This is a genomic window from Ferrovibrio xuzhouensis, from assembly GCF_042648965.1.
Classification (GTDB): domain Bacteria; phylum Pseudomonadota; class Alphaproteobacteria; order Ferrovibrionales; family Ferrovibrionaceae; genus Ferrovibrio; species Ferrovibrio xuzhouensis.
This window is the reverse complement of record NZ_JBHRYJ010000001.1, coordinates 170,841-612,730: the sequence shown is the minus strand read 5'-3', so window position 1 is coordinate 612,730 and position 441,890 is coordinate 170,841. Positions and strand designations below refer to the sequence as shown.

At 66.4% G+C, this 441,890-nt stretch carries 425 protein-coding genes, 4 tRNA genes, 1 pseudogene and 2 riboswitches (2 of these 432 cut by a window edge); of the genes and pseudogenes, 263 read left to right on the top strand and 167 right to left on the bottom strand.

Annotated elements, in window-relative coordinates:
* The 3 genes in view from ACFOOQ_RS02900 to arsB are tightly spaced (at most 45 nt apart) and all read left to right on the top strand, a layout consistent with a single transcriptional unit that may run on beyond the window.
* A protein-coding gene (locus tag ACFOOQ_RS02900; protein WP_379721511.1) for an arsenate reductase ArsC crosses the window boundary here: on the top strand, window positions 1-26 show its 3' end. Its footprint begins 499 nt before the window's first position; only the last 26 of its 525 coding nucleotides appear in the window; its start codon lies off the left edge, out of view; it ends in the stop codon at window positions 24-26.
* 8 nt (window positions 27-34) lie between these two features.
* Window positions 35-457 (top strand): arsenate reductase (glutaredoxin), encoded by a 423-nt coding sequence (gene arsC / locus ACFOOQ_RS02895; protein WP_449265793.1) that lies wholly within the window; start codon window positions 35-37, stop codon window positions 455-457.
* A gap of 45 nt (window positions 458-502) precedes the next feature.
* Window positions 503-1,522 carry an ACR3 family arsenite efflux transporter gene (arsB, locus tag ACFOOQ_RS02890; protein WP_379725306.1) on the top strand — a complete coding sequence of 340 codons (1,020 nt, stop codon included), beginning with the start codon at window positions 503-505 and terminating at the stop codon, window positions 1,520-1,522.
* A gap of 333 nt (window positions 1,523-1,855) precedes the next feature.
* Here the strand turns inward: arsB and ACFOOQ_RS02885 are convergent, their stop codons facing one another.
* From ACFOOQ_RS02885 to ACFOOQ_RS02875, 3 genes are read right to left on the bottom strand one after another with little or no spacing between them, the layout of a single operon-like run.
* Window positions 1,856-2,554, bottom strand: a complete 699-nt coding sequence (locus ACFOOQ_RS02885; RefSeq protein WP_379721508.1) for an ABC transporter ATP-binding protein — start codon at window positions 2,552-2,554, stop codon at window positions 1,856-1,858.
* Window positions 2,547-3,773, bottom strand: coding sequence for an ABC transporter permease (locus ACFOOQ_RS02880; RefSeq protein WP_379721505.1), 1,227 nt, complete (start codon window positions 3,771-3,773; stop codon window positions 2,547-2,549). The genes ACFOOQ_RS02885 and ACFOOQ_RS02880 overlap by 8 nt, the downstream gene beginning before the upstream one ends.
* Before the next feature lie 13 nt (window positions 3,774-3,786).
* A complete protein-coding gene (locus ACFOOQ_RS02875) occupies window positions 3,787-5,013 on the bottom strand; it encodes an efflux RND transporter periplasmic adaptor subunit (protein ID WP_379721502.1) in 1,227 nt (408 codons plus the stop codon).
* 174 nt (window positions 5,014-5,187) lie between these two features.
* Between ACFOOQ_RS02875 and ACFOOQ_RS02870 the strand changes: the two genes are divergently transcribed.
* Window positions 5,188-5,622 carry a hypothetical protein gene (locus tag ACFOOQ_RS02870; RefSeq protein WP_379721499.1) on the top strand — a complete coding sequence of 145 codons (435 nt, stop codon included), beginning with the start codon at window positions 5,188-5,190 and terminating at the stop codon, window positions 5,620-5,622.
* Here the strand turns inward: ACFOOQ_RS02870 and ACFOOQ_RS02865 are convergent.
* Entirely contained in the window at window positions 5,538-6,545 is a 1,008-nt protein-coding gene (locus ACFOOQ_RS02865; RefSeq protein ID WP_379721496.1) for a Crp/Fnr family transcriptional regulator, read from the bottom strand. The genes ACFOOQ_RS02870 and ACFOOQ_RS02865 overlap by 85 nt on opposite strands.
* A 489-nt stretch (window positions 6,546-7,034) precedes the next feature.
* Between ACFOOQ_RS02865 and ACFOOQ_RS02860 the strand changes: the two genes are divergently transcribed.
* Window positions 7,035-7,460, top strand: coding sequence for a hypothetical protein (locus ACFOOQ_RS02860; protein WP_379721493.1), 426 nt, complete (start codon window positions 7,035-7,037; stop codon window positions 7,458-7,460).
* Window positions 7,461-7,539: 79 nt separating this feature from the next.
* Here ACFOOQ_RS02860 and ACFOOQ_RS02855 read toward each other — a convergent pair whose 3' ends face one another.
* Entirely contained in the window at window positions 7,540-8,238 is a 699-nt protein-coding gene (locus ACFOOQ_RS02855) for a CBS domain-containing protein (RefSeq protein WP_379721490.1), read from the bottom strand.
* 189 nt (window positions 8,239-8,427) lie between these two features.
* Here ACFOOQ_RS02855 and ACFOOQ_RS02850 point away from each other — a divergent pair, with 189 nt between their 5' ends.
* The 5 genes from ACFOOQ_RS02850 to ACFOOQ_RS02830 all read left to right on the top strand — a co-directional run bounded on the left by ACFOOQ_RS02850 (window position 8,428) and on the right by ACFOOQ_RS02830 (window position 11,524).
* Entirely contained in the window at window positions 8,428-8,862 is a 435-nt protein-coding gene (locus tag ACFOOQ_RS02850) for a DUF3775 domain-containing protein (protein WP_379721487.1), read from the top strand.
* A 206-nt stretch (window positions 8,863-9,068) separates the two neighbouring features.
* Window positions 9,069-9,638, top strand: coding sequence for an HPF/RaiA family ribosome-associated protein (locus ACFOOQ_RS02845; protein ID WP_379721484.1), 570 nt, complete (start codon window positions 9,069-9,071; stop codon window positions 9,636-9,638).
* A gap of 20 nt (window positions 9,639-9,658) precedes the next feature.
* Window positions 9,659-10,402, top strand: a complete 744-nt coding sequence (locus ACFOOQ_RS02840) for a dienelactone hydrolase family protein (RefSeq protein ID WP_379721481.1) — start codon at window positions 9,659-9,661, stop codon at window positions 10,400-10,402.
* Entirely contained in the window at window positions 10,383-11,084 is a 702-nt protein-coding gene (locus ACFOOQ_RS02835) for a phosphoribosyltransferase (protein ID WP_379721478.1), read from the top strand. The genes ACFOOQ_RS02840 and ACFOOQ_RS02835 overlap by 20 nt, the downstream gene beginning before the upstream one ends.
* Window positions 11,081-11,524 (top strand): DUF2267 domain-containing protein, encoded by a 444-nt coding sequence (locus ACFOOQ_RS02830; RefSeq protein WP_379721475.1) that lies wholly within the window; start codon window positions 11,081-11,083, stop codon window positions 11,522-11,524. Before ACFOOQ_RS02835 ends, ACFOOQ_RS02830 begins: the two co-directional genes overlap by 4 nt.
* 92 nt (window positions 11,525-11,616) lie before the next feature.
* Here the strand turns inward: ACFOOQ_RS02830 and ACFOOQ_RS02825 are convergent, their stop codons facing one another.
* Window positions 11,617-12,072 carry an Hsp20/alpha crystallin family protein gene (locus ACFOOQ_RS02825; protein ID WP_379721472.1) on the bottom strand — a complete coding sequence of 152 codons (456 nt, stop codon included), beginning with the start codon at window positions 12,070-12,072 and terminating at the stop codon, window positions 11,617-11,619.
* A gap of 132 nt (window positions 12,073-12,204) precedes the next feature.
* On the opposite strand from ACFOOQ_RS02825, the gene ACFOOQ_RS02820 reads away from it, so the two are divergent.
* Entirely contained in the window at window positions 12,205-12,399 is a 195-nt protein-coding gene (locus ACFOOQ_RS02820; RefSeq protein ID WP_379721469.1) for a hypothetical protein, read from the top strand.
* Window positions 12,400-13,093: 694 nt separating this feature from the next.
* On the opposite strand, the gene ACFOOQ_RS02815 is transcribed toward ACFOOQ_RS02820, so the two are convergent.
* Window positions 13,094-14,104, bottom strand: a complete 1,011-nt coding sequence (locus tag ACFOOQ_RS02815) for an AraC family transcriptional regulator (protein ID WP_379721466.1) — start codon at window positions 14,102-14,104, stop codon at window positions 13,094-13,096.
* A 61-nt stretch (window positions 14,105-14,165) separates the two neighbouring features.
* On the opposite strand from ACFOOQ_RS02815, the gene ACFOOQ_RS02810 reads away from it, so the two are divergent.
* The 3 genes from ACFOOQ_RS02810 to ACFOOQ_RS02800 all read left to right on the top strand — a co-directional run bounded on the left by ACFOOQ_RS02810 (window position 14,166) and on the right by ACFOOQ_RS02800 (window position 18,275).
* On the top strand, window positions 14,166-15,233 hold the full coding sequence (locus ACFOOQ_RS02810; protein ID WP_379721464.1) for an aldo/keto reductase: 1,068 nt from the start codon (window positions 14,166-14,168) through the stop codon (window positions 15,231-15,233).
* Between the two features lie 45 nt (window positions 15,234-15,278).
* On the top strand, window positions 15,279-16,289 hold the full coding sequence (locus tag ACFOOQ_RS02805) for an SDR family NAD(P)-dependent oxidoreductase (RefSeq protein ID WP_379721461.1): 1,011 nt from the start codon (window positions 15,279-15,281) through the stop codon (window positions 16,287-16,289).
* 810 nt (window positions 16,290-17,099) lie between these two features.
* A complete protein-coding gene (locus ACFOOQ_RS02800; RefSeq protein WP_379721458.1) occupies window positions 17,100-18,275 on the top strand; it encodes a 3-hydroxybenzoate 6-monooxygenase in 1,176 nt (391 codons plus the stop codon).
* A 20-nt stretch (window positions 18,276-18,295) separates the two neighbouring features.
* Here ACFOOQ_RS02800 and ACFOOQ_RS02795 read toward each other — a convergent pair whose 3' ends face one another.
* The 4 genes from ACFOOQ_RS02795 to ACFOOQ_RS02780 are packed head-to-tail and all read right to left on the bottom strand — an operon-like array spanning window position 18,296 to window position 20,836.
* The gene (locus ACFOOQ_RS02795; protein ID WP_379721455.1) at window positions 18,296-19,069 is read right to left on the bottom strand and encodes a sulfite exporter TauE/SafE family protein; all 774 of its coding nucleotides are present in this window, start codon (window positions 19,067-19,069) and stop codon (window positions 18,296-18,298) included.
* A gap of 16 nt (window positions 19,070-19,085) precedes the next feature.
* Entirely contained in the window at window positions 19,086-19,949 is an 864-nt protein-coding gene (locus tag ACFOOQ_RS02790) for an MBL fold metallo-hydrolase (protein WP_379721452.1), read from the bottom strand.
* A gap of 11 nt (window positions 19,950-19,960) precedes the next feature.
* A complete protein-coding gene (locus ACFOOQ_RS02785; protein WP_379721449.1) occupies window positions 19,961-20,497 on the bottom strand; it encodes a rhodanese-like domain-containing protein in 537 nt (178 codons plus the stop codon).
* Window positions 20,498-20,524: 27 nt separating this feature from the next.
* Window positions 20,525-20,836 carry an ArsR/SmtB family transcription factor gene (locus ACFOOQ_RS02780; protein ID WP_379721446.1) on the bottom strand — a complete coding sequence of 104 codons (312 nt, stop codon included), beginning with the start codon at window positions 20,834-20,836 and terminating at the stop codon, window positions 20,525-20,527.
* Window positions 20,837-21,027: 191 nt separating this feature from the next.
* Between ACFOOQ_RS02780 and ACFOOQ_RS02775 the strand changes: the two genes are divergently transcribed.
* Entirely contained in the window at window positions 21,028-21,456 is a 429-nt protein-coding gene (locus ACFOOQ_RS02775) for an OsmC family protein (RefSeq protein ID WP_379721443.1), read from the top strand.
* A 33-nt stretch (window positions 21,457-21,489) separates the two neighbouring features.
* Here ACFOOQ_RS02775 and ACFOOQ_RS02770 read toward each other — a convergent pair whose 3' ends face one another.
* Both ACFOOQ_RS02770 and ACFOOQ_RS02765 read right to left on the bottom strand, forming a co-directional pair.
* A complete protein-coding gene (locus ACFOOQ_RS02770; protein WP_379721441.1) occupies window positions 21,490-22,656 on the bottom strand; it encodes a YbfB/YjiJ family MFS transporter in 1,167 nt (388 codons plus the stop codon).
* 96 nt (window positions 22,657-22,752) lie between these two features.
* On the bottom strand, window positions 22,753-23,535 hold the full coding sequence (locus tag ACFOOQ_RS02765) for a hypothetical protein (RefSeq protein ID WP_379721438.1): 783 nt from the start codon (window positions 23,533-23,535) through the stop codon (window positions 22,753-22,755).
* A gap of 138 nt (window positions 23,536-23,673) precedes the next feature.
* Between ACFOOQ_RS02765 and ACFOOQ_RS02760 the strand changes: the two genes are divergently transcribed.
* From ACFOOQ_RS02760 to ACFOOQ_RS02740, 5 genes are read left to right on the top strand one after another with little or no spacing between them, the layout of a single operon-like run.
* The gene (locus ACFOOQ_RS02760; protein ID WP_379721435.1) at window positions 23,674-24,354 is read left to right on the top strand and encodes an RraA family protein; all 681 of its coding nucleotides are present in this window, start codon (window positions 23,674-23,676) and stop codon (window positions 24,352-24,354) included.
* On the top strand, window positions 24,341-24,658 hold the full coding sequence (locus ACFOOQ_RS02755) for a UxaA family hydrolase (protein ID WP_379721432.1): 318 nt from the start codon (window positions 24,341-24,343) through the stop codon (window positions 24,656-24,658). The genes ACFOOQ_RS02760 and ACFOOQ_RS02755 overlap by 14 nt, the downstream gene beginning before the upstream one ends.
* Complete coding sequence (locus ACFOOQ_RS02750; RefSeq protein WP_379721429.1) at window positions 24,655-25,860, top strand: UxaA family hydrolase; 1,206 nt, start codon at window positions 24,655-24,657, stop codon at window positions 25,858-25,860. Before ACFOOQ_RS02755 ends, ACFOOQ_RS02750 begins: the two co-directional genes overlap by 4 nt.
* A 24-nt stretch (window positions 25,861-25,884) precedes the next feature.
* Window positions 25,885-26,634, top strand: a complete 750-nt coding sequence (locus ACFOOQ_RS02745; RefSeq protein WP_379721426.1) for an SDR family oxidoreductase — start codon at window positions 25,885-25,887, stop codon at window positions 26,632-26,634.
* A 33-nt stretch (window positions 26,635-26,667) separates the two neighbouring features.
* Complete coding sequence (locus ACFOOQ_RS02740; RefSeq protein ID WP_379721423.1) at window positions 26,668-27,516, top strand: fumarylacetoacetate hydrolase family protein; 849 nt, start codon at window positions 26,668-26,670, stop codon at window positions 27,514-27,516.
* A gap of 1 nt (window position 27,517) precedes the next feature.
* Here ACFOOQ_RS02740 and ACFOOQ_RS02735 read toward each other — a convergent pair whose 3' ends face one another.
* The gene (locus ACFOOQ_RS02735) at window positions 27,518-28,486 is read right to left on the bottom strand and encodes a sugar kinase (protein ID WP_379721420.1); all 969 of its coding nucleotides are present in this window, start codon (window positions 28,484-28,486) and stop codon (window positions 27,518-27,520) included.
* A gap of 136 nt (window positions 28,487-28,622) precedes the next feature.
* On the opposite strand from ACFOOQ_RS02735, the gene ACFOOQ_RS02730 reads away from it, so the two are divergent.
* From ACFOOQ_RS02730 to ACFOOQ_RS02685, 10 genes are all read left to right on the top strand, one after another.
* A complete protein-coding gene (locus ACFOOQ_RS02730) occupies window positions 28,623-29,330 on the top strand; it encodes a GntR family transcriptional regulator (RefSeq protein WP_379721417.1) in 708 nt (235 codons plus the stop codon).
* Window positions 29,323-30,222, top strand: a complete 900-nt coding sequence (locus ACFOOQ_RS02725) for a DMT family transporter (protein ID WP_379721414.1) — start codon at window positions 29,323-29,325, stop codon at window positions 30,220-30,222. The genes ACFOOQ_RS02730 and ACFOOQ_RS02725 overlap by 8 nt, the downstream gene beginning before the upstream one ends.
* Before the next feature lie 30 nt (window positions 30,223-30,252).
* Window positions 30,253-32,031: an IlvD/Edd family dehydratase gene (locus tag ACFOOQ_RS02720; protein ID WP_379721411.1), complete on the top strand. Its 1,779-nt coding sequence runs from the start codon at window positions 30,253-30,255 to the stop codon at window positions 32,029-32,031.
* A 224-nt stretch (window positions 32,032-32,255) separates the two neighbouring features.
* On the top strand, window positions 32,256-33,623 hold the full coding sequence (locus ACFOOQ_RS02715) for an ABC transporter substrate-binding protein (protein ID WP_379721408.1): 1,368 nt from the start codon (window positions 32,256-32,258) through the stop codon (window positions 33,621-33,623).
* Window positions 33,624-33,630: 7 nt separating this feature from the next.
* A complete protein-coding gene (locus ACFOOQ_RS02710) occupies window positions 33,631-34,521 on the top strand; it encodes a carbohydrate ABC transporter permease (protein ID WP_379721405.1) in 891 nt (296 codons plus the stop codon).
* Entirely contained in the window at window positions 34,518-35,354 is an 837-nt protein-coding gene (locus tag ACFOOQ_RS02705) for a carbohydrate ABC transporter permease (protein WP_379721402.1), read from the top strand. The genes ACFOOQ_RS02710 and ACFOOQ_RS02705 overlap by 4 nt, the downstream gene beginning before the upstream one ends.
* Before the next feature lie 42 nt (window positions 35,355-35,396).
* Window positions 35,397-36,473, top strand: a complete 1,077-nt coding sequence (locus tag ACFOOQ_RS02700; protein ID WP_379721399.1) for an ABC transporter ATP-binding protein — start codon at window positions 35,397-35,399, stop codon at window positions 36,471-36,473.
* Window positions 36,474-36,498: 25 nt separating this feature from the next.
* A complete protein-coding gene (locus ACFOOQ_RS02695) occupies window positions 36,499-37,410 on the top strand; it encodes a 2-dehydro-3-deoxygalactonokinase (protein ID WP_379721396.1) in 912 nt (303 codons plus the stop codon).
* A 2-nt stretch (window positions 37,411-37,412) separates the two neighbouring features.
* Window positions 37,413-38,045 (top strand): 2-dehydro-3-deoxy-6-phosphogalactonate aldolase, encoded by a 633-nt coding sequence (locus tag ACFOOQ_RS02690; protein ID WP_379721393.1) that lies wholly within the window; start codon window positions 37,413-37,415, stop codon window positions 38,043-38,045.
* A gap of 58 nt (window positions 38,046-38,103) precedes the next feature.
* Window positions 38,104-39,006 (top strand): methyltransferase domain-containing protein, encoded by a 903-nt coding sequence (locus ACFOOQ_RS02685; protein WP_379721390.1) that lies wholly within the window; start codon window positions 38,104-38,106, stop codon window positions 39,004-39,006.
* Between the two features lie 3 nt (window positions 39,007-39,009).
* Here the strand turns inward: ACFOOQ_RS02685 and ACFOOQ_RS02680 are convergent, their stop codons facing one another.
* From ACFOOQ_RS02680 to ACFOOQ_RS02660, 5 genes are all read right to left on the bottom strand, one after another.
* Window positions 39,010-39,471 carry a (deoxy)nucleoside triphosphate pyrophosphohydrolase gene (locus tag ACFOOQ_RS02680; protein ID WP_379721387.1) on the bottom strand — a complete coding sequence of 154 codons (462 nt, stop codon included), beginning with the start codon at window positions 39,469-39,471 and terminating at the stop codon, window positions 39,010-39,012.
* On the bottom strand, window positions 39,452-40,687 hold the full coding sequence (gene argJ, locus ACFOOQ_RS02675; RefSeq protein ID WP_379721384.1) for a bifunctional glutamate N-acetyltransferase/amino-acid acetyltransferase ArgJ: 1,236 nt from the start codon (window positions 40,685-40,687) through the stop codon (window positions 39,452-39,454). Before argJ ends, ACFOOQ_RS02680 begins: the two co-directional genes overlap by 20 nt.
* Window positions 40,688-40,732: 45 nt before the next feature.
* Window positions 40,733-41,614, bottom strand: coding sequence for a peptidylprolyl isomerase (locus ACFOOQ_RS02670; RefSeq protein ID WP_379721381.1), 882 nt, complete (start codon window positions 41,612-41,614; stop codon window positions 40,733-40,735).
* 84 nt (window positions 41,615-41,698) lie between these two features.
* Window positions 41,699-44,203: a patatin-like protein gene (locus ACFOOQ_RS02665; RefSeq protein ID WP_379721378.1), complete on the bottom strand. Its 2,505-nt coding sequence runs from the start codon at window positions 44,201-44,203 to the stop codon at window positions 41,699-41,701.
* 89 nt (window positions 44,204-44,292) lie between these two features.
* A complete protein-coding gene (locus ACFOOQ_RS02660; protein ID WP_379721374.1) occupies window positions 44,293-45,213 on the bottom strand; it encodes an alpha/beta hydrolase in 921 nt (306 codons plus the stop codon).
* A gap of 108 nt (window positions 45,214-45,321) precedes the next feature.
* On the opposite strand from ACFOOQ_RS02660, the gene ribA reads away from it, so the two are divergent.
* The 7 genes from ribA to ACFOOQ_RS02625 all read left to right on the top strand — a co-directional run bounded on the left by ribA (window position 45,322) and on the right by ACFOOQ_RS02625 (window position 54,489).
* Window positions 45,322-46,440, top strand: coding sequence for a GTP cyclohydrolase II (ribA, locus tag ACFOOQ_RS02655; protein WP_379721371.1), 1,119 nt, complete (start codon window positions 45,322-45,324; stop codon window positions 46,438-46,440).
* A gap of 141 nt (window positions 46,441-46,581) precedes the next feature.
* Complete coding sequence (locus ACFOOQ_RS02650; protein ID WP_379721368.1) at window positions 46,582-47,802, top strand: hypothetical protein; 1,221 nt, start codon at window positions 46,582-46,584, stop codon at window positions 47,800-47,802.
* A gap of 61 nt (window positions 47,803-47,863) precedes the next feature.
* On the top strand, window positions 47,864-48,379 hold the full coding sequence (locus tag ACFOOQ_RS02645; protein ID WP_379721365.1) for a L,D-transpeptidase family protein: 516 nt from the start codon (window positions 47,864-47,866) through the stop codon (window positions 48,377-48,379).
* Window positions 48,380-48,475: 96 nt separating this feature from the next.
* Window positions 48,476-50,377: a propionyl-CoA synthetase gene (locus ACFOOQ_RS02640; protein ID WP_379721362.1), complete on the top strand. Its 1,902-nt coding sequence runs from the start codon at window positions 48,476-48,478 to the stop codon at window positions 50,375-50,377.
* A gap of 3 nt (window positions 50,378-50,380) precedes the next feature.
* Window positions 50,381-51,775, top strand: a complete 1,395-nt coding sequence (locus ACFOOQ_RS02635) for an AmpG family muropeptide MFS transporter (protein WP_379721359.1) — start codon at window positions 50,381-50,383, stop codon at window positions 51,773-51,775.
* A 271-nt stretch (window positions 51,776-52,046) separates the two neighbouring features.
* Window positions 52,047-52,808 carry a GNAT family N-acetyltransferase gene (locus tag ACFOOQ_RS02630; protein WP_379725303.1) on the top strand — a complete coding sequence of 254 codons (762 nt, stop codon included), beginning with the start codon at window positions 52,047-52,049 and terminating at the stop codon, window positions 52,806-52,808.
* A 145-nt stretch (window positions 52,809-52,953) separates the two neighbouring features.
* The gene (locus ACFOOQ_RS02625) at window positions 52,954-54,489 is read left to right on the top strand and encodes an acyl-CoA synthetase (RefSeq protein WP_379721356.1); all 1,536 of its coding nucleotides are present in this window, start codon (window positions 52,954-52,956) and stop codon (window positions 54,487-54,489) included.
* 15 nt (window positions 54,490-54,504) lie between these two features.
* Here ACFOOQ_RS02625 and ACFOOQ_RS02620 read toward each other — a convergent pair whose 3' ends face one another.
* From ACFOOQ_RS02620 to ACFOOQ_RS02590, 7 genes are all read right to left on the bottom strand, one after another.
* A complete protein-coding gene (locus ACFOOQ_RS02620; protein WP_379721353.1) occupies window positions 54,505-55,101 on the bottom strand; it encodes an HD domain-containing protein in 597 nt (198 codons plus the stop codon).
* A 13-nt stretch (window positions 55,102-55,114) separates the two neighbouring features.
* Window positions 55,115-55,885, bottom strand: a complete 771-nt coding sequence (locus ACFOOQ_RS02615; protein WP_379721349.1) for a class II aldolase/adducin family protein — start codon at window positions 55,883-55,885, stop codon at window positions 55,115-55,117.
* A gap of 116 nt (window positions 55,886-56,001) precedes the next feature.
* A complete protein-coding gene (locus ACFOOQ_RS02610) occupies window positions 56,002-57,072 on the bottom strand; it encodes an NAD(P)/FAD-dependent oxidoreductase (protein WP_379721346.1) in 1,071 nt (356 codons plus the stop codon).
* A gap of 129 nt (window positions 57,073-57,201) precedes the next feature.
* Window positions 57,202-57,984 (bottom strand): Crp/Fnr family transcriptional regulator, encoded by a 783-nt coding sequence (locus ACFOOQ_RS02605; RefSeq protein ID WP_379721343.1) that lies wholly within the window; start codon window positions 57,982-57,984, stop codon window positions 57,202-57,204.
* Window positions 57,985-58,132: 148 nt separating this feature from the next.
* Entirely contained in the window at window positions 58,133-59,707 is a 1,575-nt protein-coding gene (locus ACFOOQ_RS02600; RefSeq protein ID WP_379721340.1) for an acyl-CoA synthetase, read from the bottom strand.
* Window positions 59,708-59,712: 5 nt separating this feature from the next.
* On the bottom strand, window positions 59,713-60,708 hold the full coding sequence (locus ACFOOQ_RS02595) for an NAD(P)H-dependent flavin oxidoreductase (protein WP_379721337.1): 996 nt from the start codon (window positions 60,706-60,708) through the stop codon (window positions 59,713-59,715).
* Between the two features lie 44 nt (window positions 60,709-60,752).
* Window positions 60,753-61,400, bottom strand: a complete 648-nt coding sequence (locus tag ACFOOQ_RS02590; RefSeq protein WP_379721334.1) for a TetR/AcrR family transcriptional regulator — start codon at window positions 61,398-61,400, stop codon at window positions 60,753-60,755.
* 226 nt (window positions 61,401-61,626) lie between these two features.
* Here ACFOOQ_RS02590 and ACFOOQ_RS02585 point away from each other — a divergent pair, with 226 nt between their 5' ends.
* Window positions 61,627-62,130 carry a PAS domain-containing protein gene (locus tag ACFOOQ_RS02585; RefSeq protein WP_379721331.1) on the top strand — a complete coding sequence of 168 codons (504 nt, stop codon included), beginning with the start codon at window positions 61,627-61,629 and terminating at the stop codon, window positions 62,128-62,130.
* Between the two features lies 1 nt (window position 62,131).
* Here the strand turns inward: ACFOOQ_RS02585 and ACFOOQ_RS02580 are convergent, their stop codons facing one another.
* Window positions 62,132-63,658 (bottom strand): YifB family Mg chelatase-like AAA ATPase, encoded by a 1,527-nt coding sequence (locus ACFOOQ_RS02580; RefSeq protein WP_379721328.1) that lies wholly within the window; start codon window positions 63,656-63,658, stop codon window positions 62,132-62,134.
* 372 nt (window positions 63,659-64,030) lie between these two features.
* Between ACFOOQ_RS02580 and ACFOOQ_RS02575 the strand changes: the two genes are divergently transcribed.
* The 5 genes from ACFOOQ_RS02575 (at window position 64,031) to ACFOOQ_RS02555 (ending at window position 68,608) form a co-directional block, all read left to right on the top strand.
* On the top strand, window positions 64,031-64,603 hold the full coding sequence (locus ACFOOQ_RS02575; protein ID WP_379721325.1) for a TMEM165/GDT1 family protein: 573 nt from the start codon (window positions 64,031-64,033) through the stop codon (window positions 64,601-64,603).
* A gap of 73 nt (window positions 64,604-64,676) precedes the next feature.
* Window positions 64,677-65,213, top strand: a complete 537-nt coding sequence (locus tag ACFOOQ_RS02570) for a hypothetical protein (protein ID WP_379721322.1) — start codon at window positions 64,677-64,679, stop codon at window positions 65,211-65,213.
* A 178-nt stretch (window positions 65,214-65,391) separates the two neighbouring features.
* The gene (locus ACFOOQ_RS02565) at window positions 65,392-66,579 is read left to right on the top strand and encodes a phosphoserine transaminase (protein WP_379721319.1); all 1,188 of its coding nucleotides are present in this window, start codon (window positions 65,392-65,394) and stop codon (window positions 66,577-66,579) included.
* 75 nt (window positions 66,580-66,654) lie between these two features.
* Window positions 66,655-68,229, top strand: a complete 1,575-nt coding sequence (gene serA / locus ACFOOQ_RS02560) for a phosphoglycerate dehydrogenase (protein ID WP_379721316.1) — start codon at window positions 66,655-66,657, stop codon at window positions 68,227-68,229.
* Between the two features lie 112 nt (window positions 68,230-68,341).
* Window positions 68,342-68,608 (top strand): hypothetical protein, encoded by a 267-nt coding sequence (locus ACFOOQ_RS02555; protein WP_379721313.1) that lies wholly within the window; start codon window positions 68,342-68,344, stop codon window positions 68,606-68,608.
* A gap of 11 nt (window positions 68,609-68,619) precedes the next feature.
* Here the strand turns inward: ACFOOQ_RS02555 and ACFOOQ_RS02550 are convergent, their stop codons facing one another.
* Window positions 68,620-69,321: a YggS family pyridoxal phosphate-dependent enzyme gene (locus ACFOOQ_RS02550; protein WP_379721310.1), complete on the bottom strand. Its 702-nt coding sequence runs from the start codon at window positions 69,319-69,321 to the stop codon at window positions 68,620-68,622.
* Window positions 69,322-69,335: 14 nt separating this feature from the next.
* On the opposite strand from ACFOOQ_RS02550, the gene ACFOOQ_RS02545 reads away from it, so the two are divergent.
* Window positions 69,336-69,980 carry a thiamine phosphate synthase gene (locus tag ACFOOQ_RS02545; protein ID WP_379721308.1) on the top strand — a complete coding sequence of 215 codons (645 nt, stop codon included), beginning with the start codon at window positions 69,336-69,338 and terminating at the stop codon, window positions 69,978-69,980.
* 80 nt (window positions 69,981-70,060) lie between these two features.
* Here ACFOOQ_RS02545 and ACFOOQ_RS02540 read toward each other — a convergent pair whose 3' ends face one another.
* Window positions 70,061-70,846, bottom strand: coding sequence for a TorF family putative porin (locus ACFOOQ_RS02540; RefSeq protein ID WP_379721305.1), 786 nt, complete (start codon window positions 70,844-70,846; stop codon window positions 70,061-70,063).
* A 236-nt stretch (window positions 70,847-71,082) separates the two neighbouring features.
* Between ACFOOQ_RS02540 and ACFOOQ_RS02535 the strand changes: the two genes are divergently transcribed.
* The 3 genes from ACFOOQ_RS02535 to ACFOOQ_RS02525 all read left to right on the top strand — a co-directional run bounded on the left by ACFOOQ_RS02535 (window position 71,083) and on the right by ACFOOQ_RS02525 (window position 75,359).
* Entirely contained in the window at window positions 71,083-71,865 is a 783-nt protein-coding gene (locus ACFOOQ_RS02535) for an enoyl-CoA hydratase/isomerase family protein (protein WP_379721302.1), read from the top strand.
* Between the two features lie 143 nt (window positions 71,866-72,008).
* Window positions 72,009-73,664, top strand: coding sequence for a 3-(methylthio)propionyl-CoA ligase (locus ACFOOQ_RS02530; protein WP_379721299.1), 1,656 nt, complete (start codon window positions 72,009-72,011; stop codon window positions 73,662-73,664).
* Between the two features lie 357 nt (window positions 73,665-74,021).
* The gene (locus tag ACFOOQ_RS02525; protein WP_379721296.1) at window positions 74,022-75,359 is read left to right on the top strand and encodes a ferredoxin reductase family protein; all 1,338 of its coding nucleotides are present in this window, start codon (window positions 74,022-74,024) and stop codon (window positions 75,357-75,359) included.
* A 12-nt stretch (window positions 75,360-75,371) separates the two neighbouring features.
* Here ACFOOQ_RS02525 and ACFOOQ_RS02520 read toward each other — a convergent pair whose 3' ends face one another.
* Window positions 75,372-76,298, bottom strand: a complete 927-nt coding sequence (locus tag ACFOOQ_RS02520; RefSeq protein WP_379721292.1) for an MBL fold metallo-hydrolase — start codon at window positions 76,296-76,298, stop codon at window positions 75,372-75,374.
* A gap of 217 nt (window positions 76,299-76,515) precedes the next feature.
* Between ACFOOQ_RS02520 and ACFOOQ_RS02515 the strand changes: the two genes are divergently transcribed.
* From ACFOOQ_RS02515 to ACFOOQ_RS02490, 6 genes are all read left to right on the top strand, one after another.
* The gene (locus tag ACFOOQ_RS02515; RefSeq protein ID WP_379721289.1) at window positions 76,516-77,370 is read left to right on the top strand and encodes a branched-chain amino acid ABC transporter permease; all 855 of its coding nucleotides are present in this window, start codon (window positions 76,516-76,518) and stop codon (window positions 77,368-77,370) included.
* 25 nt (window positions 77,371-77,395) lie between these two features.
* Window positions 77,396-78,472, top strand: a complete 1,077-nt coding sequence (locus tag ACFOOQ_RS02510) for a branched-chain amino acid ABC transporter permease (RefSeq protein ID WP_379721286.1) — start codon at window positions 77,396-77,398, stop codon at window positions 78,470-78,472.
* Window positions 78,469-79,236: an ABC transporter ATP-binding protein gene (locus tag ACFOOQ_RS02505; RefSeq protein WP_379721283.1), complete on the top strand. Its 768-nt coding sequence runs from the start codon at window positions 78,469-78,471 to the stop codon at window positions 79,234-79,236. Before ACFOOQ_RS02510 ends, ACFOOQ_RS02505 begins: the two co-directional genes overlap by 4 nt.
* On the top strand, window positions 79,233-80,006 hold the full coding sequence (locus ACFOOQ_RS02500) for an ABC transporter ATP-binding protein (RefSeq protein WP_379721280.1): 774 nt from the start codon (window positions 79,233-79,235) through the stop codon (window positions 80,004-80,006). The genes ACFOOQ_RS02505 and ACFOOQ_RS02500 overlap by 4 nt, the downstream gene beginning before the upstream one ends.
* Before the next feature lie 37 nt (window positions 80,007-80,043).
* The gene (locus ACFOOQ_RS02495) at window positions 80,044-81,903 is read left to right on the top strand and encodes an AMP-dependent synthetase/ligase (protein WP_379721277.1); all 1,860 of its coding nucleotides are present in this window, start codon (window positions 80,044-80,046) and stop codon (window positions 81,901-81,903) included.
* A 71-nt stretch (window positions 81,904-81,974) separates the two neighbouring features.
* On the top strand, window positions 81,975-83,159 hold the full coding sequence (locus ACFOOQ_RS02490) for an ABC transporter substrate-binding protein (protein WP_379721274.1): 1,185 nt from the start codon (window positions 81,975-81,977) through the stop codon (window positions 83,157-83,159).
* Between the two features lie 173 nt (window positions 83,160-83,332).
* Here ACFOOQ_RS02490 and ACFOOQ_RS02485 read toward each other — a convergent pair.
* Together ACFOOQ_RS02485 and ACFOOQ_RS02480 are read right to left on the bottom strand one after the other, a co-directional pair.
* Window positions 83,333-83,409, bottom strand: a tRNA-Pro gene (locus ACFOOQ_RS02485).
* 118 nt (window positions 83,410-83,527) lie between these two features.
* Window positions 83,528-84,553, bottom strand: coding sequence for a polyprenyl synthetase family protein (locus ACFOOQ_RS02480; RefSeq protein WP_379721271.1), 1,026 nt, complete (start codon window positions 84,551-84,553; stop codon window positions 83,528-83,530).
* A 198-nt stretch (window positions 84,554-84,751) separates the two neighbouring features.
* Between ACFOOQ_RS02480 and ACFOOQ_RS02475 the strand changes: the two genes are divergently transcribed.
* The 6 genes from ACFOOQ_RS02475 to ACFOOQ_RS02450 all read left to right on the top strand — a co-directional run bounded on the left by ACFOOQ_RS02475 (window position 84,752) and on the right by ACFOOQ_RS02450 (window position 92,988).
* The gene (locus ACFOOQ_RS02475; protein WP_379721268.1) at window positions 84,752-85,528 is read left to right on the top strand and encodes a tRNA1(Val) (adenine(37)-N6)-methyltransferase; all 777 of its coding nucleotides are present in this window, start codon (window positions 84,752-84,754) and stop codon (window positions 85,526-85,528) included.
* A 123-nt stretch (window positions 85,529-85,651) separates the two neighbouring features.
* Window positions 85,652-85,894: a hypothetical protein gene (locus ACFOOQ_RS02470; protein ID WP_379721265.1), complete on the top strand. Its 243-nt coding sequence runs from the start codon at window positions 85,652-85,654 to the stop codon at window positions 85,892-85,894.
* A gap of 152 nt (window positions 85,895-86,046) precedes the next feature.
* Window positions 86,047-86,925: a glycine--tRNA ligase subunit alpha gene (locus ACFOOQ_RS02465; protein WP_379725300.1), complete on the top strand. Its 879-nt coding sequence runs from the start codon at window positions 86,047-86,049 to the stop codon at window positions 86,923-86,925.
* Between the two features lie 4 nt (window positions 86,926-86,929).
* Complete coding sequence (glyS, locus tag ACFOOQ_RS02460) at window positions 86,930-89,014, top strand: glycine--tRNA ligase subunit beta (RefSeq protein WP_379725297.1); 2,085 nt, start codon at window positions 86,930-86,932, stop codon at window positions 89,012-89,014.
* A 7-nt stretch (window positions 89,015-89,021) separates the two neighbouring features.
* The gene (ppdK, locus tag ACFOOQ_RS02455; RefSeq protein WP_379721262.1) at window positions 89,022-91,934 is read left to right on the top strand and encodes a pyruvate, phosphate dikinase; all 2,913 of its coding nucleotides are present in this window, start codon (window positions 89,022-89,024) and stop codon (window positions 91,932-91,934) included.
* Window positions 91,935-92,088: 154 nt separating this feature from the next.
* Window positions 92,089-92,988 (top strand): protein-methionine-sulfoxide reductase heme-binding subunit MsrQ, encoded by a 900-nt coding sequence (locus ACFOOQ_RS02450; protein ID WP_379721259.1) that lies wholly within the window; start codon window positions 92,089-92,091, stop codon window positions 92,986-92,988.
* Between the two features lie 9 nt (window positions 92,989-92,997).
* Here the strand turns inward: ACFOOQ_RS02450 and apbC are convergent, their stop codons facing one another.
* Window positions 92,998-94,218 (bottom strand): iron-sulfur cluster carrier protein ApbC, encoded by a 1,221-nt coding sequence (gene apbC / locus ACFOOQ_RS02445; protein ID WP_379721256.1) that lies wholly within the window; start codon window positions 94,216-94,218, stop codon window positions 92,998-93,000.
* Window positions 94,219-94,450: 232 nt separating this feature from the next.
* Here apbC and hflK point away from each other — a divergent pair, with 232 nt between their 5' ends.
* The 3 genes from hflK (at window position 94,451) to ACFOOQ_RS02430 (ending at window position 98,090) form a co-directional block, all read left to right on the top strand.
* Window positions 94,451-95,626, top strand: a complete 1,176-nt coding sequence (hflK, locus tag ACFOOQ_RS02440; RefSeq protein ID WP_379721254.1) for an FtsH protease activity modulator HflK — start codon at window positions 94,451-94,453, stop codon at window positions 95,624-95,626.
* Between the two features lie 13 nt (window positions 95,627-95,639).
* Entirely contained in the window at window positions 95,640-96,518 is an 879-nt protein-coding gene (hflC, locus tag ACFOOQ_RS02435; RefSeq protein WP_379721251.1) for a protease modulator HflC, read from the top strand.
* 81 nt (window positions 96,519-96,599) lie between these two features.
* A complete protein-coding gene (locus ACFOOQ_RS02430) occupies window positions 96,600-98,090 on the top strand; it encodes a DegQ family serine endoprotease (protein ID WP_379721248.1) in 1,491 nt (496 codons plus the stop codon).
* A gap of 90 nt (window positions 98,091-98,180) precedes the next feature.
* Here the strand turns inward: ACFOOQ_RS02430 and ACFOOQ_RS02425 are convergent, their stop codons facing one another.
* Both ACFOOQ_RS02425 and serB read right to left on the bottom strand, forming a co-directional pair.
* Window positions 98,181-98,798, bottom strand: a complete 618-nt coding sequence (locus ACFOOQ_RS02425; protein ID WP_379721245.1) for an ATP-dependent Clp protease proteolytic subunit — start codon at window positions 98,796-98,798, stop codon at window positions 98,181-98,183.
* Between the two features lie 319 nt (window positions 98,799-99,117).
* Window positions 99,118-100,017: a phosphoserine phosphatase SerB gene (gene serB, locus ACFOOQ_RS02420; RefSeq protein WP_379721242.1), complete on the bottom strand. Its 900-nt coding sequence runs from the start codon at window positions 100,015-100,017 to the stop codon at window positions 99,118-99,120.
* A 54-nt stretch (window positions 100,018-100,071) separates the two neighbouring features.
* Here serB and miaA point away from each other — a divergent pair, with 54 nt between their 5' ends.
* From miaA to ilvD, 5 genes are all read left to right on the top strand, one after another.
* Window positions 100,072-101,058: a tRNA (adenosine(37)-N6)-dimethylallyltransferase MiaA gene (gene miaA / locus ACFOOQ_RS02415; protein WP_379721239.1), complete on the top strand. Its 987-nt coding sequence runs from the start codon at window positions 100,072-100,074 to the stop codon at window positions 101,056-101,058.
* 152 nt (window positions 101,059-101,210) lie between these two features.
* Window positions 101,211-102,977 carry an acetolactate synthase 3 large subunit gene (locus tag ACFOOQ_RS02410; RefSeq protein WP_379721236.1) on the top strand — a complete coding sequence of 589 codons (1,767 nt, stop codon included), beginning with the start codon at window positions 101,211-101,213 and terminating at the stop codon, window positions 102,975-102,977.
* Window positions 102,978-103,014: 37 nt separating this feature from the next.
* On the top strand, window positions 103,015-103,530 hold the full coding sequence (gene ilvN / locus ACFOOQ_RS02405; protein ID WP_379721233.1) for an acetolactate synthase small subunit: 516 nt from the start codon (window positions 103,015-103,017) through the stop codon (window positions 103,528-103,530).
* A gap of 50 nt (window positions 103,531-103,580) precedes the next feature.
* Window positions 103,581-104,603, top strand: coding sequence for a ketol-acid reductoisomerase (ilvC, locus tag ACFOOQ_RS02400; protein ID WP_379721230.1), 1,023 nt, complete (start codon window positions 103,581-103,583; stop codon window positions 104,601-104,603).
* A 76-nt stretch (window positions 104,604-104,679) separates the two neighbouring features.
* A complete protein-coding gene (gene ilvD / locus ACFOOQ_RS02395) occupies window positions 104,680-106,509 on the top strand; it encodes a dihydroxy-acid dehydratase (RefSeq protein WP_379721227.1) in 1,830 nt (609 codons plus the stop codon).
* 63 nt (window positions 106,510-106,572) lie between these two features.
* On the opposite strand, the gene ACFOOQ_RS02390 is transcribed toward ilvD, so the two are convergent.
* The gene (locus tag ACFOOQ_RS02390) at window positions 106,573-108,069 is read right to left on the bottom strand and encodes an MFS transporter (RefSeq protein ID WP_379721224.1); all 1,497 of its coding nucleotides are present in this window, start codon (window positions 108,067-108,069) and stop codon (window positions 106,573-106,575) included.
* A gap of 145 nt (window positions 108,070-108,214) precedes the next feature.
* On the opposite strand from ACFOOQ_RS02390, the gene ACFOOQ_RS02385 reads away from it, so the two are divergent.
* From ACFOOQ_RS02385 to ACFOOQ_RS02345, 9 genes are all read left to right on the top strand, one after another.
* Complete coding sequence (locus tag ACFOOQ_RS02385) at window positions 108,215-109,069, top strand: helix-turn-helix transcriptional regulator (RefSeq protein ID WP_379721222.1); 855 nt, start codon at window positions 108,215-108,217, stop codon at window positions 109,067-109,069.
* A 310-nt stretch (window positions 109,070-109,379) separates the two neighbouring features.
* Window positions 109,380-110,939: a 2-isopropylmalate synthase gene (locus ACFOOQ_RS02380; protein ID WP_379721220.1), complete on the top strand. Its 1,560-nt coding sequence runs from the start codon at window positions 109,380-109,382 to the stop codon at window positions 110,937-110,939.
* Window positions 110,940-111,048: 109 nt separating this feature from the next.
* Entirely contained in the window at window positions 111,049-112,092 is a 1,044-nt protein-coding gene (locus ACFOOQ_RS02375) for a rod shape-determining protein (protein WP_298725991.1), read from the top strand.
* 127 nt (window positions 112,093-112,219) lie between these two features.
* Entirely contained in the window at window positions 112,220-113,059 is an 840-nt protein-coding gene (gene mreC / locus ACFOOQ_RS02370) for a rod shape-determining protein MreC (protein WP_379721217.1), read from the top strand.
* 9 nt (window positions 113,060-113,068) lie between these two features.
* A complete protein-coding gene (gene mreD / locus ACFOOQ_RS02365; protein ID WP_379721215.1) occupies window positions 113,069-113,593 on the top strand; it encodes a rod shape-determining protein MreD in 525 nt (174 codons plus the stop codon).
* Window positions 113,594-113,595: 2 nt separating this feature from the next.
* Window positions 113,596-115,611 carry a penicillin-binding protein 2 gene (gene mrdA / locus ACFOOQ_RS02360; protein WP_379721213.1) on the top strand — a complete coding sequence of 672 codons (2,016 nt, stop codon included), beginning with the start codon at window positions 113,596-113,598 and terminating at the stop codon, window positions 115,609-115,611.
* A 2-nt stretch (window positions 115,612-115,613) separates the two neighbouring features.
* Window positions 115,614-116,756 carry a rod shape-determining protein RodA gene (gene rodA / locus ACFOOQ_RS02355; protein WP_379721211.1) on the top strand — a complete coding sequence of 381 codons (1,143 nt, stop codon included), beginning with the start codon at window positions 115,614-115,616 and terminating at the stop codon, window positions 116,754-116,756.
* 136 nt (window positions 116,757-116,892) lie between these two features.
* Window positions 116,893-116,968, top strand: a tRNA-Lys gene (locus tag ACFOOQ_RS02350).
* A 164-nt stretch (window positions 116,969-117,132) separates the two neighbouring features.
* Entirely contained in the window at window positions 117,133-118,068 is a 936-nt protein-coding gene (locus ACFOOQ_RS02345; RefSeq protein WP_379721209.1) for an NAD(P)H-dependent flavin oxidoreductase, read from the top strand.
* Between the two features lie 52 nt (window positions 118,069-118,120).
* On the opposite strand, the gene ACFOOQ_RS02340 is transcribed toward ACFOOQ_RS02345, so the two are convergent.
* Both ACFOOQ_RS02340 and ACFOOQ_RS02335 read right to left on the bottom strand, forming a co-directional pair.
* Window positions 118,121-118,828: a hypothetical protein gene (locus tag ACFOOQ_RS02340; protein WP_379721207.1), complete on the bottom strand. Its 708-nt coding sequence runs from the start codon at window positions 118,826-118,828 to the stop codon at window positions 118,121-118,123.
* 36 nt (window positions 118,829-118,864) lie between these two features.
* Window positions 118,865-119,857: a magnesium and cobalt transport protein CorA gene (locus tag ACFOOQ_RS02335; protein WP_379721205.1), complete on the bottom strand. Its 993-nt coding sequence runs from the start codon at window positions 119,855-119,857 to the stop codon at window positions 118,865-118,867.
* A gap of 511 nt (window positions 119,858-120,368) precedes the next feature.
* Between ACFOOQ_RS02335 and ACFOOQ_RS02330 the strand changes: the two genes are divergently transcribed.
* Window positions 120,369-122,648 (top strand): hypothetical protein, encoded by a 2,280-nt coding sequence (locus ACFOOQ_RS02330; protein WP_379721203.1) that lies wholly within the window; start codon window positions 120,369-120,371, stop codon window positions 122,646-122,648.
* 59 nt (window positions 122,649-122,707) lie between these two features.
* A complete protein-coding gene (locus ACFOOQ_RS02325) occupies window positions 122,708-123,412 on the top strand; it encodes a hypothetical protein (RefSeq protein ID WP_379721201.1) in 705 nt (234 codons plus the stop codon).
* A 15-nt stretch (window positions 123,413-123,427) separates the two neighbouring features.
* Here the strand turns inward: ACFOOQ_RS02325 and ACFOOQ_RS02320 are convergent, their stop codons facing one another.
* The 4 genes from ACFOOQ_RS02320 to dinB all read right to left on the bottom strand — a co-directional run bounded on the left by ACFOOQ_RS02320 (window position 123,428) and on the right by dinB (window position 127,710).
* Window positions 123,428-123,991 carry a flavin reductase family protein gene (locus ACFOOQ_RS02320; RefSeq protein WP_379721198.1) on the bottom strand — a complete coding sequence of 188 codons (564 nt, stop codon included), beginning with the start codon at window positions 123,989-123,991 and terminating at the stop codon, window positions 123,428-123,430.
* A 79-nt stretch (window positions 123,992-124,070) separates the two neighbouring features.
* Window positions 124,071-125,762, bottom strand: coding sequence for a tetratricopeptide repeat protein (locus ACFOOQ_RS02315; RefSeq protein ID WP_379721195.1), 1,692 nt, complete (start codon window positions 125,760-125,762; stop codon window positions 124,071-124,073).
* Window positions 125,763-125,881: 119 nt separating this feature from the next.
* On the bottom strand, window positions 125,882-126,484 hold the full coding sequence (locus tag ACFOOQ_RS02310) for a hypothetical protein (protein ID WP_379721192.1): 603 nt from the start codon (window positions 126,482-126,484) through the stop codon (window positions 125,882-125,884).
* A gap of 104 nt (window positions 126,485-126,588) precedes the next feature.
* Window positions 126,589-127,710: a DNA polymerase IV gene (dinB, locus tag ACFOOQ_RS02305; protein WP_379721189.1), complete on the bottom strand. Its 1,122-nt coding sequence runs from the start codon at window positions 127,708-127,710 to the stop codon at window positions 126,589-126,591.
* Between the two features lie 175 nt (window positions 127,711-127,885).
* Here dinB and ACFOOQ_RS02300 point away from each other — a divergent pair, with 175 nt between their 5' ends.
* The 7 genes from ACFOOQ_RS02300 to ACFOOQ_RS02270 are packed head-to-tail and all read left to right on the top strand — an operon-like array spanning window position 127,886 to window position 133,899.
* On the top strand, window positions 127,886-128,347 hold the full coding sequence (locus ACFOOQ_RS02300; protein WP_379721186.1) for an SUF system Fe-S cluster assembly regulator: 462 nt from the start codon (window positions 127,886-127,888) through the stop codon (window positions 128,345-128,347).
* A gap of 22 nt (window positions 128,348-128,369) precedes the next feature.
* Window positions 128,370-129,830, top strand: a complete 1,461-nt coding sequence (gene sufB, locus ACFOOQ_RS02295) for a Fe-S cluster assembly protein SufB (RefSeq protein ID WP_379721183.1) — start codon at window positions 128,370-128,372, stop codon at window positions 129,828-129,830.
* Between the two features lie 24 nt (window positions 129,831-129,854).
* A complete protein-coding gene (sufC, locus tag ACFOOQ_RS02290; protein WP_379721180.1) occupies window positions 129,855-130,604 on the top strand; it encodes a Fe-S cluster assembly ATPase SufC in 750 nt (249 codons plus the stop codon).
* Between the two features lie 11 nt (window positions 130,605-130,615).
* Window positions 130,616-131,926, top strand: coding sequence for a Fe-S cluster assembly protein SufD (sufD, locus tag ACFOOQ_RS02285; protein ID WP_379721177.1), 1,311 nt, complete (start codon window positions 130,616-130,618; stop codon window positions 131,924-131,926).
* On the top strand, window positions 131,923-133,170 hold the full coding sequence (locus ACFOOQ_RS02280) for an aminotransferase class V-fold PLP-dependent enzyme (protein ID WP_379721174.1): 1,248 nt from the start codon (window positions 131,923-131,925) through the stop codon (window positions 133,168-133,170). The genes sufD and ACFOOQ_RS02280 overlap by 4 nt, the downstream gene beginning before the upstream one ends.
* Entirely contained in the window at window positions 133,170-133,517 is a 348-nt protein-coding gene (locus ACFOOQ_RS02275; protein WP_379721171.1) for an SUF system Fe-S cluster assembly protein, read from the top strand. The genes ACFOOQ_RS02280 and ACFOOQ_RS02275 overlap by 1 nt, the downstream gene beginning before the upstream one ends.
* Before the next feature lie 13 nt (window positions 133,518-133,530).
* Window positions 133,531-133,899, top strand: coding sequence for a HesB/IscA family protein (locus ACFOOQ_RS02270; protein ID WP_379721168.1), 369 nt, complete (start codon window positions 133,531-133,533; stop codon window positions 133,897-133,899).
* Between the two features lie 34 nt (window positions 133,900-133,933).
* On the opposite strand, the gene ACFOOQ_RS02265 is transcribed toward ACFOOQ_RS02270, so the two are convergent.
* Window positions 133,934-135,550 (bottom strand): hypothetical protein, encoded by a 1,617-nt coding sequence (locus ACFOOQ_RS02265; protein ID WP_379721165.1) that lies wholly within the window; start codon window positions 135,548-135,550, stop codon window positions 133,934-133,936.
* A 157-nt stretch (window positions 135,551-135,707) separates the two neighbouring features.
* Between ACFOOQ_RS02265 and ACFOOQ_RS02260 the strand changes: the two genes are divergently transcribed.
* From ACFOOQ_RS02260 to ACFOOQ_RS02250, 3 genes are read left to right on the top strand one after another with little or no spacing between them, the layout of a single operon-like run.
* Window positions 135,708-136,418: a class I SAM-dependent methyltransferase gene (locus tag ACFOOQ_RS02260; RefSeq protein WP_379721162.1), complete on the top strand. Its 711-nt coding sequence runs from the start codon at window positions 135,708-135,710 to the stop codon at window positions 136,416-136,418.
* A complete protein-coding gene (locus ACFOOQ_RS02255) occupies window positions 136,415-137,389 on the top strand; it encodes a glycosyltransferase family 2 protein (protein ID WP_379721159.1) in 975 nt (324 codons plus the stop codon). Before ACFOOQ_RS02260 ends, ACFOOQ_RS02255 begins: the two co-directional genes overlap by 4 nt.
* Complete coding sequence (locus tag ACFOOQ_RS02250) at window positions 137,386-137,721, top strand: DMT family transporter (RefSeq protein WP_379721156.1); 336 nt, start codon at window positions 137,386-137,388, stop codon at window positions 137,719-137,721. The genes ACFOOQ_RS02255 and ACFOOQ_RS02250 overlap by 4 nt, the downstream gene beginning before the upstream one ends.
* 6 nt (window positions 137,722-137,727) lie before the next feature.
* On the opposite strand, the gene ACFOOQ_RS02245 is transcribed toward ACFOOQ_RS02250, so the two are convergent.
* Window positions 137,728-138,849: a DegT/DnrJ/EryC1/StrS family aminotransferase gene (locus ACFOOQ_RS02245; RefSeq protein ID WP_379721153.1), complete on the bottom strand. Its 1,122-nt coding sequence runs from the start codon at window positions 138,847-138,849 to the stop codon at window positions 137,728-137,730.
* A 10-nt stretch (window positions 138,850-138,859) separates the two neighbouring features.
* Window positions 138,860-139,846 (bottom strand): NAD-dependent epimerase/dehydratase family protein, encoded by a 987-nt coding sequence (locus ACFOOQ_RS02240; RefSeq protein WP_379721150.1) that lies wholly within the window; start codon window positions 139,844-139,846, stop codon window positions 138,860-138,862.
* Window positions 139,847-139,956: 110 nt separating this feature from the next.
* On the opposite strand from ACFOOQ_RS02240, the gene ACFOOQ_RS02235 reads away from it, so the two are divergent.
* Window positions 139,957-140,376: a hypothetical protein gene (locus ACFOOQ_RS02235; protein ID WP_379721147.1), complete on the top strand. Its 420-nt coding sequence runs from the start codon at window positions 139,957-139,959 to the stop codon at window positions 140,374-140,376.
* 32 nt (window positions 140,377-140,408) lie between these two features.
* Here the strand turns inward: ACFOOQ_RS02235 and ACFOOQ_RS02230 are convergent, their stop codons facing one another.
* From ACFOOQ_RS02230 to ugpB, 4 genes are all read right to left on the bottom strand, one after another.
* Complete coding sequence (locus ACFOOQ_RS02230; protein WP_379721144.1) at window positions 140,409-141,497, bottom strand: sn-glycerol-3-phosphate import ATP-binding protein UgpC; 1,089 nt, start codon at window positions 141,495-141,497, stop codon at window positions 140,409-140,411.
* A gap of 2 nt (window positions 141,498-141,499) precedes the next feature.
* Entirely contained in the window at window positions 141,500-142,357 is an 858-nt protein-coding gene (gene ugpE / locus ACFOOQ_RS02225; RefSeq protein ID WP_379721141.1) for a sn-glycerol-3-phosphate ABC transporter permease UgpE, read from the bottom strand.
* Window positions 142,357-143,238, bottom strand: coding sequence for a sn-glycerol-3-phosphate ABC transporter permease UgpA (gene ugpA, locus ACFOOQ_RS02220; RefSeq protein WP_379721138.1), 882 nt, complete (start codon window positions 143,236-143,238; stop codon window positions 142,357-142,359). Before ugpA ends, ugpE begins: the two co-directional genes overlap by 1 nt.
* 66 nt (window positions 143,239-143,304) lie before the next feature.
* A complete protein-coding gene (ugpB, locus tag ACFOOQ_RS02215; RefSeq protein WP_379721135.1) occupies window positions 143,305-144,645 on the bottom strand; it encodes a sn-glycerol-3-phosphate ABC transporter substrate-binding protein UgpB in 1,341 nt (446 codons plus the stop codon).
* 116 nt (window positions 144,646-144,761) lie between these two features.
* Here ugpB and ACFOOQ_RS02210 point away from each other — a divergent pair, with 116 nt between their 5' ends.
* Together ACFOOQ_RS02210 and ACFOOQ_RS02205 are read left to right on the top strand one after the other, a co-directional pair.
* Complete coding sequence (locus ACFOOQ_RS02210) at window positions 144,762-145,493, top strand: M48 family metallopeptidase (protein WP_379721132.1); 732 nt, start codon at window positions 144,762-144,764, stop codon at window positions 145,491-145,493.
* Between the two features lie 10 nt (window positions 145,494-145,503).
* Window positions 145,504-146,718 carry a multidrug effflux MFS transporter gene (locus ACFOOQ_RS02205; protein ID WP_379721129.1) on the top strand — a complete coding sequence of 405 codons (1,215 nt, stop codon included), beginning with the start codon at window positions 145,504-145,506 and terminating at the stop codon, window positions 146,716-146,718.
* Here ACFOOQ_RS02205 and ACFOOQ_RS02200 read toward each other — a convergent pair.
* The gene (locus ACFOOQ_RS02200) at window positions 146,715-147,764 is read right to left on the bottom strand and encodes an alpha/beta hydrolase family protein (protein ID WP_379721126.1); all 1,050 of its coding nucleotides are present in this window, start codon (window positions 147,762-147,764) and stop codon (window positions 146,715-146,717) included. The genes ACFOOQ_RS02205 and ACFOOQ_RS02200 overlap by 4 nt on opposite strands.
* A gap of 5 nt (window positions 147,765-147,769) precedes the next feature.
* On the bottom strand, window positions 147,770-149,878 hold the full coding sequence (locus ACFOOQ_RS02195) for a transglycosylase domain-containing protein (RefSeq protein WP_379721123.1): 2,109 nt from the start codon (window positions 149,876-149,878) through the stop codon (window positions 147,770-147,772).
* Between the two features lie 172 nt (window positions 149,879-150,050).
* Between ACFOOQ_RS02195 and ACFOOQ_RS02190 the strand changes: the two genes are divergently transcribed.
* From ACFOOQ_RS02190 to ACFOOQ_RS02180, 3 genes are read left to right on the top strand one after another with little or no spacing between them, the layout of a single operon-like run.
* Window positions 150,051-150,191 carry a hypothetical protein gene (locus tag ACFOOQ_RS02190; RefSeq protein WP_379721120.1) on the top strand — a complete coding sequence of 47 codons (141 nt, stop codon included), beginning with the start codon at window positions 150,051-150,053 and terminating at the stop codon, window positions 150,189-150,191.
* 4 nt (window positions 150,192-150,195) lie between these two features.
* A complete protein-coding gene (locus tag ACFOOQ_RS02185) occupies window positions 150,196-151,005 on the top strand; it encodes a metal ABC transporter ATP-binding protein (protein WP_379721117.1) in 810 nt (269 codons plus the stop codon).
* Between the two features lie 34 nt (window positions 151,006-151,039).
* Window positions 151,040-151,927: a metal ABC transporter permease gene (locus tag ACFOOQ_RS02180; RefSeq protein ID WP_379721114.1), complete on the top strand. Its 888-nt coding sequence runs from the start codon at window positions 151,040-151,042 to the stop codon at window positions 151,925-151,927.
* A gap of 93 nt (window positions 151,928-152,020) precedes the next feature.
* On the opposite strand, the gene ACFOOQ_RS02175 is transcribed toward ACFOOQ_RS02180, so the two are convergent.
* On the bottom strand, window positions 152,021-152,359 hold the full coding sequence (locus tag ACFOOQ_RS02175; protein ID WP_379721111.1) for a P-II family nitrogen regulator: 339 nt from the start codon (window positions 152,357-152,359) through the stop codon (window positions 152,021-152,023).
* 210 nt (window positions 152,360-152,569) lie between these two features.
* A complete protein-coding gene (gene leuA, locus ACFOOQ_RS02170; RefSeq protein WP_379721108.1) occupies window positions 152,570-154,270 on the bottom strand; it encodes a 2-isopropylmalate synthase in 1,701 nt (566 codons plus the stop codon).
* Between the two features lie 430 nt (window positions 154,271-154,700).
* On the opposite strand from leuA, the gene ACFOOQ_RS02165 reads away from it, so the two are divergent.
* The 4 genes from ACFOOQ_RS02165 to ACFOOQ_RS02150 all read left to right on the top strand — a co-directional run bounded on the left by ACFOOQ_RS02165 (window position 154,701) and on the right by ACFOOQ_RS02150 (window position 158,233).
* Window positions 154,701-155,402: a CoA transferase subunit A gene (locus ACFOOQ_RS02165; RefSeq protein ID WP_379721105.1), complete on the top strand. Its 702-nt coding sequence runs from the start codon at window positions 154,701-154,703 to the stop codon at window positions 155,400-155,402.
* 19 nt (window positions 155,403-155,421) lie between these two features.
* Window positions 155,422-156,072 carry a CoA transferase subunit B gene (locus tag ACFOOQ_RS02160; RefSeq protein ID WP_379721102.1) on the top strand — a complete coding sequence of 217 codons (651 nt, stop codon included), beginning with the start codon at window positions 155,422-155,424 and terminating at the stop codon, window positions 156,070-156,072.
* Window positions 156,073-156,665: 593 nt separating this feature from the next.
* Window positions 156,666-157,259 (top strand): YbaY family lipoprotein, encoded by a 594-nt coding sequence (locus ACFOOQ_RS02155; RefSeq protein WP_379721099.1) that lies wholly within the window; start codon window positions 156,666-156,668, stop codon window positions 157,257-157,259.
* Between the two features lie 380 nt (window positions 157,260-157,639).
* Window positions 157,640-158,233, top strand: a complete 594-nt coding sequence (locus tag ACFOOQ_RS02150) for a YbaY family lipoprotein (protein WP_379721096.1) — start codon at window positions 157,640-157,642, stop codon at window positions 158,231-158,233.
* Between the two features lie 73 nt (window positions 158,234-158,306).
* Here ACFOOQ_RS02150 and ACFOOQ_RS02145 read toward each other — a convergent pair whose 3' ends face one another.
* Window positions 158,307-158,726, bottom strand: coding sequence for a hypothetical protein (locus tag ACFOOQ_RS02145; protein ID WP_379721093.1), 420 nt, complete (start codon window positions 158,724-158,726; stop codon window positions 158,307-158,309).
* Between the two features lie 61 nt (window positions 158,727-158,787).
* Window positions 158,788-159,219, bottom strand: a complete 432-nt coding sequence (locus ACFOOQ_RS02140) for a YkvA family protein (RefSeq protein ID WP_379721090.1) — start codon at window positions 159,217-159,219, stop codon at window positions 158,788-158,790.
* An 83-nt stretch (window positions 159,220-159,302) separates the two neighbouring features.
* Between ACFOOQ_RS02140 and ACFOOQ_RS02135 the strand changes: the two genes are divergently transcribed.
* The 6 genes from ACFOOQ_RS02135 to ACFOOQ_RS02110 all read left to right on the top strand — a co-directional run bounded on the left by ACFOOQ_RS02135 (window position 159,303) and on the right by ACFOOQ_RS02110 (window position 164,258).
* Window positions 159,303-160,064 carry an SDR family NAD(P)-dependent oxidoreductase gene (locus ACFOOQ_RS02135; RefSeq protein WP_379721087.1) on the top strand — a complete coding sequence of 254 codons (762 nt, stop codon included), beginning with the start codon at window positions 159,303-159,305 and terminating at the stop codon, window positions 160,062-160,064.
* 345 nt (window positions 160,065-160,409) lie between these two features.
* A complete protein-coding gene (gene mdh, locus ACFOOQ_RS02130; protein ID WP_379721084.1) occupies window positions 160,410-161,378 on the top strand; it encodes a malate dehydrogenase in 969 nt (322 codons plus the stop codon).
* Between the two features lie 149 nt (window positions 161,379-161,527).
* The gene (locus tag ACFOOQ_RS02125; protein WP_379721081.1) at window positions 161,528-161,722 is read left to right on the top strand and encodes a YqaE/Pmp3 family membrane protein; all 195 of its coding nucleotides are present in this window, start codon (window positions 161,528-161,530) and stop codon (window positions 161,720-161,722) included.
* A 204-nt stretch (window positions 161,723-161,926) separates the two neighbouring features.
* Complete coding sequence (locus tag ACFOOQ_RS02120; protein WP_379721078.1) at window positions 161,927-162,508, top strand: hypothetical protein; 582 nt, start codon at window positions 161,927-161,929, stop codon at window positions 162,506-162,508.
* The gene (locus tag ACFOOQ_RS02115) at window positions 162,505-163,659 is read left to right on the top strand and encodes a M48 family metallopeptidase (protein ID WP_379721075.1); all 1,155 of its coding nucleotides are present in this window, start codon (window positions 162,505-162,507) and stop codon (window positions 163,657-163,659) included. The genes ACFOOQ_RS02120 and ACFOOQ_RS02115 overlap by 4 nt, the downstream gene beginning before the upstream one ends.
* A complete protein-coding gene (locus ACFOOQ_RS02110) occupies window positions 163,656-164,258 on the top strand; it encodes a hypothetical protein (RefSeq protein WP_379721072.1) in 603 nt (200 codons plus the stop codon). Before ACFOOQ_RS02115 ends, ACFOOQ_RS02110 begins: the two co-directional genes overlap by 4 nt.
* A gap of 31 nt (window positions 164,259-164,289) precedes the next feature.
* Here the strand turns inward: ACFOOQ_RS02110 and bioB are convergent, their stop codons facing one another.
* Window positions 164,290-165,321 (bottom strand): biotin synthase BioB, encoded by a 1,032-nt coding sequence (bioB, locus tag ACFOOQ_RS02105; protein ID WP_379721069.1) that lies wholly within the window; start codon window positions 165,319-165,321, stop codon window positions 164,290-164,292.
* A 158-nt stretch (window positions 165,322-165,479) separates the two neighbouring features.
* Between bioB and ACFOOQ_RS02100 the strand changes: the two genes are divergently transcribed.
* Complete coding sequence (locus ACFOOQ_RS02100; protein ID WP_379721066.1) at window positions 165,480-166,151, top strand: response regulator; 672 nt, start codon at window positions 165,480-165,482, stop codon at window positions 166,149-166,151.
* Here the strand turns inward: ACFOOQ_RS02100 and ACFOOQ_RS02095 are convergent.
* Window positions 166,148-169,621 carry a hybrid sensor histidine kinase/response regulator gene (locus ACFOOQ_RS02095; RefSeq protein WP_379721063.1) on the bottom strand — a complete coding sequence of 1,158 codons (3,474 nt, stop codon included), beginning with the start codon at window positions 169,619-169,621 and terminating at the stop codon, window positions 166,148-166,150. The two genes, ACFOOQ_RS02100 and ACFOOQ_RS02095, sit on opposite strands and share 4 nt — an antisense overlap.
* Before the next feature lie 143 nt (window positions 169,622-169,764).
* Here ACFOOQ_RS02095 and mtgA point away from each other — a divergent pair, with 143 nt between their 5' ends.
* From mtgA to ACFOOQ_RS02050, 9 genes are all read left to right on the top strand, one after another.
* Window positions 169,765-170,442: a monofunctional biosynthetic peptidoglycan transglycosylase gene (gene mtgA, locus ACFOOQ_RS02090; protein WP_379721060.1), complete on the top strand. Its 678-nt coding sequence runs from the start codon at window positions 169,765-169,767 to the stop codon at window positions 170,440-170,442.
* Window positions 170,443-170,534: 92 nt separating this feature from the next.
* Window positions 170,535-172,052 (top strand): malonate--CoA ligase, encoded by a 1,518-nt coding sequence (locus ACFOOQ_RS02085; protein ID WP_379721057.1) that lies wholly within the window; start codon window positions 170,535-170,537, stop codon window positions 172,050-172,052.
* Between the two features lie 399 nt (window positions 172,053-172,451).
* Complete coding sequence (locus tag ACFOOQ_RS02080) at window positions 172,452-173,903, top strand: class I SAM-dependent DNA methyltransferase (protein WP_379721054.1); 1,452 nt, start codon at window positions 172,452-172,454, stop codon at window positions 173,901-173,903.
* Window positions 173,900-174,541 (top strand): hypothetical protein, encoded by a 642-nt coding sequence (locus ACFOOQ_RS02075; protein WP_379721051.1) that lies wholly within the window; start codon window positions 173,900-173,902, stop codon window positions 174,539-174,541. The genes ACFOOQ_RS02080 and ACFOOQ_RS02075 overlap by 4 nt, the downstream gene beginning before the upstream one ends.
* A gap of 4 nt (window positions 174,542-174,545) precedes the next feature.
* Entirely contained in the window at window positions 174,546-176,891 is a 2,346-nt protein-coding gene (gene hsdR, locus ACFOOQ_RS02070) for an EcoAI/FtnUII family type I restriction enzme subunit R (protein WP_379721048.1), read from the top strand.
* A 43-nt stretch (window positions 176,892-176,934) separates the two neighbouring features.
* The gene (locus ACFOOQ_RS02065; RefSeq protein ID WP_379721045.1) at window positions 176,935-177,063 is read left to right on the top strand and encodes a hypothetical protein; all 129 of its coding nucleotides are present in this window, start codon (window positions 176,935-176,937) and stop codon (window positions 177,061-177,063) included.
* A gap of 21 nt (window positions 177,064-177,084) precedes the next feature.
* Window positions 177,085-178,281 carry an MFS transporter gene (locus tag ACFOOQ_RS02060; protein WP_379721042.1) on the top strand — a complete coding sequence of 399 codons (1,197 nt, stop codon included), beginning with the start codon at window positions 177,085-177,087 and terminating at the stop codon, window positions 178,279-178,281.
* Window positions 178,282-178,540: 259 nt separating this feature from the next.
* Window positions 178,541-179,140, top strand: a complete 600-nt coding sequence (locus tag ACFOOQ_RS02055; protein ID WP_379721039.1) for a class I SAM-dependent methyltransferase — start codon at window positions 178,541-178,543, stop codon at window positions 179,138-179,140.
* Window positions 179,141-179,284: 144 nt separating this feature from the next.
* The gene (locus ACFOOQ_RS02050) at window positions 179,285-180,400 is read left to right on the top strand and encodes a cytochrome c oxidase assembly protein (protein ID WP_379721036.1); all 1,116 of its coding nucleotides are present in this window, start codon (window positions 179,285-179,287) and stop codon (window positions 180,398-180,400) included.
* 6 nt (window positions 180,401-180,406) lie between these two features.
* On the opposite strand, the gene ACFOOQ_RS02045 is transcribed toward ACFOOQ_RS02050, so the two are convergent.
* The 5 genes from ACFOOQ_RS02045 to ACFOOQ_RS02025 all read right to left on the bottom strand — a co-directional run bounded on the left by ACFOOQ_RS02045 (window position 180,407) and on the right by ACFOOQ_RS02025 (window position 185,065).
* On the bottom strand, window positions 180,407-180,865 hold the full coding sequence (locus ACFOOQ_RS02045) for a nucleoside deaminase (RefSeq protein WP_379721033.1): 459 nt from the start codon (window positions 180,863-180,865) through the stop codon (window positions 180,407-180,409).
* A gap of 32 nt (window positions 180,866-180,897) precedes the next feature.
* Complete coding sequence (locus ACFOOQ_RS02040) at window positions 180,898-182,637, bottom strand: protein kinase domain-containing protein (protein ID WP_379721030.1); 1,740 nt, start codon at window positions 182,635-182,637, stop codon at window positions 180,898-180,900.
* Between the two features lie 65 nt (window positions 182,638-182,702).
* Window positions 182,703-183,524 (bottom strand): formate/nitrite transporter family protein, encoded by an 822-nt coding sequence (locus ACFOOQ_RS02035; RefSeq protein WP_379721027.1) that lies wholly within the window; start codon window positions 183,522-183,524, stop codon window positions 182,703-182,705.
* A 362-nt stretch (window positions 183,525-183,886) separates the two neighbouring features.
* On the bottom strand, window positions 183,887-184,024 hold the full coding sequence (locus tag ACFOOQ_RS02030; RefSeq protein WP_379721024.1) for a hypothetical protein: 138 nt from the start codon (window positions 184,022-184,024) through the stop codon (window positions 183,887-183,889).
* Between the two features lie 252 nt (window positions 184,025-184,276).
* On the bottom strand, window positions 184,277-185,065 hold the full coding sequence (locus ACFOOQ_RS02025; RefSeq protein ID WP_379721021.1) for an IclR family transcriptional regulator: 789 nt from the start codon (window positions 185,063-185,065) through the stop codon (window positions 184,277-184,279).
* Between the two features lie 141 nt (window positions 185,066-185,206).
* On the opposite strand from ACFOOQ_RS02025, the gene ACFOOQ_RS02020 reads away from it, so the two are divergent.
* From ACFOOQ_RS02020 to ACFOOQ_RS01980, 9 genes are all read left to right on the top strand, one after another.
* Window positions 185,207-186,433: a CaiB/BaiF CoA transferase family protein gene (locus ACFOOQ_RS02020; RefSeq protein WP_379721018.1), complete on the top strand. Its 1,227-nt coding sequence runs from the start codon at window positions 185,207-185,209 to the stop codon at window positions 186,431-186,433.
* Between the two features lie 19 nt (window positions 186,434-186,452).
* Window positions 186,453-189,104 carry an aconitate hydratase AcnA gene (gene acnA / locus ACFOOQ_RS02015; RefSeq protein WP_379721015.1) on the top strand — a complete coding sequence of 884 codons (2,652 nt, stop codon included), beginning with the start codon at window positions 186,453-186,455 and terminating at the stop codon, window positions 189,102-189,104.
* A 78-nt stretch (window positions 189,105-189,182) separates the two neighbouring features.
* Window positions 189,183-190,205: an ABC transporter substrate-binding protein gene (locus ACFOOQ_RS02010; RefSeq protein WP_379721012.1), complete on the top strand. Its 1,023-nt coding sequence runs from the start codon at window positions 189,183-189,185 to the stop codon at window positions 190,203-190,205.
* 2 nt (window positions 190,206-190,207) lie between these two features.
* Window positions 190,208-191,056: an ABC transporter ATP-binding protein gene (locus tag ACFOOQ_RS02005; protein ID WP_379721009.1), complete on the top strand. Its 849-nt coding sequence runs from the start codon at window positions 190,208-190,210 to the stop codon at window positions 191,054-191,056.
* Complete coding sequence (locus tag ACFOOQ_RS02000) at window positions 191,037-191,888, top strand: ABC transporter permease (protein WP_379721006.1); 852 nt, start codon at window positions 191,037-191,039, stop codon at window positions 191,886-191,888. The genes ACFOOQ_RS02005 and ACFOOQ_RS02000 overlap by 20 nt, the downstream gene beginning before the upstream one ends.
* On the top strand, window positions 191,885-192,895 hold the full coding sequence (locus ACFOOQ_RS01995) for an NADP-dependent oxidoreductase (protein WP_379721003.1): 1,011 nt from the start codon (window positions 191,885-191,887) through the stop codon (window positions 192,893-192,895). The genes ACFOOQ_RS02000 and ACFOOQ_RS01995 overlap by 4 nt, the downstream gene beginning before the upstream one ends.
* 31 nt (window positions 192,896-192,926) lie before the next feature.
* Window positions 192,927-194,378 carry an NAD-dependent succinate-semialdehyde dehydrogenase gene (locus tag ACFOOQ_RS01990; protein WP_379721000.1) on the top strand — a complete coding sequence of 484 codons (1,452 nt, stop codon included), beginning with the start codon at window positions 192,927-192,929 and terminating at the stop codon, window positions 194,376-194,378.
* Between the two features lies 1 nt (window position 194,379).
* On the top strand, window positions 194,380-195,495 hold the full coding sequence (locus ACFOOQ_RS01985; RefSeq protein WP_379720997.1) for an iron-containing alcohol dehydrogenase: 1,116 nt from the start codon (window positions 194,380-194,382) through the stop codon (window positions 195,493-195,495).
* Window positions 195,496-195,514: 19 nt separating this feature from the next.
* Window positions 195,515-196,327: a citryl-CoA lyase gene (locus tag ACFOOQ_RS01980; protein ID WP_379720994.1), complete on the top strand. Its 813-nt coding sequence runs from the start codon at window positions 195,515-195,517 to the stop codon at window positions 196,325-196,327.
* 33 nt (window positions 196,328-196,360) lie between these two features.
* Here the strand turns inward: ACFOOQ_RS01980 and ACFOOQ_RS01975 are convergent, their stop codons facing one another.
* A complete protein-coding gene (locus ACFOOQ_RS01975) occupies window positions 196,361-196,885 on the bottom strand; it encodes a MarR family winged helix-turn-helix transcriptional regulator (protein ID WP_379720991.1) in 525 nt (174 codons plus the stop codon).
* A gap of 185 nt (window positions 196,886-197,070) precedes the next feature.
* Here ACFOOQ_RS01975 and ACFOOQ_RS01970 point away from each other — a divergent pair, with 185 nt between their 5' ends.
* The 6 genes from ACFOOQ_RS01970 to ACFOOQ_RS01945 are packed head-to-tail and all read left to right on the top strand — an operon-like array spanning window position 197,071 to window position 203,353.
* A complete protein-coding gene (locus ACFOOQ_RS01970) occupies window positions 197,071-197,907 on the top strand; it encodes an ABC transporter ATP-binding protein (protein ID WP_379720988.1) in 837 nt (278 codons plus the stop codon).
* Complete coding sequence (locus ACFOOQ_RS01965; RefSeq protein WP_379720985.1) at window positions 197,904-198,674, top strand: ABC transporter permease; 771 nt, start codon at window positions 197,904-197,906, stop codon at window positions 198,672-198,674. Before ACFOOQ_RS01970 ends, ACFOOQ_RS01965 begins: the two co-directional genes overlap by 4 nt.
* Window positions 198,675-198,708: 34 nt before the next feature.
* A complete protein-coding gene (locus ACFOOQ_RS01960) occupies window positions 198,709-199,728 on the top strand; it encodes an ABC transporter substrate-binding protein (protein WP_379720982.1) in 1,020 nt (339 codons plus the stop codon).
* Window positions 199,729-199,774: 46 nt separating this feature from the next.
* Window positions 199,775-201,058: a Rieske 2Fe-2S domain-containing protein gene (locus ACFOOQ_RS01955; RefSeq protein WP_379720979.1), complete on the top strand. Its 1,284-nt coding sequence runs from the start codon at window positions 199,775-199,777 to the stop codon at window positions 201,056-201,058.
* Between the two features lies 1 nt (window position 201,059).
* Entirely contained in the window at window positions 201,060-202,346 is a 1,287-nt protein-coding gene (locus tag ACFOOQ_RS01950; protein ID WP_379720976.1) for a M24 family metallopeptidase, read from the top strand.
* 5 nt (window positions 202,347-202,351) lie between these two features.
* The gene (locus tag ACFOOQ_RS01945) at window positions 202,352-203,353 is read left to right on the top strand and encodes a PDR/VanB family oxidoreductase (RefSeq protein WP_379720973.1); all 1,002 of its coding nucleotides are present in this window, start codon (window positions 202,352-202,354) and stop codon (window positions 203,351-203,353) included.
* Between the two features lie 89 nt (window positions 203,354-203,442).
* On the opposite strand, the gene ACFOOQ_RS01940 is transcribed toward ACFOOQ_RS01945, so the two are convergent.
* From ACFOOQ_RS01940 to ACFOOQ_RS01910, 7 genes are all read right to left on the bottom strand, one after another.
* Window positions 203,443-204,381: an HpcH/HpaI aldolase/citrate lyase family protein gene (locus ACFOOQ_RS01940; RefSeq protein ID WP_449265792.1), complete on the bottom strand. Its 939-nt coding sequence runs from the start codon at window positions 204,379-204,381 to the stop codon at window positions 203,443-203,445.
* A complete protein-coding gene (locus ACFOOQ_RS01935) occupies window positions 204,294-204,917 on the bottom strand; it encodes a TetR/AcrR family transcriptional regulator (RefSeq protein ID WP_379720967.1) in 624 nt (207 codons plus the stop codon). Before ACFOOQ_RS01935 ends, ACFOOQ_RS01940 begins: the two co-directional genes overlap by 88 nt.
* A 111-nt stretch (window positions 204,918-205,028) precedes the next feature.
* A complete protein-coding gene (locus ACFOOQ_RS01930) occupies window positions 205,029-205,787 on the bottom strand; it encodes an SDR family NAD(P)-dependent oxidoreductase (protein ID WP_379720964.1) in 759 nt (252 codons plus the stop codon).
* Window positions 205,784-206,242: a MaoC family dehydratase gene (locus tag ACFOOQ_RS01925; protein ID WP_379720961.1), complete on the bottom strand. Its 459-nt coding sequence runs from the start codon at window positions 206,240-206,242 to the stop codon at window positions 205,784-205,786. The genes ACFOOQ_RS01930 and ACFOOQ_RS01925 overlap by 4 nt, the downstream gene beginning before the upstream one ends.
* Window positions 206,242-208,191 (bottom strand): acetyl/propionyl/methylcrotonyl-CoA carboxylase subunit alpha, encoded by a 1,950-nt coding sequence (locus ACFOOQ_RS01920; RefSeq protein ID WP_379720958.1) that lies wholly within the window; start codon window positions 208,189-208,191, stop codon window positions 206,242-206,244. The genes ACFOOQ_RS01925 and ACFOOQ_RS01920 overlap by 1 nt, the downstream gene beginning before the upstream one ends.
* Before the next feature lie 3 nt (window positions 208,192-208,194).
* Window positions 208,195-209,796 carry an acyl-CoA carboxylase subunit beta gene (locus ACFOOQ_RS01915; RefSeq protein ID WP_379720955.1) on the bottom strand — a complete coding sequence of 534 codons (1,602 nt, stop codon included), beginning with the start codon at window positions 209,794-209,796 and terminating at the stop codon, window positions 208,195-208,197.
* 61 nt (window positions 209,797-209,857) lie between these two features.
* Window positions 209,858-210,298 (bottom strand): MaoC/PaaZ C-terminal domain-containing protein, encoded by a 441-nt coding sequence (locus tag ACFOOQ_RS01910; protein ID WP_379720952.1) that lies wholly within the window; start codon window positions 210,296-210,298, stop codon window positions 209,858-209,860.
* 124 nt (window positions 210,299-210,422) lie between these two features.
* Between ACFOOQ_RS01910 and ACFOOQ_RS01905 the strand changes: the two genes are divergently transcribed.
* The 6 genes from ACFOOQ_RS01905 (at window position 210,423) to ACFOOQ_RS01880 (ending at window position 216,935) form a co-directional block, all read left to right on the top strand.
* Complete coding sequence (locus ACFOOQ_RS01905; RefSeq protein ID WP_379720949.1) at window positions 210,423-211,253, top strand: PaaI family thioesterase; 831 nt, start codon at window positions 210,423-210,425, stop codon at window positions 211,251-211,253.
* Between the two features lie 177 nt (window positions 211,254-211,430).
* Complete coding sequence (gene dctP / locus ACFOOQ_RS01900; protein WP_379720946.1) at window positions 211,431-212,477, top strand: TRAP transporter substrate-binding protein DctP; 1,047 nt, start codon at window positions 211,431-211,433, stop codon at window positions 212,475-212,477.
* Window positions 212,478-212,593: 116 nt separating this feature from the next.
* A complete protein-coding gene (locus ACFOOQ_RS01895) occupies window positions 212,594-213,124 on the top strand; it encodes a TRAP transporter small permease subunit (RefSeq protein ID WP_379720943.1) in 531 nt (176 codons plus the stop codon).
* The gene (locus ACFOOQ_RS01890; protein ID WP_379720940.1) at window positions 213,028-214,440 is read left to right on the top strand and encodes a TRAP transporter large permease; all 1,413 of its coding nucleotides are present in this window, start codon (window positions 213,028-213,030) and stop codon (window positions 214,438-214,440) included. Before ACFOOQ_RS01895 ends, ACFOOQ_RS01890 begins: the two co-directional genes overlap by 97 nt.
* 66 nt (window positions 214,441-214,506) lie before the next feature.
* Entirely contained in the window at window positions 214,507-216,120 is a 1,614-nt protein-coding gene (locus ACFOOQ_RS01885) for an AMP-binding protein (protein WP_379720937.1), read from the top strand.
* 23 nt (window positions 216,121-216,143) lie between these two features.
* Window positions 216,144-216,935, top strand: a complete 792-nt coding sequence (locus ACFOOQ_RS01880; protein ID WP_379720934.1) for an enoyl-CoA hydratase/isomerase family protein — start codon at window positions 216,144-216,146, stop codon at window positions 216,933-216,935.
* A gap of 848 nt (window positions 216,936-217,783) precedes the next feature.
* Here ACFOOQ_RS01880 and ACFOOQ_RS01875 read toward each other — a convergent pair.
* Window positions 217,784-217,873: transfer RNA gene (locus ACFOOQ_RS01875), tRNA-Ser, on the bottom strand.
* 252 nt (window positions 217,874-218,125) lie between these two features.
* On the opposite strand from ACFOOQ_RS01875, the gene ACFOOQ_RS01870 reads away from it, so the two are divergent.
* Genes ACFOOQ_RS01870 through mobA form a run of 3 tightly spaced genes read left to right on the top strand, consistent with a single transcriptional unit; the run spans window position 218,126 to window position 220,249 of the window.
* Window positions 218,126-219,127, top strand: coding sequence for an exopolyphosphatase (locus ACFOOQ_RS01870; RefSeq protein ID WP_379720931.1), 1,002 nt, complete (start codon window positions 218,126-218,128; stop codon window positions 219,125-219,127).
* Window positions 219,128-219,177: 50 nt separating this feature from the next.
* Entirely contained in the window at window positions 219,178-219,609 is a 432-nt protein-coding gene (locus ACFOOQ_RS01865) for a CBS domain-containing protein (protein WP_379720928.1), read from the top strand.
* A gap of 22 nt (window positions 219,610-219,631) precedes the next feature.
* Window positions 219,632-220,249, top strand: coding sequence for a molybdenum cofactor guanylyltransferase MobA (gene mobA, locus ACFOOQ_RS01860; RefSeq protein WP_379720925.1), 618 nt, complete (start codon window positions 219,632-219,634; stop codon window positions 220,247-220,249).
* Here the strand turns inward: mobA and ACFOOQ_RS01855 are convergent, their stop codons facing one another.
* Both ACFOOQ_RS01855 and ACFOOQ_RS01850 read right to left on the bottom strand, forming a co-directional pair.
* Window positions 220,250-221,488, bottom strand: coding sequence for a cation:proton antiporter domain-containing protein (locus tag ACFOOQ_RS01855; protein WP_379720922.1), 1,239 nt, complete (start codon window positions 221,486-221,488; stop codon window positions 220,250-220,252).
* Between the two features lie 149 nt (window positions 221,489-221,637).
* The gene (locus tag ACFOOQ_RS01850) at window positions 221,638-222,240 is read right to left on the bottom strand and encodes a superoxide dismutase (protein WP_379720919.1); all 603 of its coding nucleotides are present in this window, start codon (window positions 222,238-222,240) and stop codon (window positions 221,638-221,640) included.
* Window positions 222,241-222,568: 328 nt separating this feature from the next.
* Here ACFOOQ_RS01850 and mobB point away from each other — a divergent pair, with 328 nt between their 5' ends.
* On the top strand, window positions 222,569-223,114 hold the full coding sequence (gene mobB / locus ACFOOQ_RS01845) for a molybdopterin-guanine dinucleotide biosynthesis protein B (RefSeq protein WP_379720916.1): 546 nt from the start codon (window positions 222,569-222,571) through the stop codon (window positions 223,112-223,114).
* Window positions 223,098-224,375, top strand: coding sequence for a molybdopterin molybdotransferase MoeA (locus tag ACFOOQ_RS01840; protein WP_379720913.1), 1,278 nt, complete (start codon window positions 223,098-223,100; stop codon window positions 224,373-224,375). The genes mobB and ACFOOQ_RS01840 overlap by 17 nt, the downstream gene beginning before the upstream one ends.
* 4 nt (window positions 224,376-224,379) lie before the next feature.
* On the opposite strand, the gene ACFOOQ_RS01835 is transcribed toward ACFOOQ_RS01840, so the two are convergent.
* Both ACFOOQ_RS01835 and hisI read right to left on the bottom strand, forming a co-directional pair.
* Window positions 224,380-225,810, bottom strand: a complete 1,431-nt coding sequence (locus ACFOOQ_RS01835) for a hypothetical protein (protein WP_379720910.1) — start codon at window positions 225,808-225,810, stop codon at window positions 224,380-224,382.
* A gap of 156 nt (window positions 225,811-225,966) precedes the next feature.
* Window positions 225,967-226,431, bottom strand: coding sequence for a phosphoribosyl-AMP cyclohydrolase (hisI, locus tag ACFOOQ_RS01830; RefSeq protein ID WP_379720907.1), 465 nt, complete (start codon window positions 226,429-226,431; stop codon window positions 225,967-225,969).
* 133 nt (window positions 226,432-226,564) lie between these two features.
* Between hisI and ACFOOQ_RS01825 the strand changes: the two genes are divergently transcribed.
* Window positions 226,565-227,029, top strand: coding sequence for an iron-sulfur cluster assembly scaffold protein (locus ACFOOQ_RS01825; RefSeq protein ID WP_379720904.1), 465 nt, complete (start codon window positions 226,565-226,567; stop codon window positions 227,027-227,029).
* A 10-nt stretch (window positions 227,030-227,039) separates the two neighbouring features.
* Here ACFOOQ_RS01825 and ACFOOQ_RS01820 read toward each other — a convergent pair whose 3' ends face one another.
* From ACFOOQ_RS01820 to ccrA, 9 genes are all read right to left on the bottom strand, one after another.
* The gene (locus ACFOOQ_RS01820) at window positions 227,040-227,465 is read right to left on the bottom strand and encodes a SufE family protein (protein ID WP_379720901.1); all 426 of its coding nucleotides are present in this window, start codon (window positions 227,463-227,465) and stop codon (window positions 227,040-227,042) included.
* Window positions 227,466-227,475: 10 nt separating this feature from the next.
* A complete protein-coding gene (gene cysS, locus ACFOOQ_RS01815; RefSeq protein ID WP_379720898.1) occupies window positions 227,476-228,855 on the bottom strand; it encodes a cysteine--tRNA ligase in 1,380 nt (459 codons plus the stop codon).
* Window positions 228,856-228,953: 98 nt separating this feature from the next.
* Complete coding sequence (locus tag ACFOOQ_RS01810; protein WP_379720895.1) at window positions 228,954-229,997, bottom strand: flagellin; 1,044 nt, start codon at window positions 229,995-229,997, stop codon at window positions 228,954-228,956.
* A 3-nt stretch (window positions 229,998-230,000) separates the two neighbouring features.
* The gene (gene flgK, locus ACFOOQ_RS01805; RefSeq protein WP_379720892.1) at window positions 230,001-231,416 is read right to left on the bottom strand and encodes a flagellar hook-associated protein FlgK; all 1,416 of its coding nucleotides are present in this window, start codon (window positions 231,414-231,416) and stop codon (window positions 230,001-230,003) included.
* Window positions 231,417-231,471: 55 nt separating this feature from the next.
* Window positions 231,472-232,812, bottom strand: a complete 1,341-nt coding sequence (locus ACFOOQ_RS01800; protein WP_379720889.1) for a flagellar hook protein FlgE — start codon at window positions 232,810-232,812, stop codon at window positions 231,472-231,474.
* A 242-nt stretch (window positions 232,813-233,054) separates the two neighbouring features.
* Entirely contained in the window at window positions 233,055-233,624 is a 570-nt protein-coding gene (locus ACFOOQ_RS01795; RefSeq protein WP_379720886.1) for a cob(I)yrinic acid a,c-diamide adenosyltransferase, read from the bottom strand.
* 10 nt (window positions 233,625-233,634) lie between these two features.
* Window positions 233,635-233,829: a twin transmembrane helix small protein gene (locus ACFOOQ_RS01790; protein ID WP_379720883.1), complete on the bottom strand. Its 195-nt coding sequence runs from the start codon at window positions 233,827-233,829 to the stop codon at window positions 233,635-233,637.
* Between the two features lie 87 nt (window positions 233,830-233,916).
* A complete protein-coding gene (locus tag ACFOOQ_RS01785) occupies window positions 233,917-235,617 on the bottom strand; it encodes an acyl-CoA dehydrogenase family protein (protein WP_379720880.1) in 1,701 nt (566 codons plus the stop codon).
* A 79-nt stretch (window positions 235,618-235,696) separates the two neighbouring features.
* Window positions 235,697-237,010: a crotonyl-CoA carboxylase/reductase gene (gene ccrA, locus ACFOOQ_RS01780; protein ID WP_379720877.1), complete on the bottom strand. Its 1,314-nt coding sequence runs from the start codon at window positions 237,008-237,010 to the stop codon at window positions 235,697-235,699.
* A 249-nt stretch (window positions 237,011-237,259) separates the two neighbouring features.
* Here ccrA and ACFOOQ_RS01775 point away from each other — a divergent pair, with 249 nt between their 5' ends.
* The 5 genes from ACFOOQ_RS01775 (at window position 237,260) to ACFOOQ_RS01755 (ending at window position 242,513) form a co-directional block, all read left to right on the top strand.
* Entirely contained in the window at window positions 237,260-239,317 is a 2,058-nt protein-coding gene (locus tag ACFOOQ_RS01775) for a methylmalonyl-CoA mutase family protein (protein ID WP_379720874.1), read from the top strand.
* An 8-nt stretch (window positions 239,318-239,325) separates the two neighbouring features.
* Entirely contained in the window at window positions 239,326-239,922 is a 597-nt protein-coding gene (locus ACFOOQ_RS01770; RefSeq protein WP_379720871.1) for a DUF2238 domain-containing protein, read from the top strand.
* Between the two features lie 67 nt (window positions 239,923-239,989).
* The gene (locus ACFOOQ_RS01765) at window positions 239,990-240,589 is read left to right on the top strand and encodes a glutathione S-transferase family protein (protein ID WP_379720868.1); all 600 of its coding nucleotides are present in this window, start codon (window positions 239,990-239,992) and stop codon (window positions 240,587-240,589) included.
* A gap of 75 nt (window positions 240,590-240,664) precedes the next feature.
* The gene (locus tag ACFOOQ_RS01760) at window positions 240,665-242,176 is read left to right on the top strand and encodes a bifunctional aminoglycoside phosphotransferase/ATP-binding protein (protein WP_379720865.1); all 1,512 of its coding nucleotides are present in this window, start codon (window positions 240,665-240,667) and stop codon (window positions 242,174-242,176) included.
* Window positions 242,177-242,201: 25 nt separating this feature from the next.
* Complete coding sequence (locus tag ACFOOQ_RS01755; RefSeq protein WP_379720862.1) at window positions 242,202-242,513, top strand: hypothetical protein; 312 nt, start codon at window positions 242,202-242,204, stop codon at window positions 242,511-242,513.
* Here ACFOOQ_RS01755 and ACFOOQ_RS01750 read toward each other — a convergent pair.
* The 5 genes from ACFOOQ_RS01750 to gcvT form a co-directional block, all read right to left on the bottom strand.
* A complete protein-coding gene (locus tag ACFOOQ_RS01750) occupies window positions 242,501-242,914 on the bottom strand; it encodes a globin family protein (protein WP_379720859.1) in 414 nt (137 codons plus the stop codon). The genes ACFOOQ_RS01755 and ACFOOQ_RS01750 overlap by 13 nt on opposite strands.
* A gap of 301 nt (window positions 242,915-243,215) precedes the next feature.
* Window positions 243,216-244,784 carry an aminomethyl-transferring glycine dehydrogenase subunit GcvPB gene (gcvPB, locus tag ACFOOQ_RS01745; RefSeq protein WP_379720856.1) on the bottom strand — a complete coding sequence of 523 codons (1,569 nt, stop codon included), beginning with the start codon at window positions 244,782-244,784 and terminating at the stop codon, window positions 243,216-243,218.
* Window positions 244,781-246,121: an aminomethyl-transferring glycine dehydrogenase subunit GcvPA gene (gcvPA, locus tag ACFOOQ_RS01740; RefSeq protein WP_379720853.1), complete on the bottom strand. Its 1,341-nt coding sequence runs from the start codon at window positions 246,119-246,121 to the stop codon at window positions 244,781-244,783. Before gcvPA ends, gcvPB begins: the two co-directional genes overlap by 4 nt.
* Window positions 246,122-246,140: 19 nt before the next feature.
* The gene (gene gcvH, locus ACFOOQ_RS01735) at window positions 246,141-246,512 is read right to left on the bottom strand and encodes a glycine cleavage system protein GcvH (protein ID WP_379720850.1); all 372 of its coding nucleotides are present in this window, start codon (window positions 246,510-246,512) and stop codon (window positions 246,141-246,143) included.
* A gap of 13 nt (window positions 246,513-246,525) precedes the next feature.
* Complete coding sequence (gene gcvT / locus ACFOOQ_RS01730; RefSeq protein ID WP_379720847.1) at window positions 246,526-247,632, bottom strand: glycine cleavage system aminomethyltransferase GcvT; 1,107 nt, start codon at window positions 247,630-247,632, stop codon at window positions 246,526-246,528.
* A gap of 167 nt (window positions 247,633-247,799) precedes the next feature.
* Window positions 247,800-247,906, bottom strand: a riboswitch (glycine riboswitch).
* Window positions 247,907-248,087: 181 nt separating this feature from the next.
* Between gcvT and ACFOOQ_RS01725 the strand changes: the two genes are divergently transcribed.
* The 12 genes from ACFOOQ_RS01725 (at window position 248,088) to glcF (ending at window position 262,609) form a co-directional block, all read left to right on the top strand.
* Window positions 248,088-248,642: an Mpo1 family 2-hydroxy fatty acid dioxygenase gene (locus ACFOOQ_RS01725; RefSeq protein ID WP_379720844.1), complete on the top strand. Its 555-nt coding sequence runs from the start codon at window positions 248,088-248,090 to the stop codon at window positions 248,640-248,642.
* Between the two features lie 35 nt (window positions 248,643-248,677).
* Entirely contained in the window at window positions 248,678-249,733 is a 1,056-nt protein-coding gene (locus ACFOOQ_RS01720; RefSeq protein WP_379720841.1) for a cyclase family protein, read from the top strand.
* A gap of 286 nt (window positions 249,734-250,019) precedes the next feature.
* Window positions 250,020-250,622, top strand: a complete 603-nt coding sequence (locus ACFOOQ_RS01715; protein ID WP_379720838.1) for a hypothetical protein — start codon at window positions 250,020-250,022, stop codon at window positions 250,620-250,622.
* Between the two features lie 45 nt (window positions 250,623-250,667).
* On the top strand, window positions 250,668-252,599 hold the full coding sequence (locus ACFOOQ_RS01710; protein ID WP_379720835.1) for a methyl-accepting chemotaxis protein: 1,932 nt from the start codon (window positions 250,668-250,670) through the stop codon (window positions 252,597-252,599).
* A gap of 92 nt (window positions 252,600-252,691) precedes the next feature.
* A complete protein-coding gene (locus ACFOOQ_RS01705; RefSeq protein WP_379720832.1) occupies window positions 252,692-254,239 on the top strand; it encodes an acetolactate synthase large subunit in 1,548 nt (515 codons plus the stop codon).
* A 230-nt stretch (window positions 254,240-254,469) separates the two neighbouring features.
* The gene (locus ACFOOQ_RS01700) at window positions 254,470-255,006 is read left to right on the top strand and encodes a chemotaxis protein CheW (protein WP_379720829.1); all 537 of its coding nucleotides are present in this window, start codon (window positions 254,470-254,472) and stop codon (window positions 255,004-255,006) included.
* 232 nt (window positions 255,007-255,238) lie between these two features.
* Window positions 255,239-257,350 (top strand): methyl-accepting chemotaxis protein, encoded by a 2,112-nt coding sequence (locus ACFOOQ_RS01695; protein WP_379720826.1) that lies wholly within the window; start codon window positions 255,239-255,241, stop codon window positions 257,348-257,350.
* A 170-nt stretch (window positions 257,351-257,520) separates the two neighbouring features.
* Window positions 257,521-257,646 (top strand): type B 50S ribosomal protein L36, encoded by a 126-nt coding sequence (gene ykgO / locus ACFOOQ_RS01690; protein WP_300301874.1) that lies wholly within the window; start codon window positions 257,521-257,523, stop codon window positions 257,644-257,646.
* Window positions 257,647-257,825: 179 nt separating this feature from the next.
* Window positions 257,826-258,545 (top strand): FadR/GntR family transcriptional regulator, encoded by a 720-nt coding sequence (locus tag ACFOOQ_RS01685; protein ID WP_379720823.1) that lies wholly within the window; start codon window positions 257,826-257,828, stop codon window positions 258,543-258,545.
* 4 nt (window positions 258,546-258,549) lie between these two features.
* The gene (locus ACFOOQ_RS01680) at window positions 258,550-260,037 is read left to right on the top strand and encodes an FAD-linked oxidase C-terminal domain-containing protein (RefSeq protein ID WP_379720820.1); all 1,488 of its coding nucleotides are present in this window, start codon (window positions 258,550-258,552) and stop codon (window positions 260,035-260,037) included.
* Between the two features lie 24 nt (window positions 260,038-260,061).
* Window positions 260,062-261,288 (top strand): glycolate oxidase subunit GlcE, encoded by a 1,227-nt coding sequence (glcE, locus tag ACFOOQ_RS01675; protein ID WP_379720817.1) that lies wholly within the window; start codon window positions 260,062-260,064, stop codon window positions 261,286-261,288.
* Window positions 261,289-261,292: 4 nt separating this feature from the next.
* A complete protein-coding gene (gene glcF, locus ACFOOQ_RS01670; RefSeq protein ID WP_379720814.1) occupies window positions 261,293-262,609 on the top strand; it encodes a glycolate oxidase subunit GlcF in 1,317 nt (438 codons plus the stop codon).
* A 12-nt stretch (window positions 262,610-262,621) separates the two neighbouring features.
* On the opposite strand, the gene ACFOOQ_RS01665 is transcribed toward glcF, so the two are convergent.
* Together ACFOOQ_RS01665 and ACFOOQ_RS01660 are read right to left on the bottom strand one after the other, a co-directional pair.
* A complete protein-coding gene (locus ACFOOQ_RS01665) occupies window positions 262,622-262,927 on the bottom strand; it encodes a hypothetical protein (RefSeq protein ID WP_379720811.1) in 306 nt (101 codons plus the stop codon).
* A 36-nt stretch (window positions 262,928-262,963) separates the two neighbouring features.
* Entirely contained in the window at window positions 262,964-263,452 is a 489-nt protein-coding gene (locus tag ACFOOQ_RS01660) for a low molecular weight protein-tyrosine-phosphatase (protein ID WP_379725294.1), read from the bottom strand.
* Between the two features lie 190 nt (window positions 263,453-263,642).
* Between ACFOOQ_RS01660 and ACFOOQ_RS01655 the strand changes: the two genes are divergently transcribed.
* The gene (locus ACFOOQ_RS01655) at window positions 263,643-264,137 is read left to right on the top strand and encodes a nuclear transport factor 2 family protein (protein WP_379720808.1); all 495 of its coding nucleotides are present in this window, start codon (window positions 263,643-263,645) and stop codon (window positions 264,135-264,137) included.
* Window positions 264,138-264,143: 6 nt separating this feature from the next.
* Here the strand turns inward: ACFOOQ_RS01655 and ACFOOQ_RS01650 are convergent, their stop codons facing one another.
* Both ACFOOQ_RS01650 and map read right to left on the bottom strand, forming a co-directional pair.
* Window positions 264,144-265,016 (bottom strand): 23S rRNA (adenine(2030)-N(6))-methyltransferase RlmJ, encoded by an 873-nt coding sequence (locus ACFOOQ_RS01650; RefSeq protein WP_379720805.1) that lies wholly within the window; start codon window positions 265,014-265,016, stop codon window positions 264,144-264,146.
* A gap of 19 nt (window positions 265,017-265,035) precedes the next feature.
* Window positions 265,036-265,779, bottom strand: coding sequence for a type I methionyl aminopeptidase (gene map, locus ACFOOQ_RS01645; RefSeq protein WP_379720802.1), 744 nt, complete (start codon window positions 265,777-265,779; stop codon window positions 265,036-265,038).
* A 99-nt stretch (window positions 265,780-265,878) separates the two neighbouring features.
* Here map and ACFOOQ_RS01640 point away from each other — a divergent pair, with 99 nt between their 5' ends.
* Entirely contained in the window at window positions 265,879-266,505 is a 627-nt protein-coding gene (locus ACFOOQ_RS01640) for a CDP-alcohol phosphatidyltransferase family protein (RefSeq protein ID WP_379720799.1), read from the top strand.
* Here ACFOOQ_RS01640 and ACFOOQ_RS01635 read toward each other — a convergent pair.
* A complete protein-coding gene (locus tag ACFOOQ_RS01635; protein WP_379720796.1) occupies window positions 266,502-267,137 on the bottom strand; it encodes a glutathione peroxidase in 636 nt (211 codons plus the stop codon). The two genes, ACFOOQ_RS01640 and ACFOOQ_RS01635, sit on opposite strands and share 4 nt — an antisense overlap.
* Window positions 267,138-267,278: 141 nt before the next feature.
* Here ACFOOQ_RS01635 and ACFOOQ_RS01630 point away from each other — a divergent pair, with 141 nt between their 5' ends.
* Window positions 267,279-268,403 (top strand): EAL domain-containing protein, encoded by a 1,125-nt coding sequence (locus ACFOOQ_RS01630; protein WP_379720793.1) that lies wholly within the window; start codon window positions 267,279-267,281, stop codon window positions 268,401-268,403.
* Between the two features lie 6 nt (window positions 268,404-268,409).
* Here ACFOOQ_RS01630 and ACFOOQ_RS01625 read toward each other — a convergent pair whose 3' ends face one another.
* Entirely contained in the window at window positions 268,410-269,213 is an 804-nt protein-coding gene (locus ACFOOQ_RS01625; RefSeq protein ID WP_379720790.1) for an HAD-IIB family hydrolase, read from the bottom strand.
* Window positions 269,214-269,364: 151 nt separating this feature from the next.
* On the opposite strand from ACFOOQ_RS01625, the gene ACFOOQ_RS01620 reads away from it, so the two are divergent.
* Both ACFOOQ_RS01620 and ACFOOQ_RS01615 read left to right on the top strand, forming a co-directional pair.
* Window positions 269,365-269,802: a MaoC family dehydratase gene (locus ACFOOQ_RS01620; protein ID WP_379720787.1), complete on the top strand. Its 438-nt coding sequence runs from the start codon at window positions 269,365-269,367 to the stop codon at window positions 269,800-269,802.
* Between the two features lie 27 nt (window positions 269,803-269,829).
* Complete coding sequence (locus ACFOOQ_RS01615; RefSeq protein WP_379720784.1) at window positions 269,830-270,750, top strand: bifunctional riboflavin kinase/FAD synthetase; 921 nt, start codon at window positions 269,830-269,832, stop codon at window positions 270,748-270,750.
* Here ACFOOQ_RS01615 and ACFOOQ_RS01610 read toward each other — a convergent pair.
* Complete coding sequence (locus tag ACFOOQ_RS01610) at window positions 270,747-271,628, bottom strand: HpcH/HpaI aldolase/citrate lyase family protein (protein WP_379720781.1); 882 nt, start codon at window positions 271,626-271,628, stop codon at window positions 270,747-270,749. The genes ACFOOQ_RS01615 and ACFOOQ_RS01610 overlap by 4 nt on opposite strands.
* 231 nt (window positions 271,629-271,859) lie before the next feature.
* On the opposite strand from ACFOOQ_RS01610, the gene ileS reads away from it, so the two are divergent.
* The 7 genes from ileS to mutL all read left to right on the top strand — a co-directional run bounded on the left by ileS (window position 271,860) and on the right by mutL (window position 283,119).
* Entirely contained in the window at window positions 271,860-274,688 is a 2,829-nt protein-coding gene (gene ileS / locus ACFOOQ_RS01605) for an isoleucine--tRNA ligase (RefSeq protein WP_379720778.1), read from the top strand.
* A gap of 10 nt (window positions 274,689-274,698) precedes the next feature.
* Complete coding sequence (gene lspA / locus ACFOOQ_RS01600; RefSeq protein ID WP_379720775.1) at window positions 274,699-275,196, top strand: signal peptidase II; 498 nt, start codon at window positions 274,699-274,701, stop codon at window positions 275,194-275,196.
* Between the two features lie 275 nt (window positions 275,197-275,471).
* Window positions 275,472-277,787, top strand: coding sequence for a PAS domain-containing sensor histidine kinase (locus ACFOOQ_RS01595; protein ID WP_379720772.1), 2,316 nt, complete (start codon window positions 275,472-275,474; stop codon window positions 277,785-277,787).
* 101 nt (window positions 277,788-277,888) lie between these two features.
* Window positions 277,889-278,470, top strand: coding sequence for a DUF3035 domain-containing protein (locus ACFOOQ_RS01590; protein WP_379720769.1), 582 nt, complete (start codon window positions 277,889-277,891; stop codon window positions 278,468-278,470).
* Between the two features lie 58 nt (window positions 278,471-278,528).
* Window positions 278,529-279,887 carry a M16 family metallopeptidase gene (locus ACFOOQ_RS01585; RefSeq protein ID WP_379720766.1) on the top strand — a complete coding sequence of 453 codons (1,359 nt, stop codon included), beginning with the start codon at window positions 278,529-278,531 and terminating at the stop codon, window positions 279,885-279,887.
* Between the two features lie 16 nt (window positions 279,888-279,903).
* Window positions 279,904-281,235 (top strand): M16 family metallopeptidase, encoded by a 1,332-nt coding sequence (locus ACFOOQ_RS01580; protein ID WP_379720763.1) that lies wholly within the window; start codon window positions 279,904-279,906, stop codon window positions 281,233-281,235.
* 12 nt (window positions 281,236-281,247) lie between these two features.
* The gene (gene mutL, locus ACFOOQ_RS01575; protein WP_379720760.1) at window positions 281,248-283,119 is read left to right on the top strand and encodes a DNA mismatch repair endonuclease MutL; all 1,872 of its coding nucleotides are present in this window, start codon (window positions 281,248-281,250) and stop codon (window positions 283,117-283,119) included.
* A 13-nt stretch (window positions 283,120-283,132) separates the two neighbouring features.
* Here mutL and rsmD read toward each other — a convergent pair whose 3' ends face one another.
* From rsmD to ACFOOQ_RS01560, 3 genes are read right to left on the bottom strand one after another with little or no spacing between them, the layout of a single operon-like run.
* Window positions 283,133-283,720, bottom strand: a complete 588-nt coding sequence (gene rsmD / locus ACFOOQ_RS01570) for a 16S rRNA (guanine(966)-N(2))-methyltransferase RsmD (RefSeq protein ID WP_379720757.1) — start codon at window positions 283,718-283,720, stop codon at window positions 283,133-283,135.
* Between the two features lie 10 nt (window positions 283,721-283,730).
* Window positions 283,731-284,600, bottom strand: a complete 870-nt coding sequence (locus tag ACFOOQ_RS01565) for a pseudouridine synthase (RefSeq protein ID WP_379720754.1) — start codon at window positions 284,598-284,600, stop codon at window positions 283,731-283,733.
* Window positions 284,597-285,331: a gamma-glutamyl-gamma-aminobutyrate hydrolase family protein gene (locus ACFOOQ_RS01560; RefSeq protein ID WP_379720752.1), complete on the bottom strand. Its 735-nt coding sequence runs from the start codon at window positions 285,329-285,331 to the stop codon at window positions 284,597-284,599. The genes ACFOOQ_RS01565 and ACFOOQ_RS01560 overlap by 4 nt, the downstream gene beginning before the upstream one ends.
* 119 nt (window positions 285,332-285,450) lie before the next feature.
* Between ACFOOQ_RS01560 and ACFOOQ_RS01555 the strand changes: the two genes are divergently transcribed.
* The 3 genes from ACFOOQ_RS01555 to ACFOOQ_RS01545 all read left to right on the top strand — a co-directional run bounded on the left by ACFOOQ_RS01555 (window position 285,451) and on the right by ACFOOQ_RS01545 (window position 288,309).
* Window positions 285,451-285,885 carry a nucleoside deaminase gene (locus tag ACFOOQ_RS01555; protein WP_379725291.1) on the top strand — a complete coding sequence of 145 codons (435 nt, stop codon included), beginning with the start codon at window positions 285,451-285,453 and terminating at the stop codon, window positions 285,883-285,885.
* 97 nt (window positions 285,886-285,982) lie between these two features.
* Window positions 285,983-287,188: an acyl-CoA dehydrogenase family protein gene (locus ACFOOQ_RS01550; protein ID WP_379720749.1), complete on the top strand. Its 1,206-nt coding sequence runs from the start codon at window positions 285,983-285,985 to the stop codon at window positions 287,186-287,188.
* A 32-nt stretch (window positions 287,189-287,220) separates the two neighbouring features.
* Entirely contained in the window at window positions 287,221-288,309 is a 1,089-nt protein-coding gene (locus tag ACFOOQ_RS01545) for a M14 family metallopeptidase (protein ID WP_379720746.1), read from the top strand.
* On the opposite strand, the gene ACFOOQ_RS01540 is transcribed toward ACFOOQ_RS01545, so the two are convergent.
* Together ACFOOQ_RS01540 and ACFOOQ_RS01535 are read right to left on the bottom strand one after the other, a co-directional pair.
* Complete coding sequence (locus tag ACFOOQ_RS01540) at window positions 288,306-288,860, bottom strand: sigma-70 family RNA polymerase sigma factor (RefSeq protein WP_379720743.1); 555 nt, start codon at window positions 288,858-288,860, stop codon at window positions 288,306-288,308. The genes ACFOOQ_RS01545 and ACFOOQ_RS01540 overlap by 4 nt on opposite strands.
* A gap of 133 nt (window positions 288,861-288,993) precedes the next feature.
* On the bottom strand, window positions 288,994-289,182 hold the full coding sequence (locus ACFOOQ_RS01535) for a hypothetical protein (protein ID WP_379720740.1): 189 nt from the start codon (window positions 289,180-289,182) through the stop codon (window positions 288,994-288,996).
* A 226-nt stretch (window positions 289,183-289,408) separates the two neighbouring features.
* On the opposite strand from ACFOOQ_RS01535, the gene ACFOOQ_RS01530 reads away from it, so the two are divergent.
* Window positions 289,409-289,774, top strand: a complete 366-nt coding sequence (locus ACFOOQ_RS01530; protein ID WP_379720737.1) for a PRC-barrel domain-containing protein — start codon at window positions 289,409-289,411, stop codon at window positions 289,772-289,774.
* A 54-nt stretch (window positions 289,775-289,828) separates the two neighbouring features.
* Here the strand turns inward: ACFOOQ_RS01530 and ACFOOQ_RS01525 are convergent, their stop codons facing one another.
* The 3 genes from ACFOOQ_RS01525 to purD all read right to left on the bottom strand — a co-directional run bounded on the left by ACFOOQ_RS01525 (window position 289,829) and on the right by purD (window position 293,366).
* Window positions 289,829-290,902, bottom strand: coding sequence for a phosphotransferase (locus tag ACFOOQ_RS01525; protein WP_379720734.1), 1,074 nt, complete (start codon window positions 290,900-290,902; stop codon window positions 289,829-289,831).
* A gap of 1 nt (window position 290,903) precedes the next feature.
* A complete protein-coding gene (locus ACFOOQ_RS01520; RefSeq protein WP_379720731.1) occupies window positions 290,904-291,971 on the bottom strand; it encodes a phosphotransferase in 1,068 nt (355 codons plus the stop codon).
* A gap of 126 nt (window positions 291,972-292,097) precedes the next feature.
* On the bottom strand, window positions 292,098-293,366 hold the full coding sequence (gene purD / locus ACFOOQ_RS01515; RefSeq protein ID WP_379720728.1) for a phosphoribosylamine--glycine ligase: 1,269 nt from the start codon (window positions 293,364-293,366) through the stop codon (window positions 292,098-292,100).
* Window positions 293,367-293,465: 99 nt separating this feature from the next.
* Between purD and xseA the strand changes: the two genes are divergently transcribed.
* The 3 genes from xseA to ACFOOQ_RS01500 are packed head-to-tail and all read left to right on the top strand — an operon-like array spanning window position 293,466 to window position 295,958.
* A complete protein-coding gene (xseA, locus tag ACFOOQ_RS01510) occupies window positions 293,466-294,908 on the top strand; it encodes an exodeoxyribonuclease VII large subunit (RefSeq protein ID WP_379720725.1) in 1,443 nt (480 codons plus the stop codon).
* 1 nt (window position 294,909) lies between these two features.
* Window positions 294,910-295,137: a DUF2093 domain-containing protein gene (locus tag ACFOOQ_RS01505; RefSeq protein ID WP_379720722.1), complete on the top strand. Its 228-nt coding sequence runs from the start codon at window positions 294,910-294,912 to the stop codon at window positions 295,135-295,137.
* Window positions 295,134-295,958 carry a M23 family metallopeptidase gene (locus ACFOOQ_RS01500; protein WP_379720719.1) on the top strand — a complete coding sequence of 275 codons (825 nt, stop codon included), beginning with the start codon at window positions 295,134-295,136 and terminating at the stop codon, window positions 295,956-295,958. Before ACFOOQ_RS01505 ends, ACFOOQ_RS01500 begins: the two co-directional genes overlap by 4 nt.
* A gap of 3 nt (window positions 295,959-295,961) precedes the next feature.
* On the opposite strand, the gene ACFOOQ_RS01495 is transcribed toward ACFOOQ_RS01500, so the two are convergent.
* From ACFOOQ_RS01495 to ACFOOQ_RS01460, 8 genes are all read right to left on the bottom strand, one after another.
* Window positions 295,962-296,852 (bottom strand): LpxL/LpxP family acyltransferase, encoded by an 891-nt coding sequence (locus ACFOOQ_RS01495; RefSeq protein ID WP_379720716.1) that lies wholly within the window; start codon window positions 296,850-296,852, stop codon window positions 295,962-295,964.
* Entirely contained in the window at window positions 296,845-297,825 is a 981-nt protein-coding gene (gene lpxK, locus ACFOOQ_RS01490; protein ID WP_379720713.1) for a tetraacyldisaccharide 4'-kinase, read from the bottom strand. Before lpxK ends, ACFOOQ_RS01495 begins: the two co-directional genes overlap by 8 nt.
* Complete coding sequence (locus tag ACFOOQ_RS01485; protein ID WP_379720710.1) at window positions 297,818-298,543, bottom strand: lysophospholipid acyltransferase family protein; 726 nt, start codon at window positions 298,541-298,543, stop codon at window positions 297,818-297,820. The genes lpxK and ACFOOQ_RS01485 overlap by 8 nt, the downstream gene beginning before the upstream one ends.
* 7 nt (window positions 298,544-298,550) lie before the next feature.
* Window positions 298,551-300,332: an ABC transporter ATP-binding protein gene (locus ACFOOQ_RS01480; RefSeq protein ID WP_379720707.1), complete on the bottom strand. Its 1,782-nt coding sequence runs from the start codon at window positions 300,330-300,332 to the stop codon at window positions 298,551-298,553.
* A 159-nt stretch (window positions 300,333-300,491) separates the two neighbouring features.
* On the bottom strand, window positions 300,492-302,510 hold the full coding sequence (gene tkt, locus ACFOOQ_RS01475; RefSeq protein WP_379720704.1) for a transketolase: 2,019 nt from the start codon (window positions 302,508-302,510) through the stop codon (window positions 300,492-300,494).
* Between the two features lie 104 nt (window positions 302,511-302,614).
* Complete coding sequence (locus ACFOOQ_RS01470) at window positions 302,615-305,137, bottom strand: methyl-accepting chemotaxis protein (RefSeq protein WP_379720701.1); 2,523 nt, start codon at window positions 305,135-305,137, stop codon at window positions 302,615-302,617.
* Between the two features lie 66 nt (window positions 305,138-305,203).
* The gene (locus ACFOOQ_RS01465) at window positions 305,204-307,525 is read right to left on the bottom strand and encodes a methyl-accepting chemotaxis protein (RefSeq protein ID WP_379720698.1); all 2,322 of its coding nucleotides are present in this window, start codon (window positions 307,523-307,525) and stop codon (window positions 305,204-305,206) included.
* A gap of 141 nt (window positions 307,526-307,666) precedes the next feature.
* Window positions 307,667-308,128: a chemotaxis protein CheW gene (locus ACFOOQ_RS01460; protein WP_379725288.1), complete on the bottom strand. Its 462-nt coding sequence runs from the start codon at window positions 308,126-308,128 to the stop codon at window positions 307,667-307,669.
* Window positions 308,129-308,410: 282 nt separating this feature from the next.
* Between ACFOOQ_RS01460 and araD the strand changes: the two genes are divergently transcribed.
* On the top strand, window positions 308,411-310,150 hold the full coding sequence (araD, locus tag ACFOOQ_RS01455; protein ID WP_379720695.1) for an L-arabinonate dehydratase: 1,740 nt from the start codon (window positions 308,411-308,413) through the stop codon (window positions 310,148-310,150).
* 16 nt (window positions 310,151-310,166) lie between these two features.
* Window positions 310,167-310,949 (top strand): HpcH/HpaI aldolase family protein, encoded by a 783-nt coding sequence (locus ACFOOQ_RS01450; protein WP_379720692.1) that lies wholly within the window; start codon window positions 310,167-310,169, stop codon window positions 310,947-310,949.
* A 27-nt stretch (window positions 310,950-310,976) separates the two neighbouring features.
* On the opposite strand, the gene ACFOOQ_RS01445 is transcribed toward ACFOOQ_RS01450, so the two are convergent.
* Window positions 310,977-313,094: a methyltransferase domain-containing protein gene (locus ACFOOQ_RS01445; RefSeq protein WP_379720689.1), complete on the bottom strand. Its 2,118-nt coding sequence runs from the start codon at window positions 313,092-313,094 to the stop codon at window positions 310,977-310,979.
* 73 nt (window positions 313,095-313,167) lie between these two features.
* Between ACFOOQ_RS01445 and ACFOOQ_RS01440 the strand changes: the two genes are divergently transcribed.
* Together ACFOOQ_RS01440 and ACFOOQ_RS01435 are read left to right on the top strand one after the other, a co-directional pair.
* On the top strand, window positions 313,168-314,109 hold the full coding sequence (locus ACFOOQ_RS01440; RefSeq protein ID WP_379720686.1) for a dihydrodipicolinate synthase family protein: 942 nt from the start codon (window positions 313,168-313,170) through the stop codon (window positions 314,107-314,109).
* Window positions 314,110-314,300: 191 nt separating this feature from the next.
* Window positions 314,301-314,825, top strand: a complete 525-nt coding sequence (locus tag ACFOOQ_RS01435) for a hypothetical protein (RefSeq protein WP_379720683.1) — start codon at window positions 314,301-314,303, stop codon at window positions 314,823-314,825.
* Between the two features lie 60 nt (window positions 314,826-314,885).
* Here the strand turns inward: ACFOOQ_RS01435 and ACFOOQ_RS01430 are convergent, their stop codons facing one another.
* The gene (locus tag ACFOOQ_RS01430) at window positions 314,886-316,583 is read right to left on the bottom strand and encodes a long-chain-fatty-acid--CoA ligase (RefSeq protein ID WP_379720680.1); all 1,698 of its coding nucleotides are present in this window, start codon (window positions 316,581-316,583) and stop codon (window positions 314,886-314,888) included.
* A gap of 203 nt (window positions 316,584-316,786) precedes the next feature.
* Between ACFOOQ_RS01430 and ACFOOQ_RS01425 the strand changes: the two genes are divergently transcribed.
* Entirely contained in the window at window positions 316,787-318,499 is a 1,713-nt protein-coding gene (locus tag ACFOOQ_RS01425) for an EAL domain-containing protein (RefSeq protein ID WP_379720677.1), read from the top strand.
* A 9-nt stretch (window positions 318,500-318,508) separates the two neighbouring features.
* On the opposite strand, the gene ACFOOQ_RS01420 is transcribed toward ACFOOQ_RS01425, so the two are convergent.
* Window positions 318,509-319,375: a MaoC/PaaZ C-terminal domain-containing protein gene (locus ACFOOQ_RS01420; RefSeq protein WP_379720673.1), complete on the bottom strand. Its 867-nt coding sequence runs from the start codon at window positions 319,373-319,375 to the stop codon at window positions 318,509-318,511.
* 104 nt (window positions 319,376-319,479) lie between these two features.
* On the opposite strand from ACFOOQ_RS01420, the gene ACFOOQ_RS01415 reads away from it, so the two are divergent.
* Window positions 319,480-320,328 (top strand): crotonase/enoyl-CoA hydratase family protein, encoded by an 849-nt coding sequence (locus tag ACFOOQ_RS01415; protein WP_379720669.1) that lies wholly within the window; start codon window positions 319,480-319,482, stop codon window positions 320,326-320,328.
* Window positions 320,329-320,337: 9 nt separating this feature from the next.
* Here the strand turns inward: ACFOOQ_RS01415 and ACFOOQ_RS01410 are convergent, their stop codons facing one another.
* Entirely contained in the window at window positions 320,338-320,754 is a 417-nt protein-coding gene (locus ACFOOQ_RS01410) for a PaaI family thioesterase (RefSeq protein ID WP_379720666.1), read from the bottom strand.
* 155 nt (window positions 320,755-320,909) lie between these two features.
* On the opposite strand from ACFOOQ_RS01410, the gene ACFOOQ_RS01405 reads away from it, so the two are divergent.
* The 3 genes from ACFOOQ_RS01405 to ACFOOQ_RS01395 all read left to right on the top strand — a co-directional run bounded on the left by ACFOOQ_RS01405 (window position 320,910) and on the right by ACFOOQ_RS01395 (window position 324,310).
* Window positions 320,910-322,115 (top strand): acyl-CoA dehydrogenase family protein, encoded by a 1,206-nt coding sequence (locus tag ACFOOQ_RS01405; RefSeq protein WP_379720663.1) that lies wholly within the window; start codon window positions 320,910-320,912, stop codon window positions 322,113-322,115.
* A 32-nt stretch (window positions 322,116-322,147) separates the two neighbouring features.
* Window positions 322,148-323,278, top strand: a complete 1,131-nt coding sequence (locus ACFOOQ_RS01400; protein WP_379720660.1) for an acyl-CoA dehydrogenase family protein — start codon at window positions 322,148-322,150, stop codon at window positions 323,276-323,278.
* A gap of 58 nt (window positions 323,279-323,336) precedes the next feature.
* Window positions 323,337-323,573: riboswitch (cobalamin riboswitch) on the top strand.
* Window positions 323,574-323,626: 53 nt separating this feature from the next.
* Complete coding sequence (locus tag ACFOOQ_RS01395) at window positions 323,627-324,310, top strand: energy-coupling factor ABC transporter permease (RefSeq protein WP_379720657.1); 684 nt, start codon at window positions 323,627-323,629, stop codon at window positions 324,308-324,310.
* An 81-nt stretch (window positions 324,311-324,391) separates the two neighbouring features.
* On the opposite strand, the gene ACFOOQ_RS01390 is transcribed toward ACFOOQ_RS01395, so the two are convergent.
* Window positions 324,392-324,787, bottom strand: coding sequence for a tautomerase family protein (locus ACFOOQ_RS01390; RefSeq protein WP_379720654.1), 396 nt, complete (start codon window positions 324,785-324,787; stop codon window positions 324,392-324,394).
* Between the two features lie 123 nt (window positions 324,788-324,910).
* Here ACFOOQ_RS01390 and ACFOOQ_RS01385 point away from each other — a divergent pair, with 123 nt between their 5' ends.
* Window positions 324,911-325,762 (top strand): LysR family transcriptional regulator, encoded by an 852-nt coding sequence (locus ACFOOQ_RS01385; RefSeq protein ID WP_379720651.1) that lies wholly within the window; start codon window positions 324,911-324,913, stop codon window positions 325,760-325,762.
* 66 nt (window positions 325,763-325,828) lie between these two features.
* Here ACFOOQ_RS01385 and ACFOOQ_RS01380 read toward each other — a convergent pair whose 3' ends face one another.
* Window positions 325,829-326,188 (bottom strand): DUF1428 domain-containing protein, encoded by a 360-nt coding sequence (locus ACFOOQ_RS01380; RefSeq protein ID WP_379720648.1) that lies wholly within the window; start codon window positions 326,186-326,188, stop codon window positions 325,829-325,831.
* Window positions 326,189-326,247: 59 nt separating this feature from the next.
* Here ACFOOQ_RS01380 and ACFOOQ_RS01375 point away from each other — a divergent pair, with 59 nt between their 5' ends.
* Complete coding sequence (locus ACFOOQ_RS01375; RefSeq protein ID WP_379720645.1) at window positions 326,248-326,754, top strand: MarR family winged helix-turn-helix transcriptional regulator; 507 nt, start codon at window positions 326,248-326,250, stop codon at window positions 326,752-326,754.
* A gap of 38 nt (window positions 326,755-326,792) precedes the next feature.
* Window positions 326,793-327,248, top strand: coding sequence for a VOC family protein (locus ACFOOQ_RS01370; RefSeq protein ID WP_379720642.1), 456 nt, complete (start codon window positions 326,793-326,795; stop codon window positions 327,246-327,248).
* Window positions 327,249-327,335: 87 nt separating this feature from the next.
* On the opposite strand, the gene ACFOOQ_RS01365 is transcribed toward ACFOOQ_RS01370, so the two are convergent.
* A complete protein-coding gene (locus tag ACFOOQ_RS01365; RefSeq protein WP_379720639.1) occupies window positions 327,336-327,872 on the bottom strand; it encodes a GcrA family cell cycle regulator in 537 nt (178 codons plus the stop codon).
* 151 nt (window positions 327,873-328,023) lie between these two features.
* Between ACFOOQ_RS01365 and ACFOOQ_RS01360 the strand changes: the two genes are divergently transcribed.
* The 10 genes from ACFOOQ_RS01360 (at window position 328,024) to ACFOOQ_RS01315 (ending at window position 337,934) form a co-directional block, all read left to right on the top strand.
* Window positions 328,024-328,911 (top strand): phytanoyl-CoA dioxygenase family protein, encoded by an 888-nt coding sequence (locus tag ACFOOQ_RS01360; protein WP_379720636.1) that lies wholly within the window; start codon window positions 328,024-328,026, stop codon window positions 328,909-328,911.
* A gap of 44 nt (window positions 328,912-328,955) precedes the next feature.
* Entirely contained in the window at window positions 328,956-330,431 is a 1,476-nt protein-coding gene (gene zwf / locus ACFOOQ_RS01355) for a glucose-6-phosphate dehydrogenase (RefSeq protein ID WP_379720633.1), read from the top strand.
* An 18-nt stretch (window positions 330,432-330,449) separates the two neighbouring features.
* Entirely contained in the window at window positions 330,450-331,760 is a 1,311-nt protein-coding gene (locus ACFOOQ_RS01350; RefSeq protein WP_379720630.1) for an ActS/PrrB/RegB family redox-sensitive histidine kinase, read from the top strand.
* A 78-nt stretch (window positions 331,761-331,838) separates the two neighbouring features.
* On the top strand, window positions 331,839-332,366 hold the full coding sequence (locus ACFOOQ_RS01345) for an ActR/PrrA/RegA family redox response regulator transcription factor (protein WP_379720627.1): 528 nt from the start codon (window positions 331,839-331,841) through the stop codon (window positions 332,364-332,366).
* Between the two features lie 7 nt (window positions 332,367-332,373).
* On the top strand, window positions 332,374-333,096 hold the full coding sequence (locus ACFOOQ_RS01340; protein ID WP_379720624.1) for a metallophosphoesterase: 723 nt from the start codon (window positions 332,374-332,376) through the stop codon (window positions 333,094-333,096).
* Window positions 333,097-333,181: 85 nt separating this feature from the next.
* On the top strand, window positions 333,182-334,636 hold the full coding sequence (hldE, locus tag ACFOOQ_RS01335; protein ID WP_379720621.1) for a bifunctional D-glycero-beta-D-manno-heptose-7-phosphate kinase/D-glycero-beta-D-manno-heptose 1-phosphate adenylyltransferase HldE: 1,455 nt from the start codon (window positions 333,182-333,184) through the stop codon (window positions 334,634-334,636).
* A gap of 7 nt (window positions 334,637-334,643) precedes the next feature.
* The gene (locus tag ACFOOQ_RS01330) at window positions 334,644-335,837 is read left to right on the top strand and encodes an NAD(P)/FAD-dependent oxidoreductase (RefSeq protein WP_379720618.1); all 1,194 of its coding nucleotides are present in this window, start codon (window positions 334,644-334,646) and stop codon (window positions 335,835-335,837) included.
* A complete protein-coding gene (locus tag ACFOOQ_RS01325; RefSeq protein ID WP_379720615.1) occupies window positions 335,828-336,598 on the top strand; it encodes an aldo/keto reductase in 771 nt (256 codons plus the stop codon). Before ACFOOQ_RS01330 ends, ACFOOQ_RS01325 begins: the two co-directional genes overlap by 10 nt.
* Before the next feature lie 47 nt (window positions 336,599-336,645).
* Window positions 336,646-337,116 carry a hypothetical protein gene (locus ACFOOQ_RS01320; RefSeq protein WP_379720612.1) on the top strand — a complete coding sequence of 157 codons (471 nt, stop codon included), beginning with the start codon at window positions 336,646-336,648 and terminating at the stop codon, window positions 337,114-337,116.
* Between the two features lie 26 nt (window positions 337,117-337,142).
* Entirely contained in the window at window positions 337,143-337,934 is a 792-nt protein-coding gene (locus ACFOOQ_RS01315) for a cyclic nucleotide-binding domain-containing protein (RefSeq protein ID WP_379720609.1), read from the top strand.
* 9 nt (window positions 337,935-337,943) lie between these two features.
* Here the strand turns inward: ACFOOQ_RS01315 and ACFOOQ_RS01310 are convergent, their stop codons facing one another.
* Genes ACFOOQ_RS01310 through ACFOOQ_RS01300 form a run of 3 tightly spaced genes read right to left on the bottom strand, consistent with a single transcriptional unit; the run spans window position 337,944 to window position 342,196 of the window.
* Entirely contained in the window at window positions 337,944-338,474 is a 531-nt protein-coding gene (locus ACFOOQ_RS01310; RefSeq protein WP_379720606.1) for a flagellar basal body-associated FliL family protein, read from the bottom strand.
* The gene (locus ACFOOQ_RS01305; RefSeq protein WP_379720603.1) at window positions 338,452-340,074 is read right to left on the bottom strand and encodes a peptide chain release factor 3; all 1,623 of its coding nucleotides are present in this window, start codon (window positions 340,072-340,074) and stop codon (window positions 338,452-338,454) included. The genes ACFOOQ_RS01310 and ACFOOQ_RS01305 overlap by 23 nt, the downstream gene beginning before the upstream one ends.
* A 37-nt stretch (window positions 340,075-340,111) precedes the next feature.
* Complete coding sequence (locus ACFOOQ_RS01300; protein ID WP_379720600.1) at window positions 340,112-342,196, bottom strand: 3-hydroxyacyl-CoA dehydrogenase NAD-binding domain-containing protein; 2,085 nt, start codon at window positions 342,194-342,196, stop codon at window positions 340,112-340,114.
* 153 nt (window positions 342,197-342,349) lie between these two features.
* On the opposite strand from ACFOOQ_RS01300, the gene ACFOOQ_RS01295 reads away from it, so the two are divergent.
* On the top strand, window positions 342,350-343,186 hold the full coding sequence (locus ACFOOQ_RS01295) for a hypothetical protein (protein ID WP_379720597.1): 837 nt from the start codon (window positions 342,350-342,352) through the stop codon (window positions 343,184-343,186).
* Window positions 343,187-343,247: 61 nt separating this feature from the next.
* On the opposite strand, the gene ACFOOQ_RS01290 is transcribed toward ACFOOQ_RS01295, so the two are convergent.
* From ACFOOQ_RS01290 to ACFOOQ_RS01275, 4 genes are all read right to left on the bottom strand, one after another.
* Entirely contained in the window at window positions 343,248-344,465 is a 1,218-nt protein-coding gene (locus ACFOOQ_RS01290) for an MFS transporter (protein ID WP_379720594.1), read from the bottom strand.
* Between the two features lie 11 nt (window positions 344,466-344,476).
* On the bottom strand, window positions 344,477-345,214 hold the full coding sequence (locus ACFOOQ_RS01285) for a hypothetical protein (protein ID WP_379720591.1): 738 nt from the start codon (window positions 345,212-345,214) through the stop codon (window positions 344,477-344,479).
* 62 nt (window positions 345,215-345,276) lie between these two features.
* Window positions 345,277-345,951 (bottom strand): glutathione S-transferase family protein, encoded by a 675-nt coding sequence (locus ACFOOQ_RS01280; protein ID WP_379720588.1) that lies wholly within the window; start codon window positions 345,949-345,951, stop codon window positions 345,277-345,279.
* Window positions 345,952-345,976: 25 nt separating this feature from the next.
* The gene (locus ACFOOQ_RS01275; protein ID WP_379720585.1) at window positions 345,977-347,251 is read right to left on the bottom strand and encodes an NAD(P)-binding protein; all 1,275 of its coding nucleotides are present in this window, start codon (window positions 347,249-347,251) and stop codon (window positions 345,977-345,979) included.
* A gap of 144 nt (window positions 347,252-347,395) precedes the next feature.
* Between ACFOOQ_RS01275 and ACFOOQ_RS01270 the strand changes: the two genes are divergently transcribed.
* The 5 genes from ACFOOQ_RS01270 to ACFOOQ_RS01250 all read left to right on the top strand — a co-directional run bounded on the left by ACFOOQ_RS01270 (window position 347,396) and on the right by ACFOOQ_RS01250 (window position 350,512).
* On the top strand, window positions 347,396-348,181 hold the full coding sequence (locus ACFOOQ_RS01270) for an N-formylglutamate amidohydrolase (RefSeq protein ID WP_379720582.1): 786 nt from the start codon (window positions 347,396-347,398) through the stop codon (window positions 348,179-348,181).
* Between the two features lie 24 nt (window positions 348,182-348,205).
* Window positions 348,206-349,348 carry a carboxylate-amine ligase gene (locus tag ACFOOQ_RS01265; RefSeq protein WP_379720579.1) on the top strand — a complete coding sequence of 381 codons (1,143 nt, stop codon included), beginning with the start codon at window positions 348,206-348,208 and terminating at the stop codon, window positions 349,346-349,348.
* Between the two features lie 13 nt (window positions 349,349-349,361).
* Entirely contained in the window at window positions 349,362-349,676 is a 315-nt protein-coding gene (locus ACFOOQ_RS01260; RefSeq protein WP_379720576.1) for a DUF1244 domain-containing protein, read from the top strand.
* A 136-nt stretch (window positions 349,677-349,812) separates the two neighbouring features.
* Window positions 349,813-350,088: a DUF2312 domain-containing protein gene (locus tag ACFOOQ_RS01255; RefSeq protein WP_379720573.1), complete on the top strand. Its 276-nt coding sequence runs from the start codon at window positions 349,813-349,815 to the stop codon at window positions 350,086-350,088.
* 4 nt (window positions 350,089-350,092) lie between these two features.
* Window positions 350,093-350,512: a hypothetical protein gene (locus ACFOOQ_RS01250; protein WP_379720570.1), complete on the top strand. Its 420-nt coding sequence runs from the start codon at window positions 350,093-350,095 to the stop codon at window positions 350,510-350,512.
* 79 nt (window positions 350,513-350,591) lie between these two features.
* Here ACFOOQ_RS01250 and ACFOOQ_RS01245 read toward each other — a convergent pair whose 3' ends face one another.
* Both ACFOOQ_RS01245 and ACFOOQ_RS01240 read right to left on the bottom strand, forming a co-directional pair.
* The gene (locus ACFOOQ_RS01245; RefSeq protein WP_379720567.1) at window positions 350,592-351,485 is read right to left on the bottom strand and encodes an alpha/beta hydrolase family protein; all 894 of its coding nucleotides are present in this window, start codon (window positions 351,483-351,485) and stop codon (window positions 350,592-350,594) included.
* Between the two features lie 137 nt (window positions 351,486-351,622).
* On the bottom strand, window positions 351,623-355,123 hold the full coding sequence (locus ACFOOQ_RS01240; RefSeq protein WP_379720564.1) for an indolepyruvate ferredoxin oxidoreductase family protein: 3,501 nt from the start codon (window positions 355,121-355,123) through the stop codon (window positions 351,623-351,625).
* A 191-nt stretch (window positions 355,124-355,314) separates the two neighbouring features.
* On the opposite strand from ACFOOQ_RS01240, the gene ACFOOQ_RS01235 reads away from it, so the two are divergent.
* The 5 genes from ACFOOQ_RS01235 to ACFOOQ_RS01215 all read left to right on the top strand — a co-directional run bounded on the left by ACFOOQ_RS01235 (window position 355,315) and on the right by ACFOOQ_RS01215 (window position 360,519).
* A complete protein-coding gene (locus ACFOOQ_RS01235; protein ID WP_379720561.1) occupies window positions 355,315-356,292 on the top strand; it encodes an NAD-dependent epimerase/dehydratase family protein in 978 nt (325 codons plus the stop codon).
* An 18-nt stretch (window positions 356,293-356,310) separates the two neighbouring features.
* On the top strand, window positions 356,311-356,835 hold the full coding sequence (locus tag ACFOOQ_RS01230; RefSeq protein ID WP_379720558.1) for a PaaI family thioesterase: 525 nt from the start codon (window positions 356,311-356,313) through the stop codon (window positions 356,833-356,835).
* Window positions 356,832-357,272 (top strand): PaaI family thioesterase, encoded by a 441-nt coding sequence (locus ACFOOQ_RS01225; protein WP_379720555.1) that lies wholly within the window; start codon window positions 356,832-356,834, stop codon window positions 357,270-357,272. Before ACFOOQ_RS01230 ends, ACFOOQ_RS01225 begins: the two co-directional genes overlap by 4 nt.
* Window positions 357,273-357,373: 101 nt before the next feature.
* Window positions 357,374-359,170 carry a M3 family oligoendopeptidase gene (locus ACFOOQ_RS01220; RefSeq protein WP_379720552.1) on the top strand — a complete coding sequence of 599 codons (1,797 nt, stop codon included), beginning with the start codon at window positions 357,374-357,376 and terminating at the stop codon, window positions 359,168-359,170.
* Between the two features lie 5 nt (window positions 359,171-359,175).
* The gene (locus ACFOOQ_RS01215; protein ID WP_379720549.1) at window positions 359,176-360,519 is read left to right on the top strand and encodes an ABC1 kinase family protein; all 1,344 of its coding nucleotides are present in this window, start codon (window positions 359,176-359,178) and stop codon (window positions 360,517-360,519) included.
* A gap of 19 nt (window positions 360,520-360,538) precedes the next feature.
* Here the strand turns inward: ACFOOQ_RS01215 and ACFOOQ_RS01210 are convergent, their stop codons facing one another.
* Entirely contained in the window at window positions 360,539-362,113 is a 1,575-nt protein-coding gene (locus ACFOOQ_RS01210; protein WP_379720546.1) for an ATP-binding protein, read from the bottom strand.
* A gap of 217 nt (window positions 362,114-362,330) precedes the next feature.
* On the opposite strand from ACFOOQ_RS01210, the gene ACFOOQ_RS01205 reads away from it, so the two are divergent.
* The 8 genes and pseudogenes from ACFOOQ_RS01205 (at window position 362,331) to ACFOOQ_RS01170 (ending at window position 367,584) form a co-directional block, all read left to right on the top strand.
* Window positions 362,331-363,212, top strand: coding sequence for a putative metalloprotease CJM1_0395 family protein (locus ACFOOQ_RS01205; protein WP_379720544.1), 882 nt, complete (start codon window positions 362,331-362,333; stop codon window positions 363,210-363,212).
* A gap of 243 nt (window positions 363,213-363,455) precedes the next feature.
* Entirely contained in the window at window positions 363,456-363,590 is a 135-nt protein-coding gene (locus tag ACFOOQ_RS01200; RefSeq protein ID WP_379720541.1) for an aa3-type cytochrome c oxidase subunit IV, read from the top strand.
* A 72-nt stretch (window positions 363,591-363,662) separates the two neighbouring features.
* Window positions 363,663-364,814 (top strand): Re/Si-specific NAD(P)(+) transhydrogenase subunit alpha, encoded by a 1,152-nt coding sequence (locus tag ACFOOQ_RS01195; RefSeq protein WP_379720538.1) that lies wholly within the window; start codon window positions 363,663-363,665, stop codon window positions 364,812-364,814.
* A pseudogene (locus ACFOOQ_RS01190) lies at window positions 364,784-365,116 on the top strand (NAD(P) transhydrogenase subunit alpha); the annotation flags it as partial. The gene ACFOOQ_RS01195 and the pseudogene ACFOOQ_RS01190, both read left to right, overlap by 31 nt.
* Window positions 365,117-365,129: 13 nt before the next feature.
* A complete protein-coding gene (locus ACFOOQ_RS01185; protein ID WP_379720535.1) occupies window positions 365,130-366,524 on the top strand; it encodes an NAD(P)(+) transhydrogenase (Re/Si-specific) subunit beta in 1,395 nt (464 codons plus the stop codon).
* A 256-nt stretch (window positions 366,525-366,780) separates the two neighbouring features.
* Window positions 366,781-366,990 carry a cold-shock protein gene (locus tag ACFOOQ_RS01180; protein ID WP_379720532.1) on the top strand — a complete coding sequence of 70 codons (210 nt, stop codon included), beginning with the start codon at window positions 366,781-366,783 and terminating at the stop codon, window positions 366,988-366,990.
* Window positions 366,991-367,082: 92 nt separating this feature from the next.
* Window positions 367,083-367,298, top strand: coding sequence for a hypothetical protein (locus tag ACFOOQ_RS01175; RefSeq protein ID WP_379720529.1), 216 nt, complete (start codon window positions 367,083-367,085; stop codon window positions 367,296-367,298).
* 46 nt (window positions 367,299-367,344) lie between these two features.
* On the top strand, window positions 367,345-367,584 hold the full coding sequence (locus tag ACFOOQ_RS01170; RefSeq protein WP_379720526.1) for a hypothetical protein: 240 nt from the start codon (window positions 367,345-367,347) through the stop codon (window positions 367,582-367,584).
* Window positions 367,585-367,588: 4 nt separating this feature from the next.
* On the opposite strand, the gene ACFOOQ_RS01165 is transcribed toward ACFOOQ_RS01170, so the two are convergent.
* The gene (locus ACFOOQ_RS01165) at window positions 367,589-368,062 is read right to left on the bottom strand and encodes a YaiI/YqxD family protein (protein ID WP_379720523.1); all 474 of its coding nucleotides are present in this window, start codon (window positions 368,060-368,062) and stop codon (window positions 367,589-367,591) included.
* Window positions 368,063-368,167: 105 nt separating this feature from the next.
* Here ACFOOQ_RS01165 and greB point away from each other — a divergent pair, with 105 nt between their 5' ends.
* Complete coding sequence (gene greB / locus ACFOOQ_RS01160) at window positions 368,168-368,725, top strand: transcription elongation factor GreB (protein WP_379720520.1); 558 nt, start codon at window positions 368,168-368,170, stop codon at window positions 368,723-368,725.
* Here greB and ACFOOQ_RS01155 read toward each other — a convergent pair whose 3' ends face one another.
* Entirely contained in the window at window positions 368,726-369,427 is a 702-nt protein-coding gene (locus ACFOOQ_RS01155; protein ID WP_379720517.1) for a tetratricopeptide repeat protein, read from the bottom strand. It lies immediately after the preceding gene.
* A gap of 253 nt (window positions 369,428-369,680) precedes the next feature.
* Between ACFOOQ_RS01155 and ACFOOQ_RS01150 the strand changes: the two genes are divergently transcribed.
* Entirely contained in the window at window positions 369,681-369,938 is a 258-nt protein-coding gene (locus tag ACFOOQ_RS01150) for a ParB N-terminal domain-containing protein (protein WP_379720514.1), read from the top strand.
* 18 nt (window positions 369,939-369,956) lie between these two features.
* Here the strand turns inward: ACFOOQ_RS01150 and ACFOOQ_RS01145 are convergent, their stop codons facing one another.
* Window positions 369,957-370,547: a GGDEF domain-containing protein gene (locus ACFOOQ_RS01145; RefSeq protein ID WP_379720511.1), complete on the bottom strand. Its 591-nt coding sequence runs from the start codon at window positions 370,545-370,547 to the stop codon at window positions 369,957-369,959.
* A 261-nt stretch (window positions 370,548-370,808) separates the two neighbouring features.
* On the opposite strand from ACFOOQ_RS01145, the gene ACFOOQ_RS01140 reads away from it, so the two are divergent.
* The 3 genes from ACFOOQ_RS01140 (at window position 370,809) to ACFOOQ_RS01130 (ending at window position 374,119) form a co-directional block, all read left to right on the top strand.
* Window positions 370,809-371,531 carry an aldehyde dehydrogenase family protein gene (locus ACFOOQ_RS01140; protein WP_379720508.1) on the top strand — a complete coding sequence of 241 codons (723 nt, stop codon included), beginning with the start codon at window positions 370,809-370,811 and terminating at the stop codon, window positions 371,529-371,531.
* A gap of 325 nt (window positions 371,532-371,856) precedes the next feature.
* Entirely contained in the window at window positions 371,857-373,506 is a 1,650-nt protein-coding gene (locus ACFOOQ_RS01135) for a GMC family oxidoreductase (protein ID WP_379720505.1), read from the top strand.
* 325 nt (window positions 373,507-373,831) lie between these two features.
* Complete coding sequence (locus ACFOOQ_RS01130; RefSeq protein ID WP_379720502.1) at window positions 373,832-374,119, top strand: GIY-YIG nuclease family protein; 288 nt, start codon at window positions 373,832-373,834, stop codon at window positions 374,117-374,119.
* Between the two features lie 304 nt (window positions 374,120-374,423).
* Here the strand turns inward: ACFOOQ_RS01130 and ACFOOQ_RS01125 are convergent, their stop codons facing one another.
* The 3 genes from ACFOOQ_RS01125 to ppa all read right to left on the bottom strand — a co-directional run bounded on the left by ACFOOQ_RS01125 (window position 374,424) and on the right by ppa (window position 377,494).
* Complete coding sequence (locus ACFOOQ_RS01125; protein ID WP_379720499.1) at window positions 374,424-375,575, bottom strand: helix-turn-helix transcriptional regulator; 1,152 nt, start codon at window positions 375,573-375,575, stop codon at window positions 374,424-374,426.
* A 660-nt stretch (window positions 375,576-376,235) separates the two neighbouring features.
* Window positions 376,236-376,820 carry a Spy/CpxP family protein refolding chaperone gene (locus ACFOOQ_RS01120; protein WP_379720496.1) on the bottom strand — a complete coding sequence of 195 codons (585 nt, stop codon included), beginning with the start codon at window positions 376,818-376,820 and terminating at the stop codon, window positions 376,236-376,238.
* 140 nt (window positions 376,821-376,960) lie between these two features.
* Window positions 376,961-377,494, bottom strand: a complete 534-nt coding sequence (gene ppa, locus ACFOOQ_RS01115) for an inorganic diphosphatase (protein WP_379720492.1) — start codon at window positions 377,492-377,494, stop codon at window positions 376,961-376,963.
* A 170-nt stretch (window positions 377,495-377,664) separates the two neighbouring features.
* On the opposite strand from ppa, the gene pyk reads away from it, so the two are divergent.
* Window positions 377,665-379,089, top strand: coding sequence for a pyruvate kinase (gene pyk, locus ACFOOQ_RS01110; protein WP_379720489.1), 1,425 nt, complete (start codon window positions 377,665-377,667; stop codon window positions 379,087-379,089).
* 9 nt (window positions 379,090-379,098) lie between these two features.
* Here the strand turns inward: pyk and ACFOOQ_RS01105 are convergent, their stop codons facing one another.
* Window positions 379,099-379,701: a tetratricopeptide repeat protein gene (locus ACFOOQ_RS01105; protein ID WP_379720486.1), complete on the bottom strand. Its 603-nt coding sequence runs from the start codon at window positions 379,699-379,701 to the stop codon at window positions 379,099-379,101.
* A gap of 137 nt (window positions 379,702-379,838) precedes the next feature.
* On the opposite strand from ACFOOQ_RS01105, the gene ACFOOQ_RS01100 reads away from it, so the two are divergent.
* The 3 genes from ACFOOQ_RS01100 (at window position 379,839) to ACFOOQ_RS01090 (ending at window position 381,625) form a co-directional block, all read left to right on the top strand.
* Window positions 379,839-380,225, top strand: a complete 387-nt coding sequence (locus ACFOOQ_RS01100; RefSeq protein WP_379720484.1) for a COG4315 family predicted lipoprotein — start codon at window positions 379,839-379,841, stop codon at window positions 380,223-380,225.
* A gap of 63 nt (window positions 380,226-380,288) precedes the next feature.
* Window positions 380,289-380,840 carry an RNA polymerase sigma factor gene (locus tag ACFOOQ_RS01095; protein ID WP_379720481.1) on the top strand — a complete coding sequence of 184 codons (552 nt, stop codon included), beginning with the start codon at window positions 380,289-380,291 and terminating at the stop codon, window positions 380,838-380,840.
* Entirely contained in the window at window positions 380,837-381,625 is a 789-nt protein-coding gene (locus ACFOOQ_RS01090; protein ID WP_379720478.1) for an anti-sigma factor family protein, read from the top strand. The genes ACFOOQ_RS01095 and ACFOOQ_RS01090 overlap by 4 nt, the downstream gene beginning before the upstream one ends.
* A 26-nt stretch (window positions 381,626-381,651) precedes the next feature.
* On the opposite strand, the gene ACFOOQ_RS01085 is transcribed toward ACFOOQ_RS01090, so the two are convergent.
* From ACFOOQ_RS01085 to phaR, 6 genes are all read right to left on the bottom strand, one after another.
* Window positions 381,652-382,524 (bottom strand): alpha/beta hydrolase, encoded by an 873-nt coding sequence (locus ACFOOQ_RS01085; RefSeq protein WP_379720475.1) that lies wholly within the window; start codon window positions 382,522-382,524, stop codon window positions 381,652-381,654.
* Window positions 382,521-383,504 carry a 2-dehydropantoate 2-reductase gene (locus ACFOOQ_RS01080; protein ID WP_379720472.1) on the bottom strand — a complete coding sequence of 328 codons (984 nt, stop codon included), beginning with the start codon at window positions 383,502-383,504 and terminating at the stop codon, window positions 382,521-382,523. The genes ACFOOQ_RS01085 and ACFOOQ_RS01080 overlap by 4 nt, the downstream gene beginning before the upstream one ends.
* Before the next feature lie 11 nt (window positions 383,505-383,515).
* Window positions 383,516-385,045 (bottom strand): glycerol-3-phosphate dehydrogenase, encoded by a 1,530-nt coding sequence (glpD, locus tag ACFOOQ_RS01075; RefSeq protein WP_379720469.1) that lies wholly within the window; start codon window positions 385,043-385,045, stop codon window positions 383,516-383,518.
* A gap of 45 nt (window positions 385,046-385,090) precedes the next feature.
* Window positions 385,091-385,549: a hypothetical protein gene (locus tag ACFOOQ_RS01070; RefSeq protein WP_379720466.1), complete on the bottom strand. Its 459-nt coding sequence runs from the start codon at window positions 385,547-385,549 to the stop codon at window positions 385,091-385,093.
* Window positions 385,550-385,670: 121 nt separating this feature from the next.
* Window positions 385,671-387,512: an adenylate/guanylate cyclase domain-containing protein gene (locus tag ACFOOQ_RS01065; protein ID WP_379720463.1), complete on the bottom strand. Its 1,842-nt coding sequence runs from the start codon at window positions 387,510-387,512 to the stop codon at window positions 385,671-385,673.
* A 28-nt stretch (window positions 387,513-387,540) separates the two neighbouring features.
* Window positions 387,541-388,140: a polyhydroxyalkanoate synthesis repressor PhaR gene (phaR, locus tag ACFOOQ_RS01060; RefSeq protein WP_379720460.1), complete on the bottom strand. Its 600-nt coding sequence runs from the start codon at window positions 388,138-388,140 to the stop codon at window positions 387,541-387,543.
* 354 nt (window positions 388,141-388,494) lie between these two features.
* Here phaR and ACFOOQ_RS01055 point away from each other — a divergent pair, with 354 nt between their 5' ends.
* The 5 genes from ACFOOQ_RS01055 to ACFOOQ_RS01035 all read left to right on the top strand — a co-directional run bounded on the left by ACFOOQ_RS01055 (window position 388,495) and on the right by ACFOOQ_RS01035 (window position 393,535).
* Entirely contained in the window at window positions 388,495-389,826 is a 1,332-nt protein-coding gene (locus ACFOOQ_RS01055; RefSeq protein WP_379720457.1) for an alpha/beta fold hydrolase, read from the top strand.
* 156 nt (window positions 389,827-389,982) lie between these two features.
* The gene (locus ACFOOQ_RS01050; RefSeq protein WP_379720453.1) at window positions 389,983-391,158 is read left to right on the top strand and encodes an acetyl-CoA C-acetyltransferase; all 1,176 of its coding nucleotides are present in this window, start codon (window positions 389,983-389,985) and stop codon (window positions 391,156-391,158) included.
* A gap of 144 nt (window positions 391,159-391,302) precedes the next feature.
* Window positions 391,303-392,025, top strand: coding sequence for an acetoacetyl-CoA reductase (phbB, locus tag ACFOOQ_RS01045; protein ID WP_379720450.1), 723 nt, complete (start codon window positions 391,303-391,305; stop codon window positions 392,023-392,025).
* Window positions 392,026-392,160: 135 nt separating this feature from the next.
* A complete protein-coding gene (locus ACFOOQ_RS01040) occupies window positions 392,161-392,619 on the top strand; it encodes a hypothetical protein (protein ID WP_379720447.1) in 459 nt (152 codons plus the stop codon).
* 58 nt (window positions 392,620-392,677) lie between these two features.
* Window positions 392,678-393,535, top strand: a complete 858-nt coding sequence (locus ACFOOQ_RS01035) for a class I SAM-dependent methyltransferase (protein ID WP_379720444.1) — start codon at window positions 392,678-392,680, stop codon at window positions 393,533-393,535.
* Window positions 393,536-393,542: 7 nt separating this feature from the next.
* On the opposite strand, the gene ACFOOQ_RS01030 is transcribed toward ACFOOQ_RS01035, so the two are convergent.
* From ACFOOQ_RS01030 to ACFOOQ_RS01020, 3 genes are read right to left on the bottom strand one after another with little or no spacing between them, the layout of a single operon-like run.
* A complete protein-coding gene (locus ACFOOQ_RS01030) occupies window positions 393,543-394,889 on the bottom strand; it encodes a sensor histidine kinase (RefSeq protein WP_379720442.1) in 1,347 nt (448 codons plus the stop codon).
* A complete protein-coding gene (locus tag ACFOOQ_RS01025; protein WP_379720439.1) occupies window positions 394,886-395,554 on the bottom strand; it encodes a response regulator transcription factor in 669 nt (222 codons plus the stop codon). The genes ACFOOQ_RS01030 and ACFOOQ_RS01025 overlap by 4 nt, the downstream gene beginning before the upstream one ends.
* Window positions 395,551-395,874 (bottom strand): PepSY domain-containing protein, encoded by a 324-nt coding sequence (locus tag ACFOOQ_RS01020; RefSeq protein WP_379720436.1) that lies wholly within the window; start codon window positions 395,872-395,874, stop codon window positions 395,551-395,553. The genes ACFOOQ_RS01025 and ACFOOQ_RS01020 overlap by 4 nt, the downstream gene beginning before the upstream one ends.
* A gap of 110 nt (window positions 395,875-395,984) precedes the next feature.
* Here ACFOOQ_RS01020 and ACFOOQ_RS01015 point away from each other — a divergent pair, with 110 nt between their 5' ends.
* Genes ACFOOQ_RS01015 through ACFOOQ_RS01000 form a run of 4 tightly spaced genes read left to right on the top strand, consistent with a single transcriptional unit; the run spans window position 395,985 to window position 397,734 of the window.
* The gene (locus tag ACFOOQ_RS01015; protein WP_379720433.1) at window positions 395,985-396,281 is read left to right on the top strand and encodes a hypothetical protein; all 297 of its coding nucleotides are present in this window, start codon (window positions 395,985-395,987) and stop codon (window positions 396,279-396,281) included.
* Window positions 396,274-396,810: a cytochrome b/b6 domain-containing protein gene (locus tag ACFOOQ_RS01010; RefSeq protein WP_379720431.1), complete on the top strand. Its 537-nt coding sequence runs from the start codon at window positions 396,274-396,276 to the stop codon at window positions 396,808-396,810. Before ACFOOQ_RS01015 ends, ACFOOQ_RS01010 begins: the two co-directional genes overlap by 8 nt.
* Window positions 396,807-397,238 (top strand): DUF1924 domain-containing protein, encoded by a 432-nt coding sequence (locus ACFOOQ_RS01005; protein ID WP_379720428.1) that lies wholly within the window; start codon window positions 396,807-396,809, stop codon window positions 397,236-397,238. Before ACFOOQ_RS01010 ends, ACFOOQ_RS01005 begins: the two co-directional genes overlap by 4 nt.
* A gap of 13 nt (window positions 397,239-397,251) precedes the next feature.
* Window positions 397,252-397,734 (top strand): cytochrome C, encoded by a 483-nt coding sequence (locus ACFOOQ_RS01000; protein WP_379720425.1) that lies wholly within the window; start codon window positions 397,252-397,254, stop codon window positions 397,732-397,734.
* Between the two features lie 7 nt (window positions 397,735-397,741).
* Here the strand turns inward: ACFOOQ_RS01000 and adhP are convergent, their stop codons facing one another.
* Window positions 397,742-398,770 (bottom strand): alcohol dehydrogenase AdhP, encoded by a 1,029-nt coding sequence (gene adhP / locus ACFOOQ_RS00995; RefSeq protein ID WP_379720422.1) that lies wholly within the window; start codon window positions 398,768-398,770, stop codon window positions 397,742-397,744.
* A gap of 183 nt (window positions 398,771-398,953) precedes the next feature.
* Between adhP and ACFOOQ_RS00990 the strand changes: the two genes are divergently transcribed.
* On the top strand, window positions 398,954-399,766 hold the full coding sequence (locus ACFOOQ_RS00990) for a class I SAM-dependent methyltransferase (protein WP_379720419.1): 813 nt from the start codon (window positions 398,954-398,956) through the stop codon (window positions 399,764-399,766).
* 26 nt (window positions 399,767-399,792) lie between these two features.
* Here the strand turns inward: ACFOOQ_RS00990 and ACFOOQ_RS00985 are convergent.
* The 5 genes from ACFOOQ_RS00985 to ACFOOQ_RS00965 form a co-directional block, all read right to left on the bottom strand.
* Window positions 399,793-399,867: transfer RNA gene (locus ACFOOQ_RS00985), tRNA-Gln, on the bottom strand.
* A gap of 98 nt (window positions 399,868-399,965) precedes the next feature.
* Window positions 399,966-400,370, bottom strand: coding sequence for a hypothetical protein (locus ACFOOQ_RS00980; protein WP_379720416.1), 405 nt, complete (start codon window positions 400,368-400,370; stop codon window positions 399,966-399,968).
* 112 nt (window positions 400,371-400,482) lie between these two features.
* Window positions 400,483-401,382, bottom strand: a complete 900-nt coding sequence (locus ACFOOQ_RS00975; RefSeq protein ID WP_379720413.1) for a 4-(cytidine 5'-diphospho)-2-C-methyl-D-erythritol kinase — start codon at window positions 401,380-401,382, stop codon at window positions 400,483-400,485.
* A gap of 3 nt (window positions 401,383-401,385) precedes the next feature.
* Window positions 401,386-403,173 (bottom strand): tetratricopeptide repeat protein, encoded by a 1,788-nt coding sequence (locus ACFOOQ_RS00970; protein WP_379720410.1) that lies wholly within the window; start codon window positions 403,171-403,173, stop codon window positions 401,386-401,388.
* Window positions 403,174-403,178: 5 nt separating this feature from the next.
* Window positions 403,179-404,825 carry an electron transfer flavoprotein-ubiquinone oxidoreductase gene (locus ACFOOQ_RS00965; RefSeq protein ID WP_379725286.1) on the bottom strand — a complete coding sequence of 549 codons (1,647 nt, stop codon included), beginning with the start codon at window positions 404,823-404,825 and terminating at the stop codon, window positions 403,179-403,181.
* Between the two features lie 155 nt (window positions 404,826-404,980).
* On the opposite strand from ACFOOQ_RS00965, the gene ACFOOQ_RS00960 reads away from it, so the two are divergent.
* From ACFOOQ_RS00960 to ACFOOQ_RS00940, 5 genes are all read left to right on the top strand, one after another.
* Window positions 404,981-405,832, top strand: a complete 852-nt coding sequence (locus tag ACFOOQ_RS00960) for a uracil-DNA glycosylase (protein ID WP_379720407.1) — start codon at window positions 404,981-404,983, stop codon at window positions 405,830-405,832.
* Window position 405,833: 1 nt separating this feature from the next.
* Window positions 405,834-407,072 carry an MFS transporter gene (locus ACFOOQ_RS00955; RefSeq protein ID WP_379720404.1) on the top strand — a complete coding sequence of 413 codons (1,239 nt, stop codon included), beginning with the start codon at window positions 405,834-405,836 and terminating at the stop codon, window positions 407,070-407,072.
* A gap of 155 nt (window positions 407,073-407,227) precedes the next feature.
* Window positions 407,228-409,042 carry a lytic transglycosylase domain-containing protein gene (locus tag ACFOOQ_RS00950; protein ID WP_379720401.1) on the top strand — a complete coding sequence of 605 codons (1,815 nt, stop codon included), beginning with the start codon at window positions 407,228-407,230 and terminating at the stop codon, window positions 409,040-409,042.
* A gap of 71 nt (window positions 409,043-409,113) precedes the next feature.
* Window positions 409,114-409,653, top strand: a complete 540-nt coding sequence (gene moaB, locus ACFOOQ_RS00945; protein ID WP_379725283.1) for a molybdenum cofactor biosynthesis protein B — start codon at window positions 409,114-409,116, stop codon at window positions 409,651-409,653.
* A gap of 120 nt (window positions 409,654-409,773) precedes the next feature.
* Complete coding sequence (locus ACFOOQ_RS00940; RefSeq protein ID WP_379720398.1) at window positions 409,774-410,223, top strand: GNAT family N-acetyltransferase; 450 nt, start codon at window positions 409,774-409,776, stop codon at window positions 410,221-410,223.
* Between the two features lie 9 nt (window positions 410,224-410,232).
* On the opposite strand, the gene ACFOOQ_RS00935 is transcribed toward ACFOOQ_RS00940, so the two are convergent.
* Window positions 410,233-410,775 (bottom strand): flavin reductase family protein, encoded by a 543-nt coding sequence (locus ACFOOQ_RS00935; protein WP_379720395.1) that lies wholly within the window; start codon window positions 410,773-410,775, stop codon window positions 410,233-410,235.
* Between the two features lie 125 nt (window positions 410,776-410,900).
* On the opposite strand from ACFOOQ_RS00935, the gene ACFOOQ_RS00930 reads away from it, so the two are divergent.
* From ACFOOQ_RS00930 to ACFOOQ_RS00905, 6 genes are all read left to right on the top strand, one after another.
* Window positions 410,901-412,010, top strand: coding sequence for a PA0069 family radical SAM protein (locus tag ACFOOQ_RS00930; RefSeq protein ID WP_379720392.1), 1,110 nt, complete (start codon window positions 410,901-410,903; stop codon window positions 412,008-412,010).
* Between the two features lie 42 nt (window positions 412,011-412,052).
* A complete protein-coding gene (locus tag ACFOOQ_RS00925; RefSeq protein WP_379720387.1) occupies window positions 412,053-412,493 on the top strand; it encodes a hypothetical protein in 441 nt (146 codons plus the stop codon).
* A 66-nt stretch (window positions 412,494-412,559) separates the two neighbouring features.
* The gene (locus ACFOOQ_RS00920) at window positions 412,560-412,919 is read left to right on the top strand and encodes a hypothetical protein (RefSeq protein ID WP_379720384.1); all 360 of its coding nucleotides are present in this window, start codon (window positions 412,560-412,562) and stop codon (window positions 412,917-412,919) included.
* The gene (locus ACFOOQ_RS00915) at window positions 412,916-414,334 is read left to right on the top strand and encodes a TolC family protein (protein WP_379720381.1); all 1,419 of its coding nucleotides are present in this window, start codon (window positions 412,916-412,918) and stop codon (window positions 414,332-414,334) included. The genes ACFOOQ_RS00920 and ACFOOQ_RS00915 overlap by 4 nt, the downstream gene beginning before the upstream one ends.
* Before the next feature lie 17 nt (window positions 414,335-414,351).
* Entirely contained in the window at window positions 414,352-415,632 is a 1,281-nt protein-coding gene (locus ACFOOQ_RS00910) for a multicopper oxidase family protein (RefSeq protein ID WP_379720378.1), read from the top strand.
* The gene (locus ACFOOQ_RS00905) at window positions 415,629-416,096 is read left to right on the top strand and encodes a cupredoxin domain-containing protein (protein WP_379720375.1); all 468 of its coding nucleotides are present in this window, start codon (window positions 415,629-415,631) and stop codon (window positions 416,094-416,096) included. The genes ACFOOQ_RS00910 and ACFOOQ_RS00905 overlap by 4 nt, the downstream gene beginning before the upstream one ends.
* 24 nt (window positions 416,097-416,120) lie before the next feature.
* Here ACFOOQ_RS00905 and ACFOOQ_RS00900 read toward each other — a convergent pair whose 3' ends face one another.
* The 6 genes from ACFOOQ_RS00900 to ACFOOQ_RS00875 form a co-directional block, all read right to left on the bottom strand.
* Complete coding sequence (locus tag ACFOOQ_RS00900) at window positions 416,121-416,336, bottom strand: hypothetical protein (RefSeq protein WP_379720372.1); 216 nt, start codon at window positions 416,334-416,336, stop codon at window positions 416,121-416,123.
* 23 nt (window positions 416,337-416,359) lie between these two features.
* A complete protein-coding gene (locus ACFOOQ_RS00895) occupies window positions 416,360-417,475 on the bottom strand; it encodes a YeeE/YedE thiosulfate transporter family protein (protein ID WP_379720369.1) in 1,116 nt (371 codons plus the stop codon).
* 152 nt (window positions 417,476-417,627) lie between these two features.
* Window positions 417,628-417,930: a hypothetical protein gene (locus ACFOOQ_RS00890; RefSeq protein WP_379720366.1), complete on the bottom strand. Its 303-nt coding sequence runs from the start codon at window positions 417,928-417,930 to the stop codon at window positions 417,628-417,630.
* A gap of 215 nt (window positions 417,931-418,145) precedes the next feature.
* Window positions 418,146-419,618, bottom strand: a complete 1,473-nt coding sequence (locus ACFOOQ_RS00885; protein WP_379720363.1) for a DUF294 nucleotidyltransferase-like domain-containing protein — start codon at window positions 419,616-419,618, stop codon at window positions 418,146-418,148.
* On the bottom strand, window positions 419,611-420,363 hold the full coding sequence (locus ACFOOQ_RS00880) for a 3'-5' exonuclease (protein ID WP_379720360.1): 753 nt from the start codon (window positions 420,361-420,363) through the stop codon (window positions 419,611-419,613). Before ACFOOQ_RS00880 ends, ACFOOQ_RS00885 begins: the two co-directional genes overlap by 8 nt.
* Before the next feature lie 4 nt (window positions 420,364-420,367).
* Window positions 420,368-421,000 (bottom strand): hypothetical protein, encoded by a 633-nt coding sequence (locus ACFOOQ_RS00875; protein ID WP_379720357.1) that lies wholly within the window; start codon window positions 420,998-421,000, stop codon window positions 420,368-420,370.
* Between the two features lie 152 nt (window positions 421,001-421,152).
* On the opposite strand from ACFOOQ_RS00875, the gene ACFOOQ_RS00870 reads away from it, so the two are divergent.
* From ACFOOQ_RS00870 to ACFOOQ_RS00850, 5 genes are all read left to right on the top strand, one after another.
* A complete protein-coding gene (locus tag ACFOOQ_RS00870; protein WP_379720354.1) occupies window positions 421,153-421,419 on the top strand; it encodes a DUF4212 domain-containing protein in 267 nt (88 codons plus the stop codon).
* 16 nt (window positions 421,420-421,435) lie between these two features.
* Window positions 421,436-423,283, top strand: coding sequence for a sodium:solute symporter family protein (locus ACFOOQ_RS00865; RefSeq protein ID WP_379720351.1), 1,848 nt, complete (start codon window positions 421,436-421,438; stop codon window positions 423,281-423,283).
* An 81-nt stretch (window positions 423,284-423,364) separates the two neighbouring features.
* Entirely contained in the window at window positions 423,365-423,688 is a 324-nt protein-coding gene (locus tag ACFOOQ_RS00860) for a hypothetical protein (RefSeq protein WP_379720348.1), read from the top strand.
* Between the two features lie 8 nt (window positions 423,689-423,696).
* The gene (locus ACFOOQ_RS00855; RefSeq protein ID WP_379720345.1) at window positions 423,697-423,984 is read left to right on the top strand and encodes a hypothetical protein; all 288 of its coding nucleotides are present in this window, start codon (window positions 423,697-423,699) and stop codon (window positions 423,982-423,984) included.
* A gap of 12 nt (window positions 423,985-423,996) precedes the next feature.
* Window positions 423,997-424,464 (top strand): hypothetical protein, encoded by a 468-nt coding sequence (locus tag ACFOOQ_RS00850; protein ID WP_379720343.1) that lies wholly within the window; start codon window positions 423,997-423,999, stop codon window positions 424,462-424,464.
* 9 nt (window positions 424,465-424,473) lie between these two features.
* On the opposite strand, the gene ACFOOQ_RS00845 is transcribed toward ACFOOQ_RS00850, so the two are convergent.
* The 5 genes from ACFOOQ_RS00845 to ACFOOQ_RS00825 all read right to left on the bottom strand — a co-directional run bounded on the left by ACFOOQ_RS00845 (window position 424,474) and on the right by ACFOOQ_RS00825 (window position 427,797).
* On the bottom strand, window positions 424,474-425,250 hold the full coding sequence (locus ACFOOQ_RS00845; protein WP_379720340.1) for an SDR family NAD(P)-dependent oxidoreductase: 777 nt from the start codon (window positions 425,248-425,250) through the stop codon (window positions 424,474-424,476).
* 61 nt (window positions 425,251-425,311) lie between these two features.
* Window positions 425,312-426,133 carry an adenylate/guanylate cyclase domain-containing protein gene (locus ACFOOQ_RS00840; RefSeq protein WP_379720337.1) on the bottom strand — a complete coding sequence of 274 codons (822 nt, stop codon included), beginning with the start codon at window positions 426,131-426,133 and terminating at the stop codon, window positions 425,312-425,314.
* 73 nt (window positions 426,134-426,206) lie between these two features.
* Window positions 426,207-426,692: a Cys-tRNA(Pro) deacylase gene (ybaK, locus tag ACFOOQ_RS00835; protein ID WP_379720334.1), complete on the bottom strand. Its 486-nt coding sequence runs from the start codon at window positions 426,690-426,692 to the stop codon at window positions 426,207-426,209.
* A gap of 198 nt (window positions 426,693-426,890) precedes the next feature.
* A complete protein-coding gene (locus ACFOOQ_RS00830) occupies window positions 426,891-427,451 on the bottom strand; it encodes an ImmA/IrrE family metallo-endopeptidase (RefSeq protein ID WP_379720331.1) in 561 nt (186 codons plus the stop codon).
* A 1-nt stretch (window position 427,452) separates the two neighbouring features.
* Window positions 427,453-427,797, bottom strand: coding sequence for a helix-turn-helix domain-containing protein (locus ACFOOQ_RS00825; RefSeq protein WP_379720328.1), 345 nt, complete (start codon window positions 427,795-427,797; stop codon window positions 427,453-427,455).
* A gap of 227 nt (window positions 427,798-428,024) precedes the next feature.
* On the opposite strand from ACFOOQ_RS00825, the gene ACFOOQ_RS00820 reads away from it, so the two are divergent.
* From ACFOOQ_RS00820 to ACFOOQ_RS00805, 4 genes are all read left to right on the top strand, one after another.
* The gene (locus ACFOOQ_RS00820) at window positions 428,025-428,759 is read left to right on the top strand and encodes a multiubiquitin domain-containing protein (RefSeq protein ID WP_379720325.1); all 735 of its coding nucleotides are present in this window, start codon (window positions 428,025-428,027) and stop codon (window positions 428,757-428,759) included.
* Complete coding sequence (locus tag ACFOOQ_RS00815) at window positions 428,756-430,153, top strand: ThiF family adenylyltransferase (protein WP_379720322.1); 1,398 nt, start codon at window positions 428,756-428,758, stop codon at window positions 430,151-430,153. Before ACFOOQ_RS00820 ends, ACFOOQ_RS00815 begins: the two co-directional genes overlap by 4 nt.
* Window positions 430,150-430,593, top strand: coding sequence for a DUF6527 family protein (locus ACFOOQ_RS00810; protein ID WP_379720319.1), 444 nt, complete (start codon window positions 430,150-430,152; stop codon window positions 430,591-430,593). The genes ACFOOQ_RS00815 and ACFOOQ_RS00810 overlap by 4 nt, the downstream gene beginning before the upstream one ends.
* Window positions 430,594-430,716: 123 nt before the next feature.
* Window positions 430,717-431,478 (top strand): hypothetical protein, encoded by a 762-nt coding sequence (locus tag ACFOOQ_RS00805; RefSeq protein WP_379720316.1) that lies wholly within the window; start codon window positions 430,717-430,719, stop codon window positions 431,476-431,478.
* Window positions 431,479-431,508: 30 nt separating this feature from the next.
* Here the strand turns inward: ACFOOQ_RS00805 and ACFOOQ_RS00800 are convergent, their stop codons facing one another.
* The 3 genes from ACFOOQ_RS00800 to ACFOOQ_RS00790 form a co-directional block, all read right to left on the bottom strand.
* Window positions 431,509-432,135 (bottom strand): hypothetical protein, encoded by a 627-nt coding sequence (locus ACFOOQ_RS00800; protein WP_379720313.1) that lies wholly within the window; start codon window positions 432,133-432,135, stop codon window positions 431,509-431,511.
* Window positions 432,136-432,139: 4 nt separating this feature from the next.
* Window positions 432,140-433,336, bottom strand: a complete 1,197-nt coding sequence (locus tag ACFOOQ_RS00795; RefSeq protein WP_379725280.1) for an HNH endonuclease — start codon at window positions 433,334-433,336, stop codon at window positions 432,140-432,142.
* A gap of 88 nt (window positions 433,337-433,424) precedes the next feature.
* Complete coding sequence (locus ACFOOQ_RS00790; RefSeq protein WP_379720310.1) at window positions 433,425-434,588, bottom strand: hypothetical protein; 1,164 nt, start codon at window positions 434,586-434,588, stop codon at window positions 433,425-433,427.
* A gap of 375 nt (window positions 434,589-434,963) precedes the next feature.
* Here ACFOOQ_RS00790 and ACFOOQ_RS00785 point away from each other — a divergent pair, with 375 nt between their 5' ends.
* Window positions 434,964-435,872: a class I SAM-dependent methyltransferase gene (locus tag ACFOOQ_RS00785; protein WP_379720307.1), complete on the top strand. Its 909-nt coding sequence runs from the start codon at window positions 434,964-434,966 to the stop codon at window positions 435,870-435,872.
* 63 nt (window positions 435,873-435,935) lie between these two features.
* Here the strand turns inward: ACFOOQ_RS00785 and ACFOOQ_RS00780 are convergent, their stop codons facing one another.
* On the bottom strand, window positions 435,936-436,985 hold the full coding sequence (locus ACFOOQ_RS00780; protein ID WP_379720304.1) for a helix-turn-helix transcriptional regulator: 1,050 nt from the start codon (window positions 436,983-436,985) through the stop codon (window positions 435,936-435,938).
* 360 nt (window positions 436,986-437,345) lie between these two features.
* Here ACFOOQ_RS00780 and ACFOOQ_RS00775 point away from each other — a divergent pair, with 360 nt between their 5' ends.
* The 5 genes from ACFOOQ_RS00775 to ACFOOQ_RS00755 form a co-directional block, all read left to right on the top strand.
* Window positions 437,346-438,785: an AAA family ATPase gene (locus tag ACFOOQ_RS00775; RefSeq protein WP_379720301.1), complete on the top strand. Its 1,440-nt coding sequence runs from the start codon at window positions 437,346-437,348 to the stop codon at window positions 438,783-438,785.
* 59 nt (window positions 438,786-438,844) lie between these two features.
* Window positions 438,845-439,531 carry a hypothetical protein gene (locus tag ACFOOQ_RS00770; protein WP_379720298.1) on the top strand — a complete coding sequence of 229 codons (687 nt, stop codon included), beginning with the start codon at window positions 438,845-438,847 and terminating at the stop codon, window positions 439,529-439,531.
* A 177-nt stretch (window positions 439,532-439,708) separates the two neighbouring features.
* Entirely contained in the window at window positions 439,709-440,581 is an 873-nt protein-coding gene (locus tag ACFOOQ_RS00765) for a CsgG/HfaB family protein (RefSeq protein ID WP_379720295.1), read from the top strand.
* Between the two features lie 15 nt (window positions 440,582-440,596).
* On the top strand, window positions 440,597-441,496 hold the full coding sequence (locus ACFOOQ_RS00760) for a hypothetical protein (protein WP_379720292.1): 900 nt from the start codon (window positions 440,597-440,599) through the stop codon (window positions 441,494-441,496).
* 123 nt (window positions 441,497-441,619) lie between these two features.
* On the top strand, window positions 441,620-441,890 hold the 5' portion of the coding sequence (locus ACFOOQ_RS00755; protein WP_379720288.1) for a hypothetical protein. The gene runs 137 nt beyond the window's last position; 271 of the gene's 408 nt are visible here — the first part of the coding sequence; its start codon is at window positions 441,620-441,622; its stop codon lies off the right edge, out of view.

Sequence of the window (441,890 nt, the reverse complement as noted above, 5' to 3'; positions counted from 1 at the left end):
GCCGCAATTTCCCGCAAGCGTCCTGAGTCAGATCATGAGCATTCGCATCTATCACAACCCGGCCTGCGGCACCTCGCGCAACGTGCTTGCCCTGATCCGCAACAGCGGCGAGGAGCCAGAGATCGTCGACTATCTGAAGACGCCGCCGGACCGCGACACGCTGGTCGACCTGATCGGGCAGATGGGGATTCCGGTGCGCGCCCTGCTGCGCCAGAAGGGCACACCCTATGACGAGCTGGGCCTCGGCGATGCGAAATGGACCGACGACGAACTGGTCGACTTTATGATGCAGCACCCGATCCTGATCAACCGGCCGATTGTGGTCACACCGCTGGCGGTGAAGCTGTGCCGTCCATCGGAGGCCGTACTCGACATCCTGCCCAATCCTCAGCAGGGGCCGATTGCCAAGGAAGACGGTACGCCGCTGATCGACGCCAGCGGCAAACGGGTGGCCTGAGGCACTGACATGACGGATACAGCACTCGGCCGATCCAAGCCGGCCATGAATACCTTCGAGCGCTACCTCACCCTCTGGGTGGCGCTTTGTATCGTTGCCGGCATCGCGCTGGGGCATTTCTTTCCCGGGGCTTTTCACGTCATCGCCGCGGCGGAGATCGCCAGGGTCAATCTGCCGGTCGCAGTTCTGATCTGGCTGATGATCATCCCGATGCTGCTGAAGATCGACTTCGCGGCTTTGGGCGAAGTCACCCGGCACTGGCGCGGCATCGGCGTGACATTGTTCATCAACTGGGCGGTGAAGCCCTTTTCGATGGCTTTGTTGGGCTGGATATTCGTCGGCTGGCTGTTCCGGCCATACCTGCCGGCCGACCAGATCGAGTCTTACATCGCCGGCCTGATCCTGCTGGCCGCCGCACCCTGCACGGCCATGGTCTTTGTGTGGAGCAACCTGGTCGAGGGCGAGCCGCATTTCACGCTGAGCCAGGTGGCGCTGAACGACGCCATCATGGTGGTGGCTTTCGCGCCCATCGTCGGCCTGCTGCTCGGCATCTCGGCGATCACCGTGCCGTGGGACACGCTGCTGCTGTCGGTCGGCCTCTATATCGTGGTGCCGGTCGTCATCTCCCAGCTCTGGCGTCACCAACTCCTGAATACCAGCAAGCGGTCATTGGAGCGAGTGCAGCAGGTGCTCGGGCCGGTTTCCCTCGTTGCCCTGCTGGTGACGTTGGTCCTCCTGTTTGCCTTCCAGGGCGAGCAGATCGTCGATCATCCGCTGGTGATCGCCCTGCTGGCGGTGCCGATCCTGATCCAGGTCTATTTCAATTCGGGGCTGGCCTATGGCCTCAACCGCCTGTTCGGGGTCGATCATTGCGTCGCCGGGCCCTCGGCGTTGATCGGCGCCAGCAATTTCTTCGAGCTGGCCGTCGCCGCCGCGATCAGCATCTTCGGCCTGAATTCCGGTGCCGCACTGGCAACGGTGGTCGGCGTGCTGATCGAAGTGCCGGTGATGCTTTCGGTGGTGAAGATCGTCAACAGCAGTCGTGGCTGGTACGAGCGGCGCTGAGTGACGGCGTCTGAGCCGACCCGCTCAAGAACGCGCTTGACCTCGATCGTCCGCCACCGACTGCCACGCGTTGTCGATGTCCCGCGAACATTCAGTGCCTCTACAGTTTCTTTCAGCGTTGAGAGGTCGCTGGTCTGAATGTCGGCTGTGACAGCCGCATGGTATTTTGCACGGAGGTCCGCCTGCTCGATGAAGACGGCAATGCCGAGCTTGGTTGTCGACGCCGTCCCGATCAGAGAGTTTGTGGCTTCTCTCATCGTCATGATGAAGGTCTAATAATATACTGAGCGGGGAGTCGATACCTCCCCGCTTCTTATATGCAGAGGCCGACACCTATGAAGCTGACTGCCGCTCGCCAGCGATGCGGCCGTCCACAATCTCGACGATGCGGTCGCAGCGTTCCGCTAGGTCAAGATTATGCGTCACCAGCAGAAAGCTCGTATTGCTCTGCCGATTGATCTGCCGCATCAAGTTGAAGACGCCTTCCGCCGAGGTCGTGTCGAGATTGCCGGTCGGTTCGTCGGCCAGTACCAGGGCGGGGTTCATCGACAGCGCACGGGCCACGGCCACGCGTTGCTGCTGGCCGCCCGACATATTGGTGGCGCGGTTGTTGCGCCACTTGCTCAACCCCACCTGCTCAAGCAGCGCGTCGGCGCGGTGCTCCATCTCGGCGCTCGGCCGGCCACGGTCAACCAGCATCGGCATCATCACGTTCTCCAGCGCCGTGAAGGTCGAGATCAGGTAGTGGTATTGGAAGACGAAGCCGATGGTACGGCCCCGCAGGCGGGTCAGTTCGGCATCGGGCAGCGCGGTGGTTTCGACGCCATTGATCAGCAGATGGCCGGCGGTCGGCCGGTCGAGCAAGCCGATGATATTGAGTAGGGTGCTTTTGCCCGAGCCGGACGGCCCCATCAAGGCGACGAATTCGCCGGATCGCATGGTGAAATCGATGCCATGCAGCACCTCGGTCTCTACCGAACTGCCAATATTGAACGATTTGCAAATTCCCTGCAGGGTGATGACATCAACCACGAATCGCCTCCACCGGATCGAGGCGTGCGGCGCGCAGGGCCGGCGCGATGCCGGCGATGACGCCCGTCACCGTGGCAAGCCCGGCGGCGCTGATGAAAAGACTCGGCTCCAGAATCAGCGGAAAGAGTTCACTGCCATCAACCTGTCGGGCATAGCGATGCCACAGAATCAATGCGGCGGCGCCCAGCAGCGCACCGAACAGAGAGCCGATGAAGCCAAGGACGCCACCCTGGATCAGGAATATGCGCAGCATCTGGCCGCGGCGCGCCCCCATGGCGCGCATGATGCCGATGTCCTTGGAGCGCTGGATCACTGAAACGACCAGCACTGCGGCGATGCCAAAGGCAACCGAAATGCCAACGAACAGCCGGATCATGGTGTTGGAATTCTTTTGCGCCTGGACCGCAGTGAAGAACTGCGCATTGGTCTTGATCCAACTGTCCGCCTGGACGGGATAGGCGGCGGCGATATCCCGGGCGATGGCTTCGGCGGCATAGATATCCGTGATCGTGAGCTCGATGCTGGTGGCCCCGCCGATCAGGTCGAGCAGGCTCTGCGCGGTACGCAACGCGACATAGGTGTTGCGCTGGTTCACGCCTTTGTTGCCGAGATCGAAGATGCCACGGACGGTGAGAACCCGGCTAGCGCCATTGGCGGTGCTGACATTCAGCTTGTCACTGACGGTGACGCCGAGGTCCTTGGCCAGCTCCGTGCCAATCAGGATGTCGTCTGTACCGAGCCGGGGCTCGCCGGCCACGATATAATCCGGCACACGGACGATCCTGAAATAGCTATCCGACTCCACACCGGTCAGCGTGATGCTGTGGCTGGCATCGCCGCGAATGGCCAGCGCCGAGCCGGAAGCAATATTGGCAACGACGATGATGTCGCTTCGGTTGTGCATGGCGGCCTCGATGGTCTGCCATTGATCGATCGATAGCAGCCGCTGGGTCGGCCGTTGCACGATGGCCAGTTCGACCTCGCCATGATTATGACGCAGGGGGCGCGCCACCTCGTCGGGTGGCAGGAGCTGGATCTGCGACTGGGCGGTCAGCACGCGCTTAATGAAATTGGCCTGCAGGCCAGCCAGCATGGCTGACATAAACACAATCACGCCGACGCCGATGGTGATGCCGCCGATGATAAACGCGGTCTGCAGCCTGCCCTCGGCGAGGAAACGTAGCGCAGCGATCCACTCAAAGGACAGCCAATGCTTCATCGCCGCACTCCTTTCAGGGCGTGATCGGACGGATTCGCTGGCCGGCGCGCACACCCGCGGCGACCGGCACGACGGTGTCGCCGGCCGACACGCCATCCAGGATCTCAACCTGTTGCGCCGCTCGCAGGCCGATGCGCACCGGCTGTACTTGCGGCCGCCCATGGCGCAAGACCAAGACCCACGGCGTTGCGGAGGTTGCGTCATGCACCGTGCGAGCCGGCAACGACAATGTGTCGGAATGGCGCTCAACCTCAATATCAACCGAGACGGTCATGTCCTGCCGCAGGTAGGCCGGCGGGTTCGGCGCCAGTAACTTTACCGTCACAGAAGCGCGGGTGATGTCGATCGATGGATTGATATAGTTGAGTACAGCCGGGAAAGTCTGGTCCGGATAGGCTTCTGCCGAAGCGAGTGCATTTTGTCCCAGCTTGAGCAGACCGAGATTCTTTTCATCGATCTGCAGGACCAGTTGCGTATCGCCGGCCGGTGCCAGCACCAGAAGAGCCCGGCCGGGCTGTGCCACCACGCCGCGTTCGACATTGCGCGCGATCAGAACGCCGTCACGCGGGGCCAGGATGGTGGCATAGTCGAGCCGTGCGTGGGCATTGGCAAGATTGGCCTGGGCCTGACTCAGCTGCGTCTGCGCCATCACGTAGTCACTACCGCTTGGACCAGCGGTGAACACCGCCAGTTCGGCACTGCGTACCTGCGTCTGAGCGACATCGAGATTGCGTGTGGCATCATCCAGCGCGGCGCGGGTCCCGTAGCCGGTTTTGACCAGTTGCGCGGCGCGATCATAGGCGGCCTTGGCATTCACCAGGTTGGCCCGTGCCTCCTTCAGAGTCTCCATTGCCGAGGGCAAAGTCAGTTCCTGTAATTGCCGGATGCGCGCTTCGCTCTGCGCCATGGCACCTTCGGCCTGTTGCACGGCGGCTTGCAATTCGCGCGGATCAATGACGATCAACGCCTGACCGCGCACAACGCTCTGGCCCTCGTCGACCAGCACCTCGGCCACCGTGCCGGTGATCTGGCTGCCAATCTCGACGCGGAACGGCGTCTCGACATGGCCGCTGGCAACCACTGTTCTAACCATGTCTGTACGCACCGCAGGATAGACCACGACTTCAGGACCCAGGAGCCAGCGCAGGAACAGCGCGATCAGGCCGCAGAGTACCAAAGCAGACGATACCAGCAGCCACTTGCGGTGCCAGAGCATGCCAAGAATGCGCTGCAGTGCCATGGGCGGAGGTGGCGGTGCGAATGAATCAGAGGGAGCCGGAGGCATTGGACCAGTCCAGATGAAGCCATCTTAGGCTGATTGGATCAACTTACGTTCCAAATCTCATTGACATGCGTCAAGAAGCTGCGGGTGGTTCCCGGTATAGTACCAAGCTGACATGCAAATCGGTACGATATGAACCGTCGTGTTTTTCTTGGTGTTGCCGCGCTTGCACTGGCATTGCCGCCTTTGTGGCGAAGCCGGGCCGGCGAACTGACGGACGACCTCATCGGCACGGAAACAGAGTATCTGACCCGCGCCAGCGATACGCTGGCCGATATCGCGATACGCTATGATCTTGGCTACGACGAACTGGTGACGGCCAATCGTGGCATCGATCCCTGGCTGCCGGGCGATAGCACGCCAATCGTTCTGCCCGACCGTCATATCCTGCCTGCCGCACCCCGTACCGGGATCGTCATCAATCTCGGCGACCAGCGGCTGTATCATTTCCCGCCCGGCGAAGCGCCGCGCAGAAATGTGGCCTACCGCAGGCCCGCCTGTCCAGCAGCGACTGCAGGGATCGCGATCATTGCCGGGACGTCAATTCCGGGGGGGGCGCGACGATGATCATACCCGCCGGCGCAATGGACAAGGCGCGCCAGTTTCGCATCGTCGAGCACGATCAGCGCGCCGCGGACAAAGGTCAGGACATTCATTTCACGCAGGCTGCGCAGCACGCGGTTGACATGGATCGAGGTCAGCCCCAGAGCGTCGCTGATCGTTACCTGTGTCAGCGGCAAGCTGGCGCCACTGGCATCCGGCGCGATGAGGTCGCGTCGCCGCATCTCGGAGAGACAGCCGTACAGCAGTCGGGCGACACGTTCCGTGGCATTGCGGCGGCCAAGGTTGGTGACCGTGTCCATCGAGGCATGCGCGCTTTGTTCGACGGCTTCAAGAACCCGGTTGGCGAAAGCCGGATGGCGTTGCTGCAGGCCGGCGAGTTTCGCATTCGGCACGATGCAGGCGGTGACCCGCGTCAGGGCTTCGGCGCCATGATCGATATCATGATGCCCTAGCGACACCGCCCCGAACAGGTCGCCCGGCATCAGGAATCGCTGGATCTGGCGGCGGCCGTCTTCAAGGATCTGAAAGAGGTGCACCCAGCCGGAGACCAGGATGAAAACATTTCCGACCGGATCGCCCTGGGCATAAACCGGATCGTTTGGCATGTAGCTGCGATAGGCGAGCCGGGCCGAGGCCAGTTCGGCCAGCTCCTCCGGGCCGGACATCGCGCCGCAGATGCTGTGGGGGCGGATGGCGCAGGCACTGCAGCGGAACAGCGGCGAAATGGTGTGGATCAGCGTCATCGCGGTCACCTGTCTCACCCCGGTTGCTCTCAGGCACGCCGATTGCGTGTAACGCATATCAAACGCGTATTCTGCACGCGGCTCTCTGATATGGATCAAGGGAAAGTGGCTTCCACTTCCGGCGGTTTGTCCGACGATCGAATTCGCGCTGCTTCGGGCTCTGAATATCACCAGAAAATTCATGGGCATGGGAGAGCCGGCAACGATTGTATTGCAAATTCCCCGGCCACTTAACGCAGATCAGCCTGAAAACGGGATGTCACCGGTATGATGTTTATGTTGGTGACCTGTCGGATTGACATTCCCCCGAAGCGACCGGCAGGCGTGGTTTTTGTTGGTTCGCCGGCAATCCGGCGAGGCCATCCCCGGGTTCCGATATGCCCCAATCCCGACGGCCCGGACGGATGCATACGGCAAAAGCAACTGAAGCTGCACGACCTGATGGTCGTGCAGCTTTCTTTCGTGGTCAGCTTTCACTGAGCTTTAAAGGTGACTTTGCCATTTTCTCATCATAATGACTCGGCAATCGAAAGCGCAAAGGATGTATAATTTGCCTGCTCCTAAACCCAGATCAATCACCGCTGCGGCACAGGCCGGTACAGATTCGGACGGCTGATTCCGGCGCGGCAGCGGGCCGCCGCGGAAATCCCATCCCGAGAAGGAGAAGCATGCATGGCAACCCCCCGTCAGGTAACGCAGAACAAAGGCAATGGCAGCGACGCCGCGATGCACGCCCTGCAGCAGCAGGGTGAACGCATGTGGGCGGTCAACAACCGGATGCTGACCATGTACAGCAGTTTCATGAAGCATTGGCTGGACCGCCGTCAGGAAGCGGCGAAAGCGGCCGTCGAGGTGGCCCAGAAGGCCCTTCATCCGAACGGCGACGGCCAGTTCGTCAACATTCCCGCCCTGTATGGCGAATGGATGAACGGCAGCCTGCAGCGCGTCTCGGCCGACCTGCAGGAGTGCCAGCAATGCGGTACCGAGATTGCAGGCATGATGGAGGAAGCCCTGCCGCACTGGACCGGTTTTTCGGCGGGTGAAGGCGACACCGGCGCAAAGCGCGCGGCTCCCGAGGAGCAGGCAGCCAAGGAGTAACACGCCACGGATCGCCAGTCGAAGGGCGGCCTGAGAGCCGCCCTTTTTCTTGTTTGCCGACCGGTCCCGCCCGGCCAGCTCAAGTCATACTGACCGGCGGCACGAAGACCTGAACCCGGTCGAGCACACCGTGTACGCCCGGCAGGGTCTCCGCCAGGACCCGCAGAGCCTGTTTCTCGCTGTCGGAGCCGATAAAGCCATTCAGCTCGACAATACCGTCATGCACCGTGGTGCTGATATAGGGCGCGTTGGCCCAGGCCTCCGTACGCATCCGCTCGACCAGCGCCAGGCGGATTTCGCTGTCGGTCTGCGGGATCTTCACCGTCTCGCCCATCGACTGCCGTTTCGCCAGCACCCGCACGATATCCGACCGGCTGATGATGCCGGCCAGGCGGCTTTGGCGCAGCACCGGCACGCGCTTGATGTTGTAGGTGTCCATCAGGTCGGCCACGGCAAAGATCGAGGTATCCTCGGTGACCGTCAGGACGTCGCGGCTCATCACGTCGGCTGCATGGATGCCGCTCTGCTGGACGAATTCACGGGCGAGTGACGGCGCATCGTCAAGCAAGGCCGACCACCAGGCCCGGTGCTTCTCGGTGCCGATATCGCTACGTCGCATCAGGTCGGCTTCGCTGACGATGCCGAGCACCCGCCTCTCGCCATCGACCACCGGTACGCCACTGATCCGGCGCTCGACCAGCAGATTGGCAATCTCGCGTACCGTCATTGTCAGATCGACGGTGACGACGTCGCTTGTCATGATATCGCGTGCCAGCATGATGTTTCCGTCCGTTGCCACGGCCGCCCCGGCGGCGGCCATTTTTTGCCAGGTTAGACAATCGCCGGCCGGTTCGCCCTAACACAGGTTAACCGCGCGAATTCCTTGTGATGCAAGACTGACTTCGTTGCCCGGCCGGCCGCTATCCGGCTACGGCGGCACGACGCCATCAGCAATCGCGGAGCCAGCATGACCGACCCGACACCCGAGACGGCTCAGCCCCTGACCATCCCGCCCGAAACGGTGTGCTATATCATCGTCAAGGCGCACGAATTCGATGCCAAGGTGGAACCGGTCGATCCCGATTCCGGATCGAACCCTGCCGACGACGGCGCGGCGGTGATCCTGCAGGACTTCCGCGACGATCCCACCGCCGCCGAGCTCGCCGCCGCCATCGGCGCCCTGAATACCGACGAAAGCGCCGAACTGGTGGCGTTGTCCTGGCTTGGCCGCGGCGATTTCACTGCCGGTGAATGGCCGGCCGCGCTGGACCTGGCGCGCCAGCGGCGCAGCGACCATACCGCCGCCTACCTCATGGGTCAGCCGCAGCTCGGCGATTTCCTCGAGGAGGGCCTGAGCCGGCTTGGCTATGACTGCGATGACGAGGAAATCGGGCACCTCTGATGCCGCCGCCATCGTCCGCCGCAACAACGGGCACGATGCCGAAAAGCGGCCGGTTGCGGCGAGCTGGCTGTTGCAGACAGGCACTTCCGGTTCCCGCAATTCGGATTTGTGCAGTGTGCACTGCAATCTGTGCCCCGGGCTTAAACCAGATTAAGTCGCGCCGGCCGGCCGGTCCGGCAATATGGCAATCGTGACAAGGAGACGACATGGAACTGCCGCTGCAGATATCGTTTCGCAACATGGATCCGTCCGATGCCGTGGTGACGCGGATTCACGAGAAAGCCAGACTGCTCGACCGGTTCTACGGGCGGGTCTCCGCCTGCCGTGTCACCGTCGAGGCGCCGCACCGCCATCATCACAAGGGCAATCTCTACCGCATCCGCATCGACCTGACGGTGCCCGGCGGCGAGCTGGTGGTGGACCGGTCGCCGGACGAGCATCATGCCCATGCCGATGTCTATGTGGCGATCCGTGACGCCTTCGATGCCGCAATCCGCCGGCTGGAGGATTTTTCCCGCCACCAGCGCGGCGACGTCAAAGCCCATATCGAACCGCTGCAGGGCCGGGTCGCCGGCCTGATCGCCGGGCAGGACTATGGCTTCATCGAACTGGCGGACGGCGAGGAAGTCTATTTCCACCGCAACAGCGTGGTGGACGGCCACTTCGAGGACCTTGTTGTGGGAACCCGGGTGACGCTGACCACAGCGATGGGCGAAAAGGGCCTGCAGGCCTCGACCGTGCATCCGGTCGGTCTCGGGCATCGGCAGGCAGGCTAGCAGAGGACAGGAAACACGCGATGACCCAGCAAACGCATATCGGGCTCGGCAGGAGCTTTAGCCCGAGGCTCGTCACGTCGAACGGGCAGATAATGGAACTGCCGGCGCCGGTCGATGAGATCGTGGCGATTCCGCCTTTCGGCCTCGATGGTCATCTGACCCTGCCGGTGCAGGCCCGCTCCGTCGTGGTCTTCGCCCATGGCAGTGGCAGCAGCCGCCACAGCCCACGCAACAAATACGTTGCCCAGGCACTGGCCCGGGCCGGTTTCGGCACCCTGCTGTTCGATCTGCTGCTGCCCCAGGAAGGCACCGACCGTGCCGCCACCTTCGATATCGACCTGCTGGCCGACCGGCTGATCCTCGCCACCCAGTGGCTGCGCCGACGCATTGACCACCATCCCGTCGACATCGGCTATTTCGGCGCCAGCACCGGCGCCGCAGCCGCCCTGGTGGCGGCGGCACGCCAGCCCGAGCCCGTCAAGGCAATCGTCTGTCGCGGCGGCCGGCCCGATCTCGCCGGACCGTTCCTGGCGGATGTGCGGGCGCCGACCCTGTTTATTGTCGGTGGCATGGACACCGAGGTCCTTGCGCTCAACCGCTGGGCCAGCTCGCAGATGACCTGCAAGACGACACTCAAGGTGGTTCCGGATGCCAGCCACCTGTTCGAGGAGGTCGGCGCACTCGACCAGGTGATCGATTGCGCGGCCTTCTGGTTCCGGCGCTACCTGCTGCACGCAGATTCCCATGTTCAGAGACAGGGCTGACGCCGGCCGCCGGCTGGCGCAGCGGCTGCTGCCCTGGCGCCCGGACCATCCGGTCATTCTCGCCCTGCCGCGCGGTGGCGTTCCGGTGGCGGCGGAAATCGCCGCGGCCCTGCAGGCACCGCTCGGCGTGCTGCTGGTCCGCAAGATCGGCGCACCGAACCAGCCGGAACTTGCCGTTGCCGCCATCGCCGATGGCCCGCATCCGCGCATGACGGTCAATCGCGCGATCGCCGGCCAGCTCGGCATCACCGAAGCCTATCTGCAGGCGGAGGCCGACCGCCAGCTGCAGGAGATCGAAAGGCGCCGCCGCCTCTATGAAGGCGACCGTCCGCCGCTGCCGGTCGCCGGCCGCGTGGTCGTGGTGGTGGATGACGGCATCGCCACCGGTGCCACGGCGCGGGCCGCGCTTACCCTGCTGCGCGAGGCCGGCCCGCGCCGCATCATCCTCGCCGTGCCGGTTGCCGCGCCGCAGACGCTGGAGGAATTCGCCGGGCTGGCCGACGACATCGTCTGCCTGGAAACGCCGGCGGATTTCTGTGCCGTCGGCGTCCACTACCGCAGCTTCCCGCAGGTCGATGATGCCGAGGTAGCGGCCGTGCTGGCGACGGCGAGACAGCAGGCGCGGCCCGCATCCGGAAAGAACCGGGACCATGCAACCGAGACGAAAGGATTGCCAAGATGACCATGACCGGGCTTGCAGGGATCGACACCACCGTTCACGAAACCAATATCTGGCTGAAAGGTCTGATGGATCGGTTGCAGGTCGGCGACCGGCGGCTGGCCTATGCCGCTTTGCGCAGCAGCCTGCATGCCTTGCGCGACCGGATGACGCCGGAGGCCTGCGCGCATCTGTCGGCGCAGCTGCCGCTGCTGGTGCGCGGCCTGTTCTATGAGGGCTGGCAACCCGGCCACCAGCATCCGAAAGAGCATCACAAGGCGCAGTTCCTCGACCATATCGCCCGGGAACTGGGGCCGGATGCGCCATTCTCTGCCGAGGAGGCCGCCGTGGCCGTCTTCGACCTGCTGCGGGAGCACATCGACAGCGGCGAAATCCGCAAGCTCGTCGGACTGATGCCGCGCGAAATGCGGGACCTATGGCAAGCCGTTGTGAGCGAGGACTGACGGCAGGCTGCAGGCTGTCGTCGCCGGCAGAAAAGCAGAGGGCGGGCCTGGCGGCCCGCCCTGTATTTGACTTTTGGAAACCCGTGACCGGCTCAGGCAGCCTTGACCTCGATCTTGCGGGTCGCATGCGCGGTGCCTGCCTTCTTCGTGACCGTCACCGTCAGCACGCCATCCCTGCTGGCGGCTTCGATCTTGGCGTCGTCGGCATCTTCCGGCAGGGCCAGGCTCCGCTCGAAGCAGCCATAGCTGCGCTCGATGCGGATATAGTCCTTGCGCTTTTCCTCCGACTCGCCCTTCTTCTCGCCCTTTACCGTCAGGATGCCTTTGGCGACCGAAATCTCGACATCCTTGGCAGGGATGCCGGGCAGCTCGATGTCGATCTGGTAGGCCTTGTCGGTTTCCTTGAAATCGAGCTTCGGCACCAGGTCGCCATTGCGCAACTGCAGCTTCGGTATCGAGAAGTCGTTGAAGAAACTGCCGAACAGGCGATCGACCTGCTTATGCAGGCTTTCGAACGGATCATGCGGAACCAGCTGAGTATCGGCCATTGTCGCTCTCCATCGCAGGGGGAAATAACGCGGCAAGTCTATTCTTGACTATCGACCAGCCATCTTGATCCAGGTCAACACCTGCTGAAGATCGAGCTCCAATCATACAAAAAATCTTGCAGAAGGAATCTCATGATCGCCGCGCGAGTCGAAATCTGCCAATTATTCAACGTTCCAGGGCATGACGCTGGTTTCAAGGAACCGAGCCTGCAGGACATACTTGACGACCCGATGGTGCAGCTTCTGATGGCGCGTGACGGGGTGAAGGCTGCCGACCTGCGCAGCATATGTGCGCGAGGCATCGCAAGTACGTCTGCAGTGGCCTAGAAGAACAGGGGTGTGTCAAAAATCGGCCGATCGCCACTACGGCGCGAGAATTTGCAAGCCGTGATCGAAGGAGAAATATCCACCGAGGTCGATTAGCACACGGCAGTGTATCGCTGACAAATTTCTTTGTGCGGACGTAAGACGACTTTTCTCATGGTCATGATGAAGACAGACAAATCTGCTGAGTGCCTCAGGCGAACTTAAGGAGAAACATCTTTATTGTCGCTGCTATGAAGAATTGTAAAAAGGCGGCAGTCGATTTTATCGAAGGGTGCGAATACAGAACTCGATAGAAATGGCCGCTTCACGCTCCGAAGGCAGAGGTCAAGGGGATTTGGTTTGGAAGGAAGTGGAAAAAGGCAACGAGTTTCAGTAGGTTGACGTTCTCTCGGTAAGCTGCCCGATCTGGAAAATTCTTTGCGTAAGCGCCGCGTAAGCAGTTTTCAGAGAAGAACAGCGAACAAGCATGTGGCGTAGCGAGTACCAGCACGATGCGTTGGACGCTTGGAACGAGAGGCTCGGTTGAAGGTGTTCGAATCCGTTGACCGCCGGAGGTCGATAGGATTAAGCGAAGTGAAATGCGTCCGTAGCTCAGCTGGATAGAGCGCCACCCCTCTTAAAGGTTGGCTTCGAGGGTCGAGCGTCGCTCCCCGTTTTGCGTTTCTCAGACCCGCGGCGCGTCAGCGCTGCGAGCCTATTCGGCTTCCAATTCCCGACGCTTCACGCTGCGGCGACGTTCCGAATAGGTTTGCATGGCTTCCTTGCGGAAGCGGCCTGGAGAGAGGCCGGTTGCTCTTCTGAAAGCATTGCTGAATGCGCTCTCGGAACCGTACCCGACGGACCATGCGATGTCCGCAACCGAATGGTCGGTTTCGCTCAGATCTCTTTCCGCCAACCGTATGCGCCAGTTAAGCACATAGGTCAGAGGAGGCATGCCCACGACATCCCTGAACCTTACGGCAAAGGATGTGCGCGACATCCCCGATAGTTTTGCCAGCTCCTCAAGAGTCCAGGGATGCGACGGGTCAGCGTGAACACTGCGCAGCGCGATCGAGATGCGTCTGTCGTCGAGAGCTGTGAGCCAGCCTACCTGCTCGGATTTCGAATCCTCGATATGGAGGCGGAGCGCTTCTACAAACAGCAGCTTTGCCAGATGCGTAATCGCCGTCGCCGACCCGGCCCGATTGCGCAGCATTTCCTCGGCCAGTTCGGTCAGAAGCCAGCGCAGCTTGGCGGCTTCTCCTCGCTGGCCGCTGACATGGATCAACGGTGGGAGAGTTTCCCGAAGGAAGCCACAGCGCTGCTCGTCGACTTCCAGCAAACCCCCGATCATCATGAAATCGGCGCCTTCGCCGGCGCGCAAGTTGCCCTCGGCGTCGCGCTCCAGAGGAGCGCAAGTGGCGTTCGCAAGCCGCTCCGGGGTGCTGGCCAGGACGATCGGCGGAGCTCCATTGGTGATCACGACATCACCGGCTTCGAAGCGCGCCGGTGCTGCTGAATTGCCCTCGGTCGACAGCCAGCAACTCCCCCTCACCACGGCCAGGAATTTCACCGCGTCGGAGCGCTGGAACTTTCGTGACCATTCCCCCCCAGCAAGGAGGGTTCCCGAAAGGACGCATCGGGCGTCGGCGAGATCAAGGACATCGGAAAGAGGGTCTGAGCGCATATCCGTACTATCTCGCATAAATCTAGCACGATCAATCATTCATCATTCAAAGCGGGTGATCTAGAATTAAGTTGAGTCACATGAACGACGGAGCGTGCGAATGCCTCTCGATCACTTCACCACCCTTGGACGGTCAGGCCTGCGCGTCAGTCCGCTTTGTCTGGGCACCATGACCTTCGGCGAAGACTTCGGCTGGGGCGCCAGCGAGGCAGAGTCCGATGCGATGATGTCGGAATATCTCGACCGGGGTGGCAATTTTGTCGACACTGCCAACATCTATACCGGCGGGCACTCCGAGAAGATCATCGGCGACTATCTGCAGCAGCACGACGTCCGTCGCGACAGCATCGTGCTCAGCACGAAATTCTACTGCAGCCTGTTTCCTGGCGATCCGAACGGTGGCGGAGCGGGACGAAAGGCTTTGATCCAGCAATGCGAAGCGTCACTGAAGCGCCTCCAAACTGACTACATCGATCTCTATTGGCTGCACAATTGGGACCAGACGGCGCCGATCGAGGAGACGTTGCGAGGTCTCGACGATCTCGTCACGGCCGGCAAGATCCGCTACGTCGGCTTCTCGGATATTCCCGCCTGGAAGACTGCCGAAGCCCAGACGATCGCCCACTTCCGGGGGTGGGCGCCGATCATCGCGCTGCAGCTCGAGTATTCGTTACTCGAGCGAACCAGCGAAGGCGAACTTTTCCCCATGGCGCAGAGGATGGGAATGGGCGTCATGCCCTGGTCCCCGCTCAAGAGCGGCTTCCTGAGCGGAAAATTCAAGCGTGGCGACAAAGGCAATATCGACACCAAGCGCACAGGCATGGTCGGCGTTCCAAGCGAGGCGGATTACGACATCATCATCGCGGTGGCCGAGGTCGCCTCGGAGCTTGGCGTCAGCTCCGCATCGGTCGCGCTGGCCTGGGTCAGGTCGCGCGCGGGCGTCAGCTCCACCCTTGTCGGCGCAAGGCGCCTCGACCAGCTCAAGGCCAATCTCGATTCCATCGACGTGACGCTGTCGCCTGAGCAGATGAAGAAGCTCGATGACGTCTCCAAACCGAAACTGAACTTCCCCGCCGAGAACAACGAGACTCTGGCGCCGATGCTCGCGTTCGGCGGCCTCACCGTGGATGGCCGCACGGTTCCGTCGATGGCGCGCCTTTCGGCCTAATTGCACGCTTTCGCTTCTTCCTGTCTTCAAAACGGAGATACAGCAATGAACACACCACAGGCACCGATCGGTTCAGGATTTGGCCGCGCCTCCACGACCATCGACATCATTAAAGGTGTGGATCTCGTCGGCAAGGTGGCGATCGTCACGGGCGGCTACTCGGGCCTCGGGCTTGAAACAGCGTGCACGCTCGCCTCGGCGGGCGCGCGGATCATCGTGCCGGCGCGTGACGTCGCGCGCGCGCGCGAGGCCATCGCCGCAGCAGGCGGCGGCATGGAGGTTCGGCCGATGGACCTCACCGACCCCGGCTCGATCGATAACTTCGCACGCGACTTCGTCGAGACAGGCCTGCCGCTTCACCTGCTCATCAACAACGCCGGCGTCATGGCGCTGCCCGAACTGAAGCGCGACGCGCAAGGCAACGAGCTACAGTTTGCCACCAACCACCTCGGCCATTTCCGGCTGACTCTGCGGCTCTGGCCGGCGCTGAAGCGCGCCCATGGCGCGCGCGTCGTATCGGTCTCCTCCGCCGGGCACCGCTTCTCGCCGGTGATGTTCGACGACGTCAATTTCGAGCGCCGCGCCTATGACCCTTTCAAGGCCTATGGTCAGTCGAAGACGGCCAACATCTTGTTCGTGGTCGCCCTCGACCGGCGTGGCAAGGACGTGGGCATTCGCGCGTTCGCGCTCCATCCCGGCGGAATCGCGGGAACGAATCTCGGCACGCATGTCGGCTTGGAAATGCTGAAGAAGACCGGGTTCGTCGACGAGAATGATCGGCCGGTCGTCGATCTGAGCCGTGACCTGAAGTCGGTGCCGCAGGGAGCGGCCACTCATGTCTGGTGCGCGGTCAGTCCGCAACTCGACGGCAAAGGCGGTGTGTACTGCGCCGATTCCGACATCACGCCCGTGCTCCCGGAGGGCGGTTCCTTCGCTCTGACTGAAGATCGTGCCAATCGCGGCACCGGCGTCCAAGCCTATGCGGTCGACCTGAAAGCTGCCGAAGAGCTTTGGCGCAGAAGCGAGGAGATCACCAATACCTCTATCCAAAGCTAGTCGTGAGGAGACGGCGTTGCGCGCAGGAAGGAATGGATATGAAGACGTGGCGCCTCGGCATCTCGACACTGATCGTATGAGGCAGACGACGAGGAAGCTTTCGTAATAGAGTCCGACCACGAGCGGCAGACGCTCAATCAGATCAATGGCTGGCTCAGCGGAACTGAAGGATGACAGTCCGCCGAGCGTCGCAACGGGACGCGATACTGCTGATCCTGTACAATATGCGATATGCTGCTTCTGGAAAGCGACCGTCCGCGATTTGCTACACGAAGAGCCGGGCCTCGTCGCAAGCTCCCGTCGGCCTCGCACCGAACGAATGGCAGTTATCCCTCCAGCATCGCCCAAGGACCCGACCGGCTGTAGACCGACAAAGGCAGTTTTCCTCTGTCGTGGACGAGGCGATCGATCGATGCGTGTAGCCGGCCCTGGACCCAATTTCACCGCTTTCAGGCCCTCAGGTAAGCGCCACGTAAGCAGTTGGATGAATGTCGCGCCGCTAACAACGAGCGCGCGCGTAAACGGTCTGAGATTCCCGTTTAGTATCAACGACTTGGCAAACTGCCAATTGCGATCGCAGCCACCACCCTACTCAAATGGCCGCTTCACGCTCCGAAGGCAGAGGTCACAAGTTCGAATCTTGTCGGGTGCACCAATTTTCCCGGTCATTCAGGTCTGATTTCCGGCCGCCGCCCAGGCGGCCGTTGTCATATTCAGGCTTGACAGGCCGTTATAGTCAGTGTACGGATTGATCCGGAATGAAACAGGTGGACGTACAAGCCTGTGCAACGGGGGCGGAGACAGGATTCCATGACCAAGACTAAAGGCCGGCCGGTCATCATCGTTGGTGGCGGCATCGGCGGCCTCGCCGCGGCGCTGGCGCTGGCATTGAAGGGCATTCGCTCGGTGTTGCTGGAGCAGTCGGCCGAGTTTCGCGAGGTCGGCGCCGGGATCCAGCTCGGCCCCAATGTGTTCCGGCGCTTCGAGGCACTGGGTATCCGCAAGGCGATCGAGGCCATCGCCGTTTTCCCCGACAACCTGATCATGCGCGACGCGCTGAGCGGCGACGAGGTCACCCGCATCCCGATGGGTGAGCGGGCGCTGAAGCATTACGGCTATCCTTATGCGGTGATCCATCGCGCCGACCTGCACCAGGTTTTGCTCGATGCCTGCCGCGCGCAGCCGCTGGTCGAACTGCGTAATAACGCCAAGGTCACCGCGCATGCCGCCGGTGACGACGGCGTCTCGGTCACGCTGGCCGATGGCGAGACGATTGCCGGGGACAGCCTGATTGCCTGCGATGGCCTGTGGTCGGTGTTTCGCGACGAGATCGTCGGCGACGGCAAGCCGCGCGTTTCCGGTCATATCGCCTATCGCGCCGTGCTGCCGGCGGCGGAAGTCCCGGATGGCCAGTACGAGAACAACGTCGTGCTGTGGGCCGGGCCGAAGACTCATCTGGTGCATTATCCCCTGCGCCGCGGCGAGCTCTACAACCTCGTCGCCGTCTTCCACTCGAACCGCTACGAGGAAGGCTGGAACAGCTTCGGCGACCCCGAGGAACTGAACGAGCGCTTCCGCAACCAGCAGCCGCAGGTCCACCGGCTGCTCGACAAGATCGAATCCTGGCGCATGTGGGTGCTGTGTGACCGCGAGCCGGTGGCGAACTGGACCAAGGGTCGCGTCACCCTGCTCGGCGATGCGGCGCATCCGATGCTGCAGTATCTGGCGCAGGGCGCCTGCATGGCGATTGAAGACGCCGTCTGCCTGGCCGGAAAGCTGTCAGAGGGCCGCAACGACCCGAACGCCACCTTCCTTGCCTATCAGCAGGAGCGCTATCTGCGCACGGCGCGGGTGCAGGTGATGGCGCGGGTGTTCGGCGATTTCTATCACGCCACCGGGCCGGTGCGCGAACTGCGCAACACCATGCTCGGCAACCGTACGCCCGAACAGGCCTATGCCGGCAACGAATGGCTCTATAACGGCTGAGGCCCGGTAACGGCTGAGCCCTAGAGCGCGCGCCAGACGATATAGGCGGCCACCACAAAGATCATGCCGGCGAAGATGCGGTTCAGCAGACCCTTGTAGGTGGCAGCTTTCACCGCCAGCCGCGTGCCGGCCAGCCCGCCGAGCAGGCCGCCGGCGATGAAGATGCCGGCCACCGGCCAGTCGATCAGCCCCGAGGCGGCATAGCTGACCGCCGTGGTCAGGCCGAAGCTGCCGACCGCGAACAGCGACGAGCCGATGGCATAGAGCATCGGCATGCCACTGCCGAGCATGATGCCCGGCACGATCAGGAAGCCGCCGCCGATGCCGAAAAAGCCGCTGACCATGCCGGTGACAAGCCCGATGCCGGCGAGCCGCCCGGCCATGCGGCGGTCGATCTGCACATCGGGATTGCCGCCGGCCGCCTTCGGCCGCAGCATGGCAAGGCCGACGATCACCATGATGGCGGCAAAGGCGAGGATCAGCGCGCGGCCATCCACCGCCTTGCCGATATGGGCGCCGATGGCGGCGCCAGCAACGCCGCAGGCGGCGAACACCGCAGCACAGCGCCATTTGACGTTGCCGCGGCGCGCATGCTGCACAAGGTTGGCGTAGGCATTCACCGCCACCGCCAGCGCACTGGTGCCGATCGCCATATGGGTATCGCCGATGCCGACCAGATACAGCAGCGCGGGCACGGCGAGGATCGAGCCGCCGCCGCCGACGAGCGCAAGCGAGAAACCGACGGCGGCGCCGGAGCCGGCGGTCAGGCCGGTCTGCAAAGCGGACAGCATCATGAGGGGAAATCCGGGCTCAGAGGGCGTCGACGGGCAGTTTGAGGTAGCGCAGGCCGTTGTCTTCCGCCGGCGGCAGCTGTCCGGCGCGCATGTTGACCTGCACCGACGGCAGGATCAGCCGCGGCATGCCGAGCGTGGCATCGCGCGCCTGTCGCATCGCGACGAACGCCGCCTCATCGATGCCGTCGTGGACATGGACATTCTGCGCGCGCTGCTCGGCCACCGTGGTCTCCCAGCGATAATCGTCGCGGCCCGGTGCCTTGTAGTCGTGGCAGAGGAACAGCCGGGTTTCCGGCGGCAGGGCAAAGATCTTTCGGATCGAGCGATAGAGCGTACGGGCGTCGCCGCCGGGGAAGTCGCAGCGTGCGCTGCCGTAATCGGGCATGAACAGGGTGTCGCCGACGAAGGCGGCATCGCCGATCACATAGGTCATGCAAGCCGGCGTATGGCCCGGCGTATGCAGCGCCCGCGCTTCGATATTGCCGATGCGAAAGTGTTCGCCGTCGCCGAACAGGTGGTCGAACTGGCTGCCGTCACGGGCGAATTCGGTCCCGGCATTGAAGACCTTGCCGAAAGTGTTCTGCACCACGGTGATGTTGAAGCCGATGCCAAGCTTGCCGCCGAGCTGCTGCTTCAGATAGGGCGCGGCCGACAGGTGGTCGGCATGCACATGGGTCTCGAGGATCCAGTCGACGGTCAGGCCCTGTTGTCGCACGAAGGCGATGACCGCGTCGGCCGAATGCTTGGTGGTACGGCCTGAGGCCGGGTCGAAATCGAGCACCGAGTCGACGATGGCGCAGGTCTTTGTCGCCGGATCGCTGACCACATAGCTGACGGTGAAGGTATCCTCGTCGAAAAAGGCGCGGACGTCAGGTTTCATGGGGGATGCGCTCATGGGGTGGCGAGGAAGCGGCGGTTCCACGGCATCAGCGCCAGCAGGCGGGCCATGCCGCAGAAGCCGGTGAGGCCGGCGGTCATCAGCCCGGCGCCGACAAAGCCGCTGAGCAGGATGAAGGCGGGATGGATGAACCAGGCGAGCAGGGCGCCGAGCAGGGCGAGGCCGCCGGCGACGATCTGCACCTGGCGCTGCATGTCGAGCGGCGCTTTGGCATCGAAATGCACGGGCAGGCCGGCTTTTTTCCATGCATCGATGCCGCCCTCCAGAACCAGGGCCTCACGGAAGCCCTTGGCGAGCAGGCGGCTGGCATTCATCGCGGTGCGATTGCCGCTGCGACAGGTGAAGACGGCGGTCTTGTGCCGTTCGGCGTCGAAGTCATGGGCGTCGATGCTGCCGAGCGGCACCAGGCGGGCGCCGCGGATATGTTCACGGGCATATTCGGCCGGTTCGCGGATGTCGATCAGCACGACCTCGCCGGATTGCAGGCGTTGCTGCAGGCTGTTGGGATCAATCTTGGACAGAAGGCTCATGGCACACCTCGGCGGGTGAAAGGGGAATCAGCAGCTGGTCTTGCAGAACTGGTCGTAGAGCAGGCGGATCAGCGCCTCAATGCGGCGGTCCGACAGCCGGTAGTAGATCGTCTGGCCGTCCCGACGGGTGTCGACGAGGCCGTCCCGGCGCAGGCGGTTGAGATGCTGCGACAGCGCCGAGGGGCTGAGACCGACCCGTTCGGCGAGCTGGCCGACCGCGCATTCGCCTTCCATCAGCCGGCACAGCGTCAGCAGGCGCTTCTCATTGGCGAGATTGCGCAGGAACTGGCTGGCCTCGGCGGCGCTGGCACTCATCAGCTGCAGATCGGTGGACTGCATGGCGGACCCGGTAAATACGTTTTTGTTTTTGTAATTTAGTGTTTTCTAAAATTTAAATCAACAGTTTTTATATGATAAATAGAATCCCGTCCGTTCAAGGGCTTGGCCGGTCTCGCGGATTGACGGAGAGGGCCGGCCGGCGGCAGTCTGCGGACGCGGCAGCCTGTGTCGCCTGAGCCGGAGATTGACCGATGAGCACTGAAACCGCTGCGCCAGTCCTGGAGGTCACCGTCGGCGAGAGCGGCCTGGGCGCGCTCGGCCAGATCGTCGTCTCCGGCCGCCATGTCATGGGCGCCGACGAGCCGGAATCCGCCGGCGGCCGCGACACCGGGCCGGGGCCTTATGATTTCCTCGCCATCGCGCTGGGCAGTTGCACCAGCATGACCACGCGGCTCTATGCCCAGCGCAAGGCGCTGCCGCTGCAGCGCATCTCGGTGACGGTGCGGCACCGCAAGGAGACCGGCGAGGACGGCAAGCCGCGCGACCATTTCGAACGGCTGATCACCCTGGAAGGCGACCTGACGGCCGAACAGCGCCAGCGCCTGCTCGAGATCGCCAACCGCTGCCCGGTGCACCAAACGCTGACGCGCGGCTCGGTGATCGACAGCAGCCTCGTCTGACCGCGCTCAGGCGGTGACGGTCGTGAGACGCATTCAGGCCGCTTGCGCGGCCGGGGCCGGCGGGTTGCGCACGAAGACCGACAGCAGCATGGCGATGCACAGCCCGACTGTGCCGATGCCGAACAGCATGTAATACGAGCCGTAGCTGTCGAACAGATACGACATCAGATAGCCGGCGACGGCCGAGGCGACGGCAAAGCCGCCGGTCAGCCAGCCCCAGACCTGGCGGTGGGCGGCAAAGCCGACCAGTTCGGCAACGCGGCCCGAGGCCAGCGCCGAGATGCCCGGCGTCATGGCGCCGACCACCACCGCCGAGGCAGCCAGCGCCACCGGATGCTGCGACAGGATCGGCAGGGCGACGAAAGCCGCCTTGATGCCGTAGCCGCCGGTGACCGAGCGGTAGAAGCCGAAGCGCTCGGCGACAAAGCCGGCCAGCACCGGGCCGCACATGGCGCCGACGCCGAAAAAGATCCAGTAGAAGCCGCCGGCCTCGATGCCGCGATGCAGGCCGCGGGCGATGAAATCGGCCCAGAATACGGTGTGCGGGACGAAGGCCGCCGAATCGAGCATATAGGCGACCAGCAGGATGGCCACCGGCCGGGTGAAGGCGCGGGTCGTGCCGCGGGTGCCGGGGCTGGCGTCGCCCGGCTGTGGCGTCCAGCGCGGCCAGGTCAGCAGGGTCAGCAGGCCGGCGACCAGCGCCATGCCGCCCCAGATCGCCGCCGGGCCTTCGCTGGCCAGCGCCGGCACCAGCGTGCCGGACGCGATCACGCCGATGCCGACGCCGGTGAAGACGATGCCGTTGCTGCGGCCATGCAGATGTGGTGGCGCGCGCGACAGCATCAGCGGCACGGCGGCCACCATCAGCAGGCCGCCGGTGAAGCCGGTCAGGAATCGCCAGGGCGCGAACCACAGGAAGCCCCAGGGCAGCATGCAGGCGGCGAGGCTGATGGTGGTGATGATCATGGCGATGCGGGTCAGTCGCGCCACTGGCACCAGCCGCGACAGCCAGGCGGCCAGCAGGCTGCCGCCGACATAGCCGGCCAGATTGGTGGCGCCGAGATAGGCGGCGTCGCCGGCATCGAGCCAGTGATGCTGGATCAGCACCGGGATCAGCGGCGTATAGCCGAAGCGGGCGATGCCGATGCCGATCAGCAGCGCGCAGAGGCCGGCGAGGGAATCACGCCAGAAAGCGGACATGGTGGGGTCTACGGGAGCAGGGGAAGACGGAAACGCCGGAGCATGCTAGCGCATGCCCCGGCGTGCTTCGATGCCCGGCACGGAAGTTTCGCCGGATTATTTGCCGAGCAGGCCTTTCAGCTTGTCCGTGGCACCGCCGGCCGCACCGCCGGCTGCACCTGCACCATCCTTGAGCATGGAGCCGAGCTGCTTCTGCAGGTCGCGGGCGGCAATCTGCGAGGCCTCGGCGCTGATGGTGCCGATGATTTTCTGCGCCACCTCGGCCGGCGAGGCGCCGCCCTTGTCCTTGCCGATGTCCTTCAGGTGGATGGTCGGCAGCGGCGACGACAGGCTGCGGCCCTGCAGGGCGGCGGCGCTGATGCCGATCTTGCCGCCGCTGATCACCAGGTCCTGGATCACCACCTTCTTCTCGCTGCCCTTGTCGCCGCCAGCCGATGCACCGCTGTCGGCCTTGCCGCCGCTGCCGCCACCGAAGCCGGCGGCATAGGCCTGCACGTTCTTCTGGATGGCCTGCAGGTTGCTGCCGGCGGCGCCGTATTCGTAGGTGATCGCCGGCTGCTCGATCAGCACCTGCTTGATCACGATGGGATTGGACTGCAGCGAACCGATGTCGAGCGAGATGCTGACATCGCCGAGCGCCATGGCCTCCGGCGTGCTGAATCCCTTCGGGTTGCCGACCACCAGGCCCTTCAGGCTGCCGCTGCCCTGGGCCGGCGACAGTTCGACCGCCTTCAGGCTGACCTTGGCCTGGGTCGCCTCGGAGCCGTATTTCTCGATGGCGGCCTTGACGATGCTGTCGAGGTTGCTGGCGAAATAATAGATGCCGCCGGCAATGACGACGACGAGGACGGCGAAGACGAGGGCGACTTTCTTGATCATGGGTCGTTTCCTTCTTCCGGTCGGAGGCGGTGGCGGCAGTATCGGCAGAGTCGCCGGTTTCGGCAACCCGATAGGGCTGTGGCCTCTTGCGGCCGGGCCGGCTCCGGTGCTTAACTTATATATCAGATGGGAGAGAACATGACCGGGACCGGGCTTGCCGATCGGCAGGCGGATACGCTGGCCGACCGCCTGTCGCGCTGCTACGCCTCGGCGGTGCACGACGTGCTGCGCGGCCTCGGCCATGACAACTGCCTGCTGCCGCACGAGATCCGGCCGCTGCTGCCGGGCCGCGGCGTGCTGGCCGGCGAAATCTGGACCGTCGGCGGCCATATCGACCGCACCCGCAGCGCCCATGACACCCTGCTGACCTGGACTGGCGTGCTGTCCAAGGCGCCGCCGGGCAAGGTGGTGATCTGCCAGCCGAACAACCGCGAGGTCGCGCTGATGGGCGAACTGTCAGCGGCTGCCCTGCAGCTCAAGGGCGTGCGCGGCTATATCGTCGACGTCGGCTGCCGCGACGTCGCCATGATCGAACAGATAGGCTTTCCGGTCTGGTGCAGTTTCTTCACCCCGTCTGACATCGTCTCGCGCTGGATGCCCGACCGCTTCGGCGAGCCAGTCACCATCGGCACAGTGACGGTCTGCAGCGGCGACTATGTGATCGCGGACCGCGACGGCATCGTCATCCTGCCGGCGGCGATGGCGGCGGAAGTGATCGCGAAAGCCGAGGCGGTGATCGGCACCGAGGGCGAGGTGCGGCGTCATATCCTCGCCGGCATGGACCCGCAGGAGGCCTATCGGCGCCATGGCAAGTTCTGAGACGACAAATACCGATCCGCGACTGCTGGTGCTGGCGCCGGGCGACAACATCGCGGTGGCGCGGCAGGAAATTCCCGCCGGCACCCGGCTGCTGCTGGCCGGTCGCACCATCATGCTCGGGCGCGACCTCGGTTTCGGCCACAAGCTGGCGGTGGCGGCCATCCCGGCCGGCGCCAAGGTGATCAAATACGGCGCGCCGATCGGCAGCGCCACGGCGGATATCGCCATCGGCGACTATGTGCACAACCACAATGTCGCCAGCGACTATCTGCCCAATACGGTGGCTGCGGAGGTGACGTCATGAAGGGCTGGCTGAGGTCGGACGGGCGCAAGGGCATCCGCAACTATGTGGCGGTCGCCTATCTGGTCGAATGCGCCCATCATGTGGCGCGCGAGATTGCCGCGCCATACAACGCGATGACGGACGGCAGCGGCGCCCATGTGATCGGCTTCCCCGGCTGCTACCCGAACCCCTATGCGCTGAAAATGATGCAGCGGCTGGCGACCCATCCCAATGTCGGCGCCGTGCTGCTGGTCTCGCTGGGCTGCGAGGGCTTCAACAAGCGCTCGGTCGAAAATCTGGTGCGCGAGAGCGGCCGTCCGGTCAAGACGCTGGTGATCCAGGAGACCGGTGGCACCCGCAGCACCATTGCCGCCGGCCGCGCCTGGGTGGCGGAGCAGGCTGCGGCGCTGGCCGCCGCGCCGACCGTGCCGATGGCGGTCTCCGATCTCGTGGTCGGCACCATCTGCGGCGGCTCGGATGCCACTTCGGGCCTGACCGCCAATCCGGCCATGGGTCGCGCCTTCGATTTCCTCGTCGCCGAGCGGGCGGCGGCGATCTTCGAGGAGACCGGCGAACTGATCGGCATGGAAAATTGGATGGCCGACCGTGCGGTGACGCCGGAGCTTGGCGCCGAGATCAAGGCCTGCGTTGCCAAAGCGGCGGCCTATTACGAGACGCTGGGCTATCCGAGCTTCGCGCCGGGCAATGCCGATGGCGGGCTGACCACCATCGAGGAGAAGTCGCTCGGCGCCTATGCCAAGAGCGGCGCTTCGCCGATCAGCGGCATCATCAAGCCCGGCGACATCCCGCCCCGTGGAGGGCTGTATCTGCTGGATGTCGTGCCCGATGGCGAAGTGCGCTTCGGCTTCCCCAATATCAGTGACAATGCCGAGATCGCCGAACTGATCGCCTGCGGCTCGCACCTGATCCTGTTCTCCACCGGCCGCGGCTCGGTGGTCGGCTCGGCGCTGGCGCCGGTGATCAAGGTCTGTGCCAATCCGCGCACCTACCAGCGCATGGCCGACGACATGGACGTCAATGCCGGCCGCATCCTCACCGGCGAGGCCGACCTCGATACCATGGGCCGGGAAATCTTCGACCTGATCAAGCAGGTCGCCGATGGCGCCGCCACCAAGTCGGAAGACCTCGGCCATCAGGAATTCATCCTCACCTACAAGAGCTTCACGCCGATCGGGCCCGCCTGCCTGCCGGCGGTGGCATAATCCGCACAGTCAAGGGAGCAAGGCATGCGTTTGAAGGGCAAGACGGCCGTGATCACGGCGGCCGCGCAGGGAATCGGCCGGGCCTCGGCGTTGGCTTTCGCGCGCGAAGGCGCGAAAGTGATCGCCACCGACGTCAACGAAGCCAAGCTGAAAGAGCTGGCCGGGCAGGCTGGCATCACCACGCGCCGGCTCGATGTGCTGAAGCCCGACGAGATCGCCGCTTTCGCGAAGGAGACCGGTGCCGTCGACGTATTGTTCAACTGCGCCGGCTTCGTCCATCACGGCACCATCCTCGACTGCACCGAGGACGAATGGGACTTCGCCTTCGACCTCAATGTGCGCTCGATGTACCGCATGACCAGGGCCCTGCTGCCGGCCATGCTGGAAGCCGGCCGCGGCGCCTCGATCATCAACATGTCGTCCGGCGCCTCCTCGGTGAAGGCGGCGCCCAACCGCTTCGTCTACGGCAGCACCAAGGCGGCGGTGATTGGCCTGACCAAGGCGGTTGCCATCGACTTCATCCGCCAGGGCATCCGCTGCAACGCGATCTGCCCGGGCACCATCCAGACCCCATCGCTCGACGACCGCATCGCCGCGCAGGCGACGGCGGCCGGCAGCACCGACCAGGCGCGCGCCGCCTTTGTCGCCCGCCAGCCGCTCGGCCGGCTCGGCTCGGCGGAGGAAATCGCCGCCATGGCGTTGTATCTTGCGGGGGACGAATCGTCTTTCACCACGGGTGCCATTCACATCGTCGATGGCGGCTGGACGCTGTAGGGCGCCCCTATTTTTCTTTGCGGAGATGAAACCATGAAGCTGTTGCGTTACGGCCCTGCGGGCCAGGAAAAGCCGGGCCTGCTGGATGCCGGTGGCACCATCCGCGACCTGTCGGCGGTGGTCGGCGATATCGGCGGGGCGGCGCTGTCGCCGGGCGCGCTGGCCAAGCTGCGGGCCATCGACCCGGCCTCGCTGCCGGCGGTGTCGGGCCAGCCGCGGCTCGGCCCCTGCGTCGCCGGGGTCGGCAAGTTCATCTGCATCGGGCTGAATTATTCCGACCATGCCGCCGAGACCGGCAACCCGATCCCGTCCGAGCCGATCATCTTCATGAAGGCGACCTCGGCGATCACCGGGCCGGATGACGACGTCATCATCCCGAAGGATTCGGTCAAGACCGACTGGGAGGTCGAGCTCGGCGTGGTGATCGGCAGCACGGCGCGTTACGTCGAGGAAAAGGACGCGCTGGCCCATGTTGCCGGCTACTGCGTGATCAACGACGTCTCCGAACGGGCCTTCCAGATCGAGCGCCAGGGCCAGTGGACCAAGGGCAAGAGCGCCGACAGCTTCGGGCCGATCGGTCCCTGGCTGGTCACTGCCGACGAGGTGGCCGACCCGCAGAACCTCGCCATGTTCCTCGAGGTCAACGGCCACCGCTACCAGAACGGCTCGACCAGGACGATGATCTATGGCGTGCAGCATCTGGTCAGCTATCTCAGCCGCTTCATGTCGCTGCAGCCCGGCGATGTGATCTCGACCGGCACGCCGCCCGGCGTCGGCATGGGCCAGAAGCCGCAGGTCTATCTCAAGCCCGGCGATACCATGAAGCTCGGCATCGCCGGCCTCGGCGAGCAGAACCAGAAGGTCCGCGCCTATACGGCTTGATTTATGCAGGCTGAGGCGTGACGCCGCCGGTCTCGCGCAGGAAGGATTCGACATCCCGACGGTGCGGGATCGGCGCCACCGCGCCATAGCCGGTAGTGGTCAGCGCCGCGGCGGCGTTGGCATAGACTGCCGCATCCAGCGGCTTCACGCCGCGGGCCAGTTCGGCGAGGAAGGCGCCGTCGAAGCAGTCGCCGGCACCGGTGGCGTCGACGCTGTCGACCCTGTGGCCGGGCAGCCGCCAGGTGCCGCCATCCGCATCGGCCAGCAGCATGCCGTCGCCGCCGCATTTCAGCGCAATCAGCGGCACGCCGAGATCGCGAAACCAGGCGATGTTGGCGGCGGCTTCGTCGAGCCCGGTCAGGCCACGCGCGTCGTCGAGGCTGGGCAGGGCGATGTCACTGAGCCTGAGCGCTGCAGTGATCGCGGCGCGGGCCTCGTCGAGCGGCCATAGCTTGAGCCGCAGGTTGGTGTCGAAGGCAACCCGCCCGCCGCCCGAGCGCATGGCGGCAATGGCGGCCATCACGGTGGCGCGCATGCCGGGGCTGACCGCGAGGCTGATGCCCGAGGCCTGCAGGAAACGGGTGCGTGCGGCGAGGTCGCCCGGCAGGTCGGCCGGGGTGATCCGGCTGGCCGCCGAATCGCGGCGATAGTAGGTGAAGGTATGACCGGCATCGCTGTGGGTGACGAAATAGACCGCGGTCGCGGCATCCGCGCGCCGGCCGACGGCGGCCGTGTCAACCTGCTCGCGCCGCCACAGGTCGAGCAGCAGGTCGCCGAACGGGTCGCTGCCGACCAGGGTGCAATAGCCGGTGCGGGCGCCCTGGCGCGCCGCGGCAATGGCGCAGTTCGAGGTATCGCCGCCGAAGCCGCGCAGATACTGCTCGCTGTCGGCGCCGCCGGTCTGGTTGAACTCGACCATGGCTTCGCCGAGGCAGAGGATGTCGAGACGGTCGGCAGGCGGGTGCGTCATCGGCTATCTTCCTAGCGGAAGGGGTTGGCGGCGGCAAGGCATCTGGCATATCAGATATGATCTTGAGCCCGGTCCCCGGCACTGCTAGCGTGCCCCGACGACACCTCTGGCAACACCTCTGGAAGGTTCAGCCGACATGGCCAAAAGCAGTGCGGTCCGCGCCACGCGCCTGGAACGCCCGAAATCCCTGACCGAACTGGTGAAGGAGCATGTCCGCACGCGGATCACCAACGGCGAACTGATGCTGGGCGAGGCTTTGTCGGAAAACGTGCTGGCCGCGCAGCTTGGCATCAGCAAGACCCCGGTACGCGAGGCCCTGCTGCAACTCAAGCTGGAAGGCCTAGTCGACATCCAGCCGCAGCGCGGCAGCTTCGTCTTCACCATGGCGCCGGAAGAGGCGGCCGAACTGTGCCAGTATCGTGTCATCCTGGAAAGTGCTGCACTGCGGGATGCGCTGGGCAACGACGAGGCGGGCCTCGTCGCGGCGCTGGAGGCCAATGTGCGCAGGATGGCCAAGGCGGTGGCCGAAGACGACATGCCGGCCTATCGCCGGCTCGACACCGAATACCACCATCATATCCTCACCCGGGCCGGCAACCGCTATTTGACGCTGGCCCATGAACAGCTCGAGATGCGCATCCAGGCGCTGCGCGCCAAGGTCACGTCGAAGCACCGCACCGTCGAGGATTCGCTGGCCGAGCACCAGAACATCGTCAAGCTGCTGAAGGCACACGAGAAGACCAAGGCGCTCAGCCTGCTCGGCGTCCATATCCGCGCCGCCTCGCGCGATTACCAGATCATGCTGCAGGAACAGGCCCGCGGCCGGGAGAAGCGCGGTGGCTGAACGCAGCCTTGCGTCTGACGCGGGCATGGCATTCGGGGCGGCGCAGTGGCAGGGCATCGCCTTCATGCTGGCCGGCACCGCGCTGTTCACCTGCAACGACGCACTGGGCAAGTGGATGGTGGCCAGCCTCAGCGTCGGCCAGATCCTGTTCGTCCGCTCGGTTTCGGCGCTGGTCATCCTGGCGCCGCTGGTCTGGCGGGCCGGGCCGCGCGAGGTCTTCGTCGTCGCTCAGCCCGGCCGGCATCTGCTGCGGGCGCTGCTGATCGTTGCCGAGGTCAGCTGCTTCTACCTGGCGGTGCGCCACCTGCCGCTGGCCGACGTGATGGCGGTCTATCAGGCGACCCCGCTGATCGTCACCGTGCTGGCGATTCCGCTACTCGGCGAACGGGTCGGCTGGCGCCGCGCGCTCGCCGTCGGGATCGGCTTTATTGGCGTGATGCTGGTACTGCAGCCGGCCGCCGGCGGCGTGTTCAGCACGGCTGCCCTGATCGCGCTGGCCGGCAGCTTGTGTTACGCGCTGATGATGATTGCCACGCGGCGGCTGCGCGCCTTCAGTGCGCTGACATTGATCGTCTATCACACGCTGGCGGTCGGCCTGGCCGGCCTGCTGGCCCTGCCCTGGGGCTGGCAGCCGCTCGACCTGCAGTCCGCGCTGCTGCTGGCGCTGATGGGCGTGGTGGCCACCGGGGCGCATATGTGCGTCAACCAGGCGCTGCGGCTGGCGCCGGCCGCCACCGTGGTGCCCTATACCTACACATCGATGATCTGGGCGATCCTGCTCGGCTGGGTGTTCTTTGCCGACCGGCCGACCCTGGCCATGCTGGCCGGTGCCGGCATTATCGTCGCCAGCGGGCTGTTCGTCCTGCACCGGGAGCGCCAGATCAAAAGCTAGTAGAAAGCCGTCCGTCGAGGGAGTGAAACAATGACCGGGAAGAAACGCCTGCGCAGCCGCGAATGGTTCGACAATCCCCATGATCCGGGGATGACCGCGCTGTATCTCGAACGCTACCTGAATTACGGCCTGACGCTGGGCGAGCTGCGCGGCGACAAGCCGATCATCGGCATCGCCCAGTCGGGCAGCGACCTGTCGCCCTGCAACCGCCACCACCTCGAACTGGCCAAGCGGGTGCGCGACGGCATCATCGCCGCCGGCGGCATTCCGATCGAGTTTCCGACCTATCCGATCCAGGAGACCGGCCGGCGGCCGACCGCGGCGATCGACCGCAATCTGCTGTATCTGACGCTCGTCGAACTGCTGCATGGTTACCCGATTGACGGCGTGGTGCTGACCACCGGCTGCGACAAGACCACGCCCGGCGTGCTGATGGCGGCGGCTACGGTCGACATCCCGGCCATCGTGCTGTCGGGCGGGCCGATGCTGGACGGCTGGTACAAGGGCCAGCTCGCCGGCTCCGGTACCGTGCTGTGGCATGCCCGCGAACTGCTCGCCGCCGGCAGTATCAATTACGACGAATTCCTCGAGATGGTCGCCTCCTCGGCGCCCAGCGCCGGCCACTGCAACACCATGGGCACGGCACTGTCGATGAACAGCATGGCCGAGGCGCTGGGCATGTCGCTGCCGGGCTGCGCGGCGATCCCGGCGCCCTACCGCGAGCGCGGCCAGATCGCCTACGAGACCGGCCGTCGTGCCGTCGAGATCGTGCACGAGGACCTGCGGCCGTCGAAGATCCTGACCCGCGCCGCCTTCGAGAATGCCATCGTCGCTGCCAGCGCGCTCGGCGCCTCGACCAACTGCCCGCCGCATGTCAACGCCATCGCCCGCCACATCGGCGTCGACCTCGACGTCAAGGACTGGGACAAGATCGGCTACGAGGTCCCCCTGCTGGTCAATTGCATGCCGGCCGGCGAATATCTCGGCGAGAGCTTCCACCGCGCCGGCGGCGTGCCCGCCGTACTCAGGGAACTGCTGCAGGCCGGCAAGCTGCGCGGCGATGCGCTGACCGTGAATGGCCGCACCATGGCCGAGAACCTGAAAAACGTCGGCGAGCCCGACCGCAAGGTGATCCGCAGCTATGCCAAGCCGCTGCTGACCGAGGCGGGCTTTGCCGTCCTGTCGGGCAGCCTGTTCGATGCGGCGATCATGAAGACCTCGGTGATCTCCCCGGCCTTCCGCAAGAAATATCTCGAGCAGCCGGGCGACCCCGATGCCTTCGAGGGCACCGCCATCGTGTTCGAGGGGCCGGAGGATTATCACAAGCGCATCAATGACGAATCGCTGCCGATCGACGACCGGAGCATCCTGTTCATCCGCTATTGCGGGCCGGTCGGCTATCCCGGCGGCGCCGAGGTGGTGAACATGCTGCCGCCCGATCGCCTGGTGAAGGCCGGTGTTACGCTGTTGCCCTGCGTCGGCGACGGCCGCCAGAGCGGCACCTCGGCCAGCCCGTCGATCCTCAATGCGTCGCCGGAAGCCGCCGTCGGTGGCGGTCTGGCGCTGCTGCAGACCGGTGACCGTGTGCGGATCGATCTGCGCAAGCGTAGCGCCGACATCATGATCGATGCGGCGGAGCTCGACCGCCGCCGCAAGGCCTGGGTGCCGCCGAAACTGCCGGTGGCAACGCCATGGGAGGAACTGCACGGTCGCACGGTCGGACAGCTCGATACCGGCGCCTGCCTCGATTTCGCGGTGCGGTACCAGCGCGTCGACGAAACCGCCGGGGTGCCGCGGCACAGCCACTGAGAATCACATCTCGGGGGATCGCGTATTAAGCGAGATGGCGGGGTCCGGTTCGGCGCCTGATTGACCGGCGCCGAAACCGGCCAGAAAGAGTCGGTTTCCGGCTTGGCAGGCCGGACCGGGCTGGCTAATCTGATATATCAGATGCAAATGAAGCGGCGGCATCGATCCGGCAACGGCAAGTCCGCAAACGAAAAAAACATATGTCCGTCAGGGAGGACAACATAATGCGCAAGCTTCTGGGATTGCTGCTGGCCGGCACCGTTTTCGCCGCCGTGCCGCAGGCCATGGCTCAGGAAAAACTGACGCTGTGGTTCAACAAGGGCTTCTATCCGGCCGAGGACGAGGCGCTCAACAAGGTGATCGCCGGTTTCGAGAAAAAGACCGGGGTCAAGATCGAGCTCAGCCTGTTCGGCGTCGAGGATATCATCACCAAGTCGGTGTCCGCCGTGGAAGCCAAGACGCCGCCCGACGGCGCCTTCGGCTGGACCTACGATTTCCGCACGGCCGGAAAATGGGCCTATGAGGGCAAGCTCGAGGATGTCAGCGACATCATCACCCCGGTCAAGGACAAGTTCCTCGACGGCGTGCTGAACAGCGCCAATCTGGAAGGGCCGGGCGGCACGCGGTCCTATTACGCCATCCCGATCTACCAGCAGACCATGCATGCCCATTACTGGGCCGACATGCTGGCCGAGGCCGGCTACAAGGAAGCCGACATTCCGACCGACTGGCACGGCTTCTGGGGTTTCTGGTGCGACAAGGTGCAGCCGGCGCTGCGCAAGAAGGGCATGCGCGTCTATGGCATCGGCCAGCCGTCTTCGGTGGAGGCGTCGGATACCTTCTTCAGCTTCCTGTCCTTCGTGAATGCCTATGATGCCTCGCCGGTCGACAAGAACGGCAAGCTGCTGATCAACGATCCCAAGGTCAAGGCCGGCATGGTCAATGCCCTGAAGGATTACACCGGCACGCTGATCAAGGGCTGCACGCCGCCGGGGTCGCTGGCCTGGAAGGATGTCGACAACAACGTCGCCTTCCAGAACAAGACCACCGTGATGACGCATAACGCCACCATCTCGATCGTCGCCAAATACATCGACGACATGAACAAGGCGAAGACCGAGGAAGAGAAGGCGGTCGCCAAGAAGAACTACTATGAACTGGCCAAGACGATCTCCTGGCCGAAGAAGCCGGATGGCAAACCGCTGCCGAATCTCGTGTCGACCAAGATCGCCGTGGTCTTCGCCGATGCGCCGAACAAGAAGCGGGCCAAGGAATTCTTCGCCTACCTGCTGCAGCCCGAAAACCTGACGCCCTATACCGAGGGCTCGCTCGGGCGCTGGTTCCCGGTGATGAAGGAATCGGCCGAGCGGCCGTTCTGGACTACGGAAGATCCGCACCGCAAGATCGTCTACCAGCAGTTCGTCAAGCAGCCGACGGTGCCCTTCCAGTTCGTCTACAATTACAAGTTCACCACGGTGAATGCGGAAAACGTCTGGGGTCGCGCCATCAGCCGTGTGGTGCAGGACAAGCTGACGCCGGAGCAGGCGGTCGACGAGATGTTCGCCCGCATCAAGCAGCTGGTCGAAGGCTGACCGGCCGATGACGGCTGTTGCTTCGCTGGGGCATCAGGCTGTCGCAGGGCTGCAGGCCCCGGGCCGTTTCCGTCAGGAGACGATCTGGGGCCTGATCCTGCTGGTGCCCTATCTGGTGATGTTCTGCGGTTTCGTCGTCTATCCGGTACTGTACGGGCTGTGGCTCGGCAGCAGCCCGGCGGCCTATGTCCGGCTGTGGCAGGACCCGGTCTTCATCAGCACCATGGTCAATACGGTGGTTTTCCTCGGCGTGGCGGTGAACCTGAAGCTGTTCCTCGCGCTGCTGCTGTCAGGGTTCTTCACCCATGAGCAGCGCTGGATCCGCTGGCTCAGCGTGATCTTCATCCTGCCCTGGGCGGTGCCGTCGATCCCCACCATCCTGTCGTTCCGCTGGATGCTGAATGCCGAGTGGGGCATGGTGAACAGCCTGATCTTCAAGTATTTCCAGGTCGAGGGCCCGGTCTGGCTGCTGAACCGCTGGTCGGGTCTCGCCGCCATCTGCACCGTGCATATCTGGAAATACCTGCCGTTCTGGACCCTGATCCTGCTGGCCGGTCGGCTGGCGATCCCGAAGGATCTTTATGAATCCGCCGATGTCGACGGTGCCAGCACGCTGCAGAAGTTCCGCTTCGTGACCTTCCCGAGCATGCAGAATCTCTACATCACCTGCACTCTGCTCTCGACCATCATGAGCCTTGGCGATTTCAACTCGATCTACCTGCTGACCGGCGGCGGCCCGGCCGATGCGACCCAGACCCTGGCGACGCTCGGCATCCGCTACGCGTTTGGCATGTCGGAGATCGAGCCTGGCGTCAGCACCGTGGTGGTGGCCCTGCCGGTGATGCTGCCGCTGATGATCCTGATGCTGCGCCGCATGCGGCGGGAGGACGGGGCATGAGGCGGCTGTGGCGCGAGGGCAAACTGGTGCTGATCGCCGTGCCGATCCTGGTGTGGACGCTGATCCCGCTGTACCACCTGCTGGTCATGGCGATCACGCCGAAGTCGGAGACGTTCGCCGGCGCGCTGTGGCCGAAGCGACCGACGCTGGAGAATTTCGGCACCGTGCTGCACCAGGACCATTACTACCTCGAGCATTTCTGGATCCAGCTGTGGAACAGCGCCTTTGTCGCCGGCGCGGTCTGCGCGCTGACCCTGTTCATCGCCGCCACGGCCACTTTCGCGATCAGCCGCCTGCGGGTGCGCGGCGGCGGGCTGGTGTCCAACCTCGCGCTGGCCACCTATCTGGTGCCGCCGGCTTTCCTCGCCATCCCGATGTACAAGGTGATGGCGACCTACGGGCTGCTGAACAGCCAGTGGTCACTGATCCTGACCATGGTCACTTTCGCCTCGCCCTATGCGATCTGGGTACTGAAGCAGTATGCCGACAAACTGCCGCGCGAACTGGACGAGGCCGCCCGCATCGACGGCGCCGGCCCGCTGCAGATTTTCCGGCTGGTTTTCCTGCCGCTGATGGTACCCTGCCTGGTGGCGGTCGGCACCTATGCCCTGCTGCTGGCCTGGAACGAGTATCTCTATGCCTTCCTGCTGCTGTCGGCGGACAAGGAGATCACGCTCGCCGTGGCGCTCGGTCATTTCCTGTCGACCGACGAGGCGCCGTGGAACCTGCTGATGGCCACGGGGTTGATCTACGCGCTGCCGCCGGCGGCAGTCTACTATGTGTTCCGGCGCTACATGGTATCGGGTCTCACTGCGGGGGCAGTGAAATCGTAACAAGAAAACGCCGCAAAGGCGGAAAGTAACAGGGAGTCCGAGATGGCGAGTGTCAGTGTGGAAGCGGTGCGCAAGCAGTATGGCGCGCTCGAGGTCATTCACGGGATCGATATCACCATCCCCGATGGGGAGTTCGTGGTTCTGGTCGGGCCATCCGGCTGCGGCAAGTCGACCCTGCTGCGCATGATTGCCGGGCTGGAGGAAATTTCCGCCGGCATCATCCGTATCGGCGAGCGCACGGTCAACGACGTGCCGCCGAAGGACCGCGACATCGCCATGGTGTTCCAGAATTATGCGCTCTATCCGCATATGACGGTGCGCGAGAACATGGCGTTTTCGCTGCGCCTGCGTCGCGCCGACCGCAGCCTGATCGACGGCCAGGTGCAGCGCGCCGCCGAGATTCTCGGCCTCGGGCCTTTGCTCGACCGCTACCCGAAGCAGCTGTCGGGCGGCCAGCGCCAGCGCGTTGCCATGGGCCGCGCCATCGTGCGCAACCCGCATGTCTTCCTGTTCGACGAACCGCTCAGCAACCTTGACGCCAAGCTGCGCGTGCAGATGCGCACCGAAATCAAGGCTTTGCACCAGAAACTGAAAACCACCTCGATTTACGTGACTCACGACCAGATCGAGGCGATGACCATGGCTGACCGCATCGTGGTGATGCATGACGGCGTGGTCGAACAGATCGGCACGCCGCTCGACCTCTATGACACGCCGGCCAACCTGTTTGTCGCCGGCTTCATCGGCTCGCCGGCGATCAACCTGATCCGCGGCGTGCTGCGCCGTGACAGCGGGCGCAGCTGGGTCGCCACCGAGGCCGGCATCGACCTGCCGCTGGGGGCGGCGCCGGCCGGCCGCGACGGCCAGGACGTGGTCTACGGCATCCGGCCGGAGCATCTGGTGCCGGTCGGCGATGGCGCCGGCCTGCCGGTGACGGTCGAAGTCGTGGAGCCGACCGGCGCCAGCACCTTCGTCTATGCCGACCTCAGCGGCGCACAGATCTGCGGCGTGTTTGCCGAACGCCATGGCTTCCATCCCGGCGGCACCGTGCGGCTGCAGCCGCAGGTCGACCGTGTACATCTGTTCGATGCCGCGGGCGGCGCCCGGCTGACCGCCTGAGCCGCGCGCCGTCATCGCTGCCGCCATGATCGGAGTCGACTGGGGCAGCAGCGGTTTTCGCGCCTACCGGCTGGCGGCGGATGGTGCGATCCGCGACCGCCGCAGCGTCGCCTGCGGCATTGCCGATCTGCAGCCAGGCGATCATGCCGCGTTGCTGCAGCACGACATCGGCGACTGGCTGCAACAGGATCGCGACGGCCCGGTGCTGCTCTGCGGCATGATCGGCAGCCGCCAGGGCTGGGTCGAGGCGCCCTACCTGCCATGCCCGGTTGCGCCGGCCGATCTGGCGCGCCATATGACATCCGTGACCCTGGCGGACCGTCCCGCCCTGATCGTGCCCGGCCTGTCCTGCGAGCGGCCGGACGGCAGCGCCGACGTGATGCGCGGCGAGGAGACGCAGATTTTCGGGCTGGCGGCGACCTTGGCCGGCACCGCGATGCTGTGCATGCCCGGCACCCACAGCAAGCATGTCTGGCTGCGCGATGGCCGGATCGAGCGGTTTGCCACGGCGATGACCGGCGAGGTTTTCGCCCTGCTGTCCCGCCACGGCCTGCTGGCGGCGATGCTGCGGCCGGCGCCGGCGGGAACCGATATGGATGCCGCGGCGTTTGTGGCCGGGGTGGCGCGCAGCGGCCGGCCGGGCGGCCTGCTGCAGCACCTGTTCGGCATCCGCGCCGACCGCCTGTTCGACCGTCTGGCTGCCCCTGCGGCTGCCGATTTGCTGTCCGGCCTGCTGATCGGGCACGAACTGCGCGGTACCGACTGGGGGGCGGCAGGAAGCCGCGGGCCGGTCACAATCGTTGCTGCGCCCGACCTCGCCCGGCGCTATCATATGGCCTACGAGGCCTTGGGCATCGCGGCGCAAAGCGGACCGGAAGACGCTGCCGCGAGAGGACTATACCGCCTGGGTCGCTTGATAAGGGAGGACCTGGCATGACCATGGCCGCAAGACCCCTCAGCTACTGGCTGAAAGCCTGCCCGCTCGTCGCCATCCTGCGCGGCATCCGCCCCGAAGAAGCCGTGCCGGTGGGCGAGGCGCTCTTCGATGCGGGCTTCCGCATGCTCGAAGTGCCGATGAATTCCCCCGACCCGCTGGACAGCATTGCCCGGCTGGCCGACCGCTTCGGTGACAGCGCGCTGATCGGCGCCGGCACGGTGATGGACTGCGCGGTGGTCCGCCGCGTCGCCATGGCCGGCGGCCAGATGATCGTGCTGCCGCATGCCGACCCGGATGTGGTGTGCAAGGCGAAGGTGCTCAACATGATCGCCATGCCGGGCTTCGCCACGCCGACCGAGGCCTTCAAGATGATCGCCGCCGGCGCCGATGCGCTGAAGCTGTTCCCGGCCGAGGCCTTCACGCCGGCGATGCTGCGCGGCCTGCGCGCCGTGCTGCCGCCGGAAATGCCGGTGCTGCCGGTCGGCGGCATGGACGAGCGCACCATGCCGGCCTGGCAGGAGGCCGGGGCCGCCGGTTTCGGCATCGGCTCGGCACTCTACAAGCCCGGCCGTTCGGCTGCCGAGGTAGGCGAACGCGCCCGCCGCCTGATGAATGTGATGGCGCTCGCCGCCTGAGCATCTATTCCCGGCGCCGCGCTTGGCGCCGCCGTCGCGGCCGTGGCACAATGGGGCCATGACCGACACCATGCTGGTTTTCGACCGCGCCGCCAAACGGCGCCAGCGCCGCCGCGCGGCGGCCATGCCCGGCGATCACGATTTCCTGCGCGATGCCGTGGCCGAGCGCCTGCTCGACCGCCTCGACGATATCAAGCGCAGTTTCCCCACGGCCCTGGTGCAGGGCTGCGACAGTGCCTGGCTGCGTCCGCGGCTCGGCGCCCGTGGCGGCATCGAGACGCTGGTTTCGCTGGATGCGGTCTCGTCCGCAGCGCCCTTGCATGTGGTCGGCGACGAGGAGTTCCTGCCGTTCGCCGCCGGCCGGTTCGACCTGGTGATCGCGCTGCTCAATCTGCACTGGGTCAACGACCTGCCTGGCGCGCTGATCCAGATTCGCCGGGCGCTGAAGCCCGACGGCCTGTTTCTCGGCGCCTTGCTGGGCGGGGCCACGCTGAATGAACTGCGCCAGGCCTGGCTTGCTGCCGAAGCCGAGATCGAGGGCGGCGCCAGCCCGCGCATCTCACCGATGGCCGACACGCTCGACGGCGCCGGCCTGCTGCAGCGCGCCGGCTTTGCCCTGCCGGTCGCCGACAGCGAGACGATCACCGTCACCTACGGCGATCCGTTCCGCCTGATGCAGGATCTGCGCGGCATGGGCGAGACCAATGCGGCGATCGGCCGCCGCCGCGGCTTCACCCGGCGGGCGACGCTCTTGCGCATGGCCGAACTCTATCGCCAGCAGCAGGCGGGGCCGGATGGTCGCATTCCGGCGAGTTTCGAGGTGATCACGCTGACCGGCTGGTCGCCGCATGAAAGCCAGCAGAAACCGCTCAGGCCCGGCGCGGCCAAGCAAAGACTGGCCGCGGCGCTCGATACGGTGGAATTTCCCGCTGGCGACAAGGCCGGGCCGCACCGGCATTAACGGCTACAGCAGGTCGAGCAGCATCGCCACCAGCGGCCGGTCGGCCGGCGGCATCTCCAGTTCGCCCATCTTCTGCGGCCGCACCCATTTCATCGCCTGGCCCTCGCGCGGATTGGGCTGCCCGGCCCAGCGCCGGCAGACGTAGAGCGGCATCAGCAGATGGAAATCGTCATAGGCATGGCTGGCGAAGGTATAGGGCGCCAGGCAGGCGGCGCTGATGTCGAGGTCGAGTTCCTCGCGCAGCTCGCGCAGCAGGGCCGCTTCCGGCGTCTCATTCGGCTCAACCTTGCCGCCGGGGAATTCCCACATGCCGGCCAGCTTCTTGCCCGGCGGCCGCTGGGTCAGCAGCACGCGGCCATCGGCATCGACCAGCGCCACCGCGACCACCAGCACGACCGGCTTGGGCGCCAGCAGCGCCGCGGCATCGCCGGGGCAGAGCGGATCGTCAGCTGCGGTAGTCGGCATTGATGTCGATGTAGCCGTGGGTCAGGTCGCAGGTCCACACCCGCGCGCTGCCCTTGCCGACGCCGACATCGATGGCAATGCGCACGTCGGTGCCCTTGAAATGCTTGGTCGCATAGGCTTCGTCGTGATCGGGTCGCACCATGCCGTTGCGGGTCACCGGTTTGTCGCCGATCTTGATCACCAGCTTGTCACGGTCGGCAGGCTCGGCCGACTTGCCGACCGCCATGACGATGCGGCCCCAGTTGGCATCGGCGCCGGCAATCGCGGTCTTCACCAGCGGCGAATTGGCGATGGCGCGGGCGATGATGCGGGCCGAGGCATCGCTCTTGGCGCCGGTGACGTCGATGGTGACCAGCTTCTGCGCGCCTTCGCCGTCGCGCGCCACCAGCTGGGCCAGTTCGGCCATCACCTGGGTCAGCACGCGGCGGAAGTCGGCCAGCCGCTTGTCGGACGGCTTGGCATGTGGCGTGTTGCCGGCCTGGCCGGTGGCGAACAGCAGCACGGTGTCGGAGGTCGAGGTATCGCCGTCGACGGTCAGACAGTTGAAGCTCTGGTTGGCCGCCGCCTTCAGCAGGCCTTGCAGGGTATCGGCGGGCAGCTTCGCATCGGTGACCACGAAGGCCAGCATGGTCGCCATGTCCGGCGCGATCATCCCTGAGCCCTTGCAGAAGCCGTTGATCGTCACCGTCTTACCGTCGATCTGGCAGGTCGCGGTGGCGAGCTTGGGAAAGGTGTCGGTGGTCAGGATCGCCTTCGCCGCATCCATCCACTTGTCGCCCGACAGGGCGGCCTTCAGCTTTGGCAGCTGGGCGACGAGCTTCTCGGCCGGCAGGATCTGGCCGATCACGCCGGTGGACGCGAGATACACCTCGTTCGCCTTGCAGCCCAGCGCCTTGGCGGCGCCGTCGGCCGTGGCCTTCACCGACTGCTGGCCGGCCTTGCCGGTGAACACATTGGCGATGCCGGCATTGACCACCAGCGCGCGTGCCCTGCCGCCGGGCAGGATTTTGCGGCACCATTCGACCGGCGCGCCGGGCATCGACGAGCGGGTGAACACGCCCGCCACCGTGGTGCCGGCGACGAACTGCATCACCAGCATGTCGTCGCGGCCCTTGTAGCGCATGCCGGACAGGCCGGTGGCGAACTGGGCCCCGGCAATCGGCGGCAGCTGCGGATAGCTGGAGGGGGCGAGCGGCGAGACCGGATGCGCAGCCATGGATCTGCTCCTGACGTCGGGCTGTGGCTTAACGGGGGCTGTGGCTTACTTCTTCTTCGGCTCGGCGGGCGCGATCGCCGGCAGCTTCTTGCCGCCTTCGGCCGGCCAGTCGAGTTCCTCGATCTTCGCATCCTTGCGCAGATCGGCAACCGTCTTCTCGACGACCTCGTTCGACATCATGTCGAAAATCTGCTGGCGCGATTCCTCGAAGGTCGGCGGCGGCGCCTTACGACGCTCCTCGACCTTGATGATGTGCCAGCCGAACTGGGTCTTCACCGGCTCGCTCACCTGGCCGGGCTGCAGCTTGAAGGCCGCCTCGGCGAATTCCGGCACCATCTTTTCCTTGGTGAAGAAGCCGAGATCGCCGCCGGTGGCAGCCGTGGGTCCGGTCGAGCGCTTCTTGGAGACTTCCGCGAAATCGGCACCCTTCTTCACTTCCTCCAGCGCCGCCTTGGCATCGGCCTCGGTCGGCACCAGGATGTGGCGGGCGTGCACTTCCTCTTCCGGCGGCTGCGACTTGAGCAACTGCTCGTAACGGGCCTTCAGCGTCGCCTCGGTAACCTCGGTGCGCACCTTCTTTTCCAGATAGGCATGCTGCAGCACCTGCTCGCGGGCGGCCTCCAGCTGCTGCTTGACGGCGGGGTCCTTGTCCAGCTTGGCCTTCTCGGCGGCGATGCCGATCAGCTTGCGGGCGGCCAGCTCGTTGACAATGCCGCTGCGGATCTGCTCGAGCGGAATCTGGTTCATCGGCGAGGGCAGCTGGCTGTAGAACTCGATGACTTCCGAGCGGGTGATCGGCTGGCCGTTGACCCGCCCCACCACGGGGTCGCCACCGGCCGGCTTGGTGGTCTGGGCCTGGGCCGTCAGGGCGGTGCCGCCAAGGACGAGGGCGGCGGCAATCAGGATGGTGTGGAGAGGACGGATCACGGTGTGCTCACAGGGAGTTTCGGGGTCGCCGAGCATACCCGTTTCCGGCGCCGGAACAAGCGGCCGGCCGGCTGCTGGCGGAGCTTACGCCGGGGTGGCGTCGGCCGCTGCGGCGGTGGCCGGGCCGGCGGCCGCCAGCATGTCGAGTTCGTTACGCAACTCGTCGATCAGGCGGCTGCTGACCGCGAGGCTGACCGCTTCCTGGTCGAGGATCAGCCGGAAAATCCGCAGTTTCAGGGCCTGCCGGTCGATCAGCCGGTCGGCGGCATGACCAAGCCCTGCGTCGCAGACGATGTCGATCAGCCGGTCTGCGGCATGCAGGCGGCCCCACAGATAGTCGTTCTCGCGATGGGCGCGGCTGAAAAATCCACCGAAGCGCCCGAGATTGACGCCCTTCAGCGTATTGCCCTTGCGGATGGCGACGGCGTCTTCCGGGCTGATGCGGTCGATGCGGATTTCGTTGAACTCGCCGAGGTCGCGCCAGTTGGTGATGGTGAAGGTCAGCACGTCCCAGAACGGAAAGCCGATATAGCCGACCAGCAGGTCGCGCCGCGCCGCCGGGCTCCAGTCCGCCGGCTGCAGGCTGGCCATCACGGCGTCGAGGTCGTCGGTGGTGCGGTCGAGGTCGATGTCGAAGGCCAGCGCATCCACCGCGGCATCGATGCCGGCCAGATTTGCCCGGGCGAAATCATCGGCATCGGCGGCCAGTTCGTCGGCGTCGGTGGTGGTCATGCGGCGGAAAAACAGCTGGGTGATCTGGGCGGCGGAATCGACGCCGATGCCGGCACCGTTGTCGAAGCGGCGCAACTCCTCCTGCGCGTCGTACAGCGTGCGTTTCAGGCCGTCGAGCCGGGCGGCCTGCAGGCCACGCTGCTCGGGGTCATCGAGCTTGCCATAGAGCTGGTTGAGCCGCTGCACCAGGAAGCGCAGGCGGCGCTGGCGGAAGGCGACGTCGAAGCGCAGCAGGAAACGCGCCCAGCCCGGCAGCTGGTCGGGCGGCGTGCCCGGTTCGGCGCGGGCGAAACGTGGCGAGTTGAAGCAGACCTGGCGTTCCTCGGCCCAGCGCTGCAGCACCATGCGGACCCAGCGCCGCTCGGAGGAATGCTCGCTGTAGCGGCAGGAGGCGCAGACCAGCTTGGCGACGAATTCCAGCACGGCGCCGAGCTTGAGGCGCACATAGCCCTCATAGGCGAAGCCGGCATCCTGCACGGCACGCTCGCTGGCCTGCTGGCGCCAGGCGCGGATGTCATCGAGACCGAGCGGACCGTCGATGTCATGCGGCGCGCTGGCAAGCACCAGCCGGGTCACCTGCGGCAGGGTGGCGTCGATCACGCTGCGCAGGTGGTGCACCCGCTCGTTGAAGCGGTTCACCCAGATCAGTTCGTCGGCGACCGGCTCGTTGCGCGGGATGTCGCTGAGCGCGCCCTTGAGCGTGCGGAAAAAGCCCGGCGGCCGGCCGCTCGGCGGCGGGGCGGGGCGCATCGGCGCCGGATCGATGTAAACCAGCCGGCGGTCGACCTGGCGCGCGGCGGGGCGACCACGGATCGCCTTCATCGCGGCGGCAAACGGCTTGTTGGCCAGCACGCCGCCATCGACGAAGGAGGTCAGCTCCGGATCGAGTTCGGCCTTGAAGTAGTTGGCGAAATTCTTCTGCAGGAAGGCGCGCTTCAGCGTCCAGCGCCGGCCCTGTTCTTCCAGCAGGCGGTCCATGTCGCCGAGCTTGGCCGGCGGGAAGGCGCCCGGGAAGGCAGACGTGGCGCGGCCGGCAAAGGCCAGCGCCGGCGCATCCGAGCGGGTGAAGTCCGACTGCTCGCTGCCGTTCGGCCAGCGGCGATAGCCGAAGCGCAAGGTATGGCGATGCTCGCGGTCGCGGATCGCCGGCGGATCGTGGATCGGAATATATTGCAGGTAGCCGTAGAAGTCGGTCAGGGTGACGAACATCTCGAGCGTCTGGCCAGCCGGCATCAGCGAGGCGCCGGGCTGCTCGGGGTCGCCCATGGCATCGAGGCCGGCCATCAGCTGGCGCATCAGGTGCTGGCCGTCGAAGGGCGGCTGGAACCAGCGCGAGCGCGTGAACATCGAGATTTTCTGGCGCACCTCCTCGTCCATCAGCAGGCGGCCGAGCCTTGAGCGCGAGGCGAGCCAGATCAGCGGCCGCATGTAGAACTTGCTCCAGCGGCTGGCGCGCTTTTGCGGGTCGAGCAGGCGCGAGACGTCGGATTCGCGCAGCCACAGGTCGCGGAAATGATCGATCCGCAGGTCATGTGCCAGCGCGCGGCCGAGGATGATGCCGTTGATGCCGCCGGCCGAGGCGCCCGAGATCACGTCGACGACGACGCGCAGGTCGACTTCCTTGCCGAGCTCCTGCAGCAACTCGAAATAGGCATGCTCACTGTCGTATTCGGGATCGCCGTGGCGGACCTGGTCGGCGAAGCGGGCGCTGTGGCGTGCGTCGTCCTTCGGCAGGCCGTGATAGACCTTCGAGGCGCGCGCCAGCTTGAGGACTTCCTTGACCACGCCGTGCATGTAGATGGCGAGCGAGACGCCGCCGAAACACACCAAAGCGAGGCGCAGTTCCTTTTCCTGCACGCATTTCCTCCGGTCGCAGGCCCGAGTCGGAGTCTGCGCCTTCGGCCGGCTTTCCTCAAGCGGCAGGCCGGTTTATCGGGCGGCCCGGATTAGCGGGTGGGCAGGGCGAGCAGGGCGTCGGCGGCCTCGTTCAGGCAGGCGTCGCCCTCCGGCATCAGGCCGGCGAAATTCGGCCAGGCATGCGGCAGGCCGTGCCACAGCTTCAGCGTCACCGGCACGCCGGCGGCACCGGCGCGTTCGGCCAGCCGCAGGGTATCGTCGCGCAGCAATTCGCTGTCGCTGGCATGCAGGATCAGCGGCGGCAGGCCGGTCAGGTCGCCATAGAGCGGCGAGACCAGCGGGTCGGTCGTCGCCGTCGTGCCGGCATAGAGGCCGGCGGCAAAGCGCACCTGGGCCGGCATGAACCAGGCGCAGCGGTCGATATTTTCCTCGATGGCGGTGCCGGTGCAGGCAAGGTCGGTCCAGGGCGAAAACACCGCGCAGGCGCCGGGCAGCGGCAGGCCGTCCCGTTGCGCTGCCAGCATCAGTGCCAGCGCCAGCCCGCCGCCGGCGGAATCCCCGGCGAGCCAGATGCGGTCGGCGCGATAGCCGCGGCCGAGCAGCCAGCGCCAGGCGGCCAGGGCATCTTCCAGCGCGGCGGGATAGGGATGTTCCGGCGCCAGCCGGTAATCGAGCGCGAAGACGGCGATGCCGAGCCGTTTGGCCAGTCGCGCGGTGATTGCCCGATGGGTGCGCGGCGCCCCGCAGATATAGCCGCCACCATGCAGGTACAGCAGCACCCGGCCGCGTCGCGCCTGTTGCGGTCGCAGCCATTCGCCGCGCACCGGCGCCTTGACGCGCTCTGCCGTCACGCCGGCCGGCAGCCGGGCGCGGGTCAGGGTGTGCATCAGGGCCCGGACCAGCGGGATGTCCTTGCGGGTGAAGCGGCGCGGCTTGATCAGCCGGCGCAGGCCGCGGGCAATCAGCCGGGCCTGCGGACTGGGCATGGTGCGGTGCGGGCGGCGGCTCATCGGGCGAGACTAGCCAGCCGGGCAGCCGGTCACAACTCATGCCCACGGGCAGCTTGCTGAGCGACCCACGGCTTGCCGGGGCGGCCATGGCGTCGTACATCCTGTGCCATGTCGGGAATTTCCCATCTTTCTGCGGCGGTAACCGTCGACCGGGCCGGCCATGAGCTGCGGCGCGGCCGGCCGGTGCTGCTGACGCTGGGGCAGGGCGCCGAGCAGCAGCGCGCCCTGGTGCTGGCGGCCGAGACCCTGACGGAAGATGCCCTGGCCGCGCTGCCGGCTGGCGGCGATGCCGCACTGGCGCTGTCCGCCTCGCGCGCTGCCGTGCTGCATATCGGCCCGACCGGCCATGACACCCTGCTGCTGCCGCTGGCCGACCTGCCGGCGCCGGCGGCCGAGCGGGCGACGCTGATCCGCGACCTCGCCGATGCCGGCCGCGATCTGGCCGCGCCGCTGCGCGGACCGTTCACCCGCATCAAGGCGCCGCCGCCGGAGACCGCGCGGCTGGCCGTCAAGCTGGCCAAGACGGCCTATCTGCTGCCGGCCGCGGTTCATGTCGCATTGCCCGCCGATGCCGCAATTGACCCTGCATGGCTGGTCGTGCCGGGCGAAGCGGTGGCGGATTTCGACATGGCGGAGGCTGAGACACTGGTGCAGGTCAGCCAGGCGCGGCTGCCGGTGGCCGATGCCGAGCATGCGCGGCTTTATGCCTTCCGCCCCGGCGACGGCCGGCAGGAGCATTTTGCGCTGGTGATCGGCGAGCCCGACCCGCAGCAGCCGGTGCTGGTGCGGCTGCATTCCGAATGCTTCACCGGCGACCTGCTGGGCAGTCTGCGTTGCGACTGCGGCGAACAGTTGCGCGGTGCCGTGCGCACCATCAGCGCGGCCGGCAGCGGCGTGCTGCTGTATCTGGCGCAGGAAGGCCGCGGCATCGGCCTGGTCAACAAGCTGCGGGCCTACCAGCTGCAGGACCAGGGGTTCGATACCGTCGAGGCGAACCAGCGGCTCGGCTTCGATGCCGACGAACGCTGGTTCCTGCCGGCGGCCCGCATGCTGCAGCGGCTGGGCTTCAGCCGGGTCCGGCTGCTGACCAACAACCCGGAAAAGGTGAAGGGCCTGGCGGCCTGCGGCATCGAGGTGGTCGAGCGGGTGCCGCATAAATTTCCGCCCAACGCCCATAACGAGGCCTATCTAGCCGCCAAGCGGAAAAAGTCGGGCCATTATCTCTAGCCTGCAGATCCTGTCAGCCACCCGGCAGGAATTGCCGGCAGGGTCATGGGCTGTGAATAAAAACACTGGAAAACGGCTGTAAATAACTGGCCCGCGGCTTGCAAAACCGGTTGGGGAAAGGACCCGAACCGCGATCATGCCATGACCGATGCCGTCTTCCTCAGTGCCAGCGACCAGCCGAGCGAGTATATCCGCGCGCAGGAAGCGGCCGGCAAAACCATGCCGGCCCAGCCGGGTCTGTTCGGCAAGGAAGGGTTCTCTTTCGGGGACTTCCTCGACATCATCAACCCGCTGCAGCACATCCCGATCGTCTCGACGATCTACCGGGCGATCACCGGCGACACGATCCAGCCCGGGGCGCGGATTGCCGGCGATACCCTGTTCGGCGGCCCGATCGGGCTGGTCGGTGGCGTGATCGATGCCATGGTGCAGGAAAGCACCGGCAAGGACATCGGCCAGCAGGCGCTGGCCATGGTCGGCATCGATGTCGGGCCGGACAAACCGGCTGTACCGGCCACTGCAGTGGCCGCAGCCTCCGAGCCGACCCAGGATACCGGCGGCGTGTCGCCCGCAGCGCAGGCCACCGCCCAGCAAGTTGCGGCACAGCAGGTTGCCGCGCGGCAGGCGCAGCCGCAATCCCAGGCGCAGTCCGACCTGAAGATGACCGTCGGCCGCGCGCCGGGCGCCGCGGCCGCGCAATCGAAATACCGCTGGGCCGGCAGCGAGCCGGAGCCGAAGCAGAAGGAGGTCGGCCCCGACGACGCCGTGGTGGAGTCGACCTACGACAGCCAGCAGCTGGCGCAGGGCCTGGCCGAGCAGCAGCTGGCGTCGCGTCGCGCCGTCGAACAGATGCTGGCCGCGCACCAGGTCGAAGCGGCCCAGACCAATTCAGCGCCCAATTCAGCATCACCGACCCAGAGCAATCCTGTCCCGGCCAATCCCGTTGCGGCGCAGCCCCCGCGCGGCAACGGCCAGCCCGATCCCGCGGCGATCATTTCGGCCATGGCGCAGGGCCCCCGGCCGGGTGCGCGATCGATTGCGACGCCGTCTGACGCGCCGCAGGTCGGCGCCGATGGCCGCGTGTGGTTCCCGGCCTTCCCGCGCGGTGTGGCGCCGACACGGGCCGTCGGCACCACGCCGGTCACCCAGCAGTCGGTGGCCGCCAAGTTCGGCACGGCGAAAGCCTCGCTGCCCGGCGCTCCGGCGCCGGCTTCGGTGCCATCCTCCGCGGCCCCACTCATCGACGAATCGGTGCAGGCGGCAACCAGCGACTGGTCCGAGCGGGCTGCAGCCGGTTACCAGAAATATTTCGCCATGCAGCAGCAGGCCGACCGCACCCGTGCGGCGGACCAGTATCACTGAACCCTGCGGCAAGCCGCTGCCGGCCCTTGCCTGACGGTACCGAATCCCGCTTGATCGCCACATGAATGTCATCACGGTCACCACCGATGGACGGCTGCGCTTCGGCGGGCTGGATTTCCGCTGCGCGCTCGGTCGTGGCGGCTGCGTTGCGGAAGCCGACAAGCGCGAAGGCGATGGCGCCACGCCGTTCGGCCTCTATCCGTTGCGCCAGGTGCTCTATCGGCCCGACCGGCTGCCGGCCGCGCCGCAGACCCGGCTGTCCTGCGCCGCGCTGACGCCGGCGGACGGCTGGTGCGACGATCCGGCCGATGCCGCCTATAACCGGCAGGTCGTGCTGCCCCATGCCGGACGGCATGAACGGCTGTGGCGCGACGACGGCATCTACGATGTCATTGTCGTGCCCGGGCACAACGACGATCCGCCGATCCCGGGACTTGGCAGCGCGATCTTCCTGCATGTCGCGCGGGCCGATTACAGTCCCACCGAGGGCTGCATCGCGCTGGCGCTGCCCGACCTGCTGTCCCTGCTGGCGCTGGTGACGCCGCGGACGATGCTGCAGGTGCTGCCTGCCGCCTGAAGCCGCCGCGGAGAGAAGGGGCTTAAACAGCCGGCCGCAGGTCTGCTATAGATCAGGGAAAGCATAAGGTCGGCAAACACGGACCGGGAGGAAACGATGGCGGGCCGCTATCAGCAGGTTTACGACGCGGCGATGGCCGATCCGGAGGCATTCTGGGCCGAGGCGGCCGCCGAGTTGCACTGGGACAAACCGTGGCAGCAGGTGCTGGATGCGTCCAACCCGCCGTTCTACCGCTGGTTCGTCGGTGCCGAAACCAACACCTGCTACAACGCGCTCGACCGCCATATCGCCGCCGGGCATGGCGACCGCGTCGCCCTGATCTATGATTCGCCGGTCACCGGCACGGTGCGCAGCTTCACCACGCTGGAGCTGCGCGACCGTGTCGCCAAACTCGCCGGCGCGATGAAGGCACATGGCGTGACCAGGGGTGACCGCGTCATCATCTACATGGCGATGACGCCGGAAGCGGCGATGGCGATGCTGGCCTGCGCGCGGCTCGGTGCGATCCACTCGGTTGTGTTCGGCGGTTTCGCGCCGCGCGAGCTGGCCACCCGCATCGACGATGCCAGGCCGGTGATGATCATCGCGTCGTCCTGCGGCCTGGAGCCCGGCCGCGTGGTCGAATACAAGCCGCTGCTGGATCAGGCCATCGAGATCGCCGCGCACAAGCCGAAACACTGCCTGATCTTCCAGCGGCCGATGTACGAAGGGCCGATGCAGGCGGGTCGCGACCTCGATTTCGACGCGGAAGTCGCGGCGGCGGCGGCGGCCGACTGTGTGCCGGTGGCGGCCACCGATCCGCTCTATGTGCTCTATACGTCGGGCACCACCGGCGTGCCCAAGGGCGTGGTGCGCGACAACGGCGGCCATATGGTGGCGCTGAACTGGTCGATGCGGAATATCTACGGGATGAAGCCGGGCGATGTGTTCTGGGCGGCCTCCGATGTCGGCTGGGTGGTCGGGCATTCCTACATCGTCTATGCACCGCTGATCCATGGCTGCACTTCAGTGCTCTATGAGGGCAAGCCGGTCGGCACGCCGGATGCCGGCGCCTACTGGCGGGTGATCCAGCAGCACCGGGTGGCGGCGCTGTTCACCGCGCCGACCGCCTTCCGCGCCATCAAGAAGGAAGATCCGAAGGCCGAGCTGCTGAAGCAGTATGACCTGTCGCAGTTCCGCACGCTGTTCCTGGCCGGCGAGCGCGCCGATCCGGATACAGTGCACTGGGCCGAGGACAGCCTGCACCGGCCGGTGATCGATCACTGGTGGCAGACCGAGACCGGCTGGCCGATGGCCGCCAACTGCATGGGCATCGAGGTGCTGCCGGTCAAATACGGGTCGCCGACCAAGGTGGTGCCGGGCTACGACGTGCAGGTGCTGGACGACGACGGCCAGGCGGTGAAGGTCGGCGATATCGGCAACATCGTGGTCAAGCTGCCGCTGCCGCCGGGCACCCTGCCGACGCTGTGGCACAACGACGAGGGTTTCCGGAAAAGCTATCTCGCGCGCTTCCCCGGTTATTACAACACCGGCGATGCCGGCTTCATCGACGAGGACGGCTATCTGTTCATCATGAGCCGCACCGACGACATCATCAATGTCGCCGGCCACCGCCTGTCGACCGGCGGCATGGAGGAGGTGCTGTCCGCGCATCCGGATGTGGCGGAATGTGCCGTGGTCGGCGTCGCCGATGCGCTGAAAGGCCAGGTGCCGCTCGGTTTCGTGGTGCTGAAATCCGGCGTCAGCCGCGCGGAGGACCAGATCACCCGCGAGCTGGTGCTGCTGGTGCGCGAAAAGATCGGCCCGGTGGCGGCTTTCAAGCAGGCGGTGGTGGTGAAACGGTTGCCGAAAACCCGTTCCGGCAAGATACTGCGCGGCACCATGCAGAAGATCGCCGACGCGCAGGATTACCGCCTGCCAGCCACCATCGACGATCCCGCCATTCTTGGCGAGATCAAGGATGCGCTGCAGCCGCTCGGCTATGCCCGACAGCCCTGATCCGTGACGCCCAAACGCGCGATAGCTGCGCGCCTGCGTGCCTGGGTTTCCGCCTTCGCGGTCTATCGCGACCGGCGGATCATGGCCATCGTTCTGCTCGGGTTCGCATCCGGCCTGCCGCTGGCGCTGACCGGCCAGACCCTGCAGGCCTGGCTAACCGAATCGGGCGCCTCGCTGCAGTCGATCGGCCTGTTTGCCCTCGTCGGCGTGCCCTATACGCTGAAATTCCTGTGGGCACCGCTGGTCGACCGGCTGCCGCTGCCCGGCTTCACGCATCTGCTCGGCCGCCGCCGCGGCTGGCTGGTGTTCGCGCAGATCCTGCTGATCGCGGCGATTGCGGCGCTGGCGCTGAGCAACCCGGCCGGCGCGCTGGTCGCCACCGCGTTCTGCGCCGTCGCCGTCGCTTTCGCCTCGGCCACCCAGGACATCGTGATCGATGCCTGGCGCGTCGAGATCCTCGAGGAGCGCCAGCTCGCCGCCGGTGCTGCCGCCATCGTGTTCGGCTATCGCATCGGCATGCTGGTCTCGTCGGCCGGTGCGCTCTTCCTCGCCACCCTGTTCGCCTGGCCGCTGGTCTATGCGGCGATGGCCGCCGCCCTGCTGGTCGGCGTAATCACCGTGCTGCTGATCGGCGAGCCGGCCTCGAAGCCGCGCGGCGATGCCGACCGCCGGTTTGCCGAGGCGACCGCCTGGCTGCAGGCGCGGCCGCATCTGTCCGGGCCGCTGGCGCGGCTGCTGGCCTGGTTCTATGCCAGTGCCGCCGGTCCTTTCCTGCAGTTCATGTCGCGCAAGGGCTGGGTCGGCATCCTGCTGTTCGTCATGCTGTATAAGCTGGGCGACAGTCTGGCCGGCACGCTGGCCACCAGCTTCTATCTGCAGACCGGCTTCTCCAAGGCGGAGATCGCCGAGGTCGGCAAGCTTTACGGCTTCGGCGCCACCATGATCGGGCTGTTCCTCGGCGGTTGGCTGATGCAGGCGGCCGGGCTGTATCGTGCGCTGTGGGTCTGCGGCATCCTGCAGATGCTGTCCAACCTGATGTTTGCCGCGCTCGCGCTGCATGGACACGATGTCTGGTTTCTCGCGCTCACCGTGGGGCTTGAAAATCTGGCCGGCGGCATGGGCACCGCGGCGCTGGTCGCCTATCTCTCGGCGCTCTGCGACATCGCCTACACGGCGACGCAATATGCCTTGCTGTCGTCGCTGACCGCGGTGGCGCGCACTGTGCTGTCGTCCTATGCAGGTTTTCTCGCCGCACCGCTTGGCTGGCCGCTGTTTTTCGTTTTCACCACGGTGGCGGCCATCCCGGGCCTGCTGCTGCTGGCCTGGCTGACCCGGCGCGGCGCGGCAACGCGGATCGAGCGGAAACCCGGCGATACACCGCTGCTGGCCGAGGACTGACACGCCCTCTGTCAAGCGGGCGTGTTGCAGGGATGTGGCGGCCGTTACCCAATATCTAGGTGGGGAATTTGCGATTTGCCCCCAGATATTTTATTAGGGACGGGTTTTCGCAGATGTGTCATATATTTGACATGTTCGAGTCACAGTGTATGGCCATAGTGGAATAATGAACATGCAGTTGCCACTCTCCGCCCCGCCGGCTGTACAACCGCCCCGTCAAGCCCGGAGCGGGTGGCAGTGTGTCTCCGCCGATGGTCGCTTCGAGGTCCGCCTGACCCGGAGCCCTGAGGACATCGCTGCTGCCCAGCGGCTGCGCTACCGCGTCTTCTACGAGGAGATGGCTGCCGAGCCGTCGCCCGAGATGGCGCGTCTCGGCCTCGACTTCGACCAGTTCGATACCCAGTGCGACCACCTGATGGTGTTCGACCGCAACCGTCCGGCCGGCGAACAGGTGGTCGGCACCTATCGTCTGCTGCGCCGCGGTGTGGCCGAGCAGCATGGCGGTTTCTATTCGGCCTCCGAATACGATCTGCAGCCGATGCTCGATTTCGTCGGCCCGATGGGCGGCCTGCTGGAACTCGGCCGTTCCTGCGTGCATCGCGACTATCGCACCAATGCCACCATCCAGCTGCTGTGGCGCGGCATCTCGACCTATATCTCCGACCATGGCATCAGCTTCATGTTCGGCTGCGCCTCGTTCCCCGGTATCGATCCGCAGCAGCATGCGCTGGCGCTCAGCTACCTGCATGCCCATCATCTGCCGCCGCAGGAATGGCGGGTGCGTGCGGTATCCAGCCGCTATGAGCCGATGAACCTGCTGCCGCCCGACCAGATCAATCCGCGCACCGCCCTGCATGCCCTGCCGCCGCTGATCAAGGCCTACCTGCGGCTCGGCGCCTATATCGGCGACGGCGCCGTGGTCGACCGCCAGTTCGGCACCACCGACGTCTTCATCCTGCTGCCGGTCGAGCGCATCGCGCCGAAATATCAGAACCGCTTCAACGCGGAAGAAGGCCTGGTGCATCACGCCTGAGCGTGTGCCCGCCGGACCGGTCGAACCAGCGGCGCCGCATCCCGGCGCCGCTTTCGTTTGGCGGCTTTCACTCGTGGGCGCGCTTGCGTAACATTCCGCAAGAAGACCCCGCATGAGGGTCGCCCGAGGAAACGGCGGAACGGCAATGAATCTGGCATATCTGCTGCAGCGGGCAGCGAAAACATGGGGCACGCGCCCGGCGCTGTCGGTCGGGCGCGAGGTGCGGCTGACCTACGCACAGATGGGCGCGCGGGTGCCCCGGCTGGCAGCCGGGCTGATCGCGGCCGGTGGCCTGCAGCGCGGCGACCGGGTGGCACTGGTGCTGAAGAACAGCCCGGAGTACTGGGAGCTGATGTTCGCCCTGTGGCATGCCGGTCTTGCCGCGGTGCCGGTCAATGCCAAGCTGCATGCCCGCGAGGTGGCGTGGATCGTCGAAAATTCCGGTGCGAAGCTAGTGGTGGCCTCGGCGGCGCTGGCGGACGATCTCGCGGCGCTGCTGGGCGGCCTGCCGGCGCCGCCGAGGCTGATCGTCGCGGAGAGCACGGATTTCACCCGCCTGTATGACGCCGCGCCGCTGCCGATGGCAGGCGACATCGACGAGAACGCGCTGGCCTGGCTGTTCTATACCTCGGGCACCACCGGCCGGCCCAAGGGCGCCATGCTGACCCACCGCAACCTGTGGGCCGCGACCCTGAACTATTTTGCCGATGTCGACCGCGTCGGGCCGCAGGACTGCATCATCCACTGCGCGCCGATCAGCCATGGCTCCGGCCTCTACGGCCTGCCCCATGTGGCGCGCGGCGCCAACCAGGTAATCCCGTACTCCGGCGGCTTCGACCCGGCCGAGACGCTCGACCTGATCGCGCACTGGCCGGGCTGCAGCTTCTTTTTCGCGCCGACCATGGTGCATCGCCTGGTCCATGCGCCGCAGATCGCCACGGCCGACACGTCGAACCTCAAGACCATCGTTTACGGCGGCGGGCCGATGTATGTCGCCGACCTGCTCGATGCGATGCGGGTACTCGGGCCGAAACTGGCGCAGATCTACGGCCAGGGCGAGGCGCCGATGACGATTACCGGCATGGACAAGGGCATGCATGTCGACGATGGCCATCCGCGCTACCGCGAGCGGATCGGCTCGGCCGGCGTGGCGCGCACCGATGTCGAGGTGCGCGTGGTCGATGCCGCCGACAACCCGCTGCCGCCGGGCGAGATCGGCGAGATCGTCTGCCGCGGTCCGGTGGTGATGGCCGGCTACTGGAACAATCCGGAGGCGACGGCGCAGGCCCTGCTCGGCGGCTGGCTGCACACCGGCGATGTCGGCAGCTTCGACGAAGACGGCTGGCTGACGTTGAAGGACCGCAGCAAGGACATGATCATCTCGGGCGGCAGCAACATCTATCCGCGCGAGATCGAGGAGGTGTTGCTGCAGCATCCGGACATCGCCGAGGTCTCGGTGGTCGGCAAGCCGCATCCGGACTGGGGCGAGGAGGTCGTCGCCTTCGTGGTCGGCCGTGACGGCGCGGCGGTGACGGCCGCCACGCTGGATGCGCTCTGCCTCGACCATATCGCCCGCTTCAAGCGGCCGAAGCAGTACCGCTTCCTGCCCGCCCTGCCGAAGAACAACTACGGCAAGGTGCTGAAGACCGACCTGCGCCGGCTGCTGCAGGAGGAGCCGTGACCGTCTGTCGGGCGGTCAGGCGTTCTCCATGGCCTTGAGATAGATCGAGCGCTTCGGCTTGGCCATCAGGCGGCGCAGCATCGGCTCGAAAGCCTCCAGCGGCATGGTCTCGGCTTCCGGATCGAAGGCGCATTGGTCGAACTTCTCGCAGAACTCGGCGGTGTGGCCGAAATGCGGATGACCGCGGAACTGTTCGCGCAGGTCGCGGTCGAGGCCGACAAAGTGGAAGAAGTAATAGCCCTGGAAGATGCCGTGATGCTCCAGCATCCAGTGGTTCTTCTCGGAAACGAACGGCTTGAGGATCGCCGCGCCGATATCGGCGTGGTTCATCGAGCCGAGCGTGTCGCCGATGTCATGCAGCAGGGCACAGGCGACATATTCCTCGTCCATGCCGCCCTGGTGGGCGAAGGTCGCGGTCTGCAGCGAATGGGTCAGCCGGTCGACCTGGTAGCCGCCGAAATCGCCGTCCAGCAGCCGCAGGTGCGCCAGCACGCGGTCGGGCAGGGTGGTGTTGAAGGCCTTCGCCGAGGTGGCGATGATCGCCCAGTCGTCCCGGGTGCCTTCGGTCATGGCACGGAACTGGGCGCGCGGCTCGCTGGCGTCGTGGCTCATGATGCGCGCCTCCTCAGTTCCGGTAGCCGGGATCGAGGCGGTCGAGCTTGCGCAGCAGGGCCGGCCAGGCCAGCGACCCGCCCATGCCGCGGGTGGCCTCTTTCGCCTGCGCCAGGATGCCGTCGACGATCGGCTTCGGCACCGCGCGCAGCCTGCCGCCGCCCGACTGGGCCATGATCTGCATGGTGCAGGCGCGTTCCAGGATGTAGATGCCGAGGAAGGCATCGGCCACGGTGGGACCGACCGCCATGGTGCCGTGGTTGCGCAGCAGCATCATGTTGCTGCGGCCGAGATCGGCGACCAGCCGCTGCTTTTCGTCCGCGTTGAGGGCGACGCCTTCGTAATCGTGATAGCTCATCTGCGCATAGGGAAACAGCGCGGTCTGGCTGATCGGCAGCAGGCCGTCTTCCTGCGCCGAGACGGCGACACCGGCATTGGTATGCAGGTGGATGACGCAGCCGGCATCGGGCCGTGCCTCGTGCACCGCGCTGTGGATGGTGAAGCCGGCCGGGTTGATCGACTTCGGATCGTCGTCGATCACCGTGCCGTCGAGCCCGACCTTGACCAGGCTCGAGGCGGTCATCTCCTCGAACATCAGGCCGTAGCGGTTGACCAGGAAATGATCATGGCCGCCGGGCACCCGGGCCGAGATATGGGTGAAGACGAGATCGTCCCAGCCATACAGGGCGACGAGGCGGTAGCAGGCGGCGAGATCGACGCGCGTCTGCCATTCGGCTTCCGAACAGGAATTGCGACGGTCCAGCTGGACCACATTCTGCGACATGGCGTTTCTCCGGGACGTTTATTTGTTGTTATGCCCGGGATCATAGGACAGCCGGCCGCCGCCGTCTGTGATTTTTGCGGCTAAAATCGCCGCAGCTTCCCTTGCGGAAGGGGCGGTCAGCCCTGAGCGTCCACCTTCTGGCTGCCGGGCGCGCCCTTGGTGGTCGAATATTCGAAATGCAGCGCCTTGCCGCCGGACAGCTGCGGGAAGATCGCATGCGCCGTCGTTGCGGCCTCGGCAAAGCCGGTCAGAATCAGCTTGAGCTTGCCGCGATAGCTGGCCACATCGCCGATGGCGAAGATACCGGGCTCGGAGGTCTGGCAGGTTGCCGGATCGACCGGCAGGTGATGCTGTTCCAGCGCCACGCCCCATTGCGCGATGGGGCCGAGGTCGGTCTTCAGCCCGAAGAAGGCGAGCAGGGCATCGGCGGGCAGGCGGCGGCGGTTGCCGTCCAGCGAGGCGACCGTCACCTCTGACAGCATACCGTTGTCGCCCGCAAGTCCGGCGAGCTGGTACGGCACCACGATCTCCAGTCCCGTCGTTCCGGTATTCGGACCCTGCAGCGCGCGCAGCTTTGCCACGCTTTCAGTCGCGGCGCGGAACTGGTCGCGGCGATGCACGAAGAATATCTGCGATGCGATGCCGTGCAGCGCCAGCGCCCAGTCGACCGCGCTGTCGCCGCCGCCGGCGATTACCACACTCTTGCCGCGATAGGCTTCCGTTCTGCGCACCAGATACTGCACGCCGCTGCCTTCGGGCCGGCCTTCGTAGGCCGTGATGCCGTCGAGCGGCGGCCGGTTCGGGCCGAAGGCGCCGGCACCGGCGGCGATGATCACCGCGCCGGCCTCGATCACGGTGCCCTTCGAGGTGGTCAGGCGGAAGCGGCGGCCGTCCGCATGGCCGCCGGCCAGGCGCTCCAGTTTCTCGACGCGCTGGCCGAGATGGTAGACCGGATGCACGGCGGCGGCCTGTGCTTCCAGCCGCTCGACCAGGTCGCCGCCGGAAATCTGCGGATAGCCCGGGATGTCGTAGATCGGCTTTTCCGGATACAGCGCGCTGCACTGGCCGCCGATGGCATCCAGCGTGTCGATCACATGGCTGCGGAAGCCGAGCATGCCGCATTCGAACACGGCGAACAGGCCGACCGGGCCGGCACCGACAATGGCTACATCTGTGGAATGGGTCATCGATCCGGACTGCGTCTGGCGGGGCGGGCCTTTTTAGCCGGTCCCGGCCGTCGCCGCCAGATACAGGGGGCTGGTTCGCCTAATCCGCTGATTTTCCAGCGGAACGCGCGGGACCCTGGGCGCAGGTGCTCAGTCGCCGCCGGCCAGCTCCACGAGTCTGCCGAGATCGCTGAGCGTCACCCGGTCGGCGCCATCCAGCCGGATCACGCCGAGCTGGCGCAGGCGGCTGAAGCCGCGGCTGACCGTTTCCAGGGTCAGGCCGAGATGGTCGGCGATCTCGTTGCGGGTCATGGCGAGGGTCAGCGGCGAGGCCGGCGCGCCGCGGTCCTCGTTACGCCGCGCCGCGCGCAGCAGGAAGGAAGCGACGCGTTCCACTGCGGTCTTGCGGCCGAGCATCAGCTGCTGCTCGCCGGCGGCGGCGATGCGCCGACTGGCGAACGACAGCACGCGGCGGCCGAGCGGTGCGCTCTGTTCCATGGCGCGGGCGAAAGCGCCACGCGGAAAGCGGCAGACATGCACCTCGGTCAGCGTCTCGGCGGTCAGGATGTGATGGGTCATGTCGCCGTCGAGGCCGAGGCCGATGAAATCGCCCGGGCCGAGGAATTCGGTGATCTGGCGCCGGCCGTCGGGCAGCGACAGCGACAGGCTGAGCTGCCCGGTGGTGACGGTATAGACGTGCTCGGCCGGATCGCCCTCCTGGAACAGCAGGCGATGCGGCTCCAGCACCATGGTGTGGTTGATCTGCTTCAGGCGGTTCCAGTCGTCGTGGTCGAGGCCGGCGCAGATGCTGAGCTGGCGCACCGTGCAGGTGGTGCAGGGATCGCTGACCGCGCCGCGCACCTGGCCATGCACCGGCCCGGCGGAGCGTACAGTGCTGTGACGGGGCGGGGATTCGAAGGCAACAACGGTCATGGCGAGCTCCAGCAGTCTTCAGTCGTCGAAGCCATCATACCCTGCGGCCGGGCGCGGGCCTGCGCGCGCCGGGTCGCAGCGTCATTCTGCCGCAGTTTTCCGATAAATATCGAGCCGATACCCTATCGGCTCGATACCATTGCCTGCCTCAGATGCTGCGGCCGGCCTTCTGCCAGTACGGTTCGCGGAGCTTGCGCTTGAAGATCTTGCCGGAATCCTCGCGCGGCAGCGTCGCCGCCACCTCGACGCGACGCGGCAGCTTGTATTTGGCGATGCGCGGCAGCAGGAAGGCCTGCACATCGGCCGGCGTCGGCGCGGCGGCCGCATCGTCGGGCTCTATATAGGCGCAGAGGCTTTCGCCAAATTCCTCGTCGGGGATGCCGAACACCGCGCAATCCTTCACGCCCGGCATGGTGATCAGCACGCTCTCGATCTCGGCCGGATAGATGTTCACGCCGCCCGAAATCACCATGTCGCGCTTGCGGTCGGACAGGTAGACGAAGCCGTCGGCCTCGACGCGGCCGACATCGCCCACCGTGATGAGATGGCCACGACCGACCTCGCGCCGTTTGTCGTCGAGGCGATGGTAGGTGAAGTCGGAGGTATGCGGCGCGTGGATATACAGCTCGCCGGTTTCGCCCGGCGGCAGCGCGTTGCCCTGCTCGTCAAAGGCGGTGACGGTGCAACCGGGCAGGATGCGGCCGACGCTGCCGGGATGGGTGCGCGCATCGGCAGCCGACAGCCAGACGGCGATGCCGGTCTCGGTGGAGCCGTAATACTCGTTGATCACCGGCCCCCACCAGTCGAGCATCGCCTGCTTCACCGGCGGTGCGCAGGGCGCGGCGCCATGCACGACGTCGCGCAGGCTGGAGACATCGTATTTCTGCCGGGTGTCTTCGGGCAGTTTCAGCAGTCGCACGAACATGGTCGGCACGATATGCATGTTGGTGACGCGGTAGCGCTGGATCAGCGCCAGCATCTCTTCCGGGTCGAAGCGGGCCTGCAGCACGATGGTCTTGCCCTGCCGCGCCGCGGTCAGGCCGTAGGAATTCGGCGCCGAATGATACATCGGCCCGTTCATCAGGATCACGCCCGGCTGGCCGGCCTTCAGGCCGTAATAGGTGCCGATCGCCACCGTATTGGCGGCCACTTGCTCTGGCGTCGGCTTCTCGCGCCGCACGCCCTTGGGCCGGCCGGTGGTGCCGGAGGTATAGATCATGGCGTTGCGCGGCACCGCCGTGGCATCGGTATCCGGCGGCTGTTTCGCCAGCCAGTCGTTCCAGTTCTCGAGGCCGGCCGGCATCGCACCCGATGCCATACTGCCGGGCGCCACGCCATAGGCCTGCGCGATCTCGGGCGGCGTCGGCACCACGAAGACTTTGACATGCCCCGGTACGCCTGCGGCGATGCCCGGCCACAGGTCGCTGTGCACGAGCAGCACCCTGGCATCGGAATCCTGCAGGATGTAGGCGGTCTCGTCGGCGGTGAAATGCCAGTTCACCGGCGTGGCATAGGCGCCGGCGCGGGACGCACCCAGCGAGGCCTCGAAGAAGGCGAAGTCGTTGCGCAGGTAAAGCGCCACCACATCGCCCTCCCCGATGCCGAGCGCGCGGAAACCACCGGCGGCCAGCGCGACACGGTGGTCGAACTCCGCCCTGGTCAGCCGGCGCTCACCGGAAACAAGATCTCCCGGGACCAGGTCACCCGGATTGATCGCATCCATGCGCCTTACTCGGCGGCGGCGCTGGCCGGGGCGAAACGCGCCGCCAGCAGGGCGACCTGCGCCTCGTCGTATTCCTGGCGCAGCCGCTCGACCAGCTCGGCGACGCTGGGCACGTCATTGATGCTGCCGACACCCTGGCCGGCCCCCCAGATATCGCGCCAGGCCTTCGACTTGGCGCCGCCGCCGGAGCCGAAATTCATCGTCGTCTTGTCGGCCACGGGCAGGTTGTCGGGATCGAGGCCGGCCCTGGCGATGCTCGGCTTCAGGTAATTGCCGTGCACGCCGGTGAACAGCGGCGAGTAGACGATGTCGCTGGCCGCGGTCTCGACCAGCATCTGCTTGTAGGCGGCATCGGCATTGGCTTCGCGGGTGGCGATGAAGCGGGTGCCCATATAGGCAAGATCGGCGCCCATCGCCTGGGCGGCGAGGATCGAGCGACCGTTGGCGATGGCGCCCGACAGCGCGATGGTGCCGTTGTAGAAGCGGCGTACTTCGGAGACCAGCGCGAAGGGGCTTAGCGTGCCGGCATGGCCGCCGGCGCCTGCGCAGACCAGGATCAGGCCATCGACGCCCTGTTCCAGCGCCTTTTCGGCATGGCGCACGCTGATCACGTCATGCATAACGATGCCGCCATAGGAATGCGCCGCCTTCACCACATCGGCCGGCGGCCTGAGCGACGTGATCATGATCGGCACCTGGTGCTTCACGCAGATCTCGATGTCATGCTCGAGCCGGTCGTTCGAGGCATGCACGATCTGGTTCACCGCAAAGGGCGCCACCTTGGCGTTCGGATTGGCCTTCTGGTAGGCGGTCAGTTCCTCCTTGATGCGGATGATCCATTCTTCCAGCACTTCCTTGGGGCGTGCGTTCAGCGCCGGGAAGGAGCCGACGATGCCGGCCTTGCACTGGGCGATCACCAGGTCGGGCCCGGAGACGATGAACAGCGGTGAGCCGATCACCGGCAGGGAGAGCTTGCCTTGCATGAGGCGCGGGATGGTCATGACGTTTCCTCTTGGTCGTGGGTCTGTGTCGTGGGTCTGGCGATTCAGGCGCGGCGGCGCTGCCGCGCCGGTTTTTCGTGGTCGTCGGGTGCCGCATCCGGTGCTGCCCCCCGGGCCAGCATGCGCATGGCGGTGCGGTACAGCGTGTCGAAGTCGGGCCGGCTGTCGAGCCGGCCGGCGAGCTGCAGGCTGAGCAGGCCGTGGGTGGTGGCCCAGAAGATATGGCCGAGCACCTGCGGGTCGCCCTGCAGGGTGCCTTCGGCGACCAGATCCTCGATATAGTCGGTCAGCGTGCGGCGCGACCGCGCCTGGGCACGGGCGAGGTCCGGGAAGGCGCCGGGATCGCATTGCAGCGCGTCATGCATCAGGCGGTAGCGGTCGGGATTGTCGAGCGCGAACCGGATATAGGCCTCGCCAACCGCGCGGCCGCGGCGCCGCGCGCTGCCGCTGCTGCGGGCGGCCTGCTCCAGGGCTTCCGAAAAGCTGTCGAGTGCGGCCGTGCGCACGGCGGCGACGATCGCGTCCTTGTCGCGGAAATAGCGGTAGGGGGTCATGGCCGAACAGCCGAGGTCCTCGGCCAGCTGGCGCAAGGACACGCCGGCGACCCCTTGCGCGGCGAAGCGTTTCTCGGCGGCGGCACACAGCCGCGCCCGGAAGGCGTCGATTTCGTCCTGTGACAGGATTTTCGGCATGCTGCCGCTGCTTCCCTGCGTTTCCATCCCGTTTATTAATGTACAGTGTAAATTAAAGGGGCGAGAAAGCAAGCCCGATCTGCCGTGACGCGGCTGTGATAAGTCGGATGCGGCCTGCCGCGTAACCGGAAATTTAGTCGCCGGACGCGCCGCCCCGCGTATGAGATACTCCGGTGACAGGGCGCGCGCGTCGACCGCGCGCAAACGCAGGAGACCATCGGTCATCATGTTGAGTCGGAATGCCGGATCGACCGTTGCAGCGGCAGCGGAGAACCCTCTGACGATTGGCAATCCCGCCCTGGCGGCACTCTATGATCTCTGGCAGCGCAAGCGCAGCGGGCGTCCGGCGCCGTCGCGGGCCGATTTCGACCTGGCCGACCTGCGGCCGTGGTTCGGCCAGCTGATGCTGCTGGATGTGATCGACGGCGGTCGCGACATGCGTTACCGCCTCTATGGCACCGGGCTGGTCTCGATCTTCGGTTTCGACCTCACCGGACGGCGGGTTTCCGAGGTTGCCGACCTGATCGGCACGCGGCCGCTGGAGGAATACCGGGAAGTGGCCAGCCTGATGATGCCGGCCCATGTCTCACGAATGAGTCCCTCGGCCCGCGAATATCTCGCTCTCGACAAGCTGGCGCTGCCGCTGATCGACGACGATGGCCGGGTCAACAAGATCCTCGGCGCGATTTACCTCTCGCCGGTCGAGAGCAAACCGCGCAACACCGGCTGAGTCACCGCGCAAACGCCAGCCGGCGATAGCCAAGCGCCTCGGCCACATGGACGCGGCGCACCGTGTCGCTGCCGTCGAGATCGGCGAGCGTGCGGGCGACCCGCAGCACCCGGTGATAGCCACGCGCCGTCAGATGCAGGGCTCCGGCGGCTTGTGTGAGCAGGTCGCGGCCGCTGGCATCGGGCGCGGCGGCCCGCTCCAGCAATTCGCCATCGGCCTCGGCATTGGTACGGATCGGCCGGCCGTTGGCGGTCTGGCCGGCATAGCGGTCGCGCTGTACCGCGCGGGCGCGGGCCACGCGGGCGGCGACCGCGGCGCTGCCTTCGGCCGGCGGCGGGGCGGAGAGATCGGCGGCGCTGACGGCGGGGACTTCCAGGGCCAGGTCGATGCGGTCGAGCAGCGGGCCGGAGATGCGCGCCTGGTAGTCGCCGGCACATTTCGGCGCCCGCGTGCAGGCCAGCGCCGGATCGCCGAGATGGCCGCAGCGGCAGGGATTCATCGCCGCCACCAGCTGCACGCGTGCCGGATAGGTCACATGGGCATTGGCGCGCGCCACCACCGCCTGGCCGGATTCAAGCGGCTGGCGCAGGGAATCGAGTGTCTGCCGGCTGAATTCCGGCAACTCGTCGAGGAACAGCACGCCGAGATGGGCAAGGCTGACTTCACCCGGTTTCGCGCGCAGGCCACCGCCGACCAGCGCCGCCATTGAGGCCGAATGATGCGGGCTGCGGAACGGCCGCCGCCGCGTCAGCCTTCCGTCGGCCAGCAGGCCGGCCAGCGAGGCGATCATGCTGACTTCCAGAATCTCGCCTGAATCCAGCGGCGGCAGGATGCCGGGCAGGCGCTGCGCCAGCATCGACTTGCCGGCGCCCGGCGGACCGATCAGCAGCAGGTTATGCGCGCCGGCGGCGGCGATCTCCAAGGCGCGCTTGGCGCTTTCCTGGCCCTTGATGTCGCGCAGGTCCGGCGCGCTGCCCGCGTCGGTCGCGATGGCGGCGACCGGCGGCGCCAGCACCTGTGCGCCCTTGAAATGGTTGATCAATGACAGCAGCGACGGCGCGGCCAGCACGCGCGCCGCATCTCCCGCCCAGGCCGCCTCGCCGCCCTGGGCCGCCGCGCAGATCAGGCCGCGATCCTCGCCATGGGCGGCCAGCGCCGCCGGCAGCACGCCGGCCACCGGCCCCACCGCGCCGTCGAGGCCAAGTTCGCCAAGCGCCACAAATTCGTCGAGTGCATCGGGCGGCAACACGCTCATGGCGGCCAGCAGGGCCAGCGCGATCGGCAGGTCGTAATGGCTGCCTTCCTTGGGCAGGTCGGCCGGGGCGAGGTTCACCGTGATGCGCTTGGGCGGCAGCGACAGGCCGATGGCACCGAGCGCGGCGCGCACCCGCTCGCGGCTTTCGCCGACCGCCTTGTCGGCCAGGCCGACCACGCTGAAGGCCGGCAGGCCGTTCGCCAGCTGCACCTGCACGTCGACCGGCATCACCTCGATGCCCTGAAACGCCACTGTCCTGCAGCGCGCGACCATTCTGCCGCCCTGTCCGTTATTCCCGTTTTGATCCCTACGATTGTTTATCTGAGATAGCAATAATTTTAATTTCAACGCGCATAAGGCTGTATCTTTCGCCACCATAGCGCGCTTGGCAAAGCCGCCGATCCCGGCTACATCTCCGCCCGCACCCTTTGGGGAGTAGCCGCCCGTCTGACCGGTTCTGCCGGTCCTGAGCGGGGGACGCGTCAACAGACTAGGCGACGGGAGACCAGCCCCGGTGCCTTGGCGCTTCCGGGCCGGAACAGCATCCGGCGAGGCGAGACCTTAGGCTTGTGCGTCGCGACCCGGGACCGGGCGGCGACGGACAGCCTTTGGTATTCCGCCGCCCGGTCCCTGCGAGACGCCCCCATGCTTCACGACCAGCTTCCTGCCTTCTTCACCACGGCCGGCCTCGTCGCCATCGCCGAGATCGGCGACAAGACGCAGCTGCTCAGCCTGCTGCTGGCGGCGCGCTTCCGCCGGCCGTTGCCGATCCTGGCCGCCGTGCTGCTCGCCACCATCGTCAATCATGCACTGGCCTCGCTGCTCGGCGTGTGGATCCAGGGGCTGGTCGAGCCGCGCATCCTGCGCTGGGTGCTGGCAGCATCCTTCCTGGCGATGGCGGTCTGGACGCTGATCCCCGACAAGCTGGACGAGGATGAGCAACCGCGCGGTCGCTGGGGCGCCTTCGCCACCACGCTCGTCGTGTTTTTCGTGGCCGAAATCGGCGACAAGACCCAGCTCGCCACCACGGCGCTGGCGGCGCGTTACGATTCGGTGCTGCTGGTCACCGCCGGCAGCACGCTCGGCATGCTGATCGCCAATGCGCCGGTGATCCTGCTCGGTCCTCGCATCATCAGCCGCCTGCCGCTGCGGCTGGTCCGCCGGGTAGCAGCGGTCGCCTTCGCTTTGCTCGCGCTGGTTACTGTCATGGCCTGGTAACGCCCGTATTTGTCTGATGACGGCGGCCGGGCCGCCCGGCTAGATTGGCCTGCCCCAGTAACGACATGCACCCATGCCGAAGCCAAATCAGAAGCTTTACAGCAAGACCGAAATCGAGGCCCTGTTGCAGGCCCTCCAGCGCCAGACCAAACGGGCGCGGGCCATGGCCGAAGACGCCATCGAGCGCATCACCCGCTCGGCCTACGAGCCCTATTACGACTACCGCGAGGCGCTGACCGAGATCGAGGGCGTGCTGGTGCTGATCGAGGACCGCATGGAGCATGCCGTCCCCGAAGCGCTGGCGCAGATGAAGGAGTACCACAGCAGGCTGATCGTCGACCTGCTGCGCATGAAGATCGACGTGGTGCTGCGGGTCTTTCCGGCGCTGGAGACCACCGAGGTGCTGCCGGTGGGCACCCAGCGGGTGTTCCTGTCGACCATCTGGGAACTCAAGGACACCGTCGACCGGGTCGACCGCGAGCATATCGAGGGCGTGCTGGACGACGATGCCCGCAAGCGGCTGACGGTCGCCGAGCATATTCTGCACGAGGTCTCCGAGCGGGCGCCGAAGCTGCTGGAACTGGCGGAGAAGGCGGCCCGGGCCGACTGATCCGCCCGGCCTGCGGCGAAATGCCCCGGGCCAGCCGCCGGCCGGAAATCCGCCCGCTGCCAGACTGAAATCCCGCACCGTCACGAAAATGACCATTGCGCCGGCACCGGCGTCCGGGTAGAAGGGCCGCGGGCCACGCCCCCCCAACGGGGCGCTTCTATCTGGAAGGATAGCTTACATGGCAAACCCTGCCGCGCGGCACCCCGAAGTCAAACCGAAGTCCGCGCATTTCTCCTCCGGCCCCTGCGCCAAGCGCCCAGGCTGGACCCCCGAACTCCTGAAAAACGCCTTGGTCGGCCGCTCGCACCGCTCGAAAGAGGGCAAGGCGCGCCTGGTCGAGGCAATCGAACTGCACCGCAAGCTGCTCGGTATTCCGGCCGACTACAAGATCGGCATCGTGCCGGCGTCCGATACCGGCGCCGTCGAGATGGCCCTGTGGTCGCTGCTCGGCGAGCGTGGCGTCGACGTGCTGGCCTGGGAAAGCTTCGGCTCCGGCTGGGCGTCGGACATCAGCAAGGAACTCAAGCTCAAGGACGTGCGCGTCATCAAGGCGGGCTACGGCGAGATCGCCGACCTCAAACAGGTCGACTGGTCGCGTGACGTGGTCTTCACCTGGAACGGCACCACCTCGGGCGTGAAGGTGCCGAACGGCGACTGGATCGCCGCCGACCGCCAGGGCCTCGCCATCTGCGACGCCACCTCGGCGGTCTTCGCCATGGACCTGGCCTGGGACAAGCTCGACGTCGTCACCTGGTCGTGGCAGAAGGCGACCGGCGGCGAGGCGGCGCACGGCATGATCGTGCTGAGCCCGCGCGCGGTGAAGCGGCTCGAGACCTACACACCGGCCTGGCCGCTGCCGAAAATCTTCCGCATGGCCAAGGACGGCAAGCTGATCGACGGCATCTTCAAGGGCGAGACGATCAACACGCCGTCCATGCTCTGCGTCGAGGACATCCTCGATGCCCTGAAATGGGGTGAGAGCGTCGGCGGCCTGAAGGGCATGATCGCCCGCTCGCAAGCCAACCTGAAGGCGCTGACCGACTGGGCGGCGAAGACCGACTGGGTCGATTTCCTCGCCGCCGATCCGGCGGTGCGCTCGAACACCTCGATCTGCCTCAAGATGGTCGATCCGTGGTTCTCCGCGCTGGGTCCCAAGGACCAGGAAGCGGCGGCCAAGCAGATCGCCGCGCTGCTCGACAAGGAAGGCGTGGCGATGGACATCGCCGCCTATCGCGACGCTCCTCCGGGGCTGCGCATCTGGGGCGGCGCCACCATCGAGACCGCCGACATGCAGGCGCTCTGCCCGTGGCTCGACTGGGCCTTCGCGGAAGTGAAGGCCAGCTACAAGCCGGCCGCGGCCGCCTGATCCGATCCGGCACGGGCGCGGTCATCGGATCGCGCCCGTTTCCTTTCCCCATTCCGAAATCCAAGGACTAAAGCCATGGTCAAGGTTCTCATTTCCGACGAGCTGAGCCCCGCCGCCGTCGACATCTTCAAGAGCCGCGGCGTCGAGGTCGACATCAAGACCGGCCTCAAGCCCGACGAGCTGATCGCCATCATCGGCGACTACGACGGCCTCGCCATCCGTTCGGCCACCAAGGTCACCGCCAAGGTGCTGGAAGCCGCCAGGAAGCTGAAGGTGGTCGGCCGCGCCGGCATCGGCGTCGACAACGTCGACATCCCGGCGGCTACCGGCCGCGGCGTCTGCGTCATGAACACGCCGTTCGGCAACTCGATCACCACCGCCGAGCATGCCATCGCCATGATGATGGCGCTGGCCCGCGAGATTCCGCTGGCCGACCGCTCCACCCAGGCCGGCAAGTGGGAGAAGAACCGCTTCATGGGCGTCGAGCTGTATGGCAAGACGCTCGGCCTGATCGGCTGCGGCAACATCGGCTCGATCGTTGCCGACCGTGCCGTCGGCCTGAAGATGCGGGTGATCGGCTACGATCCGTTCCTGACGCCCGAGCGTGCCACCAGCCTCGGCATCGAAAAGGTCGAGCTGGACGAGCTGCTGGCGCGGGCCGACTTCATCAGCCTGCATACCCCGCTGACCGACCAGACCCGCAACATCCTTGACGCCAAGGCGCTGGCCAAGTGCAAGACCGGCGTGCGGATCGTCAATTGCGCCCGCGGCGGCCTGGTCAACGAGGACGACCTCAAGGCCGCGCTGGATTCCGGCAAGGTCGCCGGCGCCGCCTTCGACGTGTTCGTCACCGAGCCGGCCAAGGAAAACGTGCTGTTCGGCAACGAGCGCTTCATCGCCACGCCGCATCTCGGCGCCTCGACCAACGAGGCGCAGGAGAATGTCGCGCTGCAGGTGGCCGAGCAGATTTCCGACTACCTGCTGTCCGGTGCGGTGACCAATGCGCTGAACATGCCGTCGGTCTCGGCCGAGGATGCGCCGAAGCTGCGCCCCTACATGAAGCTGGCCGAACAGCTCGGCAGCTTCGTCGGCCAGCTGGCGGAAGCCAACCTGACCAAGGTGATGATCGAGTACGAAGGCCATGTGGCGACCCTGAATACCCGGCCGCTGACCGCCATCGTGCTGGAGGGCCTGCTGCGCCGCCAGCTCGACAGCGTCAACATGGTCAATGCGCCGCTGGTCGCCAAGGAGCGCAACATCGAGGTCTCCGAGGTCAAGCACGACCGCGAGGGCGATTACCAGACCCTGATGAAGGTGACGATCCACGCCGACAAGGTGCGCCACCTGTCGGGCACGCTGTTCGCCAACAAGAACCCGCGCGTGGTCGAGATCAAGGGCATCGACATCGATGCCGAACTCGGCCCCAACATGCTCTACGTCACCAACGAGGACAAACCGGGCTTCATCGGCCGGCTCGGCACCGTGCTCGGCGATGCCGGCATCAACATCGCCACCTTCCATCTCGGCCGCGCCTCGGCCGGCGATGATGCGATCTGCCTGGTCGAGGTCGACGGTCCGATCCCGGCCGAAGTGGCCGCCAGGGTCAAGGCGATCCCCGGCGTGCGCCAGGCGACCCCGCTGAAGTTCTGAGTTCTGCTGCTGCAGGCATCAAGGCCCGCCTGAGAAGGCGGGCCTTTTTGTTTGCCGGTCCCGCCGCCGGCAGGCATGATGACGTCCCCGCAGCAACACCAGCGTGACCCGGATGAACCGTCTTGCCCGCCTTGCCGTTCTCGTCCTGCCGCTGGCGCTGATTGCCTGCGGGCCACCGTCGACCGAGGAAGCCCTGAAGAAGGCCGAGACGGCGACTACCAAGGCCGAGCTGGAAAAAGCACTCGGCGGCCCGACCGAAATCCAGAAACTCGGCCCTCTGGAGAAGTGGACCTACAAAACCAGCGACGGTTCGGTCACTTTCGTGATTGCCGGCGACAAGGTGACGCTGGCCTCCGGCGGCACCGACAAGAAGAAATAGACGCGGGCATCCTAGCCGGCGGGTGGATAGCTGCGGCCGCCGAAGATCGCGCTGCCGACCCGTACATGGGTGGCGCCCAGCATCACGGCGGTCTCGAAATCGCCGCTCATGCCCATGCTGAGCTGGCCGAGGCCGTTGCGCTTCGCGATCTTGTTCAGCAGGGCGAAATGCGGCGCCGGTTCCTCGTCGGCCGGGGGAATGCACATCAGGCCGGCGACCGGCAGCTTCAGGTCGTCGCGGCACAGCGCGATGAAGGCATCGGCTTCGGCCGGACTGCAGCCCGCCTTCTGGTCTTCCTCGCCGGTATTGACCTGCACGAAACAGGGCAGTCGGCGGCCGCTTTTCTCGAATTCCCGGGCCAGTTCCTCGGCCAGCTTCGGCCGGTCAAGCGTATGGATCACGTCGAAATGGGCGACCGCCTGTTTCACCTTGTTGGTCTGCAGCGGGCCGATCAGGTGCAGCACCAGGTCCGGGTATTGCGCGCGGAAGCTGGGGTATTTCGCCATGCCTTCCTGCACGCGGTTCTCGCCGAACTGGCGCTGGCCGGCGGCCAGCGCCGCCGCCACGGCTTCGGCCGGGAAGGTCTTGGCGACCGCCACTAGCGTCACGCCGGCCGGATCGCGTGGCACGGTCGCCGCGGCCTCGGCGATGCGGGCATGGATCGCGGCGAGACTGGCGGCGATGGCGGAGGCTTCCGGGGCGGGGTCGGTCATGGCACGCTGTGACGATGAAGAAACGGACGGACCGCACGCTAGCAACCCGGACGCCGGGGCGAAAGCCCCGCAACCTGCCACAAGAGCTTCCCGCGCTGCTGCTGCTGACCGACAGCCGGCGGCTGCCTGATCCGCTGCCGGCGGCGGCGCGGCTGCCGCGCGGCAGCGGCGTGATCCTGCGGCATTACGAATGGCCGCGGGCGCAGCGCCTGGCGCTGGCGATCGAACTGGCCCGGCTGTGCCGGCGGCGCGGGCTGCTGCTGCTGGTCGCCGGCGATGCCGGGCTGGCGCTGGCGGCCGGCGCCGCTGGCGTGCATCTGCCCGAGGGGCTCGGGCATCTGGCGGCCGGGCTGCGGCGCCAGCGGCGGGGCTGGATCGTCACCCAGGCGGCCCATGGCGCCGGCGCGGTGGCGCGGGCAGCACGGATCGGTACGGCGCGGAACGGCGCCGATGCGGTGCTGGTTTCGCCGGTCTTCCCGACGGCAAGCCATCCGGGGGCGGCGGGGCTGGGTGTCGTGCGGTTCGCCGCCCTGGCCATGCAGGCCGCACGCAACGGCCTCGCGGTCTACGCGTTGGGCGGGGTGACGGCGGCGAATGCCCGGCGGTTGTGCGGCATCCCGCTCGCCGGGCTGGCAGGTATCAGCGGGATGACGGCCTGATGGCTGAGTGGGCAAAAGAAAACCGCCGCCATCGTGAGATGGCGGCGGTCGGGTAGGCTAGACCGGTCTGATCGGTCGGATCAGAACGTGTAGCTGTAGGCCAGCGAAAACACCGCGGCGGCCGAGCAGGGGTCGCCCTGCGAGGTGCAAGTGGTGTTCGGGGTGTCGCTCTTGCTCAGGTTGTTGTCGACATACTGCACGCCGGCGGTGACGCCGAAGAAGGTGGCATACAGACCGACGTTCCAGTCCATGTAGTCCTTGGTGCCGAAGGCGGAATTCTTGTCGATCGACTGGTGCCCGACATTGGCAACGATCTTCGGCTGGAAATCGGTCACCGGGATCGGCACGCTCACGCCGCCGGTGACATACAACGCCTTGCCGCTGTCGGCGAAGTAGTTCGGGCTGTAATAGGCACCGACGGTCGGCACGACGAAGCCGAGGTCGTAGCTGCCAACGGCCTTTACTTCGCTGTAGGCCTGCGACGAGTTGTTGTTCTCGAGGTAGCCGTAATAGATGTAGCCGAGGTCGAGGGCGGCCTTGTCCATGGTGAAGCGGAAACCGGTGAACGCATCGGTTTCGGCGCTGGTGCCGTTGTTGAAGTCGACGTTGCTGCCCCACAGGCCAGCGTAGGCGCTGACCATGTCATTGATCTTGAAGCCGGCTTCGACGCCCGGCTGGAAAGCCGGCTTGATGTCGTCGTCGCTGAGCGACTGGCTGATGCCGCGGAAATAATATTCCGACACCACGGCCGCTGAAGCCGTCAGGCTGAAACGATCAGCAGGATCCTCCGCACGGGCCGTGCCGGTAAACTGACCTGCGACCAGGGCCAGACCCACCACAGCGGCCTGAATCACCACTTTCTTCATAGGGCTACCTCCAATATGAATTCCCAGCGGGAGATAACCAGACGAAACACTGTGTCTCAATGACTTATCGGCTATGCTCATCGTCGAGGCTGGGAACTGTGGCCAAACGGTGACACTCCTGTCTTGTGTTGAACAATCTGTATAAAAACTGGGCAAAATACCGGGATTCCGGCGGTTCTTCGGCGCCGGCCAGATGTATGTAAGCATACGAATCCGCGCCCGAGGGAGTCTGATCCATGACTGAACCCGCCCCGCTGGTGCGGACTGATTCGGACGCGGCCGTCCGCATCCTGACCCTGAACTACCCGGCCAAGCGCAACGCCCTGTCGCTCGACCTGCGGGCCGCGCTGTATGACGCGGTGGCGGCAGCGATGGCCGACGACAGTGTCCGGGCCCTGGTGCTGACCGGGGCCGAGGGCTGCTTCTGTGCCGGCGGCGACCTGTCGTCGATGCAGAATGTCGGTGGCGTCGCCGGGCGCGAGCGGCTCGGCAACCTGCACCGGCTGGTGCGCCTGCTGGCCGCCGGGCCGAAGCCGGTGGTCGCCGCGGTGGAAGGCTATGCATACGGTGCCGGCATGTCGCTGGCATTGCTGTGCGATCAGGTGGTCACCGCGAGTGATGCGAAATTCTGCTGCTCGTTCGGCAAGGTCGGCCTGATGCCCGATATGGCCGCCCTGTGGACGGTACCCCAGCGGGTCAATGCCGGCTGGGCGCGCCGCCTGCTGATGCTGGGCGACGAGATCGACGGCGCGACCGCCGCCCGTATCGGCCTGGCCGACGAAGCCGTGCCGCCCGGCGGCGCGCTTGACGCCGCCCTGGCCTTGGCCCGGCGCTTCGCCGCCACGGCGCCGCTGCCGCTCGGCTTTGCCAAGGCCATCCTGGCGCGCGGGCCGCAGCCGCTCGACGCCCTGCTGGCCCAGGAGGCTGACGGCCAGGCGCTCTTGTTCAACTCGGCGGATTTCGCCGAAGGCCGCGACGCCTTCCTCGCCAAGCGCAAGCCGGTCTTCCACGGCCGCTGAACCGGCGGCGGCCGGATTTTCCGGGCGCTGACGTAACGTCATCTGGCGTGCGATCAGCGCCCGCCGGCTTGCAGGCCACGGGAGCGCTCCGTAAACTGCCGACCGAAAACGCCACCGCCAAGAGCGCTTCTGGGAGGAAGACCATGCTGGGCCTGATTCAGGACCGTCCGCTGCTGATTTCGTCGCTGATCGAGTATGCCGCGCTGTATCACGGCGATACCGAAATCGTGACCCGCACCGTCGAGGGGCCGATTCACCGCTACGGGTACCGCCAGCTGCGCGACCGCGCGAAGCAGCTCGCCAATGCCCTGACCAAACTGGGCGTCAAGCCGGGCGACCGCATCGGCACCCTGGCCTGGAACACCTACCGCCACATGGAACTCTATTACGGCGTCTCGGGCATGGGCGCGGTGCTGCATACCATCAACCCCCGGCTGTTCCCCGAGCAGATCGACTACATCGCCAACCACGCGGAAGACCAGTATCTGTTCTTCGACCTCACCTTCGCGCCGCTGGTGGAAAAGCTGGCGCCGCTGCTGAAGACGGTGAAGGGCTTCGTGCTGATGACCGACAAGGCGCATATGCCGGCCGGCTGCACGATCCCGAACCTGGTCTGCTACGAGGAACTGATCGGCGCGGAAAGCACCGACTACACCTGGCCCGACTTCGACGAGCTGACCGCCTCGTCGCTCTGCTATACCTCCGGCACCACCGGCAATCCCAAGGGCGTGCTGTATTCGCATCGCTCGACCCTGCTGCACAGCTTCTGCGTCTGCACCCGCGACGGCCTCGGCCTGTCGTCCTACGACAGCGCGCTGGTGATCGTGCCGCTGTTCCATGCCAATGCCTGGGGCGTGCCCTATGGCGCGGCGATGTGCGGCGCCAAGCTGGTGCTGCCTGGGCCCGCACTGGACGGCAAGAGCGTCTACGAGTTGCTGCGCGACGAGAAGTGCAACTTCTCGCTCGGCGTGCCGACCGTCTGGCTCGCCATGTTCCAGTATGTCGACCAGAACCCGTCGCTGGATGTGAAGAAGGACATCCTGCTGCAGCGCGTCGTCATCGGCGGCTCGGCGGCGCCGCGCGCCATGATCGAGCGTTTCGACAAACAGTTCAGCTCCTATGTCATCCATGCCTGGGGCATGACCGAGATGTCGCCGCTGGGCACCACCGGCAACCTGCTGCCCAAGCATATGACCCTGCCGGCCGACCAGCGCATCGACGTGCAGCAGAAGCAGGGCCGCGTCGTCTATGGCGTCGAGATCAAGATCACCGACGATGCGGGCCAGGAACTCGCCCGCGACGGCAAGGCCTTCGGCGACGTGAAGGTGCGCGGCCCCTGGATCACCAAGGGCTATTTCAAGGGCGAGGGCGGCAAGGTGCTCGACGACGACGGCTGGTTCACCACCGGCGACGTCGCCACGCTCGACCCCGACGGCTACATGCAGATCACCGATCGCTCGAAAGACGTGATCAAGTCGGGCGGCGAATGGATCTCGTCGATCGACCTCGAAAACGCCGCCGTCGGTTTCCCCGCCGTGCACGAGGCCGCCGTGATCGGCGTCTTCCATGCCAAGTGGCAGGAACGGCCTTTGCTGCTGGTGATCCCCAAGCCCGGCCAGACCGTCGACAAGGCAGCGCTGATGACCTTCCTGGAAGGCAAGGTCGCCAAATGGTGGCTGCCCGACGACATCGTCGTGGTCGACGAACTGCCGCATACCGCCACCGGCAAGCTGCTCAAGATCAAGCTGCGCGAGCAGTTCAAGGACTACAAGCTGCCGACGGCGGGGGCCGCCGCATAGGCGGCACCCGGCGGAAGGCCGCTCGGCGGCGTAAGGCGCGCGGGCGGCCTAATCCCCGGTCTGCATACTGAGGTAAAAGAGGCCCCGGTGCATCGCCGGGGCCTTTTTTCATGCCCACGGGTCGTGAAGCGTACAGTCGGGCTGGCCTTTGGCTGGACCCCATAGAGCCGAAAACAGGGGGTGTCCTCGCCCCACCGGGCAAGATGCCGGCAGCATTGCCGTGCCGTCTTGATCCGGATCATGGTCAGGTTGATGGCCGGCGCTAGCCTGACTCATGGCGGTGTGGTGCGGCGCGCTGGCTTTCCGTTTGGCCGCAGCGTGTCCACCCATGATCACGTGAACCTGCGGAATGCCTCCATGACTGTCGCCTCGAAACTGCGCAACGCCTTCCTTCTGGTCGTCATCCTGCTGACGGCCGTCTGGCTGGCCAGCTTGCCCGCCGATGCTTGGGGGCTGTCCTTCTGGAGCCTCCGCAACAGCCTGATCTACTACACGGGCATCCTGTCGATCGGCTTGATGTCAATCGCTGTGATTCTCGCCGCCCGGCCGGTCCAGATCGAAAGCCTGCTCGGGGGCCTCGACAAGTTCTACCGCCTGCACAAATGGCTCGGCATCGCTGCGGCGCTCCTCGCCATTGCGCATTGGCTGCTGGAGAAGGCGCCGCGATGGCTGGTGCAGTTCGGCTGGCTGGCGCCGCGGCAACGGTCGCCGCGGTCGGCGGCAGGGGCCACCGGCTTCGACTTTTTCCGCGACCTGCATGGCCTTGCCGCCCATCTCGGCGAATGGGGCTTCTACCTTGTGCTGGTCCTCGTGGCGCTCGCACTGTGGAAGCGCTTTCCGTACCGCTATTTCTTCATGGTGCACCGGCTGCTGGCCGCAGTTTATCTGCTGCTGGTCTTCCATTCTGTCGTCCTGATGGGGCCGGCCTACTGGTCGGCGCCGATCGGGCCGTTGCTGGGGATCCTGATGGCGGCCGGTTCCGTGGCCGCGGCAATATCGCTCTTCAGCAGGATCGGCCAGTCCCGCAAGGCTGTGGGCCGGATCGAGGCGCTGACGCATCACCAGCAGAATGCGGTGCTGGATGTCGTCATTCGGCTGGATACTGCCTGGCCCGGGCATGACGCCGGCCAGTTCGCCTTCGTCGATTTCGGCGGCGACGAGGGTGCGCATCCCTTCAGCATAACTTCGGCCTGGCGGCGCGACGGCCGGCTGTCCTTCCATATCAAGGGACTTGGTGACTATACCCGGCGGCTGCCCGAGCAGCTATTCGTCGGCCAGACGGTGACGGTCGAAGGTCCCTACGGCCGCTTCGATTTCAAAGGCGCCCGCCACCGGCAGATCTGGATTGGCGGCGGCATGGGCATTTCGCCATTTCTTGCCGGACTGCAGACCCATGCCGACAGGCGCCCGCAGGACCATGTGGACCTGATCTACACGACGAGGGTACCGGCTGAAGCCTATATCGCCAGGGTGCGCGGGCTGGCAGCGCAGGCCGGCATTCGTTTCCATCTGCTCGTTGAGCAAACCGATGGCCGGCTGACACTGGAGCGGCTGGAGGCGATGATCCCGGAATGGAAAGAGGCGGATATCTGGTTCTCGGGTCCGGCGAAATTTGGGGAAGCCCTGCGCGATTCGATGATCGCGAAAGGTTTTGACGCCGAGCATTTCCACCAAGAAATGTTCGACATGCGCTAGGAAGACCGCAAGCTAGCCCAGCCGGTACACCGCCGTCTCCGTCGCCACTCCTCCATCAACGGCAACCCGTCCGTCCGCCACCATGTGGATCAGATGCGCCAGCACGGAACGCTGCGCCGCCGGGTGCAGGCCGACCGGCACATCCGCATACATCACCGTCACCATCTGCGGGATGGTCTGCGGGCCGGCTGCGTCCAGGCATTGCAGGATCTGCGTCTCGCGCGCCTCGCGGTGGGCGATCAGGGCCTGCACGAAGGCCTGCGGGCTGGTGCCGCCGGTGCTGCCCTCGTCGATCGGCGCGCCATGGGTCGGGTAATAGCGGCTGTCGTCGCGCGGCAGCAGCTTTTTCAGGCTGGCATAATACTCCGTCATGCTGCCGTCCGGCGGCGAGATCACCGTGGTCGACCAGCCCATCACATGGTCGCCGGTGAACAGCGCGCGTTCCTCGCCGAGCGCGAAGCACAGGTGGTTGGAGATATGGCCGGGCGTGTGCAGCGCGGTCAGCGTCCAGTCCGCACCCGTCACCGTGTCGCCCTCCTGCATGACGTGATCCGGGCGGAAAGCATGGTCGCCGCCTTCCTCCACCGCCGGGCCGCCTTGCGGCTGGGGGTGCGGGCCGAAGCCCCAGGTCGGCGCGCCGGTCGCCTGCTGCAATGCAGCAGCGGCCGGTGAATGGTCGCGATGGGTATGGGTGATCAGGATATGGCTGACCGTCTCGCCATCGAGTGCCGCCAGCAAAGCCTGCAGATGCGCATCATCGATGGGGCCGGGGTCGATCACCGCGACCGGGCCTTTACCGCGCGCGCCGACAATGTATGTGCCGGTGCCATGGAAGGTGAAGGCCGAGGGGTTCGGCGCAATCACCCGGCGTATACGCGGGCTGAGCGCGGTTGCCGCGCCATAGCGGAAATCGAGGGTGCGGATGAAGGGAACGGCCATGCAGCATATCCTGTGACGGCCCGGACAGCCGGGCATTAACCTTGTGCGGGCATTAACCTTGCGGCAGGTGAGCGGGGTTCACCCGCACATGACGGGCGCGCGCGAATCCGATTGACCGTCTGCCGGCCGCGTCCCTAATCTGCCACCAACGAACGGCGACACCAAGAAGCGCCGGGCGGGAGGTTTACAGGAGGTCACGCTGACCGAGATTGTCCAGTTGCTGCTCAACGGGCTGGCGGCAGGGTGCATCTACGGCCTGATCGCGCTGGGCTTTGTGCTGATCTACAAAGCCACCGAAATGGTCAATTTCGCCCAGGGCGACCTGATGATGCTGGGCGCCTTCGTGGCGTTCACCCTGATCGAGGGCTTTGGCTTCAACTACTGGATCGCCTTCATCGGCGCCGTGGCGATCATGGCGGCGTTCGGCTATCTGCTGGACACACTGATCCTGCGCCGGGTGATCGGCCAGCCGCAGTTCGCCGTGGTCATGCTGACCATCGGGCTCGGCTTCATCTTCCGCTCCGGCGCCTCGATCCTCTGGGGCACCGAGACACGCGCCTTCGATACGCCGTTCACCGGCGGGGTGATGCGGGCCGGCGGCCTGGTGATTGCCGACGTCAATGCCAGCATCGTTGCCGGCACGGCGGTGCTCTGCGCCGTGCTCTATGCCTTCTTCCGCTACACCCGCATCGGCGTTGCCATGCAGGCGGCCTCGCAGAACCAGCTCGCCGCCTATTACATGGGGATTCCGGTCAAGCGGGTGTTCTCGCTGATCTGGGCGATCTCGGCCGGCGTCGCGGCCGTGGCCGGAATCCTGCTGGCGCCGGTGGCGCTGATCGACGTCACCATCGGCCTGCTCGGGCTGAAGGCCTTCTCGGCGGCGGTGCTGGGCGGCTTTGGCTCGATCCCCGGCGCGGTGATCGGCGGGCTGCTGATCGGCGTGATCGAGCAGTTCGCCGGCATCTACCTGCCGGAGGGCTTCAAGGATGTCGCCGCCTATGTGGTGATCCTGCTGGTGCTGTTCCTGCGTCCGCAGGGCCTGTTCGGCAATATCGGCCGCAAGCGCGTCTAGAACAGGGCAGGGCGAGGCAGGGGACATGCGCTTCTTCTTCAAGACCGACTACAACCAGGACCTCGCCCTGTTCCGCGACACCGTCGACCGCTTCTGGTACGCGCTGCTGCTGGCCGTGCTGCTGGCGGCGCCCTTCGTGCTGGAGGACTTCTGGCTCGGCGAGATTTCCAACGTCTTCATCCTCTCGGTGGTCGGCCTCGGCCTGATGATCCTGACCGGCTTCACCGGTCAGGTTTCGCTTGGCCATGCCGCCTTCCTCGGCATCGGCGCCTATACCCATGCCGTGCTGCTGAAGCTCGGCATCCCCATGGTGGTGACCATCCCCGCCGCCACCCTGGCCGCGGCGCTGGTCGGCGCGGTGATCGGCTTTCCGGCGCTGCGGCTGACCGGCATCTATCTTGCCATCGCCACGCTGGCGTTTGCCTTCATCATCGAACAGATCCTGATCCGCTGGGAAAGCGTCACCGGCGGCTTCGCCGGCTTTCCGGTGCCGCATCCGGAATTTCTCGGGCTGGGCATCACCGACGACCGGCCGTTCTACTATCTCACCTTCGTCGCCCTGGTGTTGGCCCTGTGGGTGGCCCGCAACCTGCTGCGCTCGCCGACCGGACGTGCCTTTATCGCCATCCGCGACAGCGAGATCGCCGCGCAGTCGACGGGCGTCAACCTTGCCGCCTACAAGACGCTGGCCTTTGCGATTTCGGCCGGCTTCTGCGGTTTCGCCGGCGCGCTGTTCGCCCATCGCATCGGCTATCTGGCGCCGGATGCCTTCGGCATCCTGCTGTCGATCCAGCTGCTGCTGATGGTGGTGGTCGGCGGGCTGGGTTCGCTGCATGGCGCCATCTTCGGCGCGATCTTCGTCGGCGCCCTGCCGCAGATGATCGCCATCCTGCGCGACTACCTGCCCGACCGCGTCGCGCACCAGCCGGGGCTGGAGCCCGGGCTGTTCGGCCTGATCCTCGTCTTCTTCATCCTGTTCGAGCCGCTCGGCCTCTATGGCCGCTGGCTCAAGATCAAGCTCTATTTCGCGCTGTTCCCGCTCTACAAGAAGGCGACCTTCAAGCGCCAGAAGACCTATACCAAGTCGGAGCGCTTCCGGTGACCGCGCTGTTCCGGGCCGACGGCCTCGCCATCAGCTTCGGCGGCATCCGCGCCGTCGACGGGGTCAGTTTCGACGTCGCCCGCGGCGAGGTCTTCACCATCATCGGGCCGAATGGCGCCGGCAAGACCACGGTGTTCAACCTGATCAGCCGCATCTACGACCCGACCGAGGGCCGGCTGCTGTTCGACGGCGCCGATATCACCGCGCTGGCGCCGCACAAGATTGCCGGCCTCGGCATCGCGCGCACCTTCCAGAATATCGAGCTGTTCGAGCACGCCACCGTGCTGCACAACCTGCTGCTCGGCCGCCATGCCCGCCGCGGCGGCAATCTGCTGGCCGATATGCTGTTCCTGCCGTCGGTGCGCCGCATGGAACTGGCGCATCGCGAGAAGGTCGAGCATGTCATCGACTTCCTCGACCTGCAGCATTACCGCGACACCCTGATCGTCAACCTGCCCTATGGCGCGCGCAAGGTGGTCGAACTGGCCCGCGCGCTGTGCAGCGAGCCCAAACTCCTTCTTCTGGACGAGCCCTCCTCGGGACTGAATACCGAGGAGACCGAGGACATGGCCTTCTGGATCCAGGATATCCGCAGCGAACTCGGCATCACCGTTCTGATGGTCGAGCATGACATGAGCCTGGTCAGCGAAGTGTCCGACCGCGTGCTGGCGCTCAACTACGGCCGCGTGCTGGCGCAGGGGACCCCGCAGGAGGTGCAGCAGCATCCGGAAGTGATCCGCGCCTATCTGGGGGGCGAGGCATGAGCGAGCCGATCCTGCGCCTGAGCAACATCGAGACCTTCTACGGTCCGATCATGGCGATCCGCGGCGTCAGCCTCGAGGTGCCCGAAGGCGCCATCGTCACCGTGCTGGGCGCCAACGGCGCCGGCAAGACGACGATCCTCAAGACCATCTGCGGCGTGATGGACCCGCAGAAGGGCAGTGTGGTCTTCGAGGGCCGCGAGATCCAGAAGATGGATCCCGACAAGGTGATGCGGCTCGGCATCGGCCATGTGCCGGAGGGCCGCGAGACCTTTCCGTTCCTCACCGTGCGCGAGAACCTGGCCATGGGCGCCTATATCCGCCACGATGCCGCCGGCATCGCGCGGGACATGGAGATGGTCTACGGCTATTTTCCGCGGCTGAAGGAGCGCGAGAGCCAGCCGGCCGGCTCGATGTCGGGCGGCGAACAGCAGATGCTCAGCATAGGCCGCGCCCTGATGAGCCGGCCGAAACTTCTGCTGCTCGATGAACCCTCGCTCGGCCTGTCGCCCAAGCTGGTGAAAGAGATATTCGAGATCATCGTGCGCATCAACACCGAACATAAGACCACCATCCTGCTGGTCGAGCAGAACGCCAATGTGGCGCTGCATGCGGCGCATTACGGCTATGTGCTGGAGGTCGGCCGCATCGTCATGGCCGATACCTGCGCCCGGCTGCTGGACAAGGAAGACATCCAGGAATTCTATCTCGGCATGAAGGAACAGGGCGTGCGGGGCAAGCGGCGCTGGAAAAAGCGCAAGACCTGGCGCTGACGCGACAGACGGAATCGGGCTGGAGGAGGCGTGCGTCATGACGATGGACCCGAAGACCGGCATGGCAATCGACCCGGCGCTGCTTGCGCTGATCGAGGGCGAGACCCTGCCGCGCTATTTCTGGCGCCGGGTGGCGGAGCGCGGCGCCAAGGTCGCCATGCGCGAGAAGCAGCTCGGCATCTGGCGGGCGATCACCTGGGCGCAGTATGGCGAGAATGTCATGCATGCCGGCCTCGGCTTTGCGGCGCTCGGGCTCAGGCGCGGCGAGGTGGTCTCGGTCACATCGGAAGGCAATCCCGAATGGCTCTATGCCGACCTCGGCTGCCAGGGCATCGGCGGCGTGACCAACGGCATCTACACGACAGACTCGGTCAAGCAGGTCGAATACATCGTCAACGACAGCCGCACGATGATCTATGTCGCCGAGAATGACGAGCAGCTCGACAAGATCCTCGAGGTGCGTGACCGCTGTCCGTCCTTGCGCAAGATCGTCGTCATGGACATGGAGGGGCTGGCCGATTTTTCCGACCCCATGGTGATCAGCTTCGCCGCGCTGCTGCAGGCCGGCCGCGATTTCGCCGCCGCCCATCCGGCCTTCTGGGCGGAGCAGCTCGGCTTGGGCCGGTCCGACGACCTCGCCATCCTGATCTATACCTCGGGCACCACTGGCGCCCCCAAGGGGGCGATGATCAGCCATCGCAACCTGCTGTTCCAGATGGAGAATTCCGCCGCCCTGCTGCCCCAGGAGGGCGATGACGAGCAGCTCAGCTTCCTGCCGCTCTGCCATATCGCCGAACGCGGCTTCACGCTGCTGTGGCCGCTGCGCTCGGGCTCGACGGTCAATTTCGCCGAAAGCCCGGAGACCATCGCCCAGAACCTGCAGGAGGTGCAGCCGACCGTGTTCTTCGCGGTGCCCAGGCTGTGGGAGAAATTCTATTCCGGCATCGCCATCCGCATGAAGGATGCGACCCGGCTCGGGCAATGGGCCTATGCGGCCGCGCTCGGCATCGGCTACCGCGTCGCCGACTGTCGCATCGCGGGCCGCGCGCCGTCGCTCGGGCTCAGGCTCGCCTTCTGGCTCGCCGACCGGCTGGTGCTGAAGAATGTCCGCCGCATCATCGGCATCGACCGCTGCAAATGGCTGGTCACCGGCGCGGCGCCGATCTCGCCCGACCTGATCCGCTGGTACCTGGCGCTCGGCCGCGACATGCGCGAGGTCTATGGCCAGACCGAGAATGTCGGGCTGGCCACCGCGCCGCCGGCCGGCGAACTGCGGCTGGGGACCATCGGCAAGGCGGTGCCGAATACGGAAGCGAAGCTGAGCCCGGCAGGCGAGATCCTGCTGAAGGGCCCGCATGTTTTCATGGGCTATCTCAACAACCCGCAGAAGACGGCCGAGACCATCGTCGACGGCTGGCTGCATACCGGCGATGTCGGTACCGTCGATAACGAGGGCTGGTTCCGCATCACCGACCGCATGAAGGACATCATCATCACGGCGGGCGGCAAGAACATCACGCCGTCGGAGATCGAGAACCAGCTGAAATTCAGCCCCTATGTCTCGGATGCGGTGGTGATCGGCGACCGCCGCAAGTACCTGACCTGCCTGGTCATGATCGACCATGACACCGTGGTGAAATACGCCCAGGATCTGAACGTGCCGTTCACCAACTTCACCTCGCTGTGCCGGACCAAAGAGGTGCAGGAGCTGATCGGCCAGGAGATCGAGCGGGTCAACCGCAATTTCGCCCGGGTCGAGACGATCAAGCAATTCCGCCTGATCGATCAGCAGCTGACGCCTGAGGACGACGAGCTGACACCGACCATGAAACTGAAACGCAAGTTCGTGAACGAGAAATACAAGGGACTGATCGACGAGATGTATGCCGGCGCCTGACGCGCCGGTGACGTGCAGGGTCAACCAACCAGAACAAGGGCGCCATAAGCCCATAAACAGGAGGAACCGCTATGCGTATCGTCACTTTCGCCTATACCGCCGCCGCGCTCGCCGCGGCCGGCTTTGCCGGCAGCGCCACGGCCCAGTCCGTGCGCGGTGTCACCAAGACCGAAATCGTCATCGGCATGAACACCGACCTCAGCGGCCCGGCCGCCTCCTACGGGGTGACCTCGTCGAATGCAGCCCGGCTCGGCTTCGATGCCGTCAACGCCCAGGGCGGCATCTATGGCCGCAAGATCAGGCTGATCGTCGAGGATCACCAGTACCAGGTGCCGCGCGCCGTGCAGGCCGGCAACAAGCTGATCAACCGCGACCATATCTTCCTGATGGCCGGGGCGCTCGGCACGCCGATGAACAACGCGGTGTTCCCCGAGCAGTTCAAGGCCAATGTGCCGAATTTTGCCCCGCTGAGCTCGGCGCGCTCGATGTACGAGCCGCTCAACAGGCTGAAATTCGCCACCCTGTCGTCCTATTACGGCCAGAGCCGGGCCGGCATCAAATACCTGATCGAGAAGAACAACCGCAAGAAGCTCTGCGTGCTGTACCAGGACACCGATTTCGGCAAGGAAATCCTTGAGGCCGCCCAGGACCAGGCCAAGGCGATGAACATCAGTATCGTCGAGACCGCCACCAACTCGCCGATCGCCACTGATTTCACCGCGCAGATCACCAAGCTGCGCGGTGCCGGCTGCGACATCGTCGCCATGGGCGCCATCGTGCGCGACGCCATCGTGCCCTATGCCACCGCGCGCAAGATGGGCTGGACCGATGTCGACTTCGTCAGCCAGGCGGCCAGCTTCGACCAGATCGTCGCCGGCGCACCGGGCGGCGTCACCGAGGGTCTCTATGTCGCCGCCGGCACCGTGATGCCCTACCGCGACACCGCCAATCCCACCGTGGCGGCCTGGTGGGATGCCTACAAGGCGAAGTTCGGCAGCGACCCGAATATCGGCGCCGTCTACGGCCAGGGCATCGCCGACATGCTGATCAAGGTGTTCGAGAAGGCCGGCAAGGACCTGACCACCGACAGCTTCCTCAAGGCGCTGGAGAGCATAAAGGGCTACCGCGACATCTTCGGCGGTCCGGTCGTCAGCTTCGGTCCGGACCGGCACCATGGTACCGACGAGGTGCTGTTCTTCCAGGTGCAGAAGGGCCGTTTCGTGCAGATTGCCGGCCCGTTCACCCATTCAAGCTGACGGCAACGGGACTGCCCTGCGAACGCCCGCGGCGGCCCGCCGCGGGCGTTTTCATGTCCGGCCGCCATGTTTGGCCGCCAGTGCGGACACACAGCAGGACCGGCCGGGGCGGGGCCTCGGCAGCATAAACGGCGGATTGTCGGGGGAAGATGTCGGGAGAAGATATCGCGCGCTGGTCGGAGTGAGAGGATTCGAACCTCCGGCCCCTAGCTCCCGAAGCTAGTGCTCTACCAGGCTGAGCTACACTCCGAACCGGCGCGGGCGACTGTATAGCGCCTGCGGGTCCGCCCCGCAAGGGCGGCATGGCGCGAAAATGGCCGCCCCGGTCCTCCGGGCAAAGCCCGGCGGATCAGGGGCTTACGGGGCGCCTAGAGGGCGCGTTCGATGGCGAAGTCGACCGCCTCGGACAGCGCCGCACGCGCCTCGCCGGCGGGGAAAATGTCGAGTGCCTGCTTGGCCTTCTCGCCGTAGAGGCGGGCGCGGACCAGGGTCTCGGCAATGGTGCCGTGGCGTTCGATGTAGCGCAGCGCCTGCGGCCAGTCGGTTTCGGTCTGGTCGGCCGGATTTTCGATCACCCGGCGCCAGAACTGCCGCTCGGTCTCGCTGCCGCGGGCGATGGCGAGCAGGATCGGCAGGGTGACCTTGCCTTCGCGGAAGTCGTCGCCGGTATTCTTGCCGATGGTGGCGCCATCGGCGGCATAGTCCATCGCGTCATCGATCAGCTGGAAGGCGATGCCGAGGTTATGGCCGTAATCGTCGAGCGCCTGGGCCTCGGCGGCCGGGCGGCCGGCGATGATCGCGCTGACCCGGCAGGCGGCGGCGAACAGCGCCGCGGTCTTCGCCTTGATCACCTTGAGATAGTCGGCCTCGCTCGAGGCCGTGTCGTTGGCGATGACGAGCTGCAGCACCTCGCCCTCGGCGATCTCGGCGGCGGCGCCGCACAGGATGCCGAGCACCTCCAGCGAGCCGGTCTTGATCATCAGCTGGAACGAGCGGGTGAACAGGAAGTCGCCGACCAGCACCGAGGCCTGGTTGCCCCACAGCACGTTGGCGGTCGGGTTGCCGCGCCGGCGGTCGCTCTCGTCGACCACGTCGTCATGCAGCAGGGTGGCGGTATGGATGAATTCGACGCAGGCGGCCAGCAGCACGGCGCTGTCGCCCTGGTAGCCGCACAGCCTGGCGCAGCCGAGTGTCAGCATCGGGCGGATGCGCTTGCCGCCGGCGGCGATCAGATGGCTCGCCAGTTCGGGAATCAGGCGGACATCGCTGTCCATGCGATGCAGGATTTCCCGGTTGGTCGCTGCCATGTCGTCGGCCACCAGCAGGCGCAGGCGCTCGATGCCGGGCTTGCGGCCGGCATCCGGGGCGGCGGCCTGGGCCAGGGACGGCTCCATGGAGGTCTGCGCCACAGCGGACTGGGACTGAGATTTCGGGGCGGTCTGCACCACGCGTAAGCCCATCATTGTGTTCAACGTTACGGCTGGAGCATAGTGGGATGACTAGGCCGGTCAAGCGCCGCCCGGCCGGCCCTCTTCCGGATGTGACCACGATCTTTCGAAAGTCACGACCTGCCTGCATATGACAGCCCCCGCATGACCGCAGCCGAACAGACCCGCCCGGATCATACCCGCCCCGATCATACCCGCGATGCCCTGCTGGGCGGACGCATACTGATCGAGCAGCCGCGCCGCGGCCAGCGCGCCACCGCCGATGCGGTCATGCTGGCTGCCGCGGTGCCGGCAAAACGTGGCCAGGCGGTGCTGGAACTGGGGGCGGGCAGCGGCGTCGGCATGCTCTGTCTGGCCGCAAGGCTGCCGGGCATTGCCGTCGACGGCATCGAGATCCAGCCCGATCTGGTGGCGCTGGCGGCGCGCAATATCGCGGCCAACGGTCTGGAGGATCGCCTGCGCGTCGTCGCCGGCGATCTTCGCCGTCGCGTCGCCGGCATCACGCCCAACAGCTATGACCAGGTCTTCGCCAACCCGCCCTATTTCGATACCGCGCGCCATCGTGCTTCGCCCCATGCAGGACGCGCCACCGCACGCAGCGAAAGCGGCGAGGCCGATCTTCCCCAGTGGATCGCGGCGATGCTGCGTCATGCGAAACCCGGCGGCCGGCTGACCCTGATCCACAAGGCCGAAAGGCTGGCCGACATCCTGCAAGCTTTCGGCAGCAAGGCCGGCGGCATCCGCATCGTGCCGCTGCAATCGCGGCAGGGCGAGGCCGCCAAGCGCATCATCGTCAGCGCGGTGAAAGGCAGCCGGGCGCCGCTGGAACTGGCGCCGGGCCTGGTGCTGCACGGCGCGGACGGCGGCTATGTTCCTGCGGTCGACGCCATGCTGCGCAGCGGGGCGGCCTTTCCTGGCTGACTTGACTGGCCCGGCTGACCGCTCCGCGCCCGGGCCGACCCTTGCGAGACCGGCGGGCAGGTTTCACTATCCGGCTAGGCCTCGCTGCCCGTTCCCCCTGCCAGCCCCGGATTCCCGCCTGCCATGCTTAAATTCCTGTTGCTGAGTCTGATCATTACCGGCGTGTGGTACGGCTTTCGCTACGTCAACCGGCCGCGCGGCGGCCAGCCTGCCCCCCGGCCCGAGGCCCGTCCGGACAGCCAGCCCCAGGCTCCCGCGCAAATGCGGGCTGAGGACATGACGGCCTGCCCGGTCTGCGGCACCTATGTGGCCGAATCGACCGCCCGGTCCTGCGGTCGCGGCGATTGTCCGTACCCGGCGGCCTGACGCGGAAATCCGCATCAGGCAGGGTCTTGGGAGCGCGCTGTCCAGTCCCTTGACCCCATGCCGGGTGGTGGGTAAGGTCCGCCCCGATTTCGACCCACCCCGACCGACGCAAAGGCGAGAGCGCAGAGGACCTTACGATGGCGCCCACCGGAATTGCCGCGGCTTCGTCGTTTCAGGATCTGATCCTCACGCTTCAGACCTACTGGGCCCGGCAGGGCTGCCTGCTGTTGCAGCCCTACGACATGGAAGTCGGTGCGGGCACGTTCCATCCCGCCACCACCCTGCGTGCCCTCGGCCCCGAGCCGTGGAGCGCCGCCTATGTGCAGCCGTCGCGGCGGCCGAAGGACGGCCGCTATGGCGACAACCCGAACCGGTTGCAGCATTACTACCAGTTCCAGGTGATCCTGAAGCCGAGCCCGGACAACGTGCTCGACCTCTATCTCGGCTCGCTGGCCGCCATTGGCATCGACCACAAGCGCCACGACATCCGCTTCGTCGAGGACGACTGGGAAAGCCCGACGCTCGGCGCCTGGGGGCTCGGCTGGGAAGTCTGGTGCGACGGCATGGAGGTGACGCAGTTCACCTATTTCCAGCAGGTCGGCGGCTTCGACTGCGACCCGGTTGCGGCCGAGATCACCTACGGCCTCGAGCGCCTGGCCATGTACATCCAGGGCAGGAACAGCGTCTACGACCTCGACTTCAACGGCCGCGGCGTGAAATACGGCGAGGTGTTTCACCAGGCCGAACGCGAGTTCTCCGCCTACAATTTCGAACATGCCGATACCGAGCAGCTGTTCCGCCGCTTCGCCGATGTCGAGCAGGAATGTCAGAAGCTGATCACCGCCGGCCTCGCGCTGCCGGCCTATGATCAGTGCATGAAAGCCAGCCACACCTTCAACCTGCTGGATGCCCGCGGCGTCATCAGCGTCACCGAACGCGCCGCGTATATCGGCCGGGTACGCGCCATGGCCAAGGCCTGCTGCGGCCAGTGGCTGAAATCGCGTGGCCATAATGCCGGCGAGGGCGCCTGAGATGCTGGGCGAACTGCTGCTCGAACTGCAGTCCGAGGAAATCCCCGCGCGCATGCAGCAGCGCGCCGCGGAGGATCTGGCCCGGCTGGTGCTGGACGGCCTGAAGAAGGCCGGCCTCGCCGTCGAAGGCCACGAAGCTTATGTCACGCCGCGCCGCCTGGCGCTGGTGGTGAAGGGCCTGCCGCGCAGCCAGCCGGACCTGAAGGAAGAAAAGAAGGGCCCGCGCGTCGGCTCGCCCGATGCCGCCGTGCAGGGCTTCCTGCGCTCGGCCGGGCTTGCCTCGCTCGACCTTTGCGAGAAGCGCGATACCGGCAAGGGCGAGTTCTGGTTCGCCGTGGTCGAGAAGAAGGGCACTGCCACCACTGCCGTGCTGGAAACGATCCTGCCCGACGCGCTGGCCGCCCTGCCATGGCCGAAGTCGATGCGCTGGGGCAGCAACGCCCTGCGCTGGGTGCGGCCGCTGCATTCGATCCTCTGCGTCTTCGAGGGCCAGGTCGTGCCGTTCAGGTTCGGCCATCTGACGGCCGGCGACGAGACCTGCGGCCATCGCTTCATGGCGCCCGAGCGCTTTGCCGTGCGCGATGCCGCCGATTACCTGCGCCGCCTGCGCGCCGCCTATGTCGAGCCCGATTTCGCCCTGCGCCGCGCCGCGGTACTGAAAGACGCGGAGCATGCTGCCGGCAACGAGGGGCTGGTACTGGTCGACGATCCCGGGCTCGCCGACGAAGTGACCGGCCTGGTCGAACAGCCGGTGGTGCTGCTCGGCGCCATTCCGCAGGATTACATGGCGGTGCCGCGCGAGGTGCTGACCACCACCATGCGGGCGCACCAGAAGTATTTCGCGCTGAATACGCAGGATGGCGCGCTGGCGCCGCGTTTCGTGATCGTCGCCAACACGCTGACCAACGATGGCGGCAAGCAGGTGATCGCCGGCAACGAACGCGTGCTCAACGCCCGCCTGTCGGATGCCAAGTTCTTCTGGGACCAGGATCGCAAGACCACGCTGGAAAGCCGCCTGCCGGCGCTGAAGGACATCGTCTTCCACGCGAAGCTCGGCACCGTGGCGCAGAAGGTGGAACGCGTCGAGCGCCTGGCCTACGAGATCGCCACGTCCACCGGCGCCGATGCCCAGCAGGCGCGCCGCGCCGCGCATCTGGCCAAGGCCGATCTGGTCAGCGGCCTGGTCGGCGAATTCCCCGAACTGCAGGGCATCATGGGCCGCTATTACGCGCTGCATGACGGCGAGCCCGCGGCGGTGGCCGGCGCCATCGCCCAGCATTACGCGCCGCAGGGTCCCGGTGATCGCTGCCCGTCGGAACCGGTCGCCGTTGCCGTCGCGCTGGCCGACAAGATCGATACGCTGGCCGGGTTCTTCGCCATCGACGAGAAGCCGACCGGCTCGAAGGACCCCTATGCGCTGCGCCGTGCCGCGCTCGGCGTGATCCGGCTGGTGATCGAGAATAAACTGTCGCTGCCGCTCAGGCCGTTGTTCCGCTCGGCCCTGTCGCTGCAGGTCGTGCAGGCCGCCCCGAACAAGGATGGCAGCAGCCGCGATCCGGTCGAGGAACTGCTGCAGTTCTTCGTCGACCGCCTGAAGGTGCATCTGCGCGAGCAGGGCGTGCGCCACGACCTGCTGGCCGCGGTCTTCGCCAAGGGTGGCGATGACGACATTGTCCGCGTGCTGGCCAAGGTCGAGGCCTTGGGCCGCTTCCTGATGGAGGAAGACGGCGGCAACCTGCTGGTCGCCTATCGCCGCGCCAACAACATCGTGCGCGCCGAGATGAAAAAGACGCCGGAGCTGACGCTCGGCGAGGTCGACGGCAAGCTGATTACCGTCGAGGAAGAGCGCCTGCTGGTGGCGGCGCTGGCCGAATTCGGCCGCGCGGCCACAGGAAAGACTCAGGATGAGGCGGATTTCCGCCATTATCTCGCCACACTTGCGCGGTTGCGTCAGCCCGTCGACGCCTTCTTCGAGCGCGTCACGGTCAATGCCGACGACGCCGCGATCCGTCGCAACCGTTTGAGTTTGCTTTCCGCCGTTGCCGGAAGCATGGACCGCATCGCCGAATTTTCCCAGATCGAGGGGTAAAACAGCCATGGCCAAGCCGAAGCCGAAAACCGCCCGGGGCAAGACCGTTGCCAAGAAGGCCGCGAAATCCGCCCGCAAGACGGTGGCCAGGAAGGCTGCGACCAGGACTGCCGCCAAAAAGGTGGCCGTGAAGAAGAAAGCCGCCGCGCGCAAGCCGGCCGCGAAGAAGCCGGCTGTCCGGAAGGCCGCCCCGAAGACAACGACGGCGCAGAAGGGGGCGGCGCAGAAGGGGGCGGCGCAGAAGGGCAAGCTGGTCTACGGCTTCGGCGACGGCCGCGCCGAGGGCCGCGCCAACATGCGCGAGCTGCTGGGCGGCAAGGGCGCCAATCTGGCCGAGATGGCCAACCTCGGCCTGCCGGTGCCGCCGGGCTTCACCATCACCACCGAGGTCTGCACCGGCTATTACGACAACGGCAAGAAATACCCGAAGGACCTGCAGGCCCAGGTCGACGCGGCGCTGGTCAAGGTCGAGAAGCTGGTCGGCGCGAAGTTCGGCGATGCGAAGATGCCGCTGCTGGTGTCGGTGCGCTCGGGCGCCCGCGCCTCGATGCCGGGCATGATGGATACCGTGCTGAACCTCGGCCTCAACGACACCACCGTCGAGGCACTGGCCAGGCAGTCGGGTAACGAGCGCTTTGCCTGGGACAGCTATCGCCGCTTCATCCAGATGTATTCCGACGTCGTGCTCGGCGTCGGCCACGAGCATTTCGAGGAACTCCTCGAGATGCACAAGGAAGACCACGGCCTGACGCTGGATACCGAACTGAAGGCCGAGGACTGGAAGCATCTGGTCGGCGCCTACAAGAAGCGCGTGCAGCAGGAGCTCGGCAAACCCTTCCCGCAGGATGTGCGCGACCAGCTGTGGGGCGCCATCGGCGCCGTCTTCTCGAGCTGGATGAACCAGCGCGCCATCACCTATCGCGCGCTGAACCACATCCCGGCTTCGTGGGGCACCGCGGTCAACGTGCAGGCGATGGTGTTCGGCAACATGGGCGAGACGTCGTGCACCGGCGTCGCCTTCACCCGCGATCCGTCCACGGGCGAGAAAATCTATTACGGCGAATATCTGATCAATGCCCAGGGCGAGGATGTCGTCGCCGGCATCCGCACCCCGCAGCAGCTGACCAAGACCTCGCGGCTGGCCGTCGGCAACCAGCTTCCCTCGATGGAAGAATCGATGCCGGCCACCTTCAGGCAGCTGGTGGCAGTGTTTCAGAAGCTGGAAAAGCACTACCGCGACATGCAGGACATCGAATTCACCGTCCAGCAGGGCAAGCTGTGGATGCTGCAGACCCGCTCGGGCAAGCGCACCGCCAAGGCAGCGATCAAGATCGCCGTCGACATGGTGAAGGAAAAGCTGATCCGGCAGGCCGAGGCCGTCGAACGCATCGACCCGGCCTCGCTCGACCAGCTGCTGCATCCGACCCCGGACCCCAAGGCGCCGCGCAAGGTGGTGGCCAAGGGGCTGGCCGCCTCGCCGGGCGCCGCCTCGGGCAAGGTGGTCTTCCTCGCCGACGAGGCCGAGAAGATGGCGCAGAAGGGCGAAGCGGTCATTCTCTGCCGCATCGAGACCTCGCCGGAGGACATCCACGGCATGCATGCCGCCAAGGGCATCCTCACCGCGCGCGGCGGCACCACCAGCCATGCGGCGGTGGTCGCCCGCGGCATGGGCCGGCCCTGCGTGTCGGGCGCCGGCGGCATCCGCATCGATTACGCCGCCGGCCGCATGACCGCCGGCGATCTCGTCATCAGCAAGGGTGACGTGATCACCATCGACGGCTCGACCGGTGAGGTGATCATGGGCCTGATGCCGATGATCGAGCCGCAGATGTCGGGCGATTTCGGCCTGCTGATGGGCTGGGCCGACAAGCTGCGCAAGCTGAAGGTGCGCACCAATGCCGAGACCCCGGCGGATGCGGAAACCGCCGTCCGCTTCGGCTGCGAAGGCATCGGCCTGTGCCGTACCGAGCATATGTTCTTCGACGCCGACCGCATCACCGCGGTGCGCGAGATGATCCTGTCGGACAGCGTCGACGGCCGCAAGAAGGCGCTGGCCAAGATCCTGCCGATGCAGCGCGACGACTTCGCCTCGCTGTTCAAGATCATGGCCGGCCGTCCGGTCACCATCCGCCTGCTCGATCCGCCGCTGCACGAATTCCTGCCGCATACCGACGCGGATTTCGATGCGGTCGCCCGCGGCACCGGCCTCAGCGTCACCGCGCTGAAGGAACGCAAGAAGGCGCTGGAAGAGACCAACCCGATGCTCGGCCACCGCGGCTGCCGCCTCGGCATCAGCTATCCGGAAATCTACGAGATGCAGGCGCGCGCCATCTTCGAGGCGGCCGTCGCAGTCTCCAAGGCCGGCGGCAAGCCGGTCGAGCCGGAGGTGATGATCCCGCTGGTCGCCACCAAGGCCGAGATCGACATCCTGAAGCGCCGCGTCGATGCCGTCGCCGCCGCCGTCTTCAAGGAGCAGGGCAGGAAGGTGAAATACCTGGTCGGTACCATGATCGAGCTGCCGCGCGCCGCCCTGCGGGCCGCCGACATCGCGCAGACCGCCGAGTTCTTCTCGTTCGGCACCAACGACCTGACCCAGACCACGCTCGGCATCAGCCGCGACGATGCCGCGCTGTTCATGGAAGACTATCTCAAGGCCGGCATCTTCGAGCGCGACCCCTTCGTCACCATCGACCAGGCCGGCGTCGGCGAACTGATCACGCTGGCGACCCAGCGCGGCCGCAGCGTGCGCAAGGACATCAAGCTCGGCATCTGCGGCGAGCATGGCGGCGACCCGTCCTCGGTGCGCTTCTGCCACAATGCCGGCCTCGACTATGTCTCCTGCTCGCCCTACCGTGTGCCGATCGCCCGGCTGGCGGCGGCGCAGGCGGCCATTTCGGACGAAAAGGCCAGCGAGGCCTGATCGCCCAAGGGTCGATCACCGATCCGTGAGACGCGGCGCCGGTCACACCGGCGCCGTTTTCTTTTGCCTTTTGCTGCACTGCACGGTTTTGTTATTTGTCGCCGGCCCGCCGACGGGCCAGTTTGACCCCATGGTTTCCCCACGGATTGCCCCCATGTTGCCCTGGACCGAACGCAACGGCGCGCTGTCGCCTTTCAAACTGACCTGCTTCATCCTGCTGTGCCTGCCGGCGCTCTGGCTGGCCGCGCAGGCCCTGGCCGGCATGCTCGGTGCGCGCCCCTATGACGAGGCGATCCACCAGGCCGGGCAATGGGCGGTGCGGCTGATCCTGGTCACCCTGGCGGTCACGCCGTTCCGCCGCCTGCTGCGCTGGCCGAAGCTGGTCATGCTGCGCCGGCAGATCGGCGTCGCCGCCATGTGCTATGCCCTGCTGCACCTGACGCTCTATACCGCGAGCGAGGCCTGGATGCTGCCCAAGGTGGTGCACGAGATCGTCAGCCGCTTTTATCTCACCATCGGCTTCGTCGCGGTCCTCGGCCTGGTGGCGCTCGGCATCACCTCCACTGATGGCATGATCCGCCGCATGGGCGGCCGCAACTGGCAGCGGCTGCACCGCATCGTCTATGTCATCGCCGTGCTGGCGGTCGTGCACTTCCTGCTGCAGAGCATCAAGCGCGACATGACGACGCCCTTCGTGTTCATGGGCTTTCTCGCCTGGGAACTCGGCTACCGCGCCGCCTTTCCGTTCAAGATCATGGACCGGCCGTGGCAGGCGGCGATCCTCGCCGTGCTGGCCGGACTGGTCGCCGGTGGCCTCGAATACGGCTGGTATGCGGTCTTCACCCAGATTCCGGCCGAACGGGTGCTGGAGGCCAACCTGCAGTTCGCCTACCGCATTGCGCCGGCCTGGTGGGTGGCGGGCAGCGGCCTGCTGGTCGCGGTGCTGGCCTGGCTGCGGGTGCCCGGCCGGCTGCCGGCGCTGCCGCGATGGGCGCAGCCGCGCCGCGCGCCGCCTGCAAGGGCAGCGCAGCGCCGGCGCGCCCCGGCCGCCTAGCGGATCGCCTTACTCGACGACGATGCGCGGTCCCGTGGCCGGTGCGCCGGCCAGCTTGGCGGCCACTTTCGCGGCGATGGCGCGATAGGCCTTGGCCTCGTCGCTGTCGGGCTGGCTGGCGACGATCGGCTGGCCGCTATCCGAGGTCTCGCGGATCGCGATGTTGAGCGGCAGCTCGCCGAGGAAGTCGACGCCGAGCTCCTTTGCCGTCTTCTGGGCGCCGCCATGGGCGAAGATGTCGCTGCGGTGGCCGCAGTTCGGACAGCAGAAATAGCTCATGTTCTCGATGATGCCGAACACCGGGACGTCGACGCGGCGGAACATGTTCAGCCCCTTGCGGGCATCCAGCAGCGCGATGTCCTGCGGCGTCGAGACGATCACTGCGCCGGCCAGCGGCACGCGCTGGGCCATGGTGAGCTGGGCGTCGCCGGTGCCCGGCGGCAGGTCGCAGACCAGCACGTCGAGTTCGCCCCAGGACACGTCGCGCAGCATCTGTTCCAGCGCGCTCATCACCATCGGGCCGCGCCAGATCATCGGCGTGTCCTCGGCCACCAGGTATCCCATCGACATGGTCGGGATGCCCCAGCCCTGCATCGGATGCAGGTGCTTGCCGTCCGGCGAATGTGGCTTGCCGGAAATCCCCATCATGCGCGGGATCGACGGGCCGTAGATATCGGCATCCAGCAGCCCGACCTTCAGCCCGGACTGCGACAGGGCCAGCGCCAGGTTGACCGCGGTGGTCGACTTGCCGACGCCGCCCTTGCCCGAGGCGACGGCGATGATCGACTTGATGCCCGGGATCGCCGGCTTCTGGCCGACCTGGGGCGGGGCGCCAGGGGCTGTACCGGGGGCCGCACCCGCATTGGGGCTGCCGCGCCCGGCGGCCGGGCCATGGCTGTGGTCATGGCCATGATGATCGTGGTCGTGGGCATGGTTATGGGTGGCAGCGGCCGGGCGGGGCGCAGCATTGCCCTTGCCGGCCCGTTCGGCGGTCATCACCACGGTGGCGGAGGTCACCCCGGGCAGGGCGGCGACCGCCTGCTCGCAGGCCCGGCGCAAAGGTTCCTTGGCTGCGCCGTCTTTCGGATCGACCTCAAGCACGAAGCCGATGTTGCTGCCCTTGACCACCAGACCGCTGATCATGCCCAGATCGACGACGTTTCCGCCCCGCTCGGCATCAGCGACGTGTCGCAGCGCATCGAGAACTTGCGCTTCCGTAACCCCGGTCATGCTTGAAATCCCTGTAAACGTTCCAATATTGTCAGCAGTTGTCTGTGCGGTGCAGGACCGGCCAGCTGCCTCATATATCGCGGCGGGCCGGACCGGGCAATTCGCCGGAAAAAAAGGCAGGTTGGCGGATGACCGTCCGGTCGGTCATCTGACGGCCCGGGCCCAGTCATCCGGGCAGGGACGACCCGTAATATGCGGGTTATCACCAAAAAGAACGAAGAAGGACGGTAGGATGCCCTGGAGCAATCAAGGTGGGGGTTGGCAAGGCGGTGGTGGCGGTCGGGGGCCCTGGGGACAGGGACCACGCGGCAACGGCCCGTCCGGCTCGGGTGGCGGCGGCCCCAATCCTCCCAATCTTGAGGAACTGCTGCGGCGCAGCCAGGACCGTTTCCGCCAGTTCATGCCCGGCGGCAGCGTTTCGGGGCGCGGCATCCTGCTGCTGATCCTGGTTGCCATTGCCATCTGGTTCGGCACCGGCTTCTACCGCGTCGATACCGACGAACAGGGCGTCGTGCTGCGCTTCGGCAAGGTGCATGCCGTGACCGAGCCGGGCCTGCGCTATCGCCTGCCCTGGCCGATCGAGAGCGTGCTGACGCCCAAGGTGACCACGGTCAACCGCGAGGAAATCGGTTTCCGCAGTCTCGGCGACGTGGCCGGCCGCGGCGGCACCCAGCAGCGCGACGTGCCGGAAGAAAGCCTGATGCTGACCGGTGACGAGAATATCGTCGACATCGACTTCACCGTGCTGTGGCAGGTGAAGAACGCCGGCGAATACCTGTTCAACGTGGTCGACCCGTCGCGCACCATCAAGCAGGTCGCCGAAAGCGCCATGCGCGAGGTGGTCGGCAAGAACAACATCCAGTTCATCCTGACCGACGGCCGCACCAAGGTGGCGAATGATACCCGGGTGCTGATCCAGAAAGTCCTCGACGACTACAAGGCCGGCGTGGTGATCACCCAGGTCGCCCTGCAGCGCACCGAGCCGCCGGCTTCGGTGATCGACGCCTTCCGCGACGTGCAGGCTGCCCAGGCCGACCGCGAGCGTGCCCAGAACGAGGCGGAAGCCTATCGCAACGACATCATCCCGCGCGCCCGCGGCGAAGCGCAGCATATCGTGCAGCAGGCCGAGGCCTACAAGCAGGAGGCGATCGCCAACGCCCAGGGCGAGGCGAGCCGCTTCTCGCAGATCTACGAGCAGTACCGCCAGGCCAAGGAAGTGACGGCCAAACGCATGTATCTCGAGACCATGGAGCAGATCCTGCAGGGCACCAACAAGATCATCATCGACGAGAAGAGCGGCAAGGGCATCGTGCCCTACCTGCCGCTGACCGAACTGCAGAAGGCAATGCCACAACAGCCGCCGGCGTCGTCTTCGCTGTCGCCCTCGTCTCCGACCGTGAAGCGCTGAGGGAGGACACGCCATGAACCGCTCCCTCGTCATTCTCGCCGTCGTCGTGGTCGCCGCCGGCATCCTGCTCAAGAGCTCGCTGTTCACCGTCTACCAGTCGCAGCAGGCGCTGGTGGTGCAGTTCGGCGATCCGCGTGAAGTAATCACCGAACCGGGCCTGAACGTGAAGATCCCGTTCATCCAGGACGTGGTCTACTTCGACAAGCGCATTCTCGGCCTCGACGCCCAGCCCGAGGAAATCCTGACCACCGACCAGCGTCGCCTGGTGGTGGACAGCTTCGTGCGCTATCGCATCGTCAACCCGCTGCTGTTCTACCAGACCGTCCGCAACGAGTTCGGCCTGCGCGGCCGGCTGGCACCGAGCGTCGCCAACGCGCTGCGCGGCGCCTTCGGCAAGCTCGATGCGGTGACCATCATCTCGGGCGACCGCCCGCGCGCCATGGAGCAGGTCTACAATTCGCTGCAGGATGACGCCAAGCGGCTCGGCGTCGAGGTGGTCGACGTGCGCATCAAGCGGGCCGACTTCCCCGACACGATCAGCCAGGCGATCTTCCGCCGCATGCAGACCGAGCGTCAGCGCGAGGCCAACGAGCAGCGCGCCACCGGCGCCGAGCTGGCCGAGAAGATCCGCGCCGAAGCCGAACGCCAGCGTACCGTGCTGCTGGCCGAGGCGCGCAAGCAGGCCGATATCCTGCGTGGTGAGGGTGATGCCCAGCGCACCAAGATCTTCGCCGATGCGGCCGGCAAGGACCCCGAATTCTATACCTTCTACCGGTCGCTGCAGGCTTACTCGAAGGCCCTGCAGCACAACGACACCACCATGGTGCTGTCGCCGGATTCGGAATTCTTCAAGTATTTCGACACGCCGCCCGGTACAGCGCGTCAGAAGTAAAAATCGTGCCGACGCCCGCAGGCGGTGACGGGCAGGGCGCCGCCGGCGGGCGGCGCAGAGGTGAGTGACATGAGGACGACCATGCAGCGCGGACACTTCCGTATCGCGGGCGGTTTCGCCGCCCTTCTGATGTTCCTGACGGTGCTGATGGCTGGCGGCATGGCCCAGGCGCGGCCGCCGGAAGGCGATTTCGCCGACCTGGCCGAAAAGCTGCTGCCGGCGGTGGTCAACATCTCGACCACCCAGACGGTGAAGGGCGGTCAGCTGCCGGAAGGCATGCCGCAGTTCCCGCCCGGCTCGCCGTTCGAGGAATTCTTCAAGGATTTCTTCGAGCGCCAGCAGCGCGAGGGCGGCGGCAAGGGCCCGCCACGGCAGATCTCCTCGCTCGGTTCGGGTTTCATCGTCGATGCCCGCGGCTATGTGGTGACCAACAACCACGTGATCGCCGATGCCGACCAGGTCCGCGTGATCCTGCATGACAACACCGAGCTTGAGGCCAAGATCGTCGGCCGCGATCCGGAGGTCGACATCGCCATCCTCAAGGTCGAACCGAAGAAGCCGCTGACCGCCGTGCAATGGGGCGATTCCGACAAGCTGCGGGTCGGCGAATGGACCCTGGCGATCGGCAATCCGTTCGGGCTGGGCGGCACGGTGACCGCCGGTATCGTTTCGGCGCGCGGCCGCGACATCAACGCCGGCCGCTACGACGATTTCATCCAGACCGATGCCTCGATCAACAAGGGCAATTCCGGTGGCCCGCTGTTCAACAAGGCCGGCGATGTGATCGGCATCAACACGGCGATCTTCTCGCAGTCGGGCGGCTCGATCGGCATCGGCTTCGCCGTGCCGGCCAACCTGGCGCGGCCGGTGGTGCAGCAGCTGATCGAATACGGCCGCACCCGGCGCGGCTGGCTCGGCGTGCAGATCCAGTCGGTCACCGACGAGATGGTCGATGCGCTCGGCCTCAAGCAGGCGCGTGGCGCGCTGGTCGCCAAGGTGATCCCGGGCGGCCCGGCTGAAAAGGCCGGCATCGAATCCGGCGACGTGATCGTCGCCATCGACGGCAAGCCGGTCGATACCACCAACGCATTGACCCGTGCGGTGGCGGAAAGCGCGGTCGGCCGTACGATCAGCGTCGACCTGATCCGCAAGGGCAAGACGCGCAGCGTCAAGGCGACGCTCGGCGAACTCGAGGCGGCGCTGGCCTCGGCCAAGGCGGAGAGCAAGGCCAAGGGCGACGACAGCCGCCAGGCGCCGGGCAAGAACGAGACCGAACTGGCCGATCTCGGCCTGCGCATCGCGCCGCTGAACAAGGAGCTGCGCAAGCAGTATGACATCAAGGACGACGTGCGCGGCGTGGTGATCACCGATGTCGACCCGAACGGCCCGGCCGCCCAGCGCGACGTGCGCGCCGGCGACGTGATCATCGAGGTCGCCCAGTCGGAAGTGCGCAACCCCGACGACGTCACCGAGATGCTGAAGGCGCTGAAGGATGCCAAGCGCAAGGTGGCCCTGCTGCAGATCCAGCGCTCGGGCGAGCCGCGTTTCGTGCCCGTCCCCTTGAAATCATAGGGGCCGCTCAAGTCGTAAGGCTGCGACAGGCACCCGACAAAAAAGGCCGGCTGAAAAGCCGGCCTTTTTCATGTCTGCGGTACAGGCCGCCTATTCGATCTCGGCCGCGTTCTGCACGATCTTGCCGACCAGGCCGTATTCCTGGGCCGCCTCGGCGCTCATCCAGAAATCGCGGTCGGTGTCCTTCTCGATCCGCTCCAGCGGCTGGCCGGTCTCGCGGGCGAAGATCTCGTTCAGCCGCTTGCGCATGCGGATGATTTCCTTGGCCTGGATTGCGACATCCGACGCGGTGCCCATGGCGCCGCCGGCCGGCTGGTGCAGCAGGAAGCGGGTGTTCGGCAGGGCGAAGCGGTTCTCGCGCTGGGCGGCGGCAAAGATCAGGGCGCCGGCCGAGGCGACCCAGCCGGTGCCAACCACGCGCACCACCGGCTTCACGAACTTGATCATGTCATAGATCGTGTCGCCGGACTCGACATGGCCGCCCTGGCTGTTGATGAAAATGGTGATCGGCTCGTCGCCGGCGGCCTGCAGGGCCAGCAGCTGGGCGGAGACCCGCTCGGCCAGCTTCTGGTCGATGCCGCCATAGATCAGGATGGTGCGGGCCTTGAACAGACGCTCGCCGAGGACCGGAAACTTCTCTTTTTCCTTGTCCTTCTCTTCGCCGTTCTTTTCCGGCTCGTCGTCGTTCATGAGATTGCGGTTCAGCATGCGACAGAAAACTCCCTGAAGGGTTCCAAATCTGGGTATCCCATGGGGCCGGCACTGGCAAGGCTCAGGCCCGGGCGGGACAGGATGTGGCCCCTCCATATGGGGTGGCGCGGGCAGCGGCGCCAGTCCCTGGGCGGCACTTTACAGGGCGAACCGCGGGGTTCGGCCGGCAGAAAGGCGTGGATGCCCGGGTCGAGCCCGGGCATGACGATGTGTGTGAATGAGGGTCGCTAACAAAAATCGTCACCCTCGGGCTACCGGGTCCGACCACAGGTCGGACCGGCGGTAAACTTCACGACCCGAGGGTCCACGCTTTTGTTTATCCCCGGCCGGAAATCTCGTCGCGGCGATAGCCTTGGGCATAGAGCAGGGCGGTCAGGTCGCCGTGGCGGATGTTGTATTGCGCCGCCTCCTGCACCTTGGGCTTGGCGTGGAAGGCGATGCCCAGGCCCGCCTCGCCCAGCATGGCGAGGTCGTTGGCGCCGTCGCCGACCGCGATGCAGTCCGCCGGGGTGATGCCCTTCTGGCTGGCGACGCGGCGCAGCGCCTCCAGCTTGGCCTCGCGGCCCAGGATCGGTTCGCGGATGCCGGCGATGGCGCCGTCTTCCACGATCAGGTGGTTGGCCTGCTGCTCGTCGAAGCCGAGCTGCGCGGCGATGCCCACCGTGTAATGGTCGAAGCCGCCGGAAACCAGCGCGCAATAGACGCCATGCTGTTTCAGCGTGTCGACCAGCGCGGCGGCGCCGGACATCAGCTTGATCTTCTCGGCCACCCTGTCGAGCAGGCTGGCCGGCTGGCCCTTCAGCAGGCCGACGCGCTCGCGGATCGCCTCGTAGAAATCGAGTTCGCCGTTCATCGCGCGCCGGGTGATCTCGGCGACCTGTTCGCCGATCTCCGCCTCGTAGGCCATCTCGTCGAGCATTTCGTTGCGGATGATGGTCGATTCCATGTCGGCGACCAGCGCCTGCTTGCGGCGGTTCTCGGGCTTCAGGATCAGCACGTCGACCGGCATGCCGCGCAGGGCGGTGCGGGCCGCCGCTTCGGCCTCGGCCGGGGCCACGTTGTCGAAGGGGATGTCGCAGGCGACGCCCGGATCGAGCCAGTCGGCGGGGCCGACCTTGCCGCGCGCCAGCGCCAGCGCGTCGCGCACGGCGTTGGACAGCCGCGGGGTCAGCATGGCGTTGCGGGGATCGGTGATCAGGGTGAGAATGTTTTGCATCCGCCTGTTCTAGGGCCGTAGCGGGGGCGGCGCAACAGCCGCTACCCTGCCGGCATGACGGCTATCCCCGGCGTTCCCGATCTGCCCGCATCTGCCCCGATCCTCGTCGTTGCCGGTCCGACCGCCAGCGGCAAGTCGGCGCTCGGGCTGGCGCTGGCCGAGCAATTCAACGGCACGGTGATCAACGCTGACAGTATGCAGGTCTACCGCGACCTGCGCGTCCTGACCGCCCGGCCGACGCCCGCGGAAGAGACCCGCGTGCCGCACCGGCTCTATGGCGTGCTCGACGGCGCGGTGCATGGCACGGCCGCCCTGTGGCGCGGCATGGCGCTGCAGGCGATGGTGGAAACGGTGGCTGAAGGTCGCCTGCCGATCCTGCTGGGCGGCACCGGGATGTACCTGCGCGGCCTGTTCGAGGGGCTGGTGGATATCCCTGCGATCCCGGCCGAGGCACGGGCGGACGCCCGGGCGAAGCTTGCCCAGGTCGGCCCCGAGGGCCTGCATCTGGCGCTGTCGGCGCTGGACCCGGACACCGCGGCCCGCCTGATGCCGGGCGACAGCCAGCGGCTGGTGCGGGCCTATGAAGTCGCACTCGGCACCGGCCGGGGGCTGGCCGCCTGGCAGGCCGACAGTCCGGCGCCGCCGCTGCCCAATCCGGTGTTCCGCCTGCTGCTGCGGCCGCCGCGGGATGCGCTCTATGCCCGGATCGACCGTCGTTTCGAGGCCATGCTGGCCGCCGGCGCGCTCGACGAGGTCCGGGCGATGCTGGCGCGGACCGACCTGCCGGCCGACGCGCCGATGCGCAAGGCCCATGGATTACCCGAGCTTGTTCAGTATCTTAATGGTGAAATGGCACTCGATGAGGCGGTTCGCATCGGTCAGCTCAACACCCGGCATTACGCCAAGCGCCAGACCACCTGGTTCCGGCACCAGGTCCAGCCGGACCTGGTTGTGGAAAATGACCTCGGACGGCAAGAAAATTTCAACCCTGAGGCAGAAATCTTTCCATTCATTGTGAGATACCTATTGACCGCCCCTTGACCGCCCGATTAGGTTGGCGCGCTTTTCGCGGCCGGGGGATCCGTTTCCCGGCCGCTTGAGTTCCGTTCCACCGGACACAGATTACGTCCGGTCCGTTCTCGCAAGACAATAGGTGGGTTATGCAATCCGCGAAGCAGCCCGCGCCGGCCCAGATGCCCAAACAGCAGATGAGCGGTGCCGAATTGATGATCAAGGCCCTTGTCGATCAGGGGGTCGAGGTCATTTTCGGCTATCCGGGCGGTGCCGTGCTGCCGATTTACGACGCGCTGTTCAAGCAGAATGCGATCCGCCACATCCTGGTGCGCCACGAGCAGGGCGCGGTTCACGCTGCGGAAGGCTATGCCCGTTCGACCGGCAAGCCCGGCGTGGTGCTGGTCACCTCGGGGCCCGGCGCCACCAATGCGGTGACCGGCCTGACCGACGCTTTGCTCGATTCGATCCCTGTGGTCTGCCTCACCGGCCAGGTCGCCACCCATCTGATCGGCAGCGACGCTTTCCAGGAATGCGACACCACCGGCATCACCCGGCCCTGCACCAAGCATAACTACCTGGTGAAGTCGGCCGACGATCTCGCCCGCGTGGTCCATGAGGCCTTTTACGTCGCCACCAGTGGTCGTCCCGGCCCGGTGGTGATCGACCTGCCCAAGGATGTGCAGGTGGCGCAGGGCGCCTATACGCCGAAGGACAACGTGCGCCACAAGACCTACCGGCCCCAGGTCGATGGCGACGTCGCCAAGATCAAGGAGACCGTGGCGCTGCTGGCCGCGGCCGAGCGGCCGATCTTCTACACCGGCGGCGGCATCATCAATGCCGGGCCGAAAGCCGCGGCGCTGCTGCAGGACTTCGTCAAGCTGACCGGCTTCCCGATCACCAATACGCTGATGGGGCTCGGTGGCTATCCGGGTACCGACCGGCAGTTCCTCGGCATGCTCGGCATGCACGGCACCTGGGAAGCCAACCACGCCATGCACGACTGCGACGTGATGCTGGCGATCGGCGCCCGCTTCGACGACCGCATCACCGGCCGGCTGAATGCCTTCTCGCCGGGCTCGACCAAGATCCATATCGACATCGACCCGTCGTCGCACAACAAGACGGTGCATTGCGACATTGCCATCGTCGGCGATGCCGCCCGCGTGCTGGAACAGATGATTGCCGCCTGGAAGGAGGGCGGCTACAAGCCGAACCGTAAGGCGCTCGATGCCTGGTGGGCGCAGATCGACCAGTGGCGCGCCCGCGACTGCCTGAAATTCACCCAGGGCGACAAGATCATCAAGCCGCAGTATGCCATCCAGCGGCTCTACGAACTGACCAAGGACCGCGACACCTTCATCACCACCGAGGTCGGCCAGCACCAGATGTGGGCGGCGCAGTTCTACAAGTTCAACCAGCCGAACCACTGGATGACCTCGGGCGGGCTGGGCACCATGGGCTACGGCCTGCCGGCGGCCATCGGCGTGCAGCTCGGCCATCCCGGCAAGCTGGTGGTCGACATCGCCGGCGAGGCCTCGATCCTGATGAACATCCAGGAGCTCGGCACCGCGGCGCAGTTCCGCCTGCCGGTCAAGGTGTTCATCCTCAATAACGAGTACATGGGCATGGTGCGCCAGTGGCAGGAGATCCTGCATGGCGGCCGCTACTCCCAGAGCTATTCGGAATCGCTGCCCGATTTCGTCAAGCTGGCCGAGGCGTTTCACTGCAAGGGCCTGCGCGTCACCGATCCGGCCGACCTCGACGCCACGATCCGCGAGATGGTCGCCTATGACGGCCCGGTCGTGGTCGATGTCGCCGTCGACAAGGCGGAAAACTGCTTCCCGATGGTGCCTTCGGGCGCGGCGCATAACGAGATGATCCTGCCCGATCACCGCGCCAGCGACCGCGAGCCGACTGTCAGCGAAGACGGCATGGCGCTGGTCTGACCGGCCGCCTGATCCAGAAGAAGAAAGTCTTTTCCCGATGTCCGCGCCGCAGCAGCCGATCCAGTCCCATATCCTCTCCGTGCTCGTCGACAACGAGCCCGGCATTCTCGCCCGTATCGTCGGGCTGTTCTCCGGCCGCGGCTACAACATCGAAAGCCTGACCGTCGCCGAGGTCAACGACGCCGCCCATCTGTCGCGCATCACCGTGGTCACCTCAGGCCCGGCCGCCGTGATCGAGCAGATCAAGGCCCAGCTCGGCCGCCTGGTGCCGGTGCACAACGTGCACGACCTGACCGTCGAGGGGCCGCATATCGCTCGCGAACTCGCCCTGATCAAGGTGGCCGGCAGCGGCGAGAAGCGCGTCGAAAGCTTGCGCATCGCCGATATTTTCCGCGCCCGCGTGGTCGACAGCACGATCCAGTCCTTCGTTTTCGAGATGACCGGCAGCACCGAGAAGATCGCCGCCTTCATCGAGCTGATGAAGCCGCTCGGCCTGATCGACGTCTCGCGCACCGGCGTGGTGGCGATCAGCCGCGGCCCCAGCGCCCTTTAGAATTGACCGAACCCGAATAGCAACACACGCAGTCCCGAGGAGATACGACTATGCGCGTTTACTACGACCGCGATGCGGACCTGAACCTGATCAAGGGCAAGAAGGTTGTCATCGTCGGCTACGGCAGCCAGGGCCATGCCCATGCCATGAACCTGAAGGACAGCGGCGTGAAGAACATCGCCGTGGCGCTCCGCAAGGGTTCGGCCGGCGTCAAGAAGGCCGAAGAAGCCGGCTTCAAGGTGATGACGCCTGCCGAGGCCGCCAAATGGGCCGACGTGGTCATGGTGCTGACCCCGGACGAGGGCCAGGGCGACCTGTGGATCAACGACCTGCGCGACAACATGAAGGAAGGCGCTGCCCTTGCCTTCGCGCACGGCCTGAACATCCACTTCAACCTGATCGAGCCGCGCAAGGACCTCGACGTCTTCATGATCGCGCCGAAGGGTCCGGGCCATACCGTGCGCTCGGAATACCTGCGTGGCGGCGGCGTGCCCTCGCTGGTCGCCGTGCACCAGAATGCCTCGGGCAATGCGCTCGAGATCGCGCTGTCCTATGCTTCGGCGAACGGCGGCGGCAAGGCCGGCATCATCGAGACCACCTTCCAGGAAGAATGCGAGACCGACCTGTTCGGCGAGCAGGTCGTGCTCTGCGGCGGCCTGGTCGAGCTGATCAAGGCCGGCTACGAGACCCTGGTCGAGGCGGGCTATGCCCCCGAGATGGCCTATTTCGAGTGCCTGCATGAAGTGAAGCTGATCGTCGACCTCATCTACGAGGGCGGCATCGCCAACATGAACTATTCGATCTCGAACACCGCCGAATACGGCGAATACGTCACCGGCCCGCGCATCATCACCGCCGAGACCAAGGCCGAGATGAAGCGCGTGCTGGAGGATATCCAGTCCGGCCGCTTCACCCGCAACTGGATGCTGGAGAACAAGGTCAACCAGACCTCGTTCAAGGCGACCCGTGCCAAGCTGGCCCAGCATCCGATCGAGGATGTCGGCGCCAAGCTGCGCGCCATGATGCCGTGGATCTCGAAGAACAAGCTGGTCGACAAGGACCGCAGCAACTGATCTCCGGCTGATCCGGACTTCAACGACGGCCGCCGGAGCGATCCGGCGGCCTTTCTGTCCCACGGAGGGAAGCCCCATGCCCGCCTATCGTTCCAGAACCACGACCCATGGCCGCAACATGGCCGGCGCGCGCGGCCTGTGGCGCGCCACCGGCATGAAGGACGAGGATTTCGGCAAGCCGATCATCGCCATCGTCAATTCCTTCACCCAGTTCGTGCCCGGTCACGTACACCTGAAGGACCTCGGCCAGCTGGTCGCGCGCGAGGTCGAGGCGGCCGGCGGCGTCGCCAAGGAATTCAATACCATCGCGGTCGATGACGGCATCGCCATGGGCCATGACGGCATGCTGTATTCGCTGCCGTCGCGCGAGATCATCGCCGATTCCGTCGAATACATGGTCAACGCCCATTGCGCCGACGCCATGGTCTGCATCTCGAACTGCGACAAGATCACGCCCGGCATGCTGATGGCGGCGCTGCGGCTCAACATCCCGGTCGTCTTCGTCTCCGGCGGCCCGATGGAGGCCGGCAAGGTCCTGCTCGACGGCCAGCAGAAGTCGGTCGACCTGATCGACGCCATGGTGGCCGCCGCCGACGACAAGATCAGCGACGCCGACGTCAAGGTGATCGAGCGTTCGGCCTGCCCGACCTGCGGCTCCTGCTCGGGCATGTTCACCGCCAATTCGATGAACTGCCTGACCGAGGCGCTCGGCCTGTCGCTGCCGGGCAACGGCTCGGTGCTGGCCACCCATGCCGACCGCAAGCGCCTGTTCGTCGAGGCCGGCCATCTGGTGGTCGAGCTGGCCAAACGCTATTACGAGCAGGACGACGCCAGCGTGCTGCCGCGCAATATCGCCAGCTTCGCCGCCTTCGAGAATGCGATGACGCTCGATATCGCCATGGGCGGTTCGACCAACACGGTGCTGCATCTGCTCGCCGCCGCTTATGAGGGCGAAGTGGGCTTTACCATGGCCGACATCGACCGCCTGTCGCGCCGCGTGCCGGTGCTGTGCAAGGTGGCGCCGGCCAAGTCCGACGTGCATATGGAAGACGTCCATCGTGCCGGCGGCATCATGGCGATCCTGGGCGAACTCGACCGTGCCGGCCTGCTCGATACCTCGGTCGGCAGCGTGCATGCGAAGACGCTGGGCGCGGCGCTGGACCGCTGGGATGTCATGCGCAGCAAGGATAGTGCCGTGCAGGAGTTCTACCGCGCGGCGCCCGGCGGCGTGCCGACCCAGGTGGCCTTCTCGCAGTCGCGCCGCTATGACAGCCTCGACACCGACCGCAAGGCCGGGGTGCTGCGCGACGCGGAGCATGCCTTCTCGAAGGACGGCGGCCTTGCCGTGCTCTACGGCAATCTCGCCGAGGACGGTTGCATCGTGAAGACCGCCGGCGTCGATGACTCGATCCTGAAATTCTCCGGCCCGGCGCATATCTTCGAAAGCCAGGACGATGCCGTCGCGGGGATTCTCACCGGCAAGGTCAAGGCCGGCGAGGTCGTTCTGATCCGCTACGAGGGGCCGCGCGGCGGCCCCGGCATGCAGGAGATGCTGTATCCGACCAGCTACCTGAAGTCGAAGGGACTGGGCAAGGCCTGCGCGCTGGTCACCGATGGCCGCTTCTCCGGCGGCTCGTCCGGCCTGTCGATCGGCCATGTTTCGCCGGAAGCCGCCGAAGGCGGCACCATCGGCCTGGTGCAGAGCGGCGACGTCATCGAGATCGACATCCCGAACCGCAGCATCACCCTCAAGGTCGATGACGCCACGCTGGCCGCGCGCCGCAAGGCGCAGGAGGCTGCCGGCTGGAAGCCGGCGGCGCCGCGCCAGCGCAAGGTCAGCACGGCGCTCAGGGCCTATGCGGCGCTGACGACGAGCGCGGCCAAGGGCGCGGTGCGCGTGGTCTGACCCGCCTCTTTAGCGGACAGGAATAGACGACGGCCGCCGGAGCGATCCGGCGGCCGTTTGCATTCAGGCCGCGACCGGTCGCCGCTGCCGGTGCCACAGGCGCAGCAGCAGCAGGGCGGCGAGGCCACAGCCGCCGGCGCCATAGAGCGCGGCGAGCGCCAGCGCCTGCTCGTAGGCGGCCGGCCCGCCGGCATCGAGCCGGCCGAAGAACAGGATGCCGACGACCGCGATGCCAAAGGCGCTGCCGGTCTGCTGCATGGTGGTGATCATGCCGCTGGCGGCGCCGCTGTCCGGGCCGGGCACGCTGCTGAGGATGGCATTGAGCAGCGGCGTCATGAAAAAGCCGCTGCCGATGCCGATCAGCACCAGCGCCGGCACCAGCCGGATGGAAACCAGGGTCGCGCCGTCCTGCCAGGCGGTGAAGCCGATGGCGAGAAAGGCCAGCGCGACGAGAGCGGCGCCGCCGATCAGCATGCCATGCCGGTAGCGGCCGGCAATGCGGCCGGCCAGCAGCGAGACGGCCATGAAGGCGACGGCCAGCGGCGCGAAGACGAGACCGGCCTGCAGCGGCGTGTGGTGCAGGCCGTTCTGCAGGGTCAGGCTGAGCGACAGGTAGAAGGCGCTCTGGGTCGAGGTGAAGGCCAGCACGATCAGCACGCCGAGCGCGAAGACCGGGTTGCGGAACAGCCGCATCTCCAGCAGCGGCGAGGGGCCCGGTGTATGGTGGGCGTGCCCGTGATGGGCGCGGCGCGACTTGCGCTGCTGGTCCCAGGCGAAGGCGGCCAGCACCGGCACGGACAGCGCCAGCAGCCCGAAGGCCCAGGCCGGCCAGCCGGCCTCGCGGCCCTCGATCAGCGGGAACAGCAGCAGGAACAGGCCGCCGGCGCTCATCGCCACGCCGCGCAGGTCAAGCCGGCGCGCCTCCGGATTGCGCGATTCCGGGATCAGCAGCGGCGCGGCAATCAGCGCGATCAGGCCGAGCGGCAGGTTGATCAGGAAGACCGGCCGCCAGCCCAGCCCCCACAGGTTGGCCTCGACCAGCAGGCCGCCGAGCAGCTGGCCCGAAACCGAGCTGAGGCCGTAGACGACACCGAGGCAGGCAAACGCCGTGGCGCGCTGGCGGTCGTTGGTAAAGCCGACGCGCATCATGGCAAAGACCTGCGGTGACAGCACGGCGGCAGCCAGCCCCTGCAGGATGCGAGAGCCGATCAGCACCGGGGCGGTCGGCGCAAGGCCGCAGGCCAGCGAGGCCAGCGTGAAACCGGCGAGCCCTGCCATGAACATGCGGCGCCGGCCGAAGATGTCGCCGAGCCGGCCGCCGGTGATCAGCATCACCGCATAGGTCAGGCCGTAGGCGGCGATGACGAACTGCAGTTCGGCGAAGCTGGCTTCCAGCGTGCCGCGCATGTCGGGGATGGCAATGTTGACGATGAAGACGTCGAGCACCGCCATGAAGGTGCCGGTCAGCATCACGGCGAGGCCGGCCCAGGGGCGCCAGGCGTTGCGGGCGGTGTCTGCGGGCACAGGAGTGGCATCGGCGCAGGCGGCGGTTTCGGCCATGGGAAAGTCCTGTCGGTCCGGGGGAGGAGGCCTGTCGTTTTTGCTCGACAGTGCCGGGATTGCGGGACAGGATAGGGCGGTTTTAAGCTATTACTATATGTCTTCTTATCCTATTACTGAAAGTAACAGGCAGCGGCAGGTTCCCATGGTGCAGGCAGTCAGCGACGAACGGCAGGATCTGGCGGCTTTCCTGCGCAGCCGGCGCTCCCGGCTCGGGCCGCTCGATGTCGGCCTGCCGGCGGGGCCGCGCCGGCGCACGCCCGGCCTGCGCCGCGAGGAGGTTGCCCAGCTCGCCGGGGTCGGCATCACCTGGTACACCTGGTTCGAGCAGGGCCGCGACATCCGCGTCTCGGCGCATTTCCTCGAGAATCTCGCCCGCGCGCTACGCCTCGATGCGGTGGAACGCGCGCATCTCTTCACCCTGGCGCATGGCCGCCTGCCGCCGCTAAGCCCGGCCATCGACCTGCAGAGCGTGACGCCGAACCTGCAGCATATGATCGATGCGCATCCCTATCCGGTCTATGTGAAGACCGCGCGCTGGGATGTCGTGGCGTGGAACCGGCCGGCCACCTGCCTGATCGGCGATTACGCCAGCCTGGCTGTCGAGAGTCGCAATATCCTGTGGATGATGTTCACCGCCCCCGCCTATCGCCGGCTGACCCGCGACTGGGAAAAGGCGGCGCGCCGCGTGCTGGCGCGGTTCCGTGTCAATTACGGACGCGCCGCGGGCGATCCGGCCTTCCAGCAGCTCGTCGCCGACCTCAATGCCGCCAGCCCGGAATTCCAGCGCTGGTGGCCGCAGCAGGACCTGCTCGGCCAGGGCGAGGGCGTCAAGGTGCTCTGCCATCCGCGCCACGGCGAGATCGAGTTCGAGCATACCGCCTTCACCGTCGATGCCCCGGCCGAACTGCGCATGATCGCCTATACCCCGCTGCCCGGTGCCGGCGCCCGGCGGCTGCAGAAGGTACTGGCCGACGACGTGCCATTGTCGCTCGACTGACTGCGGGCGGTTCCGGCCGGTTGCAGGACGGGCCCCGCGCGCGGGTTCTGTCGGGGCGGCTTCGGCACCAGTCATGATTGTGCCGCCTTTTCAGGCTATTAAAGGATTTCCCCGGATTTATGGGGAATTCATCGACTGTTAAGCATGCTGTCGCAGAGTGGGGACGTAAGTCCATGTCCCGGCGGAACTTTTCGCCCTTTGATCGAATTGAGCCGAAGCGTGTACACTATGGTTAAGACACGGAATTTGCGGCAGAATCGGATCGTCCGGCCAGGCCTCTGGCGGGACGCGCCGGGAGAGGGCGTGTGACATGGCCAGCAACAACCAACCAACGCGCGAGCGCGTCATCATCTTCGACACCACCCTGCGCGACGGCGAGCAGTCGCCCGGCGCCTCGATGAATCTCGAAGAGAAGCTGAAGATCGCCTCGGTGCTCGAAGGCATGGGCGTCGATGTGATCGAGGCCGGCTTTCCGATTGCGTCGAACGGCGACTTCGAGGCGGTCAACGAGATCGCCAAGCGCGTCACGGAGTCCACCGTCTGCGGTCTCAGCCGCGCCGGGCGCAAGGACATCGACCGCGCCTGGGAGGCGTTACGCCCGGCCAAGCGCGCGCGCATCCATACCTTCATCTCCACCTCGCCGCTGCACATGAAGTACAAGCTGCAGATGGAACCCGAGGCGGTGCACCAGGCAGTGATCGACAGCGTCAGTTACGCGCGCAATCTCTGCGACGATGTCGAGTGGAGCTGCGAGGATGGCACGCGGTCCGACCGCGACTTCCTCTGCCGCCTGATCGAGAGCGCGATCAAGGCCGGCGCCACCACGATCAACGTGCCCGACACGGTGGGCTACACCGTGCCGGAGGAATATACCGCGCTGATGCGCTTCCTGATCGGCAACATCCCGAACAGCGATAAAGCCAGATTTTCCGCGCATTGCCACAACGACCTCGGTCTCGCGGTTGCCAACTCGCTGGCCGCCGTCCAGGGCGGCGCGCGACAGGTCGAATGCACCATCAACGGGCTTGGCGAGCGCGCCGGCAACGCCGCGCTGGAAGAGATCGTGATGGCGCTGCGCACGCGCCCCGATGTCATGCAATTTGAAACCGGCATCAAGACCACCGACATCATGAAGGCCTCGCGGCTGGTCTCGGCGGTCACCGGTTTCGTGGTGCAGCCGAACAAGGCGATCGTCGGCGCCAATGCCTTCGCGCATGAAAGCGGCATCCACCAGGACGGCATGCTCAAGCATGCCGGTACCTACGAAATCATGACGCCGGAATCGGTCGGCCTGAACCGCTCGACGCTCGTCATGGGCAAGCATTCCGGCCGCCATGCCTTCCGCAAGAAGCTGGAGGAACTCGGTTTCAATCTCGCCGAGAACCAGCTCAACGATGCCTTCGGCCGTTTCAAGGATCTCGCCGACCGCAAGAAGGAGGTCTTCGACGAGGACCTGATCGCGCTGGTCGACGATGCGGTCGCCCACGACAGCCACCGCATCCGCTTCGTCTCGCTGCAGGTGATCGCCGGCTCGAAGGAGCCGCAGAGCGCCGAGCTGGAACTCGAAATCGACGGCGCGCTGAAGTCGGTCAAGGCGACCGGCAACGGCCCGGTCGATGCCACCTTCAATGCCATCAAGGCGCTGTTCCCGAACCAGGCCAACCTGCAGCTCTACCAGGTCCATGCCGTCACCCAGGGCACCGACGCCCAGGCCGAGGTGACCGTCCGGCTGGAGGAGCAGGGCAAGACCGTGAACGGCCAGGCCTCGGATGCCGATACCCTGGTGGCGAGCGCCCGGGCCTATATCCACGCACTGAACAAGCTGCTGGTGAAGCGGGAAAAGACCGCCCCGGCGGCGATGAGTGCCTGAATGCGCCGACCGGTCGGAAACAGGCGGAAAATATGGGGTCCGGGGCTTGCGCCGTTCCGGAGCCGAGGCGATAACGGCGCGATATTCCGGTTGGTGAGGTGACTACTCGATGTTCTCGCGTTTGATGGGTTTCATGTCGGCCGATATGGCCATCGATCTCGGCACGGCCAACACCCTGGTTTACGTGAAGGGCCGGGGCATCGTGCTGAACGAGCCGTCGGTGGTGGCAATCACCAATAACCGCGGAAAAAAGCAGGTTCTGGCCGTCGGCGACGAGGCCAAGCAGATGCTGGGCCGCACGCCTGGCAACATCGAGGCCATCCGGCCGCTGCGCGACGGCGTGATCGCCGATTTCGAGGTGGCGGAGGAGATGATCAAGCACTTCATCCGCAAGGTGCATAACCGCCGCAGCTTCGCCTCGCCGCAGGTCATCATCTGCGTCCCCTCGGGCTCCACCGCGGTCGAGCGCCGCGCCATCATGGATTCGGCCGAATCGGCCGGCGCCCGCCGGGTTTTCCTGATCGAGGAGCCGATGGCCGCCGCGATCGGCGCCGGCCTGCCGGTGACCGAGCCGACCGGATCGATGGTTGTGGATATCGGCGGCGGCACCACCGAGGTAGCCGTCCTCTCGCTCGGTGGCATCGTCTATTCGCGTTCCGTGCGCGTCGGCGGCGACAAGATGGACGAGGCGATCATCGCCTATATCCGCCGCAACCATAACCTGCTGGTCGGCGAGGCCTCGGCCGAGCGCATCAAGAAGCAGATCGGCTCGGCGGCGCCGCCGGAAGACGGCAACGGCCTGTCGATGGAGATCAAGGGCCGCGATCTGATGAACGGCGTGCCCAAGGAACTTGTGATCAATCAGCGACAAATCGCCGAGAGCCTGGCCGAGCCGGTCGGCGCCATTGTCGAGGCGGTCAAGGTTGCGCTAGAGCATACCGCGCCGGAACTGGCGGCCGACATCGTCGACAAGGGCATCGTGCTCACCGGCGGCGGCGCGCTTCTGGGCAATCTCGATCTCGTGCTGCGGCACGCCACCGGCCTGCCGGTGTCGATTGCCGACGAGCCTCTGTCCTGCGTGGCGCTCGGCACCGGCCGCGCGCTCGAGGAGATGAAGACGCTCAAGCACGTGCTGTACAACCCGCCGTACTGATCCCGGGGAGGCACCGGGCGATACGGCGTAGCGGAGGGGTCTGACGGGCATTATGCGGGGACGGACCGGACGGAGTGCATGGGTTGCAGCGCCTCTGCGGGCGCTGCTGCAGCGCTTCGCGTTCCTTTTGCTGCTCGCCGCCGCCATCGGCCTCGTCATCATCAGCCGCACCGAACGCCCGCTGGTCGAACGCACCCGCGCGGTGATCGCCGACATCGCCGAGCCGTTGCTGACCGTGGTCGCGCAGCCGGTCGCCGCCGTCAACGCCATGATCGGCTGGGTCGACGACATCCTCTATGTCCATGAGGAGAATTTCCGCCTGCGCACCGAGAATGCCCGCCTGCTGCAGTGGCAGGACGTGTCGCGCCGGCTGGAACAGGACAATGCCGCGCTGCGCCGCCTGCTCTCGGCCGGCCCGGACCTCAGCCAGACCTTCGTCACCGGCCGCGTCATCGCCGATGGCGGCGGCAGCTTCGTGCGCACCGTGCTGGTCAACGTCGGCGCCCGCGACGGCGTCCGCAAGGGCCAGGCGGCGATCGGCGAGGGCGGCTATGTCGGCCGGGTCGCCGAGGTCGGCCAGCGCGCCGCCCGCGTCCTGCTGCTGACCGACCTGAACTCGCGCCTGCCGGTGATGCTGCAGGAGGGCGGCCATCGCGCCGTGCTGGCCGGCGACAATTCCGACCTGCCGAAGCTGGAATACCTGTCCGGTGCCGCCAAGCCGGCGGTCGGCCAGCGCGTCGTCACCTCGGGCGACGGCGGCCAGTTCCCGGCCGGCATTCCGGTCGGCGAAGTCGCCACGGTCAGCGACGGCGGCGTGCGGGTGCGGCCCTTCGTCGACCTGTCGCGCCTGGAATTCCTGCGTCTCATGCAGTTCGACGAGACCCGCCTCGATCCCGACGAGCAGGCCCGCGCCGAGCGGGCCGCCGCGCGCGGTGGCGCCCCGGCAGTGCCCCTGCAGCAGCCCTGAGGCGGCCGCATGGACGCCCTGCTGACCCAGACCAACCGCCGCCTGCGCGCCTTCCTGCCGCTGCTGAGCAGCCTCGTGCTCGGGCTGGTCGGCCTCACCCCGCTCGGCCTGCCGCATATGGAACTGGTGGCGCCGTCGCTGGCGCTGATGGCGATCTTCTACTGGAGCATCTTCCGCGCCGACCTGATGACCATGGCCGGCGCCTTCCTGATCGGCCTGGTGCTCGACCTGCTCAGCGGCGGGCCGGTCGGGCTGAATGCCATGATGCTGCTGCTGGCGCACCAGCTCGGCGTGTCGCAGCGCCGGGTCTTTCTCGGCTCGTCCTTCCTGGTCAACTGGGTCGCCTTCGCCCTGGTGGTCAGCGCCGTCACGCTGGCCGGCTGGGCGATGATCAGCCTGCTCAACTGGACCCTGCTGCCGGTGCCGCCGCGCCTCGCGCAATGGGCACTGTCGCTGGCCTGCTATCCGCCGGTCTACTGGCTGCTCAGCCGCATCGAACGGCGCTGGCTGCGGCCCGTCCTGCCGGAACTCTGACCATGGCGATGAATCGCCGCGACACCGACCTGCAGCGCGTCTTCACCCGCCGCGCGCTGCTGCTGGGCACGGCGCAGATCGCGCTGTTCGGCCTGCTGGCCGGCCGGCTGTATTACCTGCAGGTGGTCGAATCCGACAAATACGCCCTGCTGGCCGACGAGAACCGCATCAGCATGCGGCTGCTGTCGCCGCGCCGCGGCCGCATCCTCGACCGCTGGGGCACCGAACTGGCCACCAACCGGCGCAACTACCGCGTCATGATCGTCGCCGAACAGGCCAACAACGACGTCGACGCGACGCTGACGGCGCTCGGCGAACTGATCCCGATCGACGACGGCCAGCGCCAGCGCGTCAAGCGCGACATCGACCGGCACCGCAAGTTCGTCCCCGTGGTGGTGGCCGAGAATCTCTCGTGGGAGGATTTCGCCAAGATCAACCTGCACAGCCCCGACCTGCCGGGCGTGCAGCTCGATGTCGGCGAGACCCGCGATTACCCTTACGCCGATGCCTTCAGCCATGTGGTCGGCTATGTCGGTGCCGTCTCGGATACCGAGATCGGCGACGACCCGTTGCTCGAACTGCCCGGCTTCCGCGTCGGCAAGAGCGGCGTCGAGAAGGTGTTCGACGAACGGCTGCGCGGCCGCGCCGGCCACAGCCAGATCGAGGTCAACGCCTACGGCCGCGCCATCCGCGAGCTGGAGCGCACCGACGGCCAGCCCGGCGACGACGTGGTGCTGACCATCGACGCCGAGCTGCAGCGCTATGCCATCGACCGGCTGAGCGGCGAGAGTTCGGCGGCCGTGGTGATGGACATCCATACCGGCGAGATCCTCAGCCTGGTCTCCAACCCCGGCTTCGATCCCAACTGGTTCAACGTCGGCATCACCCAGGCGCAGTGGAAGCTGCTGTCGACCGACAAATACAAGCCGCTGACCAACAAGGCGATCCAGGGCCAGTATCCGCCGGGCTCCACCTTCAAGATGATGGTCGGCATGGCGGCGCTGGAATCCGGCGCCATCGACGCCAATACCCGCGTCTTCTGCCCCGGCCATATCGAATTCGGCAATGCCACCTTCCACTGCTGGCGCAAGGGCGGCCACGGCACCATGAGCGTGGTCAGCGCGCTGGAGGAAAGCTGCGACGTGTTCTTCTACGAGGCGGCACGGCGCACCGGCGTCGACAAGATCGCCGAGATGGCGAACCGCTTCGGTCTCGGCGAGGCCACCGGCATCGCGCTGACCGGCGAGCGCAAGGGCCTGATCCCGACCCGCGCCTGGAAGAAGGCCGTGCTCGGCCAGCCCTGGGCGCAGGGCGAGAACCTCGTCACCGGCATCGGCCAGGGCTATGTGCTGACCACGCCGCTGCAGCTTGCCGTGATGGTGTCGCGCATCGCCAACGGCGGCTATGCCGTCGAGCCGCGCATCGTGCGCGACGGGGATTACCTCGGCACCGACCACGACAGGCGCCTGGCGAGCGACCGCTGGCCGGCGATCAGCGTCAGGCGCGACTATCTCGACATGATCCACGAGGGCATGATCCGGGTGACCACGCCGCCGCGCGGCACCGCCTCGCGCGCCCGCATCACCGAGGCGCAGTATGCCATGGCCGGCAAGACCGGCTCGGCCCAGGTGCGCCGCATCACCAAGCTGGAACGCGAGACCCGGGTGCGCAAGAACGAGGAAAAGCCCTGGGAGGAACGCGACCACGCGCTGTTCGTCGCCTATGCGCCGGTGCAGGCGCCGCGCTATGCCTGCGCGGTGATCGTCGAGCATGGCGGCGGCGGCTCGACGGCGGCGGCGCCGGTCGCCCGCGACCTGCTGCTGGAAGTGCAGCGCCTCGATCCCTCGCGCCGCAACCGCGGCGCCGCCGGCGGGGTGACCGCCAGCGCCAATGACGGCCCGGGCGACCTGCAGGCAGCCACGGCCCCGGCCGCAGCCGCATCCCCGGCCGCAGCCACGTCCCCGGCTCTGGATGCCGCGACGCGGCTGGCCCAGCGCGGCAACGGGCAAGGCGGCTGACCATGGTGCACTGGTCCGCCCGCGGCAACGATCTCAGCTTGGGCCGCAAGCTGCGCGACGTGAACTGGGGCCTGGTGCTGCTGATCGGCCTGATCGCCAGCGTCGGCTTCGCCACGCTGTATTCCGCCGGCGGCGGCAGCATCGATCCCTGGGCCGACCGCCAGATGGCGCGCTTTGCCATCGGCACCACCATCATGATCGTCATCGCGGTGACCGACATCCGCCTGTGGATGCGGCTGTCCTACCTGTTCTACGGCGTCGCCGTGGTGCTGCTGGTCGCCGTCGACGTGGTCGGCCGCGTCGGCATGGGGGCGCAGCGCTGGCTCGACCTCGGCCTGCTCAGCGTGCAGCCCTCCGAGATCATGAAGATTTCCATCGTGCTGGCGCTGGCCCGCTATTTCCACGGCATGAGCTTCGACGAGGTCGGCCGCATCCGCTGGCTGCTGGTGCCGCTCGGCATGGTGCTGCTGCCGGTGGCGCTGGTGATGAAACAGCCCGACCTCGGCACCGCCATGCTGCTGCTGGCCACCAGCGGCGGCGTGTTCTTCTTCACCGGGGTGCGGATCTGGAAATTCCTGCTGGCGATTGCCGGCGGCGTCGCCGTCATGCCGCTGGCGTGGAATTTCCTGCACGACTACCAGAAAAAGCGCGTGCTGATCTTCCTCGACCCCGAACAGGACCCGCTCGGCGCCGGCTATCACATCCTGCAGTCGAAGATCGCGCTCGGCTCCGGCGGCTTTTCCGGCAAGGGCTTCCTGCAGGGCACCCAGAGTCACCTGAGCTTCCTGCCCGAGAAGCAGACCGACTTCATCTTCACCATGCTGGCCGAGGAACACGGCCTGATCGGCGGCCTCGTGCTGCTGACGCTCTACCTGCTGCTGATCGCCTATGGCTATGCCATCGCGCTGCGCGCGCGCAGCCAGTATGGCCGGCTGGTCGCCGGCGGCGTGACGATCATGATGTTCTTCTATGTCTTCATCAATGTCGCCATGGTCTCCGGCCTGGTGCCGGTGGTCGGCGTGCCGCTGCCGCTGGTCTCCTACGGCGGCACCGCGATGCTGACCCTGCTGGTCGGCATGGGGCTCTTGATCGGCGTCTATGTGCACCGCGATGTCGAGATTCCCCGCCATATGTCGGGGCTCTGACCGCTGCGGGGCGGCCGTGGCCGGCCTCTAAGCCGCTGGCGCAAAAAAGCAATTTCCCCGGCCCGAAGCCCTTGCATTTCCGTCGAATCCGGATATTTTCACGCGGCTTTCGACGACCCGTCGTCGCAGGAAAAATGGGCGCATAGCTCAGTTGGTAGAGCAGCTGACTCTTAATCAGCGGGTCCCAGGTTCGAGCCCTGGTGCGCCCACCATTTTTCCTCCACTGCGAAAGCCCCACTGACATTTTCAGCATGCGGCACTGCGTTACGGCGCAGCCGCGCCGCTTGCCTTCCTCTGCGGCAGCCGGTCTAGCCTGCGGCCCGAACCAGCGGCGGGACAGCCGCATAAAATGAATGGCAGACGGGGAGGAACATCCATGAATCGCGTCATCGCCCAGACCGGCGCGCAGTATCCCATCGTGCAGGCGCCGATGGGCTGGATCGCCCGCGCGCCGCTGGCCTCCGCCGTCAGCAATGCCGGCGGCCTCGGCATCATCGAGACCTCCTCGGGCGAGACCGATAATTGCATCGCCGAGATCGCGAAAATGCGCGACCTGACCGACCGGCCCTTCGGCATCAATCTGCCTCTGCTGTTCCTGCGCGACACCCGCATGGTCGATGCGGTGTGCAATGCGCCGGTCACCTTCGTGTCGACCTCGGCCGGATCGCCGGGCAAGCTGCTCGGGCCGCTGAAGGACGCCGGCAAGGTGGTCTACCATGTGGTCCCCACGCTCGCCGCCGCGCTGAAGGCGGCCGAGGCTGGCGTCGACGGCCTGATCGTCGAGGGCGGCGAGGGCGGCGGCTTCAAGAACCCCGACGATGTCTCGACCCTGGTGCTGCTGCAGGCGATCCGCGAGGCGGTCGACCTGCCGCTGATCGCCGCCGGCGGCATCTGCGACGGCCGCGGTATGGCGGCGGCCTTCGCGCTCGGCGCCGAGGGCATCCAGATGGGCACCCGCTTCGTCGCCTCGGCCGAAAGCCCGGTGCATGCGAACTACAAGCAGGCCATCGTGGATGCCGCCGATACCGGCACGGTGATGCTGAACCGCAGCGGCACGCCCTGCGTGCGCGCGCTCAAGACCGGACGCAGCCTGGCGCTTTACGCGGCCGGCAGCATGGACCGCGCCGAACTGAAGACGGTGCAGCAGCTCTATTTCGGCGGCGACATGGAGGCCTCGGTCGGCCTCGCCGGCCAGACCGCCGGCCTGATCCACGAAGTGCTGCCGGTCGCCGACATCATCCGCCAGACGGTGGACGGCTTCCACCGCATCCGCCGCGAGCAGGGCGAACGCTCGATGGCGGGGGGATTCTGAGGGGGGTCCTTTGGCTTCGATGGCGCGACCAGTGTTGGAAGCTAAGACGTATTCAAATGTCAAATCCGTGAACGGGGTTCTCCGGATTCACAAGGATGATGCGATCCCAGTCTTGCCGCATTTTGAATGCTGTCCGCAGTTGCTGTTTATCATTCTCATCCAATAGACCACGGCCAATATGGTCAGGGAGAACCAGCCACCACTCCGAATATCGTGAGCGATACTTCGCCGTCTTTTCGGATTTTTCTTTTACGCAGATATCTAGATTTCTAATTATCTCGGCAACCACCCAGCCGCCAGAGTCGTGATCGTTATGGCCGCCGTAACGGAAGTACGTATCTTTCAACTCTCCTGTCTGGGCGACATGGTACTTAAAATTTCTTGTCAATCTAAAGTCACTATTTTCTCTGCATCCTAATGAAGAGAAGTGACTTAAATGCTGTGTTATATGGTCTTTAATTATTCTCCACTTTGGGAGTGGCCGAGAAAACTGAAAAAATACATACCAACTTTCTTTGGGTGGCGTAGGGCCAAGTTGCTTAAGAAGTTTTTGAAGTTTGCTTACAAGTGGATATTCGGCCTCTTCAAGACCCCGTGTCTTATCGCCAGTCTGGAAGTGCTGATTTAATCGCCGCACTTCTACAGCAATTCTATTGTCGATAACAAAGTCGGGAGGGATATTTCCGTCCGGTTCGAATTTTATATTCGTATAACCTTGGTGAGATAAGTATAGAGCGGCGGCTTTTTCGCTTTTGTCCATGATTGGCGTACCCGCGCTCAGTTCCAATAATTTTTTCTACAGCCACCCGCTCTTCTTGAAGCGCCAGAACAGGAAGCCGCACACCCCGGCCATCAGGCAGAGCGCCACCGGGTAGCCGTATTTCCAGTGCAGTTCCGGCATGCCGTCGAAATTCATCCCCCAGATGCCGGCAAAGGCGGTGGCGATGGCGAAAATGCCGGCCCAGGCCGCCAGCCGCTTGTTCACTTCGCTTTCCTCGATCGCCACCATCGAGAAATTCACCTGGATCGCCGTGGCGATTGTCTCGCGCATGGTATCCACCGAAACGTTCAGCCGGTTCAGGTGGTCATAGACGTCGCGGTAATATTCGCTGAGCCCCATGCAGGGCCGCGGGATGCGGCCGCCATAGAGCCGGCCGACCGCCTCCATCAGCGGCGCCACCGCATGTTTCACCATGCCGGCCTTGCGCTTGAGCGCATAGAGCCGCTGGATCGTCTCGCGCGCCTCGCCGGCGCGGCGCTGGCCGCCGGGGCCGGTGGCGAAGATCTGTTCTTCCAGCTTCTCCAGCTCGTCCTCCAGCGCGTTCATGATCGGGAAATAGCGGTCCACCACCGCATCCATCAGCGCGTAGAACACAAAGCCCGAGCCGAGCTTGAGCAGCTCGGGCTCGGCCTCGGCGCGGCGGCGCACGCCGAGGAAATCCGACTTGCTGCCGCTGCGCACGCTGAGCACGAAGTCGCGGCCGACGAAGACATCGACCTCGCCGCGGTTCAGCTCGCCGTCATAGCCCATTTCCAGCAGGTGCATCACGGCGAACAGCTGGTCGCCGTATTCCTCGATCTTCGGCCGCTGGTGGCCGTATTGCGCATCCTCGACGGCGAGGTCGTGCAGGGCGAATTCCTCCTGCATCTCCTCCAGCTCGGCCAGCTTGGCATCCTTCAGCGCCACCCAGACGAAGGTGTCCTGCTGGCCGACATAGCGGTCGATTTCCTGCACCGGCGGTTCGGCCAGCTTCTTGCCGTCGCGATAGGCGACACAGTTGATCAGCATCGGCAGGCTCCTCCCCACGCGCAGCACCACGGCTTGAACACATCACCCCGGCCCCCGGCGTGGCGCAATGCGAATCAGGCGGCCGGCCCCCAGTCTACCCGTCCGTGTTGCACTTGCGGGATGCTCTTGGCGGGATGCTCTTGATTGGCCGCGGCCAGTCCCTATCTCCCGACACTGTCCCTGTCTCCCGGCTGGCGGGGCCGCGTTTTGGCCGGTCGGCGCAGGGGCGCGGCGGTCCCAAACGGTCCCGAACGGGCACCAGCGGGCAGAAACGGTCCCGAACGGGCCGAAACGGTCACCAGCGGTCCCAAACGGGCACCAGCGGGCAGAAACGGGCACCAGCGGGCAGAAACGGGCACCAGCGGGCAGAAACGGGCACAAACGGTCCGAAACGGTCACAAACGGGCCGGGCCGGGCCGGGGCGAACCACCGGCTTTTGCTGGCCAAGACGGCGGAAATCTGCTTCAAATTCCGGCACATAGAGTGTTTTCCCGCAAGCCGGAGCCCGCCCATGGCCGAGACCGACACCCGCACAGTCCCCGCCCATGGCCCCGCCCGTGGTCCCGGCAACGGCCGCCATCGCTGGCGGTTTTTCCGGGCCGGCGGCTTCGACCAGGTCCGCATCGAGAGCGGTGCCGACCTCCGGGCGCTCGCCGGGCTGGACGGCGCCGCGTCGGCCGACGGCACCGGCGGGCTCGACCAGAAGCTCTGGCTGGCGCTGGCCTGCCCGGCGCATAGCGTCGAATTCGACCGCCGCACGCTCGCCCTGATCGATGCCGACGGCGACAGGCGCATCCGGGTGCCGGAACTGCTCGGCGCGCTGGGCTGGACCCTCGGCCTGGTCACCGATGCCGATGCGCTGTTCAACGGCCATGCCGCGCTGCCGCTGTCGCTGATCGACGCCAGCGTGCCGGACGGTGCCGCCATTCTGGCATCCGCGAAACGCATCCTCGGCAACCTCGGCCGCAGCGAGGCCGCCGCGATCACGCCGGCCGAGGCCGCCGACCTGCAGGCGATCTTTGCCGGCAGCCGGCTCAACGGCGACGGCATCGTGCCGCCCGAGGCCGCGGCGGATGCCGAGACGGCCGCAGTGATGCGCCAGATCGTCGACCTCGCCGGCAGCCGGCCCGACCGCGGCGGCCTCGCCGGCATCGGCCAGGCCGAATGCGACAGCTTCTTCGCCGCGCTCGACGCCTATGCCGCCTGGATGGACGAGGCCGAGAAGGATGCCGCGCTGCTGCCGCTGGGCGAGGCCTCGCTGCCGGCGCTGACCGCGTTGCAGGCGGTGAAGGCCAAGATCGAGGATTATTTCTTCCGCTGCCGGCTTGCCGCCTTCGATCCGGTGGCCGCCGCCGCGCTGAATGCCGATGCGGCAGCCTTCGCCGCCATCGCCGGTGCCGACCTCTCGGCCGGCCCGGACTCGATGGGGCGTGCGCCGGTCGCCGGTTTCCCGCTCGCCCGTGTCGAGGCCGGCCGCGCCCTGCCGCTGGCGACGCCGGGCGGCGTCAATCCCGCCTGGGCCGAGGCGATGGCGCGCTTCCGCGATGCCGTCGTCATGCCGCTGCTGGGGCCGCGCGAGGCGCTGACCGAGGCCGACTGGCAGGCGATCGGCGCCAGACTGGCGCCCTGCATCGCCTGGCAGGGTCGCAAGGCCGGCGCGCTGGTCGAGGCACTCGGCATCGACCGCATCCGTGCCATCCGCGCCGGCACCAGCCGCGCCGCGATCACCGCGCTGATCGCCGAGGATGCGGCGCTGGCACCGGAGTTTGAATCGGTCGCCGCGGTCGAAAAGCTCGCCCGCTTCGTGCGCGACCTGGTGCCGTTGCTCAACAACTTCGTCTCGTTCCGCGATTTCTACACGCGCCGCGCCCGCGCCATCTTCCAGATCGGCACGCTCTACATCGACGGCCGCTCCTGCGACCTCTGCGTCCAGGTCGACGATGTCGCCAAGCATGCGGCGATGGCGACCAACAGCCGCATCTACCTGCTGTACTGCGACTGCACCCGCAAGGGCAGCGCCGAGAAGCTGACGATTGCCGCCGGCATCACCGGCGGCGATGCCGACCTGCTGTCGGTCGGCCGCCACGGCATTTTCTACGACCGCCAGGGCAACGACTGGGATGCCGTGGTCACCCGCATCGTCAGCCATCCGATCTCGATCCGCGAAGCCTTCTGGATGCCGTTCAGGAAAGTCGGCAAGTTCATCGGCGACCAGATCGAGAAATTCGCCGCCGCGCGCGGCAAGGCGACCGAAACGCAGATGACCTCGCAGCTCGTCGCCACCGGCGCGGCCGCCGCCACCGGCACGCCGCCGCCCGAGGCCAAGCCGGCGCCGCCAGCCTTCGACGCCGGTCGCTTCGCCGGCATTTTCGCCGCCATCGGGCTTGCACTGGGCGCCATCGGCACGGCGCTGGCCTCGGTGGTCACCGGGCTCCTGAACCTGAGCTGGTGGCAGATTCCGCTCGCCATCGTCGGGGTCATCCTGCTGGTATCGGGGCCGTCGATGGTGATCGCGGCGATGAAGCTGCGCGAACGCAACCTCGGCCCGATCCTCGATGCCAATGGCTGGGCGGTGAATGCCCGGGCGCGCATCAACATCCCGTTCGGCGCCAGCCTGACCCAGGTCGCCAGACTGCCGCCCGGTGCCGAGCGGGCACTGACCGACCCTTACGCCGAACGGCGCCAGCCCTGGCTGCTCTATGGCGTGCTGGTCCTGCTGGTCGCGCTGCTCTGGCTGGCCTGGCATTTCGGCTGGGTGGCCCTGCTGGCCGGCCGCATCTTCGGCGGTTAACCAAGACAAACGGGGGAAATCCTGTATCGTGGGGCCGGTGGGACGGGTAGGATAGGGGTATGAGACTGCAGCCGCGCTTCTTCGCGCCGATCGGCACGCTTCGCCATGCCGCCCGCCTGAACTTCCTGACCCAGGATGTGCGGGCGGCCGGCACGGTGCTGGGCTTTTTCGGCGCCGCCGCGGCGCTCGGCGCCCAGCCGGCCGACCTTGTGCTGATGGTGGTGCGGCGCCAGAGCCCGGCCGACCTGCACCGCCAGGTGGTGCTGGTGTTCCAGAAGGACCCGGGTTTCGCCGACGGCCTTGCCAGGCTCTATCGCGCGCGGCGCCGGCCGATCGGTTTCGAGGGCGAGCAGCGCTGGTGCGCCATCCCCGAGCCGTCCTTCCTCGCCGACGAGACCTTCGCGCTGCTGGCGGCGCGGTTCCCGACCCTGCTGCTGATCGAGGAAATGCCCGGCGAGACCCATCGCATCGAGGTGCATGCGTCATCGGGCTTCCGCGAGCTGCCGAAGCTGCTGCTGGCGCCGCTGCCGGGCAAGGCTGCGACGGCACCGGCTGCAAAGCCGCGTCCGGCCGCCACCGTCACGCCGCTGCCGCCGCGTCCGGCGGTGCGCCCGGTCTCCTACGGTGCGCCGCCGTCGCCAGCCCGCGTGCTGCCGCTGCGGCCGCGCCGGCTGAAAAGTACGGTGAAGCTGAACGAGCGCACCGAGCGCCAGGTGGTGGACGAATTCCGCCGCCTGCTCAAGGCCGTGTCGCTGTATTCCTGATCAGCTGTCCCCGGGTCAGCTATCCTGGTCGGGCCCGGGGCCGCAGGCATCGATCGGACCACCTTCAATCCGCGCTGTGCCCATGTAGCAGCCATCCTGGTAGACCAGTGGGTCGACATCGGCGCGGCTGATCGCGCCGGTCACCCGGCCGATGCAGATCGAATGGGTGCCATAGGCGTGGATTGCCTCGATCTCGCAGAAGATATTCGCCTGGGCGCCGTCGAGATAGGGCACGCCGGCGGCATCGCTCAGCCAGCTGCCCTCGGCGAAACGGGTTTCGCCTTCCATGGCGCCGCTGAACACTTCCGACAGCCGCTGCTGGCTGCGATGCAGCAGGTTGATGCAGAACAGCTGGCCGAGATGGAGCTGGGCATGCAGGGCGGCCGAGCGGTTGACGCAGGCCAGCACCGCCGGCGGATCGGCCGAGACCGAGGTCACCGCCGTCGCCGTCATGCCGTGGCGGATGCCGTCATCGGCGCGCGTCGAGATCACCGTCACAGTGGCGGCCAGCCGGCGCATGGCGGCGCGGAAGGCGGCGTCGAGCGGGATTGCGGCGGGATTGCGGGATGCGTCTGTCATACAAAAAATGCCTGTCCGGCGGCGCAGGATGGTCGGATTTCGTCCCGGCTGCAACCGCCAGCCGGATTTCAGGCCGGTCTCAGGCGGCCGCCGGCACCAGGCGGCGCAGTTCACCTGCGGCCTGCAGTGCCGGGGTGAACCAGTCGCCGTCGACGCTCTGGCGCAGCAGATGCAGGGTCGGATACCACGGCGTGGTCTCGCCGTCACGGCCCCAGTACCAGTGCGGCGAAATACCCTTGTGCAGCATCACCCAGGTCGGCTTGCCGAGCGCGCCGGCCATATGCGCCGTGGTGTTGCTGGTGGTGATCACCATGTCCATGGCGGCGACCTGGGCGGCGAAACCGTCGAGATCCTGCATCTGGTCGATCTCGGTGTCATACAGCAGGTCGACGCCGTGGGCGGCCTTGAGCGCGGCGCGATCTTCGGCGCGATTGCCGTATTGCAGGTCGACGAAGCGGAAACCGGGCAGGGTCAGGAAGGGCGACAGCGCGGTGAGGCTCGCGCTCTTCGGCGCGCCGATCTCGCGGTTGCCGCTGTACCAGGCGACGCCGACCAGCGGCATATCCTGGCCCTGGCGATAGCGCGCGCGCAGCGCGGCGGTGCGCGCCTCGTCGACGCGCAGCGGCAGGGCGCCGGTGCAATCCTCGGGCCGATGGCGGAACACGGCGGCAAGGTCGAACAGGCTGGCCTGCACGACAAGGTCGGCCTCGAACAGCCGCGGATTGGCCGGCGTTTCGCGCGCCAGCACCTCGATGCCGGCAAAGCTGCGGCGGAACAGCGGCACCAGGCGCGGCTCGACTTCCATCACCGGGGTGATGCCGCGGGCCAGCAGTTCGGGAACCAGGCTGGTCAGGGCGAGAATCTCGCCGACGCCCTGTTCGGTGAACAGCAGCATCCTGCCGCCGGGCGGAATCGCCTCGCCCTGCCAGAACGGCAGGGTGAAGGGGCGCTTGTCGGTCGCCATGGTCTCGACGGTCCAGCGTGCGCCGAAATGCGGCCAGGCGGCGCTGTAGTCACCCTTTATCATCAGCGCGGCGCCATAGCGCAGATGCGCCTCGCCATGGCCGGGCTTCAGCCGGCAGGCCTGGCCGTACCAGCGCAGCATCTCGTCGAACTCGCCGCGGCCGCGCGCCAGGTCGCCCATCGCGATCTGCGTCTCGATCATGCCGGGGTCGAGGCGGATCGCCGCGGCAAAGGCCATTTCGGCCTCTGCCATGTCGCCAAGGCTGCTCAGCGTCAGGCCGAGATTCTGGTGGAAGATCGCAATATTGGGGTTCAGCGCGATGGCGCGCCGCAGCGGCTCGAGCGCGCTGGTAAACGCCCGCATGTCCATCATCGCCGCGGCGGTGTTGTTGTGCGCTTCGGCATAGTCGGGCTGCAGCTCGACCGCCATCTGGCAGGCGGCGATCGCCTCGGCCGGGCGTTTCAGGTCGCGCAGGGCATTGCCGCGGTTGTTGTGGGCGGCGGCGTATTTGGGCGCGAGTGCGATGGCGCGGTCGAAATGCGGCAGGGCGGCGGCCGCATCGCCGCTCATGCGCAGCAGTTCGCCGAGGTTGTTGTGGTAGAGCGGGTTGTCGGGAAAGGTCGCGATGGCCTGCTGCAGGGCAGCGAGCGCCGCGGCGACTTTGCCGGCGCGGTGCAGGTCGAGGGCCTGGTCGTTCAGCCGGTTGGCTTCCAGCAGGGCGGCGCGGCGCGCGGGGTCCATCGCCGGCTGCCCCGGCACCGCCTTGGCGGCCATTTTTTCCTGTGCCCGTCGCTGCTTGCGGTTCATGCCGGTGCCGTCTCCTCATGCCGGCCGGCCCTGCATAGGCCATCCCCCCTTAAAGGGGGGTAAACCGGCAGCGGGACAAGGGCAGAAAAGTCCCGCCGCCGGGCCCATCTATTTCCGGATCACATGGGTGGGACAACGCCATCCCGGCCGACCAGCACGGCGACCGCTTCCTGCGGGCCGCCGCTGCCCTGTGGCGCGATGACGATGGCATGGGCGCCGGCTTTCAGCAGGCTGCGGTCGGCCGGGGCCACCGCCACGATCGGCACGGACTTCGGCACCATCACCTTCTGCTCGCCGCCCTTGTATTTCACCGTCATGGTGCGGCCGCTGGTGCCGACCAGGTCGCCGACGGCGCCGTTGGTCATGGTGCTGCCCGGCGCGAGGTCCCAGGCGTAATGGCCATCGCCGACGCCGCGCATGGCGGGATCGAAGACCGAGACTTCCAGCGCCACCTGACTGCCATCGGCCTGCGGGATGGCGGCGGTGCCGATATAGCTGTCGGGCTTGATGTCGCCCATCGTTGCGCGGCTGATGCCGATCACATGGGTCTTGTCGGTCAGCGCGACGGTGACGGTCCTGCCGTCGCCGGTGGTAATGGCGAGCGTGCCGTCACTGACCTGCTGGATCGTGCCGCGCAGGCGGGTGGTCGTGCTCTGGGCCATGGCCACGCCGCTGAGCAGCGAAAGCCCGAGAGCGAACGCCGTGAAAAGCTGTTTCTTCATGTCTGCACCTGGGGAAAGAGAGAAGGGGCGGGTACGCCGTTTCTACATAGGGATGGGTGGGCCAGCGCCAATCCGTCGGCGGATCACGCCTCCGTGAACGCCGGCTAGAGCAGCAGGCGAAGCTGCGGCGCGGCTTCGTCGGCTTGCGTTTCCTGCCGGCTTTCCAGTCCCGACAGGGTCACGCCGAGCAATCGGATGCCCTTGCGCACCGGGAAGACGCCGGCCAGCAGATCCTGTGTGGTGCCGGCCAGTTCGGCCGCCGAAGCGACCGGCTGCGCGGTGCTGCGACTGCGGGTGATCTGCCGGAAATCGGCGAATTTCACCTTCAGCGTGACGGTGCGGCCGCGAATGCCCGACGCCTCGCAATAGGACCAGATCTTGCCGATGATCGGCTGCAGCTCCGCCCAGGCGGCATCGACATCATGCAGGTCGGCACCAAAGGTATTCTCGGCGCCGACGGACTTGCGGATGCGGTCGGGCCGCACCGGGCGCTCGTCGATGCCGCGCGAAATCCAGTAATAGAAAGTGCCCGACTTGCCGAAATGCCGGCGCAGGAAATCGAGGTCGCGCTCGCGCAGGTCGCTGCCGGTCGCGATGCCGAGGCCCTGCATCTTCGCCGCCGTGGCCGGGCCGATGCCGTGGAATTTGCCGACCGGCAGGCCGGCGACGAAATCGGCCCCCATGCGTGGCGTGATCACGAACTGGCCATTCGGCTTGTTCTCGTCGGACGCAAGCTTGGCGAGGAACTTGTTGTAGGAGATGCCGGCCGAGGCGGTCAGGCCGGTGGCGTCGCGAATCCTGGCGCGGATTTCCTCGGCGATGATGGAGGCCGACGGCATGCCCTTCAGGTTTTCGGTGACGTCGAGATAGGCTTCGTCCAACGACAGCGGCTCGATCAGCGGGGTGTATTCGGCGAAAATCTCGCGGATCTGCCGCGACACCGCCTTATAGACGTCGAAGCGCGGCTTGACGAAGACCAGCTCCGGGCATTTGCGCAGCGCCGTCACCGAGGCCATCGCCGAGCGCACCCCGAAGGTCCGCGCCTCGTAACTGGCGGCCGCCACCACGCCGCGCTCGCGGGCACCGCCGACCGCCACCGGCCGGCCACGCAGGTCGGGATTGTCGCGCTGTTCGACCGAGGCATAGAAGGCATCCATGTCGACATGGATGATCTTGCGCGGTGACGGCGCTTCTGGCTGGGGGCTGGTTTCGGCGGGCTCGGACATGGCGAACGGGTCGGTTGTATGTCTGCTTACCATATTCCTGTTTTGTTCGAAATGGTTGATGGGGTTGACATCCGCCGTCCGGAAATCATCTTGCAATCCAGACCAGATTGGTCTTATTTGCCGCCGCCGGGCCCGAAGATTCGGGTCGGGCGTGAAATTGCGAAGGATTTGCAGGATGTTGCGCCTCAGTCGCCTGGCTGACTACGGCGTCATGGTGATGGCCCATGTGGCCGCCGATCCCGATGGCGCCCATAACGCTGCCGATACCGCGGCGGCCACCGGCCTGCCCGGACCGACAGTCGCCAAGATCATGGCGCGGCTGGCCAAGGGCGGCCTGCTCGCCTCGCAGCGTGGCGCCCGCGGCGGCTATCGCCTGGCGCAGCCGGCCGCGGTGACCACGGTGGCGGCCATCATCACCGCGCTCGACGGTCCGATCGCCCTGACCCAATGCTCGACCAGCGGGCCGAGCGCCTGTGACCGGGAAAATCTCTGCGTCTCCCGGCGTGGCATCAACCGCATCAACACGGCGATCCGCGGCGCGCTGGAAGGCGTGACGCTCGCCGAGCTGGCGCAGCCCTACGATTTCTTCGCCCCCCTGCCGCCGCGCACTGTCAGCGCGGTCGTGTCCAACAGCTAGAGTCCAGAGGACAGGTCGCCCCATGCCTGCCAATGCTGAAACCATCGAAACCGTCCGCAATCTCGGCGGCGAATACAAATACGGCTTCGTCACCGACATCGAATCCGACATCCTGCCCAAGGGCCTGAGCGAGGACACCGTCCGCTTCATCTCGGGCAAGAAGGGCGAGCCGGAATGGATGCTGGAGTGGCGGCTGAAGGCCTTTCGCACCTGGCTGAAGATGGAGCGCGAGAAGGGCGAGCCGGGCTGGGCCAAGATCAGCCATCCGCCGATCGACTTCCAGGACATCCATTACTATTCGGCGCCGAAGAAGAAGACGCTGAAAAGCCTCGACGAGGTCGATCCGGACCTGCTGGCGACCTACGAGAAACTCGGCATCCCGCTGAAGGAACGCGAGATTCTTGCCGGCGTTGCCGTCGATGCCGTGTTCGACAGCGTCTCGGTGGCGACCACCTTCAAGGACAAGCTGAAGGATCTCGGCATCATCTTTTGTTCGATGTCGGAAGCCGTGCGCGAGCATCCGGAACTGGTGCAGAAGTATCTCGGCTCGGTGGTGCCGGTGGCTGACAATTTCTATGCCACGCTCAATTCGGCGGTCTTCTCCGACGGCTCTTTCGTTTATGTGCCGCCCGGCGTGCGCTGCCCGATGGAGCTCAGCACCTATTTCCGCATCAACGAGGCCAAGACCGGCCAGTTCGAACGCACGCTCATCGTGGTCGACAAGGGCGCCTATGTCTCCTACCTCGAAGGCTGCACCGCGCCGATGCGCGACGAGAACCAGCTGCATGCCGCGGTGGTCGAGCTGGTCGCCATGGAAGACGCCGAAATCCGTTACGCCACCGTGCAGAACTGGTATCCGGGCGACAAGAATGGCAAGGGCGGCATCTACAATTTCGTCACCAAGCGCGGCGCCTGCCGCGGCGCCCGGGCCAAGATTTCCTGGACCCAGGTCGAAACCGGCTCGGCGATCACCTGGAAGTATCCGTCGGTGATCCTGCAGGGCGATGACAGCGTCGGCGAGTTCTACTCGGTGGCGGTGACCAACAATGCCCAGCAGGCCGATACCGGCACCAAGATGATCCATCTCGGCAAGAACACCAAGTCGACCATCATCTCGAAGGGCATCTCGGCCGGCCGTGCGCAGAACACCTATCGCGGCCTGGTCCGGGTGCTGCCCGGCGCCACCGGCGCGCGCAACTATTCGCAGTGCGACAGCCTGCTTATCGGCGACCGCTGCGGCGGCCATACCGTGCCCTATATCGAGGTGAAGAACCGCACGGCCAAGGTCGAGCACGAGGCCACCACCTCGCGGATTTCCGACGACCAGCTGTTCTACTGCCGCCAGCGCGGCCTGTCCGCCGAGGATGCGGTGTCGACCATCGTCAACGGCTTCTGCAAGGACGTGCTGCAGAAGCTGCCCATGGAATTCGCCGTCGAGGCCCAGAAGCTGCTGGGTGTCAGCCTCGAAGGCTCGGTCGGTTAAGACGAAGAATCAGGATCAGCCCCCATGCTTGAGATCAAGAACCTCCACGCCACCGTTGACGGCAAGGAAATCCTGCACGGCATCGACCTCGTCATCAAACCGGGCGAGGTGCATGCCATCATGGGCCCGAACGGTTCGGGCAAGTCGACGCTGTCCTACGTGCTGTCGGGCCGTGAGGGCTATGACGTCACCGCTGGCTCCGTCACCTTCAACGGCCAGGACCTGCTGGCGCTGGAAACCGAAGAGCGCGCCCGCGAGGGCATGTTCCTCGCCTTCCAGTATCCGGTCGAGATTCCCGGCGTCGCCAACGCAACCTTCCTGCGCTCGGCGGTCAATGCGGTGCGCAAGCATCGCGGGCTGGCCGACATGGATGCCATGACCTTCCTCAAGACCGCCAAGGCCAAGATGAAGCAGCTGCAGATGGACGAGAAGTTCCTGCAACGCGCCGTCAACGTCGGCTTCTCGGGTGGCGAGAAGAAGCGCAACGAGGTGTTCCAGATGCTGCTGCTGGAACCCACGCTGGCGATCCTCGACGAGACCGATTCCGGCCTCGACATCGACGCACTGAAGGTTGTCGCCGAGGGTGTCAACGCCCTGCGCAGCCCGGAGCGTTCGGCGCTGGTGATCACCCATTACCAGCGGCTGCTCGACTACATCGTGCCCGACGTGGTGCATGTGCTGGCCGGTGGCCGCATCATCAAGACCGGCGGCAAGGAACTGGCGCTCGAACTCGAGGCCAAGGGCTATGCCGACATCGTGGCGGCAGCGGCCTGAGGGTGAACGCCATGTCAGCCCAACCGCTCACCGAAACGCTCGCGGCCGCCTGGGAAGCGACCGCCGGCAGCCTGCCTGGCGCCGACCGCCCCGAGGTGATGGCGCGTCGCCGCGCGGCCCTGGACTCCTTCCGTAGCCACGGCCTGCCGACCCAGAAGCTGGAAACCTGGAAGTTCACCGGCCTGACCGCGCTGGAGCGCCAGCAATGGGTGCTGCCTGCCAATGACGGTGCAGCGGATGCGCAGCGTCTGGCCGCCGCCGCCCTCGCGGGCGATGCCAGCTATCGCCTTGTTTTCGTCAACGGCCGCTTCGATGCCGCCGCCTCGCGGCTGCAGGGCCTGCCGGACGGCGTGCGGCTGCTGCCGCTCAGCCAGGCCGGTGGCGAACTTGCAGTCACGCTGGCCTCGGCCGGCGATGGCCGCGCCGCGAGCCTCGGCGAACTGAATGCCGCGCTGGCCAGCGATGGCCTGCTGCTTGATGTCGCCAATGGCGTCGTGCTGGAGAAACCGGTCGAGATCGTCGCCTTCGGGGCCCCGGCGCTGGTCAACCTGCGCCATGCCATCCGCATCGGTCGCGGCACCCGCGCCACCATTGTCGAAAGCTATCGCGACGGCGGCACGGCGACGGCGGCCGGCTGGACCAATGTGTTCAGCCGCATCGCCGTCGAAGAGGGCGCGCAGCTTACCCACATCCGCCTGCAGGACGAGGCGGCGGGCATCTATCATGCGGCGCTCGGCCAGGTGACGGTGGCCGGCGATGCGCGCTACGCCCATGTCTCGATACAGGCCGGCGGCGCCGTGGCGCGTCACGAACTGCAGATCGACTATACCGGCCGCAATGCCGAGGTCGACGTGCAGGGTCTGGTGCTGGCGCGCGGCACCAGCCATATCGACCATACCCTGCAGCTGCATCACGCCGAACCCGGCTGCAACAGCAACCAGCTGTTCAAGCATGTGGTGGACGATCGCGGCCATGCGGTCTTCCAGGGCGGCATCCGGGTGGCGCCTGATGCCCAGAAGACCGATGCGCGCCAGCTCAGCCGCACGCTGCTGCTGGCCGACCGGGCGCAGATCGACACCAAGCCGGAACTGGAAATCCTTGCCGACGACGTGAAATGTAGCCACGGCGCCTCCATCGGCGATCTCGATGCCCAGCATCTGTTCTACATGGGAGCGCGCGGCATCGGTCCCGACGAGGCCCGTCGCCTGCTGCTGGCCGGCTTTGCTGCCGAGATCGTCGAGGCGGTGCCGGAGGGCGCGCTGCGCGACCATGTCGAGGCCTTCGTCACCGGCTGGCTGGCGCAGACGGGAGGTGCGGCATGAGCGCGCTGCCCAAGGCCAAGCCGGCGCCGTTCGACATCGAGCGCATCCGCGCCGATTTCCCGATCCTGTCGCAGACAGTGCACGGCAAGCCGCTCGCCTTCCTCGACAGCGGCGCCAGCGCCCAGAAGCCGCGCGTGGTGATCGACACCATGTCGCGGATGTACGAGCAGAGCTATGCCAACGTGCATCGTGGCATCTATCACCTCAGCCAGGTGTCGACCGACATCTACGAGAAGGCGCGCGAGACCGTGGCGGCCTTCATCGGTACGCCGGACAGCCGCGAGATCGTTTTCGTGCGCAATGCCACCGAGGCGATCAACCTGGTGGCCTACAGCTGGGGCGAAAAGTTCCTGCAGCCGGGCGACGAGGTGCTGATCTCCCATATGGAGCATCACGCCAATATCGTGCCGTGGCAGCTGCTGCGCGACCGCCGCGGCATCGTGCTCAAGGTCGCCCCGGTCAACGACCGCGGCGAGCTGATCTGGGACGACTTCGTCGCCCTGATCGGGCCAAGGACCAAGCTGGTCGCCATCACCCATGTCTCGAACACGCTGGGCACCATCGTGCCGGTCGCCGACGTGATCCGGGTCGCCCATGAAAAGGGCGCCCTGGCGCTGATCGACGGCAGCCAGGCGGTACAGCACATGCCGGTCGACGTGAAGGCGCTGGATGCCGATTTCTACGTGTTTACCGGCCACAAGCTGTATGGCCCGACCGGCATCGGTGTGCTCTACGCCAAGGCGGCGCTGCTGGAGGCGATGCCGCCCTGGCAGGGCGGCGGCGACATGATCCTGTCGGTCACCTTCGAGAAGACCGAATACAACGACATCCCGCACAAGTTCGAGGCCGGCACCCCGGCCTTCGTCGAGGCCGCCGGCCTCGCCGCCGCCATCGACTACGTGCAGGGCATCGGACTTGAAGCGATTGGCGCCCATGAGCATGACCTGCTGCTCTACGCGACCGAAAATCTGAAGGCGATCAATAGCTTGCAGATCATCGGCGAGGCCGAGGACAAGGCCGGGGTGATTTCTTTTGTGATGGGGGGTATTCACCCCCACGATATCGGCACCATTCTTGACCGGGAGGGCGTTGCCGTCCGCGTCGGCCAGCATTGCGCCCATCCGCTGATGGAGCGGTTCGGCGTGCCGGCGACGGTGCGGGCCTCTTTCGGTCTTTACAACACCCGGGCGGATATCGATGCCCTCTGCGCCGGGCTGCAGCGTGTCAGGGAGATTTTCGGCTGATGTCGGCGACAGGTGCAGAGAAACAGGCGGCTCCGGCCAGCCCGGAAGCGCTCCGCGACGAGGTTGTGGAGCAGCTGAAGACCGTCTTTGACCCGGAAATCCCGGTTAACATTTACGAACTCGGCCTTATATACAATGTCGAGGTCAACGAGGCGCGCGATGTCCGGGTCGAGATGACCCTGACCTCGCCGAACTGCCCCGCCGCCCAGTCGATGCCGGCCGAGGTCGAATACAAGACCCGGTCGCTGGACGGGGTGGGCGAGGTGACCGTCGAGGTGGTGTGGGATCCGCCATGGTCGACGGAGCATATGTCCGAAGCCGCAAGGCTCGAACTGGGAATGATGTAAGGACGCAAAGACCATGGTTGCAACCGAGACTGCCGCGGCCCCGCGGCCCGCCTTCAAGCCGGTGACGCTCACCGACGCGGCGGCGGCGCGCATCCGCGACCTGATCGAACGGGCCGACAAGCCGATCGTCGGCCTGCGCATCGGCATCAAGACCAAGGGCTGCTCGGGGATGTCCTACGACATCGAATATGCCGAGGAGAAGGGCAAGTTCGACGAGCTGGTCGAGGACAAGGGCGTCACCGTGCTGATCGAGCCGAAGGCGCAGATGTATATCTTCGGCACCGAGATCGACTGGGTGGAAGACAAGCTGCAATCCGGCTTCGTGTTCCGCAATCCCAACGAAAAGGGCCGCTGCGGCTGCGGCGAGAGCTTCCACGTCTGATAAACGTGGATGAGCCCGCTCAGGGCCTGCCTGTTCAGGGCTCGTCGGCCTTCGGCGGCGGTGTCTTGTCCTTGATGCGCCGGCGATAGATCGTGTAGCGCTCGAAATCCATGATCTTGTCGTAATCCTCGAGCCGCTTGGCAAACAGCGGATTGCGCGAGAAATACTCCAGATAATCGAAGGTCTCGCCCTGGCAGCGCGGAATGCCGGGCACGTTGTCGACGATCAGCAGCGACGGCTTCATCCGGTTGAAGTCTTCCGGCACGCGGCGGAACACGAAGGCCTCGGCCGGGCTCATGTTGTCCGGCGGATTGTACAGCGGCGCGAGGTCGTGGCATTCCGCATAGGCGCCCTGGATCAGCCACATGCTCTCGAAGGGCATGGTCATGCGCATGTTCAGGTAGTTCAGCATCGGGAAATGCGGATAGATGCCGGGCGACAGGATCAGGATGCGGTTGTTGCGCGCCTCCTGCTTGACGATCTGCATCAGCCGCTGCAGTTCCGAGCCGTTATAGTCGAGCTGCTTGTAGAACGGCCGGCTGTGCAGGCCCTCCTGGTAAAAGACCAGGATCATCAGTGCGGCGGCGAACAGCCGCGCCGGCCGGGCATCGCCGCGCCGCGGCCAGACCACATGATCCATCACATGGGCGATGATCACGCCGGCCAGCAGCAGGGTGAAGGCCTGGGCCGGCAGTGCATGATACGGCCAGCCCTTGTGCTGGCCGTAGGCCGAGATCAGGCCGCCGACGCCGGCCATGAAGATGACCCGCGCCAGATGCGAGCGGACGGCGAAGAAGGCGGCGAGGCCGAGCAGCGGCAGCACGGCGGTCGGCGGGCCGAGATTGGCGCTCAGCGCCAAGTCGATCATGCTCCAGTTGCTGACCTCGCTGTAGAAGGCGGTGGCGATCGGCCAGACCACGGTGAAATATTCCGGGGTGACGATCACTGCGAACAGCGCGTGGGCGATGCAGACGCCGAGGATCGACCACGGCGCCGGGTCGGCAACGCTGCGGCGCAGGCCGCGCTGCGACAGCACGTAGAGTTCGACCAGCAGCGGGATGCCGAGAAAATACGGCTTCATGGCGAAGCCGACGCCGGCCATCAGGCCGGTGGCGATCTTCAGCCGCAGGGTCAGGGCCTCGCCGTCGGCGCGGCCGCCGGCAACCAGCAGGTAGGGCATGCTGAGCACCAGCATGATGTGTTCGCGCTGGGTGAAGGTGCCGCCCGGAAACACGATCAGCAGGAACAGCAGCAGCAGCGGCAGCAGGGCATCGGCGGTGGCATGGGCCGGGTCGAGGCTGGCCGCCAGCACCCAGCGGCAGGTCATGAACGAGGCAGCGATCCCCAGGCCCAGCAGGGCGACCAGCATGGTGGTGCCGGGCAGGCCGGTCAGCTTGGCCAGCACCTCGGGCAGCAGGTGCACCACGAAGACCAGCGGCGTGTTGATGTCGATCTCGTTGACAAACAGCCGGCCACCGTTCAGCCATTGTTTGGAGATATACAGCAGCACCGCCGTGTCGTGGTTAATCGGCGGGAAGAAGTAGCCGATGATCCAGGCGGCACAGACAACCAGCACGAACCCGTACAGCACGCGGGACCAGTCGAAGCGGCGCTGGGTGGCCGCGGGTTCGGCCTGGACGGACTGGTTCATGACACGGGACTGGTTGTTCGCAGGGGCGGCTGCGGGGCGTGACGGATATGGTTCCGGCGGTACTGGCGGAACCACGGCTGCCCTTGGTAAATCATTGGTGGTTGCGGAAATCAATCGGAAACCTGTCACACCTATGGAACGGTCGGAATATCGCCGCATGGCAGCGCTGGAAGGAACCATGTGGTGGTTCCGCGCCCTGCATGCCCGCCTGCTGGACCAGGTCAGTCGCGCCGGGCTGGCGCCGGGCCAGGCCGTGCTGGATGCCGGTTGCGGGACCGGCGGGTTGCTCTCCCGTCTGGTTGCAGCCCGGCCCGACCTGGCGCTCGCCGGGCTGGAATACGACGCCGAGGCGGCGGCGGTCGCGCAGGCGAAGACCGGCCTGCCGGTGATCACCGGATCGGTGCATGCCATGCCGTTTGCCGACGCCAGTTTCGCCGCCATCATCAGTGCCGACGTGCTGTGCCATGCCGGCGTCGAGCCGGGACAGGCGCTGGCCGAGTTTTATCGCTGCCTGCGGCCCGGCGGCCTGCTGGTGCTGAATCTGCCGGCCTATCAGTGGATGGCCTCGGCCCATGACGCCCATGTCCAGAATGCCCGCCGCTACACCGCGGGCGCGGCGCGGCGCATGGTGCAGGCGGCCGGTTTCGCCACGGTCACTGCCGGCTATTGGAACAGCCTGCTGTTTCCGCTAATGCTGCTGCACCGGCTGGTCGCCGGTCACGGCAGGGCGGGCAGCGATGTGCAGGCCTTTCCGCCGTGGCAGGACCGGCTGTTTTTCACCGCGACCGCGGTCGAAGGCCGGCTGGCCCGCGCAGGGCTGGCACTGCCGTTCGGCGGGTCGGTCTGGATACGGGCAAGGAAGCCATGAACGAGTCAGCCTTCGCGCTGTCGATTGTCGTGCCGGTCTATAACGGCGCCACCAGCGTGCCGGTTCTGGTCGAGGCGCTGGCCCGGCTGCAGGTGCCCGGCGGCCTCGAGGTCGTGCTGGTCAACGACAACAGCCCGGACAATTCGCTCGATGTCTGCCGTGACCTGTGCCGGCGCAACGAGGTGGCGCTGACCGTGGTCAACCTGGCGCGGAACTTCGGTGAGCATAATGCGGTGATGGCCGGCCTCAGCCAGGCCCGCGGCGCCTATGTCATCACCATGGACGACGACCTGCAGAACCCGCCGGAAGAAGTCGTCCGGCTGTGGCGCTATGCCAGCGAGCATGCCTTCGACGTCGTCTATACGTATTACGCCGAGAAGAAGCATGCGCTGTGGCGCAATCTCGGCAGCCGCTTCACCAACTGGTGTGCCGACCACCTGCTCGACAAGCCGAAAGGCCTGTATCTGTCCAGTTTCCGCTGCATGAGCGCCTTTGCCGCCAAGGCGATCCTCGACCATGCGGGACCGTTCCCCTATGTCGACGGGCTGCTGATGCAGGTGACGCAGAATATCGGGCGACTGCAGGTCGACCATCTGCCGCGCGCCGAGGGGCGCAGCAACTACACGATCCGCCGGCTGGTGCGGCTGTTCCTGTCGATGTTCCTGAACTTCTCGGTCATGCCGCTGCGGATCGGCACCCTGGTCGGCTTCCTGATGGCCGGGCTCGGCATCCTCGTGTTCCTGATCGTCCTGCTCGAGGCGCTGCGCGGTGGCACGCCGCAGGGCTATGCCTCGCTGATGGGCGCCGTGCTGCTGCTGGCCGGCGTGCAGCTGATCATGCTCGGCCTGGTCGGCGAGTATCTCGGCCGGCTGTTCCTGACCATCAACCGCAAGCCGCAATTCGTGGTGCGTGACGTGCAGCGCAACCCGCGCGCCGCGCTGGCGTCCGCGGAGCAGGAGGATGCCGTATGACGATTTTCTATGTCGCGCTTGGCATCGGCATCCTGCTCGGCGTGGTCGGGCAGGTGCTGCTGAAGGCGGGTGCCCATGGCGACACGCTGCTGCAGCAGTTCTTCAGTGTGTCGTCTATTGCCGGTCTCGCACTCTATTTCGCTGCCGCGCTGTGCTACATGTACGCGCTGCGGCGCATCCCGGTCTCGGTGGCTTTCCCGAGCGTCTCGCTGTCCTACGTGCTGGTGGCGTTTCTCGGCGTCTGGCTCTATGGCGAGGCGATGAGCCTGCCGAAGCTGGCTGGCATCCTGCTGGTCTGCGGCGGCGTCTTCCTGATCACCCGCTCGGCCTGAGCCGTCTCAGCCCCAGATCCGCCGCACCGCGGCGATCACCGCGGCGACATCCGCATCCGCGAGCTGCGGGAACATCGGCAGGCTGAGAATGCTGCCGGCCGCCGCTTCCGTGCGCGGCAGGCCGCCGGGGCCCAGCACGATCCTGCCCTTGTAGGCCGGCTGCAGATGCACCGGCACCGGATAATGCACCAGCGTGCCGATGCCGGCTTCGCGCAGGGCGGCCTGCAGGGCGTCGCGGCGGGCGCCGGCGTCGATGACATACTGGTGCCAGGCCGGCACGGCGCCGTCACGGACGGCGGGCAGGGCAAGGCCGGCCAGGCCGGCGAGGCCCTCGGTATAGCGGGCGGCAACCGCCTGCCGGCGCGCAGTGTCGTGGTCGAGGCTGGTCAGCTTGGTGCGCAGGATCGCCGCCTGCAGCGGATCGAGGCGGCTGTTCATGCCGGCAATGTCGCTGATATAGCGCTGGCGCCAGCCGTATTCACGCAAGGCCCGCATGATTTCGGCCAGTGCGTCGTCGTCGGTGGTGATGATGCCGCCATCGCCGATGGCACCGAGATTCTTGGTCGGATACAGGCTGTAGGCCGCGACCTTGCCCCAGCGGCCGACCATGCGGCCGCCGAGCATCGCGCCATGGGCCTGGGAATTGTCTTCCAGCACCGCGAGGCCGTGGCGGTCGGCGATCGCCTGCAGGGCCGGCATCGCCGCCGGCTGGCCATAGAGGTGCACCGGAATGAGCGCCTTGGCTTTTGGTGCCTCGGCCGGCCAGTTCGCCAGCAGGGCCTCCAGCCGCTCAGGATCGAGCGTCCAGTAGTGGTCGACATCGACCAGCACCGGCGTTGCGCCGGTCAGCTCGATGGCGGCCACGGTGGCAACGGCAGTATGGGACACCGTGATGACGGCATCGCCGGGGCCGACGCCGAGGCCGCGGAGTGCAACGATCAGGGCATCGGTGCCGCTGGCCACCGCCACCGCATGGCGGCTGCCGCTCCAGGCGGCAAACTCGGCCTCGAAAGCGGCAACCTCTTCGCCGCCGACATACCAGCCGCTGTCGAGCACGCGCCGGATCGCCGCGTCGATCGCCGGCTTCTGTTCCAGGTAGGTCGCTTTCGGATTGGTCTGCGGGATCATGCTGCGGAGCTCACAGATAATGCGCGGCATTGCCGCGATAGTACGAGACGGTGCGGGCGAGGCCATCGGTCAGCGTGGTGGCCGGTTGCCAGCCGGTCGCGGCACGGAAAGCCGTATCGTCGCTGTAATAGTCGCCGATGTCGATCTTCTTGCGCTCTGCCGGGAATTCCTTACGCTCATACCGACCGCTGCCGGAACCGCGCACCAGCAGTTCGGCGAGGTCGAGCAGGGTCAGCGGCGGGCAGCCGCCGACATTGAAGGCCTGGCCGATGGTGGCGTCGCTGCCGGCGGTCAGCAGCAGGGCATCGATCAGGTCGTCGACATAGGTGAAGTCGCGGCGCTGCTCGCCGCCCCAGACCTCGAAGGCGGTGTCCTGCACCACATGGCGGATCCACACGCCGAGGAAGGTCTGCTTGGCATCGCGGATGCGCATGCGCGGACCGAACACGTTGGTCAGCCGCAGCGCGGTGGTGCGCAGACCGTAAATACGGGCATACAGCAGGTGGTAGGTTTCGGCGGCGAACTTGTGGATGCCGTTGATGTCCGGCGGCACGATCGGGTGCGCCTCGTTCACCGGCAGATAGCGCGGCGGGCCATAGAACTGACGGGTCGAGCTGAACACCAGCCGTGTCTGCGGATTGCGGCGGCGCACCAGCTCCAGGAAGCGCAGGTTGGCCTCCTGGTTGAGCCGCAGGTCTTCCAGCGGCTGCTGCATGGAATCCATATGCGAGGTCTGGCCGGCGAGGTTGAAGATCACGGCGGCCTGGCCGACCGCCGCGTCGATCGCGCCCTCGGCGCCGATATCGGCCTCGATCAGGGTGATCCGATCCTCGGCTTCCGCGAGGTTGAAGGGATTGGCGCCATATTGCGCCAGCATGCGGTCGACCACGGTCACCGCGGCGCCAAGCCCGACCAGCCGGTGCACCAGGTTCGATCCAATGAAACCGGCGCCGCCGGTCACGATAACGGGAAGGCCGCGCCACTGAATGCTGGGCATGCTGAAATCCGGGGTCCAGAGGGGAAACCGGCGCGGACTATGCCCTGAAATACGTGCTTTTGTAAGGGACAGCCGTTGCGGGAGGCGCCGAAGGAAGGCATTTTAACCGGATGGAACTGTCTGCCGGATCAATCCGTTTGGCACAGGCTGTGGGCCTGCTGTGCCTGCTTGCGGCATGCAGCGGCGCGGGTCCTGAACCGTATACCCTGGCCAACTGGAAGCCCGGGGAAGAAAGCCAGTATGCCGTGGCCTCCCTGGCGCCACAGAAGGGGCCAAACGGCAAGCCGACCTTGTCGGTCTGCTACAGCAAGGCGCTCAATTCGGTCGAGGACATCCGCCGGCTGGTAACCAGGAACTGCACCAATCCAGGGCTGATGGAAAACAAGCTGGACCTGTATGCCTGCTCGGCGACATCGCCGATCCGGGCCACCTTCAGCTGCGACGGCTTGAGCCGGGAAGCTGCCGAGGCGCGCCCGAATCTCGGGCCGTCCAGTACCTTCACCGGGTCGTTTAATCTCGGATCGGATTAGCCGCGCGGCGAGGGGCTTCCGGGCGGCCTGCTTCAGGGGCTGCCGGCTGCGATGCGCAGGCCGCTTTCGCGATCAAACAAATGCGTCGATGCCATGTCCACCATCATGCCGGGACGAGACCGGTCGTGAAAGCCGGCATTGCTGGGCACGCGGGCCACGATCTCCTCGCCGGCGATCCGCCCGTGCAGCAGGGTGTCCGCCCCCAGCTCCTCGGCGACATCCACCAGCAGTTCCAGCTGCGGTGTCTCGCCCGGCCGGGCCAGACGGAGCTGTTCGGGGCGCAGGCCGAGCAGGTAATCGCCGGCCGGCATCGACCATGCCGCCGGTGCCGCCAGTCGGGCGCCATCCTGCAGGATGAGCTGCAGGGCCCCGGCATTGCCCTCGACGCGGCAGGCGATGAAATTCATCGCGGGTGACCCGATGAAGCCGCCGACGTAGGTGGTGGCCGGGCGGTTGTAAACGTCCTGCGGGGTGCCGATCTGGTCGGCGCGGCCCTGGTTCATCACCACCAACCGGTCGGCCAGCGTCATCGCCTCGACCTGGTCGTGGGTGACGTAGATCGAGGTCACGCCGAGCTGCTGGTGCAGCCGCTTGATCTCGAGGCGCATCTGCACGCGCAGCTTGGCATCCAGGTTGGACAGCGGTTCGTCGAACAGGAACACGCTGGGTTCGCGCACGATGGCCCGGCCCATGGCGACGCGCTGGCGCTGGCCGCCCGACAGTTCGCGCGGCCGGCGCTGCAGATAGGGCTGCAGCTGCAGGATTTCGGCGGCGCGTTGCACGCGCTGCTCGATCTCGGCCTTGCTCTTGCCGCGGATGCGCAGGCCGTAGGACATGTTCTCGTAGACGCTCATATGCGGATAGAGCGCGTAATTCTGGAACACCATGGCGATGTCGCGATCGGCCGGCTCGATCTGGTTGACCACGCGGTCGCCGATCGACACGGTGCCCTCGGTGATCGCCTCGAGACCGGCGATCATGCGCAGCAGGGTCGACTTGCCGCAACCCGACGGACCGACGATGACGATGAACTCGCCGTCCGCGATTTCCATGTCGATGCCATGGATCGCCCTGACCGGCCCGTAATTTTTCTTGACGCCCTGCAGCGTAACTTTTGCCATGACTATTTTTCCGTCTCTACAAGGCCTTTGACGAACCAGCGCTGCATCAGCACCACGACCAGAATCGGCGGCAGCAGGGCTAGCACGGCGGTCGACATGATGATCGGCCATTCGTAGGCCGCCTCCGGCGCCAGCATCATGCGGCCAAGCGCCAGCACGATGGTCTGATAGCGAACGTCCGTCGATACCATCAGCGGCCAGAGATACTGGTTCCAGCCGTAGATGAACAGGATGACGAACAGGGCCGCGATGTTGGTGCGGCTGAGCGGGATCAGGATGTCCCACAGGAAACGCAACGGCCCGGCGCCGTCGATGCGGGCGGCCTCGATCATTTCGTCCGGTACCGTCATGAAGAACTGGCGGAAGAAGAAGGTCGCCGTTGCCGAAGCGATCAGCGGCAGCACCAGGCCGCCGTAACTGTCGAGCATGCCCAGGTCGGCGACGATCTTGTAGGTCGGCAGGATGCGCACCTCGACCGGCAGCATCAGGGTGATAAAAATCATCCAGAAGAAGAACATCCGCAGCGGGAAGCGGAAATAGACGATAGCAAAGGCCGACAGCAGCGAGATGGCGATCTTGCCGATGGCGATGGCCAGCGACATGATGATGCTGTTCACCATCAGCATCAGGGCCGGCGAACTGCCGCCCGCCATGACGTTTTCCGGCCCGTTGAACAGGGCGGCGGCCAGATTGTGGAACAGCAGGTCGCCGGGCAGCAGCGGCATCGGCGCCTGCATCACGTCCTGCAGGGTATGCGAGGCCGCGACGACCGCCAGGTAGATCGGAAAGACGACGATGGCGATCGATACCAGCATGATCGCGTGGCTGAAAAAATCGGCGACGGGGCGGCGTTCGATCATCAGTAATGCACCCGGCGCTCGATGTAGCGGAACTGCATGACGGTCAGCACGATCACGATGGCCATCAGGATCGCCGACTGGGCCGCCGATCCGCCCAGGTCCTGGGCCTCGAAGCCGTCATACCAGACCTTGTAGACCAGGATTTCGGTCGCCTTGGCCGGGCCGCCGCGAGTGGTGGCATGGATGACGCCGAAGGTCTCGAAGAAGGCGTAGGTCATGTTGACGACGATCAGGAAGAACAGGGTCGGCGTCAGCAGCGGCAGGATGATGGTCCAGAAGCGGCGCGTCGGGCTGGCGCCGTCGATGGCCGCCGCCTCGATCAGCGATTTCGGGATCGACTGCAGGCCGGCCAGGAAGAACAGGAAATTGTAGGAGATCTGCTTCCAGGTTGCCGCCAGAACGACGACGATCATCGCCTGGGTGCCGTTGAGCAGGTAGTTCCAGTCCACGCCGATGCGGGCGAGGAAATAGGCCAGCACGCCGGGACCGGGCAGGAAGATGAAGCCCCAGAGCGCGCCAGCGACGGCCGGGGCCACCGCGTATGGCCAGATGATCAGGGACTTGTAGGCGGTGGCGCCGCGCACGATGCGGTCGGCGGTCACTGCCAGCAGCAGTGACAGGCCGAGGCCGAGGCCGGCCACCAGAACACTGAAGATCGCCGTGGTGATGATTGAATGCAGGTAATATTCGTCGGTCAGCACGATCTGGAAATTTTCCAGGCCGACGAAATGCGACACCGTGCCGAAGGCGTCCTCGCGCAGCAGCGACTGGATGATCACCTGGCTGGCCGGCCAGATGAAGAAGATCAGGGTGATGGCGATCTGCGGGGCGACCAGCAGATAGGGCAGGACCCTGTTATTGAAGACGACTCGTTTTTCCATATCGCGCCATAGAAGAAGCCCGCATCCGGCAAGTCAAGATGCGGGCTTCCCCCCTGTTACAGCAGATTAACGCTTGTTGTCGCGCTCGAACTGGCGCAGCAGCTTGTTGCCGCGTTCGACGGCGGTATCAAGTGCTTCCTTGGCGGTCTTCTTGCCCGCCCAGACGCCCTCGAGCTCCTCGTCGATCGCATCGCGGATCTGCACGAAGTTGCCGAGCCGCAGGCCCTTCGAATTCTCGGTCGGGGTATGCAGGGTCATCTGCTTGACCGAGGTGTCGGTGCCCGGATTGGCGGCATAGAAACCCGACACCTTGGTCAGCTCGTAGGCCGCCGGGGTGATCGGCAGGTAGCCGCTGTTCTTGTGCCACCAGCTCTGGGTCTCAGGCGCCGAGAGATAATCGAAGAACGCCGCGGCGCCCTTGTATTCGGCCGCGCTGTGCTTCGCCAGCACCCACAGGGAGGCACCGCCGATGATCGAATTCTGCGGCGCGCCCTTCACATCGGCATAATACGGCAGCATGCCAATGCCCCAGTTGAACTTGGCCTGGGTCTTGACTGTGGCGTAACCGGCCGAGCTCTGCATGAAGATGGCGCATTCGCCCGAGACGAACTTGGCCGCAGACTCATCCTTGCGGCCGCCATAGACGAACAGGCCTTCCTTGGCCCATTTGGCAAGGTTGCCGATATGGCGGACCTGCAGCGGACCGTTGAAGACCAGCTGGGTGTCGATGCCGCCAAAGCCATTCGACTTGGTGGCGAACGGCACGTTGTGCAGGGCCGAGAAATTCTCGAGCTGCACCCAGCTCTGCCAGCCGGTGGTCAGCGGGCAGGCAACGCCCGAAGCCTTCAGCTTCGGCAGGGCGACGGCCATCTCTTCCCAGGTCTTGGGCGGATTCTCGGGATCAAGACCGGCTTTCTTGAACGCGTCCTTGTTGTAGTACATGACCGGGGTCGACGAGTTGAACGGGAAGGACAGCATCTGGCCGTCCGTCGTCGTGTAGTAGCCGGTCACCGACTGGATGTAGGTAGCCGGGTCGAACTTGTAGCCGGCATCGTGCATCACCTTGTAGACCGGAACGATGGCGCCCTTGGCGGCCATCATGGTCGCGGTGCCGACCTCGAAGACCTGCACGATGGTCGGGCCCTTGCCGGCCCGGTAGGCGGCCATGGCGGCGGTCAGGGTCTCGGAGTAGTTGCCCTTGTTGACGGCAACCACCGTGTACTTGTCCTGACCTTTGTTGAAGTTGTCGGCGATTTCCTTGACCAGCTCGCCCAGGCGGCCGCCCATCGCGTGCCACCACTGGATTTCGGTCCGGTCGGCCGCGAGTGCCCCGCTGGACACCGCGCAAACGGCCGAAGCGGCCAGCATCGCGAGCGCGGTGCGCGCGAGTTTCCCTGTCGATTTCATATTGCTGTCTCCAATGCTAAAGAATCCACCCGAGTCGTGGAGAGCGACTTTTTTATGGTTCGTATGACGACAGTCATGCGGCGTTTATGTTACGGTTATATGACAAGGACCAGTCTTTGGCCAAGCAGATTTCCGCATCGGTCGAAATCGGCCCCGACAGCCTGTCGCTCGGTGGCCGCAGCTTTCCGTTCCAGGTCAGGCGCGACTCGCGGGCCCGCCGCATGTTGCTGCGCGTCATGCCCCGCGACGGCGCCGTGGTCCTGGTCCTGCCGGTCCGCGCCAGCCTGCGGTCCGGCCAGCGGTTTGTGGTCGAACAGGCCGACTGGATTCTCGCCCGTCAGGACGAGCGTCCGGCCGTCCAGGTCTGGGAGGACGGGGCCTCGCTGCCCCTGCAGGGCATTGCCCATACGATTCGCCACCGGCCGGACCTGCGGGGCGGAGTCTGGCTGGAAAACGGCGAAATCCATATCAGCGGCCAGGCCGAACACCTGCCTCGCCGGCTGCGTGACTGGCTCAAGCGGCGGGCCCGGGACGAATTCGGTGCTGCAGCGCGGGATATGGCCGCCGGCCTCGGGGTGGTGGTGCGCCGGGTCACCGTCCGCGACACCCAGAGCCGCTGGGGCAGCTGCTCCTCGCACGGCAACCTGTCCTTCTCGTGGCGGCTGCTGATGGCGCCGCCGCTGGTCACCCGCTACCTGATCGCCCACGAGGTGGCCCATCTGCGCCACATGGACCACAGCGGCGCCTTCTGGCGGCTCTGCGCCCAGCTGCTGGGCGGCGAGACCGACCTGCGGGCGGCCCAGCTGTGGCTGCGCCGCCACGGCGCCGCCCTGCACCTGCACGGCTGAGCGGGCCGCGATGCGCCCGCTGTCCCGCGACTCGACCGCGCTGATCATCCTGCTCGGTTTCATCACCGCGCTCGGCCCGCTCAGCACGGACATGTACCTGCCGTCGCTGCCCGGCCTGACGGCGGTGTTCCAGACCGATGCTGCCGCGGTACAACTGACGCTCAGTGCCTTTCTCGCCGGCTTTGCCGTCACCCAGCTGATCTATGGCCCGGCCTCCGACCGCTTCGGCCGCCGCCCGGTGCTGCTGGCCGGCATCGCCATCTTCACGCTGGCCTCGGTCGGCTGTGCCTTCTCGACCAGCATCGGCATGCTGATTGCCTGGCGTTTCGTGCAGGCGCTGGGCGCCTGTTCGGGCGTGGTGCTGGGCCGTGCCATGGCCCGCGACCTGTTCGAGGGCGCGGCCGCGGCACGTGCGCTGTCGATGATGGCGATGACGCTCGGCGTCACCCCGGCGGTGGCACCGATCTTCGGTGGCTGGTTCTTCAGCCGCTTTGGCTGGCAGAGCAATTTCCTGGTGATGGCGGTGCTTGGCCTGCTGCTCGGCCTCTGCGTGCTGCTGCTGCTGGCGGAAAGCAACCGGCGGCCTGACCCGACTGCCACCCGCATCCGGCCGATGCTGCGCAATTTCGCGACACTGGCGGGACATGCGCGCTATCGCGGCTTCGTGCTCTGCGTGGCGTTTTCCTATGCCGGGCTGTTCGCCTTCATCTCCGGCTCGGCGTTTACGCTCAGCCGTGTCTTCGGCGTTGGCCCGCTCGCCTATGGCTACTGCTTCACGCTGATGGTGATCGGTTATGTCGGCGGCGGCTTCCTCGGCACGCGCCTGACCTACCGGCTCGGCGTCAATGCCATGCTCGGGCTCGGCGCCGCTCTCTGCGCTGGTGGCGGCCTGCTGATGGCGGCGCTGCAGACCTGGGCCTGGGCGGCCGGGCAATCCTGGCACTGGTTCAGCCTGGTGGGACCGATGATGCTGTTCTCGGCCGGGGTCGGCCTGACCATGCCCCAGGGCCAGGCCGGTGCCTTGCAGCCGTTTCCGCAGATGGCGGGCAGTGCCGCCTCGCTGATGGGCTTCGTGCAGATGACGGTGGCGGCGCTGGTCGGCATCGGTGTCGGCCATGCGCTGAATGCGACGGCCCTGCCGCTCAGCTACAGCGTTGCGGCCTGCGGCGTGGCGACGCTGCTGTCGTTCCTGCTGATCGTCAACCGCGCGGCCGGCGAGGGTTAGCCGCCGGCCTGCAGACGGGCCTGCAGCCATTCGGCCAGCCGGTCGCGGATGGCGTCGCTGACCGGTCCCTCGAAGCCCGGTTCGCTGTCGGTATCGACCGGCTTCAGGTTGTGGCTGACGCCCGGTACGATGAACACCGCATGGTCGTCACGACCGCGCTGCAGCAGCGCATGATCGAGCGCCAGTGCATCCTTCTCGGGCGACACCTGGACATCGCTGGCGCCCTGCAGGATCAGCACCGGGCCGGCAAAGTCGCGGGCCAGCGCCGCCGGATCGACCGCGAACTGCGCCTGCATGAACGGCCCGATATAGAACGGATAGAGCGGCTGCAATGCCGGCGGCACGGAATCAGGCACCTTGCCGGTCATGCGGATCGCCTTGATCACGCGATCATTGGCCGAGAGGAAGAATCGCCGCTGCTTGTCGGTGGTCTTGTCGGCCTTCAGGCTGCGGGTGATCTGGTCGCGGATCAGCTGGTCGATCCGCCGGCCCGGCGTGGCCGCCAGCACCAGCGCGGCCGGCGGCCGGCCCTGCTGCTGCAGGGTCTGGGCGGCGACCAGGGCGATCAGGCCGCCCTCGGAATGGCCGAGCAGGGCGATGCGGCGGGCATCGACGCTCGCCTGCCCGGCGAGGAAGGCCTCGGCGGCCAGTGCATCGCCGACGAAATTCTCCCAGCGGAAGAATTCGGCATAGTCTTTCTGGTCGGCCGGCAGGCTGGCGGCATTGGCATACATGCCGCGCTTGTCGTAGCGCAGCGAGGCGATGCCACGGGCGGCCAGCAGGTCGGCGATCTGGCGCAGCAGGTCGGTGCGCAGGGCCGGCGGCTGGTTGCCGTCGCGGTCGGTCGGCCCGCTGCCCTGCAGCAGCAGCACGGCAGGCACCGGCTTTGTGGTGTCCATGGGCAGGGCGAGCGTGCCCGCCAGCGCGATGCCGCCGGCGCCGGCAAAGCGCACCTGTTGGCTGGGGGTGGTTTCCGCGGCCTGCACGGCGGCGATCCTGCCAAGGATCAGCAGGCCGGTCACCAGCACAGCGAAGCGGCGGCGCATGGCGGTTATCGGACTGGCTGCGGGCCGGTCTGCCAGACCATGGTCGGTTCGCTGGCAGACGGCGAGGGGGCATAGTTGCTGACCGGTGCGGCCTGCGGCACTGGTGCGGCCTGCGGCACCGGTGCGGCCTGCGGTATAGGCACCTGCGTCGGCGCCTCATTCCTGGCGCCGCCGCCGAACAGCCGGCCGATGCGGTCCCACAGGTTGTCGAGGCTGAGGCCGCGGCTGGGCGGCGCGGGCAGGGCGCTGACCGGCTGGCCCTTGAGGGTGGCGGCCATGAAGCCGTGCCAGATCTGTGCCGGCAGGCCGCTGCCGGTGACTTTTTTCATCGGCGTATTATCGTCGTTGCCGACCCAGACGCCAGTGACCAGATCGGGCGTATAGCCGATATACCAGGCGTCGCGGTAATCCGAGGTGGTGCCGGTCTTGCCGGCCGAGGGGCGGTCGAGCCGGGCGGCGCGGCCGGTGCCGGTCTCGGTGACCGCGCGCAGCAGGTCGTTGATCTCGCCAAGCGCATCATCGTTGATCATGCGCGCGACGCGGCCGTCGCCGGTGCGCTGGTACAGCAGGTTGCCCTGCCGGTCGTGGATTTCCAGCACGCCATAGGGCTGCACGGCATAGCCGCCATTGGCAAAGGCGGCATAGGCGCCGGTCAGTTCCAGCACGCCGACCTCGAAGGCGCCGAGCGCCAGCGCCGGCTGCGGCTTGAGGTCGCTGGTGATGCCGAGCCGACGCGCCGTCTCGATCACCCTGTCACGGCCGACCTTCTCGCTGACCTGCACGGCCACGGTATTGATCGAATGGGCGACCGCCGCGCGCATGGTCATGGTGCCGTGGTACTGGCCGTCGTAATTGCGCGGTCGCCAGTTGCCGATGCTGATCGGCCCGTCGACGAACTCGTCATCCGGGCGGATGCCGCTCTCGACGGCGGTCAGGTAGACGATCGGCTTGAAGGCCGAACCCGGCTGGCGCCGCGCCAGCGTGGCGCGGTTGAACGGGCTTTCCAGGTAGTCGCGGCCGCCGATCATGGCGCGCACCGCGCCGTCGGGGGTGAGCGAAACCAGCGCCGCCTGGCCGGCATCGAGCTTGTCGCCGTCCCGGTCCATGACGCGATCGACGGCGCGCTCGGCCTCGCCCTGGGCGCGGGAATCCAGCGTGGTCACCACGGTCAGGTCGCCGTGATTGCGGCCGACCAGCTGGTAGACCTCGTCGACCACCCAGTCGGCGAAATAGCGCGCGCTCGGCAGCGGGATGCGCGAGCGGGCGAGCCGCGCCGGCTGGGCGATCGCGGCCTTGGCCTGCGCATCGGTGATGAAGCCGGCATCGGCCATGTTCAGCAGCACCTGGTCGGCGCGCGCCTGGGCCGACTTGATGTTGCCGGTCGGCGCCAGCTTCGACGGCGCCTTCAGCAGGCCGATCAGCATGGCGCATTCGTTGAGCGACAGTTTTGCGGCAGGCTTGTCGAAATAGCGCTGTGCCGCCGCCTCGACGCCATAGGCACCGGCGCCGAAATAGACGCGGTTGAGATACATCTCGAGGATCTGGTCCTTGCTGAAATGCTTCTCCAGCCAGAAGGCGAGCAGCAGTTCCTGCACCTTGCGTTTCAGCGTGCGGTCGCGGTCGAGGAAGACGTTCTTGGCGAGCTGCTGGGTGATCGTCGAGCCGCCCTGTACGACGTGGCCGGCGCGCAGATTGGCGTAAGTCGCGCGCAGCAGGCCGATCGGATCGACACCGAAATGGCTGTAGAAACGGCGGTCCTCGGTGGCGATCAGGGCCTGCGGCAGGGCGGGCGGCAGGGCTTTCAGCGGCTGGTGCTCGCCATACAGGTCGCCATAGGTGGCCAGCACCATGCCGTCGGCAGCCTTCAGCGTCAGCGAGCTGCGCCGTTCGATGATGTAGAGGTCGTCGAGATTGGGCAGGTCATAGGCATACCAGGCGACCAGCCCGCCGAGCACGACGACGCCCCAGATGCCGGCGATCAGGCCGAGCCGGGACAGCCGGCCGAGCCAGCCGCGCCACCCCCGCTTGCCGCCGCCCCGGCTGCGCCGGCCACGGGAGGAACGGGAGGGTGAGGCGGACTTCTTCGCTGACTTCTGGCGCGGTTTCTGGGCCATGGTTACTCGGTTGCTGGCGGCGGCGGGGTGCCGGGCGAATCCCGGCCCCGGCCCCGGCGATGCCGCCGGATCGTCTGGCAGTGGAATGTGTTGGGTTTAGGGCAAACAGGGTTGACGGGAGGTGAAGATTGTATGTTATATAATAACATCAACATCACTAGCCGGACCCGCCATGCACCGCCATCGTCCAGATCACGGTTTCGACTTCCCCGTCGCGGTTCTTGCCGCCGGCGCGTGGCAGCGTCTGGCCGTGCTGCTGCCGCTGCTGGTGCTGCTGTGGCTGGCGGTCGGCTGGGCCCTGTGGGAAGGCTGAGACCATGACCGCCCCCGCCGCGATGGCCGGCCTCGCCCCTGAAATCCGCCTCGACAACGTCACCATTGCCTATGACCGGCATCCGGCGGTGCATCATGTCAGCGGCCGGTTCGCGCCGGGCTCGCTGACCGCCGTGATCGGCCCGAACGGTGCCGGCAAGTCGACCTTGCTGAAAGCCCTGGTCGGCCGCCTGCCGGTCGCCGAGGGCAGCATCCAGCGCGGCGGCCTGACCGCGCGGGACATCGCCTTCCTGCCGCAGCAGGCCAGCATCGACCGGTCCTATCCCGTCTCGGTGCTGGAAACCGTCCTGCTCGGCCACTGGCATCGTGTCGGTGCCTTCGGCCGCATCGGCCGTGCCGGCATCGCCACGGCGCGCGAGGCGCTGGCGGCCGTCGGCCTCGAGGGTTTCGAACAGCGGCTGCTGTCGACCCTGTCGGGCGGCCAGGCGCAGCGTGCCCTGTTCGCCCGCGTGCTGGTGCAGGACACGCCGGTGATCCTGCTCGACGAGCCGTTCAACGCGCTGGATACCCGCACCGTCACCGACCTGCTGGCCCTGATGCAGCGCTGGCATGGCGAGCGCCGCACGGTGATCGCCGTGCTGCACGACTTCGAGATCGTGCGCCGGCATTTCCCGGATGTCGTCTATCTGGCGCGGCGGCTGGTCGGCTGGGGGCCGGTCGGCGAGGTGCTGACGCCGGAGAACCAGCTCGCCGCCCGCCGCATGGCGGAATCCTGGGACGAGCAGGCCGGCTTCTGCCACGTGGACCAGACCGATCACCACGATCATTCCGGTCACGCCAGCGACGCTGCCTGATCCCGATGTTTCCAGTCCCTTCCCGGAGCCTGCCATGAGCGGCGGCCTGCATGACATGCTCTACCAGTTCCTGCTGGCGCCGTTTGCGGATTTCGCCTTCATGCGCCGCGCCCTGGTCGCCAGCTTCGCCATGGCGCTGGGCAGTGCGCCGATCGGCGTGCTGCTGATGCTGCGCCGCATGAGCCTGTTCGGCGAAGCGATGAGCCACGCCATCCTGCCCGGCGCCGCCGCCGGCTTCCTGGTGGCCGGTTTCTCGCTGCCGGCGATCAGCATCGGCGGCGTGGTCGCCGGCCTGGTGGTGGCCCTGCTGGCCGGTGCGGCGACGCGCGCCACCGACCAGCGCGAGGATGCCGGTGTTGCCGCCTTCTACCTGATGGCGCTGGCGCTTGGCGTGACGCTGATTTCCACCCGCGGTTCGGCGGTCGACGTGATGCAGTTGTTGTTCGGCTCGGCGCTGGCGGTGGACGAGCCGGCCCTGCTGCTGATGGGCGGCGTGTCGACGGTCAGCCTGCTGGTCTTCGCCATGATCTACCGGCCGGTGCTGGTCGACGGCTTCGATCCGGACTTCCTGCGCGACGCCCATGGCGGCGGCGCGCTGTACCATTTCATCTTCCTGGGCCTGGTGGTGGTCAACCTGGTGGCGGCCTTCCAGGCGCTGGGCAGCCTGATGGCGGTCGGCCTGATGATGCTGCCGGCGCTGGCGGCGCGCTACTGGACGCGCTCGCTGATCGGCGCGCTGGTGACGGCGTCAGGGATTGCCCTGCTGTCGGGCTATTGCGGCCTGCTGGTGTCGTTCCATGCCGACCTGCCGTCGGGGCCGGCCATCGTGCTGTTTGCCGGCGCCGCCTACCTGCTGTCGCTGGTGGCGGGCCGTCAGGGGCTGGTGCGGCTGTGGCACGAGCGGCGCCATCTCGAGGCCTGAGCAGGCCAATACACCACCAACAGAAAACCCGGCCACCGGCCCGTGGGGGCTGGCAGCCGGGTGATCAGTTACCCGAAACGGCCGTGACAGAAATCAGAGCGCGTCGTCGTTGGTCTCGCCCGTGCGGATGCGCAGGGCCTTGTCGATATCCATGACGAAAATCTTGCCGTCGCCGATCTGGCCGGTCTTGGCCGCGGTCTGGATCGCCTCGACGACGCGGTCGGCCAGGGCCGACTTCACCGCCACCTCGATCTTGACCTTCGGCAGGAAGCTGACGGCGTATTCGGCGCCGCGATAGATTTCGGTATGGCCCTTCTGACGGCCAAAACCCTTCACTTCGGTAACGGTGAGGCCCTCGACCCCGAGGCTCGTCAGTGCCTCGCGCACTTCGTCGAGTTTGAAGGGCTTGATCACTGCCATGACCAGTTTCATGTGTCGCACTCCTCAACGTTGTTGGCCGTTTTCCGGGCCTTTGCCCGCCGGCATATCTTTGCCCGCACTCCCCTTCAAGAAGCGTGCCGGGCCCTGCAACCCGAGTCGCACCCCACTTTAGCCCGCCCATTGCGGCTACAGGAAGGCTGTCCTGCAAAACCCTGCCTGAAAGACAGCCCTCCCGCCTAAAGAATGGGCAGTTATGCCCGGTCAGGCCGCCGCGACCAGCCGGTTGGCGGCCGAGGTCACCGCCTTGAGCGAGGCCGCCACGATATTGCGGTCGCGGCCGACCCCGAACAGGGTGGTGCCGTCGCCCCGCTTGACCTCGACATAGGCGACCGCCTCCGACGAGGCGCCGCCGGCCGAGCGCGGGGTGATGGCATGCTCGCGGTAGTCGATCAGGCTGATCTCGACCCCGGCATGGCGGGCGAGGGCGTCGATATAGGCGTCGATCGGCCCGGTGCCCTGGCCCTGCAGCTCGATGGTGCGGTCGCCGTCGCGGATGCTGGCGGTCAGGCTGCGCCGTTCCGAGCTGTGCGGGTCGGGCAGGGTACGGTGGCCGGCAAAGGCGAAGCGGCCGGCCGGCTGGCTGAGATACTCACCATCGAAGGCCTCCCAGATCAGCTGCGGGCTGATTTCCTTGCCGGTGCCGTCGGCGATGCGCTGGATCACCTGGCTGAACTCGATCTGCAGGCGACGCGGCAGTTCGAGGCCGTAATCATGCTCCAGCACATAGGAGACGCCGCCCTTGCCGGACTGGCTGTTGATGCGGATCACCGGCTCGTAGGCGCGGCCGACATCGGCCGGGTCGATCGGCAGGTAGGGGACTTCCCAGATGCCGTCGTTGCGCTGGGCCTGCGCCGCCATGCCCTTCTTGATGGCGTCCTGGTGCGAGCCGGAGAAGGCGGTGAACGCCAGCTCGCCCACGTAAGGATGCCGTGGATGCACCGGCAGCTGGTTGCAGTATTCGGCGGTGCGGGCGACGGCAGTGATGTCGCTGAAATCCAGCGCCGGATCGACACCCTGGGTGAACAGGTTCATCGCCAGCGTCACCACGTCGACATTGCCGGTGCGTTCGCCGTTGCCGAACAGGGTGCCTTCGACGCGGTCGGCGCCGGCCATGACGCCGAGTTCCGCCGCCGCCACGCCGGTGCCGCGGTCGTTATGCGGATGCAGGCTGAGGATGATGCAGTCGCGGTTTTTCACATGCCGCAGGAAATACTCGATCTGGTCGGCGTAGATGTTCGGCGTGCTCATCTCCACCGTGGCCGGCAGGTTGAAGATCACCTTCTTCCGCGGCGTCGGCTGCCAGACATCCATCACTGCCTCGCAGATCTCGATGGCGTAATCGAGCTCGGTGCCGGTGAAGCTTTCCGGCGAATACTGGAACACCCAGTCGGTCTCGGGCGCGGCATCGGCCAGCTGTTTCACCAGTCTGGCGCCGTCCACTGCAATCTGGGTGATGCCGGCCTGGTCGAGGCCGAAGACCACCCGGCGCTGCAGGGTCGAGGTCGAGTTGTACAGATGCACGATGGCACGGTGCACGCCCTTCAGCGCCTCGAAGGTGCGCGTGATCAGTTCGGGCCGGGCCTGGGTCAGCACCTGGATGGTGACATCCGCAGGGATCAGTTTTTCCTCGATGATCTGGCGCACGAAGGCGAAATCAGTGTCGGATGCGGCCGGGAAGCCGACCTCGATCTCCTTGAAGCCGAGCTGCACCAGGGTGTCGAACATGCGGCGCTTGCGCTCGGGGCCCATCGGCTCGATCAGCGCCTGGTTGCCGTCGCGCAGGTCGACGCTGCACCAGACCGGCGCCTTGGTGATGGTCTTGCTCGGCCAGGTCCGGTCCGGCAAGGGGATCGGCTGGAACGGTCGGTATTTGTGAAACGGCATGGGGGACTGGACGGACATGATTTCGCTCCTGAAGCGGAAAATGGGGATTTCGACTGAGATGAGATAAGGGGCCGGATACGGCCGCCGAGAGGCCCGCAGGCTCAGCGGCCGCGGCTAAGTCGAAGCGCCAGAAGCGAAACAACGCCCCGCGCCGGAGCGGCACGGACGATGGTCAGATCAATGGATTTGCGATGAACAGACATGGAAACCAGCCGACTGGATTGACAGCGCACACGCTCGGACCCTCCCGACCCTGCTTACAGGATCGGGCAGATAAGGAGGAGGGTGAGCAGTCGGCGGTTGGTGTTCATATCCTAAACAAAATGCCAGCCTGTCGCGCCGGCGTCAAGCCGACCGTTGCCGCTGGCCGGCCACGTCGGTAATGTCCCTGCGTTTCAGGGACTTGGTCCCGGCACCCAGCGATCCATACTGATCCAGGAAGAGGGGCATGAAGAAAGTTTATCCCAACGCGAAGGCCGCCCTCGAGGGCATCACGCGCGACGGCATGATGGTGATGTGCGGCGGCTTCGGCCTCTGCGGCGTCCCCGAGCGGCTGATCGACGCCCTGATGGACAGCGGCGCCCAGAACCTCACCTGCGTGTCGAACAACGCCGGCGTCGATGGCGCCGGCCTCGGCAAGCTGCTGGAGACCCGCCAGATCAAGAAGATGATCTCGTCCTACGTCGGCGAGAACAAGATCTTCGCCAAGCAGTATCTGGCCGGCGAACTGGAACTCGAATTCAACCCGCAGGGCACCATGGCCGAGCGCATCCGCGCCGGCGGCGCCGGCATCCCGGCCTTCTTCACCAAGACCGGCGTCGGCACCCTGATCGCCGAGGGCAAGGAAGAGCGCACCTTCAACGGCGAGCGCTACATCATGGAAACCGGCCTCGTTGCCGACCTGTCGCTGGTCAAGGCCTGGAAGGCCGATACCGAGGGCAACCTCGTCTATCGCAAGACCGCGCGCAACTTCAACCCGATGATGGCGACCGCGGGCCGCATGACGGTGGTCGAGGTCGAGGAGATCGTCGAGCCGGGCCAGCTCAACCCCGACATGATCCATACGCCCGGCATCTATGTGCAGCGCCTGATCTGCGGCGCGCCGTACAACAAGATCATCGAGAACCGCACCGTGCGGAAGCGCGCCTGAGAAGAGGGAGGGACAGCAGATGGCTTGGACCCGCGATGAAATGGCCGCCCGTGCAGCGAAAGAGCTGAAGGACGGCTTCTACGTCAATCTCGGTATCGGCATCCCGACGCTGGTGTCGAACTACATCCCCGACGGCATGCAGGTCGTGCTGCAGTCGGAAAACGGCATGCTCGGCATGGGTCCCTTCCCCTACGAGGGCGAGGAAGATCCGGACCTGATCAATGCCGGCAAGCAGACCATCACCGAACTGCCGATCTCGAGCTATTTCTCCTCGGCGGACAGCTTCGCGATGATCCGCGGCGGCCATATCGACCTGTCGATCCTCGGCGCCATGCAGGTGGCCGAGAACGGCGATCTCGCCAACTGGATGATCCCGGGCAAGATGGTCAAGGGCATGGGCGGTGCCATGGACCTGGTCGCCGGCGTCAAGAAGGTCGTCGTCGTCATGGACCACACGGCCAAGGACGGCGAAAAGAAACTGCTGAAGGCCTGCAACCTGCCGCTGACCGGCGCCGGCGTGGTCGACATGGTGATCACCGACCTTGCGGTCTTCGAGATCGACAAGAAGAAGGGCGGCATGACCCTGCTCGAGCGCGCGCCGGGCGTCTCGCTCGACGAGATCAGGGACAAGACCGAGCCGTCCTTCGCGGTGGCTGCCAGCGCGAAGTAAGCCCGCGCGCCATATCACGACACGAAGGCCCCGGCGGTTTCCGCCGGGGCCTTTCTCTTTGCGGCCGGGCAAAAAAGAAGCCCCGGACGAACTCGGTCCGGGGCTTCGATGATCACCGCAGTGTAGATGGGGGGCATCCGCATGCTGCGGGCCGGCAGCGCAGGGGAGTGCGCAGCCGGCGCCTGTCGCCACCAGGACTTACTCAACTCTACTCAGTGCGGGAGGAAAGCGACAGGAAGCCGCACTCTAGCCGCAGCGCCCCACCGATGCAGTCCGGCGGAATGCCGCGCGTCACACCGCCGCAGGCCATGCGGCGGCAACAGGGCGGCAAGAGAAAGTCAGGGTTGCGGCAATATTGGCGGTTTCTGTCGGAATCCTGCCATGCCGGCGCCTTGTTGCAGCCATGTTCGGGGCCTCATATGAGGCTGCCTCGTTGCGGGGGCCGGGTGTCACAGACCGGCTGGCAGGCTGTAGCGACGGCAGGTGGAAGAACGGAAGACGGACGCTGTTTTGATGCTGTCCTTCCGCAAGGCCCGCGGACGCCTGTGCGATCCAACGGCACAACCTGTTGGTCGATCATAAGGAGAAAAATCATGATCGCTCGTCGCACATTTATTGCTACTGCCGCCGCTGTTCTGGCGGTTTCCGCCGTCGGGGCCTGTGCCACGCGGGCCAACTCCGTCGACGGTACCGTTTCCTATCGCGAGCGGCTGATCCTGCCGGCGGACAGCCAGGTCGTGGTTCGCCTCGAAGACGTCACCAAGGGCCAGGCCTATCCGGCCGTGGTCACCGAGCAGCGTATCGTGCCGCAGAGCGCTGCGGTCACCCGCTTCTCGCTGCCGTACCGGCCGGGCGACATCAATCCGGCCGGCACCTATGTGGTGACGGCCTGGATCGAGCAGGGCGGCCGCGTCCTGTTCCGCAACGCCAAGCTCTACCAGGTGCTGACCAAGACGGCTCCGATGACCGGCATCAATATCGAGCTGGAGCAGGTGACGGCGCAGTTTATGCCATCGGCACCTGCCGGCAGCAGCAGCACCACGACCAGTACCACCACCACGACCACAGGAACCCCGCCGGGCACCTATATCGTGCAGCCGGCACCGCAGCAGCCGGGCACCTATGTGGTGCAGCCGGCTCCAGCCGCTCCGCCGCCGGGCACGGTGATCTTGCAGCCGATCCATTAACCGGATCGCGCAATCCGTTGCCGGACCAACCCGCCGCTTCGCTGAAGCGGCGGGTTTTTCTGTGAACGCCAGCCGGCCGTCAGGGGGTATCCCACAAGATGTATCCTTCCCTGCCCGGTTGATCGCGTATCTGCAGGTGCATACCGGTGTTCTCAATATATCTGAACCACCTTCAGATTGTTTCATGCCGTGCCTTGGTTCAGTCAGCATCCGGACATTCCGTGGTTTTGTTGTGTCGCTGGCGGTGCGGCCGCACGCTGTCGGGTTGCTCTAAGTTAAGGCGGCTTCTAGCGGAGCAGGCAAAGATGAAATCGCATAGGCGCGTTTCTGCTCCACGATCTCGTCGCAGGCGCCTTCCCCGATCATAAAGGAGAAAAATTATGATCCAACGCCGTACCTTTATGGGCCTCTTCGCAGTCGCCCTGGCTGCCTCATCGCTGGCGGCCTGCGCCACGCGGGGCAATTCCGTCGATGGCACCGTTTCCTATCGCGAACGCCTGATCCTGCCCGCGGATTCCCGGATCGTGGTGCGCCTTGAGGATATCACCAAGGGCCAGTCCTATCCGCAGGTGATCTCTGAGCAGCATATCGTGCCGGACAGCGCAGCGGTGACCCGCTTCGCTGTGCCCTATAATCCGAACGACATTAACCCCAACGCCACTTATGTAATGACCGCCTGGATCGAGCAGGGCGGCCGCGTCCTGTTCCGCAACGCCAAGCTCTACCAGGTGCTGACCAAGACGGCTCCGATGACCGGCATCAATATCGAGCTGGAGCAGGTGACGGCGCAGTTTATGCCATCGGCACCTGCCGGCAGCAGCAGCACCACGACCAGTACCACCACCACGACCACAGGAACCCCGCCGGGCACCTATATCGTGCAGCCGGCACCGCAGCAGCCGGGCACCTATGTGGTGCAGCCGGCTCCAGCCGCTCCGCCGCCGGGCACGGTGATCCTGAACCCGGCCCGCTGACCCACGGCCGACTTCGACCGCAGCAAGCGGGCCCGTCCTCAGGCGAGGCGGGCCCGTTTTTGTTCCGCATTGTTCAGGGGCAGGGAACTTCGCGGAAGCTGTAGACCTTGTCGTCGGCCACCGCGATATCGGCATGATCCTGCCGGTCGCGGCCATGCACCGCCCATTCCGGCGACAAGGTCGTCTGGTAGACGAGGCAGACGGTACGGCCCTCGCGCAGGGTGTGATTGTACTCGGCCCGCGCCGCCCAGTGGCCGTCCTGCTGCAGCAACTGCGTCTCGCCATCCTGCACCGTGACGCGCCAGTGCAGCGCCGTGCCCTCGCGCGTCGGCAGGGTCACCGGTCCCGGCACCGGTGGCAGGGTCACGGTGCTGGCCAGCACATAGCCGCCGGCCAGCACGACGCCGGCCTCGAAGTGCAGCGGCGGTGCCGGCTTGTCGGCGGCCATCGCCGCGGCGCTGATCAGCAGGGACAGGAAAACAATGCGGTGCATGGCGCCAGACTAACATGCGGGCAGTCGGCAGCCCATCGGATGCAGGGTCGGTCCAACTGGTTCAGTCCGCTTGGCGTATCCGCTCCAGCCAGGCTTTCGCCCTGTCGCGATGGACGTCGGTGATGCTGCTCTCGACGGCGCGGATGGCGGCGAGGATCACCGCGAGGTCGTCGGTATAGCCCATCGCGCCGAGCATGTCGGGGATCAGGTCGATCGGCACGATGAAATAACCGATGGCGCCAAACAGAATGGCCTTGGCGCCGGCCGGCGTCTTCGGGTCGATGGCGGCATAGAAAGCCGCCAGGAAGGTCTCGGCCAGCGGCAGGTGGCCGAGTGCCTTTTTCAGCTTGCGCCAGAAGCGCCGCTGCAGGCGCGGCTCCTCCCGGGCCAGCCGGGTGGGATCGGCCGGCAGCTGATAGGCGGTCGGATTCGGATCGGTGCTCACCCGGTGGATATGGGGGTGCAGGACCATCCCCTCAAGGGGCGCCGCCATGGGACCGGGCCTCGTCAGCCGGCGCCCGATCTGCTAGAAACCGGCGACTTCGTTGTACGAACAAACAATCTGGAGGAAGAGTCATGCAGTTGCAGGGCGTAGGCGCAATCGTCACCGGCGGCGCTTCTGGTCTGGGGGCCGCCACCGCGAAGGAACTCGCCAAGGCGGGCGCCAAGGTCGCCATCTTCGACATGAATCTGGATCTGGCCGAGCAGACCGCGAAAGAGATCGGCGGCGTCGCGATCAAATGCGACGTGGCCGACGGCCCGGGCGGCGAGGCTGCCGTCAAGGAGGCGATCGCCAAGGTCGGCCCGGTGCGCGTGCTGGTCAACTGCGCCGGCGTCGGCACGCCGATGAAGGCGGTCGGCAAGGACGGCCCGGTGGCGCTGGAGAAATTCGTCAAGGTGGTGCAGATCAACCTGATCGGCACCTTCAACATGATCCGCCTGGTGGCGCATCACATGCAGCAGCAGCCGGAGATGGCCGACAAGGAACGCGGCTGCATCATCAACACCGCCTCGGTCGCCGCCTTCGACGGCCAGATCGGCCAGCCGGCCTACGGCGCCTCCAAGGCCGGTGTTCATGGCATGACGCTGCCGCTCGCGCGCGAGTTCGCCCCGTTCGGCATCCGCGTCTGCACCATCGCGCCGGGCCTGTTCGGCACGCCGATGATGTTCGCCCTGCCGCCGGAAGCGCAGGAGAGCCTCGGCAAGTCGGTGCCCTATCCGTCCCGCCTCGGCCGGCCGGAGGAATATGCCAGCCTGGCCCGCCATATCTGCGAGAACACCATGCTGAACGGCGAGACCATCCGCCTCGACGGCGCCCTGCGTATGGCGCCCCGCTAAGCGGGACGCCATCGCAAAGAGAAGCCTTGGGTATGGCGCCGCGCTGAGTCGGGGCGACATCGCGCTGGGGCATGGCGTGGGGCATGGCGCTGCGCTGACAATACCATAACGTCATGGTCGGGCCTGACCCGACCATCTGTAGCAGGATGGCAAGAGACCCTCGGGTCGAGCCCGAGGGTGACGACAAGGTTGAGAGCGGCCGCCGGGGCGATCCGGCGGCCGTTTTCTTGGATTTCTGTGACCATGGGACGCGGTCGGGACCCTTGCCCGACCCGCCGATTCCCGCTACCCCTTGGGCCGCCCATTTCCACCCCTGACTTTCAGCCATTTCCGGAGGTTTTTCCCATGGCGCGCAACAAAATCGCCCTGATCGGCGGCGGCAATATCGGTGGCACCCTGGCCCTGCTGGCCGGCCTGAAGGAACTCGGCGACATCACCATCTTCGACGTGGTGGAAGGCCTGCCGCAGGGCAAGGCGCTCGACATGGCGCAGGCCGGCGCGGTCGAGGGCTTCGACGCCAAGCTGCGCGGCACCCAGGACTACGCCGACATCGCGGGTTCTGACGTCATCATCGTCACCGCCGGCGTGGCCCGCAAGCCGGGCATGAGCCGCGACGACCTGCTCGGCATCAACATCAAGGTGATGCAGGCGGTCGGCGCCGGCATCAAGGCGCATGCGCCGAACGCCTTCGTCATCTGCATCACCAACCCGCTCGACGCCATGGTCTGGGTGCTGCGCGAGGTCTGCGGCCTGCCGCACAACAAGGTGATCGGCATGGCCGGCGTGCTCGACAGCGCGCGCTTCCGCCACTTCCTCGCCGAGGAATTCAACGTCTCGGTCAATGACGTCAACGCCTTCGTGCTCGGCGGCCATGGCGACACCATGGTGCCGCTGATCCGCTATTCGACCGTCGCCGGCATTCCGGTGCCCGACCTGATCAAGATGGGCTGGTCGACCCAGGAGAAGATCGACAAGATCATCCAGCGCACCCGCGACGGCGGCGCCGAGATCGTCGGCCTGCTGAAGACCGGCTCGGCCTTCTACGCGCCGGCCTCGTCGGCCATCGAGATGGCGGAAGCCTACCTCAAGGACAAGCGCCGCGTGCTGCCCTGCGCCGCCTGGCTCGACAAGGGCAAGTACGGCCAGGACGGCATGTATGTCGGCGTGCCGGTGGTGATCGGCGCCAACGGCGTCGAGAAGATCGTCGAGATCGAGCTGAACGGCGCCGAGAAGACGATGTTCGAGAATTCGGCCAATGCCGTGAAGGGCCTGGTCGACGCCTGCAAGGCGATCGATCCCAGCCTCGGCAAGTAAGGGGCTCGGCAAGACGCAAGCTTTCTAACTTTCGGAAAACGCGGCGCGCTGGAGCCATCCGGCGCGCCGTCTGTTTTTTGGGGTGGTCGGCGTGGCGGCGAATCGCCTAGGCTGGGTGGCAACGCAAGAGCAATCCGGAGCCGACGACCATGCGCCTGCTGATCGCCATCTTCCTGCCCTTCCTGCTGTTCTTCACCATCGGCCGGCCGGTCGCCGGCATCATCTGCCTGATCCTGCAGGTCACCCTGATCGGCTGGATTCCGGCCGCGCTCTGGGCGGTCTATGCGCTCAGCCAGTACAACACCGCCAAGCAGATCGCCGCCGCCACCGGGCGGGTGGTTTGAATATTTTCTTACCTCCTCACAATCACCTTGCATAACCTCCGGCTGTAGGGAATATTTCCATACGAGGGGATATTTGGGGGTAGGGTGTATAAAATTCTTGCATCTGTAGTTGTGATTCTGGCTCTCGCCGGATGCAACACGAAATCGCATCAGCTGACCACCACATTGAACAGACCGGCGAATCAGGAACCGAGGATCGTCCTGATGCCGCTGGATGTGGAGCTGTCGACCCTGTCGGCGGGCGGCGTCACCGAGCCGCGGGCTGACTGGAGCGAACAGGCCAACAAGTTGCTGCTCGATGCTCTGAAGACCGAAGAGCAGGCGAAAAACATCCACATGATCCCCTATCAAGAGGACGCGAAGGATAGCGCTGGCTATCAGGATCTCGCCAATCAGTTGATCAAGCTGCACGGGGTTGTCGGCAATTCGATCATCATGCACGAGTATGTGCCGCAGGCCGCGCTGCCCAGCAAAAACGGTGCATTTGACTGGAGCCTGGGTCCGGCGGCAAAGGCGATCAAGGAAAAATACAAGGCGGACTATGCGATGTTCGTCTGGGTGCGCGACAGCTACGCCGATGGTGGCCGGGTTGCAGTGATCCTGGTGGCGGCCGCGCTTGGTGTGGGCATTCAGGGCGGCCAGCAGATCGGCTTCGCTTCGCTGGTTGACCTCGAAACCGGCAAGGTGGTCTGGTTCAATCTGCTGGCCAGAGGCTATGGCGACCTGCGCAATGCCGATGGTGCCGCGAATGCGGCCCAGAATCTGCTGGCGAACCTGCCGCAATGATCTACCCGCACAGGCGCCGGGTTCTTGGAGGGTTGTGTTCGTGCACCCTGCTGGGGCTGGCGGGCTGCGTCACGACGCCGAGCGAGGGGCCGGTCACGCCGGGCTACAAGCCCGCTGTCGATACTGACGAGGGTGGACTCTGGTATGTCCTTAACAAGGCTGAACGCGAGGCGCAGCGTTCGCGCTATCTGATTCGCGACCAGGAGATGCATGCCTATCTGGTCGAGGTCATGCAGCGACTAAGCCGGGACTTCAGCAGTGATATGCGGGTCTATCTGATGCGGACGCCGTATTTCAACGCGAGCATGGCACCCAACGGTATGATGACGGTGTGGAGCGGGTTGCTGCTGCGTGTCAACGATGAAGCGCAGCTTGCAGCCATTCTCGGCCATGAAATGGGCCATTACATGCAGCGCCATACCCTGGCGCGCATGCGGGACATGCGGTCGAAAGCCGATATCGGGGCTTTTCTCGGCGGTCTGGGGATCGTCGGCGGGATTGCACAGCTCACCCTGCTGGCCTCGAACTTCGCCTATGCGCGCGATCAGGAGCGCGAGGCCGATCAGATCGGTTTGCAGCTGATGAGCAAGGCAGGTTATCGGCCGCAGTCGGCGGCTGATGTTTGGCAGCAGATCATCGATGAGACAAAGGCCGACAAGGATGCCAAAAGCGAGGGCATCATGTTTGCCACCCACCCCGCTAACGAGGAACGCCTTGAGACACTCCGCGCCAAGGCTGCGGAGCTCGGCGAAAGTGGCGAAACCCGCAGTGCGCGCTATCACGAAAAAATAAAAAGCATCCGCTTCATGCTGCTGGACGACGAAGTACGGCTGCACCAGTACGAACGGACGCTCGTGGTCTTGAAGCGGCTGCAGGAGGCGCAGCCGAATGACGGACAGCTGCAGTATTTCGAAGGGGAAGTGTACCGGCTGCGCGACGACAAGGACGACCGTAAGCTGGCCCAGGATTGCTATGGACGGGCAATCGACGGCATCGATTGTCCACCCGAGGCATGGCGATCTCTTGGCTTGGTGCAGATGAAGGATAGCCAATCGACACTCGCCCGGAGATCCTTCGACACCTATCTCAGGCTGCTGCCGAAAGCCGAAGACCGAATCATCATCAAAAGCTACATGGATAAAATGACATGACGCCACTCAAGCATGTTATGCGCGGTATCGCGCTGCTTTCCCTGCTGGCTCTGGCAGCCTGCGCCTCCTACACTCTTGTCCCGGCAGCGCCGGCAACGGTTGCAAATTTCCAGGTCGACGTGAATGACTCCTGGAACAAGGCCAACAAGTTGCTGATCGAGAGCTCGGCGCCGGTAGCGTACTGGACGTCCGACGGACCGGCATTGGATTCGATCCTGTTTGTCGGCGGTGTAAAAACAGGCAAACCGATTCTGACCGTAGGTCGCGAGGATGAGGTCAAGGACAAGCTGCTGTTCCGCGACACGATGACGTCAAGCGAAGTCGTTGAGCTCTGGGAAGCCACGATGACCAAGGTGTTCAAGACGACCCTGGCGGAAGGCAAGAATGTGCAGCCGGTGAAGTTCGCCGGAATGGATGGCTTTCGCTTCGATTTCAATTATGTCCCGAAAGACGAGGTCGACCGTAAGGGGGTCGGTTTCGGTGCAGTAAAGGACGGGCGGCTATACCTGATATTCTTCTCGGGTACGAAGCTGTACCACTACGGCCTTCGCGAGGCTGAAGCGATGCATATCATCCAGACGGCCCGGATTACCGGGTAGCACCGGACCTTGGGGTCCCTGGCGCGGCGGATCACTCTGCCGCCGCGCCGATCTCTGCCGTGGCATAGAGCATCGGCGTGATGCCGAGCTTCGCCAGCAGGGCGCCGTCGCGGTCCTGGCCCGGGTTCTTCGTGGTCAGCAGCTTGTCGCCGAGAAAGACCGAGTTGGCGCCGGCGAGGAAGGCCAGCGCCTGCAACTCGTCGCTCATCTGCTCGCGGCCGGCCGACAGGCGGACCATCGAGGCCGGCATGATGATCCGCGCCACCGCGATGGTGCGCACGAAGTCGATGCCGTCGGGCTTCGCCTGGCCGTTCAGCGGCGTGCCTTCCACCTGCACCAGCATGTTGATCGGCACGCTTTCCGGATGCGCCGGCAGGGTGGCCAGGCTGTGCAGCAGGCCGACGCGGTCCTCCGGCTTCTCGCCCAGCCCGACGATGCCGCCGCAGCAGACCTTCATGCCGGTGTCGCGCACATGGGCCAGCGTATCCAGCCGGTCCTGGTAGGTGCGGGTGGTGATGATGGCGCCGTAATGCTCCGGCGAGGTATCGAGATTGTGGTTGTAATAGTCGAGGCCGGCATCGCGCAGCCGCCTGGCCTGGTCGGGCGTCAGCATGCCGAGCGTGGCGCAGGTCTCCAGCCCGAGCGCCTTCACTTCGGCGATCATGCGGCCGACCTTCTCGATGTCGCGGTCCTTCGGGCTGCGCCAGGCGGCGCCCATGCAGAAGCGGCTGGCGCCGCTTGCCTTGGCGGCACGGGCCGCCTCCAGCGTGGCCTCGACATCCATCAGCTTCTCGGCCTCGACGCCGGTGTCGAACTGGGCGCTCTGCGGGCAGTAGGCACAGTCTTCCGGGCAGCCGCCGGTCTTGATGCTGAGCAGGGTGCTGAGCTGCACCTCGTTGGCGCTGAAGCGCCGGCGGTGCACCTGCTGGGCCAGGAAGACCAGATCGGCAAACGGCAGGCCGAACAGGGCGGCGATCTCCGTGCGGCTCCAGTCATGGCGGATTTCCGCGGCGCCGCAGCGCTGGGTGAGGGCGGCGATATCCACAGAAGCAGGCTGTGTCATGGCGGAACTCCGTCGGCTGGATCGGATGTCTGCACTAGCCCGCCGGCGCCGGCCTGTCCAGAGGCGGGCCACAGCCCGCGGTTGCAGCGCACACAGGCTTCCAATAAGGCTGGCCTCTCCTTGCTCCACGCCCGGCGGCTGGTTTACGCTTCCGGCCCATGACGGGGACAGGGAAGGCCGGCACAGAACCGGCGCTCACCATAATCATTGCCGACGATCATCCGCTGGTGCGCGATGCGCTTGGTCAGGCGTTGCGCCAGACCATGAACGGCGTTGCCGTGATCGGCGCCGGCGATCTGCCGGAGGCACAGGCGGCGCTCGATGCGCATGACGCCGTCGACCTGCTGATCCTCGATCTCGACATGCCGGGCATGGATGGTTTCGCCGGCCTCGCCGCGGTGCGCGCCAGCCATCCCGCCGTGCCGGTGGCGATGGTCTCGTCGACCCGCGAGCCGGCGGTGATGCGGCGTGCCATCGAATTCGGCGCTGCCGCCTTCGTGCCGAAATCGGCGCCGCTGGAAACTATCGCCAGCGCGCTGCAGGCGGTGCTCGACGGCGAGGTATGGCTGCCGCCGGAGGCCAGCGGCGAGCCCGAGGCCGGCATGCCGGGCGACTTCGCCCGCCGCGTCGCCGAGCTGACGCCGCAGCAGTTCCGCGTGCTCGCCCTGCTGGCCAAGGGCAAACTGAACAAGCAGATCGCCCATGAACTGTCGGTCGGCGAGGCGACGGTGAAGGCGCATGTGACGGCCATTCTCAAGAAGCTCGGCGTGCGCAGCCGCACCCAGGCGGCCATCGCGGCCCGGCATTTCGCCGTGGGCAGCGAGGGCTAGCTGGCGCCGCCGGCGGCAAGGTCGGCTGACGGGTCAAGGGCAGGCCGCCGGCGCTGGCTGATCAGGGCGCGCAACGCCGCCGGCCGCACCGGTTTGTGCAGCACATCCACCTGCTGCAGGGCGGCGCGGTGCCGCAGATCCTGGCTGCGGTCGGCGGTGATCAGGATGGCCGGCAACTGGCTGCCCCAGTCCTGGCGCAGCAGGGCGACGGCGGCGAGCCCGTCGGGGCCGCCCTCGTCGAGATGCAGGTCGGCCAGGATGATGTCGGGGCTGCGGCCGGCCGCCGCGACGGCCTGGCGTGCCGCCGCCACGCTGCCGACGGCGGCCACCCGGCAGGACCAGCCTTCCAGCAGGGCGGTCATGGCGTCGCGCACGCCGGCCTCGTTCTCGATGCACAGGATGAAACTGCCGGCCAGCGAGCCGGCGGTGATGGCCGGCAGGGCGTCGCTGTCCGGCAGGCGGGCGGGCGCCGCCGTGGCGCGCGGCAGGGTGACCGAGAAGGCCGAGCCGCGACCGACGACGGACTCAAGGCCGACCGGCATGCCGAGCGTGCGCGCGATGCGGTCGACGATGGCCAGCCCGAGGCCGAGGCCGCGCTCGCCGTTTTCGTCGCCGCCGTCGCCACGATCGAGCCGGGCGAATTCCTGGAAAATCGTCCGCCGCTTGTCGGCCGGAATGCCGCGGCCGTTGTCGCAGACCACGATGCGCAGGCGGTCACCGCTGCGGCGGCAGCCGATCAGCACCCGGCGGTCCGGCCGGTCGGCGCCGGCATAGCGGATTGCGTTGGCGACGAAATTCTGCAGCACGCGGCGCAGCAGGCCGGCGTCGGTACTGACCGTTGCCGTGGTCGGCACCAGCCGGATGGTGACGCCGCGTTTCGAGGCCAGCGGCGCGAAGGCATCGGCAAGCGACTCGAGCAGCGGGCCCAGCGCGACCGGGCGGATATCGGGCTTCACCGCGCCAGCGTCGAGTTTCGAGATGTCGAGCAGGGCATCGAGCAGCAGCTCCACCGCGGCAAGACCATGGTCGATGCGCGAGACCAGCGGATTGTCAGGCTCGCGTTCGGCCAGCGCCGCCGTGAACAGGCGCGCGGCATGCAGCGGCTGCAGCAGGTCATGGCTGGCGGCAGCGAGAAAACGCGTCTTGCCGAGGTTGGCGGTTTCGGCTTCCTGGCGGGAATGGTCGAGTTCCTGCACCGCAAGCTGCAGTTCGGCCGTGCGCTCGGCAACCCGGCGCTCCAGGCCCGCATAGGCGGTGCGCAGCGCCTCGGCCGAGCGCACGCGCTCGCTGATATCCGTGCAGGTGGCGACGCAGCCGCCGTCCGGCATCGGGTCGACGCGGATTTCCGTCACCCGACCGCCGGGCCGCATCTGCTCGTAGATGCGCAAGGCATCGCCGCCGGCGGCCAGCAGGGCGACAAGGTCGGGCACGGCATCACGGGCCAGCACCTCCAGCGGGACGCCGTTGGTCGCACGGCCGGGTGGCAGGCCGAGCAGGTCGAGGAAGCGGTCGTTCCAGGCCAGCAGGCGGCGCTCGCGGTCGAAAACGCCGATGCCCTGGCTGACATGATCCAGCGTGGTGCGCAGCAGGTCGAGATTCTGCCGGATCGCCTCGGAGGCCTCGCCGAGCATGGCGCGGGCGGCGCGCGGGCTGAGCAGGTTGCGGCCCTGGGCCGAAGCCATGACGATACGGGCCGAGGCCGCGCCGATGGCGCCGCTGAGCAGGTGCTCGGTAAAGGCGTGCGCCTCGGCGGCGGTCATCTGCCGGCCGGCGAAGGCGCGCTCGGCGCGTTCGGTACCGATGAAGCGGGTGGCCAGCGCGCGGCATTCGTCGACGCGCGGATCGTGGCCTGTTTCGCCTTCGGCCGCCGGCGGCGGCAGGGCATCGCCGTCGACGAAGATCCGCGCCTGTTCGATGTCGCGCCGGCGCGCCGGCGCCAGCAGCGAGACGATCACCAGGAGCGCGGTATTGGCCAGCAGGCTGGCGACGAAACCCTGCAGGATCGGATCGAAACTGCTGACCGGCGGCGGCATCAGATGGTTCAGCGGCGCGGTCAGGCTGCCGCCGCTGGCAGCGCCCTCGATGGACGGCAGCAGCAGGGTGTACAGCCAGGTGGCAAAGCCGGCGGCCAGGCCGGCGATCACGCCGTGGCGGTGCGCGCGGCGCCAGTACAGGCCGAACAGCAGCGGCGGCGCGAAATTGCCGACCGCGCAGAACGAGATCATGCCGATCGACGCCAGCGGCAGGTAGCCGGCGATCCAGGTGTGGTAGATATAGGCCGCCACCAGGATGACGACGACGGCGGCGCGCCGCACGTTCAGCACGATGCGGCCGATGTCGCCCGAGCCGCCGGCGCGCGAGCGCAGCAGCAGCGGAGTGACCAGTTCGTTCGACACCATGATCGACAGCGCCATGCAGGCGACGATGACCATCGAGGTGGCCGCCGACAGACCGCCGATGAAGGCGAAGACCGACAGCGAGACCTGGTGCGCCATCATCGGGATGGTGATGACGAAGACGTCCGGGTTGGCGCCGGGCTCCATTACCAGCAGGCCGGCGGCGGCGATCGGCACCACGAACAGGTTGATCGCCACCAGATAGGCGGGGAACAGCCAGCGCGCCTCCTTCAGCGCGCCGCGCTCGCCGTTCTCGACCACGGCGACATGGAACTGGCGCGGCAGGCACAGGAAGGCAAAGCCGGACAGCACGGTCATGACGATCCAGTTGCTGCCGATGCTGCCGCCGATGCGTTCGGCCAGCGCCGGATTGAGCCGGATGCGGTCGAACAGGTCGATGCCGGAATCGAACAGGCCGAAGACGACGAAGGCTCCGACGGCGAGGAAGGCGGCCAGCTTGACCAGCGACTCGAAGGCGATGGCCAGCATCATGCCGCGATGCTGCTCGGTCGCCTGCACATGGCGCATGCCGAACAGGATGGTGAACAGACCCATGATGACGGCCACGAACATCGCCGTGTCGCGCCAGGGCGGCGGCAGGCTGGCGTGCAGCAGGTGGGCCATGTCGCTGCCGACCAGCACCTCGAAGGTGACGCTGACCGCCTGCATCTGCAGGGCGATATAGGGCAGCACGCCGATCACCGCGATCAGCGTGACCAGCACGGCGACCGCGCGGCTCTTGCCGTAGCGCGAGCCGATGAAATCGGCGATGGACGTGACGTTCTGCCGTTTGGCGATGCCGACCATTTTCGCCAGCACCGGATAGCCCAGCGTGATCGCCAGCACCGGGCCGACATAGATCAGGATGAAATCCGGCCCGCTGGCGGCGGCACGGCCGACCGAACCGTAGAAGGTCCAGGAGGTGCAGTAGATCGCCAGCGACAGGGCGTAGATGGTGGCGCCGCTGCGACCCTTGTACCAGCGGTCGGCCAGACGGTCGCCGAGGTGGGCGACCGCGAACAGCAGTCCGAGATAGCCCAGCGACAGAAGCAGGATGGCGCTGCCCTGCAGCATGCGGTCGTTTGTCTCCCTGTTGTCCTGAGTTAAGCCTGCCGGCCGGGGCCTGTCCACAGAATTGGCGGCCGGGGCGGGGGGGCGGGCGAGTGCCCGGCGAGGCTGCGGTTGAGTTTCCCCCGGCTTCAGGCTCTGCTGCGGTGATGAAAGCGCTGATTCGCCTGCTCCGCTGGCTGGTGGTCGCCATCCTCGTCTTCTGGCTGGGCGGGCTGCTGCTGTACCGGTTTGTCGATCCGCCGGCGACGCCGCTGATGCTGATCCGCAGCCTCCAGCGCGGCGCCTGGGTGGCGTATCATCCGGTCGATTTCGCCGCCGTCGCGCCGGCGCTCGGCCGCGCCGTGGTGGCCTCCGAGGACGGCCGCTTCTGCCTGCACCATGGCATCGACTTCGAGGCTTTGCAGGACGCGCTGGAGGATTACGACGAGACCGGCCGCCTGCGCGGCGCCAGCACGATCACCATGCAGGTGGCGCGCAACCTGTTCCTGTGGCCGGGCGGCGGGTTCGTGCGCAAGGCGCTGGAGGCGCCGCTTGCCCTGCTGCTGGATGCGCTGTGGCCGAAGCGGCGCATCCTCGAGGTCTATCTCAATGTCGCCGAGATGGGCGGCGGCCTGTTCGGCGCGGAAGCCGCGGCGCGGGCGCATTTCGACCGGCCCGCCGCCCGGCTCGGCGAGAATGAGGCCAGCCGGCTCGCCGCCATCCTGCCCAATCCGCGGCACTGGGATGCGGCCAGGCCGAGCGCCTACGTGCTGCGCCGCGCCAGCATCATCCGGGCCCGCATGGCACAACTGGCCCGCCAGCAGACCGCCTGCTTCGCGCGCTGATCCGGCCAAAGGCCTTGCGCCGGGGGCGAGGCCTGCGATTAATAGGCGGCAGAACCGCCCAAGAAATCCCCAGAGGAAACGTTTTCGCCGCCATGTCCGACAGCCTGTATACCCTGATCCGCTCCCGCATCGCCGACCCGGCCCGTCCCTTCATCGAGACCGGCGACGGCCGCAATTTCAGCTACGGCGATGCCTTCGCGCTGGCCGGCCGTTTCGCCAACGCCCTGCAGGCCATGGGCGTGCAGCCGGGCGACCGGGTCGCCGTGCAGGTCGACAAGTCGGCCGAGGCGCTGATCCTCTATCTCGGCGTCATCGCCGCCGGCGGCGTCTACCTGCCGCTCAATGTCGGCTATACGCTGACCGAACTCGAATATTTCATCGGCGATGCCGAACCGCGCGTGGTGGTCTGCCGGCCGTCGGCCGTTGCCGCCCTGGCCCCGGTGGCCGGCAAGCTCGGCGTCGCCCATTGCGTCACGCTCGGCGACAAGGGCGACGGCACGCTGATGGACAAGGCCGCCGCCGCATCGCCTGATTTCACCGCAGTGCCGCGCGCCGCCAGCGACCTGGCGGCCATTCTCTATACCTCGGGCACCACCGGTCGTTCCAAGGGCGCCATGCTGAGCCACAGCAATCTGGCCTCCAACGCCCTGACGCTGGTCGATTACTGGCGCTTCACCAAGGACGACGTGCTGCTGCACGCCCTGCCGATCTTCCATACCCACGGGCTGTTCGTCGCCAGCAACATCGTGCTGCTGACCGGTGCCAAGATGATCTTCCTCAACCGGTTCGATGCCGACGAGGTGATCCGCCAGCTGCCGCGGGCGACCGCCATGATGGGGGTGCCGACCTTCTACGTCCGCCTGCTGCAGCATGCCGGACTGACCAAGGAGCTGGTCAAGCATATCCGCCTGTTCGTCTCGGGCTCGGCGCCGCTGCTGGCCGATACCCACAAGGAATGGGAGGCGCGCACCGGCCACCGCATCCTCGAGCGCTACGGGATGACCGAGACCAACATGAACACCTCGAACCCTTACGACGCCGAGCGCATCGCCGGCACGGTGGGCTTCCCGCTGCCGGGCGTGTCGTTGCGCATCGCCGACCCGGAGACGGGCAAGCCCCTGCCGCAGGGCGAGATCGGCATGATCGAGGTGAAGGGCCCGAACGTCTTCCAGGGCTACTGGCGCATGCCGGAAAAGACCGCGGCCGAATTCCGCGCCGACGGCTTCTTCATCACCGGCGACCTCGGCAAGATCGACGACCGCGGCTATGTGCATATCGTCGGCCGCGGCAAGGACCTGATCATCTCCGGCGGCTACAACGTCTACCCCAAGGAAATCGAGACCGAGATCGATGCCCTGCCGGGCGTGGTGGAATCCGCCGTGATCGGCGTCGCCCACCGCGATTTCGGCGAGGGCGTCACCGCGGTGGTGGTCACGTCGAAGGGGGCTGCGCTCGACGAGGCCGGCGTGCTGAAGGCGCTGGACGGCCGGCTGGCCAAGTTCAAGCTGCCCAAGCGGGTGTTCTTCGTCGACGACCTGCCGCGCAACACCATGGGCAAGGTGCAGAAGAACCTGCTGCGCGACCAGTACAGGGATCTCTACAAGGCCTGATACAAAAGGCCTGACCGGGCGGCCGGGCGGTCCGGTTCCGCCCGTTGCAGCCCGTTCGTGACCGTTTCTGACCGTTCGTGACCGTTGCAGCCCGGTCGGGACCGTTTCTGACCGCTGCGGCCCGTTTGTGCCCGCTGGTGACCATTCCGGCCCGTTCGTGACCGTTTCGGACCGCTGGGGACCATTTTGGTCCGATGGCGGCGCCGGCGACCCTGCATGCCATAATATTCATCCGATTCCGGATGAACCGTGGACTCCCTCGATTATTGCGAAAGAGAACATAATTGGAACATTCCTGCCGGCTGTCAAGCCCGCAGCCATGTGCGGGCCGGCGATTGCCCCGGCGACGGCTTTCGCCAACACTGCATCGCGATTCTGCATCACACCCGGGATGATTTCGTGTTCGAACAGGTTTTCAGGAATATCGACGACGTCCTCTGGAAAGAGGCCGGCTGCACCACCGAGCTGGATTACACCGAGCAGTGCTCCTGGCTGCTGTTCCTGAAATACCTCGACGCGCTGGAGGCCGACAAAAAGGTCGAGGCCGAGATCGAGGGCCGCAAATACACCCACATCCTCGACAAGCGCTATCGCTGGGGCACCTGGGCGGCGCCGAAGGACAAGGCCGGGAAATTCGACCACAACACGGCCCGGAGCGGCGATGACCTGGTCGAATTCGTCAACGACGACCTGTTCCCCTACCTGCGCGGCTTCAAGCAGAAGGCCAGCGGCCCGGATACCATCCAGTACAAGATCGGCGAGATTTTCGGCGAGATCAAAAACCGCATCACCAGCGGCTATAACCTGCGCGAGATCGTCGAGCAGATGGATGGCCTGCGCTTCGGCTCGCAGGCGGAAAAGCACGAACTCTCCGACCTCTACGAGACCCGCATCCGCAAGATGGGCAATGCCGGGCGCAACGGCGGCGAATATTACACGCCGCGGCCCCTGATCCGCGCCATGATCAAAGTCACCGACCCGCGGATCGGCGAGCGCATCTACGACGGCGCCTGCGGCTCGGCCGGCTTCCTCTGCGAGGCCTTTGCCTACCTGAACGCAAAGGCGAAGACGACGAAGGACAAAAAGATCCTGCAGGAGCGCAGCTTCTACGGCCGGGAGAAGAAGTCGCTCGCCTATGTGATCGGCATCATGAACATGATCCTGCACGGCATCGCGGCGCCGCATCTCCTGCATACCAACACCCTGGCGGAAAACCTGGCCGACGTGCAGGCGAAGGACCAGTTCGACGTGATCCTCGCCAACCCGCCTTTCGGCGGCAAGGAACGCGCCGAGATCCAGCAGAATTTCGACATCCGCACCGGCGAGACCGCCTATCTGTTCCTGCAGCATTTCATCCGCATGCTGAAACCCGGCGGCCGCGCCGCCGTGGTGATCAAGAACACGTTTCTATCCAACACCGACAAGGCATCCATCGCGCTGCGCAAACTGCTGCTGGACAGCTGCAACCTGCATACCGTGCTCGACTGCCCCGGCGGCACCTTCCAGGGCGCCGGGGTGAAGACCGTGGTGCTGTTTTTCGAGAAGGGCAGCAAGACGCGCAGCATCTGGTATTACCAGCTCGACCCGGGCCGCAATCTTGGCAAGACCAATCCGTTGAATGACGCTGACATGGCCGACTTCGTCGAGTTGCAGAGGACTTTTGCCGAGTCGCCGAAAAGCTGGCGCGTCGATGCTGCTGCCATTGATCCGGAGACTTATGACCTATCGGTATGTGCCCCCGACGATGGTGAAGTAGAGAAAATGCGAAGTCCGCGAGAGATTCTTGATGAGATCACTACACTGGATGCGGAAAGCGCGAAGTCTCTGGAGACAATCCGGGGGCTTTTGTGAAGACAGGTTGGAATGCAAAGCCGCTGGGCGAAGTGTGTGCTATTATTGGAGGGGGAACGCCACCAATCCCACCGATCTCTCAACAAAGAAGAATCGTTGACCTTCTTGATAGCGGGTTCCATGAAATTGATGTGATTGAGCGAGATGCGGAAGGGAATGTCCAAAACTCTAAGTTATTGTTTCAGATGTGCTTGAGTGAGGTCTTCGGAAGACATCATTCTAACTGGGAGACATGCGAAGTTATGACAGATCTCTCATCCAAGATGAAGTTGCTCGGCCGGCCAGCTTTCATCGACCGAGATAACGTGCTGCACAATCAGCGCATAGGACGAGTTATTTTTCATAGTGAAAAGGTCGACAAGCACTATCTGTATTTTTATATGCTCAGTGAAGCTTTTTTAAGTAATATAAGGCGAACCGCAACTGGAACTATGGTGCGCCACACCGCACCTAAGCGGATTGTCGGAAACAGAATTTCATTTCCTTCAGATCATCAGTCTCAACGAAATATAATAGGCAAACTTGTTGCTATCAGGAGTGAGTGTTCCAGCCTCCAAAATGTGTATCAGCGCAAACTCGCCGCCCTTGACGAGCTGAAGAAATCCTTGCTGCATCAGGCCTTCACCGGCAATCTCTGAGGGCATGAACGAAGCCGAAACCCGCGCCGAGCATATCGATCCTGCCCTGGCCGCGGCCGGCTGGGGCGTGGTGGCGGGCAGCCGCATCCGCCGTGAATACCAGATTATTCCGGGCCGGCTGGAAGGCCGTGGCCGGCGCGGCCGGAGCCTCACCGCCGACTACCTGCTGGTCTACCGCAACACCAGCCTGGCGGTGATCGAGGCCAAGGCCTGGGCCGAGCCGCTGACCCTCGGTGTCGCGCAGGCCAAGAATTATGCCGGCCGGCTGGCCCTGCGCTTTGCCTTCTCGGCCAACGGGCAGGGCGTCTACCGCATCGACATGCAGTCCGGACAGGAGGGTGCGGTTGCGCGCTTCCCCACGCCCGATGAACTCTGGGCGCTGGCCTTTCCGGCGGCCGATCCGTGGCGCGACCGTTTCGCCGCCGTGCCGTTTGAGGATCGCGGCGGCTATTACCAGGGCCGCTATTACCAGGATATCGCCATCGACCGGGTGCTGCAGGCGATTGCCGGCGGGCGCGACCGCATCCTGCTGACTCTCGCCACCGGCACCGGCAAGACCTTCATCGCCTTCCAGATCGCCTGGAAGCTGTTTCACGCGCGCTGGAACCTCGGCGACCGGACCTCCGGGGCCGCGCCGTCGCGCCGGCCGCGCATCCTGTTCCTCACCGACCGCAACAACCTGGCCGACCAGGCCTTCAATGCCTTCACCGCCTTCCCCGAGGATGCGCTGGTGCGCATCCGGCCCGACGAGATCGCCAGGACGGGTCGGGTGCCGAAGAACGGCAGCATCTTCTTCACCATCTTCCAGACCTTCATGAGCGGCCCGCCCGACGAGACTGGCGAGGCCTCGCCCTATTTCGGCGACTATCCGCCGGATTTCTTCGACTTTATCGTCATCGACGAATGCCATCGCGGCGGTGCCCGTGACGAAAGCACCTGGCGGGCGATCCTCGAGTATTTCGCGCCCGCCGTGCAGCTCGGCCTGACTGCCACGCCGAAGCGTCACGACAATGTCGATACCTATGCCTATTTCGGCGAGCCGGTCTTCACCTATTCCCTGAAGGACGGCATCAACGACGGATTTCTCACGCCGTTCCGGGTGCGGCAGATCGCCACCACGCTGGACGATTACATCTACACGCCGGGCGATACGGTGGAGGCCGGCGAGATCGACCGCAGCCGGCGCTATGGCGAGCGCGAGTTCAACCGCGCGATCATGATCCCGGAACGCGAGGCCTATCGCGTCCGGCTGTTCATGGACGAGATCGACCAGCGGGAGAAGACCCTGGTCTTCTGCGCGACCCAGGAACATGCCCTGCTGGTGCGCGACCTGATCAACCAGATGAAGACCAGCACCGATCCGGATTACTGCCACCGCGTCACCGCCGATGACGGCGCGCTGGGCGACCAGTATCTGCGCGCCTTCCAGAACAACGAGAAGACCATTCCCACCATCCTGACCACCTCGCAGAAGCTGTCGACCGGGGTGGATGCCCGCAACGTGCGCAATATCGTGCTGCTGCGGCCGATCAATTCGATGATCGAGTTCAAGCAGATCATCGGCCGCGGCACGCGGCTGTATGACGGCAAGGATTATTTCACCATCTACGATTTCGTCCGCGCCCATCAGCATTTCAGCGACCCGCAATGGGATGGCGAACCGCTGCAGCCCGAGCCGCCGGGGCCGCCGCGCCCGCCCGGCGGACTGGAGGAAGAGCCGGAACCACCGCCCGAACCGCCGCCGCCCCGGCAGACGATCCGGGTGAAGCTGGCCGACGGTCGGGCGCGCCGCATCCAGCACATGATGGCGACGTCCTTCTGGCATCCGGACGGCACGCCGATGTCGGCGCAGCAGTTCATGGAAATGCTGTTCGGCAGGCTGCCGGACTTTTTCCATGACGAGGATGAACTGCGGGCGATCTGGAGCGATCCGGAGACACGTCGCAAGCTGCTGGAAGGGCTGGCCGAGTCGGGCTTCGGCCGCGAGCAGCTCGCCGAGATGCAGAAGATCATCGATGCCGAGAACAGCGACCTGTTCGACGTGCTGGCCCATGTGGCCTATGCCGTGCCGCCGCAGACAAGAACGCAGCGGGCGGAGCGGGCGAAGGCGGCGATCAGCCGTGAATTCACCGACCGCCAGCAGGCTTTTCTCGATTTCGTGCTGTCACATTACGTGGATGTCGGGGTCGACGAACTGGATGCCGACAAGCTGACCCCGCTGCTGCGCCTGAAATACCGCGACTCGCTGGCCGATGCGGTGGCCGACCTCGGCCGGCCGGACGAGATCGGCCGGGTATTCCGCGGCTTCCAGCGCCATCTGTATGATGAGGGCGGGGCGAGTAAAAGCTGAAGGCCTTGCATCCGGGACCTGATATTTTTACCGTATTCGCCGAATGACGAATGAATCGCCCCTGGCCGCACCGGCCGGCCTGGCGACCGGCGAGATCGACGGGGCGCGGCCCTGCTATTGCGTCGATCCCGGCCGGTTGCAGCGCCTGCAGCACCTGATCGGCGACCTGTAAACCCTCCGCACCGGATCGTCCATGCCGCCCGTCAGCCACCGTACCGTCCTCGTCCTCACGCTTGGCACGGCGCAGACGCTGGGCTGGGGCACCACCTATTACCTGCCGGCGATCCTCGCCGCGCCGATGGCGCAGAGCTTCGGCGTCTCCGGCGAATGGATCTACGGCATCTTCTCGGTGGCGATGCTGCTGACCGCCTTCATCGGTCCGGCGGTCGGCCATCGCATCGACCGTTTCGGCGGCCGCGGCGTGCTGACGGCCTCGAGCCTGGTCTTCGCCTGCGGCCTGGCGCTGCTCGGCGCGGCGCCGAACCTCGCCGTCTTCGCGCTCGGCTGGGGCGTCATCGGCCTCGGCATGGGCATGGGGCTTTACGAGGCCGCCTTTGCCACCCTGACGGCGATCTATGGCCGCAACGCGCGCAACGCCATCACCGGGATCACCCTGCTGGCCGGTTTCGCCAGCACGGTCTGCTGGCCGCTGTCGGCGGTGATGGAGGCGGAATGGGGCTGGCGCATGGCCTGTTTCGTCTGGGCCGGCGCGCATCTGCTGATCGGCCTGCCGATCAACCGCTTCATGGTGCCGCAGGCGACCGGCGAATACACCGCGCCGCCGCCGCCGCCGTCGCAGCCGGCGGCGGGCGCCGCTGGCGGGCCGATCTTCGACCGGCCGATGATCCTGCTGGCGCTGGCGTTTGCCGCGACCTGGATCACCAGCACGGCGCTGGCGGCGCATCTGCCGCGCATCCTGGAACTGGCCGGGGCCAGCAAGACCGCGGCCATCACGGCGGCCGCGCTGGTCGGCCCGGCCCAGGTGGCCGCGCGCATCCTCGAATTCGGCGTGCTGCAGCGCTTCCATCCGCTGCTCTCGGCCCGGCTGGCCACCATCACCCATCCGGTCGGGGCCGCCATCCTGCTGATCTTCGGCGGTCCGGCCTGCTATCTCTTCACCATCCTGCATGGCGCGGGCAACGGCGTGATGACCATCGCCAAGGGCACGCTGCCGCTCGCCATCTTCGGGCCGGTCGGCTATGGCCGGCGGCAGGGCTGGCTGGCCGCGCCGACGCGCTTCGGCCAGGCGCTGGCGCCCTTCATCTTCGCCATCCTGCTCGAGCATTTCGGCGAATACGTGCTGCTGGTCACCAGCGCGCTGTGCCTGACGGCCTGCGCCGCCATGCTGCTGCTGCGCCGGACCGAGGCCGAGGCGCGGGCCGGCACCTGAACGGCGCATCCCCCCGCTGGTGTCATCAAATCTTCGCTGGCAAATGACCGATGCCGCCGCCGGCGGGGCTGCAGTCCGGTGCCGCGCCGGCGACCGTGGCCGGTGTGCCGATCGAGGTGCCGGTGATGCGCTCGGTGGCGGTCATCGTCAACCGCAGCCGCGGCTGTTCCCTGCCTTCGGACCAGCCGCCATCGGGCCGAGCCTCTGTAACCGGACGGCGAAGACGGCTAATCTGGCGGTCCGACCAGAGGGAGCTGTCTTGAGCAAAACACTTTTGCATGTCGGCTGCGGGCCCAATACCCGGAAGCAGACGATCCGCCACTTTGCCGACGGCGACTGGCGGGAAATCCGCTACGACATCGATCCGGCCGTGCAGCCGGATATCATCGGCGGCGTCACCGATCTGTCGGCCATCGCCGATGGCAGCATCGACGCAATCTTCTCCTCGCATAACATCGAGCATGTCTTCATCCACGAGGTGAATATCATGCTGCGCGAGTTCCTGCGCGTGCTGGCGCCGCAGGGTTATGTGGTGGTCACCTGTCCGGACATGAAAGGCATCAGCCGGCTGGTGGCCGAAGACCGGCTGCATGTGCCGGCCTACCAGTCGCCGTCCGGCCCGATCACGCCGCATGACATGATCTATGGCCATGGCCGCTTCATTGCCGAGGGCAATCATTACATGGCGCATAAATGCGGCTTCACGCTGGGCTCGCTGCAGCGTTGCCTGGTCGATGCCGGCTTCGGCACGGTGGCGGGCCTCGAAGTGCAGAAGGCCTATGCGCTCTGGGCCGTGGCGAGGAAAGAGCGCGTGCCCGCCGAGGAGCATATCGCCTTCGCACGCCAGGTGCTGGCGTAACCCGCGGCTGCGGCACATGCGGCTGCGACCCTGCGCCGCATTGAGCCTGCCGGGCATGGAGCGGACACTGCAGAGGTTGTGTCTGCAGAAACCGATACGGGGTTCCGGGAGGATGGTCGGCTGTCGGCGGCGGCATCGGTTTGTGTGCCGCTGCTCGTCCTGCTGACCGCCTGGCCGGCTTTCGCGCATGGCGGCGAAGACCTCACCGAGGCGACCGCCTGGACGGCCTGGGACCTGACGCCCGATATCGTCATTCCGACCCTGCTGGTGGCCGCCTGCTATATCGCCGGCCTGCTGCGCCGCGCCAATGCCGCCCAGCCGGTCCCGGCCTGGCGGCATGTGGCTTTCTTCGCCGGTCTCGCTGCCGTCTTCATCGCGCTGCAGTCGCCGGTCGATCCGGTCGCCGAGCGGCTGTTCTTCGTCCACCAGATCCAGCATCTGCTGCTGCGCATGATCGGGCCGATGCTGATCGCACTGGCCTGGCCGCAGGGCATCCTGACCGCGGGGCTGCCGGCCGGCGCCCGTCGCACCGTGCTGGTGCCGGTGATGACCAATCGCAGTGTGCAGGCCGTCTTCGGTTTCCTCGCCCATCCGGTGGTGGCGATGGCAACCTTCATCGTCTCGCTCTACGCCTGGGAAGTGCCGCGCTGGCACAATGCGGCGCTGCTGAACGACGGCATCCACTATCTGATGCATGTCACCATGCTGGTCGCCGGCCTGTTGTTCTGGTGGCTGGTGCTCGACCGCCGCCCGCCGCCGCAGGGCCTGCGCCACGGCATGCGGCTGATGATGCTGTGGCTGGCGATTCTCTCCAACATCATCCTCGGCGGCTATACCGCCCTGAAGCATGACGTGCTGTATACGGCCTACGACACCCTTGGCCGCCTCTACGGGCTGTCGGCGATCACCGACGAGCATATCGGCGGCATCATCATCTGGATTCCAAGCAGCATGATGTGCCTGATCGCCATCCTGCTGGTCATCCATATGTGGGGCCGGCATGAAACCCTGCTCGACGAGCGCCGGCAGGCCGGTCTGCCCGGTCCGCGCGGCAGCGCGCCGGTGCCGACCACGGCGGCGGCGCTGGTCGCCCAGACCCGGCCGAAGAACCGCGCACTGGCCCTCAGCGTGGTGGCCTTTGCGGCCTGCGTCTTCGCGACGGTCTTCCTGATTGCCGTGCTCGACACCCTGCCGGCGCACCGGCCGGGCCATGGCGAGCTGCATGCCGCGATGCCGGCCGATCGGACCAGGCTGCACTGACCGGTTCTAGTCCTCGGCGATGTCCTCGGCCCAGAGTTCGGGCTTCTCGGCAATGAAGCGGCGCATCAGCGCGACGCAGTCGGCATCGTCGGCGACCAGCACCTCGACACCATGCTGGCGCAGGAAATCCGGGTTGCCGGCGAAGTTCTGCGCCTCGCCGATGACGACGCGCGGGATACCGAACTGCAGGATGGTGCCGGTGCACATCATGCAGGGCGACAGCGAGGTGTAGAGCGTCATCCGGCGGTAGCTCTTCTGCCGGCCGGCGCGGCGCAGGCAGTCCATCTCGCCATGGGCGATCGGGTCGCCCTCCTGGACACGGCGGTTGCGGCCGGCGGCGATCAGGCGGTCGCCCTCGGCCAGCACGCTGCCAATCGGGCAGCCGCCTTCCTCGTAGCCGAGCTTCGCCTGGTCATAGGCGAGGCGCAGGAAGCGGCGGTCGGTCTCGGTCAGGGCGGCGCTCATGCCGCAAGGCTAGCCCGGCGGCCCGGGCGGGATCAACCGTGCTGCAGGCCGAGCGCGACCAGCAGCAGGACGACGGTGCCGGCAAGGATTGCCGCCACGCCCTTCCAGAAAGCCAGCGGGCTGCGCGCGAGCAGCGGCGCCGCGCCACGGCCGGCCAGGGTGCGGTTCGGGTGGCGCAGGTCGTGGGTGAATTCGGAGAGTTCGGCATAGCGCCGCAATGGATCCGGATGCACCGCCCTGCGCAGCACGGCATCGATCCAGGCCGGAATCTCGCGGTCGTCATCGGCGGCGGGCAGATAAGCCAGCCGGCGCAGCGCCGCCCGGCTGCGCACGCGCGCCGCCGCCGTGCCATAGGGCAGGCGGCCGGTCAGCATCTGGTAGGCGATGACGCCGAGCGAGAAGATGTCCGAGCCGGGCGAGCCGCCCTCGCCGAGAAAATACTCCGGTGCGGTATACTGCACGGTGCCGAGGATATCCTCCGGAGCATCCGGCGCGGCGCTTTCGGCGACGCCGGCCACCCGCACGGCGCCGAAATCGATGATCTTCACCGTGCCGGTGCGGTCGATCATGATGTTCTCCGGCCGCAGGTCCTGGTGCAGCATCTCCATGCGGTGAAACGCCTGCAGGCCGCGGGCGATCTGCTCGACGATGTCGCGCACCGTCTCGAGGCCGGGCCGCGGGTGGTCGGTCATCCACTGGGTCAGGGTCTGGCCGTCGACGAATTCGGTGGCGACATAGAGATAGCTGCGCTGCCGGGTCGGCGGGCAGGGCTTCAGCACATGGGCGCTGTTGAGGCGGCGCGCCACCCATTCCTCCATCAGGAAGCGCCGCAGGTAATCCGGATCGTGGCGCAGGTCGATGGAGGGCAGTTTCAGCGCGACCAGCGCCTGCGTTTCGGGATCGGTGGCGAGGTAGATGTGGCTGCGGCTGCTGCCATGCAGTTCGCGGATGATGCGGTAGCCGTCGAACAGGGCCCGCGGCTCGGGCAATGGCGGCAGCGCCAGGCCGGAAATCTGCCCGGCCACCTCGTCGGCGCCCGGGTCCGGCAGGCTGTCGATGCGGACGATCTGCAGGGTCAGGTTGTCCGGGCTGCCCTGCTGCAGGGCCTCCTGCACGATCAGGGCGGCGGCGCCATCGAGGTCGCCGGCCTGCGCGCGGATGGCGGATGCCATGAAGCCGGGCGCGACGTATTCGTGGATACCGTCGGTGGCCAGCAGGAAGATGTCGCCGGCCGCGACCGGCACGGCGAGATAGTCGATCTCGAGCTGCGGATTGATGCCGAGTGCGCGGCCGAGATAGCTCTGCTGCGACGAGACGACGATCCGGTGATCCTCGGTCAGCTGTTCGAGGGTCTGGCCGCCGAGCCGCCAGATGCGGGAATCGCCGACATGAAACAGATGCGCGGTGGCCGACTTGATGACCATGGCGCTGAGCGTGCAGACATAGCCGCGGTCGCGATCGTAAGGATCGCGGCCGCGCCGCGTCTGGGCATGCAGCCAGGAATTGGTGGCGTCCAGCACGCGTTGCGCCGAGGTCTTCACCGACCAGGCGTCGGACGTGCAGTAATAATCCTCGAGGAAGCCCTTCACCGCCGATTCGCTGGCGATCTGGCTGACGTCGCTGCTGCTGATGCCGTCGGCGAGCGCGACGGCGATGCCCTTGCTGCTCAGCAGCGGCTCGGCGGGAATGACGATGCCGTGGAAATCCTGGTTGGTTTCCTTGCGGCCGCGGTCGGAATGCTGCCCGACCGATATCGTCAACTGGCGTGACATCCCGGCATCATACAGAACAAAAGCCTCCGCCGTCGCCGGCGGAGGCTTCCGTCCGGTCCGATCGCTCAGGCGGCAATCTTCAGGTTGCGCTTCGGTGCGGTCCGCGCATGGGTCGAGTACAGCGTCAGGCCGGTGAAGGCGAGGCCGCCGACCAGGTTGCCGACAACGGTCGGGATCTCGTTCCAGATGATGTAGTCCATGACCGAGAAGCTGCCGCCCATCAGCAGGGCCGAGGGGAACAGGAACATGTTCACCACCGAATGCTCGAAGACCATGGCGAAGAACAGCATGATCGGCATCCACATGGCGATCACCTTGCCGCTGACCGTGGTGGAGATCATCGCGCCGACCACGCCGGTGGAGACCATCCAGTTGCACATCACGCCGCGCAGGAACAGGGTCAGCATGCCGGCCGCACCGTATTTGGCATAGCCGAGCGTACGGGCCTCGCCGATATGCGAGATGACGGTGCCGACCTTGTCCGGCGGCGTCTGGAAGCCGTAGGTATAGTAGACGGCCATCATCACGGCGACAGTGAAAGCGCCGGCGAAATTGCCGACAAAAACCAAGCCCCAGTTGCGTAGCACGCCGCCGATGGTGACGCCCGGGCGCTTGTCGAACAGCGCCAGCGGCGACAGCACGAAGACGCCGGTCAGCAGGTCGAAGCCCAGCAGGTAGAGCATGCAGAAGCCGATCGGGAACAGGATCGCGCCGATGATCGGATAACCGGTCTGCACGTTCACCATCACCGCGAAGGCGGCGGCGAGTGCGAGGATGGCGCCGGCCATGAAGGCACGGATCAGCGTGTCGCGGGTCGACATGAAGACCTTCGACTCACCCGCATCGATCATCTTGGTGACAAACTCGGAAGGCAACAGATACGCCATAACAGTCCCCTTTTCGGATTTGCAGAGACAATCCACCCGATCCCGCGCCCCGGTTTCCGCGCAGCGGAGACCGGGATGAAGGTCTTCATCCCATGTGTGGAGCAAGCCGCAGGCGATACACGCCTGCCGGATCGGGCCGTCGTTAGCCAGACAATCAGGCCATCGTTGGCCTGGATAGCCAGAGAGGAAAGCACGGATCGTGCCAAGGCCGGATCGCCGCCCGGGTCCGGCATTTAGCCGCTCCCGGGCCCCGCGCGTCGCAGCGAAATGCGTCAGAACGACGCAGCCGCTGCCCAACAAATGGTCAATGCGGGACCGCCGGCCCGTGGCGGCGATCCCCGGGCCGGCGGTCCCATGACGGGTCAGAGCGTCACCACGATCTGCTCGAAGGGGAAGGTCCGGTCGATCAGCGGCTTGAGGGCGCCGGAGGCCAAGCTGCCGCGCGCCATCGCCGCGGTCAGCGGCTCGAAGGCCGGGCCGCCGATCGGGTCGAACACCACCCGCACGCCCTCCGGGCCGGCGATTGCGGCGAGGCGCGCGCCGAGGCCTTCCTCGGCCGCGGCGATGACATGGGCGGCGCCGGCGTCGAGCAGGGCCTCCGTCTCCTGCCGGTGCGCGGCACGGCAACCGGCATGGCGCCGACCCGGCGTTGAGTGTTGGGCAACTCAGTAGATTTTCCAGGCTTGCCCGCCGGAGCGGTTTTCGACCTGTCCGGCGGGCGGGCCACCGACCGAGGTGCCCGGCCTTGCCTGTTATGGCGTCTTCGTGCCGCTCAGCGTGTTCCACATGGTGCCGCCGCCAAGGGCGAAAGACAGGTTGCGGCCTGCTTCGAGCAGCAGTTTGCCGATTTGCGGCGTGGTCTGCGGCGTGAAGCGGGTGCGCGGGCCCGAGATGGTCAGGGCGCCGGCCAGCGAGGTCCGGCCGCCCCGTGCCGCATAGACCGGCACGGCGGCCGCCGCGGTTTCCGCGTCGCGCTCGCCGTAGGAGAACAGCGGCAGGTCCTTGAATTGCGCCTGCAGGCCCAGTTCGCTGTTCTGTGCCGGGTCGAAACGCAGCAGGACATGACCGGCGGCGCCCTGGTTCAGGATCAGCCGGTCGCCCTCGCGGACATGGTCGCGGATGGTATGCGCCGAATCCTCGCGAAACAGGCAGATCCGCATATCCTGGTCGCGGATGAAGAACGAGGCGCTTTCGCGGGTTTCGCCGAGCAGCGATTTCAGGGCCGGGCGGACATGCGTCTCGAGGCGGAAGCTGTGCTGGTAGGCAGCGCCGAGCCGCATCAGTTCCGAGCCCAGCGCAAATGATTTGTCGGGCAGGCGGACCAGGAAACTGGCGCGCTCCAGCGAGGTGATCAGGCGCAGGATCGTGCTCTTGTAATAGCCGGTTCGCGCGGCCAGCTCGGCGAGACTGAGCGAGGGGTCGCGGTCGGAGAAGCAGCGCAGGATGGTGACCGCGCGGTCGACGGCGTCGACGCCGCCGCTGCTTTTGGCGGGGGCTGAACTGTCGGTCTGCGGCGCCGGCAGGGCTTTTTTTCTCGGCATGGCTCGATGTGAAACCCGATTTTTGAATGTCCGGTATGGCTGGAAATTCCCTGCCGTGCAAACAGGTTGACACGAAGCAGGAAGGATATTCTACTATACAGAATAGTATTCTGTCAGATAGAACAATAGCTGGAAACGCCTATGTCGGACAAAAACCTTCCCCTCAGCGGGATTCGCGTGCTCGATTTCGGCCATACCGTGATGGGACCGTCCTGCGGGATGATCCTTGCTGATCTCGGCGCGGAAGTCATCAAGATCGAGCCGGCGCCGAAGGGCGATCCGACGCGCTATCTCAAGGGCTTCGGCCTCGGCTATTTCGGCTATTTCAACCGCAACAAACGCAGCCTCGCGGTCGACCTCAAAACGCCGGAAGGCCATGAGATCATCGGCCGGCTGCTCGAGAAGGCCGACGTGCTGATCGAGAATTTCGCGCCCGGCACGATGGAGCGCCTGGGCCTCGACTATGCCGTGGTCGGCCAGCGCAATCCGCGCCTGATCTATGCCAGTCTCAAGGGCTTCCTCGACGGCCCGTACAAGAACCGCCTCGCACTCGACGAGGTGGTGCAGATGATGACCGGCCTGGCCTTCATGACCGGGCCGACCGGCCGGCCGCTGCGGGCCGGCACCTCGGTGGTGGACATTACCGGCGGCATGTTCGCGGTGATCGCGATCCTGACGGCGCTGCGCAGCCGCGATGTCTCGGGGCGCGGCCAACTCGTCGAAAGCGCGCTGTTCGAGACGGCGGTCTTCCTGATGGGGCAGCATCTCTGCTATGCGGCGCAATCCGCCGAACCGGTTCCGCCGATGCCGGAGCGGGTTTCGGCCTGGGCGATCTATGAGCCGTTCCAGACCGTCGACAGCCGGCAGATCTTTGTCGGCATCACGACCGACAAGCACTGGCAGCGGTTCTGCCAGGTGATCGCCCGGCCGGATCTGGCCGAAAACCCGGCCTTCGCCACCAACAACCAGCGCATCGAACAGCGTCCGCTGCTGGTGGCCGAACTGAGCCGCTATTTCTCCGGACTGACCCTGGCACAGGCGACCGAGATCTGCGACCGGGCGCAGATCCCCTTTGCTCCCATCACGCGGCCCGAAGATCTGTTCGACGATCCCCATCTGGCCGCGACGTCCGGGCTGTTGCCGACCGATCTGCCGAATGGCGTTCACACCAAGCTTCCGCGCCTGCCCATCCATCTGGCCGAGAGCGGCTTCGACCTGCGCAGCAACCCGCCAGCCGTTGGCGAAAGCACCGCCGCGCTGCTGGCCGAGCTGGGGTATTCGGGCAGCGATATCGAGCGTCTCGCGTCCGCGCAGGTGATCGGCATGCCGATGCCCGGAGACACCGGGCAGGCCCGAGCCGCATCCTGAGGCCGACGGGGCGACCGTCATGCCGGATATAGCTGCCATAGCCCCCGATAGCGCGATCCGTCATGTCGAGACGGATCAGGGCCGGCTGTCCTGGGTATCGCTGGCCGATTATGCGGCGCGCGCCGGGATCGCGCTGGAAAAGCTGCCGCGATCGCTGCGCATCATCCTCGAGGCCGGCCTGTGTGCTGCCGCCCGTGGCGAGCTGGATGCCGGGGCGGTGCAGGCCGCCGCAGCCTGGCAGCCGGGATCGCCACGGTCGGCCGATCTGGTCTTTCCGGTGACCCGCGTCATCCTGCAGGATGCCGCCGGGCTGCCGCTGCTGGCCGACCTGGCCGCCCTGCGCGATGCCGCGGCCAAGGCCGGGCAGGACCCGGGCGCCATGCAATCGGTGATCCCCTTCGCCCTGGTCGTCGATCATTCCGTGCAGATCGACAGTTACGGCACGAGCGAGGCGCTGCAGCTCAACCTCGACCGGGAACTGGACCGCAACGAAGAGCGCTACGGCTTCCTGAAGTGGGCGGCGCAGGCCTTCGACGGACTGACCCTGGTGCCGCCCGGAAACGGCATCATCCACCAGGTGCATCTCGAACAGCTGGCCGAAATTGTCAGCGTCCGGAACGGCTGGATTTCCGCCGACACGGTGATCGGCAGCGACAGCCACACCACCATGGTCAACGGGCTTGGCGTGCTGGGCTGGGGCGTCGGCGGCATCGAGGCCGAAGGCGCATTGCTGGGCGACCCGCTGACGGTGGCGGCACCGGAGATCATCGGCGTGGCACTGACCGGCCGGCCGCGCCCCGGCGTGCTGGCGACCGATCTTGCCCTCGCGCTGACCCGGAAATTGCGCCAGCTCGGGGTCACCGGTGCCTTTCTGGAATTCCACGGCCCCGGCCTTGCCAGCCTCAGCGTCGAGGATCGTGCGACGCTGGCCAATATGGCACCCGAATATGGCGCAACGCTTGCGCTGTTTCCGGTCGACGAGGATGTGCTGTCGTATCTGCGCACCACCGGCCGGCCTGAAGCGCATCTGTCGCTGATCCGCGCGCATCTGGAGCGACAGGGGCTGTTCGGCCGCGATGGCTTCGATGCCATCGCCTACAGCCGGCATGTCGCATTCGACCTTGGTGCAGTCGGTCCCAGTGTTGCCGGGCCGACGCGGCCGGACCAGCTGGTCGGGCTGGAGGATGTCAGCGCCAGTTTCGCCCGGCAGTTTCCGGAACCCGCCGCAACCGCCCGGCCGCCTGTCCTGTCGCATGGGCAGATCGTGCTGGCGGCGATAACCTCCTGCACCAACACGGCCAACCCGGGCGCCATGGTGACGGCCGGGCTGCTGGCCCGGGCCGCGGTGGAGCGCGGCCTGGCTGTGCCGGCCGGGATCAAGACGTCCTTCGCGCCGGGCTCGCGCGCCGTGCCGGATTACCTGGCGCAACTCGGTCTGCTCGCGCCGCTTGCTGCTCTCGGCTTTCATGTCGATGCCTTCGGCTGCGCCGTCTGCGTCGGCAACTCGGGACCGCTGGCGCCTGACATCGAGGCGGCCCTGGCAGGGGAGACCGTCGGCGTTGCCGTCCTGTCGGGCAACCGCAATTTCGAGGCGCGCGTGCATCCGAAAATCCGGGCCGCCTATCTGATGAGTCCGGCCCTGGTGGTTGCCTATGCACTGGCCGGCCGCATCGGGGCGGATCTGTCGCGCGCGCCGCTGGGTCACGATGCACAGGGCCGGCCCGTCCTGCTGCGCGATATCTGGCCGGCGCCGGAAGCCATCGCAGTTGCAATGGCGGAGATGCCGCGACAGCGCGGCCGGTCCGCCCCCTATATCCCGGCCCGCTGGAACAGCCTGCCGGTTCAGTCCGGCCCGCGGTTCTCCTGGCAGGACGGCTCGACGTTCCTATGCCCGCCGCCGTTTTTCGAGCGGCATGCCGGCGCCTTCGGCGCGCTGGCCGGGGCGCGGCCACTGCTGGTGCTGGGCGATGACATCACGACCGACCATATCAGCCCCGTCGGCACGATTTCGCCGCAGATGCCGGCGGCGCGCTATCTCGCCTCGCTTGGTATCGAGCCGGACCGCTTCGGCAGTTATGCCGCGCGCCGCGTCAATCACGAGGTGATGCTGCGCGGCACCTTTGCCAATCCGCGCCTGCGCAATGCCCTGGTGCCGGATCGCACCGGGCCGGTCAGCCGTCATCTGCCGTCGGGCGAGACCGGCGACCTGGTCGACATTGCGGAACGTTACGGCGCGGAGGGAAGGGCCGTCGTCATTCTCGCCGGCCGGAATTACGGCACCGGCAGCGCGCGGGACTGGGCCGCCAAGGGTACGGCGCTGCTGGGTGTCAGGGCGGTCATCGCGCGCAGTTTCGAACGCATCCATCGCAGCAATCTGGTGCGGCTCGGCGTGGCGCCGCTGGAACTCGTCGAGGCGGTCGAACCGGCCACCCTGGTTGCCGGCGCGAAAGACATCGCCATCGATATCACGCCGGCAGAGCCGCTCGGCATCGGATCGCGGTGCACGATCAGGCTGCGCATCGACGGGGCTGCGCATGTGCTGCATGCACGCCTGCGTGCCGATACGGCGATGGAAATCGCGTTGCTGCAGTCCGGCGGCGTGTTCGCGTTCTTCCTCGAACACAAACTCGGCGTGACACCGACAGCATCGGTTGACTCGCCCGTGCCGTGACCATATTCTGTTTAGAGAAACGATGTTCTGTCTAATAGAACAATACTGAGGAAACGCAAAGATGAGCAGGAGGGCTCGATGAAAAAGTTTGCTATTGCCGCTGCAATTATTGCTGCCGGTTTGTTGCCGGCGCTGGCCGCCCGTGCGGACAGTGTCGAAAAGCCTGACGTGTCGATCGCGGTCGGCGGCAAGGTCGCGCTGTATTATCTCCCGCTCACCATCGCGGAATCGAAAGGCTATTTCAAAGCGGAAGGCCTGAACGCCCGCGTGCTCGATTTCCAGGGCGGTTCCAAATCCGTGCAGGCCGTCGTCGGCGGCAGCGCCGACATTTTGTCGTCTGCCTACGAGCACATGATCAACCTGCAGGCCCGCGGCCAGTATCTGAAGACCTTCGTGCTGCAGGGCCGCTATCCCGGCTTCGCACTCAGCGTCGCCACGGCCAAAGCCGACAAGTACAAGACCGCGGCCGACCTGAAGGGCATGAAGATCGGCGTCACCTCGCCGGGTTCGAGCACGAACATCATGGTGAACCTGCTGCTGGCGAAAGCCGGCATGAGCCCCAATGACGTCGCCATCATCGGCGTCGGCGCCGGTGCCGGCGTGGTGGCAGCCATGAAGAACAACGAAGTCGATGCCGTTGTGCAGGCCGATCCGGCCACCTCGCTGCTGGTGGCGCAGGGTCTCGCCGTGGTCAAGGTCGATACCCGCAACGAAGCCGGCACGACGGCCGTCTATGGCGGTCCGATGCCGGCGGCGAGCCTGTCGGCCAAGGAGGATTTCATCAAGGAGAATCCGAAGACGATCCAGGCGCTGACCAATGCCATGGTCCGTGCCCTGCATTTCATCAGGAATTCGACCGACGAAGAGCTGCTGGCCGCAATCCCGAAGGAATCCCTGCTGGGCGGCGAGCATGATCTTTACGTCAAGATGATCCCCGCCGTGCGTCCGTCCTATTCGCCGGACGGTCGGATTTCCCACACGGCGGCCGATACCGCGCTCAGGGTGGTTGCGCAGCAGAATTCCGCTGTGAGCCAGGCGAAGATCGATCTGGCGCGGACGTATGACAACAGTTTCGTCAGCAAGGTTCCGAAGGATCGTTGATGATGGCTGCTGCCGTTGAAGCGGTCGCTTTGCGGCGGCCGTCCACCTCAATCCCCGCCGTTGCCCTGCACAATGTAAGCTGCACCTTCCCCGCAAGGGGAAGGTCCGGTGGGCTCTATACGGCGGTCAAGGACACCACCATCCTGATCGAGCCCGGCGAGTTCGTCTCCGTCGTCGGGCCGACAGGATGCGGCAAGTCCACGCTGCTGAATGTCGCTTCGGGCCTGATGCAGCCGACCACGGGCCGGATCGAAATCTTCGGCGAGCCGCTGCAGGGGATCAATCGCCAGGCCGGCTACATGTTTCAGGCCGATGCACTGATGCCCTGGCGCAGCGCGCTCGAGAATGTCCTTGCCGGCCTCGAATATGCCGGCATCGATCGCAAGGAAGCGACCGAGCGGGCCATGCAGTGGCTGGCCCGGGTCGGCCTGCGCGGTTTCGAGAAGACCTATCCGCATCATCTCTCGGGCGGCATGCGCAAGCGCGTCGCACTGGCGCAGATGCTGATCATGGACCCGAAGATCATCCTGATGGACGAGCCGTTCAGTGCGCTCGACATCCAGACCCGCCAGCTGATGGAGAACGAGCTGCTCGATCTGTGGTCGGCGGATCGCAAGTCGGTATTGTTCATCACCCATGACCTGGACGAGGCCATCGCAATGTCCGACCGCGTCGTCGTGCTGTCGGCCGGGCCGGGCACGCATCCGATCGGCGATTTCCATATCGACCTGCCGCGGCCGCGCGATGTTGCCGAAATCCGCGACACTGCCGGTTTCGCGCGCCTGCACAGCGAAATCTGGGCTGCCATGAAGGAAGAGGTTCTCAAGGGCTATGCACAAAGCCGCCGCTGAATCGACCACCCCGGCCGCGCGGAGCTCGCTCTGGGCCTTCCTGCGACCGCGCCGCGCCACCTTGCCGGTCTATCACCTGGTCCTGCTTGGCGGCCTGCTGGCGCTGTGGAAACTGCTGACCAGTACCGGCATCCTGCCGCCGTTCTTCTTCGGCGATCCGGTCATCGTGTTCGGCACGATTGTCGACTGGTTCGTCTCGGGCGAAATCTACCGCCATCTCTGGATCACGCTGGTGGAGACCGCTGTCGCCTTTGTCGTCGGCTCGGGCCTCGGCCTTGTCACCGGCCTGTGGCTGGCGCTCAACCCGACCGCCTCGGCGCTCGCCGCACCCTATATCAACGCCTTCAACTCGATGCCGCGTGTCATTCTGGCGCCGATCTTCGCTGTCTGGTTCGGGCTTGGCATGCTGTCCAAGATCGCGCTCGGCGTCACGCTCGTCTTCTTCGTCGTCTTCTTCAATGTCTACCAGGGCGTGCGCGAGGTCAGCCCGGTGGTCCTGGCCAATTCCCGCATGCTCGGCGCGACCAAGAAGCAGCTGCTGCGCACCGTCTATCTGCCGTCGGCGACGAGCTGGGTGTTCTCCAGCCTGCACATCGCGGTCGGCATGGCCTTCGTCGGCGCGGTGATCGGTGAATACATGGGGTCCGAAGCCGGTGTCGGCTATCTGATCCTGCAGGCCGAGGGTACCTTCAACATCCACGCCGTTTTCGCCGGGGTGATCGTTCTGACGTTTTTCGCCATTGGCCTCGATGCTGTCGTCGGGCTGGTCGAGCGCCGCCTGCTGTTCTGGCAGCCGAAGGAAGCAAGCACCGTGAGTGAGGGCCAGCTATGACGGCACCGATGCGCAACCGCCAGATCGTCTATGCCAAACGGCCGGTCGGCGAGCCGGATCTCGGCTGTTTCGACCTTGTCGAGGGAGATATCGGCCGGCCAGGGCCCGGCCAGGCCCTGATCCGCAACGACTATGTCTCGGTCGACCCCTATATCCGCATGCGGATGGAGGCGAAGGATTCCTACGCGCCGGTCATGAAGATCGGTGAAATCATGGTCGGCCGCACGGTGGGCCAGGTCGTCGAGAGCAATATTCCCGATTTCAAGACCGGGGACTGGGTCGTGGGCCGGCTCGGCTGGCAGGATTACAGCATCGCCGCTGCTGCCGACCTGCAGAAGATCGATATCAATGCTGCGCCGCCAACGGCCTATCTCGGCTCGCTCGGCTCGACCGGCATCACCGCCTGGGTCGGCCTGATGCATTTCGGCCAGCCGAAGGCGGGCGAGACGGTGGTGGTATCCGCGGCTTCCGGCGCGGTGGGCAGTGTCGTTGGCCAGCTGGCCCGGCGCCGTGGCTGCCGGGCGGTCGGCATTGCCGGCGGCAAGGCGAAATGCGCCATCGTCACCCGGGAATTCGGTTTCGACGCCTGCGTCGATTACAAGTCGCCGGATTTTGCCAGCGAACTGGCGGCCGCGGTGCCGAAGGGCATCGATGTCTATTTCGACAATGTCGCCGGCCCCATCCTCGATACGGTGCTGCCGCTGCTGAACAACTTCGCACGGGTTCCGCTCTGTGGCCTGGTGTCGCAGTATAATGCGACCGAGCCCTACCGGATCGCCAATTACCGCGAGGTGTTCAACCGGCGGGTCACCATCCGTGGTTTCGTGCTGTCCGACCATCGCGACCTCTGGCCGGCGGCTACCGAGGAACTGGCCGCCGCCTATGCCGCCGGACAGTTGAAGTATCGCGAGACCATCACCGATGGTCTGGAGAATGCGCCGCAGGCTTTCATCGACATGCTGCGCGGCGGCAATATCGGCAAGCAGCTGGTCCGTATCCGCACCTGATCCTGTTTCATCTTCGCAAGAGTCGAAAGCCATGTCCGAAGTGCAGTCCCATATCGCCGGCGAATGGTGCAGCGGCAATGCCGCCGAACTGACGGTGGTCAACCCGTCGACGGAAGAGGTCGTCGGCAGAGGGCGTGGCGTCGACGCCATGCAGCTGGATCGCGCGCTGGCAGCGGCGACCGAGGGGTTTCGTACCTGGCGGGCGGTGTCGCCCTACGAGCGTGGCAAAATCATGCGTCGTGCCGTCGAGATCATCCGCTCCCGGCGCGACGAGATTGCCCGGCTGATGGCAATCGAGCAGGGCAAGCCGGTCGCCGAGGCCGCCGGCGAGGTCTCTACCAGTGCCGACAACATCGAATGGATGGCCGAAGAAGCGACCCGCGGCTACGGCCGCGTGCTGGCCGAGAAGGTGAAGGGCGTCTCTCAGTTCGTCCGCCGCGAACCGATCGGCCCGGTGGCGAGCTTCTCGCCGTGGAATTTTCCGGCGCTGACGCCCGCCCGCAAGATCGCCGGCGCGCTGGCCGCCGGCTGCTCGCTGATCCTGAAGCCGGCAGAAGAGACGCCGTTTACCGCCATCGAGCTGGTGAAGGCGTTTGTCGAGGCCGGCCTGCCGGCCAATGTGCTGAACCTGGTCTATGGCGATCCGCGCCAGATTTCGGCCCACCTGATTGCCTCGCCGGTGATCCGTAAAATCTCGTTCACCGGCTCGACGGCGGTCGGCAAGCAGCTGCTGCATCTGGCCGCCGATGGTGTGAAGCGGGCGACCATGGAACTCGGCGGCCATGCCCCGGTGGTGGTGTTCGACGATGTCGATGCCGACAAGGCAGCCCAGCAGGCGGTGGCCTCGAAGTTCCGCAATGCCGGCCAGGTCTGCACCAGTCCGACCCGGTTCTATGTGCAGGAAAAAGTGTACGACCGGTTCGTGGCAGCCTTCACGGCGGCTGCGCAGGCGATCCGCTGCGGCGACAGCCTCGATCCGGCCAGCCAGATGGGGCCGCTGGCCAACCAGCGCCGTCTGCATGCCATCGAGGCCCTGGTCGCCGACACGCGGGCCAGCGGCGCCCGCCTGCAATGCGGCGGCGGCCGCATCGGCAACAAGGGCTATTTCTTCCAGCCGACCGTGTTTTCGGATGTGCCGGATACGGCGCAAATCATGTCGGAAGAGCCGTTCGGCCCGATCGCCCCGATTACGTCGTTCCGTAGCGTCGACGAGGTGCAGCAGAAGGTGAACGCGCTGCCCTACGGCCTTGCCGCCTATGTGATGACGAAGTCGCTGGCGCGCAGCGCGGCGATGAGCGAAGCGCTGGAGGCCGGCATGGTCTGCGTCAACTATTTCTCCGTTTCCACGCCGGCCTCGCCCTTCGGCGGCGTCAAGGAAAGCGGTTACGGATCCGAAGGCGGCACCGAAGGCCTTGATGCCTATCTGGTCACCAAGTCGGTAACCCAGCGCGTCGCCGGCAGCGACCTCGATCCGGCCGCCTGACATGAGTGTCCTGCAGTTCCTCACCACAGTTCATTTCGGCGATGGCGAGCGTCGCCGGCTGCCGGAGGAACTGGCGCGCCTGGGCGTAAAGCGCCCGCTGTATGTGACCGACAAGGGCGTGGTGGCCGCCGGCGTGCTGGCCCAGGCGATCGAGGCGATGCCGGCGACCGATAACTTCACCGTTTTCGACGATACGCCGGTCAATCCGACCGAGGCGGCAGCACTGGCCGGCGCCGGACGGTTCCGTGACGGGACCTGTGACGGCATCGTCGGCATCGGCGGCGGCGCCGCACTCGACCTGGCCAAGGCCATCGCCATCCTGGCCGCCAATCCGCCGCCGCTGTGGGATTACTGCAACCGCCATGCCGCACCGAAGCCGATCCGCAACGCGCCGCCGCTGGTGCTGATGCCGACGACGGCGGGGACCGGCAGCGAAGTCGGCCGTTCGGCGGTGATCGTGTTCGACAATGGCATCAAGGCCGGCGTGCGCTGCCCGGATGTCGTCAGCCTGGCGATCTGCGATCCGGAACTGACCCTTGGCCTGCCGCCGCGGATCACGGCGACGACGGGCATGGATGCCCTGTCGCATTGCATCGAGACCTATTGTTCGCCGACCATCAATCCGCCGGCCGATGCCATCTCGCTGGACGGCATGGAGCGTATCCTGCGCCATATCGAGCGCGCGGTCGTCAACGGGCAGGACCGCGCGGCACGCTGGAACATGATGATGGGCTCGCTGGAAGGCGCGATCAGTTTCCAGAAGGGCATGGGCGCGGTGCATGCCCTGTCGCATCCGCTTGGCGCCCATGGATTCCACCACGGCACTCTCAACGCCATCCTGCTGCCCCATGTGCTGGCTTATAATCGGGATCATCTTGGCAGCAAGGCCGGCGAGATCTGCCGCCGGGCCGGCCTTGCCGCCGGCGCCGACCTTGCCGGGTTCTTCCTTGCACTGAACCGGCGGATCGGCATTCCGGCCGGCCTGCGCGAGATCGGCGTGGATGAAACGACGCTGCCGGCGATTGCCGCCGCTGCACTCGGCGACAACGCCCACAAGACCAACCCGCGGCCGCTGCAGGAGGCGGATTACCTGACGATCCTGCAGGCGTCCTACTGAGCCCGGAGGCCAGCGCACCATGGCGGACCCGACACAAGATTCCCGCGCCTGGTGGCGCACCAGCATCATCGATATCGAGCCCGGCCGCATCGACATCCGCGGCTATCCGATCCAGGACCTGATCGGCCGGCTGGATTTCGTCGAGATGATCTGGCTGATGGTGGCCGGCGAAAAGCTGGCTCCCGGCCGCCGCGATTTGCTGCAGGCGGCTTTGGTGGCGGCCGTGGATCACGGTCCGCTGGCGCCGTCGATCTCGATCGCCCGCATGGCGGCGACCTGTGGCGTGGGGCTGAACAGCGCCATGGCCTCGGCGATCAACGTGCTGGGCGACGTGCATGGCGGCGCCGGGCAGGAATGCCTGACGATCTATGCCGCAGTCGATGAACGGCAGCAGGCCGGGATGGCGATCCCCGATGCCGTCGAGCAGGTCCTGCGGCCCTATCTCGACAAGCGCCGCAATATCCCGGGCTTCGGTCACCGTTTTCACAAACGCGATCCGCGCGCGGTGAAGCTGCTGGCGCTGACCGAGGCCGCGGCGGCGCGCGACGAGGTCTCCGGACGCTTCGTCGCCATCGGGCGCGGGATCGAGGCCTGGCTCGGCGATCAGAAAAAGACGGTGCTGCCGATGAATATTGACGGTGCCACGGCGGTCATCTTTGCCGAGCTGGGCGTGCCGCCGGAACTGGGGCGCGGCCTGTTCGTGCTGTCGCGTTCGGTCGGCATCCTTGCCCATGCCTGGGAGCAGACCCAGCAGGGCGGCCGGATCAAGGGGCCGGTGCCGCCGGCCGTCGGCTATACCTACGAGGGGCCGCAGAACAAAACCGACGAGTGAAGCCCCAACCCGTATAATGGCGGTCGCCGTCGGTCAGCCCGGGGTTTTCAGCGCCATGCCGCGCAGCCGCTGTTCGATCTCGCTGAAGGCATCGAACAGAATCTGCGTCTTTTTTTCGCCGAGGCCGGCCAGCAGCTCGGCCTGCAGCCGGCTCATGTCCTCGGCCATGCGGGCATACATCTGCCGCCCGCGCTCGCTCAGGCTGATGTTCACGGCGCGGCCGTCCACCGGATGCAGCTTGCGCTCGATCAGCTCCAGCCGCTGCAGCTGCTGCACCGCGCGGGAGATCGCGGCCTTGTCGAGCGTGACCCATTTCAGGATATCCGACGCCGGCATCGGCTGGTGGGCATAGAGCACGCTCAGCACTTTCCACTGATGGGCATTGAGATTCTTCGAGGTGTAGATGCGGGCTGTCGCCTTCACCATCAGGAAATTCAGCATCGACAGCTTGTAGGACAGGTTGTTGTCCAGCCGGATCGCCGACTTGCGCGTCTGTGCGGTTCCGCCCACGGCGGCGCGGGCCGCACCCGCGCTTTTCACTGTCTTCGGCTTCTGCATCGTCCTGCCTTGCTCCGGAACCACAACCGCACATGCCGGCTTCGGCGCGCATTGCGGGAAAGACCCTGGCGCCTTTCGTAGCTCATATCGACTCAAAAGAAAATAGTTGCTAAATACAACTTGATGATAAAGTATACCAAGCGTGGAGGCCGGACCACAGACTTCCGGCGAGGCGGGCGAGCAGCATGGGTGCGTTGTACATGCCGGACGAACAGGCGGGGCAGACGGTACGCAGCAAGGTCACGATAGACCGGCTGGAAAAATCCTTCGGCGAAGGCGCCCGGCGCTTCACCGCACTTGCCGATTTCTCCCTGACCATACAGGACGGCGAATTCATCTGCGTGGTCGGACCGAGCGGCTGCGGCAAGACCACGGCGCTGCGCATCATGGCCGGCCTCGAGACGCCGACGGCCGGCCACATCCATATCGTGCCGTCCGGCGGCGGTGACCGACCGCTGAATGCCATGGTGTTCCAGGAACATGGACTGTTTCCGTGGCTGACGGTGATGGACAACGTGGCCTACGGCCTGGAAATGCGCGGCATGCGCCGCCGCGAGCGTCGGCTGGCGGTCGAACCCTTCCTGAAAATGATCGGACTGCTGAAGTTCCGCGACCATTATCCGCACCAGCTGTCCGGCGGCATGCGGCAGCGGGTCAGCCTGGCCCGTGCCTTCGTCACCGATCCGGAAATCCTGCTGATGGATGAGCCCTTCGCGGCGCTCGACGCCCAGAATCGCATCCTGATGCAGGGCGAACTGCTGCGGCTGTGGGAACAGCAGCGCAAGACCGTGGTGTTCATCACCCATTCGATCGACGAAGCCCTCGTGCTCGGCGACCGTATCGTCGTGATGGCGGCCAATCCCGGGCGGATCAAGGAAGTGGTGACGGTGCCGTTTGCCCGGCCGCGCTCGGTGCCGGAACTGCGTGCCGATCCCCGGTTCGGCGAACTGTCCCTGCGGATCTGGCGCAGCCTGGAAGAGGAAGTCCAGTCTGCCCGCCAGATCGAGGAGGGCGACGCATGAAGCTGGCAAAATCGACCCAGGAACGTCTGCTGACGATCGCCTCGCCGGTCGGCATCCTGCTGATCTGGCAGATCCTGTCCAATGCCGGGGTGATCGATGCCCGTTACGTGCCGTCACCGGTGCAGATCTTCCGCAGCGGCTGGGACCTGCTGCTGAGCGGCGAACTGCTTACCCATACGGCGGTCAGCCTGTACCGGCTGGTGATCGGCTTCGCGCTCGGGGCCATCCCCGGCATCCTGATCGGCATGCTGATGGGGTTGAACCGCTTCGTCCGGGCAATCCTCGATCCGCTGATCGCGGCGATTTGTCCGGTGCCCAAGATCGCCATCCTGCCGCTGCTGATGCTGATGTTCGGCATCGGCGACGGCTCGAAGATTGCCGTCGTCGCCGTCGCGGTCTTCTTTCTGGTCGCGATCAACACCACGGTCGGCGTGATGGGGATCGATCGCATCTACCTCGATGTCGCGAAGAACTACAACACGCCATGGCTGAAGCTGTTCCGTCGTGTGATCCTGCCCGGCGCACTGCCCACCATTTTCGCGGGTCTGCGCATCAGCCTCGGAGTCGCCTTCATCGTCCTGGTCGGTGCTGAATTCGTCGCCTCGCGGGCCGGCATCGGCTACCTGATCTGGACGTCGTGGCAGACGCTGGTCATCGAGAACATGTTCGTCGGCATCATTGTCATCACCATTCTAGGCCTTGTCGCCAGTTTCATACTCAGGGAGATCGAACGGTTCCTGATCCCCTGGCGGCGGCACGACCACTGACGGGGCCGGAGCAATCGAAAGCAAGGGGGTAGGCATGAAAATCGCAGCGTATGTCGGATTGGCGACTCTGGCGGCGGCGGCCGTGCTGGCGGGCGGACTGCCGGCTCGTGCACAGCCGGTGACGGTCGGCGAGCTCGGGATCACGGCGGATGCGCCGTTCTTCATCGGCGTGGACCGCGGCTATTTCGCCGCCGAGAAGGTCGAGGTGAAGCTGCAGCGTTTCCGCTCTGCCGCCGATGCCACGGCGCCGCTGTCGACCAACCAGATCCAGGTCGCCGGCGGCGGGCCCAGCGCCGGATTGTTCAATGCCTTCGACCGCGACTGGCCGGTGCGGATCGCCATGGCGCGCACGCGCGACATGCCCGGGTTCTCCAGCGATACCCTGCTGCTGCGCACCGACCTGCAGTCATCCGTGACGTCGCTTGCCGACCTGAAGGGCAAGACGATCGCGGTGAATGCACCCTACGGTGCCCTTCACTACATGATGGGGCGTATGATGGACTCCGTCGGCATGAGCATCGGCGACGTCAAGATCATCTACATGTCGTGGCCGGACATGGGGCAGGCGCTGGACAGCAAGGCGATCGATGCCGGGCTTGTCACCGAGCCTTTCGCGGCGCGCTACAGCCAGCGGAAAACGGCGATAGCCTTCAAGCGGGCGGCGGACGTGCTGCGCAATCCGCCGCTGGAAGTCTCCGTCATCCTCTACAGCAAGGACTGGACCGACGCCAATCCCGAGCAGGCCAAGGCATTTACCGTCGCCTACCTGCGCGGCGTGCGCGACTACTATGATGCCATGAAGGGCGGCAAGGAGAGAGCTGCCGTCATCGACATCCTGACCAAGCACACCATGCTGAAGGACAAGGCAGTCTATGACGAAATGCAGTGGAGTTACATGGACCCCAATGCCGAGCTGTCCAAGCCGAGCCTGGTCGACCAGCAGGACTGGTATGCCCGCTACGAGGCGGTGAAGAAGAAGGTCGACGTCGACAAGATGATCGATAGCCGGTTCATCGACTACGCGCTGGGCAAGCTCGGCCGGGTAAAAGACTGAATCCCATCGCCCTGATCCGCAGACCATTTTTTTGAGGAAAGACGTCATGACCCAGGCTGCAATCCAGGCCGCTCCGGCCCTGCAGAAGGATGATTATGTCGCGACCGGTGCCGGTACGCCGGCCGGCCGCTACCTGCGGCAATTCTGGCAACCGGTCTATCACTCCTGCGACCTTGTGCAGGGCCGGCCGGTGCCGCTGCGGATCATGGGCGATGATTTCACGCTGTATCGCGGCGACAGCGGCCAGGTTTTCCTGGTCGATGCCCGCTGTCCGCATCGCGGCATGCAGCTCTCCAGCGCCTGGGTCGAGGGCGATGCCCTGCGCTGCTTCTATCACGGCTGGAAATTTTCCGGCGACGGCGCCTGCCTCGAACAGCCGGCCGAGGAATCCTCGTTCTGCGGCAAGGTCCGACTGGAGTCCCGGCCGGTGCGCGAATATCTCGGCCTGGTTTTTGCCTATTTTGGCGAAGGCACCGCGCCGGACCTCCCGCGGTATCCGGAGTTCGAGCATTTTGACGGCTTGCTCGAGATCGATTCCTACATGCGGAAATGCAATTATTTCCAGAATCTGGAAAATGCCCTGGACATGAGCCATGTCGGCTTCACCCATGGCGACAACCAGGCGGCCTTCAATGGCATCGGCCTCGGGCGCAGCCTGCAGGCGGAGGAATCCGACTGGGGCATCACCTATACGTTCACCCGGTCGGACGGCCAGCTGCGCATCCAGCAGTTCGGCATGCCGAACATCTTCTACATGAATGCCCTGCCCACCGACCCGGATATCGGCTGGCAGGAATCGCTGTTCTGGTGGGTGCCGATCGATGACGAGCGCCATGTGCAGTTCAGCCTGCATAGGGTGCCGGTGACCGGCGAGGCGGCCGAGCGGGTCCATGCCCGCCGGCAGAAGCGGCGCACGGAAATCGACCTGCCGCACCAGGATGCCTGCGAACAGGTGCTGTCCGGCATGGTCGCGATCCGCGACATCGATTACAGCCGCGTCGATCTGGTCCGCCTGCAGGATGATATCGCCCAGCTCGGCCAGGGCCGCTTCGCCGACCGGCATGCCGAGCGCCTCGGGCGTGCCGATATCGGCATTGCCGTAATCCGCAAGCTGTGGCGCCGCGAAATGGGCCTGCTGCTCGATGGCAAGCCGCTCAAGGGCTGGCAGCGCGACCACCGCATCATTCCGCGCACCTGGGGCCTGGCCGGCAAGCCGGCGCCGCGGAATGGCGGCGAGGCGGCGGGCGAGGGCGCCCGCGTCGTCGACGTCCGCCCCTACGTCGAAATCGACATTCAGCGCAAGGCGCTGCACGGCCTGAAGCGGGTGTGACATGCCGGCAGGTGTGAGTTCGACCGGCAACCCCCGTATCGAGACAGTGCCGGAAGCCGGTCCGACCCTGCCGCTGCGCGAGCGTGACCGGCGCTGGGCCGGACTGCGCCGGATCATGCGGGCCCGGGGCATCGATGCCATCGTCGTCGGCAGCTTCCAGGGCCGCGAGCGTCTGGAAAGTTATCTGAGCGACGATTTCCTCGATGCCATCGTGGTCCTGCCGCTGGACAGCGACCCGGTCATGCTGGCGTTCTCGCCGTCCCGGGTTTCGCGGATATACGAGAGCGTCCGGCGCGGCTACGACAACTGGATCGACGATATCCGGATCGGCAACGGCGGCGCCAGGATCGGCGCCATCCTGGCGGAACGGAAACTCGACAGCGGGCGCATCGGCATGGTCGGCTTCGGGCCGACCGCACCGGGCGAGATGGAAGGACTGCTGCCGCTCGGTTTCCATCGCAGCCTGACCGCCGGCCTGCCGCAGGCCGCGTTCGTCGATTTCACCCAGGACCTCACCGATTTCATCCTGGTCAAGAGCGATGACGAACTGCGACTGCTGCGGTTCGCGGCACGGGTCAGCGAGGAAGCCTGCAAGGCGATGGCCGCTGCCGCAGTCCCCGGTGCCAGCGAGGCGGCGGTCTATGCTGAAACCCTGCGCGAAATCCACCGCTGGGGCTGCGATACGCGCTATCCGTTTCTCAGCCTGCAGTCGGGGCCGGACAATATCGCCTGGGGTGTGCCGCGCTGGACCCTGCGCGCCGAGGCGCCGCGCGTCCTGCAGGCGGGCGATGTGGTGCAAGCGGAAATCCACACGATCTATGGCGGCCAGGAAGCCCAGGTGCAGATGTGCGTCGCCCTCGGCCCGCTGCATGCCGACCTGCTGCGCTGCGAGGCGGTCGCCCGCGCGTCCTATGAGGCCGGTGTGCGGGCCGTGCGGCCGGGCATCACGTTCGGCGAGGTGGTTGCGGCCATGGAAGCACCGTTGCGCGACGCCGGCTGCTGGAGCAAGACGCCGCTGCTGCATACCTTCACCTTCGGTTCCACCGGTTTCACCCCGGTGAACCGGGAGCAGCTCGACAACACCCGTGAAGGCTGGATCGAGGGGCAGGTCCGGGCCGGCATCCGCCGTCCCGATCTGGTGCTGCAGCCCGGCATGGCCCTTGAACTCGAACCCAATGCCTGTCTGGGCAACCGGCGCATCAACATCGGCGGCGGCGTGGTGGTAACGGAAACCGGTTGCGAGGAGCTGAATGACATCCCGACCCGGGTCTTCCACGCGGTCTCATAATGACGATGATGATGACAGGGGCCTGTTCCGACAGCGGGGCCGGGCCGGCAGCGCGGCGCCTGCAGGTCCGCCTGCAGCGGATCGACTATGCCGCGGAGGCGATCAACATCCTCGACCTGGCCGCGACGGATGCCGGCGGTCTGCCGCCGTTCGAGGCCGGCGCGCATATCGATCTGCACCTGCCTCCGGATATGGTGCGGCAGTATTCCCTGTGCGGCGATCCGGCGGACGGCAGCCGCTACCGCATCGCGGTGCTGCGGCAGGACGACGGCCGCGGCGGCTCGCGCAGCGTTCATGCGCTGCGCTGCGGCGACATGCTGGAGATATCCGCGCCGCGCAACGGCTTCCCGCTTGACATGCGGGCCGGCCACCACCTGCTGGTGGCCGGCGGCATCGGCATCACGCCGATGATCCCCATGCTGCATGTGCTGGAGCGCCAGGGCGCGGACTACAGCCTGTACTACTGCGCCCGCGGCGCCGGGAAAATGGCCTTTCGCGACGAGATCGACCGGCTGGCCCGTCGTGGCACAGCGCATCTGTTCTTCGACGGAGCGGCCTTCCGCGTGGTCCTGGCCGACCTGCTGCAGCCGGGGGCGCAGCCGGCAGGCACGCATCTTTATCATTGCGGCCCGGCGGCGCTGATGGCGGCCGTGGCACAGCGGACAGCGGTGTGGCCGCCGGGAACGGTACATGCCGAATTCTTCGCGGCCCCGGCCGGCGACCGGCCCGCCGAGGGGGCGGCTGCGGATGGTTTCGAGGTTGTGCTGGCCCGCAGCGGCACCCGTATCGCCGTGCCGCCCGGTGTGTCGATTGCCGATGCCCTGCGTCAGGCCGGCATCGCGACCGCGACATCCTGCGAACAGGGCATCTGCGGCGAATGCGTGGTCGGCTATTCCGCCGGCGAACCGGACCACCGTGACTTCATCCTGTCCGATGGCGAGCGGAGAACCCAGGTCGCCCTGTGCTGCGCGCGGTCGCACTCGCCGTCGCTGACCATTGACCTGTAGCGCCGGACGCTACAGGTCAATGGTCAGCGAATTGTACAGGACAGCACCTGATTACACAGGATTTGCCCCAGATCGTCCCGGTTCGGGGATCAGGATCTGGCGTGACGCTCGAGTATCTTGTGCGCCCGAACGAGATGCGGGCGGTCAAGCATCACGCCATTCAGGCTGGCGACTCCCTCGCCCGTCACGTCCAGGGCCGCGATCACGGCCCTGGCCCAATCCACCTCGGCTGGTTCCGGCCGGAAGGCGGCATGGATCACCGGCACCTGGGCCGGGTGAATGGCCATCTTGCCGGTGAAGCCCAGCGCCTTGGCCGCGCGCGCCTCGCGCATCAGCCCGGCTTCGTCGCGGAAATCCGTAAAGACGGCATCCACCGCGGAGACACCCGCCTCGATCGCGGCCAGCAGGGTCTGGTCGCGAGCCATCTGGAACGGTCCGAGATACATGCCGGCCTCGTCGCGATTGCGCTCGGCTCCCATATCGGCTGACAGGTCTTCCCCGCCCCAGGTCAGGGCAGTCAGGCGCGGATGGCTCCAGTCCTCGCGCATCAGCCGGCGCAGGCCGCGCACCGTCTCGGTGCCGATGGCCATGATGCCGATGCTCTCCGTGCCGCCATGTCTGGCGATCAAGGCCGCAAGTGCCTCGATGTCGTCCGGTCCTTCGCATTTGGGCAGGACGTAGCCGTCCGGGCCGGCAGCCGCGGTGGCGGCCACATCGTCCTCGGTCAGCTTGGTGGTCAGGCCGTTGACGCGCACGAAGCGTGCCATGGGCGCGGGCTGGGTCAGGAAACGGGCTGCCCCGGTCCGGGCGGCTGCCTTGTTGGCCGGGGCCACGGCATCCTCGAGATCGAGGATCACGGCATCGGCGCCGCTCTCAGCGGCCCGCGCCAGCTTGCGGGGGCTGTCGGCAGGCACGAAAAGATAGGAGCGGTATGACAAGGCTAACGGCTCGCGATCATCTGGCTGGTCAGCAGTTTCTCGATGGTGCGGGCGTAGTCCGAGACGGAGTCCCGGTTCGGGTTGAACCACTCGACCGAGCCGTTCAGGGCGCCGATCAGCACAAAACGCAGATAGCGCACGGTTTCGTTGGTGGCGCCGGGGCCCAGGAAGTCGCGGATCAGCTGCACCCAGACCTGGTCATAACTGCGGCGCACGTCGCGCAGCTGCTCGCGGACGGCCTCAGGCACGAAGGGATAACAGCGGATATGGGAGGATACGAAGTCGCTCTTCTCCAGCAGGGTTTCCAGATGGATGCGCACGGCGATCGACAGCCGCTCGGCCGGGGACCGGTCAGCGGCATCATCCAGTCCCCTGCGGACCACGGCCTCGATGGCCTCGACGCCGATCCGCATGACCTCGGTGGCCAGTTCGTCTTTCGAGGCGAAATGGTAGTAGAGGCTGCCGGCCTTCATGTTCACCTCGGCAGCCAGATCGCGCAGCGACATTTCGGAATAACCGACCCGGCGCATCATGCGGGCGGCTGCAGTCAGGATTTCTGCCCGTGCCGTCTCCGCCTTGACGCGCTGGCGGACGCCCCGCGTGGCCGTTTCCTCGTTCATGTTCATGTCGCAGTCCGATCCTCTGTCGTGATGAGTCATGCCCTCTCTTGTCGTGTTCTTGTTTGAGCCTGTTCTACTGAGATTCACCGATATTGGCTACAAGCAACCGGAAGTCCCTCAGATGGCCGAGATGCCGCCCGTGACCGAGAGAGTCTGGCCGGTGATCCGGGCAGCCCTAGGACCGGCCAGAAAGACTGCCGCCTCTGCGATGTCATCGGCCTGGACCACGCCCAGGTGGGCCAGGGTCTTGGCTTTGGCAAACAGCCGGCCGGCGAACGAATCGCCCATCAGGCTGTCATGCAGCTCGGTGCCCTCGACGATGGAGGGCGTCAGGCAGTTCACGCGGATGCCCTGGCGCTTCACCTCACAGGCCATGGCCCGGCAGAACATGATGATGGCGGCCATGGCTGCGCCGATGGCCACCTCGCCGGGGGTGGCGAGCTTGCCGGCATCCGAGGCGATGCAGACGATGGCGCCTCGGCCCTGGGCGGTCATGACCGGCAGGACGGCCCGGGCCGGCAGGATGGTCGGCGCCAGCGAGCGGCTGACCTCGCCCATGACCTCTTCCAGAGGGATGTCTTTCAGCAGACGCGGCATGGGATTGCCGCCGCTGCAACTGAACAGGGCATCAATGCCGCCGAGATGCCCGATGGCCTCGGCGACCAGGGCGGCACAGCTGGCGGGATCGCCGGCATCGCCCTGGACGAAACATGCCTGCCTGTTGTCCAGGCGTGCCAGCGCTGCAGCGCCGCGCTGCGGATTGCGGCCGGCGATCACCACCCGGGCGCCATCGGCGAGGGCACGGCGGGCGATCGCCAGGCCGATGCCAGCCGTGCCTCCGGTCACCAGCACGCGCTGCCCGGACAGGCCGGTCACGACGCGGCCGGCCGTTTCATCATCAGGGCGGCGCGGTCGCAGATGCCGCACAGCTTGCCGTCCTGGTTGAAGCATTCGTGACGCAGCGTGACGATGCCTTCGTTGGGGCGAGATTTGCTCTCGCGCTTGCCGAGCACCGTGGTGCGCATGCGGATGGTGTCACCCTCGAACAGGGGATGGGGGAAGCGGACGTCCGTCATGCCCAGGTTGGCGACGGTGGTCCCGAATGTCGTGTCATTCACCGTCATGCCGACCATGCAGCCGAGGGTGAACAGCGAATTCACCAGCGGCCGGCCCCATACCGACTTGGCGGCGGCATGGACGTCGATGTGGACCGGCTGCGTGTTCATGGTCAGCAGCGAGAACCACCGGTTGTCGGTCTCGCTGATGGTGCGGGTCCATTCATGGTCGAAGACCATGCCGTCCTCGAATTCCTCGAACCAAAGTCCGGCCATCAGACACCCTCCTCCATTTCGATCAACACCGTCTTCGCGCCATGGATATCACCGGCCGCGCAGGCGACGCGGCCGACCCTGCCGTCGAAAGGCGCGAGCAATGTGTGAACCAGTTTCATGGCTTCCATTTCCAGCAGCGGATTGCCGGCCTTCACGTCATCGCCCGCCGCCACGTAGACCTTGGTGACCAGACCGGCCAGCGGCGCCAGGATCTGGCCGGCGGCCTGGCCTTCGGCACGGGCATTGACGCGCGCTTCCGACAGCGGCCGCGCCGACAGGGTCAGGGCAAGACCGCCGGCAACGGCATGGATGCGTTCGCCATCGCGCCAGACCGCCGGGGAGGGGCCATCAAGGGTGACCATGTCGTCACCGGTCCGCACCGCGCGCTGCGGGCCGAACAGCAGGGTCAGGTCGGCGTGGCCGTATTCGTCTTCCACGAACAGCGGTACGGTTCCGGCGCGTTGCGGCTGGGTGACGCGGAAGCCATCGGTACGACGTAGCGGACCGCCCGCGGCATCATCGATCAGCGTCGTCGCCGCCTGGGCACGCAGGGTCAGCAATTGCCGCGCGTCGGGCTGCCAGCCATCGGGGAATGTCTCCTCCAGGAAAGCGGTGGTGGCCCGTCCTTCGGCGAAGGCGTCGGCCCGCAGGCAGTCGACGAGGAAGGCCTGGTTCACCGCGACGCCGGGCATCGCCAGCTGCTCCAGGCCGGCAATCAGCCGCCGTCGCGCGGCATCGCGGTCGGCGCCATGGGCGATCAGCTTGGCGAGCATCGAATCATAACTGGTGCCGACCTCGGAGCCGGCCGCCACACCGCTGTCGAAGCGCAGGCCTGGCGGCGGCACGACATCATGGAACCGGCCGATGGCGGGCAGGAAGCCTTCATCGGGCCGTTCGGCATTGATCCGGACTTCGATGGCGTGGCCGCGTGGCACGATCTGCGCCTGGGTGAGCGGCAGGGGCAGACCGGCGGCCTGGCGCAACTGGAATTCCACCAGGTCGACGCCGCAGATGCTCTCCGTGACCGGATGCTCTACCTGCAGGCGGGTGTTCATCTCCAGGAAGTAGGGCTCGCTGCCGCCGGCCGCCATGATGAATTCGACGGTGCCGGCGCCGGCATAGTTGATGGCGCGGGTGAGCTTGAGTGCGCTCGCGAACAGTTTTTCGCGCACCGCGTCGGGCAGGTTGGGGGCGGGGGCCTCCTCGATGACCTTCTGGTGGTTGCGCTGTACCGAGCAGTCGCGTTCATGGAAATGCAGGGCATTGCCCTTGCCGTCGCCGAACACCTGAACTTCCAGATGGCGGGGGGCCTGGATCAGCTTTTCCAGAAACACCGTGTCGTCGCCGAAGGCAGAACCGGCCTCGATACGGGCGCTGGCCAGCGCGCCGGCCAAGGCTTCGGCGCGGTCCACCCGGCGCATGCCGCGACCGCCGCCGCCGGCGCTGGCCTTGACCATCACCGGATAGCCGATGCGTTCGGCCGCCGCGGCCAGGTCTTCGGTCGAAGCACCGGCACCGTCGAAGCCCGGCACCACGGGGACGCCGGCCGCCTCGGCAATGCGGCGGGCCTCGATCTTGGAGCCCATCGACTGCACCGCCCCGGCGGAGGGGCCGACGAAGATCAGGCCGGCTTCGGTGCAGGCGCGGACAAAAGCGGCATTCTCGGACAGGAAACCGTAGCCGGGGTGGATGGCATCGGCGCCGGAGGCCCGGGCAGCACCAATGATGGCGGTTATACTGAGATAACTCTCGGACGCCGCTGCCGGTCCGAGGCGATGGGCCTCGTCGGCCAGGCGCACGTGCAGCGCGCCGGCATCGGCATCGGAGTAGACAGCCACCGTGCGCAGGCCGAGGCGCCGGCAGGTAGCGATGATGCGGCAGGCGATCTCGCCGCGGTTGGCGATCAGGACACTGCGGATGGGGAAGGGTGCGGTCAGGAACTCGGTCATGCCTCACATCCTGTAGACGGGTCGGGCCGGCCGCTGGACCGGACGCATGCTGCCGAGCGCGAGGCAGATCCCCAGGACCCGGCGGGTATCGCGCGGATCGATGATGCCGTCGTCGAACAGGCGGGCGGTGCAGAAATAGGGGTCGGATTTTTCGTCGAACATGCGGCGCAGCTCGGCCTCATGGCGGGCCAGCTCCTCGTCATTGGCGGCGCCTTTGTTGATCGAGCCCCGGCGCAGGTCCATCAGCACCGCGCTGCCGATGTCGGGGTTCATGCCGCCGAGCCGGGCGTTGGGCCACATGAACAGGAAGCGCGGACGGAAGCCGCGACCGGACATGCCGTAGTTGCCGGCGCCATAGGAGCTGCCGGTGATCACCGTGTAACGTGGCACGCGGGCATTGGTCATGGCGTAGACGAGTTTGGCTGAATGCTTCGAGATGCCGCCGATCTCGGCCTCGCTGCCGACCATGAAGCCGGTGGTATTCTGGAGGAACAGCAGCGGCGTGCCGCGCTGGTCGCACAGTTCGATGAAATGGGTGCCCTTCAGGCAGGCTTCGGCGAACAGCACACCGTTGTTGGCGATGATGCCGACGGGAAAGCCCTCGATATGGGCGAAGCCGCAGACCAGGGTTTCGCCCCAGTCTGGCTTGAATTCGTGGAAGGCGCTGCCGTCCACGAGGCGAGCGATGATCTCGCGCGGGTCGAAGGGGCGGCTGAGGTCGGTGCCGACGATGCCTGGAATCTCGGCGACATCGAACAGCGGCGGCCGCGGGGCCGTGATCTTGTGCTCGAAGGGCTGGGTGTAATCGAGGGCGCCGACCATGTCGCGCAGGCGGCCGAGGGCGGAACGCTCATCGGGGGCGATATGGTCGCTGACGCCGGACTTGAAGGTATGCAGCGCGGCACCACCCAGATCCATGCGGTCGACCACTTCGGAGATCGCGGCCCGGACGATCTGCGGTCCGCCCAGGTGGATCGAGGCATTGCCGTCGACCATCACGAACTCGTCGCACAGGGCCGGTATATAGGCGCCGCCGGCGGTGCATTCGCCAAACACCACGGCCAGCTGCGGCAGCCCATCGGCCGACATCCGGCACTGGCGATAGAAAGTGCCGCCGAAATGGTTCTCGTCGTAGAAGACTTCTTCCATCTGGTTGAGGTTGGCGCCACCGCAATCGACCAGGTAAAGCACCGGCAGCCGGTTCTCGGCGGCGATATCCTGGGCCCGGATATGTTTCTTGACGGTCTCGCGGTAGAAGCTGCCACCTTTCACGGTGGCGTCATTGGCGATGATCATGCAGGCCGTGCCGCGCACCGTGCCGATGCCGGTGACGATGCCGGCGCCTGGCAACTGCCCGTCATACAGGCCCCAGGCGGCAAGTGGCGTAAGCTCGAGGAAGGCCGTGCCGGGATCGATCAGCAGGTCGATGCGCTCGCGGGCCAGCAGCTTGTTGCGGGCGTGATGGCGCTCGACCATGCGCTCGCCACCGCCGGCCAGCGCCCAGTCCAGCCGATCGTGCAACTGGTCGATCAATTGTACGTAGGCTTGCTGTCGCGCGATAAAGCCGGAATCGCGCGGGTCGATGGAACTATGCAGAACGGTCATTGCCTTCCCTGTACCCCTGATATTGGAGGTGCGGCCCGAATGTTTTCTTTTTCCGCGCCGTTCAGCCGGCGGCGGCCTTCATCAGCAGCGTGGCGGTCCCCTCCTGCACCGTCTCGTCCTTCTGGTTCACCACGGCGAAGCGCAGGGTGACGATGCCGTCGCCGGCCCTGGTCCGGCGCAGCGCATCGGTGGTGACGCGGGCATGGATGGTGTCGCCGAGCCGGATCGGCCCGCGGAAATCCCAATTGAGGTTGAGCAGCCCGAGGGCAGTGCCATTGATGAGATTGAGCTGGGACATCAGGCCGATCGCCATCGACATGCCCAGCGGACCATGGGCGATGCGGGTGCCGAAACGGGTGCCGCGGCAGTGCTCCTCGTCGGAATGCAGCGGATTGAAGTCCCCCGAGACGCCGCAGAACATCACCACATCCGCCTCGGTCACCGTGCGCCGCTGGGTCGTCCAGCTCTGGCCCTGATGGAATTCCTCGTAGGTGAGGCCCATGGCTCGATATTCTCCTTCTCGACAAAATAACAAAACGAGTGTTAGTTAGATTATCGCATGCGCCCGAGGTCTGCAACGGCTACTTCCGCCCTGCAGCCGGCGGATCGGCAGGGAGGAGATTCGGATGCAGCAGATTCCGATCGAGCAGGGGCTGGCGCGGGTCCTGGGCGGACGAATCGCCCATGATGACGAAATCGGCGTGCGCTACGGCCTTGCGGAGGACGGACGGGTAACTCTGGAACTGCCCTATGCCCCGTTCCTGGCCGGGGCCGGCGAGCGTCATATCGGGATCGGCCCGCTGGCCACCGTGCTGGACAGCGCCTGCGGGATCGGCGCCATGATGGCCCTGGGATTCCGCGAAGGCACCGCCACTGTCGACCTGCGGATCGACTATCTGCGGCAGCCGTCCCCGGAGGCGTCCTGCCTGGTGCTGACCGCGCCGGTGGATGTGGGCGGACAGCCCGAGGCCGGCATGGTGATGATGCGGGCCGAAGCACTGGAAAATGGCGAAAAATCCACTCTTGCCCATGCCACTGGCCGGTTTATCCGCCGCCGCCTGCCGCCTGCCGAGGCGGCGAGCGTCCGGCCCGCACCGCCGCCGGCAACCGCACCCGACTATGAGGCATTGATGGGATTCGTGCCGGATGATGCCGGATTGCGGATGCCGTTCCGCCCCGGCCTTGTCGGCAACGGGTCGTTGCCGTCGCTGCATGGCGGGGCGGTCGCGGCCCACCTACAGCAGGCCGCCTGCGCAGCCCTGGCCGCCGAAAGCAGGCGGCCGGCGCGACTGATCACGGCCCATTTCAGTTTCCTGCGCTTCGCCGGCGCCGCCGACACAGTGGCGCGCGCGGTGATCGAACGGCGCGGCGCATCGGTGGCGTCGGTGGAGGTGACGTCGTGCCAGCAAGCCGGGCGTACCACGGCCCGGGGGATGTTCACCTTCGTGTGGATCTAGGGCACAGGCGGTGATTGTGCTTGCAAGGCGGCTGAATACAATTATACTAACTGACGACTGTTAGAAAATAAGCCAAAGGCATAGTGCCGAGGCCTCTAGGGGAGGAATCCAATGTCGAGCCATCATCAGGCACGGAGAATTGGGCTGCGTGTCGCCGCATCACTCGCAGTCGCAGGCATGCTGCTCGGAGCCGCCGGAGCGGCCCGGGCCGCGGAGACTCTGAGCTACGCCACCTACTTCGGTGCCAACGACCCGCTGGTGCAGGTCGACACCTGGTTCATGAAGGAGGTCGAGCAGAAGACCAACGGTGCCGTGAAGTTCGACACCTTCCTGGGTGGTGCCATGCTGGGTGGTCCGGACATCTATCCCGGCCTGTCGCGCGGTGCGGTCGATATGGGCATGAGCGTGCCGGCGGCCTTCCAGTCATCGGACTACGTGCTGAGCAATGTAACGCTGCCTTACATCACCGACGATTCCGTCGCCGTCACCTATGCCTTCAACCAGCTTGCCCGCAAAGCGCCGGCACTGGCCGGCGAATACACCAAGCAGAACGTCAAGCTGCTCTACGCGCTGGGCTTCTCCGAGAACACCATCTGGTCATCCAAGCCTATCAAGACGGTCGAAGATCTCAAGGGCATGCGCATCCGCTCGGTCATGAGCATCGCCGATGCCCTCAAGATCCTCGGCGCGGTGCCGGTATCGATGGGCTTCGGCGACGCCGTGGGGGCACTCCAGCGCCAGGTCATCGATGGTTTCTCGTCGGCGCCCTTCCTCACCAGCATCTCGGTCGGCCTGCACGAGTTCGCTCCTTATGTGTCGGACGGCGGTGGCATGGGCGTCTATGCCGTATCCAGCACGTCGATCAATCTCGACACCTGGAAGCGGCTGTCGCCTGCCGTGCAGAAGACGATCGATGAAGTGGCCGCAAAGGTTCCCGACCATTACGCCTCGATCATGGACGGGATGGTCGACAAGGCCGTCGATTCCCTCATTGCGGCCAACAAGACCAAGGTCGTGCTGATGAGCGATGCCGAGAAGAAGCGGGTGCGCGACGCCGTGGCCAAGCCGTTGTGGGACAAGTGGATCGCTGCCGCGAGCCAGCGCGGTGTGGATGGCGCGGCCTTCCTCGATCAGTACCGCGAACTGGTCGCGCAGAACGTCGGCAACCATAACTACCTGCCCGGCCTGCTGCGTTACACAGCCAAGACGAGCAAGGCGAAATAATCCGTTGGTGCCGGCCCGGATTCCTCCTCCCGGGCCGGTATCCGTCTTCGACATAAAATGATCGGCCAGATCGCCGACAAGATGGCTGGCAGCTCCGAGCGGATGGAATTCCGATAATGCAGCGCGTAATCCGAGCGATTGAAAAGCTGAGTGGGTTTCTCGGGGTCCTGTCGGGCCTTGCCACCCTGATCATCACCATCACGGTCATCCTGGACGTCGCCCTGCGGGCAGCTTTCAACGCTCCGATCCTGGGGGCAACGGAATTCAGCACCCTGCTGCTTCTGGTCCTGGTCTATCTCGGTCTTGCCTCGGTTCAGGCCGGCAAGGCCAATTTCTCCGTCGAGATTATGGTGGCGATCCTGCCGCCTGCCGTCCGCCGCATCCAGGAATTGCTGGTGACGCTACTCTCCGCGGTCGTGATCGGGCTGCTGGCCTGGTACACGGGGCGGGAAGCCTGGTCGTCGACCCTGCGTGGCGAGATGAGCTTCGGCGCGATTACCTTTCCGGTCTGGCCGGCCCGCATCATCATTTCGTTCGGGCTGGTGATGCTGTGGCTGCAACTGCTCTGCGACGTATCCCGGCTGATGTTCGGCGGTTCAGTCATCCCGGCGAGCGGAAACGCGCAAGGCAGGGGGGCAAACCAGTGACACCGATCGAGCTGGGCGCGATTATCATTGGCGCGCTTCTCGCGCTGCTCATCATCGGAATGCCTATTGCTTTTGCCTTGATGGCGAGCGGCATGCTGGGCATTCTCATCACCAGGGGGCCGGCCGGCTTCGATTACGTGCTGGCCACTTTCCCGTATTCCTATGTGGCGAATTTCGGCTTCGTCGTCGTGCCCCTGTTCATGTTCATGAGCCAGATGGCTTTCGTGACGGGAATGTCCCGTCGGGCATTCGAATCCGCCAACATCATGACCAGCGGCCTGCGCGGCGGCCTTGCCACGGCCACGGTCTTTGCCTGTGCCGTGTTCTCCACGGTCAGCGGCTCGAGCATCGCCACCGCTTCGTCGATTGCCAATGTCGCCATCCCCGAAATGCGCGCCGCCGGCTACAGCAACCGCCTCGCGGCAGCCTGCGTGGCGGCCGGTGGCACGCTCGGCGTATTGATCCCGCCGAGCAGCATCCTCGTCATCTATGGCCTGGCGACGGGCACCTCGGTGGTGCAGCTGTTCGTGGGCGCGCTAATCCCGGGTATCCTCACCGCGGTCGCCTACATCGTCGGGATTACCATCGTGGGCTATCTCAGCCCGCGCACCGTGGGCTACCGCGGTGCGGGCATCGCCGCCGGCCGAGCCGGGCCGGTCCGGGTGACGATGGCCGACCGGTTCAAGAGCCTGCTGATGACCTGGGAAGCGGCCCTGCTGTTCGTGCTGGTCATCGGCTCTATCTACCTCGGCCTGGCGACACCCAACGAGGCTGCGGCCCTCGGCGCTTTCGTCGTGATGATCATGGTCCTGCTGAAACCGCAGCGCTTCACCATCATCTGGAACGGCCTGCAGCAAAGCGGGTCCGTGACCTGTGCGGTTTTCGGCCTGATCATCGGCGCCGGACTGTTCAGCATGGCGCTCACCACCAGCCGTCTGCCGGTCGAGGTCGCCCAGTGGGCCGGCAGCTTCGATCTGCCGCAGCATATGCTGCTGCTGCTGATCCTGGTGCCGTTCCTCTTCCTCGGTGCTTTCATCGACGGCTTCTCGATGGTGCTGCTGACCATGCCCATCGTCTTTCCCATCATCCAGCATGCCGGCGTCAATCCGGTGGTGTTCGGCATTCTGGTGGTCAAGGCGGTGGAGATCGGCCTGATCACGCCGCCCGTGGGCCTCAATGTTTTCGTGGTCAAGGGCGCCGTGCCCGACCTGCCGCTCAAGGATGTGTTCATCGGCTGCATCCCGTTCGTGCTGATGGAGATCGGCCTGACCGTGCTGCTGGTGATGGTTCCCGAGATCGTTCTCTGGCCGCTGTAGCGGCCCCGGATAAAGCAGACCATCGGAAGAAGGCAAGACTGGCAGATGGCAAGAGAAGACAGGAGCATGCCGTACGGCGTCGTTCACAGCACAATCGGCGAGGTGCTGGGCAGACATGCTGTCGGCCGCGGGGATAAGACCTTTCTTTCCTTCGAAGGCCGGGATTTCACCTATGCTTTCGCCGATCGCCATTCCAACCGCGTCGCCAACGGTCTGCGCGACAAGGTGAAGGTGGAGAAGGGCGACCATGTCGGCCTGCTGCTCGGCAACTGCCCGGAATTCCTGTGGTCGGTCTTCGGCCTCGGCAAGCTGGGCGCGGTGGCGGTCCCCTTCAACACTGCTGCCAAGGGCGAACTGCTGGGCTATCTGCTCGGCCATTCCAGGGTCAGCGTCCTGATCGTCGAGGAAGATCTGCTGCCGCGTGCCGAGGATTACCTGCGCAAGAGCGATGCGATCCACACGGTGATCGTGGTGCCGGGCCCCACGGGGGATGGCGCCGGCGGTTCCGGCGGTCTGACAACGATGCCCTTTGCGGCGCTCGAGGATGCGCCCGATACGCCCCCCGGCGTGGCGGTCTCGTACCGGGACCCGATGTTCCTGATGTACACGTCGGGTACCACCGGCCCGTCCAAGGGCGTGGTGGCGCCGCACTCCCAGGGGCTGAGCGTGGGCGACCAGGTGGCCACGGGATACGGCTATACGGCGGACGACATCCTCTATACCTGCCTGCCGCTGTTCCACGGCAATGCCCTCTGGTACTCGATGATGCCGGCGCTGCTCTGCGGCGCCACGCTTGTCGTATCGCGACGCTTCTCCGGGTCGCGCTTCTGGCAGGAGGTCGTGGATTGCGGGGCCACCCAGACCAACGCCCTTGGCGCGATGGCGAACATCGTGCTGAAGGAACTGGGCCGCCTCGACCGCAGCCGCCTCAGGCTGCGTCAGTGCATGGTGGTGCCGGCGCTGGACGAGGATGCGGGCCGGCCGTTCCGCGAAATGGGCATCAGGCTGACCAGCCTGTTCGCCCAGACCGAGACTTTTGCCGCCACCCTGTACGGCCCCGACGAGCCGCCGGAAAAGGCCGGCTCGGCCGGCCGCGTCCATCCCTATACCGAGGTGGCGATTCTGGATGACGAGGACCGGTTGCTGTCGCCGGGCGAAGTCGGCGAGATCGCCGTGCGACCCGCGGTGCCGGGCATCATGATGCAGGGGTATTTCGAAATGCCGAAGGAAACCCTGGGGACCATGTCGTCGCTGTGGTTCCACACTGGCGATCGCGGCTATCTCGATGCCGACGGCTATCTCTATTTCGTCGACCGCAAGAAGGATGCGATCCGGCGGCGCGGCGAGAATATTTCGGCCTACGAGCTGGAAATGATCATCTCCCGCCACCCGGCATTGCGCGAGGCGGCGGCCGTTGCGGTATCCTCGGAACTGGGCGAAGACGACGTGCTGGTCTGCCTGGTCGCCAATCCGGACGTGCGGATCGATTTCGCCGAGATCATTGCCTTCTGCGACGCGAACATGCCGTATTTCATGGTGCCCCGGTACCTGCATATTCTCGAGGAACTGCCGAAGACCGCCTCGGAAAAGATCGAGAAGTACAAGCTGCGGCAATGGGCGGTCGAGAACATGGACAGGCTCTGGGACCGTGAGAAGGCCGGCATCAAGGTGACGCGCTAGATCGCGTCAGAGGAAGGTATGCGATGAAGAACGAAGCGCTGGAACTGACCTGGCCGGCCGAGAATGTGGCCCAGATCACGCTCACCCGGGCCGCCGAGATGAACACCCTGACCCACGCCCTGCTGGACGGCATGGAGGGCGCCCTTGCCAGCCTCAAGGGTTCGGGCGTGCGGGCGCTCGTCATCACCGGCAGCGGCCGGGCCTTCTGCTGCGGTGCGCATCTGGACTATTTCACCGATGACCGGCTGGGCCCCGACGCCGGCTTCACCCTGCGCGATACCTATCTCGACCGCATCGCCCGGGTTTTCGACAGCCTGGAAGAGCAGCCCTATCCGGTGATCGCCGCGATCAACGGCTTCGCGCTCGGCGGCGGCGGCGAACTCGCCCTGTCCTGCGACTTTCGCCTGATGGCCACCACGGCCCGCATCGGCCTGCCCGAAGTCAAGCTCGGCGCCATCGCCGGGGCCGGCGGCGTGCAGAAACTGATCCGCCATGTCGGCCGCAGCAAGGCATTGGAATGGATCCTGCTGGCCACCCATGTCACTGCCGAAGAGGCCGAGCGCCGCGGTCTGGTCTATGCCATCGCCGAACCCGAGGCATTGCTGCCCCAGGCCCTGGCGCTGGCCGAACGGCTGAAGGCGCTGAGCCCGCGGGCGGTCGCCCAGAGCAAGGCATCCATCTATCTGTCGGAGGATGCTGACCTGCGCAGCGCCCGCCGCTTCGGGCTGGAGGCCCTGAGCCTGCTGATCGGCAGCGCCGACTGGACCGAAGGCATCGCCGCCTTCCACGCCAAGCGGCCGCCCAAATTCGGCTGAAGCGGCGATACTGGCCGGTATGGCTTGAAGCCTGGAGCGGGTGAGGGGAATCGATCCTGTCGTACGCTTGGGAACTTTATAAAAGCCCGCGCCCGCTTCTCGAACAGATGAGCGATAAGGGCTGCAGCAATAGTAAACCGCTTCATGGCCCCCCTTGTAAGGGAATTTGTCTTCACTCTGAGATCCGGCGGTTACCGATCATTTGTCCTGACTTCTGATAAGACAGTCCATTAGGTGGCGCTCGATATTTGCTTGTCCCGACGTCGCGTCCTTTTCTGCGCGGAGGGTGCTCCTCTATTGCCAGGTACCCGCATAACTACAACATATCGAACATCATGGCGGCTAATTCGCCGCTGGTGAACACCCATGCATTCGTCAAAATGAGGTATGCCAGGAGAGCGCCGTGAAAGATCTAGCACTGCCAAGATTCCGAGCCTTTTGTCTGTGGCTTGGTATCCAGATGCCTGCTTTAAAAATGGACGTAGAGAGTATCGAGACCATTTAGAGCTAGTAGCTCGTTTAACTTCGATTACGAACCTGAAGCCCTGTTGGTGTAGATATATGTCTGCGCGACCACTTACGGCGTCGCGCTTTCGCGCGCGGTGATCGAGTTCAGCGGACAAGCTACGCCCCCCAATTCCGCAGTACAACCTTGATGCGGTAATGCCTTACCCAAACGAAGCATAACTGCAACGAATGATTTCGGTCATCAAAAGAAAGCGCAGTAGTGGTTGTATTTATGTGAAGCTCAGCTCAGAGGGGGAGGCTAGCTGAGGATGGGTGCAAAGATGGGTAGATAAGGGTGTATTTTAAAAAATACATAAAAATCAATATATTATATGAAGATCTGGCGGAGAGGGTGGGATTCGAACCCACGGTACGCTTGCACGCACAACGGTTTTCGAGACCGCCCCGATCGACCACTCTGGCACCTCTCCGCAGGGGTCCGGCAGGGCGCAAGCCCGGCCGGGGGTCGAAAGCGGCGCGGACCTTAACCGATGCCACCCGCCCCCGCAAGCCTTCCCGCCGCCCTGCCGCACTCGTCTGACCGGCCTGATCCTGCCGGCGATTCAGCAGCTTACCAGCCGGCCCGGGAGCGCTCCGGCGGCGCTCCGGGACCCCGCCGGAGGGCTTGTCACGGCGCCGGCCTTGGCGGAGACTTGAGTTATGGCATGCGCCCGGGAGGCCCCATGGACAGCGGCAAGTTCCGCCTCGTCACGCGCAGCGATTTCGACGGCCTGGCCAGCGCCGTGCTGCTGCGGGACCTGGACCTGATCGACGACGTCCGCTTCGTCCACCCCAAGGACATGCAGGACGGCCAGATCGAGATCGGCGCGCGCGACATCATCACCAACCTGCCCTATGTGCCGGGCTGCCATCTGTGCTTCGACCACCATCTCAGCGAGGAGCTGCGGGTCGGCGCGAATGGCGCGGGCGCCGCGGGTGCCGGCACCGGTCCCGGCAATGGCCGCGATGCCGGCCCGCGCAACGGCCGCGCCGCCAACCACATCATCCGGCCGGGCGCCGATTCGGCAGCCCGCGTGGTGTGGGACCATTTCGGCGGCTTTGACCGTTTCCCGCGCCGCTTCGATGCGCTGATGGCCGCGGTCGACAAGGCCGATTCCGCGCGCTTCACGGTCGACGAGGTGCTCGACCCCAAGGGCTGGGTGCTGCTCGCCTTCCTGATGGATGCCCGTACCGGGCTCGGCCGCTTCCGCGACTTCCGCATTTCCAACTACCAGCTGATGCAGGAGCTGATCGCGCTCAGTGCCGGCGGCGATGTCGAGGCGGTGCTGGCGCATCCCGACGTGCGCGAGCGCGCCGAGCTGTATTTCGAACATGTCGAGCCGTTCCGCCAGCAGCTGCGCCGCTGCGGCAGCGTGATGGGCAACGTCGTCGTGCTCGACTTGCGCGGCGAGGAGCCGATCTGGGCCGGGAACCGCTTCATGGTCTATGCGTTGTACCTGCAGTGCAACGTGTCGGTGCATGTGCTGTGGGGCGTGAACCGCCGCAACACGGTGCTGGCGGTCGGCAAGACCATCTTCGGCCGCGCGCCCAGCCTGGAGATCGGCCCGCTGCTGCTGCATTACGGCGGCGGCGGCCATGCCGGCGCCGGCACCTGCCAGGTGCCCAACGACCAGGCCGAACGGGTGCTGGCCGAAATCGTGCAGTCCCTGCGGGAGGACCTCTAGGGCAGTGATCGACCGGCGCCGGTGCGGCGCGTTCTACGGAGGAAACGACCATGAATGTGGCGACTATACTCAAGGACAAGCGGGGTGGCGTGATCAGCGTCCGCCCCGGAGACAGCATCGAGGCGGTCTGCCAACTACTGGCCGACAAGGGCATCGGCGCCGTGCTGGTAATGCGGCCCGAAGGCGGCATCGCCGGCATCCTTTCAGAACGTGACGTGGTGCGCGGCCTGGCGATGATCGGTGCCGACCTGCTGCAGCAGGGCGCCGATACCATCATGACCAAGAACGTGATGGTCTGCTCGAGCCAGGACACCATCGAGGACATCATGCATCTGATGACCAAGCGGCGCATCCGCCACCTGCCGGTGGTCGATGACGGCCACCTGACCGGCATGATCTCGATCGGCGACGTGGTGAAGCGGCGCATTGCCGATACCGAACTGGAGGCCGAGGCGCTGCGGCAGTACATCGCCACCGGCTGAGAAAGCCGCTATACAGGCCGGCATGACGCATCCTCCCGTGCCCGGTGTGATCCTGGCCGGCGGCCAGGCGCGGCGCATGGGCGGCGGCGACAAGCCGCTGCAGCCGCTCGGCGGCCGGCCGCTGCTCGCCCATGTCATCGACCGGCTGGGCCCGCAGGTCGCCGGCCTGGCGATCAGCGCCAATGGCAATCCGGCGCGCTTCGCCGCTTTCGGCCTGCCGGTGATCGCCGATACCCTGCCGGATCATCCCGGTCCGCTGGCCGGCATCCTCGCCGGCATGGACTGGGCGCGCTGGCTCGATCCGGCGATCCGCGACATCGTCACCGTGCCGGGCGATGCGCCTTTCCTGCCGTGCGACCTGGTGGCGCGGCTGACGGCGGCGCGCGCTGCCGCCGGCGCCGAGATCGCCTGTGCGGTCTCGGCAGGCCGGGTGCATCCGGTCGCCGGCCTGTGGCCGCTCGGCCTGCAGGACGACCTGCGCCGGGCCCTGGCAGACGGGTTGCGGAAGGTAACCGACTGGACCGCGCGGCATCGGCTGGCGCTGGTCGACTTCGCCACCGGTCCGGTCGATCCCTTCCTGAACGTCAATACGCCGGACGACCTTGCTGTAGCCGGGCGGCTGCTGGCGACGGCGCGCTAGCTAGCCGGAATCGCGCGCACCGAGCCGGCGCAGCAGGTCGGGCCGCGCCAGCAGCCAGGCCTCGACCGGCTGCAGCAGGCGGAACAGCAGCGGATTGAGCGCGATCGACAGCAGGGCGCCGGCCAGGATGAGGTCGCGGCCCTCCTCGGGCAGCAGCCCGTAGGCGACGCCGAAGCCGGCGAGGATGAAGGAGAATTCGCCGATCTGGGCGAGGCTGGCCGAGACGGTCAGCGCGGTGGTCAGCGGATGCCGGAACGCCAGCACGATCAGGAAGGCGGCGAGCGACTTGCCGCCGACGATGATCAGCAGCACCACCAGCAGCGACAGCGGCGCACTCGTCACGATGCCGGGGTCGAACAGCATGCCGACCGAGACGAAGAACAGCACGGCGAAGGCATCCTGGAACGGCAGCGAACGCTGGGCGGCATCGTGGCTCAGGTCGGATTCATTCATGATCACGCCGGCGAAGAAGGCGCCGAGCGCGAACGAGACGTCGAACAGCACGGCGGCACCCCAGGCGATGCCGAGCGCGGCGGCCAGCACGGCCAGTGTGAACAGCTCGCGCGAGCCGGTGGCGTCGACCTTGGCCAGCAGCCAGGGGATCACCCGCTTGCCGACCACCAGCGCCAGCCCGGCGAAGGCGGCGACCTTGACCACGGTCAGCGCGATATCCTGCAGCAGGTTGTCGCCGGCATAGACCGAGGGGCGACCGCCCAGCGTATCGGCCAGGGTGGGCAGCAGCAGCAGGGCAAGGATCATGAAGATGTCTTCGACGATCAGCCAGCCGACGGCGATGCGGCTTTCCGGACTGCCGAGGTCGCCGCGCGCTTCCATGGCCCGCAGCAGCACCACCGTGCTGGCCACCGACAGCGACAGGCCGAAGACCACGCCGCCGCCGAGGCCCCAGCCGAAGGCCTGGGCGACACCGAAGCCCATCAGGCTGGCGACGGCGATCTGCGCCAGCGCGCCGGGGATGGCGATCCAGCGCACTGCCATCAGGTCGCGGGTCGAGAAATGCAGGCCGACGCCGAACATCAGCAGGATGACGCCGACATCGGCCAGCTGCTGTGCCAGCACGGTATCGGCGATATAGCCCGGCGTATGCGGGCCGACGGCAATGCCGGCCAGCAGGTAGCCGACCAGCGGCGACAGCTTGAACTGGCGGGCGACGAAGCCGAAGGCAAAGGCGATCACGAAGGCGAGCGCCAGCATCGTGATCAGCGGTGTGTCATGCGCCATTGCGAAAATCCCTCGGCCCCAAATCCACTGACCTGGCGGGCCGGCCTGCCCTTCTTCTTGTGATGCGGCGACCTTACGCAACCGTTAACGGCCAAAATAAAAGGGCGGCGGAAGGCCGCCGCCCTTTGTGTCGCGGTCTGGCAGAAGTCTCAGCCGAGGTTCTTTTCCGCGAACTCCCAGTTCAGCAGCTTGTCGATCACCGCATTGGCATAATCCGGGCGGCGGTTCTGCCAGTCGAGGTAATAGGCATGCTCCCAGACGTCGATGGTTAGCAGCGGCTTGACGCCGTCGACGGTCATCGGGGTCTCGGCATTCGGGGTCTTGCGGATGGTCAGCTTGCCGCCCTCGAGGCAGAGCCAGGCCCAGCCGGAGCCGAACTGGCCGACGCAGGCGGCGGCGAAATCGGCCTTGAACTTGTCGTAGTCGCCGAAGCTGTCCTTGATCAGGTCGGCGATCTTGCCGGTCGGCTTGCCGCCACCGTTGGGGCGCAGGCTGTCCCAGTAGAAATCGTGGTTCCAGACCTGGGCGGCGTTGTTGAAGACGCCAGCCTTGTCGGGCTTGCCGGCAACCGCCTTGACGACCTCGGCCAGGCTCTTGTCCTTCAGCGGGTCATTGGCCAGCAGGTTGTTCAGGTTGTTGAGATAGGTGGTGTGGTGCTTGCCGTAGTGGAAGCCGATGGTGCCGGCATTGATCACCGGGCTCAGGGCGTCATCGGCATAGGGGAGGGGCTTCATGGTAAATGGGGCACTCATTATTTCGCTCCTTCTTTCTGTATCCTGGTCTGCTCTGGGTGCCAGTCGGCCGAGGCCCTAGATAGAGCATCGGCCGGCAAAGGAAAACCAAGCTGCACCAGAGACATGGCGATAATTTGACGCCCGGGCCCGCCAGTACCGCCGGCCGCTGTCGCGGCCCCCCTCTGGCGGGCGCCGGCCTCGGCTGGTTTTCCTGTTGTCTCAATACTATAGTCGGGTCCGAGAGAATATTTCAAAGCCGGGCGGCAAAGATCCTGCCAGCCGGGCGCGACCGGCCGCCGGGCCGGAACCGGCCGGGCGGCTCTCCGGGCACAATGATACGGACGATATGAAGGTACTGGGCATTACCGGCTGGAGCGGATCGGGCAAGACCACGCTGCTGGCCGACCTGATTCCGCTGCTGGTCGCCCAGGGCCTGCGGGTCTCGACCATCAAGCACGCCCATCACGACTTCGACGTCGACCAGGCGGGCAAGGATTCCTACCGGCATCGTGCGGCCGGCGCCAGCGAGGTGCTGATCAGCTCGGCGCGGCGTTTCGCCCTGATGCGCGAGCTGCGCGGCGAGCCGGAACCGGGGCTGGCCGAACTGCTGGCGCGGCTGACACCGGTTGATCTGGTGCTGGTCGAGGGCTTCAAGCGCGAGGCGCATCCGAAGATCGAGGTCTGGCGCGCCGATACCGGCAAGCCGATGCTGCAGCCCGACGATCCGCAGATCATCGCCGTGGCGAGCGACGCGCCGATCGACGGCCTGACTGTGCCGCTGCTCGATGCCGGCGACGTGGCCGGCATTGCCGCGTTCATCCGCCGCTGGCTGGCGGACGGCGACGCGGCGGCCGCGGCCGCAACCGGGGCCCGCCGTGGCGCGGCTGAGTAACGACTGCTTCGCCCATGACGGGGCGCTGACCGGGCTCGGCGCGGCGCTCGGCGGCCTGCTCGGTCGCCTGCAGCCGGTGGCCGCGGCCGAGACCCTGCCGCTGGCCGCCTGTGCTGGCCGTGCGCTGGCAGAACCGGTGGCGGCACAACGATCCGTGCCACCGCATGACAATTCCGCCGTCGATGGCTATGCCGTCTTCCATGCCGACCTGTCGCCGGATGGCGAAACCCGCCTGCCGGTGGCCGGCCGTGCCGCGGCGGGGCATCCGCTGGCCGCCGGGCAGGCGCGCAGCAGCGCCGTGCTGGTGCTGACCGGCGCGCCGATGCCGGCCGGCATTGCCGGCCAGCCCGGGCCGGATACCGTACTGATGCAGGAAGACTGCCGGCTGGAAGACGGCCAGGTGGTGATCCCGCCCAGTATTGCCCGCGGCGCCAACCGCCGGCTGGCCGGCGAGGATATCCGCGCCGGCGCTGCGATGCTGGCGGCGGGCCGGCGGCTGACCCCGGCCGACCTGGCGCTTGCCGCCGCCGCCGGCCATGCGGTGCTGCCCGTATTCCGGCCGCTGCGCATCGCGCTGCTGTCGACCGGCGATGAACTGCACCAGGCGGGCGCGGCATTGCCGCCGGGCGGCATCCATGATGCCAACCGGCCGCTGCTGGCGGCCCTGCTGGCGCGGACTGGCTGCGTGGTCAGCGATCTCGGCATCCAGCCAGACCGGCGCGATCATCTGGCGGCCGTCTTCGCCGCAGCAGCACGAGATCACGATGCCATCGTCACGTCGGGCGGCGTGTCGGGCGGTGCCGAGGACCATGTGAAGGACGCCATCGCTGCCGCCGGCGGGCAGTTGCATATGTGGCGGCTGGCGATCCGGCCGGGCAAGCCGGTGGCGCTCGGCCAGATCGGCGCCGTGCCGGTTTTCGGCCTGCCCGGCAATCCGGTGGCGGCGGCGCTGACCTTCGCCTTTTTCGCCGGGCCGCTGCTGCAGCGGCTGGGCGGTTATGTGCCGCTGCGCCCGCGCGGCTATCCGGTGACCGCGGATTTCGCCTGGGACAAGAAACCGGGGCGGCGCGAATGGCTGCGGGTTTCGCTGCGGGATGATGGTGCCGGCGGCTGGCTGGCGCAGCCCTATCCCGTCGATGGCTCCGGCATCCTCACGTCGCTGACCCGCAGCGATGGCGTGATCGAACTGGCCGAAGACAGCACCGGCCTGCGGCCCGGCGACCGGGTTGTATTTTATGGCTTCGAGGGACTGGGTTTGTAACGGTTCAGCTGCTGCCGACCTGGCGGAGAATGTGGTTGGGCTTCAGCGTGTCGGCGAAACCGGGGGTGTCGATGATGGGGGCAACCGCGTCGCCCTCGACGAAGCCGAAGCCGGCCGCGATGGCCGTCGAGACGTCGTCGGAAGTGGCAACATAGGCGAGCACGGATTCCATGCGATGCAGGCCGGCGCGCTTGGCAAAGTTCGACAGGATATTGAGCCGCTTGCCGATATCCGGCTCATCCTGGGGAACCCAGGTCGAGAAGGTGTGGCAGCCGGTGGTGGCGTAGATGTCGATCAAGCGGAAGTCCGGCGGGATATGCAGGACCCGCGTGGAGCAGAACGGCTGGATATAGGCCATCACCTCGGCGACGCGGCTGGCCGGCGTGCCGGCGGGTATGTTGTGGATGGCCATGCCGAGGAATTTGGAGATGCCGGCCGGAACTTCCTTCAGCCGGGCGAAGTAAACGTCGCGCAGCTTCGACTGGGCAAGGGTGTCGAAATTGACCGACATGATGGCGATGCCCTTGCGTCCGCTGGTCAGCATGCGGTGGATGCCGAGCAGGCCGGTGGTCAGGGTATAGCGGTCGAGCTGGAACGGCAGATCGGCTGGATTCTCGAGAAACGGATCATCGATTTCCAGAGCGGGCCGCCCGGTCGGCGTATGGGTGACCACGGAATGATAAACGTCGAAGCTGCGCCGTTTGATGCTGAAAGCCGGGTAGAAGCCGGCCTGGCATTCCTTGAGGAAAGCGGCCACGGTCTTCTTCTGGAACAGGCCGGCCAGCGATTGATCGAGGTCTGCGAGATCGGGGCCGGCACCGGTGACGGTCGGTTTCGCTGACGGCTGTACGATTTCCGGATCGGCCTCGGCGCCCTGGTGGAAAAAGGTGACGTTGCCGTCTTCGGTATCGTCGGCAGCCACAGATGCCCGGACATACTCGACAAGATCCTGCAGCGAGTTGACCTTCTGCAGCACGAGGCTGCGATCCACTTCCGCCACGGTCGAGGAGACAATCACCTCGTGCCCCGCCGGCAACTCACCGACGACCAGCTTCTGGATCTCGTCGGCAATGACCTTGGCCTTGAAGGCCGCTTCCTGGCGGCCGAGCCGGGTGAACAGGATCAGATAGTTTTCGTCGTCGACCTTGTAAAAGACATCGGTGGCATCAAGGCGGCGCCGGAATATGCCCTCTACCAGGCCGATAATCTGCTCGGACCGCTGTCCCCATTTGTCGCCCAGCTGCCGTTTAACACCACCGAGGCCGATCAGCTGCATCGTGCCGGCTGGCAGCTTCTCGGGAAGCGCAGACGCCCGTTGCGCGCCCTTGGGAGGTTCGGTCGCCGGATGCTTATGCGGCGACGGGGCCGCCTCCTCGTCGCCGAACAGGTAGCCACCGATCTTGCCCATGAAGGTTTTTGGCGGCGGTTGAGTCATGCGGCTCCCGGAGGGGCGACCGATGGTTGGTGGCGGCTGTCCATGCCGGCCTGATGCTCCCCTGCGCGAAACTATACCCTGCTTGTACCCAGTCTTGTCAAAGCGCAACCTCAGGGCGCGATCCGGCAGGACGGGGCCGCCGCCCGGCCAGCCGGCTCAGAGAATGGTCGGGTTCGGCGCGTCGCCGTAGACCGCCTTGGGGTCGAAGGTCTTCTCGGTTTCCTCGAACTTCAGCGCCACCGGCTGGTCGGCCGGCTGGCCGGTCGGCACCGAGCGGTAGAAGCAGGACCGGTAGCCGACATGGCAGGAGGCATCGCCGGGGATCTTGACGCGCAGCCAGACGGCATCCTGGTCGTCGTCGATGCGCAGCTCGACCACCTTCTGCACCAGGCCCGAGGTGGCGCCCTTGTGCCACAGCACCTTGCGGCTACGGCTCCAGTAATGCGCCTCGCCGGTCGCGATGGTGCGGGTCAGCGCCTCGGCATTCATGTAGCCGAGCATCAGCACCTCGCCGCTGTCGGCATCGGTGGTCACGCAGGGCAGCAGGCCTTCGGCGTCGAACTTCGGCGCCAGGTCGCTGCCTTCCTCGACCTGTTCCACGGAAACGCGCTTGGAAAACACGGGTCAGCTCCTGTCCCGGCGGGGCCGCGGTCACATTCGGGACCGGGCGGCAAGATGCCGGATTGCTCTTCAAAGATGGGCCGTTATATATCGTCGGGCGGCCCCTGCTTCAAGCCAAGCCGCCGGAGCTGTCATGCTGAATGCCCTGTACAACGAGAAAATCCTTAATTTTGCGGCACATATCGGCCAGACCGAGCGCCTGACGGCGCCGGATGCGACGGTGACGCACCACAGTCCGCTGTGCGGCAGCCGGATCACCGTGGATGTCAGCCTCGGCCCGGACGGCCGGGTCGCCGGCTACGGCCAGCAGGTCCGCGCCTGTGCGCTCGGCCAGGCGGCGGCCGCGATCCTGGGGCAGCATGTGGTCGGCCAGGATGCTGCTGCCCTGCGTGAACTGGTCGGCATCATGCGCCGGATGCTGAAGGAGGACGGCCCGCCTCCGGGTGCGGATTTCGCCGGCGGCGCCTTTGCCGATCTTGCGGTGCTGACCCCGGTGCGCGAGCACAAGGCGCGCCACAATGCCGTGCTGCTGCCCTTCGAGGCGGTGGTCAAGGCGATCGACCAGATCGAGGCCGGCCGGCAGTCGGCCAGCGCTTAAGATCTGGGACCTAGGCGGCCTTCAGTTCGGCCTTTGCCACGTTGCGGATCAGCGCAATCATGCCGTTCAGGCCGTTGATCCGGTTCGAGGTGATGTTTTCCCACACGCCGATCTTGTCGAGGAAGTCGGGCGGCGTATCGACAATCTCCTGCGCCGTGCGGCCGGAATAGACTTTCAGCAGCAGCGCGATCAGCCCGGCAACGATCTCGGATTCGCTGCTGGCCTGGTAATAGACATGGCCGTCGCGCGCCTCGCCATGCAGCCAGGCGCGGTTGATGCAGCCCTTCACCCGCCAGTCGTCGGTGCGCAACTCGTCCGGATAGGGCGGCAGGGCGCGACCGAGGTCGATCAGGAAGCGGTAACGGTCCATCCAGTCATCGAAGAGCGCGAAATCCTCGACGATCTGCTGCTGGGTTTCCTGGATGCTTTCGCTCATGGTCTGATCCTTACGACGCCACGCGCCAGGTGGTTTCGCCGGCCTTGTCCTCAAGCAGGACGCCGCGTGCCGCCAGCGTATCGCGGATGCGGTCGGATTCCACCCAGTCCTTGCGGGCGCGGGCGGCGCGGCGGGCCGCGATCAGCCCCTCGATTTCGGCCACGTCGACATCGGCGGCCACGTCGCCCTTCAGCCAGGCGGCCGGGTCCTGCTGCAGCAGGCCGAGCAGCCGGCCGGCGGCCTGCAACTGGCCCTTCAGGCGGGCGCGTTCAGCCGGGTCGGTTGCCTTGTTGGCGGCACTGGCAAGCTGGTGCAGTTCGGCCAGCGCCTTCGGCGTGTTGAGGTCGTCGGCCAGCGCGGCGACGAAGCCGTCCGGGGCAGTGTCGCTGCCCGCCGTGACATCCTTCAGGCCATCGAGGGCGCGATAGAGCCGGTCGAGCTGGGCCTTCGCCTCGCGCAGGCCGGCCGCGGTCCAGTCGAGCGGCTGGCGGTAATGCGCCGACAGCAGGGCCAGCCGGATCGCCTCGCCGGGCGCCTGCTTCAGCAGGTCGTGCACCAGCAGCACGTTGCCGATCGACTTCGACATCTTCTCGGACTCGATGTTGACGAAGCCATTGTGCATCCAGTAGCGGCTGAACAGCCGGCCGCCATGGGCGCAGGTGCTCTGGGCGATCTCGTTTTCGTGGTGCGGAAAGATCAGGTCATGGCCGCCGCCATGGATGTCGATGGTGGCGGGACCGAGATTCTGTTCGATCATCGCCGAGCATTCGATATGCCAGCCCGGCCGGCCGCGGCCCCAGGGGCTGTCCCAGCCGGGCAGGTCGGGCGGCGAAGGCTTCCACAGCACGAAATCGGCCGGGTCGCGCTTGTAGGGGGCCACCTCGACGCGGGCGCCGGCGACCATGTCGTCGCGGCTGCGGCCCGACAGCCGGCCGTATTCGGCAAAGGACGGCACGCTGAACAGCACATGGCCCTCGGCCGGATAGGCATGGCCGCTGGCGACCAGCCGCTCGATCATCGCGACGATGGCGGGGATATGCCTGGTCACGCGCGGCTCGATCACCGGCGGCAGGGCGCCAAGTGCTGCCATGTCGTCGCTGTAGACAGTGTGATAGCGCTCGGTGATGGTGCCGATCGGCACACCCTCGGCCTTCGCGGCGGCATTGATCTTGTCGTCGACGTCGGTGACGTTGCGGACATAGACGACCTGCGGATAGGCCTGCTGCAGCAGCCGGTAGAGCGTGTCGAAGACGACCACGGGCCGCGCATTGCCGATATGGGCGTAGTTGTAGACGGTCGGGCCGCAGACATACATTGTCACCCGCTGCGGATCCTGCGGGACGAAATTCTCTTTCTGGCGGGTCAGCGTGTTGTAGAGCTGAATCTGCATGGCCGGGCCGATCTCCTTGGCCCGGAATATAGGGTATGCGCGGCGAAGCGCAACCGGCCGGATTGCTGCCGGCGCTCCGATTCAGCGTGGAAAACCGGCTATTTGAGGTAGTTCACCAGGGACAGCTGCAGGGTGTCGCGGGTGATCACGTAGCTGGCCTCCAGCGAGCTCTGCAGGTTCTTGATGGTCACCGAAACCGCAGCCTGGTCGACATTCTCGATCGAGCCGATGCGGGTCTTCAGCACATCCTGCGAATGGGCATGCCGGTCCTGGACCTCTTTCAGCTGCTGCTGCACATAGCCGTTGCGCGAGGCGACGGTCTTCAGGTCGTTGATTGCGGTCAGAAGCTGCGTCCGGGCATCGTCGACCCGCACCTGGTAGTTGCTGGGATTGGTGGTGACATCGGCGGTGGCGTCGCGGAAGCGCATCAGGGCATCGACCAGTTCCTGGAAGCCGCCTTCGGCCGCCGACACGCCGTAAGAGACCTGCTCGGTGTCGTCGGAGTACAGCTGCACGCCCTGATAGTTGTAGGTGTTGGCCAGCGTGCCGGTATTGCTGAGCAGAAAGTCGGTGGCCGCAGCATAGGGAGCCGGCGGATAGGCACCGGCGGTGGCCGCCGCCGCGAAGGGCACCGGATAGCCGGCGGCGCCGGGCACCAGGTTGGCGGCATAGGCGGTCGGCAACTGGGAGAGCTGGCCATTGATCGGATTGACGGTGTAGTCGGTGCCGCCGAACAGGTAACGCGCACCATCCTTGACTTGCATCAGGCTGCCGACCTGGTCGAGCAGGGTTTCGACCTGCACGCGAGGCGCCGCAGTCTGCGCAAAGAACGGATCGCGGTTCTTGATCATCATATCCTGCGCATCGGTCGCGATATCGATGATCTTTTCGATGGTGGTAGCATAGAGGGCGACGCGATTCTGTGCAGTCTGCACGCCCTTGACGTAGTTGTCGACCGTGCCGAGCTGGGATTTGAGGTCGCCGAGTTCCAGCGCCCGCTGCGACACGCCGATCAGGCCACCGGCATAGCGGCCGGAACCGAGCTGTTCGTTCTGCTTGTTCAGCTGCTGGGTCAGCAGCGAGATGTTCCGGGTGAACAGAAGCTGCTGGGCGAGCTGTGAAGAACCGGTGACCGAAACCATCACTTACCTCCCGATGTTGACCAGCTGGTCGAACATCTGTGTTACCGTGTTCATGACATTGGCCAGGGCGGCATAGTTGTTCTGCAGGATCTGCAGCTGGGCCAGTTCGTCGTCGATGTTGACGCCGGTCAGATTCTTGAACTTCTGGTCGAGCGCGTTGTGCTGCCGCTCGGCGGTGTCGCGGCCGCTCTCGTTGTCGGCTGCGGTTTTGGCGTGATAGGCCATCACGCCGTTGGCCAGGTCGAAGATATTGACGTTATTGATCGAAAGACCGTTCGGATCGGCGGCGCGGTTGATCTGCGTGCTGGTCAGCGCCGTGGTGCGCATCGCCTGCTGGACGGCGCCGGCGCGGGTCTCGTCGACATTGGTCGGTGTCGTCTTCAGGGCGGCGAGCACGTCGATGTCGCCGGCTTCGGCATTGGCGGTCGGGGTGGCGAAGAACTGCTCCACCGCGCCGGTGGCCGGGTCGTCATAGGCATTGTTGATGACCGTGACCAGGTTGGCGGCGAATGCGTCGAGCTGGTTGAAGAATTTCTGCAGCATGCCGACGTTCGGGTCGGAGTTGTTCAATGCCGTGGTGCTGTTGTCCAGGTAGTCGAGCGAGGCGCGGATCGAGCCGTCGAGAAAGCCGTTGTTCAGCGATGCGGTGCCGCCAGCCACAGTGATCGTGTTGGTCGAGGCCGTGTAGACCAGCTGCTGCGCCACCGAGCCGACCAGCTGGGTGCCGCCTTCGGTGTAGATGAACAGTTCATTGCGGTCGTTGATGATGGTGCGGATACCGACCTTGTCGGCGATCTTGGTCACTTCGGCGTCGCGCAGATCCTCAAGGTCGCCAACCTCGCCGCCGCCGGCGGAACGCGAGGCGATCTGCGCATTCAGCTTGGCGATCTGGACGGCGGACACATTGATCGCGTCGATGTCGGTCTGGATGTTCTGCTGGCCGCGGGTCTGCAGGGTGGACTGCAGGCCGTTCAGGCGGCGGATTTCGGTGGTCAGTTCGATGCCGCGCTGGACCAGCAGGTTCTTGGTGGCGTCGTCTTCCGGGGTCGCTTCGAGCTGCTTCCAGGCATCTTCGAAACGCGTCATCATCGCCAGCAGGGTCGGCTGGTCGCCGGTCGTCGTGGTGGCATCAAGGGCCTCGGCCAGGCCCTTGGCATAATCGAGCGACTTGTCGAGGCGGCCGAAATCGGCCTCGGCGGCATAGAGGTCGGCCTGCACTTCGGGTGCCACCACGCGGGTGATGCTGGCAATCAGCGCGGCCTGGGGGTAGCCGTCGCTGGCCGGAGTGGTCAGCGCGGCAACCTTGCGGCTGTAGCTCGGATTCTGCGCGTTCGAGACGTTGCCCGAGACAAGCCGCGTCTGGTTCTGCAGGGTCTGCAGGCCGAAGACGGCAGTATTAAGCGCGGCGCTGAGAGACATGGCACAGGATCCTTTTAGGTGACCGGCGACGCGTTCTGCGTCGCCGGCAGATCACTTAGCGGCGGATGTTGATCGTCTCCTGCAGCAGATCGTCGGATGCCGTGATGATGCGGGCATTGGCCGAGTAGATACGCTGGGCGACGATCAGCTTGGAGAATTCCTCCGCGATGTCGACGTTGGAGCCTTCGACTGCGGCCGACACATAGTCGCCGGCACCGCTGGAGCCTGACTGCACCAGCACCGCCGCGCCGGATCCGGGGGTTTCAACGAAAGCATTGCCGTTGACGCGGTCGAGCTCGGTCGGATCGCGGAACTTGACCATCGGGATCTGGTAGAACTTCTTGACGTTGCCGTTGTCGAAGGTCACCGAAACGAAGCCGTCCTGGTCGATGGCAAGGCTCTTGAAGTTGCCCTGCGGCACACCGTTCTGGCTGAAGTCATTCAGGGTCAGGGTGTCGCCGGCATACTGCGTGGTGCCGATCGAGTTGCCGAAGGAGCCGAGGTCGAGCCGGATGGCCTGCGTGCCGGAGCCGTAGTCGAGGTTGAACGAGAAGGAGGCATCGTCGTCGATGGCGCCTGCCGCCGAGGCAGTCAGGCCGCCGCCAGTGGTGAGGCCGGAAATGGTGCCGGGCGAAACCGTGGTGCCGCCGACGGTGCCGCCGAAGCTGACCGTTGCCGGGCCGAACGAAGACACGGTGGCGCCGGTGGCGCCGACCTGCAGCGTCCAGGTGTTAGTGCCGATGCGGGTCCAGTTCAGGTCGAGCGTGCGGGCGTTGCCCAGCGAGTCGAAGATCTGGATCGAACTGGTCGACAGGGTGGCCGGCAGGGCGCTGGTCGTCGGGTCGACGGCGTTGGAGGGCAGGTTGGCGGCATAGTCGACCACCGTGGTGGCGACCGGTGCATCGAGCAGGTTGGAGACACGCACTTCCTGGGTCGACGAGGTATCCACCACGTTGGTGGTCGGGTCGACCGACCAGCCGCGCAGGAAGTAGCCCGAGGAGTTCACCAGGTAGCCGTCGACATTCTGGTTGAAGTCGCCGACGCGGGTGTAATAGCCGGTGGTCTCGAAGGTGGGCAGGCCGGTCGAGGCATTCTCGCCGTTCTTCTTGGAGACCGGGATGAAGCCGCCGCCGACCACCGCGATCGAGGTGGTGGATGACACCTGCTGGATCGAGCCCTGGGTGTTGTTGGCGAAGAAGGGCTGGTTGATCGCACCGCCTGGCGAGTGCGTGTTCGCCTGGGCGCTCGACTGGGTCACGATCGTCTGGAAGCGCGATTCGACCTTCTTGTAGCCGTTCGTATTCGCGTTCGCGACGTTGTCCGAAATATAGCTGATCGCGGTCGACTGGCCGTTCAGGCCGGTAATCGCGGTCTGCATCGCACCACTGATCGTCATAACACTGTCTCCTGGCTGGAAATCCGGTTTGGCCAGAACAGAGCAAGCGGCGTGCCAGTTCGTTGCGTGAGACCTAACGCATTAATATTTCAGAATATTTCGTAACATTACGACAGGCGTGTAACTGGGAAACTTCTGCCGCATGGCGATGGCGGGCGACCCGGCACGGCAGAAATTGCCGGGTCGGGGCTGCCGCCCAGGGGGCGGAAACTGCTGAAAAAAGGAGAAAAATCCGGCGCGGCTCAGCCGCGGTTGAGGCCCGGAATCCACAGGACGTCGCCGGCACCGTCCTGGTTGGCATGCCGGCTGGCCACGAACAGGTGGTCGGACAGCCTGTTTATATAGGCGAGCGCGGCGGGGTTGATCCGCTCGGCATCCTGCAGGGCAGTGACCAGGCGCTCGGCGCGGCGCACGATGGTGCGGGCCAGGTGCAGATAGGCGGCGGCCGGGCTGCCGCCGGGCAGCACGAAGGACGTCAGTGGCGCCAGCCGGGCATTGAGGGCGTCGATTTCGGCCTCCAGCCGGTCGACCTGGACCTGGTCGACGCGCAGCGGCCGGCGGCGGCCTTCCTCGTCCTCCGGGGTCGAGAGGTCGGCGCCGAGGTCGAACAGGTCGTTCTGGATGCGCGACAGCATGGCGTCGAGGTCGATGCCGGCGGTATGCAGCCGGGCCAAGCCGATGGTGGCATTGGCCTCGTCGACGGCGCCATAGGCCTCGACCCGCAAGTCATGCTTGGGCACCCGCTCGCCATTGCCCAGCGAGGTCATGCCCTTGTCGCCGCCGCGGGTATAGATCCTGTCGAGCTTGACCATGGCCGGCGGCTCAGCGGAACACGAAGCTGGCCACCGCGATCAGGATGATGGCGATGAATTGCAGGACGATGCGCAGCCGCATCAGCTTGTTGGAATAGGACCGGTTGAAGCTGCCGCCACGGAACAGCGAATAGATGCCGACGCACAGCACCAGGAAGGTGCCGATGGCGAAGACCGGGATCAGGGCCTTGACGAGGTGTTCCATGCACCGAGGATACTGCGCCGGCCGGCCGGGTTAAACCGTCCTGGTGGCCCGATCACGCGGCAATCGGTCGCGGCGGCTGCCGCAGGGTCAGCCGTTGCGGGCCTCCAGCAGGCGGCGGGCGATCACCTGGGCCTGGATTTCCGCGGCGCCCTCGAAAATGTTGAGGATGCGGGCGTCACACAGGACCCGGCTGATCGGGTATTCCTCGGCATAGCCGTTGCCGCCATGCACCTGCAGGGCGTTGTCGGCATTGGCCCAGGCGATGCGGGCGGCCAGCAGCTTGGCCATGCCGGCCTCGAGGTCGCAGCGATGGCCCTCGTCCTTTTCGCGGGCGGCGAAATAGCAGAGCTGGCGCGCCAGCATGGTCTCGACCGCCATCCAGGCGATCTTGCCGTGCACGCGCGGGAAGCTGTAGATCGGCTTGCCGAACTGGACCCGTTCGGTGGCATATTTCAGGCCGAGTTCCAGCGCGCATTGGGCGACGCCGAGTGCGCGGGCACCGGTCTGGATGCGGGCGCTTTCAAAGGTTTCCATCAGCTGCTTGAAGCCCTGGCCCTCGCGGCCGCCCAGCAGGTTCTCGGCCTTCACGGCAAAGCCGTCGAAGCCGATCTCGTATTCCTTCATGCCGCGGTAGCCGAGCACCTTGATCTCGCCGCCGGTCATGCCTTCGGCCGGGAAGGGGTTGGCATCGTCGCCGCGCGGCTTCTCGGCCAGGAACATCGACAGGCCCTTGTAGCCCTTTTCGTTCGGATCGGTGCGGACCAGCAGGGTCATCAGGTCGGTGCGGGCGGCATGGGTGATCCAGGTCTTGTTGCCGGTCACCTTATAGATGTCGCCGTCCTTCACCGCCCGGGTGCGTAAGCTGCCGAGGTCCGAGCCGGTGTTGGGCTCGGTGAATACCGCCGTCGGCAGGATTTCGCCGGCGGCCAGTTTGGGCAGCCATTTCTGCCGCTGCTCCTCGGTGCCGCCGCACATGATCAGCTCGGCGGCGATCTCGGCCCGGGTGCCGAGGCTGCCGACGCCGATATAGGCGCGGCTGAGTTCCTCCGAGACGACGCACATGGCCATCTTGCCCAGTCCGTGCCCGCCGTATTCCTCGGGGATGGTCAGGCCGAAGACGCCGAGCGCGGCCATCTCGTCGACCACCGCCATCGGGATGAACTCGTCCTTGCGGTGCCAGTCATGGGCGAAGGGCGCCACCTTGTCCTCGCCGAAGCGGCGGAACTGCTCGCGTACCATCGTCATCGTCTCGTCGAGGCCGGTCGCGCCGAAGTCGCCGGTCGCCAGTCCGTCCTGGATCAGGGCGGCGATGCGGCTGCGCACCGCGGGCGTGTTGCCGCGCGCGGTCAGCAGCACGACGGCCGGGACCTGCAGGGCCTGGCGGGCCTCGTCGGGCACCCCGAGGTCGGCCAGCCGGCAGACCTCGACCTGGCTCATCGGGATGCCGCCGGCGATCTGGGCAAGGTATTCGCCGAAACCGGCCTGCAGGATCAGCTGCTCCAGTTCGCGCAGGCGGTCCTCGCCCTGCAGGCGCTCGGCCCAGTGCAGCGTCTCCTTGAGCGTCGCCACATAGGTGGCGAGCCAGGCCAGCCCGTGGGTGGCGAACTGCTCCTCTTCCAGCCGGGCAGCGTCGATGCGGCCATCGGCGCCACGCACCAGCTGGGCCACCGCCGCGGTGGCGGTCCCCAGCAGCTGCTCGGCCGCCTTCAGCGCGGTGACGCAGGCCGGCAGCAGGTCGGGGATGATCAGGTTGACGGAATCGGCAGGCAGTTTGGGGGCAGCAGACATACGATTTGCGACTCTGTGTTGAAGGGGGCAGTACGGCCGGCGGGATCGCTCCCGCCGGCCGGTCAGCGTCGAGAGGGGTTTAGGAATTCCCCGCTTCGACCGCATCCTCAATCGTGCGCAGGCCCGGCGTCTTGGCGCTGACGAGCACCGCCATGTTGCCGGGCTTATGCTGGTTTTTCCACATTTTTGTATGGGCACGCGGGATGTCGGCCCAGGCAAAGACCTCCGACATGCAGGGGTCGAGGCGGCGTTCGATGACCAACTGGTTGGCCTGGCTGGCCTGCAGCAGGTTGGCGAAATGGCTGCCCTGGATGCGCTTCTGCCGCATCCAGACGAAGCGGGCGTCGAAGGTGAGGTTGAAACCGGTGGTGCCGGCGCAGAACACCACCATGCCGCCGCGCTTCACCACGAAGCAGGAGACCGGGAAGGTCTGTTCGCCGGGATGCTCGAAGACGAAGTCGACGTCGTTGCCCTTGCCGGTGATTTCCCAGATCGCTTTGCCGAACTCGCGGCACTTCTTCATGTAGGCGCCGTATTTCTCGGCATCCAGCACCGGCGGCAGCTGCCCCCAGCAGTCGAAATCGTTGCGGTTGACCACGCCCTTGGCGCCGAGGCTCATGACGAAGTCGCGCTTGGACGGGTCCGAGATCACGCCGATCGCATTGGCGCCGGAAATCGCGATCAGCTGGATCGCCATCGAGCCGAGGCCGCCGGCGGCGCCCCAGACCAGCACATTGTGGCCCGGCCGCAGGATATGCGGGCGATGGCCGAACAGCATGCGGTAGGCGGTGGCCAGCGTCAGCGTGTAGCAGGCGCTTTCCTCCCAGGTCAGGTGCTTGGGCCGCGGCATCAGCTGGCGCGACTGCACGCGGGCGAACTGGGCGAAGCTGCCGTCCGGCGTCTCGTAGCCCCAGATGCGTTGCGACGGCGAATTCATCGGGTCGCCGCCGTTGCATTCCTCGTCGTCGCCGTCATCCTGATTGCAGTGGACGATGACCTCGTCGCCGACCTTCCAGCGCTTGACGCGGCGGCCGACCGCATAGACCACGCCGGCGGCATCCGAGCCGGCGATATGGAAGGGCGCCTTGTGCACGTCGAAGGGCGAGATCGGCACGCCGAGCCCGGCCCAGACGCCGTTGTAGTTGACGCCGGCGGCCATCACGAGAATCAGTACTTCGTCGGCATCGATTTCCGGCGTGGGGACGACCTCGAGCTGCATGGAGTCTTCCGGCGGACCGTGGCGCTCGCGGCGGATCACCCAGCCATACATGTTCTTCGGCACGTGGCCGACCGGCGGAATCTCGCCGACCTCGTAAAGATCCTTGTAGCCGCCCTTGGCGGGGGCACCGCCCGCGGTCTGCAGCGCCACTACAGACCCACCCGTATTCGACATGGCGAAACTCCTCTTTTGCTTCCCTGGCCCCCTCTGGCGGGGCAATTTCTTCTCTTGTTGCGCCGGTTCGACCGGGACTAGCCTTGGCCGGCGCTGCGAGACGGCGATATGCAACGCAACTGCCATCTTTTCGCGGCAGCGAAAGAATGGCAAGATCGTTTTGCATTGCAGCAGAGGTTATGTTATTTCGGCTCCGTGACGCAAGGGGCAACATAATGACCCTACGTCAACTTGATATGGAATAAAATTATGACTTCGACTCGCCAGACCGATCCCGCCGACGCAAAGATTGTTCGCACTCGCACAATCGCTGCGGATGCCCCGGGTGCCGCCACCCGCGACAAGCCATGGTTGTTCCGCACCTATTCGGGCCACAGCTCGGCCACCGCGTCCAATGAACTGTACCGGACCAATCTCGGCCGCGGCCAGACCGGCCTGTCGGTCGCCTTCGACCTGCCGACCCAGACCGGTTACGACAGCGACCATGTGCTGGCGCGCGGCGAGGTCGGCAAGGTCGGCGTGCCGGTCTGCCATCTCGGCGACATGCGGCTGCTGTTCGACCGGATTCCGCTCGCCCAGATGAACACCTCGATGACCATCAACGCGCCGGCGGCCTGGCTGCTGGCGCTGTATGTCGCTGTCGCCGAGGAGCAGGGCACCAGCCGCGCCGAACTGAACGGCACGGTGCAGAACGACATCATCAAGGAATACCTGTCGCGCGGCACCTACATCTTCCCGCCGGCGGCCTCGATGCGGCTGATCACCGATGTGATCGCCTTCACCTACCGCGAACTGCCCAAGTGGAACCCGACCAATGTCTGCAGCTATCACCTGCAGGAGGCCGGCGCGACCCCGGTGCAGGAGCTGGCCTATGCGCTGGCGACCGCGATTGCCGTGCTGGATGCCGTGCGCGACAGCGGCCAGGTGCCGCCGGAGGATTTCGCCCAGGCCTTCAGCCGCATCAGCTTTTTCGTCAATGCCGGCATCCGGTTTGTCACCGAGATCTGCAAGATGCGGGCCTTCGTCGACCTGTGGGAGGAAATCGGCCGCGAGCGCTATGGCGTCACCGATCCCAGGGCCTTGCTATTCCGCTATGGCGTGCAGGTCAATTCGCTCGGCCTGACCGAACCGCAGCCGGAGAACAACGTCTATCGCATCCTGCTCGAGATGCTGGCGGTGGTGCTGTCCAAGAAGGCCCGCGCCCGCGCCGTGCAGCTGCCGGCCTGGAACGAGGCGCTCGGCCTGCCGCGGCCGTGGGACCAGCAATGGTCGCTGCGCCTGCAGCAGATCGTCGCCTACGAGACCGACCTGCTGGAATACGGCGACCTGTTCGACGGCAATCCCGCCATCGAAGCCAAGGTCGAGGAGCTGAAACAGGCGGCGCGCGCCGAACTCAAGCGCATCGCCGATCTGGGCGGTGCCATCCCGGCGGTCGAATCCGGCTATCTCAAGCAGGCGCTGGTCGAGAGCAATACGGCGCGCGTGCGCGGCATCGAGACCGGCGGGATTACGGTGGTCGGCGTCAACAAGTTCACCGAAAGCGCACCCTCGCCGCTGGTCGGCTCCGAGGATGGCGCCATCATGACGGTCGATCCGGCCGCCGAGGCCGAGCAGATCGAACGCCTGAAGGCCTGGCGGGCGCAGCGCGACCAGCAGGCCGTCGATGCCGCGCTGGCCGACCTGAAGGCGGCGGCGAAAGACGGCCGCAACATCATGGAACCGAGCATTGCCGCGGCGAAAGCCGGGGTCACCACCGGCGAATGGGCGGCGACCTTGCGCGGCGTGTTCGGCGAATACCGCGCACCGACCGGCGTGGCGGCGGCGTCGAATGCGCTGAGCGACGACGGCATGGACGACCTGCGCGGCGAGGTCGCGGCGGTGGCGAAACGGCTCGGCCGGCCGGTCAAGCTGCTGGTCGGCAAGCCGGGGCTGGACGGCCATTCCAACGGCGCCGAGCAGATCGCGGTGAAGGCGCGCGACTGTGGCATGGAGGTGGTCTACGAGGGCATCCGCCTGACGCCCGAGCAGATCGTCGCTGCAGCGCTGGAAGAGGGCGTGCATCTGGTCGGCCTGTCGATCCTGTCGGGCAGCCATGTCGAACTCGCCACCGAAGTGATGGAGCGCATGCGCAAAGACGGCATCGGCGATGTGCCGGTCGTCGTCGGCGGCATCATCCCGCCGGAAGACGCCGCGCGCCTGAAGGCGGCCGGCATTGCCGGGGTGTTCACGCCGAAGGATTACGACCTGACCCAGATCATGCGCGAGATCGCCCGGCTGGTTGACAGCCGCTTCAGCAAGGCGGCCTGATAAGCGGTATGTTCCGGATTCTGACGGTTGCCTGGGCCCTCGGCCTGATCGCCAGCGGCTTCGCGCCCTATGACCGCGGCACCTGGCTGATGGAGGTGCTGCCTGCCATCATCGCCTGGCCGATCCTGTTCGCCACGCGGCAGCGTTTCCGCTTCACCGATCTCGCCTATGCGCTGATCATGGTGCATGGCCTGATCCTGATGGCCGGTGGTGCCTGGACCTATGCCCGGGTGCCGTTCGGTTTCTGGATCGAGGATGCCTTCGGCCTGTCGCGCAACCCCTACGACAAGATCGGCCATTTCGCCCAGGGCTTCGTGCCGGCCATCATCGCACGCGAATTGCTGGTTCGCGTCTTCCGCATCGGCAGCGGCCGGCTGGTCGCCTTCCTCGCCGTCAGCATCTGTCTCGCCATCAGCGCGGCTTACGAGCTGGTCGAATGGGGCGCGGCGCTGGCGCTGGGGCAGGGCGCCGACGAATTCCTCGGCACCCAGGGCGATCCCTGGGATACCCAGTCGGATATGCTGATGGCGCTGATCGGCGCGCTGGCGGTGCTGCTGCTGTGGCCATTGCATGACCGCGCCATGCAGCGCGTGAAGGGCGGTTGAGCGGCGCGCAGCCGGGCCATGTCGATGTTGCATAGCCGCTGTTGCGTCGCGTTGTTACAGTAATCGGATGAAGCTTCGGTTCGCCGCCACATCGCCGTTTGCCCGCAAGGCCCGCGTCTGCATTCTGGAACTCGGTCTCGCCGACCGGGTCGAACAGATCCCCACCGATCCCTGGACCGATCCGGCCCTGCGCATCGCCAATCCGCTCGGCAAGGTGCCGGCGCTGGAACTGCCCGACGGCGTCACGCTCTATGATTCGCCGGTGGTCTGCGAATTCCTTGATGCCGAGGCCGGCGGCAGCCTGTTTCCGCCGCGCGGGCCGAAGCGCTGGCGCAGCCTGCGCCGCCAGGCGCTTGGTGACGGACTGGCCGAAGCGGTGGTGCGCCGTTTCGTCGAGCTGCGCCGGCCGCCGGAACAGCGCGGCGCGGCCGTGATCGCCCGCCAGACCGAGGCGATCGCCTATACGCTGGCGGCGCTTGAGGCCGAGGCGCAGAGCCTGTCCGAGCCGCCGACCATCGGCGAGATCAGCATTGGCTGCGCGCTCGGTTATCTCGATTTCCGCAACCCGGACGAAGGTTGGCGCGCCGGTCACCCCGATCTGGCGCGCTGGTTCGCGGTGTTCGACGCCCGGCCGGCCATGCAGGCAACCCGGCCGCCGGCAGTATAATCCGCCGTGGCCTGATCCGCCGCGGCCTTGCGCTGTGTCAAAGTTCTGCCACCGGGCCGATGCCATACTGTCAAGATGGCTGACGCAAATCCTCCCGATATCGCCACCATCTTCGTGCCGCCGCCGGATGCGGTGATCGAGACGCATATCTCGCGTGTTTTCCTGAGCGGCGATCGTGCCTGGAAACTGAAAAAGGCGGTCAGCTTCCCCTATGTGGATTTTTCCGGCCTCGATCAGCGGCATGAGGCCTGCCGGCGCGAGGTCGAGCTCAACCGCCGCACCGCGCCGGACCTCTATCTCGGCGTCCGCGCCGTCCGCCGCGACCGGGCGGGCAAACTGTCGCTCGACGGCGCCGGCGATCCGGTCGACTGGCTGGTCGAGATGCGCCGCTTCGATCCGGAACAGACCTTCGATCGCCTGCTGGCCCGCGATGCGTTGACTGCCGGAATGGTCGAAGCACTGGCCGGCGTGGTCGCCAGCTTTCATGAGACCGCCGAGCCGGTGCCAGTGAGTGCCGAGGCCGCCCTGGCCGAGGCGCTGGCGGTCAACGACCTCGCCTTCTTCAGGCTGCCACCCGACAGCCTGCCGGCCGGCATGCTGCAGGACTACCGCGAGCGGATGGCGGCCGAACTGGCGCGCCTGTCACCGGTGCTGGCCGGACGCCACGCCGCGGGTCATATCAGGCACGGCCATGGCGATCTGCACCTGCGCAATATCGCCATGATCGACGGCCATCCGGTGCTGTTCGACTGCCTGGAATTCGACGACCGGCTGGCGACCTGCGACACGCTGTATGACATCGCCTTCCTGCTGATGGACCTGCTGGCCCATGATCGCCGCGACCTCGCCAGCCGGGCGCTCAACCGCTATCTCGACATCACCGGCGACTATGACGGGCTGCCGTTGCTGCCGCCCTATATCGCGCTGCGGGCGGCGATCCGCTGCCATATCGCCGCGCTGCAGCCGGAGGGGCGTGCCGAGGCGCGCAGATATCTGGCGCTGGCCTGCGCCTGCCTGCGGCCGGCGGCGGCGCGGCTGCTTGCCGTCGGCGGCCTGTCGGGCAGCGGCAAGTCGACGGTGGCGCGTGGTATCGCGCCGGCGATTGCGGGAGCCTGCGGTGCGGTGATCCTGCGCAGCGACGTGATCCGCAAGCAGCTCCATGGCATCGCGGTCACCGATCGCCTGCCGGCCGCAGCCTATACAGCGGAAGCCAGCGCCCGCACCTATGCCCGCCTCGGCGCGCTGGCACGCCGGCTGCTGGCGGCCGGCTGCCCGGTCATCCTCGATGCCGTGTTCGGCCGCGAAGAGGAACGCAGCGCCGCCGCCACGCTGGCGGCCGAGGCCGGCGTCGGCTTTACCGGCCTCTGGCTCAAGGCGCCGGAAGCGGTGCTGACCGGCCGGATCGCGGCACGGCAGAATGATGCCTCGGATGCCACCGCCGATGTGGTGCGCTGGCAGGCGCAGACTCTGGAACCGCCGGCCGGCTGGCGGCGCATTGATGCCGCCGGCAGCATCGAGGCCACGGTGACGGCCGCCCTGCAAGCCCTGCCGCCCGGTTGGCGGCAGCCGGTAACGCCGGTACAATAAGGACAGCTTTTACCGGGAGCCGGTCATGCCGTTTCTGTCTGTCCCGCCGCGCACGGCGCCGGGACGTATTTTTCTCAGTCTCCTGCTCGGCATCGGCCTGCCGGTGGTCCTGTTCGGCATCCTGATGCTGCGCACCCAGGGCTACGAGCCGATGGGCCTGTGCACGCCGGCAGTCGGCGGCCTGCTGCCCATCGACATGAGCCGCGGCGGCGCCATCCCCTATACCTGCGCGGTCAACTGGGACTATGTCGGCACCAGCATGATCCTGCCCGGCCTCGGCTTCGCGCTGCTGGCCTGGCTGCTGCTGCGCCTGCTGGTGCACCGTCAGGCCGGCTGACGCGCCGCTTCTTTCATCACCCCGGCCAGAATCCCGTAGACCTCGGTCCAGGCGGCTTTGGTCTCCGGTGTGAAATCCGGCCCGAGGCCCTGTTCCAGCGTCCATAACAGTGCGGCGCCGACCGTGTCGTAATGGTCGTCGCGCACGCCATAACCGGCATGCTTGCGCCCCAGATCCTGTACCACGGACACCAGTTGCGGCAGGCGGTCGAGGCTGCTGACCGCCAACCCGATGGTCGCCATCAGCTTGCGGCCCTGTTCCCTGATGTCGCCCTTGAACAAAGGCTTCACCTCGGGCGCGGTCTCGAACAGGCGGGTGTAGAACAGGCCGGCCGCCTGTTCGGCGATCGGCGCGACCTTGGCGAAGCTCTGCTTCACCAGCTGGGCTTGTTCGGGCGTCATGGGGCAATGTCTCCGGCTGGGGGTCCGCACACAAAAAACGCCACCGATCCGGTCCGGCGCGGAGATCGCACGGGACCGTGTCGGCAGCGTTGCCATGAAGCCGGCATCGGCTTCGCGTCTTTCAATGCAGGCGGCATGCCAGCGGTGGATGCCGAGCAGACTCAAGGAGCTAGGGCATGGCGACGGATTGTGTGCCGCATGCGTCCTGCCCGTTTCGCAGGCGGACGCCATTTTGTCGGGCACAGAAAAACCGCCCGGCCATTGCTGACCGGGCGGTTCGCGTTACAGGCCGTGGTGCGGCTTACTCTGCCGCCTGGCCGACCGGGGCGCCGTTGGTGCCGGGCTTCCAGCGCAGCACGGGGCTGCGGGCGGCGCGGGTTTCGTCGAGCCGCCGCCGCGGGGTCAGCCGTGGCGCGCCCTGGAACCAGGTCGCCTGGTTGCCCCGTTTCGCCTTCTCGGCGAGGCCGCGCAAGGTGGCGATGAACATGTCGAGGCTGTCCTTGCTCTCGCTCTCGGTCGGCTCGATCAGCATGGCGCCATGCACGACCAGCGGGAAGTAGACCGTCATCGGGTGATAGCCCTCGTCGATCATCGCCTTGGCGAAATCGAGCGTGGTCACCCCGGTTTCCTTCAGGAAGTCGTCGTCGAACAGCGCCTCATGCATGCAGGGGCCCTCGAAGCTCGGGCTCATGATGTCCTTCAGCGAGGCCATCACGTAATTGGCCGACAGCACGCTGTCTTCCGAGACGCGCTTCAGCCCGTCGCCGCCATGGCTGAGCATGAAGGCGAGCGCGCGGATGAACATGCCCATCTGGCCGTGGAAGCCCTTCATGCGGCCGAAGCTCCTGCCGCCATCCTGCTCGACCAGGCTGTAGCCGACACCATCGTGGATGACGTAGGGCAGCGGCATGAAGTCCTTGAGCGCATCCGAGAGGACGACAGGGCCCGAACCCGGGCCGCCGCCGCCGTGCGGCGTCGAGAAGGTCTTGTGCAGGTTGATGTGCATGGCGTCGATGCCGAGGTCGCCCGGCCGCAGCTTGCCGACGATGGCATTGAAATTGGCGCCGTCGCAGTAGAAGAAGCCGCCGACGCCATGGATCAGGTCGGCGACGGTCTTGATGTCGCGCTCGAACAGGCCGCAGGTATTCGGGTTGGTCAGCATGATCGCCGCCACGTCGGGCCCGAGCTTGGCCTTCAGTGCCGCGAGGTCGACGCGGCCGTCTGCGGTGGCCGGGATCGGATCGACGGTATAGCCGCACATCGCCGCCGTCGCCGGGTTGGTGCCATGGGCGGATTCAGGGGCAAGAATCCGCTTGCGCACATCGCCGCGTGCCTTCAGCGCCGCGCGGATCGCCATCAGGCCGCAGAGTTCGCCGTGCGCGCCTGCCGCCGGCGACATCGCCACCGCCGGCATGCCGGTCAGCGTCTTGAGCCAGCCGGCGAGCTGGTCGATCAATTCCAGCGCGCCCTGCACGGTCGAGACCGGCTGCAGCGGATGGATGTCGCCCAGACCCGGCAGCCGCGCCACCTTTTCGTTGAGCCGCGGATTATGCTTCATGGTGCAGGAGCCGAGCGGATAGAGCCCGGCATCGATGGAATAGTTCTTCTGGCTCAGCCGCACGAAATGGCGGATCACCTGCGGCTCGCTCAGGCCCGGCAGGCCGATGCGGCCCTGGCGCTTCAGGCCGCCGAGGCGATCCTGCACTTTCGGCGCATCCGGCAGGTCGACGCCGGTACGGCCGGCCTCGCCCTGTTCGAAGATCAGCGCCTCTTCCATCAGCAGGCCGCGGTTGCCGGTAATGGTGCCGGCGGCATCGCTTTCGGCCTGCTGGTTCGGCGTGGTCGGGCGTCCCTGGCGGTTCAGCATCACAGCACCTCCTGGAGCGCGGCGACAAGGGCAGACATGTCGTCTTCCGAATTGGTCTCGGTCACGGCGAGCAGCAGCACGTTTTCGAGCGCGGCATTGCCCGGATAGAGCCGCGCCGCCGGCACGCCGCCGAGGATCTCGCGCTCGGCCAGCGCCTCGACCACGGCGGTTGCCGGTTTCGGCAGCCGGATGGCGAACTCGTTGTAGAAGCTGCCGCTCAGCACCTCGACGCCCTTGAGCGTGGCGAGCCTGTCGGCGAGCTGCACCGCCTTGCCGTGGTTGATCGCGGCGAGCTGGGTGAAGCCGGCCTCGCCGAGCAGGCTGAGATGGATGGTGAATGCCAGCGCGCAGAGACCCGAGTTGGTGCAGATGTTCGAGGTCGCCTTCTCGCGGCGGATATGCTGCTCGCGCGCCGAGAGGGTCAGCACGAAGCCGCGGCGGCCGTCCTGGTCGACGGTCTCGCCGCAGAGCCGGCCCGGCATCTGGCGCACGTATTTTTCGCGCGTGGCGAACAGGCCGACGTAAGGCCCGCCGAAGCTGAGCGGCACGCCGATGGCCTGACCCTCGGCGACGACGATATCCGCACCCATGGCACCCGGGGGGGTGACGAGGCCGAGCGAGGTGACCTCGGTGACCACCACGACCAGTAGCGCGCCCTTGGCCTGGCAGGCCCTGGCGAGACCGGACAGGTCGCGCAGCTGGCCGAACACGCTCGGGTTCTGCACGACGACGCAGGCGGTGGTCTCGTCGATCAGGCCGCTGAGGTCCTCGGTGCCGTTGAGATCGACGGGGGCGGCGACATGGGGCTGGTCGGTCTGGTCCATCAGGGTGGAGACCACATCGCGGTAATGCGGATGCAGCCCGCCGGACAGAATGGCCTTGGTCTTCTTGGTGACGCGCTGGGCCATCAGCACCGCTTCGCCGGCGCCGGTGGCGCCGTCATAGAGCGAGGCATTGGCGACTTCCATGCCGGTGATCATCGCCACCTGGGTCTGGAACTCGAACAGATACTGCAGGGTGCCCTGGCTGATCTCGGGCTGGTAGGGCGTGTAGGAGGTGAGGAATTCCGAGCGCTGGATCAGATGATCGACGGCGGCCGGGATATGGTGGCGATAGGCGCCGGCGCCGAGGAAGCAGGGCACTTCCGACGGCGACAGGTTTTTTTTCGCCAGCCGGATGAACTGGCGTTCGACTTCCAGTTCGCCCTGGTGCGGCGGCAGGTCAATGGCGGCATTCAGCGCACCGGCCGGCACATCCCTGAACAGGGCATCGATGCCGGGCGCGCCGATCACCGCCAGCATGTCGCGGCGGTCGGCTTCGGTCAGACCAAGATAGCGCATCGGGCGCTCCTAATTAAGTTCAGAGGGTTTTCAGGAAAGCGTCGTAGGCGGCCTGGTCCATCAGGGCATCGAGCTCGGCCTTGTCGGCGATCTTCAGCTTGACGAACCAGCCGCCGGTCTGCGCCTCGCGGTTGACCAGCGACGGATCATCGGCGATGGCCTGGTTGCCCTCGACCACCTCGCCGCCGATGGGCGCGTAGACTTCCGATGCCGCCTTGACCGATTCGACCACGGCAACCTCGTCGCCGGCGGCGACTTTCTTGCCCGGCGCCGGCAGGTCGACGAAGACCACGTCGCCGAGCTGGCTCTGCGCGTAATCCGAGATGCCGATGGTGGCCACTTCGCCGTCGAGACGGACCCACTCGTGATCCTTGGTGTAGCGAACGGTCATTCTGGTCGTCTCCTTACTTGGCGTAGCGTTTGGTGATGAAGGGAAGGGGGCAGGTCTTGGCCGGCAGGGTCTTGCCGCGCACCAGCAGGCCGAGCGGCGTGCCGGCCTTGGCGTATTCGGTGGCGACATAGCCCATGGCAACGGGCGCATCGACGCTGGGGCCGAAGCCGCCAGACGTGATCACGCCGATCTTGTCGCCCGCCTCGTTCAGCACCTCGGTGCCCTCGCGGGCCGGGGCGCGGCCCTCGGGCTGGATGCCGACGCGTTTGCGGGCGACGCCCTCGGCCAGCTGTTTCTGGATGATGGCGGCGCCGGGATAGCCGCCTTCTTCGCGGCGGCGCTTGGAGATCGTCCAGGCGAGGCCGCCCTCGATCGGCGTGGTCGTGGTGTCGATATCGTGGCCGTAAAGGCAGAGCCCGGCCTCAAGGCGCAGGCTGTCGCGGGCGCCGAGGCCGATCGGCTTCACTTCCGGCTGGGCCAGCAGCCAGCGGGCAAAGTCTTCCGCCTGGTCGGCCGCCAGCGAGATTTCGCAGCCATCCTCGCCGGTATAGCCGGAGCGGGTGACAAAGGCCTCGTATTTGCCGAGCGCGAGCGTTGCGCCCATGCCGAAGCTCATCGCCGGCACCACGCTGTTGAGCCGGCTGAGGACGTCCACTGCCTGCGGCCCCTGCAGGGCGATCAGCGCGCGGTCTTCCAGATACTCGACCTCGCAGCCTTTGAGGTGGTCCTGCAGGTGTTTGATGTCTTGTTCTTTACAAGCAGCGTTGACGATGACGAAGAGGTCGCGGTCACGCTTGTTGACCATCAGGTCATCAAGGATGCCGGCCTTGTCGTTGGTGAAGACCGTGTAGCGCATGCGCCCGACGTCCAGCGCGACGAGATCGCCGGGCACCAGGGCCTCCAGCGCCCTGGCCGGATCGGCGCCGGTGATGCGCACCTGGCCCATATGCGAGACGTCGAACAGGCCGGCGGCGGCGCGGGTATGCTTGTGTTCGGTGAGGATGCCGGCCGGATACTGCACCGGCATGTCGTAGCCGGCGAAGGGGACCATGCGCGCGCCAAGTTCCTTGTGCAGCGCATGCAACGGCGTGACTTTGAGAGTTTCGGCTGTATCGCCCAAGCGAAAGGTCCCTTCAGAACAGAGTCAGAGTCGTCCAGGCGGATGGTTTCGCCTGACGCCCCCTCTGTCCCGGGACCTGAGAGATTCGCGGTCACGGCAGATTTGCCGCCCACTTACTCCTTCGGTGGGACCGGGGTTGGACTCCCGATCCGCTTTCCAGAGTGTCGCCAGCCCGTGCGGTCCGTTGGCCTGAGAGTTTCCGGGGCGGTTGCTCCTTCGGCGCGTCATTCCCGTATATAAAGACCGGGTCTGACGGCTCTCCCGCCGGACTGAATGCGACGCCGCGAGAATAGGCTGCGGTGCAACAGAGTCAAACTGAATCGGGCTGACGCCGCGGAAGCCCGGGAAAACCCCGATTGACAAAGGTTTAGAGCGCCTTAGGCTTATCCACAGGAGCACAAAAAGCGGCGACTCGGTGCGAGTCGCGGCAGCGAGATGTTCCGGAGGAAACCGCCATGGACAGACCCGCTATCAATCCGTTTTTCGTGAAGCAGATGGCCATGTATTCCGCCTATCACCGGGACGGCCGCAACCGGGCCACCCATTTCATCGGCATCCCGGCCATTGTGTTCGCCATTTTCATCCCGCTGCACTGGTTGCCGGTCGCCGACCTCTGGGCCGGCGAGCGGGTGATCACGGCGGCCACCCTGCTGTGGCTGGTGACCGGCGGCTTCTATCTCTGGCTCGACCGCACCATCGGCGGCATCATGGTGCTGGTCGCCTTCGTCCTCATGCTGGTAGCCGAGCAGGTTGCCTTGCAGGGGGCGACCACCGGCTGGATCGTTTTCGCTGTCTTCTTTGCCGGCGGCTGGGTGTTCCAGCTGGTCGGCCATGTCTTTGAGGGCCGCCGGCCGGCGCTGGCCGACAACCTGCTGCAGGCCCTGATCGGGCCGATGTTCCTGGTGGCGGAGAGCGTGTTTGCCGCCGGGCTGAAGCGTGACCTGCATGACGCGGTCGAAGCGCGCTGGAGAGACTATTCGGTGGGTGCCATGCAGGCGCGTGCCGTCTGAGCATTACGAGAGAGCCGGAACGGACAAGAGGGTTCATGTCACGCTGGAAGAAGCGGCCCGCAGGGTCGACCTGGGGCGATTTCGGGCCGGACGACCGGCTGGGCCGCGTCAATCTGATCACCGCGGAAAAGGTGAAGCAGGGGGCGGCAGAAGTGAAGGAGGGGCGCAGCTTCTGCCTGTCGCTGCCGCTGGAATATCCCGGCGGCAACCTGCTCAACCCGCGCCGTTTCCCGCCGCAGCTGTTTGCCGTGGTGCGCGAAGGGCGACCGAACATGGCGCTGCCACTGTCGATGTATGATCCGCATGTCACCGATGTGTCGAGCGACGATGCGGCGCTGTTGTACCTGCAGTATTCGACCCAGTGGGACAGCTTCGCCCATATCGGCTCGATGTTCGATGCCGATGGCGACGGCACGCCGGAGCGCGTCTTCTACAACGGCTGGCGCGGCGGCAGCGATATTCCCGATGTGCCGGATCGCAACATCGGCGAACCGCGCCTGGAACGCTTTCCGTCGCCGGGGACCGAGGCGCTCGGCATCCACAATTTCGCTCGCCACGGCATGCAGGGCCGCGGCGTACTGGTCAACCTGAAGGACGCAGTCGGCGACAAGCGCGACTGGGTCGGCTACGACCTGCTGATGCGCCTGATCGAGGCGCAGAAGGTGGCGGTCGAGCAGGGCGACATGCTCTGCCTCTACACCGGCTTCGGCGACGTGGTGATGGCGATGCAGAAAAAGCCCGACCTGCACCGGCTGGAAAATTCCTGCGCCGTGCTCGATGGCCGCGATACGAAGCTGCTGAACTGGATCACCGACAGTGGTCTGAGCTGCCTGATTGCCGACAACTACGCCGTCGAGGGGCTGCCCGCCCGAGAAAGTGATTCTGGGCCTGTCGAGGGCAGTCATGCGATGCTGCCGCTGCATGAACACTGTCTGTTCAAGCTCGGCATTCCGCTCGGCGAATTGTGGTATCTGTCGGACCTGGCGGCCTGGTTGAAACAGCATGGCCGCAGCCGCTTCATGCTGACGGCACCGCCGCTGCGCCTGACCGGTGCGGTCGGTTCGCCGGCCTCGCCGATCGCCACGGTGTGATGCGCGCGCCTGCTGTCTGACAGCAGAGCATTCTTGTCCGTCTACTGAGCTTTAACGCGCGTGACTCAGCGCATGCCTGCGGTGTGCGCTGCATCCACCCTTCATGGTGGCGCGTCGGACGAAGTTTTATCCGTTATTGAATATTTACTCCTGCTGGTTTTGCGGTTGTGCCAATGTCGCAATCGTAGACTGCGCAACACGGACGCATTCATAGGGCAATAGGCCCGCGTCCTGGTTGGCGCCACCGCACCCGCAACGGGTGAAGAAACCAGAAGGGGAGAAGGCCATGACAATCCATCACCGCATCCGCATCGCCGCCGCCGCCATAGCGGTATCCCTGGCGCTGTGCGTGGCGCAGGGCGCCAGGGCGCAGGACCATGTGCCGAAGGCAACGGCCTGGGCCCAGAAAACCCTGAAGGGCTGGATGGCGGATCCTGTCGTGATCGACGCCATCAAGGCGCAGAATGCCAAGCATGCTTCGCTGGCACAGGACAAGATCGATGCGCTGGACAAGCAGTGGCGCGCCGAGACGAAGGCGGGCGCCAAACCACTGATCGACTCCGTCATCGGCAATCCGCTGTCGGCCTATCTGAAAAAGAAAGAAGCGGACTCGAAGGGCCTGGTGACGGAAATCTTCGTGATGGACGACAAGGGCCTCAATGTCGGCCAATCCGATGTCACCTCGGATTACTGGCAGGGTGACGAGGCCAAGTGGCAGAAGACCTATTCGGTCGGACCGAATGCCATTTTCGTCGACAAGGTCGACCAGGACGAGTCGACCCAGAAATTCCAGACCCAGGTCAGCATGTCGGTCGTCGATCCGGCGTCCGGCAAGGTCATCGGCGCCGTCACGGTCGGTCTCGATGTCGAAATGCTGATGGAGATGTAAGCCGGCCGCGCTCACCACCGGCAGGCTTCGATCGGGAGACACACCATGCAAAGTGCAATTCTGGCCTCGTCCCCGCCCAAAGCGGGGACGACACGGGGCGGGCTGCGCCTGTCGCTGTCGCAGAAACTCGGCCTGCTGATTGCGGTCATTGTCTGCATCGCGGTCGGCCTGACCGTGATGCTGCAGATCAGCCAGCGGCAGCAGAACGCCGTCGAGGATTTCCGCGATGCCAACCTGCAGATCGCCAGTCTGGTGGCGCAGCAGATTTCCGGCGGCGTGCGCTGGAACAAGCCGGAGACGATCACCCCGACCCTGGAAGGGGTGGCGGATTTCGGCGGCAGTGCGCTGGCCAATGCCGCCGTGTTCAACCTCAAGCGCGAGCTGGTCGTCAAGTACGAGGGCAAGCGGTTCCCGGTTCATGAGGAACTGGTCAGCGATTTCAAGCCGGCCGTTGAAGCCGAAACCAAGGCCGGCAAGACCGTGGCCTATTCCGATGGCCAGGACCATTACATCATGGCGGTGCCGGTTCAGTCCGGACGCGAAAAGGATTATGTCGGCACCCTGATGCTGGCTTTCAGTCTGCAGGATCTCAATGCGGCGCTTGCGGCCGAACAGAAGCAGGCGATGATTTCCGGTGGTGCGCTGCTGGCGGCGCTGCTGCTGGCGCTGGTCCTCGGCACGCAGCTTCTGGTCAGCCGCCCGCTGCGGAATCTGTCCGCCACCATCAGCGACCTGATCGCCGGCCGGCAGGATGCGGTGATCCCGAGCACCGGTCGCCGCGACGAAGTCGGCGATATCGCCCGCAGTCTCGATGTCTTCAAGCAGCAGATCGTCCGGAACCAGCAGTTGCAGGATGAAAGCGCCCGCGCCCAGGCCGGCCAGCTGGCCGAGCGCGAGCAGGCCGAAGCCGAACGGCAGCGCCAGGAACAGCTGCTCGATCATGCCGTGGCCCAGGTCCTTGAAGCCGCCGTCGGCGGCGATCTGGGGCAGCGGATCGCCACGGGCGAGTTGCGCGGTGCCACCCAGCGCATCGGCGAGGGCATGAACCGGCTGCTCGATGTCACCGACCGCTCGCTGCAGCAGATCAGCACGATGCTGGCGGCGATGGCCGATGGCGATCTGTCCAAGCGGATCAGCGGCGATTTTGCCGGCGTGTTTGCCCGCATCCAGGGCGACGCCAACGACATGGCGGGCAAGCTGACCGATATCGTCGGCCGGCTGGTCGATACCAGCCGGACGGTCCGCGATGCCTCGGGCGAGATTTCCTCGGGCAGTCAGGACCTCGCCAGTCGCACGGAGTCGCAGGCGGCTTCCATCGAGGAGACGGCGGCGTCGATGCACCAGATCACCACCACGGTGAAACAGAATGCCGACAATGCCCAGGCCGCCAACCAGCTTGCGGTCGCCGCCCGCGATACCGCCGATCGCGGCGGTTCGGTGGTCGCCGATGCGGTGACGGCCGTGACGCAGATCGAGGAGAGTGCGCGCAGGATTGCCGATATCGTCGGCCTGATCGACGAGATCGCCTTCCAGACCAACCTGCTGGCGCTGAACGCCAGCGTGGAGGCGGCCCGCGCGGGAGAAGCGGGCAAAGGCTTTGCCGTGGTCGCCCAGGAAGTCCGCGCGCTGGCCCAGCGTTCGGCCAATGCGTCGAAGGACATCAAGGCGCTGATCTCCGAATCGAATGCGCAGGTGAAGACCGGCGCCGGGCTGGTCAACCAGACCGGCGCCTCGCTGACCGAGATCGTCACCGCGATCAAGAAGGTCAGCGACATCGTCGCCGAGATCGCGGCAGCCAGCCGCGAGCAGGCCACCGGCCTCGACCAGGTCAACACGGCCGTGGGCAGCATGGACGAAATGACGCAGCGGAATGGCGCCCTGGTCGAGCAGACCTCAGCCTCGGCCCAGGCGCTCGCCAATCAGGCCGTCGAACTCGCGGGCCTCGTCGCTTTCTTCCGCACCGACGGCGCGCGTTAGGCGGGGCGCCGATAAATCCCGCCGCCCCGCCTTGCTGAGGCGGACCGCGATCTGGTTTGATTGCGGCCCTGTTCAGCAAGGAGAAACCGGGAATGAATGGCGCCGAAAGCCTTGTCCGCACGCTGCTGGCGTCGGGGGTCGATACCTGCTTCGCCAATCCGGGCACCTCGGAGATGCATTTCGTCGCGGCGCTCGACCAGGTGCCGGGCGTGCGCTGCGTGCTGGGCCTGTTCGAAGGCGTGGTGACCGGTGCTGCCGACGGCTACTGGCGCATGTCACACCGGCCGGCGGCCACCCTGCTGCATCTCGGCCCCGGCCTCGCCAACGGCGTCGCCAATCTGCATAACGCGCGCAAGGCGGCGTCGGGCATCGTCAACGTGGTCGGCGAACACGCCACCTATCACCTGCAGTATGACGCACCGCTGACCTCGGACATCGACGGCATCGCCCGGCCGGTCTCGGCCTGGATCGGCCGGGCCAGGGCGGCGCATGACGTGCCCAAGCTGGGTGCCGAAGCCGTTTCGGTGGCCCGCAGCGGCTCCGGCCGCATCGCCACCATGGTGCTGCCGGCGGATACCGCCTGGACCGAGGTGACCGGTCCGGCGCCGGCCCTGCCGGTGCCGCCGCGGGCGAAGGTTGACGACAGCGCGATTGCCGCTGCCGCTGCGGCGCTGAAGAAAGCCGGCCCGCGCGGCATCCTGGTGCTGGGCGGACACGCCCTGCTGCGGCCCTGCCTGCTGGTGGCGGCGCGGATTGCGGCGGCCACCGGCTGCAAGCTGTCCAATCCGGGTGCCAGCGCGCGCATGGAACGCGGCGGCGGCCTGCCGCGCGTCGGTCGCGTGCCTTACATCCTGCAGCAGGCGCTCGCCTACCTGAAGGATACCGACGAGATGGTGCTGGTCGGCGCGCGCCGGCCGGTCGCCTTTTTCGCCTATCCCGGCCAGCCGAGCCTGTTGACCCCCGATCACTGCCGCATCACGCCGGTGGCCGATGTCGACGATGACCTGCTCGATGCACTGGAACGCCTGGCCGATGCCGTGCAGGCGCCGAAGACCGCGCCGGCACCGCCGGCCCTGCCCAAGCCGGACCTGCCGGACGGCGCGCCGACTTTCGAGAAAATCGCCGCCGCCGTGGCGGCGCTGATTCCCGATCATGCCATCGTGCTGGACGAATCGCTGACCTCGGGGCGCGGCATCTTTGCCGCCTCCGAGGCCTCGGGCCCGCACGACTGGCTGCAGAACATGGGCGGCTCGATCGGCTACAGCCTGCCGATGGCGGTCGGCTGCGCCATCGCCTGTCCCGACCGCAAGGTGGTGGCGCTGACCGGCGACGGCAGCGCCTTCTATACCCTGCAGGCGCTGTGGACGATGGCGCGCGAGCAACTCGATGTCACCGTGGTGATCTTCGCCAACCGGTCCTACAACATCCTGCGCGGCGAACTGGCCAATGTGGGGGCCGCCAACCCGGGGCCGCGGGCCATAGACATGCTGACGCTTGATCGTCCGAACCCGGACTGGGTAGCCCTGGCGAAAGGCCATGGCGTGGCGGCCGAGCGGGTCGACGACATGGCCGCTTTCGCGCGGGCCTTCCGCGGCGCGCTGCGGGAAAAGGGACCACGCCTGATCGAACTGGTGCTGTGAATGTTACTGAAAAAACAGCACCGAAATTGGGTTAACAGCCCGATTTCATTTGCCGAAATCGCGGAATTCGGGTTCTAATCGGCGCGTCCCTGAAGCGCCGGGTGGGGTTGCCCGACGCAGGCGTGGGTGCCAGAGGGACCCGGTTTGAAATCCTGATCCACCCGGTCCGCGCCGGCCCTTCGCTCTGCGGAGGCCTGGCATCGCCGGATTTCGGCAGAAAGCAGAATGCCATGACCATGCCAGCCACCACCACCCCGGCCACCACCAGCCCGGCGACGACTGCAGGCGAGAAACTGCCGCAGACCGTCAAGGCGGGCCTGACCAGCCAGGAAATCCTCACGTTTACCATCGGCAACGAATATTACGGCCTCGACCTGCTGACCGTGCGCGAGATCCGCGCCTGGACGGAAGTCACGCCGCTGCCGAACACGCCGCCTTTCGTGCGCGGCGTCATCAACCTGCGCGGCGCCGTGGTGCCGATTTTCGACCTGCGGGTCCGCCTTGGGGCCGGTGCCGCCGAACCGACCAGCGCCAATGTGGTGATCGTGGTCGAGATCGGCGACCAGTTCTGCGGCCTGCTGGTCGATACGGTGTCCGACATCCTGGCGCTGGCCGACGACGCGCTGCAGCCGGTGCCGGCGACGGCCACCGATGCCGACCACAATTTCCTCAGTGCACTGGCCACCCACGAGGACCGCATGGTCGCCCTGATCGATGTGGCGCGGCTGTTCAACCGTGGCGTTCCGACGGTGTCCGAAGCCGCCTGAGGCGGCGGCCGCTTTTTCCTTCGCGGTCAGATACAAGCCCGGCAATCGCAGGATTGCCGGGCTTTTCTGTGCGGTGGTGGCATTGCCGATATTTTGATCATCAACAGTTGTACCGGATCGGTTGTATCCGATAGTAGAATAAGATTCTTTGCGGAACACCCATCGGATGTGAAACACTGCCCCTAGGGAAGCGGCGCTGCGAAAGACGCCGAAAATCGGGAAGGGGAACAGAATGTCCGTCATTTCCAACATCCGGATTGCGCCGCGCGTCCTGGCGGTGGTGGCCTTGCTCTCCATCGCTTCGGCGGGGATCGGCTATATGGGCGTGCTGTCGCTCGACCGCTATGAGCGCCAGACCAACCTGATGGTCGAGGTCGCCCGCCAGACCCAGTTCGGCGAGCGATTGAATGCGCTGGTCTATGCGGTCGTGATGGATTCCCGCGGCGTCTATATGGCGAAGAACGAGGCCGAGGCGAAGCGCTATGCCGGCGGCATCAACAAGTTCGTCGGCCAGGTCGACGAGCTGATGAAGGAATGGTCGGCGCTGGTCGGGCCCGATGTGGTGAAGGGCGAAGCCGCGCAGAAGTTCATCGCGCTGGTCAACGATTTCGCCAAGTTCCGCCGCGAGACGGCGAAGCTTGGCATCGAAGAGGGCCCGGAGGCCGCCAACAAGCAGGGCAACAACGACGCCAATCGCGCCAACCGCCAGGCCCTGAACGAGGCCATCGTCAAGATCAACCAGCAGAATGCCGAACGGCTGCTGGCGGTGAATGATTCGCTGACCGGCTATTACCAGACCCAGCGGCCCCTGCTGATCACCATCACCGTGGTGGCGATCGCCGTATCGGTGCTGCTGGCGTTGTATATCGTCATCATCACCGTCACGCGCCCGATTGGCCGCATCACCTCGGTGATGAAGGATCTGGCCAGGGGCGATACCGCAGTCGAGGTCACCGGCGGTGGCCGGCGCGACGAGATCGGGGAGATGGCTGGTGCGGTTCAGGTGTTCAAGGACAACATGATTGCCCGCGAGCGCGCGGAGGCGGAGATCACGCAGCAGCGCGCGGACAGCGAGCATCGGCGGCAGGAGCGCGAGGCGCGCGAGACGGCGGCGGGCGAGGAGATCGCCGCGCTGGTCAACCGGGTGGCCGAGGGCGACCTGTCGGGCCGGGTCGACGAGAGCGGCAAGGAGGGCTTCTTCCTCAGTGCCAGCCAGCAGCTCAACCGGCTGACCGCCAACCTGCAGACCATGGCAGGCGAGCTGGCCGATGTGATGGGGGCGATGGCCGAGGGCGACCTGAGCCGCAGCGTGCGTGGCGACTATCGCGGCGTGTTCGGCCAGCTGAAAGGAGCGGCGAACGGCATGGCGGAGCGCCTGCGCGATTTCGCCGGCCGGCTGACCGAGACGGCGAGCGCGGTGCATTCGGCCTCAAGCGAGATCTCGACCGGCAGCCAGGACCTGGCGAGCCGGACCGAGAGCCAGGCGGCCAGCATCGAGGAGACGGCGGCCTCGATGCACGAAGTGACCACGACGGTGAAGCAGAATGCTGACAACGCCCAGGCGGCCAACCAGCTGGCGGTGGCAGCCCGCGACACGGCGGAAAAGGGCGGCAGCGTGGTCAGCGAGGCGGTGGCCGCGGTGAGCCAGATCGAGGACAGCGCCAAGAAGATCTCCGACATCGTCGGGCTGATCGACGAGATCGCCTTCCAGACCAATCTGCTGGCACTGAATGCGAGTGTCGAGGCGGCCCGCGCGGGCGAGGCCGGCAAGGGCTTTGCGGTGGTGGCGCAGGAGGTGCGTGCGCTGGCGCAGCGCTCGGCCAATGCATCGAAGGACATCAAGGCGCTGATCGCGGCGTCGAATGCCCAGGTCAAGACCGGGGCCGATCTGGTCGGCCGCACCGGCAGCTCGCTGACCGAGATCGTCACCGCGATCAAGAAGGTGTCCGACATCGTCGCCGAGATCGCGGCGGCCTCGCGCGAGCAGGCGACCGGGCTCGACCAGATCAACACGGCGGTGGGCAGCATGGACGAGATGACCCAGCGCAATGCCGCCCTGGTGGAGGAGACCACGGCGGCGGCGCAGTCGCTGAACGGCCAGGCCCAGGAGCTGGCGCAACTGGTCGGCTTCTTCCGCCTCGGCGGCAGTGCCGCGCCGGCAAAGTCCCCGGCCGCCAGCCGTCCCGCCGCGCCGGCGCCGGCCAGGCCGACCGGCGCAGCCAATCCGCTCCGCCCGGCCCCGGCAAAGCCGGCCGCACCGAAGCCCGTCGCAAGGCCGGCGGCGAGTCCGCCCCCCGCGGCGGCGGCAAAACCCGCCGGCGATGACGACTGGCAGGAATTCTAGGCAGTTAACCGGGATTTCCGGGGCGGGTTTTCCGGTTGACAGCACCGGGGCCCGCCAGTATCTTCCGCCCCACTTTTCATCCGGGCGGGCAACGCTGCGCTCGGTTTTTTGTTACCGCCCGCTCTGCCATGCCGGTTTCCGGCCGGTGGGGCCCTGCTGAGGTTCGTATCATGAAGGTCGTGAATTCGCTGAAGTCGGCCAAGACCCGCCATCGGGATTGCCGCGTGGTCCGTCGCAAGGGCCGGGTCTACGTCATCAACAAGACCAACCCGCGCTTCAAGGCCCGCCAGGGCTGAAGCCCGCGCGCCGGCCTGTCCGGCGCCGGATAGCAGGGTATCGTTCGGCGGCCCGGCCTGTATCTGCAGGCCGGGCCGCTGCCGTTTTCGCATGTCTTTCTGGCCCGCCTTTGGGGTTGACTTTCACCGGCAAAGGGTTGATTTGTCAGGTTGTCAGACAAATCAGGCCCGACGCCACCATGCAGATTCTCGACCGTTCGACCGGCCTCAGCGACAGCCTTGCCAGCAGTCTGGCCGCGGCCATCCGTGCCGGCGAATTCGCCCCCGGCGCCCGGCTGCCGACCGAGAAGCAGCTGGTCGAGCGCTATGCGGTCAGCCGCGCCGTGGTGCGCGAGGCGATCGCCCGGCTGAAGACCGACGGCTTTGTCGAGACCCGGCAGGGCGCCGGTGCCTTTGTCACCGCCAAGCCCGGGTCGGCCAATTTCCGCATCGTCGCGCCGGGCAGTATGGAGACCGGCCTGTCGGAAGCCGATCTCGCCCATGTCTTCGAGCTGCGCGCGGTGATCGAGGCCGGCATGGCCGAACTGGCGGCACAGCGGCGCAGCGAGGAAGACCTGATCCTGATCCGCACCACGCTCGGCCGCATGGACCAGGCGCTGGCCACCGCCGCCGATGGCGGTGCCGCCGACGATGCCTTCCATGCCGCCATCGCCAAGGCCGCGGGCAATCCCTATCTGGCGCAGTTCTCGGCGTATCTGTCACAGCATTTCTCGGCCACCCGCGCGGTGGCCTGGATGCCGGCGGCGGTGACGGCCGGCAATACCCGCGCGTCGCAGCGCGAGCACCGCAAGCTGTTTGCCGCCATCGAGGCGCGCAACCCGGAAGCGGCGGCGCGGGCGGCCCGCGAACATATCCGGCAGTCCGAAGCGCGCTATTCGGTCACCCGGAAGGCAGGATGACGCCATGCTGATGCCGGCACCGGAGAAGGAAATCCTTGCCCAGCGCAGCATGCTGATCGACGAGCTGCGCAAGATCATCCCCGGCGAGGGCGTGATCGTCGATGAGACGTCGCTGCGCGCCTATGAATGTGACGGGCTGACCGCCTATCGCCAGCTGCCGATGGTCGCCGTGCTGCCCGAGACGACCGCGCAGGTCTCGGCGGTGCTGAAACTTTGCGACCGCATGAACGTCAAGGTCGTCCCCCGCGGCGCCGGCACCTCGCTGTCCGGCGGGGCACTGCCGCTGGCCGATGGCGTGCTGCTGGGTTTGGGCAAGTTCAACCGGGTGCTCGACATCGACTGGGACAACCGCTGCGCCGTGGTGCAGCCCGGTGTGACCAATCTCGGCATCACCCGCGCGGTCGAGCATCGCGGATTCTATTACGCGCCGGACCCGTCGAGCCAGATCGCCTGCACCATCGGTGGCAACGTGGCGGAGAATTCCGGCGGCGTGCATTGCCTGAAATACGGTCTGACCACCAACAACATCCTCGGCGTCGAGATGGTGCTGATGAATGGCGAGGTGGTGCGGCTCGGCGGCAAGCATCTCGATGCCGGCGGCTATGACCTGCTCGGCGTGATCTGCGGCTCGGAAGGCCTGCTCGGCGTGATCACCGAAGTCACCGTGCGCATCCTGCCCAAGCCCGCCACCCAGCGCGCCCTGCTGGCCGGTTTCCCGACGTCGGAGGCCGGCGGCGACTGCGTGGCGAAGATCATCGCCGCCGGCATCATCCCGGGCGGCATGGAAATGATGGACCGGCCGGCGATCCACGCGGCGGAAGATTTCGTCCATGCCGGCTATCCGCGCGATGTCGAGGCCCTGCTGATCATCGAGCTGGACGGCCCGGCGGCAGAAGTCGACGACCTGCTGCTGCGGGTCCGCGCGATTGCCGATGCCTGTGGCGCGGTGACCTGCCGCGTTTCCGAGAGCGAGGACGAGCGGCTGACCTTCTGGGCCGGCCGCAAGGCGGCTTTCCCGGCCGTCGGCCGCATCTCGCCGGATTACCTGTGCATGGACGGCACCATTCCGCGCAAGGCTTTGCCCGAAGTGCTGACGCGGATGGGCCAGCTGTCCGAAAAGCATGGCCTGCGCGTCGCCAATGTCTTCCATGCCGGCGATGGCAACCTGCATCCGCTGATCCTCTACGATGCCAACAACCCGGGCGAACTGGCCCGCGCCGAGGAATTCGGCGCCGATATCCTGCGGCTCTGCGTCGAGGTCGGCGGTGTGCTGACCGGCGAACATGGCGTCGGCGTCGAGAAGCGCGACCTGATGCCCGTCATGTTCAGCGAGGACGACCTCGCCCAGCAGCAGCGGCTCAAATGCGCCTTCGACCCGAACCACCGGCTCAATCCGGGCAAGGTCTTTCCCGTCCTGCACCGCTGCGCCGAGCTCGGGCGCATGCATGTGCACAAGGGCAAGCTCGCTTTCCCGGACCTGCCGCGCTTCTGAGACCGCGATAGCGAGACCGGCCCGATGCCCGAGACCTTCATTCCCGCCGGCACCACCGATGTGGTCGATGTGATCCGCTGGGCCGCCGCCGAGGGCAAGCCGCTCGACCTGCATGGCCGGCGCAGCAAGGCCGGTTTCGGCCGCCCGGCACAGAGTGAATATGCCCTCGACCTCGGCCGGCTGGCCGGCGTGCTCGACTACGAGCCGGCCGAACTGATCGTCACCCTCAGGCCCGGCACGCCGCTGGCCGATCTGGAAAAGCAGCTCGCGGCCAGCAACCAGATGCTCGCCTTCGAGCCGCCGGATCTCGGTCCGCTGTGGGGCCAGCCCGCCGGCCGTGGCACGCTCGGCGGCGCCATCGGCTGCAATCTCTCCGGCCCGCGCCGCTTCAAGGCCGGCGCCATGCGCGACCATCTGCTCGGCTTCACGGCGGTCTCCGGGCGCGGCGAGATCTTCAAGGCCGGCGGCAAGGTCGTGAAGAATGTCACCGGCTATGACCTGCCGAAACTCGTCTGCGGCGCCTTCGGCACGCTGGTGGCGCTCACCGAGGTCACGGTCAAGGTGCTGCCGGCGCCGGAGAAGACCCGCACGGTGCTGGTCTTCGGCCTCGATGACGAACAGGCGGTGCGCGCGCTGGCCGCCGCTGCCGCCTCGCCGAACGAGGTCTCCGGCCTCGCCCATCTGCCGGCCGGCATCGCCGCGCGCTCGGGCGTCGGCTATGTCGCCCAGGCCGGCCGCGCGGTCACCGCCCTGCGGCTGGAAGGCACCGACATCTCGGTCACCGCGCGCTGCGCCGCGCTGCGCGACCTGCTGCAGAGCCATGGCGCGCTCGAGGAACTGCATTCGATGAATTCGGCCTGGCTGTGGCGCGAGCTGCGCGATGCCGCCTGTTTCGTGTTGCCGCAGGAACGCGTGCTGTGGCGCCTGTCGGTGGCGCCGACCGCCGGGCCGGCGGTGACCGCGGTGATCGCGCAGGGCGTGCCCGGCGCCGAATGGTTCTACGACTGGGCCGGCGGGCTGATCTGGCTGTCGCTGCCGCCGGTGGCGGACGCCCATGCCGCCATCGTGCGCGGCGCCGTCGAAAACCATGGCGGCCATGCCACGCTGATCCGTGCCGATGCCGCCACCCGCGCCGCCGTGCCGGTGTTCGAGCCGCAGCCGCTGGCGCTGATGGCGCTCACCGCCCGGGTCAAGGCCGGCTTCGATCCGATGAACATCCTCAATCCGGGCCGCATGGTGGCGGGAGTCTAAAGCGATGCAGACCTCCTTCACCCTCGCGCAGCTCGCCGATCCGGATTTTGCGGCATCGAACGACATCCTGCGCAAATGTGTGCATTGCGGGTTTTGTACCGCGACCTGCCCGACCTATGTGCTGCTCGGCGACGAGCGCGACAGCCCGCGCGGCCGCATCTACCTGATCAAGCAGATGCTGGAAGGCGGCGAGGCGGCGACGGAAGAAACCGTGCGCCATGTCGACCGCTGCCTGAGCTGCCTGTCCTGCATGACGACCTGTCCGTCGAGCGTGCATTACATGCATCTCGTGGATCACGCGCGCGCCCATATCGAGGAAACCTACAAACGGCCCTTCGCCGATCGCCTGCTGCGCCACCTGCTGTCCCGCCTGCTGCCCGATGCCGGCCTGTTCCGGCTCAGCCTGCGGCTGGCGCAGATCGCGCGGCCGTTCGCTTTCCTGCTGCCCGGCAAGCTGAAGGGCATGGTGGCGATGGCGCCGAAGCATCTGCCCAAGGCCTCGGCCGTCGACCAGCCGCAGGTCTTCCCGGCACAAGGCGAACGGCGCAAGCGGGTCGCCCTGCTGACCGGCTGCGCCCAGAAGGTGCTCGACCCGAAGATCAACGAGGCGACGATCCGCCTGCTGACCCGCCATGGCTGTGAGGTGGTAGTGGCGGAAGGGGCCGGCTGCTGCGGTGCGCTGACCCATCACATGGGCAAGGAGGCCGATGCCTTCGCCAAGGCCAAGGCGAATATCGATGCCTGGCACCGCGAACTCGAACAGCATGGCCTCGATGCCGTGGTGATCAATGCGTCGGGCTGCGGCACCACGGTGAAGGATTACGGTTTCATGCTGCGCAGTGAGCCGGAATGGGCCGAGAAGGCCGCTGCCGTCTCGGCACTGGCGCAGGATATCACCGAAGTGATGCGCGATCTGGGCATGAAGCCGTCAGGCCAGGCCAGGCCGCTCAGCGTCGCCTATCATTCGGCCTGCTCGCTGCAGCACGGCCAGAAGATCACGGCGCTGCCCAAGCAGCTGCTGGCCGAGGCGGGCTTCACCGTGCGCGAGGTGCCCGAGGCGCATCTGTGCTGCGGCTCGGCCGGCACTTACAACCTGCTGCAGCCTGATATCGCCGGCCGGCTGCGCGACCGCAAGGTCGGCAATATCGCCGGCACCGGCGCCGATGTGGTGGCGGCCGGCAATATCGGCTGTCTGGTGCAGATCGCCGGCGGGCTTGAGGCTGCGAAGGGCAAGGCCATGCCGGTGCTGCATACGGTGGAACTGCTGGACTGGGCAACCGGCGGACCGCGGCCACCGGCGCTGGCCGGCCTCCGCGACTGACAGGCTGGCCGACTAGCGCGCTTTCACGGCCTCGACCGTGCTGGCCGGCGGCGGCGGATTGGCAGGCTGGTTGCGCTGCTTCTCGATCTGCGCCTCGGCATAGGCGCGGCACTGTTCCTCGGCCAGCATGCGCTGCGAGTTGCTCAGGACCTGGCCGGCCTTCAGGCCGCGCCGGATGTCCTGGATGCAGGCATTGATCAACTCGGCCCGGCCCGCCTGTTCGCCTTCGGCATGGGCGGCAGGGGCGGTCATCGCCACCAGCAGCAGGCCGGCGAGGGCGGCTGTCAGGGCAAGCATATGGTCGAGACTGATTTTCATACGATTGTCTTCGCATGAAAGCCCGGGGTGGTCAGGTTATTTTCCGGAAACCACCGGCCGGTTTTGATCGCGGGCGATCCGTTCGCTGATCTCCTGCATCAGCTCGGCCGTGACTGCCGTGCAGATGCGCCAGACCGTGTCAAAACCAGTCGGGCCGCCGTAATAGGGGTCGGGGACATCGCGGCCGAAGCGCGGCACATAGTCAAGGTAGAGCTTCAGGTGCTGACGCCGCTCTGGCGGGCAGAGTCGCTGCAGAATCTCCAGATGGCCCTGGTCCATGGCGAGGATCAGGTCGAAACGGTCGAAATCCTCGGGCGCCAGCTTGCGGGCGCGCTGCATGGCGATATCCACGCCGTTGCGCCGGGCGGTGTCGATGCTGCGCGGATCGGGCGGTTCGCCGACGTGGTAGCCATGGGTGCCGGCCGAATCGACATGCACGACCTCATGCAGGCCGGCCTGCTGCAGGCTGTGCCGCAGCATGCCGTGGGCGGTCGGCGAGCGGCAGATGTTGCCGGTGCAGACCATCAGCACGGACCAGGCCGGCCGTGTCGAAGAAGGGCGGGCGGCAGCGGGGGAGGGGCCGGGTGTCATGGCGCCGGAGAGAAGCAGCAAACCGCCAGACGGGCAAGGATGCCGGTATGACTATGGCGGGGCCGCCGCAAATTTGCGGTAACCCCCTCTATCGTCACGCGGATTTCCATCCTAAAGTGGCGCCATGGCAACCCCGCCGGACGACGAAACCCTGCTGCTGGACCTGAACCAGGCCTTTTACCGTGCCTTTGCCGGCCGCGATGCCGAGCAGATGGCCACGATCTGGGCCAAGGCGGCCCCGGTCTGCTGCATCCATCCCGGCTGGCCGCCGCTGTTCGGCCGCGATGCCGTGCTGGAAGGCTGGCGCCGCATCCTGCAGAACCCGGCCCAGCCGCCGCTGGAGATGCTGGCGCCGCGGGTGACCCTCTGGGGCGACGTGGCGCTGGTGACCTGCTTCGAGCGGGTCGAGGGCCAGTATCTGATCGCCAGCAATCTTTTCGTCCGCGAGGGCAAGGGCTGGAAGCTGAGCCACCACCAGGCCGGCCCGGTGGCGACCCCGCCGCCCGGCGGCGCCAGCAACGACGAAACCGATCCGGATCTCGACGACCTCGACGACATGGATGATGACGACGAGGACGATGACGACGATCTGCCGCCGGGCTCGGGCACCATCCACTAGGCCGGCCTAGTCGCCCTTCACCAGCGTCTCGATCCGCGCCCCGGCGCCGGCCTCGCGGGCCAGCCGCGCCTGCAGGAAATCCAGCATCGGCATCAGCGTCTCGGCCAGCTGCCACGGCGGGTTGACCAGCAGCAGCCCGTTGCCGTTCATCTGCCGCGCCTCGCGGGCCGGCCGCACCGTCAGCTCCACCGCCAGCGTCTCCGTGCCGAGGTCTGCGGCCAGTCCGGCCTTCCAGGCATCGACGGCCTTCTGCTCCTTGATCGGATACCACACGGCGAGCTGGCCGGTCGGCCAGCGCCGCAGCGTCGCCAGCACGGCACGCGCGACCATGGCGAATTCGTCCTTCGCCTCATAGGCCGGATCGATCAGGGCGAGGCCGCGCCGCGGTGTCGGCGGCGTCAGCGCCTTCAATGCCTCAAAGCCGTTGCGGTGATGCAGGGCGATGCGCGGATCGCGGCCGAAATCGATGGCGAGGTTATGCCGCAGGGTCTCGGCATCCTCGGGGTGCAGCTCGCACAGCGTCAGCCGGTCTTCCGCGCCGCGCAGGGACCGCGCCAGCAGCCAGGGCGAACCGGGATAGACCTGCAGGTCGCCGCCGTCCTCGCGCAGGCCCGGATTGAGGCTGCGCAAAGCGGCGACATAGCGCGGCAGGATGCGGACGGCGGCCGGATCGGCCAGCACCGCCTGCACGCCGAAACGGAATTCGCCGCCGCGCTGGGCTTCGTCCGAGGCAAGGTCGTAGCGGCCGATGCCGGCATGGCTGTCGATCAGATGCACCGGGCTCGGCTTGCGATGCAGCGCGGCCAGCAGCTCCAGCAGTACGACATGCTTCAGCACATCGCCGAAATTGCCGGCGTGAAAGGCGTGACGGTAATTCATCGTGTGAAACGTCGCAGGGTCAGACGGTCACCACGATGGGGCCGCTTTTGGTGATCACCAGCGTGTGTTCGTATTGTGCGGTGAGGATGCCCTCGCCGGTGACCAGGGTCCAGCCGTCGTCGAGTTCGTCGGCGAAATCGGCGCCGGTCGACAGGAACGGCTCGATGGTGATCACCATGCCGTCCTTCAGCATGCGGCGGTCGCCGGGCTCGAAATAGCTCGGGATGAAGCCCGGCGCCTCATGCAGGCTGTGGCCGACGCCATGGCTGCCGAGATTGCGGATCACCGTATAGCCATGGGCGCGGGCGGTACGTTCGATGGTGCGGCCGATGGTGTTCAGCTTGCGGCCGGGCATCACCGATTGCACGGCGCGGTTCAGCGCCTCGCGGGTGGTGCGGCACAGGCGGTCCTGGTCCGGGCGCACCGGCGGCACGACGAAGCTGGCGCCGGTATCGGCGAAGACGCCATCGCGTTCGGCCGAGACGTCGATGTTGACCATGTCGCCCGGCTGGATGCGGGTGTCGTCGGGAATGCCATGGGCGACTGCGTGGTTGACGCTGATGCAGGTGGCGCCGGGGAAGTTGTACATCAGGATCGGCGCCGAGCGGCAGCCTTCCTTGTCCAGCGCGGCGCGGCCGATCTCGTCGAGCTCGCGGGTGGTGATGCCGGGCTCGAGGCTGGCACCCATCAGGCGGCAGACGGCGGCGACCACGCCGCCGACCCGGCGCAGCAGTTCCAGTTGTTCCTCGGTCTCGACGGTCACGTCCGGGCTCCGGTCAGGGGATTGGTGTCCCTGCAGTATACGCGAGCCGGGCCGCCGGGTCATGCGCGGGCGGCGGAAATCGGCTACAGAAGATGCATCATGCTCGACCCGCTGATGCGCCGCCTGATCGATCCGCCGCTCGACCGCCTGGCGGCCGCGCTTGAGCGCGCGCCCTTCGGCCCCGATGCCGTGACCCTGGCCGGCTTCGCACTGGGCGTCGCCGCCGCGGCGGCCAATGGGCTCGACCATGGCCCGGCGGCGCTGGCGCTGTTCGCCGCCAACCGGCTGGCCGACGGGCTCGACGGCGCGCTGGCACGCCATCGCGGCCGGACCGGCAGCGGCGCCGGACCCAGCGACCGCGGCGGCTATATCGACATCGTGCTCGACTTCATCACCTACGCCCTGCTGGCCTTAAGCTTCGCGATCCGCGATCCGGTTGCCGATGCGTTGCCGGCCGCCTTCCTGCTGGCGAGCTTCATGGGCACGGCGTCGAGTTTCCTGGCTTATGCCATTCTCGCCGGCAAGCATGGCCGCGAGACGTCCTTGCGTGGCCGCAAGAGCTTCTACCATCTCGGCGGCCTGACCGAGGGCACCGAAACGATCCTGTTCTTCGCGCTCTGCCTGGCGCTGCCGCAGCATTTCGCCCTGCTGGCCTGGATTTTCGGCGCCGCCTGCTGGCTGACCACCCTGGGCCGCGTGGCGGCCGGCTGGCGCGATTTCAGCTAGGCGCCTTTCGCCTTCTTCAGCTCCGCCTCGATGGCGGCGGTGACCTTGAGGTCGGTCGGCTTGACCGGGGTGGGGAAGACCTGGGCCAGCGTGCCGTCCGGCGCGATCAGGTATTTGTGGAAATTCCACTTCGGCAGTGCGTCCTCGCCGAGTTCGGCGCCGATCCACTTGTACAGCGGATGCGCCTGCGGGCCGATCACATGCTGCTTGTCGGTCAGCGGGAAATCGACCGAGAAATTCACCTCGCAGAATTCCTTGATCTGGCTCTCGCTGCCCGGTTCCTGGCCGCCGAAATCATTCGACGGCACGCCCAGCACCACGAAGCCCCTGTCGCGGTAGGTGTTCCAGACCTTCTGCAGGTCGGTGTACTGCGGGGTGAAGCCGCATTGCGAGGCGGTGTTGACCAGCAGCACGGCCTTGCCGCGGAACTGCGTCATCGGCAGCGGTTTGCCGTCGATGCCGGTGAAGCTGAAATCATAGGCGGTCATGCCGGTCCTCGTGGTGGCGGGTCGCTTGGTTGCAGCACGGGCCGCGGCCGGCAGCAGGGCGGCGCCGGCCAGCCAGGCCAGGCTGCGGCGGCGCGACAGGGTGACGCGGGCCCGGAAAGGGCGGACGGGATCAGGCAGGGGCATCGATTCATGCTCCGTTAACGCAACCGGTCCTTAACTATAGCTCCGCAGGCGCCGCGGACCAGTCCGCCGGCCGCAGAACCGCCGCCGGCCTGCCGTTCACCCTGCATACAGCCGTCCGTGCCGCCATCCGAGGAGGCCGCCATGTTCAGTTTGCCCGGTTTGCTGACCTTTGCCGCCCTGTCGCTGGCCGCCCTGGTGCTGGGCGTCAGCCTGACCCGGCTGGTGCCGGGCCTCGGCGCCGAGCATCCCGGCATCCTGGCGCTGGCCCTGCTGCTGCTGTTCTGGAGCATCCGCGAGCGCTGGCAGCGCCAGCGCATCCAGAACCGCCTGCTGGCCGAGATCGATTCCCTGTCCGAGGAACTCACCTTCATGCGCGGCGACGAGTCGACCGAAGCGGCCCCGGTTGCCGCGAAGGCCATCAAGCCTGTCCTCCGCCCGGTGCCGGGCCGCGACAACCTGCTGGCGCCGGAAAGCCTCGCCGTGCTGGAAAGCCTGGCCGAAGACGACAGCCGGGCCCCGGCCGAGGACGGCGCGCTGCTCGATGCGGTGCGCGACGCGCTGAACAACAACCGGGTCGAGCTGCATGTGCAGCCCATCGTCAGCCTGCCGCAGCGGCGCATGCGCTTTTTCGAGCTGCTGGCGCGGCCGCGCGATGCCATGGGCCGCGAATACCAGGCGGCGGAATGCATCGAGGCACTGGATGCCTCCGGCCTGCGCGCTGAATTCGATGCGCTGATGCTGCTGCGCTCGGTGCAACTGGTGCGCAAGCTGGAAAGCCGCGCCCGCAACGCCGGCTTTTTCCTCAACCTGTCGCCGGCGATGCTGGCGCGGATCGAAACCTTCAATCCGCTCTACGAATTCCTGCAGCGCGAACGCGAGCGCGCCGGCAACATCGTGCTGGAATTCGCCTATGAAGGCGTGCGCGATCTCGATCGCGCCGGGCTCTACCGCCTCAGCCGCCTGTCGGCGCTCGGCTTTGCGCTGTCGATCGACGGCGTCAGCCGCTTCGATCTCGACTTCACGGGCCTGGCCAAGGCCGGCGTGCGCTTCGTGAAGTTCGATTCCGCCGTGCTGCGCGACCCGGCGGCTCTCGCCCGCTCGCCGATTGCCTTCGGCGACCTGCGCGAGGCCTGTGACCGGCATGGCATCGTGCCGGTGCTGAGCAAGGTGGAGAGCGAGGCCGACCTGCTGGCGCTGGCCGATCTCGATTTCCCCTTCGGCCAGGGCCATCTGTTCGGCGTGCCGAAGCTGGCGAAAGCCGCCTAATCCGCTTCAGCGCACCGCGAGCAGGGCCTCGGCCAGCTCGACGAAACCGGTGCCGCCTTCGCCCGCTGTGACAAAGGCGGGTCTGGCCGCAATACGGTCGAGAAACGGCCGCACATTGGCCACACCGACGCTGTAGGGAAAATAACCGAACATCGGTGCGTCATTCGGGCTGTCGCCGGCGAAGACGGCCTGCCCGCGCACCGCGTCGAGATCGGCGCCGAAACGTTCGGCAAACAGCACCCGGGTCATGGCAAGCTTGTCCCAGTCACCGAACCAGCCGTTGACATGAATCGAACTCACCTTCGCCGTCGCCCCGGCGGCCTCGAACAGCGCCACGATCTTCGCGATGGCGGCCGGCGGCAGTGCGGGCACGTCCTCGCAGAAATCGATGGCGAGGTCGCATTCGCGATACTGCTGGTCGGAGGCGAGTGCCGTGCCCGGCACCGCGCGCAGGATGGTTTCGGCCAGCGTCGCGAGTTTCGCACGCGCCGCCCGGCGCTCCGCATCACTCTGGAAAAACCGGCGATGCATGTGCCGCGCCTTGCGGTCATACTGCATGTACAGCGCGCCGTTCTCGCCGACGATGCCGGCCACCGGCCAGAAACGGGCGATCATGTCGCACCAGCCGGCCGGCCGGCCGGTGATCGGGATGACCCGGAAACCGGCGGCCTCCAGCTGCTCCAGCGCCGTATACGCAGCCGCGGTCAGCCGGCCATGACTGGTCAGCGTATCGTCGATATCGGCGAGCACGTAGCGGATGCCGCGACGTTCACCGGCGGTAAAGGCGGACAGGGGTTGAATCTCAGCCATAAGTCGAGGCGGGCAGCGCTTGCCGGGGGTGGGAGCGGTCCGTATAGTCACCGCGCCCAATCCGTCCGTCAACCACCAGCAGCCCGACCGGCCCGCCGCCATAACGGGCAAGCCGCCCCGTAAGGCGCGCCGCAATGCGAGGATCGTATCGATGACTTTCCAGGCCCTGCACGGCTATTACCTCGAGGACCTGAGCGTCGGCATGTCGGCGAGCTTCGAGAAGACCGTCACCGAAGCCGACATCGTCACCTTCGCCGACCTGTCGGGCGACACCAATCCCGTGCATATGGACGAGGCCTTTGCCGCCGCCACGCCGTTCAAGGGCCGCATCGCCCACGGCATGCTGGGCGCCAGTCTGATCAGCACGGTGTTCGGCACCAGGCTGCCGGGCCCGGGCTGCATCTATGTGTCGCAGGACCTGCGCTTCAAGGCGCCGGTGCGCATCGGCGACACCGTGGTCGCCCGCGTGACCGTCGCCGAGATCGACACCGCCAAGCGCCGGGTCAAGTTCACCTGCGACTGCCGGGTCGGCGATACCGTGGTGATCGAGGGCGAAGCCGTCTTGATGGTCAGCCGCAAAGCCAAGTAACGACGGGGAGTGGGCAGGGCCGTCGTCATGCGAATCCTGCGATCCGCCGCGAGTTTTCCGCCGGCCATGCATGGTGCGGTCGCCGCCATCGGCAATTTCGACGGCGTCCATCTTGGCCATCGCGCGCTGGTTGCGGCCGTCAATGCCGAGGCCGCCCGGCTTGGCCGTCCGCGCGCCGTCATCACTTTCGAGCCGCATCCGCGCCGTTTCTTCGTACCATCATCGCCGCCCTTCCGCCTTGATGCGCTGTCGACCAAGGCGCGCATCTTAAGCGAACTCGGCATCGATGCAGTGCTGGCGATGCCGTTTGATGCCCGGCTGGCGGCGAAGTCGCCGGCGGAGTTCGTCGACCATATCCTCGCCGACGAGCTGCAGCTCGGCCATGTGGTGGTCGGCTATGATTTCACCTTCGGCAAGGCGCGCGCCGGCGATACCGGCATGCTGCGCGAGCTGTGTGGCAAGCGCGACATCGGCGTCACGGTGGTTGCCGCCCAGCAGGACGGCGAGGTCTATTCCTCGACCCGCATCCGCGCCCTGCTGGAAGCCGGCAACATCGCCGAGGCCAGCCGCATCCTCGGCCGGCCGTGGGAAATCGTCGGTGCGGTCGAGCATGGCGACAAGCGCGGCCGCGAACTCGGCTATCCCACCGCCAATGTGGCGCTGACTGATTTCCAGGTCCCGAAATTCGGCATCTACGCGGTGCGCTGCGAGGTGGATGGCGAAGGCCATGACGGCGTCGCCAGCCTTGGCATCCGGCCGACCTTCGACCAGACCGACGTGAAACTCGAGGTTTACCTGTTCGATTTCGCCGGCGATCTCTACGGCCGCGAGATGCGGGTCGAATTTCGCGCCTTTATCCGGCCGGAAGAGAAGTTCGCGGGCGTCGACGCCCTGAAGGCGAAAATCGCCGAGGATTGCGACGCCGCCCGGCGGCTGCTGAAGGCTTAGGCCGGCCCGAATTCCGCCGCCCGGGCCAGCAGGCGCTGGGCCCCCGTATAGGTCGGCTTTTCCACCAGATGGCCATCCAGCGTGGCGCGATCCTCGCCCTTCGCCCGCGCGGCTTCGAAGGCGGCGACAATGCGGCTGGCGCGGGCGACTTCGTCCGCCGATGGCGTGAGTATGGCGTTGACGGCGCCCGCATGGCCCGGCCGCACCAGCGATTTCGCGGTATAGCCGAGCCGGCGGGCGACCAGCGTTTCGGCGGCGGCGCCCTCGGCATCGCCGAAGGTATAGGGGCAATCGATGGCGACCACGCCGGCGGCACGGCATTCGATCAGGAAGCGCTGGCGCACATAGGCGAGTTCCGTGGCCTCGCGGCTGCGCACCGCGCCGAGATCGGCCACCATGTCCTCGCTGGCGACCAGGCAGGCGGTCACCCGCGGGCTCGCCTGGGCAATCGCGATGGTCCGCGTCAGGCCGCGCGCGCTTTCGATATTGGGCACGATCTCGGTGCTGCCCGGCGCAAGGCCGAGCCGGATCTCGTGCTCGCCGATGGCCGCATCGAGCCGGGCGATCTGCTCGGGCGCGGTCACCTTGGGGATCATCACCAGGTCGGGCACGCCTTCCATCACCGCAGCAAGGTCGGTCTCGCCGTCCTCTTCCAGCGGATTGACCCGGACACCCGCAATCCGCCCGGCGGCCCGCCAGGCCGGATAGAGCGAAGGCGCCAGCGCCCTTGCTTCCGGCCGCCGCGCCGGCGGGGTGAAATCCTCCAGCTCCTGCACGACGACGTCGGCGGCACTTTCCGCGCCGGCCTGCAGTCCGGCGGGATCGGCGCCGGGCAGGAACAGCCAGGAACGGCGCAGGTGGACGGGGCGGCGGATCATCGGAAGGCTCCCGGCGGACGGCAACGGCCCGCTTCACTCGACAGGGTAGGGCCGGAATGATAAATCATCGCCATGCTTGGGCAATTCGTCATATCCCGGGGTCTGCCGCCGGCACGAATTAGCGGCCCGGTCCTTTCCTAAGGGCCGGGATTTCCACGACTTTTCCCGAAAATCCGCGCCATCTGCGACGCCGCTGCGGCGGCCTCGGCGGCGCCACCCCCGAGTAAAGTGATGACCAAGGACTATCGCCCCACCGTTTTCCTGCCCACCACCGACTTCCCGATGAAGGCGGGCCTGCCGGCCAAGGAGCCGGAAATCCTCGCCCGCTGGGAGAAGATCGGCCTGTATGAAAAGCTGCGCGCCGACAGCAAGGGCCGCGAGAAATTCATCCTGCATGACGGCCCGCCGTACGCGAACGGCCATCTGCACATCGGCCACGCGCTGAACAAGATCCTCAAGGACGTCATCAACCGCTCGCGGCAGATGATGGGCTTCGATGCGAACTACGTGCCGGGCTGGGACTGCCACGGCCTGCCGATCGAATGGAAGATCGAGGAAAAATATCGCGCCGCCGGCAAGAACAAGGACGACGTGCCGATCGACGAGTTCCGCAAGGAATGCCGCGATTTCGCCGAACACTGGATCGGCATCCAGCGCGAGGAGTTCAAGCGGCTCGGCGTCGTCGGCGACTGGAAGAATCCCTACACCACGATGAGCTTCGCTGCCGAAGCCCAGATCGTGCGCGAGATCCAGAAGTTCCTGATGAACGGCGGCCTGTTCAAGGGCTCCAAGCCGGTGATGTGGTCGGTGGTCGAGCGCACCGCGCTGGCCGAGGCCGAGGTGGAATACCACGAGCATACCTCGTCGACCGTGTTCACCAAGTTCCCGGTGGTAAAGGCAGCGGACAAGGCGCTCGACGGCGCCAGCATCGTGATCTGGACGACCACGCCCTGGACCCTGCCGGGCAACCGCGCCATTGCGCTGTCGAAGGACGCCGACTACGTGCGCCTGCGCGTCGATGCGGTGGGCGAGAAGTCGCTGGCGAAGGTCGGCGACGAAGTCGTCGTGGCCCGGGATCTGGCCGAGACCGTCGCCAAGGCCTGCGCCATCGACAGCCATACCGTGCTGGCGACCCTGAAGGGCGCGGCCATCCTCGGCACCGTCTGCGCGCATCCGTTGCGCGGCCAGGGCTATGAGTTCGACGTGCCGGTGCTGCATGGCGATTTCGTCACGCTGGATGCCGGCACCGGCTTTGTGCATATCGCGCCGGGCCATGGCGCCGACGACTATAATCTTGGCACGGCGAATGGCATCGAGGTGCCGCATACAGTGGATGCCGACGGCACGTATTTTCACCATGTGCCGATCTTCGGCGGCGAGCATCCGGCCCGGGTGCTCGATGATGCCGGCAAGGATGGCGACGCCAATGGCCGCGTCATCGCCACCATGATCGAGGCCGGTGCGCTGCTCGGCAAGGGCCGTCTGCGCCACCAGTATCCGCATTCCTGGCGCTCCAAGGCGCCGCTGATTTTCCGCAACACGCCGCAGTGGTTCATCTCGATGACCACCAACGACCTGCGCAAGAAAGCGCTGGCGGCGATCGATGCGACCGCATTCTATCCGGCGGGCGGCCGCAACCGGCTTTACGCGATGATCGAGCAGCGGCCCGACTGGGTGATCAGCCGCCAGCGCGCCTGGGGCGTGCCGATCGCCGTGTTCGAGAACCGGGAAACCGGCGAGCTGCTGCGCGACCCGGAGGTCAATGAGCGCATCGTCGAGGCCTGCCTGAAGGGCGGCGCCGATGCCTGGTTCACCGCCAAGCCGGCGGATTTCCTCGGCAACCAGTACAATCCGTCCGACTGGAAGATGGTGACCGACATTCTCGATGTCTGGTTCGATTCCGGTTCGACCCACAGCTTCGTGCTGGAACAGCGCCCCGACCTGCAGTGGCCGGCCTCGCTGTATCTCGAAGGCTCCGACCAGCATCGCGGCTGGTTCCATTCCTCGCTGCTGGAAAGTTGCGGTACCCGTGGCCGGGCGCCCTACGATGCCGTGCTGACGCATGGCTTCACGCTCGACGAGAAGGGCCGCAAGATGTCGAAGTCGCTCGGCAATACCGTCGAGCCGCAGGATGTCATCAAGCAGTCGGGTGCCGATATCCTGCGCCTGTGGGTGGTGTCGTCCGACTATTCCGATGACCTCAGCGTCGGCAAGGGCATCATCCAGGCGCAGTCGGATGCCTATCGTCGTCTGCGCAACACCCTGCGCTACCTGCTCGGCAACCTCTCCGGTTTCGCCGAGAGCGAGCGGCTGCCCTTCGAGGAGATGCCGGAACTGGAACGCTGGGTGCTGCACCGCCTGGCCGAACTCGGCAGGATCGTCCGCGAAAGCTGCGCGGACTACGATTTCCACCGCATGTATGTGGCGATCTACAATTTCTGCGCCGTCGACCTGTCCAGCTTCTATTTCGACATCCGCAAGGATGCACTGTACTGCGACGCGCCGGATAGCAATCGCCGCCGCGCTGCCCGCACCGTGCTGGATGCGCTGTTCGACTGCCTGGTGAAGTGGCTGGCGCCGTTCATCTCTTTCACGGCGGAAGAGGCCTGGCTGACCCGCTTCCCCAGCGCCGAAGGCTCGGTGCACCGCGAAGTCTTCCCGACCCTGCCGGAACAATGGCTCAATCCGGCGCTCGGCGAGAAATGGGAGAAGGTCCGCCGGGTCCGCCGTGCCGTCACCGGCGCGCTGGAACTCGAGCGCGCCGAGAAGCGCATCGGTGCCAGTCTGCAGGCGCATCCGGTGGTCTATGCCTCGGCCGAGGATCTCGAAGCCGTGCTCGACCTCGATTTCGCCGAAATCTGCATCACCTCGGGCATCACGCTGCGCGAGGGCGAGGGGCCGGCCGAGGCGTTCCGCAGCGAGGATGCCCGCGGCGTTGCGGTGACGTCGCAGCTCGCCGAAGGCCACAAATGCGAACGCTGCTGGCAGGTGCTGCCCGAGGTCGGCGAGATCGCCGGCCATGAGGATCTCTGCCGGCGCTGCACCACGGCCGTGGGGTGAGGGCCGGCGCATGAACAGGACGGCGATCCGGACGACAGGCTTTGCTGTCGCCGTGCTGGTGGTGCTGGCCGACCAGGCCAGCAAGCGCCTCGTTCTGGATCTGGTGGCGCAGCATGTGCCGCCGGTGATCCGGGTCACCGGTTTCTTCAATCTGGTGCAGGTGTGGAATACCGGGGTGAGCTTCGGCCTGTTCCAGGAAGACACCACCCTGCGCAGCCTGATCCTGATCGGTGTCGCCGTGGCGGTGATGCTGTGGCTCGGCATCTGGCTGTGGCGCAGCCGCTCGTGGCTCGCCGGTTTCGCCCTCGGTGGCATCATCGGCGGTGCATTGGGCAATATCCTCGACCGCTGGCAGCATGGCGCGGTCTACGATTTTCTCGATTTCCATGCCGCCGGCTGGCACTGGCCGGCCTTCAACCTGGCCGACAGCGCCATCGTCGTCGGCGTCGCCCTGCTGCTGCTGGACGGCTATCGGCCGCGGCGGCCGGATGGTGCAACCGGCGCCTGAAACGGCGCCCGGAGGTTCCGGCACCATTCCCGACTTCACCCCTGCGTTGCGCATGGGCCAGAATAGTGGCAGCATTTCCTCCGGTACGAGCGTGCATGAGGGGTGGAAGGCGGGATTCCGGCTGGGCTACCGCCGCACGGGCATGACAGGCCAGGCATGACAGGCGTGGGCATGGCAGGTACGGGCATGACGGGGCGCAGAAGCGGTCCCGGACGGGAGGGGTGTGTGACTCTCGGCGACAGGCGAAGGCTACGGTCGCAATGCGGATGCAGGGCATGAAGCCGGCAGCACGCGCGCATCCGTTCACCCAGCAGATATCGGCCAAGCAGGTCAAGATCACCGTCCTTGCGGCCCTGGCCCTTGGGCTGGTCTCAAGCGTCTTTCAGCTGCTGCTCGACATCCGCAGCGAAATCAACCAGCGCCAGACAACCGTTGCCCAGGTCATGGACATGCTGAATGAGCCGGCCTCGCAGGCCGCCTATGCGCTGGATGAGCAGCTGGCGGCGCGGGTGGTCAGCGGCCTGCTGCTGTACCGGCCGATCTGGAAAGTGGAAATCTACGACAATTACGGTCGCCGCATGGCCGCGCAGGAACGGGCGCGTGCCGCCGAGGGACCGGTCTGGCTGCGCGCCCTGCTGCCGGCTGGCGACGAAGTGCTGGTGCAGCCGCTCTATGCCCAGCGCGACCACGAATTGGTCGGCGAAATGCGCGTTGCCGTCGACGGCCGGCTGCTGGCCCGCAGTATCCTCAATCGCGCCTGGACCGTGTTCGGCACCGGTTTCGTGCGCAATTTCCTGCTCGCCCTGCTGCTGGCGGTGCTGTTCTACCGCAGCCTGACGCGGCCGCTGCTTGGTTTGGTCGGCCAGCTGGAGGAAATCGACCCGCGGCGCCCCGGCACCACCGCGATCCGCGTGCCGCCGGCCCATGCCACCGACGAATTCGGCCTGCTGGCCGACCGGGTCAACGCCATTCTCGCCTCCAGCCGCGAGTATCTGGCGGAGCGCGACCGCGAAATCCTGCAGCGCGAGCAGTCCGAGGCCCGCTTTCGCGATTTCGCCAATGCAGCCTCCGACTGGTTCTGGGAGCGCGATGCCGGCCATGCCCTGACCCATACCTCGCATCCCGGCCCGCTCGGGCCGGACGGAGATTACCAGCGCCTGCTGCACGATCCGGCAACCGCTGCCGACCCGGCCTGGCAGGGCCATCGCGACCTGCTGGCGCGGCATGCCCCGTTTCGCGATTTCCGGTTCCAGGTGGCGGGGGACGATGGCGCGAGCCGGCATTATTCGATCAGTGGCGTGCCGGTCGTCGGCGCCGAGGGCGATTTCCGCGGCTATCGTGGTGCCGGCACCGATGTCAGCGGCAGCAAGGCGATGGAGGCCGCCATCGCCCAGAGCCGCGACCTGCTGCGTGTGGTGATCGATGCGATCCCGGCGCCGATCAGCGTCAAGGATACCGCCGGCCGCTTCCTGCTGGCCAACCAGCGGGTCAGCGATCTGTTCGGCGTCGATGTCCGGCAGATCATCGGCCGCCGCATGGACGAGCTGCCGATGACCCATATCGCACCGGACGCGCGGGCCGATTTCGTGGCGACCAGCGATCGCTGGGAGGGTGAGTTGCGACGGACCGGGCAGCCTGTATTGAACCGCGAGCGCAGCAGCCGGCGCGACGACGGCAGCGACTACACCACGATCGAAAGCAAGGTGCCGCTGAAGGATGCCGGGGGTGCAGTCACGGGCATCCTGACCATTGCGCTCGACATCAGCGAACGCAAGACCGCGGAACGCGCGCTGGACGATGCCAACCTGCAATTGCGCCGCCAGGCCGAGGACCTTGAACGCCTTGCCTCATCCTATGCCCGCGAGCGCGAACACGCGGTGGCGGCGAACCGTGCCAAGTCGGAATTCCTGGCCAATATGAGTCATGAGCTGCGCACGCCGCTCAACGCCATCATCGGTTTTGCCGAGGTGATCGTGTTGCGCATGTGGGGCGACAGCTCGGAAAAGTATTTCGACTATGCCCAGGATGTCGTGGTCAGCGCGCGTCATCTGCTGCATGTCATCAACGACATCCTCGATATGTCGAAGATCGAGGCCGGCCGTTACGAGCTGCAGATGCAGAATCACACGCTGAACACCGTGGTCGAGGACTGCCTGACCATCGTCAAGGGCCGCGCCGGCGAGGCCGAGGTGGTGCTGGTCAACGAAATCCCCCGCGACCTGCCGGCAGCGCGGCTGGATGCCCGGGCGGTCAAGCAGGTGCTGCTCAACCTGCTGTCGAATGCCATCAAGTTCACCCCGCCGGGCGGCACGGTGCGGCTGCAGGGCCGACTCGACCCGGACGGCGGGGTGGCGATCGCGGTCGCCGATACCGGAGTCGGTATCCGGCGGGAAAATCTGGGGCGGATTTTCGAGCCGTTCTGGCAGGGTGACCCCAATGTCAGCCGGCGCAGCGAGGGGACCGGCCTCGGCCTGACCATCAGCCGAAAATTCATGGAATTGCATGGCGGCACGCTGGATATCGACAGCGCCGAGAGCCGCGGCACGGTGGCGACGATTCGCTTTCCGGCCGGGCTGGTGGGCGGCGACTGAGGCGGTTTTCCGCACCCGCCGCAGCCTTGTGCCGGAGTTGCCTGCGGGGGTAAAATCCCGGCCAAACTGCTGTCCGGACAGAGAGAAAGGACCGTTTCGCCATGAGTCGACCGTACCCGTCCGGCCGACGCCTGTGGGTTATCCTGGCGCTGCTGGCCGCTCCGGCCATGCTGGGCGGCTGCGATACCGCCAAGGAAGCTCTCGGCCTCAACAAGAAGGCGCCGGACGAATTTTCCGTGGTCACCAAGGCGCCGCTGGTCCTGCCGCCGGAATTCGGCCTGCGTCCGCCCGAGCCGGGTGCGGCCCGGCCGCAGGACAAGACCGCCCAGGATCGCGCCCGCACCGCGCTCGGCCTGTCGGGCCAGGCGCCGGGTACCGGGCCGAACACCGCGGCCCGCTCGGCCGGCGAGAATGCCCTGCTGCAGCAGGCCCATGCGACCAGTCCTGATCCGGACATCCGGCGCAAGATCAACGATGAATTCACCCAGCTGGCCGAACGCGACAGCAGTTTTGTCGACCGGCTGATTTTCTGGCAGAAGGCGGAAGATCCGGGGCTGGCCGTCGATCCGGCCAAGGAAGCCCAGCGCCTGCGCGAGAATGCCGCCACCGGCAAGGCGCCGAACGCCGGGACCGTGCCGACCATCAAGCGCAAGGAACGCGGCCCGCTCGAGGGCCTGTTCTGACCGGAGCCGTCCTGGCCACCATCCGACGGGGCGCCTCCTGCCAACGGAGGGACCTGACTTGCATCGTCTGATCCGCAGTCTGCTGGTTGCCGTGGGCCTGTGTGTCACGAGCCTGTGCGCCGCCGGCCTGGCGGCCGGCAGTGCCCGTGCCCAGATTTTCCATCCGACCCAGTTCACCCTGGAAAACGGCCTGCAGGTGGTCCTGATCGAGGATCACCGGGCGCCGGTGGTCCAGCATATGATCTGGTACAAGGTCGGCGCTGCCGACGAGGCGCCGAATGTCGGCGGTGTCGCCCATTATCTCGAACACCTGATGTTCAAGGGTACGCCCGAGATCGGACCGGGCGATTTCTCCAAGATCGTCGCCCGCGAGGGCGGCCGCGACAATGCCTTCACCACGGCCGACTACACGGCCTATCATCAGCTGATTGCCAGCGACCGCCTGCCGCTGGTGATGAAGATGGAGGCCGACCGCATGACCCAGCTGGCGCCGCCGGCCGACGAGGCGAAGCGTGAACTGCAGGTGGTGATCGAGGAGCGGCTCAGCCGGATCGACAACAATCCCGGCGCATTGTTCGGCGAGCAGTTCGATGCCGCGCAGTTCCTGGCGCATCCCTATGGCCGGCCGGTGATCGGCTGGCCCGCCGTGGTCCGGCAGCTGACGCTCGACGACGCGATGACTTTCTACCGCAGCTATTACGCGCCCAACAACGCGGTGCTGGTGGTGGCCGGCGATGTCGCGCCGGCCGATCTGAAGCGGCTGGCCGAGAAATACTACGGCCTGATCCCGATGCGGCCGATCCCGCCGCGCAGCCGCGTGCAGGAACCGCCGCAGCTTGCTGCCCGCCGGCTGGTGATGACCGACGAGCGCGTCGCCGAGCCGAGCCTGCGGCGCAGTTATCTGGCGCCGAGCCGCACCGCCGGCAGGAGCGAATACGCCACGGCATTGTCGGTGCTGGCGGAAATCCTCAATGCGCCGACCGGCCGGCTCTACAAGGCGCTGGTGGAAGGCGACGGCCCGGCGGCCTCTGCCTCGGCCTGGTACAGCTCGCTGTCGCTCGACCAGACTACCTTCGGCTTCGGCGCCGTGCCGAAATCGGGCCAGAGCCTCGATGCCGTCGAGCAGGGGCTGGATGCCGTGCTCGCCACCCTGCTGAAGGACGGCATCACCGACGACGAACTGCAGCAGGCCAAGCTGGTGATGAAGGCCGATACCGTCTATGCCCGCGACAGCCTGACCGGCGCCGCCCAGCTGTTCGGCACGGCGGTCTGCACCGGCGTCAGCGTCGAGCAGGTCGAGGCCTGGCCGCAGCAGGTGGCGGCGGTGACCGCCGCCCAGGTGCTGGCGGCGGCGCAGTATGTGTTCGACGAACGCCGGTCGGTTACCGGTCGCCTGCTGCCGAAGCACCAGAGCTGAACCGGGAGACGCCGCCATGACGCTGATGCCCCGGTTTCTTGCCATCGCCTGCCTCGTCCTGACCGCTGCCGTGGCGCAGCATTCGGCGGCTCTGGCCGCGCCGAAGATCGAAAAGGTGCACACCGCCTCCGGGATCGAGGTCTGGCTGGTGCGCGAACCGTCGATCCCGATGCTGGCCCTGCAGGCCGCCTGGCGCGGCGGTTCGGCCAGCGACCCGGCGGGCGAGGAGGGACTGGCCAGCCTCGCCATGGCTTTGCTGACCGAGGGCGCCGGCGATCTGAAATCCGACGATTTCCAGAATGCCATGCGTGACAAGGCGATCGCGATCGGCTTCGATGCCGACCGCGATTACGTCACCGTCGACCTGACCACCCTGACCGACAATCGTGCGCGCGCCTTCGAGCTGCTGAAACTGGCAATGACGGCGCCGCGCTTCGACGACGAGCCGCTCGCCCGTGTGAAGGCGCAGGCGCTGGTGTCTTACCAGCGCAGCCGGCGCAGCCCGGGCACCCTGGCCGGCGAGCGTTTCGCGCAACTGGCCTGGGGCGGCCATCCGTATGGCCGCCGCTCGTCGCCGTCGCCGGACAGCCTGGCGAAGATCGACCGGCCGCAGATTGCCGCGTTTACCCATGCCGTGCTGGCGCGCGACAACCTGGTGATTGGCGCGGTCGGCGATATCGAGCCGGGCGAGCTGGCGGCGCTGGTCGATGCCAGCTTCGGTGCGCTGCCGGCCCATGCCGGGGTGACGCTGCCGGCGCCGGTGACGCCGAAAACCGCCGCGCAGCCGGTGGTGATCGATTTCCCCAATCCGCAGAGCCAGGTGCTGTTCGGCGCGCCGGGCATCATGCGCGACGATCCCGACTGGTATGCGGCCACCGTGATGAACCAGATCCTCGGCGGCGGCGGCATGGCGTCGCGGCTGTTCGAGGAGGTGCGCGAAAAGCGCGGCCTGGTCTATTCGGTCGGCACCCAGCTGGCGCCGCGCAAGGCCGGCGCGCTGTTCGCCGGCTCGTTCGCCACCACCAATGCCCAGGTCGGCCAGGCACTGGCGCTGGTGCGCGGCGAGTTCGCCCGCATCGCCAAGGACGGCGTCAGCGATGCCGAACTGGCCGATGCCAAGGCGTATCTGACCGGGTCCTTCCCGCTGCGCCTGACATCCGACAGCGCGATTGCCGGCATGCTGGTGGCAATGCGGATTTCCGGCCTCGCCCCCGACTATATCCAGGCCTATCCCGGCCTGATCAACGCCATCACCGGCGCCGACGTGCAAAGGGTGGCGCAGCGCCTGCTCGGCGACGGCAAGCTGCTGGTCGTCGTGGTCGGCCAGCCGGCCGGCCTCGGCGGCTGAGGACCTGATCTGATGACGATCCGTCGCCTGCCCGAGACCCTGGTCAATCGCATCGCCGCCGGCGAGGTGATCGAGCGGCCGGCCAGCGCCATCAAGGAGCTGGTGGAAAACGCCATCGATGCCGGCGCAACCAGGATCGACATCGCCATTGCCGGCGGCGGCCGCAACCTGATCAGCGTCGCCGATGACGGCAAGGGGATGGGTCCCGACGAACTGCCGGTTGCGGTCGAGCGCCACGCCACCTCCAAGCTGCCGTCCGACGACCTGATGGATATCCGCTGGCTCGGGTTCCGCGGCGAGGCTTTGCCCTCCATCGGTGCAGTCGGCCGCATGGCGATCACCAGCCGGCGTGCCGCAGACGAAGCGGCCAGCAGCATCGAGATCGATGCCGGCCGGGTCGGTCCGGTGAAGCCGGCCGCCGCCGGCCCCGGCACCCGCATCGAGGTGCGCGACCTGTTCTACGCCGTGCCGGCGCGGCTGAAGTTCCTGAAATCCGACCGCTCCGAGGAACTCGCCGTGCAGGAGATCGTGCGCCGGCTCGCCATGGCGCATCCCGACATCGCCTTTACCCTGCAGCAGGACGGCCGCATGGCGTTTCGCGCCGGTGCCATCGCACCGGACCTGATGCAGGCCGGGCTGGAGGCCCGCCGGCTGGCGCGGCTGGAACAGATTCTCGGCCGCGACTTCGCCGACAATGCCCTGCCGATCGAGGCCGTGCGCGAAGGCATCCGGCTCACTGGCCATGCCGGCCTGCCGACCTATAACCGCGGCAATGCCCAGCACCAGTATCTCTTCGTCAACGGCCGCCCGGTGCGCGACAAGCTATTCGTCGGCGCGGTGCGCGGTGCCTATGCCGATTTCCTCAGCCATGACCGCCATCCGGTCGCCGCGCTGTTCCTCGAGGTGCCGGCCGACGAGGTCGATGTCAACGTGCATCCGGCCAAGGCGGAGGTGCGCTTCCGCGATGCCGGGCTGGTGCGCGGCCTGATCGTCGGCGCGTTGCGCCATGCGCTGGCCGAGGCCGGCCATCGCGCCAGCACCACGGTGGCGCAGGCGGCGCTCGGCGCGCTGCGTCCGCAGGCGGCGCCGAACCTCAACCTGCCGTTCGGCGGCGGCAGCCGCTGGCGTGGCTACGACAACCTGCGGCCGGCCACGGTGCCCGGGATGGCCGAGGCGGCCGCACTTTACAATGCACCGCAGGGCGATTTCTCGACCACGGCAGCATCCGGCGACGAGGCCGGCCTGCCGCCTGGCGCCCGCGGCGGCGCCGATGCCGAAACGCCGGCCCCGGTGCCGCTGCAGGCCTATCCGCTCGGCGCTGCCCGCGCCCAGTTGCACGAGACCTACATCGTCGCCCAGACCACCGATGGCATCGTCATCGTCGACCAGCATGCCGCCCATGAACGGCTGGTCTACGAACGCATGAAACAGCATCTCGACGCCGGCCGCGTGCCGCGCCAGGCCCTGCTGCTGCCCGAGGTCGTGGAACTCAGCGAGGCCGAAGCCGTGCGGCTGGCTGCCCGCAGCGACGAACTCGCCGAACTCGGCCTGGTGCTGGAAGGCTTCGGCGGCGGCGCCGTGGTGGTCCGTGAGGTGCCGGCCCTGCTTGGCGATGTCGCGGTACAGACCCTGGTGCGCGACCTTGCCGATGCGCTGGCCGAATACGACAGCGTGCAGCCGCTGAAGGAACGTCTCGAAGAGGTCTGCGGCACCATGGCCTGCCATGGCAGCGTGCGCGCCGGCCGCCGATTGACGCTCGACGAGATGAACGCGCTGCTGCGCCAGATGGAGGCGACGCCGCATTCCGGCCAGTGCAATCACGGCCGCCCGACCTATGTCGAGCTGCGCCTTGCCGATATCGAGAAGCTGTTCGGGCGGCGCTAGGCCCGCCCAAGCCTTAGCCTTGTTTCAGCAGGAAAGTCAGCCGCGCCGGGCCCTGCTGGCGTTCCTCCAGCAGCGCGAAACCCGGCGGAATGGCGAAACTGCCCCCTGATTGGCCTTTCCGGGCGTCGGTCTCCACCATCACCAGCGCATCGGCCCTGAGCCAGCCCTCGCGGTCGAGCGCGGTCAGCACCTGGGTGCCGAGGCCGGAGCGGTAGGGCGGATCGAGGAAGACAAGGCCGGCCGGCTCGACCGGTCTGCCCGGACGCAGGGCATCGGCGCCGCGGAGCGTGATCCGTTCGGCAAAGCCGAGATCGGCGGCATTGCGCAGGATCGCGCGCCGCGCTGCCGGGTCGATCTCGAACAGATGGGCATGCAGCGCGCCGCGCGACAGCGCCTCGAAGGCCAGTGCGCCCGAGCCGGCGAAGGGATCGAGCACGATGCCGCCGTCGAGCCGCGTCTTGCCTGCGTCGGTCAGCAGGCTCGGCGAATGCAGCAGCATGTTGAACAGGGCTTCGCGCACCCGGTCGGTGGTCGGCCGCGTGGTGCGGTCGGGCGGGGCGATCAGGGGCCGGCCGCGATGGCTGCCGCCGACGATCCTCATGCCGGCAGGCTCACGGCCGCGGCTTGCCCGCCGTCGCGGGTTTCTTCTTTATGCCGGGTTTTTTGCGCGGTGCGGCCTTGGCCCAGCCGCCGGGCTTTTTCGGTTTTGTGCCATCGCGGCCGGCGGCAACGCTGGTGCCAGTCTGCTCGGCGACGATCTTGCCGGGGATTTCCTTGACGCCGTCCGGCGGCAGGGTGCCGAGCTGGAACGGGCCATAGGCGACGCGGATCAGCCGGCTGACCTGGTGGCCGAGATGCTCCATCACCCGGCGTACCTCGCGGTTCTTGCCTTCACGCAAGGACACGATCAGCCAGGTATTGTCGCCCTGGGCGCGTTCGACCTTGGCCTCGATCGCGCCGTAGGCTATGCCCTCGATGGTGACACCCTGCTGCAGCTCGGCCAGCGTCTCGTCGGTCGGATGGCCATGCACGCGCACGCGATAGCGGCGCAGCCAGCCGGTGCTGGGCAATTCCAGCTTGCGGGCCAGTGCGCCGTCGTTGGTCAGCAGCAGCAGGCCCTCGGAATTATAGTCGAGCCGGCCGATCGAGATGACGCGGGGCATGTCTTTCGGCAGCTTCTCGAACACCGTCGGCCGGCCTTCCGGATCGCGGTGCGTGGTCATCAGGCTGCGCGGCTTGTGATAGAGCCACAGCCGGGTCTTTTCCGGTCCGCCGACCGGCTTGCCGTCGACGACGATGCGGTCGTCGGGGCCGACCACGAAAGCGGGCGTGCTGAGCTTCTTGCCGTTGACCGAAACGCGGCCTTCCTCGATCCAGCGTTCGGCATCGCGGCGCGAGCACAGGCCGGCGCGCGCCAGCCGTTTGGCGATGCGCTCGCCTTTCTCCTCGCCCTTGTCTTCGCCTTCAGTCTCGTCGCTCATCGCCGGCTGGCCTCGATAAAAGCGGCGAAGAGTTTGCGGTCGCCGTCACTGATGAAGAATTCCGGATGCCACTGCACGCCGATGCAGAAGCGATAGCCCGGATGCTCGATGCCCTCGATCACGCCGTCGGGCGCCACTGCATCGGTGACGGCACCCGGCGCCACCGCATCGACCGCCTGATGGTGTGCCGAATTGACCGGCAGTTCGGCGGCGCCGGTGATGGCATGCAGTTTCGTGCCGGCGGCGACGGCGACCGTATGGCCGGCCTGGTCGCGCGGATTGGGCTGTTCATGGGCCAGCGCATCGGCCACCGCGTCGGGGATATGCTGGATCAGGCTGCCGCCCAGCACCACGTTCAGCAACTGCTGGCCACCGCAGATGCCGAAGACCGGCTTGTCCAGCGCCAGCATGCCCTTGGTGATCGCCCATTCGAAATCGGTGCGCGCCGCCTTGGTCTTCACCGTGTCGTGCTTTTCGCTGGCGCCGAACAGGGCGGGGTCGACGTCGAAATTGCCGCCGGTGACGATCAGCCCGTCGATCAGCCCGAGATAGGCCGGCACGGCGGCGGGCTCATGTGGCAGCACCAGCGGAATGCCGCCGGCGGCGGTGACCGCCGAGCAGTAATTCTGCCGCAGGGCATACCAGGGGAATTTCGAATAGCCGCCGGGCTCTTCCGAGTCGAGGGTGATGCCGATCAGGGGGGCACCGGCAGCGGGGGCGGTTTTCTGCATAGCCTCTTATAGGCGCAGCGGAATCCGCGGGCAACCGGGCCCGGCGTGCTGGCCGGGACAGCTTGACGCCCGGGGAAGCCTCCCGCAGGCTGCCGGCCATGAAACCGCCGCCCTCGCCCATGGATATCGCTCTCGACGAGGCCCGTGCCGCCGCCGGCCGCGGCGAGGTGCCGGTCGGCGCGGTGATTGTCGATCCGGCCAGCGGGGCCATCGTGGCCCGGGCCGGCAACGAGACCCGGGCGCTGAACGACCCGACCGCCCATGCGGAAATCCTGGCGATCCGCCGGGCCGCCGCCGGGCTCGGGGCGGAGCGACTAAGCGGTTGCGACCTCTACGTCACCCTGGAGCCCTGCGCCATGTGTGCCGGCGCCATCAGCTTCGCCCGCCTGCGCCGGCTGTATTACGGCGCCGGAGATCCCAAGGGCGGCGGCGTCGCCCATGGCGGGCGTTTTTTTGCACAGCCGACCTGCCATCACCGGCCCGAGGTCTACCCCGGCATTGGCGAGGCTGCCGCCGCCGAATTGTTACGCGAATTTTTCGGCGCCCGCCGCTGAGCCGGGGCGCTGCGTATCCCTAGCCGATCCGTGGCCGCGGGCATAAACTGTGCCGGCTACCGATATCGGTCCACTAAAAAACCAGGGATGAAACATCATGGATTTCCAATTCTCCGACCGCGTCAAAGACCTGCAGGACAAGGTCACCAAGTTCATGGACGATCACGTCTATCCGAACGAGGAACGCTTCCATCGCGAGGTCGACGAGGGCGACCGCTGGCAGCCGACCAAGGTGATCGAGGAACTGAAGGAAAAGGCGAAGGCACAGGGCCTGTGGAACTTGTTCCTGCCCGAATCCGAGCGCGGCGCCGGCCTCAAGAACCATGAGTATGCCACGCTCTGCGAGATCATGGGCCGCGTGCACTGGGCGCCCGAAGTGTTCAACTGCTCGGCGCCCGATACCGGCAACATGGAAGTGTTGGAGCGCTACGGCACCGCCGAGCACAAGAAGGAATGGCTGGAGCCCCTGCTGGCCGGCAAGATCCGCTCGGCCTTTGCCATGACCGAGCCGGCGGTCGCCTCGTCGGATGCCACCAACATCGAGAGCGATATCCGCCGCGACGGCGATCATTACGTCATCAACGGCCGCAAGTGGTGGACTTCGGGGATTGGCGATCCGCGCTGCAAGATCCTGATCTTCATGGGCAAGTCGGATGCCAAGAATCCGGACAAGTACAAGCAGCAGTCGATGATCCTGGTGCCGCGCGATGCGCCGGGCGTCAAGGTGCTGCGCATGCTGCCGGTATTCGGCTATGACGACGCCCCGCACGGCCATGGCGAGGTGGTGTTCGAGAATGTCCGCGTGCCGGCCTCGAACATGCTGCTCGGCGAGGGCCGCGGCTTCGAGATCGCGCAGGGCCGTCTCGGCCCGGGCCGCATCCATCACTGCATGCGCCTGATCGGCCAGGCCGAACGCGCGCTGGAGAAGATGTGCAAGCGCGCCAAGAGCCGCGTCGCCTTCGGCAAGCCGGTCTCCGAGCAGACCGTCACGCTGGAGCGCATTGCCGAAAGCCGCATCCTGATCGACCAGGCCCGCCTGCTGACCCTGCATGCCGCCTGGAAGATGGATACCGTCGGCAACAAGGCGGCGCGCAAGGAAATCGCCATGATCAAGGTGGCGGCGCCGAACATGGCCTGCCAGGTGATCGACTGGGCCATGCAGGTGCATGGCGGCGGCGGTGTGACCAGCGACTTCGGCATCGCCGCGGCCTATGCCCAGGCCCGCACCTTGCGCTTCGCCGATGGCCCGGACGAGGTGCATCGCAACCAGATCGGCCGGCTCGAACTGGCGCGCTGGAATTAAGCTCGGACAACAAAAAAGAGAGCCTCCCCCAGATGACCGTCGAACAGTATTTTTCGGCCACCTATGCCGAGGCGCGGGAGAAATTCCGCGCCGAGGCGAAGGCCGCCGGCGCCACGCTGACCACTTACGAGAATCCCAGGGCCAAGGGACCGGCCGGCGAGACGCTGACCACCGATGTCGCCTGCCTCGGCCCGGCCGATGCCGACAAGGTCTATCTCACGGTGTCCGGCACCCATGGCGTCGAGGGCTTTTGCGGCTCCGGCGCCCAGATCGGCCATTTCCGCGACCGCCTGTTCGAGGCGATGCCGGCCGGCACCCGCGCGGTGATGATCCATGCGATCAACCCTTACGGTTTCGCCTGGCTGCGCCGGGTGACCGAGGACAATGTCGACCTCAACCGCAATTTCCAGGACTTCTCGAAGCCGCTGCCCGAGAACAGGCCCTACGAGGACATCCACGACTTCCTGATCCCCGATCACTGGGAAGGCCAGGGGCGTGCGGCGGCCGATCAGGGCATCATGGCCTTCCAGCAGAAGAACGGCGCCTTCGCCTTCCAGGCGGCGATGACCGGCGGTCAGTACACCCATCCGAACGGCCTGTTCTTCGGCGGCCAGAAGCCGACCTGGTCGAACGACACCATCCGCCGCATCCTGAAGGAGCATGTGCCGGCCACCACCAAGCGGCTGGCCAGCATCGATTTCCATACCGGCCTCGGTCCGATGGGCTATGGCGAGCCGATCTATATCGGTCCCGACGGCTTTGGCAGCGAGGAGCGCTCGCGGGCCGTCTTCGGTCCCGAAGTGACCAACCCGAATTCAGGTACGTCGACTTCAGCGAAGGTGACCGGCACGGTGCCCGAGGCCTTTCTCGACCTGCCGCGGCATATCGAACTGACCGCCATCGCGCTGGAATACGGCACCCAGCCGGTGCCGCAGGTGCTCGACTCCCTGCGTGGCGATCACTGGCTGCATGCCAAGGGCGAGCTGGACTCCGATCTCGGCCGCCTGCTCAAGCAGCGCATCCGCGATGCCTTCTACACCGACACGACGGCATGGAAAGCCGCTGTCTACGGCCGCGCCGCCGATTTCGCGCTGCGCGCCTTCCGCGGGCTGGCAGCCTAGGCCTGGTTCCATTCCGGCCGGCGGCCGCTGCGCGCGATCGCCGGCTGGTGTGGCCCGGCCGGAGCCGGCCCCATCATGCGGTCCTGCAGGGTCTGGCGGGCACGGGCCAGCCGGCTGCGGATGGTGCCGACCGGGCAGCCGCAGACCTTCGAGGCCTCCTCGTAGGACAGGCCGTTGCCGGCCACCAGCAGCAGGGTCTCGCGCTGGCCGCGGTTGAGATCGCCGACGGCATCCAGCAGTTCTTTCAGCATCAAGCCGTCTTCCTGCGCCGGGCGCACCGACATCAGGGCGTCGAGCGCATCGGCATCGTCGGTCAGCTGCGTCTCGCGCCGCCGCCGGCGGATCTGGTCGAGATGCTGGTTGCGCATGATGGTGAATATCCAGGCCTTGAAATTGGTGCCCGGCTGAAACTGGTGCGCCCGGGTCAGCGCGCGCAGCGAGGTTTCCTGGGTCAGATCCTCGGCCCATTGCCGGTTGCGGGTCAGCAGCAGGGCAAAGCCCTTGAGGGCGGGCAGGGTTTGCAGCAGCAGATCGTGAAATGTGTCGAGCATGAAATAAACCGCTCCTGTCTATGTATGTATGGCGTCAGGCGAATATGGGGCCGAAGCCGGGGAGCAGCTTGCGCGCGAAGCCGGTTGTCGCGACAGCGACAAGGCCGGGACATGCCGTGACAAAACTGGGGTGTCAGGATGAAGCGCGGGAATCCGGGGTTATCCGGGCGTCATCATGGGCCGCAACGAGGCGGGCGAGCAGCAGCGGCAACACCCGGTCCAGCCAAAGGTTGAAATGCTCGCCTTCGCGGGTTCGCTGCGCTTGTGTGCAAGCCGGCATCTGCTCCGGCCGGTGCCGCAATGTGGCGCTGCTGTCAGTCATCGATCTGCCCCTTGACCATGAACGGGAGCGGGACTGCCGGCCGTGCCGCGCAGGTCCTGATCACCGAATGACGGAGCGGTCATTTCGTTCCGGTGCCCGGGACATTTTTTGGCAATTCCGTGGCATTGCGGAACAGGGCGGAACCAGCGGGGTCGGGCCGGCGTTGCATGTCCAGATCGCGAGATGTCGCGACAGACGGCAATCCGAAACCGAGAAGGAGATACCCATGGCTTCCGCAGCAGCACCCGAGCGCCTGATTTCGGCCGACAAGGTCAAGGGCACCGAAGTGTATAACGCATCCGGCGACAAGCTCGGCTCGATCAATGGCGTGATGATCGACAAGCAGAGCGGCAAGGTCGCCTATGCCGATATGTCGTTCGGCGGCTTTCTCGGCATCGGCGATCGCCACCACCCGCTGCCCTGGGGCATGCTGCATTACAGCGCCAAGCGCGGCGGCTATGTGGTCGATCTCGACCCGAAGCTGCTCAAGGGAGCGCCGAATTACGCGCCCGAGGACAAGCTCGACTGGGCGGACGAGACCTGGGGCCGCCGCGTGCACGATTATTACGGCGTGCCGCCCTACTGGATTTGATCTCTGAATCGAGAGAGGAGAAGGGCGCCGTTGGCGCCCTTTTTCTTGTGGCCGCTAGTCGGCCTCGCCATCGACAAGGTGCCAGGCCTGGTGCGCCACCGAGCGCACCACGGCGGCATAGGCCTTCAGCACCGGCGAGGCTGCCGCGCCATTCGCATGGCCACGTTTGACGGCGCCCTGGGCCATCACGGCGACGCGCAGCAGCGCAAAGGCGAGATAGAAATTCCAGTGATCGGCGCCGCCCTCGCCGGGCTCCGGCCGGCCGGCATGGCGGCAGTAGGCGGCGACATAGTCAGGCTCGCCCGGAATGCCGGACTCGATGAAATCGATGCCCTGCAGGCTGCCCATGCCCGGGATGGTGACGCGGTAAGGCAGGCAGTTGATGGCGAGGTCGGCCAGCGGATGGCCGATCAGCGCGAGGTCCCAGTCGAGGATGGCGATGACGCGCGGCTCGCTCGGGTGAAAGACCAGGTTGTCGATGCGGAAATTGCCATGCATCAGCGTGGCGCATTGCTCGTCGGGCACATGCAGGGGCAGCCAGTCGAGCAGGCGGGTCATCGGCGCCACCTCTTCGGTGGCATTGGTGCGGTACTGTTCCGTCAGGGCCGTGATCTGGCGGGTCAGATAGTCCTGCCCGCTGCCATTGGCCGGCAGGCCGGTGCGGTCCGGCGCCAGCGCATGGATCTGTGCCAGCGCCGCCGCCATGGCGTCATACAGCGCCTGGCGCTGCTTGGCGTCCATGCCCGGCAGGTTGGGATCGCGGAAATGCCGGCCCGGTACATGGTCCATCAGGTAGAAGGGGGCGCCGATCACGCTGTCGTCCGGACAGACCAGCCGGGGTGCCGCGACCGGCAGCTCGGCAGCATGCAGCGAGGAAATCAGCGTGAAGTCGCGCGCCGCCGAGGCGGCGATGTCGAGGCCCTTCTTGGCCTGGGTCCGCTTGCGCAGCACATAGCTGCGACCCGGGGCATGCAGCAGGAAGGCGGGATTGGCCGGACTGCCGCGGAATTGCTGCACGGTCAGCGGCGGGCGGAAGTCGGGAAGGCGGTCGGCCAGATACGCCGCCAGCCTGGCCTCGTCGAACCGGTGTTGCGGTTGTACGGGGGTCAGGTCGGCGGATCCTGCCATCCTAGTTGCCTCCTGTCATCCTCTCGACCAGCGCCCAGGCCTGTTCGGCGATCGGCTTGGCCCGTTTGCCGGACTCGATCGCATGCTGGCTGGCGGCTGTGCCGTCCTTCACCCGGCCCATGATGCCCTGCAGGATGCCTGCAATGCGAAACATATTATAGGCCATATAGAAGTCGATATGCGGAATGCCGTCGCGGTCGGTGCGCCGGCAGTAGGTGGCGATATACTCCTGCTCGGTCGGAATACCCAGCGCAGCATAGTCGATTCCGGCGATGCCACGGAAGGTCTCCGGGGCCAGCCGCCACGACATCAGGTGGTAGGTGAAATCGCCGAGCGGATGGCCCAGCGTCGACAACTCCCAGTCCAGCACCGCGATGACCCGCGGCTCGGTCGGATGGAAGATCATGTTGTCCATCCGGTAGTCGCCATGCACGATGCTGGTCTCTTCACCCGGCGGGATATGCGCCGGCAGCCAGTCGATCAGCTTGTCCATGGCCGGAATCTCTTCCGTCTCGGAGGCCTTGTACTGCTTGCTCCAGCGCGCGATCTGGCGGGCGAAATAGTCGCCGGGCTTGCCGTAGCTGTCGAGTCCGATGGCGGTGTAGTCGACCTTGTGCAGGGCGGCGATGGTGCGGTTCATCGCATCGAAGATGCCGGCGCGCTCCTCGCGGTTCATGCCGGGCAGCCGCTGGTCCCAGAAGATGCGGCCCTCGACGCAGTCCATCACATAGAACGCCGTGCCGATGACGCTGTCGTCCTCGCACAGGCCATAAGTGCGGGCGACCGGCACATCGGTCTGGCCGAGTGCGGTGATCACGCGGTATTCGCGGTCGACGGCATGGGCAGACGGCAACAGCTTGCCCGGCGGCTTGCGGCGCAGCACATATTTCTTTGCCGGGGTGATCAGCATGAAGGTCGGATTGGACTGGCCGCCCTTGAACTGCTGGACGGTCAGGGGGCCGCGGTAGTCGGCAACATTCTGCTTCAGCCAGGCTTCCAGCGCGGCTTCATCGAACTTGTGGCGCTCCTGCACCGGCATGGTGCCGACGAAGCGATCCTGGTCGCTCATGCTATCGTTTCCTCTTATCCTTGGAGCGCCGGATACGGGGCACTCCCGGCTACGATAGCGAAGCGATGCGGGGCGGCGCAACCACCCCCGGGGGCCGTCCGGGGACGGCCGGTATGCGGATGGACCCTAGCGCGTCTCGCGCGCTATGGCGCGCCAGCCGATATCGCGGCGGCAGAAGCCCTCGGGCCAGTCGACCTTATCCACAGCGGCATAGGCGCGGGTCTGGGCTTCTCGGATGGTGCTGCCGAGCCCGCAGATGCCCAGCACGCGGCCGCCATTGGCGAGGATGACGCCGTTTTCGCCGGCCTTGGTGCCGGCATGGAATACCGCAACATCAGACTGCGCCGCAGCGTCATCAAGGCCCTTGATCACCGTGCCCTTGCGCGGCTCGCCGGGATAGCCCGCGCCAGCCATCACCACGCAGAGCGCGGCCTCGTCCTTCCAGCGCAGGTCGAAATCCTTCAGCACCCCGTCGCGGGCGGCGATCAGGGCCGGCAGCAGGTCGGATTTCAGGCGCAGCATCAGGGTCTGGCATTCCGGATCGCCGAAGCGGGTGTTGTACTCCAGCAGCTTCGGCCCATCGGCGGTCAGCATCAGGCCGGCGAACAGCACGCCCTTGAACGGGCAGCCCTCGGCCTTCATCGCCGCCACGGTCGGTTGCACGATGTGCTCCATTACGAACTGTGCGAGGTCCGGCGTGAGCACCGGGGCCGGCGAATAGGCGCCCATGCCGCCGGTATTCGGCCCGGTGTCGCCGTCGCCGACCCGCTTGTGGTCCTGCGCCGAAGCCAGCGGCAGGGCGGTCTCGCCGTCGACCAGCGCGAAGAAACTGACTTCCTCGCCATCAAGGAACTCCTCGATCACCACTTCCGCGCCGGGTACCGCGAACAGCGCGGCATTGGCCTCCAGCGCTTCGTCGAGCGTCATCGCCACGGTGACGCCCTTGCCGGCGGCAAGGCCATCGGCCTTCACCACGATCGGCGCGCCATGGCTGCGGATGAAGGCCTCGGCCGCGACAGCATCCGTGAAGCGGCCATAGGCGGCGGTCGGAATGTTGTACTTGGCGCAGATGTCCTTCATGAAGCCCTTCGAGCCCTCAAGCCGCGCAGCAGCTTTGGAGGGGCCGAAGCAGGCGAAACCGGCGGCTTCCAGGTGGTCGACGAGGCCAGCCACCAGTGGCGCTTCCGGGCCAACCACGACGAAATCGATGTGTTCGTCGCGGCACAGCTTGAGTACTGCGTCGAGATCGAGCGGATCGACGGCGGCAAGCTTCGCCACCTGGGCGATGCCGGGGTTGCCCGGCGCGCAGACCAGTTTTGTGACCAGCGGCGAGGCGGCAAGGCTCCAGCACAGGGCGTGTTCGCGCCCGCCTGATCCGATGACGAGAACATTCATATCCGGCTTCCCGTAAAAGATGGGCATCGCGGCCCGACGGGCCTAGAGCGGCGGGGGCAATCTTTGTATCATGCCGCCGCGGCATGCAAGGTTCGCAGAATGAGTGATTCGGCCCAGACCCCGACCGCCGGCAATGTGCCGGAATACAGTGTTACCGAGCTGTCCCTGCGCCTGAAGCGCAACATCGAGGAGACGTTCGGCTGGGTCCGTGTGCGCGGCGAGATCTCCGGTTTCAAGCGGGCCGCCTCGGGGCACCTGTATTTCTCCCTGAAGGACGCCGATTCGGTACTCGACGGCGTCTGCTGGAAGGGCAGCGCCGCCCGCCTCGGGATTCGGCCCGAGGACGGCATGGATGTGATCTGCTCGGGCAAGCTGACCAGCTATCCCGGCCGCTCGAAATACCAGATGGTCGTCGAGCGCATGGAGCTGGCGGGGCTGGGCGCGCTGATGGCCCTGCTGGAGCAGCGCAAGCAGAAGCTGGCCGCCGAGGGCCTGTTCGCGCCCGAGCGCAAACGGCCGCTGCCGCATCTGCCGCGGGTGATCGGCGTGGTTACCTCGCCGACCGGCGCAGTGATCCGCGACATCCTGCACCGGCTGGCCGACCGTTTCCCGACCCATGTGATCGTCTGGCCGGTGCTGGTGCAGGGCGAGGGCGCCGCCGACCAGGTCGCCCGCGCCATCCGTGGCTTCAACGCGCTGCCCGAAGGCGGGCCGGTGCCGCGCCCCGACCTGCTGATCGTCGCGCGCGGCGGCGGCAGCCTCGAGGATTTGATGGCCTTCAACGAGGAGGCGGTAGTGCGCGCCGCCGCCGAATCGGCGATCCCGCTGATCTCGGCGGTCGGCCACGAGACGGATACCACCCTGATTGATTTTGCCTCCGACCGCCGGGCGCCGACGCCGACGGCGGCCGCCGAGATGGCGGTGCCGGTGCGCATGGAACTGGTCGCCGATGTGAGCGGCCTCGAGGATCGCCTGCGCCGGTCGGTGCTGCGGCTGGCGCGCGAGAAGCGCCAGCATCTCGATGCGCTGGGCCGCGGCCTGCGCGGGCCGCGCGAGCAGCTCGAGATGGCGCGCCAGCGTTTCGATGACCTGTCCGAGCGCCTGCGCAGCGGCCTGCGGGTCGGCCTGAAGGTCCAGCGCGGCCGGCTCGACACCCAGATCGCCAAGCTGCGGCCGGCCCTGCTGCGCCGCGAGGCCGCCGATTACCGCCGCCGGCTCGACGAGGCCGGCCTGCGCCTGCAGCGCGCCATGCGCCAGCGCCAGGCCGATGCCGCCCAGCGGCTGGCGCAGCCGGCGAAGCTGCTGGACAGCCTGTCCTACCGCAATGTGCTGGCGCGCGGCTTTGCCGTGGTCTATGGCGCCGATGGCCGGGCGCTGAAGCAGGCCGCCGCGATGGCCCCGGGCGCGGCCGTGACCATCGAGATGCAGGATGGCCGCCGCACCGCGCGGGTCGATGGCGGCGACGATACGGCCGCGCCGCCCCGCCGCAGTGCCGCCGCCGCGATGCCGCGCAAGCCCGTCAAGCAGGGAGAGTTGTTCTGACATGCAGACGCCGTCGCTGTCGCGCGAGACCGAAGCCCGCCTGCGCTATCGCGACGGTGCCTTCGACGTCGTTTTTCCGGGTTCCTACGTGCTGTGTGCGGTGACCGGCGTCCGTATCCCGCTCGACCGCCTGCGCTACTGGAGCGTCGATCGCCAGGAAGCCTATGCCGATGCCGGCGCCGCTTTGCGCGGCCTGCAGGGCAGTGGTGCCACCGGCGGCGCGCAATGATCCGCCGCCTTGCCTGTGTCCTTGCGCTGCTGCTGCCGGCTTTGACGGTTCGTGCGGCCGAACCGCCGGCCGGTATGTCCTGGCAGGGCCATTTCGAACAGGGCGGCATGATCACCGGCAGCGTGGTGCCGGGCACCGTGCTGCGGCTTGGTGAACGACTGGTGCCGGTGGCCGATGACGGCCATTTCGTCTTCGGCTTCAACCGCGACGAGGCGGCGCAACTGCCGCTGGAAGTGCGCCAGCCCGATGGCCAGCAGATCCTGGTGACGCTGCAGATTGCGAAGCGTGACTATGACATCCAGCGCATCGAGGGGCTGCCGCCGAAACAGGTGACGCCGCCGGCCGAGGTGCTGGACCGCATCCGCCGCGAGAATGCGCAGATCGAGGCGGTGCGCGAGCATGTCTCGCCGCGCACCGACTTCCTGCAGGGCTGGATCTGGCCGGCGAAAGGCCCGATCAGCGGCATCTATGGCAGCCAGCGGATTCTCAACGGCCAGCCGCGCCAGCCGCATTATGGCGTCGACATCGCGGCGCCGGCCGGCACGCCGGTGGTGGCGACCACCGACGGTACCGTGGTACTGGCCGAGCCCGACCTCTACTACACCGGCGGCACCGTCATCATCGATCACGGGCTGGGCGTCACGGCGGCCTATCTGCACATGCAGACGGTGACCGTGAAGGCGGGGCAGCGGGTGAAGCAGGGCGAGATGATCGGCGCGGTCGGCGCCACCGGGCGGGCGACCGGCGCGCATCTCGACTGGCGGGTCAACTGGTTCGATGTGCGGATCGATCCGCAGCTTCTGTTGCCGCCGCACGAATAGCAGTCAGTCCTTCGGCCAGCGCCGGTGCACCCAGAACCAGTGGTCTGGGCGGGCACGGATCCATGCTTCCAGCCTGCGGTTGACGATCAGCGTCGCGTTGTAGACATCGGTTGTGCGGTCGCCGGTCTTCTCGAAGCGGATCGGCGGTTCCACGGTGACGCGGAAGCGCGCACCGCCGAGCCGCTCCACCACGGCAGGCAGCACCGGGCAGTCGAAACGCAGCGCGAATTCGGCGAGCGCCGGCGAGGTCATCGCCTCGCGGCCGAAAAACGGCACGGCAATGCCGGTATTCAATTTCTGGTCCATCAGCATGGCGACGAATTCGTTGCGCTTCATCGCGGCAAGGATCGCCCGTGCCGCCTGGATGCCCTTCGGCACATGGCTGCCGCCGAGCGGCTTGCGCAGGTTCTGCAACAGCTCCTCGGTCAGCGGATTGTTGGCGGCGCGGTAGACATGCAGCATCGGCAGGCTGAAATGCTCGGCGGCCAGGCAGGTGAGTTCCCAATTGCCGTAATGGCCGGAAAAGAACAGCGCCGGCCGGCCGCTGTCGCGCACCGCCAGAACATGCTCGGCACCGACGATCTCGACACGGCCGGGCTGATCCGGGGTGCCGACCTCAAGGTCGGCCAGATGGGCGTATTCGGCCAGCACGCGGCCGAGATTGTCCCACATGCCGTCGAGAATTTTCGCCCGCGCGGCGGCAGCCAGTTCCGGCATCGCGCGGGCCAGATTGTCGGTCGCATAGCGGTGCGCGCGGAAACGCGGTCCCAGCTTGCGGGCGAGCCAGCCGCCGAAGGCCGAGGCAGTCTCGACCGGCAGTCGTCCGAACAGCCACAGCGCAAAATAAGCGCCGGCGGCAGAAGCATAATCTGTCAGGGTCAGCCGCTCAGCCATGGTCGAGCCTCTGGCCGAAGAAATCCGTGACGGTGTCCGGCGCGGCAAAGCGCAGTTCGACGCGCAGGCAGTCGATCATCGCCCGCGCCTCGGCCGGCAGGCGGACGTGGTCCTTGGCGGTGGTCACCGGCAGGGCATCCTGCTGCTGCGCGGCCTCGGCCAGCCGCATCACGCTATCCGGCGCATAGGGCGCGTGGTCGGCAAAAGCCTGCCGCTGCACGATCTCGGCGCCGAGCCGTTCGAGGCTGGCAAAGAATTTTTCCGGCCGGCCGATGCCGGCGAAAGCCAGCACACGGCGGCCGCGCAGCCGGGCTGCATCCTCGGCGTCGGGCTGCAGGTCCGCGGCGAAGACCGGCAGCCTGCCGAAATCCGGCAGGGGCCCGGTCGCAGGTCCGATCACGACGACCGCATCGGTGCGGGCGAGGCCCTCGGCGACCGGCTCGCGTAGCGGTCCGGCGGGCAGCAGGCGGCCGTTGCCGATGCCATAGCTGCCGTCGAAGACCAGCAGCGACAGGCGGCGGGCCAGCGCCCAGGTCTGGTGGGCATCGTCGGCGATGACGCAGCCGGCGCCGGCTGCCTTGGCTGCGCGGGCTCCGGCCGGCCGGTCGCGCGAGACCCAGGTCGGTGCGGTGGCGGCCAGCAGCAGGGCCTCGTCGCCGACTGCCGCGGCATCATGCCTGGTCGGATCGACCTGCACGGGGCCGGCGAGCGAGCCGCCATAGCCGCGGGTCAGCAGGTGCGGTCGTCGGCCTGCTGCGTCCAGCAGCCGGGCCAGCGCCAGGGTTGTCGGCGTCTTGCCGGCGCCGCCAGCCACCAGATTGCCGACCGAGATTACCGGCAGGCCGCAATCCTGCGGATGGGCCAGCGCCCGGTTCAGCCGGTTGCCGAGGCCGTAGAGGACGGCAGCCGGCGCCAGCAGGGCCGGCCATGGCGACGATTGGCCGGCCGCCCAGAAAGCGGGAGTGCTAGGCATGCGGCCTGGCCTCCGCCGGCGGCACCGGCGGCTGGCCGCAGAGCCGGTCGGCCTCGTCGCACAGCGCGTTCAGCGCCGCCTCGACACGACGGGCCGCCTCGTCCAGCGGTTCCTCGGGATTGCTGACATCGACCGGCGGACCCCAGAGAATGACGCCGCGGTTGAACGGCCATGCGATCAGGAAGCGATCCCACGACCGCGCCAGCCGTCGCCGGCGCACGGAATAGGTCGCCGGCATGACCGGAACGCCAGCCAGCCGGGCCGCGGCAACGATGCCGGTGCCGGCGCGCATGCGGGGGCCACGCGGGCCATCCGGCGTGAAGGTGATGTATTCGCCCTTTTTCAGCAGCTGCAGGATGGCGCGCAGGGCGGCCCGGCCGCCTTTCTCGGCGCTGCCGGCCTTGGCGCCCGAGCCGCGCACCGTGTGCAGGCCGAAGCGGTCCATGGCGCGCGCGATCAGCTCGCCATCGCGATGCTGCGAGATCAGCACATGCATTGGCCGGTCGGTGGTCCAGGCTGCGGGCATCATCAGCAGGCGGCCATGCCAGAAAGCGCCGACGAAGGGGCGGCCGCTGTTCCAGAATGCGGTGGGATGCTCAATGCCACGAACCTCCCAGCGCGAGGTCCGGTGCACCAGCCGGATATAGAAGGCGATGGCATCGGCGGCGATGCGGACCGCGAGCCGGTTGCGCGATACCCGCTTGAAGAATTTCGTCATTCGCGGGTCAGGAGACCGCCGCCTCGGCGGCAAACTGGGTGGCATAGAGCCGGGCATAGGCGCCGTTGCGGGCCAGCAGTTCGGCATGGGTGCCCTGCTCGACCAGCCGGCCGTGGTCGAGCACGAAGATCACGTCGGCATCGATCACGGTGCTGAGCCGATGGGCAATCACCAGCGTGGTGCGGCCCTTCATCAGTTCAGTGAGCGCTTTCTGGATCAGCCGTTCGGATTCCGAATCCAGCGCACTGGTCGCCTCGTCGAGTAGCAGGATCGGTGCGTCGCGCAGCATGGCGCGCGCAATCGCGATGCGCTGGCGCTGGCCGCCGGACAGCTTGACGCCATTCTCGCCGACCAGGGTGTCGTAGCCTTCCGGCAATGCCATGATGAAATCATGGGCGGCGGCATGACGGGCGGCCGCCTCGATGTCGGCAAGATCGGCTTCCGGCCGGCCATAGGCGATGTTGGCGCGGATGCTGTCGTCGAACAGGGTCAGTTCCTGGCTGACCAGGGCGATGTTCCGGCGCAGCGAGGCGAGCGACACCTCGCGGACATCCTGCCCGTCGATGGTCACGCGGCCCTCGCCGGCATCATAGAAGCGCGGGATCAGGTTCAGGATGGTGGATTTCCCGGCGCCGGATGCGCCGACCAGGGCCGCCTTGCGGCCGGCCGGCACGGTCAGCGAAACCCGGTGCAATGCGCTCTTGTCTTCGGTGTAGCGGAAGCTGACGTCGTCGAGCCGGATCGCGCCGCCCGTGACGGTCATTGTCCTGGCGTTTTCCGCCTCGCGGATCTTCGGCTGGATGTCCAGCAGCGCGAAAATCCGTTCGGCGGCGGCCAGGCCCTCCTGCAGGGCGGTGTTCAGGTTGGCCAGCGATTTGAGCGGCTGGTAGGCCGACAGGGCGGCATAGATGAAGGCGGTCAGCGTGCCGAGCGTCAGCGTGGTGCTGCTGCCGCCGATATAGATGATCACGGCCACGGCGATGCCACCCAGACCCTCGGCCGTCGGGCTGGCCGCGGCCCGGGCGCGGACCACCTTCATGATATGGGTGAGCCGTGTTTCGACCGACAGCCTGGCGCGGTTGATCTCGCGCTGCTCCATGCCGTAGGCCTTCACCATGCGGGCGCCGTCGAAGGTCTCGCTCAGGATGGTGGTGAACTTGCCGGTTTCCTGCTGGCTGCGGGCCGAGCCCTTGCGCGCCTTGCGGCCGAGCCGGCGCGTGGTCAGGCCGATGAACGGGAAAATGACGCAGACGATCAGCGCAAACCGCCAGTTCATCGCGAACATCACGCCGGTGAGGAAAATCAGGCTGAAGCTTTCCTTCACCATGCCGGTCAGCGACTTGCTGATCGCTTCGCGCAGCAGGGTGGCATCATAGAGGAAGCTGGCGATCAGCTTGCCGGAATGCGAATCATGCAGCCAGGCCAGATCGGCGCGGATCAGGTGGGCATACATGCGGATCTGGGTATCTGCGATGATCCGCTCGCCGAACCGCGTCATCAGCGTGCCCTCGAAATACGACGCGATGGCCTTGACCACGACCACGACCACGACCATCAGCGGCACCACCATGGTCCAGTAGGGGTCGCGGTCGGTAAACACGCGGTCGATGGCCGGCTTCAGCAGCCAGGCCGTTGCCGCCGTCATCGCCGCCACGATGGCCATGCTGAGCAGGGCGAACGTCAGCGAGCCGACATGGGGGCGCACCTGTTCGGCCAGCAGGCGGCGGATCAGCCTGGCGGAGCTGGCGTCGGGGGCAGGAGTGCTGCGGCTGGCGGTGCTGTCGGTCAAGGGAAATCGGGTCCGATCAATCGGTTATCGCAGGCTGCTATACCATGCGACCGGTCGTCGGGCCAACAGCAGGGGGCGATAAATTGCGCCGCCGCCGGCCGCTGGGGCGGCCGGGCAGGCAGGCAAAAAAGACAGCCGGACCGGGCGCTTAGCAGCCGGTCAGAGCCGCTTGCGGGCGGCCTCGGCAACGGCCTCGGCGGTGATGCCGAAATGCCGGTAGAGCTGCTCGTAGGGACCCGAGGCGCCGAAGCCGCTCATGCCGACGAAGTCGCCCTTGCAGTCGAGATAGCGATCCCAGCCCTGGCGGATGCCGGCCTCGACCGCGACCTTCACGGTATCGGGGCCCAGCACCTGGCGCTGGTAATCGGCCGGCTGGGCGTCGAACAGTTCGAAGCAGGGCATCGACACCACGCGGGTCGGAATGCCGTCCTTCTGCAGCAGGTCGCGGGCGGCGGCCGCAATGCCGACCTCCGAGCCGGTGCCCAGCAGGGTGACCTTCGCCTTGCCGCCTTCGGCCGCGATCAGCTCATAGCCGCCGCGGGCGACCATGTTCTCGGCGCTGTCGGTCAGGCGCAGGGCGGCCAGGTCCTGGCGGGTCAGCGCCAGCACGCTCGGCCGGTGCTTCTGCTGCAGGGCGACCTGCCAGGCTTCCGCCGTCTCGACGGCATCGGCAGGGCGCAGCACCAGCAGGTTGGGGATGGCGCGCAGTGCGGCGAGATGCTCGACCGGCTGGTGGGTCGGGCCGTCCTCGCCGAGGCCGATGGAATCATGGGTCATCACGTAGATGACGCGCTGTTCCATCAGGGCCGACAGGCGGATCGCCGGGCGGCAATAGTCGGTGAAGACGAGGAAGGTGCCGCCGTAGGGGATCAGGCCGCCGTGCAGCGCGATGCCGTTCATCGCCGCCGCCATGCCGTGCTCGCGCACGCCGTAATACATGTAGCGGCCGCTGAAGTCGCCCGGCTTCACCGGGGCGAGGCCGGCGGTCTTGGTGTTGTTGGAGCCGGTCAGATCGGCCGACCCGCCGATCGCTTCGGGCAGCACCGGGTTGATCACCTCGAGCGCCATCTGCGACGACTTGCGGGTCGCCCATTTCGGCTTGTCGGCCACCAGCTTGGCCTTGTAGTCGGCCAGCGTCTTGTCGAAGACGGCCGGCAGGTCGCCGGCCATGCGGCGCTGCCATTCGGCCTTTTCGGCGGCCGGCAGGGCATCGAGCACCGCCTGCCAGGTCTTCCGCGTGGCGGCGCCGGCGGCACCGACCTCGCGCCAGGCGTTCAGGATCGGTGCGGGGATTTCAAACGGCGCATAGGGCCAGCCCAGCTTCTCGCGGGCGCCCTTGATCTCGTCGGGGCCGAGCGGCGAACCATGGGTGGCGGCGGTGCCGGCCTTGGTCGGGGCGCCGAAGCCGATCACCGTGCGGCAGGCGATCAGGCTGGGCTTGTCGCTCGTCTGGGCGGCGGCAATCGCAGCAGCGACGGCCTCCGGGTCATGGCCGTCGACCCGGGTGACGGCCCAGCCGCTGGCGGTGAAGCGGCCGAGCTGGTCGTCGGACACCGACAGGCTGGTCGGGCCGTCGATGGAGATGCCGTTGTCGTCGAACAGCACGATCAGCTTGGCAAGCTTCAGGTGGCCGGCCAGCGAGATCGCCTCGTGGCTGATGCCTTCCATCAGGCAGCCGTCGCCGGCGATGGCATAGGTATAATGACCGACCAGCTTGTCGCCGAACTGCGCCGCCAGCAGGCGTTCAGCCAGCGCCATGCCGACCGCCGTGGCGATGCCCTGGCCGAGCGGGCCGGTGGTGGTCTCGATGCCGCCGGCATGGCCGGCTTCCGGATGGCCAGCAGTACGCGCGCCGATCTGGCGGAACCGCTTCAGCTCGTCGAGCGTCATGTCGGTATAGCCGGTCAGATACAGCAGGGCGTACAGCAGCATCGAGCCATGGCCGGCCGACAGCACGAAGCGGTCGCGGTCGGGCCACTGCGGGTTCTGCGGGTCGAACTTCAGGAAGCGGCTGAACAGCACCGTCGCCACATCGGCCATGCCCATCGGCATGCCGGGATGGCCGGAATTCGCCTGCTGCACGGCGTCCATGGCCAGGGCGCGGATGGCATTGGCCATATCGGCATGGCGAACGGCGCCCTTGTGGGGCGGAACGGCGGAGGAGGCGGCCTGCGGCATGTGTCGGGAATCCTGCTTCAGAGTCGAAAGCGGGCGGACCATGCCGGGCAAACCGCCCCCCGTCAACCCGCCTTGCGGATTGACGGAAAGCCGTTGAAAGGACGTCAGAATTCCTGCCAGTCGTCATCCCCGCCCGCGGCTGCGGCGGCGGGCTTGGCCGCCGGCTGCGGCGGCTTGGGACTCGGGGCACTGGCAGTGGCCGGGCCAGCCGGGGCCGGTCTTGCCGGTGCGGTGGGCTTGGCCGCTGCCTTGGCCGGCGCCGGCGCCGGCGCGGCGGGACGGCTGGCGGCCGGGGACTTTGCCGGCGCGGCACTGCCGCCGAGGCGGAAGAAGCCGACCAGTTGCGCCAGCTCCTGGGCCTGGCCGTTCAGCGACTGCGCCGCCGCCGTGGTCTCCTCCACCAGGGCGGCATTGCGCTGGGTCATCTCGTCCATGCTGCCGACCGCCGTGTTGATCTGGTCGAGCCCGGTGGCCTGCTCGCGGCTCGCCGCCGCGATCTCGGCGACGATGTCGGATACCTTCTTGATCGCGGTGACGATCTCGGTCAGCGAGCTGCCGGTGCGGCCGACCAGATCCGCCCCGGTCTTGACCTGGGCATTGGAGGCGGCGATCAGCGCCTTGATGTCCTTCGACGCATTGGCCGAGCGCTGCGCCAGCGCGCGCACCTCCTGCGCCACCACCGCAAAGCCTTTTCCCGCCTCGCCGGCCCGGGCCGCCTCGACGCTCGCATTGAGCGCCAGCAGGTTGGTCTGGAAGGCGATCTCGTCGATCAGCCCGACGATGTCGGAAATCTTCTTGGCGCTGTCCTCGATCTGGCTCACCGCGGCGACCGCCTCGCTGACCACGCTGCCGCCCTTTTCCGCCGTGTCGCGGGCCGCCACCGCCAGCTGGTTGGCCGCCTGGGCATTGTCGGCATTCTGCTTCACCGTCGTGGTCACCTCGTGCATCGAGGCCGCCGTCTCCTCGATGCTGGCCGCCTGGCTCTCGGTCCGGCTCGCCAGGTCCTGGCTGCCGGTCGAGATCTCCGACGAGGCCGAATGCACCGCGCTCGCCGTCTCGGTCAGCCGGCCGGCGAAGTCGCGCAGGCGCTCCGCCATGCCGTTCGCCGCTCCTTTCAGCTGGCCGAACACGCCGCGATAGTCGCCGCGCACGCTGCGGCTCAGGTCGCCCTCGGCCATCGCCCCCATCACATCGGCCAGCTCGCCCGCCATGGTCTGCAGGTTGGCGGTCAGCCGGTTGAGCTGCTGGCTGGCACTGAGGAAGAAGCCCTCCTTGCCGCTCTCGTCGACCCGGCCCGACAGGTCGCCCTCGGCCACCCGGTTGACCAGGGCGGCGATCTCCTCGCCCGCCGCCGTCTCGCGCGCCTCGCGCTCCTGCCGCCGATGCTCGCTGTCCGCGCGCTGCTGCGCGATCTCCGCCTCCGCCCGCTCGCGGGCAATCATGCTGTCCTTGAACACCTGAACCGCGCCAGCCATCTCGCCGATCTCTGCGCCGCGATCGACATAAGGAATGATGACGTCGAGGTCGCGGTCGGCCAGTCGTTTCATCGCCCCGGTCATGCGCTGGATCGGGCCGCTGACCCGCCATTGCACGATGACGAAGCCGAAGATGGTGAAGGCAATGGCGGCAACCAGCATGGCGCCATTGAGGATCAGGCTGTGCCGGGCGGCCGCTTCCTGGCTGTTGGCGCGCTGGATCAACTGGTCCAGCGCCGTGTTGGCGATGGCATTCAGCATGTTGAGGTCGGCCGTGACATGTCCCTGGAACTTGGCGAGCTCCACGTCGGGCTTCTGGTCGCTGCTGAGTGCCCGGGCGATGGTGGCGCGTTCGTCGGCAAGAGGGCCGCTGAAAAACGCTTTCGCTGTATTGACGGCGTCGACCAGTGCCTTGGGCGTGTCGCTGCGGGCCGCCACGGTGATGACGCTCTCCCACGCCGTGGCGACGCGACCGCTGTCCTGGGCCTGGGCGACGATGTCGGTGCTGCCCCAGGTCTGGCCGGCGGACATGGTGGTCAGCAGGCGCAGGACCAGAGAGCCGGCATAGTTGCGGATGGTCCAGGCGTTCTGCTTCACGGTGAGCAGTTCGTCCACCACCGGATCGACCAGTTGCAGTGAAGACTCGAGGAAATCGGAGGTATCCTGCACCGCGGTGAGGTAATCCTGCGTGATCTTCGCCCATTCGACGACGTTCACCATCTTGCGCTCTGCCTTCGGCAGGACAATCTGCGCCAGCATGGTCGGCCGCATGGCGTCGACGGCATCCTCGGCCGCCTTCAGTTTGGCGAGCAGCTCTGCGGTGCCGGGCAGGCCCGATACGGCCGACAGCTTGGCAAAGCCGGCGTTGTATCCTGCCTTGGTGGCGCTGCGCTGCGCGGCAATGCCGTCAACCGTGTCCTTGGAAGCTGGATTATCGCCCCGCATGGCGATCAGGATATTGCCGCGTTCGAGCCGGTGCTGCTGCAGGCTGTTGAAGAAGTCCTGGCTGATGGGTGCCAGGCGGGCGACTTTCTGTGCTGCCCGATTGTGTTCGACCGCTGTAACCAGGGCGATGATGCTCACGGCCACCAGCAGAAGTCCGAGAATGCCGATCACCAGCCCGAGCGTGGTGCGAATTGATAAGCTGCGCATTCCCATGTTCTCCCCTGCCGCACCATTTCTCGGTGTTGGCGATATTTCTTACCAGATTACCGGATCCTAGAATTCCTGCCAATCGTCGCGACCGCCAGTCGCAGCCGGTACCGGCTTGCCGGCAGGCGGCGTTGACTTCGCCGGCGCGGGCGACGATGCGGACTTTGCTTTGACTGGTGCTGCGGCTGCCGGTTTGGCAATCGCCGGCGAGCCGGCGTCGGTCTTGAAGAACTGGACCAGCTCGGCGAGCTGGCGGGCCTGGTCGGCGAGCGCCTGGGCCGAGGCCGAGGTCTGCTCGACCAGCGCGCCGTTGCGCTGGGTCATCTCGTCCATGTTGCCGACCGCCGTGTTGATCTGGTCGAGGCCGGTCGCCTGCTCGCGCGAGGCGGTGGCGATCTCGGCGACGATATCCGAGACCTTCTTGATCGCGGTGACGATCTCGGTCAGCGACTGGCCGGTGCGACCGACCAGATCGGCACCGGTCTTGACCTGGGCGTTGGACTCGGTGATCAGCGCCTTGATGTCCTTGGATGCATTGGCCGAGCGCTGGGCCAACGCACGGACTTCCTGGGCGACCACGGCGAAACCCTTGCCGGCCTCGCCGGCACGCGCCGCTTCCACCGAGGCATTGAGGGCAAGGAGATTTGTCTGGAAGGCGATCTCGTCGATCAGGCCGACGATGTCGGAAATCTTCTTGGCACTGTCCTCGATGCGGCTGACCGCGGCGACTGCGTCGCCGACCACGGCGCCACCCTTTTCGGCGGTATCGCGGGCGGCGACCGCCAGCTGGTTGGCGGCCTGGGCGTTCTCGGCATTCTGCTTCACCGTGGTGGTGATCTCGTGCATCGAGGCGGCCGTCTCCTCGATGGCGGCGGCCTGGCTTTCCGTGCGCTGGGCGAGGTCCTGGCTGCCGGTCGAGATCTCCGACGAGGCCTCGCGCACGGTATGTGCGGTTTCGCCGAGCCGGCGGGCGATGTCGGTCAGTCGTCCGGCCATGGCATTGGCGCTGGTCTTTAGCTGGCCGAAGATGCCCGGGTAGTCGCGGGTCAGGTGCTGCTTCATGTCACCTTCGGCCATGGCGCCGATCACCGCGGCGATTTCACCGGTCATTGCCTGGCAGCGGTCCGACATGGTGTTGATGGCGCCACCGAGCGCCCGAATGAAACCGCTGCGCTGGCTGATGTCGACGCGTTCGGCGAAACCCTCGTCGCTGGCATTCTCGATCAGGCGGACCACTTCCTGTTCGAGGGCGAGCTGGTCGGTGCGGTCGACCCATTCGACCACCGTGCCGACCCGCACGCCGCGGCGGTTGACGGCCGGGTTGACCGTCAGATCGAAGGTGCGACCGCCGACCGAGATCCTCGAATTGTAGGTTTCCTTCAGTCCGGCGAGCATGCGGCGCTGGTGTTCCGGTTTTTTGTGGAACACGTCGACGTTCTTGCCCACAAGTGCGCCGGCATCGAAATCCGGCAGGTCCCTGCGGATATCGGCTTCTGCCTTCTTCAGCGTTTCGATCACCGAGCGGTTGCAGTAGATGATGGTGTTCTGCTCATCGGCGATCATGACATTGGTTGTGGCGTTGTCGAGGCCGCTGCCGGTACGCGCCGCCGCGATGGATGTCTGCTTCAGGGCTTCGGTGGCGCGTGCCATGGCGCCGATTTCATCCTGTCGGCCGGTGCCTTCAACCATTGCGTCCGTATTGTCGGCCGCCAGCGCTTCCATGGTGCCGGTCAGTGCCGCGATCGGCCGCTTGATGCCGCGGGCGATATACCAGGCGGTCGCCACGGTCACGATCAGGATGATGACCGCGACTGCGATGAACAGCGTCACATAATTGCGGAACTCGGCGTTGAAATCCGACAGGTAGATGCCGGTGCCAAGCCAGATGTCCCAGGGTTTGAATGGCGCCGCATAGCCGAGCTTGCCGACCGGAACGTCGCTGCCCGGGCGCGGAAAGACGTATTCGAGGAAGCCGCCGCCGCCCTGGGCGATGTCGCGGAAGGTGCGGATCAGCTCAAGACCGTCCTTGGTCTTGTAGCCCAGCATGTTGGTCCCCTCGAGCTTGGGGTTGCCACCGTGGATGACGTTCACGCCGTCGAAGGTATAGGCGAACATATATTCCGTGCCGGCGAAGCGCATGTTGCGGATCGCGGTGAAGGCGGCCTGCTGGGCCTGGTCCTTCGGCATCTTCCCGGTGGCAGCTTCCGCTTCGTAATGCTTCAGGATCGACAGCGAGGTTTCGGTGATGTTGAGGATCTTGGTGCGCTCGCGGTCCTTCAGGCCGGTATACAGGTTGGTGGCGGCAATCACCGTCAACACCGCCAGCGCCAGCGCGATAAAGGCGGTCAGCAGACCCAGCCGGGCGCCGATGGTCATCCGGAAACGCATAAATACCTCCTGGCTAGAACGACTGCGGTTGCAGCGCTCTCCCTGAATAGTTCAGGCAATCAAGCACGGGGAGGTGGTGTGCCCAACTAAATAAACAGTAACCTATTGTTTCGACTGGATACTACCGCTGTGTTGGAGTGATCAGGCGGGCTCTTCCGGCTCTTGCCTGGCGGTGATTGCGGCCATGGCCGTGGCGGCGTCGGCATTAACCAGTCGGTCGAGGTCGATGATGGACACCATACGCTCATTGCGGGCGACCAGTGCACGGAGAAATCGGTAGTCGGCGGCCATGTCGGTTTCGGGCACCGGCTGCAGGTCGCGGTAAGGGATCGACAGGATGTCGGACACGGAATCGACCAGCAGGCCGAAAGTGCCGTTGGCGGCGACCACCACGATCACCACATGCATGCGGCTCGGCGAGGTGCGTCCGCCGCCCAGCCGGACGCGCAGGTCGTAGATCGGCACCACGGCGCCGCGCAGGTTGATGATACCGCGCACGAAGTCCGGCGTATTCGGCAGGTTGGTGACCTCGGTCCAGGCGCGGATTTCACGCACCGACAGGATATCGAGGCCGTAATACTGGCTGTCGATGGCAAAGGTCAGATATTCGTTGCTGCCGGAGCTTGCGTCGCCACCGGCGACCAGGCTGCGCGATCCGGTGGCGGGGTTGCCCGCCCGGGCGGTTGCCGGCAGTTGCTCCTAAGCATTTTCCGTCATGCGCCTCCCCCATCATGCTGCACCGCCACAACTCTTTGCAGTGTCAGGCGGCCGATAATTTCTAGCAAATCCGCCGCCGAGCGGCTAAACAGATTCGCGCCGCTGTTGCGTATAAGTTATTTTGTCTTTTATTCCAGACGGTTCACGAAGAAACCCGGGAGGAAACAGATGAGTGCCGGTGAACGCCGCCGCAGGAAGCCCGAAGAGTTGCGCAGCCATCGCTGGTTCGGCGTCGATGATCTGCGGTCGTTCGGTCATCGCTCGCGCAGCTACCAGATCGGCTTTGCCCGCGAGGATTTCGCCGGCAAGCCGGTCATCGGCATCATCAACACCTGGAGCGACATCAATCCCTGCCACACCCATTTCCGCCAGCGCGCCGAGGAAGTGAAGCGCGGCGTCTGGCAGGCCGGCGGCTTTCCGCTCGAACTGCCGGCAATCTCGCTCAGCGAGCCGTTCCAGAAGCCGTCGACCATGCTGTACCGCAACCTGCTGGCGATGGAGACGGAGGAGATGCTGCGCTCCTACCCTATCGATGGCGCGGTTCTCATGGGCGGCTGTGACAAGACCACGCCGGCGCTGATCATGGGTGCGACCAGCATGAACATCCCGGCGATCTTCATGCCGGCCGGACCGATGCTGCGCGGCAACTGGCGTGGCAACACGTTGGGCAGCGGCTCGGATGCCTGGAAATACTGGGCCGAGCTGCGCGCCGGCAATATCGACCAGGCCGCCTGGCGCGAGATCGAGGAAGGCATTGCCCGCGGTCCCGGCCACTGCATGACCATGGGGACGGCCTCGACCATGGGGGCGATCGCCGAGACGCTGGGCCTGACCCTGCCGGGCGCCAGTTCGATCCCGGCGGCCGATTCCGGCCATGCCCGCATGGCCAGCCAGACCGGCCGGCGCATTGTCGAGATGGTCTGGGATGATCTCAAGCCGTCCGACATCCTGAGCGCGGCGTCCTTCGACAATGCCGTGGCGCTGGCCATGGCGGTCGGCGGTTCGACCAACTGCATCATTCATCTGGTGGCGATGGCGGCGCGCGCCGGCGTCGACCTGCCGCTCAGTCGCTTCGACGAGATTTCCCGCCATGTGCCGGTGATCGCCAACCTGCGGCCGAACGGCAAATACCTGATGGAGGATTTCTATTTCGCCGGCGGCATCCGGGCCCTGCTGGGCAATCTGGCATCGAAGCTGAAACTCGACTGCCTGACGGTGAACGGTGCGACGCTGGGCGCCAATATCGAGGGCGCGAAACCCTACAACGACGACGTGATCCGCCCGCTCGACAATCCGGTCGCCGGTTTCGGCGGCCTCGTCGTGCTGCATGGCAACCTGGCGCCGAACGGGGCCGTGATCAAGCCGAGCGCCGCCGATCAGAAGCTGCTGCGCCACACCGGCCCGGCGGTGGTGTTCGACGATTATAACGACATGGCGGCACGCATCGACGACCCGACTCTCGACGTGACCGCCGACAGCGTGCTGGTGCTGCGCAATTCCGGACCGCAGGGCGGCCCCGGCATGCCGGAATGGGGGCAGCTGCCGATCCCGAAAAAGCTGCTGCAGCAGGGGGTGCGCGACATGGTTCGCATGTCGGATGCGCGCATGAGCGGTACGTCCTATGGCACCTGCGTGCTGCATATCTCGCCGGAATCCTATATCGGCGGACCGCTGGCCCTGGTGCGCACCGGCGACATGATCGAGCTGAATGTCGCCGAGCGCCGGCTGGACCTGAAGGTGTCCGACGCGGAACTCGCCGCCCGGCGGGCTGCCTGGGTGGCGCCGCCGCCACGGTACCAGCGCGGCTATGGCGTGATGTTCGCCCAGCACATCACCCAGGCCGAGCGCGGCTGCGATTTCGACTTCCTGCATGCCGGCGCCCCGACGCCCGAGCCGGAAATCCACTGACCGAAGGAACAGGACCATGAAATTGCCGGTGAATGCCTTCAAGCGGGCCCTGAAAGAGGGGCGTCCGCAGATCGGCCTGTGGAGCATGCTGAGCAGCAATATTGTGGCCGAGATCGTCGCAACGGCCGGCTTCGACTGGGTGGTGCTGGATACCGAGCATTCGCCGAACGAGCTGCCGATGGTGCTGCAGCAGCTGCAGGCCATGCAGATCGATGCGAATACCGCGACGCCGGTGGTGCGGCCGGCGTGGAACGATCCGGTGCTGATCAAACGCTTCCTCGACATCGGTTCGCCGAACCTGATCCTGCCCTTCGTGCAGGATGCCGAAGAGGCACGCCGCGCGGTCGAGGCCACGCGCTATCCGCCGAAAGGCATCCGCGGCGTGTCGGGTAACCAGCGTGCCAACCGCTACGGGCTGGTCGCCGATTATCACAAGCATGCCGAGGAGGAACTCGGCGTCATCGTGCAGGTCGAGACCTTGGCGGCGGTCAGCCGCATCCCGGAGATCGCCAAGACCGAGGGGCTGGATGGCATCTTCATCGGCCCGGCCGACCTGTCGGCCGATGCCGGCCATCTCGGCAACAGCAGCCACCCGGAGGCCCAGGCGGCGATCATGAAGGGGCTCGAGCTGTGCAAGGCGGCCGGCAAGCCCTGCGGTATCCTGGCGCCCGACGAGAACGACGCGAAACGCTATCTCGATGCCGGCTTCACCTTCGTCGCCGTCGGTGTCGATCAGGGCATGCTGGTGAAGGCGACGCGTGAGATCGTGCGGCGTTTCCGTAGTCATCTCGCCGGCTGACGCGCCACCGGGCCTCAGGCCCGGCCTTCAGTGCTTGTGCCGCACCCAGAACCGGTAGCAGTTGGCGAACAGATCAGGGTTGCCGGTTTCCATGATCGCCCAGTTGTCGAGATCGGTGGCCGTGGCATCGGCGGGAAAGCTCTGCCGGTACTGGTGCAGCGGCTGCGGCGAGGTGAATTCGAAACCGAGGAATTCCAGCCCGGCACCGTCGATCAGGCGGCGCAATTGCTGTGGCGTGTAGCGATGTTCCTGCCGATGGAACACGAGGTCGCGCAGGTCGCTCAGCGCATGGAAGGCGCTTGATTTGGCCAGCCGCGCGGCGAGCGCCGGATCAAGCCGCCAGACCTCGCTGCGGAAGCGGCGGACATCGTCGGGGCTGTCGCTGAAGCCGTGCCGGGCGATCAGCTCGCGGGCCGCCACCACGTCGCGACGCCCGAGTTCGCTGTATAGGCCGAGCATCATGTAGCCGTCCGGCTTCAGCAGGCGGACCAGCTGGGCAAGGCCGGCGGCCGGGTCGCGTAAGTGGTGCAGCACGCCGAAGCTTTCGATCACGTCGAAGCGGCGGCCGATCTCGCCGATGCGCAGGATGTCGGCTTGGGCGAAATCGACATTCCTGATGCCGATCTCGGCGGCCTTGCGGCTGGCATAGGCAAGGCTGGTGCGGCTGAGGTCGATGGCCTGCACGCGGGCGGACTGGTAACTGGTGGCGGCGAGGATGGCATGCAGGCCGGTGCCGCAGCCGGCCACGAGGATGTCGAGCTCCTGCGCCGTCAGGGCCGGAATGGTCTGCAGCGGCAGGGCGGCGCGCAGGCGCACCGGTACGGTCAGCGGCGTGCCGAGGATCGGCTGGTGCCAGCGCGGGAAAGGGCTTTCCTCGTACATCTCCTGCACGTTGCGGCTGACCGCGTCATCGATCGGCGTCAGCGCCGGCAGGGCCGCAGCGATGCCGCGTTCGGCCAGCGGCTCGTCGAGCTGGATGCGCTTCAGGTCGGCGAAAGCCGCCGGCCATGCGGCTGCAGACAGACGCGCAGCATCCGGCCGGTGATACAGCGGCCGGTAGAGCGCCTGTACCGTCAGGGTGCAGGCATCGCGGGCAGGATCGGCCGTCGCCAGCCGCTGGTCCAGTTGCGGCAACAGGGCAGCTTCGGCCGCATCAACGGCATCGACATATTCTGCCTGAAAGGCGCGCACCGCCATCAGGGCCAGCAGCCGGGAAAACCGCTCCAGCGCCGCCGGCTGGGTCAGCGCCAGATGCAGCACGCCGCGCCGCAGGGCCCGCAGGCGGGCCTCGATGGTGGCATCGCTGACCAGGCCATGGGCCAGCCAGGCGGCGAAGGCTGGCAGCGCCGCGAGATCCGGGCATTTCGGGTTCGCCAGGATGGCACCGGCGGCATCCGGCGACAAAGCATCCAGTCCGTTCAGCAGGGCGAAGGCCGGGTCCAGACGGATGCCGCTCTCGACCACCGAGGCGAGGTCGCGGGGCTCGACGCCGGGCGTGCCCAGCAGGCGCAGCACCGTGCCGATCAACTCCGGGTCCGGGCGCTTCAGACTGAGGTCGCGCAGCGCACGGGCAAAGCCGATCTTGTAGCGCACGGTGTCGGGCGACATGACATGGGCGCGCCGGAAAAAGCCCATGGCCTGTTTGGTGTCACCCTTCGCCAGCAGGGCGAAGCCCAGCATGTAGTTGGTTTCCGGGTGCTTCAGGTTGTCATTGAAGGCGGTGTAGAGCGCGCCGATGGCCGCCTCAATGGCGCCTTCGGCCATGAAGCCATGGGCCAGGCCGATATAGGGATCGGGCAGTTTCTTGTTCAGGGTCAGGGCCGCGCCAAAGCTGCTGCGCGCCCCCTCGCGATCACCGGCGGCCAGCAGGATATGGCCGAGCGTCAGGTGGTAGTTCTCGAAATGATAGTCGATAGCGATGGCCCGTTCGACCAGCGCCTTCGCCCGCTCGAGGTCGCCACGCTGGAGCGCGATATAGCCCAGCAGGTGCAGGGCATCGGCGAAATCGGGTTCCTGCCGCAGGATGCTGTCGAGCAGGTCCTGGGCCTGGCCGAGCCGGTCGGTCTCGATGGCGCGGATGGCCGCCCGCAGAATCGGCAGCAGATGGGACTTGGTGGCGACGGTCTGGGAATCGGGAAGCGACATTTCGCTTTGCAGCAGAGGATTGAGGCAGATTACTCTAGCACATTAGGGGGAACACCCGGAGGGAGCAAACAGAATGAAAACAACGCCCGTCACGCCGGCCGATCTGGCCCGCTCGGTTTTCGCGGTGCCGCCGCTGGCGCGGTATTCCGACCTGACGCTGAACGAGGAAGCCAACCGGCAGCTGATCGGCTATCTTGAGGCAGGCGGGGTGCGCAGCCTGATGTATGGCGGCAACGCCAATTTCTACAATCTGCCGATCAGCGAATATGCCGAAGTGCTGGAGTTCCTGTGCAGCGCGGTCGGCCCGGAGACCTGGTTGATCCCGTCCTTCGGCCCGGACTATGGCCGGCTGATCGACCAGGCGAAAATCCTGCGCGGCACGCGGGTGCCGACCGCCATGGCGCTGCCGCAGACTTTCCCGGCCACCTCGGAGGGCGTCGAGGTCGGCCTGCGCCGTGCCGCGGTCACCATGGGCAAGCCGCTCATCCTCTACATCAAGGCCGAGAATTACATTGCGCCGGAAGCCGCCGGCCGGCTGGTGAAGGATGGCTTGGTCTGTGCCATCAAATACGGCGCCGTGCGCAGCGATCCGGCCGACGATCCCTATCTCAAGCGACTGCTCGACCATGTCGATCCGAAGCTGGTGATCAGCGGCATCGGCGAGCGGCCGGCGATCGTGCATCTGCGCCAGTTCGGGCTCGGCGGCTTCACCTCGGGTGCGGTCTGCCTTGCCCCGCGCGGCTCGATGGCCATTCTGGCCGCCCTGAAGCACGGCGACATGGCCGAGGCTGCCCGCCTGCGCGAGGCCTATCTGCCGTTCGAGGACCTGCGCGACGGCATCAGCCCGATCCGCGTGCTGCATGATGCGGTCACGCTGGCCGGCATCGCCGATATGGGGCCGATGCTGCCGCTGCTCAGCAACCTCGACGCCGGCCAGCAGGCGAGGGTCCGGCCGGCGGCCGAGGCGCTGAAAGCCTGGGATGCCGGGCTCGGTAAGGCACAGGCGGCGGAGTAGAAATCATTACCTGAGGTGGTATTTCCGCTATAATCTCTCGACAACCTGCACTAAAGCGGGGCGTTGGGGGTGAAAATGAGGCTGTTCCGGTTTGCCATGGTATTGGCAGTCGCTGCGTTATTCGTGGTGTCTGCCGTCGCTCAGCCGAACGATCCGACAAAGATCACGCGACGATCAACCTGTTCGATGCTGTGGCTGTCTATCCGGCGCCCAGCTGGCAGCATTCGGCGGATCCTGCGAAGGATAGCGAATTCTATCGGAACCAGAATGGATCCAGCTTCATCCTTGAACAGATTCCAAAGGGCGAGAAGTTCGAAAAATGGAGTCGGCTGTATGCCATCGCTGCCGTGAAGGTGGAGGGGCTGACACTGAAGGATTTCATCAACCGATCTCTTGCGCCGTTTTATAACGCCTGTGGCAAAGAGAATTTCTTTGTGACCCCGCTACAGCAGAGTGCGGAAAGCGTCCTGTTGCACGTTCTCTGTCAGAACAGTCCTGCAGGGCCTGCCAAATTTGGCTACGGTGATGGTGTGGGTGAAATAACGGTGATGCGTTTTGGGCAGGTCGGCAGCACGTTGATCAAAGTTTATCAGCACTGGCGCGGCAAAAGCTTTATTGCCACGGATACCTCGACTTGGCCGGTGCCGAAAGAAGAAGTGGGCATGATGATGAACCGGTTCACCACGATCCGGTTCGTGGGCAAACCGGGCCGCTGACCTGAAACACGAACGGCCCGGCAGGGGGCCGGGCCGTGAATGCAGGATGAGGCGGCCGGTTCAGCCGGCGGCGGCCTTGTTCTTCTCTTCCTCGACCAGTTCCTTCTTCGACAGCTTGCCGATCAGGGTCTTGGGCAGGGCGTCGCGGATTTCCATGGCCACCGGCATCTCGTGCTTGCCGAGCTTGTCCTTCAGGAAGCTCTTCAGCTCCTCGAAGGTGAAGGCCGCCACATTGGGGCGCAGCTTGATGAAGGCCTTGGCCGACTGGCCGCGATAGGGATCGGTCACGCCGATCACCGTGCACTCCTCGACCGCCGGATGCTCGTAGATCGCTTCCTCGATGTTGCGCGGATAGACGTTGAAGCCGCCCGACAGGATCATGTCCTTCTTGCGGTCGACGATGAAGACATAGCCTTCGTCGTCGAGATAGCCGACATCGCCGGTATGGAACCGGCCGCCGGCAAAGGCCTCCGCCGTCGCCTCGGGCTTGTTCCAGTAGCCCTTCATCACATTCGGCCCGGTGATGCAGATCTCGCCGGTCTGGTTGATGCCCAGCACCTGCAGCGGGTTGTCGACGTCGACGATATCGATGGTCACGCCCGGCAGCGGCAGGCCGCAGGAGCCGCGCTTGCGCTTGCCGCCATAGACCGTCTGGGTGCCGGCCGGCGAGGTCTCGGTCATGCCCCAGCCCTCGATCATCTTGCAACCGGTGATATTCTCGAACTTGTCCTGCACTTCGGCCGGCAGCGGCGCGCCGCCCGAGGCGCAGAACTTCAGCGCCGACAGGTCGTAGTCCTTCAGGTTCGGCAGGTTGACGATGGCGGCATACATGGTGGGCACGCCGGGGAAGATCGAGATCTTCTTCTTGTGCAGGTCCTCGATCACCGCCTTCAGCTCAAAGCGCGGATGCAGGATGAACTCGGCACCGATCACCAGCATGCGTAGCAGCACGGCGCTCAGTCCGTAGATATGGAACATCGGCAGGACCATGAGGACACGTTCCTTGCCGTCCTCCAGCTTCAGTGCCGCACCCTCGGTCCAGCTGGCATACATCTGCACGGTGGCGGTGATGTTGCCGTGGGTCAGCATGGCGCCCTTGGGCTGGCCGGTGGTGCCGCCGGTATACTGCAGGATGGCGACTTCCTCGGCCGGGTCCTTCACCGGATGCGGCGTGTAGCGGCCGTCATTGGCGATCAGGTCGGAGAAGCGGATATGGTGCTCGTCCTTCGGCACCGCGGCGATCTCCTTGCCCTTGACCAGCGGGAACAGCAGGTTCTTGGGGAAGGGCAGGAAATCCGGCAGACGGCAGACCACAAGCTTCTTCAGACGGGTCGTGCCGATCATCTTCGCCATGTTGTTGTACAGGGCGTTGAGGTCGAGCGTGACCATGATGTCGGTCTGGCTGTCCTCGATCTTGTAGCGCAGCTCGCGTTCGGCATCGAGCGGGCTGTAATTCACCACCCGGCCGCCGGCCTTGAGGATGGCGAGGAAGCAGACCACGTAATGCGGCGTGTTGGGCAGGAACAGGCCGACATGCACGCCGGGACCGACGCCGAGCTGCTGGAAGCCCTTGGCGGCCCGGTCGATCAGGTCGGAGACGGTGGCGTAGGACACCGTCTTGCCCATGAATTCCAGGCAGGGCCGGGGGGCGAACCGGGCGACCGCATCGTCGAACAGGGTCCAGATCGGCTTGGCCTGGAAGTTCTGCGCCCAGGCCACCCCGGCCGGATAGGATTTTTCCCAGAACGGCGTGGTCATCGTTTCTCCCCTTGAACCTTATGTTTCCGGCCATTTCCAGCCGGCCATGCCGCCCATTCTAGGGAAATGCCCCCAGCTTGCGCAACGTGGCGCAGCGTCAATGGCCGGCCGGCATGGAAGTTATATTTACGACCGGTTGCGTGACGGCCCGCCCGCTGGCACACTTTAACCTGTTATTTTCCACACTTTGCCACGAGGCCAGAATGGGCAGCGGCGCCAAGGACATGCGGGCGGAGCGCGACCGGTTTGTCGCCTTCGCGTTTTCGGCGGCCGACCTGATGCTGGAAATCGCCGGCGACGGCAGTGTCCTGTTCGTGTCCGGCGCCGCCCGGCTGCTGACCGGCGAGGACGGCGACAGGCTGACGGGTCGCCAGTTCAGCAGTCTGGTCGACGAGGCCGACCGCCATTTCATCCTCAACCTGCTGGCCAGCCTGACGGTTGGCGGCCGCATCGAGCCGGTCACCGTGCGCCTGCTGCGGGCCGATGGTGCGCCCGGGCCGATCTGCGTGCTCGGCGGCTGCTGTCTGCCGCGGCAGGAAAGCCGGTACTACCTGACCCTGTCGAACGCCCGGCTGCCCCAGGCCGAGGCCGCCATGGCCAACAAGCGCGATTACCAGACCGGCCTGCTGGCCAGCGACGATTTCGAGGACCGGGCCGGCGACCGGCTGAAGCTGGCCCGCGAGCTCGGCTCCGAGGTCAAGCTGACCCTGATGGAGATCGTCGGGCTCAGGGAGCTGGCTGAAAACCTGCCGGCCGAGGAAAGCCGGGCACTGATGAGCGATGTCGGCGCCCTGCTGCGCGGCCAGTCGATCGGCGGCGACACGGCGGCGCGGCTCGATCCGGAGAAATACGGCATTCTGCATGCCACGCCGTTCGACCAGGAGGCGGTGACCGAACAGGTGCGCAATCTGGTGCGGCGCAGCGGTCCGGCGGCGGCGGCGGCCGAAGCGGTGGGGGTGCGCGGTGCCACGCTGGATTTGCATGCCAAGGGCATGAGCGACGAGGATGCCGCGTCGGCCATGGCCTTTGCCGTGCAGCGCTTCGCCAATGACGGCGCCGAGGGCTTCAGCCTGCGTTCTACCGAGGACAGCCTGAAGGCATTGCTGAATACCACGGTATCGCGGGTCCGCGCCCTGCGCTCGGCGGTGACGGGCCGCAATTTCCAGCTCGTCTTCCAGCCGATCGTGCGCCTGGATACCCGCACTTTGCATCATTACGAGGCGCTGTCGCGGTTCGAAGGCGGCGGTTCGCCGTTCGAGACGATCCGGCTGGCCGAGGGCGTGCACCTGATCGGTGAATTCGACCTCGCCGTCGTGCAGCGCGTGGTCGACCTGCTGGCGGAAAAGCGCCGCCAGGGCGAAGTGATCGACGTTGCCGTCAATCTCTCGGGTCACAGCCTGGAGAGCGGCATCTTCATGGCGGCGCTGCGTGAAATCCTGCAGGTCGACCCGACCCTGCGCAAGCAGGTGATCTTCGAGATCACCGAATCGACCCAGATCACCAACCTCGTGCATGCCGCCAATGCCGTGCGCCAGCTGCGCGAGGACGGACATTTCGTCTGCCTCGACGATTTCGGCGCCGGCGCGGCGTCCTTCCCCTACCTGCAGGCGCTGGATGTCGATTACGTCAAGATCGACGGCGCCTATGTGAAGGCGCTGCAGGCCCAGGGCCATGTGCGCGACCAGGCGATCCTCAAGGGCATGGTCTGGCTGTGCAAGGAGCTCGGCATCGGCACGGTGGCCGAGATGGTCGAGACCGAGGACCAGGCCCGCCTGCTGCTCGATTTCGGCATCGACTACGGCCAGGGCTACCTGTTCGGCCGGCCCGAGCCGGAAATGCGGCTCGAGCCGCTGCGCCTGCCCGACGACCCGGGCGGCCATCGCCAGCCGGGCGACATCAGGCTGAAGCGCGGCTAAACAGCCTTTCTAGCCGCGCAGCTCGATCTTGCCGTGGTCCAGTGCCACCACGTCGCGTTCGACGAGGCGCGCACGGAACGACACGGTTTTGTCGTCGCGCCAGATTTCCGTGTGGATCGTCTCGCCGGGGAACACCGGGGCGGTGAAGCGCGCCTCGATATGCGCCACCCGCGACGGGTCGTGGTCGCAGGCGGCCTTGACCACCGCGCGCACCGCATGGCCGTAGGTGCACAGCCCGTGCAGGATCGGCCGCGGAAAGCCGGCCGCCTTGGCGAAGGCCGGATCGGCATGCAGCGGATTGCGGTCGCCGCACAGCCGGTAGAACAGCGCCTGGTTTGCTTGCGTCTTCGCCGTCACGCCGACATCGGGCTGGCGGTCTGGGATCGCATGCGGCGCCGGCGGGCCGTCTTCCGGCTTGCGTGCCGGACCGCCGAAACCGCCGTCGCCGCGGGCGAAGGTGGTCGACAGCAGGGTGACCAGCGGCTCGTTGGTGGCGGCATCGCGGATGCTGTTCTCGATCAGCACCACGGCGCCCTTGCCGGCGCCCTTGTCGAAGGCATCGCGGATGCGCACCTTCGATTTGATCCGGCCCTGCGGCGCCATCGGCTTGTGCAGGGTCACCCGCTGTTCGCCATGCACCACCATCTGGAAGTTGATGCCGGTCTTCGGCGCCCAGCTGTCATCCCAGCAGATCACTGTGGCCAGGCCGGGCAGGGCCTTCAGGTTCTTCTCGAACACGAAGGGTAGTTCGTCCAGATCCATCGGGTCATGGCCCATGCCGACGCTGAGCGCATACAGCATGGTATCGCGCTCGGTGTAGCTGAATTCCTTCTCGGGCAGGTCCAGCCGCATCAGTTCGTCATAGACAATGGCCATGGTTCCTCCGTACATCTTTTGCGGCAAGCTTAGCGGCCTCCGCAGAGGCGCACCAGTCTTGACGTTGCGTCAGGCCTGAAAGAGCAGAGTGCAGGGAGGTCGGCATGCCTTACGAAACTTTCGATTTCACCGTCGTCGGTCCTGTCGCGACGGTGACATTCAACCGTCCGGACAAGGCCAATGCGATGATCCTGCCGTTCTGGCAGGAACTGGTCGATGTCTTCGCCGAGATCGACGACCGGCCAGAGATCCGCGCCGTGGTGATTGCCTCGACCGGCAAGCATTTCACCGGCGGGCTGGACCTTGCGGCGTTTGGCAATATCGCCGGCGACATGCTGCAGGGCGACCGTGGTCGGGTCGGCGAGCAGATGCGCCGTGCCGTCGCCGAAATGCAGGAGACCTTCGCGGTGATCGACCGCTGCCGGGTGCCGGTGCTGGCGGCCATCCAGGGCGGCTGCGTCGGTGGCGGTGTCGACCTGATTTCGGCCTGCGACATGCGCTACTGCACGGCGGATGCCTGGTTCTGCATCCAGGAGATCAACATCGGCATGACCGCCGATGTCGGCACCCTGCAGCGCCTGCCGCACCTGATGCCGGCGGGCCTGGTGCGCGAACTGGCCTATACCGGCCGCCGCCTGACCGCCGGCGAGGCCTCCGCCGCCGGGCTGGTCAACGCGGTGTTTGACCACCAGGACGGCATGCTGGAGGCGGTGGCGGGGATCGCGCGCACCATTGCGGCCAAGTCGCCGCTCGCCATCCATGGCACCAAGGAAATGCTGAACTACACCCGCGACCACAGCACGGCCGATGCGCTCAACTACATGCAGGTCTGGCAGGCCGGCATGTTCCTGACCGGCGACCTGATGGAGCAGATCACCGCCAACCAGCAGAAGCGCGAGGCGACATTCGCCGACCTGCTGCCGGCGAAGAAGATCGTGCGCCGCCGTCGCTAAGCCGGGGCATTAATTGACGCCGAGCACCTTCCAGATGCCCTCGGCGGCGAACACCGTCTTGCCGGCGACCGTCATGCTGCCCTGCACGAAGATCAGGCTGCGGGTCTGGCGCACCACATGGCCGCGCATTTCCACCCAGTCGCCGGGCTTCACGGCAGCGGTGAACTGGCTGTTCAGCGCCACGGTGGCGCAGGGCTTGCGGTCGACCAGGTCCCAGACCAGCCAGCCGAGCATGTGGTCGGCAAAGGTCATCAGCATGCCGCCATGCACCACGCCGCGCGAATTGGTATGGCGCTCTTCCGCCAGCAGGCCGTAGGCCGAGGCGCCGTCCGCCTCGCGTTTGGCGAAGATCGGCCCGACCAGCTGGGTGAAGGGGCCCTGGCCATGGCGCTGCTTCCAGCCGGCGGCAAGCGGGTCGAAGGTCATGTCTTCCGGTCCGTCTCGTTCGTGTCCCTACAGGACTTAAGGCAATACAGCGCTTAGAGCAAAAAACCCTGCCTTTCCGCAAGCTTGACGCCGCGTCATACGCTTGCCTGCCGGCCGGCGCGGTCCTAACCTCTGGCCGTCCGGGGAGAACCGCCATGAATCTGGAATTCACGGCCGCAGAACAGGCCTTCCGCACGGAAGTGCGCGACTTCATCGCGGCCAGCCTGCCGGCGGCGCTGGCGGAGAAGAGCCGTCGCAACACCCATCTCGACAAGGCCGATTACGTCGCCTGGCATCGCATCCTGCATGGCCGCGGCTGGGGTGCGCCGAACTGGCCGGTCGAATACGGCGGTCCGGGCTGGACCGCCGTGCAGCGCTACATCTTCGACGAGGAATGCGCCGCCGCCGATACGCCGCCGCTGGTGCCGTTTGGCATCAGCATGGTCGGGCCGGTGATCTACACCTTCGGCTCGGAAGCGCAGAAGGCGCAGTACCTGCCGCGCATCGTCAGCATGGAAGACTGGTGGTGCCAGGGCTATTCCGAACCGGGATCAGGGTCGGACCTCGCGTCCCTGCGCACGAAGGCCGAGCGCGACGGCGACGACTATATCGTCACCGGCCACAAGATCTGGACCACCCAGGCGCATTTCGCGGACATGATGTTCTGCCTGGTGCGCACCGATTTCGATGCCAAGCCGCAGGAGGGCATTTCCTTCCTGCTGATCGACATGAAATCGCCCGGCATCACCGTGCGGCCGATCATCTCGATCGACGAGGGCCACGGCGTCAACGAGGTCTTCCTCGACAACGTCCGCGTGCCGCGCGCCAACCTGATCGGCCAGGAAGGCAAGGGCTGGACCTATGCCAAGTTCCTGCTCGGCAACGAACGCACCGGCATCGCCGAGGTCGCCACTTCCAAGCAGCGCCTGAAGCGGCTGAAGGAGATCGCCCGCGCCGAGCAGAGCCTGGGCGTGCCGCTGATCGAGGAGCCGGCCTTCCGCGACCGCATGGCGGCGGTCGAGATCGACCTGCTGGCGTTGGAATACACCAACCTGCGCATGTTGGCGGCCGAGCAGGGCGGCAAGGGGCCGGGCGCCGAGGCCAGCATGCTGAAAATCCGCGGCTCGGAAATCCAGCAGGCGATCACCGAACTGGCCGTCGAGGCGCTCGGTTATTATGCCGCGCCCTACGAACCCAAGTCTTATGAACACTGGCCCGATGGCTCGAACCAGCCGCCGGTCGGCCCGGATTATGCGCAGGGCCGCATGGAGGCATTTCTCTACAACCGCGCCACCACGATTTATGGCGGCTCCAACGAGATCCAGCGCAACATCATCGCCAAGATGGTGCTGGGCCTGTAACCTGACGACACAGAAAAAGAGGATGTGAAGGGATGGATTTCCAGCTTTCCGAGGAGCAGACCCTGCTGGCCGACAGCGTGGAGAACTGGCTGCGCAAGGAATACGACTTCGAACGCTGGCGCAAGCTGGTGAAGACCGACCTCGGCTACAGGGCCGAGAACTGGGCCTTCATGGCGGAGCTCGGCTGGCTCGCCGTGGCGCTGCCGGAAGATTTCGGTGGGCTTGGCGGCGGCGCGGTCGAGACCATGCTGATCGGCGAACGCTTCGGCAAGCATATGGTGGCCGAGCCGTTCTTCTCCACCGTGATCCTCGGTGCCGGACTGATCGGCGCCGCCGGCAGCGACGCGCAGAAAAACGACTGGCTGCCGGCGATTGCCGAAGGCAAGACGAAATGGGCCTTCGCCCATGCCGAGCACGGCAGCCGCTTCGTGCTCAACGAAGTGAAGACCAATGCCGAGAAGAGCGGCAGCGACTGGGTACTCAGCGGCAGGAAGATCGTGGTGTGGGACGCGCCGAGCGCCGACCACCTGATCGTGCTGGCGCGCAGCGCCGGTGCCGCCGCCGACAAGGCCGGCCTCGGCCTCTTCGTGGTCGATGCGAAAGACAGGGGCGTCAGCCGGCAGGATTACCGCACGGTCGACAACCGTCGCGCCGCCGATATCACCTTCGACAAGGCGGCGGCGGTGGCGCTCGGCGACCCGGCCGGCGGGCTGGTTCCGGCGGAAGCCGCGATCGACCGCGCGATGGCCTATCTGGCCGCCGAAGCCGTCGGCGCCATGCAGGCGCTGCACGACACGACCCTGGCCTATGTCAAGACCCGCAAGCAGTTCGGCCGCGCCATCGGCGACTTCCAGGTCATCCAGCACCGCCTGGTCGACATGATGATGCAGGTGGAAGCTTCGCGCTCGCTGGCCATGCTGGCCTCGCTGAAGGCCGATGCCGAGCCGGCCGAGCGGGCGAAGGCGGCGGCGGCGGCGAAAGTGCAGATCGGCAAGTCCGGCAAGTTCGTCGGGCAGCAGGCGATCCAGCTGCACGGCGGCATGGGCATGACCGACGAGTTGGATGTCGGCCATTACATGAAGCGCCTGATGATGATCGATACCTGCTTCGGCAATGCCGAGTATCACCAGCGCCGTTTCGCCGCGCTGAGTAATGCCGCCTAGGGCAACGCCGCCTGAGGCCGCCTGCATACCGGCCCGCTTGTCGCGGGCCGGTTTCTGCCCCACACTGACCGTCGATGGTCCCGCCGGCTTCATGGAGTCGGCGGGTTAAAAGGGAACACGGTAGGGCGCGGTCGCCCGTTATGCAGACCGCACCGATGCCGTGGCTGCCCCCGCAACTGTATGCGGCGAGCGATGCCCCATTTGCCACTGGCCCCGAGCGAAAGCGGCGGGCCGGGAAGGCGGGGCGGAGCGGCCAGCCGCAAGCCAGGAGACCTGCCATCGACCGCCGGCGCCGGACCGCGCCGCTTATCAGCCAGCCGCACGGTGGGTGCGGAGAAGGAGCCTGTCATGCATATCGAACCCGGCGTCGTCGATGGCGCCAAGATCATCCTCAGCTATGCCACGGCGGCCGGCGCTTGCGGGCTCGCCGCCCGCATGGCCCGCCAGACCATCCGCCAGGACGGCGGCGCGGCGGCGCTGGCGCTGCGCAGCGTGGCGAGTACGGCACTCGTGTTCAGCTTTTTCGAGGTGCTGCCGCATTATCCGGTCGGCGTCTCCGAGGTGCATCTGATCCTCGGCTCGACGCTGTTCCTGATCTTCGGCGCCGGGGCGGCCTCGATCGGCCTTGCTGCCGGCCTGCTGCTGCAGGGCCTGTTCTTCGCACCCTTCGACCTGCCGCAATACGGCATCAACGTCACCACCCTGCTGGTGCCGCTGTTCGCCGTCAGCCTGCTGGCACGGCGCATCATTCCGGCCGGCACCGCCTATGTGGACGTGACCTACCGGCAGGCGCTGACCCTGTCGACCGCCTACCAGGGCGGCATCGTCGCCTGGGTCGCCTTCTGGGCGCTCTACGGCCATGGCTTCACCGCGCAGAACCTCGCCGCGATCGGCAGCTTCGGCGCCGCCTATATGACGGTGATCATCGTCGAGCCGCTGGCCGATCTCGGCGTGCTGGCCATCGCCAAGGCGCTGGTGCGGCCGGGCCGGCATCTGCTGCTGACCCGCCGGCTGCATCACGCCGCCGCCTGAGGGCAGCGGTTCTTTCGTAAAGCGCCGGCCGGTGGTCCCCACCGGCCGGTTTGCTTTTGAGGGGCGGGCGTCATGGCCTGGTCAGGCCACCTCCTCGGGGGCGTACTGCGCGAGGCCATGGCCCATGGACCAGTTCTCGGGCAGCGTCTCGACCAGATTGATGAAGACATCCTCCGGACGAATCCCGGGCTTGGCGGCGAGCTTTTCGGTGATGCGCCGGTACAGCGCCTTCTTCTGCGCGAGGCTGCGCGTGTTGTTGGCGGTCAACTGGATGACGACGAGATCGTCGCTGCGCGCCACCCCGAGATAGGTGGGGCTGCACCAGAAATCGACCGCGTCATGCTCGGTGACCAGCATGAAATGGTCGTCCTCGGGCACATTGAAGGTCTCGCGCATGGCTTCGTAGAGGCCATCGAGAATGGCCTGGCGATAGGCGGCGGGCTTGCCACGGCGCAGCGAAACACGGGTGAGGGGCATGGTGCGGTTCTCCTGATCGGGCGATCCCGAGGATCGCTGACTAGGACGGTAGCGTGGCATTGACCATTCGAAAATCATATGGAATCATATTTCAATGATTTTCAACAATCATGATTGGCGACCATGAAGGCGCTGGATATCGAAGCCGTCCAGGCTTTTGTCCTCGTTGCCGACCTTGCCAGCTTCACCCGCGCGGCCGAGGCGATGGAGTCGACGCAGTCTGCGGTCAGCCTCAGGATCAAACGCCTTGAGGACGGGCTCGGCCGGCGCTTGTTGGAGCGGACGCCCCGGCGGGTGCGGCTGACGGCCGCCGGCCAGATCTTCCTCGAACGGGCGCGCATGCTGATTGCGGCCCATGGCGAGGCCCTCGATGCCTTCGCCAGCGTGCGGCGGCGGCTCGTCGTTGGCATCAGCGACCATGCGGTCGGCGCCGAACTGCCGCTGCTGCTGCAACGGGTCAAGCGCGTCGAGCCGGGCCTCCTGCTCGAGGTGCGCGTCGGCAGTTCGCGCGACATCCTGGTCGCCTTCGATGATGGCGCGCTCGATGCTGCGATCGTGTTGGGGCATGATGCCGGGCGGCGCGATGGCGAGGTGCTGCTCACCGAGGCGTTCGGCTGGATGGCGGCGCGTGATTTCGCGCATCGCGCGGGCGATCCGTTACCGCTCGCCGCGCAGGCCGAGTCCTGCAACATGCGCAGCATGGGTGTGGCGGCGCTCGACGCCGCCGGAATCGCCTGGACCGAAGTCTTCGTCGGCGGCGGGGTCGGCACCGTTGCCGCTGCGGTTTCGGCCGGGCTCGCCATTGCCGTGTTCAGCCGGCGGGTCGCCCCGCCGGGCTCGGCCGATGTCGGCCCGGTTCTTGGCCTGCCGATGCTGCCGCCACGCGATCTCGTGCTCTACGCCAGCCTCTCCGAGCCGGCGGCGCGACAGTCGCTCAAGACCTTCGTCGCGGCGATTCGCTCGACGGCGGCCTGAGGGGCGACCTGAGGAACGAGTATTGCACAGGCGCGCCTGCGCAGCCGCACCTGAGGGAAATTCGGTCTACTCCACGATCACCTTGAAGCCGCCATAGCCCATGCGGGTCATGTCGAAGGGCATGGTCGCCGGGTCGCCGCACATCTCGCGGATACGCGGGTCGGCCATCACCTTCTTGTTCACCCGGTCGCGATGGGCGCGCGACTTGAAGGCGATCCACGAGAACACCACCGTCTCGCCGCGCTTCAGCTTCAGCAGTTTGGGAAACGGCGTGCCATGGACGGCGGCGAGGTCGTCGCCGGCGCATTCGCGGAAGTCGATGGCGCCATGCTCGCGAAAGATCCGGCTCGCCGCCTTGGCCATCTTGCGATAGGTCGCCAGCTTCTTTTTCGGCACCGCCAGCAGGAATCCGTCGACATAACTCATCTGCAGCCTCCCTGGAGCAATCGGCTTGACTAAAGAGTTGATATCAACATAATGACGGCATGTCAAATCGCACCACCGTCGCCGAAAAGCTCACCGGCCTGCCGCCCGGAACCCGGCCCGTGCCGCATCCGGATCTGCCCTACGAGGCGACCATCATGGTGCGCGACAGCTGTCTCTGCCTGCATGCCCAGCGGGCGGCCCGCGCACTGGCGCGGCGCTTCGACGAGGTGTTGCGGCCGCTCGGGCTGACCAACGGGCAGTTCTCGCTGCTGATGGCGCTGAACCGGCCGGAGCCCGCCACCATGGGCCCGGTGGCCAGCCTGCTGGCGATGGACCGCACCACGCTGACCGCGGCGCTGAAGCCGCTGCAGCGCCGTGGCCTGGTCGATGTCCTCGCCGATCCCGCCGACCGCCGCAGCCGCCGGCTGCTGCTGACCGACGACGGCCGCGCGCTGATGGCGCGGGCTCTCCCCATCTGGACCGCCACCCATGCCGCGCTCGACCGTCTGGTCACCGACATGGATCGCCTGCGCGCCGACCTGCGGGTGGTGACGGTGCCGGCGTGACGATTTTCTTCCCCGTGCAGCAGCAAAGGAGTATCCCCGTGCGTCTCAATCCCTATCTCTCGTTCGACGGCAACTGCCGCGAGGCCTTTGAGTTCTACGCATCCGTACTCGGCGGTCGCATGATGGCGATGCTGAGCTATGCCGACATGCCGGCCGATGCCCAGCCGGCAAAACCGGCCGAAGGCTGCAGCCCGATGCCGATGCCGCTCGACAAGATCATGCATGCCTGCATGGAGGTCGACGGCGTGCTGCTGATGGGCGGCGATGCGCCCGCCGGCATGTACCAGAAGCCGGCCGGCACCAATGTCACGCTGAACATCGAGGAGCCGGCCGAGGCCGAGCGCATCTATGCGGCCCTGTCGAAGGGCGGCAGCATCACCATGCCGCTTGGCGAGACTTTCTGGGCGAAGCGCTTCGGCATGTTCACCGACCGCTACGGCACGCCGTGGATGATCAACTGCGCTGCCGAAGCCTACGCCTCGCAGGCCGCCTGATCCCGCGTAGGGTCTGACTCGGAAAAGCAAAAGGCCCGGCGGGGGAAACCGCCGGGCCTTTTTTGGAAACCGGAACGTCTTAACAGCTCAGGCGGCGTTGATCGCCTTGACCGCCTCGACGGCGCTCTCCGGGTTCCAGTTCGTATAGGCCTGGGCGCAATGCGAAGCGCAATACGGCTTGCCGGGCAGGGACACATGGTCGCAGAAGTCGAAATCGGCGGTCTTGGGGTCGCCGATCGGCCATTTGCAGCGCGGGCCGGTCGTCGGCGTCAGTGCCGCCAGCATCGCCGGGGTCAGCTGGTTGCCATGCTGGGCCGGCGCATGGGGCACGGCGGCCTCGTCCTTCACCCGCACCGGGGCCGGACGCGGCGCTGGGGCCGGGCCCGCCGAAGCCGTATGCGGAGCATGGCCGCCGCCATTGCCTCCATGAGCCGGTGCCACCCGGGGCTGGGCCGGCTTGTCGCTGCGCATGATCGGCGAGGCCCGTTTGGCCAGCCCGATCCGGTGCGCCTTGCCGACCACGGCATTGCGGGTCATGCCCAGCTGCTTGCCGATCTGGGTGATCGACTGGCCGGACTCCCAGTACTGCACCAGCAGTTTGACCTTCTCGTCAGTCCACACCATATCTAGCCCCCGTATTGGATTTGGCTGCTAAATAGAGTAAAGGCGACAAAATCCGGGGCGGGTCAACCCGACTCTGTCATTATCCACAGGAATCTTAAGAAATGGCCGGTCTTCACCCGGTCTTTACCGGGGCGACTCGAGATTATCCCCAATGACCGGCTTCCCCGACCCGTCCCATAACTGGCAGGCCACCCTGCCAAACCCGGCCGAGTTGCGTACGGCTTATGCCCGCGACGGCTATGCGGTGGTCCGCGGCCTGTTTTCCGCCGCCGAAATCGCCGTCCTGGCGGCCGCCTTCGACCGGATCTGGGCCGAGGGGCTGCGCCTCGGCCGCAGCTTCCGGCATGGCAACCTGCTGTTCCGGCTTGGCACCGACCCGGTGCTCGGCCCGATCCTGCGCATGGTACAATGGCCGTCCTGGCGTGACGGGCTGCTGGATGCCGTGCGGCTGGATGTCCGGCTTGCCGCCCTGCTGGCGCCGCTGATCGGCACGGACCTCAAGCAGATCATCAACCAGATGCACTGGAAGCCGCCGGGCGCCGCCCGGGTCGATTTCGCCTATCACCAGGACAGCCGCTTCCGCCGGCCGGCCAGCGCCTTCCGCGATCTCGCCGGCTCCTACGTGCAGACCGGCATCGCCATCGATCCGCATACCCGCGACAGCGGTGCCATGCGCATCCTGCCCGGCAGCCATCTGCGTGGCGATCTGGGGCTGGGCGGCGACGGCGCCATTCTCGACCAGACGATGCAGGACCAGGCGCTGGTGGCCGCCGGCCTCGATCCGGCCGCCATCGTCGACCTTGTGCTGGCGCCCGGCGATATCGCCCTGTGGTCGCCCTATCTGGTGCATGGCTCGGGCGCCAACCGCAGCCCGCGCGACCGCCGGCTCTATATCAACGGCTATGTGACGGCGCAGAACTGCGACCGCGGCGAATGGGCCTTCCGCGCCGGCCAGGCGGTGCCGCTGGGCGCCGAACCCGCGCTGGTGCATTACGAGGCCCTGCACGAGCGGCCGGAGCCGCATTTCCTCGACGAGTGAGTCGCGGCATTGAAGCCGGGGCGCTCTCGTGCCACGCTGCCGCCATGACCAATCCCAGCGGCAGCTTCTCCTTCGACATCGTGGTGTTCGGCGCCACCGGCGACCTGTCGCTGCGCAAGCTGATCCCGGCGCTATACCTGCGCGACGTGGCCGGCCAGCTCAACGACGACGTGCGCATTTTCGGCGTCGCCCGCAGCGGCCATGACGACGAGGACTTCCGCGCCATGGCGCTGGCCGCGCTCGACCGCTACCTGCCGGGCGAGGCCGTGCAGCCGGCCGCCGCCGAACGCTTCGCCGCGCGGCTGCATTACCAGCATCTCGATGCCGATGCGCCGGACGACTACCGGCGTCTGAAGGCATCGCTGGATGGCGGGGCCGAACGCATCACGGTGTTCTACCTCGCCATGGCGCCGCGCTATTTCGGCCCGGTCTGCCGCCGGCTTGCCGAGGCCGGGCTGAACAGCGCCGCGGCGCGCGTGGTGCTGGAAAAGCCGATCGGCCAGGATCTCGCTTCGGCCCAGGCGGTCAACGACGCGGTCGGCGCGGCATTCCCGGAAGAACGCATCTTCCGCATCGACCATTACCTCGGCAAGGAGACGGTGCAGAACCTGATGGCGCTGCGCTTTGCCAATGCGCTGTTCGAGCCGTTGTGGCATCGCGGCGTGATCGATCATGTGCAGGTCACGGTCGCCGAGAAGATCGGTGTCGAGGGCCGGGCCGATTATTACGACCAGGCCGGCGCCATGCGCGACATGGTGCAGAACCACCTGCTGCAATTGCTTTGCCTGGTCGCCATGGAGCCGCCGAATGCCTTTGAGGCCGATGCGGTGCGCGATGAGAAGCTGAAGGTGCTGCAGGCGCTGCGGCCGATCGACGAACGCGAACTGTCAGAACGCACGGTGCGCGGCCAGTATGGCCCCGGCGCCATCGACGGTGGCGTGGTGCCCGGTTATGCCGAGGAGGCCGGCCGGCCGGATACGACGACCGAGACCTTCGTGGTGGTCAAGGCCGAGGTCGGCACCTGGCGCTGGGCCGGTGTGCCCTTTTACCTGCGCACCGGCAAGCGGCTGGCCAAGCGGCGCTCCGAAATCGTCGTGCAGTTCCGTCCGGTGCCGCATCTGATGTTTCCGGGTGCCGTGCGCGACATGGTGCCGAACCGGCTGGTGATCCGGCTACAGCCCGACGAGGGCATCTCGCTGCAGATGATGACCAAGGTGCCCGGTCCCGGCGGCATGCGGCTGCGCGCCGCGCCGCTCAACTTAAGCTTCGCCGATGCCTTCCACGGCCGCCAGCCCGATGCCTACGAACGGCTGCTGATGGACGTGGTGCGCGGCAACCCGATGCTGTTCATGCGCTGCGACGAGGTCGAGGCGGCCTGGCGCTGGGTCGAGCCGATGCTGGACGGCTGGGCGGCGGCCGGCGAGATGCCGAAGCCCTATGCCGCCGGCAGCTGGGGACCTTCGGCCGCCATCGGCCTGATCGAACGCGACGGCCGCACCTGGCACGAGGACATGCGCTGATGCAGAGGGGGCGCTAGCATGGCGCGAGCGCCGCTGCTGGAAAGCCTGCGCGAACGTCTCGATCCGTATCCCACGGTCGACGACCCGTCGGGCCGCGTGCGCCTGCAGACCCTGGTGCTGCTGCGCTGGACCGCCATCGTCGGTCAGTTGCTCGCCATCCTGTTCGTGCATTTTGGCCTCGACTTCCGCCTGCCACTGCTGCCGGCGCTCGGCGTGGTCGGCGTCTCGGCGCTGCTCAACATCGTGCTGTTCATCGTCTATCCGTCGGCCAAGCGGCTGACCGAGGCCGGCGCCACCGGCTATCTCGCCTTCGACCTCGTGCAGCTCAGCCTGCTGCTCTATATGACCGGTGGCGTCGAGAATCCCTTTGCCGTGCTGATCCTGGTGCCGGTCACCGTTTCGGCCACCATCCTGACCCTGCGGTCCACCGTCGTCCTCGGTCTGCTGGCCTTCGTGCTGGCTGGCGCACTGACCGCGGATCACTATCCGCTGCCATGGATCGCCGATGTCGGCATCGCGCTGCCCGATACCTACCAGTGGGGCACCTTTATCGCACTGACGCTCGGCACCCTGTTCATCGCCACCTACGCCTGGCAGGTGGCCGAGGAGGCCCGGCGCATGTCGGACGCGCTGGTTGCCACCCAGATGGCGCTGGCCCGCGAACAGCAGGTCTCGGCGCTTGGCGGCTTGGCGGCGGCGGCGGCGCATGAGCTGGGTTCGCCGCTTGGCACCATCGCCGTGGTGGTCAAGGAAATCAGCCGCGACACGCCGCCGGACAATCCGCTGGCGGAAGACATCGCGCTGCTGCAGAGCCAGGTCGAACGCTGCCGCGAGATTCTCGCGCGCCTGTCGCGTCGCCCGGCCGACAGCAGCGACGTCGAGGCCTTTGCCGATCTTGGCATCGCCAACCTGGTCGAGGTGGCGGCGCAGCCCTGGCGGCGCACTGGCATCGCTTTCACGGTGACCCAGCAGTCGCCGTCCCCGGCACCGCATCTGCCGCGCCGGCCGGAGATCATTCATGGCCTGAGCAACCTGCTGCAGAACGCCATGGAATTTGCCACCAGCCGCGTCGATGTCGAACTGCGCTGGGACGACCGCCGTATTTATCTCGACATCCTCGATGACGGGCCGGGCCTCAATGTCGATATCCTCTCGGCACTGGGCGAGCCCTATGTGACCAGCCGGCCCGATGCCGGCGGCATGGGACTCGGCGTCTTCATCGCCATGAACCTGCTGCGTCGCAGTGGTGCCACCGTGGCCCTGGCCAACCGTCCCGGCGGCGGCGCGCGGGCCAGCGTCACCTGGGCGCGGCCGGCCGCGGCAAAGTGATCCGGCGGTTCGCCTGCGACGGTTAAGCCTGCGGCCAGGGGTTGCGCGGGCGGCGGGCTGGGGTACATTCCGGTCACCATGACCGAGAACACCCTCCTGATTGTCGACGATGACGAGCCGCTGCGCATGCGGCTGGCGCGCGCCATGGAAAAGCGTGGCTACCAGGTGCAGACGGCGGAAAGCGTCGCCACCGGCATCCAGATGGCCCGTTCGCGTCCGCCCGCCTATGCCGTGGTCGACCTCAAGCTCGGCGATGGCAATGGCCTCGATGTGGTCTCGGCGATCCGGCAGGCCCGCCAGGATGCCCGTGTCGTCATGCTGACCGGCTATGGCAACATCGCCACGGCGGTGGCCGCGGTGAAGGCCGGCGCCGTCGATTACCTGCCCAAGCCCGCCGATGCCGACGATGTCGACCGGGCCCTGCGGGTGGGCAATGCCGCGCATCCGGCGCCGCCGGACGAGCCGATGTCGGCCGAGCGCGTGCGCTGGGAACATATCCAGCGCGTGTTCGAACTCTGCGACCGCAATGTGTCGGAGACCGCGCGGCGCCTGAAGATGCATCGCCGCACCCTGCAGCGCATCCTCGCCAAGCGGTCGCCGCAATAGGCCGGCGATGCTGCTGGAGGCGGCGAGGCTGCCGCCGGGTCTCCGGATCTACGCCATCGGCGACATCCATGGCCGGCTCGACCTGCTCGACCGCCTGCACGATCTGATCGCGGCCGATATCGCGGCTGCACCGCCGTCCGGCCGTTGCCTGGTGCTGTATCTCGGCGATTATATCGACCGCGGCCCTGAATCTGCCGGCGTGATCGACCGCCTGTGCCGGCCGAAACGCGCCGGCGTCGAGACCATGGCTTTGCTCGGCAACCATGAAGCCATGATGCTGGAATTTCTCGATGCGCCCTATGGCGCCTCGCTGTGGCTGGCCAACGGCGGCGACGCCACGTTGAACAGCTATCGCGTCAAGGTGCCGGCCTCCTTCGACGACCTGCTGATGACCCAGCGCAGCCTGCGCCGCGCCCTGCCGCGCCACCACCACGATTTCCTGCTCGGGCTGGAGCTGCAGGTCCGCTTCGGCGACTACCTGTTCGTGCATGCCGGAATCAAGCCGGGCCTGCCGCTCGACCGCCAGTCGCGCGAGCACATGATCTGGATCCGCGATGTCTTCCTCGACTCGGAGGCCGATCACGGTGCCGTCGTGGTGCATGGCCATACCATCGTGCATGCGGTGGAATGGCGGCCGAACCGGGTCGGCATCGATACCGGGGCCTATACCACCGGTCACCTGACCGCCCTGGTGCTCGAAGACGGCGAAAAGCGCCTGCTGCAGACCTGACGGCCGGCCGGCCCCGGAGTTCCGGCAGGGGGCGGCGGGCAGGGGAGGGGCTGGCATTCGGCCCGCCGGCGGTGTATCGAAAGCCATGTCCGATTTTCCCGCCGATCTGGTCGATTTTTCCGCCGCCCGGGTTCTGGTCGTGGGCGACGTGATGCTGGACCGTTTCGTCTATGGCGACGTGCAGCGCATCTCGCCCGAGGCGCCGATTCCGGTAATCCGGGCCGAGCGCGAACTGGCCATGCCCGGCGGTGCCGGCAACGTGGCACGCAACATCGCGGCACTGGGCGCCCGGGCCACCCTGATCGGCCTGGTCGGCGACGATACCGCCGCCGACCTGCTGAACGACGTGCTGGCCGCCGAACCCGGCATCGAGGCCCGGCTGGTGGTCGACGAGACGCGGCCGACCATCGAGAAATCCCGTTTCATCGGCAGCCGCCAGCAACTGCTGCGCGTCGACCGCGAAACCAGCCGCGCGCCGGCCGATGACAGCCTGGCGACGCTGATCGCCGCCGCCATCGATGCGCTGGCCGACTGCAGCGTGCTGGTGCTGTCGGATTACGCCAAGGGCGTGATGGCGCCGTCGGTGGTCACCAAACTGGTGGCCGCCGCGGCGAAAGCCGGCAAGCCGGTGCTGGTCGATCCCAAGGGCAGCGATTTCAGCCGCTATCGCGGCGCCACGCTGGTCACGCCCAACCTGGCCGAGGCGCGGCTGGCGTCGGGCATGGCCTGCGACGACGATGCCGGCGTGGTGGCGGCCGGCCGCAGGCTGCAGGCGGACAGCGGCCTGGCCGGGATCCTGATCACCCGCGGCGCCGCCGGCATGACGCTGCTGCAGGGCGATGCGGCGCCGATGCATCTGCCGGCCGAGGCGCGCGAGGTGTTCGATGTCTCTGGTGCCGGCGACACCGTGGTGGCGACCATCGCCGCGGCGCTGGCGGCGGGCCGCAGCCTGCCGCAGGCGGCGCATCTCGCCAATGTTGCCGCCGGCATCGTCGTTGGCAAGATCGGCACCGCCGTGGTGCTGCCCGAGGAACTGCGCGTCGCGCTGCACATGCCCGATCCGCACAGCTTCGCCGCCAAGGTGGCGACACGCCAGCAGGCCAGGGCGCGCGTCGACCTGTGGCGGGCGCATGGCGAGCGCATCGGTTTCACCAACGGCGTGTTCGACCTGCTGCATCCCGGCCATCTCGCCCTGCTGTCGGAAGTGCGGTCGCAGTGCGACCGGCTGATCGTCGCCATCAATGCCGATGCCTCGGTGAAGAAGCTGAAGGGCCCGCAGCGCCCGGTGCAGGATGAGGATCACCGCGCCCAGCTGCTGGCGGCGCTCGGCATGGTCGACCTCGTCGTGGTGTTCGAGGAGGATACCCCGATCCCGCTGCTCGAACTCTTGCAGCCCGACCTGCTGGTCAAGGGCGGTGACTACACGGTCGACCAGGTGGTCGGGGCCGATGTGGTGCGCGGCTATGGCGGCGAGGTCCGTGTCTCGAAGCTGGTCGCGGGCCAGAGCACCACGGCGACGATCAGCCGCCTGCGGGGCTGACGCTGCGATGGGGGCCACGCCGCAGGTTGATGTCCCGCAGGTGGATGTTGCGGTGGTCGGCGGCGGCATCGCTGGCCTGTGGCTGCTGGCCCGCCTGCAGGCAAAGGGTTACGGCGCCGTGCTGGTCGAGGCCGATGGGCTCGGCGGCGGCCAGACGCTGGCCTCGCAGGGTATCATCCATGGCGGCCTGAAATATGCCCTCGACCTCAAATTGAATGCCGCCAGCGACGCGCTGGCCGACATGCCGGCGCGCTGGCGCGCCTGCCTCGATGGTCGCGGCGAGGTCGACCTCGGCGGCCTGCAACCGGCGGCGGCACGCCACCTGTTCTGGACCCGGCGTACGCTCGGCAGCCGCATCGCCGGTTTCTTCGGCAGCAAGCTGCTGCGCGGCCGCGTCGACGCCTTGCAGCCGGCCGACTGGCCGGCGGTGCTGCGCGATCCCGACCATGTTGCCGCCGTCTATGCGCTGGACGAGATGGTGCTCGACGTGCCGCAGCTTTTGCAGGCGCTGGCCGCGCCGCGACAGGCCCTGATCCGGCAGGGCCGCGTTGCGTTGCGGTCGCAGGACGAAGCTGGAGCCACCCTTGATGTCGCATTGTCCGATGGCAGCCATCGGACGCTGCTGGCCCGCCATGCCGTGGTGACCGGCGGCGCCGGCAATGCCGATATGCTGGCCGGGCTTGGTCTGCCGGCGGCGACGGCGCAGCTACGGCCGCTGCACATGCTGATGATCGACAATGCGCCGGGGCCGTTGTGGGCGCATTGCTTCGATGCCAGCGACAAGCCAAGGGTGACCATCACCACCCACCGGCGCGGCGATGGCACGCTGGTCTGGTATGTCGGCGGCCTGCTGGCCGAGACCGGCGTGGCGCAGGATGAGGCATCCCTGATCGCTGCCGCACGCGCCGAATTCGCCATGCTGTTGCCGGGTGCCGATTTCTCGAACAGCCGTTTCGCCGGGCTGCGGGTCGACCGCGCCGAGGGTGCCACTGCCGATGGCCGCAAGCCGGACGGCCCGGTCCTCCATCATGCGGGCCGGGTCTGGCTTGCCTGGCCGACCAAGCTGGCGCTGGCGCCGCAGCTGGCCGATCTGGTGCTGGCCGAGCTGCCGCCGCCGTCAGGCGCGACCGCGGCGCCGCCTGGCGACTGGCCGGCCCCCGGCATCGCGCCGCCGCCCTGGGAGTGCGCGTCATGGAAATGAGGCCGCTGGGTCGCACCGGCATCTCGGTCAGCCTGCTCGGGCTTGGCACGGTGAAATTCGGCCGCAATGCCGGGATGAAATATCCGCGCGATTTCGATCTGCCCGATGACGGAGCGGTGATCGCCCTGCTGGAAGAGGCGCGCGCGCTCGGCGTCAACCTGCTCGATACCGCACCGGCCTATGGCGTGAGCGAGCAGCGGCTCGGCGCCTTGCTGCCGGGGCGGCGCGAGGATTGGGTGATCGTCAGCAAGGCCGGCGAGTGGTTCGAGGGTGGTCAATCGCGCTTCGATTTTGCACCTGACGCCATCGAGGCCTCGGTGCACGAGAGCCTGCGGCGGCTGCGTACCGACTATCTCGATGCGGTGCTGCTGCATTCCGACGGCGAGGACGAGGCCGGCGACCGCTTCCTGCCGGCGGCGGAGCGGCTTGAGCGCTTGAAAAGACAGGGAAAATTGCGGGCCACCGGCTTCTCGGGAAAAACCGTGGCGGGCGGCCTGCATATGCTTGATCATACCGATCTGCTGATGGTCTCCTATAATCCGGGCCATCGCGACGAGGCGCCGGTGATCGCCGCCGCCGCCCGGGCCGGTCGCGGCGTGCTGGTCAAGAAGGCGCTGGCCAGCGGCCATGCTGCCGATCCGGCCGCGGCGCTGGCGGAAATCGCCGGCCTGCCCGGTGTCTCCGGGATTGTCGTGGGCACATTGTCGCGCGAGAATCTGCGCGCCAATGCCGCAGCTGTGATGCCGCAGGGCGGCCGGTAGCAGGTAAGAACAGGGGGCATGGCCTGCGGGCCATGCGTGGAGAACCGATGGACGAGTCAGGACAGCAGCAAGACGCCGATCATGACGGCACCCTCGACGAGGCGGCTCGCGACCAGACGGCCGGCGCAGAGGAACTGGTTGCCTATGGCTGGGAGGCCGCCGATGTGCTGCGGCCCGGCAGTGACGGCACCATGGTGGCCGGCTTCCGCAAGGGCGATTTTGCGGTCTATGCCGCCAATGGCGTCTGGCAGGTGGTGGCCTTGCCGGCACAGCTTGTGCTGGGTCGGCTGCCAAGCGCCTCGGCGGTGCGCCGCTTCGCCGCCAAATGCATCAGCTTTCCGGCCCAGCCGAACGGCGCGGTGATCGGCGCGGCGCGCCAGGCCATGCTGCAGGCGGTCGAGGAGGAACTGGCGACGGCACGTCAGGTGGCCCAGAAGATCGAGGGCCGCATCGACGACCTGATGGCCAGCATCGACGACATCCGGGCCAAGGCCATCCTGTTCTCCCACGACGACTGAAAGGCAACGGCAAAAAGCAGGATGCGATGAGCGAGACAGGCGAGCAGGATTTCAGTTTCGGGCGCGGTGCCACCCTGATCCGGGAGGGCGAGGCGGGAGCTTTCTGCTACCTGATCCTGTCGGGCAAGGTCGAGGTCTTCCGCACCGTCAACGACAGCAAGGTGCGGCTGGCGGAACTGGGCGAGGGCGGCGTGGTCGGCGAAATGGCGCTGATCGATCCGGCGCCGCGCTCGGCCAGCGTGGTGGCGATCGAGCCGACCGCCTGCCGCCGCATCACCGGTGCGGCGCTCGACCGCGCACTCGAGGCCTCGCCGCCGCTGGCCCGCTTCCTGCTGCAGACCTACATCCGCAATATCCGCCATGCCCAGGGCATCGTCACGCCGGCCGGCGGCACGGCGGCGTCCGGCAGCGGCGACATGGCGGCGCCGATCCTGTCGGAGCGCAACGCCATGCGGGTGCTCGACCGCAAGGTCTATGCGATGGGCGATGTGATCTTCCGCACCGGTCAGGCCGGCTATTCGGCGTTTCTGGTGCAGTCGGGCCGCATCGAGCTGCTGAGCGAGCAGCCGGACGGCACCCAGAAGATGCTGCGCAGCGTCGGTGCCGGCGAAGTCTTCGGCGAGTTGTCGCTGCTCAGCGGCAATACCCGGCTGGCCACCGCAATCGCCCGCGAGCCTTCGGCCTGCGAGATCATCAATGCCAGCAACCTGACGGCCGTGCTGAATGCCTGCCCGCCGGTGGTGCGGGCGCTGATGCGCATCTATGGCGCGGTGATGCTGAGACAGGCCGGGGTGACCGGCCTGGCCATGCAGAGCTAGCGGGCAGGGTTAGCGGCTGCCGGTGCGGCCGGGCACTTCCTGCAGGCTGCGGACATAGACGCCGGAGACCTGCGGCCCGCCCTGCAGTGCGCGGTTGATCCGCACCAGCAGGCGTCTTTTCAGCGGTTCGAGGTCGCGGTCGGTGACCCGGCCGTTGGTGCCGAGCGGTTCGCGGTTCAGTTCCATGATCACGGCATTGTAGACCCGCGGCATCATGGCGTTGACGGCACGGGCATTTTCCACCGTGCCGCAGTCGACGGTCAGCGTCATGATGACGGTGCCCGAGGGCAGCACCGGGGCGGTGACGGCCTCGACAATCAGTTGCGGCGAATTGATCGGCGGCTCGGGGATCGGCTCGCCTTCGCCCTGTTTCTTCTTTTTCTTTTCCGGCTTCTCGCCGCCTTTTGCAGCGGCGCCTTCGCCCTCGCCTTTCTCGGCGGCCAGCGCGGACAGCGGCGCCGTGCCCAGCAGGGTCAGGCCGAGCAGGGCCAGCAGCAGTTGCCGGCGCCGCTGAAGATCACGAGCGTTCGCGTGTCGCATGGAAATGAATCCTGTCCCACTTTTTTTCAATATAGGACAGTTCCCAGGCATTGCGAGCCATGAATACCGGGGCGCCATCGCGGTCGTCGGCAATGGTACCGCGGTTCTGGGCGAGGAATTCGTCAAGATCCTTGGCCGTCGCGCCGGAAATCCAGCGCGCGGTTTCGTAGGGCGCCTGCTCAAAGCCGACCTCGAGGTTGTATTCCTCGGCCAGCCGTGCCGCGAGAACGTCAAGCTGAAGGGGGCCGACCAGGCCGACGATCCAGTCGGCGCCGATGCGCGGCCGGAACACCTGGGTGACGCCTTCCTCGGCGAGGTCTTCCAGCGCGCGCTGCAGGTGCTTGGCCTTCATCGGATCGCCGAGCCGCACGCGGCGCAGGATTTCCGGGGCGAAATTCGGGATGCCGGTGAAGCGCAGGTCTTCCGACTCGCTCAGCGTGTCCCCGACCCGCAGCGTGCCGTGGTTGGGGATGCCGATGATGTCGCCCGGCCAGGCCTCGTCGGCCAGCGCCCGGTCGCGGGCGAAGAACAGGGTCGGGTTGCTGACCGTGATCGGTTTGCCGCTGCGCACCTGTTTCAGTTTCATGCCGCGCTTGAAGTGGCCCGAGCAGAGCCGCAGGAAAGCCACCCGGTCGCGGTGGTTCTTGTCCATGTTGGCCTGCACCTTGAACACGAAGCCGGTGACCGGTTTCTCGGTCGGCAATACCATGCGGCCCTCGGCCGGCTGTGGCCGCGGCGGCGGCGCGAAATTGCCCAGGCCTTTCAGCAGTTCGTCGACGCCGAAATTCTTCAGCGCGGTGCCGAAATAGACCGGCGTCATGTGGCCCTGGCGATAGGCTTCGGTGTCGAATTCCGGATAGCCGACCTGGATCAGCTCGATATCCTCGCGCAGCTTGGCGAGCTGGGCCGCGGGCAGCAACTCGGCGGCGCGCGGATCGTCGAGGCCCTTTTCCAGGATGATGACTTCCGGCTCGAGGTTCTTGTTCTCCTTGCCGGTGATCAGCAGGCGGCCGGTGAACAGGTCGTAGCAGCCCTTGAAATCATGGCCCATGCCGACCGGCCAGTTGGCCGGCACGCAGTCGAGCGCCAGGGTCGACGAGACCTCGTCGAGCAGGGCGAAGGGGTCCTGGCTCTCGCGGTCCATCTTGTTGACGAAGGTGATGATCGGCATGTCGCGCAGCCGGGTCACCTCGAACAGCTTGCGGGTCTGCGTCTCGATGCCCTTGGCGGCATCGAGCACCATCACCGCGCTGTCGACCGCGGTCAGCGTGCGATAGGTATCCTCGCTGAAATCCTCGTGGCCCGGCGTGTCCAGCAGGTTGAAGGTCCAGCCCTGGTATTCGAAATTCATCACCGAGGTGGAAACCGAGATGCCGCGCTGCTGCTCGATCTTCAGCCAGTCGGAGCGCGCGCGCCGGCTCTCGCCGCGCGCCTTGACGGCGCCGGCCAGATGGATGGCGCCGCCGAACAGCAGCAGCTTTTCGGTCAGCGTGGTCTTGCCGGCGTCCGGATGCGCGATGATGGCAAACGTACGCCGGGCGCCGATGGGGCCAGAGTCCGATTCTGGGGCGCCCGGAATTGCGACAGCAGGTTCAGACATCGAACTCTTGCGTATCCTCTGAAGCGAAAACCCGTCTTCAGCGGTCGTTCCACCCCTTGCCGGCTTCGGCGCGCTGCACCAGCAGCTTGGCCGGTTCCCAGAACTTGCCGTGGATCTTGTGGAAGCCGCGGATCGTGGCGAGCACCTTGTCGAGGCCGATCTGCTCGGCCCAGAACATCGGCCCGCCCCGATAGACCGGGAAGCCATAACCGAAAAGGTAGACGATGTCGACGTCGCTGGCCCGGATGGCGATGCCCTCCTCGAGGATTTTCGCCCCCTCGTTGACCAGCGGATACATGCAGCGCCGGACGATCTCCTCGTCGGAAATCGCCCTGCGTTCAATGCCTTGCTCCTTGGCCGAGGCCAGGATGATCTCCTCGGTCGCCGGGTCCGGGATGGCGTCGCGGCCCTCGTATTTGTAGAAGCCGGCGCCGGTCTTCTGGCCGAAACGGCCCAGTTCGCACAGCCGGTCGGCGACCGGCGAATAGCGCTCGTCGGCGGGCCGCAGATGCGCCTTGCCCTTGCGGATGCGCCAGCCGACATCGAGGCCGGCGAGGTCGCCCATGCGGAACGGCCCCATGGCGAGGCCGAAGTCCTCCAGCGCCTTGTCGACCTGTTGCGGCAGGGCGCCTTCCTCGAGCAGGAAGTTGGCTTCGCGCAGGTAGCCATGCAGCATGCGGTTGCCGATGAAGCCATCGCAGTTGCCGGCCAGCACCGAAACCTTTTTCAGCGTCTTGCCGAGCGCCATCACGGTGGCGATGGTCTCCGGCGAGGACTTCGCCCCGCGCACATTCTCCAGCAGCTTCATGACATTGGCCGGGCTGAAGAAATGCGTGCCGATCACGTCCTGCGGCCGCTTGGTCGCGGCGGCGATCTCGTCGATGTTCAGGGTCGAGGTATTGGTCGCCAGCACGGCGCCCGGCTTCATCACCGTGTCGAGCTTGCCGAAGACGTCCTTCTTGACGCCCATTTCCTCGAATACCGCCTCGACGACGATGTCGGCCTGGCCGATATCCTCGAACTGCTGGGTGCCGGTGATCAGCTTCATCGCCCGGTCCATGGCGGCCTGCGACATGCTGCCGCGGGCGACCGAGGTGGCGTAGTTCTTCTCGATCACGCCAAGGCCGCGCGACAGGGCTTCCTGCGACATGTCGAGGATCTTCACCGGGATGCCGGCATTGGCGAAATTCATGGCGATGCCGCCGCCCATGGTGCCGGCGCCGAGCACGGCCGCCGAGGCGATCTGCTTTGGCTGCACGTCGGCGGGCAGGTCGGGAATCTTGGCCGCCTCACGCTCGGAGAAGAAGGCGTGGATCTGCCCCTTGCGCTGCGGGCTGTCCATGCATTCGAAGAAATACTCGCGTTCCTTCAGCAGGCCCTCGTCGATCGGCAGCTTGGTTGCCGCCTCGACGGCATCGATGCAGCGCCACGGGGCGAGGAAGCCCTTGGCCTTGCGGGCGATGGACTTGCGGTAGTCCTCGAACACAGCCGGATCGACGTTGCTGACCTTGTCGTTCATGTCGCGCACCAGCCGCAGCGGGCGCTTTTCGGCAACGACGGTCTTGGCGAAGGCAACGGCACCGTCCAGCAGGTCGCCGGCGACGATCTGGTCGATGATGCCCAGATCATGGGCCTTTTTCGCCGGAATCGGGTTGCCCGGCACGATCATGTCGAGGGCGAGTTTCGGTCCGATCAGGCGCGGCAGGCGCTGGGTGCCGCCGGAACCGGGGATGACGCCGAGCTTCACTTCCGGCAGGCCGACCTGGGCCGCCTCGATGGCGACGCGCCAGTGGCAGGTCAGCGCCACTTCGAAACCGCCGCCGAGCGCGGTGCCGTGCAGGGCGGCGACCACGGGCTTCTTCATCGCCTCGATGCGCTTCAGCACGTCGGGCAGATAGGGCTGCGTCGGCGGCTTGCCGAATTCCTTGATATCGGCGCCGGCGATGAAGGTGCGGCCGCCGCCGATGATGACGGCGGCGCTGACCGCCGGATCGGCATCGGCCTTGTCCAGGCCGGCGATCAGGCCGGCGCGTACGCCCTGGCTCAGCGCGTTGACCGGCGGGTTTTCCACGGTCAGGACGGCGATGCCGTCGCGGACGGCATAAAGGACTGGATCGGTCACGTTTCTCTCCCGGTTCTGTACTGGCCGGCCCCTGGGCGCCCGGCTCCTCCGGTTATAGCGGAGCATCAAATTGCCGGCAAAAGCCTTGGCCTGCCGTTACGGCAGCGCTAAGTCTTTGGTATGAGCGCCTTTTCGGTAAGCCCGCAAAATAATTTGGATGACCGCCGCCTGCACTGGGCGCTGGCGGCGTCGCTGCTGCTGCATCTGTTGCTGGTGGCGATCCTGGTGGCCGAGCCGTGGACCTGGCGGATCGCCAAACCGCCGGAACCGCAGGAAATCAGCATGGTGTTCCCGGAGGCGCCGAAATCCGCCGCGCCGAAACCGGCCGAGCCGCCGAAGCCGGCCGCGGCCGAGAAGCCGCCACCGGCCCAGGCCCAGCCGGCGCCGATCCCGCTGCCGCCGCCCTCGACGCCACAGTTGCAGCGCGCGCCGCTGGCCGAGAAATCCGAGGCACCGCCCTCGCCGGGCGACCGGGCGCGGCGACAGCTGCCGTCGGCCGAGACGCCGCAGGCGGTACCGCCGAAGCCGCAGACCATCGGACCAGGGCCGAAGACCGCGCCGCCCCTGAAGGCCGAACCGCAGCGTCGGGCCGAGGCCGGCAACCGCGCGGCCGGCGCCGGCAGCGCCGCCGGCCCGACCGGCAAGGCGATGACGCAGTCGGAAAGCGATTTTTTCCTCAGCCAGATCGTGTCCGCCTGGGTGATCGATTTCGATGCGCCGAAGTTCCGCGACATTCAGATCTACGGCCAATACAAGGTGCTGCCGAACGGGATGCTGGCGCCGCCGTTCGGCAAGAACGACCCGTGGGACATCCACGCCATGGTCAACAACTGGGACGAGATTGCGCGCATCCCCGAGGCGGCGGCTTTCCGCACCGCCATTGAAACCTTCCTGCGCGCCATGCGGCTGGCCCAGCCGTTCCATATGCCGCCGGATGCCACGGGCTACCCGAAGACCCTGCAGCTCAATTTCCGCATCGGCGACCTGTAGGCGGCATCATCGCGGCGCAATCCCCCCAACTGGATCAGCGCGGTGGAATCCCCCAAGCGCGTCAGCGCGGCGGAATCCCCTTGCGCGCCTCCACCATGCACCAGACGCCGACCAGGGTGATCACCGCCATCAGGATGTAGCCATGGGCATAGCTCAGGCCGAGGCCGTCATGCAGCGCGGCAAAGCCTGACGGGCCGACGATGACGCCGGCAAAGGTGATGCTGAGCGTGGCGCCGGTGGCCAGCCCGATGCTCTGGCGCGGCGCCTGGCGGGCGATCACGGCGATGAACACGCCGTTCCAGCCGACGGCGCAGAAGCCGAACACGGCAACCAGGACGGCAATCCACAGCCAGGGCCAGTCGACGGTGACCAGCGCCGTGACGACCGCGGCGACGGCGGCCAGCAGGCCGTTGAGGATCAGCGCCTTCGAGCCCGAGCGCAGCCGGTCGGCCAGCCAGCCCCAGCCGATGCGGCCGGCGGCACCGGAGATCTGGGCGATGGCGAGCAGGCCGCCGGCGGTGACCAGGCTGAGCTGCACCTCGGTGACCAGATAGGTGACCAGCAGGCTGATCAGGCTGAGCTGCACGGCCGAGAAGGCAAAGGAACACAGTGCCAGCCAGCGCAGGATATGGTGCTGCCAGATCAGCCGCAGGCCGGCCAGCGGTGACAGGAACAGCCGCGCCGCGCGCTGGCGGTCGCCGTCCCAGCCGGCGCGGCACAGCATCAGGCCGGCGCTGACCGCCATGGCCAGCAGGGCGCAGGTGATCAGGCCGGCGCGCCAGTGGATCGCCAGCGTGATCGGCGGGATCAGCAGGCCGGCCAGCATGCCGCCGACCGGCACGCCGCACTGCTTGATCGAGAAGATCAGGTTCATGTGACGGCCGCTGTTGACGCGGGCCAGCAGATGCGAGGCGGCCGGATTGGTGCCGCCGTAGCCGAGCCCGATGATGAAGGCGCCGACCGCCAGCGCCGGCAGGCTGCCGAGGCTGGACAGCAGGCAGCCGGCCGCCGCCAGCCACAGGGCGATCTGGCTGGTGCGGGTGGCACCCAGCCGGTGCACGAAACCGCTGCCGACCAGCGAGGAGATCACGGCGCCGGTATAGACGAGGCTGACCTGATAGCCGACCAGCGCCGGGCCGACGCCGAGATCGGCCGCCGCCTTCGGTGCCACGGCGGAGAGCGCCAGCGCACACAGCGTGGTCAGCGACTGGGTGGTCAGCGTGGCGGTCAGCACCGACCAGACGGGCAGGGCGGCAGGCGGTGCGGGGTGATCGGTCATCGTCACTGTCCTTAGCGCCGCACGCCGGCATCGCGGTGCCGGTCCGGCTGCAGTGGCGGATTGGCCGGCATCCGGGCGGCTTCCAGCGCCGTTGCCGTGTAATGCAGCGCATAACGGCCGGTGACGATCTCCGGTGCGGCGCCGGCGCGCTCCAGCGCGGCCGTATCGAGATGTTCGGCAGCGGCGCGCTGCAGGGCGTCCGGATCATAGGCGGTGGCCAGCAGCAGCCAGCTCATCGGCGTGTCCGCGCCGCGCAGCGCCTGTTCCTTCGTCATCGGCGGCGGCGGTGCCGGTTGCAGCAGGTGGATGCCGGCCATACCGCGCCGCGAGGCCATCGCCGGCAGGACATCCCGGGCCAGCCAGTCGCCGAGCGCGGCCTCCCCACCCGCGACGGGCGTGAACCGCAGCGACAGCGCCGCATGACCAAGGCCGAAGCCGGCACCGGCCGCCACTGTGCAGAAGCCGCGCACCATACCGCGAAAGCGCGGCATCATCGCGCCGGTCCAGGGCGTCGGGTTGTTCAGCCGCGCCAGGTATTCTGGCGCGGTGGCCATGCCGGTACCGGTGACCTCGTAGATGACCATGTATCGCGGCGCCCCGGCCGTCGCCACCCAGCGTGTCGCCCGCACGAAGCCCGGCACCGACAGCCGTTCGTGCATGTGTTCGTAGCTGTGCCAGTCGTCGTGGTCGGCGGTATCGCCGGCAATGTCATAGTACAGCACCATGGCTGCGTCGCTGCAGAGCGCCATGCCCCGATCCTTCCGGTCCGTGTCGTCATGCCTGCCGCGGCCGCCCGGCGGCGCGGCAGCGGTCATTGCTGGGCCGACTGCTGCATGGCCTGCAGCATTTTCCCGTATTTGTTCAGCGCGGCGCGCATCTCCGCCAGCACCGGCGCGATATGCGGCTCGGCCTGCACCGCCTGCCAGTAGGCCAGCAGGTTGGGCCGTTTTTCCAGCAGGCTGTCGCCGGTCACCATGGGCAGCACCTCGGCGACATACAGCAGCATCGGTGCCAGCGCGCAGTCGGCCTGGCTGATGCGCCGGTGTGCGGCATGGCTGTCAGGCGCCACATAAAGGTCGAGGTATTTCAGGCCGCGCGCCATCTCGGGCAGCATCGCCGCCAGCGCGGCGCGGTTGCCGGGGTCGGTGAACAGCAGCTTGAAGAAGACAATCATGCCCGGCGCCACATAGAGGTCGACCAGACGGGTGATCAGCGCGACATCGGCCCGTTCGGCCGGCTCGGCCGGCCACAGCGGCGGACCGGGCAGGGCACCGTCGAGATAGGTGCAGATGACTTCCGATTCCGGCAGCACGCGGCCGTCGTCGAGCGCCAGCGCCGGCACCTTGCCGAGCGGCGTGATCGCCCGGAACTCGGCGGAGGACGCGCCGCCGGGCGGTGCGACCATCTCGATGCTGGTGCCTTTTACGCGCAGCAGGATGCGGACGCGGGCGGCAAACGGCGAGGCATCGAGATTAAACAGCCGCATGGGGTGTCGCCTTTCCGCCGGCCGGTCAGCCGGCCGCCGCCTGGCGCAGGCCGGTCCAGTCGGCCAGCTTCTCGCGCGGGCTGCCCTGGCGCGCCGCCGCGGCTTCGGCCGCCTCGATGCGTTTCCAGCCGCTCCAGTCGATGGCGGTCAGGCCCTGCTGCTTCAGCATGGCGTCGATGGCATCGCTGCCGGCCTTGGCCGGAGTCTCGTCGCCGTTGAAGTCGGCGAGGATGCGGTCGGCCACCGCCTTGGCTTCGGCGCGGTTGGTCGGAATCGTGCCGCTCGGGCCGCGCTTGGCCCAGCCGACCACATAGAGGCCCGGGGCGATGCGGCCTTCCTCATTGGCCAGCACGCCGCGCTCGCTGGCGCGCGGCAGGTCGCCCTGGGTCTCGGTGCGATAGCCGATGGCGCTGACCACGGTGCCGGCGGCGAGCGGTGCCTCGCTGCCTTTCAGCTTCAGGGCCTCGACCCGGCCGCTGCCGAGCACGGCTTCCGGCGCACGGTGGAAGACGAAATGCAGCTTCACCGGCTTCTCGTCATCGCGGGCGGCGAATTCATGCAGCAGCAACAGGTTCTTTTCCTTCACCCGCGCCTCGGCGGGGTCGAGGCCGGCGGGGATGTTGTCCGGCAGGTCGGCTTTCGCCACCACCGGGCGCAGGTTTTCCAGCCGGCCGAGCTCGGCGAGTTCGGCGCTGGTGAAACTCGCCTCGATGGGGCCGCGCCGGCCGATCATGTAGATGTCGCTGAGCGCGGCGCCGCCGATCGCGGTCATGGCATGGGCGGTCAGGTCGCTGGCGGCCATTTCCTGCGCGGTCTTGCCGAGCACGCGGGCGATGTCGACCGCCACGTTGCCCTGGCCGATCACGGCCGCCGCCGGCCGGTCGAGCAGGGGAGCGAGATCGCGGAAATCCGGATGGCCGTTATACCAGCCGACGAAAGCCATCGAGCCGTAGCGGCCGGCCAGCTCCTCGCCCGGCACCCCGAGCGGCCGGTCGGCATGGGCGCCGAGCGCCAGCACCACGGCATCGTAGGTCTCAAGCAGGCGGGCGAGCGGCAGGTCGGTGCCGACCGCCACATGGCCGACGAAGCGGAGCGACCCGCCGCCGAACAGCCGGTCGAACTGCCGGGTCACCGCCTTGGTGCCCTGGTGGTCGGGCGCGACGCCGAACCGGATCAGGCCGTAAGGGGTCGGCAGCCGGTCGAACACGTCGATCTTGAGGTCGGGACGCTGGCGGAGCAGGGCGTCGGCGCAGAACAGTCCCGAGGGACCGCTGCCGACAATGGCGATATGGTGCAGCACGGCCTTGTTTCGTTTATATTGCCCAAAGGATGCCGCAAGCTTAAAGCAGCCTGCCGGGCCGATCAAACCTGCCGGCCCGGAAACCTTGACTGTTTCGCACCCCGTGACCGTTTCACACCTGAAGCATTCTGCCGAACCCGCCCGATGACCGCTCCCGACCCCGCCAGCTTCCGCGTCCTCAATCCCGACGGCGCCGCACCGGTCGTGCTGATCTGCGACCATGCCAGCCGCGCCGTGCCGGGCGGGATGGACAATCTCGGCCTGCCCGAGGCCGAGCTGCAGCGTCATATCGGCTGGGACCCGGGCACCGCGGCGATCACCGAGCGGCTGTCGGCCCTGCTGGATGCGCCGGCGGTGCTGGCCGGCTGGTCCCGGCTGCTGATCGACTGCAACCGGCAGCCGGACGATGCGGCGCTGATCTGCGCAACCAGCGACGGCACCCCGGTGCCGGGCAACCAGGCCATCGATGCGGCCGAGCGCCAGCGCCGGCTGGATCATTATTTCTGGCCCTACCACCAGGCGGTCGACGCCGTACAGGCCGCCGTGCAGGCGCGCCATCCGGTCACGGCCTTGCTGTCGGTGCACAGTTTCACGCCCAGCCTGCGTGTCCGCCCGTCGGTGCGTCCCTGGCATATCGGCGTGGTCTGGGACCGCGACGACCGGCTGGCGGCGCCGCTGCTGCGTGCGCTGCGTGACGAGGGCGACCTCGTGGTCGGCGATAACGAACCCTACAGCGGCCGCACCGAATCCGGTTTTTCGATCCTGCATCACGGGCAGGACCGCAGCCTGCACCATGTGATGATCGAGATCCGCCAGGACACCGTCGGCAGCGATGCCGAGATCGCCGCCTGGGCCGAACGGCTCGACCGCTGCTTCCGCCGCATGCTGGATACTGCCGGTATCGGATTGCGCGGTGCCTGTGCCGCCTGAAGTCCCGCAAGAACGGAGCCCGCGATGCTGAGCGCCGCCGATTTCACCATCGGCATCGAGGAGGAATACCTGCTGGTCGAGCGCGGCAGCGGCAATCTTGCCGTCGAGCCGCCGGCGGCGATGCTGGCCGAATGCGAAAGCCTGGCCGGTGGCCAGGTCAATCCGGAATTCCTCAAATGCCAGATCGAGGTCTCGACCAAGGTCAGCCGTGATTTCGCCGACCTGCGCACCGATCTCGTCGGCCTGCGTCAGGCGGTGGCCGGCGTGGCGGCGAAGCATGACCTCGCGCCGATTGCCGCCTCCACGCATCCCTTTGCCAAATGGAGCGACCAGCGCCATACCGAACGGGAACGCTACGACCGGCTGGCCAAGGATCTCGCCGGGGTGGCACGGCGCCTGATCATCTGCGGCATGCATGTCCATATTGGTATCCCCGACGAGGACCTGCGCATCGACCTGATGAACCAGGTCAGTTATTTCCTGCCGCATCTGCTGGCGCTGTCGACCTCGTCGCCGTTCTGGCAGGGCGAGGAAACCGGCCTGCAATCCTACCGCCTGTCGGTGTTCGACAGCCTGCCGCGCACCGGCCTGCCGGAACGCTTCGAATCCTGGGGCGAATACCAGCGCATGGTCAGTCGCCTGATGCAGGCCGGCCTGATCGACGATGCCAGCAAGCTGTGGTGGGACATCCGGCCGTCGTCGCGCTATCCGACCTTGGAGATGCGGGTAACCGACGTGTGTACGCGGCTCGATGACGGACTCAGCATCGCCGCGCTGTACCGCTGTCTGCTTGCCACCCTGCTGCGGCTGCGCCAGAAGAACCAGCGCTGGCGCGTCTATGCCAACACCCTGATCGACGAGAACCGCTGGCTCGCCCAGCGCTATGGCACCGCCGGGCCGCTGGTCGATTTCGGCAAGGGCGAGGCCCTGCCCTATGCCGGTTTGCTGGAGGAACTGATCGAGCTGACGGCGGAAGAGGCGCTGCAGCTCGGCTGCCTGGCGGAAATCCGGCGGGCACGTGGCATTCTCAGCCGCGGCACCTCGGCCCAGCGACAGTTGCAAGTCTACCGCGCCGCGCTAAATGACGGGATGGACAAGGCTGCGGCGCTGCGCGCCGTAGTCGACTGGCTGATCGCCGAAACCGTGAATTTCGAAATCCCCGCGTGAACAGGAGGCTGCCATGGCCGAACCGATCGACGACCAGACCCGTACCGAGCTTGAGGCTGCCGCCTTCCGCCGCCTGCTCGAACATCTGCGCGAGCGCACCGACGTGCAGAATATCGACCTGATGAATCTGGCCGGCTTCTGCCGCAACTGCCTGAGCAACTGGTACCAGGATGCGGCGAAGGCGCAGGGCATCGAGATCGACAAGATGGCGGCGCGTGAAACCGTCTACGGCATGCCCTATGCCGAGTGGCAGGCGAAATACCAGAAGGACGCCAGCCCGGAGCAGCAGAAGGCCTTCGCCGAGTCGAGCAAGGCGCACCAGCACTGAAGCCAGGTTCGCATTTGGCGCGGAGTTGTCCACAGCAGGCGTATTCCTGTGGATAAGTCTGGTGCGGCGGTTGGAGCGGCGGCGACCGCGACTATAATCCGCGCCAACGCATAACGCCTGTCTTCGAGGTTCATCCATGGCCACCAAACTGATCTCCGGCAACTTCTCCGCCGACCAGCTGAACCAGCTGGTCGCCCGCATCGAGCGGCTCGAGGAAGAGAAGAAGGCACTCGCCGACGACATCAAGGAAGTCTATGCCGAGGCCAAGGCACATGGCTTCGACGTCAAGATTCTTCGCCAGGTGATCCGGCTGCGCAAGCTCGACCGTGCCGAACTGGCCGAGCAGGAAAGCCTGCTGCAGGTCTACATGGATGCGCTCGGCATGCAGACCGACGCGCAGGCCGCGGAGTAGGCAGATGCGGCGCCGCTCCGGACCGGTTTCCGGCGCGGCGGCCGTGCTGCTGCTGCTCGCGGCTCCGGCGGCGCTGGCCCAGCAGGGCCCCGGCATTCCCAATATTACGCCCGGCATCGTCACCGACGATGCCCAAGCCTGCATCTCGGTGGCCAATCTCACCGAATACAACTGGCCGATCTCGATCCGCCGCGAGGGCCGTGCCCGCAGCACGGTCGGCGTGAAGCCGCGCGAGGTGATGCGCTATTGCGCACCCGACCGGCTCAAGCCCGGCGAGCATATCATCGTGACACTGCGCTCCTCCTGGGTGCCGCTCGGCGAATGCAAGTTGCGCAACCGCGGCACCATGGAGATCTACCGCCGGCCGGATCCCAATATGGACAGCGGCGAGCGCACCGACGTGAAATGCTACGAGGGGCGCTGATCATCGGCCATGGGCCTTCGGATCAAGTCCGCGGGGGGTAAATCGTCATGCTCGGGCTTGACCCGAGCATCCACGGGCTTCAGCGCTGCTGTTTCTCCAGCCAGGCTTTGACCAGCGGCAGCACGATGGCCGGCTGGCGTGCCCAGCGGAAATGGTCGATCTTCTCGAAGCCGAGCGCCTTGGGATCGAGGTGGTGCCGCTCCAGCCGCAAGTGCGGCAGTTTGCCGAGCAGGCCGTCCATGGCCCGGCGGGTGGCGAAGAAATCCGTGGTGAACGAGATGCCGATGGCGGGCAGAGTGACGGCGGCGAGCTTGTCCTCGTAATCGACGCGCGGCCGGCCGAAGCGGAAATGGCCGGTGCGTGCCTGCCGCGCCCAGTCGCGCATCACGGTGCGCGCCTCGCGGGCGGCAAAGCGGAAGCGCTGGCCGGGGAAATGTCCGATCAGCCGCCCGGTGACGCCGATGATCTGGCTGTAGGGCAGGAAGGCGCGCGGCCAGAGCCGCCAGTGCACGGACGAACAGGCGATCAGGATCAGGCCGGCAACCTGGCCCGGATAGGCGGCAGCGTAAAGACAGCTGATCTGGCCGCCGAGGCTGTGGCCGAGCAGATAGCAGGGCGCAGCCGGAAAGCGCGCCTTCACGGCGGCGACCGCCTGCGGCCAGTCCTCGTGCAGCATCTCGTGATAGCCGAAATCATAGTCCCAGCCAGGGCGCTTTCCGCCATGGGCTTCATGGCCGCGCAGTTCGGCGATGGCGGTGTTGTAGCCGGCGGCACACAGGGCGCCGGCGAGCTTCAGGTAATAGCCGGCCTGCACGCCCATGGCCGGCTCGATCAGGATCGCCGGTGCGGCCGGATCAACGGCGGGAAACACCGACAGCGCAAAGGCGGTGCCTTCGGCGCGCTGCAGCGCAACGGTTTCGGGCGCAATGGTCTCGGGCGCGGTGGCGTCCTGGATCGGCGTGGCATCGGTCATGGCGCGATCAGGCCATGGGCCTGCCGGTCTGGCAATGACCTTTCCGGTAATACCGCAGCGGCATGCCGTGGCGGCACAGGCAAAAAAAACGGCCGGGCCTTATCCGGGCCCGGCCGCCTTCGGGTTTTTTGGGTGACTTACTCTGCCGCGCTGGCCATCGGCGCCGGCGGGGCGCGGAAGGTGTCCAGCAGCTTTGCCCATTTCGTCCGCGCCGCCGTCAGGCTGCGCAGCTTGATATGGCCGTAGCCGCGGATGTCCTCCGGGATGCTGGCCAGTTGCATGGCGAGGGCATGGTTCCCGGTGTTCAGCCCGGCACAGAGTTCCTCCACCAGCGCGAAGTAGTCGGCGATCAGCTGGCGCTCCAGCTTGCGCTCTTCCGTGTAGCCGAAGACGTCGAACGCCGTGCCGCGCAGGCCCTTCAGCTTGGCCAGCAGGCCGAAAGCGCGCAGCATCCAGGGACCGAACTCGCTTTTCTTCGCCTCGCCGGTCGTCGGGTCGGCGCGGTTGGTCAGCGGCGGCGCCAGATGGAAGCTGAGTTTGAAGTCGCCCTCGAACTGGGCGTTCAGCTTCTTCAGGAAAGCGCCGTCGGTATAGAGCCGCGCGACCTCATACTCGTCCTTGTAGGCCATCAGCTTGTAGGCATAGCGCGCGACTGCCTCGGCAAAGCCGGTCATGCCCTTGGCCTTTGTCGCCTCGGCGGCGCGGGCCTTTTCGACCAGCGCCGCGTAGCGATCGGCATAGGCCTGGTTCTGGTAACCGACCAGGCGTTTGCTGCGGTCGGCCAGCAGTTCGTCGACGGTTTTGGCAAATGTCTGCAGCTCGGCCGGCGGCATGGCCGGGCGGGCAATGTCTTCCACCGCCTTGGGGTCCTGGGCATAGAGCCGGCCCCAGTTCAGCGAGCGGATGTTGCTGTCGATGGCGGTGCCGTTCAGTTCGATCGCCTTCAGCAATGCTTCCAGCGACACCGGCACCAGGCCGCGCTGCACGGCATAGCCCAGCATGAACATGTTGGTGGCGATGGCGTCGCCCATCAGCGCGGTGGCGATGCGGGTGCCTTCGAGGAATTCCGACAGGTTCTCGCCGGCGGCCTTGCGGATCGCCTGCACCATGCCGTTGTCGTCGAACTTGAGGTCGGGGTTGAGCGTAAACGCCGCGGTCGGCGTCATATGCGTGTTGATCACCGCGCGGGTGACGCCGCGATGCACCTTTTCAAGTGCTGCATCGCCCGACGCCACCACCATGTCGCAGCCGAGCAGCAGGCTGGCACCGCCGGCGGCGACGCGCACGGCATGGATGTCCTCGGGTGTCTTCGCGATCCGCACATGGCTGAGCACGGCGCCGTTCTTCTGCGCCAGCCCGGTGAAGTCGAGCACCGAGGTGCCGTAACCTTCCAGATGCGCGGCCATGCCGAGGATCTGGCCGATGGTCACCACGCCGGTGCCGCCGATGCCGGTGATCAGGATGTTGTAGGGCTGGTCGAGCGCCGGCGTTTCCGGCGCCGGCAGCCCGGCGAAACGGGCCTCCATGTCCTCGGGACCAGGTCCTTTGCGCGGCGCGACCCTCGCCCGCTTGACCCGGCCGCCATGCACGGTGACGAAGCTGGGGCAGAAGCCGTTGATGCAGGAGAAGTCCTTGTTGCAGGACGACTGGTTGATCTTGCGCTTGCGGCCGAGTTCGGTTTCCAGCGGCTCGACCGAGACGCAGTTCGACTTCACCGAACAATCGCCGCAGCCCTCGCAGACCGCGTCGTTGATGAAGGCGCGCTTGTCCGGATCGGGGAAGGTGCCGCGCTTGCGGCGGCGGCGCTTCTCTGCCGCGCAGGTCTGGTCGTAGAGCAGCACGGTGCAGCCCTCGATCTCGCGCAGCTCGCGCTGCACGGCGTCGAGTTCCTCGCGGTGACGGATGGTGACACCCGGCGCCCAGTCGGTGCCGACCGGATATTTGTCCGGTTCGTCGGTGACGACGATGATCTTCTTCACGCCCTCGCCGTAGACCTGCTTGGTGATGGCGGGCGGGGTCAGCTGGCCGTCATGCGGCTGGCCGCCGGTCATCGCCACGGCGTCGTTGAACAGGATCTTGTAGGTGATGTTGACCTTGGCGGCGATCGAGGCGCGCAGCGCCAGCAGGCCGGAATGGAAATAGGTACCGTCGCCGAGGTTGGCGAAGATATGCTTCTCGTCGGTGAACGGCGCCTGGCCGACCCACGGCACGCCTTCGCCGCCCATCTGGGTGAAGGTGGCGGTCGAGCGGTCCATCCACAGCGACATGAAATGGCAGCCGATGCCGGCCACCGCGCGGCTGCCCTCGGGGACCCGGGTGGAGGTGTTGTGCGGGCAGCCCGAGCAGAAATAGGGCTGGCGCTGGGTCTTGGTGGTGCCGGCCGCGGCGGCGCGTTCGGCCTCCTGCTGTTCGAGGAAGGCGATGCGCTCCTCGATGCGGGCGTTGGTGTGGAACTTGCGGATGCGCTTGTAGATCGCCCGGGCAACGATGGCCGGCGACAGTTCGCCCGAAGAGGGCAGCAGCCATTCGCCGGTCTCGTCGAACTTGCCGACCACGCGCGGGCGGGCCTGCTCGTTCCAGTTATACAGCTGCTCCTTGAGCTGGTTCTCGATGACGGCGCGCTTTTCCTCGACCACCAGAACCTCTTCGAGGCCCTCGGCGAACTGGCGGGCGCCCTCGCGTTCCAGCGGCCAGACCATGCCGACCTTGTAGAGGCGGATGCCGAGTTCGGCGGCCAGTGCCTCGTCGATGCCGAGATCGTCGAAGGCCTGGCGTACGTCGAGATAGGATTTTCCGGTGGTGATAATGCCGAGCCGCGGCTTCGGGCTGTCGATGACGATGCGGTCGATCTTGTTGACGCGGGCGAAGGCCAGCGCGGCATAGACCTTGTACTGCTGCAGGCGCAGTTCCTGTTCGAGGATGGCATCCGGCCAGCGGATGTTCAGGCCGCCCGGCGGCATCTGGAAATCGGGATACTGGATCTGCAGGCGCTGCGGGTCGATCGACACGCTGGCGGCGCTCTCCACCGTCTCGGTCTGGCACTTGAAGCCGACCCAGACGCCGGCGTAGCGCGACATCGCCCAGCCGAGCAGGCCGTAATCGAGGAATTCCTGGACATTGGCCGGATTGAGCATCGGCATCATCGCGGCCATCATCATGTGCTCGGACTGATGCGCCACCGTCGACGAGGCGGCGCCATGGTCGTCGCCGCAGAGCGCCAGCACGCCGCCATGTTGCGATGTGCCGGCCGAATTGCCGTGCTTGAAGACATCCATCGAACGGTCGACGCCGGGGCCCTTGCCGTACCAGATCGAATAGACGCCATCGTAGTTGGCGCCGGGGAACAGGTTGAGCTGCTGGCTGCCCCAGACCGCGGTGGCGGCGAGGTCTTCGTTCACACCGGGCTGGAATTCGATGTGATTGGCTTTGAGGAACTTGCGGGCTTTCCAGAGCTGCTGGTCGAACAGGCCGAGCGGCGAGCCACGGTAACCGGAGATGAAGCAGGCGGTATTCAGGCCGGCGGCGAGGTCGCGCTGTCGCTGCAGCATCGGCAGGCGCACCAGCGCCTGGGTTCCGGTCAGGAACACGCGACCCTTTTCCAGGGTGTACTTGTCGTCCAGCGTGACATTCGCCAGCATCCGGTTTCCTCCTTGAGCCGCCACCAATTAGGTAAGCAATGCTGACCTAATTATAGGCCGGCGGTCCCGAATGGTCGAGAGAAATTCCCGGGGGCGGTGCGGGTGGTCGGGGCCGGTTGCTCTTTCAAGTGATTCTGGTAGATACCGGCAGGTAGTCAACCTGATCCTGATCTTTTCCGGACAACAGTTATATGGCGATCCTTCTCACCGGTGCCGCAGGCTTCATCGGTTTCCATGTCGCGCAGGTCTTGCTGGCGCGTGGCGAGGAGGTGATTGGACTCGACAATCTGAACGATTATTACGATCCGGCGCTGAAGCGCGCACGACTCGAACAATTGCGCGGCCGGAACGGGTTCACATTTTTCGAGGTCGATATCGCCGAGCCCGAGGCTGTGAAGGCGGCCGTCGGCAATGCCGATGTGCGCCGCATCATTCATCTGGCGGCGCAGGCGGGAGTGCGTCATTCGCTGGTCAATCCCTACGCCTATATCCGCGCCAACGTGATGGGCCATACCGTGATGCTGGAACTGGCGCGGCATCTGCCGAACTGCGAGCATTTCGTCTATGCGTCGTCCTCCTCGGTCTATGGCGGCAACACCAAGCTGCCGTTTGCCGTCGAGGACCGGGTCGATTCGCCGGTCTCGCTCTATGCCGCCACCAAGAAGGCCGACGAGCTGATCAGCCATGCCTATGCGCATCTGTTCGGCTTTCCGCAGACCGGTTTGCGATTTTTCACGGTTTACGGCCCCTGGGGGCGTCCGGACATGGCGCTCTATATCTTCACGAAGGCGATCTTCGAGGGGAAACCGATCCAGGTGTTCAACCACGGCGACATGCAGCGCGACTTCACCTATATCGACGACATCGTCGACGGGGTGATCCGCGTGCTCGACAATCCGCCGCCGCCCAACGAGGCGGGCCGGCCGTACCGGCTGTACAATATCGGCAACAATAAGCCGGAGGCCCTGCTGCGGATGATCGAGATTCTTGAACAGACCATCGGGCGCAAGGCCGAGAAACAGCTGCTGCCGATGCAGGATGGCGACGTGAAGGCCACCTATGCCGACATTTCGGCGATCAGCCGCGATCTCGGCTTCGCCCCGACCACGCCGATCGAGATCGGTATCCCGCGTTTCGTCGAGTGGTACCGCCGGTACCACAAGGTCTGAGCCACAAGGTATGATGCCGTGAGCGAACAGCCCGACAGTGCCCTGCCGAAGATCGATCCCGCCGGGGTCGATCCCAAGGTGGTCGAGGCCATCGTGCTGAAGGGCATTCCCCACTGCGCCGCGCTCGGCATCAAGGTGGTGGCTATCGGCCATGACGGCGTCACCCTGTCGCTGCCCTACAATCCCGATCTGGTCGGCGATCCGGTCAGCGGCGTGCTGCATGGCGGCGCGGTGACCTCGCTGGTCGATACCGTCAGCGGCATGGCGGTCTTCGCCGCGCTCCAGCAGCTGCAGGCCATCGCCACCCTCGACCTGCGCATCGACTATCTCAAGCCTGCCCTGGCCGAGAAAGAATTGTATGCGACAGCCGAATGCTACCGGCTGACCCGCTCGATCGCCTTCGTGCGGGCACGCGCCTACCACCCGGAGGCGCCCGACGACTGGGTCGCCAACTGCCTTGCCACCTTCATGATCGGCTCGTCCGACAGGCCGCCGGTGGCGAAGGACGCCGTCCGGAATGCCGTGAAGGGCGCGGCATCATGAGCCTCGACCTGTCTGCCCTGATCGCCGAGGCGCGGGCCGCGAAAAGCTTCGACGTCTTCCTCAGGACCGTGCCGTATTTCCGCTTCCTCGGCCTGACCATGCGCGAAGACGATGACGGCGCGCTGCTCTGCGTGCTGCCCGCCGACCCGAAGCTGATCGGCAATGCGCGGCTGCCGGCCCTGCATGGCGGCGTGGTTGGCGCGCTGCTGGAATCGGCCGCCATCGTGCAGCTGATCTGGGCGGCCGAGACCGATGCGATCCCCAAGATCATCGACCTGCAGGTCGATTACCTGCGCTCGGCGCGGCCGGTCGAGACCTTTGCCAGGGCGACCATCACCAAGCATGGCCGGCGCATCGCCAATGTGCGCGCCGAGGCCTGGCAGGACGACCCGGCCCGCCCGGTGGCGGCCGCCCACGCGCATTTCCTGCTGACCTGAGGGTTTTTATCTGCGACAGGGCGCGTCCCGGTGCCGCAGCGGGCTGGCAAATGCCGCCGTGGGCCCCATATATTAAAGCCGTTACAAACAAGAGGTGCATCATGGCTTCCCCCGCTGCCGCTGCTGTCGCCAACGATCTCGGCGCCCTGCCGGTCTGGGATCTGAACGATCTCTATCCCGGTCTCGATTCGGCCGCGCTGAAGCAGGATCTGGCGCAGGTGGCCGAGCGCGCCACCGCGATGGAACAGCAGCACAAGGGCAAGGTGGCGGGCCTGTCCGGCGACGATCTCGCCGCCCTGATCGCCGACTACGAACAGCTGCATGACCTGACCGGCCGGATGTATTCCTATGCCTCGCTGTCCTATGCCGGCGACATGGCCGACCCGAAGATCGCCGGCTTTTACCAGGACATGCAGGAAAAGCTGAACGACATCGGCACCAGGCTGCTGTTCCTGACGCTGGAGCTGAACCGTATCGAGGAGGCTGATCTCGAACAGAAATTCGCCGCCTCGGCGAAGCTTGCGCATTACCGCCCCTGGCTGCGCGACCTGCGGCTGTTCCGCGATCACCAGCTCAATGACGAGCTGGAGCAGCTGCTGCACGAGAAAGCCGTGTCGGGCCATGCCGCCTGGAACCGGCTGTTCGACGAGACGATGTCCGGCCTGCGCTTTCCCTGGGGCCGCGAGAAGCTGACCGCCGAGCAGGTGCTGCACAAGCTGTCTGACAAGGATGCCGCGACGCGGCGCAAGGCGGCCAAGGCGCTGGCCAAGGTCTTCCGCGAGAATATCCGGCTGTTCGCGCTGATCACCAACACGCTCGCCAAGGACAAGGAGATCGAGGACCGCTGGCGCAAATATCCGACGCCGGAGGCCTATCGCCATCTGTCCAACTGCGTCGAGCCGGAAGTCGTCAATGCGCTGACCGATGCGGTCACCGCCGCCTATCCGCAGCTGTCGCACCGCTATTACAAGCTGAAGGCCAGGTGGATGGGCGCCAGGAAGCTGCCCTGGTGGGATCGTAACGCGCCGCTGCCGGAAGATGCCGACCGCACCATCGGCTGGGACGAGGCGCAGGACATCGTGCTCAAGGCCTATGGCCGCTTCTCGCCCAAGCTGGCCGATCTCGGCCGCCGCTTTTTCGACAATGCCTGGATCGATGCGCCGGCGCGGCCGGGCAAGGCATCGGGCGCCTTCGCGCATCCGACCGTTCCGAGCGCGCATCCCTACCTGCTGCTGAACTATCAGGGCCGCACGCGCGACGTGATGACCTTGGCGCATGAGCTCGGCCACGGCGTCCATCAGTTGCTGGCCGCCGAGCAGGGCCCGCTGATGTCCGACACGCCGCTGACCTTGGCCGAGACGGCCTCGGTGTTCGGCGAGCAGCTCACCTTCCGCGCGCTGCTCGATGCCGCGGGACCCGAGCGCCGCAAGATCATGCTGGCGTCCAAGGTCGAGGACATGCTGAACACGGTGGTCCGCCAGACCGCCTTCTTCAAGTTCGAGCGCGACATCCATGCCGCCCGCCGCCAGGGCGAGCTGACGCCCGACCGCATCGGCGAGATCTGGATGAACGTGCAGAAGCAGAGCCTCGGTCCGGCCTTCCGCTTCGATGCGGACTACAGCAGCTTCTGGTGCTACATCCCGCATTTCATCCATTCGCCGTTTTACGTCTACGCCTATGCCTTCGGCGACTGCCTGGTGAATGCGCTCTATGCCCGCTACCAGGATGCCGAGGCCGGCTTCCAGGAGAAGTATTTCGCCATGCTGAAGGCCGGCGGCACGCTCCGCCACAAGGAGCTGCTGCAGCCCTTCGGGCTCGATGCCTCCGATCCGGCCTTCTGGTCGAAGGGGCTCGGCATCATCTCGGGCTTCATCGACGAGCTGGAACAGCTGTCGTAAGCAAGATGTCCGAAAACGACAGCACCATCGGCCGGGTCCGCCGCTACGCGAAGGTCGGCGCCTCGGTCGGCGGGCTGGCCGCGCGGCTCGGCGCCGAACGCATGCTCGGCGTGAAGATGGATCGCGGCCGGCATGCGGCCGATCTGCGCGCGGCGCTCGGCGGGCTGAAAGGCCCGCTGATGAAGGTGGCGCAGATCATGTCCACCATCCCCGATGCGCTGCCGCAGGAATACGTGCAGGAACTGGCGCAGCTGCAGGCCAATGCCCCGGCGATGGGGCAGGCCTTCGTGAAGCGCCGCATGGCCGCCGAACTCGGCCCGCAGTGGCAGGCCAGGTACAAGAGCTTCGATCTGACTGCCGCGGCCGCCGCCAGCCTCGGCCAGGTGCATCGCGCGACGGCGCAGGACGGCCGCCAGCTCGCGGTGAAACTGCAGTATCCCGACATGGCATCTGCAGTCGAGGCCGACCTGCGCCAGCTGCAGCTGATCTTCGCGATCTACCGGCGCTATGATGCGGCGATCAATACGACCCATATCCATGCCGAGATCGCCGACCGCCTGCGCGAGGAGCTCGACTACCAGCAGGAAAGCCGGCACATGCAGCTCTATCGCGCCATGCTGCGCGACGAGCGCAATATCTATGTGCCAGACGTGCTGCCCGAACTGACCACCAAGCGCCTGCTGACCATGAGCTGGCTCGACGGCGCCCGGCTGATGGACTTCCGCGACGCGCCGCAGGCGGACCGCGACGCCATCGCGCTCAACCTGTTCCGCGCCTGGTATGTGCCGTTCTACCAGAGCGGCGTCATTCACGGCGACCCGCATCTCGGCAACTACACGGTGCGGCCGGATTTCGGCATCAACCTGCTCGACTTCGGCTGTATCCGCATTTTCCCGCCGAAGTTCGTCGGCGGCGTGATCGACCTCTACCGCGCCATCTCGACTGACGACCGCGCGCTCGCCGTGCATGCCTACGAGACCTGGGGCTTCACCGGGCTGAGCAACGAGACGATCGACACGCTGAACCTCTGGGCGGCCTTCGTCTATGCGCCGCTGCTGGAAGACCGGCCGCGCCGCATCCAGGAAATGGAAAGCACCGGCGTATACGGCCGCGAGGTCGCCGAGAAGGTGCACAAGCGCCTGCGCGAGCTGGGCGGCGTCACCCCGCCGCGCGAATTCGTCTTCATGGACCGCGCCGCCATCGGGCTGGGCGGCGTCTTCCTGCATTTGAAGGCCGAGATCAACTGGCACCGGCTGTTCCACGACCTGATCGCCGGCTTCGACGTGACGGCGCTGGAACAGCGCCAGGCTGCGGCCCTGAAGGCGGCCGGCCTGCAGCCGCAGGCCTGACGGAAGTCGGCTGCCGGCGTCAGGACGTGCCGTCCAGTACGGACCGCAGCTTGGTTGCCAGGTCGGCCTTGCGGTAAGGCTTGCTGAGGAAATGCTCGAAGGCGGCAACATCCTCGTCCCGCTGCATCGAGCCCTTGGCGAAACCCGACGTCAGCAGGATTTTCAGGTCGGGGCGCAGGGCGCGCGCGGCATTGGCGAGCTGCACGCCGCCGATGGCGCCCGGCATCACCACGTCGCTGAACAGCAGGTCGACAGGATCGCCGCGTTCCAGGATCGCCAGCGCCGCCCGCCCGCTGTCCGCTTCGGTCACGCGGTAGCCAAGCGCGTGGAGTTGCGAGACGACCATGGCGCGGACATCCGCATTGTCTTCCACCACGAGGACGGTCTCGCCGCCGCTGGCGGCAAGCTGCACCACCGCGGGAACTTCCGCGGACCGGGCATTGGCCGGCGCCCGTGGCAGATACAGGCGCACGGTGGCGCCATGGCCAGGCTCGCTGTAGATCTTGATATGACCGTGCGACTGGCGGATGAAGCCGTATACCATGCTGAGGCCGAGCCCGGTGCCCTGACCGGCCGGCTTGGTGGTGAAGAACGGCTCGAAGACATGGGCGAGGACGTCCGGTGCCATGCCGCTGCCGGTATCGGTGACGGCCAGCATGACATAGTCGCCGGGCTGCACCTCGGCATTCTGGCGGCAGTAATCGGCGTCGAGATGCCGGTTCTCGGTTTCGATGGTCAGCAGCCCGCTGCCCTGCATGGCGTCGCGGGCGTTGATGGCGAGGTTGACCAGGGCCGATTCGAACTGTCCCGCATCCGCCACCGCCGGCCACAGGTCCGATGACAGCATGGTGGCGACCTCGACGCCTTCGCCCAGCGTGCGGCGCAGCAGGCTGATGGTGCCTGCGATCCGGCCGTTGATGTCGAGAATTTCCGCTTTCAGCGACTGCTGGCGTGCGAAAGCCAGCAACTGGCGGGTCAGCTCGGCACCGCGCAGCGAGGCCTGCAGGGCGGCATCGACGTAGTTCTGCAGCTCGCGATCGTCGCCCATCCGGCCGTCCAGCAGGTCGAGATTGCCGATCACCACGGCCAGCAGGTTGTTGAAGTCATGGGCGATGCCGCCGGTCAGCTGGCCGACCGCTTCCAGCCGCTGGGCACGGCGCAGGCGATCCTCCTGCGCATTGCGCTCGGTCATGTCGCGGCCGATGAAGAAATGCTGCTGTTCGGGTTCCGACCAGACGCCGGTCCAGTACAGCGGCACCACATGGCCGTCACGATGCACGTAGTTGCAGTCGAAATTGCGCATCACCCGGCCGCGTCGCGCCAGCCGCATTTCGTTGCGGGTTTTCTCAAGGTCGTCGGCATGGATGAACCCGACGGCACTTTTGCCGGCCATCTCTTCCGGCGCATAGCCGATGATCTGCGCGGAGCTCGGACTGACGCGGATGAACGTGCCGCGGCGGTCGACAATCAGGATCAGGTCCAGCGAGGTTTCAAACAGGCGCCGGTTGATATTCTGTTCGGCCAACGTTTGCCGCAGCCTGGCATGCCTGGCGCTGCCCAGCAGGTTCAGCTGGCCCAGCAGGGAAGTAAACATGGTCCGTGGTCAGACGGCGGAGACGCGGCTGATGACGGGTCTGTTCATATGGCATTCTCCCGTTTTTGTTACGCACTGCCCCCCATGCTCCCGCATTCTTTCGTGTTTCAGACGGGATGAGAACCGCAAAACGCCCGCGGCCATGAGAGAATCACCTTGTCGCCGCCAGTCTTCCGGCGGACAATAGTGGTGTAATATTGTTTCGCGACAGGCCCGGATGGTCGATGGCACTTCATCCGCCCAGTTAAGTGGCACCCTGTCGGGGTCGCTGCTTGCGCCCGCCACGGGCAGCCAGACCCGGACTGCGGTCCTCGAAGCCGCGTTTCCCGGGCTCAAGGTGCTGGGCGGGGCCAGCGACAGTGCCGCGCAGCAGAAGCAGGATAGCGGATCGACGGTCGGCGGCGGCCAGAAGCCGGCCCTGGCGAGCGGCGATACCCTGCTGGCGGCGCAGCAGCAGGATAGCGACGGCGCACCCAAGGCGCCCGGCGAACTCAGCGAGGAAGAGAAGCAGCAGGTCGCCAAGCTGAAGCAGGTCGACGCCAAGGTCCGCGCCCACGAACGTGCCCATGCCGCGGTCGGCGGCCAGTATGCCGGGGCGCCATCCTATGGCTACACGCGCGGCCCCGATGGCCAGCAGTATGCCGTCAGCGGCGAGGTCGCCATCGATATCGGCGCCGAACGCGATCCGGAAGCCACCCTGCAGAAGGCGACCCAGGTGCAGGCTGCGGCGTTGGCCCCGGCCGATCCTTCGGGCCAGGACCGTGCGGTGGCCGCCGCTGCCGCCCAGCTGCGCCTGCAGGCGCTGTCGCAGATCCGCGAGGAGAAGCGCGCCGAAACCGAACAGCAGGAGGCCGGGCGGGCCGCCGACAGGGCCGCGGCAGCCGAACGCGAGCAGGTGACCCAGGGGAGCGGGGAGGCAGGTGACGCAGCACCGGCAGTCCCCGGACAGCCGGCCGCCGGAAATTCCACCGCGGCAGCAACGCCCGCCGCGGCGACAACCGGCAGCCAGACCCCGGCGGCGCGGGCCAGCAGCGCCTATGCCAACGACAATGCCGGGCTGAACCGCCTGGTCGGCCAGGTGGTCGGCATCTCGGCCTGACACCGCCGTCCCGTGGCGCAGCAAAGGCCTGACACCGCCGTCCCGTGGCGCAGCAAAGGCCTGACACCGCCGTCCCGTGGCGCAGCAAAGGCCTGACGCCGCCGTCCCGTGGTGCAGCAAAGGCCTGACGCCGCCGTTCCGCGGCGCAGCAAAGGGTTGTAACGCCTTCCGCCGCCAGCGTAATATCCGGCCCGACTGACCTCGCGGGGTCGCCAATCCACATTTCCGATCAGGAGACCGATTATGTCCGAATACCAGATGGGCACGATGGATATCAGCCAGCACCGCGCGTCCTATGCCGGCTTCATGGCGATGACCAAGTACGGCAGCATCGCCGTTATCATCCTCCTGGCCCTGCTGGCGATTTTCGTGGCCTGACCCCGCGGCGGCCCGCCGCCGCAAGGTGTGTGCGGCCGGCATGATCCGAACAGGCCTTGAGGGGGGAGCAGCATGAAAATCGGTATTCCGAAGGAGCGGCGCGCGGGCGAAAAGCGTGTCGCCATCTCGCCCGAGACGGCGAAGAAATTCGCCGGGCTGGGCTGCACGGTCGTGATCGAGACCGGCGCCGGCCTGGCTTCCGACATTCCCGACGACCAGTACATCGCCATGGGGGCGCAGATCGCGCCCGATGCCAGGGCGGCCGTCGGCGATGCCGATATGGTGCTCAAGGTGCAGCGGCCGATGACTGCCGCCGAGGGCAATGACGAACTGGCGCTGCTGAAAAAGGGCGCCGTGCTGGTCGCCGGCCTGCAGGCGCTGCAGCAGCGCGACCAGGTCAAGGCCTATGCCGCCGCCGGCATCACCGCGTTTTCCATGGAACTGATGCCGCGTATCACCCGCGCGCAGTCGATGGACATCCTGTCCTCGCAGTCGAACCTCGCCGGCTACAAGTCGGTGCTCGATGCCGCGCAGCATTTCGGCCGCGCCTTCCCGATGATGATGACCTCGGCCGGCACCATCGCGCCGGCCCGCGTCTTCATCATGGGCGTCGGCGTGGCGGGACTCCAGGCCATTGCGACGGCAAAACGCCTCGGCGCCGTGGTCTCGGCCACCGACGTGCGTCCGGCCACCAAGGAGCAGGTCGAGAGCCTCGGCGGCAAGTTCGTCTGGGTCGATGACGAGGAGGCCCGCGCCTCACAGACGGCGGGCGGCTACGCCAAGGAAATGTCGGCGGAATACAAGGCCAAGCAGGCCGCGCTGATCGCCGAGACGGTGAAGAAGCAGGACATCATCATCACCACCGCGCTGATCCCCGGTCGCGCCGCCCCGGTGCTGGTGACCGAGGAGATGGTGAAGACCATGCGCCCGGGTTCGGTGATCATCGATCTCGCCGTCGAATCCGGCGGCAACTGCCCGCTGTCGAAGCCCGACCAGGTGGTCGACGTCAACGGCGTCCGCGTCGTCGGCTATACCAACTATCCGAGCCGCGTGCCGGTCGATGCGTCGAACCTGTTCGCCAAGAACCTGTGGAACTTCCTGTCGCCGCACTGGGACAAGGACGGCCAGACCTTCAGGTTCAACTTCGAGGACGAGACCGTCACCGGCACCTGCGTGGCCAAAGACGGTGCCGTCGTGCATCCCATGCTGAAAGAGGGGGCGTAACCATGGCCGAGGTCTATTCCTTCTTCTCGCTGCTCTCGATCTTCGTGCTGGCCTGCTTCGTCGGCTATTACGTGGTGTGGAGCGTCACTCCGGCCCTGCATACGCCGCTGATGTCGGTGACCAACGCGATCTCCTCGGTGATCGTGGTCGGCGCGCTGATCGCCGCCGGCGCCTCGCCGGAGTTCAACGCCTCGAAGATCTTCGGCCTGCTCGCCATCGTGCTGGTCTCGGTCAACATCTTCGGCGGCTTCCTCGTCACCCAGCGCATGCTGGCGATGTACAAGAAAAAAGAAAAGAAGTGAGGAGCCCGCAGCCATGCCCATCCAACTGACTGCGCTGCTCTATCTCGTCAGCTCGGTGCTGTTCATCCTGGCTTTGCGCGGCCTGTCGTCGCCGGAAACCAGCCGCAAGGGCAACACCTACGGCATGGTCGGCATGGCGATTGCCATCCTGACCACCATCGCCAATCTCGGCGACCTGTCGGGCACCATCGTCTTCGTGGTGATCGCGCTGGTGATCGGCGGCTCGATCGGCGCCGTGCTGGCGCGGCGCATCCAGATGACGGCGATGCCGCAGCTGGTCGCCGCCATGCACAGCCTGGTCGGCCTCGCCGCCGTGCTGGTCGCGGCGGCCGCCTTCTACAACCCGGAGCCCTACGGCATCCTGCATGACGGGGTGATCAAGGTCGGCAGCCGGGTCGAGATGTCGCTCGGCGTCGTCATCGGCATCATCACCTTCTCGGGCTCGCTGGTCGCCTTCGCCAAGCTGCAGGGCCTGGTGTCGGGCAGCCCGGTGATCTTCAGGGGCCAGCATGCGCTGAATGCCCTGATCGGCCTGGTGATCTTCGCGCTGATCGTCGCCTTCTGCTTCAACCCGACCCACGAGCTGTTCTGGGCGGTGATCGCCCTGTCGCTAGTCGTCGGCTTCACCATCATCATCCCGATCGGCGGCGCCGACATGCCCGTCGTCGTCTCGATGCTGAACAGCTATTCCGGCTGGGCGGCCGCCGGCATCGGCTTCACCCTGCAGAACCCGGCGCTGATCGTCACCGGCGCGCTGGTCGGCTCGTCGGGCGCAATCCTGTCCTACATCATGTGCAAGGGCATGAACCGCTCGCTGTTCAACGTCATTCTTGGCGGCTTTGGCGGCGATTCGGGCGGTGCGGCGGCCGGCGACAAGGTCGACCGGCCCTACAAGAAGGGCTCGGCCGACGACGCCGCCTTCATCATGAAGAATGCCGGCAAGGTGATCATCGTGCCGGGCTACGGCATGGCGGTCAGCCAGGCCCAGCATGCGCTGCGCGAGATGGGCGACAAGCTGAAGGAGGAGGGCGTGGAAGTGAAATACGCCATCCATCCGGTGGCCGGCCGCATGCCCGGCCACATGAACGTACTGCTGGCCGAGGCCAATGTGCCCTATGACGAGGTGTTCGAGCTGGAGGAGATCAACTCCGAGTTCCAGACCGCCGACGTCGCCTTCGTGATCGGCGCCAACGACGTGACCAACCCGGCCGCCCGCGACGATCCGAAAAGCCCGATCTACGGCATGCCGATCCTCGATGTCGACAAGGCCAAGACCGTGCTGTTCGTCAAGCGCTCGATGGCGTCGGGCTATGCCGGCATCGACAACGACCTGTTCTACAAGGACAACACGATGATGCTGCTGGCCGACGCCAAGAAGATGGTCGAGGACATCGTCAAGGGTCTCTGACCGGCAATTGTTTGTATGCAAGCGGCCCGGGATTTCCGTCCCGGGCCGTTTTTGTCACCACGGATCGTCCGGCCCGGGACTTGATCGCGGCGTAAAAACCCCTATCTTCTGACCTGTCATTCTAGACGGACTGCCGGCCTGCCTGCTCCACGGGTTTTCAGACCCTGGATGTCCAGACCCCGCTACTCCTGGACATAGTCTGATGCGGTACACCAATCCCGGGTGCCGCCAACCCGAAGAAGAGAAGGATACAGCAATGGCTGTCGGTACTGTGAAGTGGTTTAACGGCACCAAGGGTTATGGGTTCATTCAGCCGGAAGCCGGCGGCGCGGACGTGTTCGTCCATATCTCCGCCGTGCAGCGTTCGGGCCTCGCCGGCCTGGACGAGGGCCAGAAGGTGCAGTTCGAGGAACAGCGCGACCCGAAGCGCGGCAAGACCTCGGCCGTGAACCTGAAGCCGCTGTAAGCTGCAGGTTTCAGCATTCCGCGAGGGGGCATCCGGCGACGGGTGCCCCTTTCGCTTTTCCGATCTTCGATCGGCTGTCCCGGGAGGATGTCATGGCTTTCAAGCCGAACTACAACCAGCAGCGCGCCGAGCGCAATCGCGCCAAGGAACAGAAGAAGCAGGAAAAGCTGCAGAAGCGGCAGGAGGAATCCGAGCGCCGCAAGGCCGAGCGGGACCCCGATGCCCCGGACGGCAGCGGCGAGGCCGACGGCGAGACCGGCACCGGGTCCGTTGACTCCGGGAGCAGCCCGGCTGCGGGCGAGGCCTGAGCCACCGCGCCGTGCCGTCCCCGTCCGCCGTACAGGAGTACCTCCCATGGCCAAGACCGCCAAGAAACGACAGAACCCCAATGCCACGGTGATCATGTTCGACGTGATCTACCAGGATGGCAGCCAGACCTCGAACCGCCGGGTGCCGGCCGACCTGCTCGGCGGCTTCGAGGGCGACGATGCCGCCAAGGCCTATATCGAGGCGCAGGACCGCGACATCGCCGCGAAATCCGGCCGCCCGCGCGGCCCGATCAAGACCATCAGCCGGTCCGCCAACCAGCTCTGACGGATTATCGCTTCAGTTTTACAAGGGCCTCGTGCAGGGCCTGCAGAAACGCCGAGCGGTCCTTCTGCGAAAATGGCCGGGGCCCGCCGCCGACCCGTTCCGTGGGACTGGCCGCCCGCAGGTCGGTCATCAGGTTGCGCACGGCCAGGTCCATGCCGATGCTGTCTGCCGTGAAGCCGCGGCCGTTCGGGGCCAGCACGGTGGCGCCGGTCTTCACGCAGCGCCCGGCCAGCGGCACATCCGCCGTCACCACCACGTCGCCCGGGCCGGCATGCTCGGCGATCCAGTCGTCGGCGGCATCCAGCCCGTCGCCCACGGTGACCTGGCGGATCCAGCCGACCCGCGGCACGCTCGCCAGCCAGGCATTGGCCACCACGACGATATCCACCCCGTGGCGTTCGGCGACGCGGTAGCATTCGTCCTTCACCGGGCAGGCGTCGGCATCGATATAGAGAATGGGCACGCGGGCAGTATCCATTGTCCGTCACCCGCGGACTTGATCCGCGGGTCCCATTAAATGGGATGCCCGGCCGGAAAGGCACTCCTTGGGCCCGGGCATGACAAGTATGATAAGCTGCAGACCATGAGCAAGGCCTTCACCAGAGAGACCGACGCCGACATCGACGACGGGCCGGATGAGGATGCGGCGCCGGCGATCCCGGCCGGCGCGAAAAACTACATCACGCCGGCAGGGCTGGCGCGGCTGCAGGCCGAGCTGAAGCAGCTCAAGACCGTCGAGCGGCCCAGGGTGGTCGAGATCGTCTCCTGGGCCGCCGGCAACGGCGACCGCAGCGAGAACGGCGACTATCTCTACGGCAAGAAGCGCCTGCGCGAGATCGACCGCCGCCTCCGCTTCCTGCTGAAGCGGCTGGAGATCGCCGAGGTGGTCGATCCGGCGCTGCAGAAGAACCGCGCCCAGGTGTTTTTCGGCGCCACCGTCACCTACATCGACCAGCATGACCAGCAGCGCCGCGTCCGCATCGTCGGCATCGACGAGGCGCGGCTGGAGCAGGGCGAGATCAGCTGGATCGCGCCGGTCGCCCGCGCGCTCCTGAAGGCGCGCGAAGGCGACGTGGTCGACCTGCGCACGCCGCAGGGCATCGAGCAGATCGAGGTTGTGAAGATTTCCTACAGTGACTGATTAATGCGCGGGGCGTGCGGCGACGGCGGTGCCGCCCGCCGCATGACCCTGGGCGCCGGCCGCAAGCTCCAGATGGGCGGGGTCGAGCGGGGTCGCCGCCTTGCGCTGCGCACCGCTCAGCGCCTCGCCGATGGCGGCGAGATTGGCGTCGACCGTCGGCTGCATCGACTCCTGGCCGCGGAACTGCCTGGCGCGCAGCAGCAGGCTGTAGGCGGCCAGCGGGTCATGCTGCACGCCGCGCCCGGTGGCGAGCTGGCCGGCCAGGTTGACGGCGGCGCCGGCGTGGCCCTGCAGGGTGGCCTTCAGGTACCAGCGCGCCGCGGCGGCCTCGTCCTTGACCAGGCCGGTGCCGGTCTCGAGGAACTGGCCATAGGAGAATTGCGCCGAGCGGCTGCCGGCCTGGGCGGCGCGGCCATACCAGTAGGCGGCCTCGCTGTAGCTCTGGCGCATGCCGCCGCCGGTCTCGTATTGCGCGGCGAGCAGCTCGGCCGCGGTGACGTCGCCGCGGCGGGCCTGGTCGAGCAGCCGGCTGTCGGCGCGGGCGGCCCCGGCACCGAGCAGGCCGGCGAGCAGCAGGGCGGCGCCGAGCAGCAGGATGGCCAGCATCTGCCAGACCGGCGCGGCGGTGGGCAGCGCGCGGGCGACCGCGCGGGCGCGCCGGGCAGCGAAGACGCGGGTGGAAATCGGCAGCAAACGGTCCATGGCTCAGCTCCCCTGTACGGATTCTGCGTACGGGTCTGGCGGGCCGGGGGTGACGACGGCGGCGCGGATTTCGGATTGTCGGTTGGGTAACGGGGCGGATTAAAACCCGCGGTCCGGGTGTTGTCCAGTTAAAAAACGGACATGAGTCCGGGGCCGCCCCCGGACCGCCGGCCGGGCTTCCCTCCCGCTCCCGGCTCTCCCGCCCGGCCGCGGGCCATGCGAGGATGGGGCCCCGCCGCTGGAGTCGCGCCCGATGATGAAGCCCATTCCGGTGAAAATCGCCGAGATCTACGTGCCGGCCAAGTTCAAGGGCCAGCTCGACCCGGCGAAGGTGGCGGCGCTGGCCGACCAGATCGTCGGCGAGGGCGGCCTGAAAATCCCCATCCAGGTGCGCCGCGACGAGGCGCAGAAGCGCTATGTGCTGGTCGCCGGGCTGCACCGGCTGGAGGCGATGCGCAGCCTCGGCGAGGCCAGCATCGACGCGCTGATCGTCGCCGCCCGCAAGTTCTGATCCGGTAAACTCAGGCCTTCACGCCTCGGTCACCCGGTTGCGGCCGGCCGCCTTGGCGGCGCGCAGCGCGTCGTCGGCAAGATCGAGCAGCGGGTCGAGCGCCGCCTGGTTGTCGGGCGCCGCCACCGCGAGGCCGACGCTGACGGTGATCCGCGGCAGCGTGGCGTCGTCGCCGGTCCCGTTGCCGTCCGCGCCGGCATCGGCCTCCACCGCGGCGCGCAGGTTCTCGGCCAGCAGCCGCGCGTTGCGATGGCCGGCGCCGGGCAGCAGCACGGCAAACGAGGCACCGAACAGCCGCGCGATCAGGTCGCTGCGGCGGAAGCGGTCTTCCAGCAGCACCGCCAGCCTTTGCACCACCGCATCGGCCAGCGGCTGGCCGTGCTGCGCGATCAGCCCGTCGAAATCGTCGACATCCACCGCCAGCACGGTGACCGGGCTCTGCTGCCGGCCGGCCAGCAGCAGGGCGCGTTCGGCCGCCTCGCGGAAATAATGCCGGTTCGGCAGCCCGGTCAGGCTGTCGCGCGTCGCGCTGTGGTACAGCCGGGTTTCCGCCTCGCTGGCCGCCTCGGGGGGCGGCGCCGCAACGGCGGGAGAATCGGTGGCGGTCATCGGGCGGGCTCCGCAGATTATTGTGCGACCGGGCGGCACAGATCACCGCACGGTCACAGGATGCCCATTCTGACGACGTCTTCACGCCGGGGCAATGCCATCCTTGCGTGTTTTGCGCCCTGGCTGGTTACCACCGGCCAATCGCGCCAGCGCCGGTATCCCCCATCAGCCGCCCATAATCCCTGTCGTCAGGACCGGGCTTGACCCGGCCATCCACGGCCCGACAATGGGTCCGGACCGCAAAGGTCCGGGGAGGGAACGATGGCCGAAACCACGGCGGAAGGGATGCAGGCGGCCTTGCAGCGCCAGCGCGACGCCTTCCGCCGCGCCCCGGCGCCGGACCATGCCGAACGCGACGGCCGGCTGGCCCGCCTCGATGCCATGGTGCGGCAGCACCGCGCGCGCTTTGCCGCCGCCATCGCGCAGGATTTCGGCGCCCGCAACCGGCACGAGACCCTGCTGCTGGAGATCGGGCCGACGCTTGCCGCCATCCGCCACGCACGGCGCCACCTGAAGCGCTGGATGCGCCCCGAACGCCGCGCCTCGTCCATCGAATTCCTCTCGGTGCGCAACCGGGTGCAGTACCAGCCGCTCGGCGTCGTCGGCATCATGGTGCCGTGGAACTACCCTTTGTTCCTCGCGCTCGGCCCGCTGGTCGATGTGCTCGCCGCCGGCAACCGCGCGCTGATCAAGCCCTCGGAATTCACGCCGTCCTGCAACGCCGTGCTGGCCGAGGCCATCGCCGCAACCTTCGCGCCCGAGGACGTCGCCGTCATCGCGGGCGGCGTCGCGGCGGCCGAGGCCTTTTCGGGCCTGCCCTTCGATCATCTTGTCTTCACCGGCTCAGGCAATGTCGGCCGCCGGGTGATGGCGGCGTCGGCGCCAGCGGCATCGGCGCCTATCACGGCATCGAGGGCTTCCGCCGTTTCAGCCATGCCCGCGGCATCGCCGAACCGCTCGGGCCGATCAACCCGCTGCACCTGATCCGGCCGCCGTTCGGCCGCATCGCGAAGTTGCTGGAGCGGGTGTTTATCGGGGGGTGAGAGTTCTTGAAGTGGCGGGATCGTTTTTTAGAGAACTCTTGTATGCAGCAAAAGATACATTCTTATTGAAGGTGGTTTTGCAAAGGCTGCATTATCTCTGGCTCAATAATGGGGGGTGTAATCGGCTGAAGCTAACGGTGAAGGATTGGTTTAGATTATTGGAGGGGCCAAAAGGAGCTTAAGCTAGAACTCAGTGGTGCTTTTTTTGTTGGCATTCTTTAAAGTGCTCCCTTGCACGCATTACGAGGGAGGGAAAGTACTCGGCCATGTCGGCCCAACAAGAAACCACCGCCGCTGCGGCCGGGGAGTTCGATTACATCATCGTCGGCGGCGGCACCGCCGGCTCGCTGCTCGCCAACCGGCTGAGCAGGGACCCCGCCAACAAGGTCCTGCTGCTGGAGGCCGGCGGCAAGGATAACTGGATCTGGTTCCACATCCCCATCGGCTATCTGTTCGCCATCGGCAATCCGCGCAGCGACTGGTGCTTCAGGACCGAACCGGTGCCGGGCCTGAACGGCCGCAGCATCGGCTATGCGCGCGGCAAGGTGATCGGCGGCTGCACCGCGATCAACGCCATGGTCTACATGCGCGGCCAGGCGCGCGACTACGACACCTGGCGCCAGATGGGCCTCACCGGCTGGGGCTGGGATGACGTGCTGCCGGTGTTCCGCACCCATGAGGATCATTTCGCCGGCGCCTCCGCGCTGCATGGCGCCGGCGGCGAATGGCGCGTCGAGCGTCCCCGCGTGCGCTGGGACCTGCTCGATACCGTGCAGAAGGCCGGCGCCGAGATCGGCATTCCGCCCGTCGCCGATTTCAACACCGGCGACAACGAGGGCAGCGGCTATTTCCATGTCAACCAGAAGAGCGGCCGGCGCTGGTCGGCCGCCACCGGATTCCTCAAACCCGTGCTGTCGCGGCCCAACCTCGATCTGCGGCTGCATGTGCATGTGCATCGCGTCGTCATCGAGAACACGGATCGCGGGCCGCGTGCGGTCGGCATCGAATACGAGCAGGACGGCCGGCGCTTCATCGCCCGCGCGCGCGGCGAGGTGATCCTCGCCGCCGGCGCCATCGCCTCGCCGCAGCTCCTGCAGCTCAGCGGCATTGGTCCTGCAGGGCTGCTCCGGGAACACGGGATAAATGTGGTGCATGACCTGCCCGGCGTCGGCGAGAACCTGCAGGACCATCTGCAGCTGCGCCTGATCTACAAGGTCCAGGGCGTCAAGACGATCAACCAGATCGACCGCTCGCGCTTCGCCAAGGCGATGACCGGCATCGAGTACGCGCTGTTCCGCACCGGCGCGCTGACCATGCCGCCGTCGCAGTTCGGCCTGTTCACCCGCTCGTCGCCTGAGCACGAGACCGCCAATGTCGAGTTCCACATCCAGCCGCTCAGCCTGGATAAATTCGGCGATCCCCTGCATCGCTTCCCGGCGTTCACCGCGTCGATCTGCAACCTGCGGCCGACCAGCCGCGGCCATGTGCGCATCACGTCTGCCGATGCGAAACAGGCGCCGGCGATCCAGCCGAACTACCTGTCGACCGAGGCCGACCGCCGCGTCGCCGTCGACAGCCTGAAGCTGACCCGCAAGCTCGCCGCCGCACCCGCGCTGGCCAGATACAAACCCGAGGAATACCTGCCGGGACCAGCCGTGCAGACCGAAGACCAGATGGCGCAGGCCGCCGGCGATCTCGGCGCCACCATCTTCCATCCGGTCGCCACCGCCAGGATGGGTGTCGACGGCGACCCGATGGCGGTGCTCGACGGCCGCCTGCGCGTGCGCGGCATTGCGGGCCTGCGCGTGATCGATGCGTCGGCCATGCCGCTGATCACGTCCGGCAACACCGCCTCGCCGACCCTGATGATCGCCGAGAAGGGCGCCGCGATGGTGCTGGAGGATGCCAGGGCCTGAAGCGCCGAATGGACCCTCGGGTCAAGCCCGAGGGTGACGATTTATATAGTTTCGTTAAACCACGCATACGGCCGCATTCAAAAACGCGTCACCCTCGGGCTTGACCCGAGGGTCTACCCATAAACCGTCATGCCCGGGCTTGACCCGGGGGCCACCTATAAATCGTCGTCCCCGGCCCTGATCCGGGGGCACCCATAAACCGTCACCCTCGGGCTTGACCCGGGGGCCACCTATAAATCGTCGTCCCCGGCCCTGACGCGGGGGGCACCCATAAACCGTCACCCTCGGGCTTGACCCGAGGGTCCACCCTGACAAGGCTCGCCGCATGACGGGCGGCTGGGTGTATATCCTGACCAACCAGCCACGCGGCACGCTCTATGTCGGCGTGACCTCCGACCTGGTGCGCCGCGTGTGGGAGCATCGCGAAGGCGTGGCCGAGAGTTTCACCAAGCGTTATGACCTCAAGCGTCTCGTCTGGTTCGAGCGGCATGACGACATCCGCGAGGCAATCCGCCGCGAGAAGGCGCTGAAGCGCTGGCTGCGCGACTGGAAGCTCGATCTGGTGGAGACCGCCAATCCCGGCTGGGACGATCTGTATGACGGGCTGGCCTGACGGGGCACGGCCTTGCCGGGCGGTCGTTAATCCCTATATGTTCTCAGATGTGATTTATGTCTCAACCGGCGGAGGCGGCCGGGGCCGGCGATGCCCGCCGGCGGCGAAACGAACCGAAACGGTCCGAAACGGTCATCAACGGGCCGAAACGGTCCGAAACGGTCACCAGCGGTCCAGAGCGGTCCAAAACGGGCAGGAATGGTCCCGAACGGTCCCGAATGGGCACAAACGGTCCGGAACGGTCACCGGCGGCGCAAGATCCCCGGGTCAGGCCCGGGGATGACGACGAGGAGATGCGGCCGGCTCACCCCGCGCGGCGGCTGCCGTGCAGGGTTTCCGACGGCGTCTCGCCGAACATGCGGCGGTACAGCACGGCGAAACGGCCGAGTTCGGTGAAGCCATGCGCCAGCGCGATGGCCGTGACGCTGGACGGCGCGTCATCCTGTTCCTGCGCCGGGCCAAGGCGGGCCTCGACCAGCGCGCGGCGGGTCTGCGACAGCCGCAGCAGGCGGATGTAGGTCATCGGCCCGAGCCCGAGGCTGTCGTGGAAGGCGCGCGCCAGGCTGCGCCGCGACAGGCGGAAGGCGCCGCAGATGGTGTCGATGTCGGGCAGCTCGCCGCCGGCCGCCGCCCCGGTGACGGTCAGGTAATCCTCGACCAGCCGCACGATGTAGGTGGCGTCCATCACCGGCTCGGGCATGGCCTGCGTCTCGCCATCGGCGCGCGAACGGTTCTGCGCGGCGGCCAATGGCGCCAGCAGGGCATCGAGCAGCTCGCCGCGCAGCAGGCTCTCGGCGCGCGGCGACAGGCTGTCGCCGAACTGCTCCAGGATGGCGAGCGCCGCCGTCACCCGGCGCATGGCAGCGGCGGCCACCGTCGCCGGCGGGCGGTGCAGCGCGGCATGCTCGAACAGCGCGGCCGGGTCGAGGCCAAGCGGATCGAAGCCCGGCAGCGCGATCTCGCCGCGCCGCAAAGCCTCGCGCAGCACCGGCGGGCGCAGCGCGACCAGCGCGTAGTCGAGGCCGCCGTGCAGGCAGCCGTCGAGTTCATGGCCCGGCGGCAGCACGCAGAGATCGCCCGGCTGCGCGGTGCGGTGCCACAGGCGCAGGCGGCCCGGCCCGGCTTCCGACATGGTGTCGGGCAGGCGCAGCGCCAGCACCAGGTGGCGGCCGGAGACGGCGCCGCGCAGGCGCAGCTCGCCCTGCAGCCAGCCGCTGCGGATGGTCAGGCCGGGGAGGGAGGCGCGCAGCAGGCGGCCGAGCGGGCGGCCCGGCGGCAGCGGCGCCAGCAGGGTGGCGGCGAGGCCGAGCGGCAGGGCGGGATCGGCGGCGCCCAGCGCCTCGATGCCCTGCAGGTGCCGGAAACCCGGCGCGGGACGACTGGCACCGAGCCGGCCGGCACCAGGACGGCTGGCACCGGGAATCCGGGTGGTCGAAGCGGTGGCCGCTGCGCTCATAGGTATATGTCCCCAGCCCCTTCGCCGGCCATTTTGGCACAAACTGCATAGTCCGTCCAAGGCGTTCCGCAACCGCCGGCCGGTGCCGGCCAGAGTCGCGCGGAGTCGTCCTTGCCGGTCATGGGACTCGCGGGCCGTGGCGGGATTCTGCCGGGGCTGGCACAGGTGGCATAGCGAGGCGATGGCGGAAAACCGGAAGATGGGCCCCGGCAGACATCCGGCCTGCGGCCGAGTCTTCCCCAGACGGCGGAACTCACCGGCTACCGGGTTCCCCAGGGCCGCTGGGCGGATGGTTTGCTACGGCCGGCGGGCGTTATCCGCCGGCCATCCCGAGATTGTCTTGGCAGGCCCACCCCTGCCGGGAGGGGTGCACGCCTTCCCCCCTCCGCGACGGCCCACCTGGCCCGAGTGGACGTGCACCCCGGATTATTCCCCTCCGCACCCCCGGAGGGACCCTCCGCACCCCCGGAGGGACAAAGCGGCGGCCCGGGTCCACCCCACCGGGGCTGCCGGACATGGCTGGCAGGCCAGGAGACATGGTTCGGTATCGTGTAAGCAGCGCACCGGATCGGCAATTACCCTCCACCTCCCGCTTTCCCACCTGCGGCGACCGGCCCACCCCGGTCGCCGCTTTTCTTTGTGCGCCGTCAGCTTGCGTCGTCAGCGGCCGCAGAAGCCGCAGCCGAGCAGGGCGTCGGCCTTCGCCTTCTGGCCGGCGTCCAGCGCGGCATAGAAGGGGCCCGCCGCCGCCTGCAGGTTTTTCAGCGCGGCGAGATGGCTGCTCATCCAGCGCACCCGCGCCGCCAGCGCGTCGGGCAGCGCTTCGGCCTGGCCGCGATCGCCCATCATGGCGCCGGGCCTGATGGCATCGGGTTTGCCGCCGCCATACATCGCGGCATGCATGTCATCGGCCATCGCCTGCAAAGCGGCGGCGAAGCTGTTCCATTGCGTTTCCTGGGCCGCCGTGACGCCGATCTCGGCCTTGATGAAGGCGAGCATGCCGGCGGTATGGCCGCCCATCATGCCCCAGCCCGGCATCATGCCGGCGCCGGACATCATGCCGTAGCCCTGCATCATGCCGTAACCGTAACCGGAGTTGGCGCCGGGGCCGTAGCCCGGCATCATCGGCATCGTGGCGGAACCGCGGCCCATCGGCGGGCCGCCCTGCGCCAGTGCGGCGCCACCGCCCAGCAGGCAGCCGGCCAGCAGGGCCGCCGCCGCAATCGCATGTCTGGTGTTTTTCATCGCACAACCTCCATTGCATGGATGATGCGGCGATGATCGGCGCCGCATGGCGGCGGGGCCTTGTTGCAGATCAATAAAAACACGAAAGGCGCCGGATCGCTCCGGCGCCTTCGGCGGAAAACCGCGATGTAGTCCGCGCGTTACTTGATGCCGGCGGCGCGCACGATGCCGTCGGTGATCATGCGGGCGGCCTCGTCGGTGCCGACCCAGCCGGCCGACTTCACGAACTTGCCCTTCTCGAGATCCTTGTAGTGCACGAAGAAATGCTCGATCTGCTGCAGCAGGATCTCCGGCAGGTCCTCGTAGCTCTTCACGTTGGTATAGAAGGGATGCAGCTTGTCGACCGGCACGGCGATGATCTTCTCGTCGCCGCCGGCCTCGTCTTCCATCTTCAGCGCGCCGATCGGGCGCGAGCGGATCACCGCACCGGCCACCACCGGCACATGGCTGACCACCAGGATGTCGCAGGGGTCGCCGTCGTTCGACAGCGTGTGCGGAATGAAGCCGTAATTGGCCGGGTAGAACATGGCGGTATGCAGGAAGCGGTCGACGAACAGCGCGCCGGAATCCTTGTCGAGCTCATACTTCACCGGCGAGCCGCCGGCCGGAATCTCGATCACGGCATTGAGGTCGTAGGGCGGGTTCTTGCCGACCGATATACGGGCGATATCCATGACTTGCGGTCCTTGGGACGGTTCTGTTGGGGTGGGCGGCGCTTTTTTCGCAGATGCAGCAGAAAACGCAACGCTCCCGGTCTCAATTATTTGGTTACGCTGCGGCATCGGGGCTGACGGCGCCGGCCCCGCGCTGCTATGTAAGTATCTGTCAGAGGTGGAGGAATCCCATGCATCGCGAGCGCAATGTCAAGATCGTGGCCACGCTGGGGCCGGCCTCGGCGGCGCCGGACCGGATCCGGGCGCTCTTCGCCGCCGGCGCCGATGTGTTCCGCCTGAATTTCAGCCACGGCAGCCATGACGACCACCTCGCCACCCTGCGCGCCGTCCGCGCGCTGGAACACGAGCTCGGCCGGCCGATCGGCCTGCTCGCCGACCTGCAGGGCCCGAAGCTGCGGGTCGGCCGGTTCGCCGGCGGCAGTGTCGATCTGGTGCCGGGCCAGCGCTTCCGCCTCGATGACGATGCGGCGCCGGGCGATGCCACCCGCGTGCAACTGCCCCATGCCGAGGTGCTGGGCAGCCTGAAACCCGGCACCGAAATGCTGCTGGACGATGGCAAGCTGCGCCTGCGCATCGCCGCCTGCGGGCCGGGCTGGGCCGAGGCCGAGGTGGTGGTCGGCGGCCGGCTGTCCGACCGTAAGGGGCTCAACCTGCCCGACATGGTGGTGCCGCTGTCGGCGCTGACACCGAAGGACCGCGCCGATCTCGCCTTCGCGCTCGACCATGGCGTCGACTGGGTGGCGCTCAGCTTCGTGCAGCGGCCGGACGACCTGCGCGAGGCGCGCGCCCTGATCAATGGCCGTGCCGCCCTGCTGGCCAAGATCGAGAAGCCGGCGGCGGTCGACTGTCTTGATGAGCTGATCGAGCTGTGCGACGCGCTGATGGTGGCGCGCGGCGACCTCGGCGTCGAGATGCCGTTGCAGACGGTCCCCGGCGTGCAGAAGCGCATCGTCCGCGCCGCGCGCCGCGCCGGCAAGCCGGTCGTGGTCGCCACCCAGATGCTCGACAGCATGGTCAAGGCGCCGGTACCGACCCGCGCCGAAGTCTCCGATGTTGCCACCGCGGTCTATGACGGTGCCGATGCGGTGATGCTGTCGGCCGAGAGCGCATCGGGCGACTATCCGGTCGAGAGCGTGGCGACCATGAATGCCATCGCCATCGCGGTCGAACGCGATCCGCTCTATCGCGGTATCATGGATGCCGAACACAATCTGCCGGACCACACGGCGTCGGATGCGATCACCGCTGCGGCGCGCCAGGTGGCCGAGACGATCAATGCGGCGGCCATCGTCACCTATACGATGTCGGGCTCGACCGCGCTGCGCGCCGCGCGCGAACGGCCGCGGGCGCCGATCCTGTGCCTCACCCCGCTCGGCAGCACCGCGCGCCGGCTCTGTCTCGCCTGGGGCGTCAACGCGGTGATCTCGCCCGATGCCATCGATTTCGGCGACATGATCGACAAGGCCACCGCCATGGCGGTCGACCGCGAGCTTGCCAAGGCCGGTGACGACGTGATCGTCACGGCGGGCTTCCCGTTCGGCATGCCGGGCAATACCAACGTGTTGCGCATTGCCCGCATCGGCACGGCGGCCTGACCGCAGTCGCTACAGCGTCTGTCCGTCGATGCGCCGGCGCAGTTCCTTCAGCTTTTCGGGACCGTCGGCGAGGAAGGGATCGGCGGCCAGGGCGCGGCGCCAGGCGCGCAGCGCCTCGGGCAGGTTGTCGAGTTTTTCCATGATCGTGCCGAGCCCGCTCAGCGCCCCGAAATGGCGCGGTTCGAGCTTGAGGGTGCGCTCGATATCGGCCACCGAGCCGGCATAGTCACCGGCGAGAAAGCGCACCGTCGCCCGCTTGTTGTAGGCCTCGGCATAATCGGGTTTCAGTTCGATCATCGACGAGAAGATCGCGTCGGCCCGCTTGTAATCACCCTTGTCCATCACGGTGATGCCGCCCTTCATCAGGGCGTCGATGGTGTCCGAGCCGGAGACCATCCAGGCTTCCCAGATCTTGTGTTCGATCTGGCGGCCCTCGATCGGGTTGCCGGCGGCATAAAGCTGGTCGAACAGGGCATCGACCGAAGGCTGCTGCGGGGGCGGCTGATTGACCGCGGTCTGTGCTGGTGACTGCTCCGTCGCGGTCTGCGCCAGGCCCGGCAGGGGACTGAGCAGCAGCGCGAAGACAAGCAGTCGGGCGGACAGGCGGCGCATGGGTAAAAAGGTAGGTGGTGCAGGCGGTTCCGGCAAGGGCAGATTTTTTTGCCCGGCCGGGGGAATAAACCGGCGGCCCGGGGGTCTTCCTTTCTGAGCCCGCATGGCGCGGCGCTCGGGACAGGAAGGAAAAATCGATGCTTCGCAATCTGATACTGGCTGCCGCCCTCTCGGTTGGCGTGGCGGCCTGTGCCACCGCGATGACGACGCCGGTCAAGACCGGCGAGACCGCGCTGGGCACCGTGCTGGTCGATGGCAAGGGCATGACCCTCTATACGTTCGACAAGGATACCATGCCGGGCAAGTCGGTCTGCAACGGCCCCTGCGCCCAGAACTGGCCGCCGCTGCCGGTTTCGGCCGGCGCCGAGGCCTCGGGCGACTGGAGCGTGGTCAGCCGCGACGATGGCAGCAAGCAGTGGGCCTACAAGGGCAAGCCGCTTTACACCTGGGTCAAGGACCAGAAGCCGGGCGATACCACCGGCAATGGTTTCCTGAACAACGCCTGGCACGTCGCCAAGCCGTAAGTTGGGGCGTAAGCTGGCGGGTGGCGGCGTCATCGCCGCCCGCCATCCTCCGATACAGAGCGCATGCTGTTCCGCCTCCGCCAGCCGCATCCCATCGAAGCCGAAATTCCGCGGCTGCGGCGCTTTGCGCTTGCCCTGACCCGTGACCGGGCGGCGGCCGACGACTTGGTGCAGGACTGCCTGGCGCGGGCGCTGGCTGCCTGGGCGACCCGGCGCGAGGCCGATGCGCTGCATGCTTGGCTGTTTGCCATCCTGCACAACCTGTGGCGCAGCCGGCTGCGCCGCGAACTGAACCGGCCCGACCGCTTCGGGTTCGACGACATGGATGACGAGCCCACGGCGAGCGGCGGGCAATGGGAGGCGCTGCAGTTGCGCGATCTCGAGGCCGCGCTGGCCCTGCTGCCGGAAGCCCAGCGCGCGCTGCTGCTGCTGGTGGCGGTCGAGGGGCTCAGCTATGAACAGGCGGCGCGGGTGCAGGACATTCCGGTCGGTACCGTGATGTCGCGCCTGACCCGGGCGCGCGAGCGCCTGCGCAACCTGATGGACGGCCAGCCACCGCATGCTACGGATGACAGGCATGGCGGCAGGCCGGTGCATCTGAGGAGAGTGAAATGACGGGCGGCTTCGCATCGCCGGTCCATGAGGCCGATCTGCATGCCTATGTCGACGACAGGCTGTCGGCGGGAGAGCGCGTGCGCGTCGAGGCGCATCTGGTGACGCATCCCGAGGATGCCGCCCGGGTGGTGGCCTGGCAGCGCCAGACCGAAGACCTGCGCGGGCATTTCGCCGCCGGCCTCGACGAGCCGGTACCGGCGGCGATGGCCGCCGTATTTGCCCGCCCGCAGCCCGGCGCGGCTTTCTTGCGCGGTGCCATGCGCGTCGCCGCCGTGCTGCTGGTCGCTGCAGTTGGCGCCGGGGCCGGCTGGTGGGGGCGCGGCTGGCTGATGCCGCAGCAGCCGGCGATCGTTGCCGCGCTGCCGCAGGAGGCGGCGCGGGCACATCTCGTCTACAGCAGCGAGGTGCTGCATCCGGTCGAGGTGCCGGCGAAGGAAGAAAAGCATCTGGTGGCCTGGCTGTCGAAACGGCTGGGCAAGCCGCTGCAGGTGCCGTCGCTGACCGGCCAGGGCTATGCGCTGGTCGGCGGCCGGCTGCTGCCGGCGGCCAGCGACAACACTGCGGCCGCGCAATTCATGTACGAGAATGGTGCGGGCCAGCGGCTAACCCTCTATGTGCGGGCCGGCGAGCCGGCCGGGGATACCTCGTTCCGCTTTGCCAGCGAGGGGCGGGCGGCGGCTTTCTACTGGGTCGATGACGGTTTCGGCTATGCGCTGACCGGCGAGGCGGGTCGCACTGCACTGCTGCCGCTGGCGCGGGTCGTCTACGAGCAGCTGACCCGCTAGAGGGTCAGTTCATCTCAGGCCGCCCATTATTTCAGGCCACATTGGCGCAGCAGATGCGTGGTCAGCGGGCTGGCCGCGTCGGCGAGCGGAAACAGGATGTCGAAATGGTTGGCCCCGGCAATGCGCATCAGCTGCGCCGGCGTGCCGGCATCGCGGCAGGCCTGGTGGAATTCGACGCTCTGCGCCTGCCAGCCTTCCGGCTCGGCATCGCCCACCGCCACCAGCACCGGACCGGACAGTTTCGGCGCGAAGCGCGCCACGCTGTTGCGCCGGGCCATGGCATCGTCGAGCCGGATTTCGGCATTGACGCTGACATGCAGCACGGGTTCCAGCTCGTAGACGCCGCTGATCAGGCCGAGCGAGGCGATGGCGGGCTTCGGCCCGAGATCACCGGGCCAGGGCGCCGCCGCCAGCATGGCGGCGAGATGGGCACCGGCGGAATGGCCGATCACATGTAACTTTGCCGGATCGCAGCCCCAGCCGGCAGCCTTGCCGGCGCAGTGCACCAGCGCCTCCTGCATCTGCCGCACGATGACATCGAGCGTGACGGCAGGGCAAAGGTCGTAGTTCAGGTTTACGGCGACACCGCCGGCGTCAACCACCGGTCCGGCGACGAAGCTGAAGCTTGCCTTGTCCAGTCCGCGCCAGTAACCGCCATGGATCAGCAGCACCAGCGGCGCATCGGCCTTCGGCTGTGCCGGCCGGTGCAGATCATAGGTCTGCAGCGGGCCGGTGCCATAGCGCAGGTCGTATTCGCCGGGCAGCCGGGCGCGGGCCGCTTCGGCGCGTTCGGTCCAGCCGGCGAAGAAGCGGTCGTAATCGGTGACGGCGGCGCGCGGATTGAACTGCGCCTCGATCTGCTCCGGGGTCAGCCGGCGCCAGTCGTAGCGGCCGCTCATGCCGCACCATAGGTGCCGGCGACACGGGCGCGCGTCCTGGCCAGGGCCAGCACGATGTCGATGGTTGGCGTGGCGATCTTCAGCTTGCCGGCCAGTTCGGCGATCACGCCTAGCAGGGCGTCGATTTCCATCGGGCGGCCACCTTCCAGATCCTGCAGCATCGAGGTCTTGTGCGGCCCGACGCGCCGGGCGGCGCCGATGCGTTCTTCAATGGTCATCGGGAAGGTGATGCCAAGCGCCTCGCCGATCTGCTGGGCCTCGGCCATCATGGCGCCGACCACGGCTTGCGCATCCGGGTCGCTGGCCAGGCCGCCGAGCGTGCCATGGGTCAGCACACTGACCGGGTTGAAGGAGAGGTTGCCCCACAGCTTGGTCCAGATGTCCTGGCGGATGTTGTCGAGTACCGGGGCGTCGATGCCGGCGGCGGTCAGCGCCTGGCTCAGGGCCGTCACGCGCGCCGAACGGCTGCCGTCCGGCTCGCCGAGCGGCAGGCGGTTGCCGCCGCCATGATGGATCACGCCGGGGCCTTCGACGGCGCCGGCGACCCAGACGACGCTGCCGATGGCGCGCTGCGGGCCGATCAGGTCCCATTGCCGGTTGCCCGGGTCGACGGTCGCCAGCCGGGTGCCGTCGAGCGGGCCGCCATGTTTGTGGAAATACCAGTAGGGCACGCCGTTCATCGCGGTGATCAGCGGTGTGTCGGGGCCGAACAACGGCAGCATCTTTTCGGCCATGCCGGGCACCGCCGGCGCCTTCAGGCTGAGGATCACCGCATCCTGCGGGCCAGCTTCGGCCGGGTTCTCCGTGCAGGCCGGCTGCACTGTGAAGCTGTCTTTCGCGCTGTTCACCGTCAGGCCGCGGCTGCGGATCGCATCACGATGGGCGCCGCGCGCGATCAGCGTCACGTCATGGCCGGCCCGCGCCAGCAGGCCGCCGAAATAGCCGCCGATGGCGCCGGCACCGACAACGGCGATTTTCATGGGCGCAATCTTCATACTGAATCCTCGTTCGGCTTGTGATGGGCCATCCAGTTGGACAGCCGCTCGCGGTCGGCCGCCGAGGCCCACAGGCCGCATTTGGTGCGGCGCCACAGCACGTCGTCGGCCTCGCGCGCCCATTCACGACGCATCAGGTAGTCGACCTCGCGCGCATAAAGCCCGCCGCCGAAGGCCTCGCCGAGATCGGCCGTGGTTTTCGCATCGCCGAGAATCTCGGCTACGGCTACGCCATGTCGGCGGGCAAGGCGAGCCAGCCAGGCCGGATCGAGCTGCGGATGGCGCTGCTGCAGGTCGGCGACGAAGGTCGCGAAACTCTTGCCGCCGAGATCACCGCCGGGCAGCGGCGTGCCGCCCGACCATGGCTTGCCGAGTTGCGGGTAGAACGGCGCGATTTTCTGCATTGCGTGTTCCGACAGCCGGCGATAGGTGGTCAGCTTGCCGCCATAGACCGACAGCAGCGGCGCTTCCTGCTTCTGGGGCGAACCCGCATCGAGGTCGAGCACATAGTCGCGGGTGATTGCCGAGGGGTCGTTGTCGCCATCGTCATACAACGGCCGCACCCCGGCATAGGACCACACGATGGCATCGCGGGTGACCGGCTGGCGGAAATACTCGCTGGCCGCCGACAGCAGGTAGTCGGTCTCTTCCTCGCTGATGCGCGGCGGCCCGTCGAGGCGGTCGAGCTGGATATCGGTGGTGCCGATCAGCGTGAAGTCGTGCTGATAGGGGATGGCGAAGATGATGCGGTTGTCGGCGTTCTGGAAGATGTAGCAATGGTCGCCATCGAACAGCCGGCGGGTGACGATATGGCTGCCCTTGATCAGGCGCACGCTGTTCTTCGGCGTCTGGCCAAAGGCACCGGTCAGGGTTTCGCGCACCCAGGGGCCACCGGCATTGACGATGCCGCGCGCCGTCACCTCGCGGCTGGTGCCGGAGACCTGGTCGGTCAGCGTGACATGCCACAGGCCGCCGTCACGGCGGGCAGCGGTGACCGCGGTCCGGGTGAAAATCTGCGCGCCGAGCCGCCGGGCATCCATGGCGTTGAGTACGACCAGCCGGGCATCGTCGACCCAGCAGTCGGAATATTCGAACCCGCGCTTGAATTCGGGCTTCAGCGGCGTACCGCGCGGATCATTGCCGGTGAAATCAAGGCCAACGGAGCCGGGCAGGGTCTGGCGGCCGGCAAGATAGTCGTAGAGGAACAGGCCGATGCGGATCATCCAGGCGGGTCGCAGGCCGGGGTGATGCGGCAGCACGAAGCGCAGCGGCCAGATGATGTGCGGCGCCATCCGCATCAGCGTCTCGCGCTCGCCGAGCGCCTCGCGCACCAGGCGGAACTCGTAATGTTCCAGATAGCGCAGGCCGCCATGGATCAGTTTGGTGGCGGCCGAGGAGGTGGCGCCGGCGAGATCGCCGCGTTCGGCAAGGATCACCGACAGGCCGCGGCCGGCAGCATCGCGGGCGATGCCGGTGCCGTTCACGCCGCCACCGATGACAAGGAGATCGGCAGGTTCAGACATCATCAATCGACCGTATCTGACAGCCGTGGCTGTCCGGGGAAACCGTGTTTATACGGTCACGCTGATGCGCTGTGCAAGGTTGAGGTCCAGCCGGCCGCGCCAGGCGGTGCTGCGATAGGCCCGTACCGCGGTCACCGTGGCGTCGCGCGAGGGGGCATCCTCCTCGTCGTCGCCCTGGGCGAGCTGCTGGGCATGCCAGGTATTCAGCCCGAACGCCTCGCGCCAGGCCCGGCGGCGTTCCAGATGCGGCGGAACCTGGATTCCGGCCTGCGAGTCCTCGCCACGGTCGGTGCGGCGGCGCAGCAGTTGCGGCAGGATGCCGGCCGCCGTGGCGGTCCGGCCGCCGGTTGCCGCGGCCGCCGAATTGCCCTGGGGCTCGTCCTGGGACTCCCCGGGACTGAAGGGATCGGAGTCGGTACGGGTGCGGCGGGACAGCGCGTCGGCGACAGAATCCGCCTGGCCGCCGCGGAGCGGCACCAGAGCGGTGCTGACGATGGTGCTGACCATGGAATCCCTGTGGCTGTCCGCCGGACTCAAGCAGGGATTCCCTTAAGGACGGGTTAAGCATGGCCCGCCGGCCGGTCACACTATGGTGAGGGCGGAAAACCGCCGCTTTCCCGGGTGCTTTTCAGGGGCGGCGGACGAGGCGGTAGACCTCGATCGGGGCGACCCGGCCCTTCACGTGCAGCAGGCCCACCGGTGGTGGCGGCGGGTCGAGCCGGGCGGCCTCCACCGTCTCGGCGCTGGCCAGCGCGATGAACTGGTCGATGTCGTTCATATGGTCGTGGCCGAGCTGTTCGAGGCGCTGGGCGGTATTCACCGTATCGCCGACCACGGTGAAATTGATGCGGCCCGGCGCGCCGATATTGCCGATCACCACTGGCCCGCTGTGGATGCCGACCCGCATGCGCAGGATCGGCTTGCCCAGCATCAGGCGGCGGGCGTTGTCGGCCGCCATGGCCATACCGATGGCGCGGACCGCGGCGCAGGCATGCACGGCATGGTCCTCGTCGCGTTTGATCGCGCCCCACATGGCCATCACGGCGTCGCCGATGAACTTGTCGACGATGCCGCCCTCGGCCTCGATGCAGGCGGTGACGAGCGCGAAATGCTCGTTCAGCAGGTCGGCGGTTTCCTGCGCGGTCAGCCGTTCCGACATCGCCGTGAAACCGACCAGGTCGGTGAAGACCACGGTGACGTCGCGATGCTTGCTGACATTGACGGCATCCTCGCCCTCGCGCACCAGGCGGTTGACCAGCTTGCGTGGCACGTAGTTGCCGAACCAGCGGAGCGCGGCATTGGCCGAATTGATCGCCTGCGAGGCGTCGTCGAGCTCGCGCAGCCGGGTGCGGCCGAGCGGCGGAGTATCGAAGTCGAGGTTGCGCAACCGGTTGGCGGCGGCGCTGATGTCGAGCAGCGGCCGGCGGATCAGATAGCCGAGGCGCCAGGCGATCAGCAGCGACAGCACCAGGCTGACGCCGCCGACGACAGCGGCCCATTGCAGGCGTTCGACCTCGGTGTCGATCTGATCGAACGGAAAATAGCGGCCGACCAGCCAGGGCTTGTTGCCATACTGGTGCAGCTCGCGATAGACGAAAATCCAGCGCTTGCCTTCTGCCTCGACGATATGGGCGCCGCCGACGCTGAGCATGGCGCGGGCCATGCGGACGTCGGTCCGGCCGGTCCATATCCGGCTGAGGATCGGGTCGTCGATCTCGTCCAGCGTGGGCATCGGCTGCTCGGCCGACAGGTGGTACTGATGATTGATCAGCGTCGGATGCGCCAGCACAAAGCGGTTGTCGTACAGGATGAAGCTGACCGACTGGCCATCGACGCTGCCCTGTTCCAGCAGGCGCGACAGGGTGCCGAGCGAGACCACTGCGCCGAGGCCGCCGATGAATGTGCCATCCCGAACGACCGGCGTGCTCAGGTTGATCAGTGGCTGCTGGAGCTCGGAGCTCCACAGCATCTGGCCCCAATGCGAGCTGGGTTTCATCGCGTTGGCCAGCGCCTGCCGCTTCTGTTCGTCCAGCAGCGCGCCGGCATTGGGCAGATCGGAGAGGATGCCGTGCCGCACGACGATGTGGCCGTCGCGGCGTTCGGCGCGGGTGGCGGCGAGATTGGGGCGCAGCAAGCCGAGGGCGTCAACCTGCGGCAGGCCGTCCAGCGTGGCGACGATGTAATCGGTCAGCCGGCCGATGTCATTGGTGCCGAGCCGGCCGGATTCAAGCCTGTCCCGCAGGGCCTCGACATGCTGCTGCACCGGATCGAGCTGCAGCTCGGTGCGTTCGACCAGCTGGCTGACGATGCGGTCGTTGCGGTCGCGCAGCAGGTCGACCGTGTTCAGCCGGCCGCTGAGCATGGCAAAACCGAAGGCGATGCCGGCCAGCAGCATCAGCAGGCCGACGCCAAGCGTCAGGACAGAGGAAATCGAGGGCCGCAACTGCGGCACTCGCAAGGGTTTCTGCATGGAAACGGTCGGGAGGGTGGCTTGCGGCTCACCCCTTGTTTCGGGCAAGGGCTTCCACCTGCTTGCGCAATTCGTCGAGCTGGGATTTCAGGGTGTCGACCTCGGCCGGCGCCTCGCCATTGGCCGGATTGGCCGCCTTGTCGGCGGCTTCGCCCAGATTGGCGATGAAGGGGTTGAACATGGTCATGGCGCGTTGGAACATCGCCATGTTCTGGCGACCCATTTCCTCGATGTTGCGGAACGGGAACATCTCGCCGAAGGATTCGGCCATATACTGGCGCATCTGTTCCTGGTTGCGCTGGAACGAGGCCATCGAAACCTCGAGATAGCTGGGCACCAGGGTCTGCAGGCTGTCACCGTAGAAGGTGATCAGCCGGCGGAGGAAGCCGATGGGCATCAGGTTCTGCCCCTTCGATTCTTCCTCGAAAATGATCTGGGTCAGCACGCTGCGGGTGATGTCGTCACCGGTCTTGGCGTCCTCGACGACGAAATCCTGACCGTCTTTCACCATCTGGCAGAGATTCTCGAGGGTGACGTAGGAAGAGGTCGCGGTGTTGTAGAGCCGTCGGTTCGCGTATTTTTTGATCTTAATCGCCGGCGCCGACGTCGTCTGGTCTTGTTCGGCCACGTTAACGCGCTCCCTAGCTTCGATGACGGTGCATTTCACTCGTATTCGTTTGTATGCGCAAGCCTCTTGTTGCGGTGCGAAAGACTGGCCGTTAAACGCCGCTTCGTTGTATCTTCAAGGGCATGACTGACCCCGCCGCCCCCGATCCGCAGGCCCTGGCCCGGCAGTTCCTTGACCTCTGGCAGGAACAGGCCGGCCTGCTGGCAGCCGACCCCAAGCTGGCGGAACTGTCCGCCACCTGGCTGACCCTGTGGCAGCGCGGCGCCGATGCCGCCCAGGCCGCCGCCCGCCAGGCCGGGACCGCCGGAACCGCCTGGCAATCCGCCCAGTCACATGCTCCGGGAGGAGGAGGCCATGCCGCAGCACAAAACCCTGCCGGACGGGGTAAAGCGGCCGGGGCCGCGCCCGCTGGCGCTGCACCTGGCGACGGCCAACCTGATGCTGCTGAGCTCCTTCGCCGCCTGGCCGAGTGCGAGGCGCGTATCGCCGCTCTGGAATCCGCTCTTGCAGCCGCGCCTCGCCGCGCTGGCACCGGCCCTCGCCGCCGTCGATCCGACTGAGTTTTCCGCCGCCCTGATGCGGCTCGCCGCCAGCCGCATGGTGGCGATGACCGGCGGCATGCTGCGCTATCGCCGCCACGGCTGGCAGCGCGACCTGGCCGATCCGCCGCCGGTCTGGCAGGAGGGCAGCAGCCGGCTGCTCTCGTATGCTGACGATGGCATCCCGCTGCTGCTGGTCCCCTCGCTGGTCAACCGCGCCTATATCCTCGACCTCGCCGAGGGCCAGAGCCTGTGCCGCTGGCTGGCCGGGCGCGGCATCCGGCCGGTGCTGCTCGACTGGGGCATGCCGGGCGATACGGAACAGCGGTTCGACCTGACGGCCTATATCGCCCGCCTGCGCCGGGCGCTTGCAGCCCTGCATGGGCACGCCGGCCGGCCGCCGATCCTGCTCGGCTACTGCATGGGCGGCAACCTGGCGCTGGCCGCCGCCCTGCAGGCGCCCGACGACGTGGCGGCGCTGGCCCTGCTGGCGACGCCATGGGATTTCCATGCCGGCGGTGCCCATCATGCCGCGCTGGTGCAATCGCTGGCGCCGGCCCTGGTGCCGGAGCAGGGTCCGGTGCCGGCGGATGCGCCGGCCATGCTGGAGGTGGATGTGCTGCAGGGCTTCTTCTGGGCCCTCGATCCGTTCACCGCGCTGAAGAAATTCACCCAGTTTGCCACGCTGCCGCCCGACAGCGACGCCGCCCGCCGCTTCGTGGCGATGGAGGACTGGCTGAACGATGGCGTGCCGCTGGCCGGCCCGGTCGCCCGCGAATGCCTGCTGGGCTGGTATGGCGAGAACACCCCGCCGGCCGGGCGCTGGCTGGTCGACGGCCGGCCGGTGCGGCCGCAGGACTGGCGCAAGCCTGCCCTGGCGGTGCTGCCCGAGCGCGACAAGCTGGTACCGAAGGAGGGGGCGGAAGCGATCCTTTCGCAGCTGCCGCAGGCGGACCGCCTCGACGTGCCGAGCGGCCATATCGGCATGATGGTCGGACCGCGCGCCGAGAGCGGCCTGTGGCAGCCGCTGGCCGACTGGCTGCTGCGTCAAGCTGCCGCTGGTCCGCAGGCGGAGCAAGGCGAGCAGAAAGCCGCAACGCGACGGCCGCAACGGAAACGCAAGCCGGTGATCAAAGCGCAGGCCTGACCAAAATTTCGGCAGCGGCGCCGGCCCTTGCCGCATCTGCGAAAACACCGCTATCGTCGCTGCATGCCGCGTGGCGCCGTTGTTTTCGACAGGTCGGCACCACGCCATCTCGCCTTTGAGGGATCTGCTTCGGATCCCGTCCGTGGAGGAAAAATCATGACCGACATCGTCATCGCCAGCGCGGCCCGCACGCCGGTCGGCTCGTTCAACGGCGCGTTCGGCAGCGTGCCGGCGCATTATCTCGGCGAGGTCGCGATCAAGGGCGCGCTGGATCGCGCCGGGGTGAAGCCCGCCGAGGTGAGCGAGGTGATCCTCGGCCAGGTGCTGACCGCGGCGCAGGGCCAGAATCCCGCCCGCCAGGCCTCGATCAATGCCGGCCTGCCGATCGAGGTGCCGGCCTGGGGCGTCAACATGGTCTGCGGCTCCGGCCTGCGCGCCGTGGCGCTGGGCTGCCAGGCGATCGTCAACGGCGACAGCAGCATCGTCGTCGCCGGCGGCCAGGAAAGCATGAGCCAGTCGACCCATGCCGCCTATCTGCGCGCCGGCCAGAAGATGGGCGACCTCGGCTTTATCGATACGATGATCCGCGATGGCCTGTGGGATGCCTTCAACGGCTACCACATGGGCACCACGGCGGAGAATGTCGCCAAGCAGTTCCAGATCACCCGCGAGGCACAGGACGAATTCGCGGTGAAGAGCCAGAACAAGGCCGAGGCCGCGCAGAAGGCCGGCAAGTTCAAGGACGAGATCGTTCCGGTCACCATCAAGGGCCGCAAGGGCGACACCATCGTCGACCAGGACGAATACATCCGCCATGGCGCCACGCTGGATTCAGTCAAGGGATTACGGCCGGCCTTCCAGAAGGATGGCACGGTGACGGCGGCCAATGCATCGGGCATCAACGACGGCGCCGCCGCCGTGGTGCTGATGACCGCCGAGGAAGCCAGGAAGCGCGGCATCAAGCCGCTCGCCCGCATCGTCAGTTGGGCCCAGGCCGGCGTCGATCCGTCGATCATGGGCACCGGCCCGATCCCGGCCTCGCGTGCCGCGCTGAAAAAGGCCGGCTGGAAGGCTGGCGATCTCGATCTCGTCGAAGCCAACGAGGCCTTCGCCGCCCAGGCCTGCGCGGTGAACAAGGACATGGGCTGGGATACCGACAAGGTGAACGTCAACGGCGGCGCCATTGCCATCGGCCATCCGATCGGCGCTTCGGGTACCCGCGTGCTGGTGACCCTGCTGTACGAAATGCAGCGTCGCGACGCCAAGAAGGGCCTCGCCACCCTGTGCATCGGCGGCGGCATGGGTATCGCCATGTGCGTCGAGCGCGACTGAAGACCATACGACCGGGATGCGGAGGGGGAATTCCGCATCCCGGTTGCTCTGGATCAACCCGCCAGGACAAAAAATAAAGGCATAATCCCGGCGCACTATCTGACAACTAGTACATAACAAGAAGCGAATAACAGGAGGAAGGGTATGTCACGCGTTGCAATCGTTACCGGCGGAACCCGCGGCATCGGCGCCGCCATTTCCAAGCTGCTGCACCAGAACGGCTACAAGGTTGCGGCGGTTTATGCCGGCAACAAGGAGCGGGCCGACGCCTTCACGGCCGAGACCGGCATCCGCGCCTACCAGTGGAGCGTGGCGGACTATGACGAATGCGTCGCCGGGGTGAAGCAGGTCGAACGCGACCTCGGTCCGGTCGACATCGTGGTCAACAATGCCGGCATCACCCGCGACAGCACCTTGCACAAGATGAGCAGCGAGCAGTGGCAGACGGTGATCGACACCAATCTCGGCGGCTGTTTCAACATGTGCCGGGCGGTGATCGACGGCATGCGCGAGCGCGGCTTCGGCCGCATTGTCAATATCGGCTCGATCAACGGCCAGGCCGGCCAGTACGGCCAGGTCAATTACGCGGCGGCAAAGTCGGGCATCCACGGCTTCACCAAGGCGCTGGCCCAGGAAGGCGCCGCGCGCGGCATTACCGTGAATGCCATCGCGCCGGGCTACATCGACACTGACATGGTGGCGGCGGTGCCGGCCAACGTGCTGGAAAAGATCGTCGCCAAGATTCCGGTCGGCCGGCTCGGCCGGGCGGAAGAGATCGCCCGCGGCGTGCAGTTCCTGGTCGCCGACGAGGCCGGTTTCGTTACCGGCTCGACCCTCAGTATCAACGGCGGCCAGCATATGTACTGAACGGCCTGTTACTGAGCAGCCTGTGACGGGCGGCACCATCCTGCCGTCCGGCTCTCCTGGTCGTAGCCGGCAATCATAAATTCGCCACGATTGCGGGCCAGCCTTTTTGGCACAGACAGTCCAGGAGGCTGTGTCATGTCGCTCTCGCTCCGTCGTGTTCTCCGGCCTGCCGTGCTGGCCGTCACCCTGGCCGCCGGCCTTGTCGCGCTGGCGCCGCAGGCTGCCCGTGCCGACAGTTTCTCGTTCAGCTACAGCAGCGGCTGGCATCGCGGCCCATGGTACGGGCCGCCGCCGCGCGGCCATTATCACGGCGCCTACTGGGACCGGCATTACTGGGGCCCGCCGGCCTACCGGCCGCGCGTCGTGATCGTCAATCCGCCGCCGGTGACCTATTACACGCCGCCGCCGCCGGTGGTCTACGCGCCCTATAGCGGCGGCCAGATTTCCGCCGTGCCGGCCTCGCCGGTCTATCAGACCACCGGCGGCCAGTACTGCCGGGAATACCAGGCCCAGGTGATCGTCAATGGGCAGCCGCAGCCGAGTTATGGCACCGCCTGCCTCGGTCCCGATGGCGCCTGGCGGGTGGTGAACTGAACCATTGCATGCGGCGGCCCTGACGGTTTGAATGTCGCGAACCGTCAGGGAGCAGGCCGTGCCAACCGATCAGACTCTCGAACAGGATGTCGCGGTCCATTACGGCCGCGACAATCTTTTTGCCGCCATCGAAGCCGCGCTGGCCGCGGCAGGCAAGGACATGGCGGCACTGACACCGGCCGACCTTGCGCCGGTCGATGAATTCCATATCGGCGGCCGGCCGGCGACGGTGCATTTCGCAGACAGTATCGGCTTTGCTGCCGGTGCGCGCTTGCTCGATATCGGCTGCGGCATCGGTGGTGCCTCGCGCTATTTCGCGGCCGAACACGGCTGCCATGTCACCGGCATCGACCTGACTGCGGCCTATTGCGAAGTTGCCCGCCGGCTTGCCGCGCTGACCGGCCTTGCCGCCCGCACCGACTATCGCGAAGCCAGCGCTCTTGACCTGCCGTTCGATGCCGGCAGCTTCGATGGCGCCTACATGCTGCATGTGGGCATGAACATCGCCGACAAGGCACGCCTGTTTCGCGAAGTGCGGCGCGTGCTGCGGCCCGGTGCGCACTTCGGCATCTACGACGTGCTGCAGGGGCCGGGCGGCGCGCCGCTGTTTCCGGTGCCCTGGGCAACGGGGCCGCAAACCAGCTTCCTTGTTACCGCCGACGCGTTGCAGGCCCTGTTGCGCGCTGCCGGCTTCCAGGTCCTCGCGGTCGCCGACCGCACGGATTTCGCCCGCGACTTCATGCAGGCGGCACGCCGGCGCCAGGCGCAGCAGCAGCAGGCGGAAGGGCAGGGTGCGCCGCCGCTCGGCCTGCATCTGCTGATGGGCCGCGAGACGCCGGCCAAGGTTGCCAACATGGCCCGCAGCCTCGAGGAGGACCGCATCGCCCCGACCGAAATGGTTGCGCAGGCGGTATAGGCTGGCCTCAGCCGCCGGGCAGGGTCAGGGTCGCGCGCACGCCGCCGAGATCCGAACGATCGATGGCAAAGCTGCCACCGTTGATGGCGGCAAGGTCGGTGACGATCCCGAGGCCGAGGCCCCAGCCGGGCATTGCCTCGTCGAGCCGGGCGCCGCGCTGTGCCACGATGGCGGCCTGCTCCGGCGTCAGGCCGGGACCGTCATCCTCGACGGTCAGGATCAGGCGGCGTTCCGCGTTCCGCGCCCCGACGCGGATTTTGCCACGCGCCCATTTCCAGGCATTTTCCATCAGGTTGCCCAGCATTTCCTGCAGATCCTCGCGCGGGCCGTGGAAGACGGCATCGGCGGGAATGGCGATCTCCGCCTCGATATTGCGACTTGCATGGATGCGGTCGAGCACGGTGGCGATTTCCTCGGCCACTGGCCGGGCGGTGCAGCGGCTGCCAAGCGCACGACCAGAACCGGCGGTGGCGGCGGCGCGGCCAAGATGATGTTCAATCAGCCGGGTCATGGTGCGCAGCTGCGCCTCGGCAACCGCGCGGCCGGGCGTGTCGTGCAGCTCTGCCTGCAGCACTGCCAGCGGCGTCTTCAGGCCATGCGCCAGATTGCCGACATGGGTGCGGGCGCGTTCGATCAGTTCACTGTCATGCTCGAGCACGGCGTTCATCGCCTCGGCCAGCGGAGCCACCTCGCGCGGATAGCCGCCGCCGAGCCGCTGGCGGCGGCCGTCACGGATAGCCGTGAGGTCGGTGGATAGCCGGCGCAGCGGCCGCAGTCCGAAGCGGACCTGGATGATAATGGCAACAGTCATGCCGGCGGCGAACAGTGCCAGCGCGGCATAGAGCAACCGGTTGAAGCTGCGGATGCCATCGTTCAGCTCGCGCAGGTCGCCGGCGATCAGCATGTGCACGGGTCCGGCGGCGCCGGGAAAGCGCAGATCACGCTCGACCACCAGCAGTGGCTCGCCCCTGGGACCGGCGATCTCGCGGCGCTCCTCGGCGCCAGCGACATGCACCGGCAGTGTACTGTCCCACAGCGAGCGCGAGCGAATCAGGCGGCCTGAAGGTTCGGCGACCTGCCAGTACCAGCCGGAGAAGACCTGCTCGAAGCGCGGATCGCCGAGTGAGCGCACCAGGCTGACGCTGCCATCGGGGGCGGTTTCGGTCACCGCGATCATTGCGCGCAGCAGAGCGTCGAGGCGGTGGCCGAATTCCTGCACGGCAGACTGGCGGAAGGCGGTGGACAGCACGGCGCCGCCGGCGCCCAGCAGCAGCAGCATCCAGACCAGCGCCGCAGCGACCAGTCGGACGCTCAGCGAGGTTCCCGGCCGCCGCGGCGTGGCGCCGTCGCTCATGCGCCGACCTCGTCGGCGAGACGGTAGCCGAGGCCGCGCACGGTGTGGATCAGGTCCGCCTTCAGCTTGCGGCGGATGCGGCCGATCAGTACCTCCAGCACGTTGGAGTCGTTGTCGAAATGGCGATCATAGACATGCTCCATCAGTTCGGTGCGGCTGACCACGGTGCCGGCATGGTGCATCAGGTAGGCGAGAATGCGGAATTCCTGCGCCGTCAGCTGCAGCGGCACGCCATCGAGGCTGAAACGGCCGGCCAGTGTGTCGAGGCGCAGAGGGCCGCAGTTCAGCTCCGGCTGGGCATGGCCGGCGGCGCGGCGGATCAGGGCACGCAGGCGGTAGACTACCTCGTCCATCTCGAAAGGCTTGGTCATGTAGTCGTCAGCACCGGCCTGGAAGCCGGCCATCTTTTCCGACCAGCGGCTGCGGGCGGTGAGGATCAGTACCGGCAGGCCGCGGCCGGCCTCGCGCCAGCGCTGCAGGATGGTGACGCCGTCGATCTTCGGCAGGCCAAGGTCGAGCACGGCGGCATCGTAGGGCTCGGTGTCGCCAAGATGCCAGCCCTCCTCGCCGTCGTAGGCGACGTCGACCGCGAAGCCGGCGGCTTCCAGGGTCTGCTGCAGGTGCAGGGCCAGTACCGGTTCGTCTTCAATGACAAGAATTCTCATTTGCGGTCATCGCGGTGGCTCGGATCCAGCGGCAGGCCGCTGTGCGCGTCATAATAGACCTTCAGCAGCCGGCCTTCGACGGTGAGCAGCTTCAGTTCATAGACCATGTGGCCGCCATGGCGGCGCTCCAGTTCCGCCTCGATCAGCTGCCCGCCATAGGCAGCTTCGGCGGCGGCGAGGATTTCGCGCAGCGGCTTGATCTCGCCGGCCTCGACGGCGCGCCGGGCGCGGTCGTGGTCGTCCTCGCCGGCGCGGGCCGCCGGGGTGTGGATGGCGAGGGCGAGCAGGCCCGGCAGCAGCAAAAAAAAGCGGCGTTTCATGCCGGCAGCATACGGCCACGAAGCTGAACGGCGGATGAACGTGGCGGTCAGACCCGGTTCAGGCGTTGCCGCCTAGTCTGGCCCCGTCCAACCAGACAGGAGATATCCAAATGTTGCGCAAGATGCTGTTCCAGGGCCTGTTCGCCGCCGCCGTGATCGCCGGCAGCGCCGGCCTTTATGCCATCGCTACCGCCGCCGAACCGGCCCGGATCGCCGCGGCAGGCCAGCCTACAGCGGAAACCGGTGCCGGCACCGGCTACCTGCAGCCGGGCCAGGGCCGTCCCGCCGAGAGCATGCGCGACCGTCGCGAAAGCCGTGAGCGCCACGAGATGCGCGAGCGTGAGAAGCATCAGCGCAGCGGCGCGTATGTCGAGCGGAATGGCATGCAGGACCAAGACGATGACTGAGGCGGGTGCCATGTCGGTGTCGGCGATGCCGGCGCAGGCCCTGCGCCGGCACGCCTTCACCCTGCTGCGGCTGTGGCATGCCGTCTTCGCCGGCGGCTTTCTCGTCGCCTATCTCACCGCCGACGAGGACACTTATGCCATGCACCAGTTCGCCGGCTATGTGGTGCTGGCGGCGCTGGTGCTGCGGCTGGCCGTCGGCCTGCTGACGCCGGTCGGCCATCCGCTGCGCTTGCCGCGCCCCTCGCTGGGCAACCTGCGGACCTGGCTGGCCCGGCGCCGGGGCCGTAATCCGCTTTTTGCCTGGTTCGCCGTGGCCCTGCTCGCCGTTGTCGGCGCGGTGGCGATGAGCGGCGCCATCGCCGACTACCTGCCGCCGGTCGAGCACCTGCATGAGGCAGTAGCGGAGGCGTCGCTGTGGCTCATCTTCGCCCATATCGCCTTCGTCACCGTCATCTACAGCGGCCGCCGCCTGAAGACCTGGCTGGTGGGTCTGCTGTCGCGTCCTTCCGGTCCGGAGATCCGCAAATGAAAATCCTGCCTGTGCTGGCGGCCGTCGTCGCCGCAGCGATGCTTGTCCCGCCGCCCGTCGCTCTGGCTGCCGATGCCGGCCGAGCTGCGATCCTGTCGGATTATGCGGCGCAGGCCCGCGCCGCCGATCCAGGCTTTGCCGGCTTCGCGGCGGCGCGTGGCGAGGTCTTGTTCCGCGGCAGCCGGAGCGGCGGCGATGCGCGCACGCCGTCCTGCACCTCCTGCCATACCGCCGATCCGCGCCAGCCCGGCCGCAATGCCAAGACCGGCCGGCCGATCGCCCCGGCCGCCGTATCGGCCGAGCCGCAGCGCTATACCGATCCGGCGCTGGTCGAGAAGCATTTCCAGCGCGACTGCAAGAGCGTGATGGGACGCCCCTGCACGGCGCAGGAAAGCGGCGACTACATCACCTTCATGACGGGGCAGTGAGGTGGAAAGATGCATGCGGCTGGTTGCCGCCGTCATGGTGCTGGCCGGACTGGTGGCGAGTCCGCCGTTGTTGGCCGGCACGCGGCTGGAGCCGGTTACCGACCCGCTCACGCAGAAAGTCTGTGGCGAATGCCACCTGGCCTTTCCGCCCGGCCTGTTGCCGGCGCGCTCCTGGGCCGCGCTGGTTGACGGCGCCGCCGACCATTTCGGCGAGGACCTTGCGTTACCGCCCGGTGAGGCAGCCCAAATCCGTGCCTGGCTGACAGGGCATGCCGGCGACGCCCCTGTCGGCAGTGCATCGGGTGGCCGCGGCCTGCGCGATTACATGCGCTGGGTGGCACCCGCCGGCACGCCACGCCGTATCACCGAGAATCCGGCCTTCCTGCGTGAGCATGATTTCAGCCCGCGGACCTGGCAGGACCCCAAGGTGATGACGAAGTCGAATTGCCTCGCCTGTCATCCCGGTGCGGCGCAGGGCTGGTTTGACGACGACTGACTGCCGCTCAGCCGATATCCAGAACGATGCGGCCGTCGACCCGGCCGCCCTTGAGGTCGGCGAAGATGGCGTTGATATCCTCCAGTTTCTTGTGATGGATATGGGCCTTCACCTTGCCTTCGGCGGCGAAGGCCAGCGCCTCGGCGAGGTCCTTGCGGCCGCCGACGATGGAGCCGCGCAGGGTGATGCGCTTGAGCACGACATCGAAGATCGGCGTGGCGAAGTCACCGGGCGGCAGGCCGACCAGGCTGATCGTGCCCTTGCGGCGCACCAGGCCGAGCGCCTGGGCGAAGGCGACCGGCGAGACCGCGGTGACCAGCACGCCGTGGGCGCCGCCCCCGGTGGCCTTGATCACCTGGGCCGCCGCGTCGGGCGCGCGCGCATCGACGGCGACATCGGCGCCAAGCGAACGGGCCAGCGCCAGCTTCTCGGCGGCGACGTCGAGCGCCACCACATGCAGCCCCATCGCCTTGGCATACTGCACGGCGACATGGCCAAGGCCGCCCAGGCCGGAAATGGCAATCCATTCGCCGGGGCGCGTCTCGGTTTCCTTGATGCCCTTGTAGGTGGTCACGCCGGCGCAGAGGATCGGCGCCAGCGCGGCGAAATCCGGGTTCGCCGGCAGAAGGCCGACATAGTCGGCGGCGCCGACGGCGTATTCGGCGAAGGTACCGTCGACGCCATAGCCGCTGTTGTGCTGGGACTCGCAGAGGGTTTCCCAGCCGGTGATGCAGTGTTCGCAGTGGCCGCAGGCATCATGCAGCCATGCCACGCCGACCGCATCGCCTTCCTTCAGGCCCGTAACACCCGGACCGATGGCAGCGACGATGCCGGCGCCCTCGTGGCCGGGAATGAACGGCAGCTTCGGCTTGACCGGCCAGTCGCCGTCGGCCGCATGCAGGTCGGTATGGCAGACGCCACTGGCGACGATTTTCACCAGCACTTCTCCGGGACCGGGCTGCGGCACCGGCACCTGCTCGATGGTGAGCGGTTTGCCGAACTGCCGCACGACGGCGGCCTTCATTGTCTGGGCCATGCCTGCATCTCCTGTTTGGTTGCGGCCAGCCTAGGCAGTCGTGCCGGCCACTGCCTTGAGGGAGATCAAGGTCACGGCGCGGCCACAGCATGGTCACCCCCGGCCGGCTGCTAACTGCGGTTTATTGGCGACTGCGGTTTACTGGCGGCTGGACAGTGGCATGCAGGCAGGACGGGAGAAGACATGCAGACCGACGAGACCTATGTCCGGCAGGGCCTGAAACGGGTCGATGGCTGGCTGTTTCCCTACAGCGTCGATTTCATCCGCTCGCTGGCGGCCCTGCAGCGGGATACCGGGATTGCCGGGTCGGTCGGCGAGATCGGCGTGCATCACGGCAAGCTGTTCATCCTGCTGGCCCTGGCGCGGCAGGCCGGCGAGGGTGCCTTTGCCGTCGACGTGTTCGGCGACCAGCATCTCAATCGCGATGCCTCGGGGCGCGGCGACCGCGAGATTTTCCTCGGCAACGTCAGCCGTTGGCTCGGCAATCCGGAAACGGTGACCGTGCTGCAGCGTTCGTCGCTCGAGGTGCGGCCGGAAGACATCCTCGCGGCGACCGGGCCGGTGCGGCTCGCCTCGGTGGATGGCGGCCATACCGAGGACTGCGTCGTCAACGACCTGCATCTGATGCAGGCGGTGCTGGCGCCGGCCGGCGTGGTGATCCTCGACGATTATTTCAACGAATTCTGGCCGGAGGTGGCATCCGGTGTGGCGCGCTATTGCAGCGATCCGGCGGCGCGGCTCAGGCCGTTTGCGATCACGCCGAACAAGACCTATTTCGCCGGCGCCGACGGTGCGGCGGATTTCTACCGCTCGGCGCTGCGGCACAAGAACGGCTATCACTACGAGAAGACCGCGCAGATCTTCGGCCATGCGGTCGATATCTACGGTACCCAACCCTGGACCTTCTCGCTGAAGCGCCGGCTGATGGAAACCGTGCGGCACAGCCGGTTCGGCCCGCTGGCGCGCCGCGTCCGCGCGCAGTTGCGCCGCGCGTAATGTCGTCGCGACAGATGCGGGATAAATGGCTGGGGCGGGAGGATTCGAACCTCCGCATGGCGGTACCAAAAACCGCTGCCTTACCGCTTGGCTACGCCCCAGCAGGCGCCCTTTGTTGCGCAGGGCGCGGCGCGGGCGGACAATAATCGGCGGCGGCGGCAATTTCCAGTGTCAGGATTGCTGCCGGCAGCGCGGTTTTTCAGGGATTCTGGCTGACGATCTTCCAGCTGCCGTCGGGCTGGCGGCAGGCCTTGCCGTAGCTCGGCACCGGCTTGCTGTCGACCGTGCTGGTGCTGCGATATTCGCGGCAGTAGGGCTCGGGTGCAGCAGCCACGGCGGGCGCCGGGGCAGGTGCCACGACGACCGGCGGGGGCGCCGGCGCGACGACCACCGGCGGCGGGGCCGGTTCGATCACCACCACCTCGTGGCGCGGCGGATGGCGGTAGTAATAGGGCGGATGCCGGTGCCAGTAGGGCGGCGGCGCATCATGCCAGACCACGATCTCGTCGGCGCGGGCTGCCGGTGCCGGGCCGACCGCGATGGCAACACCGAGCGTGGCGGCGATGATGGCAAGGAAAACGGCGAAATCGGTGCGGGCGGACATGATGGCAGGCATCCGGCTTGAAGGTCGTTACCGTGTCCACACGGCGGTGCGGCCAGAATCCTGCGCGAAGGCGGCTGCGGCAATTGCCGGCCGGATTAATTTTCCTTGAGGATCAGCCGGCCGCGGTGGCGGCGACCCACCACTGCGGATGGGCGCGGGCGAGGCTGCGGGCGGCGATCTCCGCCTCGCGCTGGCCGGCGAACAGGCCGAAGCAGGTGGCGCCGGAGCCCGACAGCCGGGCCAGCAGGCAGCCGCCCTGGGCCGACAGCGCGGCCAGCACCGGGTCGATTTCGGGCGCGAGGAAGCGGGCCGGGGCCTCGAGGTCGTTGCGGCGCGCCCGCAGCAGCAGGGCGAGGTCGGCGGCACTGCCGGGGCGGCGGTCCAGCGGCATCGGCGGGCCGAAGCGGCCGGCCAGCGCGGCAAAGACCTCGCGGGTCGGCAGCGCCACGCCGGGATTGGCCAGCACCAGCCAGAACGGCGGCAGGGGCGGCGCGGGCGCCAGGGTCTCGCCGATCCCGGTCATCATGGCAGCGCGGCCCTGCAGGCAGACCGGCACGTCGGCGCCGAGCTGCAGCGCCGCCGCGGCCAGCGCCTCGTCGTCGATGGCGACGTTCCACAGGGCGCGCAGGCAGTGCAGGGCGGCGGCGGCATCGGCCGAGCCGCCGCCGATGCCGGACGCCACCGGCAGGGTCTTGTGCAGGGCAAGCGCGGCACCGCGCGGATTGCCGGCGGCCATGTTCATCGGCTGCAGCAGGCGGGCGGCGCGCAGCACCAGATTGTCGTCGCCGGCTTCCTGCAGGGCCGCCGCCTGCGGTCCGGCAACGGTCAGCTCGAGCCGGTCGGCCGGCGCCGCCGTCAGGCGGTCGCAGGCCGCCGCATCCTGGGCGAAGACGACCAGGCTTTCGAGCGCATGATAGCCCGCATGATCTGCTGTGCCGTCGCGCCGGCCGGTGACATGCAGGAACAGGTTGATCTTCGCCGGTGCCAGCCGGCTCAGCCCCGCCGCCGGCATGGCTCAGTTCTTGGCCGCGACCGGATCGAGCCCGCTGTCGACCTTGCGCTGCAGCTGCAGCTGCAGCTCCTGCTCGGGTTTCAGCCCGAGTGCGCGGCGCCACTGGAAGCGGGCTTCCTCGTGGCGGCCGACCCGCCAGTAGGCGTCGCCGAGATGGTCGGTGATCACGGCGTCACCGCCGCGCAGCTCGACGGCACGCTCCAGCTGGTTCACCGCGTCGCCATAGCGGCCCTGGCGGTACAGCGCCCAGCCGAGGCTGTCGATGATGGCACCGTCATTGGGGCGCAGCGCCGCCGCCCGCTCGATCATGCGGGTGGCCTGCTCCATGTTGCGGTGCATGTCGACCCATGAATAGCCGAGGTAGTTCAGTACCGACGGCTGGTCCGGCTGCAGCTCGAGCGCCTTCAGCATGTCGGCTTCGGCCTTGTCCCACTGCCTGGCGCGCTCATAGGCGATGCCGCGGCCGAAGAAGATGGTCCAGTGCCGCGGTTCGACATGGTCGATATTGGCAAGTGCCGCCGTGTAGTATTTCGCCGCATCGTCCCAGCTTTCGCGCTGGCGGTAGAGATCGGCCAGCGTCAGCAGTGGCCGCGGGCTTTTCGGATCGGCCGCAGCCGCCGCCTTCAGCACGCGCACGGCTTCATCGGGCCGGCCGAGCTCGCTGATGCACCAGGCGGCGCGCAGCCTGGCGGTCTCCGTATAGGCCGAGTTCGTCGAGACGGCGCTGTAGGCGCGCAGGGCGTCCTGCCAGCGGTCACGGCTTTCGTAAATGTCGCCGAGCAGCATGCGGGCGTCGTCGAGGTCGGGGCGCAGGAACAGCGCCAGCTGCAGGTGCAGCTCGGCCAGCTCGCCGCCGTCGCCGCGGCCGAAGGCCGACGCCGAGGCGAACATCGCTTCGGCGAGACCGTCGACGGCGTTGCTGAGCAGCGGCACCGGCGCCTGTTTGTTGCCGGGTTCGAACTGCTTCAGGGCATGCAGCAGGATCGGATTGTCGGGATTGAGCGCCAGCTGCTGGTTGAGCAACTGGCGGGCGTCGCCAGCGCGGCCATGGCGTTCGAGAAAGCTGGCATAGGCGCCGACCAGCCGGGTGCCCGGCCGTTCGGTGCCATCGATGGCCTCGCGATAGGCGGCATCGGCCGGCTCGACCTGGTTCAGCATGTCGAGCATCAGCGGCTTGAGATGCGCGACCACGCCGCTGAGCAGCGGATGCCGCTCCAGCTTCTGCAGGTTGGCCATGGCATTGTCGGCGTCGCCCTTGCCGGCATAGGCAAAGGCCGCCAGCAGCGGATTGAAGGCGGCATGGATGCCGGTATTCGGGCCGTCGGCCACCAGCTTCAGCACGCCATCATAATCGCGCGCCAGCATGTGCGAGGCGGCGTCGGTCATGCGCGGCAGATAGTCGCCGGGATTATGCTGGCGCAGCGCCGGCACCAGCGTGGTGGCCTCGGCGACGCGGCCGTCGGCCAGCAGGGCGAGGAAGGCGCCCTGGGCGAGCAGCGAGCTGTCCGGGTCTTCCTGCAGGGCCTTCAGGTAATAATCGGCGGCCAGGCCGTTCTCGTTGGTGATGCGCGCGTGACGGGCGGCAAGGAAACTGCCGTAGGGCGATTCGAGGCCATCGCCGCCCCGGGGCGAGCCGGTCATCATGCCGCCATGGCCGCCGCAGGCGGCGAGCGGCAGCAGCAAGGCGCCGAGCAGCAGCGCCTTGCCGAGGGCAGGGCGCTGCCTCAGGCGGCGCGGCCGCGGATCGGTGGGACGGAGGGGAAAGTCATGGGTGCTGCGATCTGTGGCCATCGGTCTCACATGTTCGGGTAATTCGGACCGCCGCCCCCCTCAGGGACGGTCCAGTTGATATTCTGCGCCGGATCCTTGATGTCGCAGGTTTTGCAGTGGACGCAGTTTTGCGCATTGATCTGGAAGCGCGGATGGCTTCCGTCGTCGTCGCGCAGGACCTCGTAGACGCCGGCCGGGCAGTAGCGCTGCGCCGGTTCGTCGTAGAGCGGCAGATTCTTGGCGATCGGGATCGTCGGATCCTTCAGCTTCAGGTGGATCGGCTGGTCTTCCTCGTGGTTGGTATTCGACAGGAAGACCGATGACAGCTTGTCGAAGCTGATCTTGCCATCCGGCCTGGGATAAGCAATCGGCTTGCAGTCCTTCGCTGGCTTCAAACTCTCGTGATCGGCCTTGGTGTGATGCGTCGTCCACGGCACCAGGAAGCCCAGCCCGAGGTCGTTGAGCCACATATGGATGCCGCCCAGCAGGGTGCCGATCCACATGCCGTATTTCATGCCCGGCTTGACGTTGCGCACTTTCCACAGGTCCTTGAAGGACCAGGAAGCGCGGAAAGCCGCCGGATATGCCGCCAGTTCATCGCCGCCGGCCGCACCGGCCTTCAGCGCCGCAAAGGCGGCCTCGGCGGCCAGCATGCCGGTTTTCATGGCATTGTGGCTGCCCTTGATGCGCGGCAGGTTGACGAAGCCGGCGGAACAGCCGATCAGCGCGCCGCCCGGGAAGGTCAGTTTCGGGATCGACTGCAGCCCGCCCTCGTTGATGGCGCGGGCACCATAGGAAATCCGCTTGCCGCCCGCGAAGAAGGGCGCGATCGACGGATGCGTCTTGAAGCGCTGGAATTCGTCGAACGGCGAGAGATACGGATTCTGGTAATTCAGATGGATGACGAAGCCGACCGCCACCTGGTTGTCTTCCAGGTGATACATGAAGCTGCCACCGCCGGTCATATTGTCGAGCGGCCAGCCCTGGGTGTGCATCACCAGGCCGGGCTTGTGCTTCGCCGGATCGATCTGCCACAGCTCCTTGATGCCGATGCCGAATTTCTGCGGATCGACGCCGTCGCGCAGATTGAATTTCTGCATCAGGCCCTTGGCCAGCGAGCCGCGCACGCCCTCGGCGATCAGGGTGTATTTGCCGCGCAGCTCGACGCCCGGCGTATAGCTCGCCTTGTGTTCGCCGTCACGGCCGATGCCCATGTCGCCGGTGGCGACGCCGACCACTTCGCCCTTGTCGCCGTACAGCACCTCGGCGGCGGCGAAGCCGGGAAAGATTTCGACGCCGAGCTCCTCGGCCTGGCTCGCCAGCCAGCGGCAGACATTGCCCAGCGAGACGATGTAGTTGCCGTGATTGCTCATCAGCGGCGGCAGGGCGAAATTCGGAATGCCGATATGGTTCGCCGCGGTCAGGATCATGAAGCGGTCATCGGTGACCGGCGTGTTCAGCGGCGCGCCCCTGGCCTGCCAGTCCGGGATCAGCTCGTTCAGCGCGACCGGATCGATCACCGCGCCCGACAGGATATGGGCGCCGACTTCCGAGCCCTTTTCGATCACACAGACCGAAACGTCATGGTCTTGGTCGGCAGCAAGCTGCTTCAGGCGGATCGCCGCAGCCAGCCCGGCCGGGCCGGCACCGACGATCACCACGTCATATTCCATCGATTCACGTTCGGACACGGGGCACCTCTGCAGCGGGTCTTTTTTTATTCAGGGCGTCTTTGCTTGACGCTGCCTGTCTGCTTACCAGACTATGGGGGTCAAGCCAACGGCGCCACACCCTGTCCCGCCCCATGAACGTAACGGAAGCCACTGATTTGACGCCCAGTTTGCTCGACGTGCTGCTGTTCTATGCAGAGGCGGGCTGCGACGAGGCGATCGGCGACCAGCCGGTCGACCGGACGAGTCTACCTGCGCCGGCGGCCCGCCCGGCAGCCACCAGTCTGCCGGCAGATCGTGGCGGTCCCGTGGCGGGGGCGCGAGCATCCGCACCCGTCCCGGCGGCCGGTCGGCCCACGCCGATGCCGCCCGCCGCGGCAGCCCGGGCGGTACTCTCCGCCCAGGAGGCGGAAAGTGCGGCCAGCCGGGCGGCGGCGGCCTGCAATACCATTGCCGAACTGGAAGCCGCCATCAAAGCCTTCGACGGCTGCAGCCTGAAGGCCACCGCCACCAACACGGTGATGGCGCGCGGCAATCCGGCGGCACCGCTGATGATCATCGGCGAGGCGCCCGGCCGCGATGAAGACGCGCAGGGCAAGCCCTTCGTCGGCGAGAGTGGCCAGCTGCTCGACCGCATGCTGAAGGCGATCGGCCGCGACGAGGATACCGTCTACATCAGCAACATCCTGTTCTGGCGGCCGCCGGGCAACCGCGACCCCTCGACCGAGGAAATCCTTGCCTGCAAACCGTTCATCGAACGGCTGATCGCGCTGGTGCGGCCGAAGCTGATCGCCTGTGCCGGCAAGCATGCTGCGGCCACCTTGCTCGGCACCACCCAGGGCATCACCCGCATCCGCGGTCGCTGGCAGGAATACCGCCGCGACGATCTGGTCATTCCGGCGATGCCGCTGCTGCATCCGGCCTATCTGCTGCGCCAGCCCGGCGTGAAGCGCGAGGCCTGGCATGACATGCTGATGCTGGCGGAAAAGCTCGCCGAGCTGGAGCGCTGAGATGAGCGAGGTCAGCCTCGGCGGCGCCCGGCCGCTGTTCTACGGCTGGCTGGTGGTGCTGGCGGCCTTCCTGGTGATGTTCGGCGCCTTCGGCGCCGCCTATAGTTTTCCGGCGTTTTTCCTGCCGCTGAGCAATACCTTCGGCGCCTCGCGCGCCACCGTGTCGCTGGTCTTCTCGGCCGCCGGTTTCCTCTATTTCATCCTCGGCGCCGTCAGTGGCCCGCTGGCCGACCGCTTCGGCCCGCGTCTTGTGGTCGGCTTCGGCATGGCCTGCACCGGGCTTGGCATGATCGCCGCCAGTTTCGCCGACAGCCTCGCCGCCATCGTGGTCTTCTACGGCATCGGCATCGGCGTCGGTGTCGGCTTTGCCTATGTGCCGGCCATCGGCACGGTGCAGCGCTGGTTCATCCTGCGCCGCGGCCAGGCCTCGGGCTGGGCGGTCGCCGGCATCGGCATTGGCACCATGGCGGCACCGCCGCTGGCTGCTTTCGTCATCGACCAGTACGGCTGGCGCAATGCCTATGTGGTGCTGGGTATCGGCGTGCTGCTCCTTGGGGCCGTCGCGGTGCTGCTGCTGCGCGGCAGTCCGGCCGAGATGAGCCTGCTGCCCGACGGCGCGGCGCAGCCGCCGCAGACCACCACCCCGGCCGGACCGCCGCCGGGCCTGCCGCTCGGCGTCGTGCTGCGCCATCCGGTGTTCTGGCGCTTCTATCTCGGGGCCGGCCTGTGCTGCCTCGGCACCTTCGTGCCCTTCGTGCATCTGGCGCCCTTTGCCCGCGATCATGGCCTCAGCCGGCTGGAAGGCGTCTGGCTGGTCGGCCTGATCGGGGTCGGCAGCACGCTTGGCCGTTTCGTGCTCGGCGGCGCCGCCGACCGCATGGGGCGGGGCCGGGCGGTCGCCCTGGTGATCCTGCTGACCGGGCTGGCTTTGCTCTACTGGCTGACTGCCACCGGCTTCTGGACCCTGGCAATTTTCGCGCTGGCCTTTGGGCTGTTCTACGGCGGCTTCGTCGCCCTGGTGCCGGCCTACGCCGTCGACCTGTTCGGCCTGCGCGCGGCCTCGTCGGTGATCGGCGTGCTCTATACCTCGGTGGCCTTTGGTACGCTGACAGGCCCGACGCTGGCCGGCTGGGCCTTCGATACCACCGGCAGCTACACTTGGCCGATCGTGGTCTGCGCCGCCGGCTGCTTCGTTGCCGCCATCATCGTCGCGCGCCTGCCGGCGCGGCTGACGACCTGAACCGTCACTGTTCCAATAAAACCACAGGTTGTTTCTGGTCGCGACAGGCCGTAATTACTTGTTCCTTAACCATTCTTGGGCTATCCGAGGCAGCGATGCGACTGACTGCCAGCCAGACCCGCCGGGGTGGACGGGGAGGTGGGTGGGGTGCCCGTGTGCTCGCCTGTCTCGCAGTTACCACCCTTGGCCTTGCCACGATTCCCGGCGCCTCTGCCCAGCAGGTGGCCCGCGAGACGCTGTCGCCCGCGCCGGCGACGGCCACTGCTGCCGCCGACTACCAACTGCCGTCCGTCCTCTCGGATGCCGACATCGACCGCTACCAGCGCATTTTCGACCTGCAGGCCGATGGCGACTGGAAGGATGCCGACCGCATCATCCACCAGCTGCATGACAGACTGCTGATGGGCCATGTGCTGCATCAGCGCTACATGCATCCGACCGCCTATTACAGTTCCTATGGCGAACTGGCTGCCTGGCTGCGCGAATACCGCAACCTGCCCGGCGCCGACGAGATCTATCATCTCGCGCTGAAGAAGAAAGGCCGCCGCGACAGGGCGCCGCTGGCGCCCGTCGGCGCCGATCTCGGCGATTTCGACGGCGACCCGGGCCTCGTCGCCACCACGCGCCGGCGGTCGCAGCCGAAGGAGCGCGATCCCGCCCATGCCCGCGCCATCGCCCATGCGGCGGGGCAGTTCAATGACCTGCTGCGCCGCGACCAGCTGACCCGCGCCGGCGAGATGCTGGACGAGCGTGGCCTGCGCGCCAAGATGAGCAAGTCGGAGTACGACGACTGGCGCCGCCGGCTGGCCTGGATGTGGATTCTCGAAGGCGACGACGAGAAGGCGCTGGCGCTGGCCGCGCCGGCCGCCCAACGCTCGCGCGACCTGGTGCCGGAGGCCGACTGGGTCGCCGGTCTCGCTGCCTGGCGGCTCGGCCGCTACGACAATGCCGGCCATCATTTCGAGCATCTCGCTTTCAACAAGGCGGCGCTCGGCTGGGACCGTGCCGCCGGTGCCTGGTGGGGTGCGCGGGTGATGCTGCGCCTGCGCCAGCCGTCGGAAGCGATCCGCCTGCTCGAAGTCGGCGCCCGCGAGGAGCGCACCTTCTATGGTCAGCTCAGCCTGGCCCAGCTCGGCGAGGATTCGCCGCTGTCGTGGCGGCCGCCGCCGCTCGACGATGCGCAGGTGAAGAAGCTGATGCAGATTCCCGCCGTGCGCCGCGCCGCCGCGCTCAGCGAGATCGGCGAGGCCGCGCTGGCCGACCGCGAGATGACCCGCCTGTTCGCCCAGGCCAGCGACGATCTGGCCGGCAACCTGCTCGCCCTGGTCAGCCGCATGCAGACCCCGGCCGCCGCCATGCGCATCGGCGTCGCCTGGTACAATGTGAAGGGCGAGAGCTGGGACCATGCGCTCTATCCGCTGCCGCCGTGGGAGCCGGATGACGGCTATATCGTCGACCGCGCGCTCGTCTTCGCCTTCATGCGTCAGGAAAGCGCCTTCAACGCCCGTGCCATGAGCCCGGTCGGCGCCGCCGGCCTGATGCAGCTGATGCCGAATACCGCCGGCGCGGTGGCCGGCGACCGGTCCTTGCGCAGCAAGCGCAGCCGCCACAAGCTGTTTGCGCCGGAATACAACATCGACCTCGGCCAGCGCTATCTGCAGACCCTGCTGAAAATGCCGATGGTGAACGGCAACCTGATGTACCTGGCGGCGGCCTATAACGCCGGCCCGGGCAACCTGCAGAAATGGCTGCGCGCCAATCCCGACATCTCGGCCGATCCGCTGCTGTTCATCGAGACCATCCCGCTCAGCGAGACGCGGGTTTTCGTCGAGCGCGTGCTGACCAACTACTGGATCTATCGCATCCGCATCGGCCAGCCCGACACCAGCGTGACCCAGGCGATGACCGGCGGCTGGCCGGTCTACCGCGCCTTTGATCCCGACGTGACACGCACCGCGCAGCGGAAGTAAACTCTGCCGGTCTTACCGGCAGGAGGTTTTCCGTGACCGTTGCTCCCCAATCTTCAAGTGATCGGTCTTTCATCGATGTCGACGGCAGGCGGCTGTTCGTGCCGGTGCGCATTGCCGTGCTCACCGTCTCCGACACCCGCACGGAAGCCGATGACAAATCCGGCAACACGCTGGCCGAACGGCTGACCGGGGCCGGCCATATCCTCGCGGCGCGGGCCATCGTGCGCGACGATGTGGCGGAAATCCGCGCCCAGGTGATGAACTGGATCGGGGACGAGACCATCGACGTGGTGCTCTCGACCGGCGGCACCGGGGTGACCGGCCGCGATGTGACGCCGGAAGCTTTCGAGGGCCTGTACGAGAAATCGATCCCCGGCTTCGGCGAGCTGTTCCGCATGCTCAGCTACCAGAAGATCGGCACCTCGACGATCCAGTCGCGCGCCACCGCCGGCGTGGCCAGGGGCACCTATCTGTTCGCGCTGCCCGGCTCGACCGGGGCCTGCAGGGACGCCTGGGACATGATCCTGAAGGACCAGCTCGACTATCGCCACAAGCCCTGCAATTTCGTCGAGCTGTTTCCGCGCCTGCGCGAGCACGAGCGCCGCAAGTAACGGCCGCCGGCCGCCCTATGAACTGGCTCTACGGGTTTCGCGCAATCTGGCGCTGACATGGGGGCCGCTGCTGGGGTAATCGGAAGCTCGCTTCAGTCCAGTTCAGGAAAGTCCCGATCCATGTCCGATATCGTGATCCGTCCCGTCGCCGCCAGTGACCGCACGCTGTGGGAGCCGTTGTGGCTCGGCTATCTGGCCTTCTACGAGAAGACCGTGCCGCAGGCCGCCACCGAATTCACCTGGAAGCGCCTGCTCGATCCCGCCAATCCCATCGAGGGGCTGCTGGCGGTGGCTGCGGACGGCACGGCGCTCGGCCTGGTGCAGTATCTGCATCATGCGTCGACCTGGAGCATCGGCGGCAATGTCTATCTGCAGGACCTTTTCGTGGTGCCGGCGGCGCGCGGCCAGCGCATCGGCCGCCGCCTGATCGCCGCGGTCACCGAGGCCTCGAAGGCCAAGGGTGCCGCCGTGCTCTACTGGCAGACCGAGGAATTCAACGGCACGGCACGGCGCCTGTACGAGCGCGTCGCCAAGCGGGCGCCCTTCGTGCGCTACAATATCGAGCTGTAGGCGCCGCCTTCAGGCCTTGTCGGATTTGAGCGTGATGACGCGGCCATCGACGGCGAAGCGTCCCCAGCCCTGGTGGTGGATGGTCTTGGGATTCTGTTGCGCCGGATCGGTCCAGGCCTGCACGACTTCCAGCACGAACATGTTGTAGCGCGGGACCATCCGCGTATCGACGACACGGCATTCGAGATTGGCGAAGCACTCGCCGATCAGCGGCGCGGTGATTTGCGCCGCCGGCAGCGGCGTCAGGCCGATGCTCGAGAATTTGTCGGTGTCGCGGCCCGAGCAATTGCCGACCTTCACCACCTTGGCTGCCAGGCGGCGTGCGGGGATTGCGATCACGCATTGCCTGGTGGCACGCAGCGCCGCGAAGCTGTGATTGCCGCTCGAGACCACGCAGCCGACCAGCGGCGGGGTGAATTCCATCATCATGTGCCACGACATGGTCATGACATTGGGGCGGCCGGCTTTCGTCGCCGTGGCCAGCAGCACCACGGGACCGGGTTCCAGCAGCTGGTAGACATTGCCGAGGGGGAGGGGCTTCAGCTTGGCCATGCAGAGCAGGCTAGCGCCAACGGGATCGGCCGTGGTTGCGGCAGATCAAGGGAAAGCATGGGGTGAAAATCCTATTATAATCATTATTCTTGAAATGTTCTCATTGCTATGGCAGGGTCACGGCCATGAAAAAGGTCGTCGCCCGCGCCATTTCCACCGCCGCCGATCATGCGCATCCTGATGCCCGGCGCGGCCGCGGCGCCATCTCCAGTGTGCGCAGTCGCTACGACAGCGAGACGCGCCAGGCCGAGGATGACGGCTGGGACAATCTGGAGGAGGCCGAGCCGCTGAAGACCGTGCTGCATGAAGACAGCACGCGGCACATCATCGCCTGGAACAAGTCGCCTGACATTCCCTTCGACCGTTCGATCAATCCCTATCGCGGCTGCGAGCATGGCTGCATCTACTGCTTTGCACGGCCGAGCCATGCCTATCTCGGCTTCTCGCCCGGGCTGGATTTCGAGACGCAGATCGTGATCAAGCCGCGCGCGGCCGCATTGCTGCGCCAGGAACTGGCGGCGAAGGGCTACAAGGTGGCGACGCTGTCGATGGGGACGAATACAGATCCGTACCAGCCGACCGAGCGCGAGCAGAAGATCACCCGCAGCATCCTCGAAGTCCTGCTGGAGACCCGGCATCCGCTCGGGATTGTGACCAAGAATTTCCTCGTCACGCGGGATATCGACATCCTGTCCGAGATGGCGAAGCTCGGCCTGGTGAAGGTGTTCCTCTCGGTCACCACGCTCGATCGCAAACTCGCGCGCGCCATGGAGCCGCGGGCGTCGACGCCGCCGAAACGGCTGGAGGCGATCCGGCTGCTCAACGAAGCCGGGGTTCCCGCCGGGGTGATGACGGCGCCGATGATCCCGGCACTCAACGATATGGAACTCGAACGCATCCTCGAGGCGGCCCATGCCGCCGGTGCCCGCGAGGCGGGCTGGGTGATGCTGCGCCTACCCTGGGAACTGAAGGAGCTGTGGCGCGAATGGCTGCAGGTGAACTATCCCGACCGTGCCAGCCGGGTGATGAAGCTGGTGCAGGAGGCACGCGGCGGCAAGGACTATGTGCCGCAGTTCGGCGGCCGCATGCGCGGCGAGGGCGTCTATGCCGAACTGCTGGCCCAGCGGTTCGCGCTGGCGGTCAAAAGGCTCGGCATGAACGAGCGCCGGCTGCGCCTGCGCAGCGACCTGTTCCGGCCGCCGCCGGCCGACGCCCGGCAGGGTCGGCTGTTCTGAGGCTCTTGACCTTCCCATATGGGCAGGCTCTATGCTGATCGGATGATGCGGCTTTCCCTGCATAGACGGTTTGCCCTGCACAGACTGGCGGCACGTGTGCTGGCGGCCCCGTTGCTGTTGGCTCTGGTGCTGCTGGCGCTGGTTGTCGTGCCGCCGCTGGCCTTGGCCGTGTCGGCCGGGGTGGCGGTCGCCACAATGCAGGCCACAATGCAAGGCGGCCATGAAGCTGCGGATGACTGTGCCGCCCATCATGCCGGCGGTCCTGATGCGGCCGTCCGCCCGGCTATGCCGGTGAAGGCCGCCGATCATCCCTGCAAGACCGGCTGTGCCGCCTGCGATACCTGCATCTTCGTGCAGGCGGTGCTGCTGCCGTCCGCCGTGCCGCTGCGGCCGCGCTTGGCCGCCGTTGTGCAACCGGCCGATGTCCCCGGCCTGCGCCTGACCCGGCGCAGTCATCCGCCCCTGCGTCCGCCCAGCATCTGACCGACCGCCTGCCGGCGGCAATTCCGCGCCGGCATTCCGTCGTTTCACCGATGCATGAGGCCAGTGATGCCCGTTTTCCGTAAACCTGCGGGGCCCGCACGCCGTCTGGCGGCCGCCGCCCTGCTGTTGCCCCTCGTCGCGGCCGGCTGTGCCGCCGCCGATCCCGCCCTGCCTGAACTTCGGACCACCACCGCCAGTCCGGCCGTGTCGGCGCCGGATTCCGCTTTTGCCGGCTATCAGGCCTTTGCGCCGGACGCGCGCGATCCATGGCAACAGGCCCAGACTGCCGGAGACGGCATGGCCATGCCGATGGACCACGGCATGATGGATCACGGCGCAATGCAGCCCGGCATGAACATGCCGATGCAAATGCCCATGACCATGCCGATGGCACCGGCCACACCGGCACTAGGGAGGTCGCCATGATACGGGTGTCTCTATCCGCGCCCCGGCCCACCGCTGGCCGGCTCGGCCTTGTCCTGCTGGCCGCCGCCCTGCTGGCCGGCTGCGCCGACAGCATTGCCGGCAAAGGCTTTGACGAGGCGGCGCAGACCGCCGGCGCCGCGCTCGGCCGCCAGCCGGTCTGGATCCGCAGCGACGAGGATCGCGCGAAGGCGCAGGCCCGCGTCGCCGCCCTGCTGCAGAAGCCGCTCGATCCCGACGACGCCGTCGAGATCGCGCTGCTCAATAACCGCGGCCTGCAGGCGCGCTACGCCGAGCTCGGCCTCAGCGCCGCCGATCTTGCCCAGGCGAGCCGGCTGCCCAATCCGGGTTTCAGCTTCAAGCGGCTCAGCAGCAACGGAGATCTGGATATCGAGCGGCAGTTCAGCCTCGACGCCATGGGCGTGCTGACCCTGCCGATCCGCCATGCCATCGAGAAGCGCCGCTTCGAGCAGGCCAAGCTGAAAGCCGCCAACGACATTCTCGTCACCGCCGCTAATGTGCGGCAGGCCTGGTACCGCGCGGTGGCGGCGCAGCAGGCGGCCGTCTATGTGGGGCAGGTGAAGGATGCCGCCGAGGCCCGCGTCGATCTTGCCCGTCGCATGCGCCGCACCGGCAACTGGAGCCTGCTCGACTATGCGCGTGAGCAGGCCTTCTATGCCGAGACGGTGGCCCGCATCGCCCGGGCGAAGCTTTCGGCGGCGGCCGAACGCGAACGGCTGGTGCGGTTGCTCGGGCTGTATGGCGGCGATCTTGCCTTCACCCTGCCCGAACGCCTGCCCGACCTGCCGGCGGCGCTGCAGGATACCGGCGATCTTGAAGCCAGGGCGCTGGCCGAACGGCTGGATATCCGGGCCGGCAGGGCGGAAGTGGCCGGGCTGGCCGCCTCGCTTGGCCTGACCCGCACCACGCGGGTCATCAACGTGCTGGAGACCAGCTACTACCGCAACAGCCTCTCCGGCCAGTCGCGCCAGACCGGCTATGAAATCCGTCTCGAGGTGCCGCTGTTCGACTGGGGCGATGCCAAGGTCGCCCATGCCGAGCAGACCTACATGCAGGCGGTCGACCGGCTGGCCGAGCAGGCGGTCAACCTGCGCTCGGAACTGCGCGAGAGCTACGGCGAATACCAGACCGCCTGGGATCTGGCGCGGCATTACCGCGACGAGATCATTCCGCTGCGCCAGAAAATCTCCGACGAGATGCTGCTGCGCTACAACGGCATGCTGGTCAGCGCCTTCGACCTGCTGGGCGATGCCCGCGAGCAGGTCGACAGCGTCACCGAGGCGATTGCCGCCCAGCGCGACTTCTGGCTGGCCGAGACCAGCCTGCGCTTCGTCACCCTTGCCGATACCGGCCGCCCCGACAGCGCTCCCGCCCTGTCGCTTGCCGCCCGCAACTGATCCCGAGGAGCTCCGCCATGATCACCCGTCGCAATCTGATCGCCGGCAGCGCCATGCTCGGCGCCGCGGCTGTCGCCCGTTCCGCCCTGGCAGCCCTGCCCGAGCCGGCCTATCCGGTCGGGCCCGGCACGGCGCCGCCGCCCACGCCGCCGAGCGGCCGGCCGTTCCACCCGGTCGTCACGCTGAACGGCTGGTCGGCGCCCTGGCGCATGAACGGCGCCTGGAAGGAATTCCATCTCGTCGCCGAACCGGTCACCCGCGAGATGGCGCCCGGCATGACCGCCAACCTGTGGGGCTATAACGGCCAGTCGCCGGGGCCGACCGTCGAGGCGGTCGAGGGCGACCAGCTCCGCATCTTCGTCACCAACAAGCTGCCCGAGCATACGGCGGTGCACTGGCATGGCCTGCATCTGCCCTGCGGCATGGATGGCGTCGGCGGCCTGACCCAGCCGCAGATCCCGCCGGGCAAAACCTTCGTCTACGAGTTCACCGTCAGCCGCGCCGGCACCTTCATGTACCATCCCCATGCCGACGAGATGGTGCAGATGGCGATGGGCATGATGGGCCTGTTCATCGTGCATCCGCGCGATCCGGCGCAGCGCCGCGTCGACCGCGACTTCGCCTTTCTTGCCAATGCCTTCGACATCGATCCCGGCACCTACACGCCACGGGTGGCGACGATGACCGAGTTCAACATGTGGTGCTGGAACAGCCGGGTGTTCCCCGGCATCGACCATCTGGCGGTGCGGCGCGGCGACCGCGTGCGCATCCGCATGGGCAATCTGACCATGACCAACCACCCGATGCACCTGCATGGTTACAGCTTCTCGGTGACAGGCACCGATGGCGGCTGGGTTCCGGCCTCGGCGCAATGGCCCGAGGTCACCACCGACATTCCGGTCGGTGCCATGCGGGCGGTGGAATTCGATGCCGATGTGCCGGGCGACTGGGCCTTCCACTGCCACAAGGCGCATCACACCATGAACGCCATGGGCCATACCGTGCCGACCATGATTGGCGTCGACCAAGCGGCGGCGATGAAAAAGGCAGCGACGCTGATCCCGGGCTACATGGCAATGGGCGCCGGCGGCATGGCCGATATGGGGGCGATGCAGATGCCGCTGCCGGAAAACACCCTGCCGATGATGACCGGCACCGGGCCGTTCGGACCGCTGGAGATGGGTGGCATGTTCAGCGTGGTGAAGGTGCGCGACGGGCTCGCGTCCGGCGATTACCGCGATCCCGGCTGGTACAAGCACCCGCCGGGCACCGTGGCCCGCGAATGGACCGGGTCATGAGCCGGCGGCGCCTGGTTGCCGCCGGCGCGATTGTCGCTGGCCTGCTGCTCGCCGGGCCGGTCGCGGCGCATGGGCCGGAACCCCATGGTGGTGCGCCGACCGGTCAGCCCGGACGCCCCGGCACACCGGCACGGGTCGTGCGGATCGAGATGGCGGAACCGATGCGGTTTATCCCCGACCGCATCACGGTCCGACGCGGCGAAACCGTCCGTTTCGTGTTCAGCAATTCCGATTATCGCGACCATGAATTCGTCATTGGCGATATGGCCGCATTACAGGCCCATGCCGAGCAGATGCGCCGGCACCCCGGCATGATGCACCGGGAAGTCAATGCGGTCACCGTATCGCCGTGGAACGAGGGCGAACTGCTCTGGCATTTCACCCGGCCGGGGCAGGTCGATTTCGCCTGCCTGATTCCGGGCCATTTCGAGGGCGGCATGCGGGGTGTCGTGATCGTCGAATAGCGGCGCCGGCCGCCGAGAGCCGGCTTACGGTCGCATGAACTCGTAGTCGCGGTCTTCCAGGTTGTCGATCACGAACATCAGTTCCGAGCGGATGTCGTCGGGCTTGCGATGCTGCTTGAGGATGCGCACCGCTTCCGTGATCAGGGTGCCGGCCACGGTCTCGGGCGGGATCGAAGCTGCCTGTGCCTCCGCCAGCAGAGCGGCGACATGACGGCTGACAAGTTCATAGGGCGTGGTCATCGGGGTACTCCAGATGGCTTGCGTTAGGATGGCATGGCAATGGCCGCGGCTGGCGCATCCACCAGTGCATCGGTCGCCATCGCGCCGGCCCACATGGCGGCGAGCGCGATCCAGGCGGTGAGCGACAGGACGGACGTACCGCTGACCCCGGCGCCGATGGCGCAGCCGCCGGCCAGCATGCCGCCCATGCCCATCAGCGCCGCACCCAGCAGATAGCGGCGCATCGAGGCGGCACCCTCGAAGCCCTGCAGCTTCAGCTCGCGGGTGACCAGGGCGGCGAGAAAGGCGCCGAGAAAGACGCCGGGCACCAGGCCGGTCTGGAAATCGGGCCGGCGGGCGGGCTCCAGCACGGCCATCAGCAGTTCCGCCGAAGGGCCGGTAAAGGTGATCGCCTCGATGGTGACCGGATCGAAGCTTGCCTGCGACAGCGCAGTCGTGAAGACCCAGGCGAGCGGGATGGCAAAGCCGACGCCGGAGGCCATGACCAGCACGCGGATACCGACCCGGTTGCGGATCGCGAAGATCAGCGCGGTGATGGCGGCGAGCAGTCCGAGCGCGAGCCCGGCGCTGTCGCCGAGACCGAGCCAGGCGGCGATCTCGATATTGCGGCCGCCGGTATAGGACGCCGTGGTCCACCAGCCGGCGATGGTGGCGCGCAGAGGGGCGAGCAGGCCATGCAGCGACATCTGCGCGGTGACGGCAAAGACGAGGCCGGACAGCAGCGAGCGCAGGTTGCCGGTCGCCGCCAGCACCAGCATGCGGCCCGAGCAGCCGCGCGCCAGCACCATGCCGCAGCCGAACATCAGGCCGCCGATCAGCGCGCCGGAAATCGAGCCGGGTACCGCCAGCATGCGGGCCTCGGAGAGATCAAGCAGGCCGGCGACGCGCAGCGCCTGGGTCCAGAACAGGGCCGTGCCGAAGGTCAGCAGCCAGACCGAGCTGCGCGGCCCGATGCCGCCGGGCCGCAGCCCGGCCTTCAGACAGTCCCGGCCGAATTCCACCGTGGCGGCGCGCAGGCAGAACCGGCTCTGCTGGGCGGCGATGCCGAACACCATGCCGATGGCCAGGCCGCCAAGCGCCGCGGCACCGGTTTCACCGGCTAGGGCAATCAGGCGTTCGGTCAGGAAGGAGAGGTCCATGGACGGCCCCGGTGGTCAGATCCGGAGCCCATCATGACGGTTGGCGCCGGCAGGGCCTTGATACGGGTCAATCAGGGAAGGCTGTCCCCCCTGGTCCGCGGATTTATTGCCGGGATATCCCGGCGCTGGCCGGCCCGGGGACGGGGGCGGGATTACGCGGCGGGCCTGGTCGCTGTCTTCTTGATGCTGCCGCGCTCGTTGACGATGTCGTTCAGCTTGCCGACGCGGGCTTCCAGGCGGGCGATGTCGAGCATCAGTTCGGCGATCTTGCGATGGTATTCCCGGGTCTCGACTTCCATCGTTTCCATGCGCTTCTTGCGCCGGGTCAGTTCGCCGGTATTCCATTCATAGGCGAGGCTGCGGCGGCGCTCGGCGCTGCGTGCCATCAGGCCGACCAGCACGATGCCGGGAATCCCGATCAGCCAGAAGCCCAGAATTGCCAGAAAGTCGGTCATGCTCGATATCCTCGGGCAGCAGCGATTATGCCGCTTTCCTTTGTTTTATGTGGTGTTACGGCCGGCCGTCCATCGGGAAACGCCGGAGCGGCGGCAAATACAAGATGGGATGGAAACGGATTTTTCGCAGCAGCAAGCTCCGGTTGCCGTCCGCTGCCGGTGCGGGCGTTCCGGGACGGCTGATACAACCGGCTCGACGCGAGTCGGCTGGTGACTCAGCCGGCGACCGGAGTCTCGGTCAGCACGTCCTGTACCATCTCGGGCAGCAGGGCGATGTGCTTCAGGGCCGCCTTGAGTCGCGCCCGGTCGCGTTTCGGCAGGGCCGCGGTATCGACCCGGCTGCCCGGTGCGCGGCCGGCGGCAAGGTCGGCGATCTGCTGGCGCAGCACCAGGGTCAGCAGCAGTTCATGGGCGTCGACCAGTCGTGAGAGATCCTCGTCGCCGAGCGGGCTGCGCGGGCCGGCGCAGACGGCGCGCAGCCGGGCGCCGGTGCCGGTTTCGGCAATGCCGCGGGCGAGCGCCATCATCCGCGCGGCGCTGACCAGCGGCAGCAGGCCGCCGAGCTTAAGGTCGACGCGGCCTTCCTTCTCGCGCAGGCGGCCGAACAGGCCGATGGCGGGATGGATCTGCGCCGTCTGTTCGGCCAGCAGGCGCAGGAAGGCACGGCTGCCACGGGCAGCGGCCAGCGCCTCGTTGCGCAAAGCCTCGCCGAGCCTGAGCGCGCCATGCACCGGCCGCAGGTCGTAGAAGATGTCGACATTGAGCAGGGCTTCCGGCGCCGGGCGGCGGATCCAGTCGGTGACGCGGGATCGCCACTGGCCCTGGTTGCCACGCCAGCCGGTATTCTTCGCCATCACGCCGCCCTTGCAGTAGGGGATGCCGGCCTCGTCGAGCAGGGCGGCGATGCGCTCGCCGGCGCGGGCATACCAGCCGTCATCCTCGGTGCTGCCGGCATGGATGATGGCATTGTCCTGGTCGGGGCTGAGCAGGCTCTCGCCGCGGCCGCCGGAGCCGAGGATCAGCATGCACCAGGGCGCCGGCGGCGGTTCGCCGGCCGCTGTCATCTCCGCCTCGACGATGGCAGCGGCGCGCGCGGTGATATCGGCATAGATGCCGCTGATCACGGCGGCGATCTCGACGGCACGGCTGCCCTCGCCAAGCAGGGTGGCGGCCAGATCGGGCAGGGCGGCACGGGCGCGGGCCAGTTCGGCGGCGTTGCGCGCGACATCGAGGCCATCGGCAATCACCTGGCCTTCCAGTGCACGCAGCCGCAGCAGGGCGCGGGCCGAGACCATGCCGGTATAGCGGCCGGCATCGTCGGTCACCGGCAGGTAGCGCAGGTTCAGCCGCCGCATGCGGCCGATGGCGCGGAAGACGAAGGCTGTCTCGCTGATCGCCACGATATCGGCGGTCATGATGTCGGCCGCGGTCAGCCGCAGGGCGGCATCGCCGTGGCGGCCGAGCGCGCGGGTGACGTCACGCTCGGTCAGGATCCCGGCATGCTGGCCATAGCGGTTGCGCACCAGCAGAGCGCCGCGCTCGTCATCGGCCATGCGCTGCGCGATCTCGGCCAGCGTCGCATCCGCGGCGATGTCGCAGGCGGGCTTGCGCATCACCTCGGCGACCCGGCGGCGATAGGGTTCGAGGTCGGCCGGATGCACCGGCATCATGGGGTCATGGTCAGCCATGGCGTGGACCGCCCGGCGGCAGCAGGTCGTCGACGGCCCAGCCGATCCGTCCCTGGCTGTGCAGCAGGTCGCGTTGCCGCGCCATCAGGGCGCGTGCGGCGCCGAGCGTGGCAACACCGGCCTGGCCGAGTGCCGGCAGCAGGCGGGTCCAGATGCGGGCCGTCGCTTCGGCATCGCCGAGCGCGGTATGGCGGCCGTCGATGGCGACGCCGAAATCCTCGGCGACGGTTTCCAGCGTGATGCTGGCAACCCGCGGTCGCAGCCCGGCATAGAGCAGGCCGATATCGAGCACGGCGGCCGGCGGCCGGAAAGGCAGGCGGACACGCTCGGCCTCATGGCGCAGGATGGCGAGATCGAAGGCGATGTTGTGGCCGACCAGCACGCGGCGCTGCCAGTAGGCCAGCAGGGCCGGCGCGACCAGCGCAAACGGCGGCGCAAAGGCGATGCTGGCGTCGGTCAGGCCGTGGATGGCGCTGGAGCGGGCCGGGATTTTCACGCCGGGATGTACCAGATAGTCGAGCGCCGGCACGGCTTCGGGATGGCCGCCGCGCAATTGCAGGGCGCCGAGCGAGACGATGCGATCACGCCGCACGTTCAGGCCGGTGGTTTCGGTATCCAGCACCACGACCGGCAGGCTGGCCAGCGGCTCGTCGGCCGGCAGCAGAGGATGCGCGGGCAGGGCGCGCGGCGGGCTGCGCATGCCGGCCAGCAGGCGGCCGATGCCACCGATCAGCCGCTGGCGCATGGCGTCAGCTGCCGCCGTCCGCCAGCAGGGCCGCCGTCAGCGCGGCACGGTCGAAGCGCTTCAGCATCTGGCTGTGCATCGCCAGGGCATGCAGGCGCAGGTCGCCGAGGATGACCTCGCGGTCGTTGCGCTTGAGGCGGTCATGCAGCGGTACGGTCGTGTGGATCAGGACCGCCGTCTCCTGCACCGCCGCATCGGGCGACACCGGCGGCGCGATGCGTGCGGCACGGAAGCGTGCGGCAAAAGCTTCCAGGCGATCGGTCCAGTCGGTCCGATGCGGCGGCACATGGCCATTGAGCCAGAATGGATAGAGGCCGGCGATGCGGTCGGCGAGCGCCTCGCGCAAAGCAGGGTCGTCCGGACGCAGATAGCCTTCCACCAGGACGAGGGTATCGCCGAGCGTGCCGGCATAGGCCTCCCAGCGGCACAGCTCGACGCCGTCGCGGAACGCCGGCTCGGTCATCAGCTTCTCGAAATTGGTGACCGTCTTGACGCGGCAATAGCCGAAGACTGTCTTCTGCGCCAGATAGGCGGCCTCACCGGTCACGAAGGCTTCGAGTTCCGCGAGGCTGGCGACGCCGGGCGGGAAAAAGAACGCTTTGGTGCGCTGCAGCAAACCTGGTTGTGTAACGCCCATCCTGACTGCTCCCTCCGGCGCCTTCGACGTTTGTCTAATGCGAAGGCCTGACGTTTATCCCGTATTTTTCATTCTGTCAGATGCGGGGCAGGCGAATCAATCAGATCGCAGGTTCCGCCATAACGATAACTCAAAGGGGCAGGAGCGCTTGCATGTCTGACCTATCACCCGAAAAAGCACAGGCCTACTGGACACGAACGTCCGGCCTGATGTGGACCATGCTGGGAATCTGGTTCTTTTTCAGCTTCGTGATCCACTTCTTCGCGCCGCAGCTTAACACTATCCGCATCATCGGTTTTCCGCTCGGCTTCTACATGGCCGCGCAGGGCTCGCTGATCGTCTTCGTCATCTCGCTGTTCTGGTTCGCCTCGAAGCAGAACGCGATCGACGAGGAATTCGGCGTCGCGGAAGACGAATAGGGAGGGGGACGCCATCATGGCAAACAATACACAAGGCGGGGGTCGGAGTTTTATCGACAACCTCGGCAAGATCTACGGCATCTACACCGGCGGCTTTGCCGCCTTCGTCATTTTCCTCGCCATCCTCGAACAGATGGGCGTATCGAACCGGATCATCGGCTATCTGTTCGTGTTCCTGACGGTCGGCGTCTACGCGCTGATCGGCATCCTGTCGCGCACCGCGGAAATGGGCGAGTACTATGTCGCCGGCCGCAAGGTGCCAGCCTTCTACAACGGCATGGCCACCGGGTCCGACTGGATGTCGGCGGCGTCCTTCATCGGCATGGCCGGCTCGCTCTACCTGCTCGGCTACGACGGCCTCGCCTTCGTGCTGGGCTGGACCGGCGGCTACCTGCTGGTGTCGATCCTGCTGGCGCCCTACCTGCGCAAGTTCGGCCAGTATACGGTGCCCGACTTCCTCGGCGCCCGCTACGGCGGCAACCTGGCCCGCTTCTGCGGCGTGATCGTGCTGGTCTCGGCGTCGTTCACTTACGTGACGGCGCAGATCTTCGGCGTCGGCATCATCGCCTCGCGCTTCCTCGGCATCTCCTTCGAGGTGGCGGTGTTCGTGGGGCTTGCCGGCATCCTGGTCTGCTCGATGCTCGGCGGCATGCGGGCGGTGACCTGGACCCAGGTGGCGCAGTACATCATCCTGATCGTTGCCTACCTGATCCCGGTGGTCATCCTGTCGGCGAAAGTGACCGGCGTGCCGATCCCGCAGCTGATGTACGGCCAGGCCCTGGAAAAGATCGAGGTACTGGAAAAAACCATCGGCGTGGTCAAGGGCCATACGGCGGTCTTTGCCAATGCCAAGGGCGAAACCAGTTTCATCGATGCGGTCAACTTCTTCGCGCTGATCCTCTGTCTGATGGTCGGCACGGCGTCGTTGCCGCATATCCTGATGCGCTACTTCACCACGCCGAGCGTGCGTGAGGCGCGGCAGTCGGTGGCCTGGAGCCTGTTCTTCATCTTCCTGCTGTATTTCACGGCGCCGGCCTATGCGGCCTTCGCCAAGCTGGAAGTGTACCAGAACGTGATCGGTGCCCAGGTGGCCTCGCTGCCGGCATGGGTACATTCGTGGGGTGATATCGGCCTGGTCGGTGCCTGCGACGCACCGAACGCGGCTACTATCTACGCGATGTGCAAGGGCGTCGTCGGCAACGGCGACGGCATCCTGCAGCTCAGCGAGTTCAAGATCGCCGCCGACGCCATCGTTCTGGCGACGCCGGAGATTGCCGGACTGCCCTATGTCATCGCCGGCCTGGTCGCCGCCGGTGGCCTGGCGGCGGCGCTGAGTACCGCCGATGGCCTGCTGCTCGCCATCGCCAACGCCCTCAGTCACGACATCTATTACCGGATGATCGATCCGCATGCGCCGACCAAGCGCCGGCTGATCATCAGCCGGACGCTGCTGGTCGTCGTGGCCATCCTCGCCGCCTGGGTCGCCTCGACCAAGCCGTCGACGATCCTGGCGATGGTGGCCTGGGCGTTCTCGATTGCCGCTTCGGGGCTGTTCCCGGCGCTGGTCATGGGAATCTGGTGGAAGCGGACGACCAACGCCGGCGCGGTTGCCGGCATGGTCGCCGGCTATGGCGTCTGCCTCTACTACCTGATCACCACCCAGTTCTACGGGGCACCGCTCTGGTTCGGCATCAAGAACATCTCCTGCGGTCTGTTCGGCATTCCGGCGGCCTTCATCGTCACCTATGTCGTCAGCATGATGACCACGGCGCCATCGAAGGAGATGCAGGACTTCATCGACAGTATCCGCATCCCGCGGGGCGAGGTGAAGCTGGCGCGCGCCGAAGACGCCGTCGGCCACTAGTTCCAGCGGCCTGTTCAGGGGCGGCGGGGATCGTTATGATCCCCGCCGTCTTTCTTTGTGTGGTGTAAAGGCGGTTTCGGCATGGCGGCGCAGTCGGATTTCTTCTGGAGTTACCTGCCCTATTGGGTGGTTGCCTATGGCCTGGCGATTGTCGGCTGGACCTGCATCGGCCGCTTCCTGATGTCGGCATTCCTGCCGCCGGACCACCCGAACTATATCTTCCGCTGGTTCAGGCAATTGACCGGCTGGGCCGTATGGCTGACGGACTTCATCACCCCGCGCTTCGTCAATCCGCGCTTCATGCCACTGGTGACGGCCTTCTGGGCCTTCGCCCTGCGGTATGTGGCGCATTTCGCCTTTGCGGTGAACGGCATGGCGCCGGCCCTGAACGGTGGTGCGTCGTGAACCCGCGCATGCTGTTCATTGCCGTACTGGGCGTCACGCTGCTGAACGGCTTCGTGTCGCCGGCGGTGCCGGTGGTCTTCCTGCTGTCGCCGGTCTGGATGCCGGAATTCGCGCCGCGGTCGGCGATCGCCGTCTTCTATGGCACCTCGCTGATCGTGTCGGTCGCGACGCTGGTGCTGTCCGGCGTGCCGGCTGCCCTGTTCGAGCGGGTATCCGGCCGGCAGCAGAGCGACGTGGTCTCGATGCTGGTGTGGCTCGGCGCCGCCATCCTGCTGACCCTGCCCGGTCTGGCCTGACGGAGCCGCGCCATGCCGGAACCCATCGAACAGCGGGTCCGGGCACTGGCGTCACAATCGGTCGGGCGCGCCTGCTTCTTCGCCGCCCTGGCGATCTGGTGCGTGATGATCGGCCTGATCGCCGATCCGCTGCAATCGACCAAGGCCGGTGCGATCCTCACCATGATGGCGGCCTGCGTTCTGCTGCTGAAAGCCGGCCGGGTGCTCCATGTCTCGTACCGCAAGACCGAGGTCTGGCTGCTGCTGAACCGGCAGATCGAACTGCGGCCGGAACAGGCGCAGCGCCTCATCACGGGGACCCTGCGCGAGATCTATCTGCGCTATGCCGTCTATGCGATGGCGATGGCGGTCGGCTTCTGGTGTTTCGCGCTGCTGCTCTGGCTGATGCCGGGCAGCTGGGAAAATGGCGTGGTGCATCAGGCGGTCGGCTTCGTGACCGGCCGGCACCGTGAGATCGAAGCCTTCAGGACAATGCCGTAACGGGGCAGGTTACTGCGCCATGAAGCCGCCATCGGCGCAGAGATTGTGGCCGACCACGAAGGAGGCCGCGTCGGATGCCAGCCACAACACGGCCTCGGCGACTTCCTCGGGCTGGCCCATGCGGCGCAGCGGCAGGCCGGCGGCGACGGCCGCCATGTCGGCGATCTTCGAGCCCAGCATCATCGGCGTGACCACGCGGCCCGGCGAGATGGCATTGATGCGGATGCCGGCGGGCGCGTATTCCATCGCCGCCGAACGCGTCAGCGAGATCGCCGCGGCCTTGGAGGCGGCGTAGAGCGACAGGCCGGGATTGGGATTGCGCAGGCCGCTGACCGAGGCGTTGTTGACGATCACACCGCCGCCCTGTTGCAGCATCTGGGCGATCTCAGCCTTCATGGCATGGAACAAGGCCCGCAGGTTGGTGTCGAAGACCTGGTCGTAGGCCGCATCGGGCTGCGCGGCGAGTGGCGCGCGCGGCTCCTGGTAGCCGGCATTGTTGAAGGCGATATCGAGCCGGCCGAAGGCCTCGATGGCGGCGGCAACCGCGCCGCGCACTTCTTCGGGCCGGGCGAGATCGGCGGCATGGAACAGCGCCCGCACACCATGGCCGGTGCAGTCCCGGCAGACCGCTGCGCCACGGTCGCGGTCGCGGCCGACCAGCAGCAGGTTGGCGCCGCGGCGGGCAAATGCCAGCGCGGTGGCAGCGCCGATGCCGGATGTGGCGCCGGTGACCAGCACGGCCTTGCCGGCAAAACCGTGTGGGGATTCTGAAGTGGAAGACGTCATCGGCCGAGCATAGCCCGCCGGGGCGGGCGGCTTATTGGAAAATCGTTCGGCCCGGCAGGGGTCAGTCGCCGGAGCGACGCGACCGCCGCAGGCCCTCGGGGAAGGCCTCGCTGGGATAGCGCAGGGCGAGGACGAGGCCCATGCCGAGCATCGGCCAGAAGAACCAGATATGGCTCGGGCTGGTCACCAGGTTGATGATGACGAGGAAAACGAGAATGACACCGAAGCGCCAGACCAGGCGGCGCCAGGCATGCAGGCGCGCGGCAATATCCTTCGGCTTTTCCGTCGGTACAGGGGCGGCCCCGGGTGCCGGTGTCGCCTCGGCCGGCCGGGGTGCGGCCTCGGCTCCGTCGAGCAGCACGCGGTAGGCCGGCACCGGCTCGGCGATATTCTTGATCTCGCGCGGCCCCATGAAGCTGAAGCCGATATCGAGCTTCTTGCGCACCTGCTCGAACACCGTGCCCGAGATGCAGATGCCACCCGGATCGGCCAGCGATTCCAGCCGGGCGGCGATATTGACGCCCTCGCCGTAGATATCGTCGCCGTCGATCATCACGTCGCCGAGGTTGATGCCGATGCGGAACTGCATCGGTGGCGCGTCTGTCGTTCCGGCATTCAGGGTGGCGACGCGGCGCTGGGTCTCCACCGCGCCGAACATCGCCTCGACCGGCGAGCCGAATTCCGCCAGCAGGCCGTCGCCCCAGGTGTTGATGACCCGGCCGTGATGGCGCTCGATCTCGGCCGTCATCACTGCGCGATACTGTTTCAGGCGGTTGACGGTGCCGACCTCATCGGCTTCGACGAGGGTGCTGTAGCCCTGCACGTCGGCGCAGAAGATCGTCGTCAGCTTGCGGCGCAGGTTGGGGGCGGCGGCATCGGTCATGGTCATCTCGCTCTGGCCGCCAGTATACATCGGGTAACGGCAGCCATGCAGGGGGAATCCGCCGCTTTTGTGATCAGACGCCCTGTTCGGTCACCAGGGCGGCGGCGATGGCACCCAGCACCTGCTGTGCGGCCAGTGGGGCGAGGCAGACCTGCAGTCCGCGCTGGCCACCGTTGATGAAAACCTGCGGATGCGCCATGGCCCCGGCCTCGATGGCGGTCGGTACTTTCCGTTTCTGGCCAAAGGGACTGATACCGCCGACCTTGTAGCCGGTGAGCCGCTCGGCATCGGCAGGCTTCATCATCTGCGCCGATTTTCCGCGGAAGACTGCGGCGAGCTTTTTCATCGACACTTCCCGGTCCGACGGCAGGATGACGCAGACCGGCTTGCCGTCGACCAGCGCCATCAGGGTCTTGAGCACGCGCTCGGGCGGCTGGCCCAAGGCCTCGGCGGCCTGCAGCCCGATCCGGTCGGCGCCGGGGTCGTAGTCGTAGGTATGGACGGAGAAGGCGACCCCCGCATCGGTCAGCATTTTCGTCGCCGGCGTGGTTTTTGACATCACGGGGTCCGATAGGTCTGAACAGGTACGTCTGTGTCGGTGACCCCATAAAGTGACACCGACGTCCAAGTAAATTCAAGCGGTTATGCCGTCACCGTGAGACATAATTTGATTTTGAATTGAGCATAAAATGACTTTGCCAGACAGCCAGCGGGCATAATCTGCGTCTGCTTGCCTTATTCGATTTGGACGTCGCGATCAGCGTCGCGAACGCCTCAACTGGACATCGATACCAGTCATACGGATGCGCCAAGTGCATAGCTTTTCGCTGACACCGTAGTAGTTGGCTATTTCGATGCTGGCTTCCCCTCTGTTGCGTCGGCGCAGTAGGCCTTCCCGCGGCAGCAGCAGTGCAGCAGCAAGCCAATCCGCCTCGCTTTCCTGTTCTTCGGAATAGTCACTGAGCAGGAGGACGCCCGTTGAAGAGACTTCCACCCTTGCGGGGACGTGTAGCAGCAGAAGGTGCGCGAGTTCGTGGGTTAGCGTGCTGCGCTGGCGGGTTTTAGCGTGACTAGGGTTAATAAGGATCGCCGTGAACCCATCTTGCTGAATGGTCAAGCCGGACCAGCTATCGCCATCGACTTGGGTGAGATGAGTTTTGTGCTGGGCGCCTAGGTCCAGAGCATCAAATTCCAGGACAATGACGCCTTTAGAGTCTGCGTATGCCCATGGGTCTAGGGGTTCCAAAGGGCCAAGCGACAATTCCTCCCGGGCGGCGGCCGAAAGGCGTTCCGCTTTAGCTTTGAATCCGTGGCGCACTTTATTGGCTGATCAGGCTGCTTCTGGCTTTGAGGGCGCGCTGGGCGGAAAGAATCAGTTCAGCGAGCGATTGAGCAGTCTCTTGAGAGACAGTCTTGGTCTTGCGGAAATGGACGACGGCGTTTGGTTGGCTGGGTGCTTCAGTCGGTAGTCCCAGGAATTCGCGTGGATCCACCTCCAACCATTTGCATAGCTTTGCGAAGGTCGCCAGGTCGGGCATGTGGCCGTTTTCGACCCGAGAAAGTGTGGCTGAACTGACGTCTGCTTCAGCGGCGGCTGCTCGGACCCCCCTTGATCCACGCTTCGCTTGGATCAGGCGGCCGAGATCAGAGATCGATAGGGGCATCGTGTCTCACCGGAATGGATAGATTTTTCTTGTTGCCAAACCCCGGGGGCTCGGCTTAAGGTGTGGTTTGTCTCACATATGAGACGTTGTGTCTATGGTTCGCAACGTCTTGCAACAGAGACAGGGAATCACGCTGGGCCGTGATTCGTCAAGTAAAAGGCGTAGTTGCCCGATCAGAAGGCCGAAAGCCGGCATTTTTGCCACCCTGGACTTAACGGAGAACGGATATGGCAGACCAGGAAAAGGACGATAATCGCAACAATGCCCATGGCGGGGGCTCCGACCATGGCGGCCCCGGTCAGGGTAACCCGGACCACGGCAACCCTGGCCACGGCGGTGGTGATCATGGCGGTGGGGACCCCGGCGGCGGCCAAGGCCCGAAGCTCATCGAGATCGTGATCGACTCCAACACCTATAAGGTCCGCAAGGAGAAAATGAGTGGTGCCGAGCTGAAGCAGCTGGGCAGCGTTGATCCGTCCTACCGCCTCTTCTTGGAGCGGCCGGGTGATGACGAGCCGATCCCGGACGGTAAAGAAGTGAAGTTGAAGGACGGGATGGTCTTCTACTCGCTGCCTCCGGCAGATCTCGGGTCGGTCCTCGATGTTCAGCTCAAGCAGCTGTTTGAGCGCTATAATACCGTCGAAGTCACGGAGCGATCTGATGGTACGCGCCTCGTGCGGTTCCAGTTGGATCTTCCGGCTGGCTGGAACAAGACACGGACCACCATCTGGTTCATTGCCCCTGCAGGCTATCCGGCAGCACAGCCGGATTGCTTCTGGGCTGACAACGACCTTCGCCTGGCAAGCGGCAAGCAGCCGGATAACTCCCAGTCGGGACATGTCGGCCACGGCGCTGAACCGGCTGTGTGGTTTTCTTGGCACACAAAGGCGTGGAATCCGAACCGGGATGGCTTGCTCACCTATGTGCATGTCATCCAAGCCCGCTTCCGCGAGTTGCGGTGACCTCGCTGGTATTCCACAGCGGCCAGTTCGGCGCATTGAAGGAGAGACTTCTCCAGGATGCGCCGAACGAGGCCGCTGCCTTGCTGGTTTGCGCTTCAGCAAGCACGGGCAGCAATCCGCGCCTCCTGGTTCATGAAATAGTTTATGTGCCATCAGATGCGTACCTTGAGCAGACGCCGAACAGCCTCAAAATCAGGCCTGAGTTCATTGCGCCTGTACTGAAGCGGGCCAGAGGGGGGCGATTTTCACTGGTTTTGGTGCATACGCACCCCCATGCATCCGAGGACTACCCGAGTTTTTCAAGAATTGATGACCGCGGCGAAGCGGCATTGATACCGGCTTTCTTCCGAAGGGCGCCAGATGGCCCGCATGGCGCACTTGTTATCGGCCGCAAGGGATTCCAGGGGCGCTTCCGATTTGCGGAGGGCCGCGTCGCTCCGGTCGACAAGATTGTCGATGTCAGTCGAGTGGTATCTGTTCACTGGCCGACAGCGCGACTGGCTGAGCCCGTCGAGGCAATCTATGACCGGAATGTCCGTGCATTCGGTAAGGACGGCCAGGCAGTAGTGAAGACGATGAAGGTCGGTGTTGTCGGCGGCGGTGGAACAGGCTCTGTCGTTATCCAGAACATCTCTCACCTCGGCACACAATCACAGGTACATCTTGATTTTGACACGCTGGAGGATACAAACCTGAACCGCGTAGTCGGTAGCAGGCAAGAGTATGTTGGCCTACCAAAGGTGACGGTTTCTGCTGTTCATGCGCGGTCGATATTGCCTGAGTGCGATGTGATTCAGATACGGGGCAGCATCCTCGATGAGAAGGTCGCCCGGAAACTCTTGGATTGCGATTTCATATTCTGCTGCACGGACTCGCATGGCAGTCGGGCTGTACTGAATCAGCTAGCGTATCAATATCTGATACCAGTCATTGACATAGGCGTTCGCATTCACGCCGAGGATGGTGTCATCAAGTCCATGAGCGGGCGGGTCCAGATGCTGGCACCAGGTCTGTCCTGCCTGCAGTGCGAGGAAACGCTAAATCCGGAGCAAGTTCGTCGGGATTTTCTATCGGAGGAAGAGCGTCGTGCAGACCCTTATATTCCCAAGGAAAATATCCCGCAGCCTGCAGTGATTTCGTTGAACTCGACGGTCTCATCTATGGCCGTGACGATGTTCTTGGCCGCGACGGTCGGTATCCCCAGCGCCGCACGGCATTTGGTTTACCGCATCATGGACGGGAGCGTGCGTCCAGTCAGGCCTGCTCCGCTTGATGGTTGCCTTGTCTGTTCTCCCGACTGGGCTTTGGCTAAAGGCGACCGATGGGAGATGATCTGGCGCCGCGCCCTGGAATCGACCCAGGATGGCCAGAGGGTGACGGAGGTGGAGGAATGAAAGGCATTTTTACCCGCTTGCTCGATTTCTTCCTGCCTGTTCGGCAGGAGGAAGCGCCAAGAGTTCTCGAGCAAGATGCCTCTCCTAGACGCCACAGTCGTGTCTGGAAAGAGGTTCCTTACAGCTCGGTTCACCAAGTTAGGAATCAGGCGGAATCGGCGGCTGTCCTGCAGTCGCCTGGAGTGATTTCAATCATCGTGGGTGAAACGGGGCCGAAGCGGATTCAATTCAAATGTCCTTGCGGCTGCGGCGAAGAGATCCGACTTAGTGTGTCGCCGCGAGGACCGCGTCCCATTTGGCGCTTCCATATTGATGCCGAGAGCAAGTTGTCATTGTATCCGTCGGTATGGCGTGCGTCTGGATGCCGTGCTCATTTCATTTTAAGGCATAGTATCGCCTCTCTTTTGTTGGATGAGCCCGAAGAGGGATATTCCGTCTGACGGTTATCCGTAAAACTAGTCAAGAAAGAAGCGCCACAATGAAAATGCCCCTGTTCATTCAGTTTAGACGCGCCTTGATCGAAAGCACGTATAACATAGCCGTTGAGCTGGACGAGATAGTCGATGACCAAGCGCCCGCATGCCCTATGTAGACTTTGCGGCCAAGTCGCAAATCTATGCAATTCTCACGTAATACCTAAATGGTGTTATCAGAATAGCTTCAATAAGAAGCATCAGCTGAAAGTGGCTGCGACACCGGATCTCCGGCTGAAGCCTGAGCAAGATGGATATAAGGAATACCTTCTGTGCGAAAATTGCGAGCAGCGCTTCTCTTTGCTTGAGAGTTACGCAAAGCCCATTCTAACAGATGGACGGGCTCCGGACGCTGACAGAGAATTTGCCTACGCTCTTAATGGTGTCGATGCGCAAAAAATAAAGCGCTTCATATTATCCGTGGTGTGGCGATGCTCTGTTTCAAGTTCTGCTCCTTTCTATCACATCGATATTGGAGATAAGCACGAGAAAAATATGGCCAATGCGTTGTTGTTAGATGATGCGATACCTGCGCAAATCTATCCGACATTAATATACAGACTTATGGCTGGCCCCGACGCACTAAAAGACCTTATTCGCAGTCCAAGCATCGAGAGGATTGAAGGGCATCGCTGTGCTCGAGTGATCCTTTCTGGCTATCTATTTCACGTATTCGTGACAAGCCACGACGTCCCTCGAGATTGGGAGGGGTGGCTATTGAGAGAGATAAACTGGGTTCCCATCCACCGTGTGGATATAGGGGATTTGCCTTGGTTGAAAGAGGAATGGGAAAAGCTACGGGAGCACGAGCAACTCCAACCCGTTCTTGATGCGGAGAGAGCGGGGCAATGATATTCAGCCAGATACCATAAGTATCAATGGCTACGCGCCGTCAACCGAAATTGCTCGTTTGAATTCCTCAAAGCCATGTTCGAAACGGGCTGCCTGGTTGGCCAGATAGGCGCAATGGCCAATCAGCTTCTCGATCTCGGGCTTCAGTGGCGCCAGTAAGACAATCGCATATTTCATTTCGTCCGAATTTTGTGGGGTGCCGTCGCGCCGCTCCCCCTCCCGTGCGTTTTTTGTGAAAAGGATAAAGGCGTCTCCTTCCTTAACCTTTCGAGCTGCCCAGTGAGCAAAATTGTGGCGATGTATTCGATGAATCTCAACGGTGCGGGCGGCTTTAAGGAGGCCTTCCTTAAGTGGTGAATCTGGGATCCACCGATTTACCAATCCCTGAAGCCTGGGAAACACCTCTGCATCCCGCAATCTAGATCCGCTTCGAGCATCTGCTCCAAGGGTCGCATGATGGATCGCATCAATGATACGTCTCGCATTCAGATCGGCGAAGCAATACAGCTGAATGAGTTTTCCCATCAATGCATAATCGTCATCGTTCAAATCCGTGGTGGTCTCCAGGAAATCAACTGGCCCTGTGTGAAATGATCTCTTCAACTCCGCAACACGGGGGTGATCCTCCACATTTGCACTAGGGATGAGTTCTTCCATAAATTTATTCCGTCAAAGTGTTGTGCTGTTGTCGGCTGATTGCGGCCAGATTGCCGAAGTAATCTTTGTTCTGGCCTATCTGATCTTCTATTTGCGCTAAATCTGGGTGTCGAAACTGCCCTAGACGATGAAGGAGGTAATCGAGCAGTGGCAATTCTACCGCTCGCCCCAGGAACGGGAAAAGTATCAGTGCTACGCCGTTCCCGATCGATTTCCGGTCGCCATCTGTAAGAATGCCCGCCTCCAAGCACAGTACGGCCGAACTTACCCGCGGACCTATGTGTAAGCTGATGCCGATTCCCTCAGGTATTTGGCTCAGAATGACCACGACTGCACTCTCGTGACCGATGATCTCCCCTGCGGTGCCTACAGCAAGGTGTAAGGAGCCTACCCCGCGAAGTGCGGGCATTTCACTTCCTGCACGATATCGTAGTGCCTGACTGACCTCCTCTGCATATCTACCAGTGAGGGCTTTATCGCCAACCAAGCAGAAGCCTATACCGCGTGCCAGCTTAGCCAGGAAGCGGAAGTCGTGGTGCAGATTGAGAGCGACCTGACCTTTAGGCTGTTCTGCAACGAAGTTCCTGGGCTCAGTGAGGAAATCGATTCTCTGTTGGTCCAATGCGTCCGGTGGAGAAAAGCCAAAATCTATAGGGTTTAGCCCTTCGATTTGAGCGGCCAAGACCTTCCTAACCTTCTGGCCCTTGAATGCAGCATGGAAAGTTCTCCACACCACGTCGAAATCCTGATGTGATCTCTTTGATAAGAAAAAGTAGGCGCGAGACTCCCGATCCTTGGCCGTCCGGGGATTTCCACCTGTATACCAATAGAGTCTCTCATCCTTGTGACGAACCCATATGATCCGTTCCGCGAGCGGCCCTGAATACAGGTCGCAATCTTCAATTTCAGATATGCCAGGTAGTTCCAGTCTCAACTTGTGGAGAAAGATTAGTGGCAGTCCTGTCGGTTTCTTGGGGTCATAGCATCTGAAGGCTTGCTGATTGAGCCAACCCTCCACCAAATAGCTTTTCGCAAAACTAGCGTCGACAAACAGCCCAAGATCGTTGTTGCACTTCTGGCAAACCCTATTGGTTTTAAGGCGATCCGGTGCGCAAGCGCCGCCAAGGAACTTCGGGATGACATGTTCGAGCGTCATCTCAGAAGCCGGCTTTTCTTTCTCGCAATATATGCAAACGGGCATTGCCAGATTCCATCTGTATTTACTTTTGTCCGAATGACCAATAATAGGCCGGCAAGCGCGAGGTTCTAAAGGTATACTGAAGTTGACACTACTCGAGTTCTCCAATGGCTTTGTCGATTGTTCCATTCAGGACCGGATCAATCCGTCGCGCTTCAGATTCCGCCCAGTCGATCCATCGTTGCACAGCCGCCGGTTCTGATGTCAGTTCGACAGACCGGAGCTTAACGGCCTCAATATAGGACCGGATCGTCTCGGCTTGGTGCAGCGAACGCGCCTGGCTGAACAGCCTAGCCAGCCGGTCGCGTTCCTCCTGCTTCTTGCGGGCGATCGCCTGGCGTTCGACCTCGATGATGCGTTGCTTCTCCGCCTCGATCTCGCGGGCCTTGTATTCGATCAGCCATTCGTGGTGGCCGAGCGCACCGTTACGGTAGCGGATCTCGGCCTCGAGGATCATTGCCACCACGATCTCGTCGACCAAGCCCTCGAGCTTGGCATTCCCCTGGTCCTCCCAGACCAGGTATTGCCGCTCCTTTGTGCCGCGCTGCCGCCGGGTCTCCATTTTCAGCCGCAAGGGGCCGCTGGGTTTCTCCGCGTCCTTGCCATAATGGGGCGTTATCGGGCCGAGCGTGAAGGACAGGTATTGCTTGCCGACATGACTGACGCGGATCTCTTCACGGTCACGGTCGGCGTATTCGCTGTTGGACAGCCATGGTCGGGCGCCGAAGCGCTGCAGGCCGATGAAGAGGGCGTTCAGGAGCCGCAGCCAGCGTTGCCGCAGGGGATTGTCGAGCTTGGGGCGCCGCCAATCGTAGCCGGTGCGGTGGAACTCGGCCAGACGCTCCTGGTCCCTGGCCAGCAGCTTGGCGATCTCCTTATGGGGATGGGCCGGCAGCGGCGGGCAGGTCAGCTTGCCTAGGGTCTTTCGGATACGGGCCTCAACCTGGGCCAGTTCCTCGGGGAAGACCGGCGCCGGCGGAATCGGGTCGGTCAGCGGGTCGAACTCTGGCCGGCTGGTACCGGGGAGATCGATCTCATCGGCATGGCCGGGCTGCCGGGGCGGCAGCGGCCGCTGGAAGGTGGGCTTGCCGGCGGCCTTACGCTGCCAATAGCCGACCTCAGGGATCGGGATGCTGTGTTCTCGGCAGGCCTTGAGCAGATGGTAATCGGAGATGCCCAGGTCGGTGGCGACCTCCTTCTTGGGCTTGGCCCACATGAGGGCGTAGAGCCCCTGACGCGTGTAAGACGAAGGCATGATGTGTACTCACCAGACGGTCAGTTTTGTAAACCGATGGTCATATTCAATTGCTGCGAGATGAGGAGAGGGTGGCGCGAATCAGAGCGGAACGGGAAGCGGCTGCACTTGCCGAGCGGCTGGCCAGCCTGAAGAAGCCACCAGGAACACGATCGAAGCCTAAGTCGTAACGCCTGTTAGCAATGTTATCCTAGCATATAACGTCCTGTTGCGACGATTGGACGAATCTGTCTCCTCGCATGGCTCGCCTTCGCCCGCCGGCTCACAGCTGGCAACCGCAACCTGCAAGTCGATCATTGGACATTCGGCGACACTGCCTGGCTGCGGGAGCGCCACGGGTTCTGGGGTCAGGCCGCTTCCTTCCAGTTGGAGACCTTGATCGTCGAACATCCCAAGGCACCGGCGTGGCGCATCATGGTGGTCCGCGAGCCCTGGTGGCATGGCCCCGAATGCAAGGCCGTGCGATCCGGGCAATGGGTCAAGCTGATCGACGGCGAACGCGGGGCGCGAGCTGAAGTGATTCGAGCGGCAGGAAACAATGATGGACAAATAAATAATGGCAAAGCCTTCCGGTCCGTCAGGCAGCAGCATCTTGACAGAGATGGCCGCAGCACCACTTGCGAAACCGGCGGCAACAGAACTTGTGGGTGGAGGGCAGGCAACATGATCGAGTCGGCACGGAAAAAGCACTGGACCGGCGTCTACAATCAGAAGGCGGAGACCGCGGTCAGCTGGTTCCAGACCTCTCCCAGGCAGTCTCTCGACTGGATACTACCGGGCGCCGATCCGGCGACGACAGCCGTCATCGACATCGGTGGCGGCGCATCGCGTTTGGCCGACGAACTGCTCGACCGCGGCTTTGCCGATGTTACTGTCCTCGATATCGCCGACAGCGCCCTGGCCCAGTCACGGAAGCGGCTCGGAGACCGTGCCGACCGGGTCCGCTGGGTCGTCGCCGACATCACGGCCTGGTCGCCGTCCCGGGAATACGACGTCTGGCATGACCGGGCGGTCTTCCATTTCCTGGTCGAGCCTGCGGGCCGTGCGGCCTATCTGGCAGCCCTGAGCCAAGCGACGAAGCCCGGCAGCCACATCGTGATCGCAACCTTCAACCTCGACGGACCGGAACGGTGCAGCGGCCTGCCGGTGCAACGCTACAGTCCGCAGACGCTCTCCGAGGCCCTTGGCAACGATTACAGCCTGATCAAGTCAACGACCGAAGCGCACAAGACACCGGGCGAGGCTATCCAGCGGTTCCAGTACAGCCTGTTCGAGCGACGCTAAGCCGCAGCCTTCACCAAAGCTGCTCAACAATAAGGCGGCGGCCAGACAAAACAAATCCACGGTTCATGATGTCCGGGGCGCGCTCTCGATCGGATCTGCCTCGGCAGGTGCGATACGAAATCCAGAATGCCGTCCCGCATTCTGCAACATGGCCTGTAGTTCCGGCGGCTCCAGCACTGTTACATCGCGCCCCCAGGTAAAAAGATGCCACGCCATTTCCATGAGGCCGCCGGCAACAAACGACACGGTGAGGCTCCCGTCGCGATTGAGCCGCATGTCCTGCCTGGGGTGGAACAGATATTCTCTTGCGGCCGGTGCCGCCGCGGGGCTGAACCGCCATGCGACCGATACCGGAGGCTCCTGGAATACGCCGAACGATCGTGCAGCATAATCCTTCAGGGAGAAGCCCGTAGGTCGCTGGAAGGTAGTTTGCAATACTGCAGCTTTTCCAATGCCGCTTAGTGCATAGAGCCTGACTTTCCTGTTCTTATCGCGCGATTCCATTCCGACCAGGTAATGCCGCGTCCCGAGCAGGAACCCCAGGGGTTGCACACACTTTCTGGTTTGCTCTCCGTCCATGCGCCTGACATGGGATATTTCGATCTCGCGCGAAACGAGGATTGCTTGTCGAATGACCTGGATGACTTCTTCCCTTACGACCGGGCGTGGGCCCGGTCGGGATGCGAGTCCTTCCGCTTCCAAAAGCGCCTCGATATCCGGCTCAAGTCGCCGAATTACAGCTTCCGGCTGAGCGGCAAGCAGTCTGGACAGGAGCATACGCAGATTGCGGGCGCGTCCGCGTTGGTGATGCTGCATCAGAAGCTGAATACAGAACTCCAGATCAGAGGCTTCCAACGGCGAGATGCCGATAGCGGCCGACTGGGAAGACGGTAATCGCCACCGTAGGCGCCGATGATCATCTATCATCGTCTCGATTTCAGGATGAAGACGCGCAACGGCATCACGCATCCTCTGCGCGGTTCGGTGCGACACGGCAAAGCGCTGTTCTATGTCGGAAAGTGATATTCCCGAGCGCGTCGCCTGCATTTCTTCCGCTAATTGCAGGACACAGTCCGCTTTGGCAAACCGCTTGACCTTCGGTCCGATAGGCATGGGAAAACTCCGCCTATTCCGACTTCATTCCTAATATCAAACCATCGATTTTGGTCTTTGCCAATATCTCCCGGATGTCAGAGACCTCGAATCTCCATGCACCGTCAGGATTGCTTATGACCATATCTGCCATATCCGCTACGCGCCGAATGTCCTGCGACAGCTGTAGAAGACACTGTTTCCAGCCGAATCTTGAGAGGCAAATCATTGGGGGCTGCTGGCGCCTGTCGGTGCGATTGGAATTTTCTTCCTGATGCCAGTTCCACCGGACGCGATACGCTGAGGTCGAGGCCATTCGGCACCAAGGCGGTCGCCCGCAGAGGCCTCAACGGCCAAATGGGCGAATCGAAGAGGTGTATCATGCCCGAAAAGATCGAAGGCATTGACCTTCAAGCTAGCATCCATTGCCGTTGGCGAAACGTTGCACCTGACCCGAAACATTTCACGGCATCAGATGTCCGCGATCTGGTTGATCTGACCCGATATCACCTGCCAGATAACAGGGAGCTGGATAATATCCCGATGTCTGAGAAGTCCCATAAGGGGCTCCGGAGCGCCTCTGTTCATCTCATCGGAATACTTGTGGCAAACGGCGGTGACGAGGATCTTGTGTGGGCTTGGGTCTGGATTGCTGCGGCAACGGGCGAGCAATTTGCGGGGCTCGCCTTGGCAGGCCGCTTGTTGCGTGAAGCAAGTGATATTGGTTGCCGCGACCGCTCTCGCTATCGCCGTTTGGCTCGGGCCGCCGCGTTTCCGAACTGCTTCGGCAATACTGCGTTGGAAGATTTGATCAATAGCAAGAGCCTGGATAATTGGCTGTCGATGATCAGTGCGCCCGACGTGTATCGACCCATGGGGCAGTCTGGCATTGCTTCACCGCGACTAACTACGACAGATCGTCATGGTTGCATCAAGTTGATCCAATCGGCAGGCGGTCTGTCCGTTGGTCGGCGCGCAGACGACCAGAAGGCATTGGACGGGCTTGAAATACTCCGGACGGGTGTGGCCGTCGTTAACATGCCAAAGAATCTGGAGAGCATCCGTCAGGTTCTTGCTTTGGAGTTTCCCTGGGCGGAAGACGTAACAAATGCGATCTTTGACGATCTCTTCCTCTCTGCCGCTTCCGGTTCTCCCGAACTCCACCTTGCCCCCACCATACTTGTTGGGCCACCGGCCAGCGGGAAGACCAGCTATGTGAAGTTACTTTCCAATCACCTACAGCTGCCTTGTGCGATTCTTTCAGCTGCCGGTTCTGCAGATAATCGCTTTCTCACAGGTACCGCCAGAGGCTGGTCGTCCGCCGCACCATGCTTTCCGGCGGAATTTATGGCCAAAACAGCGGCCGCGAATCCAATTATCTTCATAGATGAACTCGAAAAGGCGAGCTTCGACAGCCGGAATGGACGTCTGCAAGACACACTATTAGTTATGATCGAGCCGAACTCTGCGGGAAGCTATCTGGATGAGTTCATCGGGTTGCCCGTTGACTTGTCCCACATCAACTGGATAGCGGGCGCAAACTCTTTAAACGGAATTTCCCCTGCGCTTCAGTCCCGCTTTCGCGTGATCGGCTTTAGCGCTCCGGAGGAGCATCATTTTGAATGCATCCTCGAAAGATCGAAGTGTCGTATCGCGGGCACCCTGGGCATTCGTCCGGAGGACCTTCCCGCAATTGATCCTGTGGTGATGAACGCTTTGTTTCGCCTCTTTCGCAACACCTCGGATATGCGCCGGATGCAACGAGCGCTTCGTGCGGTATATGCAAAATGCCCTCGGAGAGCTATCGGTGTTTATCACTGATTCAGAAGACCCCAGGCGTGGGAAATTCGGTCCGCGGCCTGTGGCGTAGGGTTACACCCATGACCATCTATTTCGTGGATTTCGAAGCTTCCGGCCTCGGTCCTCTCAGTTTCCCCGTCGAGCTGGGGTGGGCCTGGGTGGAAGACGACCATGTTGAGGCCCGGAGCTTGCTGATCCGGCCTGTTGAGGAATGGACTGCCAATGGGTGTCCAGGATGGGACCTTGTGGCTGAGGCGCTGCACGGCCTATCCCTCGCGCGAATCGAGGAGAGCGGATTGTCCCCCAGGCTGGCGGTGGCGGAGTTTACAAGCCGGGTGGAAATCGGCGAGGTCAGTTTCGATACCGGGCAAAATGGCCAAGACCGGAAATGGCTGGAGAGGGTGTCCAGTGCGGCTGATGTGCCCCAGGAACTGAGTCTTCGGCCAGAGGCCACCGGGACGATGATCCTTTCAATGGCGGAGAAGGCCGGGGTCGGTGATGTGGCGTGGACAGCTCTTGAATGCCTGGGGCCGAAAGCCACGCATCAGGCGGCAGTCGATGCAAGCCGGTGGGCATGGTGGCCGATCGCGATATCCCGTGTTTCGAATGCTGGCCTGGCTGGGATCAGCAATCTCAACCAGTGCGTGGAGCTGATACGCCCTGTTGTCGGCTCAATAGAAATCAGAGGTTCTACGGGCGATCTGACTCGGCTTCAGGGACAGTCTTATGGGGTCCGGGTTACGCACCGAGACTTCCTGCCCTGGTGATGATGGCGGTCGATGCAATCGCGTATTGCTGCTAGTCTGAGGTACGAAAAAGAACATCGCTCAAGATGGCTCTGCAGCACCAGAGTGCTGTCCTCCTAGCCTATACATCTACGTCGGGATCGGAAGATAATCGCAAGATATCTGGGATAATCGTTTGATCCCGTTAGCGTAGGCAGCATGACCTACGCCACTCGCATACAGCCATTTCTCGCGGCCGTCGCTCTGCCGCTGCTGCTCGGCGCCTGCGTCGGCGGCATGCCGCAGCAGGGCGACACGCAGAACACGGGCATCACCCCGCTGATCACCTATCCGGTGACCAGCAACGATACACCCTACTCGCGCTGCCTGGCCAAGCTCGGCACGCTGTCCGGTTACGATAACCTGCCGACCTTCGCCGTCGGCTCCGTCGTCGACAAGACCGGCAAGCTCGCCGCAGGCGACGAAGGCTTCGTGATCAGCCAGGGCGCCACCGAAATGGTGATCAGTGCCCTCTACAAGACCCGCAAGGCCCGGCTGGTCGAACGCTTCGACCTGCGCCTCGTCAACGCTGAACTGCAATTCAGCAAGAACAGCATGTCCGGCCGTGCCGTCGTCGACGGTGCGGTGCGCCCGAGCGACTTCCTGCTGGTCGGTGCCGTCACCGAGCTCAACTACAACATCCTGACCGGCGGCGCCGGGCTATGGGTTGCCGGCATGGGCGCCGGCATGCGCGGCGTCATCATCAACGTCGCCCTCGACCTGCGCGTCATCGATACTGGCAGCCTCGAGATCGTCTACGTCAGCAGCCTGCAGAAGCAGATTGTCGGCTACGAGGTCGAGGCCAATGTGTTCCGCTTCTTCGGCAGCACGCTGATCGAGGCCGATGCCGGGCACATCCGCAACGAGCCGCTGCAGCTCGGCCTGCGGTCGGTCGTCGAGATGTCGGTACTCGATATCATGACCGACTTTCTGTCCCTGCCCAATGAAACCGATTGCGAGGTCAGTCCGGCGCATCACGTGCCGGCTGTCGCGGTGGATGACGCCGCATTTCAACCCCAGTCCAGAAACTGAAATCAGGAGGCTTACATGAATACCAAGACCCATCTGACCCTGTTGTCCGGCGCGGCCGCCGTTGCGCTGCTGGCGACCGCTCCCGCCGCCATGGCCTTCGACCAGACGCGTTGGGAATGGTCGGTCACCCAGACCGACGACAGCACCACCACCCGGCAGGCGACCCTGAACGCCCTGCCGACCGGCCTCGCCAGCATCGACAAGATGCAGGTCTATGTCGGCAACCCGGACGCGCAGGCCAGCGCCGACAGCCAGGTGACGCTGCCGGCCAGCCTCGATCCGGCCGATGCCATGACGGATCTGGGTACCGTTGAGGTCGGCGCGGCCGCCTACGGCAACGTCAACGCCTCGGATTCCACCGTGGCGCTCAATGGCAGCATCGGCCAGTTCCAGGTCGGTGGCATCGATCCCACCGCGGCCGACCCGCTGGCGACCGATCCGCTGACCGTCGATGCCACGGCCGCCGCCAGCGGCAACACCAGCCGGCTGGTCATGGAAACCCTGATGAACCAGGCCGCCACCGGCCTGATCACGCCGCACCAGACCACGGCCAGCGCCGATGCCGTCGGCATCAAGGACGCCCTGGTCGATGTCGAGGCCCGGGCGGTGAGCAATTCCTCGTCGCTCACCCTGACGCCGGAACCGGCCGAGGCGCTCGATCCGGCCACCATCGATCCGGCCGTCGGTGGCAGCTATCCGCTGCTGACCGACGCCCTGATGACGGCCGATGTCACCCAGTTCAGCCTGGGCGACGTGCGGACGACGGCACTGGGCAGCGCCCAGACCATCGGCGATGTGTCGAACCTCGGCGCGCTGGATCGACCGATCATGCGGGTGAACGCCACCTCGATCGGCAACCTGTCGACGGCATCGGTTGCGGTCGGCGGCAACCTGACCGATCCGGTCGCGCCGTAACTGGCGACACCACGGGGCTGGACTGTCTCTCCAGACAGTCCCGGCTCTGATGGCCCCGGCGGTATCTGCCTCTCCCCCGCCGCCGGGGCCATTCGCCGCCAGCAACCACGAAAGGAACCGCTCATGTTGAAGAATCATCTGGCTGCTGCAGCCGCCTTTTTTGTCGCCGTGGCCCCGGCCGCCGAGCTGATGGCCGGCGAACTGCATGGCCGCGCCTGGAGCTACAATGTCCGTGGCAGCAGTTCGGCCATGAGCCGCGCGGCCATGATCTGGCAGGCCGAGCAGGCCGATCAGCAATCTGCCGCCGCTACAGCAGGAGGCGCTGCCGTCGGCGGTATCGGCGCAGGCGGTACTGGCGCAGGCGGTTTCGGCTCGACCGCCAACTACAGCATCA

Bases quoted from the DNA above. Each gene is read 5' to 3' on its own strand.
- arsC (WP_449265793.1), top strand. From the start codon at position 35: ATGAGCATTCGCATCTATCACAACCCGGCCTGCGGCACCTCGCGCAAC.
- arsB (WP_379725306.1), top strand. From the start codon at position 503: ATGAATACCTTCGAGCGCTACCTCACCCTCTGGGTGGCGCTTTGTATC.
- ACFOOQ_RS02880 (WP_379721505.1), bottom strand. From the start codon at position 3,773: ATGAAGCATTGGCTGTCCTTTGAGTGGATCGCTGCGCTACGTTTCCTC.
- ACFOOQ_RS02875 (WP_379721502.1), bottom strand. From the start codon at position 5,013: ATGGCACTGCAGCGCATTCTTGGCATGCTCTGGCACCGCAAGTGGCTG.
- ACFOOQ_RS02870 (WP_379721499.1), top strand. From the start codon at position 5,188: ATGAACCGTCGTGTTTTTCTTGGTGTTGCCGCGCTTGCACTGGCATTG.
- ACFOOQ_RS02865 (WP_379721496.1), bottom strand. From the start codon at position 6,545: ATGAATTTTCTGGTGATATTCAGAGCCCGAAGCAGCGCGAATTCGATC.
- ACFOOQ_RS02860 (WP_379721493.1), top strand. From the start codon at position 7,035: ATGGCAACCCCCCGTCAGGTAACGCAGAACAAAGGCAATGGCAGCGAC.
- ACFOOQ_RS02855 (WP_379721490.1), bottom strand. From the start codon at position 8,238: ATGCTGGCACGCGATATCATGACAAGCGACGTCGTCACCGTCGATCTG.
- ACFOOQ_RS02850 (WP_379721487.1), top strand. From the start codon at position 8,428: ATGACCGACCCGACACCCGAGACGGCTCAGCCCCTGACCATCCCGCCC.
- ACFOOQ_RS02845 (WP_379721484.1), top strand. From the start codon at position 9,069: ATGGAACTGCCGCTGCAGATATCGTTTCGCAACATGGATCCGTCCGAT.
- ACFOOQ_RS02840 (WP_379721481.1), top strand. From the start codon at position 9,659: ATGACCCAGCAAACGCATATCGGGCTCGGCAGGAGCTTTAGCCCGAGG.
- ACFOOQ_RS02835 (WP_379721478.1), top strand. From the start codon at position 10,383: ATGTTCAGAGACAGGGCTGACGCCGGCCGCCGGCTGGCGCAGCGGCTG.
- ACFOOQ_RS02830 (WP_379721475.1), top strand. From the start codon at position 11,081: ATGACCATGACCGGGCTTGCAGGGATCGACACCACCGTTCACGAAACC.
- ACFOOQ_RS02825 (WP_379721472.1), bottom strand. From the start codon at position 12,072: ATGGCCGATACTCAGCTGGTTCCGCATGATCCGTTCGAAAGCCTGCAT.
- ACFOOQ_RS02820 (WP_379721469.1), top strand. From the start codon at position 12,205: ATGATCGCCGCGCGAGTCGAAATCTGCCAATTATTCAACGTTCCAGGG.
- ACFOOQ_RS02815 (WP_379721466.1), bottom strand. From the start codon at position 14,104: ATGATTGATCGTGCTAGATTTATGCGAGATAGTACGGATATGCGCTCA.
- ACFOOQ_RS02810 (WP_379721464.1), top strand. From the start codon at position 14,166: ATGCCTCTCGATCACTTCACCACCCTTGGACGGTCAGGCCTGCGCGTC.
- ACFOOQ_RS02805 (WP_379721461.1), top strand. From the start codon at position 15,279: ATGAACACACCACAGGCACCGATCGGTTCAGGATTTGGCCGCGCCTCC.
- ACFOOQ_RS02800 (WP_379721458.1), top strand. From the start codon at position 17,100: ATGACCAAGACTAAAGGCCGGCCGGTCATCATCGTTGGTGGCGGCATC.
- ACFOOQ_RS02795 (WP_379721455.1), bottom strand. From the start codon at position 19,069: ATGATGCTGTCCGCTTTGCAGACCGGCCTGACCGCCGGCTCCGGCGCC.
- ACFOOQ_RS02790 (WP_379721452.1), bottom strand. From the start codon at position 19,949: ATGAAACCTGACGTCCGCGCCTTTTTCGACGAGGATACCTTCACCGTC.
- ACFOOQ_RS02785 (WP_379721449.1), bottom strand. From the start codon at position 20,497: ATGAGCCTTCTGTCCAAGATTGATCCCAACAGCCTGCAGCAACGCCTG.
- ACFOOQ_RS02780 (WP_379721446.1), bottom strand. From the start codon at position 20,836: ATGCAGTCCACCGATCTGCAGCTGATGAGTGCCAGCGCCGCCGAGGCC.
- ACFOOQ_RS02775 (WP_379721443.1), top strand. From the start codon at position 21,028: ATGAGCACTGAAACCGCTGCGCCAGTCCTGGAGGTCACCGTCGGCGAG.
- ACFOOQ_RS02770 (WP_379721441.1), bottom strand. From the start codon at position 22,656: ATGTCCGCTTTCTGGCGTGATTCCCTCGCCGGCCTCTGCGCGCTGCTG.
- ACFOOQ_RS02765 (WP_379721438.1), bottom strand. From the start codon at position 23,535: ATGATCAAGAAAGTCGCCCTCGTCTTCGCCGTCCTCGTCGTCGTCATT.
- ACFOOQ_RS02760 (WP_379721435.1), top strand. From the start codon at position 23,674: ATGACCGGGACCGGGCTTGCCGATCGGCAGGCGGATACGCTGGCCGAC.
- ACFOOQ_RS02755 (WP_379721432.1), top strand. From the start codon at position 24,341: ATGGCAAGTTCTGAGACGACAAATACCGATCCGCGACTGCTGGTGCTG.
- ACFOOQ_RS02750 (WP_379721429.1), top strand. From the start codon at position 24,655: ATGAAGGGCTGGCTGAGGTCGGACGGGCGCAAGGGCATCCGCAACTAT.
- ACFOOQ_RS02745 (WP_379721426.1), top strand. From the start codon at position 25,885: ATGCGTTTGAAGGGCAAGACGGCCGTGATCACGGCGGCCGCGCAGGGA.
- ACFOOQ_RS02740 (WP_379721423.1), top strand. From the start codon at position 26,668: ATGAAGCTGTTGCGTTACGGCCCTGCGGGCCAGGAAAAGCCGGGCCTG.
- ACFOOQ_RS02735 (WP_379721420.1), bottom strand. From the start codon at position 28,486: ATGACGCACCCGCCTGCCGACCGTCTCGACATCCTCTGCCTCGGCGAA.
- ACFOOQ_RS02730 (WP_379721417.1), top strand. From the start codon at position 28,623: ATGGCCAAAAGCAGTGCGGTCCGCGCCACGCGCCTGGAACGCCCGAAA.
- ACFOOQ_RS02720 (WP_379721411.1), top strand. From the start codon at position 30,253: ATGACCGGGAAGAAACGCCTGCGCAGCCGCGAATGGTTCGACAATCCC.
- ACFOOQ_RS02715 (WP_379721408.1), top strand. From the start codon at position 32,256: ATGCGCAAGCTTCTGGGATTGCTGCTGGCCGGCACCGTTTTCGCCGCC.
- ACFOOQ_RS02710 (WP_379721405.1), top strand. From the start codon at position 33,631: ATGACGGCTGTTGCTTCGCTGGGGCATCAGGCTGTCGCAGGGCTGCAG.
- ACFOOQ_RS02705 (WP_379721402.1), top strand. From the start codon at position 34,518: ATGAGGCGGCTGTGGCGCGAGGGCAAACTGGTGCTGATCGCCGTGCCG.
- ACFOOQ_RS02700 (WP_379721399.1), top strand. From the start codon at position 35,397: ATGGCGAGTGTCAGTGTGGAAGCGGTGCGCAAGCAGTATGGCGCGCTC.
- ACFOOQ_RS02695 (WP_379721396.1), top strand. From the start codon at position 36,499: ATGATCGGAGTCGACTGGGGCAGCAGCGGTTTTCGCGCCTACCGGCTG.
- ACFOOQ_RS02690 (WP_379721393.1), top strand. From the start codon at position 37,413: ATGGCCGCAAGACCCCTCAGCTACTGGCTGAAAGCCTGCCCGCTCGTC.
- ACFOOQ_RS02685 (WP_379721390.1), top strand. From the start codon at position 38,104: ATGACCGACACCATGCTGGTTTTCGACCGCGCCGCCAAACGGCGCCAG.
- ACFOOQ_RS02680 (WP_379721387.1), bottom strand. From the start codon at position 39,471: ATGCCGACTACCGCAGCTGACGATCCGCTCTGCCCCGGCGATGCCGCG.
- argJ (WP_379721384.1), bottom strand. From the start codon at position 40,687: ATGGCTGCGCATCCGGTCTCGCCGCTCGCCCCCTCCAGCTATCCGCAG.
- ACFOOQ_RS02660 (WP_379721374.1), bottom strand. From the start codon at position 45,213: ATGAGCCGCCGCCCGCACCGCACCATGCCCAGTCCGCAGGCCCGGCTG.
- ribA (WP_379721371.1), top strand. From the start codon at position 45,322: ATGTCGGGAATTTCCCATCTTTCTGCGGCGGTAACCGTCGACCGGGCC.
- ACFOOQ_RS02650 (WP_379721368.1), top strand. From the start codon at position 46,582: ATGACCGATGCCGTCTTCCTCAGTGCCAGCGACCAGCCGAGCGAGTAT.
- ACFOOQ_RS02645 (WP_379721365.1), top strand. From the start codon at position 47,864: ATGAATGTCATCACGGTCACCACCGATGGACGGCTGCGCTTCGGCGGG.
- ACFOOQ_RS02640 (WP_379721362.1), top strand. From the start codon at position 48,476: ATGGCGGGCCGCTATCAGCAGGTTTACGACGCGGCGATGGCCGATCCG.
- ACFOOQ_RS02625 (WP_379721356.1), top strand. From the start codon at position 52,954: ATGAATCTGGCATATCTGCTGCAGCGGGCAGCGAAAACATGGGGCACG.
- ACFOOQ_RS02620 (WP_379721353.1), bottom strand. From the start codon at position 55,101: ATGAGCCACGACGCCAGCGAGCCGCGCGCCCAGTTCCGTGCCATGACC.
- ACFOOQ_RS02615 (WP_379721349.1), bottom strand. From the start codon at position 55,885: ATGTCGCAGAATGTGGTCCAGCTGGACCGTCGCAATTCCTGTTCGGAA.
- ACFOOQ_RS02610 (WP_379721346.1), bottom strand. From the start codon at position 57,072: ATGACCCATTCCACAGATGTAGCCATTGTCGGTGCCGGCCCGGTCGGC.
- ACFOOQ_RS02605 (WP_379721343.1), bottom strand. From the start codon at position 57,984: ATGACCGTTGTTGCCTTCGAATCCCCGCCCCGTCACAGCACTGTACGC.
- ACFOOQ_RS02600 (WP_379721340.1), bottom strand. From the start codon at position 59,707: ATGGATGCGATCAATCCGGGTGACCTGGTCCCGGGAGATCTTGTTTCC.
- ACFOOQ_RS02595 (WP_379721337.1), bottom strand. From the start codon at position 60,708: ATGACCATCCCGCGCCTCATGCAAGGCAAGCTCTCCCTGCCGGTGATC.
- ACFOOQ_RS02590 (WP_379721334.1), bottom strand. From the start codon at position 61,400: ATGCCGAAAATCCTGTCACAGGACGAAATCGACGCCTTCCGGGCGCGG.
- ACFOOQ_RS02585 (WP_379721331.1), top strand. From the start codon at position 61,627: ATGTTGAGTCGGAATGCCGGATCGACCGTTGCAGCGGCAGCGGAGAAC.
- ACFOOQ_RS02580 (WP_379721328.1), bottom strand. From the start codon at position 63,658: ATGGTCGCGCGCTGCAGGACAGTGGCGTTTCAGGGCATCGAGGTGATG.
- ACFOOQ_RS02575 (WP_379721325.1), top strand. From the start codon at position 64,031: ATGCTTCACGACCAGCTTCCTGCCTTCTTCACCACGGCCGGCCTCGTC.
- ACFOOQ_RS02570 (WP_379721322.1), top strand. From the start codon at position 64,677: ATGCCGAAGCCAAATCAGAAGCTTTACAGCAAGACCGAAATCGAGGCC.
- ACFOOQ_RS02565 (WP_379721319.1), top strand. From the start codon at position 65,392: ATGGCAAACCCTGCCGCGCGGCACCCCGAAGTCAAACCGAAGTCCGCG.
- serA (WP_379721316.1), top strand. From the start codon at position 66,655: ATGGTCAAGGTTCTCATTTCCGACGAGCTGAGCCCCGCCGCCGTCGAC.
- ACFOOQ_RS02555 (WP_379721313.1), top strand. From the start codon at position 68,342: ATGAACCGTCTTGCCCGCCTTGCCGTTCTCGTCCTGCCGCTGGCGCTG.
- ACFOOQ_RS02550 (WP_379721310.1), bottom strand. From the start codon at position 69,321: ATGACCGACCCCGCCCCGGAAGCCTCCGCCATCGCCGCCAGTCTCGCC.
- ACFOOQ_RS02545 (WP_379721308.1), top strand. From the start codon at position 69,336: ATGAAGAAACGGACGGACCGCACGCTAGCAACCCGGACGCCGGGGCGA.
- ACFOOQ_RS02540 (WP_379721305.1), bottom strand. From the start codon at position 70,846: ATGAAGAAAGTGGTGATTCAGGCCGCTGTGGTGGGTCTGGCCCTGGTC.
- ACFOOQ_RS02535 (WP_379721302.1), top strand. From the start codon at position 71,083: ATGACTGAACCCGCCCCGCTGGTGCGGACTGATTCGGACGCGGCCGTC.
- ACFOOQ_RS02530 (WP_379721299.1), top strand. From the start codon at position 72,009: ATGCTGGGCCTGATTCAGGACCGTCCGCTGCTGATTTCGTCGCTGATC.
- ACFOOQ_RS02525 (WP_379721296.1), top strand. From the start codon at position 74,022: ATGACTGTCGCCTCGAAACTGCGCAACGCCTTCCTTCTGGTCGTCATC.
- ACFOOQ_RS02520 (WP_379721292.1), bottom strand. From the start codon at position 76,298: ATGGCCGTTCCCTTCATCCGCACCCTCGATTTCCGCTATGGCGCGGCA.
- ACFOOQ_RS02510 (WP_379721286.1), top strand. From the start codon at position 77,396: ATGCGCTTCTTCTTCAAGACCGACTACAACCAGGACCTCGCCCTGTTC.
- ACFOOQ_RS02500 (WP_379721280.1), top strand. From the start codon at position 79,233: ATGAGCGAGCCGATCCTGCGCCTGAGCAACATCGAGACCTTCTACGGT.
- ACFOOQ_RS02495 (WP_379721277.1), top strand. From the start codon at position 80,044: ATGACGATGGACCCGAAGACCGGCATGGCAATCGACCCGGCGCTGCTT.
- ACFOOQ_RS02490 (WP_379721274.1), top strand. From the start codon at position 81,975: ATGCGTATCGTCACTTTCGCCTATACCGCCGCCGCGCTCGCCGCGGCC.
- ACFOOQ_RS02480 (WP_379721271.1), bottom strand. From the start codon at position 84,553: ATGGAGCCGTCCCTGGCCCAGGCCGCCGCCCCGGATGCCGGCCGCAAG.
- ACFOOQ_RS02475 (WP_379721268.1), top strand. From the start codon at position 84,752: ATGACCGCAGCCGAACAGACCCGCCCGGATCATACCCGCCCCGATCAT.
- ACFOOQ_RS02470 (WP_379721265.1), top strand. From the start codon at position 85,652: ATGCTTAAATTCCTGTTGCTGAGTCTGATCATTACCGGCGTGTGGTAC.
- ppdK (WP_379721262.1), top strand. From the start codon at position 89,022: ATGGCCAAGCCGAAGCCGAAAACCGCCCGGGGCAAGACCGTTGCCAAG.
- ACFOOQ_RS02450 (WP_379721259.1), top strand. From the start codon at position 92,089: ATGTTGCCCTGGACCGAACGCAACGGCGCGCTGTCGCCTTTCAAACTG.
- apbC (WP_379721256.1), bottom strand. From the start codon at position 94,218: ATGACCGGGGTTACGGAAGCGCAAGTTCTCGATGCGCTGCGACACGTC.
- hflK (WP_379721254.1), top strand. From the start codon at position 94,451: ATGCCCTGGAGCAATCAAGGTGGGGGTTGGCAAGGCGGTGGTGGCGGT.
- hflC (WP_379721251.1), top strand. From the start codon at position 95,640: ATGAACCGCTCCCTCGTCATTCTCGCCGTCGTCGTGGTCGCCGCCGGC.
- ACFOOQ_RS02430 (WP_379721248.1), top strand. From the start codon at position 96,600: ATGCAGCGCGGACACTTCCGTATCGCGGGCGGTTTCGCCGCCCTTCTG.
- ACFOOQ_RS02425 (WP_379721245.1), bottom strand. From the start codon at position 98,798: ATGCTGAACCGCAATCTCATGAACGACGACGAGCCGGAAAAGAACGGC.
- serB (WP_379721242.1), bottom strand. From the start codon at position 100,017: ATGCAAAACATTCTCACCCTGATCACCGATCCCCGCAACGCCATGCTG.
- miaA (WP_379721239.1), top strand. From the start codon at position 100,072: ATGACGGCTATCCCCGGCGTTCCCGATCTGCCCGCATCTGCCCCGATC.
- ACFOOQ_RS02410 (WP_379721236.1), top strand. From the start codon at position 101,211: ATGCCCAAACAGCAGATGAGCGGTGCCGAATTGATGATCAAGGCCCTT.
- ilvN (WP_379721233.1), top strand. From the start codon at position 103,015: ATGTCCGCGCCGCAGCAGCCGATCCAGTCCCATATCCTCTCCGTGCTC.
- ilvC (WP_379721230.1), top strand. From the start codon at position 103,581: ATGCGCGTTTACTACGACCGCGATGCGGACCTGAACCTGATCAAGGGC.
- ilvD (WP_379721227.1), top strand. From the start codon at position 104,680: ATGCCCGCCTATCGTTCCAGAACCACGACCCATGGCCGCAACATGGCC.
- ACFOOQ_RS02390 (WP_379721224.1), bottom strand. From the start codon at position 108,069: ATGGCCGAAACCGCCGCCTGCGCCGATGCCACTCCTGTGCCCGCAGAC.
- ACFOOQ_RS02385 (WP_379721222.1), top strand. From the start codon at position 108,215: ATGGTGCAGGCAGTCAGCGACGAACGGCAGGATCTGGCGGCTTTCCTG.
- ACFOOQ_RS02380 (WP_379721220.1), top strand. From the start codon at position 109,380: ATGGCCAGCAACAACCAACCAACGCGCGAGCGCGTCATCATCTTCGAC.
- ACFOOQ_RS02375 (WP_298725991.1), top strand. From the start codon at position 111,049: ATGTTCTCGCGTTTGATGGGTTTCATGTCGGCCGATATGGCCATCGAT.
- mreD (WP_379721215.1), top strand. From the start codon at position 113,069: ATGGACGCCCTGCTGACCCAGACCAACCGCCGCCTGCGCGCCTTCCTG.
- mrdA (WP_379721213.1), top strand. From the start codon at position 113,596: ATGGCGATGAATCGCCGCGACACCGACCTGCAGCGCGTCTTCACCCGC.
- rodA (WP_379721211.1), top strand. From the start codon at position 115,614: ATGGTGCACTGGTCCGCCCGCGGCAACGATCTCAGCTTGGGCCGCAAG.
- ACFOOQ_RS02345 (WP_379721209.1), top strand. From the start codon at position 117,133: ATGAATCGCGTCATCGCCCAGACCGGCGCGCAGTATCCCATCGTGCAG.
- ACFOOQ_RS02340 (WP_379721207.1), bottom strand. From the start codon at position 118,828: ATGGACAAAAGCGAAAAAGCCGCCGCTCTATACTTATCTCACCAAGGT.
- ACFOOQ_RS02335 (WP_379721205.1), bottom strand. From the start codon at position 119,857: ATGCTGATCAACTGTGTCGCCTATCGCGACGGCAAGAAGCTGGCCGAA.
- ACFOOQ_RS02330 (WP_379721203.1), top strand. From the start codon at position 120,369: ATGGCCGAGACCGACACCCGCACAGTCCCCGCCCATGGCCCCGCCCGT.
- ACFOOQ_RS02325 (WP_379721201.1), top strand. From the start codon at position 122,708: ATGAGACTGCAGCCGCGCTTCTTCGCGCCGATCGGCACGCTTCGCCAT.
- ACFOOQ_RS02320 (WP_379721198.1), bottom strand. From the start codon at position 123,991: ATGACAGACGCATCCCGCAATCCCGCCGCAATCCCGCTCGACGCCGCC.
- ACFOOQ_RS02315 (WP_379721195.1), bottom strand. From the start codon at position 125,762: ATGAACCGCAAGCAGCGACGGGCACAGGAAAAAATGGCCGCCAAGGCG.
- ACFOOQ_RS02310 (WP_379721192.1), bottom strand. From the start codon at position 126,484: ATGAAGAAACAGCTTTTCACGGCGTTCGCTCTCGGGCTTTCGCTGCTC.
- dinB (WP_379721189.1), bottom strand. From the start codon at position 127,710: ATGTCCGAGCCCGCCGAAACCAGCCCCCAGCCAGAAGCGCCGTCACCG.
- ACFOOQ_RS02300 (WP_379721186.1), top strand. From the start codon at position 127,886: ATGTTGCGCCTCAGTCGCCTGGCTGACTACGGCGTCATGGTGATGGCC.
- sufB (WP_379721183.1), top strand. From the start codon at position 128,370: ATGCCTGCCAATGCTGAAACCATCGAAACCGTCCGCAATCTCGGCGGC.
- sufC (WP_379721180.1), top strand. From the start codon at position 129,855: ATGCTTGAGATCAAGAACCTCCACGCCACCGTTGACGGCAAGGAAATC.
- sufD (WP_379721177.1), top strand. From the start codon at position 130,616: ATGTCAGCCCAACCGCTCACCGAAACGCTCGCGGCCGCCTGGGAAGCG.
- ACFOOQ_RS02280 (WP_379721174.1), top strand. From the start codon at position 131,923: ATGAGCGCGCTGCCCAAGGCCAAGCCGGCGCCGTTCGACATCGAGCGC.
- ACFOOQ_RS02275 (WP_379721171.1), top strand. From the start codon at position 133,170: ATGTCGGCGACAGGTGCAGAGAAACAGGCGGCTCCGGCCAGCCCGGAA.
- ACFOOQ_RS02270 (WP_379721168.1), top strand. From the start codon at position 133,531: ATGGTTGCAACCGAGACTGCCGCGGCCCCGCGGCCCGCCTTCAAGCCG.
- ACFOOQ_RS02265 (WP_379721165.1), bottom strand. From the start codon at position 135,550: ATGAACCAGTCCGTCCAGGCCGAACCCGCGGCCACCCAGCGCCGCTTC.
- ACFOOQ_RS02260 (WP_379721162.1), top strand. From the start codon at position 135,708: ATGGCAGCGCTGGAAGGAACCATGTGGTGGTTCCGCGCCCTGCATGCC.
- ACFOOQ_RS02255 (WP_379721159.1), top strand. From the start codon at position 136,415: ATGAACGAGTCAGCCTTCGCGCTGTCGATTGTCGTGCCGGTCTATAAC.
- ACFOOQ_RS02250 (WP_379721156.1), top strand. From the start codon at position 137,386: ATGACGATTTTCTATGTCGCGCTTGGCATCGGCATCCTGCTCGGCGTG.
- ACFOOQ_RS02245 (WP_379721153.1), bottom strand. From the start codon at position 138,849: ATGATCCCGCAGACCAATCCGAAAGCGACCTACCTGGAACAGAAGCCG.
- ACFOOQ_RS02240 (WP_379721150.1), bottom strand. From the start codon at position 139,846: ATGCCCAGCATTCAGTGGCGCGGCCTTCCCGTTATCGTGACCGGCGGC.
- ACFOOQ_RS02235 (WP_379721147.1), top strand. From the start codon at position 139,957: ATGGAACTGTCTGCCGGATCAATCCGTTTGGCACAGGCTGTGGGCCTG.
- ACFOOQ_RS02230 (WP_379721144.1), bottom strand. From the start codon at position 141,497: ATGGCAAAAGTTACGCTGCAGGGCGTCAAGAAAAATTACGGGCCGGTC.
- ugpE (WP_379721141.1), bottom strand. From the start codon at position 142,357: ATGATCGAACGCCGCCCCGTCGCCGATTTTTTCAGCCACGCGATCATG.
- ugpA (WP_379721138.1), bottom strand. From the start codon at position 143,238: ATGGAAAAACGAGTCGTCTTCAATAACAGGGTCCTGCCCTATCTGCTG.
- ugpB (WP_379721135.1), bottom strand. From the start codon at position 144,645: ATGAAATCGACAGGGAAACTCGCGCGCACCGCGCTCGCGATGCTGGCC.
- ACFOOQ_RS02205 (WP_379721129.1), top strand. From the start codon at position 145,504: ATGCGCCCGCTGTCCCGCGACTCGACCGCGCTGATCATCCTGCTCGGT.
- ACFOOQ_RS02200 (WP_379721126.1), bottom strand. From the start codon at position 147,764: ATGCGCCGCCGCTTCGCTGTGCTGGTGACCGGCCTGCTGATCCTTGGC.
- ACFOOQ_RS02195 (WP_379721123.1), bottom strand. From the start codon at position 149,878: ATGGCCCAGAAACCGCGCCAGAAGTCAGCGAAGAAGTCCGCCTCACCC.
- ACFOOQ_RS02190 (WP_379721120.1), top strand. From the start codon at position 150,051: ATGCACCGCCATCGTCCAGATCACGGTTTCGACTTCCCCGTCGCGGTT.
- ACFOOQ_RS02185 (WP_379721117.1), top strand. From the start codon at position 150,196: ATGACCGCCCCCGCCGCGATGGCCGGCCTCGCCCCTGAAATCCGCCTC.
- ACFOOQ_RS02180 (WP_379721114.1), top strand. From the start codon at position 151,040: ATGAGCGGCGGCCTGCATGACATGCTCTACCAGTTCCTGCTGGCGCCG.
- ACFOOQ_RS02175 (WP_379721111.1), bottom strand. From the start codon at position 152,359: ATGAAACTGGTCATGGCAGTGATCAAGCCCTTCAAACTCGACGAAGTG.
- leuA (WP_379721108.1), bottom strand. From the start codon at position 154,270: ATGTCCGTCCAGTCCCCCATGCCGTTTCACAAATACCGACCGTTCCAG.
- ACFOOQ_RS02165 (WP_379721105.1), top strand. From the start codon at position 154,701: ATGAAGAAAGTTTATCCCAACGCGAAGGCCGCCCTCGAGGGCATCACG.
- ACFOOQ_RS02160 (WP_379721102.1), top strand. From the start codon at position 155,422: ATGGCTTGGACCCGCGATGAAATGGCCGCCCGTGCAGCGAAAGAGCTG.
- ACFOOQ_RS02155 (WP_379721099.1), top strand. From the start codon at position 156,666: ATGATCGCTCGTCGCACATTTATTGCTACTGCCGCCGCTGTTCTGGCG.
- ACFOOQ_RS02150 (WP_379721096.1), top strand. From the start codon at position 157,640: ATGATCCAACGCCGTACCTTTATGGGCCTCTTCGCAGTCGCCCTGGCT.
- ACFOOQ_RS02145 (WP_379721093.1), bottom strand. From the start codon at position 158,726: ATGCACCGCATTGTTTTCCTGTCCCTGCTGATCAGCGCCGCGGCGATG.
- ACFOOQ_RS02140 (WP_379721090.1), bottom strand. From the start codon at position 159,219: ATGGCGGCGCCCCTTGAGGGGATGGTCCTGCACCCCCATATCCACCGG.
- ACFOOQ_RS02135 (WP_379721087.1), top strand. From the start codon at position 159,303: ATGCAGTTGCAGGGCGTAGGCGCAATCGTCACCGGCGGCGCTTCTGGT.
- mdh (WP_379721084.1), top strand. From the start codon at position 160,410: ATGGCGCGCAACAAAATCGCCCTGATCGGCGGCGGCAATATCGGTGGC.
- ACFOOQ_RS02125 (WP_379721081.1), top strand. From the start codon at position 161,528: ATGCGCCTGCTGATCGCCATCTTCCTGCCCTTCCTGCTGTTCTTCACC.
- ACFOOQ_RS02120 (WP_379721078.1), top strand. From the start codon at position 161,927: ATGCCGCTGGATGTGGAGCTGTCGACCCTGTCGGCGGGCGGCGTCACC.
- ACFOOQ_RS02115 (WP_379721075.1), top strand. From the start codon at position 162,505: ATGATCTACCCGCACAGGCGCCGGGTTCTTGGAGGGTTGTGTTCGTGC.
- ACFOOQ_RS02110 (WP_379721072.1), top strand. From the start codon at position 163,656: ATGACGCCACTCAAGCATGTTATGCGCGGTATCGCGCTGCTTTCCCTG.
- bioB (WP_379721069.1), bottom strand. From the start codon at position 165,321: ATGACACAGCCTGCTTCTGTGGATATCGCCGCCCTCACCCAGCGCTGC.
- ACFOOQ_RS02100 (WP_379721066.1), top strand. From the start codon at position 165,480: ATGACGGGGACAGGGAAGGCCGGCACAGAACCGGCGCTCACCATAATC.
- ACFOOQ_RS02095 (WP_379721063.1), bottom strand. From the start codon at position 169,621: ATGCTGCAGGGCAGCGCCATCCTGCTTCTGTCGCTGGGCTATCTCGGA.
- mtgA (WP_379721060.1), top strand. From the start codon at position 169,765: ATGAAAGCGCTGATTCGCCTGCTCCGCTGGCTGGTGGTCGCCATCCTC.
- ACFOOQ_RS02085 (WP_379721057.1), top strand. From the start codon at position 170,535: ATGTCCGACAGCCTGTATACCCTGATCCGCTCCCGCATCGCCGACCCG.
- hsdR (WP_379721048.1), top strand. From the start codon at position 174,546: ATGAACGAAGCCGAAACCCGCGCCGAGCATATCGATCCTGCCCTGGCC.
- ACFOOQ_RS02065 (WP_379721045.1), top strand. From the start codon at position 176,935: ATGACGAATGAATCGCCCCTGGCCGCACCGGCCGGCCTGGCGACCGGC.
- ACFOOQ_RS02060 (WP_379721042.1), top strand. From the start codon at position 177,085: ATGCCGCCCGTCAGCCACCGTACCGTCCTCGTCCTCACGCTTGGCACG.
- ACFOOQ_RS02045 (WP_379721033.1), bottom strand. From the start codon at position 180,865: ATGAGCGCCGCCCTGACCGAGACCGACCGCCGCTTCCTGCGCCTCGCC.
- ACFOOQ_RS02040 (WP_379721030.1), bottom strand. From the start codon at position 182,637: ATGTCACGCCAGTTGACGATATCGGTCGGGCAGCATTCCGACCGCGGC.
- ACFOOQ_RS02035 (WP_379721027.1), bottom strand. From the start codon at position 183,524: ATGGCGTATCTGTTGCCTTCCGAGTTTGTCACCAAGATGATCGATGCG.
- ACFOOQ_RS02025 (WP_379721021.1), bottom strand. From the start codon at position 185,065: ATGCCGAGAAAAAAAGCCCTGCCGGCGCCGCAGACCGACAGTTCAGCC.
- ACFOOQ_RS02020 (WP_379721018.1), top strand. From the start codon at position 185,207: ATGTCGGACAAAAACCTTCCCCTCAGCGGGATTCGCGTGCTCGATTTC.
- acnA (WP_379721015.1), top strand. From the start codon at position 186,453: ATGCCGGATATAGCTGCCATAGCCCCCGATAGCGCGATCCGTCATGTC.
- ACFOOQ_RS02010 (WP_379721012.1), top strand. From the start codon at position 189,183: ATGAAAAAGTTTGCTATTGCCGCTGCAATTATTGCTGCCGGTTTGTTG.
- ACFOOQ_RS02005 (WP_379721009.1), top strand. From the start codon at position 190,208: ATGGCTGCTGCCGTTGAAGCGGTCGCTTTGCGGCGGCCGTCCACCTCA.
- ACFOOQ_RS02000 (WP_379721006.1), top strand. From the start codon at position 191,037: ATGCACAAAGCCGCCGCTGAATCGACCACCCCGGCCGCGCGGAGCTCG.
- ACFOOQ_RS01995 (WP_379721003.1), top strand. From the start codon at position 191,885: ATGACGGCACCGATGCGCAACCGCCAGATCGTCTATGCCAAACGGCCG.
- ACFOOQ_RS01990 (WP_379721000.1), top strand. From the start codon at position 192,927: ATGTCCGAAGTGCAGTCCCATATCGCCGGCGAATGGTGCAGCGGCAAT.
- ACFOOQ_RS01985 (WP_379720997.1), top strand. From the start codon at position 194,380: ATGAGTGTCCTGCAGTTCCTCACCACAGTTCATTTCGGCGATGGCGAG.
- ACFOOQ_RS01980 (WP_379720994.1), top strand. From the start codon at position 195,515: ATGGCGGACCCGACACAAGATTCCCGCGCCTGGTGGCGCACCAGCATC.
- ACFOOQ_RS01975 (WP_379720991.1), bottom strand. From the start codon at position 196,885: ATGCAGAAGCCGAAGACAGTGAAAAGCGCGGGTGCGGCCCGCGCCGCC.
- ACFOOQ_RS01970 (WP_379720988.1), top strand. From the start codon at position 197,071: ATGGGTGCGTTGTACATGCCGGACGAACAGGCGGGGCAGACGGTACGC.
- ACFOOQ_RS01965 (WP_379720985.1), top strand. From the start codon at position 197,904: ATGAAGCTGGCAAAATCGACCCAGGAACGTCTGCTGACGATCGCCTCG.
- ACFOOQ_RS01960 (WP_379720982.1), top strand. From the start codon at position 198,709: ATGAAAATCGCAGCGTATGTCGGATTGGCGACTCTGGCGGCGGCGGCC.
- ACFOOQ_RS01955 (WP_379720979.1), top strand. From the start codon at position 199,775: ATGACCCAGGCTGCAATCCAGGCCGCTCCGGCCCTGCAGAAGGATGAT.
- ACFOOQ_RS01950 (WP_379720976.1), top strand. From the start codon at position 201,060: ATGCCGGCAGGTGTGAGTTCGACCGGCAACCCCCGTATCGAGACAGTG.
- ACFOOQ_RS01945 (WP_379720973.1), top strand. From the start codon at position 202,352: ATGATGATGACAGGGGCCTGTTCCGACAGCGGGGCCGGGCCGGCAGCG.
- ACFOOQ_RS01935 (WP_379720967.1), bottom strand. From the start codon at position 204,917: ATGAACATGAACGAGGAAACGGCCACGCGGGGCGTCCGCCAGCGCGTC.
- ACFOOQ_RS01925 (WP_379720961.1), bottom strand. From the start codon at position 206,242: ATGGCCGGACTTTGGTTCGAGGAATTCGAGGACGGCATGGTCTTCGAC.
- ACFOOQ_RS01920 (WP_379720958.1), bottom strand. From the start codon at position 208,191: ATGACCGAGTTCCTGACCGCACCCTTCCCCATCCGCAGTGTCCTGATC.
- ACFOOQ_RS01915 (WP_379720955.1), bottom strand. From the start codon at position 209,796: ATGACCGTTCTGCATAGTTCCATCGACCCGCGCGATTCCGGCTTTATC.
- ACFOOQ_RS01910 (WP_379720952.1), bottom strand. From the start codon at position 210,298: ATGGGCCTCACCTACGAGGAATTCCATCAGGGCCAGAGCTGGACGACC.
- ACFOOQ_RS01905 (WP_379720949.1), top strand. From the start codon at position 210,423: ATGCAGCAGATTCCGATCGAGCAGGGGCTGGCGCGGGTCCTGGGCGGA.
- dctP (WP_379720946.1), top strand. From the start codon at position 211,431: ATGCTGCTCGGAGCCGCCGGAGCGGCCCGGGCCGCGGAGACTCTGAGC.
- ACFOOQ_RS01895 (WP_379720943.1), top strand. From the start codon at position 212,594: ATGCAGCGCGTAATCCGAGCGATTGAAAAGCTGAGTGGGTTTCTCGGG.
- ACFOOQ_RS01885 (WP_379720937.1), top strand. From the start codon at position 214,507: ATGCCGTACGGCGTCGTTCACAGCACAATCGGCGAGGTGCTGGGCAGA.
- ACFOOQ_RS01880 (WP_379720934.1), top strand. From the start codon at position 216,144: ATGAAGAACGAAGCGCTGGAACTGACCTGGCCGGCCGAGAATGTGGCC.
- ACFOOQ_RS01870 (WP_379720931.1), top strand. From the start codon at position 218,126: ATGGACAGCGGCAAGTTCCGCCTCGTCACGCGCAGCGATTTCGACGGC.
- ACFOOQ_RS01865 (WP_379720928.1), top strand. From the start codon at position 219,178: ATGAATGTGGCGACTATACTCAAGGACAAGCGGGGTGGCGTGATCAGC.
- mobA (WP_379720925.1), top strand. From the start codon at position 219,632: ATGACGCATCCTCCCGTGCCCGGTGTGATCCTGGCCGGCGGCCAGGCG.
- ACFOOQ_RS01855 (WP_379720922.1), bottom strand. From the start codon at position 221,488: ATGGCGCATGACACACCGCTGATCACGATGCTGGCGCTCGCCTTCGTG.
- ACFOOQ_RS01850 (WP_379720919.1), bottom strand. From the start codon at position 222,240: ATGAGTGCCCCATTTACCATGAAGCCCCTCCCCTATGCCGATGACGCC.
- mobB (WP_379720916.1), top strand. From the start codon at position 222,569: ATGAAGGTACTGGGCATTACCGGCTGGAGCGGATCGGGCAAGACCACG.
- ACFOOQ_RS01835 (WP_379720910.1), bottom strand. From the start codon at position 225,810: ATGACTCAACCGCCGCCAAAAACCTTCATGGGCAAGATCGGTGGCTAC.
- ACFOOQ_RS01825 (WP_379720904.1), top strand. From the start codon at position 226,565: ATGCTGAATGCCCTGTACAACGAGAAAATCCTTAATTTTGCGGCACAT.
- ACFOOQ_RS01820 (WP_379720901.1), bottom strand. From the start codon at position 227,465: ATGAGCGAAAGCATCCAGGAAACCCAGCAGCAGATCGTCGAGGATTTC.
- cysS (WP_379720898.1), bottom strand. From the start codon at position 228,855: ATGCAGATTCAGCTCTACAACACGCTGACCCGCCAGAAAGAGAATTTC.
- ACFOOQ_RS01810 (WP_379720895.1), bottom strand. From the start codon at position 229,997: ATGGTTTCGGTCACCGGTTCTTCACAGCTCGCCCAGCAGCTTCTGTTC.
- flgK (WP_379720892.1), bottom strand. From the start codon at position 231,416: ATGTCTCTCAGCGCCGCGCTTAATACTGCCGTCTTCGGCCTGCAGACC.
- ACFOOQ_RS01800 (WP_379720889.1), bottom strand. From the start codon at position 232,812: ATGACGATCAGTGGTGCGATGCAGACCGCGATTACCGGCCTGAACGGC.
- ACFOOQ_RS01795 (WP_379720886.1), bottom strand. From the start codon at position 233,624: ATGGTCAAGCTCGACAGGATCTATACCCGCGGCGGCGACAAGGGCATG.
- ACFOOQ_RS01790 (WP_379720883.1), bottom strand. From the start codon at position 233,829: ATGGAACACCTCGTCAAGGCCCTGATCCCGGTCTTCGCCATCGGCACC.
- ACFOOQ_RS01785 (WP_379720880.1), bottom strand. From the start codon at position 235,617: ATGTCTGCTGCCCCCAAACTGCCTGCCGATTCCGTCAACCTGATCATC.
- ccrA (WP_379720877.1), bottom strand. From the start codon at position 237,010: ATGTCGAATACGGGTGGGTCTGTAGTGGCGCTGCAGACCGCGGGCGGT.
- ACFOOQ_RS01775 (WP_379720874.1), top strand. From the start codon at position 237,260: ATGACTTCGACTCGCCAGACCGATCCCGCCGACGCAAAGATTGTTCGC.
- ACFOOQ_RS01770 (WP_379720871.1), top strand. From the start codon at position 239,326: ATGTTCCGGATTCTGACGGTTGCCTGGGCCCTCGGCCTGATCGCCAGC.
- ACFOOQ_RS01765 (WP_379720868.1), top strand. From the start codon at position 239,990: ATGAAGCTTCGGTTCGCCGCCACATCGCCGTTTGCCCGCAAGGCCCGC.
- ACFOOQ_RS01760 (WP_379720865.1), top strand. From the start codon at position 240,665: ATGGCTGACGCAAATCCTCCCGATATCGCCACCATCTTCGTGCCGCCG.
- ACFOOQ_RS01755 (WP_379720862.1), top strand. From the start codon at position 242,202: ATGCCGTTTCTGTCTGTCCCGCCGCGCACGGCGCCGGGACGTATTTTT.
- ACFOOQ_RS01750 (WP_379720859.1), bottom strand. From the start codon at position 242,914: ATGACGCCCGAACAAGCCCAGCTGGTGAAGCAGAGCTTCGCCAAGGTC.
- gcvPA (WP_379720853.1), bottom strand. From the start codon at position 246,121: ATGCGCTATCTTGGTCTGACCGAAGCCGACCGCCGCGACATGCTGGCG.
- gcvH (WP_379720850.1), bottom strand. From the start codon at position 246,512: ATGACCGTTCGCTACACCAAGGATCACGAGTGGGTCCGTCTCGACGGC.
- ACFOOQ_RS01725 (WP_379720844.1), top strand. From the start codon at position 248,088: ATGGACAGACCCGCTATCAATCCGTTTTTCGTGAAGCAGATGGCCATG.
- ACFOOQ_RS01720 (WP_379720841.1), top strand. From the start codon at position 248,678: ATGTCACGCTGGAAGAAGCGGCCCGCAGGGTCGACCTGGGGCGATTTC.
- ACFOOQ_RS01715 (WP_379720838.1), top strand. From the start codon at position 250,020: ATGACAATCCATCACCGCATCCGCATCGCCGCCGCCGCCATAGCGGTA.
- ACFOOQ_RS01710 (WP_379720835.1), top strand. From the start codon at position 250,668: ATGCAAAGTGCAATTCTGGCCTCGTCCCCGCCCAAAGCGGGGACGACA.
- ACFOOQ_RS01705 (WP_379720832.1), top strand. From the start codon at position 252,692: ATGAATGGCGCCGAAAGCCTTGTCCGCACGCTGCTGGCGTCGGGGGTC.
- ACFOOQ_RS01700 (WP_379720829.1), top strand. From the start codon at position 254,470: ATGACCATGCCAGCCACCACCACCCCGGCCACCACCAGCCCGGCGACG.
- ACFOOQ_RS01695 (WP_379720826.1), top strand. From the start codon at position 255,239: ATGTCCGTCATTTCCAACATCCGGATTGCGCCGCGCGTCCTGGCGGTG.
- ykgO (WP_300301874.1), top strand. From the start codon at position 257,521: ATGAAGGTCGTGAATTCGCTGAAGTCGGCCAAGACCCGCCATCGGGAT.
- ACFOOQ_RS01685 (WP_379720823.1), top strand. From the start codon at position 257,826: ATGCAGATTCTCGACCGTTCGACCGGCCTCAGCGACAGCCTTGCCAGC.
- ACFOOQ_RS01680 (WP_379720820.1), top strand. From the start codon at position 258,550: ATGCTGATGCCGGCACCGGAGAAGGAAATCCTTGCCCAGCGCAGCATG.
- glcE (WP_379720817.1), top strand. From the start codon at position 260,062: ATGCCCGAGACCTTCATTCCCGCCGGCACCACCGATGTGGTCGATGTG.
- glcF (WP_379720814.1), top strand. From the start codon at position 261,293: ATGCAGACCTCCTTCACCCTCGCGCAGCTCGCCGATCCGGATTTTGCG.
- ACFOOQ_RS01665 (WP_379720811.1), bottom strand. From the start codon at position 262,927: ATGAAAATCAGTCTCGACCATATGCTTGCCCTGACAGCCGCCCTCGCC.
- ACFOOQ_RS01660 (WP_379725294.1), bottom strand. From the start codon at position 263,452: ATGGTCTGCACCGGCAACATCTGCCGCTCGCCGACCGCCCACGGCATG.
- ACFOOQ_RS01655 (WP_379720808.1), top strand. From the start codon at position 263,643: ATGGCAACCCCGCCGGACGACGAAACCCTGCTGCTGGACCTGAACCAG.
- ACFOOQ_RS01650 (WP_379720805.1), bottom strand. From the start codon at position 265,016: ATGAATTACCGTCACGCCTTTCACGCCGGCAATTTCGGCGATGTGCTG.
- ACFOOQ_RS01640 (WP_379720799.1), top strand. From the start codon at position 265,879: ATGCTCGACCCGCTGATGCGCCGCCTGATCGATCCGCCGCTCGACCGC.
- ACFOOQ_RS01635 (WP_379720796.1), bottom strand. From the start codon at position 267,137: ATGCCCCTGCCTGATCCCGTCCGCCCTTTCCGGGCCCGCGTCACCCTG.
- ACFOOQ_RS01630 (WP_379720793.1), top strand. From the start codon at position 267,279: ATGTTCAGTTTGCCCGGTTTGCTGACCTTTGCCGCCCTGTCGCTGGCC.
- ACFOOQ_RS01625 (WP_379720790.1), bottom strand. From the start codon at position 269,213: ATGGCTGAGATTCAACCCCTGTCCGCCTTTACCGCCGGTGAACGTCGC.
- ACFOOQ_RS01620 (WP_379720787.1), top strand. From the start codon at position 269,365: ATGACTTTCCAGGCCCTGCACGGCTATTACCTCGAGGACCTGAGCGTC.
- ACFOOQ_RS01615 (WP_379720784.1), top strand. From the start codon at position 269,830: ATGCGAATCCTGCGATCCGCCGCGAGTTTTCCGCCGGCCATGCATGGT.
- ACFOOQ_RS01610 (WP_379720781.1), bottom strand. From the start codon at position 271,628: ATGATCCGCCGCCCCGTCCACCTGCGCCGTTCCTGGCTGTTCCTGCCC.
- ileS (WP_379720778.1), top strand. From the start codon at position 271,860: ATGACCAAGGACTATCGCCCCACCGTTTTCCTGCCCACCACCGACTTC.
- lspA (WP_379720775.1), top strand. From the start codon at position 274,699: ATGAACAGGACGGCGATCCGGACGACAGGCTTTGCTGTCGCCGTGCTG.
- ACFOOQ_RS01595 (WP_379720772.1), top strand. From the start codon at position 275,472: ATGAAGCCGGCAGCACGCGCGCATCCGTTCACCCAGCAGATATCGGCC.
- ACFOOQ_RS01590 (WP_379720769.1), top strand. From the start codon at position 277,889: ATGAGTCGACCGTACCCGTCCGGCCGACGCCTGTGGGTTATCCTGGCG.
- ACFOOQ_RS01580 (WP_379720763.1), top strand. From the start codon at position 279,904: ATGACGCTGATGCCCCGGTTTCTTGCCATCGCCTGCCTCGTCCTGACC.
- mutL (WP_379720760.1), top strand. From the start codon at position 281,248: ATGACGATCCGTCGCCTGCCCGAGACCCTGGTCAATCGCATCGCCGCC.
- rsmD (WP_379720757.1), bottom strand. From the start codon at position 283,720: ATGAGGATCGTCGGCGGCAGCCATCGCGGCCGGCCCCTGATCGCCCCG.
- ACFOOQ_RS01565 (WP_379720754.1), bottom strand. From the start codon at position 284,600: ATGAGCGACGAGACTGAAGGCGAAGACAAGGGCGAGGAGAAAGGCGAG.
- ACFOOQ_RS01560 (WP_379720752.1), bottom strand. From the start codon at position 285,331: ATGCAGAAAACCGCCCCCGCTGCCGGTGCCCCCCTGATCGGCATCACC.
- ACFOOQ_RS01555 (WP_379725291.1), top strand. From the start codon at position 285,451: ATGGATATCGCTCTCGACGAGGCCCGTGCCGCCGCCGGCCGCGGCGAG.
- ACFOOQ_RS01550 (WP_379720749.1), top strand. From the start codon at position 285,983: ATGGATTTCCAATTCTCCGACCGCGTCAAAGACCTGCAGGACAAGGTC.
- ACFOOQ_RS01545 (WP_379720746.1), top strand. From the start codon at position 287,221: ATGACCGTCGAACAGTATTTTTCGGCCACCTATGCCGAGGCGCGGGAG.
- ACFOOQ_RS01540 (WP_379720743.1), bottom strand. From the start codon at position 288,860: ATGCTCGACACATTTCACGATCTGCTGCTGCAAACCCTGCCCGCCCTC.
- ACFOOQ_RS01535 (WP_379720740.1), bottom strand. From the start codon at position 289,182: ATGACTGACAGCAGCGCCACATTGCGGCACCGGCCGGAGCAGATGCCG.
- ACFOOQ_RS01530 (WP_379720737.1), top strand. From the start codon at position 289,409: ATGGCTTCCGCAGCAGCACCCGAGCGCCTGATTTCGGCCGACAAGGTC.
- ACFOOQ_RS01525 (WP_379720734.1), bottom strand. From the start codon at position 290,902: ATGGCAGGATCCGCCGACCTGACCCCCGTACAACCGCAACACCGGTTC.
- ACFOOQ_RS01520 (WP_379720731.1), bottom strand. From the start codon at position 291,971: ATGAGCGACCAGGATCGCTTCGTCGGCACCATGCCGGTGCAGGAGCGC.
- purD (WP_379720728.1), bottom strand. From the start codon at position 293,366: ATGAATGTTCTCGTCATCGGATCAGGCGGGCGCGAACACGCCCTGTGC.
- xseA (WP_379720725.1), top strand. From the start codon at position 293,466: ATGAGTGATTCGGCCCAGACCCCGACCGCCGGCAATGTGCCGGAATAC.
- ACFOOQ_RS01505 (WP_379720722.1), top strand. From the start codon at position 294,910: ATGCAGACGCCGTCGCTGTCGCGCGAGACCGAAGCCCGCCTGCGCTAT.
- ACFOOQ_RS01500 (WP_379720719.1), top strand. From the start codon at position 295,134: ATGATCCGCCGCCTTGCCTGTGTCCTTGCGCTGCTGCTGCCGGCTTTG.
- ACFOOQ_RS01495 (WP_379720716.1), bottom strand. From the start codon at position 296,852: ATGGCTGAGCGGCTGACCCTGACAGATTATGCTTCTGCCGCCGGCGCT.
- lpxK (WP_379720713.1), bottom strand. From the start codon at position 297,825: ATGCCTAGCACTCCCGCTTTCTGGGCGGCCGGCCAATCGTCGCCATGG.
- ACFOOQ_RS01485 (WP_379720710.1), bottom strand. From the start codon at position 298,543: ATGACGAAATTCTTCAAGCGGGTATCGCGCAACCGGCTCGCGGTCCGC.
- tkt (WP_379720704.1), bottom strand. From the start codon at position 302,510: ATGCCGCAGGCCGCCTCCTCCGCCGTTCCGCCCCACAAGGGCGCCGTT.
- ACFOOQ_RS01470 (WP_379720701.1), bottom strand. From the start codon at position 305,137: ATGCGCAGCTTATCAATTCGCACCACGCTCGGGCTGGTGATCGGCATT.
- ACFOOQ_RS01465 (WP_379720698.1), bottom strand. From the start codon at position 307,525: ATGCGTTTCCGGATGACCATCGGCGCCCGGCTGGGTCTGCTGACCGCC.
- araD (WP_379720695.1), top strand. From the start codon at position 308,411: ATGAGTGCCGGTGAACGCCGCCGCAGGAAGCCCGAAGAGTTGCGCAGC.
- ACFOOQ_RS01450 (WP_379720692.1), top strand. From the start codon at position 310,167: ATGAAATTGCCGGTGAATGCCTTCAAGCGGGCCCTGAAAGAGGGGCGT.
- ACFOOQ_RS01445 (WP_379720689.1), bottom strand. From the start codon at position 313,094: ATGTCGCTTCCCGATTCCCAGACCGTCGCCACCAAGTCCCATCTGCTG.
- ACFOOQ_RS01440 (WP_379720686.1), top strand. From the start codon at position 313,168: ATGAAAACAACGCCCGTCACGCCGGCCGATCTGGCCCGCTCGGTTTTC.
- ACFOOQ_RS01430 (WP_379720680.1), bottom strand. From the start codon at position 316,583: ATGACCACGCCGTTCTGGGAAAAATCCTATCCGGCCGGGGTGGCCTGG.
- ACFOOQ_RS01425 (WP_379720677.1), top strand. From the start codon at position 316,787: ATGGGCAGCGGCGCCAAGGACATGCGGGCGGAGCGCGACCGGTTTGTC.
- ACFOOQ_RS01420 (WP_379720673.1), bottom strand. From the start codon at position 319,375: ATGGCCATTGTCTATGACGAACTGATGCGGCTGGACCTGCCCGAGAAG.
- ACFOOQ_RS01415 (WP_379720669.1), top strand. From the start codon at position 319,480: ATGCCTTACGAAACTTTCGATTTCACCGTCGTCGGTCCTGTCGCGACG.
- ACFOOQ_RS01410 (WP_379720666.1), bottom strand. From the start codon at position 320,754: ATGACCTTCGACCCGCTTGCCGCCGGCTGGAAGCAGCGCCATGGCCAG.
- ACFOOQ_RS01405 (WP_379720663.1), top strand. From the start codon at position 320,910: ATGAATCTGGAATTCACGGCCGCAGAACAGGCCTTCCGCACGGAAGTG.
- ACFOOQ_RS01400 (WP_379720660.1), top strand. From the start codon at position 322,148: ATGGATTTCCAGCTTTCCGAGGAGCAGACCCTGCTGGCCGACAGCGTG.
- ACFOOQ_RS01395 (WP_379720657.1), top strand. From the start codon at position 323,627: ATGCATATCGAACCCGGCGTCGTCGATGGCGCCAAGATCATCCTCAGC.
- ACFOOQ_RS01390 (WP_379720654.1), bottom strand. From the start codon at position 324,787: ATGCCCCTCACCCGTGTTTCGCTGCGCCGTGGCAAGCCCGCCGCCTAT.
- ACFOOQ_RS01385 (WP_379720651.1), top strand. From the start codon at position 324,911: ATGAAGGCGCTGGATATCGAAGCCGTCCAGGCTTTTGTCCTCGTTGCC.
- ACFOOQ_RS01380 (WP_379720648.1), bottom strand. From the start codon at position 326,188: ATGAGTTATGTCGACGGATTCCTGCTGGCGGTGCCGAAAAAGAAGCTG.
- ACFOOQ_RS01375 (WP_379720645.1), top strand. From the start codon at position 326,248: ATGTCAAATCGCACCACCGTCGCCGAAAAGCTCACCGGCCTGCCGCCC.
- ACFOOQ_RS01365 (WP_379720639.1), bottom strand. From the start codon at position 327,872: ATGGTGTGGACTGACGAGAAGGTCAAACTGCTGGTGCAGTACTGGGAG.
- ACFOOQ_RS01360 (WP_379720636.1), top strand. From the start codon at position 328,024: ATGACCGGCTTCCCCGACCCGTCCCATAACTGGCAGGCCACCCTGCCA.
- zwf (WP_379720633.1), top strand. From the start codon at position 328,956: ATGACCAATCCCAGCGGCAGCTTCTCCTTCGACATCGTGGTGTTCGGC.
- ACFOOQ_RS01350 (WP_379720630.1), top strand. From the start codon at position 330,450: ATGGCGCGAGCGCCGCTGCTGGAAAGCCTGCGCGAACGTCTCGATCCG.
- ACFOOQ_RS01345 (WP_379720627.1), top strand. From the start codon at position 331,839: ATGACCGAGAACACCCTCCTGATTGTCGACGATGACGAGCCGCTGCGC.
- ACFOOQ_RS01340 (WP_379720624.1), top strand. From the start codon at position 332,374: ATGCTGCTGGAGGCGGCGAGGCTGCCGCCGGGTCTCCGGATCTACGCC.
- hldE (WP_379720621.1), top strand. From the start codon at position 333,182: ATGTCCGATTTTCCCGCCGATCTGGTCGATTTTTCCGCCGCCCGGGTT.
- ACFOOQ_RS01330 (WP_379720618.1), top strand. From the start codon at position 334,644: ATGGGGGCCACGCCGCAGGTTGATGTCCCGCAGGTGGATGTTGCGGTG.
- ACFOOQ_RS01325 (WP_379720615.1), top strand. From the start codon at position 335,828: ATGGAAATGAGGCCGCTGGGTCGCACCGGCATCTCGGTCAGCCTGCTC.
- ACFOOQ_RS01320 (WP_379720612.1), top strand. From the start codon at position 336,646: ATGGACGAGTCAGGACAGCAGCAAGACGCCGATCATGACGGCACCCTC.
- ACFOOQ_RS01315 (WP_379720609.1), top strand. From the start codon at position 337,143: ATGAGCGAGACAGGCGAGCAGGATTTCAGTTTCGGGCGCGGTGCCACC.
- ACFOOQ_RS01310 (WP_379720606.1), bottom strand. From the start codon at position 338,474: ATGCGACACGCGAACGCTCGTGATCTTCAGCGGCGCCGGCAACTGCTG.
- ACFOOQ_RS01305 (WP_379720603.1), bottom strand. From the start codon at position 340,074: ATGTCTGAACCTGCTGTCGCAATTCCGGGCGCCCCAGAATCGGACTCT.
- ACFOOQ_RS01290 (WP_379720594.1), bottom strand. From the start codon at position 344,465: ATGACCGATCACCCCGCACCGCCTGCCGCCCTGCCCGTCTGGTCGGTG.
- ACFOOQ_RS01285 (WP_379720591.1), bottom strand. From the start codon at position 345,214: ATGGCGCTCTGCAGCGACGCAGCCATGGTGCTGTACTATGACATTGCC.
- ACFOOQ_RS01280 (WP_379720588.1), bottom strand. From the start codon at position 345,951: ATGCGGCTGTTTAATCTCGATGCCTCGCCGTTTGCCGCCCGCGTCCGC.
- ACFOOQ_RS01270 (WP_379720582.1), top strand. From the start codon at position 347,396: ATGACCGCTCCCGACCCCGCCAGCTTCCGCGTCCTCAATCCCGACGGC.
- ACFOOQ_RS01265 (WP_379720579.1), top strand. From the start codon at position 348,206: ATGCTGAGCGCCGCCGATTTCACCATCGGCATCGAGGAGGAATACCTG.
- ACFOOQ_RS01260 (WP_379720576.1), top strand. From the start codon at position 349,362: ATGGCCGAACCGATCGACGACCAGACCCGTACCGAGCTTGAGGCTGCC.
- ACFOOQ_RS01255 (WP_379720573.1), top strand. From the start codon at position 349,813: ATGGCCACCAAACTGATCTCCGGCAACTTCTCCGCCGACCAGCTGAAC.
- ACFOOQ_RS01250 (WP_379720570.1), top strand. From the start codon at position 350,093: ATGCGGCGCCGCTCCGGACCGGTTTCCGGCGCGGCGGCCGTGCTGCTG.
- ACFOOQ_RS01245 (WP_379720567.1), bottom strand. From the start codon at position 351,485: ATGACCGATGCCACGCCGATCCAGGACGCCACCGCGCCCGAGACCATT.
- ACFOOQ_RS01240 (WP_379720564.1), bottom strand. From the start codon at position 355,123: ATGCTGGCGAATGTCACGCTGGACGACAAGTACACCCTGGAAAAGGGT.
- ACFOOQ_RS01235 (WP_379720561.1), top strand. From the start codon at position 355,315: ATGGCGATCCTTCTCACCGGTGCCGCAGGCTTCATCGGTTTCCATGTC.
- ACFOOQ_RS01225 (WP_379720555.1), top strand. From the start codon at position 356,832: ATGAGCCTCGACCTGTCTGCCCTGATCGCCGAGGCGCGGGCCGCGAAA.
- ACFOOQ_RS01220 (WP_379720552.1), top strand. From the start codon at position 357,374: ATGGCTTCCCCCGCTGCCGCTGCTGTCGCCAACGATCTCGGCGCCCTG.
- ACFOOQ_RS01215 (WP_379720549.1), top strand. From the start codon at position 359,176: ATGTCCGAAAACGACAGCACCATCGGCCGGGTCCGCCGCTACGCGAAG.
- ACFOOQ_RS01210 (WP_379720546.1), bottom strand. From the start codon at position 362,113: ATGTTTACTTCCCTGCTGGGCCAGCTGAACCTGCTGGGCAGCGCCAGG.
- ACFOOQ_RS01205 (WP_379720544.1), top strand. From the start codon at position 362,331: ATGGTCGATGGCACTTCATCCGCCCAGTTAAGTGGCACCCTGTCGGGG.
- ACFOOQ_RS01200 (WP_379720541.1), top strand. From the start codon at position 363,456: ATGTCCGAATACCAGATGGGCACGATGGATATCAGCCAGCACCGCGCG.
- ACFOOQ_RS01195 (WP_379720538.1), top strand. From the start codon at position 363,663: ATGAAAATCGGTATTCCGAAGGAGCGGCGCGCGGGCGAAAAGCGTGTC.
- ACFOOQ_RS01185 (WP_379720535.1), top strand. From the start codon at position 365,130: ATGCCCATCCAACTGACTGCGCTGCTCTATCTCGTCAGCTCGGTGCTG.
- ACFOOQ_RS01180 (WP_379720532.1), top strand. From the start codon at position 366,781: ATGGCTGTCGGTACTGTGAAGTGGTTTAACGGCACCAAGGGTTATGGG.
- ACFOOQ_RS01175 (WP_379720529.1), top strand. From the start codon at position 367,083: ATGGCTTTCAAGCCGAACTACAACCAGCAGCGCGCCGAGCGCAATCGC.
- ACFOOQ_RS01170 (WP_379720526.1), top strand. From the start codon at position 367,345: ATGGCCAAGACCGCCAAGAAACGACAGAACCCCAATGCCACGGTGATC.
- ACFOOQ_RS01165 (WP_379720523.1), bottom strand. From the start codon at position 368,062: ATGGATACTGCCCGCGTGCCCATTCTCTATATCGATGCCGACGCCTGC.
- greB (WP_379720520.1), top strand. From the start codon at position 368,168: ATGAGCAAGGCCTTCACCAGAGAGACCGACGCCGACATCGACGACGGG.
- ACFOOQ_RS01155 (WP_379720517.1), bottom strand. From the start codon at position 369,427: ATGGACCGTTTGCTGCCGATTTCCACCCGCGTCTTCGCTGCCCGGCGC.
- ACFOOQ_RS01150 (WP_379720514.1), top strand. From the start codon at position 369,681: ATGATGAAGCCCATTCCGGTGAAAATCGCCGAGATCTACGTGCCGGCC.
- ACFOOQ_RS01145 (WP_379720511.1), bottom strand. From the start codon at position 370,547: ATGACCGCCACCGATTCTCCCGCCGTTGCGGCGCCGCCCCCCGAGGCG.
- ACFOOQ_RS01140 (WP_379720508.1), top strand. From the start codon at position 370,809: ATGGCCGAAACCACGGCGGAAGGGATGCAGGCGGCCTTGCAGCGCCAG.
- ACFOOQ_RS01135 (WP_379720505.1), top strand. From the start codon at position 371,857: ATGTCGGCCCAACAAGAAACCACCGCCGCTGCGGCCGGGGAGTTCGAT.
- ACFOOQ_RS01130 (WP_379720502.1), top strand. From the start codon at position 373,832: ATGACGGGCGGCTGGGTGTATATCCTGACCAACCAGCCACGCGGCACG.
- ACFOOQ_RS01125 (WP_379720499.1), bottom strand. From the start codon at position 375,575: ATGAGCGCAGCGGCCACCGCTTCGACCACCCGGATTCCCGGTGCCAGC.
- ACFOOQ_RS01120 (WP_379720496.1), bottom strand. From the start codon at position 376,820: ATGAAAAACACCAGACATGCGATTGCGGCGGCGGCCCTGCTGGCCGGC.
- ppa (WP_379720492.1), bottom strand. From the start codon at position 377,494: ATGGATATCGCCCGTATATCGGTCGGCAAGAACCCGCCCTACGACCTC.
- pyk (WP_379720489.1), top strand. From the start codon at position 377,665: ATGCATCGCGAGCGCAATGTCAAGATCGTGGCCACGCTGGGGCCGGCC.
- ACFOOQ_RS01105 (WP_379720486.1), bottom strand. From the start codon at position 379,701: ATGCGCCGCCTGTCCGCCCGACTGCTTGTCTTCGCGCTGCTGCTCAGT.
- ACFOOQ_RS01100 (WP_379720484.1), top strand. From the start codon at position 379,839: ATGCTTCGCAATCTGATACTGGCTGCCGCCCTCTCGGTTGGCGTGGCG.
- ACFOOQ_RS01095 (WP_379720481.1), top strand. From the start codon at position 380,289: ATGCTGTTCCGCCTCCGCCAGCCGCATCCCATCGAAGCCGAAATTCCG.
- ACFOOQ_RS01090 (WP_379720478.1), top strand. From the start codon at position 380,837: ATGACGGGCGGCTTCGCATCGCCGGTCCATGAGGCCGATCTGCATGCC.
- ACFOOQ_RS01085 (WP_379720475.1), bottom strand. From the start codon at position 382,524: ATGAGCGGCCGCTACGACTGGCGCCGGCTGACCCCGGAGCAGATCGAG.
- ACFOOQ_RS01080 (WP_379720472.1), bottom strand. From the start codon at position 383,504: ATGAAAATCGCCGTTGTCGGTGCCGGCGCCATCGGCGGCTATTTCGGC.
- glpD (WP_379720469.1), bottom strand. From the start codon at position 385,045: ATGATGTCTGAACCTGCCGATCTCCTTGTCATCGGTGGCGGCGTGAAC.
- ACFOOQ_RS01070 (WP_379720466.1), bottom strand. From the start codon at position 385,549: ATGGTCAGCACCATCGTCAGCACCGCTCTGGTGCCGCTCCGCGGCGGC.
- ACFOOQ_RS01065 (WP_379720463.1), bottom strand. From the start codon at position 387,512: ATGCAGAAACCCTTGCGAGTGCCGCAGTTGCGGCCCTCGATTTCCTCT.
- ACFOOQ_RS01055 (WP_379720457.1), top strand. From the start codon at position 388,495: ATGCCGCAGCACAAAACCCTGCCGGACGGGGTAAAGCGGCCGGGGCCG.
- ACFOOQ_RS01050 (WP_379720453.1), top strand. From the start codon at position 389,983: ATGACCGACATCGTCATCGCCAGCGCGGCCCGCACGCCGGTCGGCTCG.
- phbB (WP_379720450.1), top strand. From the start codon at position 391,303: ATGTCACGCGTTGCAATCGTTACCGGCGGAACCCGCGGCATCGGCGCC.
- ACFOOQ_RS01040 (WP_379720447.1), top strand. From the start codon at position 392,161: ATGTCGCTCTCGCTCCGTCGTGTTCTCCGGCCTGCCGTGCTGGCCGTC.
- ACFOOQ_RS01030 (WP_379720442.1), bottom strand. From the start codon at position 394,889: ATGAGCGACGGCGCCACGCCGCGGCGGCCGGGAACCTCGCTGAGCGTC.
- ACFOOQ_RS01025 (WP_379720439.1), bottom strand. From the start codon at position 395,554: ATGAGAATTCTTGTCATTGAAGACGAACCGGTACTGGCCCTGCACCTG.
- ACFOOQ_RS01020 (WP_379720436.1), bottom strand. From the start codon at position 395,874: ATGAAACGCCGCTTTTTTTTGCTGCTGCCGGGCCTGCTCGCCCTCGCC.
- ACFOOQ_RS01015 (WP_379720433.1), top strand. From the start codon at position 395,985: ATGTTGCGCAAGATGCTGTTCCAGGGCCTGTTCGCCGCCGCCGTGATC.
- ACFOOQ_RS01010 (WP_379720431.1), top strand. From the start codon at position 396,274: ATGACTGAGGCGGGTGCCATGTCGGTGTCGGCGATGCCGGCGCAGGCC.
- ACFOOQ_RS01005 (WP_379720428.1), top strand. From the start codon at position 396,807: ATGAAAATCCTGCCTGTGCTGGCGGCCGTCGTCGCCGCAGCGATGCTT.
- ACFOOQ_RS01000 (WP_379720425.1), top strand. From the start codon at position 397,252: ATGCGGCTGGTTGCCGCCGTCATGGTGCTGGCCGGACTGGTGGCGAGT.
- adhP (WP_379720422.1), bottom strand. From the start codon at position 398,770: ATGGCCCAGACAATGAAGGCCGCCGTCGTGCGGCAGTTCGGCAAACCG.
- ACFOOQ_RS00990 (WP_379720419.1), top strand. From the start codon at position 398,954: ATGCAGACCGACGAGACCTATGTCCGGCAGGGCCTGAAACGGGTCGAT.
- ACFOOQ_RS00980 (WP_379720416.1), bottom strand. From the start codon at position 400,370: ATGTCCGCCCGCACCGATTTCGCCGTTTTCCTTGCCATCATCGCCGCC.
- ACFOOQ_RS00975 (WP_379720413.1), bottom strand. From the start codon at position 401,382: ATGCCGGCGGCGGGGCTGAGCCGGCTGGCACCGGCGAAGATCAACCTG.
- ACFOOQ_RS00970 (WP_379720410.1), bottom strand. From the start codon at position 403,173: ATGGCCACAGATCGCAGCACCCATGACTTTCCCCTCCGTCCCACCGAT.
- ACFOOQ_RS00965 (WP_379725286.1), bottom strand. From the start codon at position 404,825: ATGGAATATGACGTGGTGATCGTCGGTGCCGGCCCGGCCGGGCTGGCT.
- ACFOOQ_RS00955 (WP_379720404.1), top strand. From the start codon at position 405,834: ATGAGCGAGGTCAGCCTCGGCGGCGCCCGGCCGCTGTTCTACGGCTGG.
- ACFOOQ_RS00940 (WP_379720398.1), top strand. From the start codon at position 409,774: ATGTCCGATATCGTGATCCGTCCCGTCGCCGCCAGTGACCGCACGCTG.
- ACFOOQ_RS00935 (WP_379720395.1), bottom strand. From the start codon at position 410,775: ATGGCCAAGCTGAAGCCCCTCCCCCTCGGCAATGTCTACCAGCTGCTG.
- ACFOOQ_RS00930 (WP_379720392.1), top strand. From the start codon at position 410,901: ATGAAAAAGGTCGTCGCCCGCGCCATTTCCACCGCCGCCGATCATGCG.
- ACFOOQ_RS00925 (WP_379720387.1), top strand. From the start codon at position 412,053: ATGATGCGGCTTTCCCTGCATAGACGGTTTGCCCTGCACAGACTGGCG.
- ACFOOQ_RS00920 (WP_379720384.1), top strand. From the start codon at position 412,560: ATGCCCGTTTTCCGTAAACCTGCGGGGCCCGCACGCCGTCTGGCGGCC.
- ACFOOQ_RS00915 (WP_379720381.1), top strand. From the start codon at position 412,916: ATGATACGGGTGTCTCTATCCGCGCCCCGGCCCACCGCTGGCCGGCTC.
- ACFOOQ_RS00910 (WP_379720378.1), top strand. From the start codon at position 414,352: ATGATCACCCGTCGCAATCTGATCGCCGGCAGCGCCATGCTCGGCGCC.
- ACFOOQ_RS00905 (WP_379720375.1), top strand. From the start codon at position 415,629: ATGAGCCGGCGGCGCCTGGTTGCCGCCGGCGCGATTGTCGCTGGCCTG.
- ACFOOQ_RS00900 (WP_379720372.1), bottom strand. From the start codon at position 416,336: ATGACCACGCCCTATGAACTTGTCAGCCGTCATGTCGCCGCTCTGCTG.
- ACFOOQ_RS00895 (WP_379720369.1), bottom strand. From the start codon at position 417,475: ATGGACCTCTCCTTCCTGACCGAACGCCTGATTGCCCTAGCCGGTGAA.
- ACFOOQ_RS00890 (WP_379720366.1), bottom strand. From the start codon at position 417,930: ATGACCGACTTTCTGGCAATTCTGGGCTTCTGGCTGATCGGGATTCCC.
- ACFOOQ_RS00885 (WP_379720363.1), bottom strand. From the start codon at position 419,618: ATGGCTGACCATGACCCCATGATGCCGGTGCATCCGGCCGACCTCGAA.
- ACFOOQ_RS00880 (WP_379720360.1), bottom strand. From the start codon at position 420,363: ATGCGCCAGCGGCTGATCGGTGGCATCGGCCGCCTGCTGGCCGGCATG.
- ACFOOQ_RS00875 (WP_379720357.1), bottom strand. From the start codon at position 421,000: ATGGGCGTTACACAACCAGGTTTGCTGCAGCGCACCAAAGCGTTCTTT.
- ACFOOQ_RS00870 (WP_379720354.1), top strand. From the start codon at position 421,153: ATGTCTGACCTATCACCCGAAAAAGCACAGGCCTACTGGACACGAACG.
- ACFOOQ_RS00865 (WP_379720351.1), top strand. From the start codon at position 421,436: ATGGCAAACAATACACAAGGCGGGGGTCGGAGTTTTATCGACAACCTC.
- ACFOOQ_RS00860 (WP_379720348.1), top strand. From the start codon at position 423,365: ATGGCGGCGCAGTCGGATTTCTTCTGGAGTTACCTGCCCTATTGGGTG.
- ACFOOQ_RS00855 (WP_379720345.1), top strand. From the start codon at position 423,697: ATGCTGTTCATTGCCGTACTGGGCGTCACGCTGCTGAACGGCTTCGTG.
- ACFOOQ_RS00850 (WP_379720343.1), top strand. From the start codon at position 423,997: ATGCCGGAACCCATCGAACAGCGGGTCCGGGCACTGGCGTCACAATCG.
- ACFOOQ_RS00845 (WP_379720340.1), bottom strand. From the start codon at position 425,250: ATGACGTCTTCCACTTCAGAATCCCCACACGGTTTTGCCGGCAAGGCC.
- ACFOOQ_RS00840 (WP_379720337.1), bottom strand. From the start codon at position 426,133: ATGACCGATGCCGCCGCCCCCAACCTGCGCCGCAAGCTGACGACGATC.
- ybaK (WP_379720334.1), bottom strand. From the start codon at position 426,692: ATGTCAAAAACCACGCCGGCGACGAAAATGCTGACCGATGCGGGGGTC.
- ACFOOQ_RS00825 (WP_379720328.1), bottom strand. From the start codon at position 427,797: ATGCCCCTATCGATCTCTGATCTCGGCCGCCTGATCCAAGCGAAGCGT.
- ACFOOQ_RS00820 (WP_379720325.1), top strand. From the start codon at position 428,025: ATGGCAGACCAGGAAAAGGACGATAATCGCAACAATGCCCATGGCGGG.
- ACFOOQ_RS00810 (WP_379720319.1), top strand. From the start codon at position 430,150: ATGAAAGGCATTTTTACCCGCTTGCTCGATTTCTTCCTGCCTGTTCGG.
- ACFOOQ_RS00805 (WP_379720316.1), top strand. From the start codon at position 430,717: ATGACCAAGCGCCCGCATGCCCTATGTAGACTTTGCGGCCAAGTCGCA.
- ACFOOQ_RS00800 (WP_379720313.1), bottom strand. From the start codon at position 432,135: ATGGAAGAACTCATCCCTAGTGCAAATGTGGAGGATCACCCCCGTGTT.
- ACFOOQ_RS00795 (WP_379725280.1), bottom strand. From the start codon at position 433,336: ATGCCCGTTTGCATATATTGCGAGAAAGAAAAGCCGGCTTCTGAGATG.
- ACFOOQ_RS00790 (WP_379720310.1), bottom strand. From the start codon at position 434,588: ATGCCTTCGTCTTACACGCGTCAGGGGCTCTACGCCCTCATGTGGGCC.
- ACFOOQ_RS00780 (WP_379720304.1), bottom strand. From the start codon at position 436,985: ATGCCTATCGGACCGAAGGTCAAGCGGTTTGCCAAAGCGGACTGTGTC.
- ACFOOQ_RS00775 (WP_379720301.1), top strand. From the start codon at position 437,346: ATGCCCGAAAAGATCGAAGGCATTGACCTTCAAGCTAGCATCCATTGC.
- ACFOOQ_RS00770 (WP_379720298.1), top strand. From the start codon at position 438,845: ATGACCATCTATTTCGTGGATTTCGAAGCTTCCGGCCTCGGTCCTCTC.
- ACFOOQ_RS00765 (WP_379720295.1), top strand. From the start codon at position 439,709: ATGACCTACGCCACTCGCATACAGCCATTTCTCGCGGCCGTCGCTCTG.
- ACFOOQ_RS00760 (WP_379720292.1), top strand. From the start codon at position 440,597: ATGAATACCAAGACCCATCTGACCCTGTTGTCCGGCGCGGCCGCCGTT.